The organism is Gulosibacter macacae (assembly GCF_003865375.1).
Lineage (GTDB): Bacteria > Actinomycetota > Actinomycetes > Actinomycetales > Microbacteriaceae > Gulosibacter > Gulosibacter macacae.
Genome location: NZ_RQVS01000001.1, coordinates 1 through 337699 on the forward strand (window position 1 = coordinate 1; position 337699 = coordinate 337699).

At 64.1% G+C, this 337699-nt stretch carries 309 protein-coding genes, 6 tRNA genes and 2 other RNA genes; 206 read left to right on the top strand and 111 right to left on the bottom strand.

The annotated features are described in order from the left end of the window. The 3 genes from EG850_RS13720 to EG850_RS00010 form a co-directional block, all read left to right on the top strand. On the top strand, positions 1–408 hold a 408-nt coding region (locus EG850_RS13720; RefSeq protein WP_407920575.1), incomplete at its 5' end, for an ATP-binding cassette domain-containing protein. Beyond that, the gene (locus EG850_RS13725; RefSeq protein ID WP_407920576.1) at positions 362–904 is read left to right on the top strand and encodes an oligopeptide/dipeptide ABC transporter ATP-binding protein; all 543 of its coding nucleotides are present in this window, start codon (positions 362–364) and stop codon (positions 902–904) included. The genes EG850_RS13720 and EG850_RS13725, both read left to right, overlap by 47 nt. Positions 905–942: 38 nt before the next feature. Next, the gene (locus EG850_RS00010; protein ID WP_124968589.1) at positions 943–2673 is read left to right on the top strand and encodes an ABC transporter family substrate-binding protein; all 1731 of its coding nucleotides are present in this window, start codon (positions 943–945) and stop codon (positions 2671–2673) included. A 73-nt stretch (positions 2674–2746) separates the two neighbouring features. On the opposite strand, the gene EG850_RS00015 is transcribed toward EG850_RS00010, so the two are convergent. Next, the gene (locus EG850_RS00015) at positions 2747–3565 is read right to left on the bottom strand and encodes a CPBP family intramembrane glutamic endopeptidase (protein WP_124968591.1); all 819 of its coding nucleotides are present in this window, start codon (positions 3563–3565) and stop codon (positions 2747–2749) included. A gap of 103 nt (positions 3566–3668) precedes the next feature. On the opposite strand from EG850_RS00015, the gene typA reads away from it, so the two are divergent. From typA to EG850_RS00040, 5 genes are all read left to right on the top strand, one after another. After that, complete coding sequence (typA, locus tag EG850_RS00020) at positions 3669–5582, top strand: translational GTPase TypA (protein ID WP_124968593.1); 1914 nt, start codon at positions 3669–3671, stop codon at positions 5580–5582. Positions 5583–5586: 4 nt separating this feature from the next. After that, entirely contained in the window at positions 5587–5991 is a 405-nt protein-coding gene (locus EG850_RS00025) for a hypothetical protein (protein WP_124968595.1), read from the top strand. A gap of 39 nt (positions 5992–6030) precedes the next feature. Next, the gene (fdxA, locus tag EG850_RS00030; protein WP_124968597.1) at positions 6031–6354 is read left to right on the top strand and encodes a ferredoxin; all 324 of its coding nucleotides are present in this window, start codon (positions 6031–6033) and stop codon (positions 6352–6354) included. 6 nt (positions 6355–6360) lie between these two features. After that, positions 6361–7476: a succinyldiaminopimelate transaminase gene (gene dapC / locus EG850_RS00035; protein ID WP_124968599.1), complete on the top strand. Its 1116-nt coding sequence runs from the start codon at positions 6361–6363 to the stop codon at positions 7474–7476. A 146-nt stretch (positions 7477–7622) separates the two neighbouring features. Further along, positions 7623–8948 (top strand): citrate synthase, encoded by a 1326-nt coding sequence (locus tag EG850_RS00040; RefSeq protein ID WP_124968601.1) that lies wholly within the window; start codon positions 7623–7625, stop codon positions 8946–8948. A gap of 98 nt (positions 8949–9046) precedes the next feature. Here the strand turns inward: EG850_RS00040 and dapD are convergent, their stop codons facing one another. Continuing rightward, positions 9047–10012, bottom strand: a complete 966-nt coding sequence (dapD, locus tag EG850_RS00045; protein WP_124968603.1) for a 2,3,4,5-tetrahydropyridine-2,6-dicarboxylate N-succinyltransferase — start codon at positions 10010–10012, stop codon at positions 9047–9049. A 102-nt stretch (positions 10013–10114) separates the two neighbouring features. Between dapD and dapE the strand changes: the two genes are divergently transcribed. From dapE to EG850_RS00060, 3 genes are all read left to right on the top strand, one after another. Next, positions 10115–11263: a succinyl-diaminopimelate desuccinylase gene (gene dapE, locus EG850_RS00050; RefSeq protein ID WP_124968605.1), complete on the top strand. Its 1149-nt coding sequence runs from the start codon at positions 10115–10117 to the stop codon at positions 11261–11263. After that, positions 11260–12540, top strand: a complete 1281-nt coding sequence (locus tag EG850_RS00055) for a hypothetical protein (protein ID WP_124968607.1) — start codon at positions 11260–11262, stop codon at positions 12538–12540. The genes dapE and EG850_RS00055 overlap by 4 nt, the downstream gene beginning before the upstream one ends. A gap of 73 nt (positions 12541–12613) precedes the next feature. Next, positions 12614–14407: an AMP-binding protein gene (locus tag EG850_RS00060; RefSeq protein WP_124968609.1), complete on the top strand. Its 1794-nt coding sequence runs from the start codon at positions 12614–12616 to the stop codon at positions 14405–14407. Positions 14408–14524: 117 nt separating this feature from the next. Here the strand turns inward: EG850_RS00060 and EG850_RS00065 are convergent, their stop codons facing one another. After that, the gene (locus EG850_RS00065) at positions 14525–15118 is read right to left on the bottom strand and encodes a superoxide dismutase (protein WP_124968611.1); all 594 of its coding nucleotides are present in this window, start codon (positions 15116–15118) and stop codon (positions 14525–14527) included. A 255-nt stretch (positions 15119–15373) separates the two neighbouring features. On the opposite strand from EG850_RS00065, the gene EG850_RS00070 reads away from it, so the two are divergent. Then, complete coding sequence (locus EG850_RS00070; RefSeq protein WP_124968613.1) at positions 15374–15544, top strand: DUF3117 domain-containing protein; 171 nt, start codon at positions 15374–15376, stop codon at positions 15542–15544. Between the two features lie 75 nt (positions 15545–15619). On the opposite strand, the gene EG850_RS00075 is transcribed toward EG850_RS00070, so the two are convergent. Next, a complete protein-coding gene (locus tag EG850_RS00075; RefSeq protein WP_124968615.1) occupies positions 15620–16252 on the bottom strand; it encodes an O-methyltransferase in 633 nt (210 codons plus the stop codon). A 36-nt stretch (positions 16253–16288) separates the two neighbouring features. On the opposite strand from EG850_RS00075, the gene EG850_RS00080 reads away from it, so the two are divergent. Next, positions 16289–16711: a twin-arginine translocase TatA/TatE family subunit gene (locus EG850_RS00080; RefSeq protein WP_124968617.1), complete on the top strand. Its 423-nt coding sequence runs from the start codon at positions 16289–16291 to the stop codon at positions 16709–16711. Positions 16712–16722: 11 nt separating this feature from the next. Here the strand turns inward: EG850_RS00080 and EG850_RS00085 are convergent, their stop codons facing one another. Genes EG850_RS00085 through EG850_RS00095 form a run of 3 tightly spaced genes read right to left on the bottom strand, consistent with a single transcriptional unit; the run spans position 16723 to position 19744 of the window. Next, the gene (locus EG850_RS00085) at positions 16723–17826 is read right to left on the bottom strand and encodes a P-loop NTPase (protein ID WP_124968619.1); all 1104 of its coding nucleotides are present in this window, start codon (positions 17824–17826) and stop codon (positions 16723–16725) included. Continuing rightward, on the bottom strand, positions 17823–18428 hold the full coding sequence (locus tag EG850_RS00090) for a DUF1003 domain-containing protein (RefSeq protein WP_124968621.1): 606 nt from the start codon (positions 18426–18428) through the stop codon (positions 17823–17825). Before EG850_RS00090 ends, EG850_RS00085 begins: the two co-directional genes overlap by 4 nt. Beyond that, the gene (locus EG850_RS00095; RefSeq protein WP_124968623.1) at positions 18425–19744 is read right to left on the bottom strand and encodes a magnesium transporter MgtE N-terminal domain-containing protein; all 1320 of its coding nucleotides are present in this window, start codon (positions 19742–19744) and stop codon (positions 18425–18427) included. Before EG850_RS00095 ends, EG850_RS00090 begins: the two co-directional genes overlap by 4 nt. Before the next feature lie 61 nt (positions 19745–19805). Between EG850_RS00095 and EG850_RS00100 the strand changes: the two genes are divergently transcribed. From EG850_RS00100 to EG850_RS00110, 3 genes are all read left to right on the top strand, one after another. Then, positions 19806–20495 (top strand): general stress protein, encoded by a 690-nt coding sequence (locus EG850_RS00100; protein ID WP_124968625.1) that lies wholly within the window; start codon positions 19806–19808, stop codon positions 20493–20495. 194 nt (positions 20496–20689) lie between these two features. Further along, positions 20690–21025: a PadR family transcriptional regulator gene (locus tag EG850_RS00105; protein ID WP_124968627.1), complete on the top strand. Its 336-nt coding sequence runs from the start codon at positions 20690–20692 to the stop codon at positions 21023–21025. Beyond that, positions 21022–22020, top strand: coding sequence for a permease prefix domain 1-containing protein (locus EG850_RS00110; protein WP_124968629.1), 999 nt, complete (start codon positions 21022–21024; stop codon positions 22018–22020). The genes EG850_RS00105 and EG850_RS00110 overlap by 4 nt, the downstream gene beginning before the upstream one ends. Positions 22021–22110: 90 nt before the next feature. On the opposite strand, the gene EG850_RS00115 is transcribed toward EG850_RS00110, so the two are convergent. Both EG850_RS00115 and EG850_RS00120 read right to left on the bottom strand, forming a co-directional pair. After that, positions 22111–23541: an aminopeptidase P family protein gene (locus EG850_RS00115; protein WP_124968632.1), complete on the bottom strand. Its 1431-nt coding sequence runs from the start codon at positions 23539–23541 to the stop codon at positions 22111–22113. Positions 23542–23638: 97 nt separating this feature from the next. Beyond that, positions 23639–24688: an endonuclease/exonuclease/phosphatase family protein gene (locus EG850_RS00120; RefSeq protein WP_185714872.1), complete on the bottom strand. Its 1050-nt coding sequence runs from the start codon at positions 24686–24688 to the stop codon at positions 23639–23641. A 92-nt stretch (positions 24689–24780) separates the two neighbouring features. On the opposite strand from EG850_RS00120, the gene EG850_RS00125 reads away from it, so the two are divergent. Further along, positions 24781–25650: a PHP domain-containing protein gene (locus tag EG850_RS00125; protein ID WP_124968636.1), complete on the top strand. Its 870-nt coding sequence runs from the start codon at positions 24781–24783 to the stop codon at positions 25648–25650. Positions 25651–25759: 109 nt separating this feature from the next. Here the strand turns inward: EG850_RS00125 and EG850_RS00130 are convergent, their stop codons facing one another. Beyond that, on the bottom strand, positions 25760–27184 hold the full coding sequence (locus EG850_RS00130) for a DEAD/DEAH box helicase (protein WP_124968638.1): 1425 nt from the start codon (positions 27182–27184) through the stop codon (positions 25760–25762). A gap of 150 nt (positions 27185–27334) precedes the next feature. On the opposite strand from EG850_RS00130, the gene EG850_RS00135 reads away from it, so the two are divergent. Continuing rightward, positions 27335–27997, top strand: a complete 663-nt coding sequence (locus EG850_RS00135; RefSeq protein ID WP_124968640.1) for a ferritin-like fold-containing protein — start codon at positions 27335–27337, stop codon at positions 27995–27997. Here EG850_RS00135 and EG850_RS00140 read toward each other — a convergent pair. From EG850_RS00140 to EG850_RS00150, 3 genes are all read right to left on the bottom strand, one after another. Further along, positions 27994–29814: a helicase HerA-like domain-containing protein gene (locus EG850_RS00140; protein ID WP_124968642.1), complete on the bottom strand. Its 1821-nt coding sequence runs from the start codon at positions 29812–29814 to the stop codon at positions 27994–27996. The genes EG850_RS00135 and EG850_RS00140 overlap by 4 nt on opposite strands. A 107-nt stretch (positions 29815–29921) precedes the next feature. Further along, positions 29922–30248 carry a hypothetical protein gene (locus EG850_RS00145; RefSeq protein ID WP_124968644.1) on the bottom strand — a complete coding sequence of 109 codons (327 nt, stop codon included), beginning with the start codon at positions 30246–30248 and terminating at the stop codon, positions 29922–29924. Between the two features lie 11 nt (positions 30249–30259). Further along, entirely contained in the window at positions 30260–30487 is a 228-nt protein-coding gene (locus tag EG850_RS00150) for a DUF3107 domain-containing protein (RefSeq protein WP_124968646.1), read from the bottom strand. Between the two features lie 89 nt (positions 30488–30576). Here EG850_RS00150 and EG850_RS00155 point away from each other — a divergent pair, with 89 nt between their 5' ends. Together EG850_RS00155 and EG850_RS00160 are read left to right on the top strand one after the other, a co-directional pair. Further along, complete coding sequence (locus EG850_RS00155) at positions 30577–33978, top strand: PD-(D/E)XK nuclease family protein (RefSeq protein WP_124968648.1); 3402 nt, start codon at positions 30577–30579, stop codon at positions 33976–33978. Next, positions 33975–37313, top strand: a complete 3339-nt coding sequence (locus EG850_RS00160) for an ATP-dependent helicase (protein WP_124968650.1) — start codon at positions 33975–33977, stop codon at positions 37311–37313. Before EG850_RS00155 ends, EG850_RS00160 begins: the two co-directional genes overlap by 4 nt. 83 nt (positions 37314–37396) lie before the next feature. Here EG850_RS00160 and EG850_RS00165 read toward each other — a convergent pair whose 3' ends face one another. Then, positions 37397–38488, bottom strand: a complete 1092-nt coding sequence (locus EG850_RS00165) for a phosphotransferase (protein WP_124968652.1) — start codon at positions 38486–38488, stop codon at positions 37397–37399. A gap of 130 nt (positions 38489–38618) precedes the next feature. Between EG850_RS00165 and nudC the strand changes: the two genes are divergently transcribed. Further along, positions 38619–39587, top strand: coding sequence for an NAD(+) diphosphatase (gene nudC / locus EG850_RS00170; RefSeq protein ID WP_124968654.1), 969 nt, complete (start codon positions 38619–38621; stop codon positions 39585–39587). Continuing rightward, positions 39568–41355, top strand: a complete 1788-nt coding sequence (locus tag EG850_RS00175; protein WP_124968656.1) for an ATP-dependent helicase — start codon at positions 39568–39570, stop codon at positions 41353–41355. The genes nudC and EG850_RS00175 overlap by 20 nt, the downstream gene beginning before the upstream one ends. Positions 41356–42240: 885 nt before the next feature. Here the strand turns inward: EG850_RS00175 and EG850_RS00180 are convergent. Next, positions 42241–43602, bottom strand: a complete 1362-nt coding sequence (locus EG850_RS00180) for a zinc-dependent metalloprotease (RefSeq protein WP_124968658.1) — start codon at positions 43600–43602, stop codon at positions 42241–42243. A gap of 136 nt (positions 43603–43738) precedes the next feature. Here EG850_RS00180 and EG850_RS00185 point away from each other — a divergent pair, with 136 nt between their 5' ends. The 5 genes from EG850_RS00185 to EG850_RS00205 all read left to right on the top strand — a co-directional run bounded on the left by EG850_RS00185 (position 43739) and on the right by EG850_RS00205 (position 49408). Next, a complete protein-coding gene (locus tag EG850_RS00185; protein WP_185714873.1) occupies positions 43739–44953 on the top strand; it encodes a YlbL family protein in 1215 nt (404 codons plus the stop codon). A gap of 147 nt (positions 44954–45100) precedes the next feature. Continuing rightward, positions 45101–48031, top strand: a complete 2931-nt coding sequence (locus EG850_RS00190; RefSeq protein WP_328588362.1) for a UPF0182 family membrane protein — start codon at positions 45101–45103, stop codon at positions 48029–48031. A gap of 147 nt (positions 48032–48178) precedes the next feature. Further along, a tRNA-Met gene (locus EG850_RS00195) sits at positions 48179–48252 on the top strand. 256 nt (positions 48253–48508) lie between these two features. Beyond that, positions 48509–49096, top strand: a complete 588-nt coding sequence (locus EG850_RS00200) for an RAD23 family protein (protein WP_124968662.1) — start codon at positions 48509–48511, stop codon at positions 49094–49096. 117 nt (positions 49097–49213) lie between these two features. Beyond that, complete coding sequence (locus EG850_RS00205) at positions 49214–49408, top strand: CsbD family protein (protein WP_124968664.1); 195 nt, start codon at positions 49214–49216, stop codon at positions 49406–49408. Positions 49409–49669: 261 nt separating this feature from the next. Here EG850_RS00205 and EG850_RS00210 read toward each other — a convergent pair whose 3' ends face one another. Continuing rightward, entirely contained in the window at positions 49670–50161 is a 492-nt protein-coding gene (locus tag EG850_RS00210; RefSeq protein WP_124968666.1) for a GNAT family N-acetyltransferase, read from the bottom strand. A gap of 201 nt (positions 50162–50362) precedes the next feature. Between EG850_RS00210 and EG850_RS00215 the strand changes: the two genes are divergently transcribed. The 6 genes from EG850_RS00215 to EG850_RS00240 all read left to right on the top strand — a co-directional run bounded on the left by EG850_RS00215 (position 50363) and on the right by EG850_RS00240 (position 56810). Beyond that, positions 50363–51352 carry a pyridoxal-phosphate dependent enzyme gene (locus tag EG850_RS00215; RefSeq protein ID WP_124968668.1) on the top strand — a complete coding sequence of 330 codons (990 nt, stop codon included), beginning with the start codon at positions 50363–50365 and terminating at the stop codon, positions 51350–51352. Positions 51353–51356: 4 nt separating this feature from the next. Next, on the top strand, positions 51357–52508 hold the full coding sequence (locus EG850_RS00220; RefSeq protein ID WP_124968670.1) for a cystathionine gamma-synthase: 1152 nt from the start codon (positions 51357–51359) through the stop codon (positions 52506–52508). Positions 52509–52584: 76 nt separating this feature from the next. Then, the gene (locus EG850_RS00225; protein WP_124968672.1) at positions 52585–53673 is read left to right on the top strand and encodes an ATP-grasp domain-containing protein; all 1089 of its coding nucleotides are present in this window, start codon (positions 52585–52587) and stop codon (positions 53671–53673) included. After that, positions 53670–55001 (top strand): O-acetylhomoserine aminocarboxypropyltransferase/cysteine synthase family protein, encoded by a 1332-nt coding sequence (locus EG850_RS00230; protein ID WP_124968674.1) that lies wholly within the window; start codon positions 53670–53672, stop codon positions 54999–55001. Before EG850_RS00225 ends, EG850_RS00230 begins: the two co-directional genes overlap by 4 nt. 100 nt (positions 55002–55101) lie before the next feature. Then, the gene (locus tag EG850_RS00235; RefSeq protein WP_124968676.1) at positions 55102–56199 is read left to right on the top strand and encodes an S-(hydroxymethyl)mycothiol dehydrogenase; all 1098 of its coding nucleotides are present in this window, start codon (positions 55102–55104) and stop codon (positions 56197–56199) included. Beyond that, positions 56196–56810, top strand: coding sequence for an MBL fold metallo-hydrolase (locus EG850_RS00240; RefSeq protein WP_124968678.1), 615 nt, complete (start codon positions 56196–56198; stop codon positions 56808–56810). Before EG850_RS00235 ends, EG850_RS00240 begins: the two co-directional genes overlap by 4 nt. Before the next feature lie 153 nt (positions 56811–56963). Here the strand turns inward: EG850_RS00240 and EG850_RS00245 are convergent, their stop codons facing one another. The 5 genes from EG850_RS00245 to EG850_RS00265 form a co-directional block, all read right to left on the bottom strand. Further along, the gene (locus EG850_RS00245; protein ID WP_124968680.1) at positions 56964–58199 is read right to left on the bottom strand and encodes a toxic anion resistance protein; all 1236 of its coding nucleotides are present in this window, start codon (positions 58197–58199) and stop codon (positions 56964–56966) included. Next, a complete protein-coding gene (locus EG850_RS00250; protein WP_124968682.1) occupies positions 58196–59008 on the bottom strand; it encodes a hypothetical protein in 813 nt (270 codons plus the stop codon). Before EG850_RS00250 ends, EG850_RS00245 begins: the two co-directional genes overlap by 4 nt. Beyond that, positions 59005–60618, bottom strand: a complete 1614-nt coding sequence (locus EG850_RS00255) for a VWA domain-containing protein (protein WP_124968684.1) — start codon at positions 60616–60618, stop codon at positions 59005–59007. The genes EG850_RS00250 and EG850_RS00255 overlap by 4 nt, the downstream gene beginning before the upstream one ends. Then, positions 60615–61832 carry a hypothetical protein gene (locus EG850_RS00260; protein ID WP_124968686.1) on the bottom strand — a complete coding sequence of 406 codons (1218 nt, stop codon included), beginning with the start codon at positions 61830–61832 and terminating at the stop codon, positions 60615–60617. The genes EG850_RS00255 and EG850_RS00260 overlap by 4 nt, the downstream gene beginning before the upstream one ends. 100 nt (positions 61833–61932) lie before the next feature. Next, positions 61933–63621, bottom strand: a complete 1689-nt coding sequence (locus tag EG850_RS00265; protein ID WP_124969152.1) for a thiamine pyrophosphate-dependent enzyme — start codon at positions 63619–63621, stop codon at positions 61933–61935. A 193-nt stretch (positions 63622–63814) separates the two neighbouring features. Between EG850_RS00265 and EG850_RS00270 the strand changes: the two genes are divergently transcribed. Together EG850_RS00270 and EG850_RS00275 are read left to right on the top strand one after the other, a co-directional pair. Continuing rightward, positions 63815–64000 (top strand): hypothetical protein, encoded by a 186-nt coding sequence (locus EG850_RS00270; protein ID WP_124968688.1) that lies wholly within the window; start codon positions 63815–63817, stop codon positions 63998–64000. Between the two features lie 72 nt (positions 64001–64072). After that, the gene (locus EG850_RS00275; protein WP_124968690.1) at positions 64073–64369 is read left to right on the top strand and encodes a metal-sensitive transcriptional regulator; all 297 of its coding nucleotides are present in this window, start codon (positions 64073–64075) and stop codon (positions 64367–64369) included. Positions 64370–64410: 41 nt separating this feature from the next. Here EG850_RS00275 and EG850_RS00280 read toward each other — a convergent pair whose 3' ends face one another. The 4 genes from EG850_RS00280 to EG850_RS00295 form a co-directional block, all read right to left on the bottom strand. Further along, positions 64411–64923 (bottom strand): MarR family winged helix-turn-helix transcriptional regulator, encoded by a 513-nt coding sequence (locus tag EG850_RS00280; protein WP_124968692.1) that lies wholly within the window; start codon positions 64921–64923, stop codon positions 64411–64413. A 109-nt stretch (positions 64924–65032) separates the two neighbouring features. Next, positions 65033–65887 carry a hypothetical protein gene (locus EG850_RS00285; RefSeq protein WP_124968694.1) on the bottom strand — a complete coding sequence of 285 codons (855 nt, stop codon included), beginning with the start codon at positions 65885–65887 and terminating at the stop codon, positions 65033–65035. A gap of 56 nt (positions 65888–65943) precedes the next feature. After that, positions 65944–67227, bottom strand: coding sequence for an ATP-binding protein (locus EG850_RS00290; RefSeq protein ID WP_124968696.1), 1284 nt, complete (start codon positions 67225–67227; stop codon positions 65944–65946). A gap of 56 nt (positions 67228–67283) precedes the next feature. Continuing rightward, complete coding sequence (locus EG850_RS00295; protein WP_124968698.1) at positions 67284–67763, bottom strand: Lrp/AsnC family transcriptional regulator; 480 nt, start codon at positions 67761–67763, stop codon at positions 67284–67286. A gap of 155 nt (positions 67764–67918) precedes the next feature. Here EG850_RS00295 and EG850_RS00300 point away from each other — a divergent pair, with 155 nt between their 5' ends. The 3 genes from EG850_RS00300 to EG850_RS00310 all read left to right on the top strand — a co-directional run bounded on the left by EG850_RS00300 (position 67919) and on the right by EG850_RS00310 (position 70798). Further along, complete coding sequence (locus tag EG850_RS00300) at positions 67919–68935, top strand: ABC transporter substrate-binding protein (protein WP_124968700.1); 1017 nt, start codon at positions 67919–67921, stop codon at positions 68933–68935. 79 nt (positions 68936–69014) lie between these two features. Continuing rightward, positions 69015–70001 (top strand): ABC transporter permease, encoded by a 987-nt coding sequence (locus EG850_RS00305; protein WP_124968702.1) that lies wholly within the window; start codon positions 69015–69017, stop codon positions 69999–70001. 5 nt (positions 70002–70006) lie between these two features. Next, positions 70007–70798, top strand: a complete 792-nt coding sequence (locus tag EG850_RS00310; RefSeq protein ID WP_124968704.1) for an ABC transporter ATP-binding protein — start codon at positions 70007–70009, stop codon at positions 70796–70798. Positions 70799–70878: 80 nt separating this feature from the next. Here EG850_RS00310 and EG850_RS00315 read toward each other — a convergent pair whose 3' ends face one another. Then, positions 70879–71211, bottom strand: a complete 333-nt coding sequence (locus EG850_RS00315; protein WP_124968706.1) for a hypothetical protein — start codon at positions 71209–71211, stop codon at positions 70879–70881. A 135-nt stretch (positions 71212–71346) separates the two neighbouring features. On the opposite strand from EG850_RS00315, the gene EG850_RS00320 reads away from it, so the two are divergent. From EG850_RS00320 to EG850_RS00340, 5 genes are all read left to right on the top strand, one after another. Next, positions 71347–72189 carry a carbon-nitrogen hydrolase family protein gene (locus EG850_RS00320; RefSeq protein WP_124968708.1) on the top strand — a complete coding sequence of 281 codons (843 nt, stop codon included), beginning with the start codon at positions 71347–71349 and terminating at the stop codon, positions 72187–72189. A gap of 49 nt (positions 72190–72238) precedes the next feature. Further along, entirely contained in the window at positions 72239–73321 is a 1083-nt protein-coding gene (locus EG850_RS00325; protein ID WP_235829150.1) for an ABC transporter ATP-binding protein, read from the top strand. Between the two features lie 8 nt (positions 73322–73329). Continuing rightward, a complete protein-coding gene (locus EG850_RS00330) occupies positions 73330–74859 on the top strand; it encodes a hypothetical protein (protein ID WP_148097107.1) in 1530 nt (509 codons plus the stop codon). A 68-nt stretch (positions 74860–74927) separates the two neighbouring features. Next, complete coding sequence (locus EG850_RS00335; RefSeq protein ID WP_235829151.1) at positions 74928–75212, top strand: DUF3039 domain-containing protein; 285 nt, start codon at positions 74928–74930, stop codon at positions 75210–75212. Next, complete coding sequence (locus tag EG850_RS00340; RefSeq protein ID WP_124968712.1) at positions 75212–75712, top strand: PaaI family thioesterase; 501 nt, start codon at positions 75212–75214, stop codon at positions 75710–75712. Before EG850_RS00335 ends, EG850_RS00340 begins: the two co-directional genes overlap by 1 nt. Positions 75713–75767: 55 nt before the next feature. On the opposite strand, the gene EG850_RS00345 is transcribed toward EG850_RS00340, so the two are convergent. Next, entirely contained in the window at positions 75768–77102 is a 1335-nt protein-coding gene (locus EG850_RS00345) for a nicotinate phosphoribosyltransferase (protein ID WP_124968714.1), read from the bottom strand. 49 nt (positions 77103–77151) lie between these two features. Here EG850_RS00345 and murI point away from each other — a divergent pair, with 49 nt between their 5' ends. From murI to rdgB, 3 genes are read left to right on the top strand one after another with little or no spacing between them, the layout of a single operon-like run. After that, the gene (gene murI, locus EG850_RS00350) at positions 77152–77985 is read left to right on the top strand and encodes a glutamate racemase (protein WP_124968716.1); all 834 of its coding nucleotides are present in this window, start codon (positions 77152–77154) and stop codon (positions 77983–77985) included. Then, entirely contained in the window at positions 77982–78713 is a 732-nt protein-coding gene (gene rph, locus EG850_RS00355) for a ribonuclease PH (RefSeq protein ID WP_124968718.1), read from the top strand. The genes murI and rph overlap by 4 nt, the downstream gene beginning before the upstream one ends. A 5-nt stretch (positions 78714–78718) precedes the next feature. After that, positions 78719–79312, top strand: coding sequence for an RdgB/HAM1 family non-canonical purine NTP pyrophosphatase (gene rdgB, locus EG850_RS00360; RefSeq protein WP_124969158.1), 594 nt, complete (start codon positions 78719–78721; stop codon positions 79310–79312). Between the two features lie 71 nt (positions 79313–79383). On the opposite strand, the gene EG850_RS00365 is transcribed toward rdgB, so the two are convergent. Both EG850_RS00365 and EG850_RS00370 read right to left on the bottom strand, forming a co-directional pair. Then, positions 79384–79468 (bottom strand) — tRNA-Leu (locus tag EG850_RS00365). Between the two features lie 37 nt (positions 79469–79505). Next, positions 79506–80234 (bottom strand): VIT1/CCC1 transporter family protein, encoded by a 729-nt coding sequence (locus EG850_RS00370; RefSeq protein WP_124968720.1) that lies wholly within the window; start codon positions 80232–80234, stop codon positions 79506–79508. 107 nt (positions 80235–80341) lie between these two features. Here EG850_RS00370 and EG850_RS00375 point away from each other — a divergent pair, with 107 nt between their 5' ends. From EG850_RS00375 to smpB, 13 genes are all read left to right on the top strand, one after another. Beyond that, complete coding sequence (locus EG850_RS00375; RefSeq protein WP_124968722.1) at positions 80342–81589, top strand: CpaF family protein; 1248 nt, start codon at positions 80342–80344, stop codon at positions 81587–81589. Further along, positions 81586–82452 (top strand): type II secretion system F family protein, encoded by an 867-nt coding sequence (locus tag EG850_RS00380; RefSeq protein ID WP_124968724.1) that lies wholly within the window; start codon positions 81586–81588, stop codon positions 82450–82452. The genes EG850_RS00375 and EG850_RS00380 overlap by 4 nt, the downstream gene beginning before the upstream one ends. After that, positions 82449–83387, top strand: a complete 939-nt coding sequence (locus EG850_RS00385) for a type II secretion system F family protein (RefSeq protein WP_235829152.1) — start codon at positions 82449–82451, stop codon at positions 83385–83387. Before EG850_RS00380 ends, EG850_RS00385 begins: the two co-directional genes overlap by 4 nt. A gap of 22 nt (positions 83388–83409) precedes the next feature. Further along, a complete protein-coding gene (locus EG850_RS00390; protein WP_124968728.1) occupies positions 83410–83610 on the top strand; it encodes a hypothetical protein in 201 nt (66 codons plus the stop codon). 7 nt (positions 83611–83617) lie between these two features. Beyond that, positions 83618–84007: a TadE/TadG family type IV pilus assembly protein gene (locus EG850_RS00395; protein ID WP_235829153.1), complete on the top strand. Its 390-nt coding sequence runs from the start codon at positions 83618–83620 to the stop codon at positions 84005–84007. Next, the gene (locus EG850_RS00400) at positions 83988–84479 is read left to right on the top strand and encodes a pilus assembly protein (protein ID WP_124968732.1); all 492 of its coding nucleotides are present in this window, start codon (positions 83988–83990) and stop codon (positions 84477–84479) included. The genes EG850_RS00395 and EG850_RS00400 overlap by 20 nt, the downstream gene beginning before the upstream one ends. Then, on the top strand, positions 84479–84904 hold the full coding sequence (locus EG850_RS00405; RefSeq protein ID WP_124968734.1) for a pilus assembly protein TadG-related protein: 426 nt from the start codon (positions 84479–84481) through the stop codon (positions 84902–84904). Before EG850_RS00400 ends, EG850_RS00405 begins: the two co-directional genes overlap by 1 nt. Positions 84905–85076: 172 nt before the next feature. Continuing rightward, positions 85077–86192: a peptide chain release factor 2 gene (prfB, locus tag EG850_RS00410; protein WP_124968736.1), complete on the top strand. Its 1116-nt coding sequence runs from the start codon at positions 85077–85079 to the stop codon at positions 86190–86192. Positions 86193–86315: 123 nt separating this feature from the next. Then, the gene (locus EG850_RS00415; protein ID WP_124968738.1) at positions 86316–87965 is read left to right on the top strand and encodes a sodium-dependent transporter; all 1650 of its coding nucleotides are present in this window, start codon (positions 86316–86318) and stop codon (positions 87963–87965) included. Then, a complete protein-coding gene (locus EG850_RS00420; RefSeq protein WP_124968740.1) occupies positions 87962–88069 on the top strand; it encodes a MetS family NSS transporter small subunit in 108 nt (35 codons plus the stop codon). Before EG850_RS00415 ends, EG850_RS00420 begins: the two co-directional genes overlap by 4 nt. A 71-nt stretch (positions 88070–88140) precedes the next feature. Beyond that, complete coding sequence (ftsE, locus tag EG850_RS00425) at positions 88141–89031, top strand: cell division ATP-binding protein FtsE (RefSeq protein ID WP_124968742.1); 891 nt, start codon at positions 88141–88143, stop codon at positions 89029–89031. After that, positions 89028–89945 carry a permease-like cell division protein FtsX gene (gene ftsX / locus EG850_RS00430; RefSeq protein WP_124968744.1) on the top strand — a complete coding sequence of 306 codons (918 nt, stop codon included), beginning with the start codon at positions 89028–89030 and terminating at the stop codon, positions 89943–89945. The genes ftsE and ftsX overlap by 4 nt, the downstream gene beginning before the upstream one ends. Positions 89946–89994: 49 nt before the next feature. Beyond that, entirely contained in the window at positions 89995–90471 is a 477-nt protein-coding gene (gene smpB, locus EG850_RS00435; protein ID WP_124968746.1) for an SsrA-binding protein SmpB, read from the top strand. A gap of 103 nt (positions 90472–90574) precedes the next feature. On the opposite strand, the gene EG850_RS00440 is transcribed toward smpB, so the two are convergent. After that, positions 90575–92710, bottom strand: a complete 2136-nt coding sequence (locus EG850_RS00440) for a hypothetical protein (protein WP_124968748.1) — start codon at positions 92708–92710, stop codon at positions 90575–90577. A gap of 162 nt (positions 92711–92872) precedes the next feature. Between EG850_RS00440 and ssrA the strand changes: the two genes are divergently transcribed. Then, positions 92873–93243, top strand: a transfer-messenger RNA (tmRNA) gene (ssrA, locus tag EG850_RS00445). Positions 93244–93380: 137 nt separating this feature from the next. Beyond that, positions 93381–95144, top strand: a complete 1764-nt coding sequence (locus EG850_RS00450) for a hypothetical protein (protein WP_124968750.1) — start codon at positions 93381–93383, stop codon at positions 95142–95144. On the opposite strand, the gene EG850_RS00455 is transcribed toward EG850_RS00450, so the two are convergent. From EG850_RS00455 to EG850_RS00470, 4 genes are all read right to left on the bottom strand, one after another. Next, positions 95073–95633 (bottom strand): GAD-like domain-containing protein, encoded by a 561-nt coding sequence (locus EG850_RS00455; protein ID WP_124968752.1) that lies wholly within the window; start codon positions 95631–95633, stop codon positions 95073–95075. The two genes, EG850_RS00450 and EG850_RS00455, sit on opposite strands and share 72 nt — an antisense overlap. A gap of 55 nt (positions 95634–95688) precedes the next feature. Then, complete coding sequence (locus EG850_RS00460; protein ID WP_124968754.1) at positions 95689–96117, bottom strand: type II toxin-antitoxin system VapC family toxin; 429 nt, start codon at positions 96115–96117, stop codon at positions 95689–95691. Next, positions 96114–96353: a type II toxin-antitoxin system Phd/YefM family antitoxin gene (locus EG850_RS00465; RefSeq protein ID WP_124968756.1), complete on the bottom strand. Its 240-nt coding sequence runs from the start codon at positions 96351–96353 to the stop codon at positions 96114–96116. The genes EG850_RS00460 and EG850_RS00465 overlap by 4 nt, the downstream gene beginning before the upstream one ends. 123 nt (positions 96354–96476) lie before the next feature. Beyond that, positions 96477–96860, bottom strand: a complete 384-nt coding sequence (locus EG850_RS00470; protein WP_124968758.1) for a YchJ family protein — start codon at positions 96858–96860, stop codon at positions 96477–96479. Positions 96861–97018: 158 nt separating this feature from the next. Here EG850_RS00470 and aroQ point away from each other — a divergent pair, with 158 nt between their 5' ends. After that, positions 97019–97471, top strand: coding sequence for a type II 3-dehydroquinate dehydratase (gene aroQ, locus EG850_RS00475; RefSeq protein ID WP_124968760.1), 453 nt, complete (start codon positions 97019–97021; stop codon positions 97469–97471). On the opposite strand, the gene EG850_RS00480 is transcribed toward aroQ, so the two are convergent. Beyond that, positions 97472–97921, bottom strand: a complete 450-nt coding sequence (locus tag EG850_RS00480) for a septum formation family protein (RefSeq protein ID WP_185714874.1) — start codon at positions 97919–97921, stop codon at positions 97472–97474. 58 nt (positions 97922–97979) lie between these two features. On the opposite strand from EG850_RS00480, the gene EG850_RS00485 reads away from it, so the two are divergent. After that, on the top strand, positions 97980–99488 hold the full coding sequence (locus tag EG850_RS00485; RefSeq protein WP_124968764.1) for an MFS transporter: 1509 nt from the start codon (positions 97980–97982) through the stop codon (positions 99486–99488). A 52-nt stretch (positions 99489–99540) separates the two neighbouring features. Beyond that, a complete protein-coding gene (locus EG850_RS00490) occupies positions 99541–99996 on the top strand; it encodes an OsmC family protein (RefSeq protein ID WP_124968766.1) in 456 nt (151 codons plus the stop codon). 97 nt (positions 99997–100093) lie between these two features. On the opposite strand, the gene EG850_RS00495 is transcribed toward EG850_RS00490, so the two are convergent. The 4 genes from EG850_RS00495 to EG850_RS13190 all read right to left on the bottom strand — a co-directional run bounded on the left by EG850_RS00495 (position 100094) and on the right by EG850_RS13190 (position 104063). Then, positions 100094–101536, bottom strand: a complete 1443-nt coding sequence (locus EG850_RS00495; protein WP_124968768.1) for an alanine/glycine:cation symporter family protein — start codon at positions 101534–101536, stop codon at positions 100094–100096. Between the two features lie 154 nt (positions 101537–101690). After that, a complete protein-coding gene (locus EG850_RS00500; protein ID WP_124968770.1) occupies positions 101691–102503 on the bottom strand; it encodes an inositol monophosphatase family protein in 813 nt (270 codons plus the stop codon). A 63-nt stretch (positions 102504–102566) separates the two neighbouring features. After that, positions 102567–103352 carry a glucose 1-dehydrogenase gene (locus EG850_RS00505; RefSeq protein WP_124968772.1) on the bottom strand — a complete coding sequence of 262 codons (786 nt, stop codon included), beginning with the start codon at positions 103350–103352 and terminating at the stop codon, positions 102567–102569. Between the two features lie 99 nt (positions 103353–103451). Continuing rightward, positions 103452–104063, bottom strand: coding sequence for a CPBP family intramembrane glutamic endopeptidase (locus tag EG850_RS13190; RefSeq protein ID WP_185714875.1), 612 nt, complete (start codon positions 104061–104063; stop codon positions 103452–103454). Positions 104064–104150: 87 nt separating this feature from the next. Between EG850_RS13190 and EG850_RS00515 the strand changes: the two genes are divergently transcribed. Then, the gene (locus EG850_RS00515; protein ID WP_124968774.1) at positions 104151–104489 is read left to right on the top strand and encodes a hypothetical protein; all 339 of its coding nucleotides are present in this window, start codon (positions 104151–104153) and stop codon (positions 104487–104489) included. Between the two features lie 108 nt (positions 104490–104597). On the opposite strand, the gene rsgA is transcribed toward EG850_RS00515, so the two are convergent. Then, positions 104598–105665: a ribosome small subunit-dependent GTPase A gene (gene rsgA / locus EG850_RS00520; protein WP_124968777.1), complete on the bottom strand. Its 1068-nt coding sequence runs from the start codon at positions 105663–105665 to the stop codon at positions 104598–104600. 4 nt (positions 105666–105669) lie between these two features. Continuing rightward, complete coding sequence (gene aroA / locus EG850_RS00525) at positions 105670–107100, bottom strand: 3-phosphoshikimate 1-carboxyvinyltransferase (protein ID WP_124968779.1); 1431 nt, start codon at positions 107098–107100, stop codon at positions 105670–105672. Between the two features lie 78 nt (positions 107101–107178). Between aroA and EG850_RS00530 the strand changes: the two genes are divergently transcribed. Together EG850_RS00530 and EG850_RS00535 are read left to right on the top strand one after the other, a co-directional pair. After that, positions 107179–107805, top strand: a complete 627-nt coding sequence (locus tag EG850_RS00530) for a sigma-70 family RNA polymerase sigma factor (protein ID WP_214609481.1) — start codon at positions 107179–107181, stop codon at positions 107803–107805. Continuing rightward, positions 107802–108041: a zf-HC2 domain-containing protein gene (locus EG850_RS00535; protein WP_124968784.1), complete on the top strand. Its 240-nt coding sequence runs from the start codon at positions 107802–107804 to the stop codon at positions 108039–108041. Before EG850_RS00530 ends, EG850_RS00535 begins: the two co-directional genes overlap by 4 nt. Positions 108042–108589: 548 nt before the next feature. Here the strand turns inward: EG850_RS00535 and EG850_RS00540 are convergent. Next, complete coding sequence (locus tag EG850_RS00540) at positions 108590–112351, bottom strand: multifunctional oxoglutarate decarboxylase/oxoglutarate dehydrogenase thiamine pyrophosphate-binding subunit/dihydrolipoyllysine-residue succinyltransferase subunit (protein WP_124968786.1); 3762 nt, start codon at positions 112349–112351, stop codon at positions 108590–108592. Between the two features lie 120 nt (positions 112352–112471). Here EG850_RS00540 and guaB1 point away from each other — a divergent pair, with 120 nt between their 5' ends. The 5 genes from guaB1 to EG850_RS00565 are packed head-to-tail and all read left to right on the top strand — an operon-like array spanning position 112472 to position 118554. Continuing rightward, positions 112472–113905, top strand: a complete 1434-nt coding sequence (guaB1, locus tag EG850_RS00545) for a GMP reductase (protein ID WP_124968788.1) — start codon at positions 112472–112474, stop codon at positions 113903–113905. Positions 113906–113953: 48 nt separating this feature from the next. Continuing rightward, on the top strand, positions 113954–115306 hold the full coding sequence (locus EG850_RS00550) for a hemolysin family protein (protein ID WP_124968790.1): 1353 nt from the start codon (positions 113954–113956) through the stop codon (positions 115304–115306). A 2-nt stretch (positions 115307–115308) separates the two neighbouring features. Then, a complete protein-coding gene (locus EG850_RS00555) occupies positions 115309–116352 on the top strand; it encodes a hemolysin family protein (protein WP_124968793.1) in 1044 nt (347 codons plus the stop codon). 10 nt (positions 116353–116362) lie between these two features. Beyond that, entirely contained in the window at positions 116363–117286 is a 924-nt protein-coding gene (locus EG850_RS00560; protein ID WP_124968795.1) for an ADP-dependent NAD(P)H-hydrate dehydratase, read from the top strand. Beyond that, positions 117283–118554 carry a glycosyltransferase 87 family protein gene (locus EG850_RS00565; protein ID WP_124968797.1) on the top strand — a complete coding sequence of 424 codons (1272 nt, stop codon included), beginning with the start codon at positions 117283–117285 and terminating at the stop codon, positions 118552–118554. The genes EG850_RS00560 and EG850_RS00565 overlap by 4 nt, the downstream gene beginning before the upstream one ends. On the opposite strand, the gene EG850_RS00570 is transcribed toward EG850_RS00565, so the two are convergent. From EG850_RS00570 to EG850_RS00580, 3 genes are read right to left on the bottom strand one after another with little or no spacing between them, the layout of a single operon-like run. After that, on the bottom strand, positions 118472–119674 hold the full coding sequence (locus tag EG850_RS00570; RefSeq protein ID WP_124968799.1) for a heparan-alpha-glucosaminide N-acetyltransferase domain-containing protein: 1203 nt from the start codon (positions 119672–119674) through the stop codon (positions 118472–118474). The two genes, EG850_RS00565 and EG850_RS00570, sit on opposite strands and share 83 nt — an antisense overlap. Then, on the bottom strand, positions 119671–120879 hold the full coding sequence (gene metX, locus EG850_RS00575) for a homoserine O-acetyltransferase MetX (protein ID WP_124968801.1): 1209 nt from the start codon (positions 120877–120879) through the stop codon (positions 119671–119673). Before metX ends, EG850_RS00570 begins: the two co-directional genes overlap by 4 nt. Positions 120880–120889: 10 nt before the next feature. After that, positions 120890–122185, bottom strand: coding sequence for a bifunctional o-acetylhomoserine/o-acetylserine sulfhydrylase (locus tag EG850_RS00580; RefSeq protein ID WP_124968802.1), 1296 nt, complete (start codon positions 122183–122185; stop codon positions 120890–120892). 129 nt (positions 122186–122314) lie between these two features. On the opposite strand from EG850_RS00580, the gene EG850_RS00585 reads away from it, so the two are divergent. From EG850_RS00585 to EG850_RS00595, 3 genes are all read left to right on the top strand, one after another. Next, the gene (locus EG850_RS00585; RefSeq protein ID WP_124968804.1) at positions 122315–123043 is read left to right on the top strand and encodes a Type 1 glutamine amidotransferase-like domain-containing protein; all 729 of its coding nucleotides are present in this window, start codon (positions 122315–122317) and stop codon (positions 123041–123043) included. Continuing rightward, positions 123040–123723 carry a uracil-DNA glycosylase gene (locus EG850_RS00590; RefSeq protein ID WP_124968806.1) on the top strand — a complete coding sequence of 228 codons (684 nt, stop codon included), beginning with the start codon at positions 123040–123042 and terminating at the stop codon, positions 123721–123723. Before EG850_RS00585 ends, EG850_RS00590 begins: the two co-directional genes overlap by 4 nt. A 166-nt stretch (positions 123724–123889) precedes the next feature. Further along, positions 123890–125347, top strand: coding sequence for an amidase (locus EG850_RS00595; protein ID WP_124968808.1), 1458 nt, complete (start codon positions 123890–123892; stop codon positions 125345–125347). On the opposite strand, the gene EG850_RS00600 is transcribed toward EG850_RS00595, so the two are convergent. The 3 genes from EG850_RS00600 to EG850_RS00610 form a co-directional block, all read right to left on the bottom strand. After that, positions 125290–125682, bottom strand: coding sequence for a Fe-S oxidoreductase (locus EG850_RS00600; RefSeq protein WP_124969160.1), 393 nt, complete (start codon positions 125680–125682; stop codon positions 125290–125292). The two genes, EG850_RS00595 and EG850_RS00600, sit on opposite strands and share 58 nt — an antisense overlap. Positions 125683–125726: 44 nt before the next feature. Continuing rightward, positions 125727–126461, bottom strand: a complete 735-nt coding sequence (locus EG850_RS00605; RefSeq protein WP_124968810.1) for a PspA/IM30 family protein — start codon at positions 126459–126461, stop codon at positions 125727–125729. Between the two features lie 146 nt (positions 126462–126607). Next, positions 126608–128782, bottom strand: a complete 2175-nt coding sequence (locus EG850_RS00610; protein ID WP_185714876.1) for a TPM domain-containing protein — start codon at positions 128780–128782, stop codon at positions 126608–126610. A gap of 147 nt (positions 128783–128929) precedes the next feature. Here EG850_RS00610 and EG850_RS00615 point away from each other — a divergent pair, with 147 nt between their 5' ends. The 7 genes from EG850_RS00615 to EG850_RS00645 all read left to right on the top strand — a co-directional run bounded on the left by EG850_RS00615 (position 128930) and on the right by EG850_RS00645 (position 134008). Then, positions 128930–129205 (top strand): DivIVA domain-containing protein, encoded by a 276-nt coding sequence (locus tag EG850_RS00615; protein WP_124969162.1) that lies wholly within the window; start codon positions 128930–128932, stop codon positions 129203–129205. Positions 129206–129226: 21 nt separating this feature from the next. After that, positions 129227–129979, top strand: coding sequence for a gamma-glutamyl-gamma-aminobutyrate hydrolase family protein (locus tag EG850_RS00620; RefSeq protein ID WP_124968814.1), 753 nt, complete (start codon positions 129227–129229; stop codon positions 129977–129979). Between the two features lie 12 nt (positions 129980–129991). Beyond that, entirely contained in the window at positions 129992–130339 is a 348-nt protein-coding gene (locus EG850_RS00625) for a YciI family protein (protein WP_124968816.1), read from the top strand. Between the two features lie 122 nt (positions 130340–130461). Further along, positions 130462–131232, top strand: coding sequence for an isocitrate lyase/PEP mutase family protein (locus EG850_RS00630; protein WP_124968818.1), 771 nt, complete (start codon positions 130462–130464; stop codon positions 131230–131232). A 133-nt stretch (positions 131233–131365) separates the two neighbouring features. Then, positions 131366–132274: a dihydrodipicolinate synthase family protein gene (locus EG850_RS00635; RefSeq protein WP_124968820.1), complete on the top strand. Its 909-nt coding sequence runs from the start codon at positions 131366–131368 to the stop codon at positions 132272–132274. A 62-nt stretch (positions 132275–132336) separates the two neighbouring features. Beyond that, positions 132337–133293, top strand: a complete 957-nt coding sequence (trhO, locus tag EG850_RS00640) for an oxygen-dependent tRNA uridine(34) hydroxylase TrhO (RefSeq protein ID WP_124968822.1) — start codon at positions 132337–132339, stop codon at positions 133291–133293. A 133-nt stretch (positions 133294–133426) separates the two neighbouring features. Next, positions 133427–134008: a hypothetical protein gene (locus EG850_RS00645; protein ID WP_124968824.1), complete on the top strand. Its 582-nt coding sequence runs from the start codon at positions 133427–133429 to the stop codon at positions 134006–134008. Between the two features lie 189 nt (positions 134009–134197). Here EG850_RS00645 and EG850_RS00650 read toward each other — a convergent pair. Then, positions 134198–134273 (bottom strand) — tRNA-Arg (locus tag EG850_RS00650). A gap of 63 nt (positions 134274–134336) precedes the next feature. Between EG850_RS00650 and EG850_RS00655 the strand changes: the two genes are divergently transcribed. The 9 genes from EG850_RS00655 to prfA all read left to right on the top strand — a co-directional run bounded on the left by EG850_RS00655 (position 134337) and on the right by prfA (position 145850). Continuing rightward, positions 134337–135140 carry a transglutaminase-like domain-containing protein gene (locus tag EG850_RS00655; protein ID WP_185714877.1) on the top strand — a complete coding sequence of 268 codons (804 nt, stop codon included), beginning with the start codon at positions 134337–134339 and terminating at the stop codon, positions 135138–135140. 51 nt (positions 135141–135191) lie between these two features. Further along, positions 135192–136859, top strand: coding sequence for an arginine--tRNA ligase (argS, locus tag EG850_RS00660; RefSeq protein ID WP_124968828.1), 1668 nt, complete (start codon positions 135192–135194; stop codon positions 136857–136859). 1 nt (position 136860) lies between these two features. Then, positions 136861–137628, top strand: a complete 768-nt coding sequence (locus EG850_RS00665; RefSeq protein WP_124968830.1) for an LmeA family phospholipid-binding protein — start codon at positions 136861–136863, stop codon at positions 137626–137628. A gap of 69 nt (positions 137629–137697) precedes the next feature. Further along, positions 137698–138825 (top strand): hypothetical protein, encoded by a 1128-nt coding sequence (locus EG850_RS00670; RefSeq protein ID WP_124968832.1) that lies wholly within the window; start codon positions 137698–137700, stop codon positions 138823–138825. 115 nt (positions 138826–138940) lie between these two features. Then, on the top strand, positions 138941–140314 hold the full coding sequence (lysA, locus tag EG850_RS00675; protein ID WP_124968834.1) for a diaminopimelate decarboxylase: 1374 nt from the start codon (positions 138941–138943) through the stop codon (positions 140312–140314). Continuing rightward, positions 140311–141630, top strand: coding sequence for a homoserine dehydrogenase (locus EG850_RS00680; RefSeq protein ID WP_124968836.1), 1320 nt, complete (start codon positions 140311–140313; stop codon positions 141628–141630). The genes lysA and EG850_RS00680 overlap by 4 nt, the downstream gene beginning before the upstream one ends. Then, complete coding sequence (gene thrB / locus EG850_RS00685; protein WP_124968838.1) at positions 141627–142580, top strand: homoserine kinase; 954 nt, start codon at positions 141627–141629, stop codon at positions 142578–142580. The genes EG850_RS00680 and thrB overlap by 4 nt, the downstream gene beginning before the upstream one ends. 142 nt (positions 142581–142722) lie before the next feature. Beyond that, positions 142723–144762, top strand: a complete 2040-nt coding sequence (rho, locus tag EG850_RS00690; RefSeq protein WP_124968840.1) for a transcription termination factor Rho — start codon at positions 142723–142725, stop codon at positions 144760–144762. Then, positions 144759–145850, top strand: a complete 1092-nt coding sequence (gene prfA / locus EG850_RS00695; protein ID WP_124968842.1) for a peptide chain release factor 1 — start codon at positions 144759–144761, stop codon at positions 145848–145850. Before rho ends, prfA begins: the two co-directional genes overlap by 4 nt. Before the next feature lie 140 nt (positions 145851–145990). Here prfA and EG850_RS00700 read toward each other — a convergent pair whose 3' ends face one another. After that, entirely contained in the window at positions 145991–146503 is a 513-nt protein-coding gene (locus EG850_RS00700) for a PadR family transcriptional regulator (protein WP_124968843.1), read from the bottom strand. Between the two features lie 85 nt (positions 146504–146588). Between EG850_RS00700 and EG850_RS00705 the strand changes: the two genes are divergently transcribed. Further along, the gene (locus EG850_RS00705; RefSeq protein ID WP_124968845.1) at positions 146589–147683 is read left to right on the top strand and encodes a serine hydrolase domain-containing protein; all 1095 of its coding nucleotides are present in this window, start codon (positions 146589–146591) and stop codon (positions 147681–147683) included. Positions 147684–147719: 36 nt separating this feature from the next. Here EG850_RS00705 and cysE read toward each other — a convergent pair whose 3' ends face one another. Then, positions 147720–148313, bottom strand: coding sequence for a serine O-acetyltransferase (gene cysE, locus EG850_RS00710; protein ID WP_124968847.1), 594 nt, complete (start codon positions 148311–148313; stop codon positions 147720–147722). 73 nt (positions 148314–148386) lie between these two features. Further along, the gene (gene cysK, locus EG850_RS00715; protein WP_124968850.1) at positions 148387–149328 is read right to left on the bottom strand and encodes a cysteine synthase A; all 942 of its coding nucleotides are present in this window, start codon (positions 149326–149328) and stop codon (positions 148387–148389) included. A gap of 83 nt (positions 149329–149411) precedes the next feature. Here cysK and prmC point away from each other — a divergent pair, with 83 nt between their 5' ends. The 16 genes from prmC to EG850_RS00795 all read left to right on the top strand — a co-directional run bounded on the left by prmC (position 149412) and on the right by EG850_RS00795 (position 165550). After that, positions 149412–150290 carry a peptide chain release factor N(5)-glutamine methyltransferase gene (gene prmC, locus EG850_RS00720; protein WP_235829154.1) on the top strand — a complete coding sequence of 293 codons (879 nt, stop codon included), beginning with the start codon at positions 149412–149414 and terminating at the stop codon, positions 150288–150290. A gap of 31 nt (positions 150291–150321) precedes the next feature. Beyond that, positions 150322–150990, top strand: coding sequence for an L-threonylcarbamoyladenylate synthase (locus EG850_RS00725; RefSeq protein ID WP_124968854.1), 669 nt, complete (start codon positions 150322–150324; stop codon positions 150988–150990). Positions 150991–150996: 6 nt separating this feature from the next. Continuing rightward, complete coding sequence (locus tag EG850_RS00730) at positions 150997–152298, top strand: MraY family glycosyltransferase (RefSeq protein ID WP_124968856.1); 1302 nt, start codon at positions 150997–150999, stop codon at positions 152296–152298. Beyond that, the gene (locus tag EG850_RS00735) at positions 152295–152738 is read left to right on the top strand and encodes a hypothetical protein (protein WP_124968858.1); all 444 of its coding nucleotides are present in this window, start codon (positions 152295–152297) and stop codon (positions 152736–152738) included. The genes EG850_RS00730 and EG850_RS00735 overlap by 4 nt, the downstream gene beginning before the upstream one ends. A gap of 120 nt (positions 152739–152858) precedes the next feature. After that, the gene (atpB, locus tag EG850_RS00740) at positions 152859–153728 is read left to right on the top strand and encodes a F0F1 ATP synthase subunit A (protein WP_235829155.1); all 870 of its coding nucleotides are present in this window, start codon (positions 152859–152861) and stop codon (positions 153726–153728) included. A gap of 99 nt (positions 153729–153827) precedes the next feature. Continuing rightward, complete coding sequence (gene atpE, locus EG850_RS00745) at positions 153828–154061, top strand: ATP synthase F0 subunit C (protein WP_124968860.1); 234 nt, start codon at positions 153828–153830, stop codon at positions 154059–154061. A 12-nt stretch (positions 154062–154073) separates the two neighbouring features. Then, on the top strand, positions 154074–154628 hold the full coding sequence (locus EG850_RS00750; RefSeq protein ID WP_185714878.1) for a F0F1 ATP synthase subunit B: 555 nt from the start codon (positions 154074–154076) through the stop codon (positions 154626–154628). Next, positions 154628–155419 carry a F0F1 ATP synthase subunit delta gene (locus tag EG850_RS00755; protein WP_124968862.1) on the top strand — a complete coding sequence of 264 codons (792 nt, stop codon included), beginning with the start codon at positions 154628–154630 and terminating at the stop codon, positions 155417–155419. The genes EG850_RS00750 and EG850_RS00755 overlap by 1 nt, the downstream gene beginning before the upstream one ends. 76 nt (positions 155420–155495) lie before the next feature. Next, positions 155496–157139, top strand: coding sequence for a F0F1 ATP synthase subunit alpha (gene atpA / locus EG850_RS00760; RefSeq protein WP_124968864.1), 1644 nt, complete (start codon positions 155496–155498; stop codon positions 157137–157139). A gap of 38 nt (positions 157140–157177) precedes the next feature. Next, positions 157178–158071, top strand: a complete 894-nt coding sequence (locus EG850_RS00765; RefSeq protein ID WP_124968866.1) for a F0F1 ATP synthase subunit gamma — start codon at positions 157178–157180, stop codon at positions 158069–158071. Positions 158072–158102: 31 nt separating this feature from the next. Next, positions 158103–159569, top strand: a complete 1467-nt coding sequence (atpD, locus tag EG850_RS00770) for a F0F1 ATP synthase subunit beta (protein WP_124968868.1) — start codon at positions 158103–158105, stop codon at positions 159567–159569. 3 nt (positions 159570–159572) lie between these two features. Further along, complete coding sequence (locus EG850_RS00775) at positions 159573–159854, top strand: F0F1 ATP synthase subunit epsilon (RefSeq protein ID WP_124968870.1); 282 nt, start codon at positions 159573–159575, stop codon at positions 159852–159854. After that, on the top strand, positions 159851–160627 hold the full coding sequence (locus EG850_RS00780) for a YaaA family protein (protein ID WP_124968872.1): 777 nt from the start codon (positions 159851–159853) through the stop codon (positions 160625–160627). The genes EG850_RS00775 and EG850_RS00780 overlap by 4 nt, the downstream gene beginning before the upstream one ends. Positions 160628–160730: 103 nt before the next feature. Next, positions 160731–161525: a DUF5684 domain-containing protein gene (locus tag EG850_RS13195; protein ID WP_185714879.1), complete on the top strand. Its 795-nt coding sequence runs from the start codon at positions 160731–160733 to the stop codon at positions 161523–161525. A 114-nt stretch (positions 161526–161639) separates the two neighbouring features. Further along, positions 161640–162752 carry a DUF4192 family protein gene (locus EG850_RS00790; protein WP_185714880.1) on the top strand — a complete coding sequence of 371 codons (1113 nt, stop codon included), beginning with the start codon at positions 161640–161642 and terminating at the stop codon, positions 162750–162752. Beyond that, positions 162749–165550, top strand: a complete 2802-nt coding sequence (locus tag EG850_RS00795; RefSeq protein ID WP_185714881.1) for an FtsK/SpoIIIE domain-containing protein — start codon at positions 162749–162751, stop codon at positions 165548–165550. The genes EG850_RS00790 and EG850_RS00795 overlap by 4 nt, the downstream gene beginning before the upstream one ends. Here the strand turns inward: EG850_RS00795 and EG850_RS00800 are convergent. Then, positions 165513–166529: an asparaginase gene (locus EG850_RS00800; RefSeq protein WP_124968878.1), complete on the bottom strand. Its 1017-nt coding sequence runs from the start codon at positions 166527–166529 to the stop codon at positions 165513–165515. The genes EG850_RS00795 and EG850_RS00800 overlap by 38 nt on opposite strands. Before the next feature lie 63 nt (positions 166530–166592). On the opposite strand from EG850_RS00800, the gene dxr reads away from it, so the two are divergent. From dxr to rbfA, 14 genes are all read left to right on the top strand, one after another. Next, entirely contained in the window at positions 166593–167693 is a 1101-nt protein-coding gene (gene dxr / locus EG850_RS00805) for a 1-deoxy-D-xylulose-5-phosphate reductoisomerase (RefSeq protein ID WP_124968880.1), read from the top strand. 11 nt (positions 167694–167704) lie between these two features. Further along, positions 167705–169039: a M50 family metallopeptidase gene (locus EG850_RS00810; protein ID WP_124968882.1), complete on the top strand. Its 1335-nt coding sequence runs from the start codon at positions 167705–167707 to the stop codon at positions 169037–169039. Positions 169040–169138: 99 nt separating this feature from the next. Then, on the top strand, positions 169139–170284 hold the full coding sequence (ispG, locus tag EG850_RS00815) for a flavodoxin-dependent (E)-4-hydroxy-3-methylbut-2-enyl-diphosphate synthase (protein WP_185714882.1): 1146 nt from the start codon (positions 169139–169141) through the stop codon (positions 170282–170284). A 10-nt stretch (positions 170285–170294) separates the two neighbouring features. After that, on the top strand, positions 170295–171287 hold the full coding sequence (locus EG850_RS00820; protein WP_124968886.1) for an AAA family ATPase: 993 nt from the start codon (positions 170295–170297) through the stop codon (positions 171285–171287). Next, positions 171284–172192: a DUF58 domain-containing protein gene (locus EG850_RS00825; RefSeq protein ID WP_124968888.1), complete on the top strand. Its 909-nt coding sequence runs from the start codon at positions 171284–171286 to the stop codon at positions 172190–172192. Before EG850_RS00820 ends, EG850_RS00825 begins: the two co-directional genes overlap by 4 nt. After that, positions 172179–172709 carry a hypothetical protein gene (locus tag EG850_RS13200; RefSeq protein ID WP_185714883.1) on the top strand — a complete coding sequence of 177 codons (531 nt, stop codon included), beginning with the start codon at positions 172179–172181 and terminating at the stop codon, positions 172707–172709. Before EG850_RS00825 ends, EG850_RS13200 begins: the two co-directional genes overlap by 14 nt. Beyond that, entirely contained in the window at positions 172700–173695 is a 996-nt protein-coding gene (locus EG850_RS00830; RefSeq protein ID WP_124968890.1) for a vWA domain-containing protein, read from the top strand. The genes EG850_RS13200 and EG850_RS00830 overlap by 10 nt, the downstream gene beginning before the upstream one ends. Then, positions 173692–174675 carry a VWA domain-containing protein gene (locus tag EG850_RS00835; RefSeq protein WP_185714884.1) on the top strand — a complete coding sequence of 328 codons (984 nt, stop codon included), beginning with the start codon at positions 173692–173694 and terminating at the stop codon, positions 174673–174675. Before EG850_RS00830 ends, EG850_RS00835 begins: the two co-directional genes overlap by 4 nt. Next, positions 174672–175394, top strand: coding sequence for a hypothetical protein (locus EG850_RS00840; RefSeq protein ID WP_124968894.1), 723 nt, complete (start codon positions 174672–174674; stop codon positions 175392–175394). Before EG850_RS00835 ends, EG850_RS00840 begins: the two co-directional genes overlap by 4 nt. A 27-nt stretch (positions 175395–175421) precedes the next feature. Then, entirely contained in the window at positions 175422–177179 is a 1758-nt protein-coding gene (locus EG850_RS00845; RefSeq protein ID WP_185714885.1) for a proline--tRNA ligase, read from the top strand. A gap of 72 nt (positions 177180–177251) precedes the next feature. Further along, entirely contained in the window at positions 177252–178256 is a 1005-nt protein-coding gene (gene nusA / locus EG850_RS00850; RefSeq protein WP_124968898.1) for a transcription termination factor NusA, read from the top strand. A 54-nt stretch (positions 178257–178310) separates the two neighbouring features. Further along, positions 178311–178613: a YlxR family protein gene (locus EG850_RS00855; RefSeq protein ID WP_124968900.1), complete on the top strand. Its 303-nt coding sequence runs from the start codon at positions 178311–178313 to the stop codon at positions 178611–178613. A gap of 76 nt (positions 178614–178689) precedes the next feature. Next, positions 178690–181635 carry a translation initiation factor IF-2 gene (infB, locus tag EG850_RS00860; protein WP_124968902.1) on the top strand — a complete coding sequence of 982 codons (2946 nt, stop codon included), beginning with the start codon at positions 178690–178692 and terminating at the stop codon, positions 181633–181635. Beyond that, complete coding sequence (rbfA, locus tag EG850_RS00865) at positions 181628–182056, top strand: 30S ribosome-binding factor RbfA (protein WP_124968904.1); 429 nt, start codon at positions 181628–181630, stop codon at positions 182054–182056. Before infB ends, rbfA begins: the two co-directional genes overlap by 8 nt. Before the next feature lie 144 nt (positions 182057–182200). On the opposite strand, the gene EG850_RS00870 is transcribed toward rbfA, so the two are convergent. From EG850_RS00870 to EG850_RS00880, 3 genes are read right to left on the bottom strand one after another with little or no spacing between them, the layout of a single operon-like run. Then, positions 182201–183124, bottom strand: a complete 924-nt coding sequence (locus EG850_RS00870) for an HhH-GPD family protein (protein ID WP_124968906.1) — start codon at positions 183122–183124, stop codon at positions 182201–182203. Further along, a complete protein-coding gene (locus tag EG850_RS00875; protein ID WP_124968908.1) occupies positions 183121–184119 on the bottom strand; it encodes a ketopantoate reductase family protein in 999 nt (332 codons plus the stop codon). Before EG850_RS00875 ends, EG850_RS00870 begins: the two co-directional genes overlap by 4 nt. A gap of 35 nt (positions 184120–184154) precedes the next feature. Further along, the gene (locus EG850_RS00880; RefSeq protein ID WP_124968910.1) at positions 184155–185678 is read right to left on the bottom strand and encodes a hypothetical protein; all 1524 of its coding nucleotides are present in this window, start codon (positions 185676–185678) and stop codon (positions 184155–184157) included. A 66-nt stretch (positions 185679–185744) separates the two neighbouring features. Here EG850_RS00880 and EG850_RS00885 point away from each other — a divergent pair, with 66 nt between their 5' ends. From EG850_RS00885 to EG850_RS00920, 8 genes are all read left to right on the top strand, one after another. Continuing rightward, on the top strand, positions 185745–187055 hold the full coding sequence (locus EG850_RS00885; protein ID WP_124968912.1) for a hypothetical protein: 1311 nt from the start codon (positions 185745–185747) through the stop codon (positions 187053–187055). After that, entirely contained in the window at positions 187042–188136 is a 1095-nt protein-coding gene (locus EG850_RS00890; protein WP_124968914.1) for a hypothetical protein, read from the top strand. Before EG850_RS00885 ends, EG850_RS00890 begins: the two co-directional genes overlap by 14 nt. Positions 188137–188230: 94 nt before the next feature. Then, the gene (locus EG850_RS00895; protein WP_124968916.1) at positions 188231–188794 is read left to right on the top strand and encodes a lipoprotein LpqH; all 564 of its coding nucleotides are present in this window, start codon (positions 188231–188233) and stop codon (positions 188792–188794) included. Between the two features lie 76 nt (positions 188795–188870). Then, entirely contained in the window at positions 188871–190079 is a 1209-nt protein-coding gene (locus EG850_RS00900; protein ID WP_124968918.1) for a CHAT domain-containing protein, read from the top strand. A gap of 71 nt (positions 190080–190150) precedes the next feature. Next, positions 190151–191101 (top strand): tRNA pseudouridine(55) synthase TruB, encoded by a 951-nt coding sequence (gene truB, locus EG850_RS00905; RefSeq protein WP_124968920.1) that lies wholly within the window; start codon positions 190151–190153, stop codon positions 191099–191101. Next, a complete protein-coding gene (locus tag EG850_RS00910; protein ID WP_124968922.1) occupies positions 191098–191475 on the top strand; it encodes a hypothetical protein in 378 nt (125 codons plus the stop codon). The genes truB and EG850_RS00910 overlap by 4 nt, the downstream gene beginning before the upstream one ends. Before the next feature lie 23 nt (positions 191476–191498). Further along, positions 191499–191900, top strand: a complete 402-nt coding sequence (locus EG850_RS00915) for a hypothetical protein (RefSeq protein WP_124968924.1) — start codon at positions 191499–191501, stop codon at positions 191898–191900. Then, positions 191897–192829, top strand: coding sequence for a bifunctional riboflavin kinase/FAD synthetase (locus tag EG850_RS00920; protein ID WP_124968926.1), 933 nt, complete (start codon positions 191897–191899; stop codon positions 192827–192829). The genes EG850_RS00915 and EG850_RS00920 overlap by 4 nt, the downstream gene beginning before the upstream one ends. A gap of 112 nt (positions 192830–192941) precedes the next feature. Here the strand turns inward: EG850_RS00920 and EG850_RS00925 are convergent, their stop codons facing one another. Continuing rightward, on the bottom strand, positions 192942–193613 hold the full coding sequence (locus tag EG850_RS00925) for a maleylpyruvate isomerase family mycothiol-dependent enzyme (RefSeq protein ID WP_235829156.1): 672 nt from the start codon (positions 193611–193613) through the stop codon (positions 192942–192944). Between the two features lie 204 nt (positions 193614–193817). Here EG850_RS00925 and EG850_RS00930 point away from each other — a divergent pair, with 204 nt between their 5' ends. Both EG850_RS00930 and EG850_RS00935 read left to right on the top strand, forming a co-directional pair. Further along, positions 193818–195986 (top strand): DEAD/DEAH box helicase, encoded by a 2169-nt coding sequence (locus tag EG850_RS00930; protein WP_124968929.1) that lies wholly within the window; start codon positions 193818–193820, stop codon positions 195984–195986. A 169-nt stretch (positions 195987–196155) separates the two neighbouring features. Further along, positions 196156–197652, top strand: coding sequence for an aspartate ammonia-lyase (locus EG850_RS00935; RefSeq protein WP_124968931.1), 1497 nt, complete (start codon positions 196156–196158; stop codon positions 197650–197652). A 92-nt stretch (positions 197653–197744) separates the two neighbouring features. On the opposite strand, the gene EG850_RS00940 is transcribed toward EG850_RS00935, so the two are convergent. Then, positions 197745–198224 carry a hypothetical protein gene (locus EG850_RS00940; protein ID WP_124968933.1) on the bottom strand — a complete coding sequence of 160 codons (480 nt, stop codon included), beginning with the start codon at positions 198222–198224 and terminating at the stop codon, positions 197745–197747. A 122-nt stretch (positions 198225–198346) separates the two neighbouring features. Here EG850_RS00940 and EG850_RS00945 point away from each other — a divergent pair, with 122 nt between their 5' ends. From EG850_RS00945 to EG850_RS00970, 6 genes are all read left to right on the top strand, one after another. Continuing rightward, entirely contained in the window at positions 198347–199558 is a 1212-nt protein-coding gene (locus EG850_RS00945) for a PrsW family intramembrane metalloprotease (protein ID WP_124968935.1), read from the top strand. Next, positions 199555–199923, top strand: a complete 369-nt coding sequence (locus EG850_RS00950) for an FKBP-type peptidyl-prolyl cis-trans isomerase (protein WP_124968936.1) — start codon at positions 199555–199557, stop codon at positions 199921–199923. Before EG850_RS00945 ends, EG850_RS00950 begins: the two co-directional genes overlap by 4 nt. 132 nt (positions 199924–200055) lie before the next feature. Beyond that, a complete protein-coding gene (gene rpsO / locus EG850_RS00955; RefSeq protein WP_124968938.1) occupies positions 200056–200325 on the top strand; it encodes a 30S ribosomal protein S15 in 270 nt (89 codons plus the stop codon). Between the two features lie 93 nt (positions 200326–200418). After that, positions 200419–201444: a polyphosphate kinase 2 gene (gene ppk2 / locus EG850_RS00960; protein ID WP_235829157.1), complete on the top strand. Its 1026-nt coding sequence runs from the start codon at positions 200419–200421 to the stop codon at positions 201442–201444. Between the two features lie 109 nt (positions 201445–201553). After that, positions 201554–202759: a cystathionine gamma-synthase gene (gene metB / locus EG850_RS00965; protein WP_214609482.1), complete on the top strand. Its 1206-nt coding sequence runs from the start codon at positions 201554–201556 to the stop codon at positions 202757–202759. Positions 202760–202951: 192 nt separating this feature from the next. After that, positions 202952–205237, top strand: coding sequence for a polyribonucleotide nucleotidyltransferase (locus EG850_RS00970; protein ID WP_124968940.1), 2286 nt, complete (start codon positions 202952–202954; stop codon positions 205235–205237). Between the two features lie 57 nt (positions 205238–205294). On the opposite strand, the gene EG850_RS00975 is transcribed toward EG850_RS00970, so the two are convergent. Together EG850_RS00975 and EG850_RS00980 are read right to left on the bottom strand one after the other, a co-directional pair. Continuing rightward, complete coding sequence (locus EG850_RS00975) at positions 205295–205822, bottom strand: YbhB/YbcL family Raf kinase inhibitor-like protein (RefSeq protein ID WP_124968942.1); 528 nt, start codon at positions 205820–205822, stop codon at positions 205295–205297. Positions 205823–205906: 84 nt separating this feature from the next. Then, positions 205907–206566 carry a hypothetical protein gene (locus EG850_RS00980; protein ID WP_124968944.1) on the bottom strand — a complete coding sequence of 220 codons (660 nt, stop codon included), beginning with the start codon at positions 206564–206566 and terminating at the stop codon, positions 205907–205909. Positions 206567–206692: 126 nt separating this feature from the next. Here EG850_RS00980 and EG850_RS00985 point away from each other — a divergent pair, with 126 nt between their 5' ends. From EG850_RS00985 to leuA, 18 genes are all read left to right on the top strand, one after another. After that, complete coding sequence (locus EG850_RS00985; protein WP_124968946.1) at positions 206693–208039, top strand: M16 family metallopeptidase; 1347 nt, start codon at positions 206693–206695, stop codon at positions 208037–208039. Beyond that, complete coding sequence (locus EG850_RS00990; protein WP_124968948.1) at positions 208036–208635, top strand: histidine phosphatase family protein; 600 nt, start codon at positions 208036–208038, stop codon at positions 208633–208635. The genes EG850_RS00985 and EG850_RS00990 overlap by 4 nt, the downstream gene beginning before the upstream one ends. A gap of 64 nt (positions 208636–208699) precedes the next feature. Further along, positions 208700–209428 (top strand): 4-hydroxy-tetrahydrodipicolinate reductase, encoded by a 729-nt coding sequence (gene dapB / locus EG850_RS00995; RefSeq protein WP_124968950.1) that lies wholly within the window; start codon positions 208700–208702, stop codon positions 209426–209428. After that, entirely contained in the window at positions 209425–209925 is a 501-nt protein-coding gene (locus EG850_RS01000) for a tetratricopeptide repeat protein (protein WP_235829158.1), read from the top strand. Before dapB ends, EG850_RS01000 begins: the two co-directional genes overlap by 4 nt. 8 nt (positions 209926–209933) lie before the next feature. Beyond that, positions 209934–210668 (top strand): FAD-dependent thymidylate synthase, encoded by a 735-nt coding sequence (thyX, locus tag EG850_RS01005; RefSeq protein WP_124969176.1) that lies wholly within the window; start codon positions 209934–209936, stop codon positions 210666–210668. Beyond that, positions 210631–211884 (top strand): radical SAM family heme chaperone HemW, encoded by a 1254-nt coding sequence (hemW, locus tag EG850_RS01010; RefSeq protein WP_124968952.1) that lies wholly within the window; start codon positions 210631–210633, stop codon positions 211882–211884. Before thyX ends, hemW begins: the two co-directional genes overlap by 38 nt. Positions 211885–212039: 155 nt before the next feature. Next, positions 212040–213062 (top strand): heat-inducible transcriptional repressor HrcA, encoded by a 1023-nt coding sequence (gene hrcA / locus EG850_RS01015; RefSeq protein WP_124968954.1) that lies wholly within the window; start codon positions 212040–212042, stop codon positions 213060–213062. Positions 213063–213124: 62 nt separating this feature from the next. After that, entirely contained in the window at positions 213125–214210 is a 1086-nt protein-coding gene (gene dnaJ, locus EG850_RS01020; RefSeq protein WP_124968956.1) for a molecular chaperone DnaJ, read from the top strand. Then, positions 214210–214941, top strand: a complete 732-nt coding sequence (locus EG850_RS01025) for a 16S rRNA (uracil(1498)-N(3))-methyltransferase (RefSeq protein WP_124968958.1) — start codon at positions 214210–214212, stop codon at positions 214939–214941. The genes dnaJ and EG850_RS01025 overlap by 1 nt, the downstream gene beginning before the upstream one ends. Before the next feature lie 132 nt (positions 214942–215073). Beyond that, positions 215074–215418, top strand: a complete 345-nt coding sequence (locus tag EG850_RS01030; protein ID WP_124968960.1) for a histidine triad nucleotide-binding protein — start codon at positions 215074–215076, stop codon at positions 215416–215418. 7 nt (positions 215419–215425) lie between these two features. Beyond that, the gene (locus tag EG850_RS01035; RefSeq protein WP_124969178.1) at positions 215426–216448 is read left to right on the top strand and encodes a PhoH family protein; all 1023 of its coding nucleotides are present in this window, start codon (positions 215426–215428) and stop codon (positions 216446–216448) included. Next, on the top strand, positions 216445–216918 hold the full coding sequence (gene ybeY, locus EG850_RS01040; RefSeq protein ID WP_124968961.1) for an rRNA maturation RNase YbeY: 474 nt from the start codon (positions 216445–216447) through the stop codon (positions 216916–216918). The genes EG850_RS01035 and ybeY overlap by 4 nt, the downstream gene beginning before the upstream one ends. Further along, complete coding sequence (locus EG850_RS01045) at positions 216915–218276, top strand: hemolysin family protein (RefSeq protein ID WP_124968962.1); 1362 nt, start codon at positions 216915–216917, stop codon at positions 218274–218276. The genes ybeY and EG850_RS01045 overlap by 4 nt, the downstream gene beginning before the upstream one ends. Next, a complete protein-coding gene (gene era / locus EG850_RS01050; RefSeq protein ID WP_124968963.1) occupies positions 218273–219205 on the top strand; it encodes a GTPase Era in 933 nt (310 codons plus the stop codon). Before EG850_RS01045 ends, era begins: the two co-directional genes overlap by 4 nt. Next, positions 219171–220586 (top strand): sensor histidine kinase, encoded by a 1416-nt coding sequence (locus EG850_RS01055; protein ID WP_124968965.1) that lies wholly within the window; start codon positions 219171–219173, stop codon positions 220584–220586. Before era ends, EG850_RS01055 begins: the two co-directional genes overlap by 35 nt. Beyond that, the gene (locus EG850_RS01060; RefSeq protein ID WP_124968967.1) at positions 220573–221244 is read left to right on the top strand and encodes a response regulator; all 672 of its coding nucleotides are present in this window, start codon (positions 220573–220575) and stop codon (positions 221242–221244) included. The genes EG850_RS01055 and EG850_RS01060 overlap by 14 nt, the downstream gene beginning before the upstream one ends. A gap of 116 nt (positions 221245–221360) precedes the next feature. After that, a complete protein-coding gene (locus EG850_RS01065) occupies positions 221361–222038 on the top strand; it encodes an ATP-binding cassette domain-containing protein (RefSeq protein ID WP_124968969.1) in 678 nt (225 codons plus the stop codon). Between the two features lie 215 nt (positions 222039–222253). Further along, complete coding sequence (gene leuA, locus EG850_RS01070) at positions 222254–224017, top strand: 2-isopropylmalate synthase (protein WP_124968971.1); 1764 nt, start codon at positions 222254–222256, stop codon at positions 224015–224017. 77 nt (positions 224018–224094) lie between these two features. Here leuA and EG850_RS01075 read toward each other — a convergent pair whose 3' ends face one another. Next, complete coding sequence (locus EG850_RS01075) at positions 224095–224904, bottom strand: trimeric intracellular cation channel family protein (protein WP_124968973.1); 810 nt, start codon at positions 224902–224904, stop codon at positions 224095–224097. 36 nt (positions 224905–224940) lie between these two features. On the opposite strand from EG850_RS01075, the gene recO reads away from it, so the two are divergent. Beyond that, positions 224941–225696 carry a DNA repair protein RecO gene (gene recO, locus EG850_RS01080; RefSeq protein ID WP_124968975.1) on the top strand — a complete coding sequence of 252 codons (756 nt, stop codon included), beginning with the start codon at positions 224941–224943 and terminating at the stop codon, positions 225694–225696. A gap of 104 nt (positions 225697–225800) precedes the next feature. Here recO and EG850_RS01085 read toward each other — a convergent pair whose 3' ends face one another. After that, complete coding sequence (locus EG850_RS01085; protein WP_124968977.1) at positions 225801–226604, bottom strand: isoprenyl transferase; 804 nt, start codon at positions 226602–226604, stop codon at positions 225801–225803. Positions 226605–226626: 22 nt separating this feature from the next. Then, on the bottom strand, positions 226627–227472 hold the full coding sequence (locus EG850_RS01090) for a hypothetical protein (protein ID WP_124968979.1): 846 nt from the start codon (positions 227470–227472) through the stop codon (positions 226627–226629). Between the two features lie 41 nt (positions 227473–227513). Here EG850_RS01090 and lipB point away from each other — a divergent pair, with 41 nt between their 5' ends. The 11 genes from lipB (at position 227514) to EG850_RS01145 (ending at position 241358) form a co-directional block, all read left to right on the top strand. Then, entirely contained in the window at positions 227514–228164 is a 651-nt protein-coding gene (gene lipB, locus EG850_RS01095; RefSeq protein WP_124968981.1) for a lipoyl(octanoyl) transferase LipB, read from the top strand. A gap of 49 nt (positions 228165–228213) precedes the next feature. Next, positions 228214–229263, top strand: a complete 1050-nt coding sequence (gene lipA, locus EG850_RS01100; protein ID WP_124968983.1) for a lipoyl synthase — start codon at positions 228214–228216, stop codon at positions 229261–229263. Between the two features lie 113 nt (positions 229264–229376). Further along, positions 229377–230765: a glycine--tRNA ligase gene (locus tag EG850_RS01105; RefSeq protein WP_124969180.1), complete on the top strand. Its 1389-nt coding sequence runs from the start codon at positions 229377–229379 to the stop codon at positions 230763–230765. Positions 230766–231070: 305 nt separating this feature from the next. Beyond that, positions 231071–232273 (top strand): alpha/beta hydrolase, encoded by a 1203-nt coding sequence (locus EG850_RS01110; protein ID WP_185714886.1) that lies wholly within the window; start codon positions 231071–231073, stop codon positions 232271–232273. Beyond that, positions 232270–234795 carry a DUF2156 domain-containing protein gene (locus EG850_RS01115; RefSeq protein ID WP_124968987.1) on the top strand — a complete coding sequence of 842 codons (2526 nt, stop codon included), beginning with the start codon at positions 232270–232272 and terminating at the stop codon, positions 234793–234795. The genes EG850_RS01110 and EG850_RS01115 overlap by 4 nt, the downstream gene beginning before the upstream one ends. 15 nt (positions 234796–234810) lie before the next feature. Further along, the gene (dusB, locus tag EG850_RS01120; RefSeq protein ID WP_124968989.1) at positions 234811–235995 is read left to right on the top strand and encodes a tRNA dihydrouridine synthase DusB; all 1185 of its coding nucleotides are present in this window, start codon (positions 234811–234813) and stop codon (positions 235993–235995) included. Positions 235996–235998: 3 nt separating this feature from the next. Beyond that, entirely contained in the window at positions 235999–237282 is a 1284-nt protein-coding gene (locus EG850_RS01125) for a deoxyguanosinetriphosphate triphosphohydrolase (RefSeq protein WP_124968991.1), read from the top strand. 9 nt (positions 237283–237291) lie between these two features. Then, positions 237292–239172 carry a DNA primase gene (gene dnaG, locus EG850_RS01130; RefSeq protein ID WP_124968993.1) on the top strand — a complete coding sequence of 627 codons (1881 nt, stop codon included), beginning with the start codon at positions 237292–237294 and terminating at the stop codon, positions 239170–239172. Positions 239173–239181: 9 nt separating this feature from the next. Continuing rightward, complete coding sequence (locus EG850_RS01135; RefSeq protein ID WP_124968995.1) at positions 239182–240216, top strand: ATP-binding cassette domain-containing protein; 1035 nt, start codon at positions 239182–239184, stop codon at positions 240214–240216. A gap of 2 nt (positions 240217–240218) precedes the next feature. Then, positions 240219–241217 (top strand): D-isomer specific 2-hydroxyacid dehydrogenase family protein, encoded by a 999-nt coding sequence (locus EG850_RS01140; RefSeq protein ID WP_124968997.1) that lies wholly within the window; start codon positions 240219–240221, stop codon positions 241215–241217. Positions 241218–241285: 68 nt separating this feature from the next. Beyond that, positions 241286–241358 (top strand) — tRNA-Asn (locus tag EG850_RS01145). Between the two features lie 151 nt (positions 241359–241509). Here EG850_RS01145 and def read toward each other — a convergent pair. Next, on the bottom strand, positions 241510–242082 hold the full coding sequence (def, locus tag EG850_RS01150; protein WP_124968999.1) for a peptide deformylase: 573 nt from the start codon (positions 242080–242082) through the stop codon (positions 241510–241512). A gap of 52 nt (positions 242083–242134) precedes the next feature. Between def and EG850_RS01155 the strand changes: the two genes are divergently transcribed. Both EG850_RS01155 and EG850_RS01160 read left to right on the top strand, forming a co-directional pair. Continuing rightward, complete coding sequence (locus EG850_RS01155) at positions 242135–243121, top strand: DMT family transporter (RefSeq protein ID WP_235829159.1); 987 nt, start codon at positions 242135–242137, stop codon at positions 243119–243121. 92 nt (positions 243122–243213) lie between these two features. Then, positions 243214–244515 (top strand): glycosyltransferase, encoded by a 1302-nt coding sequence (locus EG850_RS01160; RefSeq protein ID WP_235829160.1) that lies wholly within the window; start codon positions 243214–243216, stop codon positions 244513–244515. A 108-nt stretch (positions 244516–244623) separates the two neighbouring features. On the opposite strand, the gene EG850_RS01165 is transcribed toward EG850_RS01160, so the two are convergent. Next, the gene (locus EG850_RS01165) at positions 244624–244968 is read right to left on the bottom strand and encodes a thiamine-binding protein (RefSeq protein WP_124969003.1); all 345 of its coding nucleotides are present in this window, start codon (positions 244966–244968) and stop codon (positions 244624–244626) included. Between the two features lie 66 nt (positions 244969–245034). Here EG850_RS01165 and proB point away from each other — a divergent pair, with 66 nt between their 5' ends. Both proB and EG850_RS01175 read left to right on the top strand, forming a co-directional pair. Beyond that, positions 245035–246240: a glutamate 5-kinase gene (proB, locus tag EG850_RS01170; protein ID WP_235829161.1), complete on the top strand. Its 1206-nt coding sequence runs from the start codon at positions 245035–245037 to the stop codon at positions 246238–246240. 46 nt (positions 246241–246286) lie between these two features. Then, positions 246287–247582, top strand: coding sequence for a glutamate-5-semialdehyde dehydrogenase (locus EG850_RS01175; protein ID WP_124969007.1), 1296 nt, complete (start codon positions 246287–246289; stop codon positions 247580–247582). Between the two features lie 54 nt (positions 247583–247636). Here EG850_RS01175 and EG850_RS01180 read toward each other — a convergent pair whose 3' ends face one another. Next, the gene (locus EG850_RS01180; protein ID WP_124969009.1) at positions 247637–248416 is read right to left on the bottom strand and encodes an SDR family NAD(P)-dependent oxidoreductase; all 780 of its coding nucleotides are present in this window, start codon (positions 248414–248416) and stop codon (positions 247637–247639) included. A gap of 126 nt (positions 248417–248542) precedes the next feature. Between EG850_RS01180 and EG850_RS01185 the strand changes: the two genes are divergently transcribed. The 4 genes from EG850_RS01185 (at position 248543) to EG850_RS01200 (ending at position 254569) form a co-directional block, all read left to right on the top strand. Further along, positions 248543–248619 (top strand) — tRNA-Ile (locus EG850_RS01185). Positions 248620–248725: 106 nt separating this feature from the next. Then, complete coding sequence (locus EG850_RS01190) at positions 248726–250744, top strand: Rib/alpha-like domain-containing protein (RefSeq protein ID WP_124969011.1); 2019 nt, start codon at positions 248726–248728, stop codon at positions 250742–250744. 396 nt (positions 250745–251140) lie between these two features. Beyond that, positions 251141–253699, top strand: coding sequence for an alpha-glucan family phosphorylase (gene glgP, locus EG850_RS01195; RefSeq protein ID WP_124969013.1), 2559 nt, complete (start codon positions 251141–251143; stop codon positions 253697–253699). A gap of 366 nt (positions 253700–254065) precedes the next feature. Beyond that, positions 254066–254569 (top strand): DUF3145 domain-containing protein, encoded by a 504-nt coding sequence (locus EG850_RS01200; RefSeq protein WP_124969015.1) that lies wholly within the window; start codon positions 254066–254068, stop codon positions 254567–254569. A gap of 192 nt (positions 254570–254761) precedes the next feature. Here EG850_RS01200 and EG850_RS01205 read toward each other — a convergent pair whose 3' ends face one another. The 6 genes from EG850_RS01205 to aceE form a co-directional block, all read right to left on the bottom strand. Continuing rightward, positions 254762–256018, bottom strand: coding sequence for a beta-ketoacyl-[acyl-carrier-protein] synthase family protein (locus EG850_RS01205; protein WP_124969017.1), 1257 nt, complete (start codon positions 256016–256018; stop codon positions 254762–254764). 86 nt (positions 256019–256104) lie between these two features. After that, a complete protein-coding gene (locus EG850_RS01210; protein ID WP_124969019.1) occupies positions 256105–256356 on the bottom strand; it encodes an acyl carrier protein in 252 nt (83 codons plus the stop codon). 94 nt (positions 256357–256450) lie between these two features. Next, positions 256451–257458 carry a beta-ketoacyl-ACP synthase III gene (locus tag EG850_RS01215; protein ID WP_124969022.1) on the bottom strand — a complete coding sequence of 336 codons (1008 nt, stop codon included), beginning with the start codon at positions 257456–257458 and terminating at the stop codon, positions 256451–256453. A gap of 25 nt (positions 257459–257483) precedes the next feature. Further along, positions 257484–258410: an ACP S-malonyltransferase gene (locus EG850_RS01220; RefSeq protein WP_124969024.1), complete on the bottom strand. Its 927-nt coding sequence runs from the start codon at positions 258408–258410 to the stop codon at positions 257484–257486. Between the two features lie 90 nt (positions 258411–258500). Then, positions 258501–259715, bottom strand: coding sequence for a PucR family transcriptional regulator (locus tag EG850_RS01225; RefSeq protein WP_124969026.1), 1215 nt, complete (start codon positions 259713–259715; stop codon positions 258501–258503). A 98-nt stretch (positions 259716–259813) separates the two neighbouring features. Next, positions 259814–262543 carry a pyruvate dehydrogenase (acetyl-transferring), homodimeric type gene (gene aceE, locus EG850_RS01230; protein WP_124969028.1) on the bottom strand — a complete coding sequence of 910 codons (2730 nt, stop codon included), beginning with the start codon at positions 262541–262543 and terminating at the stop codon, positions 259814–259816. Between the two features lie 200 nt (positions 262544–262743). Here aceE and EG850_RS01235 point away from each other — a divergent pair, with 200 nt between their 5' ends. Both EG850_RS01235 and EG850_RS01240 read left to right on the top strand, forming a co-directional pair. Continuing rightward, positions 262744–263259 (top strand): redoxin domain-containing protein, encoded by a 516-nt coding sequence (locus EG850_RS01235; protein WP_185714887.1) that lies wholly within the window; start codon positions 262744–262746, stop codon positions 263257–263259. A 13-nt stretch (positions 263260–263272) separates the two neighbouring features. Continuing rightward, a tRNA-Val gene (locus EG850_RS01240) sits at positions 263273–263345 on the top strand. 83 nt (positions 263346–263428) lie between these two features. Here EG850_RS01240 and EG850_RS01245 read toward each other — a convergent pair. The 8 genes from EG850_RS01245 to EG850_RS01270 all read right to left on the bottom strand — a co-directional run bounded on the left by EG850_RS01245 (position 263429) and on the right by EG850_RS01270 (position 269523). After that, a complete protein-coding gene (locus tag EG850_RS01245; RefSeq protein WP_124969032.1) occupies positions 263429–263938 on the bottom strand; it encodes a hypothetical protein in 510 nt (169 codons plus the stop codon). 182 nt (positions 263939–264120) lie between these two features. Continuing rightward, the gene (locus tag EG850_RS01250; RefSeq protein ID WP_124969034.1) at positions 264121–265230 is read right to left on the bottom strand and encodes a hypothetical protein; all 1110 of its coding nucleotides are present in this window, start codon (positions 265228–265230) and stop codon (positions 264121–264123) included. A 148-nt stretch (positions 265231–265378) separates the two neighbouring features. Next, entirely contained in the window at positions 265379–266374 is a 996-nt protein-coding gene (locus EG850_RS13365) for an MFS transporter (RefSeq protein ID WP_214609483.1), read from the bottom strand. Beyond that, complete coding sequence (locus tag EG850_RS13615; protein ID WP_268878145.1) at positions 266332–266631, bottom strand: MFS transporter; 300 nt, start codon at positions 266629–266631, stop codon at positions 266332–266334. The genes EG850_RS13365 and EG850_RS13615 overlap by 43 nt, the downstream gene beginning before the upstream one ends. Further along, positions 266607–267029 (bottom strand): MFS transporter, encoded by a 423-nt coding sequence (locus EG850_RS13620; protein WP_214609485.1) that lies wholly within the window; start codon positions 267027–267029, stop codon positions 266607–266609. The genes EG850_RS13615 and EG850_RS13620 overlap by 25 nt, the downstream gene beginning before the upstream one ends. A gap of 8 nt (positions 267030–267037) precedes the next feature. Further along, complete coding sequence (locus EG850_RS01260; RefSeq protein WP_328588365.1) at positions 267038–268213, bottom strand: amidohydrolase; 1176 nt, start codon at positions 268211–268213, stop codon at positions 267038–267040. A 259-nt stretch (positions 268214–268472) separates the two neighbouring features. Next, positions 268473–268997, bottom strand: a complete 525-nt coding sequence (locus EG850_RS01265) for an adenine phosphoribosyltransferase (RefSeq protein WP_124969036.1) — start codon at positions 268995–268997, stop codon at positions 268473–268475. 16 nt (positions 268998–269013) lie between these two features. Then, a complete protein-coding gene (locus EG850_RS01270; RefSeq protein WP_124969038.1) occupies positions 269014–269523 on the bottom strand; it encodes a PH domain-containing protein in 510 nt (169 codons plus the stop codon). A gap of 72 nt (positions 269524–269595) precedes the next feature. On the opposite strand from EG850_RS01270, the gene EG850_RS01275 reads away from it, so the two are divergent. The 3 genes from EG850_RS01275 to rnpB all read left to right on the top strand — a co-directional run bounded on the left by EG850_RS01275 (position 269596) and on the right by rnpB (position 271602). Then, positions 269596–270447, top strand: coding sequence for a Nif3-like dinuclear metal center hexameric protein (locus tag EG850_RS01275; RefSeq protein ID WP_124969040.1), 852 nt, complete (start codon positions 269596–269598; stop codon positions 270445–270447). A 16-nt stretch (positions 270448–270463) separates the two neighbouring features. Then, positions 270464–271204: a zinc ribbon domain-containing protein gene (locus tag EG850_RS01280; protein WP_124969042.1), complete on the top strand. Its 741-nt coding sequence runs from the start codon at positions 270464–270466 to the stop codon at positions 271202–271204. A 50-nt stretch (positions 271205–271254) separates the two neighbouring features. After that, positions 271255–271602, top strand: an RNA gene (gene rnpB / locus EG850_RS01285) — RNase P RNA component class A. Positions 271603–271645: 43 nt separating this feature from the next. Here the strand turns inward: rnpB and EG850_RS01290 are convergent. From EG850_RS01290 to map, 3 genes are all read right to left on the bottom strand, one after another. Then, positions 271646–273244 (bottom strand): MFS transporter, encoded by a 1599-nt coding sequence (locus EG850_RS01290; RefSeq protein WP_124969044.1) that lies wholly within the window; start codon positions 273242–273244, stop codon positions 271646–271648. A gap of 67 nt (positions 273245–273311) precedes the next feature. Beyond that, positions 273312–274091, bottom strand: a complete 780-nt coding sequence (ppgK, locus tag EG850_RS01295) for a polyphosphate--glucose phosphotransferase (protein ID WP_124969046.1) — start codon at positions 274089–274091, stop codon at positions 273312–273314. A 23-nt stretch (positions 274092–274114) separates the two neighbouring features. Then, positions 274115–274993, bottom strand: a complete 879-nt coding sequence (map, locus tag EG850_RS01300; RefSeq protein ID WP_124969048.1) for a type I methionyl aminopeptidase — start codon at positions 274991–274993, stop codon at positions 274115–274117. Between the two features lie 37 nt (positions 274994–275030). Here map and EG850_RS01305 point away from each other — a divergent pair, with 37 nt between their 5' ends. Continuing rightward, a complete protein-coding gene (locus EG850_RS01305; protein WP_124969050.1) occupies positions 275031–275228 on the top strand; it encodes an SPOR domain-containing protein in 198 nt (65 codons plus the stop codon). 91 nt (positions 275229–275319) lie between these two features. On the opposite strand, the gene panB is transcribed toward EG850_RS01305, so the two are convergent. Next, positions 275320–276150, bottom strand: coding sequence for a 3-methyl-2-oxobutanoate hydroxymethyltransferase (gene panB, locus EG850_RS01310; protein ID WP_124969052.1), 831 nt, complete (start codon positions 276148–276150; stop codon positions 275320–275322). Between the two features lie 62 nt (positions 276151–276212). On the opposite strand from panB, the gene glnA (EG850_RS01315) reads away from it, so the two are divergent. After that, complete coding sequence (glnA, locus tag EG850_RS01315; protein ID WP_124969054.1) at positions 276213–277547, top strand: type I glutamate--ammonia ligase; 1335 nt, start codon at positions 276213–276215, stop codon at positions 277545–277547. Positions 277548–277559: 12 nt separating this feature from the next. Next, entirely contained in the window at positions 277560–280523 is a 2964-nt protein-coding gene (locus EG850_RS01320; protein WP_124969056.1) for a bifunctional [glutamine synthetase] adenylyltransferase/[glutamine synthetase]-adenylyl-L-tyrosine phosphorylase, read from the top strand. 75 nt (positions 280524–280598) lie between these two features. Here the strand turns inward: EG850_RS01320 and EG850_RS01325 are convergent, their stop codons facing one another. From EG850_RS01325 to glnA (EG850_RS01340), 5 genes are all read right to left on the bottom strand, one after another. Then, a complete protein-coding gene (locus EG850_RS01325) occupies positions 280599–281642 on the bottom strand; it encodes a glutathione synthetase (protein WP_124969059.1) in 1044 nt (347 codons plus the stop codon). 79 nt (positions 281643–281721) lie between these two features. After that, a complete protein-coding gene (locus EG850_RS01330) occupies positions 281722–282927 on the bottom strand; it encodes a flavohemoglobin expression-modulating QEGLA motif protein (RefSeq protein WP_185714888.1) in 1206 nt (401 codons plus the stop codon). 4 nt (positions 282928–282931) lie between these two features. After that, the gene (locus EG850_RS01335) at positions 282932–283567 is read right to left on the bottom strand and encodes an N-formylglutamate amidohydrolase (RefSeq protein WP_235829162.1); all 636 of its coding nucleotides are present in this window, start codon (positions 283565–283567) and stop codon (positions 282932–282934) included. Continuing rightward, positions 283567–283791 (bottom strand): hypothetical protein, encoded by a 225-nt coding sequence (locus EG850_RS13485; protein ID WP_235829163.1) that lies wholly within the window; start codon positions 283789–283791, stop codon positions 283567–283569. Before EG850_RS13485 ends, EG850_RS01335 begins: the two co-directional genes overlap by 1 nt. A gap of 85 nt (positions 283792–283876) precedes the next feature. Beyond that, positions 283877–285301, bottom strand: a complete 1425-nt coding sequence (glnA, locus tag EG850_RS01340; RefSeq protein ID WP_124969063.1) for a type I glutamate--ammonia ligase — start codon at positions 285299–285301, stop codon at positions 283877–283879. Positions 285302–285436: 135 nt separating this feature from the next. Here glnA (EG850_RS01340) and EG850_RS01345 point away from each other — a divergent pair, with 135 nt between their 5' ends. After that, complete coding sequence (locus EG850_RS01345; RefSeq protein WP_124969065.1) at positions 285437–285859, top strand: RDD family protein; 423 nt, start codon at positions 285437–285439, stop codon at positions 285857–285859. An 82-nt stretch (positions 285860–285941) separates the two neighbouring features. Here EG850_RS01345 and EG850_RS01350 read toward each other — a convergent pair whose 3' ends face one another. After that, complete coding sequence (locus tag EG850_RS01350; RefSeq protein ID WP_124969067.1) at positions 285942–286652, bottom strand: DUF4191 domain-containing protein; 711 nt, start codon at positions 286650–286652, stop codon at positions 285942–285944. Positions 286653–286795: 143 nt separating this feature from the next. Between EG850_RS01350 and EG850_RS01355 the strand changes: the two genes are divergently transcribed. Continuing rightward, the gene (locus tag EG850_RS01355; RefSeq protein WP_124969069.1) at positions 286796–288280 is read left to right on the top strand and encodes a protein kinase family protein; all 1485 of its coding nucleotides are present in this window, start codon (positions 286796–286798) and stop codon (positions 288278–288280) included. An 81-nt stretch (positions 288281–288361) separates the two neighbouring features. Here the strand turns inward: EG850_RS01355 and sucB are convergent, their stop codons facing one another. From sucB to EG850_RS01370, 3 genes are all read right to left on the bottom strand, one after another. Beyond that, positions 288362–290146, bottom strand: a complete 1785-nt coding sequence (gene sucB, locus EG850_RS01360) for a 2-oxoglutarate dehydrogenase, E2 component, dihydrolipoamide succinyltransferase (RefSeq protein WP_124969071.1) — start codon at positions 290144–290146, stop codon at positions 288362–288364. Positions 290147–290192: 46 nt separating this feature from the next. Then, positions 290193–291566 carry a dihydrolipoyl dehydrogenase gene (gene lpdA, locus EG850_RS01365; protein ID WP_124969073.1) on the bottom strand — a complete coding sequence of 458 codons (1374 nt, stop codon included), beginning with the start codon at positions 291564–291566 and terminating at the stop codon, positions 290193–290195. 222 nt (positions 291567–291788) lie between these two features. Next, complete coding sequence (locus tag EG850_RS01370; RefSeq protein ID WP_124969075.1) at positions 291789–293252, bottom strand: leucyl aminopeptidase; 1464 nt, start codon at positions 293250–293252, stop codon at positions 291789–291791. A gap of 78 nt (positions 293253–293330) precedes the next feature. Between EG850_RS01370 and EG850_RS01375 the strand changes: the two genes are divergently transcribed. The 5 genes from EG850_RS01375 to EG850_RS01395 all read left to right on the top strand — a co-directional run bounded on the left by EG850_RS01375 (position 293331) and on the right by EG850_RS01395 (position 299501). Continuing rightward, positions 293331–294242: a proteasome assembly chaperone family protein gene (locus EG850_RS01375; protein ID WP_124969077.1), complete on the top strand. Its 912-nt coding sequence runs from the start codon at positions 293331–293333 to the stop codon at positions 294240–294242. Then, positions 294239–295618, top strand: a complete 1380-nt coding sequence (locus EG850_RS01380) for an MFS transporter (protein WP_124969079.1) — start codon at positions 294239–294241, stop codon at positions 295616–295618. Before EG850_RS01375 ends, EG850_RS01380 begins: the two co-directional genes overlap by 4 nt. Before the next feature lie 138 nt (positions 295619–295756). After that, on the top strand, positions 295757–297358 hold the full coding sequence (locus tag EG850_RS01385; RefSeq protein ID WP_235829164.1) for an RNA polymerase sigma factor: 1602 nt from the start codon (positions 295757–295759) through the stop codon (positions 297356–297358). Between the two features lie 148 nt (positions 297359–297506). Further along, positions 297507–298766: a diaminobutyrate--2-oxoglutarate transaminase gene (ectB, locus tag EG850_RS01390; protein ID WP_124969081.1), complete on the top strand. Its 1260-nt coding sequence runs from the start codon at positions 297507–297509 to the stop codon at positions 298764–298766. Positions 298767–298793: 27 nt separating this feature from the next. After that, on the top strand, positions 298794–299501 hold the full coding sequence (locus tag EG850_RS01395; RefSeq protein WP_124969083.1) for a coenzyme F420-0:L-glutamate ligase: 708 nt from the start codon (positions 298794–298796) through the stop codon (positions 299499–299501). A gap of 78 nt (positions 299502–299579) precedes the next feature. Here the strand turns inward: EG850_RS01395 and EG850_RS01400 are convergent, their stop codons facing one another. After that, positions 299580–300587, bottom strand: coding sequence for a sugar-transfer associated ATP-grasp domain-containing protein (locus EG850_RS01400; protein WP_124969085.1), 1008 nt, complete (start codon positions 300585–300587; stop codon positions 299580–299582). Positions 300588–300721: 134 nt separating this feature from the next. Here EG850_RS01400 and EG850_RS01405 point away from each other — a divergent pair, with 134 nt between their 5' ends. After that, positions 300722–302818: a DNA gyrase/topoisomerase IV subunit B gene (locus tag EG850_RS01405; RefSeq protein ID WP_124969087.1), complete on the top strand. Its 2097-nt coding sequence runs from the start codon at positions 300722–300724 to the stop codon at positions 302816–302818. Positions 302819–302892: 74 nt separating this feature from the next. Then, complete coding sequence (locus EG850_RS01410) at positions 302893–303381, top strand: GNAT family N-acetyltransferase (RefSeq protein WP_124969089.1); 489 nt, start codon at positions 302893–302895, stop codon at positions 303379–303381. A 115-nt stretch (positions 303382–303496) separates the two neighbouring features. Here EG850_RS01410 and EG850_RS01415 read toward each other — a convergent pair whose 3' ends face one another. The 5 genes from EG850_RS01415 to EG850_RS01435 form a co-directional block, all read right to left on the bottom strand. Continuing rightward, the gene (locus EG850_RS01415; protein ID WP_124969091.1) at positions 303497–304189 is read right to left on the bottom strand and encodes a DUF1345 domain-containing protein; all 693 of its coding nucleotides are present in this window, start codon (positions 304187–304189) and stop codon (positions 303497–303499) included. Between the two features lie 25 nt (positions 304190–304214). After that, on the bottom strand, positions 304215–305000 hold the full coding sequence (locus EG850_RS01420) for an amino acid ABC transporter ATP-binding protein (protein ID WP_124969093.1): 786 nt from the start codon (positions 304998–305000) through the stop codon (positions 304215–304217). After that, positions 304997–306019, bottom strand: coding sequence for an amino acid ABC transporter permease (locus tag EG850_RS01425; RefSeq protein ID WP_124969095.1), 1023 nt, complete (start codon positions 306017–306019; stop codon positions 304997–304999). Before EG850_RS01425 ends, EG850_RS01420 begins: the two co-directional genes overlap by 4 nt. Further along, a complete protein-coding gene (locus tag EG850_RS01430; protein WP_124969097.1) occupies positions 306006–306929 on the bottom strand; it encodes a transporter substrate-binding domain-containing protein in 924 nt (307 codons plus the stop codon). Before EG850_RS01430 ends, EG850_RS01425 begins: the two co-directional genes overlap by 14 nt. 189 nt (positions 306930–307118) lie before the next feature. Then, positions 307119–309620 carry a DNA gyrase/topoisomerase IV subunit A gene (locus EG850_RS01435; RefSeq protein ID WP_124969099.1) on the bottom strand — a complete coding sequence of 834 codons (2502 nt, stop codon included), beginning with the start codon at positions 309618–309620 and terminating at the stop codon, positions 307119–307121. Positions 309621–309658: 38 nt separating this feature from the next. On the opposite strand from EG850_RS01435, the gene EG850_RS01440 reads away from it, so the two are divergent. Continuing rightward, positions 309659–310798 carry an alkaline phosphatase family protein gene (locus EG850_RS01440; RefSeq protein WP_124969101.1) on the top strand — a complete coding sequence of 380 codons (1140 nt, stop codon included), beginning with the start codon at positions 309659–309661 and terminating at the stop codon, positions 310796–310798. Between the two features lie 55 nt (positions 310799–310853). On the opposite strand, the gene sepH is transcribed toward EG850_RS01440, so the two are convergent. Continuing rightward, positions 310854–311999 (bottom strand): septation protein SepH, encoded by a 1146-nt coding sequence (sepH, locus tag EG850_RS01445; protein WP_185714889.1) that lies wholly within the window; start codon positions 311997–311999, stop codon positions 310854–310856. A gap of 228 nt (positions 312000–312227) precedes the next feature. Between sepH and EG850_RS01450 the strand changes: the two genes are divergently transcribed. Next, positions 312228–312527, top strand: coding sequence for a DUF4193 domain-containing protein (locus tag EG850_RS01450; protein WP_124969105.1), 300 nt, complete (start codon positions 312228–312230; stop codon positions 312525–312527). A gap of 78 nt (positions 312528–312605) precedes the next feature. Here the strand turns inward: EG850_RS01450 and EG850_RS01455 are convergent, their stop codons facing one another. Then, positions 312606–313058 carry a DUF3093 domain-containing protein gene (locus tag EG850_RS01455; RefSeq protein WP_185714890.1) on the bottom strand — a complete coding sequence of 151 codons (453 nt, stop codon included), beginning with the start codon at positions 313056–313058 and terminating at the stop codon, positions 312606–312608. Positions 313059–313131: 73 nt separating this feature from the next. On the opposite strand from EG850_RS01455, the gene dut reads away from it, so the two are divergent. The 8 genes from dut to EG850_RS01495 all read left to right on the top strand — a co-directional run bounded on the left by dut (position 313132) and on the right by EG850_RS01495 (position 324108). Further along, positions 313132–313638 (top strand): dUTP diphosphatase, encoded by a 507-nt coding sequence (gene dut, locus EG850_RS01460; RefSeq protein ID WP_124969109.1) that lies wholly within the window; start codon positions 313132–313134, stop codon positions 313636–313638. Between the two features lie 2 nt (positions 313639–313640). Beyond that, positions 313641–314360: a DUF3710 domain-containing protein gene (locus EG850_RS01465; protein WP_124969111.1), complete on the top strand. Its 720-nt coding sequence runs from the start codon at positions 313641–313643 to the stop codon at positions 314358–314360. Next, entirely contained in the window at positions 314357–315124 is a 768-nt protein-coding gene (locus EG850_RS01470; RefSeq protein ID WP_124969113.1) for a DUF3159 domain-containing protein, read from the top strand. The genes EG850_RS01465 and EG850_RS01470 overlap by 4 nt, the downstream gene beginning before the upstream one ends. A gap of 43 nt (positions 315125–315167) precedes the next feature. Beyond that, complete coding sequence (gene acnA, locus EG850_RS01475; RefSeq protein ID WP_124969115.1) at positions 315168–317876, top strand: aconitate hydratase AcnA; 2709 nt, start codon at positions 315168–315170, stop codon at positions 317874–317876. Between the two features lie 142 nt (positions 317877–318018). After that, entirely contained in the window at positions 318019–318579 is a 561-nt protein-coding gene (locus tag EG850_RS01480) for a gluconokinase (protein ID WP_124969117.1), read from the top strand. A gap of 15 nt (positions 318580–318594) precedes the next feature. Continuing rightward, a complete protein-coding gene (locus EG850_RS01485; RefSeq protein ID WP_124969119.1) occupies positions 318595–320031 on the top strand; it encodes a GntP family permease in 1437 nt (478 codons plus the stop codon). A 56-nt stretch (positions 320032–320087) separates the two neighbouring features. Further along, positions 320088–322052 (top strand): 1-deoxy-D-xylulose-5-phosphate synthase, encoded by a 1965-nt coding sequence (gene dxs / locus EG850_RS01490; RefSeq protein ID WP_124969121.1) that lies wholly within the window; start codon positions 320088–320090, stop codon positions 322050–322052. A gap of 151 nt (positions 322053–322203) precedes the next feature. Next, positions 322204–324108, top strand: a complete 1905-nt coding sequence (locus tag EG850_RS01495) for a hypothetical protein (RefSeq protein WP_185714891.1) — start codon at positions 322204–322206, stop codon at positions 324106–324108. A 24-nt stretch (positions 324109–324132) separates the two neighbouring features. Here the strand turns inward: EG850_RS01495 and EG850_RS01500 are convergent, their stop codons facing one another. The 6 genes from EG850_RS01500 to EG850_RS01525 form a co-directional block, all read right to left on the bottom strand. Beyond that, entirely contained in the window at positions 324133–324540 is a 408-nt protein-coding gene (locus EG850_RS01500) for a hypothetical protein (protein ID WP_124969125.1), read from the bottom strand. Positions 324541–324556: 16 nt separating this feature from the next. Further along, positions 324557–325162 (bottom strand): TetR/AcrR family transcriptional regulator, encoded by a 606-nt coding sequence (locus EG850_RS01505; RefSeq protein ID WP_124969127.1) that lies wholly within the window; start codon positions 325160–325162, stop codon positions 324557–324559. A 159-nt stretch (positions 325163–325321) separates the two neighbouring features. Then, entirely contained in the window at positions 325322–327472 is a 2151-nt protein-coding gene (locus EG850_RS01510) for a 3-hydroxyacyl-CoA dehydrogenase NAD-binding domain-containing protein (RefSeq protein ID WP_124969129.1), read from the bottom strand. Positions 327473–327479: 7 nt separating this feature from the next. After that, on the bottom strand, positions 327480–328691 hold the full coding sequence (locus EG850_RS01515; protein ID WP_124969131.1) for a thiolase family protein: 1212 nt from the start codon (positions 328689–328691) through the stop codon (positions 327480–327482). 53 nt (positions 328692–328744) lie between these two features. Then, positions 328745–329971 (bottom strand): ribonuclease D, encoded by a 1227-nt coding sequence (locus EG850_RS01520; RefSeq protein ID WP_124969134.1) that lies wholly within the window; start codon positions 329969–329971, stop codon positions 328745–328747. Further along, positions 329958–330554: a DUF3000 domain-containing protein gene (locus EG850_RS01525; RefSeq protein WP_124969136.1), complete on the bottom strand. Its 597-nt coding sequence runs from the start codon at positions 330552–330554 to the stop codon at positions 329958–329960. The genes EG850_RS01520 and EG850_RS01525 overlap by 14 nt, the downstream gene beginning before the upstream one ends. Positions 330555–330674: 120 nt before the next feature. On the opposite strand from EG850_RS01525, the gene EG850_RS01530 reads away from it, so the two are divergent. Beyond that, a complete protein-coding gene (locus tag EG850_RS01530; RefSeq protein WP_124969138.1) occupies positions 330675–331856 on the top strand; it encodes an alpha/beta hydrolase family protein in 1182 nt (393 codons plus the stop codon). A 111-nt stretch (positions 331857–331967) separates the two neighbouring features. On the opposite strand, the gene EG850_RS01535 is transcribed toward EG850_RS01530, so the two are convergent. From EG850_RS01535 to EG850_RS01545, 3 genes are read right to left on the bottom strand one after another with little or no spacing between them, the layout of a single operon-like run. Next, positions 331968–332696, bottom strand: coding sequence for a dihydrofolate reductase family protein (locus EG850_RS01535; protein WP_185714892.1), 729 nt, complete (start codon positions 332694–332696; stop codon positions 331968–331970). A 24-nt stretch (positions 332697–332720) separates the two neighbouring features. Then, positions 332721–333149 carry a SufE family protein gene (locus EG850_RS01540; RefSeq protein ID WP_124969142.1) on the bottom strand — a complete coding sequence of 143 codons (429 nt, stop codon included), beginning with the start codon at positions 333147–333149 and terminating at the stop codon, positions 332721–332723. A gap of 10 nt (positions 333150–333159) precedes the next feature. Next, a complete protein-coding gene (locus EG850_RS01545) occupies positions 333160–334083 on the bottom strand; it encodes a sulfurtransferase (protein ID WP_124969144.1) in 924 nt (307 codons plus the stop codon). 213 nt (positions 334084–334296) lie between these two features. Here EG850_RS01545 and zapE point away from each other — a divergent pair, with 213 nt between their 5' ends. Both zapE and EG850_RS01555 read left to right on the top strand, forming a co-directional pair. Further along, positions 334297–335304, top strand: a complete 1008-nt coding sequence (gene zapE / locus EG850_RS01550; protein ID WP_124969186.1) for a cell division protein ZapE — start codon at positions 334297–334299, stop codon at positions 335302–335304. 248 nt (positions 335305–335552) lie between these two features. Beyond that, the gene (locus EG850_RS01555) at positions 335553–336779 is read left to right on the top strand and encodes an ammonium transporter (protein ID WP_124969146.1); all 1227 of its coding nucleotides are present in this window, start codon (positions 335553–335555) and stop codon (positions 336777–336779) included. A gap of 79 nt (positions 336780–336858) precedes the next feature. Here EG850_RS01555 and aqpZ read toward each other — a convergent pair whose 3' ends face one another. Continuing rightward, a complete protein-coding gene (aqpZ, locus tag EG850_RS01560; RefSeq protein ID WP_124969148.1) occupies positions 336859–337659 on the bottom strand; it encodes an aquaporin Z in 801 nt (266 codons plus the stop codon). Between the last annotated feature and the right edge of the window lie 40 nt (positions 337660–337699).

The following is a 337699-nucleotide window of genomic DNA, read 5'->3' on the forward strand; positions in this document are numbered from 1 at the left end:
CGAACCGAAACCGTGTCCACGATCAAGGGTCAAGGCCCCACCACGATCATGGAAATCATGAAGCTGGAGACTCCGCAGTCGGGGAGCATCCGCATCGACGGCGAAGAAGTCTCGCGACTGTCGCGTGCCGAGAAACTCGAGCTTCGTTCGCAGATGGCGATGGTCTTTCAAGACCCGATGGCTTCGCTCGACCCGCGCATGCCGATCGGCGACATTCTGCGTGAGCCGATGGAAGTGCAGGGTTACAGCGACGCCGAAATGGCGAAACGTGTCGACTGGCTCTTGCGCACGGTGGGCCTTCTCCCCGAACAGTCCGACCGATACCCGCAAGTTCTCAGGTGGGCAACGGCAGCGCATCGGCATCGCCCGAGCGCTCGCTTGCGACCCGCGGCTGGTCGTGCTCGATGAGCCGGTCTCGGCACTTGATGTCTCGATTCAGGCGGGGGTGATCAACCTCCTCGACGATCTCAAGAACCGCCTCGGGCTGAGCTACCTCTTCGTGTCACACGATCTCTCGGTGGTCTCGCATATCGCCGATCGCGTGGCCGTGATGTATCTCGGCAAGATTATTGAAATTGGCAGTACTGACGAGATTTTCGGAAGCGAACTCGCGCATCCCTATACGCGAGCGTTGCTTTCTGCCATCCCAATCCCGGACCCGACCGTGGAACGAGAGCGCGAACGGATCGTGCTCACGGGCGAACTGCCGTCGCCAGCGGAGACGCCGACCGGGTGCCGCTTCGTGAGCCGTTGCTACCTCTATCAGCACGTGCTCGACGACAAACAACGTGACCGGTGCGCGAGCGAAATGCCAGCGCTGGAACCGCGGGGAGATCGTGATCATTCGATTGCCTGCTTCCACGCTGAACTCACCGCCGGTTACGAACCAACCACAACTAAATAGCGCCAACAACTAGCTGAATACTCAACGAGGAAATGATCATGAACAAACCGCTTGCGACAGGCATTGCCGTCGTCGCAGCATTCGCGCTTGCCCTAACCGGGTGCGCACGTGCTGACGACGCGCCAACTGGCAGCGCACCTGGCGAGACTGGCGAGATCGGCCACATCGATGCCACTGCCAACATGATGAACACGGTCGACTACGACGGCGTGGGCGAAGGCGGCACACTGCGCCTCTACAACAATTCATTCCCGGCGAACTTCAATACCTCGCACTCCGATGGCAACGAGACCAATACGGTCGCCATCATGGAATCGGTCTACCCGACGCTCTTCGCCTACACGGCTGACGGTGAAGTGATTCCGAACGATCTCTACGCCCAGCGCATTGAGAAGACGTCAGACGAGCCGCTCACCTTCGAAATTGAGCTCGTGCACGGGCTGGAATGGTCTGATGGCACGCCGATCGACTTCAAGTCGATCAAGAACAACTTCGACGCCATGGTGAATGAAGAGTTCCAGGTGCCTTCACGCGAGGGCTACAACCGGGTCGAGTCGGTGGAACAGGGCGGCAATGAGTACACCGCAGTCGTCACCTTCAAGGCAGGCGAGGTGTATGCCGACTGGATCGGCCTTGCCGCCGTCATGCCCGACGCCCTCGTCGAGTCGGCAGACGCCTTCAACACGAGCTGGGTCAACGGCCCGACCGTGACCGGTGGTCCGTTCAAGATCGGCACGATCGACGCCGCGAACAAGGTCGTCACCCTGGTGCGCGACGACAACTTTAAGGGCGAGCGCAAGGCAAAGCTTGACCAGATTTCGTGGCAGACGATCGAGGATCCTTCGGCCGCCGCGACCGCGTTCAACGACGGCCAGCTTGACGTGATTGACGCCTCCAACCAGGCGATCTACTCGGTCGTCGTCGACAAGAGCGGCGAGGGCACCGACTTCGAGCTGCGCAGCGCCGCGGGCCCGAACTGGACCCACCTCACGCTGAACGGTAAGCCGGGCAACATCCTCGAAGACCAGAACCTCCGCCAGGCGTTCACGCTTGCCATTGACCGCAAGTCGATCTTCCAGGCACTCAACGGCACCATGCCATACCCCACTGGCATGGCTGACGACCTACTCGGTAACCACATGCTCGTGCAGAACCAGAACGGCTACGTGAACAACGCTGGCAACTACGGCGCCAAGGATGTCGGGGCTGCCAAGGAACTCATCGAAGCATCTGGCTGGACGCTCAATGGCGAGTACTACGAGAAGGACGGCAAGACCCTCGAGATTCGGTACGTCTACAACGCCGGTTCGACCACGAACGGCACCGTTGCGCCGATCGTGACTGAGAACCTCAAGGATGTCGGCATCAAGCTCGTGATCGAGCAGGTGCCGCCGACCGACCTCTTCTCGAAGTACGTCATCCCCGGCGACTACGACATGACGCTGTTCGGTTGGGCGGGTAACCCGTTCGTCACCTCATCGGTGTCGATCTGGCGCACCGAGGGTGAGCAGAACTTCTCGGGTGTCGGCACGCCCGAGGTCGACGCTCTGCTTGACGAACTGCAGTCGACGACCGATGTCGACAAGCAGACCGAACTGCTCAACAAGATTGATGAACTGCTGTGGCCAGTGGCGGGCAATCTGCCGCTCTTCCAGGCCTATGACTTCATCGTGGCGCACAACGACCTCGCAAACTACGGTGCTCCCGGCTTCCAATCGGTTGACTGGACGACCGTGGGCTATGTGAACGGCTCGCCGAAGCTCGGCTAGCCAAGGATGTGGCGAGGGCCTCAACGAACCACCTCGTGGTCGTTGGGGCCCTTCCGCTTTCCAGCAGACGCGGTTAAAAAACGCCGGGCCAGAGTGTCACGGCAAGGGGATAGCCAAGGAACGCCACGAGATCGAGCAAAAAGTGTGCGATGACGAGCGGCATGACTCGACGACGTGCGGGTCGTGCATCCGCACCGCCTGATCTTGGTCGTGACCACCAGACAAAAAATGCCGCGAACAGGATGCCCATGGCGACGTTGCCGAGCGCCATCGGCACGCCCTGGTAGAGGTGATACGAGCCACGCACGAGCGCCGAGGTGAGGATGATCGGCCACCAACCCCAGCCGAGCTGGCGCAGGCGCGTGACCAGGTAGCCGACCACGATGACCTCTTCGATGAGCGCGGCGCGCAGGGCGGCGAGCACGTAGAGCATCGCCGTCCACCAGGCGAGTTCGCTGTCGGCGGTCACGACCTGAGCGGTGGCACCAGCGAGGCGCGAAACGGCGTAGAGCGCAAGGCCGGGGATGCCGATGGCTGCGGCGAGGAGGAGGCCGCGGCCGAGGTCACGGCCGGGGGAGCGCAGGTCGAAGCCGAGGCGGCGGAAGCCGGATTCGCGGTGGCTCCAGAGTAGCCAGATGACGAGCGCGACCGGCATGAGCCTCGCGACGAAAACGACCAGGCGGTTGAGCACGTCGAAGAGCGGGAACGCGCTCACCGCGGGATTGATCGCCTGCGTCGTCTCGGCGATCGGGGTGGGGCCCGCGAGCGTTTCGAGGAGCGAGAGGAGGGCGTAGGCGGCCGAGGGGAGGAGCGAGAGGCCGAGCACGATCCAGATTTCCCAGCGCAGACGCCGCCGCGCATCGTGGATGCGGAGCGGGCGCGGGGTGGGCATGGCCGCCAGTTTACGGGGGCGGTGTGGGGGTCTCGAGACGCGCGCCCGATGCAGGCCCTATACTTGAACGTCCGCCAATTTCAATCGAAGGCACCCCTAACGCATGACTGCTCCGCTGGCCCATCGTTCCGACATCCGCAACGTCGCCATCGTGGCGCACGTCGACCACGGCAAGACCACCCTCGTCGACGCCATGCTCAAGCAGACCCACACCTTCGGCGAACACTCGCACTACGAGACCGACGAGCGCGTCATGGACTCGGGTGACCTCGAGCGCGAAAAGGGCATCACGATCCTCGCGAAGAACACCGCGATCCGCTACGACGGCGAGCACGCCGATGGGCAGACGATCATCATCAACGTCGTCGACACGCCCGGCCACGCCGACTTCGGTGGCGAAGTTGAGCGAGCCCTGTCGATGGTCGACGGCGTCGTCCTCCTCGTTGACTCGGCCGAAGGCCCGATGCCGCAGACCCGCTTCGTGCTCCGCAAGGCCCTCGAAGCCAAGCTGCCGGTGATCCTCCTCGTCAACAAGACCGACCGTCCGGATGCCCGCATCCCCGAGGTCGTCGAAGAAGCCCACGACCTGCTGCTCGGTATCGCCGGCGACCTTGCCGACGATGTGCCCGACCTTGACGTTGACGCCCTGCTCGACCTACCCGTGCTCTACGCCTCGGGCCGCGCCGGCGTCGCCTCGACCACGCAGCCCGACAACGGCTCATTACCCGACAACGACAACCTCGAGCCGCTCTTCGCCGCAATTCTCGAGCACATCCCGGCCCCGACCTACGACGAGACCGCGCCGCTGCAGGCCCACGTCACGAACCTCGACTCCTCACCGTTCCTCGGTCGCATGGCGCTCCTGCGCATCCACAACGGCACGCTCCGCAAGGGCGCGACCGTGGCCTGGGTGCACGATGGCGAGACGAGCAATGTGCGCATCACCGAGCTCCTCGAGACCATCGGTCTCGAGCGCGTGCCCACCGAAGAAGCCGGCCCCGGCGACATCATCGCGATTGCGGGCATCCCCGACATCATGATCGGTGACACCATCGCCGACCCGAACGATGTGCGCCCGCTGCCCGAAATCCACGTCGACGAGCCGGCCATCTCGATGACCATCGGCACGAACACCTCGCCGCTGGTCGGCAAGGTGAAGGGCCACAAGCTCACCGCCCGCATGGTGAAGGATCGCCTCGACCGCGAACTCATCGGCAACGTGTCGCTGCGCGTCAACGACATCGGTCGTCCCGACGCCTGGGAGGTGCAGGGTCGTGGCGAACTCGCGCTGTCGATCCTCATCGAGAACATGCGCCGCGAAGGCTTCGAGCTCACCGCGGGCAAGCCGCAGGTGGTCACCAAGGAAATCGACGGCAAGAAGCACGAACCGTTCGAGCACACCACCATCGACGTGCCTGAGGAGTTCCTCGGCGCGATCACGCAGCTCATGGCGGCCCGCAAGGCACGCCTTGAGGGCATGACGAACCACGGCACCGGCTGGGTGCGCATGGAGTTCACGGTGCCCTCTCGCGGCCTCATCGGCTTCCGCAGCGAGTTCATGACGCTCACCCGCGGTACCGGTATCGCCAACTCGATCTCGGCCGGCTACGAGCCGTGGGTTGGCCTCATCCAGACCCGCGTCAATGGCTCGATCGTTGCCGACCGTGCCGGTGTCTCGACCCCGTTCGCGATGATCGGCCTGCAGGAGCGCATGAGCTTCTTCATCGAACCGACCGACGAGGTCTATGAGGGCATGGTCATCGGCGAGAACACCCGCGCCGACGACATGGATGTGAACATCACGAAGGAAAAGAAGCTCACGAACATGCGTGCCGCGAGCTCCGATGAATTCGAGAAGCTCACCCCTCCGCGTAAGCTCACGCTGGAAGAGTCGCTCGAATTTGCTCGCGAAGACGAGTGCGTTGAGGTGACGCCCGAGAAGATTCGCATCCGCAAGGTCGAACTCGACGCCACCACCCGCGCCCGCGCAACCTCGCGAGCCAAGAAGGGCAATTAGCCGGATGCGCTCGGGTCGCGTCGTCGAACAACTCGTCACCTTCGGGTCGTTTGCCCTGTTCGGGGTGATTGCCGGAGTGATCACGACGTTCGCGCACCGAGTGCGATTCCAGCTCGGCGAGGTGATGATCTGGCACGGCATCGTGATCGCGCTCCTTGCCGTGTTGCTCATCACCATTGGCCTGCGCGTCTACCTCACCGAGAAGCTGCCCGCGATTGCCTTCGCGGTCGGTGTGGTTGGCGCTGTGTTTGCCCTGTCGACGTCGGGGATGGGGCACTCAGTCGTCATCCCGGGCGGCGGCCTCGGCGCCGTCGGGCTCATCTGGGTCTACGGCTCGGCGATCGCCGTCGCCCTGCCCGCAATCTGGCCGAGCGTGCCGCAACGCCGACCGGCCACACCCTCGGAGTAGGGTAGAAGCTCCCATCCCGCTCAAGAAGGAGACTCGGTCGTGACCTACGTTATTGCCCTGCCCTGTGTCGACGTGAAGGATCGCGCTTGCGTTGACGAGTGCCCCGTCGACTGCATCTACGAGGGCGAGCGGATGCTCTACATCCACCCCGACGAATGCGTCGACTGCGGTGCGTGCGAGCCGGTCTGCCCGGTTGAAGCGATCTACTACGAAGACGACGTGCCCGAGGAATGGGCCGACTACTACCGCGCAAACGTTGACTTCTTTGAAGAGATCGGTTCGCCCGGCGGCGCCGCAAAGGTCGGCGTCTACGACTTCGACCACCCACTCGTCGCCGCGCTCGCGCCCAACCAGAACCAGTAGCTCCGCATGGCGCTCGGCCCACTGCCCGACTATCCGTGGGACCTCCTGAAACCGATCCGTGCGGCGGCTGGCGAGCATCCCGATGGCGCCATCGATCTCACGATCGGCTCGCCCGTCGACCCGACGCCGGAGGTGATCCGCGCGGCGCTCGCCGAGGCGACCGATGCGCACAGTTATCCGACCACCCTCGGCTCGAACGAGGCGCGGCAAGCGATTGTCGATTGGTTTGCGCGGCGCCGCGGAGTTCCCGGGCTCACGCTTGACGAGACGATGGTGACCATCGGCTCGAAGGAATTCGTCGCGAACACCGCGCACTTTCTTGGCCTTGGCGAGGGCGATGTCGTCGTGCATCCCTCGGTGGCCTACCCGACCTACGACATGGGTGCCGTGTTCGCTGGCGCGAAGGCCATCGCCGAAGATGACCCGGCGAAATGGCCGGATGCGACCAAACTCGTCTGGCTGAACTCACCCGGCAACCCCGATGGCCGCGTGCTCGATGTGGCGGCATTGCGGGATGCGGTCGCCCGCGCCCGCGAACTCGGTGCGGTGATCATCAATGACGAGTGTTACGCCGAACTTGGCTGGGATGACTGGGCTGACCGCCGCATCCCGTCGATTCTTGACCCCGAAGTCGTCGGTGACTCGCGCGCCGGCGTGCTCGCCTCATCCTCGCTCTCGAAGCGGTCGAACCTGGCCGGCTATCGCGCGGCGTATGTAGCCGGCGACCGCGAGGTGCTCGCGCGCCTACTTGTTGCCCGCAAGCACGCGGGACTGATGATGCCGGCGCCGGTGCAACACGCGCTCGCGGTGGCGCTGGGGGCGGATGCGGCAGCTGACGAGCAGCGGGACCGGTACCGCCGCCGTCGCGAGCGGCTCAAGCCTGCGCTTGAAGCCTGGGGCCTGCGCATCGAGCACTCCGAGGCTGGCCTGTACCTCTGGGGTACGACCGGCGCGGACTGCTGGCCGACGCTCTCGTCGCTGGCCAGCATCGGCATCATTGCTGGGCCTGGGCAGTTCTACGGCTCGGCGGGGCAGCAGTACATTCGCGTGTCACTCACGGCGAGCGACGTCGATATTGACCGCGCCGCTGAACGGCTCGAAGCGGCCGTGCCTGGTGACTAAAGCTTTGTAGTGAACGGCAATCACTTCGCCGCGGTCGTTGTTCACTCCGTGAACACAGCCTGCCGACCAGTAGGCTAGTGCGAGGGCTTCGGCGCGTCACGAGCGGGTCGGCCTTCCCGCATCCCGTCACGTCCACAGGAGGTTCCGTGAGCGAACAGCAAGATTCGGCGCAGGCCGCGCCCGAGATCGCGACTCTGACGTACCCAGGTGGAACGGCCGAACTGCCGATTCTCCGTGCGACCGAAGGTCGCGACTCGATTGATTTCTCGACCTTTACGAAGCAGACCGGGCTCACCGCGCTCGACTACGGTTTCGTGAACACCGCCTCGACGCGCTCCGAGATCACCTACATCGATGGCGATGAAGGCATCCTGCGCTACCGGGGCTACCCGATCGAACAGCTCGCAAAGGGTTCGACGTTCCTCGAGGTCGCGTATCTGCTCATCTACGGTGAGCTGCCGACCGAAGAGGAATACCTCGCGTTCGAGAACCGCATCACCCGGCACACGCTCCTGCACGAAGACATCAAGCACCTTTTCGACGCACTGCCGTTCTCAGCGCATCCGATGTCGGTGCTGTCGAGCGCCGTCGCCGCACTCGCGACCTACTACGAGGACTCGCTCGATGTGCACGACCCCGAGGCCGTCGAGATCAACACGATTCGTCTGCTCGCGAAGCTCCCGGTGATCGCCGCCTACGCGCACAAGAAGTCGGTCGGCCAGGCGTTCCTCTACCCGGACAACTCGCTCTCGTTCGTCGACAACTTCCTCAAGCTCAACTTCGGCAACTTCGCTGAGCCCTATGAGGTTGACCCGGTGCTCTCGCGCGCACTCGACCGGCTGCTCATCCTGCACGCCGACCACGAGCAGAACGCGTCGACGTCGACGGTGCGCCTGGTCGGATCGACCGACGCGAACCTCTACGCTTCGATCTCGGCCGGCATCTCGGCTCTCTACGGCCCGCTCCACGGTGGCGCGAACGAGGCCGTTCTGAACATGCTCGCGCAGATTCGCGACTCGGGCGAGGGCGTGCAGCGCTTCGTGCAGAAGGTCAAGAACAAGGAAGACGGTGTGAAGCTCATGGGCTTCGGGCACCGCGTCTACAAGAGCTACGACCCGCGCGCGAAGCTCGTCAAGGAATCGGCCGACGAGGTGCTCGCTGCGCTCGGCGTCGACGACCCGCTGCTTGAGATTGCGGTGGAGCTCGAGCAGGCCGCGCTCAATGACGAGTACTTCCAGGCGCGTCGCCTCTACCCGAACGTCGACTTCTACACCGGCATTATCTACAAGGCGATGGGCTTCCCCACGCGCATGTTTACGCCGCTGTTCGCAATCGGTCGTCTGCCCGGCTGGATTGCCCAGTGGCGGGAGCAGAACGCCGACCCGAAGTCGAAGATCGGTCGCCCGCAGCAGCTCTACACGGGTGCCACCGAGCGTGAATACCCGAACGGTCGCGAGTTCTCAGACCACTAGGTAGCGCCAAAAGGGCCGACCTGAGGAATCGGGTCGGCCCTTTTGCGTTGGTGTTGCGGAGCGCGTCGGGGGATCGCGGGACGCGATCCGACGGCTAGCTAGTGAAGCATCGAGTTGAGCTCGATCCCTCGGCCCTCACGCGAAATCGCCTCGACCGCACCGCTCAGCGAGTTACGGCGGAACAGCAAGCTCGGCACATCAGCAAGCTCTGCGGCCTTGACCGTGCGCGCATTACCGTCGGCATCGGGATGCTGGGGGAGGAGCACCTTGGTTCCCGCCGTCACATAGAGTCCCGCCTCCACAACGCAATCGTCACCAAGCGAGATGCCGAGACCCGAGTTCGCGCCGAGGAGCGAGCGCTCACCCACGCGCACGCGCTGCGTGCCACCGCCCGAGAGCGTGCCCATGATTGAGGCGCCGCCACCAATGTCGGAGCCCTCACCAACGACGACACCCTGCGAAATGCGTCCCTCAACCATCGAGGTGCCGAGCGTGCCCGCGTTGAAATTCACGAAGCCCTCGTGCATCACGACAGTGCCGGGCGCGAGGTGCGCGCCGAGGCGCACGCGGCCACCGTCGGCGATGCGCACCCCCACGGGCACGACGTAGTCGAGCAGGCGCGGAAACTTGTCGATGGCGTACACCTGGATGCCCGCCCGACGCAGTTGCGGCAGCCGTGCGCGCACATCATCGGCCGGCATCGGACCGAGGTCGGTCCACGCGTTCGTCGGCAGGTGCCCGAAGATGCCGTCGAGGTTGATCGTGTTCGGCACCACGAGCAGGTGCGAGAGCAGGTGCAGGCGCAGATACGCATCGCCAACCGAACTCACCGGTGTATCCAGATTGCTCTCGACGAGCACCGGCCGCAGACGAACGCCGCGGCGCGCATCCTCGTGCGCACCATCGGCAAGTTCGGCCGGAGCGAGCGAGCGGTCGCGGCCCGCGGGCACCTCGCCGAGGCGGGGGTCGGGGAACCAGCAGTCGAGCATGGCGCCACTGTGGTCGTAGGTGGCGAGCCCGTCGGCCCAGGCGGAACGCGTCGTTGCGGTGGCAGGCGAAGTCATGGTTCCAGCGTAGTGGGGCTGGGGTGGTGCGCGTGGGCGGTGCTTCGAGGGCCTCAGCACGCGCACTTCGAGGGCCTCAGCACGCGCAACTAGACTTGCCGCATGTCTGTCGCCACGCCGATCGTTCCGCTCGACCTCACGGCCAGCTCCGTCGAACTCACTCGGATGCTCTGCGACATTCCCTCAGAATCGGGCGACGAAGCGCGAATCGCGGATGCGGTCGAAGCCGCCCTCGCGCACTACCCGCATCTGCAGGTGCTGCGATTTGGCAACACCATTGCCGCCCGCACCACACTTGGGCGGGCACGCCGCGTCGCCATCGCTGGGCACCTCGATACGGTGCCGATCAACGGTAATGTGCCCACTCGATTTGAAACGCTCTCGCCCGAAGATGCCGCCGCCGATGTCGCCGGCACGATCCCCGGCGAGTACCTCTGGGGCCGCGGCACGGTCGACATGAAAGCCGGCGTCGCGGTGCAGCTCAAGCTCGCCGCAGAACTCGTCAACCCCGTCGTCGACCTCACCTGGCTTTGGTACGAGAACGAGGAAACGAGCGCCGAGCTCAACGGACTCGGTTTGCTCGCGGCAGCGCATCCCGAACTCTTCGAAGCGGACTTCGCCATTCTTGGTGAGCCGACGATGGCGCAGGTCGAGGGTGGATGCAATGGGTCGATTCGCGCTGAGATTTACACCCACGGACGCCGCGCGCACTCAGCCCGAGCCTGGGCCGGGGTCAACGCGATTCACGCCGCAGCGCCGATTCTCGCCAGACTTGCGGCCCACGAGCCGGCCACGGTCTCGGTCGAGGGACTCGACTACCGCGAGGGGCTCAACGCCGTCGGGATCCGCGGAGGTGTGGCTGGCAATGTCATTCCCGATGAATGCGCTGTGCACGTGAACTACCGCTTCGCCCCCGATAAGCCGCTCGAAGAGGCTGAGGCGCAATTGCGAGCGTGGTTCGATGGCTTCGAGATCGACATCCTCGACCGCTCGGGCGCCGCCCGCCCCGGCCTTGACGCGCCGCTCGCACAGGAGTTTCTGCGGGCAGTGGGCGGTGTCGCGAAACCCAAGTACGGATGGACCGATGTGGCCAGGTTCTCGGCCCTCGGCATCCCCGCTGTGAATTACGGCCCCGGCGACCCGCAGAAAGCGCACGCCGATGATGAGCGCGTGCGACTCGACGAGATCACTGCCGTTGAGCGGGGGCTGCGCGACTGGCTCACCGGCGAGGATGCGGGAGCCACCGCTTGAGCGTGCGCGCGACCATCCCGGTGTTGCCGGCGCGTCACGTCGATGCGGCGATTCGGCGCGAGGATGCACCGCTCGCGAGTACCGCACATCCGTTCGTACTGCGCCTGCTCGCCATCCCGACGGTGTGGCAGCTCATCGCGATCTACTTCGCGACGCGAGTTGTCACCACCACGATCATGCTCGTGTTCGCGGCGAATCAGCCGGAGACCTGGCAGACGCCCGCCCAGCCCGATTACTTCACGTTCGCGAATATTTGGGATGCGGTTTGGTACCGGAGGATCGGCGAGGGCGGCTATCCGCGGGAGCTTCCCATCGGTGACCACGGTCGGGTTACCGAGAATGCCTGGGCGTTCATGCCGGTGTTCCCAGCGATCGTGCGGGTCATCTCGCTCATCACCACGTTGCCATTCCCGGTCGTGGCGGTGCTCGTGTCGGTGGCCGCGGGGCTTGCGACCGTGTTCGCGTTTCACCGGCTGCTGCGCCGCTTTGTCGGCGAGCGCACGGCGCTGTTCGCAGTGCTCTTGCTCTGTCTTGGCCCAGTGTCGCCGATGTTTCAGGTCGGCTATGCCGAGGCGCTGCACTTTTGGCTCCTGTGCGAGCTGCTTATCTTGCTCGTTGATCGGCGCTGGCTCGAGATGTTGCCGATCGTGCTTCTCGCGTCGCTCACCCGGCCCACGGGGCTCGCCTGGGCATTCACGCTGCTACTTGTGATTTTGCACCGGTATTGGCAGGCGCGCGTGGCGCGACTCGAGCGGTTTGACGCGCGCGAGCAGCGGCAGGCCTGGATCGCCGCGTTCTTCTCGGGGTTCGCCGGACTCGCCTGGCTGGCGATTGCCGGATTCGTCACCGGCCGACCGTTCGGCTACCTCGAGACCGAGATGGCGTGGCGCAATCACTACACCTCGGGCGCCGAAACGCTGCCGTTCACGGCGTGGTTCTGGGCAGGTGACTTCTGGTTTGGTCAACCGCTCGGCACGATTCTCGTGGTCGCTGTGGTGATCGGGGTGATCGCCTGGTTCTCGGCGCCATTTATGCGTCGCTTCGGCATCGAGATCAGGATGTGGGGCATCGCCTACTTCTCATATCTGTTCGCGGTGTTCTACCCGCAATCATCGATCTTCCGTCTCTGCTTCCCGCTGTTCCCGGCGCTCGCGCCGGTGGCGTTGCCGCAATCGCCGGTGTATCGCGTGGTGGTGTCGTTGCTTGCGGTGGCGGCGCAGGTGGCATGGCTCACCTGGATGTGGTTTGTCATCGGGCACGACTGGACGCCACCGTAAGCAGGGACTACCTCACTTTGGTTGGTCGAGTAGCGCGAAGCGCGGATCGAGACCCGAGCCGTAGGATCGAGAGATGCACACCCGAGACGCTGCCGTCCCCGCATCCGATGCCGAAATCTTCCGCGCCGCGCGCGACGGATTGCTCGCACTCCACGGCCGAAGTGACCGCGCCCGCAGCGAGTTCGTCTGGCCCGAGGTGAGCGACAACTTCAACTGGGCCACCGACTGGTTCGACGCGATCGCCGAGAACAACGACGACATTGCCCTCTGGATCGTCGAAGACGACGAGACTGAAGCTAAGTACCGCTTCGATGACCTGCGCCGCCGCTCGAACCGCGTCGCAAACTGGCTCGTTGACCTCGGTGTGCAGCCGGGCGACTCGGTCATGCTCATGCTCGCGAACCGCGTCGAACTCTGGGATGCGATGCTCGCCGTCCTCAAGATCGGTGCGGTCGTGGTGCCCACCGCCATCGTGCTCGGCTCGGCCGAACTCGAAGATCGCATCGAGCGCGCGCAGATTCGTTGGGTCATCACCGACGAGGCCGATGCCGAGAAGTTCGACTGGTTCCAGGGTGACTTCCAGGTCATCGCCGTAGGCGGTGCCAGGGGCGCGGAACGCGTCGCCATCGGCATCCGCAATGAATTCGACCTCAACCGTCCGCGCATCCCATTCGCCGACGCCGAAAGCTTTCCCGACACGGCGGTCGCGCGCGGCGCCGGTGGAGACGAGCCAGCGATCATCTACTTCACTTCGGGTACGACCTCGAAGCCGAAGATCGTGGTGCACTCACACCGCTCGTATCCGGTCGGACACCTCTCGACGATGTACTGGATCGGCATGCGGCCGGGCGATGTGCACATGGTGATTTCGTCGCCAGGATGGGGCAAGCACGCCTGGAGCTCGTTCTTCTCGCCCTGGCATGCCGAGGCGACGATCTATGTCGACAACTACGCGCGCTTTGATCCCGACAAGTTGCTCGCGCACCTTGACCGTGCCGGGGTAACCACGTTCTGCGCCCCACCGACGGTGTGGCGCATGCTCATCAAGCACGGCCGCACCGAGAAGCCTCGCGCTTTACGCGAGCTGCTTTCGGCGGGCGAGCCGCTCAACCCCGAGGTGATCGCGCGCATCCGCGAATGGTGGGGGCTGGAAATTCGCGATGGTTACGGCCAGACCGAAACGACGGCAATCCTCGGCAATGCGCCCGGGGATGCGGTGTTGCCCGGGTCGATGGGGAAGCCGCTTCCGGGTGTCGAGATCGTGCTCGTTGATCAGCATAGTGATGAGCGCATCCCGGCCGATCGTGCGCGCGCCGAGGGCGAGGTCTGTGTGGAACTCGCCAATGGCACTCCGCTCAACATCATGCTCGGTTACCTCGGTAATGATGAGGCAACTGCCGAGCGGCGTCGCGGTGAGCTCTTTCACACTGGTGATGTGGCGCAGCGCGACCCCGAAGGGCGCTACACCTTCGTTGGTCGCGTCGACGACATCTTCAAGTCGAGCGACTACAAAGTGTCGCCGTTCGAGGTGGAATCGGCGCTGATTGAGCATCCTGCGGTCGCTGAGGCTGCTGTGGTCGGCGCGCCCGACGACACTCGCCTCAACATCACCAAGGCCTACATTCAGCTTGCAGCTGGGTATGAGCCCGATGAGGCGACGGCGTTTGAGGTGTTGCAACACGCCCGCCAGGCCCTGCCGCCATATATGCGCGTGCGCCGCATTGAGTTTTATGAGTTGCCGAAGACGGTGTCGGGCAAGATTCGCCGCGTCGATCTGCGTGACCGCGAACAGCAATTCGCCCGCCGCGGCGAACGCCTCCCCAACGAGTGGCGTGAGGATGACTTCCCGGCGCTGAAGCGGCGTTAGCCGCGATGCGTCGGGAACAAAAGGGCGCCGTCCGGCGCTGAAGCGGCGTTAGCCGCTCGCGCAATGAAATGGTCGACCCGAGCATCTCGGGTCGACCATTTCGTAACTGCGCCTGGATTACTTCGCGGCGTCGAGACGCTCGGCGACGTTCTTCCAGTTGACGATGTTCCAGAACGCCGTGACGTAGTCAGCCTTGACGTTGAGGTAGTCGAGGTAGAAGGCGTGCTCCCACATGTCGAGCATGAGAACCGGGGTGATGCCGAACGGCACGTTGCCCTGCTGGTCGAACAGCTGGAAGGTGGTGGCGTTGCCGGTGCCCTGGTCGACACCGAGCACGGCCCAGCCCGAGCCCTGGATGCCCATGGCAACCGCGGTGAACTGCTTCTTGAAGTTCTCGAGGCCACCGAACGACTCGTCGAGGAGGGTGGCAGCCGAACCGGCCGGCTCCTCGTAGTCGGGGGTGAGGTTGGTCCAGAAGATCGAGTGGTTGTTCGCGCCACCAACGTTGAAGGCGAGGTCCTTCTCGAGCTTGTTGATGTTGGCGAAGTCGCCCTTGTCGCGGGCTTCAGCGAGCTGCTCGAGGGCGGTGTTTGCGCCCTTCACGTAGGTCGCGTGGTGCTTGTCGTGGTGGAGCTCCATGATCTTCGCCGAGATGTGGGGCTCAAGCGCCGCGTAGTCGTACGGAAGGTCGGGAAGTGTGAACTCAGCCATGGGGCAGATCCTTTCGACAGAGAGTCAGTTACGGGCGGCGCCGACAGGGTTCCGCGGCGCTACGTCCGGGTGCGACCTTACCGGCCGCCACAGAAGATAACCCGCGAACCTCCGGTGCATTCCCTAACTGCATCCTTTTGCATATTTATGACGTTCTCTTACGCGCTCGGGCGACCGCACGCGGGGTGCGAATTAGAAACCACCTGCGAGGGGATGAGATACTAGCTAGGTCAGACAAGCACAGGAGGCAGAGTTATGGCTGCAATGAAGCCGCGTACCGGCGACGGACCGATGGAGGCCGTTCGCGAAGGTCGACTCATCATCGTTCGCGTTCCGCTTGAAGGTGGCGGGCGACTCGTCGTCTCAGTGAACGATGACGAGGCGAAAGAGTTGGCTGCGGCCTTGACCTCGGCGGTCGAGAGCTAGCGCACTAGCGCTGAAGGGGTGTCGGGTAACCGGCGCCCCTTTCGTCATTTCCGTTACCCGCTAGTGGGCTATCGGCTAGTGGGCGACCGCGGTGATTTGCAATAGGCCACCGTCAATCGGGAGCACCGAAGCGACGAGATCGGGCTGACGCTGGAACTCACGCACGAGCGCGCGCAACGAGGCCGTCACCGGGTCGCGGCGAGCGGGGTCGGCGACGCGGCCGCCATTGAGCGCGTTGAGGGCGACGATGCTGCCGCCAGCGCGGACAATGCGCAGCGCGTGGGTGAGGTGCGCGGCCGCGTGCGCGAGGTCGGCGGCGACAAGCACGAGGTCGTAGGAGTTTTCGCTCATGCGGGGAAGCACCGCGAGCGGGTCGCCGGTGATGCAACGGATGCGGGCCGGCGCGTGACCTGCGGCAATCAATGCTTGGCGAGTGTCGGCGAGATATTCCGATTCGGCGTCGATGCAGGTGATCGTGGCGGTCGGGGCGCCGCGTTGCAACCAGGTTGTGGTGAGTCCGCCGGTCGAACCGATCTCGATGATGCGCTCGGCGCCGCTCGCCGCCGCCACAAAGGCGAGGTGCGCCCCGAGGGTGGGCGAGATGGTCGGCAGGCCTGATTCGAGCGCGAAACGGCGCGCGATGAGTTGCTCGGCGGTCTCGACAACCTGCTCGTCAACGAATCGGCGGCTCTTCTCGAGTTCGGACATTTCACCAGGCTACCGCGCGCCGACTACGCTGAGAGGATGGGCGCTCTGACGATCGACAAGCTGCTGATTATCGGCATCATCGCCATGCTCATTTTCGGGCCGGAGCGGTTGCCGATGATGGCTGAGCAGCTAGCCCGATTGATTAAGCGGGCGAAGGCCTGGACGACCGATGCGAAGGCGCGCGTGTCGGACGAGCTCGGTGAGGATTTCACCGATGAGGATTGGCGGAAGCTCGATCCGCGCCAGTACGACCCGCGTCGCATCATTCGGGATGCCTGGAATGAGATGGACGCACCGGCGCGTCCCTCATCGGCCGGGATGGCATCGGCATCAACCGGGGCTGCCGTGGCGGCGGCGATGAGCGGGATCGGTGCATCGTCGCGACCGGCATGGGCTGCGGCCGAGGCGGCGACGCCGCTCGTGCCGGGTGAAGCGCCGTTTGACAGTGAGGCGACGTAGGGGGCGTTCGACTAGACGGGGGAGACTCCGAGCGAGCGACCCGCGAGACCGCGCGGGCGATGCGCAAGGGCGCGCGCCGCATCCCGCAGCGCAACGGCAGCCGGATCATCCGGATGCGAGAGCACGAGCGGCACTCCTGCATCCCCGGCCTCTCGAAGTGACGGCGAGATTGGCACCTGCGCGAGCAGGGGCACATCCAGCCGCCGCGCAACGGCAACCCCGCCACCCTCGCCGAAGAGCGCAAACGACGAACCGTCGGACGCAAGCGAGGGCGAGAGCGTCTCAATGACGCCAACAACCTGCTGGCCGGTCTTCCGCGCCACGGCGCCCGAACGCCACGCCACCTCAGCGGCGGCAGGCTGCGGGGTGGTCACGACGATTGCCTCACTGCCAGGCAGGAGCTGACCCAGCGAAATCGCCACGTCGCCCGTGCCTGGCGGCAGGTCGAGCAACAGCACATCGAGGTCACCGAAATGCACATCGGTGAGGAACTGCTCGAGTGTGCGATGCAGCATTGGGCCACGCCAGGCGACGATCTCATCGGGCGATTGCAAGAACATGCCGATCGAGATCGCCGAGACCCCGTGGGCCACCGGCGGCAGCATGAGCTCACCCACCTGTGTCGGCTGCGTGCCCGCGGGCATCCCGAGCAGGCCCGGTACCGAGAATCCGTGCACATCCGCATCCACAATGCCGACCGCGAGCCCCTCGGCAGCCATCGCGGCGGCAAGGTTTACGGTGACCGTCGACTTACCGACGCCACCCTTGCCGCTCGTCACCGCGATCACGCGCGTCAGCGAGTCGCGGCCAAACGGTGTTGTCTTCGGGCGCGAGCCGCGCACTTTGGCGACGAGTGCATCCCGTTGCTCGCGGTTCATGACGCCGACCGTGAGGTCGTAGCTCTCGTCACCAATCGCCCGCTCGATTGCCGCGCGGGTATCGGCCTCGATGCGCGTGGCAGCAGGGCATCCGGTGATCGTGAGCAACAGTGACACCCGCACCGGGTCGGTTTCGATCGAATCGATCATGCCGAGGTCGGTGAGCGGGCGGCGAAGCTCCGGGTCTTCGACGCGGGCGAGTTCGGCGTGGATGCGATCGGCGAGCGAGTCGCTCATCGATCGCCCTCGGGGTTGCGGCGAATTGGCCGCGGCGGTGTGCGCGTGGGTTCGGGATCGCTTGCCGGGTCTTCGTCGAGCTCTTCAATGTCTTCGAGCAGCGACCGCAATTCAGCGCGAATGAAGTCTTTCGACGCGACGTCCTTCATCGCCATCCGCAGGGCCACAATCTCGCGCATGAGGTACTCGAGGTCGGCCGTATTGCGCTCGGCACGCTGGCGGTCCTGTTCGATCTGCACGCGGTCACGGTCATCCTGGCGGTTCTGCGCGAGGAGGATCATCGGCGCAGCATACGAGGCCTGCAGGGAGAGCGCGAGGGTGAGCACGGTGAAGCCGAGGTCGGAGGAGTCGAATCGCAGCTCGGTCGGTGCGGTCGTGTTCCAGGTGAGCCAGATCGCCACGAAGACGGTGAGGCCAAGGAGGAAGCCGGGGGTGCCGGATGCGCGCGCGACACCCTCCATGAAGCGGCCGAGCAGGTCACGGCTCTGCCGCGGCTGGTCACGCTTGTCGGACTGCTTCGCGGATTGCTTCTGCTTGGCCTTGCGCTGCCGGTCGGTGGCCTTGGGGCGCGCGAGCAGTTCGCTGTCGTCGACGTCGGTCATCGCCGCCTCCGTTCCTGCACCGCAATGGTCGTGGTGTCGGGGAGCATGATCGCGCCGGTCTCGAGCGACTCTTCGGCCGAGACGGTGCGCCAGTCATCCGGCAGGATGTGGTCGAGCACATCGTCAACGGTGATCACGCCGACGAGTCGGTCTTCGTCGTCAACGACCGGGAGCGCGACGAGGTCATAGCGGGCGAGCGAGCGCACCACCTCAACGTCGGTGGTGTCGGTGTGTACGGGCTCGGTGCGCTTGTCGAGAATGGCCCCGACGCGCTCGTGCGGCGGGTAGCGCAACAGGCGTTGGAAGTGCACGAGGCCCAGGTAACGGCCGGTCGGGCACTCATAGGGGGATGCGGTGACAAACACCGCGGTCGCCAGCGCCGCTGAGATTTCCTGTCGGCGGATGAGCACGAGGGCTTCGGCCACCGTTGCATCGGCCGAAACGATGATCGGGTCGGTCGTCATGAGACCACCGGCGGTATTCGGCTCGAATTCGAGCAGCATGCGCACGTCTTCGGCCTCTTCGGGCTCCATGAGCCCGAGCAGCGATTCCGACTTCTCGTCATCTAGGCGCGCGACGAGGTCAGCCGCGTCATCGGGCTGCATCCGGTCGAGCACATCGGCTGCGCGCTCTTCATCGAGGTGCTCGATGATGACGACCTGGTCGTCTTCGTACATTTCCTCGAGCACGTCGGCGAGCCGCTCATCCGGCATCTCTTCGACGACTTCGAGCATGCGCTCTTCGGGGAGCTCGAGGAGCGCATCGGCGAGGTCGCTCGGTTCCATCTCGGAGTGGGCCGTGAGGAATTGCGTTGCCGGGGTATCACCTTCGGGGTCGAGGTCGAGTTCAACCTCAGCCCAGGTCATATAGGCGCTCGGGGGCTTCCCGAAGAAGGTTTTTGTGGTGCGGGGGAGTCGCAGGTAGAGCTGGCCGATTGACCACTCGCCAGCATCGTCCTCTTCGATCGAGACGTCTTCAATGACGCCGCGCACGCCGGTCGAGCGCACCGTGACCGAGCGGTCGAGGAGGTCAGCGAGTACGCGTACCTCTTCACCGCGCTGTTCGAAGGGATGAAGTTCAGATTCATCCCACTCGACAATGAGCTGCGCCGAACCGATCGACGACACGCTCTCCATCGACACGAACACGCTTCGGCGAGTCGCACCGGTGAGTTCGACGAGGATGCCGTTGACATGCGGAGAGTGTTCAGAGCGGTAGTTGACGATGACATCGCGACAGCGGCCGACGCGATCGCCGTCCGGGTCAAACACCGGCGTGTTCGCGAGCCTGGCAACGAAGACCTTCGAGACACTCACCCGGCCATCGTAGTGCCGTCACACAGCGAGTTCCCTGCGCCACTCGGTGACAATCGACAACGTGACCCAGCCGACCAGTTCCCGCATCCGTAGCCGTTTTCCCCAGATCCCGACGGGAGACACGGTGGCTTCGTATTCGTCATATGAGGATGCGATGACCGCGATCGACCAGCTCGCCCGAAATGAGGGCTTCTCGATCGAGGCGATTTCGATTGTGGGCAGCGACCTAAAGTCGGTCGAACGCGTGACTGGACGCATGAGTTCGTGGCGAGCGGCGCTCGGTGGAGCGATGAGCGGCATCATGATGGGTCTCTTTTTCGGGGCCGTGATGATGCTGCTTGACCCGACGTCAAACATCGCGGTACTCGCAGGCATTGTGTTGCTCGCGACCGTATTCGGTGGCGTGTGGGGGCTCATCAGCTATGCGGTGTCGCCGCAGAAGCGCGAGTTCACCTCGGCCATGCAGGTGACCGCGAGCCGCTTTGATGTCATCGTGCCGCGCGAACTGGGGGCCCAAGCGCGGCAGATTCTTGGGGGAGCGGGTGGTGCGCATCTCGCACCAGCTACACCCGTCGTGCCCGCACCGCAGGTACCGGCGCCCGATGCATCCGCGCCAGTGGCGCCGCCTAGCGGGTCGGCTGAAGTGCCGGCTGACGCGCTCGCCGAGCCTGCGCCGCCAGCGACGCCGCCGCGCACCTATGGCGAGATGCAGGATGAGTTGCGTCGCCGTGAGCGCGAGGGTGGCAGCTAGCGCACTGCAACTGCGAGCGCGTCATAACTGTGAGCGAAAACTGCAAGTGGGAGCCCCGAGGGGCTCCCACTTCGCGTTTTCGCTCGTAGATGCGGGCGTGCCACGAGGCTCGTGGCGATTACTTCATCACATCTACTTGATCAGATGTACTGCATCAGATAACGTAGTTACTGCATCAGATGAAGGAGTTGCACATGATCGGTGGCGATGTCATCCGCGGGTACGTCGACCTGCTGGTGCTTGATTCACTCCTCGACGAACCCTCGTACGGCTACGCCGTCTCAAAGCGCATCGAGCAGCGCACCGACGGCCACTTTGAACTCAAAGAAACGACGCTCTATGCGGCCATGCGCCGCCTTGAACAAACCGGCGCCCTCGAATCGTTCAAGGGCGATGAAACCCAGGGTCGCCAGCGCACCTACTACCGAGTGACCGAGGCGGGCCTGCGCCTCTACGAAGACAAATGCGAAGAATGGCATGCCACTGTGAAAGTGGTCAGTCGCTTCGTGCGAAAGGACGGATCGAAATGAACGCCATCACGACCTATATCGACCACATGTTCCGCGCTCTGCCGAACACCGCCGAAGTGCGCCGAGCCCGCACCGAGCTGCAACAGATGAGCGAGGACCGCTTTCAGGAACTCCTCGCCGAAGGCGTGAGCGAGCACGAAGCAGTGGGACGGGTGATCACTCAATTCGGCAACCTCGATGAAATCGCCGACGACCTCGGTATTCGCGGTGAAGTCGATGGCACGATCGACCAGGGCGATGCCCCGCTCGAGGTCTCGACTGAAGAGGCCGAGCGCTTCCTGCAGGTGAATCGCCGTGGCTCCTGGCTGATCGGTGGCGGTGTCTTCGTGATCCTCGCGGGACTGACCGGACTCGTACTCGTGCAGGGCGGCGGTGTGCAGCTGTTCACCGAGGGAAGCCTCTTGCGCCTGAACGGCGAACCGATTGGGATGGCTATCTTGTTCACCGCAATTGCGATCGCGGTCGCGATGTTTATCATCGCGGGCATGTCAATGAGCCGCTACGAGCAATTCGAGGGCCGGCAATTGCGACTGGAACCGGGAACACTCGCGCACTATCAAGAGCGCCGCGAGGCTGAACGTGGCCGATTCACCGCATCGATCGTCAGCGGGGTCATGCTCATCATTCTCTCGGTCGCAGCCACCGCGATTGCCGGCTCGCTGGCGAATAGCGAGAGTGGCGCGTCAGGGAGCTCTGCGCTCTTGTTCATCGGTGTTGGTGTTGCGGTCGCTATTCTCGTGATCGGTTCCATGCGTCGTGGTGCGCTTGACCGCCTCACCGCGAAAGGTGACTACACCCCGGAAAAGCAGGAGGCCGCCACTCTTGTCGAGCGAGTTGCTGGTCCGTACTGGGTTCTTGCGCTCCTCGTGTTCCTCGCCTGGGGATTCATTGGCAATGCGTGGGATCGCAGCTGGATTGTCTGGCCGATCGCGGGTGTGCTCTTCGGGCTGGTGGCGGTGACCATGGAAGCGATCAAGCCGGGCAAGCGCGGCTAGCGACCTCCTGGAACGCACAAGCCCGAGCGATGCGGCCATACCTGGGCCGCGAATCGCTCGGGTTTGTCGTTAAGGGTCAGGTTCGTGCGGTTACTCGCCGCGAACCTCGCGCATCCAAGCTTCGACGTCGTCGGCCGTGCGTGGAATATCGATCGAGAGATTCTCGGCCCCATCAGCGGTGACCAGAATGTCGTCTTCAATGCGCACACCAATGCCGCGATACTCCTCGGGCACCGTGAGGTCATCGGGCTGGAAGTAGAGACCGGGCTCGATGGTGAACACCATGCCAGCCTCGACGGTGCCGTCAAGGTACATTTCCCGACGCGCCTGAGCGCAGTCGTGCACATCGAGGCCGAGGTGGTGGCTCGTGCCGTGCACCATATAGCGGCGGTGCGGTTGCTTGGCCGGGTCGAGCGCTTCGGCAAGCGGCATCGGCAACAGCCCCCATGCATCCAGGCTCGTCGCAATCGAACGCAACGCGGTGTTGTGCACATCGCGGAACGTGATGCCGGGGCGCACGATCGCGAACGCCTCGTCGGCAGCCAGGCGCACAGCCTCGTAGATCTTGCGCTGGATCGGGGTGAACTCACCATCGACCGGCAGCGTGCGGGTGATGTCGGCGGTGTAGTAGGAGTCGTTTTCGACACCAGCATCGACGAGCACGAGATCGCCCGGGTTCACGGCACCGTCGTTGTCAGTCCAGTGCAGGATGCAAGCGTGCGGCCCCGAGGCAGCAATCGTGCCGTACCCGACATCATTGCCCTCAAGGCGCGCGCGAGCAGTGAAGACACCCTCGACGATGCGCTCACCGCGGGGATGCTGGGCAGCGTCATCGAGTGCCCGAATGATGTCGTCGAAGCCGCGGCCAGTGGCGGCCACGGCGGCGCGCAGCTCGGCGATTTCGTAGTCGTCCTTGACGAGGCGCAGCTCGCTGAGGTCTTGCAAAAGTTGCGGGGTTGCGAGTTCAAGATCGCCGCGACGGGCCTCGAATTCGGTGAGTGAGCGGGTGGCGATGCCGAGATCGGCCGCGACCTGCTTGAGCGAGGGACGACGGCCGGTCCAAAACTCGCCAATGGCGGGGTTCACATAGAACTCGTCGGTGTCGCGGCCCGCGCCCTCGCGGAAGTAGAGCGTGACCTCGTGGCCCTCGGTTGCCTCGCCAGCGGGGATCGGCTCAAACACGAGCATGGCTCCCGGCACGGTGTCGGAGCCCCAACCGGTCAGCCAGGTGAACGCGGTGTGCGCGCGATAGGGATAGTCGGTGTCATTCGAGCGCTGCTTCGGGTCGCCAGCGGCGATCACGAGGCGCTCACCCGGATGCATTGCCGAGAGCTTCGCTCGACGTGCCGCCGTGTATGGGGCGGCGGCACGAGGCTCGGGGAGCGACTCCTCCTGGGGAGCCCAGCCGCTCGAGATGAACTCACGGAACTCATCAGTCTGCGGTGTCGTCGAGCGGTTCGAGTTGAGGGCGACCGCGTCCTGCGACTCAGCGGTTTCGGTAGTAGCGGTGTTCTCAGTCATCCGGCCATTGTCTCGCACCGAGCTGGGCATGCTCGATAGATGCGACAGGAACACGTCCGGCCGCATCCCGCTCGCATTTGGTCAGATAGACCGCAACCTAGGCGCGCGTGAGTTCAGCAAATACGGGCCGATGATCAGAACCCGACCGATCCTCGCGAGTGATCACCTCGAAGCCCGTCACCTTCCACGTTGGCGTGTACATCACGTGGTCAATTGCTGGCACGAGCGCCGGCGGACGACCACTCGTCCAGGTACCGAGTGCCGCAGAGCCAGCATCGAGCGCCGCATCCCGGCAGCCGCCGAGCACCGCGCCCGAAACTGAGCTGTCTTCGAGACCAACGAGGTGGTCGAGGGTGGCGTTGAAATCACCCGCGACGATGGCATCGCCGGTGCACACCGTGCTCAACCACGTGAGGTCATCGCGCCAATGCGACATCTGCTCGGGCACTGGGGCGACCGGATGCGCGGCAACGAGGGTCGGACCCTCGCCGTTTTTGGGGACGGCGACGACGGTCGCGAGCACCGAGGTGTCGCCGAGTGCTTCGGTGACCTCATACTCGCCGAGTTCGGCCGAGACAAGGAGGGTCGTCTCTGCCGCCCGATAGCCGGGCGCGCCGCTGTGTGAGAGCACCCACATGGGTTTTCCGGCCTCACGCAGGAGGCCCGCGATCTCCATCCCCATGTCTTCGGTGGTCTCGGGCAACATGAGCACATCCACGTCGTAGTCGATGGCCAATTGCGCGATCGTGGGTGAGCCCGGCTCGTTGCCGAGCGTGTTCCAGGTGAGCACGCGCACCGCATCCGCGGCGCCGGTCGGCGGCACCGAGGCGTTGTAGCCGCGACTGAGCAGTAGCCCGCCGAGACTCAGCGCGGTGACGAGCAACACGACTGTCATGCCACCAAAGAGCGCACGGGTCTGTCGTGATACGAGTATGAGCGCCAACCCCGCGATGAGCGCCACCCCGACACCAATGAGCATCACGAGCCGGAACGAGATGATCTGAGTGAACGGCAGCTCGCGCTGCCAGCCAAGCAATTGTGGCCACACGAGCAGGATGGCGGCGGCCGCGGTGATCATCGCGATCAGGAAGCCGGCGACGTACCATCCGGCCGAGATGCGCTTGCGAGGTGACTTAGGTGAGGTCATGGCGTCGCTCAGAGTAGCCGCCGCGTCCTGAAGAACCGGGGGAGTACGCGCCGAATTCCAAGGGTTGCGCGGGCAACGCATAGGATCAGCCCATGAGCGCATCGGTATTCGACGTGTGGCGGCCGATCGACCTGCACGCCCACTCCAACGTCTCGGACGGCACAGAACCTCCCGCGGAAGTGATGCGCCAGGCGGCACTCGCGGGACTCGGCACCATCGCGCTCACCGATCACGACTCGCTCGACGGCTGGGATGAAGCCGGTCGCGCCGCCCGCGAAGAGGGTTTGACGCTCATCCCCGGAGTCGAGTTCTCGACCCAGATCGGTGCCGGGTCGGTACACATGCTCGGCTATCTCGTCGACCCGAACTACGAGCCCCTCGTTGACACCATGAACGCAGTGCGGGTGAGCCGACTCACGCGGGCCGAACGCATGGTGGAGCGCATTGCCCGCGATTACCCGCTGCAATGGCACGATGTGCTCGCGGTGACCGAAGAGGGCGCGACGGTTGGTCGGCCGCATATTGCCGATGCGCTCGCGCTCAAGGGGATCGTTGCCGATCGCAATGAGGCGTTCGCGACGATCCTGCACTGGCAGGGTGGTTACTACCAGCCACACGAAGCACCGCATCCGACCGATGCCATCGCGCTCATTCGGGCGGCGGGCGGCGTCGCGGTGCTCGCGCATCCAGGTTCACGAGGACGCCGCGCGATGACCGATGGCAACTTGGAATTGCTTGTAGATGCGGGGCTACAGGGTCTCGAGGTTGGGCACCGTGAAAACGATGAGCTCAATCGCTCGCTCCTGCGCGGGTATGCGCGGAAGTGGAACCTATTGATGACGGGGTCGAGCGACTATCACGGTGCGGGGAAGCCGAACCGGCTCGGGGAGAACACCACCGAGCCGGAACAGCTGCAACGCATCATCGATCTCGCGACAGGGTCGGAGCCGGTGACGCCGTAGGACCAAGCTGCGGGAGCGGGCTCGTGGTCTCGATTCGTCGCTACGCTCCTACTCGACCACCCAAATGTGGTTGGTCGAGTAGCGCGAAGCGCGAATCGAGACCCCCGCGCTACTCCTGCGTCTCCGCCGAAGCGGCCGAATCCGCACCAGCACCCGGTCCGCGGCGGCGACGGCGGCGACGACGCTTCGGCGCCTCGCCACCCTCCGCAGCGGCGCCCTCGGCTGGTGCGTTTGACGGTGCATCCGAGTTCGTTGCCGGGGCGCTCGAACCTGAGCGCGAGCGTGAACGCGACCGGCTACGCGAGCTCGAGGCACCCTGCTTCTGCGCCGGTTCGCGACCACGCGAGGTCGCGCCCGAGAGGCGACCCTTCGTGCCCTCCGGGATGCGCAGATCCGCGAACAGGTGCGGCGACGACGAATAGGTCTCAGTCGGCTCTTCCACGCCGAGTTCGAGCGCCTTCGAAATGAGCGCCCAGCGGTGCAAATCGTCCCAATCGACGAAGGTGACCGCGACACCGGTCTTACCGGCGCGACCGGTGCGGCCAACACGGTGGAGGTAGGCCTCTTCGTTCTCGGGAATCGTGTGGTTGATCACGTGCGTGACGTCGTCAACGTCGATACCGCGCGCGGCCACATCGGTCGCGATCAACACATCCGCCTTGTCGGCACGGAACTGCGCCATTGAACGCTCGCGCTGTTCCTGATTCATGTCACCGTGCACGGCAGCAGCGCTGAACCCGCGGTCGCGCAGCTCTTCTACGAGCTTCGCGGCGGCGCGCTTTGTGCGCATGAAAATCACGGTCTTGCCGCGGCCCTCGGCCTGCAAGATGCGCGCGATCATTTCATCCTTGTCGAGCGGATGCGTGCGGTAGACGATGTGCTCGATGTTCTTCTGTAGCACGCCCTCGTCGGGGTCGGTGACGCGAATGTGCACCGGCGACGACATGAAGCGGCGCGCGAGGGTGAGGATGGGGCCGGGCATCGTGGCCGAGAAGAGCATGGTGTGGCGCACCGCCGGCACCTTCGCGAAGATCTTCTCGATATCAGGCAGGAAGCCGAGGTCGAGCATCTTGTCGGCCTCGTCAAGCACGATCTCCTTGACGCCCGAGAGCGAGAGCATGCGCTGGTTCATCAGGTCGATGAGACGGCCCGGCGTCGCAACGATCACCTGGGCGCCGTCTTTGATCTGCTCGATCTGGCCCTCGTAGGCCTTGCCGCCGTAAATCGGCACGACCATGGTGCTGCGCTCGGAGGCGGCGAGGTCGAGGTCTTCAAACACCTGCATTGCGAGCTCGCGCGTCGGGGTGATGACGAGTGCCTTCACGCCCGGCTCGGGGTTTGCGCCAATGCGCTGGAGGAGCGGCAAGCCGAAACCGAAGGTCTTGCCGGTACCGGTTTTGGCCTGGCCAATAATGTCTTGGCCCTTGAGCGCGAGCGGAATGGTTTCTTCCTGGATGGGGAAGGCTTCAGTGATGCCGTTGGCGGCGAGCACCGAGACCATGTCGTCGTCGATGCCGAGTTCAGAAAAGTTCAAGAAAGTACGCCCTTACGCGTCGAGTGCTTCGTGGCGCCCGGGATGCGAAGGGCGCGGGTGCCGTCTGCGGCACGAGGAATAGCCTACCGTGCGCCCGATTTGCCACCGTTCGCGGCGCTCGCGGAGCGTGCTGGCGGCTAGTCTGAACGGGTGACTAGTGAATCCGTAATCTCCGCGCTTGTCCTGTCGCCCGATCGACTCCACGCACTGCTCGCGCAGCTGCTGTCGTCGTTTGAAGCCGATCTCGCGGCGCTCGTCGGAGAGTTCGATGGGGCATCCTTCGCTGCCGAACTCGTCGTTGCGCGCGACAGCATCGCCGGATTCGCTGCCGCCGCCCGCGCGGAGGCGCCGGCGGACAATCCCGAGGCAGTTGTCGCCCTCGTCGACGGACTGCGCGTCCCCACCCGTGGCCGCGACCGTTTCGAGCGCTTGCTCACGACGCACTCGAACCTCGGCTTCGCTGAAGACGGTGTGCGTCAGCAACTTGAGTGGCTGATAGAACTCGGCCGCGTTGACGAAACCTGGCAGCAGAAGTTCGAAGCATTGCTCGGATGGGATGACGCCCAGACTGCGCTCGTTGCGGCGCTGAAGCAGGCGTTTGAAGAAGACACCACGGTAGATGACCGCCTCGCGATGTGGGGTCGCCGCAATGCCGGCGATGCCGCAGTGTGGGGACGGCAGCTTTGCGGCATCGAGCCCGGCACCCGCGCTGATGACGTCATCGAGGGTGCCGAAGAAGTCACCGTGGCTTTCCTCGCGAAGTTCTTGGCCCAGCATTCGCGACGCATGAACGCGCTCGCGCTCGCCGCCTAGCGGCGCTTGAAGAGCGAGCCGAACACACCACGCACGACCTCGCGCACGATGGTCTGACCCGTGCGTGAGCCGAGCACTTCGTCAACGATCGACTTGTCCTGACGCGACTTCGTGCGTGAGCGAGTGGCGGCGCGTTCGGCCTTGGCGGCCTCAGCTTCGCGCTGCTTATCGAGGCGTGCCTGCTCCTTCTCGGCCGCGAGCCGTTCCTTCTCGGCGGCGGCAGCTTCTTCCTCGCGCTGGGCCGCCTCAGCGGCGGCGTTCATCTTTGCGGTGAGAATCTCGTGCGCCGACTCGGGGTCGACCGGGGTGCCGTACTTCGGCAGGAGCGGAGAAGCCTTGACGCTCGCGTCGATTTGCGCATCCGGGGTCGGGTCCATCGAGCCCTGTGGGGCACGCATCCGAGTCCACGCGACTGGAGAAGGTGCGCCCTTCTCGTTCATCACGGTGACGATTGCTTCACCGGTGGCAAGCCCCGTGAGCACCTGCTCGAGGTCGTAGCCGCTATTCGGATAAGTACGCACCGTGGCGCGCAGCGCCGTCGCGTCGTCGGGCGTGTGCGCGCGAAGCTGGTGTTGCACCCGCGAGCCGAGCTGGGCGAGCACATCGTTCGGCACATCCTTCGGTGTCTGGGTGACGAAGAAAATACCGACACCCTTCGAACGGATCAGCCGCACGGTTTGCACGATCTGGCCGATGAACTCCTTGGATGCGCCGTTGAAGAGCAAGTGTGCTTCGTCGAAGAAGAACACGAGCTTCGGCTTGTCGATGTCACCGACCTCGGGGAGCGAATTGAAGAGCTCAGCGAGGAGCCACATGAGGAAGGTTGAGAACACCTCCGGTTGCGAGGCAACTTCAGGCACCTCAAGCAGCGATACGATGCCGCGCCCATCGGGAGCGAGGCGAAGGAACTCGTGCACATCGATTTCTGGTTCGCCGAAGAACACATCCGCACCCGCCGACGCGAAGTTCGTGAGTTCGCGCAGGATCACCCCGGCGGTCTGCCTCGAGACACCACCGATGTTTGCAAGCTCGGCCTTGCCGAGATCCGAGGTGAGGTAGAGGAGGACTGAGCGCAGGTCATCCAGGTTGACGAGCGGGAGTCCATTGCTGTCGGCGAAGTGGAACACGAGCCCGAGGCTCGACTCTTGGGTGGCGTTGAGCCCGAGCACCTTCGACATCATGAGCGGGCCGAAGCTCGAGACGGTCGCGCGAATCGGCACGCCGTGACCTCGACCGCCGAGTGAGAAGTACTCGACCGGAGCCGCCTGTGGGGTCCAGCCCTGACCAATGCCCTGCGTGCGCGCGAGGAGCTTTTCGCTACCGACGCCTGGCGACGCGACGCCCGAGAGGTCGCCCTTGATATCGGCGGCGAAGACCGGCACACCATTGGCCGAGAGCTGCTCGAGGAGCACCTGCAGGGTCTTCGTTTTACCGGTGCCAGTGGCGCCGGCGACGAGACCGTGACGGTTCGTCTTCGAAATCGGGATGCGAATGGGCACGTCAGGGCGTGCATCCGTGTTCACGAGCGCGCCCATCTCGAGTGCCGGTTCGTCAAAGGCGTAGCCCGCGCGAATGGTCTCGACCTGCGCTTCGGTGAGCGGGCCGGTGGGAGCGGCGGCTTCGGGTGCGGGTTCAGCTGCCGGTGCGGCTTCGGCTACTTCGGCGGATGCATCGGCAGCAGTGTTAGCTGTCGGTGTTGCGGCTGCAGCCTCAGCCGCAGCCTGAGCTTCTGCTTCGGCGGCTGCGAGTGCGGCCTGAGCTTCTTCGAGGGCCTTGCGGGCGGCTTCAACAGGGTCAACGGCGGGCTCGTTCGACATGCCGACAGCGTACTGCGCGAAAGCAGAACAAGAACTGCTGGGCGACGAGAAAAGCAGTGGTCCGGCCGGTTGTGGGAAACAACCGGCCGGACCACTGTGTGCCGTGCCTAGACTTCGGCGCGACCGACGTGGCTGAGTCGGTCGAGTAGGTCTTGGTCATCGACCGCGCGGCGCGCGGGCAGGATTCGTGCCACGAGAATGCAGGTGATTGCCACGATCGCGACGAGCAACACCCAGATCCAGGTGGCGTCATAGGCGAGCCACGAGAAACCGGAAAGCTGGGTGAGCCAGGTGGCTACGGCCCAATAGCCAAGCGCGACGGCGCCGCCAATTGCCGGCAGGAGGAGGTTGCCGATCTTGCCGGTGGGGCGTGCCAGCGGAATGGTTGCGGCGCCAATGAGCAGACCAAACAGGCCCGCGAAGAACATCTCCATGACCGAAGTGCCTAGGCGACGAAGCCGACGCGGCGCTGGCTCTCTTCGCCGATCTCGACGTAGGCGAGGTGCTGGCGGTTGACGAGGATGACGCGGTCGCGCTCATCGGTGAAGCGGATCACCGGTGCGACGTCAGCTGAACCGCCGGCAGCGACGAGCTGTTCGATTTCGGCTGCGGTCGAGTTCGTCTCGAATACGAGCTCGCGAGCGGTGTGCAGGATGCCGATGCGGAGTTCCACGGGTCGCCTTTCGGTGGGAAACAAGTCGAAACCAGCGTAGACCGACCGAAGTCGGAGGAAGTGTCGGAGGGTGCCGATAGCTTGGTGCCATGAGCGAACAGCATGCGTTTTCCGAGCCCGTCGTGCGCCTTGATGCGGCGCAACAGGCGGTCGTTGAGCGTGCCCATGCCGCGAAGCGCGACTCCTTCGCCGTGATCGGGGCACCGGGGAGCGGCAAGTCGACGGCACTGGTTGAGTTCATTGCTGCGCGCGTTGATGCTGGGGCTGCGCCCGAGTCCATCCTGGCGATTGCGGCAAATCGACAGCTTGCCGCGTCGCTGCGTAACCGCCTCGCCGGTCGACTGCGGGTGGCGATGCGCGGCTCAACGCTGGGACGCACTGCACCATCGGTCGCGTTGGAAATCGTCGCCGATGAGCGTGCACGGAACGGCGAAAGCGCCCCGAAGCTCCTCACCGGCTCGCAACAGGATGCGATTCTCGCCGATTTGCTCGAGGGATCGATTGACCCAGCTGGTTCGATTGCGAATCGACGCGCCAGCGCCGAGTGGCCTGATTGGCTAGACCCCGAAACGCTCCGGCTGCGCGGCTTCCGTGATGAACTTCGGGCGCTGCTTGCGGCGATGGCTGAACTTGAGGTGTCGCCGGAACAATTGCGTGATCTCGCGGTGCCCGCTGGCACTGAGGCGCCAGCGGGCGAGCGGCACCGAGCGCTCTGGGCTGGAGCCGCGGTGGTGGCCGCCGACTACGAAGACGTGCTTGACGCGGCCTATGACGGTGTGTTCGATACGCCGACCGTGCTCGCGCTCGCGGCGAGGATGCTCGGGGCTCGCGACGGACTGTCGCGTCGAGCGCTCGACGAGGTCGAACTCATCGTCGTCGACGATGCACAAGAACTCACCGAGCCGGCGAGGCGCTTGATTCGGGCCTTTGAGCGTCGAGGCGTTCAAGTCGTGACCTTCGGTGACCCCGATCTTGCGACTGGTGCTTTTCACGGCGGTCGAGCTGAGTTCGCCACGAATTGGCGGGATGCGGGGGAGACGGAACCCGAGCGCGTCATGCTTGGCCAGGTGCACCGTCACGGGCCAGAGATTCGCACAGCTGTGGCTGAGGCCTCGGCACGCATTGGTGTGCGGGGAGAGGGGCGGCAGCGGGCAGCGCAAGCTACCGCTGACACTTCATCGGCGTCCGAACTTCCCGCAGCAGCAATGCGCGTGTGTGGCTCCGTGACCGATGAAACTGAACTGGCGATTGGCTACTTGCGGCGGCTGCACCTCACCGAACAGGTGCCCTGGCGAGAGATGGCGGTGATTGCGCGTACGGGTTCGCGCCTTCCCGAACTCGCTCGAGCATTCGACCGTGCCACCGTGCCGACTTCATCGTCGACGCCGCTCGCCGCGGCTGATGATGCAACGGTGCGCGCGATTCTCGAACTTGGCGATCTTGCCGCGGCGACCGTGCTCGACGCTCACTCGGTCGATGCTGCGGCACTGCAGCGCATCCTCGCAGCACCACTGTTTGGCGTCGACCCACTTGAATTCCGCCGACTACGTCGCGGCGCGTTCCTTGCCGAAGCCCAGCTTGCCGAAGCCCAAGTTGCTCAGGGGCGCCCGCGTGATGACGACAAGCCGCATGCGCGCGCGGGAGTACGCATCCTCGTCGACACGCTCGTGGCGGAAGTCGAAGGGCATCGCGACCCGGTCGGTAGCGATGTGGTCGACAAACTAGGTGCATCGGCACGCCCGCACGCCGCACGGGCATTTCGAGCACTTGTCGACACCTTGCGTCGCATGCGTGCGCGTCTTGCCGTGGCCGATCCAATCGACACCGCGCTCTACGAAGCTTGGCGCGACCAGCGTCGGGCCGATGAATGGCAACGTATTGCGTTGGCGGGCGGCCCCGGGGCTGCCGAGATGAATCGGCGACTTGACGCGCTCGTGGTGTTGTTTGACCGGGCGAAGCGGTTCGTCGAGCGTGAGCCTCGTGGCTCGCTCGCATCGTTTCTCGAAGAGTGGCGTCGCGACTCGGTCGTTGACGACTCGCTCGGTGCCCGGGCTGCCGCCGATGCGGTGACACTCACGACTCCGGCCGGAGCCGTCGGTGGCGAGTGGCGGGTGGTCGTGCTCGTCGGCGTCAATGAGGGTGCTTGGCCAAATCTGCGCGTGCGCGACACCTTGCTCGGAGCCGGACGCCTCGACGAAGCGCTCCGAAATGAGACGCCCAGATCGATTATTAATCGGCGCCAAGAAGTGCTCGATGACGAATCGAGGATGCTGGTGGCATCGCTTTCGCGAGCCAGTCGCCGCCTGCTGGTCACCGCGGTGGCCGACGACACCACCCAGCCCTCGCCCTACCTGCGCTGGCTCGGGCTACCCGAGCTAGCGAAACACTTCGCCGTCGGTGATGCTGATGCCCTCGGGTACGGTCAGGTGACACTGCCCGGGCTCGCTGCTGAGTTGCGGCGAACGATCACTGCTCGGGATGCATCCGACGATGAGGAGGTCGTTGCTGCGTTAGCGCGCCTTGCGCGCAGCGGCGTCGTGGGAGCTTCGCCCGGGCACTGGTTTGGCATTCGCGGACCATCAACGGTCGCACCGCTCGTCACGCCGGAGCAGGGCGCACTCAAACTCAGCCTGGCACCTTCAGGCATCAAGTACTTCGTCGAATGCGAACTCAACTGGTTTATCGAGTCATACGCAGGTGGCGTCGCATCCGAGGCACAGGCGTTCGGCACGCTACTTCACTCGGTGGCGGAACACGGGCCCGGCTTCGATTCATTGGATGCGATGCTCGCCTTTGCGGACGCCGAATTTGCCCAATTGCAATTCGATGCCCCATGGATCCAAGACGTTCAGCGTCGTCGCATCCAAGTAGCGACCCGATCGCTCTGGGAATACTTGCACGGTTCCGGAGCTGAAGGCGTCGCAAATGAGGCGAAGATCGCGTTTTCCTTTGACGAGCCCATTCGCGAATTGGGTGCAGATGACGAAACTATCGAAGCGGATTCTGATGGTGTTGTTGATGTGACGGTTGAAGTGCGAGGACGCATCGACCGCATTGAACGCGTTGAGGGTGGCCTGCGCATTATCGATTTCAAGTCAGGTGAATCGACTCCAAGCGCGAAGGAAGTTGTCGATCACGGGCAGCTCACTGCATATCAATTGGCCTACCAAGCAGGTGCGTTTGAGCCGATCGGTATTGACACGAGTGTTGAGCAACTCGAAGGTGCGGCACTTGTGTATCCCGAGAAACCTTCCGGACGGGGTGCCGCGAAGAAACCCTATCGAGTCGTCTTGCAACCCGTACATGACGATATTGAGTTGGCCAATCAACGGCGTGCCTTCGCACTCATCGCGCTCGGCCAAGCCGGTGTTCCAGTGGCCGGTGACGAAGTCGAGTTCTCGGCGCCGCCGAGCTATTCGGCGAGTATCGACACGCATTGTGACCACAAGAAGGCTTGCTACATCCACACCATTTCCGAGGTGACCGAATGACTCGAGTAACGCACGAAGACATTGCCCGGGCGATTGCCAAGCCCGACAAAGAAATCCAATTGCCGACCGAGGAACAGCGGCGCATCATCGAGTCGCCACTTGAGCCGGCTCTCGTGGTTGCGGGTGCTGGAAGCGGTAAGACGCAGACGATGATGGTGCGCATTCTCTGGCTCATCGCGAATGGTCTTGCCAAGCCCCACGAGATCTTGGGGCTGACCTTTACTCGCAAGGCTGCTGGTGAACTCCGCGAGCGAATTGAACTCGGCATTGGTCAACTTCGGGCGGCGGGACTCGTACAACTCGACGAATTCGATATGCCCGAAGTCTCGACCTATAACTCCTTCGCAAACGCCATCTACTCGCAATATGCCTTGCTCGTGGGTCGAGAGCCAGATGCCACCCTGCTCGACGATCCGGGTGCACACGGCCTCATGCGCACTGTCGTGCTTGAAAGCGACGACGAAGGGCTCCGGGATGGAACCAGCACGAGCGTTGGTTCCGTAGCGAAATCAGCGCTCTCCTTTGCCCACGCAATGCGCGAAAACGGTCTCGTCGGGCGAGACATCGTCGACTTCATTGCTGAGTTCGACAGCCACATCGACTCATTGGGGGGAACCACGACCCAGGAGCTGCAGAAACTCATAGACACGGTTCGACGGACGCGCACCTATGCGAACCTTGCCGATGAATTCCAACGACGCAAGCGTGAGCGAGGGTTTGTTGAATTCAGTGACCAGGTTGCCACCGCGGCCGAGATTGTCGAACAAGATCCAGCCGTCATCGCGGAGATTCGAGCGCGTGCACGCGTCGTCATTCTCGATGAGTACCAGGACACCTCGGTCGCTCAAACGGCGCTCTTGGCTGCCCTGTTTCGGCGGACTGCGGTCATGGCTGTCGGTGATCCGAAACAGTCGATCTATGGATGGCGCGGGGCAAGCGCGGCAAATATGTCGAGGTTTGCGCGCGACTTTGGCGCGCAAGGCGCACCGTACGAACTCTCGGTGTCCTGGCGAAACGACATTGACATACTCGCGGCGGCGAATCGGGTGGCCGCCGAACTCCCCGAGTCGCGGGGCGCAACCGCCTTGCGCGCGCGACCGGGGGCAGGCAGGGGAGAAGTAGCATCCGGGTTCTATCTCAGTGATGAAGACGAAGCCACCGCCATTGCCGAGTGGCTTCATGAGCGGTTCGTTGCTGCTGGCGACGGTGCTGAGCAAACAGGTGCCGTGCTCGTGCGCAATCGGAGTCACATGGCGAAGATTGCCGAAGCCTTGCGCGAGCGCGAGGTGCCGCATCGAGTGCTCGGGCTCGGTGGGCTGCTGTCGACGCCGGAAATTGCCGATCTCAACGCGGTGCTCCGGGCGGCAGCTGACGAACATGCGGGGAGCGAAATCATCCGGCTCCTTGCCGGTGCGCACTATGAAGTCGGTGTTGCCGACATCGTTGGGTTGCACGGGCTCGCACGATGGCTCGGCCAGCGCGATGCCGAGCTCGGGCCAATGAGCCCCGAACTGCAGCGCTCGATTCGGAATCAGCCACAGGGGAGCGACGAAATCCAGTCGCTCGCAGAAGCGCTCGAATACATCCGCACGAGCGACGCCGACCGTCTCGAGAGAACGCAGATCAGCGGCGAAGGCTTGGCTCGCATGGCCGACCTCGCTGCAACGCTGCATGATTTGCGTGCTCGGCTCTCGTTGCCGCTCGTCGACCTCGCAGAAGCTGCAATTCGACGCACTCGGCTCGATCTCGAAACCGTAGCGAATCCGCGTAACCCAGTTCGTCGGTCGAACCTGGATGCGTACCTTGACGCGATTCGGGGCTACGTCACCTCGAATCCTGGTGCCGACCTCAATGAGTTTCTCGAGTGGCTTGACCTCGCTGAAACCGACGACAAACTCGAACAAGTCGATGAGGTCACCGCAACGCAAGGCGTCGTGCAACTCACCACCATGCACTCGTCCAAGGGCCTGGAATGGGACTACGTCGTGGTCCCGCTCCTCAACACCGACGTCATGCCGAACGTGCGAACGAGCAAGGGGTGGTTTGCGAGCGCAACACTTCCGTATGAATTGCGGCGTGACGCCGCCGATTTGCCGCAACTCGACTGGCGATCAATCACGACGACCAAGGAACTCGTCTCGGAACTGATCAAACCCTCGAAACCACCGAAGGAAGACGAAGCGACCGAGTCGAAGTTTTACGAGCGCGAGCACCTGCGACTCGTGCAAGAGACGCGTCGACTCGCCTACGTGGCGGTGACCCGTGCCAAACGCGGCGTCATGCTCACGTCGAGTCGTTGGCATCGGCAACTCACCAAGCCGCGCTGGCCCTCCGAGTTCCACCGAGACATGGTGGGAGAACTCACGATCGAGGTGCCACCGGGTTGCGAACCGTACACACACTTTGATGACGAACCGATCAACTCAAACAAGTTTGATGACGAAGGTCTCCGTAAGGAAATCGATGGCGCACTCAACGTGAATCCGAATGATCGAAATCTGCGCATGAGTTGGCCCCGGCCCACCATGAGCAAGTCGGCACTCAGCCGCAACCTTGAAATTGCCGATCAAGTCACGTCATTGGTAGACGAAAGCGAGGAGCCGAACCAGACTCGTTTTGACGCGCTCATTGATCTGCTCATCGCTGAGCGCGCGGCACAGCGAGAATCGCGTGTGCTCGCTGTTCCCGAGCGATTCGGTGCGTCGTACTTCCACGACCTGCTCGATGACCCGGTGAAGATTGCGCGCAACGCCGCCCGGCCGATGCCGCAAGAGCCCTTTGCGGCGACGCTCATCGGCAACCTGTTTCACAATTGGGTTGAGTCGCTGTTTACCGATCTCAGTGCGGGCGCCGCCTATCTTGACGGGCTCGAACTCGAAGACGCCGATCTCGTCGATCAGGGACTCGCTCGGGCAACGGCCGACGACCGCGCTCACCTCGACACGCTTAAGGCGACCTTCTTGAAATCGCGATTCGCGCCCGAGAAGAAAACGCCAATCGCGGTCGAACTGCCGATCGACGTTCCCCTCGGCGACGCCACAGTCGTTGGCAAGCTCGACGCGGTCTACCGCGACAACGACACCGACGAAGTTGAGATCGTTGACTGGAAGACCGGAAAACCACCCCGCACACAGGAAGCGCGTGCCGGACGCGAACTCCAGCTCATGCTCTACGCCCACGCGTACGCCGAGAGCTACCAGGTGCCACTCGACCGCATCCGGGCCACGCTCTACTACGTCGGTGCCGACGAGGAAATCTCGATCACCGAGATCACGCCGAAGCAAGAACTCCTGGCATTGCTCGACGCCGCCAGGGAAACGGCGCGGCGAGCGTGAGGGTGCTGAGGCTCGCGAAGCGGTGAAGGTGCACGCTTCGAGAGCCTCAGCGAGCGGTGGTGCAGGGCGCAGCGAGGCGCGGATTAGCGCTGCGGCTCGTCGTTGTCGTCGAGTTCGAGGTCGATCGCCCCGGTCTCACCAGGCGTGCCGCGCCGCGGCAACGTTGACTGGTGGTGCATTGCCTTCGTGCTCGCCTCGGCAAGCAATTCCTGCACCTCGATCACATCAAGCACCGGCAGCGTCTCGTGACGCAACTCCGATTGACCGAGGCCACGCAGACGCGTGACGAGCCCATCGAGCAGCTGCTCAGCATCCGCAATGATCGTCTCGTCACCAGTCTCGACGCCGTGCAACAACCAGCGCGCCACCTCAAGCTCGGCATAGAGCGTCGCGCGCTGACGCAACTGCCGGTCAACCGACGCACCACGTGCATCCGTGTACTCATCAAGAATCGCGCGCATGACCGCCGCATCCAGCGTCTGCACCCAACGCATATCCTGCGCCGGATCACCAATGCGCAGATCGCTCCAACCGAGCACACCAACGACACCCGCACCGTTCGTCACGAACGAGCGACGCTCAAGCGACCCGTGAATCACCGAAGGGGAGAACTCCCAAAGCGAATCATCAACAATCGCCGCTTCCCAACGCTCGGCAAGTGGCGCGGGGAGACGGCCAGTGGCGATCGCGCGATCAATGAGCTTCTCGGTCGCCGCACGAGACTCCTCGGCCTCGATAACCGGAAGCCCAGCATCCGCCACCACACTCTTCGGCAGCGCGTGAATTGCCCCAATCGCACGACCAATCTCGGCAACGAGCAGCGAATCATGCTCGAGCTCCACGGCCTCGCACGTGCGCCCAGGGATGAACGCAAACACCGCCAATTGCGTGTCGCGGCCCGTGTACTGGCCGAGCAGCGAAGGGATCGCAAACGGCAAACGCGAACGAACACCCGCAGTCATCGCCTCAAGCGCAGCCGCCTGGGCGCGCTGCTCACCGGCGGCAGCCTCAGAACGTGGGCGACGGGCAATCATCGTCACACCATCACCAGTGCGCAGCAGCGCCGCGTCGTAGTCGCCGGTGGCACCCGTCGTCCAGCCAGTGCCCCCAACCACATTGAGATCAGGCACGGCGACGGTCGCGACACTCGCTAGCTCAAGGAACTGCACACCCATGTCGGCCAGACTACGAGCACAGTCGCCGACCGCGCGGCTGCCGCGCCGCCCGGCGCGACTCGACCATGCAGGATGCGCCCGGTTGCGCACCGAGACCGCAACACGGAGGCCTCCTAGGATGGATTTCGCTATGCATGATCACGACCGCGCCCCGCTCACCGATCGTCTGCCGCTCGCCCGCACGCGGGTCGACCGAGACGACGCTCGGCGCCGCGACGAAGGACTGCTCGAATCACTCCTCGATTACGAGGGCACGCGCGTGCTTCTGCAACACCGAGATAATGCACTGCTCGGCCCGGCGAACGATCGGGGCGAACGCATCCTCGATCTGCGCACACCGGCGCACCTGCCGGCGCATAGCGAGCCGCTCTACCTCGGCCGCACGCTGGATGAGCGACGCAACCCCGGCGGGCGTATCGATCCGGTGGGAACTCCGGTTGTCGCCGTGCAACTCGACGACTTCGAAGCGAACGAACTCGAGCCCGACCAGACCCGCTGGGCACAGCTCACCGAAGTCGCGCTCAGCCTCGATGCGCTCGACGCGGGGCTCTTCACCGAAGCGCTCGCCCTGCGCAATTTCCACCGCGCGCATCGCTACTCACCGCTCACCGGCGAACCGCTCGAATCTGCCGAAGGCGGTTGGGTGTTGCGCGGCCGGGAATCAGGGAAGCCCGTGTTTCCACGCACCGACACCGCGGTCATCGTCGCGGTCATCGACGGGAATGACCGCATCCTCCTCGGGGCCAATGTGAACTGGCGGCCGCGACGCTTTTCACTGCTCGCCGGCTTCGTCGAGCCCGGTGAATCATTCGAGCAGGCCGCTGCCCGCGAAGTGTTCGAAGAAGGCGGCGCCCGCATTGTCGAGCCGCGCTACCTCGCCTCACAGCCGTGGCCGTTTCCCGCGAGCCTCATGGTGGGCATGACCGCGCGTCTGGCACCCGAGCAAGACCCCGACAGTGTTGTGCCCGACGGCGAAGAAATCGCCGAGGTGCGCTGGTTTACCCGCGAAGAAATCGCGGCATCACCCGAACTCCTGCCGGGACCGACCTCAATCGCCCGCGTCATCATTGAGGATTGGTATGGCGGACCGATCGGCTGAGCCCGACGCCGATTCCGCCTCGCGACTTATTGCCGACCTCAACCCGAGTCAGCGCGAAGCGGCACTCGCGCTCGTTGGCCCGGTGCGCATTCTCGCGGGCCCTGGCACCGGCAAGACCCGCACGATCACACACCGCATTGCGTACGGGGTGCGGTCGGGTGTGTACGATCCTGATCGCGTGCTCGCCCTCACCTTCACCAACCGGGCCGCTGGCGAATTGCGTGGCCGCTTGGCGGCGCTCAAGGTGCCGACGGTGCAGGCGCGCACGTTTCACGCCGCAGCGCTGCGCCAGCTCACCTATTTCTGGCCGCACGTCGTTGGCGGCGAGCCGCCGCGGGTAGTGGCCTCGAAGTCACGCTTCGTTGCCGAGGCAGCCGAGCGCGTTGGCACCCGGCTCGACCCGGTGGGCGTACGCGCAGTTGCTGAAACCATCGAATGGCGGAAGACCGCCGAGCTGCGGCTCGACGACTACGCTGCGAGGCTCGAGCGCGGCGAAATGCAGCCGCCGGCGCGCCTGAGCGCGAACCAGGCCATCGATCTGCACGATGCCTATGAGGTCATCAAAGACGAGCGCCGCATCATCGACTTCGAAGACGTGCTGCTGGCCACTGCGGGCATGCTCGAAACCGAAACCTGGATCACGCAACAGGTGCGCGAGCAATACCGCTTCCTCGTTGTTGACGAATACCAGGACGTCTCGCCGCTGCAGCACAAGCTCTTGCGCCTCTGGCTCGGTAATCGCCGCGAACTCTGTGTGGTCGGCGACCCGGCGCAGACGATTTTCTCGTTCACGGGCGCCTCGAGTAGCTTCCTCATCGACTTCGATCGCGAATACCCGGATGCACGCACCGTCCGTCTCGACGAAAACTACCGCTCGAGCGTGCCGATTCTGGGCGTCGCGAACGCACTTGCCGCACGCATCCAGGGCGCGATTTCGCTCGTCGCCGCTGAGACCGCGAGCGAGGATGCGCCCGCGCGGCGCCCGGCGGTGCCTGACTTGGATGAGTTCGCCGACGAGATGGTGGAAGCCCGCGCGATTGCCCGGCGTGCGGCTCAAGCGGTCGCGGCGGGGGAGTCGGCCGCCGAGATCGCCGTGCTCGTGCGCACGAACGCGCAGACTGCCGCAATTGAACGCGCGCTGCAGGATGCTGGGGTGCCCTATCGCATCGCCGGCGGCAGGCCCTTCTTTCAGCGACCGGAAGTGCGGGCAGCGGTGGCCGGATGCAATGCTGCGGTCATCGCGGGGCACGGCGACCGGCCGCTATTCCAAGCGGTCTCCGATGTGCTGCGCGATCGCGGCTACTCGGTTGAACCACCTGCCGAACCCGGGGAATTGCTCGATGCCTGGCGCTCGCTCGACGCGATCATGCGCCTTGCCGAAGCGACGCCTCCCGGCACCTCGCTGGCAGAGTTCTCCGCCGAACTCACCCTGCGCGCAAAGCTACAACACGAGCCGGCACTCGACGCCGTCACCGTTGCGACCATGCACTCGGCGAAGGGTCTCGAATGGGATCGGGTGTTCGTGGCGGGGCTGAGTGAGGGACGAGTCCCCATCGTGCAGGCGGTTTCGGAACCGCAACTCGACGAAGAACGCCGCCTCCTCTACGTGGCCATTACCCGAGCGCGGCGAGAGCTGCATCTGTCGTGGTCGCGGGCTGGCTGGCGTGACTCCGCTGAGGCAGCACCGTCACGCTTCCTGGCAGAGCTTGGCAACCGCATCCGGCGTGGTATTCACACGGCACCTGCTGCAGCTCGCCAGAATCCCTGAGCACCCACGCCCAGCCCGCGAGCGGATGCTGCAGTGCGGCGGAGGCATCTGCGCTGGATTCGAGGAACCTTGATGCGAGCATCCCGACGTGGAGTGCCGAGCACCATGCCAAGTTGGCGTCGTGCGCTGGCGGTGGGGCTGAAGCGAGCTGGACCGCGACGGCAAGCCAAGCGGAGTCGGCCTCTTGTCGGGCGAGGTCGTCGCACCTCAGGCATGGTGTCGAACCGCTCACGACGAGTGGGCCGATGCGGTGCGCGCCCGCTTCGCGGACGATCGCGAGGTGCGGAAGCTCGGCCGAGACGAGCGGGAGGTAGCGCGCTGCGGTGAGGACGTGATCGGCGACGTCAATCACGAAGTTGATACCGGATGCGTCAGTGACCGTTGCCGTCGCCGGCGCGAGTGCCGCACTGTGGCCGCGGCGGGCGAGCTCGCGGGCGACGAGTTCTGCGTAGTTTCGGGATGCAGTGGTGGCGCGCACGAGTACCGAGCGGCGTGGTGCGGCGCGGTCAGGGATGGGTTCGCAGGCGGCCAAGAGTGCATCGATGAGGGCGTCGCGCTCGCCGGTGGAGACGCTGCGATAGACGCGCGCGAGCCGGTTGAGTTCGGCTCGGTCAGTGCCGAGCTTGGCCGAGGCGATGAACATTTCGACGAGGGGAGTGTCGGGCAGGGTTGCGAGGGCGCGAAGCCCGCCCAAGCGGAGTTCTTGCGGCGAGCGTGAGGTGATCGGGAGGTCGGGACGGAGTCGATAGCGCACGAGGGCATCGTGCCTGGGAATGCGGTTGGTTCGCTGGCGCTATCCACAGGTGGGCTGCGCGCTTCGAGAACCTCAGCGCGCGGGTGAAGGCCCCAGCGCGGATGCGCGTGCTGAGGCCCTCGAAGCACCACCTACGGCTTCAGCTCCCCGCCCTCGGGCGCATTGCCGAACGACGACGGGTCATCGAGCAGACGCTGCAGATCGCTGTCGATTTCGTCAAGCATCCGCTCATCAGCCGATCCCGCGAGGCGATCAACGAGTGCCTGCGGCGAATCGATGTCTTCCGAACTGGGCACAGCATCGCGGTGATCCCACAGCGAGTCACGCGCATCCGCGCCGAGCTTGTCGGTGACCAGGCGCCACATCGCCGCAGCATCCCGCAGTCGGCGCGGTCGCAATTCGAGTCCGACGAGCGCCCCAAACGCGCGCTCGGCCGGCGAACCGGTGGCACGACGTCGACGCACCATCTCGGCAATGGCGTTCGCGTGCGGCAGGCGAGCCGTCGCATCCGTTGTTACGACATCGACCCAACCCTCGATGAGCGCGATCATCGTCTCGAGGCGCTCGAGCGCAAGTTGCTGCTCGGGGGTGCGCGGCGGGATGAGCTGGCCAGAGGCGAGCACCGCACGCAGCTCATCCGGGTTCGCGATATCGAGATCGCGCACTGTCTCTTCAATGCGTTCGGCGTCGATGGTAATTCCGCTCGCGAACTCAGCGATGGAATTCTCGAGGTGCAGGCGCAGCCACTTCGCGTGCTGGAAGAGCCGCGCATGCGCGACCTCGCGCACCGCGAACCAGAGCACCACTTCGCCGAAGTCGAGTTCAAGCCCTTCCGCGAAGGTCTCGACATTCTGCGGCAGCAGCGCCGCGCGTCCGGTCGGGAGTACGGGCATCCCAATATCGCCGCCGGCGAGCACCTCGTTCGCGAGCTGGCCAATCGTTTGGCCCACCTGCATCGCAAACATGGTCTGACCCATCGACTTCACCATCGGCATCGACTGGCTCACGACATCTTGCAGTTCACTCGGCGCCTGCTCGCTGAGCATCTGCACGAGCGCGCCAGAGATGCTCGTCGCAACCGGGGTGCACATTTCAGTCCACACTGGCAGCGTCTGCGCGATCCACTCGTGGCGGGTGAGCGTGCGGCCAGCTTCGGTGAGGTCGCCGACGGTCGTAGCCTCGCTGAGCCAGAGGGCTGCCACATTGAATGCCTGCGCGAATTGCTGCGCCTCGACCTCGGTGACCTCGCGGTTGGCGGCGGAGGCCTGGCGCGCGGCGTCGCGGGCGAGATCCCAATTGACGCCTTCGGTTGGCGAGCTCATTGCCTGTTGCATCTGCATCATCAGGCGTTGCAGTGCTGCCGGGTCGCTCGGAAGTCCCGCGACACCCGCGAGTTGGTTCGGGTCGATCATGCCGCCGCCGAGCAATTGCTCGAGGATGCGACGAAGCTCGTCTTCGGGAAGACCGTCTTCGGGGCCGTTGTGCTCGCTCATTCGAGTCGCTCCTGTTCTCAGCGCGTCGTTCTACAGTAGCCAGGGCGCTCCGTGCATCTGCCGCAAGTTTCGACTCGTTCACTCACAGCGGATGCGGGAAATCTCTCGCCCACCCGTACGACCCGAAAGCCACGACGTGACCCTCTTCTCGACGCCCGATTCCGACGACGCCGAGTGGGTTCGCACCACCTCAGAACGCCTCGCGGCCGCACGCGCCGACGAAGATTCGCGCCGCGCTGATCCCGTGCGCCGACGCGCGCGAATTGGCACGGGCATCCTTGTCGCAGGTCTTGCGGTACTGCTGGTGCTCGCCTTTACCCCGGCGCCCTATGTGATTCGACAGCCGGGCCCGGCGTTCGATGCGCTGCACACGACTACCGTGCGCGATGACGAGGGCAATGAAGAAGAGGTGCCCGTCATCGATATCGACGGGGCGACGAGCTACGACGTCACCTCGGGTGAACTCACCGTAATGACCGTCAACATCGCCGGCACCCCGCAGTATCAGCCGAGCTGGATGGAACTCGCGATCGCCTGGCTCAGCCCGTCAAAAGACGTGCTGCCGATCGAGGCGTATTACCCCGATGGCGTCACCAAAGAAGACCGAGATGCGCAGACCGCGCAACTCATGCAGGACTCGCAAGCCACCGCCATCGCTGCGGCCCTCGGCTACCTCGATTACGAGGTCGGCACTGAGATGGTTGTTGGCAGCGTCGCTTCCGAAGGCGCCTCCGCAGGCCTCTTGCAAGTCGGCGATGTCTTGCTCAAATACGGTGAGGCGCCGGTGTCGACGCGCGCCGATATTCAAGCAATCACGCTACCGACCGAACCCGTCGACATCACCATTCGCCGCGATGGTACTGAACAGGTCGTCTCGATCACCCCGAAACTCACAGCGACCGATGAGGGCGAGCGACCGCTCCTTGGCGTGTCGGTGCAGGAGCAGTTCGCCTTCCCGATCGATGTCGACATTCAGCTCGGTGATGTGGGCGGACCGAGTGCCGGTCTCGTGTTCGCGCTCGCGACCATCGACAAGCTCGAACCGGGTGACCTCGGCGGGGGAGATGTCGTGGCCGGCTCCGGCACAATGTCGGCTGACGGCAAGGTCGGGCCAATCGGCGGCATCCGCCAGAAGCTCTATGCTGCGAACGAAATCGGCGCCGACTATTTCATCGCCTCGGAAGCCAATTGCCGAGAGGCGCTCGACGGCGGGGTACCCGGTGACCTCACTGTCTATGCCGTCGCTGATCTTGCCGAAGCGGTCAACGTCATGAAGACGAACGCGAGCGAGGATGCACCGAATCTGCGCACCTGCGCGGATGCGCTGGCGGCGAACGTGCCCCAGGCCTAGCCTTCGCACCCCTGGCGTCCCCGGTAGACTCGATCGACCGGAACCGATGATGACTCTGACGACAGGAACGCAGTGAGCGCAGCAGCACCGAATCCGTCCGCACCACCTCCCGGAACGGCGACGCCGCGGAGATTCGGCCCACTGATCGTGACGCTCGCGATCGTCGTGGCTCTCGTGGTGATCTTCTTTGCCTTCACCGGGTTCTACGCCGATGTGCTCTGGTACGACCAGCTCGGGTTCCTCAGCGTGCTCGCCACCCAGTGGATCTCGACCGCCGTGATGTTCCTCGTCGGCTTCCTCGGGATGGCGATTCCGATCTTCGTCGTGCTGCAGATCGCCTACCGCACACGCCCCGTCTACGCGAAGCTCTCGCAGCAGCTCGGGGAGTATCAGAAGCTGCTCGAGCCCGTGCGTCGCGTGGTGTTCATCCTCGTGCCGCTGCTACCGGCCCTGCTCGCGGGTGTGGCGACGTCGAATAGCTGGACGACCGTGCTCCAGTTCTTCAACGCAACGCCGTTCGGTCAGGCCGACCCGGTGTTCGGCATGGACATCGGCTTCTATGTCTTCCAGCTGCCGTTCTGGCGGGGCCTACTCGCCTTCGTCGGCGCCGTGCTCATCGTCGCCCTCATCGTCGCGGCCGCAACGGCCTACCTCTACGGTGGCATCCGCGTGACCGGTCGCGAAGTCGTCATTTCGAAGTCATCGCGCATCATGGTTGCCGTGCTCGCGGGCCTGTTCGTCATCGTGCAGGGTGTGAACTTCTGGTTCGACCGCTACGCGACGCTGACTCAGACGAACGGCCGCTGGGCCGGTGCGCTCTACACCGACACTCACGCCACGATCCCGGGCCTCGCGATTCTCGCCGGCGCCGCAATGATCGTCGCGCTCCTCTTCTTCTTTGCCGCAGTCGCCGGACGCTGGACTCTCCCGCTCATCGGTGTCGCCGGCCTCGTCGTCGTCGGCCTCGTTGTCGGCACCGCCTACCCCTGGGGTGTGCAGACCTTCCAGGTCGGGCCGAACGAGCAGACGCTCGAGACCGAATACATCCAGCACAACATCGATGCCACCCGCACGGCCTACGACATCGCCGATGTCGAGGTGAAGCCCTATCAGGGTGTCACCACCGCCGAACCTGGCCAGCTGCGCAACGACGCTGACACGACCGCGTCGATCCGCATCCTCGACCCCGCGCTCGTCTCGCCGACTTTCGCGCAGTTCGAGCAGGAGAAGGCGTACTACACCTTCCCGTCCGAGCTCGACGTCGACCGCTACACCATCGACGGTCAGACTCAGGATGCAGTGCTCGCCGTTCGCGACATCCGCATCGCTGGTCTCGGCGCCGATGCCCAATCGTGGGTCAACCAGGTGACCGTCTACACCCACGGTTACGGCATGGTTGCCGCCTACGGCAACCAGCGTGGACCCGACGGCCAGCCGCTCTTCTTCGCATCCGGTATGCCGCAGCAGGGCACGATCGAGATCGAAGAGCCGCGCGTCTACTTCGGTGAGAACTCGCCGCCGTACTCGATTGTCGGTGGCCCCGAAGACCGCACGCACGTTGAGTTTGACCACGTGTCAGGTGTCGATGGTGCCTCGCAGACCTACACCACCTTCAACGGCAATGGTGGTCCCTCGGTCGGCAACCTCTTCAACCGCCTCGTCTACGCGATCAAGTTCCAGTCTGAGCAGATTCTGCTGTCTGACACGGTCAACGAGCACTCGCAGATTCTCTACGACCGCCACCCGGTGCAGCGCGTTGCCGCAGCGGCCCCGTACCTCACCATCGACTCCGATCCGTACCCGTCGGTCGTTGACGGCCGCATCGTGTGGATCATTGATGGCTACACGACGACCGATAAGTACCCGTACTCAACGCAGACCTCGATTGCGCAGGCCGCGGCCGACTCGAACACCCCGGCTCCGACGATTCCGACCGCGGGTGTGAACTACATCCGTAACTCGGTGAAGGCCACGGTCGACGCCTACGACGGATCGGTCACGCTTTACGCCTGGGACACCGAAGACCCGATGCTGCAGACCTGGCAGAAGATCTTCCCGAGCACGCTCAAGCCGGTCTCGGAGATGTCGGGTGACCTCCTCTCGCACGTGCGCTACCCGGAAGACCTCTTCAAGGTGCAGCGCCAGGTGCTCTCGACCTACCACGTCACAAGCGCCGCGGAGTACTACAACCAGACGAACGCCTGGCAGCTGCCTTCCGACCCGACCTCGTCGGCTGCGGATGGCTCGGCTGCACTGCAGCCACCGTACTACCTGACGATGCAGATGCCCGACCAGGAGCCGGCGTTCTCGCTCTACTCGACCTACATCCCGTATGTGCGGGCGGGGGAGCAGTCTCGTAACGTGCTCACCGGCTATCTCTCGGCAAATGCGAATGCCGGAAGTGTTGCGGGTGAGGTCGCCGAGGACTACGGCACACTGACGCTGCTGCAAATTCAGAACGACTCGGTGAATGGTCCGGGTCAGGTGCAGAACATCTTCAACTCGAACGCTGAGGTCGCAAACCAGCTCAACTTGCTCGAGCAGGGTGGCCGCACGCAGGTACTGCGAGGCAACTTGCTGACGCTGCCGGTGGGCGAGGGCTTCCTCTATGTGCAGCCGGTCTACGTGCAGTCGACCGGTGAGACGAGCTACCCGTTGCTGCGCCGCGTGCTCGTTGCGTTTGGTGACAAGATCGCGTTCGAAGAGACGCTGGATGCGGCGCTCGACAAGCTCTTTGGTGGCGATTCGGGTTCTGAGGCTGGCGACTCGAATGTGGATGCGCCGCCGACCGACCCGAACGTCGAGGTGCCGGATGCGACCGACCCGGCTGAGTCGCCGGCGCCGACCGAGCCGCCGGCCGCGACCGAGACCCCCGCGCCGACCACGCAGCCCGCACCGCCCGCGGCGAGCGGGGATGCGCGTGCCGACCTCGAGAAGGCGCTCTCGGATGCATCCGCCGCGCTCGTCGACCGCACGAACGCGTATGCCCGGAACGACCTCGTTGCTGCGGCTGAGGCCGACCAGCGCTTGGTCGAGGCGCTCGCGCGTGCTGAAGAAGCGGAGAAGCGCCTGCCGTAACCGGCTGCGCTGGTAGTTTCGAGCGGCGGGTCAGCATTTTCGGATGCTGGCCCGCCGCTTGTTTGTGGGGAAAATACCTGGTCAGTGTGGGGCAGGTGTGCGGAGTTGGACTTTCGCGTGAACGTCAGGTAATGTTGTCTCTTGTGCCGCGGGGTGGAGCAGTTCGGTAGCTCGCCGGGCTCATAACCCGGAGGTCGTAGGTTCAAATCCTGCCCCCGCAACTAGAAACTGGCCCAGATCTTAGGATCTGGGCCAGTTTGCTTTCCGCAATTGGCCTCGTCGCGTGCGGCTGAGCTTCTTGGGTGTGCGGCGCTCGCCAGCTTGTACGAATCTGTGCCTCACAGGCGACCATCTCCTCGCTGAGCGGAGATGGGTTTGTGTGAGGCACAGATTCGTACATCGGCTACGACGCGCAGACCAGAGTCCACTCAGATACGCGCGACAGACTTTGCCGACCGAGAAGGAAGGAAAGTACTGATGACTGACCAACTCGAGACTGCTTTCGGCGGCCGCCGCAAGGCGAGGAACGCAGCTGCGGTTGTCGCCCCGGTTGCACTCACCGCCGCGCTCAGCGCCTGCGCAAGCGAGACGCCAGCGGGCGATGATGCTGCGACGACGCCGTTGCCCGATGTCAGCGAGAGTGCTGCGGCAACTTCAACGCCGAGCGACACGGGGTCCGCCGCTCCCGACGCATCCGCTTCGCCTGGCGCGACCGCGTTCGTAGTCAACCCGGTCACGGTGGAAGGCGTCACCGCCTTGCTCGAGTCGCAAGATGACGGTGTCGATCGTGAAAGCGTGACTATCACGGCCAAGCTCATTACCGGCCCCGGCGGCTGCCTCGCATTCGCCAACGAAGGTGAGGGTGCGCCGCGCTTGGTGATCTTCGATGACGACACCGAGGTGCTCAGTGGCAAGCCCGGCGTGAAACTCGACGACAACCGCACCGTGCACGTCGGTGACAGTGTCGAGTGGGAGGTCGACGAGGTGCCGCTCGACTCGCTGCAGGGTGTGCCGGAGCAATGCCTGCAAGGTGCCGATGCCGTGGCCTACGAGATAGACGGCTGAGGCACGTAAATACCACGACCATCGCGGGTGGCTCAGCGGAAACGTGGATGCCCTGACCAGGGACTACCCAGGACGGTTCGGCAAGGTAGTGCGCAACTCAACCGAAGGAGCTGCATCATGACTGATCAAGCACGACACAAGGGTGAAGACCTCGTAGGCCGCGCCAAGGAGGCTGCGGGAGCGGTCACCGACAACGACAAGCTCCGCAATGAGGGCAAGGCCGACCAGGCGGCTGCGGGCATCAAGGAGAAGATCGACGACGTGCGTGACGGCCTCACGGATGCCGTCGACAAGATGCGCGGCAAGGACTAACCAAGCCGCATCGACTTTCGCCGCCCGCGTTGTGCCTCACAGCGGGTCATATTGCTCCCAGGAGCAATATGACCTCGCCACAGGCAAGACGCGGGCGGTGTTCGGTTGGGGTGGAGTCCTGATACACCGCCTTCGGCGGCACGCTTCGAGAACCTCAGTGCACCGCTCGACGACCCCAGGGTTGGGTTGCGCTACCCTTCGAGAGCTTCAGGGCACCGCTTGACCAGTCAATGTTGGGTGTTCGAGTGCCACAGCTGACTGCTATCGCAACGGCTTTGTGAAGTGGACTAGGGAGTAGGTGCCCACCGGCGTGCGCTCGGTTTCGTTGTAGCCGACGCGCTCGTAGAGGCGGATGTTGGCAAGGCTGTGCTCGCCGGTAAACAGGCGCATCTCCCTTGCCTCGAGGAAGGCGCGCTCCGCCTCCGCAAGCAGAAACGTACCGATGCCCTGCCCCTGACGGTCAGGCGCAACTGTGAGTCGTCCGAGCTCGACCGCAGTACCGACGCGCCGCAGGCGCACCGCACCGACTAGGCGCGTGTCATCCCGCATGCCGAGCGCAATCACGTCATCGCTCCCGAGTTCATCCACGAGTTCGCTCAGTGTTTGCGTGAGTGGCGGCAGGTCAAAGTCGTTGTGCGCAGCCGCCTCGGTGAGGTAGGCGGCACGCTGCAGGGTCAAGATTTCGCCGGCATGCGAGGCCGTGAGTTGTTCGGCCGCGTAGGCGTGACGAGCGGAAACTTCAGCGGTAGCCATGTCGCTAGTCAAGCACCGCAGGGTGAATCGGCAGCTCATCACCTTGCGTCACATTGGGTAATAGTTGCGTGCGCAATATTTTGTCGGTCTAACCTGGACGGCAAGACTTCGCTGTGTTGTTGTTGCTCCTAGCTGGGATGCGCGTTTTGCGCGCCCGCAAACCGAGCTTCAGTTCACGACACCGCAGCTAAGGAACTATTCGTGCGCATCGCCGCCAGTATCACCGAACTCATCGGCAACACGCCACTCGTCGAGCTCCACTCCCTTCCACGCGAAGGCGGCGCTCGAGTCGTCGCGAAGGTCGAGTACCTCAACCCCGGCGGCTCGGTGAAAGACCGAATCGCCGAACGCATCCTCGACGCCGCAGAAGCCGCTGGGCAACTGCATCCCGGCGGCACGATCGTCGAACCCACCTCGGGCAATACCGGCGTCGGCCTCGCGCTCGCGGCCCAGCACCGCGGTTACCGGTGCATCTTTGTTGTTCCCGACAAGGTCGGCGACGAGAAGATTCGCGTGCTTCGGGCCTACGGCGCCGAAGTCGTCATTAATCCGGCTGCCGTCGCCACCGACGACCCGCGCTCGTACAACTCGGTCGCGGCCCGGCTTGTAGCCGAAACCCCCGGCGCCTTCATGCCGAACCAATTCGACAATGCCAATGGACCGGCCGCCCATTACGACACCACGGGTCCCGAAATCTGGCGCGACACCGAAGGCACCGTCACCCACGTCGTTATCGGTGTTGGCACTGGCGGCACTGTCACCGGCACCGGCCGCTACCTTCACGACGTCTCGAACGGCGCGGTCGAGGTCGTCGGCGTCGAGCCGGTCGGCTCAATCTACGGCGGGGGAGAGGCGCATCCCTATCTCGTCGAGGGCGTTGGCGAAGACTTCTTCCCACCCACTTATGATTCGCAGGTGCCCGACCGCATCGTCAAGGTCACCGACGCCGACGCCTTCGCAACCACCCGATGCCTCGCCGCTGAAGAGGGACTCCTCGTCGGCGGATCTTCGGGCATGGCCGCGGCCGCAGCCCTCGAACTCGCCGCCACGCTCAGTCCCGACGACCTTGTCGTCGTCATCCTTCCCGATGGTGGCCGTGGCTATCTCAACAAGATTTTTGATGACAACTGGATGCACGCATCCGGTTTCGATACCACTCACGACACTGCGACGAACACAGACAGGGCCTGACCATATGACCGAGTTCAACACCCGCGCGATTCACGACGGCCAGACCCCTGACCCGACAACCGGCGCGGTGATCCCGCCGCTCTACCTCACTTCGACGTTCAAGCAAGACGGCATCGGCGGGCTGCGCGAGGGCTACGAGTATTCGCGCAGTGGCAACCCGACGCGCACGGCGCTCCAAGACACGCTCGCCTCACTCGAGGGCGGCACCCACGCCTTCGCGTTCGCAAGCGGGCTCGCGGCCGAAGACACGCTGCTGCGCGCCACACTCGTGCCCGGAGAGAAGATTCTCGTCGGCAACGACGCCTACGGCGGCACCTACCGTCTGATCAACCGCGTGCACGGCGAGTGGGGCATCACGAATCTCACCGTCGACTTCACCGACTTGGATGCGGTGCGCGCCGCCGTTGCTACCCACGCGCCGCGCGTGCTCTGGGTCGAGACGCCCTCGAACCCGCTGCTGCGCATCGTCGATATCGCCGCCGTTGCCGAGATCGCCCAGGCCTCGGGGGCGTTCCTCGTAGTCGACAACACCTTTGCAACCCCCTCGCTGCAGCAGCCGCTTACGCTCGGTGCCGATGTGGTCGTGCACTCGCTCACGAAGTATCTCGGCGGACACTCTGACGTCGTTGGTGGCGCGGTGATCGTCAGGGATGCGAACCTCGCGGAGCACATCGGCTTCCTCCAGAACGCGGTCGGCGCGGTCGCGGCCCCCTTCGACTCATGGCTCGTGAGCCGCGGGCTCAAGACCCTCGGCGTGCGCATCGACCGCCACAGCGACAATGCCGAGGCGATCGTCGCGGCGATTGAGCAGCATCCTGCCGTTGAAGCGGTGCTCTACCCGGGCCTGCCCTCGCACCCCGGCCACGAGATTGCGGCGCGGCAAATGCGCCGGTTCGGCGGCATGGTGTCGGTGCTCTTGCGCGGCGGCGAAGCGGCTGCCCGTCAGCTCGTCGAGACGACGACGCTCTTCACGCTCGCCGAGTCGCTCGGCGGCGTGGAATCGCTCATTGAGTACCCCGCAGCGATGACCCACGCCTCGGTTGCGGGCACGGCGCTCGAAGTGCCGGCAAACCTCGTGCGCATCAGCGTCGGTATTGAGGATGCACGCGACCTCGTCGCTGACCTCACCGTTGCCCTCGACGCGCTGCCGGCGTAGCCCTCCCGGCTCGCTCGGTTACGCGAGATGACACCGAACCACCGAAAGAACTGAAGCGATGCCTACGCTGACGAACATGCCTGAGAACTCGAACCTGTCTGCCACCGAGCACGACGCGCCTGCCGTGTATGTCCTCCACGAGAACCCCGAGTGGCTGCCGCCGCTGCTTGCCGGATTCGAGGCGGAGGGTGTGCCGGTGCGCGAACTCTCGCTCACCGAGGGCTCGTTCGACATCGCCGCCGAGCCGCCGAAGGGCGTGTTCTGGTCGCGCCTCAGCGCCTCCTCGCACACGCGTGACAACGCGCACGCGAAGGACTTCGCCCGGGCAATCCTGCGCTGGCTTGAGGCGCATGGCCGTCGCGTTGTGAACGGCTCGCAGGTGCTTGAGCTCGAGGTGTCGAAGGTGGCGCAGTACGCGGCACTTCGCGCGTCCGGTATCGACACGCCCCGCACGATCGCGGTGCTTGGCACTGACGACCTCGCCGCCCGAGCGCGCGAGCTGCCCGTGCCTTTCATCACGAAGCACAACCAGGGCGGCAAGGGCCTCGGCGTGCGCCGCTTCGACGACTACGCGGCATTCGACGAGTACATCGCTTCGGCCGAATTCGAGCAGCCCGTCGACGGCATCACCCTGCTGCAGGAATACGTCGTCACCGCCGAGCCGTTTATCACTCGTGCCGAGTTCGTCGATGGCGAGTTTCTCTACGCGGTGCGCGTCGACACCTCGGCGGGCAGCTTCGAACTCTGCCCGGCCGAGGCTTGCGTCGTCGACCTCACCGACGACGGTGCAGATGCAACACTCACCTCGCTGCCAAACGGCCTGCTGGCTGCGGGGAACCTCGATCTCAACTTCGCCCCGAGTGACTTTGTGGTCGCCGGCGCGGCCTGCGAGGCACCCGCGGATAGCGGACTGTTTGTCGTGCGTCCCGAGATCACCGAAAACGATCCACTCATCCGCGCCCTGCGCGACTTCCTCGCCGAGCACCGCATCGAGGTCGCCGGTATTGAGTTCTTTGAGACCGCCGACGGCCGCCGCATCGTCTACGACATCAACACGAACACGAACTACAACCCCGATGTCGAGGCACGCGCCGAACTGCCCGGCGCCCGTGCCGTGGCCCGCGCGCTTGGTCGCGAACTCGCGGCGATCGGCCAACCGGCGTGACAGAGCACGAGGTCGTCGACCCTAACTACGACTGGGACGGGTTCGGCTTCGACACCCGCCAAGTGCACGCGGGGGAGCGTCCCTACGGTGCCGATGGCGACCGAGTCGTGCCGATTCATATGTCGAACGCCTTCCGCTTCGACTCGTTCCAGCACACCTGGGATCGCTTTTCGGGTGAAGATGACGGCCAGCTTTACTCCCGTCACCGCAACCCCACAAGTGAGGTTGCTGAGGCGCGCGTCGCCTCGCTCGAGGGCGGCACCGGCGCGGTCGCCGTCGCCTCGGGTAGCGCGGCCATCGCCTCGACGATGTTGAGCCTGCTCGAAGCGGGCGACCACTTCATCTCGACCGCGAGCATCTACAGCGGCACACAGCTCATGTTCAACCGCTCGCTGCGCCGCCTCGGTATTGAAGTCGACTATGTGTGGGACTGGCGCAGCCGCGACGAGTGGGAAGCGCTGATCCGCCCCAACACCAAGGCGATCTTCACCGAGTCGATTCCGAACCCGAAGAACGACATCGTCGACATCGCATTTGTCGCTGAGATCGCACACGCCCACGGCATCCCGCTCATCGTCGACAACACGATCGCCTCGCCCTACCTCATCCGGCCCATCGAGCATGGAGCCGATATCGTCGTGCACTCCTCAACGAAGTTCCTTGGCGGGCACGGGGCAGGGCTCTCGGGAGTGATCGTTGACGGTGGCCGGTTTGACTGGGCCGCGACTGAGGGGCGCTATCCGCTCCTCACCGAGCGCCAGCATCCTGGCAAACCCTCGTTCGTCGAGGCGGCAGGCGACCGCGCCTTTGAACAGTACGTTCGCCTCACCTCCGTGTATGACTATGGCCCGGCGATCTCGCCGTTCAACGCGTTCTTGCTGCAGCAGGGCATGGAGACTCTGTCACTGCGGATGCAACGCCACGTTGACAGCGCCCGTGCAATTGCGGAGTGGCTCGTGGGACAGTCCGGGGTGGTCTCGGTTGACTACGCGGGCCTACCCGGCGGTCGCGACTCGGAGCTTGCGCAGCGACTCTATGGCGGCCGCAGCGGTTCGGTATTCGCGCTCACCGTCATCGGCGGACTCGAGGGTGCGCGAACCTTCATCGACCACCTGCGGGTGTTCTCGCGGATGACGAATATCGGTGATGTGCGCTCGCTCGCGATTCATCCGGGCACCACCACACACCTCTTATTCAGCGAGGAGTACCGCCTGCGACTCGGTATTGAACCGGGGCTCGTGCGCCTGTCGATTGGTCTGGAAACGGTCGACGACCTCATCGCTGATCTCGAGGATGCGTTGGCCGCCGTCGTGCGCGTGCACGGCTAGCCCGTGCGCTGAGGCTCTCGAAGCGTCCTGCTCAGTGGTCGTTCGGACGCGCGTGAGAGCATCCTCATCTAGCTGACTTCACCACGAGCGAGGAGCAACAATGCAGCAAGTCCAAGGCGTGATCGTGCGCGCGAAGAACGAGCCGGTCGAGCTCGTGACCGTGAATGTTCCAGACGCCGGCCCCGGCGAGGCGGTCGTCCGCATCCAGGCCTGCGGCGTTTGCCACACTGACCTCCACTACGTGCAGGGCGGTATTGGCGACGACTACCCCTACCTCCTTGGCCATGAAGCAGCCGGCATCGTCGAGCAGATCGGCCCCGATGTGACGGGCCTGGAAGTTGGCGACTTTGTCGTGCTCAACTGGCGTGCCGTGTGTGGCGAGTGCCGCGCCTGTAAGCGCGGTGAGCCCTGGTACTGCTTCGCGACGCACAATGCGACGCAGAAGATGACCCTTGAAGACGGCACTGAGCTCTCGCCGGCCCTCGGCATCGGTGCGTTCATCGAGAAGACGCTCGTGGCTGCGGGTCAGTGCACCAAGGTTGATCCGACCGCTGACCCGGCCGCAGTGGGCCTCCTTGGCTGCGGAATCATGGCGGGCGCAGGCGCGGCCATCAACACCGCGGCAGTGCGCCGCGGCGAATCGGTCGCCGTCATCGGCTGCGGTGGCGTCGGCACCGCCGCGATCGCGGGTGCGAAGCTCGCCGGTGCGACGAAGATCATCGCCGTCGACATCGATGACCGCAAGCTCGAACAGGCACGCCAATTCGGTGCCACCGACACCGTCAACTCGAACAACGAGGATGCAGTCGAGCGAGTTCGCGAACTCACCGATGGCAACGGCGCCGATGTCGTCATCGACGCGGTCGGCCGCCCCGAAACCTTCGAGCAGGCCTTCTACGCCCGTGATCTCGCGGGCCGTGTCGTACTCGTCGGGGTGCCGACGCCGGACATGCAGCTCACGCTGCCGCTACTCGAAATCTTCGGCCGTGGTGGCTCGCTGAAGTCGAGCTGGTATGGCGACTGCCTGCCCGAGCGCGACTTTCCGCTCCTCACCGATCTCTTCTTGCAGGGACGCTTCCCGCTTGGCGACTTCGTGAGTGAGCGCATTGCCATTGATGGCATCAACGAGGCGTTCGAGAAGATGCACCGTGGCGATGTGCTTCGCTCGGTTGTCGTGCTGGAAGGAGCCGCCGAATGACCGCGCGCATTGACCACACTGTAACCGCTGGCACGTTCTCGCTCGACGGCGAAACGTTCGACGTTGACAACAACGTCTGGGTCGTCGGCGACGACAACGAGTGCATCATTATCGACGCGCCGCACGACGTGGATGCCATTGTTGAGCTCGTGGGCGGACGCACTGTGAAGGCGATCGTCTGCACGCACGCGCACGATGACCACATCCGATTTGCGCCTGAACTTGCCGAGCGCGTTGGTGCGCCAATTCTGCTCAACCCGGATGACGCCGTGCTGTGGGAGCTCACGCACCCTGACCGCGCACCCGATGGGGAGTTGCACGATGGCGATGTCGTTGAGATTGCTGGCACCCGGCTCGAGGTGCTCGCGACTCCGGGGCACGCTCCCGGCGCGGTGTGCCTGTGGGCGCCGGAGCTTGGGGTGGTGTTCACCGGTGACACGCTCTTCAACGGTGGGCCGGGCGCGACGGGGCGCAGCTACAGCGATCGTTCGACGCTCGAGTTCTCGATTCGCACGAAGCTCTTCCCGCTCGGCGATGAGGTCGTCGTGAAGACCGGACACGGCGACGACACCACGATCGGTGCCGAGAAGCAGGGCGACTGGGTCGACTAGGGGTTTGGCTGGGGGGTCTCGATACGTCGCTTCGCTCCTACTCGACCAGCCAAACGGGTGCTGCTCGACCAGCCAGGTGGGTGCTATTCGACCAGCCAAATTTATTGGTTGGTCGAGTAGCGCGAAGCGCGTATCGAGACCCCCGCACCCCGCCTAGAGCGTGAGCTCAGGCGGCAACTGCCCAACGCCGAGCTGGCTATTCGGCTGACGCGTGAGCTCATTCTCGCGCGAACGCTCGAGGTAGGGCGTTGCCCGCTCGAGCTGGTGCGAGAGATTCGCGATGGTGGCCGCAAAGTTCTGATTCGCCGTCGCGCGGAATTGCTCCACCTGGTCGATCGTCGCGAACACATTGTCGTAGGCCCGCTGCAACGTCTCAAGCGAGACGCCGGAAGACACGGCTTGCTGCTGGATGCGCGCCGTATTGTCACGGAGCATCGCCGAGGTCTTCTCGATCATTGCGTTCGTGGTCGAGTTCACCGCATCAATCTGGTCGAGCACAATGCGCTGGTTCTCAAGCGCCTGTGCGACGACGACGGCCGTGCGCAATGCCGTCATCGTGGTCGTCTTTGCTCGCTCAACACCGTCAATGAGCTTGAGGTTGTTGTCCTGGATGAGATCCATCGACAGGTACGACTGCACGCTCACGGCAAGCTGCGTCTGCACATCAACGTGGCGCTGGCGCACCGCAAAGAGCACATCCTGTTCCATCGCTGAGGCGGCCTGCACATCTCCGGCACCCGCGAGATCTTCGATCTTGCGCACGACCGCCGCATCCAGTTCATCGAGCAAGCCCGAAAGCTGCTTGAGCTGCACCATCGAATCCCACAGCGCCTTGCGTTCAATGCCGAGTGCGGCGTTGTCCTTGCGCAGCACATCCTGGCCGCGGTCAAGCGAGAGCAGAATCGTGTTGAGCTGCTCCTGGTTCGTCTCGTACTGCTTGAAGTAGCGCTGCAGTTGCTTGCCGCCCGGCAACGCGCTCGCCAGCCGACCTAGGAACGACTTCTCACCGGGCGCGAGCTCTTCGACCTTGTTGCGCAGATCCACGAGCGAACGCGACACCTCGGCGGCATTGCCATCGCCACCGGCGGCCTTTGCCTGCGCAAGGCTCTTGTCGAGAAAGCGACTCGAGGCGGTCGATGACGACTGAATCTCGGTGCGCGCAACCTGCTGAATCGCCCGCACCTGCTCGGTGTACTCGGGTGTCTTCGGCCGCATCGTCGAGAGGTGGTCCACCCAGGTGTCGGCGCGACGGCGCAGATCGAGCGCGGTTGCCGGATCGATGTCGGGCAACATGTCGGGAGCCTTCTCGGGCTCGACGGCCTCAACCGGCGGCGTGGCCGGAATCGGCTCGAGTTCTGCGGCGCTCGGCGGTTGCAGCTTGTCGTTCATGCAAGGCTCCTCGGATCGGTGTTCGGGTTGAGGTCGGGTGCGTCGCCAGGGTTCGGGGTGCCAGGGTTCGGGACGCCAGGCAGGCTCGCCGGTCCGGCGTCATACTGCGGCGAGTCACGAAGCGGCTGGTCGAGGTCAAGCACCGACGCGGTACTCGCCTGCTCAAAGCGCAGCTGCAAAAAGGCGGCGTGCTCATAGACGCTCTGGGTCGTCCCGCGCACCACATCGGTTTCGATGCGGTCAAGTGCTTCGCCGAGGATGCCCGCCTGCTCTTCCAGCGCCACCACATTCTTTTCGACCTGGGCACGCGAGGCGCGGCCCGAAAAGGAGGTGTGCATCCGGTCGTTTTCAATGGCGAGATTCACGATCGTTGGCAGGTAGTCGGTCGCAAGCACGTGGAGCATGTGCACATCGCCGTCGAGCTGGGTGCGCTGTTGCAGCGCCGGGGTGATCGCGAGGGTGCGCACACCCCGGATGAGGTCGCCCAGTTTCTCGTCAAGGTGCGTGCCCGACCACAGCGGCCGGCTCTCAAGACGGCGCAGCGTGTTTTCCATGGCGTTTGCGCTCGTGAGCACGGCCTGCAGGGTCTCGGGCACCGTCGTTGGCGCGACGCTGGTGCTGCCGATTTCAAGCATCCGCGGCGCCATTGGCGTGAAGAGCATGCCGGCGCCCGCGCCGAGCGCGGCACCGAGCGCGATGCCAACGGGAGGTGCGAAGCCGAGCAACAACACTGTGGCGGCCGCTGTGCCGACGCCGACGAGCGCGCCGGTGACGGTAGGTGCCAGCCACTTTCGCGGGGATGAACTCATAGGTATCCCCGGATCTCACGGAACGCCGCCGCGAGCGACTCGGATTTCGCGTCGAAGCTGCGACCACCGGTGAGTTCGGCGAGGCGCTCGAGTTCGTCGGCGTTTGAATCGCCGAACTTCACGGTAAACACGGGAATCTCGCGCGCCTCGGGATGCTGCGCGACGAAGTCCTCGTACCAGCGCTCGAAATCGCGAGCCGACATACCTTCGTTGCTCTCACCATCGGTGAACAGCACGATTGACGAAATCGTGTCACCGCTCGCGTTCGCCAGCGCATCCTCGTAGGCGGTGGCAACGGTGGTGTAGACCGAGGTGCCGCCGTAGGGGCTGTAGCTACTCACATGCGAGTTGATTTCGCGCAGGGCAGCGTCGTAGCCGGCAGTGTCGGCGGGAATCTCGACGGTGAACTCTGACTTCACCGAGCTGGAGAATTCGAGATAGGTGATGCGTTCACGCGGCTGCAGTCGCAGCAGCGCGCTCGAGGTGCCATCGCCGTGGCTACCCGAGAGCACATCGAGGGCCGCGCGCAGGTCGTCCATGCGGCTGCCGTCACCCATCGACCCCGAAGTGTCGATGGCGAAGACCATGTTCGAGGGCTTCTTCACCTGGCTGAGCCAGGTCTCGAGCAGCGTCTGCACCGTCTCGAGCTGGTTCGGGAACGGCAGTTCGAACACCGAAGCGTCCATGCTCGGGGGAGTGGCGGTGGTGCGGCGGTGCGTGTCGTCGGCAATGCGCTGTTGCACGTCATCGCGCAGCAGGTAGTCGACAACCTTCTGGTAGTTCGCGGCGGTCTCTTCGTCGGCGCCCTTGAGGAGGGTGAGCGGGTAATCGCTTGTGACGACGCCGTCGGAAGGAATCACGATGCTAAGGGGCTGACCGTTCACCTGCACGGTCTCGAGTACCGATTCGTAGTTGAAGATGCCATCGACCGCGTCGGGCTGCTGCGCGAACTTGTCGACGAGCCAGCCCGAAGAACCGGAGGCAAGCTGCTGGCCACTCGCGAACTGCTGGAGTTGCGGGGTCGTTGCGGCGATGTCACCGGTCGCGAGCACGGTGCCGGTACCCGAGAGCGCCGTGGTCATCTGCACGAGCGTCGTGAATCCCGAGTTTGATGAGATCGGGCTGGTCATGCCGTAGGTGAGTTGCCCCTGGCTGATCGCATCGACCACTTCTTGCCAGGTGGGCTGGTTGTCGGCCGTCCAGCCGAGTCGCTGCGCCACCTCAGACTTCAGGCCGAGCACGACCGGCGAGCGCATGATCGATTCGCTCTTGTCGACGAGGTTCAGGCCCTCGGGAAAGAGCGTGAGGTAGCGGTTCGAGGGGAACCACGTTGCCTGCCAGGGCTTGTCTCCCGATGAGAGCAGCGCCTCGGTGCCGTCGAGTGTGCCGATGTATTCGAACTCGAGTGTGACCCCGGTCTCGCGGGTCATATCAGCAAGGATCGGCTCGAGGTCTTTCACCTCGCTCCCGGCGAGCACTTTGATGGTCGGGCCGCCGCCGAGCAGCCCGGCACAACCGGTGAGAAGCGCCGGCACGGCGATGACGACGGCAAGCAGACCCGCGAGGCGTGCGCTCGCCTTCGTGACGAACTTGCGAAGCTTGGCGGTCACGGGGTGGCTCCTTGATCGTCAGGTTGGTCGTCGGTCGGCGGCGAGATGGTGGTCGGTTCGACCGTGGCCGGGGGCGCGCCCGAGACCGAATAGGCCTCGCCAATGCGGCCGAGCAGGTAGTCGAGCATCTCGTAGCTCGGTTCCTGCGCGAGATTCACGAACGTGGATGCGCTCGGGTACGCATCCTGCAATTGCTCGCGCTCGAGGAAAGCATCGAAGGCGGCAGCGTTTTGGCCCTGCGGGCGGAAGCCGTGTTCGGCGAGGAGATCGGCGAGCTTCGCATCGGTTTCGAGGAGCTGCATCACCGCTTGGCCCTGCTCTGAAAACGTGACGCCGGTGTGCACCGAGAAGATCGTCGGTGAGGGGTAGGCGAGCACCATGCCGGGGCGAATGCGAGTGTTTTCCTTGAGCTGTTCTTCGAGGAACTGGCCCTCGTAGACCATCACCATCGGCACCGCGCCCATACCTTGTGAGAGGTAGTCATCGAATGGCGCGGTCGACGACGCTCCGGCGTAGCCCTGGGCGACGAAGAGCTTCGTGAGTAGCGGCAGGTTCGCGTCGGCCTCAGCCTGTGAGGTGACGACGTTGTTGCCGTTGAGCACGTACGACGAAAGCGCGACGTACATACCGGCCGAGTTCGAGGAGCGAATGTCGGTCGAGGTGATGAGCACGCTGCGCGGCGACTCGTAGACGCCTGCGGCGCCCGGCAGCTTGTTCCAGCGGGCATCCTGCGAAACAAGGTCGAGATAGGCGGCCATATCGATCTGCCAGCGACCGGATGCATCCTGGCTCGCGACGTTCGATTGCGCGAGCACCTGCATGATCGGTTCGAAGGTCGCGATCGCGAGCGGTGAGAAGAAGGGCTTGTGGGTTGAGACCACCTCGCCACTGTGGTTCGTCGCAATATTCTGGGCGGCGATCTCGGATGCAGGGAAGGCGAAGGCTTGCTCGGTGAGGCCCTCGAGCGAGGCCATACGCCACGAGCCCGATTTTGAGACCTGCACGTCGTAGCCGTGTTCGGCGAAGACTTCTTTCACCGCTGGGTCGTTGAAGAAGGCTTCCTTTTCGGAGCCGACGACGCCCTTGACCACGGTGAGTCCACCGAGTCCACCCGGACCCTGGCGACCGAGGCCGGTGAGCTGCACGATGAGCACGGCCACGATGCCGAGCACGATAAGTGCGATGCCGATGTAGTGCGGCGCACGGAGTTTCACGTTGCTTCCTCCTGCTGTTTTGGGAATCCCAACACAGCTAGGTGAACGTCAATCTCCGCGCGCCGCACGATTTCATGACGCGCTATAGCGCGTCATGCGGTTAGAACGCCTTTTGGCGCTGGTCGGTGATGAGGTGCAGCAGCGCGAACTGCTTGCCTTCCTTGACCACCTCGACAGCGCGACGCACTGCATCCGGCACCTCGGCGTCGGTCTCGACGCGAATGCCGACGCCGCCGAATGCTTCGGCGAGCTTCGCGAAATCGGGGTTTTGCAGCTGCGTACCCGAGACGCGACCCGGGTAGTCGCGTTCCTGGTGGGTACGAATCGTGCCGTACTCCTGGTTGTCCGAAACGATCACGAGCGGCGTCGCGCCGTACTGCGTCGCGGTCGCCAGCTCCTGACCGTTCATGAGGAACTCGCCGTCACCGGCGATGGTCACCACGAAACGCTCCGGGTACTGCAGTGCCGCGGCGACGGCCGAGGGCACCGAGTAACCCATCGAACCGTTGCGCGCCGAGATCATCGAGGCGTAGCCGCGAGTGGGGAAGTAGCGGTGCGCCCAATTCGTGTGCTCGCCGGCACCGAAGGTGACCATTGCATCCTGAGGAAGGAGGGGCACGAGGTTTGCCATGAGCGTGTCCATCGACGCCTTGCCCTCGCCGGGAGTTGCCGACGGCAAGGCCGAGAACTCTTCCTGCTGACCGCGCAGCTCCTGCGTCCACTCACGCCACGAGTCCTTGACCGGCAGGTCCATGCGCACGAGGTCGCGGATGAACACATCCGGCTTCGAGACGATCTGGTGTGAGAGCGGGCCCGAGCGGCCGCGCAGGTCGGGGTCGATGGTGACGATGAAGTTGCGCTGATCCCAGTTCTGGCGGCCGGTGAAGCCCGAGGTGATCACGTCGCCGGGAACGGTGCCGACGAACACGATGAGGTCGGTCTCTTCAAGCAGCTTGTTCGAGAATGCCGGGCGGCCGTAGCCGAGCGGGCCGACATATGACGGTGAGTCAAACGGCACCGTGCCCTCGCAGCGCCATTCGGCGGCCGCGGGCAGTGAGTGGTCTTCGAGCCACTTGGTGAACTGTTCGGCACCGGCGTGGGTCCAGTCGTTACCGCCGAACACGAACAGGGGCTTCTCTGATTCGAGCAGCGATTGACGCAGCGACTTCCAGTCTTCAACGGTCATACCGCCTGATGCGACGGGAATGTACGGGTGAATCGCGCCGTCGACCTCCATCTTGATGATGTCTTCGGGGAGGCCCACGACGACCGGGCCGGGGCGACCGGCCGAGGCTGCGAACATGGCTTCGGCGACGACTTCGCTCGCGCGGGCCGGGTGGTCGAGCACCATGACGCGCTTCGCTCCCGAGCCGAACCACTGCTTCGGGTCGAACTCCTGGAACGCTTCTTTCTCACGGTGTTCGAACGGGATGAGGCCGACGAAGAGCACGAGCGCGGTCGAGTCCTGCCAAGCGGTGTGGAGGCCCACGTGGGCGTTCGCGGCACCGGGGCCGCGGGTGACCATCGCGACGCCAGGAATGGGGAGAAGCTTGCCGTCGGCTTCGGCCATGTAGGTGGCGCCACCCTCGTGGCGGCAGATGACGGTCTCGATCGATGACTCGTGAAGGCCGTCGAGCACGTCGAGGAAGCTCTCGCCCGGCACGATGTGCACGCGCTCAACGCCGTGTGCTTCAAGCGATTCCACAATCACGTGGCCGGCTGACTTGCGCTGCGTCGTCTGGTGCTTGGCTGCCGTCACCGCCTCGATGGTGGGGATGGCTCCGGTCATCGGCGCGCTCGAATCAAACTTCCTCATGGTCGGTCCTCGCTGTACTTCGTTGTCTCCAGGGCTGAATTTCTCATTCTGTCACTGGATGAGTGGTCAGGTATTTGAACGGCATTCACCAGGAGAGAGATTGCGCAAAATGACGAGTTTCGATACCCTAGGGGGTATAAAAATTACCAATCAATGGGAGTTTCTGATGTGTCGACCGATCAATTGCAAGGTGTGCAATAAGACGACCTGGGCGGGCTGTGGCCAGCACGTTGCTGCGGTCAAGGCGAGCGTGCCCGCCGGGCAATGGTGCAATGGCAAGCACACGGATGCCGAAATTGCCGCGAGCTCGAACAGTGAAGGTGGCTTCTTTAGTCGCCTGTTCGGTCGATAGTCCAGTACGGATTAATAAGTCGATAGGATTGCGCGGTCGCTATGGGCAACCGCAGCAGAAAGGAGCGTTGGCATGATCAACACGGAGAACCTGGATGCGGAAGCGAAGGCCGAAGCAGAGGCAGCTCAGAAGCGCATCCTCAATCGCCTGCGTCGTGCGCACGGTCAGCTTAACGCGGTCATCAATGCCGTCGAACGTGGCGATAGCTGCCGCGATGTGGTGACGCAGCTTTCGGCGGTGTCGAAGGCGCTCGATCGCGCTGGGTTTGCGATCATTGCGACGTCGATGCGGGAATGCCTTGCCGACGAAACTGGCGATGCCGAGCTCTCGCCGGAAGAGCTTGAAAAGCTCTTCTTGTCGCTGGCTTAGGGTTCGACGCTTCGAGGGCCTCAGCGCACGGTGTTGTTGGCTCAGTCGCCGGCGGGGAGGTCTTCGGGGTCGCGGTGCATCCGCTGGTCTGGGTCGAGCACATCGAGCCAGGCGTCGAGAATCCGGATGAGTTCGTCAACGTCATCGGGGCGCAAAGGGTCGAAGATCACTTCGCGCACCTTCGATACGTGACCCGGTGCAGCCTCGACGATCTTGGCACGGCCGGCCTTCGTGAGGCAGACATCGGTCGCCCGCGCATCCGACTCATTGGGCAGTCGCTCAACGAGTCCGGCGCGCTCAAGCGCGGTGATCACGCGCGAGAGCCGGGGGAGCGTCGAGTTCGTGCGGGCGGCAAGTTCGCTCATTTGGATGCGGTTGCCGGGCTGGTCTGACAGGAAGGCCAGCGAGTAGTACTCGACGTGAGTGAGTTCTGAGTCATGGCGAACCTGGGCATCGAGTGTTGCGGGTAGGAGCTCGAGCACGGCCGCCAAGCGCATCCAGGCGCGGCGTTCGTGATTGGAAAGCCAGCGGGTCGACTCGGGTTCTGCGCTCATGTGGCAATTGTTGCAGAATTTACTTGCACATACAACTAACGCGCTTAGAGGGCCTCAGTACGGGTGCTTCGAGGGCGGGTACGAGCACTGAGGTTCTCGAAGTGCGGCGCTACCCGTCGCGCCTGTGGCGGCGGCGACCGCCCTTGATGGCCTTCTGCTCGCGCTTGTGCTGTTTGCGAAGCAGCTGCTGTTGCTCCTTCTCGGCGCGCGCAAGTGCGCGCGAAATGGCCTGGTCGTCGGCCTCTGCATCGGCGCGGGCAAGCGCGGCATTGCTCACTTCGCCACCGAAGTCGTGAGGTGCGGGGCCAAATGCTCCGGCGGCCGTGCGAATGACCTCGTTCGCGAGCGTGCGATTCCCAAGCGCGCCGATGGCCGCGCCCACGCCGAACGGCAGCACCTTGCCGACCACGCCACCGATCTGCTTTGAGGCGTAGCGGCGTACGAACACATCGCGCACTCGTCGACCAAGCTCGCCGACAAAAATCTCGGGCAGTGCCTGAGTGACGAGCTCGCCCCAAAACGCCGTGCCAATCAGGCCACCGGCCCCGCGACGCAGTACGAAGTCTTGAATGAGCTTCTTGCCGTGGTCGCCGAGCATGATCGCCATCACGAGCGTGCGGGCGCGTTCGGGGTCATTCGTGCCGTCGTCGTGTATCTCGGCGACGACCAGGGCATAGAGCGCTGTGAGTTCGAGGAAGCCGAGCACCTCAACGCTGGCAATGGCAACACCGGCTGCCGTACCAACTCCGGGAATTACCGAGGCGGCGCCGACACCGCCACCGGTTGACATGGCGGTGCGCCGATACCAGCGCTCCGCCACGATGAGCAGCTCTTCGGGCGTGGCGTTTGGGGCTTGGCGGCGCAATCGGCGCACGAACGCAATGGCTGTTGGCCGCTGCGCGGTGAGCGCGCGATCAAGCTGGCGCACGAGCAGTGAGTCGTTACGGGTCGTGGTGGTGTTCATCGCATCCCCCGGGGTATATCGCGACAGCGCGGCTGACCGCACTGCGTATCGCAACATCAGAGTCGGGCGATGGTATCGATGTCTTCCTCAAATTCTGCCGCGACATCTGCCGAGACAGTGGTGCGCGTGGCTCCGACTGCCGTGAGGAAATCGTCGAGCGTCGGGCCGCCGGCAACAGTGCCGCCGTTTTCGGCGACTGCGCGTTCCAGCGCAACCTGCGACGCCTTGCGCGCAGCAAACTCAATATCGGCGGGGGAGAAGCCGTCGGTCGCGGTGACCAGTGCCTCGAAATCGAGCCCCTCAGCGGCCTGTGGCGAGACAAAGCCCTGCCAAATTGCGAGCCGAGCATCCGCATCCGGCAGGCCGATCGGAATCACGTAGTCAAAGCGACCGTGACGCAAGAACGCCGGGTCGAGGGCGCGGATGAAGTTCGTCGCGCAGATGAGTAGGCGCCCGGGCTTCTCGCGGAAAGTTGGGATGAGCTTGAGGAGTTCGTTCGTCACGCCCTGCATCGGCGACGGTGGCTCCCCACCGCGCTTCACTGCAATTTCTTCGACCTCGTCGATGAACACGACGGCGTGGTCGAGGCCCTCGATGCGCTCGAAGGTCTCGCGCAATTCGCCCGCGAGTCCCTTCGGAGAGGCCGCGAGTCGCGAGGGGAACACCTCAATGAACGGCCACTCCAGGCGCGAGGCAATGCCCTTCGCGAAGGTCGTCTTGCCGGTTCCGGGTGGGCCAAAGAGTACGATTGCGCGCGGTGGCACCACGCCAAAGCGCTCCGCGAGATCGGGGTCAGCAAGGGGCAACACGAGCCGCTGCTCGAGCACCTGCTTCTCGCGCTGCATGCCACCGATGTTGTGCCAGCGATCGCGATTGAGCATGCGGCCGCCGAGTTCGCGGAGCAACATGATTTCTTCTTGGCGAATGGGCACATCGCGCTCGAAGAATCGCAGGTGACGCTTGTCGGCGAATCCGGCCTTCGTGAGCGCGCCCACCTGGGTCTGCTCGTCGGGCACGAGAATCGACAGCCGCTGGATGCCGAGGGGCGCGAGGCGCTGTTCGACGGCGGCGAGCATGGCCCGGCCAATGCCCTGGCGCTGCCACGCCTCGGCAACAGCGAAAAAGACGACCCAGCCCTGGTCATGGGCGGCGCGGGCAACCGTGACCCCAACCACTTCATCACCGGCGACGGCGGCGACGGCGACGTCTTTACGGGTAGAGGCAAGCACTTCGCTGAGCGCATATACCGGCTCAGTGCCGTTGGCGCGGTACTCCTCCCAGAGGCGTAGCAGGCCGTCGAGATCGGTTGACTGCAGGTCGCGGATGCGCCAGTTCGTCATTGAAGGAGCTCCCCTCGGTGCGCCACTTGGCGCAAGTGTGGTTCAGTGCATCCAGCCTAGGCCTCGTCGTCGAGGTCGGCAGTCGCCGCATCCATGAGGGGGAGGTGTCGGTTGCGGGCGAGGTCTTGCAACACGATTGACGTCGAGGTGCGCGAGACCGATTCGAGTCGGGCGATGCGCTCAATCACGCGCTGGAGATCGGCGTTTGAGCGCGCCACGATGCGCAACATGACATCCCACTGGCCGGCGATCGTCGCGCAATCAATGACTTCGGGAATCGAAAGCAATTGCTCGTGTAGCTGCTCAGTGCCGATGCGCTGATCGATCTGCAGGGTCGTGATTGCGCGCACGGGGTAGCCCATGGGCTCGGCCTCGAGCTTCGGCAAGATGTCAACGAGGATGCCGGCCTCGCGCATGCGGGTCAGGCGTGCTTGCACAGTGGGGCGCGCGATGCCAAGTTCGCGCGCAGCCTGCAGCACGCTTGTGCCCGGGTCGTTTGAGAAGAGCTCAACGATGCGGAAATCGAGTCTATCCATGCTTCATTGCACCTCGATGTCGAAAAGTTATTGACAAAATGTACATGAGTGTCGCCAAAATAGCGAACGACCTGCTAGGTTTCTTGGCACTGGGAAGTTGATCACTGGTGTTCATTTTCTTCAAACCAGCTATTCGCAGACGAAGGAGTCTCACGATGCGCAAGCGCAAATTCTTTGGTGGCTTGGCCGTAGCGGCCGTGGCAGCCCTGACCCTCGCAGGATGCGCCGGTGGCGGCACGCCTGCCACGACCGACGGTGCAACGACCGGCACCGAAGCCGGTGGCGAGACCTTCAAGGTTGGTATCTCGCAGTTCGTGCAGCACGGCGCGCTCGACGCGGCGACCGCTGGCTTCCAGCAGGCGCTTGCCGACGCTGGCCTCAACGTCGAATACGACCTGCAGAACGCCAACGCCGAGCAGGGCACGACCGTGACCATCGCGCAGGCATTCGCTGCCGACTCGAGCATCGACCTCGTGCTCGCGGTCGCCACCCCGTCGGCGCAGGCTGCGGCTACCGCAATCACCGACCGTCCGGTGCTGTTCACCGCGGTCACTGACCCGGTTTCGGCAGCTCTCGTTGACTCGAACGAAGCTCCCGGCGGCAACGTCACCGGCACCACCGACATGAACCCGGTCGCCGACCAGATTGCCCTCATCAAGGAGGTCAACCCGGAGGCCGCCACGGTGGGTGTCATCTATGCCTCGGGTGAAGTGAACTCGCAGATCCAGGTCGACATCGCCCAGGCTGCCGCGACCGAGAACGGCATGACGCTCAAGACCGCGACGGTCTCGACCACCAACGACATTCCGACCGCGCTGGAGTCGCTCGGCGACATCGACGCGATCTACGTGCCGACCGACAACCTCGTTGTGGCCGGTATTGACTCGGTCATGCAGTACAGCGACACCAACAAGGTGCCGGTGTTCTCGGGTGACACCGCTCCGGTTGAAGAGGCCGGTGCCATCGCCACCTACGGTCTCGACTACGAGAAGCTTGGCTACCAGACCGGCGAGATGGCCGTGAAGATCCTCAAGGGTGAGGCCGAGCCGGCCACCATGGCCGTTGAGGCGCAGACCGACTTTGACCTCGTGATCAACAAGACGGCTGCTGCCGCCATTGGTCTCGAGATCCCCCAGGCGCTGCTTGACCGCGCCGCGAAGGTCATCGAGTAACCGACCGGATTTCTCTCAGTTCGCGGCCGTGGCCCACCGCGGGTCACGGCCGCGAACGTGTGAGTAGAAAGGAAATTTCATGATCGGAGCTCTTGAGCTCGGCATCATCTATGCCATCGTTGCGCTCGGTGTGTACCTCACGTTCCGTGTGCTCAACTTCCCCGACCTCACCGTCGATGGAAGCTTCACCACCGGTGGCGCTGTCGCGGCCATGATGATCATCACCGGCTGGAACCCCGTCATCGCGACGCTTGCTGCCTTCGTGGCTGGCCTTGCCGCCGGTGCCATCACCGGCCTCCTGCACACCAAGGGCCGTATCGACGGTCTGCTCGCGGGCATCCTCACCATGATTGCCCTCTGGTCAATCAACCTGCGCATCATGGGTATCGCCAATGGCAGCGAAGGCGTCGCCAACCTCGGTCTGCGCGGTCAGCCGACCGTGTTCACTTTTCTGCGCGACAACGGCATGATGGGCTCGATGGCGAGCGTCGGCCTCCTGCTGGTCGGTGTCATTGTGCTCAAGCTCGTCATCGACTGGTTCCTCGCCACCGACCTGGGTCTGTCGATCCAGGCAACCGGTAACAACGAGCAGATGATCCGCTCGTTCGGCGTGAACACCGACGGCAAGAAGATCCTCGGCCTTGCCCTATCGAACGGCCTCGTCGCTGTGGGTGGTGCGCTCGTTGCGCAGTACTCGGGCTTCGCCGACGTGACCATGGGTATTGGTCTTATCCTCATCGGCCTTGCCTCGGTGATCATCGGTCAGGCGTTCTTCGGCAACCGCTGGGTGTGGCTTGCCACCATCGGCGTCATCGTCGGTGCGATCCTCTACCGCCTCATCATTTTCTGGGCACTCTCGGTCGGCCTCAACCCGAACGACATGAAGCTCATCACCGCGGTCATCGTCATCGTGGCGCTACTGCTGCCACGCTTCGGCATCGCCAAGTGCCTCGGCTTTGGTCGCGCCAACAAGGCGGAAGTTCCAGTGGTCACAGACGTCACCGCGGTGCCGATTCAAGCTGAAGCTTCGACTTCCGCTGCGACGACTCAGGGTGGAAAGGACTAGCCGTCATGCTGCAAGTGCAAGACATCAAGAAGACGTTCTTCCCGAAGACCGTCAACGAAAAGCGGGCGCTCATGGGCGTCGACCTCAACCTCGCCGATGGTGACTTTGTCACCGTGATCGGTTCGAACGGTGCCGGCAAGTCAACGTTGCTCAACGCGGTGTCGGGCAAGATGCCGATCGACACCGGCGACATCCTGATCAACGGCAAGTCGGTGCGCCGGATGCCCGACTACCGCCGGGCGAAGTACATCGGTCGCGTGTTCCAAGACCCGATGGCCGGTACTGCCCCCGATCTCTCGATCGAGCAAAACCTCGCGCTCGCGCTTCGCCGCGGACAGTCGCGCGGCCTCGGCCTCGGTATCACCCCGGCCCGTCGTGAGCTCTTCCGCGAAGAGCTGCAATCGCTCGACCTCGGTCTCGAAAAGCGCATGACGTCGAAGGTCGGCCTCCTCTCGGGTGGTCAGCGCCAGGCGCTGTCGCTTCTCATGGCCGGATTCACCAAGCCCGCGATCTTGCTCCTCGACGAGCACACCGCGGCGCTTGACCCGACCCGAGCGGCGCATGTCACCGAGCTGACGCGTCGCATCGTCGACTCCGAAAAGCTCACCACCCTCATGGTGACTCACAACATGCACCAGGCGATCGACCTCGGCAACCGTCTCATCATGATGCACGAGGGTCGCATCATCTATGAGGTGGCTGGCGACGCCAAGGCCAACACGACCGTTGACGAACTGCTCGCGCGCTTCGCGGCGATCAAGGGCGCGGTCGTCGACGACAAGACGATGCTCTCGTAGTCGGCACGGTCACGGCACAAACGGGCGGGCCCGCATCCTGGTAATGGATGCGGGCCCGCCCGTTTGTGCGGAGCTAAGTACTACTTGGACTCGTCCTCGTCCTCGTCGTCTTCGTCCTCATCTTCATCGTCTTCATCGAAGTCTTCGTCTTCGTCGTCTTCATCGAAGTCGATGTCGTCGAGCCAGTCGTCGAGGAGGTCAGCGGCAGCCTCTTCATCTTCGGCTTCTTCGATCTCGACGGTGCCGTTGCCCCAGATGCGGGCTTCGACGGTGATGCCCTCGGCATCGCTGGCAGCGTCGTGAAGCTGCTCTTCGAACTCAGAGGCGATGCGGTCGGCTTCCTCGGCCGACTCGGCCTCGATGATGAGGCCAGAAATGACCTCGTAGCGCAGCATCGCGGCGAACTTCGGCATGGGGAGCTCCCTTTCGTGCGGCGACGCCTCGTGCGACGCAGACACAACGACGCTACCGCGCGAAGTTGAACGGCAACAAGGTGTAGCAGACCAAGATTTGGGAGAGTTGCCGAAGGGCACACGTAGGCTGATCGGATGTTTACGCCACTCGGAACCGCCATTCTGCAATTTGCCCCCGTGCTTGACCGCGACGCCAACCTTGAACGGCTCGCTGCTGAGGTGGAGGTGGCGGTTTCGCGTGGGGCGCGGCTTGTGGTTGCGCCCGAGTACTCCTCGGCCTTCGAGAAAGAGCCAGGGGAGTGGATGCGCGAAGTCGCGGAGCCGCTCGATGGTCCCTTCGTGCGCGGACTCACCGAGATCGCCGAGCGCACCGGTGTGACGATCGTCGCTGGGTTCCTCGAGTGCGCGAGTGATGCATCCGCGAGCAGTAGCGAAGATGCAGACGAGGATGCGAAGCCGTGGAACAGTCTCGTGGCCGTCGGGCCGCAGGGTGTCGTTGCACACTCGCGCAAGACTCACCTCTACGACGCGTTCGGCACTGGCGAAAGCGAGTGGCTCGCACCGGGGGCTGCCGACGCTGCACCGGCGGTGTTCGAGGTCGAGGGGATGCGTTTCGGTCTGCAGACCTGTTACGACCTGCGGTTTCCCGAGGTAAGTCGGCGACTCATTGACGCGGGCGCGCACGCACTCGTCGTGCCGGCGGAATGGGTGCGTGGACCGCTCAAGGAGCACCACTGGTCGACACTTCTGCGGGCGCGAGCGATCGAAAACATTGCTTACGTGATCGGTGCCGACCAATCGCCGCCAGTTGCCGTGGGCCGTTCCGCGATTGTTGACCCGCGTGGCATCGACATTGCCGCCATCGGTTCGGCCGAAGGAATCGCCATCGCCTGGCTCGATGCCGGCACGGTCACGGCCGCGCGCACTGAGAATCCCGCACTTGGCTTGCGAAAGTACGGCGTGAGCGTGCTGGATTGATGCTCTGGGGTGACGCCGAGTGTCGGTGGGTCTTGCTACCGTGGGTTGGGTGTCTGAAAACCCCGTATCACCCGAGGAGCAGCCGGTGACGAACACCGACGCGGCCCCCGACGTCGAGCCAACCGCTGAGGGCGGTGCCCCAGCGAAGGAGCACCTGCCCGTGATGGATGCGATCACCGCGACCGACTTGCCGCCCCGCGATGATGCGGAATTGACCGTCGAAGCGAACCCTGCCGACGAAGCGAACCCTGCCGACGAGGCGAATCCGACCGCGGCGCCGCGTGACCTTGGCCTCGGCCAAAAGACCGCCGAGGGTTTGTCGACGATGACCCCGGTGGCGCGTCAGACCGAGGCGGGCGACCGCGATCTCGGTGATGTTGCGCTTCGTCTCGAGGGACTCACCAAGAAGTTCGGCAGCCACCGCGCCGTCGACCACGTGTCGTACACCGTGCGTCAGGGCTCGTTCTCGGGCATTGTCGGGCCGAACGGCGCGGGCAAGACCACGACGCTGATGATGATTGCGGGCCTACTCAAGCCCACGAGCGGCACCGTGCATGTCGGCAATGTCGACGTCTGGCGCAATCCCCGTGACGCCTATCGCCGCATCGGCACGCTGCCAGACCGGCTGCGCATGTTCGACCAGCTCACCGGCGCGCAATACCTTGGCTATGTCGGCACGTTGCGCGGCCTTGACAAGCACCAGGTCGAGCACCGCACCGAATCACTGCTCGACACCTTTGAACTGCGCGGCAGCGCCAACCGCCTTGTGGTCGACTACTCGGCAGGTATGCGGAAGAAGCTCGCGCTGGCGTCGACGATGATCCACTCGCCCGAGGTGCTCATCCTTGATGAGCCGTTCGAAACTATCGACCCGGTGTCGGCGGGTGTGCTCATTGATGTGCTCATCGATTACGCCGATAAGGGCGGCACGGTCGTGCTCTCGAGCCACTCAATGGATCTCGTGCAGCGCATGTGTGACCACGTCGCCGTCATCGTCAAGGGCTCGGTCATCGCCGAAGGCACGGTCGATGAGGTGCGTGGTGACATCACCCTGGAAGAGCGGTTCCGGCACATTGTTCGTGGCCCGGCACAGCCCGAGGGACTCGACTGGCTCGAGATTTCATTCGGATGAGCGGCGGCATGCTCGGACTCATCTGGCGTTCATTTGGCCAAAGTTTTCGACGCGAGTCGCAGGTGCGCCGCGCGTCGCTGTTCGCACTGGTTGCGAGCATCCTCGTCGGTGTTGGACTCATCGCCGTCGCAACCGTGACCCGCGATGGCACGCCGACCGCGCAGGTGCTGCTCGGTGGCGCGGCGATTGTGGCCGTGTTGCTTGCGGCACTCATCGGTGATCTCGGTCACGCTGCCGACCCGCTCGACGAGCGCGCGCTTGCGCTCGCCGGACAGCGTCCCAGTCAGGCCGCAGTCGGTGCGTTCGGCGCGGCGTTGTTGTCACCGCGGGCACTCGTGTGGTGGCTCACTGGCCTCGCTATGGCGGTCGTGCTACGGCCAGATGCGGTGGGACTCCTCGGTGGGCTCGCCATCGCGCTCACACTCATGAGTGTCGACCGGATTGGCACTTCGATTGGGCGCGCCCTCGCCGAGCGACGCATTGGCCGCGAGGTGCGTGCGGTGCTCGGCTATGCAGTCCTGTTGCTGATTCCGCCGACGGCCTTCACACTCGCATTCTTGCCATGGCAGACCGTGCTCGCTGACCTGGATGCACCGGTCGCGGCCGCGCTGCACTCGATTCCTCCTGCGGCCGGCGTGCTCGCGGAGTTTGCTGGGTCGCCGTGGCGGTCTGTGGCGATTGGGCTCGCCGGTGCGCTGCTCGCGGCCGTGATTGCGATGGTGAATGGCGCGCGGACCGGGCGTCGCGCCATGCGATATTTCTCGCCGGGTGGCGTGAGCCGCCTTGGAATTCAGCGCACTGCGCTCGGGTCGCCCGTGCGCATGATCGCCTGGCGCATTGCTGCGGCTTGGCTGCGCGATGGCCGTTATGCGGTGATTCTCGTTACCGTCTTCCTCCTGCCGCTGATTTTGCTCGTGCCGTTGGCGATTGGCGGTGTGCCGCGGGAGTGGCTCGTGCTGCTGCCGATGCCGCTGTTCGGGTTCATGCTCGGCTGGTCGCTGCACAACGACCTCGCCTATGACTCGACGGCCGTGTGGCTACATGTCACCTCGGGGATGCGCGGAGCATCCGATCGTTTGGGTCGCGCACTTCCGACCCTCATCTTGGGCACGATCGTGATTGTGCTCGGCGGCCTCATGACTGCGGTGTTTGCCGCAGACTGGAAGTATGCGCTTGCGGCCGGATCGGTCGCATTGGCGTTGCTCTGGGTTTCGGCGGGTGGGTCGTCGCTCATGTCGGTGCTCGCGCCGTATCCCGTCGCGCAGCCCGACGAGTCGCCGTTTACGCAGCCGGTGCGCTCGTGGGGCGGGGCAGTGGTCGCGCATCCGGTGGCCGGACTCATTGAGATTGCGCTGTGCATCCCGGTGATTTGGCTTGCCGTTACGGCCCTGCGCGAAGGCTCGACGAACCTCCTCTGGGGCGCCTTCGCGGCCGCCGTCGCACTGGGCGTTGCCGTCTTCGCGATCGGCGTCGCCATTGGTGGACGGGTGTTCGAGCGTCGTGGCACGCGGATTATGCAGTTCGCTCAGATGAACTGAGCTAGGCCCTCGAAGCTCGCGTGTGCTGAGGCCCTCGAAGCACGGGCGACCGTCCTAGACTGTTCGCCATGGCTCCTTTCCGTAACCACACCATGGATCCGGGTAGCGATTCACCGGCGGGCGGTACCGATGTGCTCGATCGTCAGCTCGAAGAACTGCTCGAAGATGAGCGCACCGACGACGGCGATCACGATAAGTTCGCCCACTACGTGCGCAAAGAGAAGATCGTTGAATCTGCGGTGACCGGCAAGCCGGTGCGCGCGCTCTGCGGCAAGAAGTGGCTTCCGAATGCGAACCCCGATCGGTTCCCGATCTGCCCCGATTGCAAGCGCATCTACGAGCAGATGAAGTGATGGGCGACGGCAACAACGACGGCCTCACGCCACGCGAGCGAGTTGATCACCAGGTCGCACACGACATCACCGTGCAGTGGCTTGGCATTGAATTCATCGAGGTGGATGAGCACCACGTGCGAGCGCGCATGCCGATCCGCGACGAGATGCGCAATGGTTTCGGCATCGTGCACGGCGGCTTCCCGTATCTGCTTGGCGACACGGCGTTCGCGTTCAGTGGCACCGCGGCCGGTGCGCCGATGGTGACGCACCACGCCTCGACGACCTACACGGCTCCGGCTTGTGGCGCCTATCTCGAAGCTGAGGCGCGAGTGCATCACCGCTATGGCCGCTATGTCATCTGCAATGTCGATGTCTTCGACGAGGACGGCTCAACCGTGGTGCACCAATCGATGCACGGGGTCGTGTCAAAGAAGGTCGCGACGACCGAAAACGCCTCGGCCGTTATCGGCGGAGTCGGTGCCAATGGTGTGCCCGACGTGGGCACCCGCGACGCCTAGCGCTGGACACCCGGCGAGTCGCTGGTTGTACGGCCTTGCCGTGCCCAACCAGCGGCTAGGCGAGCTCCATCGACCCGTCGTCGTGGATGTAATAGGTCGACAGCGCCGGCTCACCCTTCCCCAGTCGGCGAGCCGTGCGGGGGAGTTCAGCCATCGCCTCCGCGCAGTGGGCACGGGCAGCGCGCACGCCGGCGGCACCCGTGTACTGCTCGTCGATGACGCCGTCGACCACGTAATCGACGTAGAGCGGTCGGTCGTCGTCATCGCCGACGGGCAGGCCACCCACCGAGATGAGCTCGCCCGTGGCGACGCCGCGCTCGTCGCGTCGACGCACCGGGTACTTGAGGCCGCCCACCGAGCGCTTGCCGGGGGAAGCCTTTGCGACCGGCACCCAGTCGCCGTCACCCTCGCGGCGGGCAACGAGCTTGTAGACCATGCCAGAGGCGACCGCGCCGGAACCGGTGACGACGCTCGTGCCGACACCAAATGCATCCACCGGCGATGCCGCGAGCGACGCAATCGCGTACTCGTCGAGGTCGTTCGTGACGGTGATCTTCGTGTTCGTGGCACCGAGGTCGTCGAGCTGTTCGCGCACCTCGCGCACGAGCACCGGCAGGTCACCGGAGTCGAGGCGCACGCCACCGAGCTCGGTGCCGGCGACTTCAATGGCCGTGCGGATCGCGTTCGGCACATCGTAGGTGTCGACAAGCAGGGTGGTGTCAACACCGAGCGCGGCGACCTGCGCCGCGAAGGCGTCGCGCTCGTTGTCATGAAGGAGCGTCCACGAGTGGGCAGCGGTGCCCATGGTCGGCACGCCCCAACTGCGGCCCGCCTCGAGGTTCGAGGTGGCCGAGAAGCCAGCGATAAACGCGGCACGAGCCGCGCTCACGGCGCTGCGCTCACCGGTGCGGCGCGAGCCCATCTCGGCCAGCGGGCGGCCATCGGCGGCCGAGACCATGCGGGCAGCTGCGGAGGCAACGGCCGAGTCGTAGTTGAAGACGCTGAGCAGCATTGTCTCGAGGATCACGCCCTCGGCGAAGATCGAGCGCACCTCAAGCAGCGGCGACTGCGGGAAGTACACCTCGCCCTCGCGGTAGCCACGAATCGTGCCCGAGAACTTGTAGTTCGCGAGCCACTCGAGCGTCGCATCCGAGACGACACGGTTCTCGCGCAGAAACTCGAGCTCTGCATCCTCGAATTGAAAGCGCGCGAGCAATTCCAGCGCCCGACCGATACCGGCGACCACCCCGTAGCGGCGGTCGTTTGGCAGCCGACGGGCGAACAGTTCGAAGACGCACTCGCGATCGGCGGTGCCATCTTGCATGGCCGCATCGACCATGGTGAGTTCGTAGTGATCGGTCAACAGCGCGGTTGAAAGATACGGCGTCATGTGTCAAGACTAAACCGGTGAAGATTGGTGCGGAGTAGGATGCTCGGTTGTGAGAAACGCACCAATTGGCATTTTCGACTCGGGGGTCGGTGGTCTCACTGTCGCCCGCGAAGTGCGTGCGCAACTGCCGCACGAGTCGATCAGCTATGTCGGTGACACACTCCACACGCCATACGGATCGAAGCCCATCGCCGATGTTCGTCGCTGGTCGCTCGAGATTCTTGACGAGCTCGTGAGCGAGGGCGTGAAGATGCTCGTCATCGCCTGCAACACCGCCTCAGCGGCAGTGTTGCGCGATGCCCGCGAACGGTATGACGTGCCGGTGATCGAGGTCATCGCACCGGCGGTGCGCGCGGCCATGCGGTCGACGCGAAACCAGCGCGTTGGCGTAATTGGTACCGAAGCCACGATCGGCTCGGGGGCCTACCAGGATGCGTTCGCCGCCGCGATCGATCTGCATCTCACCGCGCAGGCGTGCCCCGCATTTGTCGATCACGTCGAGCGCGGAGATACGACGAGCCCAGCGCTCGTCGCCCTGGCGCGCGAGTACCTGGCGCCGCTGCAAGAAGACGGTGTCGACACCGTGGTGCTCGGTTGCACGCACTATCCGTTCCTCAAGGGTGTGCTCGGATATGTGCTCGGCCCCGAGGTACGGCTCGTGTCGAGCGATGTCGAAACCGCCCAGGATGTGTATCGCACGCTGCTCGATCGAGATCTACTCAGCGGCGGCGAAACCGAGCCGACATACAGTTATCGGGCTACTGGGGCGAATACCGAGGCGTTCAAGACCCTCGCGAATCGTTTTCTTGGCGCCGATGTGCGCCACGTTGAGCTGTTGCGCACCGGCGCAATCGACCTGCCCACGATGAGGAGCCCGCAATGACCTTTACCCGTGCCGATGGCCGAGCCGTTGATGAACTGCGTCCGATCACGATCGAGCGAGGCTGGAGCGCGCAGGCTGAGGGCTCGGCGCTCATTTCGTTTGGGGCGACGAAGGTGCTGTGCACCGCCTCATTCACGCCGGGAGTGCCGCGCTGGCTGAACGGCCAAGGTAAGGGCTGGGTGACCGGCGAGTACGCAATGCTGCCGCGCGCGACGAATGAGCGCACGCAGCGCGAGTCGGTGAAGGGCAAGGTCGGCGGGCGCACGCACGAGATTTCTCGACTGATCGGCCGTTCGTTGCGCGCTGCGATCGATATGCAGGCGCTTGGCGAGAACACCATCATGATCGACTGCGATGTGTTGCAGGCCGATGGCGGCACGCGCACGGCCGCGATTACCGGCGCGTTTGTGGCGCTGGCCGATTCGATTGAGTGGGCGCGCGCGAACAAGCATGTGGCGCGCAAGGCTGAGGTGCTCAAGAACTCGATTTCGGCGGTATCGGTCGGCATCGTCAACGGTGTCGCGGTGCTCGATCTGCCCTACGAAGAAGACGTGCGTGCCGAGACCGACATGAACGTCGTGATGACCGGCAATGGCAAGTTCATTGAGGTGCAGGGCACTGCTGAGGGCGCGCCATTTGATGGGACTGAGTTGCAGGCGCTGCTCGGGCTGGCCGTGACCGGTAATGCTGAGCTCGCGCGCATCCAGCGCGAGGTGCTCGCGAAGTGAGCGCCGTGCAGCAGATCGTGCTCGCCTCGCGCAATGCGCACAAGCTTGAGGAGCTGCGACGCATCCTCGCACCGACGCTCGGTGAGATCGAGCTCGTTGGTGATGACGGCCCCGGGCCGGTCGAAAACGGAGTGACGTTCGAGGCAAACGCGCTGATTAAGGCGCGTGCGGCGGCTCAGCGCACCGGGTTGCCGGCACTCGCCGACGACTCGGGGATAGCGGTGGACGTGCTTGGCGGGTCGCCCGGCATCTTTTCGGCGCGCTGGGCTGGCCCGCAGCGCTCGGATGCGGACAATCTCGACCTGCTCCTCTGGCAGCTCAGCGATGTGGCCGATGAGCACCGCGGGGCGAAATTCGTCGCCGCGGCGGCGCTTGTGATGCCGGATGGTCGGGAGGTTGCGGTGCGCGGTGAGTGGCCCGGGTCGATTCTGCGTGAGCGTCGCGGTGCGGGCGGGTTCGGCTACGACCCGATCTTTTTGCCCGAAGGTTCTGAGCGCGCGGCCGCGGAATTGGATGCGGCCGAGAAGGATGCGCTGAGTCACCGCCGCCGCGCCTTCGAAGCGCTCGCGCCGCATCTGCAAGCCTGGTTGGTCGAGTAGCGCGCAGCACAAACTTGGTTGGTTGAGTAGCGGCGTAGCCGCGTATCGAAACCACGCCACCACCGAAAGTCTGGTGCGGGCGGGGGGACTTGAACCCCCACGCCGTGAAGCACTGGAACCTAAATCCAGCGTGTCTGCCAATTCCACCACGCCCGCGAACCACAGCAGTCTACTGCGGTTCGCGGGCATCGTGCTACGCGACGCCGGTGCCGAGCCAGGCGCCGATGCCAAAGGTGATTGCCAGCGCGAGCATCCCACCGAGCACCACGCGGATGACCGCGGGGCCGACACGGGCTCCGCCCAGCTTCGCCGAGAGCCAGCCAGTGATCACGAGCGCAATGAGCACGACGAATGCGGTTGCGGGAATCTTCATCGCGCCGGGCACGAAGAGCACCGCGAGCAACGGCAAGATCGCGCCCACCGTGAACGCGAGCGCGGACGCACCCGCGGCGACCCAGGGGTTCGTCAGCTCTTCCGCATCCATATGCAGTTCGGTTTCGAGGTGCGCGCCGAGCGCATCTTTCGCCGTGAGTTCGCGAGCGACCTCTTCGGCGGTTTCTCGGCGCAGGCCCTTCGCCATGTAGAGCTGGGTGAGCTCCTCGAGTTCTTGCTCGGGCATGTGCTCGAGCTCCCACGTCTCTTTCGCGATCAGAGCCTTTTCGGTGTCGCGCTGCGTTGAGACCGAGACATATTCGCCAACGCCCATCGACAGCGCGCCAGCGAGGAGCGCCGCGGTACCGGCAATGAGTAGCGGTTGAAACTCAGGAGTCGCAGCAGCAACACCGACGACGAGCGCCGAGGTCGAGACAATGCCGTCGTTCGCGCCAAGTACGCCGGCACGCAACCAGTTGAGGCGCTGGCCGTGGTTCGACGCATGAACGTCGTTGACAGGATGCAGTGGTTCTACCGCGGGATTGGTCATGCGCCAATTCGACCACTGGATGCGCCGATTCACCACGAAGGTTAGGCAACGCTTCGCGGTTGTGGATAACTTCGCAGAAGTTTCGCGGGGGAGTGCATGATGCCCGCGTGACCGCAGCCGTGACCAATATCACCGAACGCGTGCGCGAGCGCGTGCGGCGCGACGGCATTGAGCTTGCTCCCGGTGCGCCGCATGCGACAGTCCTCGTGCGCGAAGAGGTGCGTGCCTACGCCGAATCGGCGCTCGCGGGCGACCTGCCGCTCGTCGTCGATGAAGCTCGCGCGGTCGAAGAGGTGCTTGCGCGGGTCACCGGGTTCGGGGCGCTACAGCCCTATCTCGACGACCCCGAAATCGAAGAGATCTGGGTGAACGCGCCGACACGCGTGTTCATCGCTCGCAATGGCGTCGCCGAACTGACCCCGACGCTCATTCCAGCCGAAGAGTTGCGCGATCTCGTCGATCGAATGCTGCAATCCACCGGCCGCAGGCTCGATGTGTCGTCGCCATTCGTCGATGCCTCCCTGCCAGACGGCTCGCGCCTACACGTCGTGATCCCGGATATTTCGCGGAAGTATCCCGCGGTGAACATTCGCAAGTTTGCCCGCCGCATCCGCGATCTCGATGCCCTCGTGGGGCGCGAGTCGCTGACCGCACAGGCGGCGACGTTCTTGCGCACTGCGGTGCGGGTCGGCGCGAACGTGCTCGTCTCGGGCGCGACGCACACGGGCAAGACCACGATGGTGGGTGCGCTCCTGGGTGCGGCGCCGGCGCAGGAGCGCATCGTCACGGTAGAAGAGACGTTCGAACTCGATCTCGTTGCCCGCGATGTGGTCGCGATGCAGTGCCGTCAGTCGTCGCTCGAAGGCACCGGTGAGATCACACTGCGGCGGCTCGTGAAAGAGGCGCTGCGGATGCGGCCCGATCGCCTCGTCGTCGGCGAAGTTCGCGAGGCAGAGGCGCTCGAACTCCTCATCGCCCTCAATTCGGGGCTGCCCGGCATGTGCACGATTCACGCGAACTCTGCTCGGGATGCATTGGTGAAGCTCTCGACGTTGCCGTTGCTCGCCGGGCGCAACATTGACGCTGGCTTCGTGGTGCCGACCATCGCTTCGGCCATTGACCTCGTCGTGCATCTTGAAATGACGCCCGGCGGTCGCCGACGCGTGCGCGAAATCATTGCCCCGACCGGCGCGGTGCACGGCGGCACGATCGAGGCGAGTGTGCTGTTCGATCGCGGTGGCGGCGAGCTTGCCGCCACCGGAGCCCCGCCGCCGCGTACCGAAAAGTACCTGCGGCACGGGCTTGACCCGGCCGCAGGGCTACGCACTGCGGACCCAGTTTGGGCGGGTCAATGACCGCCATCGCACTCGGGCTTCTCGCTGGCGCAGGTATGGCGCTCATTGTTGCGGCAGTGCTGCGGCCTGCGGAACGAACGGCCACTGCGTCCTCACGGCCGGCATTCTCGCGACTCAACGACGCGCTCATGCGCGCCGGGCTCGAGCGCACGCCGGTGGCCGCATTTCTCGCCGCCACCGCAATCTCGGGGCTCTCGCTTGGTGCGGTGGCGTTGTTGACAACAGGCATCCTGGTGCTCGGCGCACTCGGACTCGCGATCGGCTGCTGGCTGCCCTTTGCGCTCCTCGCATGGCGTGCCAACCAGCGTCGCCGCGCGAATCGAGGAGTATGGCCCGAGGTCGTTGACCACCTCATCGCCTCGGTGCGCTCAGGGCTCGGGCTGCCGGATGCACTTGAGCAGCTCTCGCGCACCGGCCCAGAGTCGCTGCGCGATGACTTCGCGGTGTTTGGGCGGCACTATCGAGCGACGGGCTCATTTGCGCACGCCGTGGTCGAGACGAAGTCCCGGCTAGCTGATCCGACGGCAGACCGATTGCTCGAAACGCTCCGCATGGCCCGCGAAGTCGGTGGCACCGAACTCGTCTCGGTGCTGCGGGCACTCAGCGGTTACTTGCGGGATGAGCAGGCCGTGCGTCACGAAGCTGAAGCCCGACAGAGCTGGGTGATGAACGCGGCTCGCCTCGGAGTTGTCGCTCCTTGGCTTGTGCTCCTACTGCTCGCCACGCGCCCCGAAGCTGCCGCGGCGTACAACACACCGGGCGGCACGATGGTAATTCTCGGCGGGCTTGTCGCCTCAGTGCTCGCGTATCGGCTCATGGTCGTGATCGGTCGTTTCCGTGACGATGGGCGGTGGTTCGCGTGACCGCGCAATTGGGTCTTGCCGTGCTGCTCGGACTCGCCCTCGGGCTCGGGCTGTGGGCCATCGTCTCGCGACTACCGCGCCTCGCGCCGCTACGCCTTGCTGACCGCGTGGCGCCGTACCTGGTCGATGTCTCTGACGTTGCCCGCGAGCAGATGCATCGTCGCAAGCTTGACCCGATGCCGACGCTCGGACTCATCCTCGCGCCGGTCGTTGACCTCACGCGCCGCATTCTCGCCTTCGTCGTGAGCGGTGGCGACGACGTAGCGAGGCGGCTACGGCGCGCCGGGTCGCCGCATACGGTTGAGCGGTTCCGCACCGAGCAGGCGGCGTGGGCGCTCGCGGGACTCGCGATCGGCATCGTGCTCGCCGCGGTAGCCCTTCGAACCTCGGCCGCCAACGTGCTCGCGGCGGTGGTGCTGCCACTCATGTGCGCGGCCGCGGGAGCGGCCGTGCGTGATCTCTTGCTGCGCCAGGCGGCAGCGACGCGGATGCGCCGCATCGCCAGCGAGTATCCGACCGTGCTCGAATTCCTCTCGCTCTCGCTCGCCGCAGGTGAAGGCATCTTCGACGCGCTCGTACGGGTGTCGAAACTCGGCCGCGGCGAACTTGCCGCAGAACTCGGCGGCATCGTCCTGCGGGTGCGGGCAGGGGAGCCGCTTGTGAGCGCCCTGCAGTCAACCGCTCGCGAACTTGGCCACATCCCGCTCGAGCGCACCTTTGACCACGTCGTCACCGCGATTGAACGCGGCGCCCCACTCGTTGACGTGCTGCGGGCCCAAGCGCGCGACGCGCGCGAGCTGGCGAAGCGCGACCTCCTCGAACAATCCGGGCGGAAGGAAATCTCAATGATGGTCCCGCTGGTCTTGGTTGTGCTGCCGATCACCGTCGTCTTCGCCGTCTACCCCTCCTACTTCGTCCTCACCTCCACGTTCTGACTCCACTTGAAAGGCCCTCACCATGCCGCTCTACCTGCAATTCCTCGCCTTCATTGATCAGCTCGCCACCCGTATTCGTCGCGAAGATCGCGGCGACGTACCCGGATGGGTTTTGGTGGCGTTAATGTCTGCCGGCCTCGTGATCCTGCTCTGGACGCTTGCCGGCCCGCTCCTCGCCGAAGTGTTCCAAGACGCCATCGACCGCGTCACCGGCCAGTTCTAAACGACCCGTGCCCAGCATCCGTCATTTGCTTGCTCGGCTTCGTCGCGACGACGGTGCCGCGACCGTCGAGTGGACTCTCGTCGCGGCGATCTTGACGATGCTGTTTCTCTCGGTGTTGCAACTGGGATTCGGGATGCACGTGCGCACGACGCTCATCGACGCCGCAGCTGAGGGCGCGCGAACCGCCGGGCTTGAGGGTGCTCATCCGAGTGATGGCGTGGAGCGCACGACGGCCCTCATCGCCACGGCCTTGTCACCCGGCTACGCGAACGATGTATCGGTCGTCGTGAGTGGGGCACTCGTGACGGTTACCGTGCGCGCGCCGCTGCCGCTCATTGGCCTGCTCGGGCTGCCAGACGGAATCGAGGTGCAGGCCCATGCGCCGGTGGAGGGGTAGCGGCCGGTTTGGTGCCCGCTGCCTCGGAGCGGCGGCGCGGATGCTCGGCGCGCGCTTTCAAGCGGAGCGCGGTTCAGCCTCGCTCGAATTTCTCGGGCTCGGGGTGGTGCTGCTCATTCCGATCGCCTATGGCACAGTGGCGCTCCTGCAATTGGAACAGGCGCGGCTCGCGACCGACCTCGGCGCGCGCAACGGAGCTCGGGTGCTCGTGACCGGCAGCGACGACGCCGCCGCGCTCGCGGAGCAACACATCGCGCTTGCACTGCACGACCACGGGATCGATCCGGCGGCCGCACGCATCGAAATTCGTTGCGCGCCGAATCCCGACTGTGCTGTCGCCGGCGACACGCTCACCGTGACCGTGCGCACCGAGGTGCCGTTGCCGTTCGTGCCGGGAGCAGCCGAATGGCTCACGATCCCAGTGGAGTCAAGCGCCACCTATCCACGCGATCGCTTTGAGGCGATGCCGTGATGCGCCGCTTACTCACCCGCGACGAGGGGTCAGTGACCCCGCTCATCCTCGTGTACGCGCTCATTGCACTCGCGGCTGGGCTCTTGCTCACCTCAGCGGCCGATCTCTATCTCGCGCGCAAACAGCTGTTCTCGGCGGCGGATGCGGCGGCGCTCGCGGCCGTGACTCGGTACGAACTCGAGGCGGTCACCCTTGTTGAGGGCAAGCCCCTTGTCGGGCTCGATACCGAGCAGGCGGCGATTGCGGCAAACGACCACCTCGCGAAATTCGGGCCGACGGGCGCGCAGGTGACCGCAATCGCGATCGATGGTGACCGCATCCACCTCACCGTCGAAGCCACGTGGACGCCGGTGATTACGAGCGCCTTCGTGCCGCTCGCGGTGCCCATCAGCGTCGACGTCTCGGCCCGCGGCCGCCTGGAATAGCCACAAGTGACCCTCACGTGGTCAAGTGGCCCACCCATGGGTGGGGGAGTTCGCCACGAGAGGGTCACTTGCCGCACCTCGACCACCCTGGCCGGGGCGCGTCGCGGGTGCAGCACGCCCTGAGCGAGCACTCGTGCGGTGATAATGCCCGGGCCGGTACCCTGGAGGAATCATGATCAACCTCGATATCTCCGCCGAAATCGCCCAGCTGCGGTCGACCTTCGCCCACATTCGCGATGTGCTCAACCCCGAGGCGCTCGCGGCGAGCATCCAGGAGCTCGAGCAAGAAGCATCCGCGCCCGACCTCTGGGACGACCCCGAGAACGCGCAGGCGGTCACGAGCCGACTCTCGCATGCCCAGGCCGACCTCAAGCGCATCACCGGCATCGAGCAACGTCTCGACGACCTCGAAGTGCTCGTCGAAATGGCGGTCGAAGCGGACGACGCCGACACCGCCGCCGAGGCCGAGCGCGAGCTCGCCGGCGTCACCAAGACCATTGCCGATCTCGAAGTGCAGACGCTCCTCGACGGCGAGTTTGATCCGCGTCCGGCAGTGATCACCATTCGCGCGGGCGCCGGTGGCGTCGATGCCGCCGACTTCGCCGAAATGCTGCTGCGCATGTACTCGCGCTGGGCCGAACAGCACGGCTACGCCATCAACGTGCTCGACACGAGCTATGCCGAGCAGGCCGGTATCAAGTCGGCAACCATCGAAGTCGACAGCCCCTATGCCTTCGGCACGCTCTCGATCGAGGCCGGCACGCACCGCCTGGTGCGGATGAGCCCCTTCAACTCGGCCGGCAGCCGCGAGACGAGCTTCGCGGCCGTCGAGGTCGTACCGCTCATTGAAACGACCGAGCAGGTCGACATTCCCGACAACGACATTCGGGTTGATGTGTACCGCTCGTCTGGTCCCGGTGGTCAGTCGGTGAACACGACCGACTCGGCCGTGCGCATCACGCACCTGCCCACCGGCATCGTCGTGAGCTGTCAGAACGAGAAGTCGCAGATTCAGAACAAGGCTGCCGCGATGCGCGTGCTGCAGTCGCGACTGCTGCTGCAGCGCCGCGAAGAGGAAGAGGCGCAGAAGAAGGAGCTTGCGGGCAATATCACCGCCTCGTGGGGCGATCAGATGCGTTCGTACGTGCTCGCGCCGTACAAGATGGTGAAAGATCTGCGCTCGGGGTACGAAACCTCGAACCCAGACCGAGTGTTTGATGGTGACTTGGATGAGTTCATCAACGCCGGTATTCGCTGGCGGAAGACGGGGCACAAGGTTTCGGAGTAGTGCGGTTGCGCGGGTCAGTTTCTGTTGACGCCCGGCAAGCGGTAGCATCCCGAGCATTCACGGCAGTTCACAGCCGATCTGCAGGCGATTGGATGCTGCCACCATCCCTACTCAGGAGGCTTCATGGCGGCCAACACTGACCACGCCCCGCAGCCACGCGCGAAACGAGACATGTTCTCGTCGCGCAATATCTTCATCCTCGCGGCCATCGGCTCCGCCGTCGGCCTCGGCAACATCTGGCGCTTCCCGTACGTCGCCTACGACAACGGCGGCGGCGCGTTCATCATCCCTTACCTCATCGCACTGCTCTGCGCGGGTCTGCCGCTGCTGCTCTTCGACTACGCCATCGGCCACCGTTACGGCGGCTCGGCACCGCTCTCATTCGCCCGTGTGCAGAAGTGGATGGAATCGGTCGGCTGGTGGCAGGTGCTCGTCTGCGTCATCATCGGCATCTACTACGCGGTGATCGTCGCCTGGGCGCTCATGTACACGATCTTCTCGTTCAACAAGGCGTGGGAATCGAACGCGGAGGGCCCCGGAGCCTTCCTCTTTGGCGACTTCCTTCAGCTCGGTGACGTCGGCGTGAGCTTCGACTTTGTCCCGGGCGTGCTCATCCCGCACGCACTTGTTTGGGTTGCCGTGTTCGTCATCATCGCGCTCGGCGTCAAGCGCGGCATCGCCGCAGCAAACATCGTATTCCTGCCGTTGCTCATGATCATGTTCCTCGCACTCGTCGTCCAGTCGCTCTTCCTGCCGGGCGCCGCCGACGGTCTCAACGCCCTGTTCACCCCCGACTGGGGCGCGCTCGCCAACCCCGGCGTGTGGGCAGCAGCCGTAGGCCAGATCTTCTTCTCGCTCTCAATCGGCTTCGGCATCATGGTCACCTACTCGTCGTACCTCAAGCGCCGCAGTGACCTCGCGGGTTCTGGTGCGGTCGTCGGTTTCGCAAACTCGAGCTTCGAGATCCTCGCCGGTATCGGGGTGTTCGCGGCGCTCGGATTCATGGCGAATGCCGCTGGCACCGGCGTTGAAGACGTCGCGGGCGCCGGTATCGGTTTGGCATTTGTCGCCTTCCCGACGATCATTTCGCAAGCACCGTTCGGCGAACTCATCGGTGTGCTCTTCTTTGGCTCACTGCTATTTGCCGGGCTTACGTCAATGATTTCGATCATTGAAGTCGTCGTCGCCGGTGTGCGCGACAAGCTCAACCTCACCCGTTTGCAGGCCACGATCGCCGTGGTCGTGCCGATGGCCATCATCTCGTTGCTGCTGTTCCCGACCGCCTCGGGGCTCTACGTGCTCGACGTCCTCGACGAGTTCGTGAACAAGTTCGGCATCCTCGCCGGCGCCCTTGTCTCGGTAATCGGCGTTGCGTGGGTCGCCCGCCGCATCCCCACCCTCTCGCGACACCTCACCTCGGTGTCGTCTATCCCGGCTGGCCGCTGGTGGCAGATCCTCATCTCAGTGGTCGTTCCGCTGGCATTGACCGGCATCCTTGTGAGTGAAGTGGTCACCAAGATCAGCGAACCCTACGGCGGCGGTGACTACCCGACGTGGTTCCTCGGTGTCTTTGGCTGGGGCATGTCGGCACTGCTGGTTGTGCTCGGCATCGTGCTCGCGATGCTGCCGTGGCCTAAGGCGATCCGCACCACCTTCGACGAACAGGCCGCGGACGATGAAATTCGTGCGGTCATGGAGGGCTGGACCGACGACAAGTCGCCGGCCGACCCCGACTCGAACCCGAAGTATGACCTCAAGGAGACTGACGCATGACCCCCGAAGCAATCCTCATGCTCCTGCTCGCCACCGGCACGGTCTGGGGCGGCCTCGTCGCCTCGATTGTGAACCTCCGCTCGCGCGGATCTGATCGCGACTGACCTCACAGCATCCTCAGTACTGCGCGCGTCGCCCCCTGAATCAGGGGGCGACGCCGTAGTTTGAGCGTGCCATGATCAGATTCGACCACGTCTCCAAGCTGTTCCGGGGTCAGACCGACCCCGCGCTCGACGATGTCACGTTCGAGATTCTCCGCGGCGAGTTCGCGTTCCTCGTCGGCGCCTCCGGTTCCGGCAAGTCGACGGTGCTGCGCCACATCCTGCTCGAAGAACATCCCACCGAGGGGCAGGTGCACGTGCTCGGACAGGATCTGCAGAAGATCTCGCTGCGCAAAGTGCCCTTCTATCGACGCAATGTGGGCATGGTGTTTCAAGACTTCCGCCTGCTCGCGAACAAGACCGTCTTCGAGAACGTCGCTTACGCGCAGAAGGTGATCGGCAAGACCCGCGGTCAGATTCGCCAGGCCGTGCCCGAGGTGCTCAAGACCGTGGGCCTGCAGGGCAAAGAAGACCGCTTCCCGCACGAACTTTCGGGTGGTGAGCAGCAGCGCGTCGCGATCGCCCGCGCGGTGGTGAATAAGCCCGCAATTCTGCTCGCCGATGAGCCCACCGGCAACCTCGACCCGGCGACCTCGCGCGAAATCATGAAGGTGTTGCGTCGCATCAACCGCAACGGTACGGCCGTGGTCATGGCCACCCACGATGTGTCAATCGTTGACGAGGCGAAGCAGCGCGTCATCGAGCTCGACAATGGTGCGATCGTGCGTGACGAAGAGATCGGCGTCTACACGCCCGAGATCGTCAAATACGAAGAGCCCGAAGCGCCCGACGTTGCCGCCGAACAGCCGCATCGCCAGACCATCGCCGAGGCCATGGCCGAGCGCGTCGGCAAGCCCGACCGTCGCGGTGCCTCGGCAGCTGTCGTCGACTCGCCGACGACCCGCCTGCCCGAACATGACGACGATGTGTCTGACTGGGCCGACGACGAAGAGGGGAGCCGCTGATGCTCGGATTCGTCATGGGCGAAATGTGGCAGGGCCTTCGACGCAACACCTCGATGGTGATTTCGGTAGTGCTCGTCACCTTCGTGTCGCTCACCTTCGTGGGCGCGGCGCTATTGCTGCAGTTCCAGATTCAGGGCATGAAGACCTATTGGTACGACCGAGCGCAGATCGCGATCGACTTCTGTACCGATGTCTCAGCCTCGCCCGATTGCGTTGGCGGTCAGGCGACCGAAGCGCAGCGGCAGGCAGTTGAGGATGAACTCAACGGGCCAGCGCTCACGCCCTACATCGAGCGCTACTTCTTTGAATCGCAGCAGGATGCGTACGACCGCTTCGTCGAGCAATTCAAGGATGACCCGCTCGTCTCATTCGTGAAGCCGGAGCAACTCAACGAGGCGTTCTGGATCAACCTCACGAACCCGGAAGACTCCGACATTGTGATCCAGACCATCCGCGGGATGCCCGGGGTTGAGTCGGTGACCGACCAGCGACAGTTCCTCGACTCGATCTTCGCGGTGCTCAATGGCGCCTCGGTCACCGCCTTCGCCGTCGCCATCGTCATGCTCGTCGCTGCGGTGCTCCTCGTTGCCACGACCATCCGGCTCTCGGCGTTCTCGCGGCGTCGCGAACTGCGCATCATGCGCCTCGTCGGTGCCTCGAACGGATTCATTCAAGCCCCGTTCATCCTTGAGGGCCTGTTCGCCGGCCTCGTTGGCTCGCTACTCGCCGCTGGCACCATCCTGGCAGGCACGCACTTCTTCGTGCAGGGCTATGTGGCCCCACGCATGCCAGCGCTCCAGCTTGTGGGAGTGTGGCCGGAAGCGGTGATCGTGGCGGGCATCCTGATCGTGATGGGTGCGGGACTCGCGGCCATCGCCTCGAGCATCTCGATTCGCCGCTACCTGCGCGTCTAACCAGGCGCGTCTGGGCACGCGCCACCCAGGTCGCGATAACCTGGAAGGTATGCCGAAAGAACAGGGGCGAAAGGTCGTCGCGACAAATCGCAAGGCTCGACACGACTACACGATCGAGGACACGTACGAGGCCGGCATGGTCTTGCACGGAACCGAGGTGAAGGCGTTGCGTCAGGGCCGGGCGTCACTTGTCGACGGTTACGCCTATGTCGACCGCGGCGAGATGTGGCTCGATGCCGTCTACATCCCCGAGTATTTTCAGGGCACCTGGAACAACCACGCACCGCGCCGCAAACGCAAGTTGCTGCTGCACAAGGAGCAGATCCGCAAGATTGCCGCGAAGACGCGTGAGGGCGGCTACACGATTGTGCCGCTGCAGCTCTACTTCTCTGATGGCCGCGCGAAGGTCGAACTTGGCATCGCCAAGGGTAAGAAGGAGTACGACAAGCGGCACGCCCTGCGTGAAAAGCAAGACAAGCGGGATGCAGACCGCGCCATGGCGGCGCGCAAGTACGTCGGCGAGTAGCTCGGCTCGAACGACCGGGAACCAAAAGACTTCGCCCTTCTCGAGCCACCAAGTGTGGTTGGTCGAGAAGGGCGAAGTCTGTATTGCAACCGCTGCGCCGTGCCTACTGGCTCAGCACCGCCGAGGCCTCAGTCTTGAGCTTGTCCTGCGAGAACTGGAAGTACTCAATGATCGAGCGGCCCGTGGTGCCGATCGAACCGACCGTCGTGTGCTCTGCATCCGGGCGACCGAGGTCGGTTTGCCAGGCGGTGTGGTCGGTGTTCCAGGCGTTTGCGACGGCAGAATCGGCGTCGGCAATCGCCTGGTCGGCAGCGGGGGCGAGGTTGTCGAGCTCGGGGTACATCGTCTCGCCTTCCTTGAGGTTCGGCTCGGTCGTTCGCAGGTGCGTGGCGATGGCCTGGAAGGCATCGGCGGTCTTGCCGTACTCGGTGGCACCGACGGCACAGGCGCCAGCGAACGCACTCATGACGCACTGCGTGTCGAAGGCGTTTGCAAGGTCGCGGTAGAAGCCCACGTAGGTGGTCTCAATCGCGGCGGCGTAGTTCTCGCGCAGGGTCTTGTCGTAGAGGTTCACGCAACCCGAGGGCGAGGCGCAGGTCCAGTAGAGCTGGCTATCGGGGGAGTCGACGCGCTCACCGTTTGGCACGGTGCGCGAGTCGGCGAGGACGCCGTTGATGTTGTCGTTGTAGGTCTTGTAGAGGTCGGTATAGGTGCTCAGGTTGTCGCAGAGTTCGGTCATCGCGCCGAGCGTCTTGTCACTCGTCGCGAGGAAGGCGTCGGCCGCCGTGCGCTGGGTGGCGAGGCTCTCGGCCGTCGACTGCGCGGCGACATAGGCCTCGGATGCGGTGGCATCCTCGTCAACCGGAAGCTCGGGAATGGCGGCGTCCTGCAGCTCAGTGCGCTTCGTGCTCGCCGCCTCACGGTCGGTGCACGCGGTGCTGATTGCGGATGCATCCATCTGGTAGAACGCAGAACCCGAGAACTGCAGTGGGCCAGCAATATCGGGCTTGGTCACGATGTCGAGGTTCTCCTGGTTCCACATCGTGTTGTAGGTGTTGACCTGCGCGTTGAATTCCGCCGCCAGTTCGTCACCCTTGGCGACCTTGCCGTTGTGAATCATCACAGGGATGAGGATGCCTGCGGCGAGAAGTGCAGCGGCACCTGCGGCGATACCGACGATGAGGCCGGTGCGCTTTTTCTTCTTGGGCTTCTCTTCGGTCTGGAAGGGCGAGACGGGGCCGCCGGGGCCCTCGGGTCCGTGGGGGCCGCCGAACTGGGGACCCTGGTGGCCCCCGAATTCGGCGCCGGGCTGGCCCTGGCCGAATTCGCCGAACTGGCCCGGCTGGCCCTGGCCGGATTGGCCGGGCTGCGCCTCGCCGAACTGTCTGGCAGCGGCATCGGCCGCCGCACCAGCGAACGCGCCGCCCTGATCGGCGCCGGTGTACTGGTTACCGAACGGAGTGGATTGGTCACCGGGGAGTGCGGCCGGGGGAGCGCCAAAGGGTTGCTGGCCGTGGGGGGCGCTGTTGGCGAAATCGTTCGGGTTGAACGCCTCGGTCGGCTGTTCGTGACGCGCGGCGGCGGCATCCTGCTCGCTGAACTGCGCCGCGAAGCCTTCGCCGTAGGCCTGCGTCTGCTGCTCGCCGTATGAGGGCGCATCGGCGTTCGCGGCGAACCAGGCCGGCTGCTCGGGCTGAGCCGGCTCGGACGGCTCGTCGACCTGCTCCGGCTGTGCGGGCTCAAACTGTCGATCGGGCTGGAACACCGGGGTGGGCTGCTCCGCATCGGCTGGCTGCTCGGTTTCGACAGACTCCTCGGCGGGCGGCACGTTGAACTGTTGCGCGGGCTGGAACGGTGTCGGAGTATCCGACGAAGGAACCTGCTGCTCGGGCTGGAACGACTGTTCAGGCTGGAACGACTGCTCGGGCTGTTGGAACGCTGGCGGTGACTGCTCCGGCTGGAACTGCTGTTCAGGCTGGAAAACCTGGTCACCGGGCGCGGGCGCACCAAAGTCGACCTGGGGCTCGGACGACTGCGGAGCATCCTGATTTGAGCTTGCCGGTCGGGTGCCAAACACGCCGCCGAACTGGTGACCGGCGTCGGGTGCCGGGGCCTCATTGGCCGGGGCTGGTTCGCCCTGGGCGTCGGGCTTCGGGGCCTCCCAATTAACGGCGCCCCACTGCGAGGGTGCCTGGTCGTCGGGCCGCTTGGCGTCGTTCGTGCCGTCGTTCGCGTTCATGCGCCTAAGAATACGGTTGCCAAGCATGCATTCGGGTGAATGTGGCGACGAATCGTCCTGCAGTCGTAGGACTGTTCTTGCGATCGAGGATGCGCTAAGATCGGTCTACTCGGCGCAAGTCGGGTGACAATTCAATAGCGTTGATGCTGTCAGCGCAGTCACGGGGATGATCGGTTTCGACATTGCTCGCGAAACTGCGTGAAGCGGGTAGAGGACGCGGGGTTATCTCTTAAACGCCCCTCGCAACCAATAAGTGCCAATAACAAGCGCACTGACTTCGCCCTCGCTGCCTAAGCACCGAGCCTCGAGTCCGTCAACCTAGGTTTGCGTTCGACCTAGATCTTGGCGTCATTTTGAACGATTGCTGCGTAGTTGCGTCACAGGGCTACGTGGGACTTTAACTTTGACTGGGTTTGTCGGTCAGGCTGTTCGCCGCTACGACCGGAACCGAGTAACACATCAGGCGAACTGCACCCGGAGAAGCCGCAGGCTCACAGCGATGGACGGGGGTTCAATTCCCCCCATCTCCACGAACACACCACGACCCTGGTCGCCGCACGATTCGTGCGCGACTCAGGGTCGTGGTGCGTTTCCGAGGGGTGTCGCAGGCCAGTGCCATGCTTGGATGGGGTGCCGTGGGTTCCGGAGGCAACAGGGCAAGGAGAGTGCAATGGATGAGGTCCTTGACACCGCGGGTGCGGGTGCAGCCGCTGGCAACTCGGTCGACAAGGCTGGCCCAATCGGCTCAGCTGCACTTCAACACGCAGTGTCCACAACCCTCGTCGAAGTCACGCCTGGCGTCGCCATCGTCTTTGGCGATGTGCCGGACGGCCTTGAACTCATCAGTCTCGACATGGTGCCGGGCTTCGATCGCGCACACCTTGCTACGACACTCGGCTCTCTCGCAAGCGCAGGAACGATGGTCGGCAACGTTGCCGATGCAGCATCCAAAGCGCAGGGTCTCTATCGCGTCAACAAGGCGACGCTTTCGCTGTTGAACAGCGGCGGGCAAATGGCGGCCAAAGACGGCGCCCAACTTGGCGCAATCTTGAAGAACGGCAAACTCATAGCCCAGGCCCGATTTGTCCCCGTTTCTATGACTGCGGCCGCCACGATCGCGGCGGTCGGTCCGGCGATTGCCATGATCGCGCTCCAGATGCAGCTTGGCGAGATTTCCGGACTCGTACGAACCAATATCCAGCTCACGACACAAATCCTTGAAGTCATTCGCAACGATCAGTGGGCGGAACTCGAAGGATTGGCAGGGTCGGTCGATAAGGCGGTCACAGAGGTCCGCGAGCTCGACGCGGTTACAGAATCCGTGTGGGAGCCTATCGCCGCGAGCGGCCCCAATATCGGCAAACAACTCGCGCTCTATAACAAGAATGTGGCGGACCACTTACGAGAACTCGGGAATCTGGACGGTCGCGCTCGTCGGAATTACCTCGAAATCAATGCGGCAGCAATTGTCGTTGACACGTTCGCAATGCTCCGAGCATTGCGAACCTACGCGAAGTACCAAACCATTCGAGCTGCCATCGCCAGAACACGAGGCATGAGCGACGAGAACGAAGCACGGCATTTCGAACTCATTACCCAGCAGACTCCACTTGAGATCAACTCTGCGCTTGACAAAATCAAGTCACTGATCGGGTCACTCGTGCGCGAGTTGCGAATCATCGCCGAACTTCCAGGCCGCGCTACCCTGCCTCTTTCCAAAAAACGGAAAGATGCGAAGGCGTCTCAACTGACCTCCCGTCAGCTGCTCGAAGCAATCGAGCCATTGGTCGACATGCTTGGGCAAGTAGCCGCAGATCCAGCTGTGCCAATGACCGTGTGCGCGCCCGAGGGGCTAGACCTTGATCCCTATCTGCGCATCCTTCGGTGGTTTCTTGAAGAAGGTGAGGAACTGCTCAGCGTGGCCTTTCCCTACGAGGTGGGGGATCGCACCGTTGCTGGAATCGTGCCAGGGGTTCTCGCCAGTCGGGTTGATGCGAGCTGGGGAGCTCTTGCCCCAGGATTCGCCGGTTCTCTTGTCGAGAAGGTGGCTTCGAGCACTTTTGTTGCGGTCACTGACCGTCGGATCATTACCGCTGACCCGAGGAACCTATTGAGCCGAGGCGAACTCGGGCCGATCTACTCGCGAGATGACGTGCGCCATGTGCGCACGCGTGTGAGCCAACGGGAGAGCGACCGGATAACGATCGACGTAACCATGGAGCACCGAGACCTCCACTTCATGTTTCCGCGCGCAGCTGATCCCGAGGACATCGATGGTGTGGCGACACTGCTCACCCAACGATCGAGTCTGGCCGGCCGGGCGGGCCATGACGCGGTTACTCAAAGCCAACAGCGAAGTCAGTTAATGGAGGACGGGTCCGAGCAGGTAATCAGCGACCTGAATTGCGCCGATGGTCGTGCGCTTGCGCAGTGATTCAACGGTGCCGGGGCCGCCCGCTGCGGGGAACGGCGTGAACACGAGCGACTCTTCCAGCTCAGGTTGCCCGAGCGGTTCGACCCCAGCAGGGAACAAATCGTAGGCAAGCACGCGCGAGAGGTGCTTTGGTCCAGCCTGGATAGCGAGATTCATGAAGGTATTCAGCGTTGGGCCAAGGCCTCGGATGCGATGCTCACGAAAGATCACTGCAGCAAGCCCATCGTCGCCCTCCCAAGCGATCAAGTCTGCGAAACCCGTGGTCATGATGGGAACTGCGATGCCCGCACCAGTGACCTTGCCGATGCAACCGCCGATCGCCTGTTCGTACTCGCGCGGATTGATGAACCGCACAAACCCACTCGCAAACGTGCCGTATCCATAGTGTTCCCAGTACTCGATGAGTTCGGCTGGCACGCGGTCGCGGTACTCGTCGATGACTTCAGGCTCGACTGGACCAGCCGGCACGAAGTCGGGGATCTCGATCATTCGGCCAAGGTAGTTCGAGTAGGCGAGGAATTGCCTTGAACTTGAGACCGCGAGGCTATCGAGTCGAGTGGCGCCAAGGGTTGATGACAGCAACATCCATGGGATTGAAGTCGGCAACATTGCGGGTCACGACTACGAGTCCTCTGGACAGTGCTGTTGCCGCGATTAATGCGTCGCGTTCGGGCCGCGGATCCGGCACATGAAGTCGGGCTGCATGGCGTGCGACCGAAATATCGACTGGAATAATGCGCCCGTCAAACACGTCGAGCAGGTGACTTTCGAGCCATGCTTGGATGCGCTTGGCCTGCGCCGCGTCTCGGCGGGCGAGCCGAGAAATACCCAGCTCGATCTCGAGCACGGTAATTACTGAAATCCCAAGATCGGACGGGTTGCGTTCTGCCACCCACGTTCGAACTCCCGCGTCAGCGCGCTGCTCAGATTTGCGCAATTCGCTGACGACATTGGTGTCGAGCAGATACCTCACAGCTGGGGTACCTGCAAATTCAGGTCAAGGGTTTCGAAGTCCAAGTCGATGTCATCGTCCATGCTCATACGGTTAACGAGGTCGTTGCCGTCCTCGCGTAGTCGGTCATATTCCTTGATTGAGAGCAACACGAAGGCCGGTTTGCCGCGGTCGGTAATGATGACCGGTCCATGTGTTGCTTCTCGCTTTGCCGCGCTCACATCTTGATTGAATTCGCGTGCGCTCATGCTGGTCATCGCTCAGCCTCCTTGTAGGTACGTACCTACTTTACTCACGGACTCTCAATTGGACAAGGCCACTCGAGGCGTGGGGAAGCCTCGAAGTGTCTCGACAAGCCAGGGAGCGCTCATGGGTGCGCGCTAATGCGTGCCGCGCAGGTAAAACCAGCGGCCGCCTTCGCGTACGAACTCACTCACCTCGTGGAGCACGCCGCGGTCGCCGTCCTGCGACCAGCGGGCTTCGAATTCGACCACGCCCTCGCGGTCGAACGGGCCACCCGCTGAGGTGGCGAGCACGTCGAGGCGGCGCCAGCGCATCCCTGCTTCGAATTCGAGGTCGCTGGGACGGGTCGATGCATGCCAGGTGGCCAGTAGGTAGTCAGCGTCACCAACGGCAAAGGCACTGTAGCGCGAGCGCATGAGGGCCTCGGCCGTCGGTGCCGTCTCGCCGCGATGCCATCGTGCGCAACATTCGCCGTAGACGAGGCCGGTGCCGCAGGGGCATCTGGATGCATCAGTGATCATGCGGGGAATGGTACGCGGTCAGTCATCCCGTCCTAAGCGCCATCAGGATGCAGGCATCCCGCAATACTGCGGGATAGGGCGATCTGGATGACTTCCAGGCACCTGCCAACTCGACAGGTGCAGGCAATGGTCACCCCACACGCCGGTAGCATCAGAGCATGACGCAGCGTCCCCGCATCCTGGTTGTCAACGGCCCGAACCTCAACACGCTCGGCCAACGCGAGCCCGAGATCTACGGGCACGAGACGCTTGCTGACGTCGAAACTCGTTGCCGCCGCCGCGCCGACCAGCTCGGCCTCGACATCGACTTCATGCAGTCAAACCACGAGGGCGAGATCGTCGATGCGATTCAGCAGGCTCGGGGCACGGCTGCGGGCATCCTGATTAACCCGGCCGCGTACTCGCACACATCAGTTGCGATTCACGACGCGCTCGCGTTCGCGGAACTGCCGACCTTCGAGGTGCACATTTCGCAGGTGCATCGCCGCGAGCAGTTCCGGCACCACTCGTATGTGTCGCACATTGCGGATGCAGTGCTTGCTGGCGCCGGCACGCTCGGCTACGAGCTCGGCCTCGAATGGCTCGCCGAGCGGGTGAGCGACACCAATTAGCTAGGCGGCCTTTGCGCTCCCGGTCGTGTTCTGACCGTTCGCGGGGGAGACCACGCAGACGAGCCCGCGATCGTTCTGCTTCGACCAACTCTGCTCGGTCGGACCAAACGCGAGCGAACGGTAGTCGGTGCTGGCAGCTTCTTCGACGCCCGTGTACGTCACGAACTGTGGCGGGCAGAGTTCGTCAGCCTTGGCCTTGATCGCATCCATACCGGGAAAATCGGAGCCCTCAAGCTCGGTGCGCAGCGTCGCCTCGTAGAGGTGCGGCTCGGCGCAGTCGACGACATAGGCGAGCGTGTGCGCCTCATCGGTCGTGAAGCACTGGCCAGGCTCGACCTGGGTGATGCGCACTTCGCGCGGGCCGTCTGCATCCTGAGCACAACCGGTCAGCCCCAGGGCAAGAAGCGACGTCGCGGCGGCCAGGGCAACGAGACGGGATGCAACACTCACGGCTCCAGCGTACCCAACCGTCCGCCCCGTGGTCGCGGAAGCGGCGTAGGCTGGCTCGGTGACTGTCTCTGCCCCCACCTCGGAACGCGGCAGCTGGGCGGCCTTCGCCGTCTGCGTCGCCGTTGCCATTGCGACCATCCTCGACCTCGTGAAGGTCAACGTCACCCTCACACCGATCGAAGAGACGCTTGGCGCCACGAGCTCAGAAGCGCAGCTCATCGTCGCCGGCTACGTGCTTGCCTTCGGCATCCTGCTCGTGCCCGCGGGGCGACTCGGTGACCTTTGGAATCGCAAGGCGATGTTCATCATTGGCCTCGTCACCTTCATGGCCGCGAGTCTCCTCTGCGCCCTGTCGTGGAACGCGACCGTGCTCGTGGCGGCGCGCCTCTTGCAGGGAGCCGCCGCGGGCATCCTGATGCCGCAGGTAATTGGACTCATTCAGAACCTCTTCCAGGGGCAGCAACGCGGGCAGGCATTCGGTATTTTCGGTGCCTCGATCGGACTCGGCACGGCGTTCGGGCCGACGATCGGTGGCCTGCTCATCGGCGCGCTCGGCAATGAGCTCGGCTGGCGCTGGACCTTCGGCATGAACGTGCCGCTCGCGCTGATCATCCTGCCCTTCGCGTTGAAGCTCATTCCGGGACGGCAGAAGCACATCGAGGGCCCGGGTAAGCGCGATCTCGACCTCGTCGGCGTCTTGCTCATGGCCGTGACCGTGCTGTTTGTGATGTTGCCGTTCGTGCTCACGACCGGCACCGACGCCGATGATCCGAACCGCTGGTGGTTGCTGCTCGGTGCGGTCGTGTTTGGCGCCGCGTTCGTGTGGTGGGAGCGGCGCTATCTCGCCGCCGGTCACAACCCCGTCATCGACTTTGGGTTGTTCCGTTGGGCCTCGTATCGCTACGGCGTCATCATCACCACGATCTGGTTCGCGATGATGCCGCCGACGATGCTGCTCATGACGCTTTACCTGCAGCAGGGGCTCGGGCACGAGGCGGTTGTCGTCGGCATGGTGTCGATTCCGTTCGCGATCATCTCGGCGATCGTGGCCGCTTGGACCGGCCGGTACACCTTCAAGCACGCGGCGACGCTCGTGCTCGTCGGTATGATCATCTTCGCGGTCGCGATGTTCGGGATGATGGCCGTCGGCATTTGGGGCAACGCCGAGAACTCGCCCTGGCTGTTTGCGATCGTGCTCGGACTCGGTGGCGTAGGTCCCGGCTTCATCATGTCGGCGAACCAGATGCGCACGCTCAAGCACGTGCCGCTCGAGTCGGCCGGTGTGGGCGGCTCGTTCATGCAGGTCGGGCAGCGGCTCGGCAACGCGATGGGCATCGCGGTGGCGGCGTCGATCTTCTATGCGGTGGCATCGATTGCGCCGATGAACGGCTCGGTGCCCGATCACACCGACCCGGCGACGGCGGGTATTTATCAGGATGCGTTTGTCGCCGCCGTGTGGTTCCCGATCGGTCTCGCGCTTGTTGGCCTGCTCGTGTCGTGGCTCGACTGGCGGGTCGACCGCCGCGAGCGGGCCGCCGGGACGGCGAACTTGAACCTGCCTCGGTAGGTGGCGGGAGGGGTCTCGATAGGCTCGAGCCACGAACCGGAAGGAGCCGAACGTGACCACTGCATCCACTACCGATTACGGCGACGAGTCACGCGGGCTGCGCATTGAACGCGAAGGCAAGGGCAGCTACCTCGTGCGCAATGGCCGCGGGGGCGAGGTGCGCATCGCGATTGGCGGCACGCCCGATTCCTTCACTCCGGGGGAGCTGCTGCAACTCTCGGTGGCGCTGTGTGAAGCACTTTCAGCTGATCACGTGCTTGCGAGCCGCCTCGGCGACGACTTCGCCGCATCCGTCACTATCGATTCGGAGTTTGACTCGCCGTCAAAGCGGTTCACGTCGATCTCGACCCGTGTTGAGGCCGATATGAGCGAGTTTCCGGCGGAGAAGCATCCGCTGCTCATTGAGCGCTCGGAGAAGGCGATTCACCGTATCTGTGCCGTGGGACACACGGTGGAACAGGGTGCCGAGGTGCGCGTCGCGGTGGTGGACGGGGCGCGAGGAGCGTAGGCGGCAGGGTCTCGATACGGCCTTCGGCCTACCCTTCGAGAGCCTCAGGGCACCGCTCGACCAACCAAGGTGTGGGTGGTCGAGTAGGAGCGTAGCGCTATCGCTTCGCGGGCACCTCATCCTGGTCGTGGCGCTCGTGGCCCTCCATGAACTTGTCGATCTCGCTCTTCGAGGCCGTGAGCTTCGGGTCATTGTCGAGATAGTGCTTCGTTTCGCGCGCAATGAGTCCTGAAAGCAAGAGCAAGCCGATGAGGTTCGGCAGCGCCATGAGTCCGTTCGCGATATCGGCGAATGACCACACGATCGACAGTGGCACGGTGCATCCGATGAACACGACCGCAGTGAACAGCACGCGATAGGGCACGACGCCGGCGACGCCGACGAGCCGCTCAACCGATCGCTCGCCGTAGTACGACCAGCCAAGCATCGTTGAGAACGCGAAGAACGCGATCGAGAGCGCGACGACCACCGAACCGACTTCGCCAAGCGTGCCAGCGAAGGCCTCGGAAGTCATGGTGCCCGCCTGGCCTTCGGCGTTGCCTTGCTCCCACACGCCGGTGCTGATGACGATGAGGCCGGTAAACGACACAACGATGATCGTGTCGATGAAGGTCTGCGTCATCGACACGAGGCCCTGACGCACCGGGTGCGTGGTCTTCGCGGCGGCCGCAGCGATAGCCGCCGAACCCATGCCCGACTCGTTCGAGAAGATGCCGCGGGCGACACCCATCTGAATGACCAGGATGAGGATGGAGCCGCTGAATCCGCCGACTGCGGCGGTGCCGGTGAACGCCATGTTGAAGATGTCGGCGAGCGCCTGGGGGAGCTCTGGGGCGTTGGCGACGAGCACGACCATGCCGAAGATGATGTAGAGGAGGATCATCACCGGCACGAAGGCTGCGGTGACGCGGCCGATCGAGCTGATGCCACCGATGAGCACGATGCCGGTGACGACCGTAAGCACGATCGCGGTAACCCAGCTCGGAATGTCAAACGTGCCCGCCATCTGCGCGGCGACGGCATTGCCCTGGGTCATATTGCCGATGCCGAAGCTGGCGATGACGGCAAAGATCGCGAACCACAGTGCGAGGAACTTGCCGAAGGGTCCCTTGATGCCCCGTTGCAGGTAGTACTGGGGACCACCCGACTTCTCGCCGCGGGCGTCGGTGGTGCGGAAGCGTACGCCGAGGAAGGCTTCGGCATACTTCGAGGCCATACCGAGCAGGCCCGTCACCCACATCCAGAACAGCGCGCCGGGGCCGCCGATGGCGATGGCGGTGGCGACACCGACGATGTTGCCGACGCCGACCGTGGCGGCGAGCGCCGTGGTGAGCGCCTGGAACTGCGAGATATCGCCGCCCTCGGTGTCGTCAGCGCGACGGATCAGACCGAGGTTGAGTGCCGGGCCGAGCTTGCGCAGCTGCAGGAAGCGCAGTCGCACCGTGAGCACGATGCCGGTTCCGAGGAGGAGAGGGATGAGGAGCCACGGGCCCCAGACGAAAGCGCCGATGCTGTCGAGGATGCTTTGTAGCTGGTCCATGGCGGCACGCTAGTCGAGGTTGGGTGGTAAGTACAATCTCGGCTACCGACGTTTGGAGGGGTGGTGCAGGTCGACATGGTCTCGATACGGCCTTCGGCCCACTCGACCAGCCAGATCTTGGTTGGTCGAGTGCGAAGCGAATCGAGACCGCGGCCTACGCCTGCAGGATCCCGAGTACCTCGTCGTGCACGAGGCCATTGGTCGCGACGGCACCGCGGCCCCAGGGGCCGGGTTCCCCATCCACCGATGTAAATGTGCCGCCAGCCTCTTCGATAATCGGGATGAGCGCGGCCATGTCATAGGGCATCAAACCCAGCTCGCACGACACCTCAAACGAGCCCTCGGCCACGAGCATGTAGGGCCAGAAATCGCCGATCGTGCGCGAACGCCAAGCCTTCTCGTTGAGTTCGATAATCGGCTCGACAATGCCCTCTTCCTGCCAATACTTCAGCGACCCATAGCTGATCTGGCTCTCGGCGAGCGTCGCGACCCCCGACACCTCAATGCGCCGGTCGGTGGCGGTGTTCGAATCAGAAAGATCGTCATCCATATAGGCACCAAGCCCCGTCGCACCCCACCAGCGCCGGTCGAGCGCCGGCGCCGACACCACACCAACAACCGGATGCCCGTCAACAACAAGCGCAATCAGCGTCGCCCAAATCGGCACGCCGCGCATGAAGTTTGCCGTGCCATCAATCGGGTCGATGATCCACTGGCGGCGCGATTGACCCACCTGGCCAAACTCCTCGCCAAAAATCGCGTCGGCCGGGCGCGCCTCTGCCAGCTTCTCGCGAATCGCCTGCTCAACCGCGCGGTCACCATCGGTCACATGCGAGCGGTCTTCTTTGATGTAGACGCCGAGGTCGCGGGAGCTGAAGTACTCCATCGAGATGCCGTCGGCGAGGTCGGCGAGCTGTCGCGCGAGGCGAAGATCGGCGGTGATCGGATGCAACAGTTCGAGGGCCATGCCTCCAGTATCCCGGACGGGATGAAGACCTGGCCCTCGAACGCGCGGTGAGCGGGCTCGCCGCTACTGCTGCTGCGCCATCGCGGCCATCATGCCGTAGACCTGCGGCGTGTCGCCAAGGGTGAGCCCGCCGTCGACGACGAGTTCGGTGCCGGTCACATAGGCGGCGTCATCACTTGCGGCGAAGGCCACCACGCGCGCCACCTCATCAGCGGTACCACTGCGGTTGAGCGCAGCGAGCGGCAGCTGGCCTCCCTCAGATACGCCCGAAGCGGCGGTCATCGGCGTCGCGATCGAACCGGGGTGAATCGACAGCACGCGGATGCCCGCAAGTCCGAGATCCATCGCCGCAGCCTTCGTCATACCGCGCACCGCAAACTTCGATGCCGAGTAGGCAATCGTGTTCACCTGGCCAACGATGCCGGCCGCCGACGACATGTTCACGATCACGCCCGAGCCCTGCGCCTTCATGAGCGGCACGACCTGCTGCATCCCCATGAACACGCCGGTGACATTGATCTGCATGATCTTTTCGAACTCAGCCAGCGTCGTGTCTTCAATCGACTTCATGATCAGGATGCCCGCGTTATTTACCAGCACATCCACGCGGCCGAACTTCTCAACAGTTCCGGCAATGACGCGCTGCCAATCTTCTTCGCTCGCAACGTTGTGCGACATGAACACTGCGTTCTCGCCGAGCTCAGCGGCGAGCGCTTCACCTGCATCCACGTTGAGGTCGGTGAGGACCACCTTCGCGCCCTCCGCAACGAAACGACGCGCATCTGCCGCGCCCATTCCGCTCGCGCCACCGGTGATGATTGCAACCTTGCCTTCAAGCTTGCCAGCCATGTTTTCCCCCTCAGAGTGAAGACAGTTCATTTACGAGAAGCCTAGGAACGCATCCTGGAGGCGCTTGCAGTCTTCGCCGAAAACGGTCGCTACACGCGGTTACGAGAACACGAAATAGAACCCAAGATGCAACGCAATAAGCAGGTGCAGCGACCGGAACTTCGCGCGCAATGCCGCGAAAACCAGGCCCATTGCGAGCATCGCCGCGGCGGCCAGCCAATTCGATGGGCCGAAGCGGTCGGGCAAATAGAGCACGTGGCCAAGGCAAAACACTACGGTCGTGACTGCCGCGGCAATCCAAGGCCGGAAGCGAGTTTCAAGATAGCTCTGCAGCAGGCCAAACGTGAGGTAGATCTGCCAGAACACTGAAACGGTCATCCACAACATGTAGATCGCCACCGGATACTCGAGCTCATAGTGAAACGGAAGCGCGATCGCCGCACTCACGAGCGGTGCGTAGGCCCAAATGAGCCGGTCGCGAGCAAACAGCTCACGATTCAGCCGACGGTGCAACAGGATGATTGCGACCGCAACGGCCGTAGCAACTGCGCTTTCGATGAGCACGATTGTCGGCCCGTCGCTCGTGAACCAGCTGCCGACGCCGTTGCTGAGTAGCCCCGGCGTCAAGAACCACAGGATGAACCAGGCGGCGATCGCGGCGAAGGGCACCCATGCGGGCGGCTGCCTAGGTCTCTGAGTGTTCGCCGACATGAGCATCCATTCATTCGGGAGCAATTGTCAAGAACCCTAGGGCGAACTGTGAGGCAGAACCTGGCGAATGCGGTGGAAGATGATCGCGTGACTGAATCGCAACGCGCCACTGAGCGCATCGACGACCTCTTCGACGCACTCAACGACGGCGAAGTGGTGCGCAAGGCGCTGTTCGGCAACCCCGCGCTCTACACCGTCGGCAAGGCGTTCGTGTGGGCGGACAACACTGATGCGCGCGTGCAGCTGAAGCTGCCAGCGGTTACTGGCGAGGGGCTAATCGTTGCCGGGTTTAGCGAGGTCGGGTGGATGGGACCGCGCCCGGTGAAAGGTTGGTACACGCTCGTCGAACCGGTGGATGCGCAGCAACTGCTTGAACTCGCGGCGACAGCGCGCGACCACGTGCGGGCGGAGCAGGCGCGCGGTTAGTGCGCGAGGTGGGTGTGGGTTGAGTGCGCGCGGCGTGTATCGAAACCCTTGCGTGGGTGTGGGTGGTCGAGTAGCGCGTAGCGCGGATCGAGACCGCGGCCAATCAAATCAGTCGGAGGCAGCGTCAGGCCCGGTCATCGACACGAGCAAACGGCGCAAGGATGCGACACGCGCGGCCCCCAGCTCATCCAACCGACCGTCAGAAATGGCCTCATCAAGCTCGCAATCCGGCGCATCGGCAAGGTGCGTACAGCCGCGCGGACACTCGGCAACCACCTCAGCGATGCCCGGAAACGCACGAAAGACCGCATCCGGGTCAACATGCCCGAGCCCGAACGACCGCACGCCGGGCGTATCAATAATCCAGCCGTGGCCGATGCCTCCCGGGCCGTCAACGCGATAGGCCACCGACGATGACGAGGTGTGCCGGCCGCGGCCGGTGACCACGTTCACGTGTCCCGTTGCTCGCGCAGCCGATGGCACGAGCGCATTCACGAGCGTTGACTTACCCACGCCGGAATGCCCAACCATCACGGTGCGGTGGTCGACGAGAGCCTCACGCAACGCATTGGAAGGCTCGGCACCCAGTGACGACTCGAATACCGGCACCTGCAGCGGCGCGACGAGCTCACGCAATGCCGTTGCCGGTTCAAGATCGGTCTTCGTGATCACGAGCATCGGCTCGATGCCCGCGTCGTAGGCGGCCACGAGGTAGCGATCGATAAGCCGGGGCCGCGGTTCGGGCTGCGCCGCAGCTACGACCACACAGAGCTGGTCGGCGTTCGCGACGATGACGCGCTCCACCTCATCGGTGTCATCAGCCGAGCGACGCAGGAGCGTTGATCGCTCTTCGATGCGCACAATCCGCGCAAGCGTGCCGGCATCACCCGAGAGATCGCCCACGAGTGCCACCCGATCACCAACGACGACCGACTTGCGACCCAGTTCTCGTGCCCGCGCCGCGATCACCGTGCGTTCGCGCTTGCGGTGCCCCGCATCCACGAGACAGGAGTAGCGGCCACGGTCGACCGTGAGCACGATGCCTTCCTGCGCATCCTCATGCATGGGTCGAACTTTGGTGCGTGGTCGCGAGCCCTTGCGGTTCGCGCGTACGCGCACATCGTCCTCCGACCACTGTCCGTAGTCGTCGTATGCATCAGTGCGGCGCCACCCCATCGCGTTAGATTCCGAGCGAGAGAAAGCTCGTGTCGTTCGACTCGGGTTCGTGAGGAGCGCCGGTGATCATCGCCCGCCACATCGCCACAAATTGGGGGAGCGTCTTCGACGTCGACCCCACATCATCGAGCTCGATGCCATCAATTGCAAGCCCGACGAGCGCCCCCGAAGTCGCCATCCGGTGATCTTCGTAGCACTGCCACAGGGCCCCGTGCAGCTCGCCCGGACGAATAACCAGTGCATCCGGCAGTTCTTCGACCTCGGCACCAATGCGCGTGAGTTCGGCAGCGAGTGCGGCGACGCGATCGGTCTCGTGACCGCGTAGGTGTGCGATGCCGGTGATGCGGCTCTCGCTCGCAAGCAGCGCACACACGGCGGCAATGTTCGGAGCGAGTTCGCCACCGGCATCGGTGAAATCAAGCTCGACGCCGGGACGCTGCGCCTCGACAAGCGGCTGCGCCACACGGCAGATAAGCGTCGTGCCATCGAGCGAAATTTCGGCACCGAACTTCGGCAGAATCTCACGCAGCAGGTCACCGACCTGCGTGGTCTCGGTCGGCCAATCAGGGATGCAGACCTCACCGCCAGCGACAACCGCCGCGAGTAGGAAGGGTGCCGCGTTCGAAAGATCGGGCTCAATGGTGAGATCGATTGCGGCGATCGGGCCGGGCTCGACCTGCCACACGCCTGATTCGGGGCTTGTGGCGGTGACGCCGCGGCGGCGCAGCGATTCGAGCGTCATCTCAATGTGTGGCACCGAGGGCAGTGCACCACCGCGATGGGTCACCTTGAGGCCGCGCTCGAACCGGGGAGCGGCAAGCAGCAGACCCGAAACGAATTGGCTGGATGCGGAGGCATCGATCTCGACTTCGCCACCCTCGATCTTGCCGTTGCCGTAGAGCGAGAAAGGGAGACGCCCGCGGCCATCGTCGCGCACCTCTACGCCAAGCTGCTTGAGCCCCTCGAGCACGCCGCCCATGGGGCGCTTGCGCGCCGAGGGATCGCCGTCGAAGTTCACTGGTCCGAGCGCGAGTGCGGCAACCGGCGGCACAAATCGCATCACCGTACCGGCCAGACCGCAATCGATCGACACCCCGCCTTCAAGCTCAGCGGTGGGAGTGATCACGAGATCGGGACCGAACCGGCCATCACCATCCTGCTCTTCGAAACTGACGCCAAGCGCACGCAGGGCATCGATCATGAGCTGTGTGTCGCGTGCATGCAATGGTCGTCGCAGGGTGGACGGGCCATCAGCCAGGGCCGCGAGCACGAGTTCACGATTCGTGATCGACTTCGAACCGGGCACCTCAACCTCGGCTGCCAGCGGCTGCGTTGCGCGCGGCGCAGGCCAGGGGCCATCGTCGAGGATGAGTGAATCGCTCCACTCCTCGCCGTAGAGGTCGAAGCTTGGGCCGGAATACTTGAAGATCTCCATCGGTTGTCCACAGTACCGGCCGCATCCGACATTACGTAGGGAGGGGAACGCATGCTGGCACTCCTAGACTCAAAGGTGATGAGTGACACCGACCACACCGATGAGCTGGCTCCCGAACTGACCGACGCGCAATTGCGCGCGGCGTTCGAAGAGCAAGCGTTGCCCCTGCTGGATCAGCTGTATGGCCACGCCATGCGGATGACCCGTAACCCTGCGGATGCGCAAGACCTCGTGCAGGAAACCTTCGCGAAGGCGCTCGGCGCGTTTCGATCGTTCAAGCAGGGCACGAATATTCGTGCCTGGCTGTACCGCATCCAAACGAACCTCTTCATCAATGAGTACCGCAAGGCACAGCGCGCGCCCTACCCAAATGCGCTCGAAGACCTCGAGGACTGGCAGCTTTCGGGCGCGGAGTCATACACGGCAGACGACACGGCGTCGCGATCGGCTGAGGCCGAGGCGCTCGATCACCTGCCGTCGAATGCGGTGAAGGATGCGCTGGCGGAGCTACCCGATCACTTCCGAATGGCGGTGCTCTTGGCTGACGTCGAAGGCTTCGCCTACAAGGAAATCGCCGACATGATGGGCACGCCCGTCGGCACGGTGATGAGCCGCCTGCACCGAGGGCGAAAGGTTTTGCGCGACAAGTTGCGCGACTATGCGGCCGAGTATGGCATTGGTATGGATGAGGAGGACGAGAAATGAGCGATTGCGGTTGCGAAAAGGCGCAACTCGAGCTGCAGGAATACCTGCGTCACGAGCTGTGCACCGGCGACGCTGACGCCGTGCGCGCGCATCTCGAGCACTGTGAAAGCTGCTCGTCAGAGGCGCAGGTACACACGGTGATCACCGAAGTCGTGCGCCGTTCGTGCCGGGACGAGGTCGCGCCGAGCGATCTGCGTACCCGCGTGCTCGACGCGTTGCGCACCAGCGCCCACTAGGTGGCGCGCGTGTTCGCGCTGAGGTTGCAGTTCGTGGGCTGAGGCCCGGCTATTCGTGTGCTGAGGCTCTCGAAGCATGATGCAAGGCCCCGATCGTCATTGCGATGGTCGGGGCTTTGCCGTTGTTGCGCGGGCGCAACGCTCGTAGACCTCGGCCGCTCGAACAAACCTGACCCAATGTGCCAAACCTGACCCGAGTTCCGAGTCTTCACGCCAAACCTGACCCATACTTGGCCCAGGTTTGGCGTTATCGGTCAGGTTTGCGGCCCGGCCAGTCCCTATCTGCGAGCGAAAAGCGCGAGTGGGAGTCCCTGGGGGCTCCCACTTGGTGTTTTCGCTCGTAGTTGTGGTGGTGAGGATGCCTGGCTCGCACCCACTTGACGTTCTTGCTCATAGTTGTGCTTTGGCGGGGTCTGGGCAGGCTCCCACTTGAACTTTTCGCTCGAAGTTGTGGCCTAGGGCGGGCGCGCGATGGGGCACCCAGCCACCCGAGCCAACGCAAAAGGGCCTCGACCATCATCCGGTGATCGAGGCCCTTTGCGTGTCAGCTACTGCTGGCCGAGCGCCGTAGCGACGAGGGTCGCCTGCTGCGCCTGGTGCGCCTTCATCGTGCCCACTGAGGGGGCGGATGCGGCGGGGCGGGTCACGGCCGTAATCGGGCGGTCGAGCTGCGGGGCCAGATCGGTCTGGATGAACGGCCAGGCACCCTGGTTTGCAGGCTCTTCCTGCGCCCACACAACATCGGCGTTCGGGTAGCGGTCGAGCGCCTCGCGCAATTCAGCCACCGGCATCGGGTAGTACTGCTCGAGACGAACGAGCGCCACCGAGCGGTCCTCGGTCTTCTCGAGGTTCTGCTTGAGCTCGTAGTGCAGCTTGCCCGAGTGGATCACCACGCGACGCACGGCCTGACGGTCGCTGATGCGCGCATCGTCAATCACCGGCTCAAAGTGCCCCGTCGTGAAGTCCTCCACCGACGAGGTCGCACCGCGCAGACGCAGCATCGACTTCGGGGTGAACACCACGAGCGGCTTGCGCGGACGCTGGTAGGCCTGGCGACGCAGCAAGTGCGCGTAGTTCGCCGGGGTCGAGGGCTGGGCAACGGTCATGTTGTCCTGCGCGCAGAGCGTGAGGAAGCGCTCGATGCGACCCGACGAGTGGTCGGGGCCCTGGCCTTCGTAGCCGTGGGGGAGCAGCAACACAACGCTCGAGCGCTGTGCCCACTTCTGCTCACCGGCCGCGATGAACTCATCGATGATCGTCTGCGCGCCGTTGGCGAAGTCACCGAACTGCGCTTCCCAGAGCACCAGCGCATCCGGTCGCTCGACCGAGTAGCCGTACTCGAAGCCCATGACTGCGTACTCCGAGAGGAACGAGTCGTAGATCGAGAAGCGGGCCTGGTCGTCGCTGAGATTCTGCAGCGGGATCCAGTTCTGGTCAGTCTTGCGGTCGTGCAACAGCGCGTGGCGCTGGGTGAAGGTGCCACGACGCGAGTCCTGACCGCTCATGCGCACCGGCGTGCCCTCAACGAGTAGCGAACCGAGACCGAGCAACTCACCGAACGCCCAGTCGATGCCGCCCTCGCGCGACATCTTGTAGCGAGCGTCGAGCACGCGCTGCAGCTTCGGGTGCACGGTGAAGCCCTCGGGGATCTCCTCGTGAGCCTCGCCAATCAGCTCGACCACCTTCTGCGGAATCGCGGTCGACGACGGCACCGAAGCGTTCTGCTCTTCGCGGGCACCGACCGCAGAAAGCTCAGCCGCCGAAATCGACTCGGTGTGCACCTCGTGCGTCTCAGCGAACGCCTTCTCAAGCTCGCCGTGGAAGTCAGCCTGCGCCTTGTCAAACTCTTCGCGGGTGATGTCGCCACGACCGACGAGGTTCTCGGCGTAGATCTTTCGCACCGAGCGCTTCGCCTCAATGAGGTCGTACATGAGCGGCTGCGTCATCGACGGGTCATCGCCTTCGTTGTGGCCGCGGCGGCGGTACGACACGAGGTCGATGACCACATCGCGGTTGAACTTTTCGCGGTACTTGAACGCGAGCTGGGCGACGTGCGCGACGGCCTCAGGGTCATCACCGTTGACGTGGAACACCGGCGCCGAAATCGACTTCGCGACGTCGGAGCAGTACATCGAGGTGCGTGCATCCTGTGCCGAGGTGGTGAAACCAACCTGGTTGTTGATGATCACGTGAATCGTGCCACCGGTGCGGTAGGCGCGTAGCTGCGACATCTGCAGGGTCTCGTAGACGATGCCCTGGCCAGCCATCGCGGCGTCACCGTGGATGAGCACCGGCAGCACTGATGTGTCGCCCTGACCGTGACGGTCTTGCTTGCCGCGCACAATGCCTTCGAGCACGCCGTTGACAGCCTCGAGGTGCGAGGGGTTTGCCGCCAGGTAGATCGGCATCTCGTCACCCTCGGGCGACGTGTACACACCCTCGATACCAACGTGGTACTTCACGTCGCCGGTACCCGTCACGCGGTTTGCCGTCGCGCCTTCGAATTCGCGGAACACCTGGTTGTAAGTCTTGCCAGCAATGTTCGCGAGCACGTTGAGACGCCCGCGGTGCGCCATACCGATGGCGACCTCAGAGAGCTTCGCCTCGATCGCCTCCATGGCGATCTGGTCGAGGAGCGCGATCACCGATTCCGAACCCTCAAGCGAGAAGCGCTTCTGGCCGACGTACTTCGTCTGCAGGAACGTCTCGAAGGCCTCGGCCTCGTTGAGCTTCGTCAGGATGCGCAGCTGCTCATCGTGCGTCGGCGCAATGTAGGGGTGCTCGAGTTCGGCCTGGAACCAGCCACGCTGCTCTGGGTCCTGAATGTGCATGTACTCGATGCCGATGGTGCGGCAGTAAGTGTCGCGCAGGATGCCGAGGATGTCGCGCAACTTCATGGTGCGCTTAGTCGAGAAGCCCGCGGTGACGAACTCGCGCTCGAGATCCCAGAACGTGAGGCCGTGGGTCTCGATCTCAAGGTCGGGGTGCGTGCGCTGCACGTACTCGAGCGGGTCGATGTCGGCCATCATGTGCCCGCGCACGCGGTACATGTTGATGACCTGCTGCACACGAGCGGTCTTGTTTACCGCGGCGGCGGTGTCGACGTAGACATCCTTCGACCACTTGATTGGGCGGTAGGGGATGCGCAGATCGGCAAAGACGTTCTCGTAGAACTCGTGGCCTCCCATGAGCAGTTCCGAGACGATCTTGAGGAACTCGCCCGAGCCCGCACCCTGAATGACGCGGTGGTCGTAGGTCGACGAAATCGTGATGCGCTTTGAGATCGCAAGGTCGTTCATCGTCTCTTGCGCGGCACCCTGGAACGCGGCCGGGTAGTCGAGCGCGCCGGCGCCGATGATGCAGCCCTGACCCTTGGTGAGTCGCGGCGACGATTGCACCGTGCCAATGCCACCGGGGTTCGTGAGCGAAATCGTCGCACCGGCGTGGTCGGCCGGGGTCAGCGCACCGGTACGGCCGCGCTTGATGAGCTCTTCGTACGCTTCCACGAACTCGCGGAAGTTCATCCGCTCGGCCTGCTTGATGCTCGGGACCACAAGGCCGCGCGAACCGTCACGGTTCTCAACGTCAATGGCGATGCCGAGATTGACGTGGGCGGGGGTCACTACCGAGGGCTTGCCGTCGATGATGTCGTAGTAGACGTTCTGGCTCGGGAACATCTTGAGCGCTTGAACAAGCGCGTAACCGAGCAGGTGCGTGAACGACACCTTGCCACCGCGCGTGCGGCGCAGGTGGTTGTTGATGACGATGCGGTTATCGATCATCAGCTTCGCGGGAACTTCGCGGTAGCTCGTCGCGGTCGGAATCTCGAGTGAGACGTCCATGTTCTTCGCGATGGCCTTGGCGATGCCCTTGAGCGGCTCAACTTCGGGCGCGCGCTCAGGCTCGGCGTCGCTGACGCCCTTCGGTGCCTCGGCGGGCACCGGCTGGTTGCGTGCGGGGCGCGCAGTCGTCTTCGCGGCGGCCTTGCCGCTCGACGAACCAGTGCTGGCGGCCGGTGCCGCGGGAGCAGCCTTGGCTGCGGGCGCTGCCGGAGCAGCTGCCGGTGCCGCGGGAGCTGCGGCCTTGACCGGTGCCTGCGCCGGTGCCGGGGTTGCCGGAGCCGGGGCGGCGGGGGCCGCTGCGGGTGCCGCGAGGCTCGCGCCATAGCGTTCGAGCGTCGGCCACCAGGCCTCGTCAACGCTATTGCGGTCCTCACGGAACTTCGCGTACATATCGGCGACGAGCCAGTCGTTCGCGCCAAAGTCGGGGACTGAGTTGGAAGTTTCCGAACCAGAGGGTGAGCTCGACACTCGGGAATCGCCGCCTTATCTGCTCTTGAAGGATTGAATCCGTCGACGGGTCTCGTCGACGCGTATCAAACGGATAGCCTAACCGTCTTTATCGCATGTTGAGCCTCGTACGCTGAGCCTATGCAGTTTTATGATGCGCAACCTCAGTACGACCTCACCTACTCCGATGTGTTCCTCATCCCATCGCGGTCGGAGGTGGGCTCGCGGCTCGGCGTCGACCTGTCGACAAATGACGGCACCGGAATGCGAATTCCGCTGGTGGCGAGCAATATGAATGCCGTGAGCGGACCGCGTCTCGCAGCCGCTCTCGCACGTCGTGGCGGGCTCGCGGTATTGCCGCAGGATCTCGACGGTGAGTCAGCGGCCGAGGGTATTGCCTGGGTTAAGGCGCAGCATCCCTCGTGGGCCGCACCGTTCGAATTCTCCGCCGATACCACCGTCGCCGAAGCGCTCAACGTCGTGCCGCCGGTGGCTGGCCACGCGATCGCGGTGCGCGATGGCGACAAGACCGTCCTCGTCTTCGACGCGAGCAAGCTCGAGCGCATGCCCGGCGACGCGCGTCTCGGCGATCTCGATCACCTCGCCGCGTCCACGCTGAGTGCCGAAACCGCAGCCGATGCTCGCGCGGCGTTCGACGCGCTTGAGGCGGGCGACGGGTTCGCGGCCGTCGAACAGGACGGCGCGCTCGTTGGCGGGCTCGCACAGCGGGATGCACTGCGCACCACGCTCTACCAGCCCGCGCTTGATGACGAGGGCCGCCTGCGTGTCGCGGCCGCCGTCGGCATTAACGGGGATGTGGTTGGTCGCGCCCGGATGCTCCGTGAGGCCGGTGCCGATGTGCTCGTGCTCGATACCGCGCACGGTCACCAGGGCTCGATGCTGCGCGCGATCGAAGCAGTCCGCGAGGCTGACCTCGGTGCCCCCATCGTCGCCGGCAATGTCGTCTCCGCCGCCGGTACCCGCGATCTCATCCGCGCCGGCGCAAACATCATCAAGGTCGGTGTTGGCCCCGGCGCCATGTGCACCACCCGCATGATGACCGCCGTTGGCCGCCCGCAATTCTCGGCCGTGCTCGAATGCGCCGACACCGCCCGCAATCACGACGCCAGTGTCTGGGCCGATGGGGGAGTGCGCTACCCCCGCGACGTCGCGCTCGCCCTTGCGGCCGGCGGCTCTGCCGTCATGATCGGCTCGTGGTTTGCCGGCACCGTCGAGGCGCCCGGTCGCATCCACGTGGATGCGTCGGGTCGCCGCTACAAGGAATCGTTCGGTATGGCCTCATCGCGCGCGGTGGAGTCGCGCTTTGCCGCACTCGACCCGTACGAGCGTGCTCGCAAGCAACTCTTCGCTGAGGGAATTTCAAACTCGACGATCCTCATGGATCCCGAGCGCCCCGGTATCGACGACCTGGTCGACATGATTACCACGGGCGTGCGTTCGAGCTGCACCTACGCCGGCGCGCGAAACCTGCGCGAGTTCCACGAGCGAGCCAAGGTGGGCATCCAATCGGCTGCCGGATATGAGGAGGGCAAGGCGCTTCCGGTGTCTTGGTAGAAGCTTTCAGCTTGGGCGGGCGAGTTTTCCCATAAAATCCACTTCGAAATGGACTGGTTACTTCTCGCGGTCGGGTTGTTGCTGTGTGTGGGTACTGGCGTCTTTGTCGCCACGGAATTCACGCTCGTCAATCTCGATCGCAATGATCTCGAAATTCGTCAGGCGAATGGTGAAAAACGGCTCGGCCCGGTCATCAGCGCCCTTAAGCAAACATCAACGCATCTCTCGAGCGCTCAGCTCGGTATTACTCTGACCACCCTGCTCACCGGTTACACGATGGAACCGGCGATCTCGAACCTGCTCGGCGGCTGGTTGCTGTCAATCGGCGTGCCGCAAGACTGGGTGCGAGGTGTTGGCACTGTGATCGCCATGGTCATCGCAACCTCGATGTCGATGATCATCGGTGAGCTCATCCCGAAGAACTTCGCGTTGGCGCTGCCGCGCGAGTTCTCAAAGCTGGTCGTGCCCGTGCAGAACGTGTTCACGACCGTGTTTCGTCCGTTCATCTCGACGTTGAACGGCTCGGCGAACGCACTCATCCGCGCAATGGGCATTGAACCGAAAGAAGAGCTTTCGGGTGCCCGCACGGCCGAGGAACTCTCGAGCCTCGTGCGTCGAAGCGCCCTGGTGGGCGTGCTCGATTCCGATCGAGCGGTGCTGCTCAACCGCACGCTACGGTTCAGCGATCACATCGCGGCCGATGTGATGACCCCGCGTCCGCGCCTCAATGTGATTGGCATCGATGCCACGGTCGCCGACCTCATCGACCTTTCGCAACAGACTGGCCACTCGCGCTTCCCGGTAACCGGTGACGACATCGACGACATCGTCGGCATCGCGCACGTGAAGTACGCCGTTGCTGTGCCCCCGGAACGCCGCGCCGCGGTGCCGGTGGGCGCCATTAAGGAAGACGCGCTGCTCGTGCCCGAGACCATCCCGCTCGACCTCTTGCTTGGCGAACTGCGGGGCGAGGGCTACCAGATGGCCGTCGTGCTCGACGAATACGGCGGCACTGCCGGCATCGCGACGCTCGAAGACCTCGTCGAAGAAATCGTCGGCGAACTCGTCGACGAGCACGATCACGCGCGCGCCGAAATCATCCGTCGCCGCGACCGCATCCTCTTTGATGGGATGCTGCGCCCCGACGAACTGCGCGACCGACTCAATATCGTCATCGAAGAAGACGGACCCTATGAGACCGTCGGTGGCTTTGTGATGCACGCGCTCAGCCGCATCCCCGAGGTGGGTGATCGCATCGACCTCGATGTCGGCACGCTCGAAGTGGTGCACCTGGACGGTCGACGCATCGACCGCCTGCGGTTCATTCCAAACGAGCAGTACGAGAGCCGCGAGGAACGCATTCGACGCGAACGTGGCGATGACGAGAGCGCGGGTCGATAGCCATGAGTAACGATATTTGGGGCCTCATCTGGCTCGTAGTGCTGCTCATCGGTAACGCGTTCTTTGTCGGTGCTGAGTTCGCCGTCATTACCGCGCGCCGTTCGGCCATTGAACCGCGCGCAGAGCGCGGCTCGAAGGCCGCCCAGACCGCCCTCTACGCGATGGAACACGCGACGCTCATGCTCGCAACCTCGCAGCTGGGTATCACGATCTGTTCGTTGCTCATCCTCAACGTCTCGGAACCTGCGATCCACCACCTGCTCGCCGGCCCCCTCGAATTCACCGGCCTGCCGCCGGAACTCGTCAACGGCGTTGCCTTCGCGATCGCGCTCATCATCGTGACCTATCTGCACGTGGTGCTTGGTGAGATGGTGCCGAAGAACATCTCGTTCTCGGTGCCTGACCGTGCCGTGCTCATCCTCGCCCCGCCGCTCGTGTTCGTTGCCAAGGTGTTCAAGCCGATCATCTGGGTGATGAACGAGATCGCCAACCTAGTGCTGCGCGCCTTTGGCGTCACGCCGAAGGCCGAGGCGACCAGCGCCTACACCTTCGATGAGGTCGCCGGTATCGTGGCGCAATCGACCCGCGAGGGCGTGCTCATCGACGAGGCGGGCACGCTCGCGAACACCTTCGAGTTCACGACGAAAAAGGTGGGCGAAGTTGCGGTGCCGATCGACGACATCATCGTGCTCGCGGCCACGGCCACCCCGCAGGACATGCAGCGTGCCGTCGCGGAATACGGCTTCTCGCGCTACCTGATCGCCGACGTCACCGGCGAGCCGGTCGGCTTCATCCACCTCAAGGATGTGCTCGGCCTTGACGAGGGTGGTGCCTACGAGATGCCGATTCCGCGTGAGCGGGTGCGCACGCTCACGTCGATGTACGAAGGCACCGAGCTTGAGGATGCGCTCGCCGCGATGCGTCGCACCGGCAAGCACGTTGCCCGCGTCATCGGCAAGGATGGCGAGACCCACGGCATCCTCTTCCTTGAAGACATCATCGAAGAGCTCGTGGGTGAGGTTCGCGACGCCACGGCACGCCGCTAGGCTGACGCGCATGACGCCAGAGCTAACTTCGGTCGGTGACGAATGGCACACCGTCTCCGCGAGCGATGTGCGAGCCTGTCTCGCGATTCCCGGAGATACCGACAATAAATACCGTCGCGGAGTGGTGCTCCTTGCGACCGGCTCGCGTACCTACCCGGGTGCGGCGGTGCTCACGGCCGAAGCTGCTTGCCGCTCGGGTGCCGGAATGGTTCGCTATTCCGGCCCCGAGCGGGTAGCCGATGCCGTGCTCGCGGTGCGTCCCGAGGTCGTGCACGGGCTCGGCAAGTTCGATGCGCTGGTGATCGGCTCCGGCATCCCGGATGCTCGTGAAGACGAGCGCTCGGCGCTCTATCGTTCGGCGCTCGCCGCGGGCATCCCCACGGTTGCTGATGCCGGCGCGCTCACGCTCGTGGAACCAGGGCAGGCGAACCTCATCATTACGCCACACGCGAAAGAGCTTTCGGCGCTGCTCGAACGGCTCGGGCTCGCGAAGTTGAGTGCCGATGAGATCGCCGAGTCGGGTGGTGAGGCGGCGGTGGATGCGGCCAAGCTGCTTGGTTGCACGGTGTTGCTCAAAGGCCGCCACACCTACATTGTCGAAGGCGAGGAACGCCTGCATGTGCGCTCGCCGAACTCGTGGCTTGCGACTGCGGGCACCGGCGATGTGCTTGCTGGCGTGATCGGCACCGTGCTCGCGGGCGGACACGCGCGTGGCGATGCGCGCAGCCACGCACAGATGACCGGCGCGGCTGCCTGGCTGCACGCCCGCGGTGGCTGGTTTGCCTCACAACGCTCTGCAGGCATCCCGGTGCTGCCGACGAGCGTGCACGCGCCCTCGCTCATGCTTGATCACGGGCCGCTGGGCGGCCCCATCCTCGCCACCGATGTCGCCGCGGCCATGCCGAGCGTGATCGCCGCGGTGCTGTCGAAGTGAGCCGGCTCGCAACTCGGCCGCCCGCGAATCGTGAGATCGCGGCGCTCTGGATTGCCATGATCGCCGTGCACGGCGTGCTCGGGTGGATCTCGACCTTCCACTACATCCGGCCGATGAACGATGTGACCACGGTCTATCGCGGCTGGATCGACGACGCGATCGCTGGGTCGATCCCCGGCATCCACGAGAATTTTGTCTACCCGGTCGGCTCGCTCGTGCCGATGTGGCTCGCCGATCTCTTTGGCGGTCACGATCGCTACACGACGGCCTGGGTAGTGCTCGTGCTCGTGCTCAATCTCTGGGCGCTGTGGTGGCTGACGATTCGGCGCAAGGATGCAGCTGACGCGCGTTTGCGTCGCCGCGCAGCATGGTTCTGGGTGGCGTTCACGGCGTTGCTCGGGCCGATTGCGCTCGGACGCATCGATGCGATCACGGTGCCGCTCGCGATCGTGGGCCTCCTTTCGCTCCGCGAGCGTCCGGCGCTGGCGGGTGCGCTGTTCACCGCGGGCGCCTGGCTGAAAGTCTGGCCCGCGGCACTATTTGCGGCGGCGTTCGTCGCGATTCGCCAGCGCTGGCTCCTCGTTAGTGGTGCGGTCATTGTCTGCGCCATGGTCTTCGTTGGGGTGCTCGCCATTGGCGGCACCGCGGCGATCCCGCACGCGCTCAGCTTCATCACCGAGCAAACCGATCGCGGGCTGCAGCTGGAATCGACCGCGGCGAGTGTCTTCCTCATGCTCCGGGTGCTCGGCGCGGGTGGCTACACGGTGGCCTTTGATCGCACGATTCTCACGCAGCAGATCGCTGGACCCGGCACCGAATATGTTGGCGACCTTCTCACTCCGGCAATGTTCCTCGTGGTGCTGTTGCTCCTCGCACTGTCGTGGTGGGCGCAACGCCGCGGCGTTGATCTTGCGACTCGGTTGCCGATGCTCGCGCTCGGACTCGTGACCGCGTTCATCGTCGTGAACAAGGTGGGTTCGCCGCAATTCATCGTGTGGCTCGCACCGGTCATGGTGTTCGGACTCGTCTGGTCGGGGCGCCGGTTTGAAGTCGTCGCCATCGTGTCGCTGTTGATCGCGGCGCTCACGCAACTCATCTATCCCTGGTACTACTGGCAGATCGCGGATGCGCTGCCGGCCGGCGCTGTGCTCCTTCTCGCGCGAAACTTGTTGCTCGTGGGGCTGCTTATTTGGGCGATTTTGCGCCTAGTGCGGCCACGCGCTGACCGGCGAACGACACGAGCAATTCGAGCGGCCCGCGCTGATTAATGAGCCGGAGCAGGGCACCGATGCCGAGTGCCACCAGGATGTGGATGAGCCAGAGCCAGCCACTTTGTTCCCACCACCTGGGCGCGAAGTAGTGGTTGCCGAGTTCAAGTGAGAGAAAACTCGGCACCGCGAGGAGGAGATGCGTGACGTACACCGTGAGTGGAGCGCCACCGGCCCCGAGCACCGGGCGTAACCAGCGTCGGACGCGCTCGGTGAAGTAGAGCCCCACGACGAGGCACACACTAATCGTGGCCAGCGCAGTGCCGCTCGTGATGGCGATATCGACGGGGGAGCCGGAATGCCCGCCGGTGGCGAATAGGAACCAACCGTTTTCGGCATCGGCGGCATAGCGTCGCGCTGATTCGAGCCGCTCGACGGCTTCCTCGGCGGTAATGCCGAGATCCTCGCTGAGCCCGGGCGCGGCAATTGTGTAGGTGATTAGGCGCGCAATCCCAAAGACCGCGAGCGCGATCGCCGTTCCGACGCCTGCTGTGGTGAGACCGAGTCGACGCAGCGCATCCGGACCCTTGGCGCGGGCAGTGAGCAGGAGCTTGCCGAGCGCAAGCCCTACGAGCGGATAGGTGAGCCAAACGAGCACTGGATAGGCACCGTCGATGAAGAGGCTACGGAGCAATTCGGCGGGCTCGGCAAACTCGAGCCAGCTCGGCGAATACGGATAGGGAACGCCGCCGAGGGCCGTGGTGGCGAGGCGCGTTACCACCGTGAAGATGAGTCCCCAGGCGATGGCAATGGGGATGAGCATGCGCGGCGGCAGCGCCAGGAACGGGATCACCAGCCAAAACATGAGCCCGTAGGCAGGCAAGATGACGAGCGGGCCGGTAGAAACGAGACCAATCGTGAGCCCAATGAGGATGAGCACGGCACCGCGGCCGAGCAGGTTGAGGCTGGCTGCAGCGTAGTTGCGTTCGGCAAGATGCCGACGCGAGGTGAGCGCAAGGCCGACTCCCGCGAGCACCGCGAAGAGCGACGCCGCTTTGCCCGAGAGCATCGAAGCCAGCAGTGGTTCGCTGCCATCGGCGCCGATGACCCACACGTGGGTGCACATCATGGCGATCAGCGCGAGGAATCTCGCGAGATCAAGCCCGTCGATGCGCGTCATTGCAAGAGTGAGCGCAGGGCATCCCCGACGGTGCGCATTTCGAGCAAGAAACCGTCGTGGCCATAGGGAGAGATGATCTCGAGGGCGGTCGAGCCCGTGATTGAATTCGGAATGCCCGCCGCAATGCGATGCTGCGTTGCGGGGAGGAAGAGCGTGTCGGTGTCAATAGCGACGACGAGCGTCGGCATCGTCACGAGCGCAAGGGCGGCTTCGACGCCGCCGCGGTCGCGGCCGAGGTCGTGGGTGCTCATTGCACCGGTGAGGGTGATGTAGCTATTCGCGTCGAAGCGGCGGGTGAAGCGATTGCCGTGGAAGTCGAGGTACGACTCCACCGCGTAGCGTCCGGCACCGCCCTCGGGCGAAAGTGATGATTGCCACGAGCGACCGAAGCGATCATCAAGCTCTGACACCGAGCGGTAGTCGAGCATGGCGAGTCGGCGGGCGAGCGCGAGACCGCGCCAGGGTCCCTCGCCGGACGGCGCGTCGTAGTAGTCGCCGTCGGCCCAGGCCGGATCGAGGCGAATGGCATCGGCCTGGAGCGTGTTCTGCGCGATGGTCATCGCGTCAATGACCGGCGGCGCCGAGAGCACCGCGAGCCGAGCCACCCGGTCAGGGAAGGTGGCACCCCACTCGATTGCCTGCATCCCTCCCATGGAGCCGCCGATCACGGCAGCAAAGCGTTCAATGCCGAGCACGTCAGCGAGTGCCGCCTGCGCCCGCACCTGATCACGAATGGTCGTGAGCGGGAACCGCGCGCCATACTCGTTGCCATCGCGGCCGAGGGATGCGGGCCCGGTCGTGCCCTGGCATCCGCCGAGCACGTTTGGGGCAATGATGAACCAGCGGTTCGTGTCGAGCGGGAGTTCTTCGCCGATCAGGCCCGGCCACCAGCCTGCGGTGGCGTGGCCGGGCCCGATCTGGCCGTCGACATGCGAGTCGCCGGTGAGCGCGTGCAAGACGAGCACCGCATTGTCGCGAGCCTCGTTGAGCTCGCCCCAGGTTTCGTAGGCAACGCGCAACGGGACCGAACCGCCGTGCTCGAATTCGAACTCACCGAGGTTCGCAAATTGCCGCGCACCCGGGTGGTCACCTTCCCGCCAAGCACCCGAAGCCGGCGGGCGAATCGAGGTGGCGCCACGCACCGGATCGGGCCGAAGCCGCGATGCACGCGGCCCCGGCCCGAAATCCGCGACGTTCCACTCCATTCGAGAGAGCCTAGTTGTTATTCGTGGCCTTCTCGATCGCCTGCTCGAGGTCGGCGATGAGGTCATCAATGTGCTCAATACCGATCGACAGGCGCACGAGGCCCGGCGTGATGCCCGACTCGAGCTGCTGCTCGGGGGTGAGCTGGGCGTGCGTGGTCGATGCCGGGTGCGTGGCGATCGAACGCACATCGCCGATATTGACGACGTGCTTGAACAGCTGTACTGACTCGACGACCTTGCGGCCAGCATCCCGGCCACCGCGCAGCTCGAACGAGAAGAGCGCACCGGCGCCGTTCGGCGCGTAGGTGCGGGCGAGTTCGTGCCACTCGTTGTCGGGGAGCCCTGCGTAGTTCACGCTCACGACCTCGGGATGCTGGTTGAGCCACTGCGCCACCGCCTGGGCGTTCTGCACGTGACGCTCCATACGCAGGCTCAGGGTCTCAATGCCCTGGATGATCTGCCATGCCGAGGCCGGGGCGAGCGAGGCACCGGTGTCGCGCAGCAGCTGCACGCGGGCCTTGAGGATGTAGGCAATGCCGTCGCCGAGCGCGCCGGTGTAGCTCAGGCCGTTGTACGAGTCGTCGGGCTCGGTGAGACCCGGGAAGCGGTCGGTGTGCTCGCTCCACGGGAACTTGCCGCCGTCGACGATGAGCCCGCCGAGTACTGCGCCGTGGCCGCCAAGGTACTTGGTGGCCGAGTGCACGATGATGTCAGCGCCGTGCTCGAATGGCCGGATGAGGTAGGGGGTCGCGACGGTGTTGTCGACGATGAGGGGCACCCCAGCCTCGTGCGCCGTGTCGGCGACGGTGCGGATGTCGAGGAAGTTGACTGCCGGGTTACCAATGGTCTCGGCGTAGAACGCCTTGGTGTTCGGCTGCACGGCGCGACGCCACTCTTCGGGGTCGTTTTGGTCGATGACGAACGTGACATCGATGCCGAGCTTCTTCAGCGTGTACTTGAAGAGGTTGTAGGTGCCGCCGTAAATGGTGGTCGACGAGACGATGTGGTCGCCAGCCTGGGCAATGTTGAGGATCGCGTAGAGCTCAGCGGCCTGACCCGACGAGACCGCGAGCGCGGCGGTGCCGCCCTCAAGCGCGGCGACGCGCTGTTCGAGCACATCGGTGGTCGGGTTCATGATGCGGGTGTAGATATTGCCCGACTCGGCCAGGGCGAAGAGGTTGGCGGCGTGGTCGGCGTCGTTGAACGCGTAGGCCGTGGTCTGGTAGATCGGCGTGACGACCGCATTGGTCGACGGGTCGGTCTGGGCACCTGCGTGCACCTGGAGGGTTTCAAATCGCTGCGTCATTGCGGGTCGCCTCGTTCTCTTTACGGCGGGTGGTCTGGTGGCTTGTGAAAAGCGTCACACCATCATGGGGGATAGAGCGAACCGAATGTGAACCGGTGTCATATGGCGACGCATCCGTAGAATCGCCGCATGACCGTTCTGCTTGCTGGAGGCGGCGAGACCGAGGCACTGCGCCCGCTCGTCAATCGTTTTCTCGACCGCGTCGTTGCCCGAGCCGCAGGCCACCGGCCGAGAGTCGCGCTGATTGTCGCGGCCACGACGCCGAAGCCGGTCGTCATTGAAATGGAGCGGCTGTTGGGTGGCCGTGCCGAGATCGTGGCGCTGCTCGCCGAGCTGGATGCTTCCGACACCGGCACGGTGGTGAGCGGCTTTGACGGCGGTGAACTCCTCAACGCCGACGGTGTGCTCATCACCGATGGCCACGTGACCGGGCTACTTGCGGCACTCGAGCATCGGGCGGGCGATGTGCGTCGTCTCGTGCACGACGGGGTGCCATTTTTCGGCATTGGTGCCGGCGCTGCGATTGCCGCCGACCGCGCGCTCGCGGGCGGTCACGAAATCGGTGGCGTGGCAGTTGCGCCGGTGCTCACCACCGAACCGGATGCAGAGGTCACCTTCGAGCCCGGGCTCGGACTCGTCGACCTCGCGATCGTGCCGCATGCCGCTTCGCATGGCCGCATTGGACTCGCGGTCGCAGCGATTGAGGCGGGTCTCATTGACCGCGCGCTCGCGATCGACACCGACACGGCCATCGAAGTGGGGGAGCAGGGGCTCGATCTCATCGGTGCGGGCTCGGTGTGGCAACTCACCGGCACCGATTCGGGTGTGGTCGTGTCGACCATTCGGCACACGGCATGAGCTCGCTGCCCGAGCTCGTGGCCACGGGCTCACTGGATGCGGGCTGGGCTGAGGCACTCGCGCCTGTCGCCGGAGACATTGCGCAACTGGGTGATTTCTTGCGGGCCGAGAACGCGGCCGGGCGCGGCTATTTGCCCGCCGGGCAGCAGGTGCTGCGAGCGTTCGCGCAACCAATCGATGCGGTGCGGGTGGTGATCGTTGGGCAGGATCCGTATCCGACCCCGGGGCATCCGATCGGACTGTCGTTTGCGGTGGATCGCGCCGTGCGTCCACTCCCTCGATCGCTAAGCAATATCTATCGAGAGCTCGCCGATGATCTCGGCATTCCACCCGCCGAACATGGCGATCTTACCCGGTGGAGTGAGCAGGGCGTGCTCTTGCTCAACCGGGTGCTCACGGTGCAACCGGGCACACCCGCCTCCCATCGCGGGCGCGGCTGGGAGGCCGTGACCGAGTGCGCGCTGCGGGCGCTTGGCGCCCGCGGCGGACCGCTCGTGGCGATCCTCTGGGGCAATGATGCGCGTCGGGCACGCGCCTTCTTGGAGCGGGTGCCGGCGATTGAGTCGGCGCATCCCTCGCCGCTGTCGGCTTCGCGCGGGTTCTTCGGCTCCCGGCCGTTCTCGCGTGCGAATGCCGAACTCGAGGCCCAAGGCGCCGCCCCCATCGATTGGCGGGTGTGAGCGCCGTGGTCTCGATCCGCTTCGCTACTTGACCACCCAGAATGTTGGTTGGTCGAGTAGCGAAGTGGATCGACCGCCCAGAATGCTGGCTGGTCGAGTGCCGGAGCGTAGCGGAGGCGATCGAGACCACGGCCTCATACATCACGGCGCCCGATAGGCTCGCGGCATGACCGAGCTGCATGACCTCTCCGCCACCGAACAGCGTCGCTTGCTCGAAATCGGTGAGCTCACCGCATCCGAACTCACCGAGCATTACCTTGCCCGCATCGAGGCGCTCAACCCGAAATTGCGCGCGTTCATCACCGTCACCGCCGACGCCGCTCGCGAACGTGCCGCCAACCTTGACGCGACCCGCGCTGACGGCGCCTGGGCGCACAAGCGCCGCCACGAGCATCCGCTCTGGAGCCTGCCGTTCGGCGATAAAGACCTCATCGATCGCGCTGGTGTGCCTTCAAGCTACGGCTCGCGCGCGATGGCTGGGTTCGTGCCCGAGGTCTCGGCACCGCTCGTCGACACGATGGATGCGGCTGGCGGCATTTCACTCGGCAAGACGAACACGCCCGAATTTGGGTTCCCGAGTTACACCGAAAACCTGCTCGACGGCGGTGTTGCCCGCAATCCCTGGGACACCGACTTCGGCCCCGGCGGTTCGAGTGGCGGCGCGGCAGTCGCCGTCGCGGCGCGCATGCTGCCGTTCGCTCCCGGCAGCGACGGCGGCGGCTCCATCCGCATCCCGGCGGCAGCCTGTGGGCTCGTGGGACTCAAGCCCTCGCGCGGCCGAGTTCCGGATGCGAGCGGGGTCGACTCGCTCGGCGGGCTCGTCGTTGCCGGGCCCATTGCTCGCTCCATTGAGGATGCGGCGCTCCTCCTCGATGGCATGATTGCGCGCGGCTACGGCGGGAAGCCCCGCGACCGCTTCGCGCTCACCGCGCCGAATGAGCAAGCTTCCTTCGTCGACGCACTCGTCGACCCGGTGCGTCCCTTGCGCATCGGCTGGAACACCTGGTCGCCGTGGGCGAGTCATTACGAGATCGCGCTCGACGCTGAAGCCGACGCCGTGCTCCACGACACGCTGCGTCTCGCCGAGAAACTCGGCCACCGCATCCAGCCGCTTGAGCCGACGCCGTTTCCCGACTACTTCGATGCCTTCCGCATGATCTGGCAGGGTGGCGCGGCTTCGCTACCGCTTGGCGACGAGGCCCTCGGCGCAGTTGAGCCGCTCACGCGCTGGCTGGTCGGAGAGGGGCGCAAGCGCGGAGCGGGAGAACTCGCGGCCGCGCTCGCGACGCTCTCGCGCTTCGAACAGCAGATCATTGCCGACTACGCCGAAGTCGACCTCGTGCTCACTCCGGCGCTGGCACTGCCGCCCCGACCGCTCGGCTGGTACGACGCGAGCGACGGCGAGCGCAACTTCGAACAGCAGTGCCAGTACACGCCGTACACGAGCTACGTGAATGTTGCCGGGCTCCCGGCGATCACCCTGCCGGTCGCCGCGCATCCGCTGCCCTACGGTGTGCAGGCGATTGGCCGCCGCGGTGACGAAGTGACGCTCCTGCGCTTTGGTCGTCAGCTGGAACGTGAACTCGGTTGGGATGGGCGAGTGCCGCCGGTATTGCGCACATAGCCGCCGTCTTCGAGCCCGGCCTCAATTTCGAAGCGATTGGTGAGCGGATTGTTGCCGGCGATGCCATAGAGGATGGGGAAAAGCATCCCGTAGCGCCGCCACTGGTCGACGTGCACAAGTTCGTGCTTGAGCACGCGCGGATGCACGTTTTGGTTCGTGATGTAGACGCGGCCGACGCAAACTCCGCCGCGGCGGAACGCCCATTTCGGCAGGCCGGTGCAGATGATGAGTTCGCCGTGGCGCTTGATGCGGCCGACCGACAGTGGGACTCCCCAGAGGAGTCCCACTGCGGTTGCGAACCCAAAGCCAACTCGCGAAATTGGCGAGTCAAGCATCAGCGTGCGCGCGGCCCGCGCCAGCGAGCCCGGTCGGCGTGCCACTACTGGGTGATGGCCTGCTGGCCGCCCGACTTAAGTGCGGCAAGGCGAGCCTCAACTTCGGTCATCTGACCGAGGTCTTCAAGCTGCTCGAACTGACGGTCGAGGCTCGAGGCCTGCAGTTCCTGCTGGCCGCGCACCTTCGCCTCCTCGCGACGTACCTTCTCTTCGAAGCGGCCGAGGTCGGCAGTCGGGTCGAGCACGTTGATCTGGGCGAGCGCCTCGTTGACCTTGGTCTGCGCCTCAGCCGACTTCGCGCGAGCGGCGAGCTCGTCACGCTTCGACGAGAGCTGGTCAAGCTTGGCGCGCATACCGTCGAGACCGTTCTTGAGCTGGTCGACAACCTTCGTCTGCGCCTCGATCTGCGGTGCGACGCGCTTGACGTTCGCCTCTTCGTCGAGCTGACGCGAAAGCGCAACCTTGGCGAGGTTGTCGAATTTGTCGGCCGATGCGGTGTCGCCATTCGTACGGAAGTCATCGGCGCGCTGTGAGGCGGCAAGCGCCTTCTGGCCCCACTCGCGAGCGTCCTGCTCGTCCTGACGAGCGTCGTCCTCCATCATGCGCAAGTTGCCGATGGTTTGCGCGATGGCGGCCTCGGCCTCGTTGATGTTGGCCGAGTAGTCACGGATGAGCTGGTCGATCATGAGTGCCGGGTCTTCGGCCTGGTCGATGAGCGCGTTGATGTTGGCGCGCACGAGCTGGGTAATGCGGCCAAAGATGGACTGCTTCTGTGCCATGGTCGGTGGTCCTTCCGAGTGGGTTGGTGCCGGGTTGCTGCTTGGTCAGGATGGTCGTTTGGACTGAATGAAGTCTGTGGTTGGGGGTGCGGCTTGGGTGATCTCGGTACCGCCTGCGGCCTACTCGATCAACCAAACCTGGCCGCTCAGCGGCGGCGACCACCGCCGGAAGCACGGAAGCCACCGCCACCGGAAGATCGGAATCCGCCGCCGCCGAAGCTACCGCCGAATCCGCTACGCGAGCCGCCGCCGCGACGCTGACCGCCGCCCGACGACGAGAAGCCGCCGCCGCCGCCGAAAATGCTGCCGCCACCGCCGAGGCCGCCCCAATTGTTCGTCTGGCGGCGCGAACCGCCACCGTCACTGAGAATGCCACCGATGATGCCGCCGAGAATCGCATTCGTGAGTGAATCGCCGCTTGATTGGGTGCGGTAGCCGGAGCGGTAGTCGCCGTAGTTGCGGTCGTAGCCACTGCCGCCGAACTGCTGCTGTGATGAGTAAACCTGGCTCAATTCGCGTTCGGCAGAATCGAGCGCGAGCTTCGCGAGCCGCGTGGCTTCGTCGGCCGCCGTGAGCGCGGCGAACAGATCGGTCGACGAGAGTGTCTCGGCGCGCGTGAGCTCCTGCGTTGCCTGATCGAGCCGAGTGCGGGGGAGCGAACTCAGCGCTCCGCGTCGGGTCTGAATGAACGTGGATGCGGCAGCCACCTCCGCCTGTGCCGTGCCGAGGGCCTGGGGCAGGCGCTGCGTCGCGTGGTCGAACTGTTCCTTCGCCGTGAGCGAGCCCTGCAGGGCGGTGGCGAGCTGCGTGCCGATGGCCTGCATCCGATCGAGCGTCGCAAACGGATCGCGGTGCACGCCTCCCTCGGCCTCGACCGAGGCGAGCACTCGCTCGGCCTCGGCGATGATCGCCGGCGATTGCGGATCGATCGTGTACTTGCCACTCGCCTCGCGGCTCAACGATTGCAGCGTGCCGAGGTCGCGGCGAAGCGCGGCCGCATGTGCCGAAATTGTGCCAGCGGCATTGTCGATGGCCTCGGCAGCCGTGTCGAGCCGAGTCGAGAGCGTGTCGAATTGCGCGAGCGCATTCTCTGCATCCGAAATATCAACCGTCGCCGCACCCGCGTTGCCGACTTCGAGCCCACGACGGGCGTTCTCGGCCTCGTCTTGCGCGAGCGCGAGCATGTCACGCGATTGCGCGAGATCTTGGTCGATCTTGGCAAACGCGGTGGTTTCGAAGCGCGAGCGGGAGGAATCCGCCCAGCGCTCGCGCTCGGCGAGCCGGGTGGCTGCCGTCGAGATCGCCGTCTGCGCTGCGGTGAGGAGCTGCGGTGCGTGTTCTTGCCGGGCACGCAATTGCTGGAACTTCGCAACCTCGGCGCTGAGTTCTTGCTGGGCGACCTCGGTGTGCTGTTCGATGCCCTCGAGCCATGAACTCTGTTGCTCCGGCGTGTCGGGAATCGCGTCAAGGAGTTGCGCTTGCAATGCGAATGCCTCGTGACTGCGCTGCTTCGCGCTCTTGAGCGCGGCGCGCAACGAGTCGGTTGCTTCGCTGCCGAACTGCGCCTCGGCAAAGCCGAGTTCTTCTTCGGATGAGCGGATGAGGTTGTCGGTGCGCACGAGTTGCTGCGAGGCACTCTGCAGGCGCGACTCGAGTGCCTGCGCGGCCTCGGCTTCGGCAAGCTGCTTTTGCTTCGACGCCTTGCGCCGGCGGGACAGGAAGATGCCGCCGAGGAGGCCCGCGACGGCGAGCGCACCAACGCCGAGCGCGATCGTGCCGACGCCGGAGGCGTTGTCAGCGCTTGCGGGGCCAGGCTCACCACCGCCGGTTCCGCCACCGTTCGTACTCCCAAGTGACTGCCGCAGGCCGTCAGCCACCGAAATTGCGGCCGCCGAAATATCACTGCGGTTGAGATCGGTGAGCACCTGGTTTTCGATATCGCGCACATCACCATCGCTGAGCGGAAGCGCTGAAGAAGTGTTCAACCCGTATTCGCCCGAGCCGAGGCCGACGTAGAAAACCACATCGCGGTCGCCAAGACCCGAGCGTTCGGCAACTTCAGTCGCCCAGTCGAAGCCATCGGAGGGGCTTTCGAACCGTTGCACGACCACCACATAGAGCGAGACACCGGTGTCATCGCGCAAGACCTTCGCGGCCTGTTCGATATCGGCAACGCGATCCACGGTGCCAGTCGTGTCGGTCACCGTCGTCGTCACTCGCATCGGCGTCTCTGCCGAGGCTGGCGCGGCGGGCGCGACAACTCCCGCCGCGATGAGCACCGCGGCGACCAACGCGAGCATGATTGAGCGCAACCGGGCCATGTGCATCCCCTCCTCATTGGGAAGTCTCGTAGCGCCAATTTAGGGGAGAAGATTCGCGTGCGGTCTGTGAACAGTTCGCACCGGCGAAACCTCGGTCGCTAGTCTTGTGGGCGGAATTTGTCCGTCACCGTCCAACTGGAGGCTCATATGCGAAGCGACGACGTACTCAAGGAACAGTTCCGTCAAACGAAGTACTCGATCGGCTACGACCAACAAGAAGTCGATTCATTCCTCGACCGAGTTGTCGACACACTGCGCAGCTACGAGGCTGGCGACAACCCCGAGAACCTGCTTACGGCCAAGAATGTGCAGACTGTGCAGTTCGCCTCGACCCGATACCGCGAGGGATACGACCCGCAAGAAGTCGACCACCTGCTTGACCGGCTCACGGTCGCCTTCGAGGCGTTGGAGCGCGACAACTAAGTCTGTGGTAGAACTTCGGCCATGACTCTGCTACACCTGTTGGTGATTGAGGCCACTCAACACCGCCCAGATTCCGTATTCACGGGACTGCTCGAACCGCTTACCGTTCAGGTACTGGATGTGGCAGCTGACAATGGTTGGAAACCCGAGCGCCTCGCCATTGGCGATGTGACGCCCGAAGAAATCTCGGCGGCGTACGACCGCGCTGATGCCATCGTGGTGATGGGCGGCGACGATGTTGATCCGCAGTTTTATGGGGCTTCCAGCGACTATGAAGGGGCTGGCCACTTCGTCACCCTGGCTGATGAGCGCACCCTCGCAATGATTCGGAAATCGGCGACCGAGCGCATCCCGCTGCTCGGTATTTGCCGCGGTGAGCAGTTGCTCAATGTGGCCCACGGCGGCACGCTCGTGCAGCACCTCGAACTTGCCGACGACCACCGATACGCGCCCGAGCTTGATCGGGATGCGGAGTTCATCAAGCATCCCGTCACTATTGAGCCGGGGTCAGAGCTTTTCCAGCTCTTCGGGCCAGAGCTCACTGCCGTGGAGTCATCGCATCACCAGGCGGTTGACCGGCTTGCGCCCGGGATGCGGGCGAGCGCATTCGCTCCTGACGGCACCATCGAAGCCATCGAGCACACCAGCGTGCCGCAGTTTGCTGTGCAATGGCATCCAGAGGCAGAATCTTCGCTTCCCGACCAATTGCCGACGCTGCTTGGCGCACTCCGTGCCGCAGTGACGACAGTGGCCGTCCCCACCACCATGAATTGATTGGAGCCCATCATGGGTCACTATCTGCTTGCCATTCACCACACCGATGAGGCTCCGATGGGGGAGGGCGCGACGATGGATGACATCATCGCCGATGTCTCGGCCTTCAATCAGGATCTTCAAGAGCAAGAGGCCTGGGTGTATGCCGGTGGCCTGCAGCCGGCCGCGAACTCGGTGATCGTCGACGGTCGCAATGACTCGACGGCGCAGGAGCCGGGTACGGTTGTGCCCGGCGAATTGCAGCTCGGCGGCATGTGGATCATTGACGCGCCGGATGACGCGGCCGCGGCGGCATGGGCCCTGCGCGCGTCGGCGGCGTGCCGCTTCCCGGTCGAGGTGCGCGCCTTCCACAGCGAGTAATTCGTTTTGTGGCTGAGGGGCTCGCCAGCGCGGCGAGCCCCTCAGCGTTTCCGCGTGCTGAGGTTCTCGAAGCAGGAAACATTGCCACGAGACGCGCAGGCGCCGCGGCTACGGTCGGGCCCATGAGCATCCTCGACAAGGCAACTACCCTCAAGGCCCTCCACGAGTCCGACACGATTCTCCGCATGGTGAACGTGTGGGATGCCATCTCGACCAAGACCGTCGCCGACCTGCCCGAAACCAAGGCAATCGCGACCGCCGGGCACTCGATTGCAGCGTCCCATGGCTACGCCGATGGGCAGATTCCGCTTGAAGTGGCGCTCGGTGCGATCCAGCGTATTGTCGCGGCCACTGACCTGCCGGTGACGGCCGACCTCGACGCCGGCTTCGGCGATCCAGGCAACACGGTGCGTCGGGCGATCGACCTCGGGGTGGTGGGCGCCAACGTTGAAGACCGATTGGTCGGCCTCGACGAGGCGGTCGCGAATGTGCGCGCGATCGTCAAGGCTGGCGAGGATGCGGGCATCCCGTTCCAGCTCAACGCCCGCACTGACGCCATCGTTCGCGGCGGAGACAAGCCGATGGACGAGAAGCTGGCCGATGCGATTGAGCGTGGCCGAGCGTACCTCGGTGAGGGTGCCGCACTCGTGTTCGTGCCGGGTGTGCTCGACCGTGAGGCCACCGAACAGCTCGTGGATGCGTTTGGTCGTGGCAAGCTCAGCGTGATCGGCCTGCCCGGGGCGCTTTCGGCGGCCGAATACGAGTCGCTCGGCGTTGCGCGCATCACCTACGGCCCGACGACTCAGCGCGTGGCCTTGCGGGCGCTCCAAGAACTCGCGACTGACCTCTACGCCGATGGCGTCATCCCACTCGACACGCCCGCGTTGAACTAGGCTCGCCCTCGCGGAAGGGTCTCGATACGCGCTCCGCGCTACTCGACCACCCAAAGAAGCTCGACCACCCAAAGAAGCTGGAGGGTCGAGTCGCGAAGGGTCTCGAGATCCCACGTCCACCCCGAGGAAGTCCATGACCAACCCCTTCACTGGCCTCTCAGCCTTCCCGCTCACACCGCTGCGCGATGACCGGGTCGATGAGCGCGCGTTTATCGGGCTCCTCGACCGGCTCGTGGGTGCCGGCGTTGATTCGATTACTGCGCTCGGGTCGACCGGATCGTATGCATATCTCGATCCCGATGAGCGGGCCCGCGTCGCGCACCTCGCGGCCGAACATGCCGGGGCGACCCCAGTATTTGTTGGCGTTGGAGACCTGCGAACCTCACGCATCCTCAAGCACATTGATGCTGCACAGGATGCTGGGGCCGCCGGGCTCCTCTTGGCTCCGATGACCTACCAGCCGCTCATGGTCAACGACGTCGTTGAACTCTTCCGCACCGTCATTGAACACACTGAGCTGCCGGTGATCGTCTATGACAACCCCGGCACCACCCACTTCACCTTCACGACCGAGCTCTACGCGCGCATCGCCGAGTTGCCAGGTATCGCCTCGATCAAGATTCCCGGGATTCCAGGGGAGCCGAGCGAGGTTGCCAAGCGGGTGGCGAGCATCCGTGAGGTCATTCCCAAGCACGTGTCGATTGGAATCTCGGGGGATGCGTATGGTGCCGCCGGACTCATTGGCGGCTGCGACGCCTGGTACACCGCCGTTGGCGGCACGATCCCGGGCCCAATGGTCAAGATCACCCGCGCAGTCCAGCAGGGTCGAGCCGCGGATGCGCTCGCTGAGTCGGAACGATTGGCACCGCTCTGGGAACTGTTCGCGGAGTTTGGCGGCAGCCTGCGAGTGACTGCCGCGATCGCGGAGTTCCTCGGACTTGTTGGTGCGCGAAGCCTGCCGCTCCCCATCCAGGGGCTCGATGCCGCGCAACGCGCGAGAGTTGCGGAAGTTGTCGACGAACTTCAGCTGGACGTGCCCTGAGGTTCTCGAAGGGCGGCGAGACGATACGAACCCTCACCTTCGCCGCAGACTACGATCGACGGGTGCAAGCCAAGATCGTTCTCTATTACGTGTTCACGCCACTCGCTGACCCGGATGCGGTTGCCATGTGGCAGCGCGAGGCGTGCGAGCGCGAGGGGTTGCGCGGACGCATCATCGTGTCGCCGCACGGCATTAACGGGACCGTCGGCGGCGAGATCAACGCAGTGAAGCGCTATGTGCGGCGCTTCAAGACCTATGCGCCATTCCGCGACGTCGACATGAAGTGGTCCGATGGTACGGGTCTCGATGACGAGGGCCGCTGCCTTGATTTTCCGAAGCTCAGCGTGAAGGTGCGCGATGAGCTCGTGACGTTTGGTTCCCCGGCCGACGTGCAGGTTGACCAGGACGGGGTCGTTGGCACCGGCACGCACCTCTCGCCGCGCGAACTCCATGCGCTCGTGGGGGAGCGTGGCCACGAGGTCGTGTTCTTTGATGGCCGTAATCAGGTAGAAGCTGCGATCGGGAAGTTCCGTGATGCGATCGTGCCGGACACGAACAACACTCGAGACTTTCTCGCGGAGCTCGACTCTGGCCGTTATGACCATCTCAAGCAGCGGCCGATTGTGACGTACTGCACCGGCGGCATCCGCTGCGAGGTGCTTTCGGCGCTCATGCGCGAACGCGGCTTTGACGAGGTCTATCAAATCGAAGGTGGCATCGTGCGGTACGGCGAGGCCTACGGCAACGATGGGCTTTGGCAGGGATCACTCGCGGTGTTTGACGGGCGCGAGCATGTTGAGTTTGGTGCGCCCGGCACTGCTGCGGTGATTGGTGAGTGCACGGTGTGCGGGGCGGCGACGAACCGCATTCAGAACTGTGTTGACCCGTCGTGTCACGGGCGACTTGTGGCATGCGCTGCGTGCGGTGCAGCGGGGCAGGATGCATTGGCTGAGGGCACCGGGCTCGACGACCCGCGGTTGCGAGTGCTGTGCTGCGCAAAGCACGCTGCGGCGGCATAATGAGCCCTACTTCCGGCGTGCCCGATCACGGCCGGGAGCCAGTTCTACGAGGTTCGGGCATCATCCCCACCGCTCACGACTTCGCCGACCACACAACCGCCGACGTGTTCGGCACGAAAGATGGGACGTACTGATGGCCAGATCGAAACACACCCCTCACCTCGACTCCGACCAGGACGGCCTGTCGCCGGCGACCAGCCACCCGGACTACGTCGCCGTAGCACCTGAGTGGTTCTGGAGCACGGACGACCCGCGTGCGCCGTTCGGCAGCGACGACGGGCACGACACCCTCAGCACCCTGCAAGAGCACTTCATCCAGGGCGGCGGCGACGAACACGTCCCCGGCTGCATCGCGAACCTGATCGTCGACTGGGCACTCGTGCCCGAGCAGCTCTGGGACAGCTCCGCCGAGGAGATCACCGCCTGGCTCGACGCCGACGAGAACCACGCCCGGTTCCTGCACGGCGAGATCGACGTCTACATCGCCGCCGCATGCGGGCAGTTCAAGATCTCTGGGTGGATCCACCCGGCGCTGCGGTTCTGGGCCGAACGCGCCCTGATGCTCCTCGAGCACGTCCTGGCCCCGTGGGAGCAGCAAACCTTCGCTACTGATCCGGACCTCTATCAGGACAAGCTTGCCGCCACCCGCGTGGTCATCCACGCAGCCCCGGAACCACCGAAACGGATGCAGCTGCGCATGTATCGCGGGCAGTGAATCCGACACGATAGCGAACCAACTCCGAGTCTGCGAGTGCTCTGCGGCGCGAAGCATGCGGTGGTGGGCTGATGCGCAGGCTGAGGGGGATCTCGATACGGCCTTCGGCCTACTCGATCAACCATGAAGGCCTTCGGCCTACTCGATCAACCATGAAGGCCTGCGGCCTACTCGATCAACCAAGACGGATGGTGCCCCCGACAGGAGTCGAACCTGCGACCTACGGTACCGGAAACCGGCGCTCTATCCACTGAGCTACGGAGGCGAACAACGAGCAAGCGTAGCAGGTGTGCACGCGCCGTCCGGCCCAGTGTGGAAGAGTGTCCGGGTGCAGCGCGAGATCTCTTCATCCATCATCCTTAACCACCGCGACGGTGAGCGCACCAATTTTGCGTTCCTCGTCGCCGGAGCCGCCGGCCAGACGTATGTGCGCGAGAACCTGCGCCTCACGATCGACGGCCTTGAGGTGCAGCCGCTCGTGTGGGAACAGCCCGATGGCACTCGCTGCCACCGTGTTGAAAGCTCAGGCTCCCGCCTTGAACTCGAATACTCGGCCACCATCGATGGCTTTGCAGCTCCGGTCGAGGTCACCGAAACCGACCGCCTCGTCTACTCGCGCCCTTCGCGCTACGCCGAATCCGACCTCCTCGGCCCAAGCACCCGCGCGCTATTCAAGGGCCTACGTAATTGGGATCTCGTCGACGCGGTCGTCGACTGGACCCACACCCACCTCGCCTACATCCCCGGCTCCTCCGGCTTCACCGACGGCGCCCGCGACACCTACCTCGGCCGCACCGGTGTCTGCCGCGACTACGCCCACCTCGTTATCGCCTTTCTTCGTGCCATGGACATGCCCGCCCGGCTCGTGTCGGTCTACGCCCCGGGCCTTCGTCCCATGGACTTTCACGCCGTGGTCGAGGTGCTCGTTGACGACGCCTGGTATGTCGTCGATGCCACCCACCTCGCGCCGCGCGAACGCATGGTGCGCATCGCCACCGGCCGGGATGCGGCAGACACGGCTTTCCTGACGAACACGCTCGCGGGAGTGCGGCTGTGGAGCCTGCAGGTTCAGGCAACGACCGACACCCCGGTGGATCCGATCGACCACACCGCGCGCGTGCAATTGCAATAGCAGCCAACACGGTTCGAAACGGGATGCGCCGCGGCCTACGATGGATGCCTGATGACTGACGCAACCCTCACCTCGACCCTCGCCGCTGCCACCCGCACCGCACTCGACCGACGCGACGGTGGCGCCGAACTCCAAATCGGCGACGACGACCTCAAGCTCGAGCGACCCCGCAACCGCGACCACGGTGACTGGGCCTCGAACATTGCCATGCGTTTCGCGAAGCGCGTGGGCACCAACCCGCGCGAGCTCGCCAACGAGATCGCTGAGGCGTTGCGCGCAGAGCCCTCGGTCAAGGCCGTCGAGGTGGCCGGCCCCGGCTTCATCAACATCACGCTCGACGAGGCCGCCGCAGGTGCCCTCGCCCTCGAAATCGTCGAGGCAGGCGAAAAGTTCGGCAATGGCGCACAGCTCGCCGGTCGCAATATCAACCTCGAGTTTGTCTCGGCGAACCCGACCGGCCCCATCCACCTCGGTGGTGCCCGCTGGGCCGCTGTCGGCGACTCGCTCGCGCGGGTGCTCCGCGCCGCTGGCGCCGAGGTGACTCGCGAGTACTACTTCAACGACCACGGCGCGCAGATCGACCGCTTCGCGAACTCGCTCCTCGCTGCCCACCTCGGCGAGCCGACGCCCGAAGACGGCTACGGCGGCGACTACATCCACGAGATCGCCGCAGAAGTCGCGGCAGCGCATCCGGAGGCACTTGCTGCCGCCGAGACTCGTGAGGCGCAGCAGGAAGTCTTCCGCAAATACGGCGTCGAGCAGATGTTCGGCGAGATCAAGCAGAAGCTCCACGAGTTCCGTGTGGACTTCGATGTGTTCTTCCACGAAGACTCGGTGCACGAAGACGGCTCAGTTGAACGTGCCGTTGAGCGCCTGCGCGCGCTCGGCAACATCTTCGACGACGAGGGCGCCGTCTGGCTGCGATCGACTGACTTCGGCGATGACAAGGACCGCGTCATCATCCGCTCGAATGGCGAACCGACCTACTTCGCGGGCGATATCGGCTACTACCTCAACAAGCGCGACCGCGGCTTTGACGAGTGCCTTTACATGCTCGGTGCCGACCACCACGGCTACGTCGGCCGCATGATGGCGATGGCCCAGGCGTTTGGCGACACCGCAAACGAGCACATGCAGATTCTTATCGGCCAGATGGTGAACCTCGTGCGCGATGGTCAACCGGTGCGCATGTCGAAGCGTGCGGGCACCATTGTTACCCTCGACGACCTCATGGATGCAGTGGGCGTCGACGCCGCTCGCTACGCGCTCGTGCGCTCGTCGACGAACTCGACGATCGACATTGATCTCGACCTGCTCGTGAGCCGCACCAACGACAATCCCGTCTATTACGTGCAGTACGCCCATGCCCGCACGCGCGCGGTCAACCGCAATGCCTCCGAGCACGGCATTGACGGCGCGAACTTCGACCCGGCGACCCTCACACACGAGACCGAGAATGAATTGCTTGGTCAACTGCGCGAGTTCCCGCGCATCGTAGGCATCGCCGCGCTTGAGCGTGAGCCGCACCGCGTGGCCCGCTACCTCGAGGATCTCGCCGCCGCCTACAACCGCTGGTACGACAATTGCCGCGTCATTCCGCAGGGTGACGATCCGGTCGAAGCTGTGCACTCGAGCCGCTACGTGCTCAATGAGGCTGCGAGCCAGGTGCTCCGTAACGGTCTGACGCTCGTGGGAGTCGACGCGCCGGAACGGATGTGAGATGACTGACGCGAGCCGATCGCCCCGTCGCGGTCGACGCCGCATCGTGGCGCTCGTGATCGTGCTCGCGGTCGTCGCCGCGCTCCTGGTTGCCGCCGAACTTGTAGTGCGGCAAGTCGTGGGCAATGTGGCTGCCACCGAAATTGAACGCGCCCTGCCCTCGGCGGTCTCGGCGGAGGTCACCGCATCCACGACCGGGAGCTGTGTGCTCTGCGAAGTCGTGGTCGGCTCGGTATCGGGCCTCGAAGTGCGCGGCGAACAGGTCACGGTTGGCGACCTCACTGGCACTGTTGACGCACTCGCCGAACAGCTCACGATTCGCGAGCCCATCACCATTGGCGCGCTCAACGGCACCGTGCACCTCGGTGCTGAAGAGCTTGATCGGATGCTCCGCGAGGTCGCCACCAACGCTGGCATTCCTTACACCGGCCTCGAATTCGTTGACGGTGGCATTGCCTACACCGCTGAGATCACCGCGTTCGGTGTGACGACGAGCGCCCGCATCACCGCGAACCTTGAAATTCGCTCGGGTGGTCGCGTGCAGATCGTGGCGACCGAAATGGAACTCGGGGGCGCCGGGCTTAGCTACGACGCAGTGCTCGACCCCTCGCGCTTTTCGCTCGAGTTTTGCGCGGCCGAGTATTTGCCTGAGGTTTTTCAGCTCACGGGTGTCGAGTTGAGCCCGGATGGGGTGAACATCGGCGTGCGCACGACCGGGCCAGTCACGGCTGAAGAAGCGACCTTCGCGGCGCTGGGGAGCTGCAAGTAACCGTTTCGATGCCTGCAGGTAGTTAGGTCTGGTTCAATATCGGCATTGACCAATAAAGGAGCACCTGCGATGTCGACGCCGCCGCCGAACCAGGGCAACCAGCCGTTTTCTGGCGATCACTGGAATGAGTACCCGAAGACCTACGGGGAAGGGCAGCACTACGGCGACGCAACCGGCGAGTGGCAACAGCAGTACGGTCAACAGCCGGACCAGTCGCACGACTACGGACAGCAGCACGGTCAGCAGCTCGACTATGGCCAGCAACAGGCGTTCGGTCAGCAAAGCTACGACCAGCAGCAAAGCTATGGCGAGCAGCAGAGCTACGGCGAGCAGCCAAGCTACGGGCAGAATTATGGCGACGCATACGGTCAGCAACCGCAAGTCTCGCAGAGCCAGCCGCAAGCGGTAGCCCAGCCCGCAGCCTACGACGGCCACTACGCATCCCAACCGGCTGCCGCGCCCACCCAGAAACCAAAGCGGCGCGGTCGACTCATTGCCTTGCTCTCAGTTGGTCTCGTGCTGCTGCTTGCAATCGGTGGTCTCGTGGCTTGGGAGTTCATGGCCCGAGGTCAGGCCGCCGATAAGTACGCCGCACTCCTCGAGGGCCAAGAGGCCAAGATCAACACCGAGAGCGGCACGTTCCCGGCCAACGGCGAGTTTGCCGGCGGCCTCGCGGTCACCGAGCAGCTCGGCGGCACCTTCTCAAACATCCGCCTGAGCACCGACCCAACTGCGCTCAACACGAGCGGGATGCACTTTGACTACGACCTGATCGGCGCCCCCGCCAACGGCCAAGGCACGATCAAGAAGGTGATCGTGACCGCGACCTTCAACGAAGAGTTCTTCGTCGACACCGCGCACATTGTGAGTTCGAGCTTCACCAATATGACCGTCAAGGTCACGAATGGCGAATTGCAATACGTCGGCACCTACGATGGCCAGCCACTCGAATGGAACTACACCATCTCGGCCCAAGACGGCTGGATCGTCTACACCGACACCCGCATGATTCTTAACGGACAAGACCTGCTCGCAACCTCCAATGGCACCGAAATGAGCTCTAAGGACTGGTGTGAGGAAGAAGGTCTGTCGTCATACATGTCGGACGTGCAGATCAATGAGGGTTCCCTCACCCTCACCTGGGAGATCAGCAACCTCGGGGTGGAGGATCTCGCCCTCGCGAGCTGCATCTCCTGAGCCTTGCGCGCCGAGTCGCTACCGGACGTCAGCGCATCCTGAAGCCCGATAGGATCGTCTGGTGCCTCAGCCCGCTGCTTTTTCGAACCCGCTCGCGCCGTCCCGCCTCACATCAATGACCGATGCGAACCAGCTCGACGAGGGTGTGTGGTCGCAAACTGCTCGACGCACCGACGATGGCGAACTCGAGATCGGCGGCTGGCGCGCAAGCGAATTGCTCGCTGAGTTTGGTTCACCCCTCTATGTGCTTGATGAAGCCGATATTCGCGAGCGCGCCGCGGCCGCTGTCGCCGATTTTTCGGCCGCCTTCGCCGAGATTGGCGCCGAGGTCGAGCTGCACTACGCCTCGAAGGCGCTCCTCACCATCGACGTCGCGCGCTGGATGCAGGAAGCCGGCCTCGGTCTCGACGTCGCCTCAGCCGGCGAACTTGAGATCGCCCTGCGCGCCGGTATTGACCCGGCCAACATCGGGATGCACGGTAACAACAAGTCGGGCGCCTCACTTCGCCGCGCAGTTGCCGCTGGCGTCGGCACGATCATCATCGATTCGGCCCAGGAGATCGAGCGGCTCGCGGCCATTGCCTCGGAGTTCGACCGAGTGCAGCCGGTGCTTGTGCGCATCAACTCAGGTATCCACGCTGACACCCATTCATTCCTCGCGACGAGCCACGAGGACCAGAAGTTTGGTTTGCCAATTGCGGCGGCGGGTGAGGCTATTGCGCGCATCCGCGAACTTGACTCGCTCGAACTCCGTGGCTTGCACTCGCACATCGGATCGTCGATCTACGACGCCGGCGGGTTCGGGGCAGCCGCTGATCGACTCATGCGCTTCCGCGCCCAACTGCTCGCAGGCGGTCCCGTGCTAGAGGTCAACCTCGGCGGCGGCTTTGGTATTGCCTATCTGCCGAGCGACAACGCCACGCCGCTTGCCGAACTCGCACGCGGCATTGCCGCCGAGGTGGCGCGCGCCTGCGCGGAAACCGGGAGCGACTTGCCTGCGTTCACCTTTGAACCGGGCCGATCGATCGTCGGCACTGGAGGCACGACGCTCTACACGGTCGGCACCACCAAGACCGTGGATGTGCCACTCGACGCTGGCGGGAGCGCCGAGCGACTCTACGTCTCGGTCGACGGCGGTATGAGCGACAACACGCGCCCCTCGCTCTACGGCGCGAACTACTGTGTGCGGCTGGCGAATCGAGAATCTGACGTAGCACCGCGGCTCGTGCGTGTCGTTGGCAGTCACTGTGAGTCGGGTGACGTAGTCGTGCACGACGACTACCTGCCGGGCGATGTGCATCCAGGCGACCTGCTCGCCACCCCCGCGACCGGCGCCTACGGCTTCGCAATGGCGAACTTTTACAACTGTTTCGACCGACCCGCAGTGGTGGCGGTGCGTGACGGCGAAGCGCGCACGCTCGTGCGTCGCGTGACGATCGATGATCTGCTTGCGTACGACTGCGCAGCGACTGAGGAGGAGACCCGATGAACGAGTCCCGGACAGTGAAGGTGGCCCTGCTTGGTGCGGGGTCGGTGGGGAGCCAGGTTGCCCGCCTTCTGCTTGAACAGAGTGAAGCGTTTGCGCAGCGCGCAGGTGCTCGGCTCGAACTCGTCGGGATCGCGGTGCGCAATGTGGATGCAGCACGCGACGTCGATCTGCCCACTGAGCTGTTCACGACCGATGCCGAACGGCTCATTCTCGGTGCCGACTTTGTGATTGAGCTCATGGGTGGCATCCACCCGGCGCTCGAGCTTGTCACCCTCGCACTCGCGTCGGGTGCTGATGTGGTTACCGCAAACAAGGCGCTCCTCGCGCACCACGGCCCCGAGCTCTTCGAGATTGCCGAGCGCGTCGGCGCGCAGCTCTACTACGAGGCCGCAGTCGGGGGTGCGATTCCGATTATCCGTCCGCTGCGTGAAAACCTGGCCGGTGACCGCATCGAGCGAGTGCTCGGCATTGTGAACGGAACGACGAACTACATTCTCGACCGGATGCACACCGAAAAAGACACGCTCGAGGAGTCGCTGCGCATCGCCACCGACCTCGGGTATGCCGAGGCCGACCCGACTGCTGACATCGAAGGTTTTGATGCGCAGCAGAAGGCCGCAATTCTCGCCTCGATCGCATTCCACACCGAAGTGCCGGTGACTACCGTGTCACGTGAAGGCATCACGGGGATTTCTGCCGGTCAGATTGCCGATGCAGAGCGTGGCGGCCACGTCGTGAAGCTGCTCGCAATTTGCGAGCGCGTCACCGACCCTGACACCGGCATCGAGGCCGTCTCAGCGCGCGTGCATCCGACGCTCGTGCCAGCCGACCACCCACTCGCGAGCGTGCACGGCGGTAACAACGCGATCTTCGTCGAATCAGCGGCGGCGGGCCCACTCATGTTCTACGGCGCCGGCGCCGGCGGCGTGCAGACCGCCTCCGCGGTGCTCGGCGACCTCGTCTCGGCCGCTCGTCGCCACGTTGCCGGTGGGCCAGGCCTTGGAGAATCAATGGATGCCGACCTCCCGATTGTCGCGCCCGAGCAGGTGAGCACGCGCTACCAAATCGCCCTCGACGTCGCCGACGAACCAGGTGTACTCGCGCAGGTCGCCCAACAGTTTGCCGAGCACAATGTTTCGGTGGCCACGGCTGAGCAGTCGGTCGCGACCGACGGTGGCCATGCGGTACTCGTTATTGGCACCCACACGGCAACCGAAGGCGCATTGCAACAGCTCGTGCAGGCGCTCGCTGAAACTTCAGCGGTGAAACGCGTCACTGGCGTGCTGCGCGTACTTGGAGAGGGGGTGCGCGCATGAGCACTGTTTCACGCAACCGCCGTGTGCGCGTGCGGGTGCCAGCAACCAGCGCAAACCTCGGGCCAGGCTTTGACACCCTTGGTCTCGCGTTCGCTCGTTATGACGAGCTTGAGATCGAGGCGATTGAGCCCGGTCGCCTTGAGATCAACGTCGACGGCGTTGGTGCCGGGGAAGTGCCACTTGACGAAAGTCACCTCGTGGTCAGTTCGCTACGCTTTGCCCTCGAGCGCTTCGGTTTCGCGCAACCCGGACTTCGTCTCGACGCGGTGAATACCATTGCGCACGGTCGCGGACTCGGTTCGTCGGGCGCCGCAATTGTCGCCGGCGTGGTTGGCGCTGCTGGACTCATCGCCGATCAGCGTCAGGTGACGGGGGAGGAACTGCTCGAGGTCGCCACCGAACTCGAAGGTCACCCCGACAATGTCGCACCCTGTTTGTTCGGTGGCGTGACGATTGCGTGGATGGATGCTGATGAGCGTCCCCGTTCGAAGCGATTGACGCCGCATCCGGGTGTTTCGCTCGTCGTGCTCGTGCCCGATGAGACCATGTCAACGGCGGCCGCACGCGCGCTTCAGCCGGAGCAGGTGCCGCACAAAGACGCGATCTTCAATCTCTCGCGCTCGGCGTTGCTTGTGGCCGCGCTCATTCAGAGTCCCGAATTGCTCTTCGACGCGACGGAAGACCGCATCCACCAGGACTACCGCGCGTCAGCGATGCCGAAGACGAAGGCGCTCATCGATGCACTCCGTGCAGAGGGATTGCCGGCTGTAGTTTCTGGCGCTGGTCCAAGCGTGCTTGTGCTCTGTGATGACCCGGCCGATCGCCTGCGGGCAGCGGCGATTGCCGAGGCTCGCACCGATACCACCTGGAATGTGCTTATGACGGCGGTCGACGTGCAGGGTGCTACAGTTGAGGAAGCTTCGGCTCAGACGGCGTCGCCGTCGGTCTAGCGCAGTTTCGCGCAACGACCTCCGAAGCCATTCGTAGCGAGGCAGACGCCGCACCTTCTTGCGGGCAGTCATCTGCCCGATATTGCGCCATCGAGCCCGATTCGGTCGTCGCCTCGCCCCAATCTGAGGACGAATTAACGAAATGACTGACAACACTCAACCGTCGTCGGCTGAACTCGCTGCGATGCGTGTTGCCGACCTGCAAGCATTGGCCGTGCAGCACGGCATCAAGGGCGCCGCGCGTCTGCGCAAGAGCGCCCTCGTCGAGGCCCTCACCGACGCCATTGGCAGCGGCGATGGCTCGGCAGCAGTTGCCAACGCCGAAGCTCCGGTCGCCAACGCCGAAGCTCCGGTCACGAACGAGGTGGCCGAGGATCGTACCGAGGCCGAGTCTGCGGCCCCTGAACAGCAGGATGTAACTGACGCAGCTCCCGTTGCCGACGCCGGCGCGGAAACCGCTGCTGACCAGGCAGCCGTCGAGGCCCCGGCTCGCGAAAAGCAGCCGCGTCGAGAGCAGCGCCGTCGCCGCGCGACCGCGCCGCAATCGGCGCCCGAACCGCGCGCCGACGCCGACGACGCCGAAGCGAGGGCTGACGAAACTGACGCGGCGCCGGCGATCAACATTGAGCTGCCCGCCGCCTCGAACCGCGGTCGCGCTCAGCGTGGTGGCGAACAGCCCGCCACCGGTGACGCCCCGAAGACGCTCGACGACATCGTCCTGCCCCCGGCACGTGACGAAGACGGCGACGACGACACTGCATCCACCGACAACACTGCCGAGCAGACTGGCTCGGGCCGCAAGCGCAACCGCAACCGCAACCGCGGTCGCAACGGTGGCGATGAGCAGAACCAAGACCAGCGCGGCGAGCAGCGTGGCGGCGACCAGCGCGGTACCGATCAGCAGGGTCGCGGCGGCGAGCGCCAGGCCCAGCAGGATCGCCAGGCGCAGCAGGACCGCCAGGGCCAGCAGGCCGGGCGCCAGCGCGACCGCCGTCGTGAGCGCCGCGACGAGGTCGACCCCGAGATCGCACCCGACGATGTGCTGCTGCCGATCGCGGGCATCCTCGACGTGCTCGACAACTACGCCTTCGTGCGCACCTCGGGCTACCTCGCTGGCACCAACGACGTCTACGTGTCGCTCGGTCAGGTGAAGAAGTACCACCTGCGTAAGGGTGACGCGATCGTCGGCGCGATTCGCCAGCCGCGCGAGGGGGAACAGCCCTCGGGCCGCCAGAAGTACAACGCCCTCGCGAAGATCGACACGATCAACGGACAGACTCCCGAGCAGGCCGCCGAGCGCGTCGAGTTCGATTCGCTCACGCCGCTCTACCCGGAGGAGCGCATCCGCCTCGAGACGACCGCCGGCCACTCGGCTCAGCGCATGGTTGACCTCTTTGCACCCATCGGTAAGGGCACGCGCGGCCTGATCATTGCGCCGCCGCGTTCAGGCAAGTCGATCATGCTCGAGCGCATCGCGAACGCGATTGCGCAGAACAGCCCTGAGACGCACCTCATGCTCGTGCTCGTTGATGAGCGACCCGAAGAGGTCACCCGACTTGAGCGCACCATTCACGGTGAGGTCGTCGCCTCGACGTTCGACATGCCCGCCGAGAACCACACCACCGTTGCCGAACTCGCCATCGAGCGCGCCAAGCGTTTGGTTGAGCTCGGCCTCGATGTGGTCGTGCTCCTCGACTCGATCACGCAGCTCTGCCGCGCTTACAACCTCACGGCTCCGGCCTCGGGCCGCATCCTCGCCGGTGGCGTGGATGCCTCCGCCCTCTACCCGCCGAAGCGCTTCTTCGGTGCCGCGCGAAAGGTTGAGAACGGTGGCTCGCTCACCATCCTCGCGACCGCAATGGTCGAGACCGGCTCGCGTACCGACGAGGTGATTCTCGAAGAGTTCGCCGGCACCGGAAATATGGAACTGCACCTTTCGCGCGAGATCGCCGACAAGCGCATCTTCCCGGCGCTCGACATTCAGCAATCGTCGACCCTCCACGAAGAGCAGTTGCTTTCGCCGGATGAACTCGAAGTGACTTGGTCGATCCGTCGTGCCCTGCACGGCGACACTCAGGGCGCACTGGAAGCCGTGCTCGAGCGCCTCGCTTCGACGTCGACGAACGAAGAGTTCCTCGCTTCGGTGCGCGCGAACCCGATTCAGCCGGTGAGTGCTCGATGAGCGCGGGGGAGTTTGGTGACTCGCTGACCCTGCTTCGTGCCGAGCACGCCGATCTGCAGGAGCAGCTCGCCGACCCGGAACTGCACTCGAACCCGGCTCGCGCGAAGAAGGTCAACCGCCGTTACGCGGAGCTCTCGCAGATCATCGCGGCCGATGACAAGCTCGCGGCGCTGCACGACGACCTCGAAGCTGCGCGTGAACTCGCTAAGGAAGACGAGGTCTTTGCTGAGGAGGCCGAGTCCACCGAACAGGCACTCGACGAGCAGCGCGAGAAGCTTCGCCGCCTGCTGATCCCGCGCGATCCCGACGATGGTCGTGACGTGATCATGGAGATTAAGGGCGGTGAAGGTGGCGAGGAATCGGCACTGTTCGCCGCCGACCTCCTGCGCATGTACTCGCACTACGCCGAATCGCGCGGTTGGAAGATCGAGCTCCTCGACAAGGCCGAATCCGACCTTGGTGGCTACAAGAGCGTGCAGGTAGCGATCAAATCGTCATCGAACGACCCCGCCGACGGGGTGTGGGCCTCGCTCAAGTACGAGGGTGGCGTGCACCGAGTGCAGCGCGTGCCGGCGACCGAGTCGCAGGGCCGCATCCACACTTCGACTACTGGTGTGCTCGTCTTTCCCGAAGTTGATGAGCCCGAAGAGGTGGCAATCGACCAGAACGATCTCAAGATCGATGTTTATCGCTCATCTGGTCCCGGTGGCCAGTCGGTGAACACGACCGACTCGGCGGTACGCATCACGCATATCCCGACGGGCATCGTGGTGTCGATGCAGAACGAGAAGTCGCAGATTCAGAACCGTGCCGCGGCGATGCGCGTGCTGCAGGCACGCCTGCTCGCTCGGCAGCAGGAGGAGAAGGCGGCTGCGGAGTCGGATATGCGTGCCTCGCAGATTCGCTCGATGGACCGTTCGGAGCGCATCCGCACGTACAACTTCCCCGAAAACCGCATCGCCGATCACCGCACTGGCTTCAAGGCTTACAACCTGGATGCGGTGATGGACGGCGCCCTTGGGCCGGTCATTGAGTCGGCCATCGCCGCCGACGAGGAGTCGCAGCTCGCGCACCTTGCCGAGGCGTAGCGGCCGAGCCGCCGGCTGAGGCCCGTGCGTCGACTGAGGCCCTCGCAGCGCCACCAACAACTACGAGCGAAAAGCGCATCTACGAGTCCCTGGGGACTCGTAGATGCGCTTTTCGCTCGTACTTGTGCGCGCGGGCCGAGCTATTCGAGGGCGCGAAACCACTCCAGCGCGAAGCGCGTTGACTCGAGCCCATAGCCGAGTGTTGCCCGCTGATAGCGTGCGATCTCGGCGAACTCTGCTGGAATCTCGAGTGCATCCAGGTGCTGCTCAAATGCCTCAAGCTTGGCGAGGTCGCTGAGCAATCGCTCCTCGATGCGTCCCTTCACCTCGGCGCGACTCGGTGCATCGAGCAGCCCCAAGAAGTGCAACCGCGCGAGGGCCGCGGTTTCGAGGTCAGCATCGGTGATTTCTGCGCGCATCCATGTGTCAAATGCTTCGCGGCCGGCCTCGGTGACGCGATAGACCCGCCGGCCTCGGGGACCGGGCTCACCCTCAAACTCAACGAGGCCATCGCGGTGGAGACCGTCAAGTGCGCGCTTGATACTCCCCGAACTGGCACTGTAGAAGAGCGAAACGCCAGCTTCGAACGCACGGATGAGGTCGTAGTAGCTCATCGAGCGCAGGAGCAAGAGGCCCAGGATGACGTTTGCCATTTGGTCAGCTTAGTCACCCAAATTGTTTCTCGCCTCTCATAGACATGTCTGGTAGACATATAGCAACACGGATGCGGAGGACACCATGGCTAAGCCCCACGACTTCCAGAGTTGGCTCGAAGGGCCGTTCCGAGCGCGACTCGACAAAGCCTCTCGGCGGCGGGCACCGCAGCTCCCAGCACCGCAGGTACTCGTGGTCACACCGGCGGGCCGATTCGCGTACGGCGAGACCGAATTGCCATTCCACTGCGCCAGCGTCGGCAAGCTCTTCACCGCAGTGCTTATCGGCCGACAGATAGAACGAGGCGACTACCGCCTCGACACGCCAATCGGCGATATCTTGCCGAGGCACGAACTCAGTGCGCTACCAGCAGCGCCAGGAGTTGACTTCGCTTCTGAGGTGACGATTGAACACCTGCTCTCGCACCGGTCTGGTTTGCAAGACCCCATTGAGCCGCTCCGAGCGGCGCGGGTTGAAGACCTCCTTGTGCAGGTGCAGCGGGAGCCAAACCGGTACTGGAGCCGCGCAGATCTGCTCGCGCTGACCCACAGCATGCCGGCAATTGGGCGTCCGGGGGAGAGGTTCGGTTACTCGGATGCGGCCTACGCACTGCTCCTGCGCGTCGCAGAAGTTGCCGCTGGCGTTGATTCAGAAGAGTTGCTGCGCACAGAGGTGTTCGCACGAGCCGGCATGACGCAGACGCACCGGCCCCATAACGCTGGTCCCGAGGTTGATCTGGCCGCCGTGCGGATGGCTCCGGTATTCCTCGGAGACACCGATATGAGTCGTGCGCGGGCCGCCAGCGCCGTGTCGAGCGACGGTGGCGCGGTCACGACGGTCGATGATCTTCACCAATTTAATAGGGCTCTAGCCAGTGGCGACCTCATCAGCCCGGAGCTGCGCGAGCGGCTCATGCGGCCGCAATCGAAACTGCGCGCGGGCATCCACTATGGCGCGGGGTTCGTGACCTTGAAGCTGGGTGAGTTCATGCCGCTCGTGTTGCGTGGACTGAGCGAGCCAGTTGGTGGCCTCGGTCTCTCTGCGGTGCACACAGTTCACTATCGCGAACAAGATGTGTTCGTCGCGCTCAACTTCCACGCCACACATGAGATGGGCGCGAGCTTCGAGGCACAGATTGCGCTGGCACGCGCGCTCAAGCAGTTCGGCGGGCGCGCCTAGACCCGTCGTGCGACAGGTGGGCAGCAAGGAATCTCGCTAGATAACCCAGTCGCCACCCTCGTGGCGGGCAACCGGATCATTCGAGCGGTCTTTGGCCGGGATGCCCACGAGCACCGCGCCTGCCGGTGCCGATTTCGTGACGACCGCATTTGCGCCAACGCGCGCGCCGTCACCGAGCGTGATTGGGCCGAGCAGCTTCGCACCGGCGCCGATGAGGACGCCATTGCCAATCGTCGGGTGGCGCTTGATTTTCTTGGTCGATACCCCGCCGAGCGTGACGCCGTGATAGATCACGCAATCGTCGCCGACCTCGGCCGTCTCGCCAATCACGACACCCATACCGTGGTCGATAAACAGGCGTCGGCCAATCTTCGCGCCGGGGTGGATTTCAATGCCGGTAATGAACCGGCTCGCCTGCGACACCACCCGGGCAATGAACTTCCCGCCGGGTTGCTGCCAGAGCCAGTGCGCGAGGCGGTGGAACCACACGGCGTGCAGTCCCGAGTAGTTCACGACAATCGAGAGCTTCGAGCGGGCGGCTGGATCGCCCAAACGCACCGCGTGGATGTCTTCTCGAACCTTGCGGAAGAAGTCATCCACGCGGCCGCGTGGGGAAGGTGCATTGCGCATCCGTCTAGTCTCGTCGATTCCTTGAATTTGGTCGATTCTTCGCGAATCGACGAACAGGCAAGCTTTCGCTGAACTACGCGTCGGCGCGCAGATCGTCGAACAGCACGCTCGAGAGGTAGCGCTCGCCGGTGTCGGGGATGATCACCACGATGTTCTTGCCCGCGTACTCGGGGCGCTTCGCCACTTCGAGTGCCGCCCAGAGGTTGGCACCGGCCGAAATGCCGGCAAAGATGCCTTCTTTCGCGGTGAGTTCGCGCGAGACGCGCACCGAGTCGTCGAGGGTGACGTCGATGACCTCGTCGATGACCGACTGGTCGAGCACGGCAGGCACGAAGTTCGCGCCGATGCCCTGGATCTTGTGCGGGCCAGCCTTGCCCTCGGTGAGGAGCGGGGAGTCCTTCGGCTCGACGGCGATGATCTTCACCTCGGGCTTGCGCTCCTTGAGCACCTGGCCGACGCCGGTGATGGTGCCGCCGGTGCCGATGCCGATCACGACGGCGTCGACGCTGCCGTCGGTGTCGTTCCAGATCTCCTCGGCGGTCGTTTCGCGGTGAATCTCGACATTGGCTTCATTCTCGAACTGGCGCGCAAGGATGGAGTTCTCGGTCTCGCGCTGAATCTCTTCAGCCTTCGCAACTGCACCACGCATGCCCTCGGGGCCGGGCGTGAGTACGAGCTCAGCACCGAAGGCACGGATGAGCTGGCGACGCTCGAGCGACATCGTTTCGGGCATGGCAATCACGACGCGGTAACCCCGGGCAGCGCCGATGGCTGCGAGCGCAATACCGGTGTTACCCGAGGTGCCCTCAACGATGGTGCCGCCGGGCTGCAACTCACCCTTGCGCTCCGCGGCGCGGATGATGCCCCAGGCGAGGCGATCCTTGACGCTCGACACGGGGTTCGTGAACTCGAGCTTCGCGAGCACGTTCGCGTCGGATTCGTTGATGCGGTTCAGGCGCACGAGGGGAGTGCCGCCGATTACCTCGGTAATGTCGCTGTAGATCTTTTCGGCCATGAGCCTGCCTTTCCAGGAATGCTTGGTGACTAATCGTGCCACCGCATGGTTGCGCCTGCATGTATCGCCGTCACGCTACGTCATTGAATCGAGAAATTGTGTCGACCACTCACGCCGAGCTACAGCAGCAGGTGGCGCGCATCCTGATGCCGGGTGGCTTCCCAAACCCGGCACGCGAGGCCGAGTTGCTCATCGCAGCGGTGCTTGATCGCTCGCCCGGGCAACTCGAACTCGACCGGCTCTTGGGCCGTTCGCTCGAACGCGACCAGGTCGACGGCGTGCTCGCCGTGGCATCGCGTCGCGCCCGCCGCGAGCCGCTGCAACACCTCGTTGGTTCGGCACCCTTCCGCGAGGTTGAACTCGCCGTGGGCCCGGGCGTATTCGTACCGCGCCCCGAAACCGAGCTCCTCGTCGAACTCGTATACGCCGATCCTGCCGCCCGTCGCACCCAAGCCCGCATCGCCGATCTCGGTTCAGGATCCGGTGCCATCGCGATCGGCGTCGCCATGGCGTTGCCGGGCGCCGAAGTTGTCGCCCTCGAAGCATCCCCCTTCGCCTGGCCGTGGCTACAGCGCAACCTGCGCAGGCACGCACCACACGTTGAAGCGAGGTTCGGTGACTGGGATGCGCAGCTTGCGCACGAGCATCCGGCGAGTTTCGATGTGCTCGTTTCTAACCCGCCCTATGTGCCGCAGCGTGCGATCCCCGCCGATCCCGAAGTTCGGCTCTTCGACCCGGAAACGGCGCTCTATTCCGGTGGAGACGGCCTCGACGAGATTCGCCGGATCGCGGTCGCGGCCGCTCGACTCCTGCGCGCCGGCGGCTTCCTTGTCGTCGAGCACACCGAGCAACAGGGCGCGGCGATTCGCGAGATTCTCGCGGGGTCGGGGCTCGTCGACACCACCACCCATCCCGATCTCACCGGTCGCGATCGCTTCACTTCGGCCCGGCAACGCGGCTGACCGGGCACGCCGACTAGGATGGCCACTTGATATGACGAACGTGTATGACCTGTCGGTCTCAGATCAATTGCTTGCCGGGATGCGCGAAGCTCGCGGAGCGCTCGGGCGCGGTGAGACTGTCGTGATCCCCACGGACACCGTGTATGGCATTGCGGCAGACGCGTTCAATCCCGAAGCCGTGGCGAAACTCCTCGCCGCCAAGGGCCGCACTCGGCAATCGCCGCCGCCGGTGCTGGTCGCTTCGGCAGCCGCACTCGAAGCCCTTGCCGAGCACATACCCGATGAGGTGCGGGCACTCTTTGATGAGTTTGCGCCGGGGCCGCTCACGATCATCCTGCCCGCGCGCACGAGCCTGCAGTGGGATCTCGGTGACACTCGCGGCACGGTCGCGCTGCGGATCCCGAACCACCCGCTTGCCCTTGAGCTGTTGCAAGAAACCGGTCCACTCGCGGTCTCGAGTGCGAATAAGCACGGCGAGCCGGCTCCGGCGACGGCCACGGATGCGGTCGCGCAGCTCGGCGAGGACGTCAACATTTTCCTCGACGCCGGCACTGTCGACGGCGAAGCCTCGACCATCCTCGATGCCACTGGCCTCGCCTCGGAGCCGGTCGTGCCCGCGCGGATCGTGCGCGAGGGCGCGGTCTCCCGAGAGACGCTCGCCGAGCGACTCGGCGACCTCCTCGCACCCGCCGAGAGCTAGGACAGCGTGCGCTTTTACGCCCTCATCATCTTCTTCGCGGCGGTCGTCTCGGCCCTCGCGTGTTGGGGCGTCTATCGCATGGCGATGCGGCATCGCTGGTATCCAGCGGTGCGTGAGCGAGATGTGCACCGCACACCAAAGCCGCGACTCGGCGGCATCGCCATGTATTTCGCGGTGCTTGTCGCCCTCGCAATTGCCTCACAAATCGGCTGGTTCAGCATCGTATTTGTCTCGCCCACGCGCATCTGGGGCATCATCATCGCCGCCACCATCGTCGTGCTCGTCGGCGTCATCGATGACTTCGTCGATCTCGACTGGATGGTGAAACTCGCCGCGCAGATCGCCGCAGGCACGGTGCTCGCGATGAACGGTGTTGCGATCACGTCGCTTCCGGTTGGTGGCATCACCGTGCCTTCACAGTGGCTCTCGGTGTTCATCACCGTGCTCGCGGTAGTGCTCGTGATGAACGCGGTCAACTTCATCGATGGCCTTGACGGGCTTGTCGCCGGTATCGCGATCATCGCGAACAGCGTCTTTCTCGTCTACGCCTACCTGCTCACCGACCAGCTACAAACCAGCCGCTTCGGTCTCGGGGCGCTGCTTTCGGCCATCGTCGTCGGCGTTTGCTTCGGGTTCCTGCCCTGGAACTGGAATCCCTCCAGGATGTTCATGGGCGACGGGGGAGCGCTCCTCGTTGGGCTACTCATGGCGTCCTCGACCATCGCCGTCACCGGCGAAGTCGACCCCGCGTTCGTGAGCCGCGACGAACTCTTCCCTGCGTTCTTGCCGCTTCTTTTCCCCTTCGCCGTGATGATCGTGCCCATCGCTGATTTCTCGATGGCGGTCATCCGTCGTCTCAGTGCCGGCAAGTCACCGTTCTCTGCTGACAAGAAGCACCTGCATCACCGCCTACTTGATATGGGCCACACCCAGCGCCGTGCCGTACTCATCTTCTATTCCTGGGCGAGTGTGATCGGCGTCTCAGCACTCCTCGCATTTGTCGTGCGCGATGGCGTCACCTGGTGGGTGTTCCTGCTCATCGGCATGGTCGTCTGTACCGCGCTCACCGTTGCTCCGCTCACCAGCCACCGCAAGCGCATGGAAAAGCTTGCCCAGCGCTCGTCCTACGGTGACGACGATGACGAATACGATCCGCTCGATGCGCTCGGCGTCGACGAGGCCGACCGCGTACGTCGCGCCCCGGCCGCTCCGCTCGCGCTCGGCCGCCGGATGCGCACTGTGCTCGCCCGCGACACCGACGCCACTGCCGACTCCCCATCACCCACTGCGACCCAGGAGCAGAAATGACCACGAGTAACCAGGAACCCACGAGCGTTCCGATCATGCGCCAGGTGTTGCGCTGGTCGCTGCTGCTCACTCTCGCTATTGCCGTGATCGGTGGTCTTATTGGTTGGTTCGTGGCGGGATGGCCCGGGGTGTGGTCTGCGGTTGTCGCCGCGGGCATCACGCTCATTTTCAGTGGTGTGACGGCGCTGTCGATCATCCTCGCCGCGCGCTTCGACCCGCTGTTCTTTGTGGCGGTCATCCTCGGTGCCTGGATCCTCAAGTTCCTCGTCTTCCTCGGCATCCTCGCGCTCGTGAAGCAACTCGGTTTCACGCACGATTGGATGCTGTGGTCCTGCATGGTCGTGGGCATCCTCGGCCAGCTCGCCGTTGACGTGTTGGTCGTCACCCGCAGTCGTATTGGCCACGTGAGCGACGTTCACCTGCCGGGTAATCCCAAATAATGAATCTTCTTCGCTTTGGGCGGGCAACCGTGTCCGCCCAAGGCGAAAATCCTTGATAGGATCGAAAAGTTGGCGCGCCACAACGAGTGATGATCGCGCCACCACGTCCCACTCGCGCGGATGCACCCTCACGTCCGCGCCCAGCGACAGGAGACCGCTCTGCTCACGACAGCCCTGAATCTGCTGACGGAGATGGCACCTATGGCGGCTGATTGCCCGCCCGGCGAGTACTGCGCGCCGGTCGTGCAAGAAGAATTCTTCCCCGCCGCCTTCCTCTTCGAGGGCACGCCGTTTGCGATTAACCGAATCATCATGGTCCGCCTCATTGCTGTTGCGGTGCTGATGATCGTGTTCTACCTCGCGCTTCGCCGCCCGAAGCTTGTCCCGGGCAAGCTGCAGTCGCTCATTGAGATGGGCGTTGGCTTCATCCGCGACGGCGTTGTCTACGAAATGCTCGGCGAGAAGATCGGCAAGAAGTACCTGCCCTACATCCTCGCCGTCTTCTTCGGTGTGCTCTTCATGAACATCACCGGTGTCATTCCGCTGCTCAACATCTCGGCGAACGGCATCATCGGTATGCCGCTGGTATTTGCCGTGGCCACGTATATTGCCTTCATTTATGCGGGCTTCCGTGAGGCCGGTGGCGCCACGTTCCTGCGTAACGCCCTCTTCCCGCCCGGTGTGCCGTGGCCGCTCTACATCCTGCTCACGCCGATTGAGTTCATCAACACCTTCATCGTGCGTCCCGCCTCGCTCGCGCTGCGACTTTTCCTCAACCTCATGGTTGGTCACTTGCTGCTCGTGCTCGCGTTCTCTGCCACGGCCTTCTTCGTCGGCCTGATGAACGCGTGGTCGGCCATGGGTGTGCTCACCTTCGCCGGTGGCTTCTTCATGACGCTCATTGAGGTCCTCGTGGCGGTGCTTCAGGCGTACGTGTTCGCGCTGCTGACCACCAGCTACATCCAGCTTTCGGTCGCGAAGTCGCACTAGACAACGCGCTCGGAAAACCCCACACAACCCGATTCCCCCAAACCCTGCATGACGATCGGTGCCAAACCGGCCTGATCGCCCAACCGGAAGGAAACCCCTGTGGACAACACCACGCTCGCCGAAATCTCGGGCAACATCGCGACCGTCGGCTACGGCCTCGCAGCAATCGGCCCCGGCATCGGTGTCGGTATCGTCGCTGGCAAGACCGTCGAGGCGATGGCTCGCCAGCCCGAAATGGCCGGCCGCCTGCAGACCACGATGTTCCTCGGTATCGCGTTCACCGAGGTGCTCGCGTTCATCGGTATCGCCACGCCGTTCATCTTCGGCGCGTAAGGCACTTCCCAAATGAGCCTCATGAACTACGACAGTGCACTCGTAGCCGCTGGTGAGCAGCACCTGCTGCTCCCGGCTGACTACGACATCTTCTGGTCGCTCGTCGTGCTCGTGGTGCTCCTGCTGTTCTTCTGGAAGTTTGTCCTTCCGCAGCTGAACAAGGTGCTCGACGAGCGTGCCGCCAAGATTGAAGGCGGCATCGAACAGGCCCAGGCCGTCCAGGCCGAAGCCGACGCTCGCAAGAACGAGTACGAGCAGCTGCTCGCCGAAGCCCGCACCGAAGCCGCGGAGATCCGCGAAAAGGCGCGTGCCGATGGCGAAGCCATCAAGGTGGAGAAGAAGCAGGAGACCCAGGCCGAGCTCGACCGCATGACCAAGTCGGCTAAGGACCAGATCGAGGCGGAGCGCCAGGCGGCCATCGTCTCGCTGCGTCAAGAAGTCGGTTCGCTCGCGATCGACCTCGCCTCGGGCGTTGTTGGCGAAAACCTCGCCGATGACCAGCGTTCGAGCGCCTACGTCGACCGCTTCCTCAACGAACTCGATTCGAAGGCAGGCACGAGCAACTGATGGGTAGCGCAACCAAGCACGCACTCGCCGCGGTCAAGCGCGAGGTCGACACGCTGACTCAGCACGACGCCGATTCGGCGCGCAAGCTGTTCGACGTCGTCGACGAGCTTGCCGCATCGAAGCAGCTGGCCTCGGCATTCGCCGAGCGTGGTGCCGGTGCGGACGCCAAGCGCGCCCTCGCCGAACGCGTGTTCGGTGCGCAACTCGGCGAAGCCGGGATGCGGGTGCTCGGTACCGCGGTAGAGCAGACTTGGGAGACCGAGGGCGACCTCGTCACCGGTCTGCAGGAAGCCGCGATCCGTGGCGTCGCTCAGACCACCGGTACGCACGAACTGCTCGGCGAGGAACTCGATTCGTTCCTCGACACCGTTTCGTCGAACGGTGAACTCGAACTGAGCCTCGGTTCGCGTCTCGGCGCGAACGACGCCAAGGTCGGGCTCGTTGAGCGACTATTCGGGAGCCGTCTCGGTGCCGACACGCTGCGCATCCTTCGCTCGCTCGTCAAGCACCCGGCCGGTCGACGCACGCGTCGACTCGTGTCGTGGGCCCGTGGCATCGTGGCCGACCAGGCAAACCGTCAGGTTGCCGTTGTTACCGTCGCCCGCCCGCTTCCGGCCGCGCAGCTCGAGCGACTGCAGGCAGGCCTTTCGGCCCGCTTTGGCCGCGACGTGGCACTCAACCAGATCGTCGATCCGTCAGTGATCGGTGGCCTGCGTGTTGAGTTCGGCGACGAGCTCATCGATGACACCGCCTTGGCACGCCTGAAGAACCTTCGGCTGCAGCTGGCCTAGCCGCCGCGCACATGAACTCCGGGGCTCGGCCCCGACCACCGCAGCGGGGCTGGGCCCCGACGACATAGGGAAGAACATGTCAGAACTTACGATCAACCCGGACGAGATCCGCGATGCGCTGAGCGCCTTCGCGAGCTCGTACCGCCCGCAGGGTGCGTCGGCCACCGAGGTCGGCACCGTCATCAGCGCTGCCGACGGCATCGCGCGTATCGAGGGCCTGCCCTCGACCATGGCGAACGAGCTCATCCGCTTCGAAGACGGCACGCTCGGCCTCGCGCAGAACCTCGAAGAAGACCAGATCGGCGCGATCGTCCTCGGCCCGTTCACCGGCATTGTCGAGGGCATGCAGGTCACCCGCACCGGCGAGGTCCTCTCGGTCCCCGTTGGCGAGGGCTACCTCGGCCGCGTCGTTGACCCGCTCGGTGCTCCCATCGACGGACTCGGCGAAATCACCGGCATCGAAGGCCGCCGCGCCCTCGAACTCCAGGCCCCCGGCGTCATGGACCGCAAGTCGGTGCACGAGCCGATGGAAACCGGCATCAAGGCCATCGACGCGATGATCCCCGTTGGCCGTGGCCAGCGTCAGCTCATCATCGGTGACCGCCAGACCGGTAAGACCGCGATCGCGATCGACACGATCATCAACCAGAAGGCGAACTGGGAGTCGGGCGACCCGACCAAGCAGGTTCGCTGCATCTACGTTGCGATCGGCCAGAAGGGCTCGACCATCGCTTCGGTGAAGGGTGCGCTTGAGGCCGCTGGCGCGATGGAGTACACCACCATCGTTGCCTCGCCCGCCTCTGACCCGGCCGGCTTCAAGTACCTCTCGGCGTACACCGGCTCGGCCATCGGCCAGCACTGGATGTACAACGGCAAGCACGTCCTCATCATCTTCGACGACCTGTCGAAGCAGGCCGAGGCCTACCGCGCCGTGTCGCTCCTCCTGCGTCGCCCGCCGGGCCGTGAAGCTTACCCCGGTGACGTCTTCTACCTGCACTCGCGCCTCCTCGAGCGTTGCGCCAAGCTTTCGGATGGCATGGGCGCCGGTTCGATGACCGGTCTTCCGATCATCGAGACCAAGGCGAACGACGTGTCGGCCTACATCCCGACCAACGTGATCTCGATCACCGACGGCCAGATCTTCCTCCAGTCCGACCTCTTCCTCGCCAACCAGCGTCCCGCTGTTGACGTGGGTGTGTCGGTGTCGCGAGTCGGTGGTTCGGCCCAGCAGAAGCACATCAAGAAGGTTTCAGGCACGCTCAAGCTCGAGCTCGCGCAGTACCGCGACCTCGCAGCCTTCGCGATGTTCGCATCCGACCTCGACGCCGCGACCAAGCGTCAGCTTGAGCGTGGTGCGCGTCTGACTGAGCTCCTTCGCCAGCCGCAGTACTCGCCGTATCCGATCGAAGACCAGGTTGTCTCGATCTGGGCGGGTACCAACGGCAAGCTCGACGAGGTTCCGGTTGAGGATGTGCTTCGCTTCGAGCAGGAGATGCTCGACTACCTCAAGCGCAACACCTCGGTGCTTGATGACCTCCGTTCGAGCGGCAAGCTCGAAGACGAGACGCTTTCGGCCATGGAAGCGGGCATCGACGAGTTCACCAAGACGTTCCAGCTCTCGGATGGGAAGCCTCTGCTCTCGGCAGGCCGTGAAGAATTCGACGCGACCGCTGAAGAAGACGTCAACCAGGAGCAGATCGTCCGGGGCAAGCGCCGCTAGGCGCCTGACCCGTTCGAGACTGAGAGACGAGGAGAACCATGGGAGCACAGCTTCGCGAGTATCGGGCCAAGATCAAGTCGGCCCAGACTATGCAGAAGGTCACCAGCGCCATGGAGCTGATCGCCACCTCGCGCATTAACAAGGCGCGCGCCCGCATGGACGCGTCGAACCCTTATGCGCGTGCCGTCACCCAGGCGGTGTCGGCTGCGGCGACCTATTCGAATATCGATCACGTGCTGCTTACCGAGCCCGAGCAGATCCGCCGTGCGGCGATCGTGCTGTTCACCAGCGACCGTGGCCTCAACGGTGCCTTCTCGCACAATGTGCTGAAGGAAACCGAAGAGCTCACCAAGTTGCTGCGCGAACAGGGCAAGGAAGTTGTCTACTACCTCGTCGGCCGCAAGGCCGTCGGGTACTTCACCTTCCGTGAGCGCAAGTTCGACCGCGAATGGACCGGTTCAACCGAACAGCCCCACTTTGCTACCGCCAAGGAGATCGGTGCGGCGCTCGTTGAGCGCTTCACCACTGCCTATGACGAAGGCGGCGTGGAAGAGATCCACTTCATCTACAACCGCTTCATCAACATGGTGTCGCAGGAACCCACCGTGGTTCGCCTGCTTCCCCTGGAAGTTGTTGAGGGTGTCGAGGAGCCGACCGACAACGAGCTCTTCCCGCTGTACGAGTTCGAACCCGATCCGGAGGCCGTGCTTGACGCGCTGCTGCCGGTCTACATCGAGTCGCGACTCTTCAACGCCATGCTGCACTCGGCAGCCTCGGAGCAGGCGGCCCGCCAGCGGGCCATGAAGTCGGCCTCCGACAACGCCCAGGAATTGGTGCGCGACTACACCCGACTGGCGAACAACGCGCGCCAGGCGGAGATCACGCAGCAGATTAGTGAAATCGTGAGCGGCGCGGACGCGCTCGCTTCTTAACCCGCGCTGAACACGAAGAAAAGGAACGCACATGACGACGAACGCGACGTTCGAGCAGCAGGCGGCTGCCAAGCCCGCCGGCGTCGGCCGCATCGCGCGTGTCACGGGCCCGGTGGTCGACATCGAGTTCCCGCACGACGCGATGCCCGGCATCTACAACGCCCTCACCACGCAGGTGTCGATGGGTGACGAGAGCTTCAAGCTCACCCTTGAGGTTGCCCAGCACCTCGGCGACGACATGGTTCGCGCCATCGCAATGAAGCCGACTGACGGCCTCGTTCGCGGTCAGGAAGTCCAGGACACCGGTAGCCCCATCACCGTGCCCGTGGGCGACGTGACCAAGGGCAAGGTCTTCAACGTGACCGGTGACGTGCTCAACGAGTCGATGCTCAGCGAGCCCTACGAGATCACCGAGCGTTGGCCCATCCACCGCGAACCCCCGGCATTCGACCAGCTTGAGTCGAAGACCGAGATGTTCGAGACCGGTATCAAGGTCATTGACCTGCTGACCCCCTACGTGCAGGGTGGAAAGATTGGTCTGTTCGGTGGTGCCGGTGTCGGTAAGACCGTGCTCATCCAGGAGATGATCACCCGTGTGGCCCAGGACCACGGTGGTGTGTCGGTGTTCGCCGGTGTTGGCGAGCGCACCCGTGAGGGTAACGACCTCATCTTCGAAATGGACGAAGCAGGCGTGCTCGACAAGACCGCCCTTGTCTTCGGCCAGATGGACGAGCCGCCGGGGACGCGTCTGCGCATCGCGCTGACCGGCCTCACCATGGCCGAGTACTTCCGCGACGTGCAGAAGCAGGACGTGCTGTTGTTCATCGACAACATCTTCCGCTTCACGCAGGCCGGTTCCGAGGTGTCGACCCTGCTGGGCCGCATGCCTTCGGCCGTGGGTTACCAGCCGAACCTCGCCGACGAGATGGGTCTCCTCCAGGAGCGCATCACCTCGACGCGTGGTCACTCGATCACCTCGATGCAGGCGATCTACGTCCCGGCTGACGACTACACCGACCCGGCCCCGGCCACGACCTTCGCGCACCTCGACGCGACGACTGAGCTTTCGCGTGCGATTGCCTCGCGTGGTCTCTACCCCGCGGTTGACCCGCTCGCCTCGACGAGCCGCATCCTCGACCCGCAGTACGTCGGTGAAGACCACTACCGCGTGGCCACCACGGTGAAGCGAATCCTCCAGAAGAACAAGGAACTCCAGGAGATCATCGCGATCCTCGGTGTTGACGAGCTCTCGGAAGAGGACAAGATCACCGTGTCGCGTGCTCGCCGCATCCAGCAGTACCTGTCGCAGAACACCTACACCGCCCTGCAGTTCACGGGTGTTGAAGGCTCGACGGTGCCGGTCAAGGACACGGTTGAGGCATTCGACGCGATCACCAAGGGTGAGTTCGACCACATCCCCGAGCAGTGCTTCTTCAACGTCGGTCCGATCGAGGATGTCCTCGAGAAGTACGACCAGCTGCAGAAGGAACTGGGCTAGTCCATGGCCGAAGTCAAGAAGCAGAACGTACTGCGCGTCAACGTCACTTCGGCGACGTCGCAGGTGTGGGAAGGCGAGGCCGTGTCGGTCGTCGCCCGCACCACCGAAGGCGAGATCGGCATCCTGCCCGGCCACACGCCGGTGCTTGCCTCGCTCGCCGAGGGTGAAGTGCGCGTGAAGACCGCTGACGGGAAGAGCATCGTGGCGAACGCCGAAGATGGCTTCCTCTCGGTCGCGAACGACCTCGTGACGGTGCTTGCCGGCGAGGCAATCCTCGCGGAGTGACCCGAGCCCTGCTCATCCTGCTGCCGCCATCCGAAACCAAGTCGGATGGCGGCAGTAGGCCGTTTCCGGGTGCGGCACCCGGGCGGTGGGATGCGCTGGCACCAATCCGCGCGCAGGTGCAGGCCGACCTCGTGGACCTCAGTAGTGGCGATGCGGAGCTGGCGGCGAAGGCACTGAAGGTGTCGGCGAAGCTGGCCGAAACGGAACTGCGTCGCAACAAGCAGCTTGGTACGGGTCCGCTCAAGGCGGCTGCCGAACGGTACACCGGCGTGCTTTACGACGGTCTTGTGGCCGCCAGCCTCGAACCGGATGCGCGCCGCTGGCTCGACGATCACGTCGCCGTGCACTCGGCGCTCTACGGCATCGTCGGGGCAGGGGAGCCGATCGAGGCGTATCGCCTTTCGCATGACTCCCGCATCGGTGGCGAAACGTTGCGTCGCCGCTGGCGGGAGGGGGTGGCTGCGCTACTTGCAGAGCATGAGGGACCGCTACTTGATCTACGCTCGAAGGGCTACGTCGAGTTCGGGCCGCTGAGTGATCGAGCCCAGCACGCCTGGGGAGATGTCGTCGAGCGACTTCCCGATGGCTCGACCCGCTCGCTCAACCATTTTAACAAGCTGGCAAAGGGCGAACTCGTGCGCCTCCTTGCCGAACGCTTGGCTACCGAGCCAGAACCGACGAGTCTGGAAGAGGTGGGTGAGATAGTTGCGGATCGATTTGCTTTCGGTGCCGTTCATCACGGTGTGATCGAGATCGTTCGGCTCATAAATTGACGTCGTTCGCAATGATGACGTTTGGGTTCTCGTGCCTAGCGATTCACTCACACGTCGTAGGCTGAGAACCGTCAACTCCACCTCGTGCAATCTGGGAGTCACAGTGAATTCGTACGACAACTATGACAGTGGTGCATTCCTCGGCTTGAGCGCCGGCATCATGGTCTTTGCTTTTATCTTGGCGCTCGTGTTGTGGGCGCTGAGTGCGTTCTTGCTTATGAAGATCTTCGAGAAGATGAAGATCGAGGGCTGGAAGGCTTGGGTTCCGCTCTACAACCAGTGGGTCTTCATTGAAGCCGGTGGGTTCCCCGGCTGGTACATGCTCAGTGTCTTTATCCCGTTCATTGGCCAGCTCGCATTTGCGGTGATCGTCGTCATCGCCGCCTATCGAATCGGTATTGGTTTCGGTAAGTCGGGGGCCTGGGCTGCTCTCTATTTCTTCCTCCAGATCGTGTGGATGGGCATCATCGCGTTCGATTCGTCGAAGTGGCGCGGTCTTCCTGATGGTCTCGTGGCCGGCCCCTCGGCCGCCGGTGCCAACGTTGGCGTGACCCCCTACTCATCGACCGGATACGGCACCCCGCAGGCCGGTGGCTACCAGGCGCCGCAACCGGGTGCATACCAGCCGCCGCAGTCCGGCGCTTACCAGCCGCCGCAGGCGGGTGGCTACCAGGCTCCTCAGGGCTATGGACAGCAGTCCGGTGGCTACCAGGCTCCGCAGGCATCGCAGGGCTACGGTCAGCAGCCCCAGCCTGGCTATGGCCAGCAGCCGCAGGCCGGTTACGGTCGGCAGCCGCAGCCTGGTTACGGTCAGCAACCGCAACCCGGATATGGCCAGCAGTCGCAGCCTGGCTACGGTCAGCAGCCCCCGGCATCTTCGGGTGACGCGCAGCAGTAATTCGGTGCACGCGTAGTCGGGTGGATTTGACCACAGGCACGCGATTTCAAAAGCATCCACAGGGTGAGGGTCGGAGCGGGCAAGATGCCCACTCCGACCTTTACTTTGTGCGGCATGACCTCTCCACACTCCCTGTCATCCGCACACGACGCTCTCATCGCCATCCCGAAAATGTTTGGCTACCGACCCCACGAATCGCTCGTGGCTCTGCCCTTCGCCGATCAGCGCGGCGGTGCTGCGATTCGGATGGATCTTCCGCAGGTACGTGCGCATCACGAGCCATTCATCGAAGCCCTCATCGAGCACCTCACCCGGTTTCCCGATTGCTCGGACGTGCTCATCGGCATTTATACGCAATCTCCCCTCGGCGATGAAGAACCGCCATACACGGAGCTCATTGACAATCTGATCGAATCAGCGGCGCAAGTTGGCATTCGAGTCGTGTGCGCTGCCGTTCGGGCGGGCGACGGCTGGCGAGAGTATCGCGGCGACGCGGCCGGTGAGCTCGACGAACTTGACGATCCACACACGCCGATGCACTCGGTTGCTGAAGCCATTGCGATTGAGCCAGCTCCCGAAGTTCACCTCACGAAGGTCGCCAGCAAAGTTGCTGAGGGGTATCGCCAGCGGATTCCAGGAGTGAGCACTGCACTCGGCGCCTGGCGTGCACTCATGAACGAACCCGACCGGCCGAACGACCGGAAGCGGGCACAGTATGAGGTGTCGGTGGCGCTCGGCATCATGCGCCCAGCGTTCCTCGAAGTACTTCTCGCAGATGCTGCCTATGGCGAAGCTATTGGCAATGAGCATGCCCGTATGTGCGCTGCGATCCGCATGGCGGCCGAGGACGAGTGCGAGGGACTCGAAGTCGACGACTCCTTCGCGAACGCCGAAAACGTCACGGAGCGCTGTCACCTTGATCCGATTGACCTTGATCGCTCAGCACGCGCACTCGGGGTGCTCCGGCGCATCCTCGGCGCCCTTGAGCCGTATCAGCGCGCTGATGTGCTCGCGGCGGCAAGTTGGCTTGAATGGGCGCGTGGTGGTGGCACGTTCGCAAGCGCCTATGCCCACGAGAGCCACCGCATCGACCCCTGGCAGCGCCTCGCCCTCAACGTGATTTGGAATGTGGAACTCTGTATCACGCCCGGCTGGATCGGCATGCTCGGCTGTCAGGGAGGGTTTCGAGACAACGACTTTGCACAACTCCTCGGAACCAACGAATGACGCTCGCGGCAACACTTGACGTGCCGTCGGAAGCGCCGGCAGATTTGCTTGAAGCGGCAATCCGCTTGCCGCATGCTCCGACCGAATCGGCACCGGCGCCGTTTCCGATCATCGCGGTAATTGCCCCCGTTGGCATTGGCCTCGCACTCTTCGCCATTATTGGCAGTCCCTTCCTCCTCATGTTCATTGTCTTTGGGCCGGTAATTGCCATTGCCCACCTCATTGACCGGCGCTACGGCGAGCGCCGTCGCTTGCGCCGAGCGACAGCCGCATTTGACCGCGAACTCGCCGAGGCCGAGCACGAAATTGGGGGCGCGCATGCACGGATGCGGCGGCGACGTCGGGCCCAACGACCGCTCGCGCGAGACCTCGTCGCGGGGCATCGCCGCATCGAACCCGGCATCGTTGTGGGCACGACCACGGTGCCGAGTGGTTTACGCCTCGAGGGTGGCGGCGTGCATCCGCAACTCGATATTGCGCGAGCTGCTGCTGGCCGCCTTGATGACGCTTGTTTCTCGATCAATGCGAAGCGCCTCGCAGTTCACGGCTCGCGGATTGTCACCACCGGCGTTGTTCGGGCCCTGCTCGTGCAACTTACGGCCGACGATCTCAGCGGGGAAGTGGCGCTCATCGGTGATGGTGCGGAAGCGGTGGCTGCAGAGTTGCGCACGCTCGGCGTGCACTTCGGCCAGCACCTAGAACCCGACGCGCTCGCAGTAATCACGGGTGCCGACGCGCCCGAATTTCCGAATGCGACCGTGGACGCGGTGCTCATCGTTGCTGAAGACGGTTTCGGTGAGTTGCGCACCGCCGAACACGGCGCCTTGCGCCTGCGGCTCGATTCACTTGGAGCGGGGGAGTTGCGTGATTGGGCCTCCAAGATCGGCGATGCGCAACGGACTCGTCGGCGCGCGGCTGAGCGCATCCCGAGCGAGTGCGAGCTTGCTGATCTGTTCGGTGGGGAGGCTCGGCCGCATACCTTGTCGGCTGCGTTTGCCGTGGGTGCGGATGGACCGTGCGAACTCGATCTCGTTGCTGACGGCCCACATGCGGTGCTCGGCGGCACGACGGGAAGTGGCAAGAGCGAGTTGCTCATCGCTTGGGCCACCGCGCTGGCGGAGCGCTATACGAGCGATGAATGCGCCATGCTCGGCCTCGATTTTAAAGGCGGGGCGACCTTCGATGCGCTGGCGCCGCTGCCGCACTGTGTGGGGGTGGTCACCGATCTTGACGACGGTGAGGCGCACCGCGTGCTCGCTGGCTTGCGAGCTGAAATGCGCCGACGGGAACAGCAACTCCGCGATCTCGGCGTGCGCGAGATCGCTGACACGAATGGAGTGATGCCGCGGCTCGTTGTCTTTGTCGATGAGTTTCAAGCGCTCGTGCAGGAGCATCCCGAACTCAACGAGGTGTTCGCCGATCTTGGTGCCCGCGGTCGCAGCCTCGGTATTCACCTTGTGCTCTGTACGCAACGGCCGACCGGTGTCTTTCGCGAGTCACTGCTGGCAAACTGCGCAATTCGGCTCAGTCTGCGGGTCGAGCAGGCGAGCGATTCGCGCACAATTCTTGGTGAGGTGGATGCAGCCGAACTTCCCGTTTCAGCGCGCGGCCGGCTACTTCTGCGTGTTGGCGGCGGCGATCTCGCCACCGCACAGGTTGCCCGAGCGAGGCCTGACGATATCGCCGTGCTTGCGGCGCGTGAGCAGGAACGCCGACGTCGACAACGCTTGGGATCACCCGAATCGCCATGGCGGCCGCCGCTCCCCACGAATTGGTGCGGCGATGAAGCTACCTGGGCCATAGGCGACCTGCCCGAGGCACAACAACAACCGCGGCTCGAGGTGCCGACAGCTGGCGCACATCTTTGGATCATCGGTACGCATGGTTCGGGCAAGTCTGCAGCGCTCGCCGCACTTGCCCGAGCGGCGCAAGGAATGCAGGTCGTGACGCTCGGCCCAGGCATCGAGCAGGCGTGGGATGCACTTGACGCACTCGTGGCGAAGCCGGACGCCTCGCGGGTGCTCGTGCTCATCGATGATCTCGACGGGCTCGAAACCCGATTCGACGACGAGCACCGGAGTGTCTTTCTCGAGCGGCTTGGCCGCCTCGCCCGCATCGGTGGCGAACGCGGCGTCACGCTTGCGATGACGGTGCGACGGCCAAGCGGGGGATTACAGCGAATCGCAGCCCTCTGTGCGCAGACGCTACGGCTCGCGGCGAGTTCCCGACAGGAGTGGGTGCTGCAGGGTGGGGAAGCGGCCGACTTCATCCCGAATCTGCCGCCGGGCCGAGGTCGGCTCGCGCGGATGCTCGTTCAGGTTGCCGCGCCCGCGCAGGCTCCGGTGTCGCAACCGCTGCTCGCGACCGCTCACGAGGTGCCGTTCATTGTTCCGCCAGTGGGACTGCTCGTGGTGACCCGTCGCGGGTCCACCACCCGAGCGGCGCTCGGCACTGGTGGGGTTGCACTTGACGCTGTTCCGAGTGCGGCAGACCTACGCACGGGCACTAAGGAACTCGTCGGCCGAGCGCCGATCATTGTGGGTGATTTCGAACAGTGGCACGGTGCCTTCGGCGTGCTCCCACGGCTCGCCGATCAGCTTCCGGTCCTCCTCATCGGTGCCACGACGGGTGACTGGCGAACGCTATTTCGTGGCGATCCAATGCCACCGGCACTTGATGATCCCTGGTCGCGCGGCTGGCTGCGGCACCCCGACGGCCAGGTCGACCGAGTGCGGCTCGAGGATGGTGCTCCGGAAGGTCTTATTCGAAGCGGCTGGGCACTCCCGAGCCTAGGTTGATGTGGCCCACTGTGCGGCCACCGCCCAAGACCTCAAGACCGAGCTTCGGCAGTACCGCCTCCGCTCGCGATGCTTCCAGCGCGCCAGCGCTAATGAGTAATTGCAACGCGACGAGCGCCGCACCGCGGCCCGAACCATCAAGGTACTTTAATGCCACCGACACCCCGTTCGGGGCAACAGCGACGAAGACGCCTTCAGCACCAGACTTCGCGAGCACCCCGAGTTCTTCGATGAGCACCGTATCGGGTCGACCCTGTCCGGCAATGGTCCACGGGTGCCGGAGGGTGGCATCCCAAATCTTCGCCGCACTGCGGAAAATGCCGAACGGCGACGAAGACTGCGAGGTCGCGAAGCGCGACATTGCTCGGGCGAGGCCCGCGAGCGAGATCGCATGCACCGGCGAACCACAGCCGTCAACGGCCGAGGCCGCAATGCGTTCACCGCTGAACCGGGCAATGGTTTCCGCCACACGCACCTGCAGCGGGTGGTCAGGATGCAAATAGTCGTCAATCGGCCAGCCCGCAGCGGCGCACGCCGCGAGCATCCCGGCATGCTTGCCCGAGCACTCCATGTAGATCGACCCATTCGGCTCGCCCGAACGGATGAGCGATTGGCGCGAGGCGCCGTCAAGCGGCCAGGCCGCCGGGCACTGCAATGCGCGCTCATCAAGCCCTGCCCGCGCCAACACATCACGCACGAGAGCCACATGCAGCGGAGTGCCGGAGTGACTCGCGCACGCAATCGCGAGGTGTTCGCCATCAAGCGGCGCACCCGCCTCGAGCGACGCAATCGCCTGCAAGAACTTCAGCGTCGACCGCGGAAACACCGGCGCCTGCACATCGCCAAGCGCACCAATGAGCTCGCCATCCGCATCGACGACCGCCGCCGACCCCAGATGACGAGACTCGACGAACCGACCGCGTGTCACGGTGGCAAGTTCCACTGCCTGATCTCCGGTGAACGTGCCCTGCTTGACCATCTGTTCCGCCTCCTCAGCTACCTCGGCAACCGTGCCATGCTACGTCGCGCTAGCGTGGTGGCCATGACGCAAACGCCTCGTCGCGTACTCGTGCTCGGTGCCACCGGCTCGATCGGCGAACAAACACTCGACATCATCCGTCGCAATCCTGACCGATTTCAGGTCGTCGGACTCAGCGCGGGGAACCAAGCCGACGCGCTCGCGGCTGCCGCCCAGGAGTTCGGCGTACCGCAATCGGCCACCGCGCTCGGCGCCGATGATGCCGAGCAATTGGTTCGCAATGTTGAAGCCGATGTGGTCATCAACGGCATCACCGGCTCGGTCGGCCTCGGCCCGACGCTCGCCGCCCTCGAAACCGGACGCACCCTGGCCCTCGCGAACAAAGAATCACTCATCGTCGGAGCCCCACTCGTGCGCCAGCTTGCCGCGCCAGGGCAGATCGTGCCGGTCGACTCCGAGCATTCGGCACTCGCGCAATGCCTCACCGCTGGCACTCGCGCCGAGGTCACACGACTAGTGCTCACCGCATCCGGCGGGCCATTCCGCGGCCGCGCGCGCCACGAACTCACTGCGGTCACCCCGGCCGATGCCCTCGCGCATCCCACCTGGAACATGGGACGAGTCGTGACCACCAACTCCGCCACGCTCGTGAACAAGGGGCTCGAAGTCATCGAGGCACATGTGCTCTTCGACATCCCATTTGCGCGCATTGATGTCGTGGTGCACCCGCAATCGATCATTCACTCCATGGTCGAGTTCATCGACGGTGCCACGATGGCGCAGGTTTCGATGCCCGATATGCGGCTGCCAATCGCGCTCGGGCTCGACTGGCCCAATCGCATCCCGGATGCGGTGGCACCGATGGACTGGACCAAAGCACACACGTGGACCTTCGAGCCGCTCGACAACGAGGCATTCCCCGCGCTCAATCTTGCGAAACAGGTCGGTACTGCCGGTGGCGCCTACCCGGCCGTGTTTAATGCCGCCAATGAAGTCGCCGTAGACGCTTTCCACGACGGCGCCCTGCCCTTCCTCGGCATCGTCGACACGGTCGCCGAGGTCGTTGACCGCTATCAGCCGAGCGCTGGCGAGGTGACCCGCGAATCGCTCGCCGAAGCAGAACGCTGGGCGCGCGCCGAGGCAACTCGCCGCATCCAGGCGTAGGCTCGGAGCCCGTGCTCGACATCATCGCTTTCATCATCGGCGTCGTCATCGCCATCCTTGGCCTGGCGATCTCGATTGCGTTGCACGAATGCGGCCACCTCTTTTTCGCGAAGAAGTTCGGTGTGCGCGTGCCGCAGTACATGGTCGGCTTCGGGCCGACCCTCTGGTCGCGCACGAAGGGTGAGACCGAATACGGCATCAAGGCAATTCCCCTTGGCGGTTACGTTTCGATGATCGGCATGTATCCGCCGCGGGCGGGCGAAAAGGTCGGCGCCCAGAGCACCGGCTTCGTCTCGCAACTCATCGAAGATGGCCGACAGGCCTCGGCTGAATCGATTCCGCCAGGGGAGGAGCACCGCGCCTTCTACAAGCTGCCGGTGTGGAAGCGTTTGCTCGTCATGTTCGGTGGCCCGCTCATGAACTTCGTCGTGGCGATCCTCTGCTACATGATCGTGGCGACCGGATTCGGTGTTTATCAGCCCTCAACCACGATTGCTGGCGTCTATCAATGTGTGGCCACGGCCGCGGAACGGCAAGATCCGAACGCCGATGATTGCCCTGAGCCCGGACCGGCCTACGCGGCTGGGCTGCAACCGGGCGATCGCGTGGTGTCCGTCGACGGAACACCGGTTACTAGCTGGGATCAGCTGCAGAGCATCATTCGGGTATCAACCGACCAGACGCTCGCGTTCGAAGTCGATCGCGGCGAAGCAACGCTCAACCTTGAAGTAACACCGCGCGCGAACGAGATTCGCGTCATTGACGATCTCACCGGCGAGTACGTGCTCGACGAAGCGGGTGAGCCGAAGACCGAGACTGTCGGCTTCGTCGGATTCACCTCGCAGCGCGAGCGACAGCACGAATCCCCGCTCTACGCCTTCGAGCTTGCCGAGATGCAGGCTCGCGGCGTTGTCAACGTCATCATCACGATGCCGCAGCGCGTGGCCGATATGTTCGCTGCCGGCTTCCTCGGGGCCGAACGCGACCCGAACGGTCCGGTGAGTGTCGTTGGCGTCGGCATCATCACCGGCCAAATCGCCCAACAGCACGAGGTGCCGATCGTTGATCGCGCGGCCACCATGGTGGGGCTCGTTGCTGCCGTCAACGTGGCGCTCGGGCTCATGAACCTCATCCCACTGCCGCCCCTTGACGGTGGCCACATTGCCGCGGCGCTCTGGGATGGGCTGCGTAAGTTCTTCGCTCGCCTGTTCGGCAAGCCTGAGCCCGCACCGTTCGACGCGGCGATTCTGTTGCCGGTCACGATCGTGGTGTCGGGCATCCTGATGCTTATCGGGGCGCTGTTTATCTTCACCGACATCGTGAATCCGATTCAGCTGTTCGGGTAGCGCTTCGAGAGCCTCAGCGCGCGGATGGGGGTCGCCTCTGTGCGCGGATGGGGGTCGCCTCAGCGCACGCCGGAAGCGGGCACGCGTACACTGACAGGCGTGCCAGCAGTGAATCTCGGAATGCCTGAAGTCCCCGCCGTCATCACCCCACGCAAGCTCACGCGCAAGGTGAAGGTCGGCACACAGTTCGTTGGCGGTGATGCTCCCATCACCGTGCAGTCCATGACGACGACGCCGACAACCGACATCAACGCCACACTGCAGCAGATCGCCGAACTCACCGCGGCGGGTTGCGATATCGTTCGCGTCGCCGTACCAAGCCGCGACGATGCCGAAGCACTCCCGATCATTGCGAAGAAGAGCCAGATCCCGGTCATCGCCGATATCCACTTCCAGCCGAACTACGTATTTGCCGCCATCGATGCGGGTTGCGCCGCGGTGCGCGTGAACCCCGGCAATATTCGTAAGTTTGACGATCAGGTCGGCGCGATCGCCAAGGCTGCTTCCGATGCGGGCGTGGCGTTGCGCATCGGCGTCAACGCCGGTTCGCTCGAGCCGTCGCTCCTGCAGAAGTATGGCAAGCCGACCGCCGAGGCACTCGTCGAGTCGGCGGTGTGGGAGGCGAGTCTCTTTGAAGAGCACGGCTTCCACGAGTTCGGCATCTCGGTCAAGCACAACGACCCCGTCGTCATGGTCAAGGCCTACCGCATGCTTTCGGAACGCGGCGATTGGCCGCTCCACCTCGGAGTCACCGAGGCCGGCCCCGCCTTCCAGGGCACCATCAAGTCGGCTGTTGCCTTCGGCTCGCTCCTCGGCGACGGCATCGGCGACACCATCCGCGTCTCGCTTTCGGCACCGCCGGTAGAAGAGGTCAAGGTGGGCCTCGCCATCTTGCAATCGCTCAACCTGCGTGAGCGTCGCCTCGAAATCGTGTCGTGCCCCTCGTGTGGTCGAGCCCAGGTCGACGTCTACACCCTCGCCGACTCGGTGCAGGAGGGTCTCAAGCACCTGACGGTCCCCATCCGCGTCGCGGTCATGGGATGCATCGTGAACGGTCCCGGTGAGGCACGCGAGGCCGATCTCGGCGTCGCGAGCGGCAACGGCAAGGGCCAAATCTTCGTCAAGGGCGAGGTCATCAAGACCGTGCCGGAAGACCAGATCGTCGAAACTCTCATCTTCGAGGCTGAGAGGATCGCCGCAGAAATGCCCCCAGGGGTCGAGGGCACACCGCAGGTGCTCGCGTAGCCTTGGGCGCATGACGTCGAACGACCGCATCACTCCCGCCGAACTTGCTCATGCGGGTGACGCGATCACCCGCATCACCGAGGCATTCGCCGAAAAGGTGGTCGGGCAGGAACGCTTGCGCGAGTCGCTGCTCGTCGGACTCATTACCGGCGGCCACGTGCTGCTTGAATCGGTGCCGGGGCTCGCGAAGACGACGGCGGCCGAGACGCTCGCGCAATCGATCGACGGCACGTTCCGACGCATCCAGTGCACCCCCGACCTCTTGCCGAGCGACATTATCGGCACGCAGATCTACGACGCCCAGCACGGTGAGTTCCGCACCCAGCTCGGTCCGGTGCACGCGAATTTGGTGCTGCTCGACGAGATCAACCGGTCGAGCGCCAAGACACAATCGGCGATGCTCGAGGCCATGCAGGAGCGGCAGACCACGATCGGTGGCGAACAGCACAAGCTGCCGAATCCGTTCCTCGTGATCGCGACCCAGAATCCGATCGAGCAGGAGGGCACCTATGTGCTCGCTGAAGCGCAGCTCGACCGCTTCATGCTCAAGGATGTGCTCGACTATCCGACCCCGGCCGAAGAGGCGCAGGTATTGCGCCGCATCGACGAAGGACGCTTCGCCGCCCCGAGTAAGCCCGTCGCCAGCCTCGACGATGTGCTCGGCGTGCAGCGCATGGTTCGCCGTGTCTACCTTGACCCGGCGATCACCGAGTACATCGTGTCGCTCACCTATGTCACCCGTCACGTTGACGATTACCTCCCGCCTGAGCTCGCGCGACTCGTCGAAGTTGGTGCCTCACCGCGCGCGGCGATCCACTTTGCGGCCGGGGCTCGGGCGATTGCTCTCCTGCACGGTCGCGACCACGTCATTCCCGAGGATGTTCGGGCGCTCGGGCACCGCATCCTGCGCCACCGCATGCTGCTCGGCTTCGAGGCGGCCGCGACGGGAGTCAAACCCGAGCAATTGGTCGATGCCGTCTTCGCCGCAGTGCGCACACCATGACCCCCTCGCTCCTCAACCGCGTCAAGTCGCGCCTCTATCTGCGGGCACGACGGGCCGTCACGCACCTGCTTGACGGCCAATACGCCTCAATTCACCGAGGTCGCAGCCTCGACTTCAACGATTTGCGCGAGTACGTGCCGGGCGATGAGATCGGCGATATCGATTGGAAGGCAACGGCTCGCTCGGGGGAGACGCTCGTGCGTCGCTACACGGCCGAGCGACGGCACCGCATCCTGTTCGTCGTTGATTCGGGACGAAACCTTGGCGTCAATTCGGCGGCGGGTGACCCGAAATATCGCCTGGCAATCGAAACCGTCGGCGTGCTCGGCTGGCTCACCATTCGTCACGGTGACGAAGTCGGGCTCCTGCTCGGTGACGAGAAGTCAGCGACGCAACTGCCGTTTCGGGCGAGCGAGTCGGCACTCGAGCGTGCCCTTTGGCAGATCGAAGCGAGCGGGAAAACCCAGGATGCTCACCGCAGTGATCTTGCCGGGCTCCTCGAGCGCGTGCGTCGCACGGTGCGCCACCGCACCGCGCTCGTCGTGATCGCCGACGAGATTGAGTTTGATGATGACCTCGAGCGGCTCATCAGTACGCTCGCGGTGCAGCACGAGTTGGTCTGGATCGAACTCGCCGACGCCGTGCTCGCGGGCGAGGATGCGGTGCTCGTCGGTGCCGGCAATCGCGGCGGTTTTGACGTGGATGGGTCATGGTCGATGCCTTCGGCGCTGCAACTTGACCGCCGACTCCAGCGCGAGTACGAGGCGGCAGTTGCGCAGCGACGCGAGCGTATACGTGCGATATTTGATCGGCACGGCATTTCGGTCGGTCGCGTCGCCGACGTGGATGCGGTCGCACCTGAGCTCCTGCGCCTGCTCAAAGCGAGGCGCCATGCCCGCGCCTGACTTTCTGATCGGCTCGCCTGCTGCCGCACTGGCACAGCCGACACCGCCGCCACCCCCGGGCGAAGTGATGCCGCTCGTGGGCTACACGCCCACGTGGTTCCTGCTTGGGCTCGCGCTCGTCGCGCTGATTGCCGCCTACTACCTCGTGGTCGCGGTGCTCCATCGACAGCGTTTCGAGACTGCGCCGCCGCCAGCACCCGAACCGCCGGTCGATCTCGCGGCGCTCAACGCCGCGGCGGTGAGCGAGGTGAGCGAGGTTGAGGCGCTCGCCCACAGTGGCGAACTCGGCGGGCGCGCCGCCCACGAGCGACTCAGCGCCATCGTGCGCGGTTACGTTGCGGAGGCCACCGGCATCCCCGCCGACCGCATGACCCTGGCTGACCTCGAGCGCTCGCCGTTGCGCGGTACCACGCTCGCGGTCGCGCGGTTCTATCCCGCAGTCTTCGCGGCCGATGCGCCGAATGACCTGGATGCGTCACTCCGGGCGGCCCGGGAGGTGCTTGCGGGATGGCGCTAGCGTTCTGGTGGTTGCCGATCGTGGTGCTCGTTGCCGTGCTGGCCGTGATCGCCCTCACGCTCGTGCGCACTCGCAAGAGCCGTACCAGCGGCGTGCCGATCGCTAACTCCGAGCGGTTGACGAAGCTCCCCGGCTATCGCCGTGCGCTTGACCGCTCGGTGTTGCTACTGGTGGCAGCCGGGATCGCGCTCGGTGCCATTGTGCTCGTGGCCACTGTGGCGGGTTCGCGCTGGGTGTACACCAAGGTCGTCACTCCCGAAAAATACAATCGCGATATTGTCCTTTGCCTCGACGTCTCGGGCTCGATGGTCGACTACGACGCTGAGGTGCTTGACCGTTACCTCGAAATGCTTCCTGGTTTCCAAGGTGAACGGATGGCACTGGTGCTGTGGAACTCGAGCGCCGTGCCGGTGTTCCCACTCACCGATGACTACGGCTTTGTCGAACAGCAGCTCACGGATATTCGCGATGATATGCGCCGCGGCGGGGTGAGTGATCTCGTCAATAGCGGCACGCTGCGAAACCCCGGTGCCTCGCTTGTCGGTGACGGGCTCGCCGCCTGCGTCATGCAATTTGAAGGCGCGGCCCCCTCGGCGACGGAGCCGCCGGTCGATGACGGCCGCTCGCGGTCGATCATCCTCGCGACCGACAATGTCGTGAACGGTGCCCAGGCAATCACCCTGCCGCAGGCCGCCGCTTACGCGCAGGCCAATTTCATCACCGTGTACGGCCTTGACGCGAACGAGTTTGAAGACGCCTATTCGCTCGAATATCGCCACTCGCTCGACACCTATGGTGGGGTCTACTACCAGCTCACCGACCCAGCGAGTGTGGATGCGATCGTCGACACGATCACCAACGATCAGACCAGCCTCGTGGCCGGGGCACCGCAACTTTTCGTGATCGACCGGCCGGAAACCTGGTTATGGTGGCTCGCCGCGCTCGTGCCGATCTACCTCGTGGTGGTCTGGAGGTTGCGCACATGACCTTCGATCCGATGATGCCGGGCTGGCTGCTCATCTTCCTCACCATCATGCTGGTGGTGGGATGCGTTGTCGCGCTCGCGCAGGCACCGCGCCGGGCGCGCGTGTGGTGGCTTGGCCGCATCCTGCTCGTGCTCGCCCTCGCGACCGCACTCGCCCGACCTGGCGTCGGCACACTCGCCGCCGACGCCGCCAACACCGAACTCGATGTCGTATTTGTCGTCGACCTGAGCCCCTCGGCGGTCGCCGAGGACTGGGGGAGTGTGGAACCCCGCATCGACGGGATGCGGGCAGATGTTGCGGCGCTTGCGATGACGCATGCAGGTGCCCGGTTTGCGCTCATCACCTTCGACGATCAAGCCGTGCAACGGCTGCCGCTCACGACCGATGCCTCTGCCCTTGACCACGCTATGCGCATTACCAAACCGGGCAGTTCAGTGAACGGTGGGGGATCGTCGATTGGCGCTGCCGCCGACCTCCTGCACGAGATGCTCGACACCGCGGCCGAACGCGTCCCGGAGCGCATGCGCATCGTCTACTACCTCGGTGACGGCGAGCAGACCGCCCGCGGCGAGCCCGACTCTTACGAGCAGAGCGCAGAACTCATCCAGGGTGGTGCGGTGCTTGGCTATGGCACGAGCCAGGGCGGTCGGATGCGTGACACCGACCCCTATCGCGGCGGCGATTACATTCGCGATAAGTCGGGTTCGCAGGCGCGCTCGGTCATTGACGAAGTCGCGCTTGAGCAGATCGCGAGCGAGCTCAAGGTGAATTACCAACATCGCACCGCCGACACTGAGGTCGAGGCCGCAAAGGTTGACCCCACTCGCGGTGAGGGCGCGGATGGCCGCAGCGGCGTCATGACTTTCCCGCTCTATTGGATCGCAGCGCTCGTGATGATCGCGTGGCTGCTCGTTGAGACAGCGCGCCTCGTGGCGACAGCGGCGCAATTGCGACACGCACGAAGGAGGCTCGACGCATGACCGATGATGCTCGGCGCCGCCGTCGCCGCGGCCGCCTCATGCTCTGGGCATTGCCACTCGCGATCGTCGCGGGGCTCTTCTCGCTGAAGCTCGTGCACCAGCACATCACCGCCGAAATGGCAGTAGCCGCCTATCTCGACGGCGATGCCGAAGGCGCGCTCAACCTTGCGAGCCAGTTGCAGTACGTGAATCTTGTTGAGCGCTGGAAGCCGGACTACGACATTGGCACGAGCCTGCTTGAACTCGGTGCGCTCGAGGATGCGCGAGGCTCGCTCGAGCGCGCACTGCCGCTCGCCGCACCTGCCGAGCAGTGCCCCATCCGGGCGAACCTCGCGATCACCCTCGAACGCGAGGGTGATGCGGCACTGGCTGGTGGCGATACTGCGCTTGCGATCGAGAAGTACCAGCAGGCGCTCGTGGTCATCGGCGAACAGGATGCAAGCTGCGAGCAATCGACCTCGAACCGTTCGCTCGATGAGAGTGAAGTGCGCATTACCGAGAAGCTCGAAGAACTCTTGGACCCCCAGGGTGGCGAGGGTGACGAGGGCGAGGACGGCTCTGGTGGCGAGGGCTCAGGCGAGTCAGAAAACCAACCTGACCCTGGTCAGCTCGACAAGATCGAAGAGGGACTCGAGGGCAACCAGGAGGAGCGCGAGGACGATCTGCGCGAAAACGAGAACTGGGGTGGTGGCGGCTCTTCGGTCGATCAGCCGTGGTAGCTCGCCTTCGGCGGTACGATGACACGCGTGATTGAGCGCCTTTCTTCTCTTTTTGTCCGCACCCTGCGCGAAGACCCGGCTGAAGCCGAGGTCGCGAGCCACAAGCTACTCGTGCGCGCCGGCTACATCCGTCGCCAGGCTCCGGGTGTGTTTGCCTGGCTGCCGCTGGGTCTCAAGGTGCGGCGCCGAGTGGAGCAGATCATCCGGGAAGAGATGACTCGTGCGGGTGCGCAGGAGATGCTTTTCCCGGCGCTTCTGCCCGCCGACTTCTACGCGGCGACTGGCCGTCTTGACGACTACGGCGACGGCATGTTCCGCCTTGACGACCGCAAGGGTGCACCGATGGTGCTCGCCCCGACGCATGAAGAGGCGTTCACCCTCACGGTGAAGGACCTCTACTCGTCGTACAAAGATCTTCCGCTCACGATCTACCAGATTCAGGACAAGTATCGCGACGAAGCGCGACCGCGCGCCGGTGTATTGCGCGGCCGCGAGTTCACCATGAAGGATGCGTACTCGTTCGACTGGAACGATGAGGGCCTCGATGCGAGCTACCAGGCGCAGCGTGACGCCTACGAGCGCATCTTCAAGCGACTCGGTCTCGATTACGTCATCGTTGCTGCCGATTCGGGCGCCATGGGCGGCTCGAAGTCGGAGGAGTTCCTGCACCCGACCGAAGTCGGCGAAGACACCTTCGTGCACACCGCCGATGGCTCGTATGCCGCGAACGTTGAGGCCTATACCGCAACGCCCGCCCCGGCCCGCGACTTCGCAGCCGATGGCCCCGTCGAGGTCTTCCCGACTCCCGGCGCCCGCACCATCGCGGCGATCTGTGAGCAGGCCGGATGCACGCCCGACCAGACCCTGAAGAACGTCGTGCTCGCACTTGTAGACCACGAGGGGAAGCGCGAAGTCGTCATCGTGGCGCTCGAGGGCGACCGCGAGGTTGACCTCAAGCGTCTCGAAGTGGCTTTCCAGCCGCGCGAGGTCGAGACCGCCACCGAAGACGATCTCAAGAAGCACCCGCAGCTCGTGCCGGGCTTCATTGGTCCGTGGCGCGATGGTGCACAGTTCCTCGGCAAGGAATCGACGACGGGCATCCCGTACTACCTCGACGCCCGCATCGGTGACGGCTCGACCTGGATCACCGGGGCGAACGAGCCGGATGCCCACGTACGCTCGCTCGTCTTCGGCCGCGATTTCGTCGCTGACGGTCGCGTTGAGGCTGCCGAAGTGCGTGCTGGCGACCCGGCGCCGAACGGCGCGGGCCCGATCATTGCCGAGCGCGGCACCGAGATCGGTCACGTTTTCCAACTCGGTCGCAAGTATGCCGAGGCGCTGGGCCTGCAGGTGCTCGACCCGAATGGTAAGCGCGTGACCGTGACCATGGGCTCGTACGGCATCGGCGTGACCCGCAACCTCGCGCTCGTCGCCGAACAGAATCACGATGACCGCGGTCTCATCTGGCCCGAAGAAGTGGCCCCGTTCGATGTGCTCGTTGTCGCCACTGGCAAGGGCGAAGAACCCTTCGCCGTGGCCGAGCGCCTTGCCGCCGAGGCTGATGCGCAGGGGTTGGAAGTGCTCCTCGATGACCGTCCGAAGGTCTCGCCCGGTGTGAAGTTTGGCGACGCCGAACTCATCGGCGTGCCGTGGATCATCATTGCCGGCAAGAACTCCGCCGAGGGGCTCGTCGAACTCTGGAACCGCCGCAGCAACGAGCGCACCGAGGTCTCGGTCGACGATGCGATGGCAACTCTCACCCAACTTCGACGCAAGCACATCTAGCCGTGCGCTAGAATTGACCGTTTGAACGACCGGACATTTCGACGCCGGATAGTTGAATAGAGGGGCTCGCTGATGAAGATCGACCTAGCAGTGCTGCGCATGTTGGAGCACGAACGAGAGATCCCGTTCGAGGAGCTGGCCACGATTATTGAGCAGGCGATGCTCACCGCGTACGAAAAGCACGCCACGCAAGAACTCGGCGTGCCGCCGACGGAGGGCGCGCGCGTGCACCTTGACCGCAAGACCGGCGAGGTAAACGTGTTCGTGCCCGAGGTCGATGACGAAGGCAACCAGATCGGCGAGGCAGTCGAGCATCCCGAAGACTTTGGTCGCATCGCTGCGTTCGCGGCGAAGCAGGTAATCAACCAACGGATGCGCGACCTCGGTGACGACAAGGTGCTCGGCGAGTTCCGTGGTCGCGAGGGCGACATCGTTGCCGGTGTGGTGCAGCAGGGCCCCAAGGCCCACATGGTGCACGTCGACCTCGGCACGGTGGAAGCGATGCTGCCGCCGGAAGAGCAGGTGCCGGGCGAAACCTACCCGCACGGTCAGCGCCTGCGCGTGTTCATCGCGAAGGCCGAGCGCGGCACTCGTGGCCCGCAGATCACCGTGTCGCGGACGCATCCTGGTCTGGTGCGCAAACTCTTCGCCCTCGAAGTGCCAGAGATTGCCTCCGGCGCGGTCGAGATCGTGTCGCTCGCTCGAGAGGCCGGTCACCGCACCAAGATTGCGGTGCGGGCCCGTCAGGAAGGCATTAACGCCAAGGGTGCCTGCATCGGTGAACTCGGTGCCCGCGTGCGTGCGGTGACGAACGAACTCGCGGGCGAGAAGATCGACATCGTTGACTATGACGAAGATCTCGCCACCTTTGTGGCGAACGCGCTCAGCCCCGCCAAGGTATCGAGCTCGTTCGTGCTTGATCCGGCGACCAAGGCCGTGCGTGCCCTCGTTCCCGACTTCCAGCTGTCGCTCGCGATCGGCAAGGAAGGTCAGAACGCACGACTCGCCGCGAAGCTCACCGGCGCGCGCATTGATATTCAGCCGGACAGCATCCTCGACGACCCGGACGAGCAGTAGCGGGTGCCGGGGCTGGCGACACGCCCGAGGCGCGCGGCTGCGAAGGGGAGTAGTATGTCTCAAGTGCGAACGTGCATCGGATGCCGCTCGCGCGCTTCGCGAACCGCGCTTCTGCGTGTAGTCGTGGCCGACAACCGGCTGTCGCTCGATGCGACGGCGTCGGCCCCGGGTCGGGGAGCGTGGGTGCATCCGACGGTCTCATGCATCGCCACCGCGTTAGAGCGCCGGGCCTTCCGCCGGGCACTTCGAGTGGGGGATGTGGATGAGTCGGAAGTGCGTGCGTACGCCGACAAACTTTCCGAGGCACCCGTCTCGGATGTGACAGCAAAGGTTGATCGGACCATGGACCAGTCATGAGTGACTCACGATGAGGCACAACCGACGTTAAACGGTCTGCTCCCCGTCCGGGGATCAGACCCGGATGAGGAGAAAAGTGGCTAAACCACGCGTACATGAGATCGCCGCCGAGATGGGCGTCGAGTCGAAGGTCGCCCTGCAGACGCTCCAGGAGATGGGCGAGTTCGTGAAAACGGCCTCGTCGAGCGTAGAGCCGCCGGTCGCACGCCGACTGCGCGATGAGCTCAAGCGCCGCGCCGAACAGGGTGCTGGCGATTCCGCCGCGCCCGCAGCCGAGGCGGCTGCGAAGCCGGCCGCCGCAAAGCCGGCCGCCGCCAAGCCTGCGGCGAAACCCGCTGCCGCACCGAAGCCCGGTGCTGCGGCCAAGCCTGGTGCTGCCCCGAAGCCGGGTGCAGCTTCCAAGCCTGCAGCGGCAAAGCCGGCCTCGAAGCCCGCAACAGCGGCCCCGAAGCCCGGTGTGAAGCCGGCTCCGGCTGCCCCGCCGGTGCCGACGCGCTCGGGCGTTGCCCCGACGCCGACCCCGAAGCCCGGTCAGACCGCTCCCGCGCCGCGCCCGGGTCGCTCGGGTGTCACGCCGACGCCGACGCCCGCTCCGGGTTCCGACCAACCGGCCGCAGGTGCCAAGCCTGGCGCCCCGAAGCCCGGCGGCGCTCCGAAGCCTGGCAACGCAGACATGCCGCGTCCGCGTGGCCCGCGTCCGGGCAACAACCCCTACGCATCGAGCCAGGGTATGGGTCGTCCCCGTCCCGGCAACAACCCCTTCACCGCGAAGCCCGGCGCCCCCGGTGCCGGTGCTGGTGCACCCCCGCGTCCGGGCGGCTCTGGCGGCCCGCGTCCCGGCGGCGCCGGTGGCCCGCGTCCGCAGGCTCCGGGCGGTCCCCGTCCGCAGGCTCCGCGTCCCGGCCAGCCGCGCGTCCTCCCCGGTGAGCGCCCGCAGGGCGGCGGCGCCGGTGGTCGCGGTCGTCCCGGTGGCGGCGCAGGTCGTCCCGGTGGTGGTGGCGGCTTCGCCCGTCCCGGTGCAGGCGCAGGCGCCGGTGCCGGTGGTGGCGGCGGTCGTCCCGGTGGCGGCGGTCCCGGTGGTCGTCGCGGCGGTACCGCTGGTGCCTTCGGTCGCGGTGGCGGCAAGGCCAAGTCGCGTAAGTCGAAGCGGACGAAGCGGGCAGAATTTGAGATGCGGGAGGCACCGTCGGTTGGCGGTGTGAAGGTTCCCCGCGGTGACGGTTCGACGCACATTCGTCTGCGCCGCGGCGCATCCATTGCCGACTTTGCCGACAAGATTGATGCTTCGCCCGGCGATCTCGTGACCGTGCTCTTCCACCTCGGTGAGATGGCCACGGCGACCGAGTCGCTCGATGAAGCCACCTTCCAGATTCTTGGTGAAGAGCTCGGCTACCGCATCGAGGTCGTTTCGCCTGAAGACGAAGACCGCGAGCTGCTCGAAACCTTCGACATCGACCTCGATGACGAAGGCGACGAGAACGAGGAAGACCTCGAGGCGCGTCCGCCGGTCGTGACCGTGATGGGTCACGTTGACCACGGTAAGACTCGACTCCTCGACGCGATTCGCAAGTCGGAAGTTGGCGCTGGCGAAGCCGGTGGCATTACCCAGCACATTGGTGCCTACCAGGTGTGGGGCGAGCACGACGGTGTTCGTCGTGCCATCACCTTCATTGACACCCCCGGTCACGAGGCGTTCACCGCCATGCGTGCCCGTGGTGCCACGGTCACCGACATCGCGATCCTCGTGGTCGCGGCCGACGACGGCATCATGCCGCAGACCATTGAGGCGTTGAACCACGCGCAGGCGGCCGGCGTGCCGATCGTCGTCGCCGTGAACAAGATCGACGTTGAGGGTGCCAACCCCGACAAGGTGCGCGCACAGCTCACCGAATACGGCCTGATTGCTGAGGAATACGGTGGCGACACCATGTTCGTGAACGTCTCGGCGAAGGAAGGCACCGGCGTTCGCGACGTCATCGATGCAGTGCTGCTTACCGCAGATGCCGCGCTCGACATGCGTGCGAACCCGCACCGCGACGCTCGCGGTGTGGCCATCGAAGCGAAGCTCGACAAGGGCCGCGGTTCGGTTGCGACCGTGCTCATCCAGTCGGGTACCTTGCGCGTCGGCGACTCGATCGTCGCCGGTACGGCCTACGGCCGTGTGCGAGCGATGCTCGACGAGAACGGCAACGACGTGGAAGAAGCCACGCCGTCGCGTCCGGTGCAGGTACAGGGCCTCAGCTCGGTGCCGCGCGCTGGTGACACGTTCCTCGTGACCGAAGACGACCGCACCGCCCGCCAGATCGCTGAGAAGCGTGAGGCCGCCGAGCGTAACGCGCAGCTGGCCAAGGCCCGCAAGCGCATGTCGCTCGAGGACTTCACCCGAGCGCTCGAAGAGGGCAAGGTCCAGTCGCTCAACCTCATCCTCAAGGGCGATGTCTCGGGTGCCGTCGAGGCGCTCGAAGACTCGCTCCTCAAGATCGAGATTGACGATTCGGTGCAGCTTCGCATTATCCACCGCGCGGTGGGTGCAATCTCGGAGTCGGACGTCAACCTGGCGACCGTCGACGACGCAGTCATCATCGGCTTCAACGTGCGTCCCGACACGAAGGCGCGCGAGCGCGCCAACCGCGAGGGCGTCGACATCCGGTTCTACTCGGTCATCTACTCGGCGATCGAAGACATCGAGAAGTCGCTTAAGGGCATGCTCGAGCCGGAGTACGAAGAGGTCCAGTCGGGTGTGGCCGAGATCCGCGAGATCTTCCGCTCCTCGAAGTGGGGCAACATCGCCGGCTGTCTCGTGCAGTCGGGCACGATTACCCGCAATGCCAAGGCCCGCATCATCCGCGAGGGTGTCGTGGTCGCCGATGGTCTTGCGATCGAATCGCTGCGCCGCTTCAAGGACGACGTGACCGAGGTGCGTGAGGGCTACGAGTGCGGTATCGGACTCGGTAAGTTCAACGACATCCAGATCGGTGACGAGATCGAGACCACGGAAATGGTGGAGAAGCCCCGTGACTGATCACGCTCGCGCAGCCCGTTTGGCTGAGCGCATCCACGTGCTCGTGGCGAAGGTACTCGAGCGGGGGGTCAAAGACCCCCGGCTCGGGTTCGTCACGGTCACCGATGTGCGGGTCACGGGTGACTTGCAACACGCCACCGTGTTCTACACGGTCTACGGCACCGACGAAGAGCGCACCGAAAGTGCGGCGGCGCTCAAGTCGGCGACCGGGATGATTCGCTCGGAAGTTGGCAAGCAACTCAATGTGCGGCTTACGCCGACGATCGAGTTCGTGCTTGACGCACTGCCCGAGAACGCCGCGCAGATCGACGATCTGCTCGCGCGCGCTCGCGAACAGGATGCGGCCGTCGCGCGTGAGCGCGAAGGCAAGGAGTTTGCCGGTGAGGCAGACCCCTACGAGCATGATGACGACGGCAAGTAGTTGATCAACACGGCAGTGCCCGACCGATCGGTCGGGCACTGCCGTGTTTTCCGGGTGACGTACGAATCTGTGCCTCACAGCGCGCTGTCTCCCCTCACAGCGGACATAGCGCCGCGAGCGGCACAGATTCGTACTTATACGCTGTCAGCGGTCGCCCGCAAGGTGAATGAGTTCACCATTTCGCTCGGCAAGGCCATCGCGCACGAGGCCCTCGGCGGCGGCGAGGTGCCGGGCTGACTCGGAGCCCAGTTCTTCAGCGGTGAAGAGTCCAGCCAGTTCGAGCAGCTGCGGCAACAATTGCAGGTCTACGCCACCCGGATGCGCACGCAACACGGACATGACCCGTCCCCGCCGCTGCCGGTCACTGCCCTCGAATCGAGGCTGCTTACGCGAGACCGCTTCGCCTGCGGGGAAGCCCGCACCGCGCCACTGGCAAAGCTCCTTGATTGGGCACTGCTCGCATTTGGGTGCTTTCGCGGTGCAGATCAACGCGCCGAGCTCCATCGATCCGGCATTCCAGCGCGTTGCCCGCTCCGGGTCTTCCGGCAGTAGTGCCTGCATCTCGGCGTCATCGCGCCGGTGATTCGGTTGCCAGGCGACCGCCTCACCGTGCACCGCACGGGCGAGCACCCGGCGCACATTGGTGTCGACGACGGGTTCGCGCATCCCAAAAGCGAATGAAGCGATGGCGGCTGAGGTGTAAGGACCGATTCCGGGCAGGGCGAGTAGCGCCTCGCGGTCGGCCGGCACCTCACCGCCGTGCCGCTCAACGATGGCCACGGCGCAGCGTCGCAGCGCCACAGCGCGGCGCGGGTAGCCGAGTCGATCCCAGGCACGAATCACCTCGGCATCGGTGGCGGCAGCAAGCGCTGCCGGGGTCGGCCAGCGTTCCATGAACTCGAGCCATTTCGGCAGCACGCGCTCGATCTGCGTCTGCTGACTCATCACTTCGCTCACGAGCACACTCCAGCCGGTGCGATCGGGTTCGCGCCAGGGAAAGTCACGCTGTGCTTCGTCAAACCAGGCGATGACCGCATCCACAATTACCCGGTGTTGCGGTGCGGTCATCGGGGGAGCCGCCGACGAAGTTCGACCGGCGACAAGTATTGGCCAGTTCGTTCTACCTCGTGCACGAGGTCGACGAGCGTTGCATTGATTGGTGCCGGGATGCGTACGCGTGCGCCGGCGCGCAACACGGCGCCATTGAGATCGGCGATTTCAGTGGGTTGGCCTCGTCGAATTGATTGCAGCGTTGAGGCCGGATTCGGCCGGAACCCGAAGGCGCGCGCGAGGCGACCACGCACCACCTCCAGCGCCGCACCCTGACGAATGCGTGCGGCATGCCTCGGCGTAAGCACGCCGACGGCCTCAAATCGCACGCCGATCGCATCCGCAATGCGCACTGATTCAGTGAGCGAGGCGGCAAGTACCGGCGCGAGCAGGGGATGCATGCACGTTGCCTGCACGCTGCGGCCAGTGATGGCCGGCAGGGCGTTGACGTGATTCACGAGCAGCTTCATCCAGAGGGCGCCGGCGAGATTATCGGTGGTGGTCGTGGGGAAGGCATCGTTGATGACCGCGACGACGCGTTCAGCGAGTGCCGCATCGGCCGGGTTCGCGGCGCCGACGCGCATGCGACCGGATGCGGTGAGGGAGACTACTCCTGGCCCAGAGTTCGTGGCGGCAAAGAGCGCGATGCCGCCGAGGACGCCTCGCTGCGCCTCGCGACCGAGCGCGAGCGCAGCATCCTGCGGGCCATCGAGGCCGTTCTCGACGACAAGGACGGGCAGATCACCGATGACCGCGCGATGCGGGGCGACCGCCTCACGCGTTTGAAAACTCCGCACCGCGACAATGATGAGATCGGATGCGGGATCGGGGCTTGTCTGCGCGCGCACGCGGGCCGTGTGGTTGCCTCGGGCGCCGCTCAGGCGCATCCCGTGCTCGTCAATTTCGGCAAGTGTGGTGCCGCGTGCCACCGCCACAACATCGTGACCTGCGCGATCAAGCAGTGCTGCGAGGGCGCCGCCCACCGCACCGACTCCGATCACCGAGATGCGCATCCGCCGAGTCTAGCGAGGGTGGGGTGGCGGCTCGCCTACCACGTGGGAATGGCGGGGCGAGGGTCGGGCTCGAGCGCATAGAGCTGCTCGGCAGTGGCGTTGGCCTCAGCAAGCAGGAGCCGCTGGGGATGGAACTGCAGGGGCGGGGGAGCCGTGGCGGCGAGGCGCGAACCGAGCGCACCGCTCCTCGAGAACTCGGCACCGGCGGCGCGCAGCTCGATGAGTTCGGCGACGCTCTCGTGATCGCCGCGTTCAAACGAGAGCTCGAAACCGATCTCGTAGGCGAGCTCCGCATATTGCCGTACGAAGTCTTGCCGCAGGCGAGCATCCTCGGCGATGAACACCGCACGAGTGAGAAACACTGCGGCAGTGAGGGCGAGCCCAGCGGCGCTGGCAATACGCTGCGGTGACGGCTCGGGGGCGTCGAGTTCCCATTGGCGGATGAAGTTCGCCACGGCAACGTCCATCGCGGCGGCGAGGAGCGGCAGACCGAGTGTGAGCGCAAGTGGGCGGGTTTGCGCGAGCAACTCGACGGCTTCAACGTGGAGCGCCGAATCGGTCGTCGCGAGCGCGGCATCCTGGGTGGCGGCAGCCAGACGGAATGCTGCGGTCACCGCGCCGAGGTCATCGCCGCTGGCTTGGGCTGCTCGAAATGCGGATGCGTAGCCCTCGCGGGCGAGCATGACTCGCTCGTCGAGGTGCTCGCGATGGGCGCGCGCTTGGCTGGCGTTGGCGTGATGGCGGGGATCGAGGAATTCGGCATGGGTCTCGACGTACTCGGCGTACGCATCAGTCGCTGTGGCCCGCGCGGCGAAGTCTTCCCGCGCAACCAGATCCTCCTGGGCCGCAAGTGGCGCCTGCGCGGCAACGGCCGCCCGCAATTGCATGATGGCGGCCCGATCGGTGATGGTGGTCGCAAGTGCATCTGCCCGTGTGAGGGTCGCCCCGGCCGCGGTGATCTCGCCGCAGAGCAATTGCGCCTGCGCCAAACCAATCACGGCGGAGCCCAGGAGTTCTGGCTGCCGCGCTGCCCGCGCTCGCGCCGTCGCCTCGAGGTAGAGGTCGCGCGCTTGCGGGTAGTGCTCGCGCAAAAGCTCGATGGCACCCAATGAGGTGAGGGCAGCCGCGTGTCGTTGCTCGGGCTGGAGCGTGTGCGGTGCCAGATCGAGTGCGGCTGCAGTTTCGCGAGCGGCCGAGTCGAGGTCATGGCTCGCTTGGTAGACAGCACTGCGCGACATGCGTAGGCCCCACTCGTGATCGTTGAGGCGCACGGCTTCCAAGCCACGCTCGCGCTGCCGGGTGATCGCGGCCTGCGCATCGGCGAGCTGATCGAGGGCGCCGCTGAAGTCACCCGCCTGCACGAACAGGTGGTGAGCGAACAGCGCGATGCGTGAGCGGGCGTCGTCGGCCGAGACCGGCTCAGTCACGGTCGCGGCGAGCTGTTGCGCTGCCACAAAGCTCGTCTGCCAATTCGGGTCGCCGGCGTCGATGAGTCTTGCCGCCTGTTCGAGCAGTTCGCGCACGCGCACAGCATCCGCGGTGAACTCAGGATCGGCCATGTAGCCATCTTCTCAGTTGCGTAAGCTCGATTCGCCCGCAAGTCGCCCACTTCGCCGAGGAGCACCATGTCGCCGCTGCGTCCCCGCACTGCTGTGCTGGCGGATGCCTGGGATGCGGCGCAGCTTAATGCTCCAGCGTTCACCAATAGGGATGGCCGGGTGCTCGCCCGCGCGATCAAATGCGTGCTCGATCCGCTCGTGATTCAGCCGCGCCGACGCCCGCAACTCGCAAAGCCGCTCCTCAACGAGGATGCATTGCACGAATTGCAAGAACTCCTCACCGCCGAGTGTGAGCGGCTCGAGGCGGCGAGCGAGTGGTTTGCCCTGCTGCGTGCCGAACGTCGTCGCCGCCGCATCACTGTCGGCAATGCCCAAGAGCTGTATCTGCCCCGGGCGTATGAGCTCGCCGCGCAGTTTGGGCATCCCGAGTCAAACGAGCAGGCTGCTGAAGCCGTCGCAGAGGTGATTGACGAGGTGCACGTGGCCGCTGGTGACGATCTCAGCGACTATTTCGGCGATGAGAATGCGGTGAGTGCGGCCCAGACGCAACTCGACGAGGCCTGGAGTCACCTAGGCGAGCAGCCGAATGCACCCGATCTCACGAACCTGGCGCACACCGTGCGAGCGATCCTTGAGCCGGCGAGCGAAACTGCGCTACGGGCCCGCTGGCGCGAGCTGCTCGAGCATGGCGAGGTTGCCGCCCTCGGCCAGGTTGCCAGGCGCACCGACGGGGCAGTGGCTGAGTTTCTTGCTGTTGCCGAGGGCGCGCCGCAGGCGGCGATCTCCCGACACACTCCGTTTTTGCCACCCGAAGTGGTGTCGGAAGCCGCCGCCGCGGCACCCCTCGATCGCGCGCTCATCACTCGGGTGCGGGCGGCCATGCGCCGCTGGCGGGCGCACTCGTCACCGCCACCAATCGCGGAAGTGGTGGAGATCGAAGCTGGTCGCACGGCATCAGCCTGGGGCCTCGACGACGAATCACTCCGTGCCGCATTTCTCGTCGGCGTTACCGCTGCCGGTGCACTCAACCCGCTCGCCGGGCCAGCGGGCGAGCAGGTGCCGCAGCTCGCCCGAGAACTGCAGGCGCGCGCTCGGGCCTCGGCGCATGTGCTGCACCTGCGGCGCGTGCTCCACGTGGGTGCCCCGGTGCATCCACTCCAGGCCGATCTCGTCGCTGAACTGAACCAATTTGCCCACCCGTATTTACGGCGTTTGTGGGTGCGCTTGCACGGTCGCGATGTGCTCGACGACTCGCTCGCGGGCGAAGAGTTGCGCGACCTCCTCACCGGCATCTTGAGGTCGGTGCTCCAGGATGAAAAACAGCGCCTGCGCGCGGTGCTGGAACGCTCGGAAGGAGCGGCGGATGCGGCTGCATGACTTGGCAGGGCTCCTGCGCCTGAGCCCGTCCGCTGAGGTGCCCGGTCACACGGACGCGGCCGATGCACCATTGCGCGTCGCGGTCGAATGTGCCGGAGCCGTCTTGGAATGGTCTCGGGAAGCTGCTTCCGGAACACTCCCGATGCTGACACTCCTTGACCTCGACGACGCGCACTGGCTTTGGCAGCTGATCGGCGACTCGGCGCACGCGCGGCTCCTCGAAACTGCCGCGCACCGTGCCGGGCTACCTGCAGGTGGTGCCGAGCTTGACATCGAGCTGAATGACGAGCTGCTCCTGCGGCTACACCGATTTGCTCACGGACTCTGGTTGCGCAGTTGGTGGCCGGCATCGACCCTTGATGGCATTCCGGTGCTTGACGCGGCCCTCCTCGACGCCGAACTCGCGGCCCTCGCTGACGAGCTCGATGACGTGTTGCTCGACGGTGGCGATGACCAAACTTCGCTGCTCTTGGCGCGGTCGAGCCCAATCGAATATGCCCGCCTGGCGCATTCAAGCGAGCCCGAGATTGCCCGCTTCGCCGCGTCGGCACTCGACGCACTCGGCTATTCGCTCGAGGAGTTCTCGCCCGCCGAAGTCGCCGAGCGCGCCGACTATGCGCTCGCCGCGGGCGCGCGCACGACCCCGAACGAGGGCATGATTGCCGGATTCGCCGAACCGAATTGGCAGGCCGTGCCGGCCGGACTGATCGATGCGAGTGAGCGGGCCGTGGGCTGGACGCTCGACATTGGTGGCGATGTGCAACTCCAGGTGCAGGCGCAATTGCTCCCCGGTGGTGAGCGATTGGTAGCGGGTATTCCGGTGACCGTGCGTGGCGGTGGCAACGACCTCGGCCGCGGACTGCTCGATGCGCAGGGGAGCGCGGCGCTCCACCTCGACCTGAGTGCGGCCGAGGCTTGGCTCCTCACCGCAGAAGACCTGCGCGTTCGCCTTGGCTACGGAGCCGCAACAGAACCTCCGCAACTGCGCGACCGCATCCGCACCCTCGCCGCAACGCGAATGCGCGCCGAAGATGCGCTCACGCTGGCCGCCGAACGTGAGGTCGCCGCTCGCGACTATTAGGCGGAGCGAAACTTGTGATCGGTAGCGAACAGCAGCTCATAACTTCGTCATCGACGGAAGCCGCAAGGGCCTCCGCAGACGAAATGGAGTAGCCATGATCCGCAAGTCCCTCGCCGCCACCGGTGCCGCATTCGCCCTCGCGCTCACCCTTGCCGCGTGCAGCACCGACGCTCCGGCCGACACGAGTGCCCCGGCCGACACGACTGCCCCCGCTGACGCAGGTTCAACGACCGACACTTCGAGCGAGGCAACGACGAACGACGGCGCCGCGGATGCTGGCGCTGAAGCAGGGAGCGCCGGTGCCGGTGGCGTCTCGCTCACCGTTGATGGCCAGCAGATCGAGATCACCGACCCGCAGGTGGTCTGCGCTGATGCGGGTGGCGCCTACGCCATCTCGGTCGCCTCAACGAGCGCCAACACCGGCCAGGGACTCGGCGCCACGCTGAGTTCGCCCGAGGGTGAGTCGGTGACCGCGGTGGGTCTCGTCACCGCCGACGGCATGGCCGTTGCCTACGCCGAGGGCTCGGGCATGGGCTCGGCGGCGGCGACCAAGGATGGCAACACCTACACGATCAGCGGTGAGGGCATTGTCACCGACACCAACAACCCGACGAGCTTCGAGACGGTTCCCTTCGAGTTCGTGGTTACCTGTAACTAACGCAATACCCGAGTTGAGGCTCCCGAAGTGCAGGCTCGGGAGCCTCAACACATTCGCGGGAGAGGATCGGGCCACGATGCAACGAGCGCTGCTGATCAAGTACGCCGAAGCCGGGGCAGAAAACCCCACCGGCTACTTCTCATGGCGCTGGAACGACCGCCCGCAAGACATCGCGACCGCACGCATCCGGGCCACGACGCTCACGCGCATCGACGAGTTGCTCAGCGATGCGCTTCCCGAACCACGAGGCGAAGAAACGCCGAGCGAGGCGCTCGAACGGGCGCTGCGGCGAGGCGCACTCGCGCATCCCGAGTCCACCGCTGAACTCGGTGCCGCCCTCGCCGATGCCCTCCTGCCACCAGGGCTTCTTCACCTCCTCGATGCGCCGGGCGGTGGCGCGAAGCCGCGGCTGCGCATCCAGCCGTCGCCAACGCTCGCGCGGGTGCCCTGGGCCCTGTTGCGACCGGCTCCGAATCGGCGACCACTTGCCGAGACCGCCACGATCGAAACCAATGTGCCTGCGGCCATTGCTGCCAGGGCGAAGCAACAGAATGCGTTCGCCGCTGGGGAGCGCATTGTCGCGGTGATCGACCCGCGCGTACCGGGGCAGGCGGCAACTGGCCCGCTCGGTTCGGTGCTCGGCCGCCCGACTGCCGACGACCCGCTCGCGTCACTCCTCGATTATGGCGAGCGGCTCTGGCCCCGCGTCACCGAATATGAGCAACTTGCCCGCCGCACCGATACCGATCGCCATTGGCTTCGTGACGCATGTGCGGATGCGGCTCGGCTCCTCTACGTTGGCCACGTCACCGCGGCTGACCTCAACACTGCCGCGGGGGAGCAATCGGCGCTCCACCTCTGCTGTCGCGACGAAGCCGGGCGCCACGACCCACTCACCGCGGGCGAACTGGTCAACGCAGCGATCACGCTGCCACCGCGTTGCGCGCTGATCGCCTGCGGTTCCGGTTCAGACCTCCGCAGCGCAGAGCCGATGGGCCTCGCGCTCGCGGCAATGCTCGGTGGCGCGCGACTCGTCACGGCCTGCGCCTGGACAGTCCCCACCGATCTTGCACTCGCGAGCTTCGCCGGAGAGTTGCACGGTCGCTCGCCACTGCGGGAACTCATCCTCGCCGTAGACCGGGCACACGAGGGCAGCGATCCCGCCGCCGACCTCGCGGCCTGGCAGGCAGAGCGAGCCGAGGACTGGGCATCTGGGGGAGCGGTGGCTGACTCACCCCTCCTCTGGGCAACGCTGAACACGCTCACGCTCGGCAGTGGTTCCTGAACGGCCAGCAACAAACTCGTGATCGGTAGATGTCCGCCGACTCTGCCCGCCGCGCCTAGACTTGGGTGGTCATGACTGCTTCAACGCTCGGACCGCACGGTCTGCTCTTGCTCGACAAGCCGGCCGGTATCACGAGCCACGATCTCGTAGCCCGCACCCGCCAGGCGCTGAACACCCGCAAGGTGGGACACGCTGGCACCCTCGACCCGATGGCCACCGGACTCATGCTCCTCGGCATCGGCGATGCGACGCGCCTGCTCACCTACCTCGTCGGCGAAGACAAGACCTATGAGGCCACCGCGCGTCTCGGCATCGCCACGAATACCGAGGATGCTGAGGGCGAAGTTACCGCGACGAATGCCGTTGACGAGGTGGCCGCGGTGAGCGAAAGCGAGATCCGCGCGGCTGTCGCCTCGTTCCACGGCCCGATCTCACAGGTGCCAAGCGCAGTGTCGGCCATCAAGATTGACGGCAAGCGGGCCTACCAGCGAGTGCGCGAAGGCGAAGAGGTCGAGCTACCGGCGCGTGATGTGGTGATCCACGAGATTGAAGTGCTCGGCATCGATGAGGTGCAACTCGACGACACCGGTGCTCCCGAAACAAAGGTCATCGACCTGCAGTTCCGCGTGCGCTGTTCATCCGGCACCTATGTGCGGGCACTTGCCCGCGATATCGGCGCTCGCCTCGGCCTTGGTGCCCACCTCACCGCCCTGCGCCGCACCACCATCGGACCCTTCCGCGTGCGCGATGTTGCCGATCTCGAGGATGCAGCACTTGCTGAGCACCTCCTCAGCTCGGCCGAGGTCGCCCGCGCTCGCTTCCCACACTTCACCGCATCCGCCGCTGAAGCCGCAGCCCTGCGCCACGGACAGCGCATTGCACCGCCTGAAGCGTTGCTTTCCGAGCGTGGCCCCATCGCCACCCTCGCACCCGACGGCGCACTCATCGGCATCGTCGAGGTGCGCGGCGGCCGCACGCGCACGCTCATGAACCTGCCACACCGACCGGAGGACGCCGCATGATCGAATGGTTCACCTGGATTCAATTCGGTGTGGGTCTGCTGGCCGGCATCATCTGCCTCGTGGCTGCCTTCATGAAGAAGCTCCCCAACGACCTAACCGCAGGATCGGTGGCAGTCGTTGGCGTGCTCACAGTCATTCAGGTCATCCTCGCCATCGTGTTGCCGCTATTCGGCAACGTCTGCAAGGGCGATGGACTCGAATATTGGATGTACCTCATCACCGCCGCGATCATCCCGCCGGCCGCGATTCTCTGGGCACTCATTGAACGCAATCGCTGGGCCAACGCGGTGCTCGGCGTCGCCGCCTTTGCTGTCGCCGTGATGATCTTTCGCATGCAGCAGATCTGGCTCGGCAATGCGCCGTTCATCGGCTGAACCTCTGAGATACTGAACCAATCATGCAAGCTTCCCGGGTGCTCGTCGCGGTCTACGTCGTGCTCTTCTTGGCTGCCACCGGCCGGAGTATCGTGCAGATCGTGCGGAGCTTTGATCAGGCGCCGCTCGCATACGGTCTCAGCGCGCTCGCGGCAGTCGTGTACCTCCTCGCGGGTATCGCGCTTGCCTTCGTCCACCGCTCACCTGCCTGGCAACGCATCGCCTGGGTTGCGGTCGGGTTCGAGTTCCTCGGCGTACTCATCGTCGGCACTCTCTCGGGTTTGCATCCCGAGCTCTTCCCGGCCGACACCGTGTGGAGCGGCTTTGGCCGCGGCTATCTCTACATTCCGCTCGTGCTCCCGCTCATCGGAATTGCGTACCTTGAGGCGCGACCGGCTCAGCGTCGTCAGGCGGTGATCGCATGATCGTCGTTCGTGATCCGGCTGACTTCCCGGCGCAATTGCGACCCAGCGCTATCACCATCGGCAAGTTCGACGGGTTGCACCGCGGGCACGCGGCACTCATCGACGAACTCCATGCGCAGGCTGAATCGCGTGGCTTGAGCACGGTTGTCGTCACCTTCGATCGGCATCCGGCTGCGGTGTTCGCCCCCGAGCGGGCACCGTATCCGATTGTGTCGCTCGGACAGAAGATCGACCTACTCGCCGACCACGCGGTCGATGCGACGGTGGTGCTTGAGTTCAATGAAGAACTCTCGCAGCGCTCGGCGCTCGAGTTCGTGCGCGACATCCTGGTGGCACAACTCGGGGTGCAATTGCTCATCGTCGGGAGCGACTTCCGCTTCGGTCACCGTGGTTCCGGTGACGTGGATTTCTTGCGCGAGCACGCAGAAGAGTTTGGCTACGACGTGATCGTGCCGGTGGATGCACTCGGCGAAGACGGTCGCCGAGCCTCGTCGACGTGGTTGCGCGAGGCACTTGACGCGGGCGATGTGGGCACGGTGTCGGAGTTGCTCGGTCGCGACCACTCGCTCACCGGCGTCGTCGGGCACGGGGCAAAGCGCGGGCGCGAACTCGGGTTCCCGACAGCGAATTTGGATGCGGACAGCGTCGAAGGATTCATCCCCGGCGACGGGGTGTACGCGGGGTGGTTCACCGTTGACGGTGAGCAGTATCCGGCAGCGATCTCGGTGGGGAACAACCCCACCTTTGATGGGGTGCCGCAGCGACAGGTTGAGGCGCACCTCATTGGTGTGGCGCTTGATCTCTATGACAAGCGCGTCGAGGTGTCGTTTGTGAAGCGCATCCGCGGCATGGAAAAGTTCTCGAGCATTGACGAGCTCGTCGAGCGAATTGCCTGCGACGTCGACGAGGCGGCCGCGGCGCTGCGGTAGTTGGTGGCGGGGGGTCTCGATACGACTCCGCTGCGCTACGTCTACTCGACCAACCACAGCATTGGGTGGTCGAGTAGGCCGAAGGCCGTATCGAGACCCCCGCAACAGCCGATCAGCCGAGCGGCTTCCGCCCAAACAGGTGCATCACGATCTCCGCCGCGGTCGCATCCAGGGCCGCGCCTGCGCCGATCTGCCAGCGTGCATCCGTCGCCCGCAGTGAGCGCGTGCGCGCGATCCGCGCATCCTTGCCACCAGTGCGCAACCGTGCCAGCGCCACCGCGCCGGTCGAACGCGGGCTCAAACGCAGTGATTCGCCAAGCGCCTCGGTGATGTCATAGGCGTGCACGATGGCCTCAGTGAGCTCGATGATGCCGGTGCGGCCTTCGCCGCGCAGACGACTGGCCGCGATATCACGCAACGACGCAAGTAGCTGCTCAGTTGACGCCTGTGCTTCCTGTCGCGCGATGCGGTCAATCGCCTTGTTCGGGTTGAAACCGGCGGCAAGACCGGCGCCGAGTCCCGACCGCACCATTTCACCCGTCGAGGCACCCAAACGCCACACCAGGTGGCCAACAACATCGCGCACACGCCAGCCCTCACACAGGCTCGGCGCTTCCCACGCTTCCGCGTCAAGCTCTTCAAGCAGTGCCGCGAGCCGGTCGATCGTGGTGGCGATGTGGGCGCTCCAGTCGCCGGAAACTCGATTGGCGGGTCGCGAAAAATCGTTGTTCTCGCCGGGACCGGCTTCATTGAAATACGGGGACCGCTCGTTCACTTCGCTCACCCGGCCAAGTATTGCACTGGCATCATGAGTGACGGGCTACAATAGGGCTCGACGCCTGCGACGGTCGGAATCTCTGTATGTTCCGCGTCCGCGTCCCGATGGGTTCGCTCATCGCCAGAACGTACGGCTTGCGGCCGAATCGACCGCAAGCGATGCAGTCGGTTGGAGTACGCAAACTTCGCTCGACCAGTCCGAAGGAGACGCATGGCGTCGAAAAAACGCTCCCGCGTGCAACACCACCAGGGCCACCGCAAGCGCGCGGCGGTCGACAACACCGGTGTGATCCCGCAGCTCGCGAAAGCCGCCCGCGAAGTCGAGGCGGCCGCGGTTCGCGGGCGCATTTCGCCGGCAAATCGCACGAAGTTCCAGGTTGTGGCGCTCCTCATGCGTGAAGAACGCGCCCGCCTAAAGACGAGCGCAGACGTGAGCGATAGCGAGCGCAATGAGTCGATGAAGCGGCTCGACGGTCTCGCCGCGATTCTCGCGAAGACTGCCGCGCGTGACACCTCGCTGATTGACCTCCTCAAGGCTGAGGCGCCGACGACGCCGCAGGCGCGGGCGCTGCGCAAGCAGATGCTCTTCGCGGGCGGTGTCGACATGGTCGTCGACGACGAACCGACGCCCGAACCCGAGCCCATCGTTGCCAAGCTGCCTGAGGCGATTCGCGAGCGTCAGGTGCTACCGACGAGTGTGAAAACTCGAGTGCGCTCCTCGCCGTTCCTCGCCCCGAAGCTCGAGAATCTGCGTCCGCACATCCCGCACTACTCGCGCCTGCACGATTGGGAGTTGCTCGGTCCCATCCTCAAGGCGTTCGAAACCGGTGCCGGTGGGGGAGCTGCCTCAATGGAGCTTCCGCAACCGCCGCGCTTTGACCGCGTCGCGCCGGCTGGTCGTGAACTCATGCCGCACCAGGCCGCGCTCGTCGAGTCGGTGCGCCAGGGCCACCGCCAGTTCCTCCTTGCTGATGAGCCGGGTCTCGGCAAGACCGCGCAATCGGTGCTCGCCGCATCCGTTGCCGATGCCTACCCGCTCCTGTGCGTGGTGCCGAACGTCGTCAAGACAAACTGGGCGCAGGAAGTCGAGCGCTGGACACCTGGCCGCCGCGCCACGGTGATCAGTGGCGATGGCGAAGATGTCGACGCGTTCGCTGATGTGTTCATCGTCAACTACGAGATCCTCGACCGACACATTGGCTGGCTGCGCCGAATTGGTTTCCGCGGCATGGTCGTGGATGAAGCCCACTTCATCAAGAATCTGCAATCGCAGCGCTCACGCCTCGTGATGGAACTCGCGAACTCGATTCGCGCACACGTTCCGGGTGACGAGCCTCTGCTTATGGCGCTGACCGGTACGCCGCTCATCAACGACGTCGAAGACTTCCGGGCCATCTGGCAGTTCCTCGGTTGGGTTGAGGCGAGCGGCAATGAGAGCGGCGTTGAGTTCCGGCCCTCGCAAGAGCTGCTTGATCGCTTGGATGCGACGGGTCTCGTGCCCTCCGACCCGGGCTTCCTCGCCGCCGCGCGTCGCGCGGTGATCGATATGGGCATTGTGCGTCGCCGCAAAATTGACGTCGCCACCTCGCTGCCCTCAAAGCGCATCATCGACATGCCGATCGAGCTCGACACCGAGGAGGGCGCATCCATTCGCCGTGCCGAGCAGCTCCTCGTCGCGCGCCTGCTCGCACGCTACGACCGGATGCTCGCCGCGGCCGACTTGGCCCCGGGCACGATCGATCTCGCCCGCATCCGGATGCTCGCGCGTCACGAAGTCGAGGAATCGAAGGCGTCGAGCTCGGGCGATTCGATCTTCAAGATGCTCCACCGCATCGGTGTTGCGAAATCGCAGCTCGCTGCCGAATACGCGGCGCAGCTCGCACACTCGGTGGGCAAGGTCGTCTACTTCGCCAAGCATGTTGAGGCGATGGATCGCGCCGAGGCCACGTTTGCGGCCGAGGGGGTGCGTTCGGTGTCGATTCGCGGCGATCAATCAACTGCCGCGCGCGATCGCGCCATCGAGGCCTTCCAGACCGATCCTGAGGTGCAAGTCATCGTCTGTTCGCTCATGGCTGCTGGCGTCGGCATCAACCTGCAGGTCGCGAGCGATGTGGTGCTCGCCGAACTCAGCTGGACCGCCGCTGAGCAGACGCAGGCAATCGACCGCGTGCACCGCATCGGTCAGGAGGCCCCGGTGACCGCCTGGCGCATCCTTGCCTCGCAGACCATCGACGGTCACGTTGCCGAGCTCATCGACTCGAAGCAGGGGCTCGCGGCGCGTGCACTCGAGGGCACCGACGCGGGCGAGCAGCTCAGCGACGATATCCAGGTCGAAGCGCTCGTGCAGCTTGTGCTCGAGGGGCTACAGAAGCGTCGCTAGACGCGAGAAAAATTGCCTGGTGGATGCGGTGTTCTTTGTTGGCACCGCATCCACTGTCATAGACGGCGGAATACTCGCTCAAGTGGCTGAAAACGAACGCTATTCACCGTATGATGGTCGCGACGTGTGGCAATGATGCTGCCCAGAACAACGCAGGAGAGGCGACCAGATGACGCAGGCGCAAGAGTTTCGTATCGAACGCGACTCGATCGGTGAGATGGAGATTCCCGCAACCGCGTACTGGGGGGTGAATACCGCCCGTGCCGTGGAGAACTTCGACATCGCGCGCCGCCCGATCAGCGTCTATGCCGATTTCATTGTCGCGCTTGCGCAGGTGAAGCAGGCCGCCTGCCGCGCCAACGTCGACATCGGTGTGCTCGACCCCGAGATCGCCAAGTACATCGACCAGGCCTGCCAGGATGTCATCAACGGCAAACTGCACGACCAGTTCATCGTCGGTGTGATTCAGGGTGGTGCCGGCACCTCCTCGAACATGAATGCCAACGAGGTCATCGCGAACCGCGCGCTCGAACTCGCCGGCCGCCCCTTCGGTGACTACGGCTTCATCTCGCCGAACGACCACGTCAATATGTCGCAGTCGACGAACGACGCCTATCCGACGGCTGTCAAGCTCGGCCTCGTTCACTCGATGAACAACCTCATCGCCGAGCACGAACTGCTCCAGGATGCCTTTAACAAGAAGGGCGAGGAGTTCAAGACCATCCTCAAGGTCGGCCGCACGCAGATGCAGGATGCTGTGCCGATGACCCTCGGTCAGGAGTTCCACGGCTTCGCCACCACGAGCGGCGAAGACATTCAGCGCCTGCGCGAGGTGCTGCCGCTGTTGCTCGAGGTGAACCTCGGCGCCACGGCCATCGGCACCGGAATCAACGCCCACCCGGGCTACGCCGAGTCGATCATTCGCCACCTGCGCGACATCTCGGGCTTCCAGCAGCTCGTCACCGCCCACGACCTCATCGAGGCGACGAGTGACACGGGCGTCTTCATGTCGGTGTCGAGCGTGATGAAGCGCGCGGCGATGAAGCTGTCGAAGATCTGCAACGACCTGCGTCTGCTCTCGTCGGGTCCGCAGGCCGGCCTCGGTGAGATCAACCTGCCTGCTCGTCAGGCCGGTTCGTCGATCATGCCTGGCAAGGTTAACCCGGTTATTCCTGAGGCGGTCTCGCAGGTTGCCTTCGCAATCGTCGGGTCTGACGTCACCGTGTCTTTCGCTTCCGAGGCCGGTCAGCTGCAGCTCAACGCCTTTGAGCCGGTCATGATGCACGTGCTCATGCAGAACTCGACCTGGCTGCGCCGCGCCATGTGCACCCTGCGCGTCAACTGTGTCAACGGCATCACTGCAAACGCCGAAAAGACCGAGGCGCAAGTTGCCGCCTCGATCGGCCTGGTGACCGCGCTCAACCCGCTCATCGGTTACACCGCCGCCTCGGCGATCGCGAAGCGCGCACAGAAGACCGGCGAGAACGTCGGCGACATTGCCGTCGAAGAGGGCCTCCTCACTCGCGAGCAGGTCACCGAGATGCTCCGCCCCGAGTCACTCGCGGGCAAGCTTCCCGACAGCACCTCGATTCGGATGCTCACCGACGCCGAGATCGCTGAGCAGGAGCGCAAGATCAACTCGCTCGACTCAAGCGAACTCGCCTAGTGAGCGAAACGATGGGCTAGCCCACGAAACGAATGCGACTCCGCACCTTAGGTGCGGAGTCGCATTCGTTGTAGGGCGAATCGGCGTTTCGCCTATTCGCGAAGATTGCGCTCGTCAGCGTGGCCCTCGTCGATCATTTCGTCATGCTCGGTCGCGAGGTCATCGAGCGATTGCTCACGCAAATCGCCGACCGCGATGAGGTTCTGCGCCTGCTTTTCGAGATTGCGTTCGACGGCGTCGTCGAAGCGCTCACGATTGCGTTCGACAACCTCGTCAATGCTCTCGCCGATTTCTTCGTAGCGCCGCTTGAGGTCTTCGCGCAACGATTCGGTCGTGTGCACCAATCGGGTCGGCAGTTCGCGTGATTGCTCGCTGATGGTGCCGGTGAGTCGGGCGATGCTGTCGGAAGCATCGTCGAGACGCGACTGGGCAAACTCACCCGCGCGCTTAGCGGTATCGGATTGGGCGACCTTCTTTGTGACCTCGACGATCTGGTCGTAGCGCTCACGCCCGGCACGGGCACCAAGCACAAATCCCGCTCCAAGACCGACGACAAACATCACTCGCTTCATGGCTACCAATCTATCTGGTGGACTCGGGCGTCCACTGTGTCACGCACCAGGCGGTGGGGGACTACCCTGGTGGGCACGCGTCGGCCCAGTCTGGTCTGCCGCGGTGACGTGAAAGCGAATGAATGAGCATTACCGACGACGCACGCGCGCGAGTTCGACGGGCACGCGGCCGGGCCCGGCGCGCGCCCATCGCGTGGATCGCGGCAGTCGGGTTCTTCGTGCTGGTCGCCCTCATCGTGGTTGGCTGGCTACTCATCACCTGGAAAGTCGATGCGGTGGTCATGGCGATTCCGGCGCTCATTCCGCTTGGCATCGTGCTCGCCGCAGTGCACTGGCTTGATCGCTGGGAACCAGAACCGCCCATGCTGCTCGTGTTCTGTGCGGCGTACGGGGCGGGTGCGTCAGTGGTGGGCACGCTCATCACCGGCAACTTCCTCCTCGGGGTGGCCTCGAACTACATCGAGGACCAGAAAGACGTCAATGCCTTCTCGGTGCTCGTGCAGGGGCCAATCACCGAAGAAGTGATCAAGGGCATCGGCATCCTGCTCATCCTCCTCATTGCCCGACGCGAACTTGATGGGCCGCTCGACGGCTTCATCTATGCCGCGGTAATCGGGGCGGGCTTCGCCTTCACTGAGAACGTCATCTACTTCGCCTCATCCGGTTCGACGGGCGTCGAATTCGTGTGGTTGCTCGTTGTGCGCTGCATCCTCTCGCCGTTCGCGCACGCGCTGTTCACCGGCGTGTATGGGGCCGCAATCGGTTGGGCCGCACGCCGCCGTGATCTCTGGCGATTCCTGGCATTCGGTGCCGCGGGCCTGGTGGGTGCCATCCTCATGCACGCCTTCTGGAACGGTGGCAGCGTGCTCGTCTTGCCCCTCATTGGCGTGGATCCGAGCAATCCATTCGGCTGGATCATCTACTACCTCGTCTTCCAGGTGCCGCTCTTTGGGCTGGCAGCCTGGGCGCTCATCCGTCTGCAAGATCACGACCTCGAAGTCATTCGATTTCGGCTGGATGAGTACCGTCGCGCGGGTTGGTTCACGAATGGCGAAGTGCGCATGATCACCGAGTGGGACGCGCGTCGCGCTGCAATCAAGTGGGGCCGCCTGCAGCCGGGTGAAGTTGATCGCGCCATGCGTGGATTCATCAACGATGCCACCCGACTCGCATTTGCTCGAGAACACGCATCGGTCGACAAGAAAGACCCGCGTCGCCGCGAAATCGAGAAAGAACTGCTCGCGGCAACCCGCGAACACCGGCTCGTGCTCAATGCCTCACAGCAGGCGCGTAAAGCGAACCCCGAGGCCGATGTGAAACCATCGGACGCATGACTGAACTCCAGAAGCCTGAAATCGAATTTCCCGACGGCCCCGCGCCGACCGAACTTGTCATCGAAGACATCGTGATTGGTGACGGTGCTGAAGCCGTTGCTGGCGGTGTGGTCGACGTGCACTACGTCGGCGTTGACTACGAATCGGGCGACGAGTTTGACTCGTCGTGGTCGCGTGGCGAGTCGGTCGAGTTTCCGCTTGGGATGCTCGTCAAGGGCTGGCAGCTCGGCATCCCCGGCATGAAGGTCGGCGGCCGTCGCAAGCTCATCTGCCCGCCGGCACTTGCCTACGGTGAGGCTGGTATGGGCCACCCGCTCTCGGGCCGCACGCTTATCTTCGTCATCGACCTGCTCGGCGCGAAGTAGTTCGGGGCGGGGCCGTATCTAGTTGCGCCGGAGTGCGCTATAGTTGTCAGGTTGCCGTGAAATCGGCCGCGGATAGAGAGAGTCGCCACACCCGTGGAAGACGCCGCGCAGCGAACGAAGGGAAACCTGCCAATGGCACTGAACGCCGAAGCAAAGAAGTCGATCATCGCCGAATATGCCACCCACGAGGGTGACACCGGCAGCCCCGAGGTGCAGATTGCTCTGCTCACCGCTCGCATCAAGGAGCTCACCGAGCACCTGAAGGAGCACAAGCACGACCACCACTCGCGTCGTGGACTGCTGCTCCTGGTTGGTCAGCGTCGCCGTCTGCTCAGCTACCTCACCGACGTGGACATCGCCCGCTACCGTAAGCTCATCGAGCGTCTCGGTCTGCGCCGCTAGTCGCACTGATTCACTCACGAAACCCCCGCATCCGTGTGGGGGTTTCGTGCATTTCCTCGCGCCTGCACCGTCCGCGTGAATAGGATGGAAGACATGGCGACCAGCGCGAGTAAAGAGAAGACACCCGGTCAGGCCGCGAAAGAAGCGAGCTCGTTCACGACGCTCGATGAGATTCGTGCGTCCGATCAGAGCACGTATGTGATGAACCCCGTCGGGCTGCCCGATATGACGCCCGAAGTTGACGAACTTAACGAACTTCAGGGCAATACCGGTGGCGACCCCAACGCGTGGCGTCAGGGCTACCCCTACGACAAGAAGATGACCCGTCGGGTCTACGAGCGTCAGAAGCGCCTGCTCCAGATCGAATTGCTTAAGCTGCAGACGCACATCAAGGAGACCGGGCAGAAGCTCATCCTGGTGTTCGAAGGTCGAGATGCTGCCGGTAAGGGTGGCTCGATCAAGCGGTTCATGGAACACCTCAATCCGCGTGGTGCGCGCACGGTGGCGCTCGAAAAGCCCACTGAAAAAGAAGCTTCGCAGTGGTACTTCCAGCGCTACGTCACCCACCTGCCCTCGGCCGGTGAGATCGTGCTCTTCGACCGCTCCTGGTACAACCGTGCCGGCGTTGAACGCGTCATGGGGTACTGCACCCCGACCGAATACCTCGAGTTCACCCGCTCGGCACCCGAGTTTGAGCGGATGCTCGTGAACTCGGGCATCAAGATCGTGAAGTTTTGGTTCTCGGTCGGTCGAGCCGAGCAACTCTCGCGCTTCGCCTCGCGACGTGATGACCCAGTGCGCCAGTGGAAGCTGTCGCCGACCGACCTCGCCTCGCTTGACCGCTGGGACGACTACACGGCGGCCAAAGAAGCCATGTTCTTCTACACCGACACCGGTGAGGCGCCGTGGATGGTGGTGAAGTCGAACGACAAGAAGCGGGCCCGCCTCGAGGCGATGCGTCACGTGCTCTCGCTCTACGACTACCCGAATAAGGACCGCCGCGTTGTCGGCACGCCCGACCCGAAGATTGTCGGCTCGCCGCGCGAGATCTACGACCAGGGCGAGCAACCTTCGGGCGAGTTCCCGCAGGTCAACCCGGGCGCACTCAGCGTCGAATAAGTCCCGGCTGGCTCGAAGTATTACGTTGCGCGTCGGCTCCCGAGCGGGGGAGCCGACGCGCGATTACGTTGGTGCGCACCTCATCAATTGCCCATCGAAGGAGCGCGCTATGTCTCAGATCACCACTCGGAACGAGTTTTCGAACGTGACCCGGGCTATGCGCGCGGGCATTGAAACCGACCCCACGCATGGCGCGGTGGTACCGCCGATCTACAACTCAACCAACTACACCTTCGCGGCGTTCGGCGAGCCGCGCGAGTTTGACTACACGCGCTCGGGCAACCCGACCCGTGCCCTTCTCGGTGAAGCGATCGCCGACCTCGAGGGTGGTGCTGGCGCCACCATTGTCGCCACCGGCATGGCGGCAATCTCGCTGCCAATTCTGGCGCTCCTCGCACCGGGCGATGTTGTCGCCTACCCGCACGACTGTTACGGCGGCACCTGGCGGCTGTTCGAACAGCTCGCGGCGAAGGGCCACTTCCGCTTTGAAGCCGTTGACTTCAGCGACACGGATGCGGCGACGGCGCGAGTGCGCGAACTGCAGCCGAAGCTCGTTTGGCTCGAAACCCCGTCGAACCCGCTCCTGCGCATCACCGACATCGCCCCAATCGCCGACGCTGCTCACGAGGTAAACGCACTCGTCGCGGTCGACAACACCTTTCTCACCCCGCTCGTGCAACGCCCGTTCGAACTCGGCGCCGATATCGTCGTGCACTCGGTGACGAAGTACCTCAACGGCCACTCGGATGTGGTGCAGGGTGCCACGGTCGCGAAGACTAAAGAGCACCACGAACAGTTCATCTGGTGGGCGAATGTGCTCGGCATCACCGCCTCGCCGGTCGATGCCCACTCGGTACTGCGGGGCCTGCGCACGCTTGAGGTGCGAGTCGAGCGCCACCAGCGCAATGCTGCACAGCTGGCCGCAGCGCTCGTCGACCACCCGGCCCTTTCGGCCCTGCACTTCCCGGGCTTGGCAACGCATCCAGGTCACGAGATCGCCGCTCGCCAGCAGCACGGCTTCGGTGCCATGCTCTCGTTCGAACTGCGCGGCGGCGAAGAAGCGGCACGACGCTTCACCGAGCGGGTACGGCTGTTCAGCCTTGCCGAATCGCTTGGTGGCACCGAGTCGCTCATTGCGCATCCGGCCACGATGACGCATGCCTCGATGACGCCGCAGGCGCAGGCGGCCGCGGGGATCACCGGTGGACTCATCCGCGTGTCGGTCGGTATCGAGCCGATTGACGACCTCTCGCTCGACCTCGTCGGCGCACTCGACGCGGTCGTTCCTGCCGAAGCGGGTCAAAGCGTCTATTAAGGATGCTCCGCGCTAGGATGGGGGAGTTCGTAACCATCCGCGCGCAACTCGGCATCTGCTGATTGTCGGTGGCGGTTCGCTGGACACCGTCGCAATCTCTGCCGCAGTGCCCGGAGTGCTCCTACTGATGGTCAGCCCGAGACCTCCTCGGAGTGTGTTGTGTGCGTGCGGACGACACTGAAGGAGGAGACCTTGGAAGGTCCCGAAATCAAGTTCGCCGAGACTGTGATCGACAATGGTCGATTCGGCACCCGTACCATCCGCTTTGAGACCGGCCGACTTGCCCAGCAGGCGCAGGGCTCTGCTGTCGCCTACCTTGACGAAGAGACCATGCTGCTCTCGGCAACGAGCGTCTCGAAGCACCCGAAGGAGCACTTCGACTTCTTCCCGCTCACCGTTGACGTTGAAGAGCGTGCCTACGCGAAGGGCGCCATTCCCGGCTCGTTCTTCCGTCGCGAGGCTCGCCCCTCGACCGACGCCATCCTCGCCTGCCGTCTGATTGACCGTCCGCTGCGCCCCTCGTTCGTCGACGGTCTGCGTAACGAGGTGCAGATCGTTGTCACCGTGCTCTCGATCGCTCCCGACGAGACCTACGATGTGCTCGCAGTGAATGCTGCCTCGATGTCGTCGCAGATCTCGGGCGTGCCCTTCTCGGGCCCGATCGGTGCCGTGCGCGTCGCCCTCATCGACGGCCAGTGGGTTGCCTTCCCGAAGCACTCGCAGGTTGAGGAAGCCGTCTTTGAACTCACCGTTGCTGGTCGCGTGATTACGCGTGCCGACGGCACCGAAGACGTCGCAATCATGACCGTTGAGGCGCAGGCCCCCGACAACGCTTGGGCGCTCATCAAGGCCGGCGCGAAGAAGCCCGACGAGAAGGTCGTGGCCGAGGGCCTCGAGGCATCGAAGCCGTTCATCGCGCAGCTCGTGAAGGCACAGCTCGACGTCGCCGGTCAGGTAAACGCGCAGGTGCGCGAGTACCCGACCTTCCCCGCCTACACCGACGCCGTGTTCGAGGCCGTCAATGGCTTCGCCCACGACGAGCTTGCTGGCATCTACCAGATCGCCGACAAGGTCGAGCGTCAGGACGCCGACGACGCGCTCAAGGAGCGCACTAAGGCATTCATCGCTGAGAAGATCGAAGCGGGCGAGCTCGACGAGCAGGCCGCCTCGCAGGTCTCGGCCGCCTACAAGTCGGTCACCAAGGAGATCGTCCGCGGACGCATCCTCGACCTCGGTGAGCGCATCGACGGCCGCGGCGTTGCCGACATCCGTCAGCTTGACGCCGAACTCGACGTCATCCCGCGCGTCCACGGCTCGGCGATCTTCCAACGTGGCGAGACCCAGATCCTCTCGGTCACCACGCTCAACATGCTCAAGATGGAGCAGCAGATCGACTCGCTCTCGCCGGTGACGACGAAGCGCTACATGCACCACTACAACTTCCCGCCCTACTCGACCGGTGAGACCGGCCGCGTTGGTTCGCCGAAGCGCCGCGAAATCGGCCACGGCAACCTCGCCGAGAAGGCGCTTGTCGCGGTGCTTCCGGCTCGTGACGAGTTCCCCTACGCCATTCGCGTGGTTTCGGAGGCGCTCGGTTCGAACGGTTCGACCTCGATGGGTTCGGTCTGTGGCTCGACGCTCTCGCTCCTCAACGCCGGTGTGCCGCTGCGCGCCCCGGTCGCGGGTATCGCGATGGGCCTCGTGAGTGCCGAAGTTGACGGCGAGACCAAGTTCCAGGCGCTCACCGACATCCTCGGTGCCGAAGACGCGCTCGGCGACATGGACTTTAAGGTTGCCGGTACCGCCGAGTTCATCACCGCGCTTCAGCTCGACACGAAGCTCGACGGCATCCCCTCGCACGTGCTCGACACCGCGCTCCAGCAGGCACACGATGCTCGCATCCAGATCCTCGACCAGGCGATCAATGCGGTCATCACCGAGCCCGACGAGATGGCCGACACCGCTCCGCGCATCATCGCGGTGCAGATCCCGGTCGACAAGATCGGTGAGGTCATCGGCCCCAAGGGCAAGATCATCAACCAGATCCAGGATGACACCGGCGCGGACATCTCGATCGAGGACGATGGCACGGTCTACATCGGTGCGACCGACGGCCCCTCGGCTGAGGCTGCCCGTGACGCGATCAACGCGATCGCGAACCCGCAGACCCCCGAGGTTGGCGAGCAGTACCTCGGCACCGTCGTGAAGCTCGCAAGCTTCGGCGCGTTCGTGTCGCTGCTGCCGGGCAAGGACGGCCTGCTGCACATCTCCGAGGTGCGCAAGCTCGTCGGTGGCAAGCGCGTCGACGACGTTGAGTCGGTGCTCTCGGTGGGCCAGAAGCTCCTCGTGCGCATCACCAAGGTCGACAACCGCGGCAAGCTCTCGCTCGAGCCGGTGCTCGACGAGGATGCTGCCGAGGCTCCCGCTGAGGCGTCGGTCGAAGAGGTTGGCATCGACATCTCGGGTGACGACGAGTAGTCACTCACCTCGCGCAAAAGCGCCCCTCCACTTGGAGGGGCGCTTTTGCGTGGCCTGCTATTCCTTATTCTCAAACACCGCCATGATGTGGCCGCGGGCAATGACGTGCTCGCGCATCATGAAGTGCACGCGGGCGGCAGTGAGATCTCCCGGCAGATCGAGGCGGGTATCGAGGGCCTGCACCGTGAAGAAATAGCGGTGCGGGCCGTGGCCCGCCGGTGGCGCGGCACCGCGATAGCTGCGTTCGAGCACCTCATTGAACCCTGCCGCCGAACCTTCGGGGAGCAGGTGCAACTCGCCCGTGCCGATTCCTTCGTCGATCGAGGTGCAATCGGCTGGCAGGTTGTAGAGCACCCAGTGCCAGAAGCCCGACATAGTTGGTGCATCCGGGTCGTAGCAGGTTACCGAGTACGAGACCGCGCCCGGCACTGCATCCCAGCTCAGCGCGGGGGAGAGGTTCTCGCCACCGTGCGATTCAGCCACGTTCGTGAGCGGCAATTGATCACCATCGGAGAAGGCAGCGCGCACCTCAAGGGGCTCGGCCGGAAGCAACTGTTCATAGGGATTGTTCTGCGGCAGGGACATCAATTCCTCCATTGCAACGATCGGTCTTGACGCCAAGCGTGCCACGAGCGGATGCGTACAGCCTGCGCGGGTGCGTGCCGATAACTACGCTTCGTCGTCATTCAAGCCGACCCATTTGGCCGCGTAATCGAGCGGCTCAGCAAAATGCTCCATCGGCACATTCGGATGCAGTTGGGCCCGAATAATGGCGAGCGTCTGGCGGAGCTGCTCGGAATCAAACCAGGCACCGAACGGCACTTCGATGCGGCCGGGTGCTGGGCCGTCGCCGCCGTCAAAGCCCTTCACTTCGTGTCGCGGATCATTGATGACTCGCCGGTCGCCGACGTAGAACGCAAGCTCAATGAAATTGAGTCCGATATCGCGCATGATGCCGTTTGCGATGTTGCGGGAGTTTTCGATCTTGTGCACGCCGTCATAGCTCAGCACCCTCGATACCTGGTGCCAGGGTATGGCGATACGACCACCAATGATGAGGTGCGAGTTGGTGAACTCGAGTACCGCACCATCGGGGGCGACGAATCGCATTGCTTTCCGATGAATAAGGAAGACCCGCAGTGCCAGTAGCAGGGCGAGCGCCGCCAGAATCGGCGCCGTGAACTTGATTCGAGAGCCCTCCGGATTCCACACGAGGGCAACAATCGCGAGCGCGAGTAAGACGGCGATGAGCACCACGAGCTTGGTTCTTGCGCGTCTTGCCCGTGCGGCTCGTTCGGCCGAAATCACGAGGCGAAGCGGGGTGCTCAATTGCTGCTCCTGACTGCCGCTGGCGTTGGGGCCTGGCTGCCGCTGGTGTTGAGGGGAGTGTAATCGCGTCAGCACGAGCTGCGTGCGCAGGCAGGGGTCGCAGGCCCCGGGTAGGCTGTCGCGGATATGTCTGAACCGATTCCGTTGCCGCTTGACCTGCCCGAACTCGACCTCGAAGTTGCGGGAGGTGCAAGATTTCGTCGCTCGGTTCTTCCCAGCGGTGTGCGTCTCATCACCGAGGATGTGCCGGGCGCGGCATCGGTCTCCATCGGCTGTTTCGTGCCGCTTGGCTCGCGCGACGAGGCCGATTCGGAATACGGGTCGAGCCATTTTCTCGAGCATCTGCTCTTCAAGGGCACGCCCACGCGCAGTGCCCGTGATGTCGCTCTCGCGTTTGAACGCGTTGGCGGCGACTTCAATGCGGCGACCTCCCGCGAACAAACGGTCTACCACGCACGCGTACGCGATCACGACCTGCCGCTCGCGATCGATGTGCTCGCCGATATGCTCACCTCCTCGCTCATCGAGCACGACGATTTTGAGACCGAGCGCGGGGTCATCCTCGAAGAAATTGCGATGACCGATGACGATCCGATCGATGTGCTCTGGGAGCGGTTCTACGCGACCCACTTTGACGAGCATCCGCTTGGCCGCCCGATCGCTGGCACGCGCGAGTCGATCAGCGCGACCAAGCGAGACGGCGTCGTTGAGTTCTATCGCCGCAACTATCGCCCCGACACGCTCGTTGTCGCGATTGCGGGGCGTGTCGACCACGAGGCGGCGAAGATTCGGTTGGAAGCGGGCCTGCGCGCCGGTGGCTGGGATCTCGACACGCCGCGGGCGCCAACGCCTCGTCGTGATGCCACGGTGCTGGCGCGCCCCGCACGCGAGCGCTTTGAAACGCTCGATCGTCCGCTTGAGCAGACGAACCTCATCATCGGCATGCCCGGCATTAACGCGACTGATCAGCGCCGCAATGTGAACGGGATGCTGCACCACATCCTCGGCGGTGGCATGTCATCGCGACTCTTCCAAGAAGTGCGCGAGCGCCGCGGCCTGGTCTACTCGGTGTACTCCTTCAGCGCGACGCACGCCGATGCCGGCGTCGCGGGCGTTTACGCCGGCTGTCTGCCGTCAAAGGCGGCCGAAGCCATCCGGGTCATTCGCGCGGAGCTCGAACGCGTCGCTACCGACGGGGTCACCGACGAAGAAATGGCGGATGCGCGCGGAGCCGGAGCGGGTGCGGGCGCGCTCGCGCTCGAATCAAATGTCGCTCGGATGCACCGCTTGGCTCGCGCCGAACTGGTACTCGGAGAATTCATTGACCTTGATGGCAGTGTGGCGCGATTGAATGCAGTGACGGCGGATGAATTGCGTTCGCTCGCGCAGACGCTGGTGACTTCGGGTCACACGATCGAGGCGATTGGTCCGCTCACTGATGAAGCTCGTACCGAATTGGAGGCATTGCGATGAGTCACTACCTCTACCTCGTGCGTCACGGTGAGCAACAGGATGCTGAGCACGGCATCACCGACGGCCCACTTTCGGAGCGCGGCAAGGCCCAGGCGCACGCCATCGGTGCCCGGCTCGCCAAGGTGCCGTTTGATGCAGCCTTCACCTCGCTGCTCGATCGCGCTGCCGAAACCGCTGCAATCATCGACACCTACACGCAGGGCCCGCCGGTTGAGCCGAGCAATCTGCTCTTCGATTGCATCCCATCCTCAGGCGAGGGTGCGCCGGCGGTCTATGAGAGCTTTTTCTCGGGCGTCCACGCTGAGGCGATCGAAGCCGGCGAGGCGCAGATGCGTGATGCACAGGCCACCTGGTTTACCCGGCCGCGCGAAGACCAGCACACACTGCTCGTGACGCACAATTTCGTGATCGGCGACTTCATTCGCGCCGTGCTCGATCTCCCGGCCTGGCGCTGGCTCACCTTCGGCACCTGTAACTCGGCACTCACCGTGCTGCGGCTGCGCTCGGTGCGACCGGCCGAAGTCGTCTTGCTTGGGGATGCGAGCCACCTCGCACCGGCCGACCGTACCGGCCGCTCGTGGTTCCCTGACGTCTGAGAGACCGCAAGGCCGACAATGCGCGCGGCAACTGGCCTCGGCGGGCCTCGGTAGGCTGGAGCGTATGACGATTTCGGTAGCGCTCAGCGGTGCAACGGGACGGATGGGCGGGCTCATCCAGCAAATCATCGACGAGACCGAGGGTCTGCGCCTCCACGCGCTCCTCGACAGCAAGTCGCCGGCTACGGCCATGGACGGCGCCGATGTGCTCATTGACGTCACCCGCATTGAAGTGAGCGAGCAACTCGTCGGTCACGCGATTACCAATGGCATCAATGTCGTCGTTGGCACGAGCGGCTGGAACGCCGATCGGCTCGAGCAACTCGCCGATCGCATCCCAGCTGAGCGCGGTGTCATTGTCGTGCCAAATTTCTCGATCGGTTCAGTGCTCTCGACGAACCTTGCCACCATTGCCGGACGTTTCTATGACTCCATTGAAATCCTCGAAGCGCACCACGCGGGCAAGATCGATTCACCTTCGGGTACCGCCGTGCGCACCGCCGAGCGCATCGCCGCCGCCCGCGAGGATGCGCTTGAGGCGCCCTTCGGCGAGCAACGGGCACGGGGCGAAGTTGTGGCCGGCATCCCAGTGCACTCGCTACGTCTGCGCGGTGTGGTCGCCGACCAGCAGGTGATCTTTGGTGGCGTTGGCGAGACCCTCACCATTCGCCACGAGACGCTCTCGAGCGACGCCTACGCTCAGGGCATTCGCCTGGCGCTCGAAGCCGCGCCCGAGCTACGTGGCCTCACCGTCGGACTCGATGCACTGCTCGGCATTGGAGCGGCCGCATGAAACGCTGGCCCGGAGCCAAAATCGGTGTGGTGGTCCTCACCATCCTCACCCTGATTTACGTCGTCGCCGTATTCCAGCTTGCCTGGGGACTGGTGGCTTCGGGTGAGCCGATTGCGATCGCCATGGGCGTGTTCCTCGTGATCTTCCCCGTCATTGGTGTCGTCTTCGTCATCCGCGACCTCCTGTTTGCCCTGCGCGGGAATGAGTTGCTCGCACGAATGGCGGCAGCGGGGGAGCTGCCCGAAGACGATCTGCCGCGACGTCCGAGCGGACGGCCGGTGCTCGAAGCTGCTGACGCCGAGTTCCCAGAGCTCAAGCGCGACGTGGAAACGCATCCTGATGATTACCGTGCCTGGGCGCGCCTGGCGCTCGGCTACAAAGCCTCGGGCGATGCCGCACGCGCGCGCAAGGCGATGCGTCAGGCAATTGCGCTCGAGCGCGCAGGCTCCACGGGCGGGCCGGCGGAGCCCGAGAAGAGCGATAGGGTTGCCGAGTGACTGACCAGATGGAATTCCGCAGTGATGTGACCGTCGAACTCGTTCGTTCACAGGCCTCCGATCGCGATGTGCTCTACTCCGCGCGAGTCTCGACAGTCGGCGAACAGACGCTCGAAGACGCCGACCGCGCGCAAGAAGCCAGCGAAGGCACCGATCTCGCCAAGCGTGACCTCGGCCTCATCAACTTCCTCATGCGCGACCGCCACGGCACCCCGTTCGAGCACAACTCGATGACCTTCTACGTGCAGGCACCGATTTTTGTCTTCCGCGAGTTCCAGCGTCACCGCATGGCGAGCTACAACGAAGAGTCGGGGCGCTACCGCCAGCTGCAGCCGGTGTTCTACGTGCCCGGCCGCGACCGCCTGCTCGTACAGGAGGGCCGCCCCGGCAAGTATGAATTCTTCCCCGGCACCGACGAGCAGCACGATCTCATCGACGCTGAGGTGCGCCGCACGAGCACCGAGGCCTACGCCGCCTACGAGCGGATGCTTGACGCCGGCGTCGCCCGTGAGGTTGCCCGCATGGTGCTGCCGCTCAACATCTACTCCTCCATGTACGTGACGATGAATGCGCGCTCGCTCATGAACTTCCTCTCGTTGCGCACGAAGCGCGATGACTCGCACTTCCCGTCGTTCCCGCAGCGTGAGATCGAAATGTGCGCCGAGAAGATGGAAGCGGCCTGGCAAGAACTCATGCCCGCAACGCATGCCGCCTTCGACTCCAACGGTCGCGTTGCCCCCTAGCGCGCTACCCGAGGGTGAGCCGGTACCGGCAAACGGTGCCCTGCCCGAGTCAGTGCACTTGGCACTCGCGAACGCGGCCGCGCCCCGACAGTTCGGTGCCTATGTGCACATCCCGTTCTGCTCGGTGCGCTGCGGCTACTGCGATTTCAATACCTACACGGCCACCGAATTGCGCGGGGTGACGCACGATTCATACCCGGATGCGCTGGGGCAAGAAATTGCGCTCGCGAGGCGGGTGCTCGACGACGCTCATCACCGCGCGCCGCTGTCGACCGTGTTCTTCGGCGGCGGCACACCGACACTCCTGCCCGCATCCGCGCTCACGGGCGTGCACGCGCGCTTGCGTCAGACCTTTGGCATCATTGACGGCGCCGAAATCACCGTTGAAGCCAACCCCGACACCGTTGATCGGGCATCGCTACAGACGTTGGTTGACGGTGGCGTCACCCGCGTGAGTTTCGGGATGCAATCGGCGGTGCCACACGTGCTCGCGACGCTCGATCGCACCCACGACCCCCGCCGAGTTCCCGAGGTCGTCGCTGCGGCAAAGGCAGTGGGTCTGGAGGTGTCGGTCGACCTCATCTACGGCACACCGGGGGAGTCGCTCGATGATTGGCGCACTTCGCTTGAGGCCGCGCTGGCGCTTGAACCGACGCATATTTCGGCCTATGCCCTCATCATTGAGCCGGGCACCGCCATCGCCCGGCGCATCCGCCGTGGCGAACTTGCCGCGGTCGACGATGATCTGCAGGCCGATATGTACGAGCTTGCCGATGGCATGCTCAGCGCCGCTGGCTACCAGTGGTACGAGCTTTCGAATTGGTCGCTTGGCGGCGCGCACCCCTCGCGGCACAACCTCGCGTATTGGCACGACACCGATTGGTGGGGCTTCGGACCCGGGGCGCACAGCCACATCGCCGGCGTGCGGTTCTGGAACGTGAAGCATCCAGCAGCCTATGCCGAGCGACTTCGTGCAGGCTCGTCGCCCGCGCACGGCCGCGAGGTGCTCGATGCCGAACAACAACTTGCCGAGCGCGTGCTTCTGCGCACACGCCTGCGCGAGGGACTTGCGACAAGCGAGCTCGAGCATCCCGAACGCGTCGCTGAGCTCATCGCCGATGGTCTCGTCGACGCGCGAGCGGCGTTGCAGGGTCGCGTTGTGCTCAGTCTGCGCGGGCGGCTCCTCGCCGATGTCGTGGCACGCACGCTGAGCTAGGGCTTCGCTGTTCGCTTCGAGATGAACGCTGGTGGCTCGTTGCCAACGGTCCAAATGCGGAATCGCGCGTAGACTTGGCAGTCGATTGCCGGGAGTGCCAACCACGCCCGGCGGGTAGGTTCCGGCAAACAGCATGAAAGGCACGGTGAGCGGCAGTGGTGAGCGAACGCAGCCTCGAGGTGCTTCGTGCGATTGTCGGCGACTACGTCGCGACCCGTGAACCGGTCGGATCGAAGGCGATCGTCGAGCGGCACGGATTCGGGGTGTCGGCGGCCACCATCCGCAACGATATGTCGGCCCTCGAAGAGGCCGATCTCATCACCGCGCCGCACACGTCTTCGGGCCGCATCCCCACCGACAAGGGATACCGAGTTTTCGTCGACCGTCTCGCTGAAGTACGGCCGCTGAGCCAGGCCCAGCGCCGCGCCATTGAAGAGTTCATGGCCGGTACGAACGAGCCGGATGCATTGCTCGACCGTTCCGTGCGCACTCTCGCGCAACTCACTGGCTCGGTGGCGATCGGTCACCTCCCCTCGCTCCTGCGCTCCTGCATCCACCGCATTGAAGTCGTGCCGCTGAGCGACCGGCGCGTGCTCACCGTGCTCATTACTGACACCGGCCGCGTAGAGCAACGCATTGCCGAATTGCCGCGGGTGCTCGACACTGAAACGCTGGAACAACTCCTCCGCGACCTCAACGAGCGGCTCGTCGGCAAGCTGCTCCAGGATGCGGCGGAAGTATTGCGCGATGTCGATGAGATCGCTGCGCCCGAACACCACGACCTCGTCACCCCAATTGCCGAGGCACTGATCGACCAGGTGCTCGCAAACAAGCAGTACCGGCTTGTCATCGCCGGGGCGGCGAATCTCGCCCGCACCGAGGGAGACTTTTCGTCGATCTTGCCGGTGCTCGAAGCCATCGAAGAGCAGGTCGTGCTCCTGCGACTGTTCGCCGAACTCGAAGTGCGCGATCACGATGTCGCTGTGTCGATCGGCCACGAACACGATGGCACACCGCTCGAAGAAACCAGTATTGTCGCCACCGGCTACACGGCCGATGGTGGCGATGCGAGGGTGGGGCTGCTTGGTCCTACGCGCATGGACTATCAGCGCAATATCGCCGCGGTGCGTGCGGTTGCGCGCTATCTCTCGCGAGTGCTCGACGAACCCACCGGCTGAACCGCCAGCCGCCACCAATCCGCTTGTCCTCGACCACACCGCATCCACAAGGAGCGTGCCTCTTGGCAGACCACTACGAAACGCTCGGCGTCGCCCGCGACGCCTCGCAAGACGACATCAAGAAGGCGTACCGCAAGCTCGCCCGCGAGTTGCACCCCGACGTGAACCCGTCTGAAGAGGCCGCTGAACGCTTCAAGGAAGTCACCGCCGCCTACGACACCATTGGTGATCCGCAGCGGCGCCGTCAGTATGACGCTGGTCCGGCAGAGGGCGGCTTCGGCTTCGGCGATATCTTCGACGCCTTCTTTGGCGCCGCGGGCGGTAGCCGCGGTCCGCGTTCGCGCGCGCAACGCGGACAGGACGCGCTCGTGCGTATCGAGCTCGACCTCGGCGAGGTCATTTTCGGCACCCACCGTGACGTTGAAGTGCAGACCGCAGTGGTTTGCGAGGACTGCCACGGGACCTGTTGCGCCCCGGGCACCTCGCCGGTGACCTGCTCGCAGTGTGGTGGTACGGGTGAAGTACGCCGCCAGGTGCGCTCGATTCTCGGCCCCGTCATCTCGACCTCGCCCTGCTCAAGCTGCCAGGGCTACGGCACCGTCATCGAACACCCCTGCACCACCTGCCACGGACAGGGCCGCGTGCGCGCCCGCATCACCATCCCGGTCGACATTCCCTCTGGCGTTGACTCGGGTCTGCGCCTGCACCTGCCAGGCCAGGGCGAGGCTGGTCCCGCCGGTGGACCGAATGGCGACCTCTTCCTCGAGGTGCGCGTGCGCGAACACGATGTGTTCTCGCGCGATGGTGATGACCTGCAGTGCCTGCTCGAAGTGTCGATGGTTGACGCCGTCTTCGGCACTTCGACGACGCTGCCGGGTCTTGACGGCGATGTCGAACTTGAGATTCCCGCGGGTGCGCAGGCAGGTGACGTGCTCACGGTGAAAAACCGCGGCATCACCCGGCTGCGTTCGACCCAGCGCGGTGACCTCGATGTCACCCTGCAGGTCGTCACTCCAACGAAGCTCGACAACCGACAGAAGGACCTCCTGCGTGAGTTCGCGCAGCGCGAGAAGCATCCGGAGGGACCGAAGCTCGCGAGCGAAAAGCAGGGGCTCTTCTCGCGGATGCGCGGACGATTCGGCCGCTAGTGGCACACTTCTACCTCGACGAATCGCTCGAACCGGTGAACGCCGGCGAGGTGCTCGTCGTTGCGGGTGATGAGGCGCATCACGCCGTGAAGGTGGCGCGCCTCGCCGTTGGCGAAGAGATCCTGCTCGGCAATGGTCGGGGGATGCAGGTAAGGTGCGAGACCATCGCCACCGCGCCTCGGGAGTTTTCGGCGCGCGCCCTCCACGACGCGCGAGTCGAGGATGCGCCGACCACGCGCATCCACCTTGCTCAGGCGCTCGCCAAGGGCGGCCGCGATGAGATGGCGGTGCAGGCGGCCGTGGAAATCGGTATTGACGGCATCGTGCCTTGGCAGAGCCGTCGCTCGATTTCGCAGTGGCGCGGCGACAAGATCACCAAGCAACGCGAGCGTTGGCAACAGATTGCCCGCGAAGCGACGAAGCAATCAATGCGCGCCCATTTGCCGCAGGTGGCAGAACTTAGCGATGCGGCCGCGCTCGGCGGGGTCGTCGCTGGTGCCCAGGTGCTCGTGCTTGACCCAGTCGGCGAGCAGGCCCTCAGCGAAGTTCCGCTGCTTGGGAACGACCTCGTGCTCGTGGTCGGGCCGGAAGGCGGCATCGATCCGCGTGAGTTTGACCAGCTCGTCGAATCTGGGGCGACCCGGGTGCGCTTGGGCAGCAATGTCTTGCGTACCTCAACGGCTGGTCCGGCCGCACTTGCCGTCTTGCAGGCGCGGCTCGGGCGTTGGTGAGTGCTTCGAGAACCTCAGCACACGAGCTTCGAGAACCTCAGCACACGAGCTTCGAGAACCTCAGCACACGAGCTCAACCGAGCACTGAGGCACTCGAAGTGCGTTGCAGTAACGCCACAGTAGACTCGACGCATGAGTGAGCCGAGCATCTTCACCCGCATCATCAACCGCGAAATCCCCAGCGACATCGTCTTCGAAGACGACCGCGTAATCGCGTTCCGTGACATCGCGCCGCAGGCGCCGGTGCACCTGCTCGTCGTACCAAAAACCGAGCAATACGCCAATGTTGTTGAGCTTGCCGCGGGCGACCCGGCCCTGCTCGCGCACATGGTCGACACCGCGAACAACCTTGCATCCGAACACGCCAATGGCGAGTTCCGACTCGTCTTTAACAACGGTGCTACCGCCGGGCAAACGATCTTCCACGTGCACGCGCACGTGCTCGCCGGTGGCCTCGAGGAAGGCAACCTTGCCTGATCACCCAATGGTGAACCCCGCATCCACCCCCGCCGAATTCGTCGAGCGCACGATCACCGTTGAGGGCATCTCAATGGTGCGGCTACTCGGTCCCGGCGACCGACTGCTCAAGACCGTTGAGCGCGAGCACCCGCGGGTGCGCGTGCTTGCCCGCGGCAACGAAATCACTTTCTCAGGTGAGCGCGAGGATGTCGCGGCCGCCGAGGCACTCGTGCGCGAACTCACCGAAATGGCACAGCGCGGCGTCGACCTCGAACCCGAGCAGGTTGAGCGCAGCCAGCGGTTACTCGATACGCCGGGCGCGCCTGCGCCGGCCAACGTGCTCGGTGAGGCAATCGTCTCGTCGCGCGGCAAGACCATCCGGCCGAAAACACTCGGGCAGAAGCAATACGTTGACGCCATCGAAGAGCACACGATCACCTTTGGCATCGGCCCGGCCGGTACCGGCAAGACCTACCTCGCGATGGCGAAGGCCGTGCAGGCGCTCCAGCGCAAAGAAGTGACCCGCATCATTCTCACCCGCCCCGCGGTTGAGGCGGGGGAGCGCTTGGGCTTCCTGCCCGGCACCCTCAACGACAAGATCGACCCATATCTACGCCCGCTCTTTGACGCGCTCCAAGAGATGCTCGACCCCGATCTCGTCGTCAAGCTCATGGCCTCGAACGTCGTCGAAGTCGCGCCGCTCGCCTATATGCGTGGCCGCACGCTCAATGACGCCTTTGTCGTACTCGACGAAGCACAAAACACGACCCCCGAGCAGATGAAGATGTTCCTCACCCGCCTCGGATTTGGCTCGAAAATGGTCGTCACCGGCGATATCACCCAGGTTGACCTGCCGAACGGTGTGTCGGGCCTGCGCCAAGCCACGCGAGTGCTTGGCCGCATCGAAGACATTCATTTCGCCACGCTCACGAGTGCCGATGTGGTGCGTCACACGCTCGTCGGCGAGATCGTCGACGCCTACACCGCATGGGACGACCGCGAACAATCCCGAGGACAACGGCCCACTTCACGAGGACACCGCCGATGAGCATCGAAATCAACAACGAATCCAACTTCGACGTCGACGAGCAGAAGGTGTTGCGCCTCGCGACGCACGTGCTCGACGAAATGTTCATTCATCCCGATGCCGACCTCAATATCGTGTTCGTCGATGTCGGACCGATGGAAGAACTCCACGTGCAGTGGATGGATGAGCCGGGTCCAACCGATGTGCTGAGCTTTCCGATGGATGAGTTGCGGCCGGGCTCAATTGAACGTCGCACCCCGCCCGGGCTCCTTGGCGATATCGTCGTGTGCCCGCAGGTGGCCGAGTCACAGGCCGCCGAGGCCGGTCATTCGACGATGGACGAAATCGCCCTGCTCGTGACGCACGGCACCCTGCACCTGCTCGGTTTCGACCACGCCGAACCTGACGAACACAAGGAAATGTTCGACCTGCAACGTGATCTGCTCGTCGGCTTCGCGATGGCTGAGCGCAAGGCGGGGCGACGCAAGTGATTTGGTTCGGAGTCATCGTCGCGGCGGTGGTGCTGCTCATCGGTGCGGCGCTGCTTGCCGCCGCCGATGCGGCGCTCGGTGCGCTCTCTCGCGCCGACATTGACGAACTAGCCGACGACGGACGCAGCTCGAAAGCGCTGCGGGCGATCGCTGCTGACCCCGAATCGCATGCGGTGGCGCTCAACTTTGCTCGCGTTGCCCTCGACACCATCGCTGCGGTGCTCGTCGGTGTCGCCTTTGCCCGCACCTTTGACCAAGCGTGGCTCGCCTTCCTCGTTGCGGTTGCGATCATGCTGGTCGCTGCCTTCGTGCTCACCGGCTCGAGCCCGCGCTCGATCGGTCGGGCGCATCCGCGTGCCACCTTGCGTGCCATGGCCGGCTTGATCCGCGTGACGCGAGTCACCGCTGGACCCATCGCCGATCTCCTCGTGGCGATCGGTGACACCGTGACGCCTGGACGGCCGGCCCGCTCGAGCGGCTTTACGAGCGAAGAACAATTGCTCTCGCTCGTCGATGAGGCCACCGAACTCGAGGTGCTCAACGATAGTGATCGGGAACTCATCCACTCGGTGTTTGATTTCGGCGATCGGCTCGTGCGGGAAGTGATGGTGGCGCGCACCGACATGGTTACCGTCGATGTGGATGACACGGTGGCCGACGCCCTCGCGGTGCTTATTGACGTCGGCTACTCGCGCGCCCCGATCATTGGCCGAGATAGCGACGATGTGCGCGGCATCGTCTACGTGAAAGACCTCGCGAAGTTTCTGCAGCTTGACGCCGGTAACCCGCAAACTCGCGTGGAACTCGTCTCGCGGCCGGTTGACTTCGTGCCCGAGTCAGTCACCGCGGATGAACTCCTGCGGCGGATGCGTCGGCAATCGCGCCACTTCGCGATGGTCGTTGACGAGTACGGCGGCATTGCCGGTCTCGTCACGCTGGAAGACCTTATCGAGGAGCTCGTCGGCGAGATCTCAGATGAGTACGACCGCCACGTCGAGTCAGTGGAGCTGCTCGCGAATGGTGACCTGCGCGTGTCATCGCGCATGCCAATTGATGAACTCGGCGAACTCTTCGACATCGACCTCGACTTCGACGATGTCGACTCCGTGGGTGGCCTGCTTGCCAAGGAACTCGACAAGATTCCCGAACTCGGTGACGTCGTCGAAACGCACGGTTTGCAGCTCACCGCTGACCGCATCGGTCGCCGACGTCGGGTGACGGCCGTCACGGTGCGCGCCATCGCCCTCCCATCCGAAGATGACGAGTTTGGGGGAGAGGTGCCAGACTCGATAGACCACGTGCTCGACGACCGGCGGCCCACCCGGCGTGGCACTCGCAGCGAAAGGGATCACGCATGAGCGACGAGACCGCCCTTAACGAGCAAGAGGGCCCCGACGAGGGCGCCTACCGTGCCGGCTTCGTCACCTTCGTTGGCCGCCCGAACGTGGGCAAATCAACCCTGACGAATGCGCTCGTTGGTGAGAAGATCGCGATCACCTCGTCGAAGCCACAGACCACCCGGCATGCGGTGCGCGGCATCGTGCACCGCCCCAATGGCCAGCTCGTCATCGTGGACACCCCCGGTATGCACCGCCCGCGCACACTTCTCGGTAAGCGCCTGAATGAGCTCGTCGAAGACACGCTCGGCGAGGTCGATGTCATTGGGTTCTGTGTGCCCGCCGGCGAGCCGATCGGCCCCGGAGACCGCTACATCAACGAGCAGCTTGACCGCGCGCCGAACGCGAAGAAAATCGCGCTCGTCACCAAGGCAGAAACAGTGCCGAGGGCGCAGGTTGGTGATCAGTTGCTCGCGATTTCGATGCTGCGGGAATGGGATGCGATTGTGCCGGTCTCGGCGCTCGATGACATCAACCTCGAGACACTCACCGACGAACTCATTGCGCTGATGCCGGTCTCACAACCGCTCTACCCGGCCGATATGGTCACCGAAGAGGGCTTTGAGAAGCGCGCCGCTGAGCTCATCCGCGAAGCTGCACTTGAGGGTGTGCGAGAGGAACTGCCACATTCGCTCGCGGTGACCATCGACGACATCGTCCTGCGCGATGACGGCACCACGCGCGAGGTCTACGCCAATGTCTTTGTCGAGCGCGATAGCCAGAAGGGCATCATGATCGGGCGCGGCGGATCACGTCTCAAGGAAGTGCGCGAAAAGGCCGCCGCAGAAATCCAGAGCATCATCGGCGGGCGCGTCATCGTCGCCCTGCACGTGAAAGTGGCTAAGGACTGGCAGCGTGACCCTAAGCAGCTCGGTCGACTCGGCTTCTGAGGTCACACCGGCGTCGTGGTCCAATTGGCGACGCTGGTTCACCTCGTCATGCAGGCAGCAAACACGGCAGATTTGGCTGACCGATCTCCTCGTTGCCCTCGGCGTCATGGGGATCGTCGGCTTCCCGTTCTCTCTGCGCGCCGACTACAGCTACTTCTTTGATTGGGGAGTCGTTGCCAGTTGGGTGCCGCTGACCCTCGGGCTGGCGCTGCGGCGGTATTCGCCCTGGTATGCCTTCATGCTCATGCTGCTGGCGTTCGTCATCAAGCTGTTCCTCGGTACCGCGCCGCACGGCGTCGACCTCGGTGCACTGCTCATCATCTACAGCTCGGCGGCCCAGGGGTCACGCCTGCTCCTCAAGGTGAGCGGCGCCGCCTCGCTGATTCTGCCTTGCGTCATGGCCGCAAACCTTGCCCTCTTCCCGCGCGAGTTTCCCTTCTTTAGTGAGTACATGGGGCGAGGTTTTAGCGGCTTCGGCGTCTTCATCGTGCAGTGGTCGTGGCTCGCCCTCATCCTCGCGCTCATCACGGTGCTCTTCTGGCTCGCCGGGCTCGTACAGCGGATGCAGCGCCGCACCCGCGAGGCAGCCCACGCGGCAGAGCTGGCCGAACTCGAATATGAGCGCACGCAGGAGCAGCTTGTCGTCGAGCAGGAACGCACACAAATCGCGCGCGATATGCACGATGTCGTGGCCCACTCCCTCGCGGTCGTAGTCGCGCAGGCGGATGGCGGACGCTATCTCGCAAAGGCCGACCCCACCCAATCCGAGCCGGTGCTGCAAACCATCTCAACGACCGCTCGCGAGGCACTCGTTGATGTGCGGGCGCTCCTCGCGCAACTTCGGCACTCGCAAGGCGATGCCACGCAGAAGTCGCTCGATGACATCGACCAGGTATTCCACCGCATCCGAGCCGCCGGTCTTGATCTACGAGTCACCAGCAACGGCGAGCGGCAGTCGCTCGGCACCGCAGCTGAAGTCGCGGTCTTCCGACTCATCCAGGAGTCGCTCACGAACGCGCTCAAATATGCCGATCTGCGCTCGCCGACCATTGTCGAATTTTTTTGGAGCGACGCGCTGCACCTGCGCATCCGCAATCGCATCTCACCTAAGCCCGCGATCGCTGTGGGTTCCGGTCACGGCCTCATCGGCATGCGCGAACGCATCCTCGTCGTCGGTGGCCAGGTTGAGGCGGGTCCGGTCGGCGGTGACTTTGAAGTGCGGGTGCGGGTGCCGTACGCCGCGGACAATTGCGCGACGGCACAACCCGGTATGTTGCATCCGGCCAGCCTCGACACGCCTATTGTGGAAGCGGAAGCGACAGCTGGTGACCGACCGTCGCCCGCCCAACCGACGAAACGAGATCATCGTGACCGCACCTGATACCGACGCAGCCGCTATTCGTGTTGCGCTTGTTGATGACCAGCAGCTTTTCCGCGGCGGCATCCGGATGCTCATCGATAGCCAGCCGGACATGACCTTTGTCGGCGAGGCCTCGGATGGTGCCGAAGCGGTGCGGTTGGCGGCGATGGAACAGCCCGATGTCATGCTCATGGATGTGCGCATGCCGGTGATGGATGGCATCGAGGCGACCCAGCAGATCGCCGCACGCGGGCTCGACACGCGTGTGCTCGTGCTTACGACCTTTGACCTCGACAAGGCGGTCGCGCGCGCGGTCGCTGCCGGGGCATCCGGGTTTGTGCTTAAGGATGCCGACCCGGAGTTCTTGCTCGCTGCCATCCGCACCGTGCACTCGGGCGCTGAGGTGTTCGCGGCGCAGGCAACTGCCGATCTCATTCGCCGCTTCTCACAATCGCCCGATCGCCTCGGGGGCGAGCCGGAAGAGTTTGCCGCGCTCACTGAGCGTGAGCGGGAGATGTTCTTCCTCGCCGCCAAGGGCATGTCGAATAGCGAGATCGCGAAGCAGGAGTTTCTCTCGGAGGCAACCGTCAAGACGCATATTTCGCGCATCCTGGCGAAACTCTCGCTGCGTGACCGCGTGCAATTGGTGGTGTTCGCGTACGAGCACGGGCTCATCTAGTTCACTGGTGAACCTTGCCCGCACTCGCCGTCAGTTTGCGCATCCATCGAAAGGATGATCGCGCATCGGTAGTCGCGTGGACGCCAATATGATTGGCGACTTCGTAACGTTGGTGCATGAGTGATTCTGGCCTGCTGTTCACGGTGCGCGGCCTGCGCCGTGGCGGGGTGGCACCGCTCCTTGACGCAGGTTTCGATGCGCGCGCCGGCGAGACGACCGTGCTGCTGTCATATGACGGTTCGGGTGCGGCGCTCTTGCGCGCAAGTCTTGGCATTGAGGGCGTTGATGCTGGCTCTTCGCGCATTGGGAGCCGTGAGTTCGCGAGTCGTGTGCCGCGTTCGCTGTCACCGCGTGCCGTTGCAGTGCTCGACACGCAACCGATCGTCATCCCGACGCAGACCGTTGCTGAGAACCTGCGCTGTGACAAGGCTATTGGGGCGCCCTCGCAGGCTGAGCTCTTGCATTCACTCGGGCTCGAAACCGTTGTCGGGCAACCCGTGCAGCAACTGTCTGCCGAATTGCAGCAGCGGGTCTCGCTCGGCCGAGCAGTGGCCACCGGCGCACCGGTAATTGCGGCCTTCTCACCGTTTTCGCGCCTGGCCGCACGAGCCTCGAGCATGCTTGAAGGCATCCTGCGCGTGATCGCGGATGAACGCAGGATCGCGGTCGTGCATGCGACCAACGACGTCGCAGTAGCAGCGAGGGCACAACACGTCATCGTGGTGCGCCGCGGCGAAGTGACGGCAGATCTGCGCGGTGCGAGTGAAGTACAGCTCGCAAGCCGAGCTGCCTAAGTTGCGGGGGCCTAAGTTGCGAGGGATGGCCGACTGATGATCACGACACGGTCACGCCGGTGTTACGATGTTTGCATGCTCCCGTTCGGCGCGCTCCTCCTTCTGTGCCGCGACGAGGCTTAGAAACTAAGCCTTCCTCGTCGCGGAGTGCAGCGTTGGCTTAGAACCATTCTTGAGCTAGAGCACCGACTTTTTGCACCACAGGAGCAGCAATCATGGAGCACTTCCAGCAGCCGTCCGGCATGCCCGTCCACCGTTACGTCTCGTACGACCAGCAGTTCGGCATTCGCCTGCCTGACCGCACCTGGCCGAACAAGGTCATCGACAAGGCCCCGCGCTGGTGCGCGGTCGACCTGCGCGATGGCAACCAGGCCCTCATTGACCCGATGTCGCCCGAACGCAAGAAGGTGATGTTCGAACTCCTCGTGCGCATGGGCTACAAGGAGATCGAGGTTGGCTTCCCCTCGGCGAGCCAGACCGACTTTGACTTCGTGCGTCAGCTCATCGAAGAAGGGCTGATTCCCGACGACGTCACCATTCAGGTGCTCACCCAGGCCCGCGAACACCTCGTCAAGCGCACCTTTGAGTCGCTGCGCGGTGCAAAGCGCGCCATCGTGCACCTCTACAACTCGACCTCGACCCTGCAGCGCAAGGTCGTCTTCCGCGAAGACCGCGAGGGCATCAAGCAGATCGCGCTCGACGGCGTGCACATGTGCAAGCGCTTCGAGTCGATCGCTGAAGGCACCGAGATCTACTACGAGTACTCGCCGGAGAGTTACACCGGCACCGAGCTCGACTACGCGCTCGAGGTCTCGAACGCGGTCATCGAAGCGTTCGACGCGACGCCCGAGCGAAAGCTCATCCTCAACCTACCGGCCACGGTCGAGATGACCACGCCGAACGTCTACGCCGACTCGATCGAGTACATGCACCGCAACATTGTGCGCCGCGACTCGGTGATCATCTCGCTGCACCCGCACAATGACCGCGGCACCGCGGTCGCCGCAGCCGAGCTTGGTTATATGGCGGGCGCGGACCGCATCGAGGGTTGCCTCTTCGGTAATGGTGAGCGCACCGGCAACGTCGACCTCGTCACCCTCGGCATCAACATGTTCACGCAGGGCGTCGACCCTGAGATCGACTTCTCGAACATCGACGAGGTGCGTCGCACTGTCGAGTACTGCAACCAGCTACGTGTCGGCGAGCGCTCGCCCTGGGGCGGCGACCTCGTCTACACCGCATTCTCGGGCTCGCACCAGGATGCGATCAAGAAGGGCTTCGAAGCCATGGCCGCCGAAGCGGAGGCCACCGGCGTTGCCGTCGACGACATGGTCTGGGCGGTTCCCTACCTGCCGGTCGACCCGAAGGACCTCGGCCGCAGCTACGAGGCTGTGATTCGCGTCAACTCGCAATCGGGCAAGGGTGGTGTGGCGTACCTGCTCAAGGAACACCACAACCTCGACCTGCCGCGTCGCCTGCAGATCGAGTTCTCGCAGATCGTGCAGCACCAGACCGACACCGAGGGTGGCGAGGTCTCGGCTGAAGAGATCTGGGAGATCTTCGTTGACGAGTACCTGCCCGCCAAGGCCGACGACGAGAAGTGGGGCCGCATCGAGATCTTCGGCACCCGCACCGCCACTGAGATGGACGGCTCGACGACGCTGCAGGTGAAGCTGCGCGACGGCGAAGAAACGAAGCTCGTCGATGCGGCAGGGAACGGCCCGATCAACGCCTTCCTCAACGCGGTCAACGAGCGCGGCTACGAGGTGCGTCTGTTCGACTATGTCGAGCACACGCTCTCGGCATCGGGCGACGCGCTCGCCGCGGCCTATGTCGAACTCGAAGTCGCGGGCAAGCGTCTGTGGGGCGTCGGCATCGACCCCGATATCTCGACCGCCTCGCTCAAGGCGATCGTGTCCTCGGTAAACCGCGCCATCCGCGATGGCCAGCTCGCCGCTGACCCGGTTCCGGTCGCCTAAGGCTCATCTCAACACGAAGGGCGCTGGCCTCGAAGCGATTCGAGGGCCAGCGCCCGTTGCTGTGTCAGTGCTGCGATCTAGGCGGTGGGTTGCGCATCCTCGTCGCCGCGCCGCTTGTCAATGATCGGCAGCGAACCCGTGTAGGTGGCGGGTTCGTGGGTAGAGGCGCGGAGGTGGCGGCGCTTGACCGGCCACCAATTGAGCAGGCGCCGCTGGTCGCGACGCTGACGGGATTCAGAACGTCGTAACGACATTTGCTCGGGCAAGCTCAATCCCCACTTCACACTCGCGAGTCGGATGCCGACGGTAATAACCCAGCAGATGAGCATCCCGGTGATCATTGAGGCCCCGAGAAGGTCGGCGACCACGAATGCCGCGGTGCCAATGAATGCGGCCGCGGCATAGAACGTGCCAGCGAACAGCACACCGACTGGCAATTGCACGAGCAAATCGCGAATCGCACCGCCACCGGCGGCGGCTACCGTGCCGATCATGATGGCCGGGAGTGGGTCGATGCCGTGGGCGATGGCCTTGGCCGTGCCGACCACCGCGAAGAATCCGAGTGAGGCTGCGTCAAGGATAGTGACGAGCGCATTCACCTTCTGTAGCGCGTGCGAGAGCCACATGCCGATCAGTGCGGCGCTCGCCGCGGTGAGGATGTACCAATTCGACCCGATAGTCGCGAACGGCACGCCGATGAGCAGGTCGCGCAAGAAACCGCCGCCGAGACCTACGGCAATGCCGAGGATGGCGATGCCGAGCCAGTCAATGCGGCGGCCGCGGCTCTGCACATTTTCTGCGGTCGCCGAGGCACTCAACGCACCAAATGCCACTGCGGTGAGGTCGAGCCAAAGTGGAATCGCCGGAATGGCGTCTGTCGGTTCCATCTGTGCCTTCGAAGCGAGGAGCGGGATACTGGACGAATGCCGGTATACGGGGATGAAGTGGTGGTGCTGCGTTCGCAGCAGCTCGGCGAAGCCGATCGCCTCCTCACTCTATTTGGTAAGGAACGCGGATTGGTGCGGGCAGTCGCGCGCGGCGTGCGGCGCACCTCATCCAAGTTCGGGGCGCGGCTGGAACCATTCACGGTGGTTGACGTGCAGCTATTCACGCGCAATCCGCTTGAGCGCTCCGGGCTCGAGACGGTGACGCAGGCGGTCACCATCGATGCCTATGCCGCGCGCATCGTCGAGGACTACGCCGCATACACGGCCGCCTCGGTCATGGTGGAGACCTGCGCACGCATCATCGACGCCGAACCCGCACCGCAACAGTGGGCGCTGTTAGTTGGCGCGTTGCGTTCGCTGGCCCGGGCGGAGCGTGAACCGCAGCTGGCGCTTGACTCGTACCTATTGCGGGCGCTCTCGCTTGCGGGCTGGGAGCCGAGCTTCGCGAACTGCGCGCGCTGCGATCGTCCAGGGCCGCATTCGCGTATTTCGTTCGGTGCCGGTGGCGCCGTGTGCGATGACTGCGCGATTGCCGTCGGGGCGACGACGGTAGCCGATATCGATGTGATGCGGCACCTTTGGGCGCTGCTCGCGGGCAGCTGGCGAGTGGCGGATGCGGCGGAGCCGTCGGTGCGTGATCGCGCGAGTCAGATTGTGGCGGGGTACGTGGAGTTTCACCTCGACCGCTCCCTGCGCTCGCTCGGTGTGCGGGCAGCGGACCGGCGGCCGTAGGCGGGGGTCTCGATACGCTCCGCTACTCGAGCAACCAAAAACTGGCTACTCGACCAACCACATCTTGGCTGGTCGAGTAGGCCGAAGGCCGTATCGAGACCCTCCTACGCCGAGGCCACCGGCTTGTCGACCGCGCCGCCGAATCGGCGGTCTCGATCGGCGTAGATCTCAATCGCTTGCCAAAGATCAGTGCGCGAAAAGTCTGGCCAGAGTGTGTCGAGAAACACGAACTCGGCATAGGCCGACTGCCAGAGCAAGAAGTTCGAGGTGCGCTGTTCACCGGAAGACCGCACAAACAAATCCACATCCGGCAAATCCGCCTGGTACAGCCGCTGCGAAATTGACTTTTCGCTAATCCGCTTCGGATCCAGGCGCCCAGCTTTCGCTTCGGCAGCCAACTCGCGCACCGCATCCACGAGTTCGATGCGGCCACCGTAATTGACACACATATTCAGCGTCATGCGGGTGTTGTGCTTCGTAAGCTCTTCGGCCTGGCGCAGATCATCGATCACGCTCTTCCAGAGCCGCGGCGTGCGACCTGACCACACGATACGCACACCCCAGGCGTTCAACTGGTCGCGCTGCCGATGCAACACTTCGCGGTTGAAGCCCATGAGAAAGCGCACCTCATCGGCAGAACGCTTCCAGTTCTCGGTTGAAAACGCGTAGACCGAAAGGTGCTTCACGCCGACCTGGAGTGCGCCGGCCACGACATCGAGGAGTGCCGACTCACCGGCACGGTGCCCTTCCGTTCGAGGAAGCCCGCGCTGATTTGCCCACCGACCATTGCCATCCATGACGATCGCGACATGATCGGGAACCGCTCGCTGCGGCAATGGCGGGGGAGTGAGCCCCGTCCAATCGATGGGACGCAACTGCACTTCAGTTGGATGCGGCGAGGGGGTCATGGCCCCAGCGTAGCGATGGCCACTAGCCGAGCGTCACTTCGACGTCGAGGTCATTGCCGAAACGAAATTGCAGATCGGTGAGGTAAACGCCAGCAGGCAACCGGTCATTGATATCGACGCTCTTGCCTTCGTAGCGGGCAATCTTTGACTTCAGCGCCATGAGCACGGCTTTGACCACGGGGTTGCCGCTCGTCACTTGAATCTCACCGATGCGAGCGATGAGGTCACGATCGATATCGACGTTCACCTGCGCTGCTGCTCCGGCCGAAATGATGCCCTTCTTCACTTTCGCGTCGAGGGTGGCGGTGACCGAGCGTCCCACCGAGGTGAGATCGATTTCGCGAATCTCAATGCCGAATCCCTCGTCAGCCGCTGCCTTCGTTGCGGCCTGCCGCACGAGTTCGATGAGCTTTGCTTTCGAGGTGGACACTCGCGCTGAGCCGAGGAGGTGGCGCTCTTTCGAGCCGGCATACGCGAGGGCGAGGCGACCGGCCGCATCCGTTTGCCACTCGACCGGCACTTCGCGCAGGTTGAGATCGAGCGAGACTTCAAGTTCGCCGTCCAACTCGATGGCCGTGGCACTCACAATGGCCGGGCGACCGCTGATTTTGAACGAACCCAGTTGATCGGCTTCGCGGTCCACGGCCACGAAATCAGCGATATCCCCACGCGGATCCTCTTCGTCCCCAGAGATCCGCACGCCAGTGGCATCGACGGTTACTGAGGTGCTCGCGAGCTCGGCCCCGAGCGCCACCTCAGTTTTCGGCGGAGTCGTGGCGTGGCTGAACAGCGAGTGCACCTCCTGCTCAAATGCGTGGAGGCGATCAAGATCGGTTGGGAGCAGGATGAGGGGCTGAGTCTGCGTCATGGCACAGAGCCTACGAGCGACAACTGAGTAGACTCGCCCGCATGCACTTGGAGAACTTGCTCGGTCGCGGCCCGGTTGATTATCAAGAAGTCGACGCCCGACAGCGCGATCTCCACGAGCAAATCGCCGATGGTGCGCATGATGACACGCTCATGCTGGTTGAGTTCGACCACGTGTATACCGCCGGTAGCCGCACCCAGCCCGAAGACATTCCCAATGATGAGGTGCCGGTCGTGCGCATCGATCGCGGCGGCTCGGTGACTTATCACGGGCCCGGTCAGCTCGTCGTGTATCCGCTCATCCACGTGCATGGCCGCCAAGATGTCGTCGCCTATGTGCGTGCCCTCGAAGCTGCGGTAATGGCCACGGCCGCGGAGTACGGGCTTGAGACCCAGCGGGTTGAGGGTCGCTCTGGCGTCTGGGTTGTGCGCCCGGGAGAACAAGATCGCAAGCTCTGCGCGATTGGCGTGCGATTTGCGCGCCGCACCACGATGCACGGGCTCGCGCTCAATGTGCACTCCGACCTCGCCGAGTTCGAGCGCGTCGTTGCCTGCGGCATCCGGGATGCTGGGGTCGTGTCCCTCGAAGCGCTCGGCATTGACACCACACTCGAGGATGTGGCGGCGCGGCTCGTGCCCCATCTCGAGCGCGAATTGGCCCGCTTTCGTGCGCCAATCGATGCGCCCGCATAGAGTGTGCTGAGGTTCTCGAAGCACCGACTACGTCTATGAAAGCGACAAAGTGACTGCACCAGCCCCCGAAGGCCGCCGCCTCCTGCGCATTGAAGCGCAGAATCAGCAGACGCCGATCGAGCGCAAGCCCGATTGGATTCGCACGACCGCTGCCGTTGGCAAGCAATACGAGGATGTGCGCAACCTTGCCCGCGGCGGTGGCCTGCACACCGTCTGCGAAGAAGCGGGTTGCCCAAACATCTATGAGTGTTGGGAAGACCGCGAGGCGACCTTCCTCATCGGCGGCGACCAGTGCACCCGTCGCTGTGACTTCTGCCAGATCGCTACCGGCAAGCCGCTCGGCTACGACCGGGATGAACCGCGTCGCGTCGCCGAGTCGGTGCGCGAACTCGGACTGCGCTACGCCACGGTCACCGGTGTGGCCCGTGACGATCTGCCCGATGGTGCATCCTGGCTCTTCGCCGAAACCTGCAGGCAGATTCGCGAACTCAGCCCCGGCACCGGTGTGGAGCTCCTCGTCGATGATTTCCGCGGTAAGGATGGGGCACTCGAGGCAGTCTGTGAGGCCGCGCCCGAGGTGTTCGGACACAATCTCGAGACGGTGCCGCGCATCTTCAAGCAGATCCGCCCGGGCTTTCGCTATGACAACTCGCTCGAGATGCTCGCCCGCGCTTCGGAACTCGGCATGATTACGAAGTCAAATCTCATCCTCGGGATGGGCGAGACGCGCGATGAGATTGAGTCGACGATGCGCGAGCTACGTGACCACAAGGTCGACATTCTTACGCTCACGCAGTACCTGCGCCCGAGTTCGCTGCACCACCCGATCGACCGCTGGGTGAAGCCGCAGGAGTTTATTGACCTGGCCGAGTTCGGTCGCGAGCTCGGCTTCTCGGGTGTGATGGCGGGGCCGCTCGTGCGTTCGTCGTATCGGGCCGGGAAGCTTTGGGCCGAGGCGATGGTGGCCAAGGGTCGCGAGATTCCTGAAGCGTTGGCGCACCTTGCCGGTGAAGCACCGGCACGCCAGGAGGCGTCGGCGATCGTGGCTCGTCGCCCGGAGTTTGCGGGTGCGAACCCCGCGGGGGATGTCGCGCTGTAATTGCGGGTGTTGGGCGGGTCACCCAAGTGGTGTGCCGCCGGTAGGATGGGCCGTTGATCACACGGACCCCGCATCCGGCTGGGCCCGAACTCATCTTCAGGAGTGACAACCAGATGGCAGCCTCAACGCTCGACCAAGTCATCGCCCTCGCAAAGCGCCGCGGATTCGTCTACCAGGCGGGTGAGGTCTACGGCGGTTCTCGGTCGGCTTGGGACTACGGTCCGCTTGGTGTCGAGCTCAAGGAAAACATCAAGCAGCAGTGGTGGCAGACCTTCGTGCGCGGCCGCGCCGATATGGTCGGGCTCGACTCGTCGATCATCCTGCCGACCGACGTCTGGAAGGCCTCGGGCCACGTCGAGACGTTCACCGACCCGCTCGTCGAATCGCTCCACACCCACAAGCGCTACCGTGCCGACCACCTCATTGAGGCCTATGTCGCCAAGCACGGCCGCGAACCCGAGAACGGCCTCGCCGACATTCGCGACCCCGAGACTGGCCAGCCCGGCAACTGGACTGAGCCGAAGCTCTTCTCGGGCCTGATGAAGACCTATCTCGGTCCGGTCGATGACGAAGAGGGCCTGCACTACCTGCGCCCCGAAACTGCGCAGGGCATTTTCGTCAACTTCAACAACGTCGTTACCACCGCACGCAAGAAGCCCCCGTTCGGCATCGGTCAGGTGGGTAAGGCTTTCCGCAACGAGATCACCCCGGGTAACTTCATCTTCCGCACCCGCGAGTTCGAGCAGATGGAGATTGAGTACTTCGTCAAGCCCGATGAGGCCGACGAGCACTTCCGCAGCTGGGTCGAGGCGTGCTGGGATTGGTTCGTCGACCTCGGTATCAACCCCGACAATATGCGTCGCTTCGACGTGCCCGAGGATGAGCGCGCGCACTACTCGGCCGGCACCATCGACTTCGAGTACAAGTTCGGTTTCCAGGGGAGTTCCTGGGGTGAACTCATGGGGATCGCGAACCGCACCGACTACGATCTCGGCGCCCACACCGCGGCGTCAGGCACCGAACTCAGTTTCTTTGACCAGGCCTCGGGCGAGCGCTACACGCCGTACGTCATCGAGCCTTCGTTCGGCCTCACCCGCTCGCTCATGGCCTTCCTCGTTGACTCGTACAACGAAGACGAGGCGCCGAACGCGAAGGGTGGCGTCGACAAGCGCACGGTGCTTCGTCTCGACCCGCGTCTGTCGCCGGTGAAGGCCGCCGTGCTGCCGCTTTCGCGCAACGAGCAACTCTCGCCGCTCGCGCGTGAGGTTGCCGACGAGATTCGTAGCGGTGGCCGCTGGAACATCGACTTCGATGATGCCGGCGCCATCGGCCGTCGTTACCGTCGACAGGACGAGATCGGTACGCCCTATTGCGTCACCGTCGACTTTGACTCGCTTGAGGACCGCGCGGTCACCGTGCGCGAACGTGACTCAATGTCTCAGGAACGCGTCTCGATCGACCGTCTCTACGGCTACCTGGCCGAACGCCTCAAGGGCTGCTAACACCGAGCCAGGCCAAAACTCCCTAAGCTGAGCGCCCGCTGATCACGCGGGCGCTCAGTGGGTGCAGGATGAACGGGGCCCGCACGAACCTCGCGCGGCGACTCTGAATGGTCCTCTTCATGCCAGCTTGGCTAGCTTCCATCCGCCTCGATTCACTCTGGCTCTTCATTGCTATCGCAGTCGTGGCGATACTTGCGTTAGAACTCGCACTGTTGCCAAAACGCGCGCATATAGCGTCGGCGAAGCAGGATGCGCGAGATTCGACAGTGCCGGATGTCTCGCGCCCGCGTCGGCAGTTAGTTTTAGTGGCACTTATCGCGGGCATCGTCACCGCACTCCTCGCGACGCTGGCGTTTTGGCTCCTCATGGATGTGTGGAATATCTTCCGCATTCAGGTGGGCTGGCGCACAAGAATCGCCTGGTCGCTCGGACTGGGGCTTGCCGGAGCAGGCGCTGCCGTGCTCTTCCAATCGCGGCGTCTGCGACCGGGCAAGCGGCGTGCGCTCGGTGCTGCCACATTGGTCTCCGCGATACTCGCGGTGGCACTCGCGATCAACCTCGACGCTGGTGCGGTGCACACCGTGGGTGACCTGTTCCCGAAGGGCCCTGTACCCACGTTCACCGCGCAGGCTGGCGCGACCGAGTCTGCGCGACCCGCAGCATCCTCGCCAATTACCGAGGCGCAGTGGCAGAAGCCCGCCGACCAACCCGACAGCGGCAAGCTCTACCAGGCCCAGATTCCCGCGACCACATCCGGATTTCCGGCACGACCGGCGTACATCTGGTTGCCACCGGCGGCCCAAACATCCCAACCCCCGGCGCTCCCGGTCATGGTCATGCTTGCGGGGCAACCGGGAGGCCCGGGCGACCTGTTTACTGCTGGCCAGTTCCAAACAATCCTTGAAAGCTACGCCGCCGCGCACAATGGTCTCGCTCCAATCGTGGTCGTTCCCGATCAACTCGGCACGCCCGAGGTGAATCCGCTCTGCGTTGACGGCCCCGCTGGCAACTCGCGCACCTATCTGGAGCAGGATGTGCCGGCCTGGATTCTCGCCAACCTGCCGGTGGCGCACGATCGCACTGCGTGGACCTTTGGTGGCTTCTCTCAAGGGGGCACCTGCGCCTACCAGATCGGTCTCGATCAACCCGATCGCTACGGCTCGGTGATTTCGATTGCGGGGGAGCTCACTCCGAGCCTCGGCAATGAGGCGAACACAATTGTCCAAGGATTCGGTGGCGACACCGCGAAATATGAGCAGGCGAAGCCCACCTCCATCATGAAGTCGCACGCTCCCTACCGTGATGTCACGCTCTTCCACATCGTCGGCGGCAATGACTCGTGGTTCCAGAACTTCGCCGACCAACTCACGAGCGTCGCGAAGGATTCTGGCATCACCGTCGTCTCGCTCACCTCGCCCGGTACCGGGCACGACTTCCGCACGGTGTCGTACGCACTCGAACATGTGCTGCCGCAGGTGGTCGTCAGATCAGGGATGGTGCCCGCATGACCAACGAACTCGCGCGCATCCGCCGTTGGCTCGTAGCCCGGCCGGTCACGATCGCGATTGCCGCGCTCATCACTGTGCTCTTTATCGTGACCCTCATCGTCGAGCGCACCACGCACGCGCATCCGGCACCGACGCTGACGTGGCTTGCCACCGGACACGACGCAGTCATCACTAACGGCCGCTGGTGGACAGTATTCAGCTACGTGTTCATGAGCTGGGGCTGGCTGCAATTTCTCGCCTCGCTCGCGCTCATTTTCGGCGCCATCGGCTTCTTTGAGGGGCGAATGCCGCGGCGGATGCTTTTGGCTGCGATTCCGCTGTCGGCGCTCGCAGGAGCGGCAATCGGCATCGGCTTCCAAATGATCGGAGTTGCCACTGGACTCCCGCTTCTTGGCGGCACCTCCAAGGGATTCGTGGCTGATCCGATCACGCTTGTCATCGGCATCTGCGCGATCGGGAGCGCCTGGCTCGGCCCCATCGGCCGGCGTCGCACCCGCGTGTTGCTGTTTGTGGGCGTACTGGTACTCCTCGTTTACGTCGGCAATGTCTCGGTGCTCTACAAGGTGGGTGCCGCGATCGTGGGCCTCATTGTTGGCGAGCTTGCGCATCCCACCGAGCGCCGTCGCGGCTGGCGACCGAGCACCGTCGTCGAAACTCGGGCGTTGTTGGCGTGGTCAATCGCCGCGCTCGGCATCGGGCCAATGCTGGCTCTGCTCGTGCCACACTCGCACTCACTCGCCGCGCCACTCACGTCGATCCTCCCCATCAGCCAATTCGAGGGCACCGATTGCGATATCTGGCGAGTGACCGCTGAATGTGTGAGCCAACGTGCTTCGCTCATCCACCTCAATCCATTTGAACTCGTGATCTCCTCGCTGCCCTGGGTCGCGTTAATTGTGATTGCTTGGGGGCTCGCGCGCGGTCAGCGATTCGCGGCCGAAATTGGCGTGCTGCTCAATCTGCTCGTCGTGGCCCTCCTCATCTGGTTCTGGGGCATCGCACCGCTGCAATTCCGGGGCATGTTCGGTGCGAACCCGATTGCGGCCCGCGCGGATGCGGTCGAGACGGTGCTGCAATTGGTGGTCATTGTGCTCATCCACCTGGCGGCGGCGATTGCGCTGTTCACCGCTCGACACTCTTTCCCCGTGCGGCCAACGCCGCGAGCGGTCAAACGCTTCAGCAGCGTTGTTATTGGCGCGGCGATTGCGCTGGTGATCGCGTTTGCAATCTTCGCGAGCTCCGATATGGAGCCATTCGAACCGCACCCGACCTTCTGGGAAGCGCTCCTCGCCGGCCCTGAACGATTGCTGCCTCCGCTCGCACTCGCCGTGAATCCAAGTGCGATGTGGCCGACGTCAGCGACGGCCGAGGTAGTTGCGACGCTCTTCTCGCCGGTGTTCAACGTGATCTGCATCGTGGCCATGTGGCGAACGCTGCAAAGCGGCAACCCGCAATTGGCGAGTAAGCCGCAGCCCGAGGTGCTCGCTGCCCTGAAACGCGGTGGCACTTCAATGTCGTATCTCGGCATCTGGGACGGCAATGAGTATTGGGTCGACGAAAGCGGAGTTTGTGTCGCCTTCCGCAATGTGCAGGGGGTGGCGATTACCGTCGGCGGGCCGTTTGGCGGCGCTGCCGACCCGGTCGACGTCTTACAACGGTTCGCCAGAGCCGCCGAACGTGCCGGCCTTGAGCCCTGCGCCTATAGCGTGCCGGGTGAGTGGCGCGAACGGCTCGAATCGATTGGCTGGAGCACCCTCGAAGTTGCCGAAGAATCGGTCGTTGATCTCGCGAGTTGGTCAACGACCGGCAAGAAGTGGCAAGACATCCGCACCGCGATCAACCGCTCCGACCGCGCGGGCATCGAAGTCGAGTGGTCAAGCTGGGACGACCTCACCGTGCGCCGCGCACGCGAGATCCGGGAACTCAATGACCGTTGGGTGGGAGACAAGCCGTTGCCCGAAATGGGCTTCACCCTCGGCGGAGTTGCCGAGTTGGCGCAACCAGAAACACTCCTCGGCATCGCCACCTCACCCGATGGCACCATCGAGGGCGTCACAAGTTGGTTGCCGACCTGGCGCGATGGTCAGCTCGTGGGCCGCACGCTCGACTTCATGCGCCGCAATCCCGATGGCGGCAACGGTGTGATGGAGATGCTCATCGCCCGTGCTGCCGAACGATTCCGCGATGAGGGGCTCGAGTGGCTTTCCCTTTCGGGCGCGCCACTTGCCTCAACGACGAAGGCTGAAGATGCGGCAAATGTCGCCACCATCGACCGCCTGCTGGACCAGGTGGGTCGTTTGCTCGAGCCGGTATACGGATTCCGCTCGCTCCTCGGCTTCAAACGCAAGTTCCAGCCGCAGATGCGGCCGCTCATCATGGCCTACCCGGATGCGGCGCAACTGCCGAACATTGGACTCGCCATCTCGGCCGCCTATCTGCCGGGCATCGGTGTGGGCGAAGCGGTGCAGGCGTTGCGCTCACAGCGTGTGGGCGCGGGAGGTGACTCCAGCGCGCGAAGCTGAGAGAATAGGCCGGTTATGACTACTGCCGTCTCTGTGCCGACCCACGCAACCGACGAGTCCACCGCGCCCGCACCCGCGCTGCGCATTGGTCCGATCGAGCTTGCGTCGCCCGTCGTGCTCGCACCGATGGCCGGGGTCACGAACGAGGCATTCCGACGGCTCTGTCGCGAATACGGGGCTGGGCTCTACGTCACCGAGATGGTGACGACGCGGGCTCTGGTCGAACGCCACGAGGCGACGATGCGTCTCATCCGCCACCACCCGAGCGAAGATATTCGCTCCATTCAGCTCTACGGCGTCGATCCCGAGACGGTCGGCGACGCGGTGGCGATGCTCGTTGACGAGGATCGTGCTGACCACATCGATCTCAATTTCGGTTGCCCGGTGCCGAAGGTCACGCGTCGTGGCGGGGGATCGGCGCTGCCGTGGAAGACCGATCTGCTTGAGGCGATCTGCCGCGAAGCTGTGCGCCGTGCTGGCGATGTGCCGGTGACGATGAAGATGCGCAAGGGTATCAACGAAGACCACCTCACCTACCTCAATGCCGCGCGCATTGCCGAGGATGCGGGGCTCGCCGCGATCACGCTGCACGGCCGCACGCTTGAACAGCAGTATTCGGGCACGGCCGATTGGGAGTCGATCGCAAAGCTCAAAGAGACGATCACCTCGATTCCGGTGCTCGGCAACGGCGACGTCTTTGAAGGTGAAGATGGCGTGCGCATGATGGCCGAAACCGGATGCGATGGCATTGTCGTCGGCCGCGGAGTCCTTGGGCGCCCGTGGCTCTTCGGCGATCTCGAAGCGGCGTTTGCGGGGCGTGCCGACCGCATCCAGCCCGGCCTTCGTGAGGTGGGTGCGGCCATGATTCGCCACGCCGAGTTGCTCGTCGAGTTCTTCGGCGATGAAGGCCACGGTTGCCGCGATTTCCGCAAGCACGTCGCCTGGTATTTCAAGGGGTACCCGGTGGGTGGCGAGGTGCGCCGCCGCTTTGCCCTCATCGACTCGCTCGATGAATTGCGCGAGCTCGTTGGCGAACTCGCCGATGCGCCCTGGCCGGGCATTGGCGCTGAGGGTCCGCGCGGTCGCGCTGGTACACCGCGCCGCGCAGCACTTCCCGACGGCTGGCTCAACTCGCCATTCCTGAATGAGGCCGAGCGCGGCGGTATCGCCGCCGCTGAACTCGACGTCTCGGGAGGCTAAGGCGTGCAGAGCATCCCGCTCGAGGGCCCACCCTCGACCTACTCCGTGGCCGATGCCGCCCGCTTTCTGCCTGAGCATCACGAAAACCGGCGGCGCAGCGAGTTCGCGCGTGACCGCGCGCGCCTGCTCCACTCATCGGGTCTGCGCCGACTCGCGCAGAAGACGCAGGTGCTCTCACCGACCGCGGGCGTCAACTTCGCTCGCAACCGGCTCACCCACTCGCTCGAAGTCGCCCAGGTCGGTCGCGAAATCGCCGAGTCGCTTGCCCTCGACCCTGACATTGTCGACACCGCCTGCCTCGCCCACGACATCGGGCATCCTGCCTTTGGCCACAATGGCGAGCGCGCAATCAACGAGTGGGCCGCTGATATCGGTGGCTTCGAGGGTAATGCGCAATCGCTACGCCTGATCGCCCGGCTTGAACCGAAGGTCTTTGGTCCGAGCGGTGCTTCGTATGGCCTCAACCTCACCCGCGCGGCGCTTGACGCGACCTGCAAGTACCCGTGGGACTACTCAGTCGCCCAGCAAAAGGGCACCGTGAAGTTTGGTGTCTATGACGACGACCGACCGGTTTTTGACTGGATGCGCGAGGGCGCCCCAGCGCAGCGCCAGTGCATCGAAGCGCAGGTGATGGATCTGTCTGATGACATCGCCTACTCCGTGCACGATCTCGAAGACGCGGTGGTGGAAGGCTTCATCCCGCTCGCCGAGTTTGAAGACCCGCTGAACCGCGAAGCCATCTGCTTCGCCGCGGCGGATTGGTCTGGCGGCCGCTACGACCAGGATGAACTCGCCGAGGCGCTCGATCGCCTCACCTCGGCACCGTTCTGGGTGCATGACTACGACGGTTCTGCACGGCACCGGGCGGCGCTCAAGAACCTCACCTCACAGCTCATCGGCCGCTTTGCGCAGGCTGCCACGGCCGCGACGCTGGCGGCCTACGAAGCCGAGCAGCTCCTCATCCGCTATCGCGCGAATGTTGAGGTGCCGCGGCCGATTGCCGCCGAAATTGCGCTCCTCAAGGGCGCAGTCGCGGGCTTTGTGATGTCGTTGCCAGTGCGTCAGCCGGTGTACGCGCGCCAGCGCGAACTTCTGCTCGAACTGCTCGAGGGGCTTTGGTCGAGCGGCGAGCAATTTCTCGAAGCCCCTCTCGCCGCTGATTTCGTCGCCGCTGGCTCTGATGCCGCCCGCAAGCGCGTCATCGTTGACCAGGTGGCGCAACTCACCGATCAATCGGCAATTGCGCTCCACGCGATCGTCACGGGCTCCCGAGTCACCACGATCTAGACTTCGGGCATGGCGCGCATTCGAAAGTCCGATATTGATGAGGTGCGGGCTCGCACCAATATCGAGGACATCATCGGTGAGCACGTCACGCTGAAATCAGCAGGGGTCGGCTCAAAGAAGGGTCTGTGCCCCTTCCACGACGAGCGCACGCCCTCGTTCCACGTACGGCCGCAACTCGGGTACTACCACTGCTTTGGCTGCGGTGAATCGGGAGACGCCTACACCTTTCTCCAGAAGATTGAGCACGTCACCTTCGTTGAGGCGGTCGAGCGGCTTGCCGCGCGTGTGGGTTTCCAGCTCAGCTATGAAGATGGCGGTGAAGCGCCCGACCACTCGAAGCGCGTGCGTCTATTGCAGGCGAACGAGGCCGCCGAAGCGTTCTTCCAATCGCAGCTCGCCGCCCCCGAGTCCCAGCCCGGGCGCGACTTTCTCGGCCAGCGTGGTTTCGATCCTGCCGCAGCCGCCCACTTTGGTGTCGGCTATGCGCCGCAATCGTGGGATGCACTGACGAAGCACCTGCGCGGCCGAGGGTTCACCCTCGAAGAAATGCAGGCCGCCGGGCTCGTGTCGACGAATGATCGCGGCTCGAGCTACGACCGTTTCCGTGGTCGGCTCATGTGGCCAATCCGCGATACCACGGGGAAGACCGTCGGGTTCGGCGCGCGGCGCCTCCTCGATGACGACAAGGGCCCGAAGTACCTCAACACCCCCGAGACTGAGGTGTACCGCAAGTCGCAGGTGCTCTACGGCCTCGATCTTGCGAAGCGGGATATTGCTCGCGGGCACGAGGTGGTTGTGGTGGAGGGCTACACCGATGTCATGGCGGCGCATCTCGCTGGCGTCACCACGGCGGTGGCTACCTGTGGCACGGCGTTCGGCGTCGACCACATCAAGATCATTCGGCGCATCATGGACGATGAATCGCACCGCGGTCGGGTGATCTTCAACTTCGACCCCGATGAGGCTGGTCGCAAGGCCGCGATGCGCGCCTTCGCCGAAGAGAACCGCTTCGTCGCACAGACGTTCGTTGCCGTCGCGCCCGACGGCCTCGACCCCTGCGACCTGAGACTCCACAAGGGTGACCAGGCCGTGCGGGCGCTTGTTGAGCATCCGGTGCCGATGTACGAGTTCGTCATTCGCGAGCAGCTCAAACGGCACGTGCTGCGCACCGCGGAGGGGCGCGTGGCGGCACTGCGCGAAGCGGCACCAATCGTTGCCGGGATCCGTGACCGCGCGCTTCAGCCGGAGTATTCGCGCCAGCTCGCCGGTTGGCTCGGTATGGAACTCGGTGTCGTGCGTCAGGCCGTCGAAGGGGCGGCTCGCCGCGCAGCCGCGCCGCCGCCCGACCCGTATGAGGGTGGCGAGCCGGGCGTGGGGCCGTCGGGGGAGTACAGCATCCCCTCAGTGCGCCTGCGAGATCTCCCGAACGACCCGGTCACCAGGCTCGAACGCGACACGCTCGCGGCCCTCCTGCAATACCCGCGCATGCTGCCCGAGGCGCAATTGGATGCGGTGCTCACCGCGAACTTCTCCGACGCCTCACTCATGACTGTGCGCGACGCAATCATCGCGACCCGACCCCAACTCGGTACGAAGAATTGGCTCCCAGCCGTACAGGATGAGGCTCCCGCATCCTTCTTGCCACTTGTCACCGAACTTTCGATGGCACCGATTCCCGCGGGGCCAAGCGATGAACAAATCGCGAGCTATGTGCGCTCAGTGGCCGCTGCGCTGATTGAACGAGACCTCCTCCGTCGCAAGGCGGAACTTCTCGGCGAGCTACAGCGCACCGATATCGAGACCGATCCGCTCCGGCATCGCGAACTCAGCGAGTTGCTCGTGACCACCGAGCGGCGAAAGCGCGAACTGCGCGAAGTCGCAGAGCAGTAGGCTCGACGCATGGTTACCGGTACTGCACTGTCAACGGCGATTCGGGTCGAAAATCTCTCGGTCTCGTACGGGCCCCAGCGTGGCGATGCCGGTCAGCGGGTGCTCTCGGGCGCCTCGTTCTCGGTGCCGAAGGGCCGCATCCTCGGCATTGTCGGTACGGCCGGGAGTGGCAAGACGGCGCTCGGCCGGGTGCTTTCGGGGCGCGGACTCGTCAGCCACGAGGGCGAGACCCCGTGGATCTCGGGTGGTCAGGCCGAGGTGGCTGGCATCGACTTGCGTCGCCCGAGCCGCGATGATCTGCGGCGGCTCACGCTCGACATTGGCTACCTCTCGCAGACCTCGGGCGATGAGTTGCGCAACGACCTCACCATCGCCGAAAACATTGCCGACCCGATTCTGAGCCGCGATCGCGACTTCGACCAGCGGGCGCTCGGCCGCGCTGCGGCAATGCTCATTGACGCGGTTGACCTCGAACTGGGCATGCTCAACCGCTTCCCATTTGAGCTCTCGCGCGGTCAGCGGCAGCGTGTTGCCTTCGCGAAGGCGCTCATCGTGGAGCCCGCCGTGTTTATTGTCGATGAGCCCGCGCAGGGCGTTGACATCATTGCTCGCCCGGCGCTGTTCTCGTTGCTTGAGCGCCTCAACCGCGCGCGTGATCTCACCATGATTGTGATCAGCCACGACCTTGCGACGATCGAGCGGCTGACGAGCGAAGTGCTCGTGGTTGATCGCGGCGTCGTGCTTGCCCAGGGCGATATTGACGAGGTGCTGCGCGACCCCGACGACGAGTACCTGCGTCGACTTCGGGATGCACGCGAGTTTGCGCGAGCGCCGCTGCCGGGGCTCGTCGACCGCGAGACGATTGCGGCTGCGGAGCGTGTGGTTGGTGGCCTGTTTGCCGATGAAGACCTTGAGGCGGAAGCGGTGGACGCGGCCGAGCAGGACCGCCAGCGTTTGATTGAAGACCGACCAGAGTTCGCGCGGTTTCATCACGAAGTGACCGAGGCGTCGACCGATGCGACGACGAAGGATGCGAAGGAGTAGAGATGTCGGGGTTTACGCACCAGGCGGTGCTTGCAGACGGTCCGCGCCGGTTTGAGGGGGAGTCGCGACCAACGCCCGGCCCAATCGCCGTGCTGCCAGTGACTGAGAAGCCGCAGCCCGAACGTGAAGTTGTGGAGTCAGCAGGGGGCACGCTTGCCCCGCTCGGCCCCGAAACCCGTGGCATCGTCTACACCTCGTACCGCGACGTCGACTCCCTCATCGAAGCGCTCGAGCAGTACCCCGAGATTCGCTGGGTGCAGCTGCCATTTGCGGGCATTGATGTGTATGCGAAGCGCCTGGCGCCGCACGCTGAGCGCGGTGTGGTGTTTACCTCAGGGAAGGGTGCGTTCGCGCAACCCGTGGCCGAACACGCGTTGATGCTCACACTCGCGGCGCAGCGGCAATTGCCGGTGCGCTTGCGTGCGACCGGCTGGCATCGCGGCGGCGGCCGTTCGCTCTTCGGCGCGAATGTGGTGATCGTCGGGGCGGGCGGTATTGCCCTGGCACTGCTCAACCTCTTGCAGCCCTTTGGGGTGACCACAACGGTGGTGCGTCGCCGCGAGGGCGCCGTTGCTGGTGCTGATCGCACGGTCACCACCGACAAGTTCGCTGAGGTGCTCGCCGACGCCGATGTGGTGGTGCTCGCAGCTGCCGCGACCGACGACACCCGCCACCTCATTGATGCCGACCGGCTCGCCGCGATGAAATCGACGGCCGTGCTCGTGAACATTGCTCGTGGCCCGCTCGTCGACACGGATGCGCTCGTCGCGGCCCTTGACGCTGGTGAGATCTACGGCGCGGGACTTGATGTCACCGACCCGGAGCCCTTGCCCGACGGGCATCCACTGTGGACGAATGATCGTTGCATCATTACGCCGCACACCGCCGACACTCCCGAGATGACGCGCCCGCTCATGGCGGTGCGTGTCGCCTCAAATGTGCGCGGGTTCCTCGACACTGGGGAGTTCGTCGGGGTCGCCGATCCCCGCGTCGGTTACTGAGCTGTGTTTGCCGTGACTGGCCGATTTCGCGTTGCGGCTCGAGTGGTGGTAGTCTCTTCGAGTTGTCATCCCCGATAGCTCAATTGGCAGAGCAGCCGGCTGTTAACCGGCAGGTTGTTGGTTCGAGTCCAACTCGGGGAGCGAAACCCGAAAACCCCCGCACCGAGGTGCGGGGGTTTTCGTTTGTGGCTGGCAGGTTGGGGGGCCTATAACCCTAAAACCCCCTATGACCGTTGATCAACGACGAGCGGCCCTCCAGCGCAGGGGGCCACTCGTCTTCGCGCCAGGCTCGCTAACCCTCGAGGTGATCGACGCCGGGCGTCCAGGACACCCCGGGCACGCCCCAGCGCTGCTTGCGCATGATCTTTTGCGCGGTCTTCCACAGCGGCACCGGCAACCGGTCAATGTAGATCACGCCATCGAGGTGGTCGTACTCGTGCTGCAGAATTCGCGCGAACCAGCCCTCCGCTTCGAGCTCGTAGGCATTGCCGTCGAGATCACGGGCGCGCATGAGCACGGCAGGGGAGCGACGCAACTCGAAGCGTTCGCCAGGGAACGAGAGACAACCCTCTTCCTCATCCTCATCGGTCTCCTCGAACGATTCGGGTACCGATGGGGCGAGCCAGAGCACCGGGTCAATCGCGACTCCGCGCAACTCTTCGCCCTCATTGTTCTCCCACGAGTAGACAAAGAGTCGCTTGTTCACACCGATTTGCGGGGCTGCGAGACCGACGCCGGGCGCCGCATCCATCGTTTCGAACATATCGGCGACGAGCGTGCGAATCTCATCGGTGATTTCACCAACGGGTTCTGCCACGTGGTGCAGCACCGGCTCGCCGTAGATCTGGATGGGAAGAATCGTCATAGCGTCCAGGTTATCCGCGTGGCCGCGCATCCTCGGCGGTTACGATGCCTGCGTGAACACTCCGCTGGCCGAACTACTCGCAGCAGCCTCGCATCCGAGCCTCGGGCCGGTGCAACTCATTGGCGTCGCCATCGCCGTCGTGGGGGCCGTGTTCATGTCGCTGGCGGCGATGCTGCAGCACCGCGGCGTCGCGCGCGTGGATGCGGCATCGGGCAGTGCCGGCGGCAGTGGACTCGGCGGCGGTCAACTCATGGCACTCTTGCGGCAACCGGTGTGGCTTGCCGGTACGGGCCTGATCATCGTCGCAATCTGCCTGCAGATCACCGCACTCATTTTTGCGCCGCTCGTGGTGGTGCAACCACTCGGCGTGATCTCACTCGTCGTGACGACGCTGATTACCTCGCACCAATCGGGCCGTCGCATGCCTCGGATCAAGCTCGCCGCCGTGCTCATTTCTGTGCTCGGCATCGCCGCTTTTGTCACGGTGGCGGCATTTGTCGCGGTCGATTCGCCGATCACGCAGATGGAACTGTTCACAGTGCTCATCGTGCTGTTCGTCGTGATTGTTGCGCTCGTTGCGGGCTTTCTCGCCGCGCGCCAGAGCCGCTTTCGCTCGCTCTACTACATCGTCGCTGGAGGGGCGCTCTATGGCTTTGTGGCGACCCTCGCCCGCGTGGTCATTGGGCGCCTGCGTGAGGGCGACTTTGGCGGCCTCACCATCCTGTGCGTGTTGAGTCTCGCGCTCGCACTCGCTGCCGGGAGCTACTTCGTGCAAACCGCCTACGCCTCGGGATCGCCTGATCTCGTGGTTGCCGGCCTCACGGTCATCGATCCACTCGTCGCCGTCGCAATCGGCATCGTCGTGCTTGGTGAAACTGCGGGCGCACCAGCCTGGGCACTCATCGCCTTTGTCGTGTTCGGTGCCGTGAGTGCGTTCGGCGTGTACCTTCTTGCGGCCCACCAGGATGAGGACGAAGTCGCCGCGGTGCGCTCACGCGCACTCGGGAGCGAGCACCTCCGACCCGAGTCGGATCAATAATTGCGACCTTAGTGGGGGATAGCCTCGCGGTGTTCAGGCCGAACCCGAACTAGAGTGGTGCGGACGTTAGCCAATCTAAGGACTCCTCACTCGTGCCCGATCAGACCCCCGCAACGACCGACGCCCCGCGTCCGCTGCGACTGCTCATCGCCGCAGACACCTTCCCGCCCAACATCAACGGGGCAGCGAAGTTCACGGTGAATCTGGCAAGCGGCATGGCCGCGCGCGGTCTTGATGTGCACGTCGTGGCTCCGGCCGCATCCCGTCGCCACGGCACCTGGCAGGAAACCTACGATGGCCAGCGCATCACCGTGCACCGCCTCCCGTCTGACCGCTGGTGGCCCCACGATTGGTTGCGCTACGTGAAGCCGTGGATGGCACGCCACTACATGCGCAAGGTGCTCGATAAGGTGCAGCCCGATGTCGTGCACTATCAATCGGCAGTGGTGCTTGGCCGCGCCGTGGTGCGTGAGGCGGAAGGACGCGATATTCGCATCATCGGCACGAACCACCTCATGCTTGAGAACATGCTTGAGCACACCATGCTCCCGGCGCCGGTGCAGACCTGGGCCTCGAAGGTGTGGTGGCGCGATGCGCACAAGACGTTCGCCGCGACCGCCGCCTTGACGACACCGACCCGTCGCGCTGCCGACTTCCTTGAGCACAACGGCGATCTGGAAGGCGTGCTCGCGATCTCCTGCGGTATTCGCAAGAGCGACTACGCGGCCGATTGGGCGCAAAAGGATGCGCCGCGAATCCTGTTTGTGGGTCGCGTGACCGGCGAAAAGCAGATCGACGTGCTCATCAAGGCCTTCGCGAAACTCGACCCGGCACTCGGTGCCCGTCTTGAAATCGCGGGTGGTGGTGACCAGAAGGTGCACCTCGAAAAGCTCGCGCGCGACCTCGGTGTTGCTGACCGCACGAAGTTCTATGGCTATGTGTCGGATGAGGAACTGCGAAACCTCTACACGAACGCAACGGTCTTTGCGATTCCCTCGATTGCCGAGTTGCAGTCGATCGCGACGATGGAAGCAATGGCCTCGGGCCTGCCCGTCGTGGCAGCGAACGCGATGGCGCTACCGCACCTCGTACATGACGGTCAGAACGGGTACTTGTTTGCGCCGGGGAACGTCGAGGAATGTCGAGTGGCACTTGAGCGCGTACTTACGGCCCCGCAGGAAGAGCGGGTGCGTCTTGGCCAAGAGGGTTATCGCCTCGTGGATGCGCACGATATTGATGCCACGATGGCGCTGTTTGAGCGCCTCTATCGCGGTGAGTCGGCACAGGATGTCGCTAAGGACTCGGCGAACGAGCAGGACCACTCGCTCGACTTCGTGGTTGAGGCCGTGACCGGCTCGATCCCGACCGTTCGCCGCGACAAGTCCGCGGAGTAGTTGGCGGCGGTCTCGATCCGCTTCGCTACTCGACCACCCACGGTTGGTGGATTGAGTAGGCCGAAGGGCCACATTGGTGGATTGAGTAGGCCGAAGGCCGTATCGAAATCACCCGTCCGAGTGCTCCGCGCGCCGCTCCAGCTCAGCCTCGACCCGCTCGACCTTGCCCGCGAGATCACCCGTCACACCCGGCCGAATATCGGCCTTGAGCACGAGCGACACCCGTGACCCATAGCGACCGATGGCTTCGGTGGCGGCCTTCACAACCGCCATCACCTCATCCCAATCGCCCTCGATGGTGGTGAACATGGCGGTCGTTTCGTTTGGAAGTCCGGACGCCCGCACCACCTCGACGGCCGCAGCAACGGCGCGGTGGTACGAGCCCGGTTCATCCGCCTCGACACTCGGATCTGAGGGCGGGCCGGAGGGAGCGATCGAAAAGGCTGCAAGCATGCGGCCAGTATGGCGAATGCACCTGCGACGGCCATCCACGGCGCATATCCACGGCACAATGGACTGGTGACTTCCGCTTCTCTTTCGCAGCCCACCACCGGCCACAGCCGCAACCCTCGTGCCGATCTCCTCGGTGCGCGTCGCGTCGTGGTGAAGATCGGCTCGTCGTCGCTCACTCGCGCCGACGGCCGTCTCAATGTGCCAGCGCTGCGGAAGCTCGTGGATGTGCTCGCGGAAGTTGCCGGGCAGGGCAAGCAGGTCGTGCTTGTCACCTCGGGTTCGATTTCGGCGGGATTTATGCCGCTTGGCCTTGATCGCCGTCCGACCGATGTCGCCACCGCACAGGCCGCCGCCGCAGTCGGCCAATCGGCGCTCATGTCGACCTACACCGATGCGTTCGGTGCCTACGACATCCCGGTCGGCCAGATCCTCATTACTGCCGCCGACACGGTGCGCCGCTCGCGCTACCACCACGCCGTGCAGGCGTTCGAGCGGTTGCTTGAACTCGGTGCCGTGCCGATTGTGAACGAGAACGATGCACTCGCGACGAGCGAGTTGCGGTTCGGCGACAACGACCGGCTCGCGGCACTGGTTGCCCAACTCATCCGCGCGGATGCGCTGGTGCTCCTCACCGACGTCGACGGACTCTATGACGCCCCGCCCTCGCAGGTGGGCGCGCAGCGCATCCCATTGGTCGAACACATGGCGGATGTTGCCGATGTGGAAGTGACCGGTCGCGGCTCTTCGTTTGGCACCGGCGGCATGATCACGAAGCTGCAATCGGCCGAGATGGCGACGCAGACCGGCATTCCGGTGCTGCTCACGCAGGCGGCGAATGTCGGTCGCGCGTTTGCGGGTGACGATGTCGGCACGTGGTTTGTCGCCTCGGCGAATCGCACGAGCCGCCGCAAAGTGTGGCTGGAACATGCCGCGGCGATGACCGGCCGGCTGGTGGTCGACGAAGGCGCGGCTCGCGCGCTCCGCGATCGCGGCGCATCGTTGCTTGCGGCGGGCATCCGGCGCATCGAGGGTGACTTCGTCACCGGTGACCCGGTAGAGATCATCACCGAGCGCGGCGAGAGCATTGCGCACGGCATTTCAGCCTATGACGCGGGGGAGTTGCCGCAGATGCTTGGCCGCTCGAGCGATGACCTTCGTGATGAGTTCGGCGAATCGCGCGTGCGGGCAATTGTGCACCGCGATGACATGGTGCTCGTGCGTGCGACGGTGACCGATGTGCATTCGGTTGGCGGCATGCAGGTGGCCGACTAGCTGTGACGCACCTCACCGCGGAATCGGGCGAACTAGACTCGGAGGCATGACTGCCTCGAACACTGTTGAGACTGACCGCGAGATCGACGACGCGGTTCGTGCCGTCGCGCGTCGCGCCCAGATTGCCGCCCGCACGCTCGCGACTGCGACCCGCGCGGTCAAGGATGCGGCCCTGCACGCGGCCGCCGATGCGCTTGAGGCTAACGCCGACGAGATTGTCGCCGCCAACGCCGAGGACATGGCCCGCGGTGAGGCAAACGGCCTGAGCTCGGGCCTCCTCGACCGGCTCCAGCTCAGCACCGAGCGTATTGCCGCCATCGCCGCAGCCCTGCGCGAAGTTGCCGGCCTGCCCGACCCGGTTGGTGAAATCGTGCGCGGTTCGACGCTGCAAAACGGCCTGCGCCTCAAGCAGGTGCGCGTGCCGATGGGTGTTGTTGGCATGATCTATGAAGCGCGCCCCAATGTTACGGTCGATGCCGCCGGACTCGCACTTAAGTCAGGCAACGCGGTCATTCTGCGCGGCGGGGCAGCCGCACTCGAATCGAACCGAGTGATCGTGCGCGTGCTCGGCGACGCGCTCGAAGCGCAGCAGCTTCCCCGCGACCTCGTGCAGACGGTCGACGAATACGGACGCGCCGGCGGCGTCGCCCTCATGCGCGCCCGCGGCCTCGTCGACGTGCTCGTGCCCAGAGGTGGCGCCTCGCTCATCCGCACCGTGGTGGAAGAATCGGTTGTGCCGGTCATCGAAACCGGTACCGGCAACGTGCACATCTACGTGGATGCCTCGGCCGACCTCGACAAGGCGCTCCCGATCGTGCTCAACGCCAAGACGCAGCGCGTGGGGGTGTGCAATGCGGTCGAGTCGCTTCTCGTGCACGAAGACGTCGCTGAAGAGTTCCTGCCGCGTGTGTTTACGGCGCTCGTCGAGAAGAACGTGCGGCTCCACGCTGATGACCGAAGCCGCAACGCGGTGCCGGCTGGTGCATCGATCGCCGCGGCGACCGAAGAAGACTGGGAGACCGAGTACCTCGACTACGACCTCGCGGTGAAAACCGTTGCGACGCTCGACGAGGCAATCGAGCACATCCGCACCTACAGCTCGGGCCACACCGAGGCGATCCTCACCGAGTCACTCGCGGCGAGCGAGCGCTTCGTCGCTGAGGTCGATGCGGCGGTCGTCGCCGTCAACGCCTCGACGCGGTTTACCGATGGGGGAGAGTTCGGCCTCGGCGCTGAGCTCGGTATCTCGACCCAGAAGTTGCACGCGCGCGGCCCCATGGGTCTCGCCGAACTCACGACCACGAAGTGGATCGTCAACGGCGAAGGCCAAGTGCGTCCGTAGCGAGACGAGAGGGGCCCGCATCCAATTGGATGCGGGCCCCTCTCGTGCGCGGAACTAGCGGTTGATGTAACCGCCGTCGATCTGCAGGCAGGTGCCATGCACATACGACGAGGCGTCGGAGGCGAGCCACATGCTGCCCTGTGCGATCTCGTCAGCCTGCGCGAAGCGGCCAAGGGTCGAGAGCTGCTGCGCGTAAGCCTCGGGGTCGAAGTTGAAGCGCTCAAGCGCGTCGCGGAGCATTGGTGTGTCGACGGCGCCAGGGGCGACCGCGTTCACGCGGATACCTTCCGTGCCGACCTCGACCGCAGCGGTCTTGGTGAGTCCGAGCACCGCGTGCTTCGCCGAGTTGTAGGCGGCGGTGTACGGCTGCGGACGGAAGCCCGAGACCGACGAGATGTTGATTATCGAGCCGCCCTTGCCCTGGGCCTGCATCTGGCGAATCTGGTACTTGAGGCCGAGCGCGACGCCCTTGACGTCAACGGCCATGATGCCGTCCCACACGTTCGCGTCGAAGTCGGCGATGGGAGCCTGATCGGGAGCGCGGGCGGCGTTGTTCACGGCAACGTTGAGTTCGCCATACGTGTCGACGGCAAACTTCACCATTGCCTCGACCTCGGCTTCGTTCGAGACGTCGACGTGCACGAAGGATGCTTCGCCACCGTTCGCCTTGATTTCTTCGGTGACCTTCTGGCCGAGTTCGTCGTTAAAGTCAGCAACGACGACCTTGGCACCAGCGGATGCGAAGAGCTTGGCGGTTGCCTCGCCCATGCCCATAGCCGCGCCGGTGACAATGGCGACCTTGCCTTCGAGAACGGGGAACGTCTGGTTGGTCATGCTTCCTCCTGCGTTGGGTGAGGACCGCACAGATGCGCGGCGTTCATCCATCTTCTGAAACGAAAGCGACCAAAGCCTGCGTGCGAGCGGAACCGCGGCGGTCAAGCCGGTAGCATGTCGCTGTTCGGGGCGGTAGCTCAGCAGGTCAGAGCAGTGGACTCATAATCCATCGGTCACGGGTTCAAGTCCCGTCCGCCCTACCAAGATGTGGACGCCGTCAAACGTGCAATTCGTTTTCATGCAAACTAGGCTCTCTCGGGTGGTCGTGTTCGGTCCGTTTGCTTGGGTCGATCTATCTGATGGGGTCCCTTGAAGGAAAAGAAGTTTTCGCGCCGCCGCGCGATGCGAGCAAGGGTCAGCGGCCTCGCACTCGCGTTGTTTGCCGGCATCCTGCCCACGGCGCTGGCAGGCTCGGCCGTGGCGCAGACGGCAAGTGCGTATGTCGACTCAAAGGGCAACCCCGTCACGATCGAGCAGCTCCGCCAGGCTGGCAACGACACCGTTGCCTTCTTGTACGAGGGTGCCGCTGCCGATGTGCCGCGCCCGGCAGACATGGACATCTGGCCCTCGGGCGATGTCTACGACAGCTTCAACATTCAGCCGGTCACGCCGATCGCCGACGGTGAAGTTGGCATGTGTGCCGTGACCATGATGGGGCAATCACAGGGCTTCAACATCGTGCGCACGTCGCCGACGGCGGTTGGTAGCTACCGCGACGTCACCCGCGACTTCGCGCAAACCACACCCCTCGTCGCTCAGACGCGCTACGACCAGCAGCCCCAGTTCGACAACGGCTACATGCTGACTCGCCCGGCAACAACGGCCGATGCGGCTGACGCGCTCACTGAATCGGGTCGCGTGCAGGTCGTCGGCGCCGACGCTGGATACTTCACCCTCGCCATGGACGGCTGGGGCGACCACTACTACGTCAACGCCGCCATCGGCGAGATGAACCAGAGCTCGCGACTGCGCATCGCCACGGCCGAAGACGTGAACAACTTCCGCTTGGTGCTCCGCCTTGACTCGGTCACCGACGTCGACCACTCGGTCACCGCAATGAACAACTGGACCGGTTGGTGGGCTCCCGGCTACACGCAGGCCCCGAGCGCGAACTTCACGGTCACGTACGAGGTCTCGAACGGCGTCACCTACGCCATCGTCGAAGCCACGACGATCCCGGCCGACACCTGGGCAACCATTACCTTCCACGGGCGCGTGCCAGCTGACGCATACGTGGCGGGCGGCCAACTCTTCTCGTGGTCGGCAGCGACCGCAAGCTTCCCGAACCTCGGATGCGAAATGCCAACACCGCGCTGGGACGAGACCTCGCACTTCCCGGGCGCCTCAGTGAGCCTGCCGAATGTCGGCGATGTCATCCCGCAGGGCACGACTCCCGCCGAGACCACCGTCACCGCTGCCAGCATCGATTGGGCGACGACCACCGGTACGACCACCGGCGAGGTCTCCATCGACGCGGCCACCGGCGTACTCACGACCGAAGTTCCCGCGGATGCGGTCCCGGGCACTTACACCGTGCCGGTCACGATCACCTACGGTGACGGTACCTCGCAGATTGTCGACGTCATCATCAACGTTCTCCCCGTTGCCGCCTACTTGGATACGACGGTGAACCAGGGTGAAACCGCGACCGTTGCGGCGCCGCTCGACCAGGCGGGCAACGCCATGCCCGAGGGCACGACCTACGCACCCGGAACCGATGTTCCCGCCTGGGCAACGGTCAACGCCGACGGCACCATCACTGTGTCGCCCGACGCCACCGTTCCCGCCGATGTCTACGAGGTCCCGGTCGTCGTGACGTTGCCAAGTGGCGAGGTCACGACCGTCATCGCCAAGGTCACTGTCGTCAACCCGAATGCTCCCGCGTACGAGAATGGCACGGTCAAGCAGAGCGAAACCATCACCATTCCAACCCCGGCGAACCCTGATGGTTCGGCGCCGCCGGAGGGCACCACGTATGCTCCTGGCGACAACGTGCCGAGCTGGGTCGCTGTGAACGAAGACGGCACGCTCACCGCGTCGCCCGGAACCGATGTCGCCCCCGGCGACTACTCGGTGAACGTCCTTGTCAACTACCCGGATGGCAGCACCGCCACGATCACCGCAGTGATCACTGTGGTGGCGCCCGTTCCGCCGGTAGGCACCGACCCGGCAACGACTGCTTCGGTTGCCCCCGCCGCTGGAGGCTCAAGCCTTGCGAGTACCGGTGCCGATGCATCCGGTCTCGTCTGGTTCGCTGCCCCGATCGCCTTCGCCGGCGCTGCGCTGCTGTTCACCGCACGCCGACGTGGTCAGCGTGACCACAACTAGCGCTCGATAACGCCACATCACCGGGCCGGTCATTCAATTGAATGGCCGGCTCGCGGTGTTTCCACCAGCTCGCGGGGCGGACATTCCAGCGCGTGACAAGTCAGTTCGACTTCATCTCGAGCGCTAGATCTTCGTGCGTGCGTTACTCGACGAGACGTGATGTTGGACGAGAGGTTCTGGGATGGCCCACCACATACTTGTGCCCGAAGCGACCGCAACTTCGGGCGCCGCGCATCTGCATGGTCGGGCGCAAAGGCTGAACGTTCAACGTCGCTGGCCGAGGCATCGTCGCTGGCAATGAAATCCCTTCGGCGGCCCATCGAATTCGGCAACGCCTGGCGCCACACCTAGCCCCGCGCGTCAACTGATGTTTACTTAGTTGGCTAGGCTGGCGGGGTGAAGGCATTTGATTCTCTTAACGTGCAGACCATCCTCCCTGAAGCGTTGCGCCCGCTCGAGGTGATCTCGAAGAACCTTCGGTGGTCTTGGCGCCCCGAGTCGGAGCGACTGTTCCGGTCGATCGACGACCACCTGTGGCGTGAAACCGGCCACAACCCGGTGGTTCTCCTCAAGCGCATTTCGGCCTCGCGTGCCGAAGAACTCGCAAACGACGCCGAGTTCCTCCACCGGATGCAGCAGGAGGTCGAAGAGCTCGAGACCTACCTTGCCCTCGACCGCTGGTACGAGAAGCAGACCCGCGGCACCGAAGATGCTGACACGATCGTCGCCTACTTCTCGATGGAGTTCGGCATCGCCCAGTCGCTGCCCATCTACTCGGGTGGTCTCGGCGTGCTCTCGGGCGACCACATGAAGTCGGCCTCCGACCTCGGCGCCCCGATCATCGGTATCGGCCTTCTCTACACTTACGGCTACTTCTCGCAGACGCTCTCGCGCGAAGGCTGGCAGCAGGAGCGCTACACGCAGCACGCACCCGAAGACCTCGCCGTCACTCCGGTGCTTGACAAGACTGGCGAGCAGCTCCACGTGAGCGTCACCTTCCCGGGTGACCGCGAAGTTCAGATTGCGGTGTGGAAGGCACAGGTCGGCAACGCGCCGCTGCTGCTGCTCGACACGAACATCCCGGCGAACGACGAAGACATGCGTTCGATCACCGACCGTCTCTACGGTGGCGACGCCGAGCACCGCATCAAGCAGGAGCTCGTCCTCGGTGTTGGTGGCGTTCGCGCCGTCCAGGCCTACTGCGAGATCGAGGGCCTCAGCCAGCCCGACGTTTACCACATGAACGAAGGCCACGCTGGTTTCTCGGGCACCGAGCGCATCGGCCAGCTGATCCGCCAGGGCGAGACCTTTGAGACCGCCCTCGCGGTCGTGCGTGCCTCGACCATCTTTACCACGCACACCCCCGTGCCGGCCGGTATCGACCGATTCGACATGAACCTTGCGGCCCGCTACCTGCAGGCCGACGAGCAGGGCTTGAGCAAGCTCGCCCCCGGCGTGCCGGTAGCTCGCGTCATGGAACTCGGCGCCGAAGACGACCTCTCGCGCTTCAATATGGCCCACCTGGGTCTGCGTTCGGCACAGTATGCGAACGGTGTCGCGAAGTTGCACGGCAAGGTCTCGCGCGGCATGTTCCGCGACCTCTACCCGAACTTCGACCAGCGCGAAGTGCCGATCACCTCGATCACCAACGGTGTCCACATCCCCACCTGGACCCGTGGCCCGATCAAGTCGGTCGTCGCGGCTATGTCGGGCGGCCGCGACCTCGCCACCGCAAACCACTGGCGCGAGGCTGACGCAGTCGGTTCCCCCGAACTCTGGCGCATTCGCAATGAACTGCGCAGCGACCTCATCACCCGGGCGCGCCGCCTGGTGCGTCAGTCGTGGGTGGCCCGCGGTGCGCAAGAAGCCGAGCTCGGCTGGACCAACAACATCCTCGATGACAAGGTGCTCACCGTCGGTTTCGCCCGTCGAGTCTCCACCTACAAGCGCCTCACGCTCATGCTCCAGAACCCCGAGCGTCTGCGTCGCATTCTTACGAACCCTGACCGTCCGGTGCAGTTCATCATCGCCGGGAAGGCGCACCCGGCCGATATGGGCGGCAAGCAGCTCCTTCAGGAACTCGTGCGCTTCGCCGATGAGGCGGGCGTGCGCGACCGCATCATCTTCCTGCCCGACTACGACGTGACGATCGCGAAGTTCCTCGTGGCCGGCTCTGACATCTGGCTCAACAACCCGATTCGTCCGCAGGAAGCCTCGGGTACTTCGGGCATGAAGGCCGTCATGAACGGCTGCCTCACGCTGTCGATCTCTGACGGCTGGTGGGATGAGTTCCGCGACGACACCGTCGGCTGGACCATTCCCGAGGCTGTCACCAACGATGAGCGTCAGCGTGACCTGCTCGAATCGGAGGCGCTCTACGACCTCCTCGAGCACGAGATCGCACCGCTGTTCTACGACCGCGACGAGCAGGGCATCCCGCAAGACTGGGTGTCGAAGGTTCGCCGTTCGATGTCGATCGTCGGCCCGCAGGTGAGCGCCGAACGCATGGTGCGCGACTACTGCACCGAGCTTTACATGCCGGCCGGCCGCTCAGCTCGCGCCGCACTGAACGAGGGCGCCGCGCGCGAGTTCGCTGAGTGGCAGCAGAAGGTGCGTGCATCCTGGCCGCTCGTTGTCGTGCACGATGTGCGCAACGAGACCGCATCGCCCGTCGCCGGTGGCAACGTCGAGATCACCGCGAAGGTGAGCCTCGGCGACCTCGAGGCGAAGGATGTCAAGGTCGAGGCGATCATCGGTCGCGTCGACGAGGCGGGCAACCTGGTTGCCCCGCGTTCGGTCGAGATGGCACTCAACGGTTGGGACGACGACCGCTGGGGCGCCTCAATTGAGATCGACGACCCGGGCAACTTCGGTTACACCGTGCGTGCGGTGCCGAAGCATGCGCTACTGCGCTCGCCTGCGGAAATGGGCCTCGTGCAGCTGCCTCGCAAGTAGGGTTCACAGCTAGATAGGGATGCGGTCTCGGGCAGTTGGCTCGGGACCGCATCGCTCTTCCGTGGCCGCGTACCAATCTGTGCCACACACGAGCTCATCTCCCGCTGAGAGGGTACATAGCGCCCTGTGAGGCACAGATTCGTACAGGGAGGGTGGCGGCTGGATGAGTTTCGCCGTCAACTACGTCGCTCGCCGAAACACGCCGCGCCGGATGAATCACACCCTTGTCGTTTAGCACTAACGTCAGGCATAATTCCGGTGACGGCATTGATTTGTCGCTAATCGAATAACGCGGTGTCAGCTGAAACTCGCAGTCACGGAATGGTCGTAGGGGAAGACGTACCACCCGTAACACTGGAGGAAATCATGACTGCACCGACCACGCGCGGCGTGCTTTATGTGCACTCCGCGCCACGCGCACTGTGCCAGCACGTTGAATGGGGGCTAGGGCGCGCCATCGGCGTTGCCGCCCACCTGCCGTGGATCGCACAGCCGGTGATTCCTGGCACCGTACGCGCCGAGTACGCCTGGGAAGGCAAGCCCGGCACCGGTGCCGCCATTGCCTCGCAGCTGCGCGGCTGGGAGCACCTGCGCTTCGAGGTGACCGAAGACCCAAGTGAGAACGTCGACGGCGGTCGTTGGATGCACACGCCGGGCCTCGGCATCTTTTTTGCGCAGACGGATGCTGCCGGGAACGTCGTCGTCCCCGAAGACCGAGTGCGATACGCGCTTGAGGTCGCCGGGGGCAACACGACCGAGTTGCACCGCGAACTGCGCCTGGCGCTCGGCCAGGCCTGGGACGAAGAGCTTGAGCCTTTCCGCACCGCGGGCGACGAGAGCCCGGTCGTCTGGATGCACCGGGTCGGCTAATGCTTCGAGTGCCTCAGCACGCGTAAGAGAACACGGCACTGCCCCCGCACCGATTCGGTGCGGGGGCAGTTTCTTGTGTGGTGGGAGTCTCGATACGCTTCGCTACTCGACCAGCCAGGGATGGCCGCTACTCGATCAACCAGACCAATTGGTTGGTCGAGTAGGAGCGTAGCGACGGATCGAGACCACCTACTAGTACTTGCGGATTGCGAGCACCGCGTTGTGGCCACCGAACCCGAACGAGGCCGAGATGGCGAGGTCGCCCTTCTTGAGCTCGATTGGGCGCGGCTCGGTCACGACGTCGAGGCCGATCTCCGGATCCATATTGTCGACGTTGATCGTCGGGGGCAACACGCCCTCGTCGAAGGCCAACGCGGTGAACATCGCCTCAATCGCACCGGCGCCACCGAGCAGGTGGCCGGTCGAGGCCTTCGTGGCGCTCACTGGAATCGAGTCAATGCGCTCGCCGAACACCCGCTTGAACGCGTTGTACTCGGCGATGTCGCCAACTGGAGTCGAAGTAGCGTGCGCATTGATGTGCACGACCTCATCAGGTGCCGCACCAGCCTGCTCAAGGGCGGCCTCAACGGCGCGGGACGCACCGGCGCCCTCGGGTTCGGGGGCGGTGATGTGGTACGCATCCGCGGTCACGCCGCCACCAGCGATTTCGGCGTAGATGTGGGCACCGCGCGCGAGCGCGTGTTCTTCGGTTTCGAGCACGAGTGCCGCAGCACCTTCACCGAGCACGAAGCCATCGCGGTCGACGTCGTAGGGACGTGAGGCGAGCGTCGGTTCGTCATTGCGCGTCGAGAGTGCCTGCATTGCGGCAAAGGCGGCAATCGGCAGCGGGTGCACGGCGGCCTCCGAGCCACCAGCGATCACGACATCGGCCTCACCCGACTGCAGGTGTTCGTAGGCCTGGATGATCGACTCGGTACTTGACGCGCACGCCGACACGGCCGTGCGAATACCCGCGCGCGCTTCAAGATCCATACCGATGGCCGCACCCGGCGCGTTCGGCATGAGCATCGGCACCGTGAGCGGCATGACGCGGCGAGCGCCGCGCTCGCGCAACACATCCCAGGCATTGAGGAGCGACCAGACGCCACCAATGCCGGTGGCCCAGTCAACGAGCAAGCGCTCCGGTGCTACCGTGCTCGTGCCGCCCTCGCCAAAGCCGGCGTCAGCGAACGCTTCGCGACCGGCGATCAGTGCGTACTGGCTCGAGGGGTCGAGGCGCTTGGCCTCGACGCGCGTGAGGTGGTCAAAGGGGTCGGCTGCGACCGTGGCCGCGAACTTTACCGGGAGCTCGTTCTCGGCGAACACACCCTCTCGCTTGAGGGGCTTGGCGCCGGATTCACCGCGCAGCAGGGCCTCCCAAGTGTCGCGAGCAGTGGCCGCGAGCGGCGAGAAGGCGCCGATGCCGGTAATGACGATCTTTTTGGTCATAGACGGAGTCTCATTCATGGTCGGTCACAAGTGGGTACAACTGGCGTCGGTGGGCGGGAGCAAACGCATCCCGCCCACCGAATCGACTACGCCTCCTGGGCGCCGTCGATGAAGTCGACCGCGTCCTGCACGGTCTTGAGGTTCTCGACCTCAGCGTCGGGGATCTTTACGTCGAACTTCTCCTCGGCGTTGACGACAATCGTCATCATCGAGATCGAGTCGATGTCGAGGTCGTCGGTGAACGACTTGTCCGCGGTAACCGTGTCAGCGGCGATACCCGTCTCCTCGTTCACGAGCTCGGCGAGGCCGGCGAGAATCTCATCCTTCGAAAATGCCATTTGATACTCCTTGTTTGGTTGTGACCGTTGCCCAGTGTATTAGTGCGCGGGTCGGGTTCGTTGATGGGGCTATGAGCGCGCCGCGGATGCGGAGCTACGGAAGGCGCACGACCTGCGCCGCGTAGGCGAGGCCGGCACCAAAGCCGATCTGGAGGGCAAGACCGCCCGAGCACTCCGGGTGTTCCTTGAGCAGGCGGTGGGTGGCGAGTGGAATAGACGCGGCCGAGGTGTTGCCGGTGTCCTCAATATCGCGGGCAATGACGACGTGTTCGGGCACGCCGAGTTGCTTTGCGAACTCGTCGATGATGCGCATGTTCGCCTGGTGCGGGATGAACGCGCTCAGGTCTTCGGCGGTAATTCCGGCCTTGTCGAGCGCTTCGCGAGCGACCTTGGCCATCTCCCACACGGCCCAGCGGAAGACCGCTTTGCCGTCCTGGCGCAGTGTCGGCCATTCGACCTCACCACGACGGTACTCCTGGAGCTCGTGGTTCATTGCCACGGCATCCCACTTGCCGCCGTCAGAGCCGACGATCGACTCGGCGATGCCCGGCTCATCGGCCGGGCCAACGACTGCTGCGCCGGCACCGTCGCCGAGGAGGAACGAGATCGAACGGTCGGTTGGGTCGACGATGTCTGAGAGCTTCTCGGCGCCGATCACGAGCACATACTCGGCAACGCCCGCGCGGATGAGGGCATCGGCCTGCGCGATCGCATAGCAGTAGCCCGCGCATCCGGCAGAAATGTCGTAGGCGGCAGCGGGGGAGGCGCCGACGGCCTCGCATACGCGAGTGGCGGCGGCCGGAGTCTGCACCATATTCGTGATGGTCGCGAGAATCACGGCGCCAATGCGCTGCGGCTCGATTCCGGCTTCAGCGATTGCCTCATTCGCGGCAATCGTGGCCATGTCGACAATGTTCTTGCCGCCGTGCTCACGGGCGCGGGTGACGATGCCGGTGCGCTGGCGAATCCACTCGTCGCTCGAGTCAATCGGGCCGGCGAGCTCGTCGTTCGTCACGAGTTTGTCGCCACGATAGGCGCCAAGGCCGTGGATGCGCGTGTACTTTGCGCCAATTGCCTGCTGCAGGGTAGGGGAGGCAGTCATGCGGTTCCTTTCGAAGGTGCTGACGCTAGTTTGCCGAGTCGAAGAGCGCTACGGCGGCATCCAAGTCGTTCGGCGCGTTGAGGTTGATGAGCTCGGTGCCGCGCATCGCACGCTTGGCGAGCCCGGTGAGCGTGCCCGCAGGAGCGGCCTCGATGAGCCCGGTGACGCCGGACTCGACGAAGTTCGCCATGCAGCGGTCCCAGCGCACGGGGCGATTGACCTGGTCGACGAGCAACTGACGGTAGTCGGCGCCGCTCGTCACTGCGGTGCCGTCGAAGTTGGTGAGGATGGGTCGCACCGGGTCGCTCACCGCGAATTCATCGGCGGATGCAGCGAGCGCGTCGTGCGCGTCGGCCATGTAGCGCGTGTGGAATGCGCCGGCGACCTTGAGGGGGATGACTCGGGTGCCAGCGACTGGCTCGGCCTTGAGCGCTTCGAGGGCGTCTGGTTCACCAGCGGCCACGATCTGACCGGCGCCGTTGTAGTTGGCGGGTTCCAGCGCAAGCTCGGTGAGTCGGGCCACAACGTCGGCCTCGTCGCCGCCAATGACGGCAGACATGCTCGTCGTGTGCTTGGCCGCATCCTCGGCCATCAGGTTCGCGCGACGGGCGACGAAGCGAATGGCGGTCTCGGCGTCGAAGATCCCAGCCGCATACGCCGCCGCGATCTCGCCGACCGAGTGACCCGCGACCGTGACGCCATCGAGACGTTCGCCGAGGCGCTCTGCCAGGGCATCCCACGAAAGGATGCCGGCGGCAACGATGAGCGGCTGGGCGATGGCCGTGTCGCGGATCGTGTCGGCGTCCGACTCGGTGCCGTGGGCGACGAGGTCGACTCCGCTGGCGTCGGCGAGGCGTTCAAGGGTGCTGCGAGATTCGGGTCGCTCCAGCCATTCGGCGAGGAAGCCAGGCTTCTGCGAGCCCTGCCCGGGGAAGGTCACGACGATAGTCATAACTTCCATCTTCGCAGGAACTACGGGTTTTCGTTGGCGCAAATCGCCAGAGAATCCCGCGAATCGTTGTGCGATTGGCTGAGCGCGCGGTTACGGGCGCTTACGCGGCGAGCGCACCGGTCGGCGTGCTTCGGTTCCACCCGAGTCGGCAATGCGGCCGAGAATCAGCGCCGATTGCAAGATGAGCGCTTCGCGGGCACCGGTCGCATCCCAACCAATGACCTCGCTAATGCGCTTCAGCCGGTAGCGCACGGTGTTCGGATGCACGAAGAGCTCGCGCGCGGTCGCTTCGAGCGAGCGACCGTTGTCGAGATAGCACCAAAGCGTCGTGAGGAGATCAGATTGGTGATCGGCGAGGGGTCGATAGACCCGCTGGACGAGGGTCTGGCGGGCGAGGGGATCCCCAGCAAGTGCGCGCTCAGGCAGGAGGTCGTCGGCAAGAATCGGTCGTTCAGCGCGGCGGTAGGCGCCGACAATTGAGAAGCCGGCGAGCGCCGCGCGGGCGCTGCGCGAGGCTTCAACAACCGACGGCACCTCGGGTCCGAGCACGAGTCGGCCTTCGCCGAATCCGGGTTCGAGTTGCCGGGCGATCTCAAGGAACGGCACCGGGTCTTCTTCGGTAGGTTCGTTGGGTTTTGCCCGTCCCACGACGAGCACGAGGCGATTGCCCTGCACTCCGACGAGCAAGTCCGTTTGGTTGTGGCGGGCAGTGCGACGCAGTTGATCAATCTCAAGCACCCGCGGGGTAGTGCCGACGAGTACCGCGACTTCGCCGTGGCCATGCCAGCCGAGCGCTGCCACGCGACTCGGCAACTCAGTGTCGTGCTCGCCCGTAAGAATCGAGTCGACAACGAGCGCCTCGAGGCGCGCATCCCACAAACCGCGCTGTTCGGCGGCGCGCGCATACACGTCAGCAGCCGCGAAGGCAATGTCACGCGAATAGCGCAACACGCCCTCGCGAATCTCTGGGGTCGCCGTTGCGGTGCGTTCTTCGAACACATCGACGACGACGTGGATGAGCTGCAGGGTCTGCTGCAGACTCACCGATCGCAAGAGTTCGCGCGGAGCAGCCGCGAAGACGTCCTTCGCGACCCAGGTTGCCGCATCCGAGTCTTCGAACCAGTCGACGAACGAGGAGATGCCCGATTGCGCGACGAGTCCCACCGCTGAGCGGCGGCCCGGCGGCATCTCGGAGAACCACGGCAGGTGGTCTTCCATGCGCTTGAGCACAGAAGTTGCGAGGTCACCGGTGATGCTACGAAGCCAAGCGACGGTGCGGGACTTTTCGGCGGTGGTATCGGCCATCTAACTTGGGCGGGCGGCGAATGACTGCCGCCCGCCCCTCCTGGTTCTCGTTCGGGTCGCCGAAGCGACCAATTGGATGCGGTGGGTTACTTCAGCGCTTAGGCGTCGCCGCCGGCGCTGCCCGACTCACCCGCACGCGGGTTGTGCAGGTCGTACTTGTCGATCGCCTGCTGGACGACCGCCTGGTCGACCTCGCCGCGGCGGGCAAGCTCGGCGAGCGTGCGCACCACGATCGAGTGCGAGTCGATCTTGTAGAAGCGACGGGCAGCCGCGCGGGTGTCCGAAATGCCGTACCAATCGGCGCCAAGGGTGACGTAGTCGCCCGGCACGAAGGGACGGATCATATCGGGCAGCGAGTGGTTGTAGTCGCTCACGCCGAGGAACACGCCGTTCGAGCCCGAGAGCTTGTCGGTGAGGTACGCCGACTTGCGCTCCTCGTTCGGGTGGGTCCAGTTGTGCTCGTCAGCCTTGAGACCGTCGCGGCGAAGCTCCGACCAGCTGGTGACCGACCAGACGTGCGCGCGCACGCCCCAGTCATCGCGCAGCAATTGCTGGGCGTGCAGTGCCCACGGCACTGCGACACCCGAGGCGAGCACCTGTGCCTCGGGACCCTCGCCAGCCTCGGGAGCCGAAAGGTAGTAAATCCCCTTCACGACACCTTCGACATCGAGGTTCTCGGGCTCGGCCGGCTGCTGCATCGGCTCGTTGTACATCGTGATGTAGTACATGACGTCCGGGTCCGGGTGTTCGCCGCCGTACATCCGCTCGATACCGGCACGCATGATGTGGCCGAGTTCGTACACGTAGCCCGGGTCGTAGGCCACGATGGCCGGGTTCGTGTTCGCGATGATGTGCGAGTGGCCGTCCATGTGCTGCAGGCCTTCACCGGCGAGCGTGGTGCGGCCGGCGGTGGCGCCAATGATGAAGCCGCGGGTCATCTGGTCGGCGGCAGCCCAGAAGCTGTCGCCGGTGCGCTGGAACCCGAACATCGAGTAGAACATGTACACGGGCACCATCAGTTCACCGTGCGTCGAGTACGAGGTACCCGTTGCGGTGAACGCCGAAGTGGCACCGGCTTCGTTGATACCCACGTGCATGAGCTGGCCCTGGGGCGATTCGCGGTAGGCGAGGAGCAGCTCGCGGTCGACGGCCATGTAGTGCTGACCGTGCGGGTTGTAGATCTTCGCAGTCGGGAAGAACGCGTCGAGACCGAAGGTGCGTGCTTCATCCGGGATGATCGGCACGATGCGGCGACCAAACTCACCTGAGCGCATGAGGTCCTTGAGCAGACGCACGAAGCCCATCGTGGTGGCGACTTCTTGGTTGCCCGAGCCCTTACGGGTGATCTCGTAAGTCTTCGGCTCGGGCAGCTCCACCTGGGTGTACTTCGAGCGGCGCTCGGGCACCGAACCGCCGAGTTCGCGACGACGCTCGAGCATGTATTGCAGCGTCGGGTCGTTCTCATCGGGGCGGTAGAACGGCACGTTGTAGATGTCGTCTTCAAGCTGCGCGTCGGTGACCGGGATGTGCAGCAGGTCACGGAACTGCTTGAGGTCTTGCAGCGTGAGCTTCTTCATCTGGTGGGTCGCGTTGCGGCCCTCGAAGTGGGCGCCGAGGCCGTAGCCCTTAATCGTGTGGGCGAGGATGACCGTCGGCTGGCCCTTGTGCTCAGTGGCTGACTTGTAGGCGGCGTAGACCTTCTCGTAGTCGTGGCCACCGCGCTTGAGGCCCCAAATCTGGTCGTCGCTGTAGTTTTCGACGAGCTTGAGGGCTTCGGGGTCACGTGCGAAGAAGTTGTCGCGCACGAACTTGCCCGACTCTGCCTTGTAGGTCTGGAAATCACCGTCGGGGGTGACGTTCATTAGTTTGCGCAGTGCACCGTGGGTGTCGCGGGCGAGCAGGTCGTCCCACTCGCGGCCCCAGATGACCTTGATCACGTGCCAGCCGGCGCCGCGGAAGAACGACTCGAGTTCCTGAATGATCTTGCCGTTACCGCGCACGGGACCGTCGAGACGTTGCAGGTTGCAGTTGACGACAAAGGTGAGGTTGTCGAGTTCGTTGTTCGCGGCGAACTGCAGCTGACCGCGCGACTCCGGCTCGTCCATCTCGCCGTCGCCGAGGAATGCCCACACGTGTGAGCCCGACGCATCCTTGATGCCGCGGTTCGTGAGGTACTTGTTCGTCTGGGCCTGCCAGATCGCGTTCATCGGGCCAAGACCCATCGACACGGTCGGGAACTGCCAGAAGTCCTGCATCAGGCGCGGGTGCGGGTACGACGGGATGCCGTTCGGGGCCTTCGAAGCCTCCTGGCGGAAGCCACGCAGATTGTCTTCGGTGATCTTGCCTTCGAGGAAGGCGCGGGCGTAGTTACCGGGGGAGGCGTGGCCCTGGAAGAAGACCTGGTCTGGTCCCTCGGGGTGGTCGTAGCCCTTGAAGAAGTGGTTGAGGCCAACTTCGTACAGGGTGGCCTGCGAGGCATACGAGGAAATGTGGCCGCCCACCGCGACATCAGCGGTCTGGGCGTTCTGCACCGTCATGGCCGCGTTCCAGCGGATCCAGCGACGGTAGGTGCGCTCGGTCGACTCGTCACCGGGGAACGGTGCCTCGTCTTCGGGAGCAATGGTGTTCACATAGTCGGTGACGGGAACCATCGGGACGCCGAGGTGCCGTTCACGTGAGCGCTCGAGCAGCGAGAGCATTACCTCGCGGCCGCGCTGGTGGCCCCGCTCATCGATAACCGCGTCGAGCGACTCTTTCCATTCCGCAGTTTCTTGCGGATCGGTGTCGACGTAGTCCTCCGAGTACGGATCCTGGATGTTGACAGCCACCGGTGACCTCTTTCGTCAAAGGGCATAAGGATGATTCGGATGCGTGCATCGGGTCTCAATGCAAACGCCTTGTAATACTAGCGATTACGCACAACGATTCTGCCCAGCCTTCGTTCACAGTCGAATGAATGGCACTAATTTAAAGGTCACGTGGCGCAATGTTCAGGGCGTTCTGGCGTGCCGTGGGCGAGGATGGGGCCATGACGAACTCCAAGGTGCTGCCTGCAGATGAATCGCGCACGGCGATGACGCATCGTGGCGATCGTGTGCGCGTGCTCGGTGCCGGCACGCCGCGGCTGGTGGTGTTCGTGCCGGCTGCGTTCACCCCTGTCTGCGCGGGCGAAGTCGGTGAGTTGGCAGCACTTGCCTCGCGCGCTGAGGTGCTCGGCGTGCGTATCTTGGTGGTGTCTTGCGATGCCGCTGCGACGCTTGCTGCCTGGTTGCGCGACGCCGACCCGACCGGGGGAGTGACCGGTGTGTCTGATCACTGGCCGCACGGCGAATTGGCGCGACTCTGCGATGCCTTTGATGAGGATGCTGGGGTCGCTCTCCGGCGCACCTGGGCAATCCGCGCTGACGGTACGCGCAAGCTTGTCGCATCCTCGGCACCAGGCTTGCCGCGAGATGCTGCTGAGCATGCGCGCGGGATCGAGTGGGCGGCCGGAACGCCGACCGAGTCGACCGATGTGTCAGATCTGCGCGTCGAGACCCGCTAGACTCACCTGCCAGGGGCCTTTAGCTCAGTTGGTAGAGCGCCACGTTTACACCGTGGATGTCGTCGGTTCGAGCCCGGCAGGGCCCACTCCTAATTCTCGAACGGACCAGACTATGCAGCGCCCTCACGAGGAACTGCACAGTGACCACGCGGCGCGTCGACCGAGTGGCCTACTCCTGGCAGGAGAATCGGAACTCGAAGGGCACCGGGTTTCCATCAGGATCTTTACCGACGCCCACGGCCACCACATTCGCCGGGTCAAGCGATTCTTCGCTGAGCGGGTCATCGCCGAGCTCAGCCTCCCAGCGCATGACAACGTCTTGCATGTTCAGGCGAAGCGTTGTCTTCGAGATGGCCGTTTCACCCGGAGGCTGGACACCGACCTCGTACGCGACACCGCTGTCGTCCATGGCCTCGATGACGAAAGCACGCTCGCCGGAACGCCCGATCCACTCGAGGTTTGAGTAGTCCTTGTCTCCCACGACGACAGTGAAACCAGATGAGGTTTCTGGTTCAGACTCCGCAGGTGCGGCTGTCGTGGGCTCGGCCGCCGTGGTTTCGGACGTCGTGGCTGCACCCGTGGCATCCGGTGCGGGACTATTTGAATTCGCACCGGCGCATCCGGTGAGCAAGAGCAAGCCGGCCGCAAGCGCCGCAAGACTCAATTTGAAACGGGACATCAGAAGCCTCCGATCAGCATGCACGTCGTTGTACAGGGTTCAAGATTGACACTGGTTGGGGGCACTGTCGATGGCCGTGATGTGTTTGTAGCAATTAGTCTTGGCGGGCTCAGGGATCAGCTCCGGCGTAGATTCGCCGATACGCGATGGCGATAGCTCGTACTCGCCCGTGCCTGCCGGGACTAGGCGCAACGGCCGCTGTGCACGGCGTGTGCCATCTCGTCGGTGCTGGCATCCATCCAATAGTCACTCGACGAGTCACTGGGCTGCAGCAGCTCATACGAGGCACCGAGGTAGAGCACCGCGTAGGAGTTCGTCAGGCCCTCGTAGCGTTCCTGCCCAGCGATCGGCGGAGCGGTGCTGTCGCACTTGTCGAAGATGATCATGTGCGCGATTTCGTGGCGAATAGTGTCGAGGTAGCGCGGCTCGCTGAGGTAGGCCGGATAGTGGTCAGGAACATCCATCGGGATGTAGATCACTGATGGAGTGGCTGAACAGAACGCCCCCACCGAGTCGACGTAGTTCTTGCCGCGAGTGCAGTGCTGCCCCATTTCGGCGTAGCTGTAGTTCACGGTCATATTGAATGACGCAGCGATCGATTCGCCCTCCTCGCGGAAGTCGCCGTCGCTACCAGGGTCGTACGGCACACTCTTTGAGAACTCGTACGCATCCATGGGAGCCTTTGGCTCGGGTAGCGGTGCCGTTGACGTGTTGTTTGCAGGATTGTCCCCGTTGCCCACAAACACCGTGCCGTCAGACTGTGTGACTTCGATGTGCGGAACTGTCAGGTCTTCTCCCGCGAGCAATTGACGCTCGAGCTCGTTGAGGTAGGTGATCTTGCCATCGAGGAGGTCGTCGGCCTCATCCGCGATCGTGCCGCCATACAGGCCAAAACGTACGGCGCCGCGGATGTCAGCGAGCACAAGTCGGAAGGTGTTCACGTAAACACTGCCGACAGCCTGGCCGTCTGGAAGCATCGCGTAGATTTCGCCGCTGCGGATAGCAGGGTCGTAGGTGTCCCAGAGTCGGTTGAGCAGTTCCTCGAACTCGGGCCCGCGCGGACGCTGCCGCCAATCAATCGGCTCAGATGCAGCTGAGGTCGAGGTCGTGTTCGCCGGGTAGGTCGTGTCGGGAATCGAAGTGCGGACTGCATTCGCGAAGATTCCGATTCCGCCGAACACCAACACCAGGATGACGACGAGCACGACCAGCGCGAGACAACCGCATCCGGCGAAGATCAATGCGACCGGGCCGCATGACTTGCGCTTGTACTCGTGTTCGGGATAGAACATCTCGCTCCTTATCGACGACCAGAATCTCAATCCTCGCTGATCGACAAGGCGTCGGCAGTCCGTCGGGGGCCGTATTTTCGCGGATGCGTCAAGCAGCGAAGAGGGCGCCCCGGCCGATGCCGGAGCGCCCTCAATTGCAATGGTCGTGCTATTTCTTGCCGAGTGCCTGCTGTGCGAGGCGCTGCAGTTCGTCGACGGGGAGCTCGCGCAGCTGCTCGAGCACCTGCGTCTTCGACTCCTCGTCTGGCGTGAGCTGCGGCTTCGGGTCGGCGGTAGCTTCGACCTTGCCCTTGTCGCGGCTGCCGCCGCCCTTCGGCACGGTCATCACGATCGAGAGGATCGCGAGCACCGCGAAGAGCATGTTCACACCGATCGCGACCATGCCGGCGAGGCGAATCGCCACGTTGTCGGTGCGACCGGTCCAGTCGATGACGTTGCCGATCGCCTGCGCGTCGGCCTGCGAGAGTCCGGTAAACACCGCGAGCGAGATCGCGGCACCGATGGCACCACCGAGCGACGAAGCCATCTTGTAGATACCCGAACCCGAACCTGCCTGGTCTGCAGGCAAGTTGCTCAGCGCGGCATCGGTCGACGGGGTCGCATAGAACGCAAGACCGAGGCCGAAGAGCGAGTAGGCAATGATCGCGAGGATGACGTACTCACCGATGAGCAGGTGCGTGAGCATGAGCAACACACACGAAGCGATGACGATGAGGTTTGCCCAGATCATGGGCTTGCGCGGGCCGAAGCGTTGCAGCAGTTTCTCACCAATGCGGATGAACGCAATGATGAAGACCGCGTAGCCGAGGGTAAGCAGCCCCGCATCCCAAGGCGTGTAGTTCGTGCCATCGGCCTTGAACCCGGCAATCTGGATGAGCTGCTGCGACACCATCATGAGGCCGATGGTGGCGTTGACAAGGAAGTTCGAGATCGTCGCACCGGTGAAGGTCGTGTTCTTGAACAGGCCGAAGTCGATGAAGGGGTTTGCCTGCTTCTTCTCCCACATCACAAATGCGACGTAGGCGACGATTGCCACGATCGCCAGGATGATGATGGTCGGGCTGAGCCAGCCCAGGCGCGAACCGAACAGCAGCACGATCATCAAGCCCAGGGTGCTGACGATGAACAGGATGAGGCCAAGCACGTCGAACGGCTTCTTCTCACCCTTCTGCTCGACCTTCGATTCGGGGTGCCAATGATCATGAGGAACGAGATCACCGAGATGACGATCGAGGCCATGAAGATGCCTCGCCAGCCGAAGCTAGTGAACTGCACGACCGCACCGCCAAAGATGGCGGCGAGGCCAGAGCCACCCCACGAGCCGATCGACCACATCGATACGGCGCGCTGGCGGTCCTTACCGTCCCAGTAGGTCTTCACCAGGGCCATGGTGGCCGGCATGATGCACGCGGCCGAAAGACCCTGGATGGCGCGGCCCACAAGCAGCAGGGGGGGGGAAGTGCGGCGGGGCCGGCGGCGAAGATGAGCAGCAGCGAACCGACGACACCGAGGATGAGGCCGAGGAGCGTGATCTTCACACGGCCGATGCGGTCGGCGAGACCACCCATGAACACAATGAACAGACCCGAGAAGAGTGCCGTGATCGACACCGCGAAGTTCATCGAGGCGGCGTCAACGAAGTTACCGTCGGCACCGTTGATGTCGTTCATCACATTCGGGGCGATCGTGCCGACGGTGCCAGCAAAGAGCCAGAATGTTACGACACCGAGCACGATGCCCCAGAGGAGCTTTTCGTTGCCCTTGAATCCGATCGATTTGTCGGGAATTGCAGTAGTCATCATTTCTTCTATTCCGCCTTACCGAGGTAGGCCAGGACGCCGGCGACCGCAGCTTCGGTGCCGGTGCGCAGCGCAGGCTGCATGGCCGGACCGAAGCCCGGGTTGTGGTTCGGGAACACCTGCTGGTCGGCGGTGAAGCCGCCGAAGCCCCAGTAGGCGTAGGGGATGCCGAAGGCGCGCGGAACGTTACTGAAGTCTTCCGATGCGGTGATCGGGGCGAGCTGCTTCACGCGGTCAGCACCGAAGTAGTCGACGAACGCGGCGGTGACCTTATCGTTCACGTCAGCGTCGTTGTCGGTGAGTGGGTACGACTCAAACTGTTCGATCTCGGCGGGCTGCGGCGAGGCGGATGCTTCGCATTCGGCGTTCACGATGCGCTCGATCGCGGCGAGAATCTGTTCGCGCACGTCAGTGTCGTAGGCGCGGACGTTCACGAGGAGGGTCGCTCGGTCGGGGATGATGTTTGCTTTGCTGCCTGCCTGGAGGCTCCCGACGGTGACCACACCGAAGTCGCTCGGTGCGATCTCACGCGCGACGATGCCCTGCAGGCGCGTCACAATCGAGGCGGCGAGCACGACCGGGTCAACGCCCAGGTGCGGCATCGAACCGTGACTTCCCTTGCCAAAGACCGTGATCTTGAGCGATGCGGCAGTCGAGAGCATGGGGCCAGCGGTGGTACCGACTTCGCCGGCCGCGGGCACGGTGAGCACATGCTGGCCGAGCGCCACGTCGGGCTTCGGAATCTTGTTCACCAGGCCGTCGTCAACCATTGCCTGGGCGCCGCCACCAGTTTCTTCAGCGGGCTGGAAGAGGGCGATGTAGGTGCCGCTCCACGCATCCTTGTTCTCGGCGAGCAGGTTCGCGGCGCCAAGGCCCGCGACGATGTGCATATCGTGACCGCAGGCGTGCATGAACGGAACGGTGTTGCCCTCAGCGTCTACGCCAGTCTTGGTCGAGGCGTAGGGGAGGCCGGTGTTTTCTTTGACGGGGAGCGCGTCGATATCGGCGCGGAACAGGACCGTGGGGCCCTCGCCGTTCTCAAGCACTCCCACAACGCCGCCGCCGATCTGCTGCGTGGCGTAACCGTAGGAGTCGAGTCGGCGCGTGATCTCTGCGGCGGTCTCGACCTCCTGGAAGGAGAGTTCGGGGTTTTGTGCAGGTGCTTGTACAGCTCTTTCTGCCACTCAGTGATGCCGTCGAGACCCTGGAGGACCTCATCGATCTTGGACATTTGTACTCCTGTCGTTGCAGGTGAACATGACCGGGTCGGGGCCCCGCGAGCGAGTAGCTCGGTCCGCTTCGAAGTCTATTCCCAATCATTTACTGAACGCCAGTTCAGTTATTCGGAAAGCGCATGAGGTGACCAGGGATTTTGTGGAAAAGGTTAACGGGCTCCCAGGTTAGGGAGCCCGTTACGCATCGTCCAGGATGGTCGGTTCGGCACTAGCGATCTGCGAATACGGTGTGCGTCGAAAGCGATTTGAGCTTTGATCGTCCACCAAGAGATTCAATTTCGAGCAGCACGCTTACGCCCGCCGGTGTGGCACCGATGCGCTTGACGAGTTCGATCGCCGCCGCCAGCGTGCCGCCGGTGGCGAGTACATCGTCAATCAACAGCACTCGACTGCCGGGTGCGATATCGCTTTGGATCTCGAGTGTCGCCGTACCGTATTCGAGCGAGTAATCGACCGCTTCACTCGGTCTCGGTAGCTTGCCAGCCTTGCGGATGGGAACGAGACCGACACCGGCCGCGATTGCGGCGCACCCCGCGAGTAGGAACCCGCGCGCTTCAACGCCGGCAACCACGTCAAACTCGCCCGCGAACGGCGAAATGAGCTCGGTCGTCACCGTACGCAGCGCATCCGCGTCAGCGAGCAACGGCAGAATGTCCCGGAAGAGTACGCCGGGCGTCGGGTAGTCGGGAATGCTCGCGATGAGCGCTTCGGCTCGGGCAAGTGACTCGGTCACGGGTTCTCCTCGAGGCTCAGGACTGCTGACGGCTGTCCAAGGTAAACAGCAACTCGGTCATCGTGACGTGCACCTGCTCCACCCGCGGTATGTCATCGAGATGCAGGGGCACCTCGGCCGAGGTCTGCAAGATGAGTGTGCCGCATCCCCAAATTCGATCGAGTAATGAGCGGTCGTACGAGACGTTCGAAATGCGGGCGAGCGGAATGTCGTGGCCCTTCTTGTTGAGAATGCCGGTGCGAGTAATGATGCGGCGATCGGTGATCGTGAACGTCGAGGTGACCCAGCGCAGCCACGGCACGATCGACACCGGAATGATGAGCAACACCGCGACGACCCAGATGCTGATGGTGACTGCGGTACGCGCAGTTTCGGGGACGAGCGGCACGAGCATGAGTGTGCCGACGACCGCCGCGGCGAGGATGAAAACCCCGAGCGCGAGCCAGCCGATGATGCGCTTGATGTGCGTACGCAGGTGAAAGATGACCTGCTCGTCGTTACCGAGGAACTTGCGGGGGAGAGCCATGACTCCATTGTGGTGCCTGCGCGTCAAGTGACGCATCAGCCGTTGCGACGAGGCCCCCGGTACGCTGACGATATGACGACGTTGCGCGAATTGCAGGCCACGATTGAGGCGCTCTTCCCTGAGCGCGGCGCAGAATCTTGGGATGCGATCGGCACGGTAACCGGCGACCCCGACGCCACAGTGACGAAGATGCTCCTTGCCGTTGACCCGGTTGCGAGCACTGTCGATGAGGCCCTTGAGTGGGGTGCAGATCTCCTCTTTACGCATCACCCGCTGCTCCTTCGTGGCGTGACCTCGGTTGCCGAAGACACCTACAAAGGTCGCCTTATTGCCCGCCTCATTCGCGGCGGCTGCGCTCTGCATGCCGCCCATACGAATGCAGATGTGGTTGAGTCCGGGCCAACCGGCGTCATCTTCGACCGGCTCGGCATTCCCGCGGGACCGCAGGCACGCACCCCAATCAAACCGCTCCCCGATGACCCCGCTCGCGGAATTGGATTGGTGGGCGAACTTCCCGAGGCGATCACGCTCGGTGAATTCGCAACGCTCGTGGCGCAGATCTTTCCACCCACCTCGCAGGGCGTGCGCGTGGCTGGTGACTCGAACCAAATCGTCAAGAAGGTGGCGTGCTGTTCCGGTTCGGGCGATTCGCTACTCAGCCATCCGGCAGTGACCGGCGCTGATGTGTACCTCACGAGCGACCTCCGCCACCATCCGGCCTCGGAGGCGCGAGAGCAAGCGCTCCTCAACGATGGCAAACCCGCGCTCGTTGATATTGCGCACTCGGTCGGCGAGTCGCTGTGGCTTGAAGGTGCGGCGACGCAACTGCGGGCAGCGCATCCCGATGTTGAAGTGCGCGTGTCAACCCACAGCACAGATCCTTGGGATGCTGTCATCCCCTCGTTCCTGCCCGATGAAGCCTGAGTTCGGAGGCCCACAGATGCACGCACACCCCAATGAGCAATTGCAATTGCTCGAACTCGCCCAGCTCGACGCTGACCACCAGCGGCTTCAGCACGTCGCCAAGAACATGCCCGAACAGCAGCACCTCGTGCAGATCGAAGAGGATCGTCGCGTGAAGCGTGCGGCTGCGGCCGCGGCGCTCGGGGCACTCGAGGATGCGCAAGCCGAACTCCACCGCATCCAGAACGACGCGAAGCTCGTCACCGAACGCCGCGCGATTGACGAGCAACGGCTTTCGACGGCGACGAGCACGAAAGATATCGCGGCCCTCGACACCGAATTGCAGGCGCTCGCGCGCCGGTTTAGCGAACTCGAAGACCGCGAGCTTGGGCAACTCGACGAGGTTGAGCGACTCACCGGTGAACACGATGTCGCCCGCGACGCGATGACCGAAATCGAAGCGCTCGCCGCCGACCTCCTCGAGCGCCGCGAACTTGCCCGCAACCACCTGCGCGACGAGGCGAAGCAATTGCATGAGCGCCGGCAGAGTGTGGTGGCGAGCATCCCGGTTGAACTCGTGACCCTCTACGAGCAGCGACGCGCCGCCGGCGGTGTTGGTGCGGCAGAGCTTGTTGGCACCGTCTCGAGCGCGACAAACGAAGTGCTCGACCCGGCCGAACTCACGCGCATTCGCGCACTGGCGCCGGATGAACTTGCCTTTTGCCCGGTGTCGGGTGCGATTCTCGTGCGCACGGCGAGGTCGTCGCTCCCCGGCTAGAGTGCCGCCAAAGTAGACCGGTCGACACGCGTAGACTGGTCGACACGAGTTGGGTCGGCCAGGCGGTCGCGTGCCGCGTGAGCGGTCCGAGGAACGTCCGGGCTCCACAGAGCAGGACGGTGGGTAACGCCCACCCGGGGTAACCCGCGAGAAAGTGCCACAGAAAGCAAACCGCCCGCAAGGGTAAGGGTGAAAGGGTGCGGTAAGAGCGCACCGGTCGGCTGGTGACAGTCGTCGCACGGTAAACCTCGTCCGGAGCAAGGCCAACAGGGAATGATGACGCTGCTCGTCGAGTTCCCGGGTGTGCTGCTAGAGCGGCGCGGTAACGCGTCGCCGAGAAAGATGGCCGCCACGGATGCACATCCGTACAGAACCCGGCGTATCGGCCGACCCGCTCGTCACAGTCCGCCGCGTGCTGACGCACTCCGGATGCACGGAGGCTTACCTCTTGCGCGCTGAAGTCCGCGAGATGTTCCCGAGCGACGAGGTCGCGATCAGGGCGATTGTCAGCGCGCCGACCGAAGCGAATGCCGCGGCGCGGGTCCCGGCGGCGAAGGCTTCGGTCGCGGCCGCATAGTCGTCCGGTGCCCGCTGTTCAAGCGAAGGAATGACGGCACCGGCCGAATCGGTCACGCTCTGAACGATGGGTGTCGCTTGCTCGGGCGGCACCCCATGGTCGGTCAAAGCATTGCTCAGGTTTGTGCCGGTGAGGCCAAACAGGAGCGAGCCGAGAATTGCGATGCCGAGCGCGGAACCAAGCTGGCGCGCGGTGGATTGTGTACCCGATGCTTCACCGCTGAGCTCGCGCGGGACATCGGCGAGGATCGTGCCGGTGAGTTGCGCAGTGGCAAAGCCCACGCCGACACCGTAGAGCCCGAGGCCAATAGTGATCGGCCACCACGGTGTTTCGGTGCCGACCGAGAGCGCGACCACGAGTAGGCCCGCGATTTCAAGGGCGAGGCCGAGGCGCACAATCGCTACGGCCGGCATCCGCTGACTTAGCGAAGTGACGGCACCTGACGCGATGAATGAACCTATGGCGAGCGGGAGGAGCGCAAGCCCGGCCTGCAGCGCGTCGTATCCGAGCACGTTCTGTAGCCACAGCGGCAAGGTGAGGATGATGCCGAACTCGCCGAGCGAGACCAGCATCGCAACGACATTGCCATTGCGGAAGGAGGGGATGCCAAACAGTGACAGGGTGAGCAGGTTCGGTTTGCCGGCTCGGGTGCGGCGCACCGAGCGCGCGAGGAACAGCGTGAGCGCAAGGGCGGCGACGGCAAAGGCAATCGGCACAGGTGAGAGGGCAAAGGTCCAGTCGAGGCCAAACATCGAGAACGGTCGTTCGAGCATCCACCAGCCATAGGTGCGCCCTTCAATGAGCCCGAAGACGAGGCCAGCCATCGCTACCGTCGAGATACCCGCCCCGACAAGATCGAGACGCCCGCCGCGTTCACTTCGCGTTTCGGGCACCCAGGCGAGCACGGCAGCGATCACGAGGAGCACGAGCGGCGGGTTGATGAGGAAGGCCCAATGCCACGAAAACGCGGTCGTCAGCCAACCGCCGAGGAGCGGGCCGAGTGCCGACATGCCGCCGATCATGCCGCCCCAGACGGCAAAGGCAATAGCGCGGTCGCGGCCGGTGAAGTTGGCGTTGATCAGCGACAGGGTCGTTGGCAAGATCATCGCACCACCGATGCCCTGGAGCACTCGCCAGGCGATCATGACGTTGCCATCGGTCGACAGCGAGATGCCGATACTCGCAATGGCGAACAGGATGAGGCCGAGCACGAGCAGCCGTCGCCGCCCGAAGCGGTCAGCGATGGCGCCGAACACGAGCAGCATCGAGGCAAACATGAGCGTGTACGACTCCTGCACCCACTGCAATTGAGAGCTCGACAGCCCGAGGTCGGTCACGATCGACGGCATGGCGACGGCGACAATCGTGCCGTCGACCACGATGAGCGAGACCGAAAGTGCAATCGCGATAAGCCCAAGCCAGCGGGTGCGGGCGCTCGTGGTGGGCACTGATTCTGTGGTCATGCGATCAGTGTCCTCCTGCGAGCACCCGCGGGCCTCATCCATTTGGAGGGGAGTTACTCTTCGGGGACTAGTCCCAGCTTTCCGAGGCGAGGAGGGCCGCTCCGACGATGCCGGCGTTGTTCTTCAGCTTTGCGACGATGAGGGGTGTGTCGACCTCAATGAGGTGGAGGAACTCATCCGCGCGCTTCGAAATGCCGCCCGAAATGATGAACATATCGGGAGCAAACAACAGGTCGAGCTTGCGGAAAAACGGGGTAAGCCGCGCGGTCCAGGTGGGAAAGTCGAGATCTTCGCGCTCGCGCACCTTCGCCGAGGCGAAACGTTCATAGTCGGTGTGTCCGTCGAGTTCGATGTGGCCTAGCTCGGTGTTTGGGAAGAGTCGACCATTGTGAATGAGCGCCGAACCAATGCCGGTGCCGAGCGTGACGACGAGCACCGAACCCGCGTGTCCCTTGGCTTCTCCGAAGCGCACCTCGGCGAAGCCCGCCGCATCCGCGTCATTGACGAGCGAGACCGGCTGCTCGAGGGCCTTCGAGAACAGGTCGCGGGCGTTGAAGCCGATCCATTCTTGGTCGATATTCGCGGCCGAGCGGGCGATGCCGTGGGTGACAATTGCGGGCATACACATGCCAATCGGCAGCGGGTCGGTTCCGGCCTTCTCTTGGGCGCGGATGCGGTCGACGACCTCAACGACCGCGTCGCGCACCGGGGTAATCGGCGCGCCGGTCGGGGTCGGCACCTTCATGCGGTCGCCAATTACCTTGCCGCGATCAAGGTCGACGAGCGCTCCCTTGATGCCGGTGCCGCCGATGTCAATGCCGATGCCGAGCCTGCGGTGTTTCGCCATGCGGTCAGCCTACTGGCACTGGTTCAGCGCTGTGATGAGGGCAGCGTCAAGATCTCTACGCCGTCTTCGCCGACGTAGATCGTGTGCTCGAATTGGGCGCAACGTGAGCCGTCGCGGGTGACCACGGTCCAGCCGTCGTCCCAGAGCCGCCACTGCTGTGAGCCAGTCACGAGCATCGGCTCGACCGTAAACACCATGCCCACCTCGATGACATCGGTGAACTGCTTCGCGTCATAGTGGGGGATGATCAGGCCCGAGTGGAACGCGCGGCCGACGCCGTGCCCGGTATAGTCCTGCACCGACTCGTAGCCAAAGCGGCCGGCATATTTTTCGATCACGCGGCCGATCACGTTCACCTCGCGACCTGGCTTCGCGGCCCGGATGCCCCGCATCGTGGCCTCGTGCGTCACTTCGACGAGCTGTCGCGATTCGGCAGCTACATCTCCGACGAGATACATGCGATTCGTGTCGCCGTGCATCCCTTCGAAGTAGGCGGTGACGTCAATGTTGAGGATGTCTCCAGACTCGAGCACCGTGTCGTCGGGGATGCCGTGGCAGATCACCTCGTTGAGCGAGGTGCACGACGATTTCGTAAAGCCGCGATAGCCGAGGGTCGACGGATAAGCATTGTGCGCGACGAGGTAGTCGTGGGCAAGCTGGTCGAGGCGCTCGGTCGTCACACCGGGCACGACGTGCGGCTCAAGCATCTCGAGGCAATCGGCCGCAATCTGGCAGGCGCGGCGAAGGCGCACGAGCTCTTCAGCGGAATACAGATCACCGGTGCCATCGGGTTCATTCGGTCGGACCTTCCCGACATACTCGGGTCGAGCAATGTGCGCGGGCACGGGACGCATTGGCGTCACTGTGCCGGGGATGAGGAGGCCGGTCGAGTCTTTGGGCATGCGGTTGATCTTAGGCGGGGAGCAATAGTCTGTGCGCATGAGCGACTACAACGAAACCCCCGAAGAGTACTGGTACAACACCCGCACCGGCGAGGTTGAGCAGGGCAAGCAGTCCATCTCATCCGAGCGATTGGGCCCCTTCCCGACCTTTGAACAGGCCGAGCGCGCCAACGAGAAGCTCGCCGAAAACGCCCGTGCCTGGGCCGAAGAAGAGGCCGCTGAAGACGACGAGTAGGCCACTCTGGTTGGTTGAGTAGCCGAAGGTGCCTTCGGCCTACCCTTCGAGAGCCTCAGGGCACCGCTCGATCAACCAGGGTGCCTTCGGCCTATTCCGGCACGACGTTGTCGTACGTTTCGGCTTCGGCCGGGTAGGTGCCAGCGCGCACGTCCTCGGCATACTGGCTTGCGGCATCCCGCAACATCTCGGCGATGTTCGCGTACTTGCGCACGAACTTCGGCGTACGACCCTGGCTGAGACCAAAAGCGTCGGTCCAGACGAGAATTTGTCCATCGCATCCGGCGCCCGCGCCAATGCCGATGGTCGGAATCTTGAGCGCTGCCGAAACGCGCTCGGCAACATCGGCCGGAACCATCTCAATGACGACCGCGAACGCACCCGCGCGCTCGACGGCGAGCGCGTCGGCGAGCAGCTGCTCCTCAGCGGCACCGCGGCCCTGCACGACGTGGCCGCCGAGGTTGTGCTCCGATTGCGGGGTAAAGCCAACGTGACCACAGACGGGGATGCCCGACTCAGTAATGCGGCGAATTTGCGGCTCCATGCGCACGCCGCCCTCAAGCTTCACACCCGAAGCGCCCGATTCCTTCATGAAGCGCACCGCAGTGTCAAGCGCCTGATCGGCCGAACGCTCATAGCTCCCGAAGGGGAGGTCGGCGATGACGAACGATCGCGTCACCGCGCCCGAGACGGCGCGAGCCATGGTGATTAGTTCATCCGTGGTGATCGGCAGCGTCGAGTTGTAACCGAGCACGACGTTCGCGGCTGAATCGCCGACGAGCAGTAGGTCGATGCCGGCCTCGTCGAAGATCTGCGCCGTGAGCGCGTCATAGCTCGTGAGCGCCGTGATTTTCAAGCCATCGGCCTTCGCCTGGGCGAAGTGACGGGTACGGATGCGCTTGCGCGGTGTCTGGTCAGCCATGGGGGTCATTGTAGGCGGCGCGACGGTAGCCTAATCGGGAAGCCACGTCGGAAGGAACCTCCGTGAACAAGCAGCAGGACTACGTCCTTCGCACCATCGATGAGCGCGAGATCAAGTTCATCCGACTCTGGTTTACCGATGTGCTCGGTTCACTCAAGTCGATTGCGCTCGCGCCGGCTGAAGTTGAGGGCGCGTTCAACGAGGGCGTTGGCTTTGACGGCTCGTCGATTGAGGGCCTGACCCGCCGGTCCGAAGCCGATATGCTCCTGCATCCCGACCCCTCGACCTTTCAGGTGCTGCCGTGGCGTGATGTCGATGCCACGGCGCGCATGTTCTGCGATCTCTCGACTCCGGATGGGCAGCCTGCGGTCTCGGACCCGCGTCGCGTGCTTCGTCGCGCACTCGATCACGCCGCGAATCTCGGCTTCACGTTCTACATTCACCCGGAGATTGAGTTCTATGTGCTGAAGTCTCGGCACCCCGGCGTGAATGGCCTGGAAGCCATCGACAACGCTGGCTACTTCGACAATGTCGCCGGTGGCACGACCCACGACCTGCGCCGTCGCGCCGTGCGGCTGCTCGAAGACCTCGGCATTTCGGTGGAGTTCAGCCACCACGAGGGTGGCCCCGGCCAGAACGAGATCGACCTGCGCTATGCGGACGCACTCGCCACCGCCGACAACATCATGACCTTTCGCTCGGTTGTCAAAGAAGTCGCGTTCGAGCAGGACTGCTTTGCCACCTTCATGCCGAAGCCACGCTGGGATTGGCCGGGTTCGGGCATGCATACGCACATGTCGCTCTTCGAGGGCGACACCAACGCCTTCTACGAAGCCGGTGCCCCGCACCAGCTTTCGCGCACCGGCAAGCACTTCATTGCGGGCCTGCTCAAGCACGCCCGTGAGATCACCGCGGTCACCAACCAGACGGTTAACTCCTACAAGCGCCTCTGGGGTGGCGATGAGGCACCGAGTTATGTGTGCTGGGGACACAACAACTCCTCGGCACTCGTGCGCGTACCGACCTACAAGCCCAATAAGGGCGGCTCGGCGCGCGTTGAATACCGCGCCCTCGACTCTGCCGCGAATCCCTATTTGGCCTATGCGGTGCTCCTCGAGGCGGGGCTTCGCGGTATCGAGCACGAGTACGAGATTCCGGATGAGATCGATGGCGACCTGCGCGATCTTTCGGAGCGGGAGCGCCGCGTGCTCGGCTACGAGCCGCTGCCGACGAGCCTCGATGAAGCGCTTGCGGCAATGGAAGAGTCGGAACTCGTCGCCGAAGTGCTCGGCGAACAGCTCTACAGCTTCTTCCTCGACAACAAGCACAACGAGTGGCGGCAGTACCGCGCGCAGGTGACCGAGTTTGAACTGCGTAGCGGTTTGACGCAGTTCTAGGGGGCGGTTGACGTGACCTCAGGCACCCGCACTGAGCTCATCCGAATTGGCTTTCGCGAGCCCTCGGTGGCGTTCGCGTACATTGAGAGTTTGAGTAAGCACCTCGACTTCACTCGCCAAGAGGTGCTCGACCTCATCGATCCCTTCGATGCCGATCCCGATAGCGCACTCGAGTTGCTCTGTAAGCAATTCGAGCGGAGCCCAGAACTCGCGAAGACTTGGCGCAACGACCCTGATTTGCTGCGCACGGCGCTGACGCTCTACGGCGCATCACCGGCGCTCGCCGAGTTTTTCCGTCGCCACCCAGAGCAGCTGCCGCTCGTGCACAGCAAGGCGCACGAATTGCCCTCGAAGGCGCAGATCGGCGCGGCGATGGCCGCGTCAATCGACGGGTTCGACGGGGATGCGGCCATCAGCGCGATGCGCGTTGCCTACCGCACGCAACTTGCCCGCATCGCTCTCTACGACGTGCTGCTCGACGAACCCGCTGTGTCGCTTCACCGCGTCGCGGGCGTACTTGCCGACCTCGCGGGCGCCACAATCGACACGGCACTCACCCTGGCACGGCGCGAGATCTCCTCGCCGCCGGCTGGCTTTGGTCGCTTTCCCGCCGATGAAGTCGCTGCGGTGCAGCTGGCAGTCATTGGCATGGGCAAATGTGGTGCTGAAGAGCTCAACTATGTGTCGGACGTCGACGTCTTGTTCGTCGCCGAACCGCGCGAGGGGAGCGAGGTCTCCGTACCCCGAGCCATCGAAATCGGCACCCGTCTCGCTACCGCCACGATGCGAATCGTGCACGAACCCGGGTTCGAGCCAGGGCTCTGGGAGGTCGACCCAAATCTTCGACCCGAGGGCAAGCACGGCGCGCTGGTGCGCACGCTCGACTCGTACCTCAGCTACTACGATCGGTGGGCGCAGAATTGGGAGTTCCAGGCGCTACTCAAAGCTCGCGCGATCGCCGGCGATCTCGAACTCGGCGAACAGTTCACCGCAGCGACATCGAAGCTCGTGTGGGGTGCCGCCGGTCGCGATGACTTCGTGCTCCAGGTGCAGGCGATGCGCGAACGAGTCATCAGCCTCATCCCCGCCGATGAAGTTGATCGTCAGCTCAAGCTTGGGCCGGGCGGGCTGCGCGATGTCGAGTTCACCGTGCAATTGCTGCAGCTCGTGCACGGTCAGGTCGACGAAGAATTGCGCGTGCGCTCGACCCTCGAGGCGCTCTCGGCGCTCGTCGCCGGTGGATTCATTGGCCGCGACGACGGGGCAGCATTCGCCAATGACTATCGCTTCTTACGACTCTTAGAGCACCGCGTGCAATTACGGCACCTGCGGCGCACACACCTGCTTCCGGATGCACGCGATGAGTTGCGCTCACTCGCGCGTGCCGCTCGAGTCGACACGACCGCGGCGCTGCAGGAACGGCTCAGCGAGGTTCGGCGACGCGTGCGCGGGCTCCACCAGCAGGTGTTCTACCGGCCCCTACTCAGTGCAGTGGCCTCACTACCAAGCGACTCGTTCCAGCTCACGAGTGCCCAGGCCGAGGCACGTTTGCGGGCGATTGGCTATCGCGATACTCGCGGGGCCCTCGGCCACATCGAGGCGCTCATCCGCGGGGTGTCGCGGCGCGCCACCATGCAACGCAATCTCCTGCCGATCCTCCTCGACTGGCTCGGCCGCGGCGCAATGCCCGACCGGGGCCTACTCGCGTTCCGCAAGCTGTCCGAGCAAAATGGCGATGCATCCTGGTATTTGCGGCTCTTGCGCGACTCGAATATCGCCGCCCGGCGCCTGTGCGAACTGCTCTCTTCGAGCGCCTTCTGTGCCACCTTCCTCGAGCTTTTCCCCGAGGCCGTGCAATGGCTTGATGACGATGACCGGCTTTCGCCGACGAGCCTCGAAGCACTCGAAGTCGAGTTTGCTGGGGCACTGCGCAGGTACGACGATGAAGAACAGTTGCGCCGCGTTATCCGCACCATGCGGCGACGTGAGATGTTGCGTCTCGCGATTGGGTTCATCCTCGGTGTCAACGAGATTGACGACACCGCAACGGGCCTGAGCGACCTCGCGACCGCGACCGGGCGGGCGGCACTTGCCACGGTGTTGCAGACCGACGACGTGGACTACCCGGCTTTTGCGGTGATCGCGATGGGCCGATACGGGGGAGCAGAACTCGGCTTCGGCTCCGACCTCGATGTGCTCTATGTCTATGACCCGGGCGAGATGGCCACGGAAGTCGCAAGTCAGCGATCAAAGCAGCTTGTGGGCCGACTCGTCGACGTCGTTGCCGACCCGCGCTTGCCGATTGAATTGGATGCGGATCTGCGGCCCGAAGGGAAGTCCGGTCCGCTTGCCCGTTCGCTTGCTGCCTACGAGGCGTACTACCAACGCTGGTCGCTCGGGTGGGAGGCACAGGCGCTATTGCGTGCTCGCCCGGTGGTCGGCGATGATGGCGTCTGTGCCGCATTCAACGCGATCGCCGAGCCGGTGCGGTACCGCGAGGGCGGGCTTTCGAAGGCCGATCTTGTGGAGATTCAGCGCATTAAGGCGCGTGTTGAGTCGGAGCGCTTACCGCGCGGTGCAGACCCGAAGCGGCATCTCAAGCTAGGTCGTGGCTCATTGAGTGACGTCGAGTGGCTGATGCAAACCGTGCAATTGCAGCACGCCCACGAATCGCCAGCGTTGCGTACGACTTCGACGCTCGAGGCCCTCGAGGTCGCGGTTGCCGAGGGGTATGTTCCGGCTGAGGATGCGAGCGTGCTGCGCGAAGCGTGGCTCATGTCGTCGCGCATCCGTTCGGCGGTCTACCTCTACGCAAATACCCAGACCGATGTGTTGCCGACCGACCCCGTTGAGCTCGATGGTGTGGCGCGCATCCTCGGCTATCAGGCCGGGCACGGAGTCGATCTCGAAAACGACTACCTCACAGTGACCCGCCGCGCGCGCCACTCCTTCGAGAAGCTGTTCTACGGCGATTAGCGCGTACTTCGAGGGCCTCAGCACAGGCACTTCGAGGGCCGCGCCACCTGGGCGCGGCCCTCGAAGCACCGCCAACTACAGCGTCGCGAGGTTCGCGTTACTTAGCTCACCCTGATATTGCGCACGGATGCCGAGCTTCCGCTCGAGATCCTCGATCACGGCCGGTGCAAAGTCGACGCCGTAGAGCTCCTGGCAGCTGCCGAGACCACCCGGGCTGAAGACGTTCACCTCCATGAGCTTGTCGCCCACGATGTCGAGGCCGACCAAATGCATCCCATCGGCGATCAACTTCGGACGAACGGCTTCGACGAGTGAGAGCATCTCGTCGGTCACCTCGACCGCCTCAGCCTTGCCGCCAGCCGACATATTCGAGCGGATGTCCTTCGTCGACGAACGCCGACGGAATGCCGCGATGCGTCCCGCGCGCTCGAGCGGCCGTCCGTTCATCACGAACATCCGCACATCGCCGTTCTTGGCTTCGGGCAGATACTCCTGCGCAACGACGTAGCCATCGCGCGAGATCGCTTCAACGATCTGATTGAGATTCGGCGATTCCTCATCGTTGACGAGGAACACACCCGAACCGCCCGAGCCCTGGAGCGGCTTGAGCACGGCGCGGCCACCAAGCTCGTCAATGAACTCCTGGATGATGTTCTCTTCGCGAGAGATCAGGGTGCGTGGGCGCACCACCTCGGGGAAGTGCTGGAAGTACGCCTTCGAGAGTGCATTCGCAAGGCTCGTCGGATCGTTGACGACGAGCACCCCGGTCGAGGCGATGAGCTGACCGAAAGCGACTCCCGCGTTCGGTGCCCAGGGCCGCTCGGCGGCGTCGTCAGCTGGGTCGTTGCGAAGCATGATGACATCGAAATCGCCCACCTCGATGTGCTCGTCACTCTCGGGTTTTTGCACATCATCGAGGTATCGCTCAAGCGAGCGGTAGTTCTTGGCGGCTCCGCCGCGCGCGCGAGCGGCGAGCGAGCCATCGGGCTGGTAGGCAAAGTCACCTACGCCCATGATGCGCACTTCGTGACCCAATTGGGTCGCGGCCATGGCCAGGCGAACAGTGGTGTACACCGACTTCTCGGTAAGCACGTCATTGACGACGAATCCAATTTTCACGATGAAGCTCCGTTCAAGTTCAGAGTCGTGGGAATGGTGGGTACTGCGGGTACAACGTTGAGGGAAGTGAGAGCGGGCGTTAGGCGCGCGCCTGCATGGGCCGGTCGACGGCAAGTTCTGCGAGTTGAGGCAGGGCATCGACCGCAGACGCGAGCCGTTCAGCTGCAACCTTCGGCTCGAGAAATCTCGGCACCAGGCGCGGAGGACGTAAGGCATCGCGCGCGACGAGTCGTTCAACCACCTGCAGATCGTCGAGGGCGAACTTGCCAAGCCAGAGGTGCTCGAGTGACCCACCGCGTTCGACGTGGCGCAGGAGCCCGATGAAGCCGCGCAGGTACACGGCGTCTTTCGTGTAGCCGCCGCTGCGGTGTACCCGCATCGTGGTCGTATAAGCAGAGCCACGCGGCAGGCCTCGATGCACGAGCTCTGCATGTGTCTCGGCGAAATCGGCGCCGTCGAGCATGAGGCGAACGGCGACGACCCGGCTGGCGAGCTGGCGAAGGCGATTCGACGTGAGTTCGCCACAGAGCAGCTCGGCAAGCACACCGAGACCCTCCTGCGTCTCGTCGTAACCAGCAAACCCTGAGCCGAGCAGTCGCAGCGGCTGTGCGGCACCGTTCGCACGTGTCACAAGATGGGTACCAACTTCGTGATGGATGAGGGCCATCGCGCGCGAGCGTTCCACGGTCGCTTTAGGCGAAATGAGCAGCGTGTCGCCTTCAACAACGATGCCGGCAATGCCATCGCGCACCTCGGCATGCATCTCAACATCGGGGGCAATCTCGGCATAGGCCGCGATCTCTTCATCCGCCAGTGCCAAGAACTCTTCGGCGTCGAGCCGCTCGCCGCTCGACGAACTCGGCGGCAACGCATCGAGTAGCCCCTCAGCGGTGGCCAGTAGCTCGTCACCAATGTCACCGTGCAACTCCAGGCTCAACTCGCGAAACAGCGCACTCCCGCGCGCGGCAAGCATCTCGGCCTGAAGCACGAGTTCGCGCCGCTTCGCGCGCACGAGCGCCGCGACATCCTCATCTTCGACCGCATTGACGTCAACCATCGCAAGTTGGGCGAGGAGGACAGCCGGATCGACCTCGAGGCGGCGATAGACAAACTCAGGTTCGGTGCCTTCTGCGAGAAACCCCATCCGTTCTTCGGTGGAATTCGCGGGGGTGATTCCGAGCAAGAAACGGACTCCACCAGCGAGGGCCGCGAGCGTGTGGTCGACAGCAAGATCAACGGGGGAGAGTGCCGATGTTGCGATGGCCGGAATAGTTTCGGTGCGCATCCGGTCACCCATTCGCACTACTCGCGGATGCGTCAGCTTCGGCAATTGTGGCGAGTGCGGCAAGCACTGGACCAGCCGTTGCGGCGAGCGCTTCCGCAAGCCGATCGGTTCGGGCTTCGTCGAGCTCGCCCGTCCACTCATCCATGAATGTCTTCTTGAACTCGATCGCGAGCACGGCACCCTGACCGGGGTAGTGCTCGTGCACCCACGCAGCGACATTGGCGCCACGGAAACGCACGTTCTCGCGCACATCGAGCGGTGCACCGAAGCCCGGTGCCGCACGGAGTGATTCGATGAAGGCATCGACAACGGGTGCGAACCGGGTGCGGTCAAGCGAGCCGGTGCCGACATTGATTTCGGGGTTCTCGACGCGCGGTTGCGGGTCGTGGTCGGCCCCGTCTCGGCGATGGTTGTAGCTGTGCACGTCGTAGACGACGAATGGGCCGGATGCGGCGAGCACGTCGAGCCGCTGCGCGAGTTCACGATAGAACTCGTCATAGACCTCGAGGCTGCGGTCTACTTCGTCGGCAGGGAGTTCACCCGTCGACCAGACTTCTAGCCCCCAGCACTCTTCGGGGGAACGGTAGACCGCGCCGTCACGAGGCCGATTGAGGTCAACTTCAAAGCGAGAGCGATGCATCACCGCGACGGCCGGGAACCCAGCGGCGAGTCGATCGGTGTACGGACCTCTTCACGAAATCGCTCGTCGACGGGAAGTGCCGCAAGCGGTTGCAGTGATGGGCGCAAGTCGGTGCCAGCGTGCACCGCGGTGGCGACGAGCCGCGAGTTCCAGTCACCAGTGAACTCAAACGGCGTTCCATCGGCGGCATCGGCGATTTCGGAATCGATGTGTTCGTTCGACATGCATCGATGATTCAGCATGCTTCCTGAAAAAGCCTGACCGGCCGCTGTCGAATCTCGACAGCGGCCGGTCAGTTTGCGGTGCTAATTAGCAGCCGAACGAGAGATCAAACTCGTAGGGGTGCGGGCGCGCTGCGAGCGGCGCGACATCAGTTTCGATCTTGAGATCAATCCAGGTGCGGATGAGATCTTCGGTGAACACGCCTCCCTTGAGCAGGTACTCGTGGTCGGCCTCGAGTGCGCGCAACGAGTGGATGAGCGAGGTCGACAGCTGCGGAATGTCCTTCGCTTCCTCCGGCGGAAGCTCGTAGAGGTCCTTGTCGATCGGCGCGAGCGGTTCAATGCGGTTCTCGATACCGTCGAGACCCGCCATGAGCTGGGCCGCGAAGGCAAGGTAGGGGTTCGCCGTCGCATCCGGCGAGCGCAGCTCGATGCGCTTTGCCTTCGGGTTCGAGCCAGTGATTGGGATGCGGATTGCCGCCGAGCGGTTGCCCTGCGAGTAGACGAGGTTGATCGGCGCTTCGTAGCCCTTCACGAGTCGGTGGTACGAGTTCGATGAGGGGTTGTTGAAAGCAGCGAGCGAGTTGGCGTGGGCGAGCAGGCCACCGATATACCAGCGGGCGGTGTCCGAGAGTGAGCCGTAGCCGGCCTCGTCGTAGAACAGCGGCTCGCCGTTCTTCCAGAGCGATTGGTGCGTGTGCATACCTGAGCCGTTGTCACCAAAGAGCGGCTTCGGCATGAAGGTGGCAACCTTGCCCCAGTCGTCGGCCACACCCTTGACGATGTACTTGAACTTAAGGATGTCGTCGGCGGCGTGCACGAGCGTGTCGAAGCGATAGTTGATCTCAGCCTGACCACCGGTGCCCACTTCGTGGTGTGAGCGCTCGAGGTGGAAACCCGTGTCCATCAGCGTCACCGAGATCGCGTCGCGAAGGTCTGCCTGCTTGTCGACGGGCGGAAGCGGGAAGTAGCCACCCTTGTAGGGAGTCTTGTTGCCGAGGTTGCCGCCCTCTTCCTTGCGAGCGGTGTTCCAGGCGCCTTCGATCGAGTCGACCTCGTAGAAGCTGCGGTTCGCGGTGACCTCGTGGCGCACCTCGTCAAAGATGTAAAACTCGGCCTCGGGGGCGAAGAATGCGGTGTCGGCGATACCACTCGAGGTGAGGTACTTTTCGGCCTTCTTGGCGACCTGACGCGGGTCACGGTGGTAGATCTCACCGGTGCGCGGGTTGTAGATGTCAAAGAGCATCACGAGCGTCGGCTCAGCGCGGAAGGGATCGACGTAGCAGGTCGAGACATCGGGGATGAGCTGCAGGTCGGATTCATTGATCTGCGCGAAGCCCTTGATCGACGACCCGTCAAAGAGCTGCCCCACCGAGAAGAAGTCCTCATCGACGGTCGATGCGGGGATATTGAAGTGCTGCTGGACACCCGGCATGTCGGTGAATCGAATGTCGAGGAAGACGATGCCCTTTTCCTTGATGTAGGAGAGGACCTCGGCGGGATCTTTGAACATGATGCTCCAGTCGGTCGAGACGTGAGACGGTGTGGCCTCGGATTCACAGTACGAAGCATTCGTTGCTTGGCCGTGACCCTTGTGTTTCGCCGATGTTACGCGTGCCCACCTGAGTGAGCCGCGTAGACTGGATCGATGCCCGCTAAGTCCGCGCCCACGCCCCCTCCGCAGTCGTCGTACCCGGGCGAGCGCCTGGGCTTGCCGCGCGAGGGCGCCGGGTCAATCGCCAGTTTCGGCCAGCGCATTGGCGGCCTCGCCGTCGACTGGGGGATCGCAGTCCTCATCTCCTGGTTGTTCTTTGACTACCACCCCCTGCTCACGAGCGTGGTCTTCGTCGTCCTCACCGCCCTCACGATTTCGCTCCTCGGCGGCACCATCGGTCACCTCGTATTTGGGATGCGGCTCAACACCGTCTCGGGCACGGCACCGGGCTGGTGGCGTCCGCTGCTGCGCCAGGTGCTCCTCATGCTCGTGCTTCCAGCCGTGGTCTGGGACCAAGACAATCGCGGTGGCCACGACATTTTCTCGGGGCTCGTCTTGCGTCGGTTCCGTCGCTAGCGTGCTCACCGAAACTGCGCAGCTGGAAACGACGATGGCCCCTCGAGATTCGAGGGGCCATCGTCGTCAATGCGAGTTCGGGCTAGCGCATCTGCGAGCGCGAGGGGCGAACCTTGTTCGGGTCAATCCCCTTTGGAATTGGCATCTGGTTGCCCTGCAGCGAGGCGAGGCGGGAATCAACCGCGAGAATTTCGGCCTTCGTGAGCTTGTTCGGTAGCTTGCCAACGGCACCCTTGAGTTGGCCGAGCTTGATGCCACCTTCGCCACCAACCTGGAGGTGGTGCACGGGCACAGTCGGCAACAAGCGCTGAATCTTGCGGCGCTCGTCAGCGAGCAGCTTCTTTGAGTGGGCGTTCGCCGACTCAGTGAAGAGCACAACGCCCGGCTTGCCAACTGCGCGGAAGAGCACATCCTGGGTGCGCGGGTTGAAGGCGACGGGCATATCGCTCGTCTTCCACTGACCGCGCAGGCTCGAGGTGAGTACGGCACCGGTGGCGCCCTTTTGGCCCTCAAGTTGCGAGTAGGCGACCCTCTCGGCGCGCCAATTCAGGGCAAACATGAACAGCAACACACCGAAGAGCACGCCAAGCAAGACGAACATGATCCACATGATCACGTTGTTTGCGTAGAAGATGAGGCAGAGGACGATTGCCAGCACGACCGGCACGATGAACGCAGCGATCATCAGGGCAACGCCGGGCTTGTCGTATTTCGCGGTCATCTTGAAGACATCGATGACCTGTCGGAATCGCCCGGGCTGCTTTTCGTTCTGCGCAGAAGAGGTGTTCGCCATAGTCGCACCAGTCTACCGGCTGGTGAACGTTGCGGCACCGTCGAGTGACCGCGGCAATTGTGCACAGGTCTACGAATTTCGATTCATCCACAGCCCGCGCAAGTTCTCGCCTTCTTGACGATCGTGCAGGCCAGGATGCGGGCATGTTTAGTCGATCTCGTGGCGGCGAACCCGCACGCGCACCGGTTGTGGGCCAGGTGATTAGTGGTTGGCGCCTGGTTCGGCCGCTCGGCCATCACGGAGCCCGTTGCGAGTTTGTTGGCGTGTGTGAGGCTCCTGTGCCCACGCGTGCCACGGCGAGCGACCACTGGCGTGAGTTCGGTGCTGTGGCGGAAGAGCCCCTCCTGCAACGGCGGATCGTGATCATGCCTGATCTTGGCGACGGTGCGCTCGCGCGGGAGTGCACCCTGCGCGAGCAACTTGCAGCCGACTTCATTGAGCGCGCGGAGGAGGTGCTCAGCGATGGCGAATGGCAACTCGCGGTCTATGCGCTGAAGCCCCGCTGGAGCTACGCCGAACTCATTGCCGAAGGCACGCAGCTCGATGCCGGTGCGGCGGTGTCACTCTTGGTGCCGCTCGCCGAGACGCTTGCGTTGGCTCACGAATCGGGCATCGTGCACACCGCACTCACCCTGCAGTGCTGCCGTATCGACGCACATGGCCGCCCTTCAATTGAAGGATGGGATGCGGCAATCCGCGTCGACGAGTTACCTGCCGTGCGGCGCGATCTCCTTCGAACCGACGACTTACGGGCGCTCGGGCGCCTCGCGGATGCGGTACTCGCGAATGTTGTCGACGCCCCCTCGGAAGAGTTGGCCCGTCTCATCAGCGCGCTCACGGGCAGCGCGCCACCCCGTGACGCTGCTCGCCGACTCATTGACGAGCTCTTCAACTGGCGGGTACCTGACATCATCCCGGAACGCACGCCAGCGTCGCTCGCGCCGACAATGCGCGTGGCCGATGACCAGGGCACCGCATCCGATCAGCTCGGTGTCGAAACCCTCTTGGGCGACGACGGCGACATGTCACGGCCGGTTCCTCGGGGTGTGCCGGGCGGCAAGCTTGCGCTGCTGCAAGCGCGGATGATCGCGTTTGCCAGCGAGGTCAATGCGCGCACCTGGGCGTTGCTCGCGATCGCCGGTGCCCTGCTCGCGGGCACCGGCCTGCTGCTGCCAGCGCTGACTTCAGGCTCGGCAGCCGCCGAAGATACTGGCGCCACGAGCCAGCCCACGCCCATCGCAACGTTGCCAGAGCGCACCGACGGTGCCGCGCCTGCGCTCGAGCCACAGCCGACTGCATCCGAGCCTACGTTCACGTCGAGTGCGAGCGCCACAGCGATCGAGAGTGCCGACCAATTAGCGACCGCGCGAAACGAATGCCTCGTGCTGGCCGACGCCGCCTGCCTGGACCAGGTCTATGCGTCAGGTGCCCCTGGGTTGGATGCAGACCTCACGGCGATCGGGGCGGGCACGGCCGGCGACCGGGTCACTACGGCGACGAGCTGGATTCTCGCGGCCGATCTGGGTGATATTGAGATTCTGCAGGGGAGTGGTGGCATCGGTTCGCTCTCGCTCGAGCGCACGGCCGACGGATGGAGGATCCGTGAGGTGTGGGTCGAACACTATTGAAGAAGGCGCGGAAAACGAAGGGGTGGCCGGACCAAAGGCCGACCACCCGATTCGTCTTGGCTCGTGCCGGGGCTTGCCCGACTAGAGGCCGAGGTTCCCCTCAAACGCGCCTTCTTCGAGGCGTGCCTTGACCTGCGCGAGGAAGCGCGCGGCGTCGGCACCGTCGATGATGCGGTGGTCGTAGCTCAGCGCGAGGTAGACCATCGAGCGGATAGCGATCGATTCCTGCCCGTCAGCCGTCTTGACCACTGCGGGACGCTTGGCAACGACACCGGTGCCGAGGATTGCTTCCTGCGGGAGGAAGACAACCGGGGTGTCAAACAGCGCACCGCGCGATCCGGTGTTCGTGACGGTGAAGGTGCCGCCAACAAGCTCGTCAGGAACGAGCTTGTTGTCGCGAGCACGGGTCGCGAGGTCGTCAATCGCCTTGGCGATGTCGGCCAGGGTCTTGCCCGCAGCATCCTTGATCACCGGCGTGAGCAGACCTCGCTCGGTGTCGACCGCCATCGAGATGTTCTCGTGAGCCGGGTAGACGATTTCGTCGTCCTGCACGGTCGAGTTGATGATCGGGTGCGATTGCAGGGCCTCGACCGCCGCGAGCGTGAAGAACGGCAGGAACGAGAGCTTCGAACCGGTCTGCTCGTGGAACTTCACCTTGTGGGCGTCGCGGAAGGCCGCCACGCGAGTGACGTCGACCTCGACCACGGTGGTGAGCTGAGCGGTCTGCACCATCGACTCGACGGCGCGAGTCGAGATGACCTTGCGCAGACGCGACATCTTCTGCGTCGTGCCACGGAGCTCCGAGACCTCGAACGGGGTCGGACCAGCAGCCGGTGCGCCAGCAACCGGCGCGGCCGCAGCGGCGGCACGGAGTGCCTCAGCAGCCGCGACAACGTCTTCCTTGCGGATGCGACCACCAACCCCAGTGCCGCTGATCTGCGACAGGTCGACACCAGCTTCGTCGGCCAGGCGGCGGACGATCGGAGTGACATAGCGCGGGTCATTCTTCGCAGCCGGACGCTTTGGCGGAGCCGGAGCGGCTGGTGCGGCTGCGGCGGGCGCAGCTGCTGCTGGAGCGGGCGCAGCTGCTGGTGCCGGTGCAGCCGGAGCAGCTTCAGCCTTGGCCTCCTCGGCGGGAGCTTCTTCAGCGGGAGCCGCTTCGGCCGGGGCCTCCTCGGCAGGCGCTTCTTCGACGGGTGCTTCCTTCGCGGGGGCTTCTTCCGCGGGGGCGGCAGCAGGAGCCGCGCCCGAGCCGACGCGTGCGAGCACGGCGCCAACCTCGACGGTCTCATCCTCGTTCACGAGGATTTCCTGGATGGTTCCGGCGACGGGCGAGGGCACCTCGGTGTCGACCTTGTCGGTCGAGACTTCGAGCAGAGCCTCATCCACATCGATCTGGTCGCCGACCTTCTTGAGCCAGCGGGTGACCGTACCCTCGGTCACCGACTCGCCGAGGGCGGGCAGGGTGATGTCGGTGCTGTCGCCCGAAGCGGATGCTTCCGCTGCCGGAGCTTCCGCTGCCGGAGTTGCTTCTTCAGCAGGCGTCTCTTCTGCAGGGGCTGCTTCTTCGGCAGGCGCGGCTTCTTCGGCGGCGGGCTCGGCCTCGGCCGGCGCGCTACCGGCGCCCGAACCGTCACCGATGCGGGCCAGCACGGCACCGACCTCGACGGTCTCATCCTCGTTCACGAGGATCTCTTCAACCACGCCGGCCACCGGCGAGGGCACCTCGGTGTCGACCTTGTCGGTCGACACCTCAAGCAGGGCCTCATCGACCTCGATGCGGTCGCCCACATTCTTCAGCCAGCGGGTAACGGTCCCCTCGGTGACGCTTTCACCGAGCGCCGGGAGCGTGACGTCTTGACTCATTTCGAAGCTCTCCTAAGACTGTGTTCTCTTCGTGTGGGACTGGTGACTACACGCCGTGCAGGGGGCGACCTGCGAGGGCCATCATGGCCTCGCCGAGCACCTCGTTCTGCGTGGGGTGGGCGTGGATGAGCGGGGCAACGTCTTCCGGGTAAGCATCCCAGTTGACGATGAGCTGTGCTTCGCCGACGAGCTCGCCAACACGAGCGCCAATGAGGTGGATGCCAACGACAGGACCATCCTTCACGCGCACGACCTTGGCGATACCGGCGGTACCGAGAATCGAGCTCTTGGCGTTACCAGCGAGGTTGTACTCGTAGCTCTGGATCGCGTCATCACCGTGCTCAGCCTTCGCCTTCGCCTCGCTGAGACCAACGGAAGCGATCTGCGGTTCGCTATAGGTGACCTTCGGCACGTTGGCGTCGTTGACGAGCACCGGCTCAAGGCCAGCAATGTGCTCGGCAACAAAGATGCCGTGGGCGTAGCTACGGTGAGCAAGCTGGAGGCTCGGCACAATGTCACCGATCGCGTACACGCCGGGAACCGAGGTCTGCAGGTTTTCGTCGACGACGACGAAGCCACGGTCAAGCTGTACCCCAGCATCTTCGAAGCCCATGCCAGAGGTAACCGGGCCGCGGCCAATGGCCACGAGGAGTACGTCACCGTCGATGGTCTCGCCCTTGTCGGTCTTCACGTGCACGCCGTATTCGTCCTGCGTGACCGAATCAAACTTGGTCGAGAGCTGGAAGTTGATGCCGCGCTTCTTGTAGGCGCGCTCAAGCTGCTTCGAGATGGCGACGTCTTCGGCGGGGGCGAGGTGGTCGAGGCCCTCGATGATGGTGACTTCAGCACCGAGCGAACGCCAGAGGCTCGCGAACTCGAGGCCGATCACGCCACCGCCGAGCACGACAGCGCGCTGCGGCAACCAGTTCATCTGGAGGGCCTGGTCAGACGTGATGACATTTCCGGTGATCTCGAGGCCCGGAATCGAGCGCGAGTACGAACCGGTGGCGAGGATGACGTTCTTGCCAACGTACTTTTCGCCGTTCACCTCAACGGTGTTGTTCGAGACGAGCTTGCCTTCGCCGGCAACCACGTCGATGGCCTTGGCCTTGAGCAGGCCCTGGAGACCCTTGAACTTGGTCGAAACGATGCCATCGCGGAACGCCGCAACCTTTTCGGCGTCGACGCCTTCGAGGCTCAGGCTGATGCCCATGCGTGCACCGTCTTCGACGGCCTCAACGACCTCGGCGCTGTGCAACATGGCCTTCGTGGGCACGCAACCGCGGTGAAGACAGGTGCCGCCCAGCTTGTCCTTTTCAATGACGACGGCCGAGAGGCCTAGCTGCTTGGCGCGGATCGCGGCGGCGTAGCCTGCGCTACCGCCACCGAGGATGACGAGGTCGAAGTTGTGTTCTGACACCCGGAATGCTCCCTCTGATGTGTTGTCTGGAAGTCGGTGCTGGTGGCCCGGCCGTAGTTGTACCGGATGCGGCACGGCGACTCGTGCGACCGTTGGCTAAAGCCTCGCGTCAGCCTACACCGCGTGTCCGACGGTCCTCGGCAGGTTCACCAACGTAGCGGCTGGAGCGAAAGTGCCTCGGCGCGAACATCGAAACCGCGCCGAGGCACTTTCAGATCCCAACTAGCTCAGTGCTGCGATGGTTTCGACAAGCGTGCGCACTGGCACGCCGGTCGCACCCTTCGGCGTGTAACCGTAGGCGCCACCGCCATTCTCGGCCGGACCGGCAATGTCAAGGTGAGCCCACGCAATCGGCTCGCCCTCCGCATCCTTGCCAATGAAGCGCTCGAGGAAGGCAGCGGCGAACAGCATGCCTGCCGAACGGTCGCCCGGCTTGGCGTTGACGAGATCGGCAACGGGCGACTCGAGACGCTCCGCGATTTCTTCGGGAATCGGCATCGGCCACACGACCTCGCCGGTGCGCTGACCGGCCGCCACCAGGCGGTCGCGCCACTCATCGTTATTGCCCATGAGTCCGGTCGTGCGGTTTCCGAGCGCGACGACCTGAGCGCCGGTGAGCGTGGCAATGTCGATGACGACATCCGGCTGCGCTTCAGAAGCGAGCACGAGTCCATCGGCGAGCACGAGACGGCCCTCGGCATCGGTGTTGGTCACCTCGACTGTCGTGCCACCGCGCATCCGCAGCACATCGTCGGGCTTGAGTGCGTCGGCGGAAGGCATGTTCTCTGCGAGGCAGCAATAGCCCGATACGCGCACCGGCAGACCGAGCTTCGCGACCGCAACGATCGTTGCGAGTACCGAGCCGGCACCCGACATATCGAACTTCATGCCGAGCATGCTGCCGGCGGGCTTGATCGAGATGCCGCCAGTATCGAAGGTGATGCCCTTGCCGACGAGTGCCACGTGAGTTGCGGCCCCTTCGGGTGCATAGCTGAGGTGCACGAGGCGCGGCGGGTTCGCTGAACCCTGGCCAACGCCGAGGATGCCGCCGCAATCTTCATCGGCGAGCTTGGCTTCATCCCACACCGCGACCTCGATCGGAAGCTCCGCGGTGACGTCGGTGGAGCGACGCGCGAACTCTTCCGGTACGAGCTCATTCGGGGGAGTGTTGCCAAGGTCGCGGGCGAACACGACCGCCTCGGCGAGAATGCGGGCACGATCGAGCGCCTCCTGCGCGGCATCTTCGGTTGATACGAGCGCGACCGACCGCTCTTCAGGACGCTCTTCGTCGGCCTTCTTATAGATGTCGAGTTGGTGTGCCCCAAGAGCAAAGCCCAGGGCAAGTGCCTCGAGCTCCTCAGCGGTCGCGTCGCTCAACTCAATGACGACGTGCGCTTCGCGCTTGAGGGCACGAGCGGCGCTACCAGCGGCGCGGCGCAGGGCCTCAAGGGTGCGCTCCTTGCCAATTCCAACGAGGAGCGCAGCGCGCTCCTCACCGTTGGCAACGAGGATGCGGGCGGTCCCGCCAGCCTTGCCAGTGAAGTCAAGTGCGGCGAGACGCTCAGCCGTGAGGCCGTAGTCGTCGGCGGCAAGAATCTGCGGCGTGTCGCCAGCGAGAATCGGGAGGACGAGTACGCCTTCGGCGTCAGCGGGCGAGGGAACCAATGTGAAATTTGGAATCTGCATGATCATCGACCATATGCCCAGCACGCTGGGAGCGAACCTGCCCGCCTGCCGTTCCCTCATCCGCGTACGATTGCCGGCATGACTGGGCGCGACTCGATTTTCTTTCCGGGGGAAGCGTGGTCTCGTGTACCTGCGGGACTGCCGCTGGTCGCGCTCCTCACTGGCTACCGCGACGCCGGTTCTACGGTGTTGCAAACGGTGGAATCACTGCTCGACGAAGGTGACGCCGAAATCGTTGCGGGCTTCGACATCGACTCGCTCTTCGATTACCGCGCTCGACGACCGATCATCCGTGTCGAAGGCACACAGATTACCGAGTACCGTTTGCCGCGGCTTGATCTGCGACTTGTGCGCGACTCGATGGGGCAACAGTTTCTTTTGCTTTCAGGGTTCGAACCCGACTTCCGCTGGAGCGCGTTCACCGCATCCCTGCGCCAACTCATTTCGCACTTCGAGGTCTCGACCGTGACGTGGGCGCACGCGATTCCGATGCCGGTGCCGCATACCCGACCGATTCGCCTCGCGGTCACCGGCACCCGTGAAGACCTTATTGAGCAACTTTCGGTCTGGCATGCGACGGTCGAAGCGCCGGCCCACGCGCTGCATGAACTGGAGTTCGAGCTGACGGCCGAGAGCTTCCCAATTGTCGACCTCGTCGTGCTCGTGCCGCACTACCTGGCCGATGGAGTGTTGCCGGCGACGGCGCTGCGACTCATTGAGGCGATCGGGACTGCGAGCGGACTACTGCTCGCAACCGAGCAATTGCGGGAACGCGATCGCGAGTTCCGACTTGAATTCGAGAGTTCGCTCGAGGAGAACGAAGAAGCTCAGCGCCTAATTTCGGTGCTCGAGACGCAGCACGATGGGTTCTTGCGCGGAAATCCGCTTGAGAATCCCTTCGCCGATGCCGATGGTGAACTGCCGAGCGCGGATTCCATCGCCGCTGAACTAGAACGCTATTTGAAGACGCGCGCGGACGAGGAGAAGTGAGCACCAAGCCCAGCTCGAACGAGCCGCCGCCCACCACTGAAGCTCTACGCCTACTTCCACCTCGGCTCCCACGACTGATCTTCATCGTTGCGCTCTTCGCCTATGTCGTCGCGGTGACGCAGCGCTCCTCGCTCGGAGTCGCCGGCGTAGACGCTGCTGATCGCTTCATGGCAACCGCCACCGAGCTTTCTGCCCTCGGCGTCATGCAGGTCGCGGTCTACGCGATCATGCAAATTCCCGTGGGGATGTTGCTCGACCGATTCGGCGCGCGCCAGCTCATCATGGTCGGTGCCGTGCTCATGGCAATCGGTCAGTGCATCGTGGCTCTCGCCCCAAGCATCGAGGTCGCGGTCATTGGCCGCGTGCTCGTTGGTGCGGGGGATGCGACGACATTCGTTTCGGGTCTGCGCATCCTTGCGGCCTGGTTCCCACCTCGACGAGTGCCGATCATGCAGCAGTGGTACGGAAATCTCGGGCAGATCGGTCAGTTCTTGTCGGCTGTGCCGTTCTCGACACTGTTGCATCTCGGCGGCTGGACGACAGCCTTTTTCACCACCGCGTCACTTTCGGTGATCGTTGTCATCGCCTCGATCGTGTGGCTTCGCGACACGCCGTACCGGGGCTTCGCTGGCGAGCCACTGTCGATTCGAGGTGCGTTCGACAAGCTCGGTCAGGCGTTCGCTCGACCCGGTACGCGCTTGGGCTTCTGGGCCCATTTCACGACCCAGTTCCCCGGCACTGTCTTCGGGTTGCTTTGGGGTTTCCCGATCATGGTGCAGGGGCTCGGGTATCCCACCGAGCTCGCCGCGGTGCTCGTGATTGCGCCAGTTATTGCCGGAATGGCGATTGGACCGTTTATCGGCCTGGCGACGGCGCGGTGGCCACTGCGCCGCTCCAACCTCGTCATTTTCATTGTGTTGGTGCAGGCGGCATTCTGGATCGCCTGCATCACCTGGCCTGATCATCCGCCAATGTGGCTCTTCCTGCTGACGCTCGTGATCACCGGTGTTGGCGGCACGGGGTCAACGATCGGCTTCGATTTCGCGCGCACGTTCAACCCTGCCTCGAGCTACGGATCAGCCTCCGGCATTGTCAACGTGGGCGGCTTCACGGCAAGTTCCGTCACCTTCCTCCTGGTCGGACTTGGCATTGACTTTGCCGGGCGCGCGGGCGACGGCACGACGCCCTGGAGTTCCTTCCAGGTGGCGCTCTGGGCGTTCCCGCTCGTCATGGCGCTGGGGCTCATCGGACTCATCATTGAGCGCCGCCGTACGCGTTCTCGACTTGCCTCAGAAGAGGGCATCACCGTCGCGCCTCTTTGGACGGCCATCATGCGTCGCCGTCGCCGTCGCCGTCGCCGCCGCCGCCGCGGCTAATTGGATGCGCCGTGCCTGCGGCATTCGGGAATGTTTCGGAATCGCCGCGTGTAGTATTTAGTGTCGGACCCAGCCGGTCCCCATTTGGGGGCTTGACATGGGCCTTAGTTATGTCCGCACCATGCGAAGGGGTTGATCATGGCAGCGAACCAGACGAGTACCGCGCTCCACACCGAGGCCGAACTCAACGCGATGAAGGTTGCCGATCTGCGCGCAATCGCAAAGAACGCTGGGATCACCGGAGGATCGGGCCTGCGCAAGGGTGAACTTGTCGAGCAGATCTTGGCCGGTGGCACCGCCGCTCCGGCCGCAGCTGCAGCCAGTGAGGCACCGGCCGTAGCCACGCACACGAAGTCGACGTTGGCCAAGCAGAAGGTTGCTGAACTTCGCGACCTCGCGAAGGAACTCGGCGTTGACGGATTCTCGGGTCTGCGCAAAGACGACCTCATTGACGCCATCCTCGGTGCGCAGTCGGGGGAGTCGGCCGTAGCGCCGGCCGCCGAGGCACCCGCGAAGAAGGCGCCTGCCAAGAAGGCTCCTGCCAAGAAGGCAACGGCGACGAAGGCTGGCGCCAAGGACGACGATGATGAGGACGAGGAGGAAATCGACCTCGACGAAGACCACGAGGTGGATGAGCACGACCTCGAAATCTCGGCCGATGACGAAGAAGCCGCCGAGAGCGACGAAGAACTCGGCAAGCGCGACGAGAAGTCGGACGACCCCGACGAAGACGTCAACAAGGCTGAGTCGGCGGTCAAGGCCGCTGACGCGCTCGTGCTTTCGAACAAGGATGACGACGAGGCGCCGGTCTACTCGGCGACGATCACTGGCGCCACCGCCGACCCGGTGAAGGACTACCTCAAGCAAATCGGTAAGGTACCGCTGCTTAACGCGGCCGAAGAGGTCGACCTCGCCATGCGCATTGAAGCTGGCCTCTACGCAGAAGACAAGCTCGCGCGCGAAGAGGGCCACGAGGCGAAGCTCGTTCGCGAACTCAAGTGGATCGTGCGCGATGGCCGTCGTGCCAAGAGCCACCTGCTTGGCGCAAACCTGCGTCTGGTCGTTTCGCTCGCGAAGCGTTACACGGGTCGCGGGATGCAGTTCCTCGACCTCATTCAGGAAGGTAACCTCGGCCTCATCCGTGCGGTCGAGAAGTTCGACTACACCAAGGGTTTCAAGTTCTCGACCTACGCCACCTGGTGGATTCGTCAGGCAATTACCCGCGCCATGGCCGACCAGGCCCGCACCATCCGCATCCCGGTGCACATGGTCGAAGTCATCAATAAGCTCGCTCGCGTGCAACGCCAGATGCTGCAGGATCTCGGCCGTGAACCCACTCCGGAAGAGCTCGCGCACGAGCTCGACATGACGCCGGAAAAGGTCGTCGAAGTTCAGAAGTATGGTCGCGAACCGATTTCGCTCCACACGCCGCTTGGTGAAGACGGTGACTCCGAGTTCGGTGACCTCATTGAAGACACTGAGGCGGTCGTGCCGGCCGATGCGGTGAGCTTCACCATGCTTCAGCGTCAGCTCGAGTCGCTCCTTGACTCTCTTTCGGAGCGTGAGGCGGGCGTGATACGCATGCGCTTTGGTCTTGGCGACGGCATGCCGAAGACGCTCGACCAGATCGGCGAGACGTTTGGTGTAACGCGAGAGCGCATCCGCCAAATTGAATCGAAGACGATGGCGAAGCTGCGCCACCCCTCGCGTTCGCAGTCGCTGCGCGACTACCTCGAGTAGGACAGCACCCGCAGTTCATTCTTCGCCGCCCTCCCCGCGCCGCTCAGGCTCGACGGAGGCCGGCGACTATAATCTGTGAGTTATCGTGCCTCGCGGCTTGACGCTTTCCGGCCGCGCCCAAGCACCTTCCCGATCAGAAAGGCCCGCTATGGATCTGTCCGTTTTCGACAGCATGGAATCGGAGGTGCGCAGCTACATCCGCGCATTCCCGACGGTCTTCGACACGGCTCGAGGCTCCCTGCTCACCGATGAGGACGGCCGCGAGTACGTCGACTTCTTCTGCGGTGCTGGCACGCTCAACTATGGCCACAACCCGGCTGTGCTGAAGTCGCACGTGATCGATTACCTCGCAGGCGACAAGATTCAGCACGCCCTCGACATGGCCACCGGTGCCAAGCGTCAATTCCTCGAGCGCTTCCGCGATGTCATTCTTGAACCACGCGATCTTGACTACAAGCTGCAGTTCCCGGGGCCCACCGGAGCCAATGCTGTTGAGGCAGCGCTCAAACTGGCCCGCATGGCCACTGGCCGCAGCACGGTCGTCGCGTTCACCCACGGCTACCACGGACTCTCGCTCGGCGCCCTCGCAGCGACGGGGAACCAGTGGTTCCGTCAGGCCGCTGGCACGAGCCTGCCCGACGTCGTTTTCCATCCCTTCGACGGCTACTACGGTGACGACGTCAACACCATCGCGCTCCTGCGTCAGCACCTCGAGGATCCCTCGAGCGGGCTCGATCTGCCTGCCGCAGTCATCGTCGAAACGGTCCAGGGTGAGGGCGGCGTCAACGTCGCGAGCAACGAGTGGCTACGGGAGTTGCGCGAACTCACTACTGAGTTCGGCATCCTGCTCATCGTCGATGAGATTCAGATCGGTGTGGGGCGCTCGGGCCGCTTCTTCAGCTTCGAAGAGTCCGGCATCGTGCCTGACATCGTGACGATTTCGAAGTCGATTTCGGGCTATGGCTTCCCGATGGCGCTCGTACTCATTCGCCCCGAAATTGATGTGTGGAAGCCCGCAATGCACACCGGCACCTTCCGCGGTAACTCCATCGCCTTCGTCTCGGGTGCCGCTGCGCTCGACGAATTCTGGGCCGACCCGACCATCCATGAGCAGATTGCCAGTCGCGTCGAACTCGTGACTGAGCGCCTGAACTCGATCGTCGCAAGGTACCCCGAGCACTTCTCGACCCGCGGCCGCGGCCTGCTCCAGGGTCTTGTGGGCATCCAGGATCGCGCCCTCGCCGGTCGTATCTCGAAGGAAGCGTTCAAGCTCGGCCTCATTATCGAGACCAGCGGCGCCTTCGACGAGGTCGTCAAGGTCATGCCCGCGCTCGTGGGTGACGAGGCTACCCTCGTTCGTGGTCTCGACCTCCTTGGCGCCGCAGTCGACGCCGCCCTCGCGGCCTAAGCACAGAACTCCCTAGGACACATACGAATGACTGATCTGCAGGCTAACGAGGGCAAGGCCCTCGAATCCACCATCGATGGCGTTGCCTACCAGCGACTTCCCATCCGCACGCACTTGGTGCTCGCTGACGACGACCTCCACCAGATCGTGCGCAAGTACGCGCAGCCGGTGGTGCAAGATGGCGATGTGCTCTTCGTCACTGAGAAGATCGTGGCGATCACGCAGGGCCGGTCGATGTTGCTCGACGACATTCACCCGCGCCCGCTCGCAAACTTCCTCTCGAAGTACGTTACCCGTACCCCGCACGGTATCGGTCTTGGCATGCCTGAGACCATGGAGATGGCGTTGCAGGAGTGCGGCACCCCACGCATCCTCTTGGCCGCTGGCGTGTCGGCGTTCTCGAAGAAGGTGCTACGACGCTCGGGCGACTTCTACCGCATCGCCGGCATGAAGGCGCGCGCGATTGATGGCCCGACCTCCGGGACGATCCCGCCCTATGACCGCTCGGTGGTGCTCGGACCCAAGGAGCCGACGCGCGTGGCGCGCGATCTCAAGACGCTCCTTGGCGGCAAGCTCGAGGTGCTCATCGTCGACATTAACGACATTGGTGGCAACATCCTCGGCTCGACCATGGATCCGGCACGCAACGAGCACTGGGTGCGCGTGCTCAGCGATAACCCGCTCGGTCAGGGCACCCAATCGACGCCGATGGGCATTATTCGTCCGGTGAAGTAGCCGCAGCGAACTCGCTGTGACACCGACGGGGGTCAGCTTGACGAATTGTCGAGCTGACCCCCCGTTGCCGTGCGCGCGTTAGCGGCCGATCGCTGCGCGGTACACCGGCAATAGACCCTTGCGCAGCCCCGAGACCGTGGGCTTGGCCTGGAACACGCCGGTGTTGTAATTGCCCTCAATGAGCACGGGACGGTTGGGCGCAATGGCGACGTCCCAGCCGACAAAGGGCACTTCCGGGATGCGCTGGGCCGCGGCTTGCACCGCGTCAAGCGCCTCGGCGAATAGCGGCACCCGGAAGCCGACGATGGGTACGCCGGACAGCGGATGGATGCCGTGGGTCGCGTTGTTGTCGTCGAACGCCGGATAGAGTGCCACGCCCTCCGGCGAGAGCATCGTGTACATGCCGCCGCCCGAGAAGTTGTCGACGTCGCCACCCGCGCCGATGCGCAGGGCAGTCGCGAGGATGTGCACCTTCGTGCCGTCGTTGTAGCTCACGATGCGCATGGTGTTCACACTCGAGCTGTTCAACTTCGCGAGATCGGGATGCTGCACGAGGAACTCTTCAAGCAAGAACTGACGGTTGCGCATCCGGTCACGACGGAATGCCGTGAGGTCAGTGACCTCGTGCCGACGAATGCGCTCGATACCCTTGCCGCCGAGCGAGTCAGGCACCTTCGCCATGACATCAGCGTGGCGGTCAAGGAAGTCTTTGAGTGCTTGGTCATCAGCTTCGCGAATATCGAGCCACTCGCGACCGAGCACGTCTTCGAAGCGCACATTGAAGTTGAGCTTGTTCGAGAGCTGCGCGTTGGCAGTCTTGTCAGTGTTGAGCATCAGCGAATAGTGATTCGACTTCGGATGCGTCGCGAACGTGCGGCGCTCGGCGGGGGAGAGGATCGCAAAATCCCAGTCCTGATAGTCCTGGAAGGCGCACTCATAGCGGGTTGCCGACCAGAGCATATCGGCGAAGATGACGGCACGGGGCTTGCGGAAGTCGCGGCCAATATTGCCTGCCATCCGCCAGACGCGCGGCAGGTCCATCGCCTTGGCGCGGTCAAGTAGGTAGTTGAGGCGAAGGTTTGCCACGGTATTCGCTCGCAATTCTGTCGTCGGCTAGGGCGAGACAACTCTACTCGGCGGCGCGGCAGCGGGCCCGGCCGCCACCCCACCTCGTAAACTATCGAGGTTCACCAGTTCTCGAGCGAAGGGGAGGGTCACCAGTGACCTCGACTGAGCAGGCATACTCTGCCGCGCATCTGCAGGTGCTCGAAGGACTCGAGGCTGTGCGTAAGCGGCCCGGCATGTATATCGGCTCGACCGATTCGCGCGGGCTCATGCACTGCCTCTGGGAGATTATCGACAACTCGGTCGATGAGGCGCTCGGCGGATTCGGTAGCGAAATCACCATCCGACTCGAGTCCGATGGTTCGGTCGAGGTCGCCGACCGCGGCCGCGGCGTGCCGATCGACATCGAACCGCGTACCGGAATGACCGGTGTGCAGGTCGTGTTCACCAAGCTGCACGCCGGCGGAAAGTTCGATGGCTCGAACTACGGCGCAGCCGGTGGCCTGCACGGTGTGGGTGCTTCGGTGGTCAACGCCCTGTCGTCTCGCCTCGACGTCGAGGTGGATCGCGGCGGCAAGACCTACGCCATGAGCTTTAAGCGCGGCGTCCCGGGTGTCTTCGCCGATGGCAAGAACGCGCCGGGCCCGGATGCCGAGTTCACCCCCGATGAAGGGCAAGCCGAGCTACGCATCATCGGCAAGACCGCACGCGGCGTTACCGGCACCCGCGTCCGCTATTGGGCCGACCCACAGGTCTTCATCAAGGATGCCGAGTTCAGCCTCGATAAGCTGCAAGAACGTGCCCGCCAGACCGCTTTCCTCGTGCCGGGGCTCGAAATCGTACTCGAGGACCAGCGTGATCCGACCGAGCCGGAGCGAGTAGCTTTCCGCTACGACGGCGGCATCTCCGAGTTCGTGGACTTCCTCGCGAGCGACGGCCCCGTGACCGAAACTTGGCGCATCCAGGGCGGTGGCGACTACAGCGAGACGATTCCGGTGCTCGATGACCGCACCGGCCACATGGTGTCGCGCGAGGTCGCACGGCATATGGACGTCGACATCGCTCTGCGCTGGGGCATCGGCTACGACACCGAAACTCGCAGTTTCGTCAACATCATTGCGACCCCGAAGGGCGGCACGCACGTCGCTGGCTTCGAGCAGGCGCTCGTCAAGGTCGTACGCGACGAAATAACGAAAAACGCCCGTCGCCTCAAAGTCGGTAACGACAAGCTCGAAAAGGATGATGTGCTCGCCGGTCTCACGGCAGTCATCACGGTGCGCATCCCCGAACCGCAGTTCGAGGGGCAGACCAAGGAAGTGCTTGGCACGCCGCAGGCACGACAGATCGTCGCGCAGGCGCTCACCACCGGACTCAAGGAGCGCTTTACCTCGACCAAGCGCCAGGACAAGACCGAAACGAGCATGGTGCTCGAAAAGGTCGTCAACGAGATGAAGAGCCGCATCTCGGCGCGCGCACACAAAGAGACGCAGCGTCGAAAGAATGCGCTTGAAAATTCCTCCTTGCCGGCGAAACTCGTTGACTGCCGCTCGAACGAGGTTGATCGCACCGAGCTTTTCATTGTTGAGGGTGACTCAGCGCTCGGCACCGCGAAGCCTGCGCGCAATAGTGAGTTCCAGGCGCTCTTCCCGATTCGCGGCAAGATCCTCAACGTGCAGAAGGCTTCGCTTGCCGACATGCTCAAGAACGCCGAGTGCGCAAACATCATTCAGGTGCTCGGTGCCGGGTCGGGTCGCACGTTTGACCTCGAGCAGGCGCGCTATGGCAAGGTGATCATCATGTCGGATGCGGACGTCGATGGCGCGCATATCCGCACCCTCCTGCTCACGCTCTTCTTCCGCTATATGCGGCCGATGATCGATGCTGGCCGCGTGTTCGCGGCCGTGCCGCCGCTGCACCGCGTAGTGGTGTTGCATCCCGGCAAGAAGCCGAATGAGACGATCTACACCTACTCTGAGGCCGAGTTGCAGACGCTGCTCAAGAAGCTTGACCGCTCGGGGCGGAAGTATCAGGACCCGATTCAGCGGTACAAGGGTCTTGGCGAAATGGATGAAGACCAGCTTTGGGACACGACGATGAACCCCGAACACCGGCTGTTGCGCCGCATGACCATGGCGGATGCTGCGGAGGCTGAAGCGGTGTTTGAACTGCTCATGGGCAATGAGGTCGCGCCGCGCAAGGAGTTCATTGTCGAAGGCGCGAGCCAGGTCGTGCCCGAACTCATCGACATGTAGGCGACCGTGCGCTGAGGTTCTCGAAGTGGCGCTACTGAGCGTTCTTGAAGTTGCCGGGGGAGTAGCCTTCCGGGATGCAGATTAGGGAAGCAACGCACCAAGATCTTGCTGCCATTGCCGAGATTGAAAACTACGAGCGGGCCAATGGCACCGCGAACTGGGGCATCGAACCCGAATCAATCGAACAGTGGGCTGAGAAACTCGCCACTGCGCAGGCCGCTGGCCTGCCGATTCTCGTCGTCGAAGAGGCGGGAGTCGTGCTCGGCTACGGGTCGTTCCGGCAATTTCGACCACACGAGGCGTGGAGCCCGAGCGCCGAGCACTGGCTCTATTTGCATCAGGATGCGCGTGGCCGCGGCCTTGGCGGGGCGCTGCTGGATGCACTGCTTGAGCGCATTGCGCAAGCGGGCTACCGCAACACGATCGCTTGCGTCGAAAGCGGCAATGCGGGAAGCATCCGCTTGCATGAGGGTCGTGGCTTTGAGGAGGTCGGTAGGTTCTCAGATGTGGGCGAGAAATTTGGTCGATCGCTGAGCGTGGTGTTCTTGCGTAAGCGGCTTTAGGAGGGGGAGCGAGGGGATCTCGATACGTCGCTTCGCTCCTACTCGATCAACCAGAAGGTTTGGTTGGTCGAGTAGCGGCCGCAGGCCGCGTATCGAGACCCCGCACGGCTCACGGCTAGCCGCTGAGCGACTGCCCAATGCCCGCGACGAGGTTGATGGTTGCCGCGAGCACCACGGTGCCGAACGCAAACGAAAGGAGCGCCTGACGTAACGCCACGCGCCGAATCGGCGAGCGCGTTACGTTCACATCGGCCGTTTGATAGGTCATCCCGATGGTGAAGGCGTAGTAGGCAAAGTCGAGATAGTCAGGGTCCTCATCCTGATTGAAATCGAGTCCGCGCTGATAGCCGCCGCTCGCCGCATCCTGGTAGTAGAGGTGCGCATAGCGAAGCGTGAACTCCGTCTGCAGCAGTAACCACGACAGCCCAATCGTGCCAAGCGTCACAAGTGCCGCCAGCGCGTTCATCGCTCCGGTCGTCGTCGCTGAACTCACGAGAAACGCCAGCACGGCCGCGACACTCACGGCCGCAACGAGCACCGTAATGATGCTTGCGAGGCGCCGGCTCGGATCCTCACGCTGGGAGACAGCCGCCGTGGTCGCGGCAGACATCTTCGCGATGGGAAGCCAGATCCACGCCAGCATGCTCACCACGAACACGGCCCAGCCAAGCGCGACCGCGCCAAGGTCAAGGCCGAGCACAGCGCCAATCGCCCCCGCGCCAACCCCAAGCGCCAAACAAACGGCAAGCCGCACCCACGCGCTACTTCGTTGCGAAGTTGCGGGGGTGCGGCTTGCCGATGTGGTCATGCGACCAATCTAGGGGAATGAATGCCTAGGCGAGTACGCGCGAGAGGAACGAGCGGGTGCGTTCGCGCTGCGGGTTCGTGAGCACCTCGCGGGGGTCGCCCTCTTCGACGACGACGCCCTGATCCATGAACACGAGGTGGTCACCGACGTCACGGGCAAAGCCCATCTCGTGCGTCACGACAACCATGGTCATGCCGCTCTCGGCGAGCTGTTTCATGACTTCGAGCACATCGCCCACGAGCTCGGGGTCGAGCGCCGAGGTGGGCTCGTCAAAGAGCATGAGTTTCGGGTCCATCGCGAGCGCACGAGCAATCGCCACACGCTGCTGCTGACCACCCGAGAGGTGCCCGGGGTAGGCCTTCGCTTTGTTGGCAAGGCCGACCCTGTCGAGGAGTTCCATCGCGCGGGCGGTTGCCGCGGCCTTCTTCTGACCCTTTACCCGCGTCGGTGCCTCGATGATGTTCTCGACGACCGTCATGTGGGGGAAAAGGTTGAAGCGCTGGAACACCATGCCGATATCTTGGCGCTGCTTCGAGACCTCGGCCGGGCTCAGCTCATAGAGCTTGTCGCCGCGCTGGCGGTAGCCGACGAGTTCGTCTTCTACCCAGAGCCGACCGCCATCGATTGATTCGAGGTGGTTGATGCACCGCAAAAAAGTCGACTTGCCCGAGCCAGAGGGGCCGATCAGACACATCACTTCGCCGTGATTCACGGTGAGCGAGATGTCCTTGAGCACCACATTGGAGCCGAACCGCTTGACGACGTGTTCGGCGCGGACCATGGGGTTGCCGCGGTCGTGTTTGCGCGTCATGCGCCGTCTCCCTTCGGTGGGCCGGCTGGCGGTATGGCTTCGTCGTTACTCGCGGATGCAGTGGGATCGACGGTGCGAACCGTGCCCGTCGCGAGTTGCGCAGCGGTGCGGTTGTCGGCCTTCTCTTTCACTGGTGCGATGCCGCGTGCGTAGTAGGCCTCGAGATAGTGCTGGCCGACCATGAGGAGGCTCGTCACGATGAGGTACCAGATGCTCGCCACGATGAGCAGCGGCACCGGTGCGTAGAGTGCCGCCGAAATCTCACGCGAGCGCGCATAGAGATCGAGGGTGAATCCGAGCGCGGTCACGAGCGAAGTGGTCTTGAGCATCGAGATAAGCTCGTTGCCCGTCGGCGGAATGATCACGCGCATCGATTGCGGCACGATGATGCGGAGCATCGTCGCGCGCCAGCTCATGCCGAGCGCCTTGGCCGCTTCTTCCTGACCGCGATCAACCGAAAGGATGCCTGAACGCACGATCTCGGCCATGTACGCGGCCTCATTGAAGGCGAGACCGAGCACCGCGAGCCAGAAGAGGTCCATGCCGGTGAACGGGCTGAACGAGAAGAACTCGATGTCGGTGAACGGCACTCCCACACTGACCTGGCGGTAGATCGTCGAGAGCAGTCCCCAAAACACGAGCTGCACGTAGACCGGGGTACCGCGGAAGAGCCAGAGGTAGAGCCACGAGATGGCCTTGAGTACCGGGTTGTCGCTGAGACGCATCACCGCCAGGATCAAGCCCATGACCACCGCGAGCACCATCGAAAAGACGGTGAGCGCGAGGGTGACGCCGGCAGCCTGGAAGATGCGCGCGTCAAAGAGGTACTGACCGACCCTGCCCCATTGGAACTCTTCACGCGTTGCCGCGTCGTAGACGAACAGCGCAAGCAGGAGCACCAGGATGATGGCAAAGGCCGTGCGCCACGGATGCCGCAGTTTGATGGCGGCAATGGGCTCACCATCGATGACGGCCGGGGACTGCGCCCCGGCCGTCGTACGAGTGTTACTTGACTCCATTGATCACTGCAGTCGTCACAGCACCGGCCTCAACGCCCCAGTTCTCGAGGATCGTCGTGTAGACGCCCTCGTCCATGAGCTCCTGCATCGCAATCTTCACGGCTTCGGTGAGCTGCGAGTCCTTGGCAAACACGAGGCCGTACGGGGCGGCGTCAAAGATGTCGCCTTCGAGCACGACCTTGCCCTCCGAGAGCTTCACCGAGTTCTGGGCGATCGGCGAGTCAGCAAGCATGTACGGAACGTTGCCGAGCACGACATCGTTGGTGGCCTCATCCTGGCCGTCCTTCTTGAGGATCTCGACGGCCGGCTTACCGGCGGCGACGCACTCATCGCTCTTCGCCATGAGGTAGTCGTCAGAGGTGGTGGTTGCCTGCGCGCCAATGGTCAGGCCGCAAAGCTCGGCCGGCAGCGGGTCGACCTCAGCGCCGCGCACGAACTGCAGACCGGCCTCGTAGAAGTCGACGAAGTCAACCGACGCCTGGCGTTCGACGGTGTCGGAGAAGCTCGACGAGCCCATGTGCAGGGTGCCGCCGTCGACCTTGGGAATGATCTGGTCAAAGCCTTCCTTCGACCACTCGACGGTGAGGCCAAGCTTTGCGCCGACGGCGTCAACGAGCTCAACTTCCCAACCAATCGGGTTGCCGTCGGGGCCGGCGTACTGGTTGGGGGCGTACGTGGCGTCAGTGCCGACCTTGAGTACGCCGCCCGAGGCGATGTCCTCAGGGACGAGCGCGCTGGCCGCATCCGACTTTGTGACTTCAGCGACCGGTGCCGCATCAGTGCCGCCCGGTGCGCCACCTTCGTTGTTCTGTACGCAACCGGTGAGGACGAGTGCAGCCGAGGCGGCAATCGCGAGGAAGCCGAGGCCCGAGCGCAGGCGACGTGGTGATCGTGAGGAGTTGGAGTGCATCGTTGCGACTCGCTTTCGTCATGCCGAGCGGCTGTGCTCGGCAACGGACTAGTGATTCAGCAGTGCTGTAAATGAGCGACTTTCATCACCCTGGCTTAGGAGCATAGCGAATAGCTGACCGATCATGTTGCTGACGTTACCGATCGACAGAAAAACGTGATGCAGAACGGACAACTTGTTAGGACAGACCTAGCTTTCCGTGTCACTTGTGTCGTCACCGATGGCGTGACCGACCCAAGCGACTGCCGAATCGAGCTGGACGCCGGAGGCATCGCGCTTGGCGAGCCCCTCGGGCAGCTCTCGAATGGCGCCATCCTTCGCATTTGCGCGCGCCGGTGCCGCACCTACCCAGGCGGTCGCCAGACGGCTCTCGCCACGTACAAATCGTTGCGCACGCACACCGCCAGTCGCACGGCCCTTGGCGGGGAACTCACCGAGGGCGCTCGTCTTAGCGCTGCCGTTCACATCGCTGAACAGTGCTTCATCACTCGGGGGCTCGGCAATTGTGACCACCACGGCGTCAGCGATATCGGCTGCGGCGACAACGTTGAACGCGATGACTCGAGCCTGCGAGGCGAGCTTGACCCCGGCCATCCCACCTGCATTTGCCCCCTGGGGACGCACGAGCGAGGCCGAGTAGTGCAGCAATTGTGCATCCGAGGTGACAAATACGAGTGTGTCGTCGTCGCTGGCGCGGGCCGCTCCGACAACCTCATCGCCCGGCTTGAGGTTGATCGCCGAAAGCTCGTGCGCCCGGCCCCACTCGGCCGGATTGACCCGCTTCACCACGCCGTCGCGGGTGGCAAGCGCGAGCGGCACTTCTGCGCCAAGGGCCACGAGCCCGACGATGCGCTCACCCTTCTCGGTGATGTTGAAGTATTCGCGGGCTGAGACACCGGCCGAGAGCAGTGCCGATGCGGCCGGTGCCACAGGAAGCGAGGCCGCGGTCATGCGGTACACCCGACCCAGGTTCGTCACCGCGCCAATATCACCCTGCGTCGAGGCTTCGACATCGGCGGCGACCGCATCGTGCTTCGATCGGCGACGGGGTCGGGGGAGCTGGCCCGACTCATCCAGGTCAATGCGCAGGATGCGGCCGGTGGCCGAAAGCAGCACGCGCGTCGGTGCATCTGGAATCTGGAGCGCATCGGGAGTGACGAGCTTGCTGGCACCGCGGACCGGCGCCTCCACGGCACCCTCGGTGAGCAGAAGCGTTCGCCGCGGAGTGGCGAACTCATCGGCCGCGGCTTCAAGCTCGCGACTCACCTGCTCACGCAACAAGGTCGGGGAGGCGAGGAGCTCTTCGAGCGCCGCAATCTCGCGACGCAGATTGTCGGCCTCGCCCTCGAGCTCAATGCGCGAAAACTTGGTGAGTCGACGCAGACGCAATTCGAGGATGTACTCGGCCTGAATCTCGCTGAGATCGAAGACGAGCATGAGTCGCCCCCGGGCCTCTTCCGAGTCGTCGGAGGAACGAATGATCTGGATGACCTCGTCAATGTCGAGGATCGCAATGAGCAAGCCTTCAACGAGGTGCAGCCGGTCGCGTCGCTTACCAAGGCGGAATTCGCTGCGGCGGCGCACCACGCTCAGGCGGTGGTCGAGGTAGACCTGCAGGAGTTCCTTGAGCCCGAGCGTGCGCGGTCCACCATCGACGAGCGCCACATTGTTGATGTGGAACGACTCTTCCAACGGTGTGTGCCGATAGAGCTGCTCGAGCACGGCTTCCGGCGCGAATCCGGTCTTGATTTCGATCACGAGCTTCAGACCGTGTTTGCGGTCGGTGAGGTCGATGACGTCAGAAATACCGGCAAGCTTCTTGGACTGCACGCCCTGCTTGATCTTGTCGATCACCTTCTCGGGGCCAACGAGATAGGGGAGTTCGGTGACGACGATGCCCTTGCGGCGCGCAGTGACCGACTCGATCTGCGTGGTAGCGCGCATGCGGAACGAGCCACGGCCGGTCTCATATGCATCCCGAATGCCCTCGAGACCAACGATGCGCGCGCCCGCGGGCAGGTCGGGTCCGGGCACGTGCGCCATGAGGTCGTCGAGCGATGCCTCGGGGTTCGCGAGGAGATGCCGCGCCGCAGACACAACTTCACCAAGGTTGTGCGGCGCCATATTCGTCGCCATACCGACGGCGATGCCGCTTGCACCATTGACCAGCAGATTCGGCCAGGCTGCTGGCAACACTTCGGGTTGCTGCAGCGAGTTGTCGTAGTTCGGAACGAAGTCGACGACGTCTTCGTCGAGTGAATCGGTGAGCGCGAGCGCCGAGGCTTCGAGCCGCGCTTCGGTATAGCGCGCCGCAGCCGGGCCATCGTCGAGGGAGCCGAAGTTGCCGTGGCCATCGACGAGCGGCACGCGCAGTGTGAACCACTGGGCCAAACGCACCAATGCGTCGTAGATGGCCGTGTCGCCGTGCGGGTGCAGCTTGCCCATCACATCGCCAACTACGCGCGCCGACTTCACGTGGCCGCGGTCTGGGCGCAGGCCCATCTCAGTCATTTGAAACAGGATGCGCCGCTGCACCGGCTTGAGTCCGTCACGAGCATCGGGCAGGGCACGCGAATAGATCACCGAGTAGGCGTATTCGAGGAATGACCCTCGCATTTCGGTCGAGACATCGACGTCGTCGATGCGCTCGACGTCGCGGTGCTGGTTACCTGACTCGGTCGACGTGCTCATTGGTGGATCGGTGCTCTGCCTATGGAAAGATGGATCGGATGAGCCCCATCGTATTGAGCGCGGGCGAGCGACGGCCGTCCCTCGCCGAAGTCCTGCCGAATTGCCTGGCCGCAATTCGTGGTGAACGCGGGTCGATGGAACTGCCGCCCGTGCGCGGTGCGGTCGTCATGCTCGTGGATGGACTCGGTGCCGAACTCCTGCGCGCTCGCGCCGGACACGCTCGTCACCTCGTGCGCGGGTGGGCCAAGCGCGAAACCGGGTTTGCTTTTCCGTCAACGACCGTGGCCGGGATTACCTCGCTTACGACCGCGACTCGCGCGGGTGAACACGGACTCGTCGGCTACTCGGTCTTCGATCGCGCCGCGGGTACTTACCGCAACCAGCTCAGTGGCTGGGGCGAGGGGATGGAACCGGCGACCTGGCAGCTGCGGCCGACCGTCTTCGAACAGCTGGTGGCTGATCGCTCGGCAATCGAACCCTTTGTCGTTTCGGTAGAGACCTATCGTGACTCGGGGCTCACGGCGGCATCGCTACGCGGTGCCACCTATGTGGGCGGCGACACGATGCGTGAGCGCGTCGAACTTACGGCGAAAATCTCTGCTGACCGGGCGCATCCGCTTGTGTACCTCTACCACGCCGAGCTCGACCAGGCCGGGCACAAGTACGGCTCGGAGTCAGACCAGTGGCTGGCTCGACTCGAAGAGCTCGATGCCGCTTTTGCGCACCTGCTGGCGCTTCTTCCCGCCGATATTGGCGTGCTCGTCGTCGCTGACCACGGGATGCTCGACATTCGTGAACACGAGCAGGTCGACCTCGAGGGCGAGCTGCTCGACGATCTCGTTGCGCTCGCCGGCGAACCGCGATTGCGGCACCTCTATTTGCGAGAACAATCAGCCGATCTGCTCGCCGATGTGCTTGCCCGCTACCGCGCCGCCGAAGGACATCGCGCCGAGGTGCTCAGTCGGAAAGAGGCAATTGCGGCCGGCTGGTACGGGCCGGTGGTCGTGCCCGAGGCCGCCGAACGCATTGGCGATATCGTGCTCGCGGCTCGCAAGCGGGTGACCTACTACACCGCTCACTTTGACGCGAAAGTCCGCTCGGTCATCGGTCAGCACGGGTCGATCACCGACACCGAAACGATCGTGCCGCTCATTCGGCACGGCGCCTTCGCCCGCTGATCTGGAGCCCTGAGGTTCTCCTGACCTCGTGCACTGAGGTTCTCGAAGTGCGCTACTAGTCGTCGTCGGTCTTTGTACCGAAGACGATCTCGTCCCAACTCGGCATAGAGGGGCGACCGCCTTTGCGTCGCTGTTGGCGGGCGTCATCGGCACGATCGGCTTCAGCCCGCTCGGCGTCGGTTCGTTCGAGACCGTCAAGCGGCACCACACCAGAGTCATGCTGCTCAGGTTCGGCGGCCACCGGCGTGACCTCAGCCTGAGGCTCGTCGTCAGGCTCGTCGTGGTTCGCCTCGAGATTTGCCGAAGGATGCTCGGGACGCGTGCGGGCAAATGGCGTCACGAGCGCCTGCGGAGCGCTGTCTTCGGCGTCATCGACAGTCGACACGTCGCTCAGACCAGCTTGAAAATTGAACTCAAATTCGTCGTCACCGTACTCGGCTTCTTCGTCATAGGGTGCGGCGCTTCGTTCCCCGCGGCGGCGGCGCAGGGCATCCAGAAGATCGGCGGTTTCGTTCGCGGTCGTCTGCGTCAATTGCGTCTCGGCAAAGTGATCGCGGGGTCGCTCGGTCGGGGGAGCGGGAATCACCGCATCGGTCGGATGCACATCAACAGCTCGCAGGTGCGGACCGCCGAGCGGCGGGAGCTCGCCCTGTTGCGACAGCGTGATCGCGGCGGGGGAGATGGCCTGGAGCGAGTGGATCTTCGCATCGAAGCTCCACAGCGCATTTCGGGTGACATCGTCGGTGACGAAGTCGAGGCCAACGTGCCAGCCCGTCTCTGGGTCCTTCCACGCATCCCAGCGAATGCTGTTTGCGGCCAACTGTTCGAGGCGATCGTCGATCGCGCTCCCGAACGTGGCGCCCTCGCCGGCCAGCGGGTCGAGCGGCTGCTGCACGCGCACGGATACGCTGCGAGCCTGCTCAACGATGTAGCCGCGCTCGGCGAGGATGGGGCCTTCGAACCGCGCCACCAACTCGCGCTCGGCGCCGGTGGAGTCGACCACTTCATCGACCGTGCGACCGGCGCGAATGAGCTGCTGAATCACCCGCGGCGGCACCTTCGGGCCGACGGATCGAGCCGCGGCACGCGGGCGAAGCGCATCGCGCAGAGCTTCATCGACAACAAGGCGGTAGCGGGTGCCATCACTGCTCGTCGCAATGACATCACCGTGCTCGATTCCGACGAACCGAAGCTCCTGCATCTTGCCTCCTCGTGCCGCAATTGGGACAGCGATCCGGTTGCCCCGCATCCTGGTGAAGCAGCGCCAACCAATGAAGCTGATCCTCACAGACCGGGCCGCACAGCCGCCGCAATTTCGCCGCGCGCCGCGCGAATCTCAGGCAATATTTGCGTTCTGGGCGTTCATAGTGCAGACTAGCGCGCCGACAGGGGATGAGATTCCCGGACGATCTTTCAGCTTTGGATGGCAATGGCGACCGACTACGACGCACCTCGCAACAAGAACGAGGAAGAAACCGAATCGATTGAGGCGCTAAAGGACCGAGTGCCGGCCTCGAGCTCCTCAAATGTGGACATTGACCAGGGCGATGGCGTCCACGGCTTCGACCTTTCGGGCGCCGACCTCACTGACGTTGAACTCGAAACGGTGGTCATTCCGCCGCAGGCCGACGAGTTCACCTGCATGGAGTGCTTCCTCATCAAGCACCGCTCACAGCTTTCGCCTGAGTCGACCGAGGGTAACCCGGTCTGCAAGGATTGCATGATGTAGCTCGTGCGAATGCACACTTCTCGACGCGCTTCGGAGTTCTCCGGGGCGCGTCGTTGGTATTCGGGATGCGACGAGCTGCTACGAGTTCAGGCGTGCCTTTGCGCTTCGAATCGCCGCGACGACGGCCTCGGGGTCGCGGGTGGAAAAGAGCCAGTAGGGGATGGGGTCGTGTTCGTCGGTGATTTCGACTCGCGCCGATTGCGGTGCCCAGCCGCGCAGGCAAGTCCAGGCGCGAGCATCCAATTTCGGCCCGGCCTGCTCACGAGCGGCGGCGCGGTCGGTGAAGGCTTCGAGCTCACCCAAATCGCGAAGCGGCACGCGCGCAGAACCCACCCGTAGCGTCTTCGCATCAACCTCAATAATCGGCGATCCGTTGTAGAGGAATAGGCAGAGGCCAGCGAACGACACGATGGCGAGGATGATCCCGACGATCGGGTTGATCGGCAGGAAAACCACGATGACGGCCGGCACAATCATGGCCGCGGCCAAGAACGTGAGCCAACCCGGAGTCACTCGTTCGCGATATGTCACCCTTACATTCTCTCGGGGTGTGCCCGGATGCTCGCTGAGATCGCTTGTGCAATTCACGCGATAGCCTCAGAAGGTGACTGTCGAGATCTCTGTGCCCCACACCGGCCCCGCGCCGCACTTCGCGAACCCAGGGGATGCGGGTGCTGATCTCGTGGCCGCCGAAACGGTGGTGCTCGAGCCCGGTATGCGCGCACTCGTCGGTACCGGCACCGCGATCGCGTTGCCGCTGGGCACGGTGGGGCTCGTGACGCCGCGCTCGGGACTCGCCGCGAAGCACGGCATCACCATCGTGAATGCACCCGGGGTCATCGACGCTGGGTACCGCGGTGAACTCAAGGTGTGCCTGCTCAACACCGATCAAACTGAGCCCTACACGGTGCAGGCGGGTGATCGCATCGCGCAATTGCTCGTGCTGCCGATTCCGCCCGTGCAGTTCGTGGCCGTTGCGGAATTACCCGCCGGCGTGCGCGGAGAAGCCGGGTTCGGTTCTTCCGGGTATCGAACTGTCGATGAGACCCGCACTGCGGCCAACACCGCAGGCGACAATGGTGAGCAGGATGCTCAAGGAGGGGTCAGCTGACCATGGGATTTTTCGATCTGTTCCGCCGCGAGGAAGACATCGCCAAAGCCGACAAGCTCGTGCTCGACGATGAGCCCCAGCCCGAGGACGACGCGGAGTTCGAGGACGAAGAGCCCGACGCCAAGGAAGCTCCGGTCGACCGCGCCGAAGCCGGTCCCTTTGACGATGGCGAAGACGCCGGTGACGGCGCCTTTGTCGATCTTGGTGCCCTGCGCGTTCCGGCACAGCAGGGACTCGCGCTGCGCCTCGAAATGGAAGACAAGACACAGCGCGTTGTCGCCGTCGCGCTCGATCTCGAAGGGTCAACAATTCAGGTGCAGGCCTTTGCCGCGCCACGCTCAGCGGGACTCTGGGCTGATGTGCGTCGCCAGCTTGCCGATCAACTCGGTAAGCAGGGTGGCACGGCCAAGGAAGAGCAGCACGCCATCGGCACGGCACTTCGCACAGCGGTGCCGGTTGTGGCCGGTGGTGCTCCCGAACGCCAAGTGGTGTTCCTCGGTGTCGATGGCCCCCGCTGGTTCCTTCGTGGCGTCGTCACTGGCGAGGCCACAGTTGACGAGGAGAAGCTCGAGCAACTCATCAAGCTCTTCCGCGGCATCATCGTGGTCCGCGGCGACAAGCCGGTGCCACCGCGCGACTTGCTCCCACTCACCATGCCGCAGGCGATGGCTGACCAATTGCAGCAGGCGGCTGCTCAGCGCGCCAACCCGGATGCATCGTGAGTGAATCTGCGCCGCCAAGTGAGGCGAACGACCAAGCGGAACTCCGCGAACGGCTTGAACAGGCCGCACGGGGTTCAGCCTTGGGGCGTGCTACAGCGGAGCAACCAGGCTGGCGCACATTCCTCGCTGCCATGGGCGGCTGGCGCGGACTCGCTGAGGCCGTGGTTCCAGGCATTGCCTTTCTCATCCTCCACTCGCTCACGGGCAATCTGTGGCTCTCGGTGGGGGTGCCCGCCGCACTCGGCGTCATCGCCCTGATCGTGCGGCTCGTTCGTCGGGAGCCGACGGCAGGTGCGCTGGCGGGGCTTTTTGGGATGCTCGTGAGCGGGTTCATTGCGCTGTCGACTGGTTCCGGAGTCGATTACTTCCTCGTGGGGCTGTGGACGAACCTGCTTTACGCCGCGGGCCTCAGCCTGACCATGCTGGTCGGCTGGCCGGCTGTCGGCGTCATCATTGGCCTCATGCGCGGGAAAGGCATGTCGTGGCGCCGGAGCCGGCGCTTGTTTTGGTGGATGCAGGCGCTCACCGGACTCTGGGTGCTCATGTTTGTGGCGCGCCTGGTGGTGCAAGTGCCGCTCTATCAAGCCGGAGCGGTCGAGGCACTTGCCAGCGCTCGGCTGATCATGGGCGTACCGCTTTACGCTTTCGTCATTGTCATTACCGCGTTGCTCGCCCGAGTTGCCCTGCGCGGCGAGCCGAGCGCATCCGACACCGTCGTCGACTCAACAACCGATACTCAACAATCCCGAACCGAAGTCAGCTAAGATCTCTCGATATCGAGAGAGATTCGATCAAAGGAGCATCTGCATGAGCGCAGTGAACAGCTTCGGTGCCAAGGACGTGCTCAACGTCGACGGTACCGACTATGAGATTTTCCGCATCGACAAGGTCGACGGTTACGAGAAGCTGCCCTTCAGCCTGAAGGTGCTGCTCGAGAACCTGCTTCGCACCGAAGACGGCGCGAACGTGACGGCCGAGCAGATCAGCAAGCTCGGGGCCTGGAACCCGAACGCTGAGCCTGACACCGAGATTCAGTTCACCCCGGCCCGCGTGGTCATGCAGGACTTCACCGGCGTGCCCTGCATCGTCGACCTCGCCACCATGCGTGAAGCCGTCAAGGACCTCGGCGGCGACCCCGAGTCGATCAACCCGCTCGCACCCGCTGAGCTCGTTATCGACCACTCGGTGATTGCCGAGCTCTTCGGTAACGACGACGCCTTCGAGCGCAACGTTGAGATCGAGTACCAGCGCAACGGTGAGCGCTACCAGTTCCTGCGCTGGGGCCAGGGCGCCTTCGATGACTTCAAGGTCGTCCCCCCGGGGACCGGCATCGTGCACCAGGTGAACATCGAGTACCTCGCCCGCGTCACCTTCGTTCGCGAGGTCGGCGGCGTGCTGCAGGCCTACCCCGACACGCTCGTCGGCACCGACTCGCACACCACCATGGTCAACGGCCTCGGTGTGCTCGGCTGGGGCGTCGGCGGAATCGAGGCAGAGGCCGCCATGCTCGGCCAGCCCGTCTCGATGCTCATCCCCAAGGTCGTCGGCTTCAAGCTCTCGGGTTCGATCCCGGCCGGCGTGACCGCGACCGACGTGGTGCTCACCATCACCGACATGCTTCGTCAGCAGGGCGTCGTCGGCAAGTTCGTCGAGTTCTACGGTGAGGGTGTCGGTCAGGTGCCGCTCGCGAACCGCGCCACCATCGGCAATATGTCGCCCGAGTTCGGTTCGACCGCCGCGATGTTCCCGATCGACGACGAGACCCTCAACTTCCTCCGCTTCACCGGTCGCCCGGAGTCGCAGGTGCGCCTCGTTGAGGCCTACGCCAAGGAGCAGAAGCTCTGGCACGACCCCTCGGTCGAGCCCTCGTTCTCGGAGTACCTCGAACTCGACCTCTCGACCGTCGTACCCTCGATCGCCGGCCCCTCGCGTCCGCAGGACCGCATCGAGCTCACCGAATCGAAGGACTCGTTCCGCGAGACCCTCACCAAGTTCACCGCAGACGCTCCGGTCGACGGCATCCCGTCGAACAAGGTCTCGGTTGACAACAACGGTGAGGTCTTCGACCTCGACCACGGTTACGTCGGCATCGCTGCGATCACCTCGTGCACCAACACCTCGAACCCCTCGGTGATGATGGCCGCGGGTATTCTCGCGCGCAACGCGGTTGAGAAGGGCCTCAAGACCAAGCCGTGGGTGAAGACCACCCTCGCGCCCGGTTCGAAGGTCGTCACGGAGTACTACAACAAGTCGGGTCTCACCGAGTCGCTCGATGAGCTTGGCTTCTACCTCGTCGGTTACGGCTGCACCACCTGCATCGGTAACTCGGGCCCGCTCGACACCCCGGTGTCGGAGGCCATCAACGAGCACGACCTCGCGATCACCTCGGTGCTCTCGGGTAACCGTAACTTCGAGGGTCGCATCAACCCCGACGTGAAGATGAATTACCTCGCGTCGCCGCCGCTCGTCGTTGCTTACGCCCTTGCTGGCACCATGGACTTCGACTTCGAGACCCAGCCGCTTGGTCAGGACTCGGATGGTAACGATGTGTACCTCAAGGACATCTGGCCCGACGCCGCCGAAGTGCAGCGGGTCATCGACGAGTCGATCGACACCGAGATGTACACGAGCGAGTACGGTTCGGTCTTCGACGGTGACGAGCGCTGGCGTTCGCTGCCGACTCCGACCGGCGCCACCTTCGAGTGGGACGATGAGTCGACCTACGTGCGCAAGCCCACCTACTTCGATGGCATGAAGCTCGAGCTCACCCCGGTCACCGACATTGCCGGTGCCCGCGTGCTCGCGAAGCTCGGCGACTCGACCACCACCGACCACATCTCGCCGGCCGGTTCGATCAAGGCTGACTCGCCTGCGGGCCAGTACCTCGCCGAGAAGGGCGTGGAGCGCAAGGACTTCAACTCGTACGGCTCGCGCCGTGGAAACCACGAGGTCATGATTCGCGGTACCTTCGCGAACATCCGTCTGAAGAACCTGCTCCTCGACGGCGTCGAGGGTGGTTACACCCGCGACTTCACCCAGGAAGGCGGCCCGCAGTCGTTCATTTACGACGCGGCGCAGAACTACGCGGCGCAGGACACGCCGCTTGTCGTCATCGCTGGCAAGGAGTACGGCACCGGTTCCTCGCGTGACTGGGCTGCCAAGGGCACGAGCCTGCTCGGTGTCAAGGCCGTCATCACCGAGAGCTTCGAGCGCATTCACCGCTCGAACCTCATCGGTATGGGCGTTGTGCCGCTGCAGTTCCCGGCAGGCGAGACCGTCGACTCACTCGGCCTCGACGGCACCGAGGAGTTCTCGATCACTGGCCTCACCGAACTCAACAACGGTGTCACCCCGAAGACGGTGCGCGTGGTGGCCAAGCCCACCGCCGACTCGCCGGAGGGCAAGGAGACCGTCGAGTTCGACGCGATCGTGCGCATCGACACCCCCGGTGAAGCCGACTACTACCGCAACGGCGGCATCCTGCAGTATGTGCTGCGTTCGCTCGTCACGAAGTAGTAGCAAGTCCTAAAGTCTGGCCCCGTAGCGCGAGCTGCGGGGCCAGACTTTTTTGCGCGTTTCGCATCCATTTGCATGGGTAAACTGACGCTGAGCGGCGAGTAAATTCCCTGCGCCGTGCGGATGCGGCCTAGGAGTTGCAATGCCCGAAATACCTTCCCCGGTTCAACGCGTTCATCTGGTGTTTATGGGGGTGTCGGGCTCAGGCAAGACGACCATTGCCGAACTCGTGCGAGCGCGAACGTCGTTTCCGTTTGTCGAGAGTGACAAACTGCATCCGCCCGAGAACATTGCGAAGATGTCGGCCGGCCATCCGCTCAATGACGACGATCGCTGGCCCTGGCTCGAACGCATCCGAGATTGGCTGAGCAACCAAGAGAACCTCGGCTCAAGTTCCATCGCCACCTGTTCGGCGCTCAAGCGCAGCTATCGTGACGTGTTGCGAGCTGCCGCTCCCGCAGTGGTGTTTGTGCACGTCACCGACCCGTATGAGGTCATCGCCGCCCGCCTCGCAGCGCGCAAGGGTCACTTCATGCCGCCGGGCCTACTCCAAAGCCAACTCGACACGCTCGAAGACCTCCAACCTGACGAGGCCGCGGTTGAGATTTCTAACGAGGATGCACCCGAGCTCGTGGCTGCGCGGGTGCTCGCGATCCTCGCCGAACGCTACCCCGCGGTGGGTTTTCCGCACGCTGAGCTGTAACGGGTAGGATGATCAATGACTCTCGATGATTGGACCCAAACACTGCCCGCCGGGGCACTGCTTGGGATCGCGCTCGCCGCGATTGCGTTGTTGCTCGTGCTCATCATCTGGCTCAAAGTGCACGCATTCATTGCGCTTGTGCTGGTGAGCCTCATCACGGCCTTCGCGACTGGCATTCCCGCCTCATTGATTGTGCCAACCGCGGTCTCGGGCTTTGGTTCAACACTCGGGTCGGTCGCCCTCTTGGTCGCGCTCGGCGCGATGCTTGGTCGAATAGTGGAGACCTCGGGCGGTGCGAAAGTGCTCGCCGACAAACTCGTGAGTGTCTTCGGCGAGAAACGCGCGCCGTTTGCCCTCGGAATCGCCTCACTCATCTTCGGCTTCCCGATCTTCTTTGACGCAGGCCTCGTCGTGATGCTTCCGGTGGTCTTCGCAGTTGCTCGACGTCTCGGCGGCTCGCTACTGCTCTACGGTCTGCCTGCCGTTGGTGCGTTTTCGGTCATGCACGTCTTTCTGCCCCCGCATCCCGGTCCAGTGAGCGCCGCGACCTTCTTCGAAGCGAATGTTGGCTACGTCATGATCGTGGGTCTGATCGTGGCCCTGCCCACCTGGTACCTCTCGAGCTATCTCTTCGGTATTTGGGCCGGCAAGAAGTGGCAGCTACCGATTCCGACAATTCTCGGACAGGCAGATGAGCAGGCCGAGGCAAACCCGCCGAAGTTCGGCACCGTCGTGCTCACGCTGCTGCTTCCGCTCGTGCTCATCTTCCTCAACACTGGTCTCGACACCCTCAACCGCAGCGGTGCGCTCAGTGACGGAACAGCCGACCAAACTTGGTTCCAGCTGTTGCGCATGCTCGGTGAAACGCCGGTAGCGCTGTTGCTCTCGGTGATCTTCGCTGCGGTGGTGCTTGGGCTCGCGCGTGGCACGAGCCGCGAAAAGGTCGAACGCCTCATGGAAGGGGCGCTCGGGCCGGTCTGTTCGGTCATTCTGATTACCGGAGCCGGTGGCATGTTCGGTGGCGTTCTGCGCTCCTCAGGCATTGGCAACGCACTCGCCGACAGCCTCGATGGCATCGGCGTACCGCTCCTGCTCGCGGCGTTCCTCATTGCCGGTGCGCTGCGCATCGCTCAAGGTTCGGCAACCGTGGCGCTGACGACCACCGCGGGCTTGCTCGCAGGTCCAGTCATCGCGGCCGGCTACAACGAGTGGCAGCTTGCAGCGCTTGTGACCACGGTGGCGGCAGGATCGGTCATCGCATCACATGTCAACGACTCGGGCTTCTGGCTCGTGGGCCGCTTCTTCAACATGGATGTGAAGACGACCTTCAAGACCTGGACCGTGCTCGAAACGTTGCTCGGCCTCATCGGGTTTGGCCTCGCGGCGATCATCTTCGCAATCGCCTCGTCGTTCGGCTGGCCCGCATTCCCCGCCGGTGTGCGCGCAGTATGATCACTGTTTATGTTCTCGACAGCCTGTCTTGAACGGATCGAATTCGGAGGTGACGAATGAGTGAGATCCTGTCGACGATTGGCGAACCCGCCGATCTGCGCAAGCTCTCCTCGGAGGAGATGCGCCAGCTCGCCGCCGAAATCCGGTCCTTCCTCGTTGAGAACGTGTCGCGCACTGGCGGGCACCTCGGCCCCAACCTTGGGGTCGTCGAGCTTACGCTCGCGATTCACCGGGTCTTCGATTCTCCGCGGGATGCAGTGGTCTTTGACACGGGACACCAGTCGTATGTGCACAAGCTCGTCACCGGCCGCCAAGACTTCTCGAAGCTACGGGAACGCGGGGGACTGGCTGGTTACCCGCAGCGCAGTGAATCGCCACACGACATCGTCGAGTCGTCTCATGCCTCGAGCTCGTTGAGCTGGGCGGACGGCATCTCACGCGCCTGGCGACTGGCAGGCGAAGACGATCGCACGGTAATCGCCGTCGTCGGCGACGGCGCGCTCACCGGTGGCATGACTTGGGAAGCACTCAACAACATCAGCGATGACAATGACCGCCGCCTGGTTATCGTCGTGAATGACAATGGCCGTTCTTATGCGCCGACCATCGGCGGCATGGCACGCTTCCTCAACCGAGTTCGCACTGACCGCAACTACACGCGCCTGCAACGCCAATCGGGGGAGGCGTTCTCGCTATTTGGTGGCAAGTACGGGCGCAGCCTCTTCCGTGCCTTGCGCGGTGCACTGCACGGGTTCGCATCTCGTTTGAGCAATAACGACGAGCTCTATTCGAACCTTGACATCAAGTACCTCGGTCCCGTCGACGGGCACGACCAGCGCGCGATGGAAGAGGTGTTTCAACTCGCAAAAGAGTATGGCCAGCCGGTGATCGTGCACGCGATCACCGAAAAGGGCCACGGCTACCAGCCAGCCATCAATGATGGCAACGACCAATTCCACGCCGTCGGCCAGATCGACCCGATAACCGGCGAACCGGTGAGTGAATCCACCGGCCAATCGTGGACCGGCGTATTCGGCGAAGAGCTCGTTGAGATCGCGCGAGAGCGCGACGACATCGTTGGCGTAACAGCTGCGATGTTGCGGCCGGTGGGCCTCGCGCCCCTCGCCGAAGCGTTCCCTGAGCGAGTCATCGATGTTGGTATCGCCGAGCAGCACGCCGTCGCTTCCGCGGCCGGCCTTGCTTACGGGGGACTCCATCCGGTTGTGGCCATCTACGCCACCTTCATGAACCGCGCCTTCGACCAGGTGCTCATGGATGTTGGCCTGCATCGTGCCGGGGTCACCTTCGTGCTCGACCGCGCTGGCGTCACCGGCCCTGACGGCCCTAGCCACCACGGTATTTGGGATCTCGCACTCCTCCAGGTGGTGCCGAGCATCCGCATTGCCGCACCGCGCGATGCCACGCGCCTACGCGAAGAGCTGCGCGAAGCGGTCAAGGTCGCGGATGCGCCGACGGTCGTGCGCTATTCGAAGGGCAAGGTCGGCGACGAGATCGAGGCGCAACACCACACGGTCGACGGCGTCGATGTGCTTCGCAGTGGTAGTCGATCCGACGTGCTCGTCGTGGCCGTGGGTCCAATGGCGAAGATGGCTATGGAAGTTGCCGCGCTCGTCGAACAGCAGGGTATCGGTGTCACGGTGATTGACCCGCGCTGGGTAGTGCCGGTGCCGGTCAGTGTGATTGAACTCGCACGTCATCACCGTTTGGTGGTCTCAATCGAGGACGGTATTGTCGTCGGCGGTATCGGGACGCGCATCCGCCAGGATCTGCGCGCCGCGGGGGTCGAGGCGACCGTGACCGAACTCGGTTTGCCGGATGAGTTCATCGACCACGCCACTCGCTCGCAGATTCTCGAGGATGCAGGGCTCACGCCCCAGCAGATCGCCCGTGACGTCGTGGCGCAAGTGCTCGGCTCGCGAGTACCCCATGCGCGGCCGGAGCGACCCGACCTCGATGATGAGCCGGTGGCAAGCATCCTCGAGCGCCTCGGGCTGAAGTAGGCCCACATAGTCGTCGCCCGGGCTCGCCGCTACGATGTGAACGCCGCCAACAACCGGATGCAGAATTGCCACTACCGACAGGATCGGCATGTCGCTACTCGACGATCTTGACCTCCATGCTGCGGCCTATCGGGCAGCAAGTTCAGACCCAGTGTTTGGCCCATCGCATCGGAGCGGGGTTGCCGCCAGCCTAATGGGTGTACTGGTCAACAGGGGCGAGCAACTGACCTCAGGTGAGTTCCTGACGCCGACGGAAGCGGGTCTGCAGGAAAGTTTCAACCTGCAACTCGGTGACCCCGAGCTGTCGAGTCTGCTCGAAGCCGTGCGTTCGCTCTACGTTGGCGCACACACTGCTGAATACCTCAGCGCAGCACACGGCGAATTGCAAATACTCCAGGCCTATCGCGAGATCGTGCGTCATGTCGTGGCGGGTGAAGAGCACGCCGCACTGGGACTGTTGTATTGCCATCCGGTGCTGTTGAAGCCGGCGCGGCCAGATCTTGCGGCAGCGATGCGTGAGACGGCCGCGGAGCTTTCGCTGCGATCGAGTGGATTGCCCAAAGTCTGTCGGGAGTCCGCCTCGTTCTTGCGGGCCGCAGCCCTCGTGGCTGACTCGAGCAATGACAACCCCATCGACGTGAGTGAGGTCGCGCAATGCTTGGGCAGCATGGACCCGAGTTCGCATCAAGCTGTCATTCGCGCCAGCAACACGGCCTTCGATGAGGCGCTGTCGCTAGCCCAGGAGGTGACGATCGACGAACTGGAAATCCGGTCTGCACTCGCTTCTCCCAACGCTGGGATGCGCCGAGTTGCCTACTACAAGGCACGTAAGAGCCCTGCCTTTCGCAGCGTTGACGAGTCGTGGGGCGATGCCTTCTATGCCTATGTCGAGTTCCTCCGGGAGCTTTACGAAACTGGCATGGCCGACCCTGACACAGGAGTTCGCGCTGCTTCCGTGATTCTCGGGCGCCGAATCATCTACGGCCTAAGCAATCGCGATGAGGCTGATCTCGCGCGGGCTTGGTCGGCGAGAATCGTCAGGGACACTCAGGATGCCACCGAACCGGCGCTGATTCGTGCGCGACTTTTGGCGCAACAGGAGCTCGCTGTAGAGCTTCCCGACGAAGAACACCGGCGACGAGAAATGCGCAAGTTGCTCGAGAGGATGGGGCCTGCAGAGATCGACTCGGATGCTCATGCCTGTGTGCGGGCTGATGTTCTGTTGGGACTTGCGTCGTCAACTGAAGGTGACGAGCTGTGGCCGCTCGCCTTCGCCGGCGTTGAGGCAGCCGTGTTGGCCTACCCCCGCGACGAGTATCAGCAATATGACTTCCACTCGCTGGTCGGGACTTGGGGTCTCTGGACGGCGACCAAGCGCTATGAGGCCGGGGACGTCGAGAGATGGTTGCGCGTGCTTGATCAAATCGCGCCGTTCATGAACTACTTCTCGAGTACGCAGCAGGAGCGCTATCAGCTGTTGCTGTGGCAGCTGGTGAATGCACCGGATGAATATCCGCAACGCGCCGAAGAAATCACCCAGATACAGCGACGCATTTTTCCGCAAACTGAGCTGACGCATCCAAATGAACTGCTTCTGCTGCAAGCACGGCGGGCGCTCTCGCTCGCCAATGAGCGCGTCTCAGCGGCAGACCCGGGCGCGCCGACGCAGTCGACCCAAGCCGCAACGGTCCTTGTTGACGCACTCCCGGGTGCCAACGACGTCGCTCGTGAAGATGCCTGGGCGTTCGCCTCCGAGAGTCTGGATTGGCTGTACGAGATTTGTGAGGGACGCGGTCTACTTGATGACCAAGCTGCCACCGCGCTCGCCTATGTGCGGGGACTCGAGGCGATGGGGGCAACGACAGGGGCGCCGCTGGGCACTCGAATTCGCAAGGATGCCCGCACCGGCAAGTCTCTTAGTGCGCAATCATCGCTGGCGAAAGCACTGCATGACGCCTTGCATGAGGATGCGGTTCGACAGGACAACACCAAAGAAGCCGCCGAATTCGCATCGCTGGCTGCGGGCAAGCGGCCAAAGAGATTCGGCCTGTTCTGACTTCGCGCACCGACCGCCGGTCAGTTAGCTCGCGCTGGCGGTAATCAGCCCGACGCCAGCGCCCGCGAGGCCAACCGTGAGCGCCGCAGCACCGAGCCAAATGCTGTACTTCCACGCATTCGGCTTCTCGGGATCCTTTCCGATCACCGAGAGAAAGAAACCAGCGGGGATGAGGATGGCCGACCAGAGCACGCCAGAGCCGAGTGTCGCCGCCCAGCTAGGCACATTCGGGGTGGCAATCACCACCTGCACGAGGAGGCCGAGCGTCACGAGGACGCCAGCGTGTGCGTGGCCGGCACGAAAGTAATTGCGTTGCAGTGTGTTCGCGGGCACGGCGCCGTTCACCACAGTCAGGAGGAACGTACCGCCGTAGGCGATGCCGATGACGGTGAGCAGGACGATGCCAGCGGCGAGCTGGTTGAACTCGGTCATGATGGTGCCTTTCGCCTTATTCGTTCGAGGGTTCGGGTGGGGAGCCATACAGCATGTTGCCGACGCGCTCGGCGAGTTCGGCCATCGAGGGATTCCCGAGGAGCGCCGTGACGTGCGCGCGATCGAGCGAGCCCGAGCGATGCAACACCACGAGCCCGTGCATCATCGACCAGCCAGCGATCGTGGCGGCCGCCATATCGGCCTTGGCGCGTTCATCGTCGAACCGTTCAACGCAGATGGTGAGTTCGCCAAAGGCACGTGCCTGAGCGGCACGTAGCTCGGCATCATCGTCAAGTTGCTGGTCGGTATCAAACATCACCGCGAAGTGTCCGGGATGCTCGAGGGCGAATTCAACGTAGGCGACGCCGATCTCGAGGTAGCTGCCCTCGCGCTCCCGCACGGCCTGCATCTTCGCGGCCATAAGGTTGAAGCCTTCGGCGGCGAGTGCGGTGAGCAGGCCATCGCGCGAGCCGAAGTGATGTCGCGGCGCCGCATGCGAGACGCCAATATCGGCGGCGATGGCGCGCATCGAAACCGCAGCGACACCGGATGCGGTGATGATCTCGGCAGTGCGGCGAAGGAAGGCGGCGCGGACGTCGCCGTGGTGGTAACTCTCAGACATGCCCTAATCTTGCCACTGGCAACTTGCCGGTGACAAGATCGGATGCTGAGTGTTCACCCTAAACGTCAGATGGGGTCTCGATACGCGCTACGCGCTACTCGACCAACCAGAAATCTGGCTGGTCGAGAAGCGAAGCGTATCGAGACCCCCCCACCGCGCCTAGCGGTGCGCGGCGCCTCGAATCGGCGGGTTGTGGAAGCTGCCACCGAACGCCCGCTCTGAGGCACCCACGCGGTCAAGGTACGGCGTCAAGCCACCGTCCATAAGCGGGTACCCAGCGCCGAGGATGAGGCAGAGATCAATGTCTTCCGCGGCGGCCACAACCTGCTCGTCGAGCATGATCTTCACTTCTTCAGCAAGACCCGTCTCCACTCGCTCGCGGAACTCCGCTGCCGAAAGCGGTGTCTTCCCCTTCGTACCGACGATCGCCTCGAACTCCTTGGTGTAGCCACCCGGGCGACCCTTGCCGTCGCGCTTGATGAGCTTCGCGTTGGCGTCAGCGAGGGCGTTGAGGTGCTCCGACTCGAAGAACCGGTCAGGGAACGGCGCGTGGTGTGATTCGAGCACATGCGCGCCGACCTTTAGGCCGACGAGTTCGAGCAGCTCGAAGGGCGTCATCGGCAGGCCGACCGGGTCGAGTGCGTGGTCGACGACGGAGATCGGCGTGCCAGTTTCGACGGCGTGCATTGCTTCGCCAAGCACCTTCGCGAGGATGCGGTTCACCACGAAACCGGGTCGGTCGCGCGTAATCACTGCGGTCTTCTTGAGATCCTTCGCGACGGCCATCGCGGTTGCGAGGGTGACGTCATTCGTTGCCGGCGCATTGACGACCTCAATGAGTGGCATCACTGCCACGGGGTTGAAGAAGTGGAAGCCAACGAGACGTTCGGGGTGGCGCAGCTTCGAACCGATCTCCTCGACCGAAAGCGAGGAGGTGTTGGTCGCGAGCACTGCATCCTCGGCAACGATGTCTTCGAAGTCGGCGAAGACCTGCTGCTTTACGCCCACCTCTTCGAACACGGCCTCAATGACCCAATCGCAATCGGCAAACTGCGAACGGTCGGTGGTGCCGGTCACCAGCGCCTTAAGCCGCGAGTGGTTGTCCGAGTCGAGGCGGCCCTTCTCGGCGAGCTTGTCGAGTTCTTCATGCACCGACGCGACGCCCTTGTCGACGCGCGCCTGGTCGAGGTCGGTCATGACAACCGGCACCTGCAAGCGGCGTACGAAGAGCAAGGCGAACTGGCTCGCCATGAGCCCAGCACCGACGATGCCGACCTTGGTGATCTTGCGGGCAAGCTCCTTGTCGGGGGCACCGGCGGGGCGCTTGGCACGCTTCTGCACGAGGTCGAAGGCATACATGGATGCGATGAACTGGTCACCCGAGATGAGGTCGGCAAGAGCCTCGTTCTCAGCTTCGAAGCCGCGCGCACGGTCATTGTGCTTGGCGACCGCGAGCACTTCGAGTGCCCGGTACGGCGCGAGCGGCACGGTACCGAGCTTTTCTTCGAGCGACTTACGAGCGATCTTGAGCGCCACATCCCACTTCACCGCGCGCTCAATACGACCGGGTTCGTTGGGGCGCTTCACCTTGAGCCCGCCGAGCACCTCGTCGGCGAAGTTGAGTGACTCTTCGAGGAAGTTCACCGGCTCAATGAGTCGGTCGAATAGGCCAAGTTCGGTGGCCTGCCCGGGCTTCAGGGTGCGGTTCATCTTGAGCGGGTTCTCGATGATGACCTTGAGGGCATTCTCGATGCCGATGAGGTTCGGCACGATGGTCGCGCCGCCCCAACCGGGGATGAGGCCAAGATAGGTTTCGGGCAGCGCGATGGCGGGTACCGAAGCATCCACCGTGCGGTAGTCACTGTTCAGTGCGATCTCGAGGCCACCGCCGAGCGCGAGGCCGTTGACGAAGGCAAACGAGGGCACGCCGAGGTCCGAGAGGAGTCCGAGGGCGTGGTGGCCGAGCTCAGCCATGAGGCGAGCGACCTCACGGCTCGGAATCTGGTCAACAAGCGAGAGGTCGGCGCCTGCCGCGAAGCTGAAGCGCTTGCCAGTAATCGCGAGCGCATCGATTTCACCGGCGGCGGCGCGACCGCGCTGCTGCTCGAGCACCTCACCGAGCGCGGCGAGAGTCGAGGGTCCGAGCGTGTTGGGACGCTTGTAGTCGAGGTTGTTGTCGAGGGTGATGAGTGCGAGCGTCTTGCCGGAGCGAAGCGTCACATCGCGCACCTTCGCTTCAGTAATGACCTCGCCCTCGGCACTGTCGAGGAGGGCTGCGTAGGCGTTGCGGTCGAACGTGGGGATCTTCATCGTCGTACTACTTTCCCGCTCGCGCGTGCTTCTTGCCGTTCCAGTTGGGGTTCTCCCAGATGATGGTGCCGCCCTGGCCGAGGCCAACGCACATGGCGGTGACGCCGTAGCGCACCTCCGGATGCGTTTCGAACTGGTTGGCGAGCTGCATCATGAGGCGCACACCGCTCGCGGCGAGCGGGTGGCCCAGCGCAATGGCGCCACCGTATTGGTTCACGGCCGGGTCGTCATCGTCGATGCCGAAGTGGTCGAGGAAGGAGAGCACCTGCACCGAGAAAGCCTCGTTGAGTTCAAACAGGCCAATGTCATCGATCTTGAGGCCAGCCTTGCGCAGGGCCTTCTCGGTCGACGGCACCGGGCCGAGACCCATGACCTCGGGCTGCACGCCTGCGAACGCAAACGAGACCATGCGCATCCGCGGCTTGAGACCGAACTCCTTGACCGCGTCGCCCGAGGCAAGAATGGATGCGGTGGCACCGTCGGTGAGCGGCGAGGCGTTGCCTGCGGTGACCTTGCCGTGTGGGCGGAAGGGGGTCTTGAGGCCGGCGAGGCCCTCCATATTGGTGTCGGGGCGCAGGTGTTCGTCGCGGGTTGCGAGGCCCCAACCGCCATCCGATTCAATGGCGACTGGTACGAGGTCGCGCGCAAAGTTGCCGTTCTCATAGGCCGCGGCGGCCTTTTGCTGCGAGCGCATGGCGAATCGGTCAGCGCGCTCCTTGGTGAGTTCGGGGAAGCGGTCGTGCAGGCGCTCAGCGGTCTTACCCATGTTGAGGGCATCGCCCTCGACGAGACGCTCCGAGAGGAAACGCGGGTTTGGGTCAGCGTTGAAGCCCATCGGGTGGCGGCCCATGTGTTCGACACCACCGGCGATGACGACGTCATAGGCGCCGAAGGCGACGCCCGAACCCATCGTGGTCGCGGCGGTCAGGGCACCGGCACACATGCGTTCGATGGCGAGTCCCGGCACGGTGATGGGCAGGCCCGCGAGAATAGCGGTCGTGCGACCCAGGGTCAGGCCTTGGTCGCCCTGCTGCGTCGTCGCGGCGATGGCGACATCGTCGTAGCGGTCGGTGGGGATATTCGGGTTGCGCTCAATGAGCGCACGAATCGTCTTGACGGAAAGGTCGTCGGCGCGGGTGCGCCAGTACATGCCCTTTTCGCCGGCACGGCCGAAGGGTGTACGTGCGCCGTCAATAAAATACGCGTCCGTGGTGGCCACGTTGCCTCCTTGCAATGTCGCCCGCGTCTGCGGAACGTTGAACGTCCGGGAGCCTATCCGTCGCTCGGCAGAGAGTCCTGAACTGCTTGGTCAGCCTCGACAAATGCGGTCGCAATGACCGGCGCGGTGAGTGAGGTTTGCCACTGACGGGCGCCGAGATCACGCAATTGGCGTGCGAGCGCGTCAGTGGTGAGCCCGGCCGGTTCCCAGGCCGCGCGCCGCAAGAACGACGGCGTGAGCAGGTTCTCGGTCGGCATCGAGATGGTTTCGGCAATCTCGGCAACGGCTGGGCGCGCGACCTTGAGGCGTGCATCCGCGGCGGGATTCTTCGCCGCCCAGGCCTTCGGCGGCGGCAGTCGATCGGGATCGTTGAGGCTGCGCGGCGGCAGATCGGTCGTTTCGCGGCCAAGTTCAATCGCCGCCCACCAGCGATCGAGTTCAGAACGGGATGCGCGGCCAGTGAATTCTTTGCTCGCCGCTAATTGCGCCTTCGTGCGTGGGAGCATCCGCGCGGCCGCCGTAAGCGCACGGTCGGGGACGAGACGCCCCGGCGCGATGTCGGTTTCTTGTGCGTACGCATCCCGGGCTCGCCAAAGTTCGCGAGCTACCGCCAATTGCCGCGGCGAACGCAGCGCGTGGAGCCCAGACAGTCGACGCCAGCGTTCGCTGCGATCCTGTTCGAAGGAGCGGCCGAGGATGTCGTCGAACTCTTCCGCCGCCCACTCGGCCTTATTGGCCTCAAGCAGTTCTGCCGCGAGCAGATCGCGCACATCGACGAGGTGTTCAACATCGAGGGCGGCGTACGCAAGCCAAGATTCCGGCAACGGGCGTTGCGACCAGTCGTCGGCTGAGTGCGCTTTCGCGAGTTCAATGCCAAGGAGCTCTTCAACCACCGCGCCGAGACCGACATGCGATTTGCCGAGCAGACGCGAGGCAAGTTCGGTGTCAAACAGGCGCTTCGGATGCAGATCAATTTCGCGCATGCACGGAATGTCTTGGGTTGCCGCGTGGAGAATCCATTCCTCATCGGCGATGACCTCGGCAATCGGGGCGAGCGTGCCGAATGGAATCGGGTCGAGCAGCATCGTGCCCGAACCGCGGCGGAAGATCTGCACAAGATAGGCGCGGTCAGAATAGCGATAGCCCGAGGCGCGCTCGGTGTCGATCGCCACTGGACCTTCACCGGCAGCGAGGCGCCCGATCGCTTCGTCGAGGCCATCGATCGTGTCGATGACTTCGAGATCGCCGCGATCGATGCGGTTGGCGTCAGCGGCGGCCATTCGCCCGCCTTGCACGAAGCACTGGCACTTCGCTCGAATCGACCGGTGGCAGACCTCCGAGCATGCAGAGCAATTCACTCCATGCTTCAACGTGGGGGCCGAGTTCGGGAGTCTGCGGAGTCCATGACGCGCGCATTTCGATTTGCGAACCCTCGCCCTGGTCGGTGAGTTCGCCGAACCCCTTCGAGTTCACGACGGTGACGGTGCCGGAAGCGTAGAGGTATTCCGCCCCGCACTGCTTGAGTGCATCCGTGAGCCATGACCAGGCCACTTCGGGAAGCATGCCGTCGCCACCAATATCGGTTTCGAGTGGGGCTTGTGCAAAGCAGACGACGCGAAACTCGCCGCGCCACGCCTCGGGGCGGCTCACATCGTGGAGCAGGATGAACCGGCCAGTGCCGAGTTGCGAGTCGCCGTGGAGATCTCCCGGGCTCACATCAGCGGCGAGAGCCATCGAGTTAGGGGCGAGGCCTTCGGGCGGTCGAATCTCGTTGACGCGCAAGTCGCTTCGGAACTCGACCGCGCGGATCGATTCCGCTGCGCTGTCGAACTCCGCTGGTACGGGATGCAGACTGACCACCACGCGTTTGAGCGTAGGCAAGGCGGCTCACCGGGAATGCCAGGCGCGCCGCAATCCGCATAGGAAATACTGGAGGGGAGTGAGTGCGCCGAGCGAAATGGGTTCGGCGCAGAAAGGCAAGGGATGAACCGACAGCTCGTACGGGCAGGCCGGGCCGCCGTGGCGGCAACTGCAGGCGGATCTGTGTTCCTGGCTTCGCTTGCTGGCACCGCAGCACTGCTGCTCGCAAAGCAGGTGGTGACCCCGGCGACCCGCACTCGCGATCCCATCAAAGTGCTCAAGGTGGTACCCGACCCGGGCAGCGACGCCAGCGGCGCAATCACGCTCGAACGTGTGACCGAATCGGAAGTCGCGGGGGAGTACACGGCACTCTGGGATCACGATCGCGGCCGTGCGCGCATCTCGGGCATCGTCACCGCCACGCTCGACACCGTCACTCGCCGCTACGACGCGGCCGTTGGCACCTCGATTCTTGAGGCGCGAAGCGTGCGCATTGCCTCGGCGCCACAGCGCGATGTCGACGACCTCGGATTGCCGTGGGAGAACGTCGAGATTCCCACCGAGTTAGGCCCGGCACCGGCCTGGTGGTTGCCTGCCCGAGCAGGTCGCCCGGGCGACTGGATCATCCACGTGCACGGTCGCGGCGCCACAATCACCGAGCCGTTGCGCACCGTGCCGGTCGCCGAGGCGCGCGGCTGGAACTCGCTCGTCATTCGCTATCGCAATGACCCGGATGCGCCGGCCGGTCACCGCGGCACCTACGGCCTCGGTCTCACCGAGTGGCGCGATGTTGACGCCGCAATCGAGTGGGCGCGCTCGCGCGGTGCGGAGCGCATCCTCTTGGCGGGTTGGTCGATGGGCGGCGCGATTGTTGCCCAGACCTATCTGCGCTCGAAGTTGCGCGCGCTCATCCACGGCATCATGCTCGAGTCGCCCGCGATGGATTGGCGGTCGATTCTCGTGGAGCAAGCGTCGCAGATGCGGGTGCCGCGGCCGGTCGCAAATCTTGGGATGTGGTTGCTCGGCTCGCCGCTCGCAAGCAAGTTACTTGGAGTCGAAGAACCCATCAATTTGGATGAGCTCGATCTCGTCGCGCGCGCTGACGAGTTCGATGTGCCGATCCTGCTCTTGCACTCGCTAGGCGACACGATGGTGCCCATTGAGGCGAGTCAGCGCTTCGCGCAGGCACGGCCCGATCTCGTCACCTTCGAGGAGTTCACGAAGGCGCGACACACCAGGTTGTGGAATGTCGACCGCGAGACTTGGGAGCGCGTAGTCGGCGACTGGCTCGACGCCAGGCGGTGATGCTTGGGGGTCTCGATCCGTCGCTTCGCTACTACTCGACCACCCAAGGAAGCCTGGTTGGTCGAGTAGACGGAGCGCAGCGGAGTCGTATCGAGACCCCGCGCGCATCTCTCAGCGGGCAAACAGCCGCTGATAGATGTACCCGAGTGAGTCTTCGGCGAGCAGTACCCGCGCAAACGAGGTGCCGTGACCCGAACCCGGCAGCGACGGCGCCGAGTCGGGCGCAAACACCGGTGCCTGAGTCAGGCACACCTCGTCAATGCGGCCCTCATCGAGAAACTGGCTGATCAGCTGATTGCCGCCTTCAACCACGAGTTGCCGCAGGCCACGTTCGTGCAGCGTCGCAACGACCTGGTCAAGCGGCAGGCGTCCGTCGACTGGCTCGATCGCCACCGTGTTCGCACCCGGCATCGTCTCGTTCACCCGCGCCACGGCATCCGCGGGACAGCAGACGAGCACCGAGGCGACCGCATCCTCGCGAGAAATACGATGGCCGCTGAGATCACCAGATGCAGTCACCACGCAGAGCCAGGTCGAGCCAGTTGAGGTGTGTTGCTCCTGCCGCACAGTCTGCGCACCGACAACGACCGCGTCGCTCATTTCCCGAATGAGTCGCAGGATGCGCCGATCGGCACGATTCGAGAGCGTGTCAGAGGTGCCGTCGGGCCCGGTGACGCGGCTATTGAGCGAACCGATCATGTTCATCCGAACCCAATCGGGTTCGGGGGCCGCGTAGAGCTCGCGCAGGCGCTCGTCGACTTCATCTCCGAGCACGAGCGTCTCAGTCGCATCCACATTGCCAACAGTGCTGAGGATGCGCAGCGACGTTGGATTCGGCATCGCCGAAGGCGAGACGACCATGGCCTAGGCGTTCGCGAGGTGGTCGCGCACCTGGCGTTGCACGCGCGCGAGCATGCCCACCATGCCGTTGAGCCGGAGCGGTGAGACCTGCTGCGTGATGCCGAGGTCAAAGGGGAAGTCGCCGGGTACGGCAAGTACCTCGTCAACGGTGAGCCCGCTGAGGCCCTGCGCCAAAATTGACGCGAATCCACGAGTCGTGGGAGCCTCGGCGGGTGCCTTGGCGTACATGTTCACGTGTCCGTCGACCACTTCGGTGGTGATGAACACGGGGGACTGGCACTCGATCACTCGCTCGAACGGCACATCCGCATAGCGCTCGGGCACCTCGGGAAGTTCGTCAGAGAATTCCAGGAGCAGGTGCAGGCGTTCACGATCTGGGATCGCGTGGAAGTCGTCGCGGATCTCAGCGAGCTGTTCGGGCAGTTCGGTCATGCCGCCCAGGCTAGCGCGCCGGAGCTTCGCCAGGTTCCGTGCCGCGCACGATCGGCGCGCCGACGAGCGAACCCCACTCGGTCCACGAGCCGTCATAGTTGCGCACGCCCTCGAGACCGAGCAGGTGGGTCAGTACGAACCAGGTGTGGCTCGAGCGCTCACCGATGCGGCAATAGGCGATGACCTCTTCATCGGCCTCGGCAAGACCAGCATCGTCGAAGTAGATTTCGCGAAGCGCGTCGAGACCCTTGAAGGTTGAGTCGGTGTCGGCCACCTTCGCCCAGGGCACGCTCTTCGCCGTCGGAATATGGCCGGCGCGCAGCGCGCTCTCCTGCGGGTAGTCAGGCATGTGCGTGCGTTCGCCCGAGTACTCCTCGGGGCTGCGCACGTCGATGAGCTTGCCCGCGGTCTGCAGCTGCACGAAGACATCGCCGCGGGTGGCGCGGATGTCGTCGTCGAATCGCTCGACCACGGGGTATTCGGTCGCCGGACGCTCGGGTACCTCGCGACTCAGTTCGCGGCCCTCGGCGACCCACTTATCGCGCCCGCCGTCAACGAGACGCACGTCGTCGTGACCGAACAGCGTGAACACCCACAGGGCGTAGGCGGCCCACCAATTTGAGCGGTCACCGTAGATCACGATCGTGTCGTCACGCTTGATGCCCTTTTCGCTGAGCAGGCGCGCAAATGCTTCACCGTCAACGTAGTCGCGCACGATTTCGTCGTTGAGGTCGGTGTGCCAGTCGATGTGCACTGCGCCCGGGATGTGACCGGTCGAGTAGAGCAACACATCCTCATTCGATTCGACAACGACCAGCCCCGACTCCGGATTCTGCGCGTTGGCGAGGTGGTCTGCGAGCCACTGCGTCGATACCAATCGCTCGGGGTGCGCGTACTCGGCAAACTTCGGTTGCGGGTCGGTTTCGAACGCCATGGTGACTCCCTTGCTCGTGATGCGCGGAGGCGGTGCTCCGCGAAGACACTTCACAGTGCCACATTCGACTCAACCAGCGCCCAGAGCATGCAGAAACATGACACCCGATGACCGCTCGCGCGGTCTAGGCTAAAGAAGTTCATCCCGTTTCATGCAGGAGATCTTTACGTGGCCGCTGGCAACATTGTGCACCTCACCGACCGGGTCCCGCAGATGACCCCTGATGACATGGTTCGGGCGCTGGTGCCGCCGCCGCAGTTCGCGCATGCGAGCTTCGAAAACTACCGACCCGACCACGACTATCCCTCGCAGGCGGAGGCCGTCGAGATTGGTCGCCGCTTCGCTGCCGACGGCACGGCCGTGCACTCCACGGGCCGCGGATTCCTCTCGCGGCTCAAGCGCCACAAGCGCACCACGAAACCGGGCATCTACCTCGACGGTGGCTTCGGTGTCGGTAAGACGCACTTGCTCGCGGCGACCTGGCACGCCTACCAGGGCCGCAAGTACTTCGGCACGTTCATTGAGTACACGGCCCTCGTCGGCGCACTTGGCTATCAGAACGCGGTGAAGGCACTTACTGGTACCGCCCTCATCGCGATCGACGAGTTCGAACTCGACGATCCGGGCGACACCATGGTGATGTCGAAGCTCCTCGGCGAACTCGTCGCGACCGGCACCTCGATTGCCGCAACGTCGAATACGCCGCCGAATGCGCTCGGTGAGGGTCGGTTCGCGGCGCAAGATTTCTTGCGCGAAATCACCAAGCTTGCGGATGTGTTTGAAACCGTTCGCATCGACGGCGTTGACTACCGGCGTCGTGCGGTCGAGGGTCGCGCCGTGGTGAGTGACGCTGCCGAACTCGACCGTCAGGCTTCCGGACGCACCGAGCGTGGCGACACTGTGGCGCGCGACTCGTTCCGTGCACTCATCGACCACTTGGCGAAAGTGCATCCCTCGAAGTACGTCAAGATCATCGATGGCGTCGAAGCAATCGTGCTTGATGACGTGAGCGAGCTCACTGATCAATCGGAAGCGCTGCGATTCGTGGCGTTCATCGACCGGGTGTACGACGCACAGATTCCAATCATTGCCTCGGGTACGCCGCTCGACCAGATCTTCGGTGGCGGCATGATCGATGGCGGCTACCGCAAGAAGTACCTGCGCTCGGTCTCGCGACTCATCGCTTCTACGGGCGCGGCCGCAGACTCGGCACCGGCTTAGGGGTTGCGAGCGAGGTCTCGATACGCCTGCGGCTACTCGACCAGCCAACTTTGGGTGGTCGAGTAGCACGAAGCGCGTATCGAGCCCGCCGCGCCTCACGAATTAACGCGCTGGAAATTCCGAACGTCGTTCTGAAATTTCCTCGAAACGCTCGCGTCGCGGCTCTGTGACGGGGCCGCGACAGCATGGCCTCAGATCGCATCGGCCACGCTCGCCAACCCGGCGACCGGTGCGATGAGGAGGACCCCATGGACACTGGCGGCGCTGCCTGGTTGCTTGCCGCAACCGCGCTCGTACTCTTGATGACACCCGGTTTGGCACTGTTCTACGGCGGCCTCGTGCGTGAGAAGGGCGTCATCTCAATGATGATGATGTCGTTCGGTGCGCTCGCACTCGTCGCGGTGCTTTGGGTGCTGTATGGCTGGAGCATGACCGCAGTAGACGGCAGCTCGTTCTTCCAGTTCGCTGGCGACCCTCTCACCGGGCTCGGTATGTCGGGGCTCGCTGACGACAATGTCGGGATGCTCGGTTCGGCCTACGGGGCCACGTTCGCGATCATTACGGTCGCGCTTATCTCAGGCGCCATTGCCGACCGCGCCCGTTTCGGCTCCTGGCTGCTGTTCGCCGGCATCTTCGCTACCGTCGTCTACTTTCCGGTTGCCGCGTGGGTCTGGGGTGGTGGCTGGATCATGCAGCTCGGCACGGCCCTCGGATTCTCGGGCGTTGAGGTGATCGATTACGCCGGTGGCACGGCCGTCCACATCAACGCCGGTGCCGCAGCGCTCGCTCTGGCGCTCGTACTCGGTCGTCGTCAGGGCTTTGACCGCTCGCTGAGCGCGCCGCACTCGGTGCCACTGGTGCTCATCGGCACGGCAATTCTCTGGTTTGGCTGGTTCGGATTCAACGCTGGCGCCGAGGGCAATGGCAACCTCGTCGACTCGGTCGTCGGACTCATCATGGTGAACACCATCGTCGCTCCGGCCGCCGGTATTCTCGGCTGGCTTGCGTTCGAGCGCCTGCGTGGAAAGAAGCCCACCGCCATCGGCGCTGCTTCGGGTGCCATTGCTGGTCTCGTGGGCATTACCCCTGCCTGCGCTGACATTGCGCCGGGCTGGGCGCTGCTACTCGGTCTCGTTTGCGGCGTCGCGGCGAACTACGCCTGCGATCTCAAGTGGCTCGCGAAGTTCGATGACTCGCTCGACGTCGTTGGCATCCACCTCACCGCTGGTCTCATCGGTTCGCTCTGGCCGGGCCTGTTCGCCCACGAGACCGGCATCATCAATGGCGGTGGCCCGGAGCAGTTCATCGTGCAGGTCATTGCCTCGGTCGCGGTGCTCGTCTACTCGTTCGTCGTGAGTTTCATCATCGGCACGCTCATCCAGAAGACGGTCGGCTTCCGCATCACGAGCGAAGAAGAGATCGCTGGCGTGGATGAGTCGGTTCACGGCGAGCGCGCCTACGCCCGCGCCGCGTAGTCGCCAACAAGACCACGAGCGCCCCCGCAGACACGGCTGCGGGGGCGCTCGTACTTCGTCGAATGACGACTGCGAAGAACTACTTCGCGTCGACTTCAGCTTCGCCCGACACGTCGAGTGCTTCCCGGTTGACTCCGGTGACGATCGAGTAGGTGATCCCCGCGATGGCAGCACCGACGATAGGTGCGAGCCAGAAGAGCCAGAGCTGACCCACATAGTCGCCGCCGGCGAAGATTGCGGTGGCCGTCGAGCGGGCCGGGTTCACCGAGGTGTTCGACACCGGGATGGAAATGAGGTGGATGAGTGCCAGGCTGAAACCGATTGCGATGGGCGCGAAGCCCACGGGCGCGCGGCGGTCGGTGGCACCAAGGATGATGTAGAGGAAGAACGCGGTGAGCACGACCTCAGCGATGAGCACCGCGATGAGCGAGAAGCCGCCCGGGCTGAGTGCGTCATAGCCATTTGAGGCGAAGCCGCAGGCTTCGAAGTCAGGTGCACCCGAGGCGATGAGCCAGAGCACACCGGCACCGGCAGTACCGGCGACGACCTGCGTGAGGATGTAGGGGAGCACATCCTTCCACTCAAAGCGCTTTGCGGCGGCGAGGCCGATCGTGACTGCGGGGTTGAAGTGGCCTCCCGAAACGTGACCCACGGCGTAGGCCATGGTGAGCACGGTGAGACCGAATGCGAGCGAGACTCCGAGGTGGCCGATGCCGACCGAGATCATGTCGTCGCCGACGAACTTCGCGGCGAGAACTGCCGAGCCGGCGCCGCCGAACACGAGCCAGAACGTGCCGAGTGCCTCAGCACCGAGACGGTGCGCAAGCTTGGGGGTGGCGGGAGTTGCCAGGAACGCCTCCGTAGGAATGAGGTGGAACATGGGGTTATAGGCCAAAAAGAGTGGATGACACCCCCGTTCT

Coding starts and splice junctions, on each gene's coding strand:
- EG850_RS00010 (WP_124968589.1), top strand. CDS start 943: ATGAACAAACCGCTTGCGACAGGCATTGCCGTCGTCGCAGCATTCGCG.
- EG850_RS00015 (WP_124968591.1), bottom strand. CDS start 3,565: ATGCCCACCCCGCGCCCGCTCCGCATCCACGATGCGCGGCGGCGTCTG.
- typA (WP_124968593.1), top strand. CDS start 3,669: ATGACTGCTCCGCTGGCCCATCGTTCCGACATCCGCAACGTCGCCATC.
- EG850_RS00025 (WP_124968595.1), top strand. CDS start 5,587: ATGCGCTCGGGTCGCGTCGTCGAACAACTCGTCACCTTCGGGTCGTTT.
- dapC (WP_124968599.1), top strand. CDS start 6,361: ATGGCGCTCGGCCCACTGCCCGACTATCCGTGGGACCTCCTGAAACCG.
- dapD (WP_124968603.1), bottom strand. CDS start 10,012: ATGACTTCGCCTGCCACCGCAACGACGCGTTCCGCCTGGGCCGACGGG.
- dapE (WP_124968605.1), top strand. CDS start 10,115: ATGTCTGTCGCCACGCCGATCGTTCCGCTCGACCTCACGGCCAGCTCC.
- EG850_RS00060 (WP_124968609.1), top strand. CDS start 12,614: ATGCACACCCGAGACGCTGCCGTCCCCGCATCCGATGCCGAAATCTTC.
- EG850_RS00065 (WP_124968611.1), bottom strand. CDS start 15,118: ATGGCTGAGTTCACACTTCCCGACCTTCCGTACGACTACGCGGCGCTT.
- EG850_RS00070 (WP_124968613.1), top strand. CDS start 15,374: ATGGCTGCAATGAAGCCGCGTACCGGCGACGGACCGATGGAGGCCGTT.
- EG850_RS00075 (WP_124968615.1), bottom strand. CDS start 16,252: ATGTCCGAACTCGAGAAGAGCCGCCGATTCGTTGACGAGCAGGTTGTC.
- EG850_RS00080 (WP_124968617.1), top strand. CDS start 16,289: ATGGGCGCTCTGACGATCGACAAGCTGCTGATTATCGGCATCATCGCC.
- EG850_RS00085 (WP_124968619.1), bottom strand. CDS start 17,826: ATGAGCGACTCGCTCGCCGATCGCATCCACGCCGAACTCGCCCGCGTC.
- EG850_RS00090 (WP_124968621.1), bottom strand. CDS start 18,428: ATGACCGACGTCGACGACAGCGAACTGCTCGCGCGCCCCAAGGCCACC.
- EG850_RS00105 (WP_124968627.1), top strand. CDS start 20,690: ATGATCGGTGGCGATGTCATCCGCGGGTACGTCGACCTGCTGGTGCTT.
- EG850_RS00110 (WP_124968629.1), top strand. CDS start 21,022: ATGAACGCCATCACGACCTATATCGACCACATGTTCCGCGCTCTGCCG.
- EG850_RS00115 (WP_124968632.1), bottom strand. CDS start 23,541: ATGACTGAGAACACCGCTACTACCGAAACCGCTGAGTCGCAGGACGCG.
- EG850_RS00120 (WP_185714872.1), bottom strand. CDS start 24,688: ATGACCTCACCTAAGTCACCTCGCAAGCGCATCTCGGCCGGATGGTAC.
- EG850_RS00125 (WP_124968636.1), top strand. CDS start 24,781: ATGAGCGCATCGGTATTCGACGTGTGGCGGCCGATCGACCTGCACGCC.
- EG850_RS00140 (WP_124968642.1), bottom strand. CDS start 29,814: ATGTCGAACGAGCCCGCCGTTGACCCTGTTGAAGCCGCCCGCAAGGCC.
- EG850_RS00145 (WP_124968644.1), bottom strand. CDS start 30,248: ATGGAGATGTTCTTCGCGGGCCTGTTTGGTCTGCTCATTGGCGCCGCA.
- EG850_RS00155 (WP_124968648.1), top strand. CDS start 30,577: ATGAGCGAACAGCATGCGTTTTCCGAGCCCGTCGTGCGCCTTGATGCG.
- EG850_RS00160 (WP_124968650.1), top strand. CDS start 33,975: ATGACTCGAGTAACGCACGAAGACATTGCCCGGGCGATTGCCAAGCCC.
- EG850_RS00165 (WP_124968652.1), bottom strand. CDS start 38,488: ATGGGTGTGCAGTTCCTTGAGCTAGCGAGTGTCGCGACCGTCGCCGTG.
- nudC (WP_124968654.1), top strand. CDS start 38,619: ATGCATGATCACGACCGCGCCCCGCTCACCGATCGTCTGCCGCTCGCC.
- EG850_RS00175 (WP_124968656.1), top strand. CDS start 39,568: ATGGCGGACCGATCGGCTGAGCCCGACGCCGATTCCGCCTCGCGACTT.
- EG850_RS00180 (WP_124968658.1), bottom strand. CDS start 43,602: ATGAGCGAGCACAACGGCCCCGAAGACGGTCTTCCCGAAGACGAGCTT.
- EG850_RS00200 (WP_124968662.1), top strand. CDS start 48,509: ATGACTGACCAACTCGAGACTGCTTTCGGCGGCCGCCGCAAGGCGAGG.
- EG850_RS00205 (WP_124968664.1), top strand. CDS start 49,214: ATGACTGATCAAGCACGACACAAGGGTGAAGACCTCGTAGGCCGCGCC.
- EG850_RS00210 (WP_124968666.1), bottom strand. CDS start 50,161: ATGGCTACCGCTGAAGTTTCCGCTCGTCACGCCTACGCGGCCGAACAA.
- EG850_RS00220 (WP_124968670.1), top strand. CDS start 51,357: ATGACCGAGTTCAACACCCGCGCGATTCACGACGGCCAGACCCCTGAC.
- EG850_RS00225 (WP_124968672.1), top strand. CDS start 52,585: ATGCCTGAGAACTCGAACCTGTCTGCCACCGAGCACGACGCGCCTGCC.
- EG850_RS00235 (WP_124968676.1), top strand. CDS start 55,102: ATGCAGCAAGTCCAAGGCGTGATCGTGCGCGCGAAGAACGAGCCGGTC.
- EG850_RS00240 (WP_124968678.1), top strand. CDS start 56,196: ATGACCGCGCGCATTGACCACACTGTAACCGCTGGCACGTTCTCGCTC.
- EG850_RS00245 (WP_124968680.1), bottom strand. CDS start 58,199: ATGAACGACAAGCTGCAACCGCCGAGCGCCGCAGAACTCGAGCCGATT.
- EG850_RS00250 (WP_124968682.1), bottom strand. CDS start 59,008: ATGAGTTCATCCCCGCGAAAGTGGCTGGCACCTACCGTCACCGGCGCG.
- EG850_RS00265 (WP_124969152.1), bottom strand. CDS start 63,621: ATGACCGGAGCCATCCCCACCATCGAGGCGGTGACGGCAGCCAAGCAC.
- EG850_RS00270 (WP_124968688.1), top strand. CDS start 63,815: ATGTGTCGACCGATCAATTGCAAGGTGTGCAATAAGACGACCTGGGCG.
- EG850_RS00275 (WP_124968690.1), top strand. CDS start 64,073: ATGATCAACACGGAGAACCTGGATGCGGAAGCGAAGGCCGAAGCAGAG.
- EG850_RS00280 (WP_124968692.1), bottom strand. CDS start 64,923: ATGAGCGCAGAACCCGAGTCGACCCGCTGGCTTTCCAATCACGAACGC.
- EG850_RS00285 (WP_124968694.1), bottom strand. CDS start 65,887: ATGAACACCACCACGACCCGTAACGACTCACTGCTCGTGCGCCAGCTT.
- EG850_RS00290 (WP_124968696.1), bottom strand. CDS start 67,227: ATGACGAACTGGCGCATCCGCGACCTGCAGTCAACCGATCTCGACGGC.
- EG850_RS00295 (WP_124968698.1), bottom strand. CDS start 67,763: ATGGATAGACTCGATTTCCGCATCGTTGAGCTCTTCTCAAACGACCCG.
- EG850_RS00300 (WP_124968700.1), top strand. CDS start 67,919: ATGCGCAAGCGCAAATTCTTTGGTGGCTTGGCCGTAGCGGCCGTGGCA.
- EG850_RS00305 (WP_124968702.1), top strand. CDS start 69,015: ATGATCGGAGCTCTTGAGCTCGGCATCATCTATGCCATCGTTGCGCTC.
- EG850_RS00310 (WP_124968704.1), top strand. CDS start 70,007: ATGCTGCAAGTGCAAGACATCAAGAAGACGTTCTTCCCGAAGACCGTC.
- EG850_RS00315 (WP_124968706.1), bottom strand. CDS start 71,211: ATGCCGAAGTTCGCCGCGATGCTGCGCTACGAGGTCATTTCTGGCCTC.
- EG850_RS00320 (WP_124968708.1), top strand. CDS start 71,347: ATGTTTACGCCACTCGGAACCGCCATTCTGCAATTTGCCCCCGTGCTT.
- EG850_RS00330 (WP_148097107.1), top strand. CDS start 73,330: ATGCTCGGACTCATCTGGCGTTCATTTGGCCAAAGTTTTCGACGCGAG.
- EG850_RS00335 (WP_235829151.1), top strand. CDS start 74,928: ATGGCTCCTTTCCGTAACCACACCATGGATCCGGGTAGCGATTCACCG.
- EG850_RS00340 (WP_124968712.1), top strand. CDS start 75,212: ATGGGCGACGGCAACAACGACGGCCTCACGCCACGCGAGCGAGTTGAT.
- EG850_RS00345 (WP_124968714.1), bottom strand. CDS start 77,102: ATGACGCCGTATCTTTCAACCGCGCTGTTGACCGATCACTACGAACTC.
- rph (WP_124968718.1), top strand. CDS start 77,982: ATGACCTTTACCCGTGCCGATGGCCGAGCCGTTGATGAACTGCGTCCG.
- EG850_RS00370 (WP_124968720.1), bottom strand. CDS start 80,234: ATGACCAATCCCGCGGTAGAACCACTGCATCCTGTCAACGACGTTCAT.
- EG850_RS00380 (WP_124968724.1), top strand. CDS start 81,586: ATGACCGCCATCGCACTCGGGCTTCTCGCTGGCGCAGGTATGGCGCTC.
- EG850_RS00390 (WP_124968728.1), top strand. CDS start 83,410: ATGCCGCTCTACCTGCAATTCCTCGCCTTCATTGATCAGCTCGCCACC.
- EG850_RS00400 (WP_124968732.1), top strand. CDS start 83,988: ATGCGCCGGTGGAGGGGTAGCGGCCGGTTTGGTGCCCGCTGCCTCGGA.
- EG850_RS00405 (WP_124968734.1), top strand. CDS start 84,479: ATGCGCCGCTTACTCACCCGCGACGAGGGGTCAGTGACCCCGCTCATC.
- prfB (WP_124968736.1), top strand. CDS start 85,077: ATGATCAACCTCGATATCTCCGCCGAAATCGCCCAGCTGCGGTCGACC.
- EG850_RS00415 (WP_124968738.1), top strand. CDS start 86,316: ATGGCGGCCAACACTGACCACGCCCCGCAGCCACGCGCGAAACGAGAC.
- EG850_RS00420 (WP_124968740.1), top strand. CDS start 87,962: ATGACCCCCGAAGCAATCCTCATGCTCCTGCTCGCCACCGGCACGGTC.
- ftsE (WP_124968742.1), top strand. CDS start 88,141: ATGATCAGATTCGACCACGTCTCCAAGCTGTTCCGGGGTCAGACCGAC.
- smpB (WP_124968746.1), top strand. CDS start 89,995: ATGCCGAAAGAACAGGGGCGAAAGGTCGTCGCGACAAATCGCAAGGCT.
- EG850_RS00440 (WP_124968748.1), bottom strand. CDS start 92,710: ATGAACGCGAACGACGGCACGAACGACGCCAAGCGGCCCGACGACCAG.
- EG850_RS00450 (WP_124968750.1), top strand. CDS start 93,381: ATGGATGAGGTCCTTGACACCGCGGGTGCGGGTGCAGCCGCTGGCAAC.
- EG850_RS00455 (WP_124968752.1), bottom strand. CDS start 95,633: ATGATCGAGATCCCCGACTTCGTGCCGGCTGGTCCAGTCGAGCCTGAA.
- EG850_RS00465 (WP_124968756.1), bottom strand. CDS start 96,353: ATGACCAGCATGAGCGCACGCGAATTCAATCAAGATGTGAGCGCGGCA.
- EG850_RS00470 (WP_124968758.1), bottom strand. CDS start 96,860: ATGATCACTGATGCATCCAGATGCCCCTGCGGCACCGGCCTCGTCTAC.
- aroQ (WP_124968760.1), top strand. CDS start 97,019: ATGACGCAGCGTCCCCGCATCCTGGTTGTCAACGGCCCGAACCTCAAC.
- EG850_RS00495 (WP_124968768.1), bottom strand. CDS start 101,536: ATGGACCAGCTACAAAGCATCCTCGACAGCATCGGCGCTTTCGTCTGG.
- EG850_RS00500 (WP_124968770.1), bottom strand. CDS start 102,503: ATGGCCCTCGAACTGTTGCATCCGATCACCGCCGATCTTCGCCTCGCG.
- EG850_RS00505 (WP_124968772.1), bottom strand. CDS start 103,352: ATGGCTGGCAAGCTTGAAGGCAAGGTTGCAATCATCACCGGTGGCGCG.
- EG850_RS13190 (WP_185714875.1), bottom strand. CDS start 104,063: ATGTCGGCGAACACTCAGAGACCTAGGCAGCCGCCCGCATGGGTGCCC.
- rsgA (WP_124968777.1), bottom strand. CDS start 105,665: ATGGGGTGGCGCCGCACTGATGCATACGACGACTACGGACAGTGGTCG.
- aroA (WP_124968779.1), bottom strand. CDS start 107,100: ATGGAGATCTTCAAGTATTCCGGCCCAAGCTTCGACCTCTACGGCGAG.
- EG850_RS00530 (WP_214609481.1), top strand. CDS start 107,179: ATGAGTGACACCGACCACACCGATGAGCTGGCTCCCGAACTGACCGAC.
- EG850_RS00535 (WP_124968784.1), top strand. CDS start 107,802: ATGAGCGATTGCGGTTGCGAAAAGGCGCAACTCGAGCTGCAGGAATAC.
- guaB1 (WP_124968788.1), top strand. CDS start 112,472: ATGCAGTTTTATGATGCGCAACCTCAGTACGACCTCACCTACTCCGAT.
- EG850_RS00550 (WP_124968790.1), top strand. CDS start 113,954: ATGGACTGGTTACTTCTCGCGGTCGGGTTGTTGCTGTGTGTGGGTACT.
- EG850_RS00555 (WP_124968793.1), top strand. CDS start 115,309: ATGAGTAACGATATTTGGGGCCTCATCTGGCTCGTAGTGCTGCTCATC.
- EG850_RS00560 (WP_124968795.1), top strand. CDS start 116,363: ATGACGCCAGAGCTAACTTCGGTCGGTGACGAATGGCACACCGTCTCC.
- EG850_RS00570 (WP_124968799.1), bottom strand. CDS start 119,674: ATGACGCGCATCGACGGGCTTGATCTCGCGAGATTCCTCGCGCTGATC.
- metX (WP_124968801.1), bottom strand. CDS start 120,879: ATGGAGTGGAACGTCGCGGATTTCGGGCCGGGGCCGCGTGCATCGCGG.
- EG850_RS00580 (WP_124968802.1), bottom strand. CDS start 122,185: ATGACGCAGCGATTTGAAACCCTCCAGGTGCACGCAGGTGCCCAGACC.
- EG850_RS00585 (WP_124968804.1), top strand. CDS start 122,315: ATGACCGTTCTGCTTGCTGGAGGCGGCGAGACCGAGGCACTGCGCCCG.
- EG850_RS00590 (WP_124968806.1), top strand. CDS start 123,040: ATGAGCTCGCTGCCCGAGCTCGTGGCCACGGGCTCACTGGATGCGGGC.
- EG850_RS00595 (WP_124968808.1), top strand. CDS start 123,890: ATGACCGAGCTGCATGACCTCTCCGCCACCGAACAGCGTCGCTTGCTC.
- EG850_RS00600 (WP_124969160.1), bottom strand. CDS start 125,682: ATGCTTGACTCGCCAATTTCGCGAGTTGGCTTTGGGTTCGCAACCGCA.
- EG850_RS00605 (WP_124968810.1), bottom strand. CDS start 126,461: ATGGCACAGAAGCAGTCCATCTTTGGCCGCATTACCCAGCTCGTGCGC.
- EG850_RS00610 (WP_185714876.1), bottom strand. CDS start 128,782: ATGGCCCGGTTGCGCTCAATCATGCTCGCGTTGGTCGCCGCGGTGCTC.
- EG850_RS00615 (WP_124969162.1), top strand. CDS start 128,930: ATGCGAAGCGACGACGTACTCAAGGAACAGTTCCGTCAAACGAAGTAC.
- EG850_RS00620 (WP_124968814.1), top strand. CDS start 129,227: ATGACTCTGCTACACCTGTTGGTGATTGAGGCCACTCAACACCGCCCA.
- EG850_RS00625 (WP_124968816.1), top strand. CDS start 129,992: ATGGGTCACTATCTGCTTGCCATTCACCACACCGATGAGGCTCCGATG.
- EG850_RS00630 (WP_124968818.1), top strand. CDS start 130,462: ATGAGCATCCTCGACAAGGCAACTACCCTCAAGGCCCTCCACGAGTCC.
- EG850_RS00635 (WP_124968820.1), top strand. CDS start 131,366: ATGACCAACCCCTTCACTGGCCTCTCAGCCTTCCCGCTCACACCGCTG.
- EG850_RS00645 (WP_124968824.1), top strand. CDS start 133,427: ATGGCCAGATCGAAACACACCCCTCACCTCGACTCCGACCAGGACGGC.
- argS (WP_124968828.1), top strand. CDS start 135,192: ATGACTGACGCAACCCTCACCTCGACCCTCGCCGCTGCCACCCGCACC.
- EG850_RS00665 (WP_124968830.1), top strand. CDS start 136,861: ATGACTGACGCGAGCCGATCGCCCCGTCGCGGTCGACGCCGCATCGTG.
- EG850_RS00670 (WP_124968832.1), top strand. CDS start 137,698: ATGTCGACGCCGCCGCCGAACCAGGGCAACCAGCCGTTTTCTGGCGAT.
- lysA (WP_124968834.1), top strand. CDS start 138,941: ATGACCGATGCGAACCAGCTCGACGAGGGTGTGTGGTCGCAAACTGCT.
- EG850_RS00680 (WP_124968836.1), top strand. CDS start 140,311: ATGAACGAGTCCCGGACAGTGAAGGTGGCCCTGCTTGGTGCGGGGTCG.
- thrB (WP_124968838.1), top strand. CDS start 141,627: ATGAGCACTGTTTCACGCAACCGCCGTGTGCGCGTGCGGGTGCCAGCA.
- rho (WP_124968840.1), top strand. CDS start 142,723: ATGACTGACAACACTCAACCGTCGTCGGCTGAACTCGCTGCGATGCGT.
- prfA (WP_124968842.1), top strand. CDS start 144,759: ATGAGCGCGGGGGAGTTTGGTGACTCGCTGACCCTGCTTCGTGCCGAG.
- EG850_RS00700 (WP_124968843.1), bottom strand. CDS start 146,503: ATGGCAAACGTCATCCTGGGCCTCTTGCTCCTGCGCTCGATGAGCTAC.
- EG850_RS00705 (WP_124968845.1), top strand. CDS start 146,589: ATGGCTAAGCCCCACGACTTCCAGAGTTGGCTCGAAGGGCCGTTCCGA.
- cysE (WP_124968847.1), bottom strand. CDS start 148,313: ATGCGCAATGCACCTTCCCCACGCGGCCGCGTGGATGACTTCTTCCGC.
- cysK (WP_124968850.1), bottom strand. CDS start 149,328: ATGGCCGAAAAGATCTACAGCGACATTACCGAGGTAATCGGCGGCACT.
- EG850_RS00725 (WP_124968854.1), top strand. CDS start 150,322: ATGACGAACGTGTATGACCTGTCGGTCTCAGATCAATTGCTTGCCGGG.
- EG850_RS00735 (WP_124968858.1), top strand. CDS start 152,295: ATGACCACGAGTAACCAGGAACCCACGAGCGTTCCGATCATGCGCCAG.
- atpB (WP_235829155.1), top strand. CDS start 152,859: ATGCACCCTCACGTCCGCGCCCAGCGACAGGAGACCGCTCTGCTCACG.
- EG850_RS00750 (WP_185714878.1), top strand. CDS start 154,074: ATGAGCCTCATGAACTACGACAGTGCACTCGTAGCCGCTGGTGAGCAG.
- EG850_RS00755 (WP_124968862.1), top strand. CDS start 154,628: ATGGGTAGCGCAACCAAGCACGCACTCGCCGCGGTCAAGCGCGAGGTC.
- atpA (WP_124968864.1), top strand. CDS start 155,496: ATGTCAGAACTTACGATCAACCCGGACGAGATCCGCGATGCGCTGAGC.
- EG850_RS00765 (WP_124968866.1), top strand. CDS start 157,178: ATGGGAGCACAGCTTCGCGAGTATCGGGCCAAGATCAAGTCGGCCCAG.
- atpD (WP_124968868.1), top strand. CDS start 158,103: ATGACGACGAACGCGACGTTCGAGCAGCAGGCGGCTGCCAAGCCCGCC.
- EG850_RS00775 (WP_124968870.1), top strand. CDS start 159,573: ATGGCCGAAGTCAAGAAGCAGAACGTACTGCGCGTCAACGTCACTTCG.
- EG850_RS00790 (WP_185714880.1), top strand. CDS start 161,640: ATGACCTCTCCACACTCCCTGTCATCCGCACACGACGCTCTCATCGCC.
- EG850_RS00795 (WP_185714881.1), top strand. CDS start 162,749: ATGACGCTCGCGGCAACACTTGACGTGCCGTCGGAAGCGCCGGCAGAT.
- EG850_RS00800 (WP_124968878.1), bottom strand. CDS start 166,529: ATGGTCAAGCAGGGCACGTTCACCGGAGATCAGGCAGTGGAACTTGCC.
- dxr (WP_124968880.1), top strand. CDS start 166,593: ATGACGCAAACGCCTCGTCGCGTACTCGTGCTCGGTGCCACCGGCTCG.
- EG850_RS00820 (WP_124968886.1), top strand. CDS start 170,295: ATGACGTCGAACGACCGCATCACTCCCGCCGAACTTGCTCATGCGGGT.
- EG850_RS00825 (WP_124968888.1), top strand. CDS start 171,284: ATGACCCCCTCGCTCCTCAACCGCGTCAAGTCGCGCCTCTATCTGCGG.
- EG850_RS13200 (WP_185714883.1), top strand. CDS start 172,179: ATGCCCGCGCCTGACTTTCTGATCGGCTCGCCTGCTGCCGCACTGGCA.
- EG850_RS00830 (WP_124968890.1), top strand. CDS start 172,700: ATGGCGCTAGCGTTCTGGTGGTTGCCGATCGTGGTGCTCGTTGCCGTG.
- EG850_RS00835 (WP_185714884.1), top strand. CDS start 173,692: ATGACCTTCGATCCGATGATGCCGGGCTGGCTGCTCATCTTCCTCACC.
- EG850_RS00840 (WP_124968894.1), top strand. CDS start 174,672: ATGACCGATGATGCTCGGCGCCGCCGTCGCCGCGGCCGCCTCATGCTC.
- nusA (WP_124968898.1), top strand. CDS start 177,252: ATGAAGATCGACCTAGCAGTGCTGCGCATGTTGGAGCACGAACGAGAG.
- EG850_RS00855 (WP_124968900.1), top strand. CDS start 178,311: ATGTCTCAAGTGCGAACGTGCATCGGATGCCGCTCGCGCGCTTCGCGA.
- EG850_RS00870 (WP_124968906.1), bottom strand. CDS start 183,124: ATGACCGCACCGCAACACCGGGTAATTGTGGATGCGGTCATCGCCTGG.
- EG850_RS00875 (WP_124968908.1), bottom strand. CDS start 184,119: ATGCGCATCTCGGTGATCGGAGTCGGTGCGGTGGGCGGCGCCCTCGCA.
- EG850_RS00880 (WP_124968910.1), bottom strand. CDS start 185,678: ATGGCCGATCCTGAGTTCACCGCGGATGCTGTGCGCGTGCGCGAACTG.
- EG850_RS00885 (WP_124968912.1), top strand. CDS start 185,745: ATGTCGCCGCTGCGTCCCCGCACTGCTGTGCTGGCGGATGCCTGGGAT.
- EG850_RS00890 (WP_124968914.1), top strand. CDS start 187,042: ATGCGGCTGCATGACTTGGCAGGGCTCCTGCGCCTGAGCCCGTCCGCT.
- EG850_RS00895 (WP_124968916.1), top strand. CDS start 188,231: ATGATCCGCAAGTCCCTCGCCGCCACCGGTGCCGCATTCGCCCTCGCG.
- EG850_RS00900 (WP_124968918.1), top strand. CDS start 188,871: ATGCAACGAGCGCTGCTGATCAAGTACGCCGAAGCCGGGGCAGAAAAC.
- truB (WP_124968920.1), top strand. CDS start 190,151: ATGACTGCTTCAACGCTCGGACCGCACGGTCTGCTCTTGCTCGACAAG.
- EG850_RS00910 (WP_124968922.1), top strand. CDS start 191,098: ATGATCGAATGGTTCACCTGGATTCAATTCGGTGTGGGTCTGCTGGCC.
- EG850_RS00915 (WP_124968924.1), top strand. CDS start 191,499: ATGCAAGCTTCCCGGGTGCTCGTCGCGGTCTACGTCGTGCTCTTCTTG.
- EG850_RS00920 (WP_124968926.1), top strand. CDS start 191,897: ATGATCGTCGTTCGTGATCCGGCTGACTTCCCGGCGCAATTGCGACCC.
- EG850_RS00930 (WP_124968929.1), top strand. CDS start 193,818: ATGGCGTCGAAAAAACGCTCCCGCGTGCAACACCACCAGGGCCACCGC.
- EG850_RS00935 (WP_124968931.1), top strand. CDS start 196,156: ATGACGCAGGCGCAAGAGTTTCGTATCGAACGCGACTCGATCGGTGAG.
- EG850_RS00940 (WP_124968933.1), bottom strand. CDS start 198,224: ATGAAGCGAGTGATGTTTGTCGTCGGTCTTGGAGCGGGATTTGTGCTT.
- EG850_RS00945 (WP_124968935.1), top strand. CDS start 198,347: ATGAGCATTACCGACGACGCACGCGCGCGAGTTCGACGGGCACGCGGC.
- EG850_RS00950 (WP_124968936.1), top strand. CDS start 199,555: ATGACTGAACTCCAGAAGCCTGAAATCGAATTTCCCGACGGCCCCGCG.
- rpsO (WP_124968938.1), top strand. CDS start 200,056: ATGGCACTGAACGCCGAAGCAAAGAAGTCGATCATCGCCGAATATGCC.
- ppk2 (WP_235829157.1), top strand. CDS start 200,419: ATGGCGACCAGCGCGAGTAAAGAGAAGACACCCGGTCAGGCCGCGAAA.
- metB (WP_214609482.1), top strand. CDS start 201,554: ATGTCTCAGATCACCACTCGGAACGAGTTTTCGAACGTGACCCGGGCT.
- EG850_RS00975 (WP_124968942.1), bottom strand. CDS start 205,822: ATGTCCCTGCCGCAGAACAATCCCTATGAACAGTTGCTTCCGGCCGAG.
- EG850_RS00985 (WP_124968946.1), top strand. CDS start 206,693: ATGTCTGAACCGATTCCGTTGCCGCTTGACCTGCCCGAACTCGACCTC.
- EG850_RS00990 (WP_124968948.1), top strand. CDS start 208,036: ATGAGTCACTACCTCTACCTCGTGCGTCACGGTGAGCAACAGGATGCT.
- dapB (WP_124968950.1), top strand. CDS start 208,700: ATGACGATTTCGGTAGCGCTCAGCGGTGCAACGGGACGGATGGGCGGG.
- EG850_RS01000 (WP_235829158.1), top strand. CDS start 209,425: ATGAAACGCTGGCCCGGAGCCAAAATCGGTGTGGTGGTCCTCACCATC.
- thyX (WP_124969176.1), top strand. CDS start 209,934: ATGGAATTCCGCAGTGATGTGACCGTCGAACTCGTTCGTTCACAGGCC.
- hemW (WP_124968952.1), top strand. CDS start 210,631: ATGCCGCCTTCGACTCCAACGGTCGCGTTGCCCCCTAGCGCGCTACCC.
- EG850_RS01030 (WP_124968960.1), top strand. CDS start 215,074: ATGAGTGAGCCGAGCATCTTCACCCGCATCATCAACCGCGAAATCCCC.
- EG850_RS01035 (WP_124969178.1), top strand. CDS start 215,426: ATGGTGAACCCCGCATCCACCCCCGCCGAATTCGTCGAGCGCACGATC.
- ybeY (WP_124968961.1), top strand. CDS start 216,445: ATGAGCATCGAAATCAACAACGAATCCAACTTCGACGTCGACGAGCAG.
- era (WP_124968963.1), top strand. CDS start 218,273: ATGAGCGACGAGACCGCCCTTAACGAGCAAGAGGGCCCCGACGAGGGC.
- EG850_RS01065 (WP_124968969.1), top strand. CDS start 221,361: ATGAGTGATTCTGGCCTGCTGTTCACGGTGCGCGGCCTGCGCCGTGGC.
- leuA (WP_124968971.1), top strand. CDS start 222,254: ATGGAGCACTTCCAGCAGCCGTCCGGCATGCCCGTCCACCGTTACGTC.
- EG850_RS01075 (WP_124968973.1), bottom strand. CDS start 224,904: ATGGAACCGACAGACGCCATTCCGGCGATTCCACTTTGGCTCGACCTC.
- recO (WP_124968975.1), top strand. CDS start 224,941: ATGCCGGTATACGGGGATGAAGTGGTGGTGCTGCGTTCGCAGCAGCTC.
- EG850_RS01085 (WP_124968977.1), bottom strand. CDS start 226,604: ATGACCCCCTCGCCGCATCCAACTGAAGTGCAGTTGCGTCCCATCGAT.
- EG850_RS01090 (WP_124968979.1), bottom strand. CDS start 227,472: ATGACGCAGACTCAGCCCCTCATCCTGCTCCCAACCGATCTTGATCGC.
- lipB (WP_124968981.1), top strand. CDS start 227,514: ATGCACTTGGAGAACTTGCTCGGTCGCGGCCCGGTTGATTATCAAGAA.
- EG850_RS01105 (WP_124969180.1), top strand. CDS start 229,377: ATGGCAGCCTCAACGCTCGACCAAGTCATCGCCCTCGCAAAGCGCCGC.
- EG850_RS01115 (WP_124968987.1), top strand. CDS start 232,270: ATGACCAACGAACTCGCGCGCATCCGCCGTTGGCTCGTAGCCCGGCCG.
- dusB (WP_124968989.1), top strand. CDS start 234,811: ATGACTACTGCCGTCTCTGTGCCGACCCACGCAACCGACGAGTCCACC.
- dnaG (WP_124968993.1), top strand. CDS start 237,292: ATGGCGCGCATTCGAAAGTCCGATATTGATGAGGTGCGGGCTCGCACC.
- EG850_RS01135 (WP_124968995.1), top strand. CDS start 239,182: ATGGTTACCGGTACTGCACTGTCAACGGCGATTCGGGTCGAAAATCTC.
- EG850_RS01140 (WP_124968997.1), top strand. CDS start 240,219: ATGTCGGGGTTTACGCACCAGGCGGTGCTTGCAGACGGTCCGCGCCGG.
- def (WP_124968999.1), bottom strand. CDS start 242,082: ATGACGATTCTTCCCATCCAGATCTACGGCGAGCCGGTGCTGCACCAC.
- EG850_RS01165 (WP_124969003.1), bottom strand. CDS start 244,968: ATGCTTGCAGCCTTTTCGATCGCTCCCTCCGGCCCGCCCTCAGATCCG.
- EG850_RS01175 (WP_124969007.1), top strand. CDS start 246,287: ATGACTGCCTCGAACACTGTTGAGACTGACCGCGAGATCGACGACGCG.
- EG850_RS01180 (WP_124969009.1), bottom strand. CDS start 248,416: ATGACCAACCAGACGTTCCCCGTTCTCGAAGGCAAGGTCGCCATTGTC.
- EG850_RS01200 (WP_124969015.1), top strand. CDS start 254,066: ATGACTGCACCGACCACGCGCGGCGTGCTTTATGTGCACTCCGCGCCA.
- EG850_RS01205 (WP_124969017.1), bottom strand. CDS start 256,018: ATGACCAAAAAGATCGTCATTACCGGCATCGGCGCCTTCTCGCCGCTC.
- EG850_RS01210 (WP_124969019.1), bottom strand. CDS start 256,356: ATGGCATTTTCGAAGGATGAGATTCTCGCCGGCCTCGCCGAGCTCGTG.
- EG850_RS01215 (WP_124969022.1), bottom strand. CDS start 257,458: ATGACTGCCTCCCCTACCCTGCAGCAGGCAATTGGCGCAAAGTACACG.
- EG850_RS01220 (WP_124969024.1), bottom strand. CDS start 258,410: ATGACTATCGTCGTGACCTTCCCCGGGCAGGGCTCGCAGAAGCCTGGC.
- EG850_RS01225 (WP_124969026.1), bottom strand. CDS start 259,715: ATGGCCGATACCACCGCCGAAAAGTCCCGCACCGTCGCTTGGCTTCGT.
- EG850_RS01235 (WP_185714887.1), top strand. CDS start 262,744: ATGACGAACTCCAAGGTGCTGCCTGCAGATGAATCGCGCACGGCGATG.
- EG850_RS01245 (WP_124969032.1), bottom strand. CDS start 263,938: ATGTCCCGTTTCAAATTGAGTCTTGCGGCGCTTGCGGCCGGCTTGCTC.
- EG850_RS01250 (WP_124969034.1), bottom strand. CDS start 265,230: ATGTTCTATCCCGAACACGAGTACAAGCGCAAGTCATGCGGCCCGGTC.
- EG850_RS13615 (WP_268878145.1), bottom strand. CDS start 266,631: ATGCCGGCCACCATGGCCCTGGTGAAGACCTACTGGGACGGTAAGGAC.
- EG850_RS13620 (WP_214609485.1), bottom strand. CDS start 267,029: ATGACTACTGCAATTCCCGACAAATCGATCGGATTCAAGGGCAACGAA.
- EG850_RS01270 (WP_124969038.1), bottom strand. CDS start 269,523: ATGGCTCTCCCCCGCAAGTTCCTCGGTAACGACGAGCAGGTCATCTTT.
- EG850_RS01275 (WP_124969040.1), top strand. CDS start 269,596: ATGACGACGTTGCGCGAATTGCAGGCCACGATTGAGGCGCTCTTCCCT.
- EG850_RS01280 (WP_124969042.1), top strand. CDS start 270,464: ATGCACGCACACCCCAATGAGCAATTGCAATTGCTCGAACTCGCCCAG.
- EG850_RS01290 (WP_124969044.1), bottom strand. CDS start 273,244: ATGACCACAGAATCAGTGCCCACCACGAGCGCCCGCACCCGCTGGCTT.
- ppgK (WP_124969046.1), bottom strand. CDS start 274,091: ATGGCGAAACACCGCAGGCTCGGCATCGGCATTGACATCGGCGGCACC.
- map (WP_124969048.1), bottom strand. CDS start 274,993: ATGCCCAAAGACTCGACCGGCCTCCTCATCCCCGGCACAGTGACGCCA.
- EG850_RS01305 (WP_124969050.1), top strand. CDS start 275,031: ATGAGCGACTACAACGAAACCCCCGAAGAGTACTGGTACAACACCCGC.
- panB (WP_124969052.1), bottom strand. CDS start 276,150: ATGGCTGACCAGACACCGCGCAAGCGCATCCGTACCCGTCACTTCGCC.
- EG850_RS01330 (WP_185714888.1), bottom strand. CDS start 282,927: ATGCGCACCGAAACTATTCCGGCCATCGCAACATCGGCACTCTCCCCC.
- EG850_RS01335 (WP_235829162.1), bottom strand. CDS start 283,567: ATGCATCGCTCTCGCTTTGAAGTTGACCTCAATCGGCCTCGTGACGGC.
- EG850_RS13485 (WP_235829163.1), bottom strand. CDS start 283,791: ATGTCGAACGAACACATCGATTCCGAAATCGCCGATGCCGCCGATGGA.
- glnA (WP_124969063.1), bottom strand. CDS start 285,301: ATGTTCAAAGATCCCGCCGAGGTCCTCTCCTACATCAAGGAAAAGGGC.
- EG850_RS01345 (WP_124969065.1), top strand. CDS start 285,437: ATGCCCGCTAAGTCCGCGCCCACGCCCCCTCCGCAGTCGTCGTACCCG.
- EG850_RS01350 (WP_124969067.1), bottom strand. CDS start 286,652: ATGGCGAACACCTCTTCTGCGCAGAACGAAAAGCAGCCCGGGCGATTC.
- EG850_RS01355 (WP_124969069.1), top strand. CDS start 286,796: ATGTTTAGTCGATCTCGTGGCGGCGAACCCGCACGCGCACCGGTTGTG.
- sucB (WP_124969071.1), bottom strand. CDS start 290,146: ATGAGTCAAGACGTCACGCTCCCGGCGCTCGGTGAAAGCGTCACCGAG.
- EG850_RS01370 (WP_124969075.1), bottom strand. CDS start 293,252: ATGCAGATTCCAAATTTCACATTGGTTCCCTCGCCCGCTGACGCCGAA.
- EG850_RS01375 (WP_124969077.1), top strand. CDS start 293,331: ATGACTGGGCGCGACTCGATTTTCTTTCCGGGGGAAGCGTGGTCTCGT.
- EG850_RS01385 (WP_235829164.1), top strand. CDS start 295,757: ATGGCAGCGAACCAGACGAGTACCGCGCTCCACACCGAGGCCGAACTC.
- ectB (WP_124969081.1), top strand. CDS start 297,507: ATGGATCTGTCCGTTTTCGACAGCATGGAATCGGAGGTGCGCAGCTAC.
- EG850_RS01395 (WP_124969083.1), top strand. CDS start 298,794: ATGACTGATCTGCAGGCTAACGAGGGCAAGGCCCTCGAATCCACCATC.
- EG850_RS01410 (WP_124969089.1), top strand. CDS start 302,893: ATGCAGATTAGGGAAGCAACGCACCAAGATCTTGCTGCCATTGCCGAG.
- EG850_RS01415 (WP_124969091.1), bottom strand. CDS start 304,189: ATGACCACATCGGCAAGCCGCACCCCCGCAACTTCGCAACGAAGTAGC.
- EG850_RS01420 (WP_124969093.1), bottom strand. CDS start 305,000: ATGACGCGCAAACACGACCGCGGCAACCCCATGGTCCGCGCCGAACAC.
- EG850_RS01425 (WP_124969095.1), bottom strand. CDS start 306,019: ATGGAGTCAAGTAACACTCGTACGACGGCCGGGGCGCAGTCCCCGGCC.
- EG850_RS01430 (WP_124969097.1), bottom strand. CDS start 306,929: ATGCACTCCAACTCCTCACGATCACCACGTCGCCTGCGCTCGGGCCTC.
- EG850_RS01435 (WP_124969099.1), bottom strand. CDS start 309,620: ATGAGCACGTCGACCGAGTCAGGTAACCAGCACCGCGACGTCGAGCGC.
- EG850_RS01440 (WP_124969101.1), top strand. CDS start 309,659: ATGAGCCCCATCGTATTGAGCGCGGGCGAGCGACGGCCGTCCCTCGCC.
- sepH (WP_185714889.1), bottom strand. CDS start 311,999: ATGCAGGAGCTTCGGTTCGTCGGAATCGAGCACGGTGATGTCATTGCG.
- EG850_RS01450 (WP_124969105.1), top strand. CDS start 312,228: ATGGCGACCGACTACGACGCACCTCGCAACAAGAACGAGGAAGAAACC.
- EG850_RS01465 (WP_124969111.1), top strand. CDS start 313,641: ATGGGATTTTTCGATCTGTTCCGCCGCGAGGAAGACATCGCCAAAGCC.
- acnA (WP_124969115.1), top strand. CDS start 315,168: ATGAGCGCAGTGAACAGCTTCGGTGCCAAGGACGTGCTCAACGTCGAC.
- EG850_RS01480 (WP_124969117.1), top strand. CDS start 318,019: ATGCCCGAAATACCTTCCCCGGTTCAACGCGTTCATCTGGTGTTTATG.
- EG850_RS01485 (WP_124969119.1), top strand. CDS start 318,595: ATGACTCTCGATGATTGGACCCAAACACTGCCCGCCGGGGCACTGCTT.
- dxs (WP_124969121.1), top strand. CDS start 320,088: ATGAGTGAGATCCTGTCGACGATTGGCGAACCCGCCGATCTGCGCAAG.
- EG850_RS01500 (WP_124969125.1), bottom strand. CDS start 324,540: ATGACCGAGTTCAACCAGCTCGCCGCTGGCATCGTCCTGCTCACCGTC.
- EG850_RS01505 (WP_124969127.1), bottom strand. CDS start 325,162: ATGTCTGAGAGTTACCACCACGGCGACGTCCGCGCCGCCTTCCTTCGC.
- EG850_RS01510 (WP_124969129.1), bottom strand. CDS start 327,472: ATGAAGATCCCCACGTTCGACCGCAACGCCTACGCAGCCCTCCTCGAC.
- EG850_RS01520 (WP_124969134.1), bottom strand. CDS start 329,971: ATGGCCGCCGCTGACGCCAACCGCATCGATCGCGGCGATCTCGAAGTC.
- EG850_RS01530 (WP_124969138.1), top strand. CDS start 330,675: ATGAACCGACAGCTCGTACGGGCAGGCCGGGCCGCCGTGGCGGCAACT.
- EG850_RS01535 (WP_185714892.1), bottom strand. CDS start 332,696: ATGCCGAATCCAACGTCGCTGCGCATCCTCAGCACTGTTGGCAATGTG.
- EG850_RS01540 (WP_124969142.1), bottom strand. CDS start 333,149: ATGACCGAACTGCCCGAACAGCTCGCTGAGATCCGCGACGACTTCCAC.
- EG850_RS01545 (WP_124969144.1), bottom strand. CDS start 334,083: ATGGCGTTCGAAACCGACCCGCAACCGAAGTTTGCCGAGTACGCGCAC.
- zapE (WP_124969186.1), top strand. CDS start 334,297: ATGACCCCTGATGACATGGTTCGGGCGCTGGTGCCGCCGCCGCAGTTC.
- EG850_RS01555 (WP_124969146.1), top strand. CDS start 335,553: ATGGACACTGGCGGCGCTGCCTGGTTGCTTGCCGCAACCGCGCTCGTA.
- aqpZ (WP_124969148.1), bottom strand. CDS start 337,659: ATGTTCCACCTCATTCCTACGGAGGCGTTCCTGGCAACTCCCGCCACC.